We start from the raw sequence: 461,373 nt of genomic DNA on the forward strand, positions 1-461,373 counted from the left end.
TGGGACCGGCGCCATTGGACAGCGCTTCCAGCACGTCGCGGCTGGTGGTCATTTCCAGGCCGCCGGGCACGGCCAGCGTCGCGTTGTAGTGCATGCCCTCTTCGTCCAGCGGCTCGTGCAGCACGAAGCCGCGCTCGGTCTGCACGGGGCCGCCGTAGAACACCGGGCGGATGGCCAGTTCCTCGCGGTCCAGGCTCAGGTCCACCTTGGCGAACAAGTGACCCATGGTCAGCGAAATCGGCTTGTTGATCACCAGGCCCAGGGCGCCCTTTTCGTTGTGCTCGCACATGTAGACAACGCTGCCAGCGAACGCATCGTCCGCCATGCCGGGCATGGCGATCAAAAACTGGTTGGTGAGGTCTATGCGTTCTTGGGCCATGCGCGCCATTTTACGGCCTTCGATTGGTGGACACTGGCGTCCATGAGCAAGCAATTCGACCGCGCCCTCGCCTGGTTCCGCCGCGATCTGCGCCTGGACGACCAGGCCGCCCTGTTCCACGCCCTGAAGTCGGCCGACGCCGTGTTCTGCTGCTTCATCCTCGACACCGACATCCTGGCCGCCCTGCCCCGGGCCGACCGGCGCGTGGTCTTCATCCTCGGCGCGCTGGCCGAGCTGGACCAGCGACTGCGCGAGCGTGGCGGCGCATTGATCGTGCGTCATGGCGCGGCCGCCGATGAAATCCCGCGCCTGGCTGCAGAGTTGCAGGTGCAGGCTGTCTTCTGCAACCATGACGACGAACCAGCCGCCTTGATGCGCGATGCACAGGTCGCCGAGAAGCTCGCCAGCTTCGGCGCGCTGCTGAAAACCTCCAAGGACCATGTCATCTTCGAGCGCCGCGAGGTGATGACGGCCGTCGGCGGTCCCTACGGCGTGTTCACGCCCTACAAGAACGCCTGGCTGAAGAAGGTCGAGCCCTTCTATCTGAGCAGCTATCCGGTGGAGCGCTACACGGAGGCGCTTGCCGGCAGCGTTCTGGCACAGGGTGTGCCGAGCCTGTCAGACATCGGCTTCGAACCCGCCGCCCTGCCCGCTTCCCTGGGCATGGGCGCAAGTGGTGCTGAAGCCCTGCTCGAAGACTTCCTGGAGCGCATAGCCCGCTACGACCGTGCCCGCGACTTCCCGGCCATCAAGGGCCCCAGCTACCTGAGCACGCACCTGCGCTTCGGCACGGTGTCGATCCGCCGCCTGGCGCGCCTCGCGCATGAGCGCATGCAGGCGGGCGACCGGGGTGCCGAGGTCTGGCTGTCCGAACTGATCTGGCGCGATTTCTATCACCAGGTGATGCACCACCATCCGCATGCAATGACGGGCGCCTTCCGCCGCGAGTACGACGGCATCCAGTGGGAGCAAGGCCCAGAGGCCGACAGGCTCTTCAAGGCCTGGTGCGACGGCGAGACCGGCTATCCGCTGGTGGACGCCGCGATGAAGCAGCTCAACGAAACCGGCTACCAGCACAACCGCCTGCGCATGGTCACCGCCAGCTTCCTGACCAAGGATCTGGGCATAGCCTGGCGCCGTGGCGAAGCCTACTTCGCCCAGCAATTGCTGGACTTCGACCTCGCCGCCAACAACGGCGGCTGGCAATGGGCGAGCAGCAGCGGCTGCGATGCCCAGCCCTATTTCCGCATCTTCAACCCGGTCAGCCAGAGCGAGAAGTTCGACGCCGAAGGCAAGTTCATCCGCCGCTATCTGCCGCAGCTGGCCGGGCTTTCAGACAAGGCCATCCACGCGCCCTGGCTGGCGGCGCCGCTGGAGCTGCAGGCGGCGGGCGTCGAGCTGGGCGCCAACTACCCCCGGCCCGTCGTCGACCATGCCTTCGCCCGCGAGCGCACGCTGGCGCGCTACGCCGTGGTGAAGAGCCGGGCCCTGCCCTAGACCTTGTAGACCCCGCAGCCGATCAGCAGATCGCCGGGCAGGCCGCACACATAGGAGACCTTGTCGAGCACGGCGCCGGTCACCGGGTGGACCGTCTGGTAGTCGACCCAGCCGCCGCCCTGGTCCACGCGCTCGAAGCCGTCGCGCAGCAGCATCTCCCACTGCAGGCCGCTGACCTCGCGCAGATGCCGCCCCTTCTTGCTCGGGTCGGGGCCGAAGGCCGTGAAGATGCCCTGGCGGTTGAAGACGAAGATGTACATGTCGCGGTCGAAGAATTCGCCCTCGCGGTGCATGAAGCGTTCGGCCGCCGCAGCCAGGCCCTCGCGTCTGACCGCTTCGCAGGCGCGCTCGACGAGCAGGCGCGCCTCGTCAGCAGCTCCCTGGCGCAGCCGTATCTGGCGCACCGCCACGCCCAGTTGCCCGGTTCGCTGCTCGACCTCGCCCGCCGACGAAGCCGACTGCGCCACCAGCTCGAGATTGCGCTGCGCCAGTTCATCCACCGCGGCCACCTGGTCGGCGATGCCCTGCAGTTCGAGGCTGTGGCGCTGGCTGTCCTCGGCAATGCCGCCGATCTGCTCGGTCAGCAGGCGCACGCCGCCCAGCACCTGGCCGAGCGCGTCGCCGAGCCGCTCGATGCGCTGCACGCCGGTCTCGACCTGCTCGGTCGATTGCGCGATCAGCCGCTTCACCTCGGCCGCACTCGCCGCACTGCGCTGGGCCAGGCTGCGCACCTCCGAGGCCACGACCGCGAAGCCGCGGCCCTGCTCGCCGGCCCGCGCTGCCTCGACGGCGGCATTGAGCGCGAGGATGTTGGTCTGGAAGGCAATGCCGTCGATCACCGAAATGATCTCGCTCATCTGCCGTGAGCTGACCTCGATGGTGCGTATCTGCGTCACGGCCTCGTGCATCAAGGCCTCGCCCGACTCCGCCGCCTCGCGCACCTGACGGGCCCCGCCGCGCGCCGCCTGAGCGGTGCTGGCGTTCTCGCGCAGGCCGTCGTTCAGGCGGGCCAGGCGCTGATTGGCGTCGGTCAGTTGCTCGGATTGCCGGCCGGACCGCTCGGCCAGATCGCGCGAACAGGCGGCGAGCGCATCGGCCGCCATGGCCAGGATGCTGGCGTTGTTGCGGATCTGCGCGACGCGGGTGGACAAGGCCAGGCACAGGGCATTGAAGCGCCGCCTGAGCCCATGGCCCGCTTCCGCGGCTTCGTCGAGGCTGGCCGAGAGATCGCCGCGTGCTGCGGCATCGAGGCCTCGGGCCAGGTCAGGCCCCATGCTGGCCGCCGAACCCGGCCACCAGTGCCGCCACGAGCCCATGCCCGGGGCGGTCTTCGTCTTCTGTTGATTCATGCGCGCTCATGCCGCTCAGCTCGATCGCCGCCCACTTTTGCTGCAGGGCTTTGGCCATCGGTTGTCCCGCCGCGATGCTAAGGGCGCGCTTCCGTGCACCCCATGCGGTCATTCCCGCAAACATGATCTTGATCAAGCATCGGGACCGGTCCAGCGCGCCAGGATTTCACGCCAGCGCAAGGGCCAATCCCGCAGGCCCTCGCGGCGACCCTCGAACACGCTTTGCAGGAAGGCCAGCGTCAGCTCCCGGGTCGCGGCCTTGACCTGCGGATTGAGGGCCACGCCGCCGGTGCCGCTGCGGTCGGTGAAGATGCTGTGCGAACCGCCGGCAAAGACGGCCAGCATCTTGTCCGGCCCGCCACCGGTGGCGTCGAAGACCAGCAGGCGATCACTGGCCGCAGAGCGATAGCCCGGCACCTCGATCACGTCTTCGGTGGCCGTGATGTGCAGGGTCGGAATGCTGATGCCCGCCAGGATGGGCGCAGGCGCGCCTTGCCCGTAGAAGGGCGGCGCCGAGATGATGATGGCGGCCTTGATGCGCCCATCGCGCAAATCGCCCGGTGCGCTTGGTGGCCGCGCGCCGGCCAGCAGCAGCGAGGTCGTGGCGCCGTAGGAATGGCCAGCCACGACGATACGCTGCGCGTCGATCTGCGCGCCTCGCGGGCTGGCCAGCAGCTGGTCCAGCGCGAAGCGCATGTCCTGCACGCGGTTCACGGCTTCGCTTTCCTTGGCCGCATCCTGCAGCCGCCCGATCAGGCCGAAGACGCTGCCGCTCCAGACCTGCCTGTCGCTGCCCACGTGCTGGACATGCAGGCTCGCATAGCCCTGCGAAGCCCAGAAGCGGCCGAGATAGCTGTAGCCCTGGCGGGAGCCGCCCAGGCCATGCGAAAACACCACCAGCGGCACGGCCGTACCTGCGGCCGCGCGCGCCGGCCAGTACAGGCGCACCGGCACGGCGCGCTCGCGCGAGGCGTCACGCCAGTCGAGATCGATGGCCGTGTAGCTTGCGGCCTCGGCCGTGGCGCTGGCCGTGGCGCTGGCCGAGGTGCCGGCCCCGGGCGCCACGTCCTGCTGCGCCTGGGCCTGCAGCGGGCCCGCCAGTGTCAATGCCAACAAGCACCAGGTCCAGGCCCGCATCGCTCAATCTCCGGTTGCTGCCGACGCGGCCGGCGCCGCCTCGGACTTGCGCCAGCGGCTCGGCCGCAGGAACCCGATCACGTCGTCCACATAGGTGAAGACCAGCGGAATCACCAGCAGACTCAGGAAGGTCGAGGTGATCAGGCCGCCGATCACGACGATGGCCATGGGCGATCGGAAGCTCGGGTCGACACCCAGGCCCAGGGCGATGGGCAGCATGCCGGCGCCCATGGCGATGGTCGTCATCACGATGGGGCGAGCACGCTTGCGGCAGGCATCGACGATGGCCTCGAAGCGCGGCAGTCCGTGGTCGCGGCGCGCGATGATCACGTAGTCCACCAGCAGGATCGAGTTCTTGGTCGCGATGCCCATCAGCATGATCAGGCCGATCATTGACGGCATCGACAGCGCCGTCTGCGTCACGAACAAGGCCAGGAAGGCGCCCGGAATCGACAGCACCAGCGCCGCCAGAATCGTCACCGGCTGCACGAAGTCGTGGAACAGCAGCACCAGCACGATGTAGATGCACAGCACGCCGGTCAGCATGGCCAGGCCGAAGCTGGCAAACAGCTCGCCCATGGCCTCGGCATCGCCGACAGTTGTCTGCATCACGCCGGGCGGCAGGTTCTTGATGCTGGGCAGGTGCGTGGCCTTCTGCTCCACCTCGCCCAGCGGCACGCCGTTCAACTCGATCTCGAAGTTGATGTTGCGCAGGCGGTCGTAGCGGTCGATCTGCGCGGGGCCGCTTTCCATCGTCAAGGTGGCGACCTGGCCCAGCGGCACCGGGCCACGGCTGCCCGGCACCGGCAGGCGGGCCAGCAGGTCCAGGTCGGCACGCGCTTCGGCTGGCAGGCGCACGACGATGGGCACCTGGCGCTGCGCCAGGTTCAGCTTGGGCAGCAGCTGGTCGTAGTCGCCGGCGGTGGCCACGCGCAGCGTGTCTGCAATTGCAGCGGCGCTCACGCCCAGGTCGGCAGCACGGGCGAAGTCGGGCCGCACCACCAGCTCGGGCCGGGTCAGGCTCGAGGTGGACGTGACCGCGCCGATGCCAGGAATGCCGCGCAACTCGCGCTCGACGATCTGCGCATGCTCGGCGAGCACGCGGCCATCTTCACCGGCGAGCACAAGCACGTACTTCTCGCTCGAGGCACCGAAGCCGACCTTGATGCGGGCGCCCGGAATCACGTCCAGCGCCTCGCGCAGCTGCGTTTCGATGGCCTGCTTGGACAAGCCCCGGCGCTCACCGCGCGGCGTCAGGTTCAGCGTCAAGGTGGACTTGCGCACCTCGGGGCCACCCGAAACCATGAACGGGTCGCTGCCCGCATTGCCGCCGCCAATGGCCGTGTAGATCAGGGTCACATGCTTGTTGGACTTGACGATCTCATGGGCCTGGCGCGTCAGTGCCTCGGTCTGCTTGAAGGTGGCACCTGGCGGCAAGGTCACCGTGACCTGCGTCTGGGAGAGGTCATCCGGCGGGATGAAGCCGGTGGGCAGGTAGCCGGCCAGCATCATCGAACCGACGGTGAACACCACCGTGGCGATCAGCGTCTTGATGCGGTGCTTCAGGCACCAGCGGGCCCAGCCGGTGTAGATGATCAGCCAGCGCGGTTCGTCGTGGATCTTTTTCGGCGCTTTCAGGATGTAGGCCGCCATCATCGGCGTGAGCATGCGCGCGACCACCAGCGAGAAAAACACGGCAATCGCCGCGGTCCAGCCGAATTGCACGAAGAACTTGCCCGGCACACCGCCCATGAAGGCGGTGGGCAGGAACACGGCGATCAGCGTGAAGGTGGTGGCGATCACGGCCAGGCCGATTTCATCCGCCGCTTCCATCGCCGCCTGGTAGGGCGTCTTGCCCATGGCCAGATGGCGCATGATGTTCTCGATCTCGACGATGGCATCGTCAACCAGCACGCCCACGACCAGCGAGAGCGACAGGAGCGTCACTATGTTCACCGAGAAGCCCATCAGGTACATCAGGGCGAAGGTCGGCAGGATGGACAGCGGCAAGGCGGTGGCAGCCACGATGGTGGCGCGCCAGTCGCGCAGGAACAGCAGCACGACGACCACCGCCAGCGCCGCGCCCTCGTACAGGAGGATCATCGAGCCGTCGTAGTTCTCCTGCACCGGATCGACGAAGTTGAAAGCCTCATCGAACTGGATCTCGGGATGCGCCGTTCGCAGCTCGTCGATGGCCGCCTTCACACCATTGGCCACTTCGATTTCACCGGCGCCCTTGGTGCGCGTGATCTCGAAGCCGACCACCGGCTTCCCGTTCAGCCACGCAGCGGAGCGCTGCTCGGCCACGGTGTCGCTGACCTTGGCGAGCTGGTCCAGGCGGACATGGCGGCCATCGCCGAGCGTGATGTCCATCGCCGCGAGTTCGCTGGCGTTCTGCACCGTGCCGATCGTGCGCACCGATTGCTCGGCACCGCCGATGTCGGCACGACCGCCCGAGGCTTCCTGCTGGATCTGGCGCAGCTGGCGCGACACATCGGCCGCGCTGGCGTTCAATGACAGCAGCTTGCCCGGATCGAGCTCGATGCGCACCTCGCGCGTGACACCGCCGACGCGACTCACCGCACCGACGCCACGCACCGCCAGCATGCGCTTGGCCACCTGGTTGTCCACGAGCCACGAGAGCGCTTCGTCATCAAGCCGGTCAGACGCCACCGTGTAGGTGAGGATCGGAGCGCCGCTCAGGTTCATCTTCGAGATGATCGGATCCTTCAGGTCGCCCGGCAGGTCGGAGCGGATGCGGGCGACGGCGTCGCGCACGTCGTCCAGCGCTTCCTGCGTGCGCTTCTCTAGGCGGAACTCGACCGTCACGATGGCGGCGCCGTCCTGCACCACCGTGTAGATGTGCTTGACGTCCTGCAGCGTGGCAACCTGGTTCTCGATCTTGCGGGCCACCTGCGATTCCAGCTGGGCTGGCGAAGCGCCGGGCAGGCTCGCCGTGACGGTGATGGTCGGCAGGTCGATGTCCGGAAAGTTCTGGATCTTCATCGCCTTGAAGCCGAGCAGGCCGGCCAGGCTGAGCATGATGAAGAGCAGGATCGCCGGTATCGGATTCTTGATCGACCAGGAGGAGACATTGATCATGGGGAGGCTCCTGGCTTTCAGCGCTTGGTGGCGGCGGCCGGCGGGGTTGCGGCTTGCACCACGACCTTCAGCAGGTCGCCGTCGCTCAGGAAGCCAACACCGCTGGCCACGACCTTGGCATCAGCCGCCAGGCCGCTGGCCACCTCGACGCGCTCGCCGCTGCGGCGGCCGAGCTGCACCTTGGTCTGCTGCGCCTTCATGTCGGCGCCCACGCGATAAACGTAGGCAAAGCCATCACGCAACTGCACGGCCGTGGCCGGCAGGCTCAGGGCTCCGCTCTTGCCGAGCTGGAACTCGCCACGCGCAAAGCTGCCGGCACGCAGGCTCTTGTCGGCCGGCAGGTCCACATAGGCCAGGCCCATGCGGGTTTGCGGGTCGATGGACGGCGCCAGCATGCGCAGCTTGCCGTTCAAGGTGCCCGAGGGCGTTTGCAGCTGCACCGTCATGCCGGGTTGCAGACGCACCAGATCGGCGGCAGGCACTTCGGCACGCCATTCCAGGCGCCCCTTGCGGATCAGGCGGAACAGCTCCTGGCCGGGCTGGGCCACGGCGCCCAGCGCGGTATTGCGGGCCGAGATCAGGCCGTCGTCCGGCGCGGTGATGTGGGTCTGGGCCAGGCGCAGCTCATCCGCCTTCACCCGGGCTTCAGCAGCGGCGACGCGGGCTTGCGCGGTCGCTGCGGCACTGAGGTATTGCTCGTGCTGCTGTGCGCTCAGGGCGCCACTGCCACCGTCCTTCAGTTCGCGGGCGCGGGCTGCATCGGCCGTTGCCACGGCAGCCAGGGCCTTGACCTCGGCCAGCGCGGCGCGGCTTTGCGCCAGCTCGACATTGATGGTGTCGCTGTTCAGGCGCGCCAGCAACTGGCCGCGCCTGACCGAGTCGCCCACATTGACCAGCACATCGGCCAGGCGCAGGCCCGCCAGCTCGGCACCGATCTGCGCCTCCTGCCAGGCGGCCACGCTGCCATTGGCGGCGAGCGTCTGCGACCAGTCGCTGCGCTCGGGCGAAATCAGGCTGACGGTCAATGCCGGGCGGGACTTGGCGGCCGAGGCAGCAGGCGCAGCCTTGGCCGGTGCATCGGCTGCATTGGCCACGGAAATCATCAGGCTCGACACGGCGAGCAGGACCGGGGTGAGGGAAAGCTTGTTCATCATGATCTTGATTCGTTGTGTTCTGCTTCAGCGCGCATTGGCTGCGTCAGTGGCGGCATTCCAGCCACCACCGGCGGCCTTGTAGAGGGCGATCCAGGCGCCGATGCGCTCACGCTGCAACTGCACCTCGGCCGACTGAGCGGCCAGGGCCAGGCGGCGCGCCTCCTCCAGCTCGGCCACACTGGCCAGGCCGCTGCGCCAGCGCTGTTCGGTGGCGGCAAAAGCGGCGGCGTAGTTCTGGGCGCTACTGCGCGCATGGCTTTCGCGGGCCAGGTTGGCTTCCAGCCGCACCAGGCCTTCTTCGACCTCACGCACCGCATTCAGCACGGCAGCGCGGTAGCCGGCCTGGGCAAGGTCGAAGCCCGCCTTGGCTGCCTCGGCCTGGGACTTGCGTGCGCCACCGTCAAACAGCGGCAGGCTCAGCGCCGGGCCGATGGACCAGCCGTTGCCCTCGCTGCTGCCGCCGCCAACGCGCAGCTCGCCACGCGAGATCGAACCGCTCAGTGTGAGTTGCGGATAGCGCGCGGCTTGCGCTGCGCCTGCCTCGGCCCAAGCCGCACGCAATTGCGCGGCGGCAGCAGCCAGATCGGGGCGCTGGCTCAGTGTCTGCGCCGGCACGGCGTTCAGCGCAAAGCGGCCCGGTTCCGGCAGCTTCGCCTGCCTTTCGGCCAGGCGGGCTCGCAAGGCCGCCTCATCGCCCAGGCCCAGCGCCACCAGTTGCTTGACCAGGACCTGGCATTCGGCCTGCTGGGCCAGCCGGCGATTCTGTCCATCGGAGGCTGCTGCCTGCAGCAAGGCGTTGTTGCCGGGCGCTTCAAAGCCCACGCGCAAACGCTCGGCAGACAGGCTCGCCAGCTTGGCCGTTGCATCGGCATCCTGACCAGCGATGCGCTCCTGCAACTCGCACGCACGCAAGCCGAGATAGCTCTGCGCCACCTCGGCGGCCAGGCTGATGCGCACGCCCGCGGCGTCATAGCCGCTGGCCTCGGCGCGAGCCTCCTGCGCCGCATCCTGCTGGCGGGCGCGAGCGAACAGATCGACTTCCCAGCGTGCATCGAGCCCCGCGAGGTTCAGGGTCTGCAAGGACTGGCCGGCCGGTGGCACCGGCTTGCTGCGTTGGCTGGAGATCGCTGCGTTGACCTGCGGCGCACCGCCCCAGGCTCCCGCCAGCGCGCGCGCCTGCGCCAGACGTGCCAGCGCCTGCTGCACGCCGGGGTTGGCTGCCTGCGCCTCGCCAATCAGTTCGGCCAGCAGCGGGTCGTCAAAGCGCTTCCACCAGTCGGCGCCGGCCACTGGCTCGCCGCTCTTGGGCAGGCTTGCCTGCCAATTCGCCGGCGCGGCCGCTGGCGGCGCCGGCTGCGGGCCTGCACAGGCGGCCAGCGTGAGCGCCGCAACAGCCGTCGCACTGCTTGTCATCCACTTCATCGTCACTTCCTTCCTCCCTGCTTCGTTCTCAGGCTTCGTTCGCAATCAATCAGGGCCAGGCCATAGCCGACCAGGCGACCCAGCACCCGTTCATACGCGCCCCGCCCCTTCAAAAGCGCGGGCGCCAAGGCTTCCATGTGTTCGGCCGACATCCAGTAGTCATAGACCAGGGCCATGAGGGCGAACACCAGTTGATGGATCTGCTCATCGACCTTGGGCGCGCCGACACGCCGGGCCAGCATCTGGGCCAGCGCCTGGTGCTGGGGCACGATGTATTGCGAGCAGGCTTCATCGAAAGAGGCCGTGGCCTCGCCGCTCATTTCGCGGCCATAGATGCGCATCAGCTCGGCGAGCCCGGCGTCGTCGCTGATCAGCGGCGCCAGAAAGGCCTCGTAGTAGCTGTGCAGCCACTCGTCGAGCGGCGTGTCGTCGTCGGCCTGCGGCAGGCTGGCCATCAGCTCGGCCAGGGGCTGCACGAGGACCTCGCGGTACAGGCCGGCCTTGTCGCCGAAGTAGTAGGAGATCAGGCCGATATTGGCTTGAGCGGCCTGGCAGATCTCGCGGGTGCTGGCCTTGGCGAAACCCTTGGCCGCAAAGGCGCGGCGCGCCTCGATCAGGAGGCGCTGGCGGGTATCGACAGCAAGCTGGGCAGGTGATGGCATCCGGCCATCATAGCCAAATTAATCAATCGATTGATTAAACCCCGATGAAGGGCGGGTGAATCCCGCGCGAAGACCGCGCTTCAGCCCACCCCGCTCAGAAGAGCTCGACGGCGTTCACCGCTGCCACTTCCTTGAACTGGCCATCGGCCACCAGGCGTGCATAGCTGCGCACCTGGTTGCGGCCATTGCCCTTGGCGTTGTAGACCGCGCGGTCGGCCCGCTCGAAAGCGCCGGCCGGGGAGTCCCCGGCGCGCACCTCGGTGAAACCGACACTGACCGTGATCTGCCCCACCTGAGGGAAGGAAAACTGCGCCGCGTTGTGGCGCAGGCGCTCGAAGGCATGCTCGGCATCAAGCTCGCTGTCGCAGCGCATCAGCACCACGAATTCCTCGCCACCGAAGCGGTAGAGCAGGTCATGGAAGCGGAAGCTGTTGCGCATCAGGCGCGAGAGCAGCAGCAGCACTTCATCGCCGATCAGGTGACCGTAGCCATCGTTGACCTTCTTGAAGTGGTCGATGTCTATCACGCCAAGCCAGTAGCTGGGTAAAGCGCCTGCATGGCGCCGGTCGTCTTCTGCGTGCAGCTTCTCGGTACCGCCGGGCAGCTCGCTGACCGCCTTCAGGAAGCTCTCGTCGAAGGTCTTGCGGTTCAGGAGTCCGGTCAGCGTGTCGCGTTCGCTGTAGTCGAGCAGGCCCTGGAAGTTGTGATAGATCCGCAGGATGCTGGCCACGGTGCGCTGCTCGTTGCTCTTGAGCGGCGCCAGTGTTTCGACTTCCATCACACCGAGCACTTCGCGCTCGGTGGAAAGCGGGAACAGGGTCAGCCAATGGTCGCCCCTGCGGGTCTGCAGGATGCCGCGATGCGTCATGCACTCCAGACGCAGGGGTTCGTCGGCCGCCAGCGGCAGGCTTTCAGGCGATGCCCAGAGCGAATCGGCGCTCGCGACGATGTCGTTGGCGCGCAGCCGGGCACGCGTCAGCCAGCGCTCCTGGCCGGGCTCGCCGACGCAGCGGTAGATGGCCGCGGACAGCGGCTCGAGCAGGTCGCGCAATGCCGAGACCAGGGTGACGTCCATCACGTCCCGGTCACGGAACCGAGTCATCTCGGCCAGATGGTCTACAACTTCGGACATGGCTTTGGCTATGGTTCCCGTCAGGGGGACCCTGGGCCTTCCTCCCTGGGCTGAATCTGCTCGTGTTGCAGGTGCTGCTGCTCTTGTCGGCACAGTCCCGCGCCGCAAGGCGCGGCGGCCCGCGAGGGGCCGCCGCTTTGAACAATCAGGCAGTGTACTTGCCGATCAACTCCAGCAGTTGCTCTTCGTCATAGGGCTTGCCCAGGTAATGATCGACGCCCAGCTCATGCGCATAGTCGCGATGCTTCTGGGCAATCCGCGAGGTGATCATGATCACCGGCAGCTGGGCCAGTCGAGCGTCGCCGCGCAGGTTGCGCACCAGGTCGAAGCCGTCCATGCGGGGCATTTCGATGTCGGAGAGCACCACGCTCGGCAACTCGTCGCCGCCCAGCTTCTCCAGTGCTTCCAGGCCATCCTTGGCCAGCTCGACACGGAATCCTTCGCGCTCCAGCAGGCGCTGGGTGACGCGACGCACGGTCAGCGAATCGTCGACCACCAGCACCAGCGGTGCCAGCTTCTCGACCACGGCCGCTGCCGGCGCGGCCAGCTCGGGCAGCGCGCGGGCCTGCGCCATGGCGGCGGCACCGAAGCGGTTGGCCAGGGCGACCGGGTTGTAGATCAGCGCTACCTCGCCCGATGCCAGCAGGCTGATGCCAGCCAGGCCCGGCACGCTGCGCAACTGCGGGCCGAGGTTCTTGATCACCACTTCCTGCTTGCCCAGCACTTCGTCGACATGCAATGCCAGCCGCTGGTGAGCGCTGTGCACCACCACCACCGAGGCATGCTTGCCATGCAGGTGGCCGCGGGCACCCTGGCCCATCAGGCCGCCCAGCCAGTACATCGGCAGGTGCTCGCCGCCAATCTCGATCTGGCCGCTGGCGTAGGCCTGTTCGACCTTGTCCAGCTCGACCCGGCGCAGGCCTTCCATCAGCACGGCCGGCACGGCCACCGTGTCTTCGCCATGGCGCAGGAGCACGATCTGGCTGACCGCCGTGGTCAGCGGCAAGCGCACATCGAAATGCGCGCCCTGCCCCGGCGTGGACTGGATGTCCACATAGCCGCCCAGGGTGTTCACTTCAGAGCGCACCACATCCATGCCGATGCCGCGGCCCGACAGCTCGGTGACGGTGGCAGCGGTGGAGAAGCCCGGCGCGAAGATCAGGTCCATCAACTCCGGCTCGCTGATGGCGTGGCCCGGCTGGATCAGCCCCAGCTGCGTACCGCGTTCGCGGATGCGCTCCAGGTTGAGGCCGGCGCCATCGTCGCCGAAGTCGATCAGGATCTCATTGCCTTCCTGGCGCAGCGCCACGCGCAGCGTGCCGGTCGCGTCCTTGCCCTTGGCAGCACGCACCTCGGGTGCCTCGATGCCGTGGCTGACGCTGTTGCGCAGCAAGTGCTCGAAGGGGCCGATCATGCGTTCCAGCACCGAGCGATCCAGCTCGATGTGGCCGCCGACGATCTCCAGCCGCGCCTGCTTGTTGGCATCGCGCGCGGCCTGGCGCACCACGCGGTGCATCCGTTCGGCCAGGCTGTCGAACTCGACAAGGCGGGTGCGCAGCAAATCGTCCTGCAGCTCACGCGTGAGTCGCGACTGACCGGCCAACTCGTCTTCGCCCAACTGCACGTTCTTCTGCAGGCTGCGCTGGACCGTGGCCACGTCGTTGACGGCCTCGGCCATCATGCGGGTCAGTTCCTGGAAGCGGGTGTAGCGGTCGAACTCGAGCGGGTCGAAATCGCGGCCGGCCATTCGGGCCGCCTCCTGGCGCGAGTCGATCTGCGCCTCGGCCTGCACTTCCAGTTCGCGCAGTCGTCCGCGCAGCCGCTCCAGGTTGTCTTCCAGGTCGAGCAGGCCGCTCTTCATCTGCGACAGCTCGGACTCCAGGCGCGCGCGGCGGATGCCGACCTCGCCTGCCTGAGCAGCCATGCGCTCGAGCAGATTGCCACGCACCCGCACCAGGGCCTGAGCCTGCGAAACGCCTTCCAGCGTCGGCTCGGTTTCCTCGACCGACAGGCTGCCCCAGTCGATCTGGGCGGCGGGCGCTGCTACCGGTTGCACGGACGTCTCGCCGGTCGCTTCGGCGGTCGCTTCGGCCGTTTCCGCTTCCGGCGGCGGTGCGACGGCATCGATCGCCTCGACCGCCTCGACTTCCGGCTCCGGGATCGGAGCAGCCACCGGTGCCGTGACGACGGGTGCGAAGACCGGTGCAGCAACAGGAGCGACGACAGGAACAACAGAGGGCACCGGCGCAGCCAGGCGAGCCAGCAACTGCTCGAAGCCATGCTCCAGCGCGTCGCCGCGATGTTGCAGCTCCTGCACATCGGCGGCCTTCACATCACCGCGTGAAAGCAGGGCCTCGACCGCCGATTCCATCAAGTGGGCCTGCTCGCCCAACTGCATCGCGCCACAAAGGCGGGCGCCGCCCTTGAAGGTGTGCAGCGCGCGCATCGTGGCGCCGGCACGGGCCGTATCACCAGGATGATTCACCCAGTCGCGCATGCCCGCATGCAGCTGGCTCAGGAGGTCGGCCGCCTCTTCCTCGAAGATCGGGAACAGCTCGCCATCGATCTGGTCGGCCTCGCCCAGGGGGAAGGCCTCGACTGCCGGCAGAGGATCGGGGCTGGCCAGCACATTGGCCGGCGGTGCCGGGACGGACACCTGCATGGCGCCCGGCTCGTCCTCATCGTCGAGCATGTCCTCGGTTGCAACGCTTTCACGCGCATCCTCGGGCTGGTAGTCATTCAGGGCCAGCAGGAGCTCGGCATCGGCCGGCTTCAGGAAACCGGCGGCGAACTGGTGCAGCAGGCGTCGGATTTCCTCGGCACTGCGCACGAAGACGCTCGCAACCGGCATCTCGACCTTGCTCGCATGCTGGGCACGGCCCAAGGCATGCTCCAGGGCACGGGCCAGCTGCGACAGATCTTCGTAGCCGACCGTCGCCGCATTGCCGGCCAGCGAATGGGCCAGGGCCTCGTTGGAGGGCGGCGGCACGCCGTCAAGCGCCAGCGCCCACTCGGCCAGGTCGTTGGACAGGCGGCGCGACAGCTCGTCGGCCTCGTTCAGGAAGATATTGAACAGGCTGATGCTGATGCGCAGCGGACCGATGACCTTGACGCTGTCCTCTTCCGGCGCCTCGGCTTGCACCTCTGCCGGCTCGGGCTCCGGCTCGGGCACGGCCGGCGGCGGCACCAGCACCAGCGTGCGCTCATGGGCCGGCTCGGCCTGCACCTCAGGCTCGGCCGCGAGCTCGGGCAGTTCCAGCAGCTCGAGCGGCTCCTGAGCTTCTGCGGCCGGCGGCGGCGCGGCGGGTTCTTCAGACAAGCTGGACAGGTCCAGCAGCTCGGTGGCGCCGGGCTCGGCAAACGCGTCGACCTCGACCACCTCGGGCAGTTCGGCCACGGGCTCCGGGGCCGGCTCGGGCGGCAGCACCACCTCGCCCAGCTGCATGTCCAACGCAAACTCGGGCAGCGCTTCGGCTTCGGGCTTGGGTGCTTGCGCTTCGACCGGGCTGGCTTCGGCCAGCAGGTCCAGATCGAGCAGGTCTTCGATCGGCTCGGGCGCCGGGTCGACAACTTCCGCACTTTCGGCAGCCGGCTCCGGATCCAGGTCCAGCACCACCATGTCCAGCGACAGTTCGGGCGCCGGCTCCAGCAGCAGGTCGGGTTCGAGCTTGCCCTGAGCCAGCTCGGGCAGCGCGTCCATCGGCAGAGTGGCGCCCCACTGACTGTCGGTCACCGGCAGCGCAGAAAGCTCGCGCATCTCGGCCAGGGTCTGCGGCTCGCCCACATCCAGGATGTCCAGCAGCCCGGGCACCTCGACGACCTCGGCTGCGGCGACGACCAGCGTCGGTTCTGCAGGCTCATCGGGCTCGACGGCCGGCACAGATGTCGGCTCAATGACCGGCTCAGGCGTCGGCTCAGCAAGCGCTTCATTGACCGCCTCAACGACTTCAATCGACGGCTCCACAGGCAGCTCGGCCGCGACTTCAGCCGGCACGTCCTGAGCCGCTTCTACCGGCGCTTCGCTGCCCGGCCAGACCAGGGGCAGGACCCGACCCTCGAGTCGCAGGGCATCGGCGCTGGCGCGCAGCGCCGCATGGCCGTGGCCGCGCGACTCGCCGGCCTGGATTGCCTCGGTCCATTCGGCAAAGTAGTCCAGCGCTTCGTCGGTGAAGCCCTGCAAAGCCATGTCGAACGGCTTGCCGTCGGTCAGCCACTGGTTGTAGAGCTGCTCGCAAGCCCAGCCGCCCTCACCGAAGTTGGCCAGCCCCACCATGCGTGAGCTGCCCTTGAGCGTATGGAAGGCACGGCGCACCGTGGTCAGTTGCTCGCGGTCCTGCGGATCCTGCTCAAGCGCGGCCAATGCCTTGCGGGCGGTGGCCACCACCTCGTTGGCCTCTTCCAGGAAGATGCCCAGCATCTCCTCGTCCATGGGCTCGTCCACGAAGACGGCCGGAGCAGGCGCAGGTACGGCGGCCGGCGGCGTGGGTGCAGGCGGCGGTGCCACAACTTGCGGAGCGGGCGCTTGCGCACCTGCGCCGAAGTCCAGCGAGATCTCGGGCTCGTCCAGGTCACCGGCAATTGTCAGCTCCGGCAGCACCAGGGTGCTGGCCACATCGTCCGCACGGCCCATGACCGGTGCCAGGGTGCCGGTTTCTTCGTCGAAGGCGAACATGCGCTTGGCCAGGGCCGGCTGCACGCTCAGCATGTCGATCAGAAAACCCAGGGCGCCCAGGTTGTTGGCCAGGCGCTCGAAACCGGCACGTGCGGCCGGCAGGTTGGCATCGACCTCGGTGTTGGCCAGTTCATCCAGTACATCGCGCATGCGCAGGCAGCACAGCGCGGCCTGGTCCAGGCCCAGCACCTTGAGCACGCCGCGCATCGAACCCAGGAGACCCGGCACGGGAATCAGGAGCTCGCGCTGAGTCGGCGCGCGGAAATAGTCATCGACCCGCTTCTCGACGTCCGAGAGCGTATGACGCAGCTCATGCACCACGCTGCCCAGGGTCTGGCGGTCGGAGACGCGGCGGTACAGCTCTTCCATCCAGGCTTCCAGGGCCTGGGGCGCATCGCCATGGGCCACGGCCTCGATGCGGCCGGCCAGGCGCTTGACGCGCGCTGCCTGGTCGGGATGGTCGAAGGCGGCGTCGTCCAGCGCCGCTTCGACGTAGAGGATGGCGGTGGCGATTTCCATCGCCAGGGCCGGCGCCGGCGGCTTGCCGGAGCGCAGCGTGGCCACGATGGCCCGCTGCATGGTTTCGCCCAGCACCTCACCACTCGGGAACAGGCGGGCAAGCGACTCGGACACGGCCGCGAACTGCTCGTCCAGGCCTGCCAGGCGATGGCTTTCGCCTTCGGCCGTGGTGGACCAGCTTTCCTTGGCCACGGCCACGCGGCGGCGCGCCTGCGCCACCCAGGCCGGGTCGATGCGGCCGAGGCTGTCGTCTTCGTAGTCACCCACCAGCTCTTCAGCAAGCGAGTAGCTCTTGCGGATCTGTTGCAGGCGCGGTGCCTGCGCGGCCGCCGGCACCTTGGCGTGGGCACAGAAGAACAGCAGGTCGCGGGCGAGCTGCAGCAAGCTCTCGTCAACACGCGGCTGGCGAAGCTGCGCCAGCAGGCGCGAACCGAGGCGCTTCAGATAGGCATCCTGGACCAGCAGGCCCTGGGCCTCGGCCTGGAACACGCCGGCGGCCAGCTGCCACAGGCAGCGCATCTCGCGAGCGCTGGCACCTGCGGCCAGGCCGGCGCAGAGATCGCTCAACTGGCTGGCGTTCGCACCGCTGGGCTGGCGCATCTGCTTGAGCAGTGCCGATTCGAAGGCAGCGCGGGCCGACTCGACGGCCTGCGGACGCGCGTCTGTCGGCAGCTCGCGCCACTCCCATTCGTACTGCCAGAGATCGGCCGGATGGATGCGCTCGGCGCTGTTGAAATCCTGCAGCGCGCGATAGCTCGGGAACAGCGCCAGCGTGCTCGGCTTGGCGCCGGCCAGCATCTTGGCGATCAGCGAGAGCAACGCAAAGTTGGCGCGCTCGATGGTCTCGACAGCGGCCAGGTCCACCGCGATCGGTTGGGCCGCCAGGGTGGACACGGCCTTCTCGGCGGCCCGCAGCACCGCCGCGCCGGCCGGCAGGCCCACGAGCGTGAGCACGCCCGCCACCTGGTGCAGCTGCGCTGCCGCATGGGTCAACGACTGGCTGGGCGTGCCCTTGGTGTCGAAGCCGACGGTTGAAATCCGGGTGTCGCCGTCACGCAGCAGCCGGCGCAGGCTCTTGTGAACCGCCTCCAGCGAGCGGCGCAACTCCTCCTGCACCCAGGCCAGCGGACTCAGGTCAGCCGGAAATTCAGAATCGCGCGCGAGGTCCATGCCTTGCCTTTATTCGCTGTTTGTGCGGGTCAGGCTTCAGCCGACCTTGAAGCGGGACACCGATTGACGCAGCGCTTCCGCAGATCGCGAGAGCTCATGCACCATCGAGGCCGTCGAGCGCGTGCCCTCGCCGGTCTGCTCGGTCACCGCAAAAATGTGCTGGATGTTAGACGCCACTTCGTTGGCCGACTGTGCTTCGCTCAGGGCCTGTTGCGAAATCTGCGCAATCAGCTCGTCCAGGCGACGCGACACCTTGTCGATCTCTTCCAGTGCGTTGCCGGCCGCGTCAGACAGCTTGGTACCTTCGACCACACCGACCGTGGAGCGCTCCATGGCCGCCACGGCGTCGTGGGTGTCGGTCTGAATGGTCTTGACCAGCACCGAGATTCGCCGCGTGGCGTCGCCCGAGCGCTCGGCGAGTCGCTGCACTTCTTCCGCCACCACCGAGAAGCCGCGACCGGCTTCACCCGCGGACGCCGCCTGAATGGCAGCGTTCAGGGCCAGCACGTTGGTCTGCTCGGTAATGTCCGAGATCAGCTCGGTAATTTCACCAATTTCCTGCGAGGACTCGCCCAGGCGCTTGATGCGCTTGGAAGTCTCCTGGATGTGGTCGCGGATCTGGTTCATACCGGCGATGTTGTTCTGCATCGCCTGCAGGCCCTGCTCGGCCGCCTGACGCGACTGGCGCGCGACCTCGGCGGTCTGCTGCGCCTGGCCCGACACCTCGTTGATTCGACCCGCCATCTGCAGCACGGCCTCGCCGGTGGCGCGAATCTCGTGCAGCTGTTCGGTGGAGGCAGCGAGCAGCTCGGTGGAGGTCTGGTCGACCTGGCCGGTCGTTTCCGTCACCCGTGCGGCCGTGCCCTGCACCTGGGTCACCAGGTTGCGCAGCTCTTCCACCGTGTAGTTCACGGAGTCGGCAATGGCGCCAGTGATGTCTTCCGTCACCGTGGCCTGCTGCGTCAGGTCGCCTTCAGCAACCGCTTGCAGTTCGTTCATCAAACGCAGAATGGCGGCCTGGTTGGCGTCGTTCACGCGCTTGGCTTCGGCCTGCTCCGCCTCGGCCTGCGCCTTCTGTTCTTCAGCCATCGTGGCGCGCGACTTCTGGTCAGCCACATAGAGGCGCAGGAAGCCGAGCGCACCGACCACCATGGCGCTCAGCGAGCCCAGCAGCAGCAGCAGCTGCCAGAACTTCACGCCGCCGCTGGATTCGATCTGCTGGGCAATGCCGTCCAGGCCTTTGCGCAGCGGTTCGCTGTCGGTCAGGATGGCGGTCTGCGCATCGCGGGCCGTCACCAGGCCCTGCAGATTGGACAGGATGGCGGCAGCCTGAATGCGCGTATCTTCATACTGCTTCAAGAGCGTGTTCAGTCGCTCTTTCAGCTGCGCATCGCGAGCGCCCGGCAGACGCAGCGAGGGGCTGCCCGAAATCAGGCCCTGCGTGATTTCACGGAAGGCATTCAAGTCCTTGCCGAGCAGGAACACCGCCTCAGGGCTCACGCCTTCGGGCGTCAGGAATTCGTTGGCGCTCTTGCCGATACGCTGGGTCAGCATCACCAGTTGGCCGACCGCGGAAATTTCCGCAGGCGAGGCATTGGCCTGCAGCGCTTGCGAGGCTGCGGCTTCGGCGCTTTCCAGCAAGTCCGACGACTGGCGGTTGATCGCGCGCAGTGCCGTGCCCACCTGCGTGAGCACCTTTTCCTGGTCGATCACGAGGCGGCCGCTCTTTTCGGCGCGGGTGACCAGGGGCTGCAGCTTCTCGAGATCGGGCTGCAGCGAGGTCGGTGCAATGGCGATCTCGCCCTGGCCGGTGCGCAGGGCGCTGACCACACTGGTGATGGTCTGCACCGATTCACGCAGCTCGGTGAAGGCGCCGGGGCTGCCGATGATGGCCGAAGACACGGCCTTGGCCATGCGTTGCGACTGCATCATGGCCTGACCGGTGGCGCGCACCTGGGCGGCCGTCTTGTTGGCGCCGGCCACGATGAAGCTCACGCCGGCGGCGGTACCGATCAGGCCGAGGGCGACGGCTGCGGTCAGCGCGCGCTGGTTGCGTGCGCTGCTCTTCTTGACTGCCTCGGCGCGCTCGGCACCGATCACGGTGTCGCTCACGGCCGAGGTGCTGGCAAAGCTGCCGGTCTCGTTGAACTCGGGCGGCAACTGCTGCTCAGAGGGCACGGCCTCCGAAATGATGGAAGACTCCGGGCGGCTGCCGCTGTCCAGCGGCATATGGCCGGAAGGACTGAGCGTGTGATGCTCATCGTCCTGTTGCCCCTGCTGGTCGGTTTTGCCGAGGTTTTTGATCTTGTCCAGGAAGCTCATTACACCCTCTTGTTCAGCTTGGCGACGCAGCGCCGTTCAGACCACGATTCGAACAAAGCGCTCATTGCGAACCAGCGCTTCCAGATCCAGCACCTGCCAGCGCCGCCCATCGGCGTCCCGCATCAGGGCGCCGGCATAACGCGGCCGACTGGCCGGCAGCTCTTCGGTATCCGGCTGCAGTTGCTCATTGCCGCGCAGGCCCAGCAACTTGTCGACCTGCAGCGCGCAGTTCATGTGCAGATCGGCATTCAGGGTCACCAGGCGGGAGCCCGAGGCGGCCTGGCCGGCCTCGCGAAGACCCAGGAAGGCGGCCAGGTCGACCACCGTGAAGAGCCCGCCCCGGAGATTGGCCACGCCGGCCAGCCAGGGCTGGGCATAGGGCACGACCTTCATGGGTACGGGGGTAAAGATCTCGGCTGCCTGACCGAGCGAGAACAACAGCCCAACGCCGGCCGCCTCGACCGCCAGCCAGCTGGCGGTGGACGGCTGCTCGCGCGCCGCCTGCATGCGCTCGGCGAGCCGGTGCTGGAGTTCCTTCAGCGCTTCCTTGTTGGCCACGGTGTCAGCCCAAGGCCTTGATCTTGGCCAGCAACTCTTCCGCCTTGACCGGCTTGACCACGTAGTCGCTGGCACCCTGCCGGGTGGCCCAGACCTTGTCCGTCTCCTGGTTCTTGCTCGTGCACATGATCACCGGCACATCGGTGAAGCGCTCGTCACGGGTAATGGCGCGGGTCAGCTGGAAGCCGTTCTGGCCTGGCATCACCACGTCCATCAGGATCAGGTCGGGCTTTTCTTCGGACAGGCGCGCAAAGGCCTCTTCGCCGTTCTCGGCCGTGCGCACCGCAAAGCCGCGCTTCACCAGCATCTCGCTGAGGTAGTGCAGCTCGGTCTTGGAATCGTCGACAAGCAGGATCTTCTGGATAGGCATCTGGTTCTCCTCGGTGCCTGGGTCGCTTTAGGCAGCAGCCGGGCGATGCAGCTGCACGGCTTGCAGCAGCTGGTCTTTGGTGAAGGGCTTGGTCAGGTAGTCTTGCGACCCGACCATGCGGCCGCGCGCCTTGTCGAACAGGCCGTCCTTGCTGGACAGCATGATCACCGGCACGGCGGCGAAATGCGGATTGCGCTTGATGATGGCGCAGGTCTGGTAGCCATCGAGCCGCGGCATCAGGATGTCGCAGAACACCAGGTCGGGGTGGTAGTCGCTCAGCTTGGACAGCGCATCAAAGCCGTCTTCGGCGAGCACGACTTCGTGGCCACCCTGCTTCAGAAAGATCTCGGCGCTGCGGCGGATCGTGTTGCTGTCGTCAATGACCAGCACCTTGACGCTCGCGGGCGCGCCTTCAGGAGCAGAAACATCCAAGCTGGGTCTCCTCGACATCTAGGGGCTTCAGCCCGGGAACGGAGCGCTGATCAAGCAATCAATCGATAGATCAGATACGCACCATCTCGAAGTCTTCCTTGCGGGCGCCGCATTCGGGACAGGTCCAGTTCATGTCCACATCGGCCCAGGCGGTACCGGCAGCGATGCCATGTTCTGGATCACCGGCGGCCTCGTCATAAATCCAGCCGCAGATCAGGCACATCCAGGTACTAGGTTCGCTCACGATAGCTTTGTCAGGTCACTACAATGCCAAAGATTGTAGCCACGCCTGTCGGGCCGTTTATAGAGAGAGAAAGCCCGCATGTGACGCTTCAGGGGGCCGTGCATTTTTACCGGCAAACTGATCCCAACGTGGCGAAAAAGCCGCCTGCGGCCAGCCGCTCAACAGCCATCCAACCAGCGCCGCACCATGAGCAAAACCGAAATCCCCGCCGGCGCCGAATCTGCGCTGCCAGCGGAGCAGGAGGCCCAATCGCCCGCCTGCGTCATGTCCTTCAATGCCAGCGAGCCCAGCGGCGCCAGCGGTCTGGCCTGCGATATTGCCACCATTGCCGCCATGGGCGCGCATTGCTTGCCCGTGGTTACAGCAGTGTTGCTGCGAGACACCGCCGAGGTCTTTGACCAGCAGGTACTGGACAGCGACACCATCGTGGAGCAAGCCCGCAGCATCCTCGAAGACATCACCATCAGTGCCTGGAAGGTCGGCTTCCTGGGCAGCGCCGAGGGCGTCAGCGCCGTGGCCGAGGTGCTCAGCGACTACCCGGACGTGCCCCTGGTGGCCTATCTGCCGGCCATTTCCTGGCTGGATGAAGAGCAGCAGCAAAGCTATCTGGACGCCTTTCGCGAACTGGTGCTGCCGCAGACCTCGGTGCTGGTGGGCAACCACAAGACCCTGACCGACTTCCTGCTGCCCGACTGGGACAGCGAGCGCCCGGCCTCGGCCCGCGAACTGGCCGTGGCCGCTGGCGAGCATGGCGCGACGCAGGTGCTGGTCACAGGCATCAGCCTGCCCAACCAGTTCGTCGACAACGTGCTGGCCAATCCGCAAGGTCCGATCACCGGTGAGAAGTTCGAGCGCTTCGAAGTCAACTTCGTCGGCGCGGGCGATACGCTGTCCAGCTCGCTGGCCGCGCTGATGGCCGTAGGCGCCGAGCCGCATGAGGCGGTGGGCGAGGCCCTGGCCTTCCTGGACCAGTCGCTGGACGCCGGCTTCCGGCCCGGCATGGGCAATGTGATTCCCGACCGCTTCTTCTGGGCCCTGCCGCCCGAGGGCGAGGAAGGCGAAGAGCTGGGCGAGAACCCACTCGCGATCGCGCTCCAGGCCCCGGAAGAGGATGAAGAAGAAACCCCGGCCGAGCCGACGACCCGCGCGCCGCGCCGCATGCACTGAAGATTTCCCATATGAGCAACCAATCGCTGTTTGAGCGCGCCCAGCGCGTGATCCCTGGCGGCGTGAATTCGCCCGTGCGTGCCTTCCGCGCTGTCGGCGGCACGCCTCGTTTCATCACGCGGGGCGACGGCGCCTATATCTATGACGCCGAAGGCCAGCGCTATATCGACTACATCGGCTCCTGGGGCCCGATGATCCTCGGCCATGGCCACCCGGCCGTGCTGGAGGCCGTGATTTCGGCCGCGCGCGAGGGTTTCAGCTACGGCGCGCCGACCGAGCGCGAGATCGAGCTGGCCGAAGAGATCATCAAGCTGGTGCCCAGCATCGAGCAGGTGCGCCTCGTGTCTTCAGGTACGGAAGCGACGATGAGCGCGATCCGCCTGGCGCGCGGCGCCACTGGCCGCAGCAAGTTCATCAAGTTCGAGGGCTGCTATCACGGCCACACCGACGCGCTGCTGGTCAAGGCCGGCTCGGGCCTGGCCACCTTCGGCCACCCGACCAGCGCCGGTGTGCCGGAGGAGGTGGCCCAGCACACGCTCGTGCTCGAGTACAACAACCTGCAGCAGCTCGAGGAAGCCTTCCAGCTGCATGGCAAGGAACTGGCCTGCGTGATCATCGAGCCGATTGCCGGCAACATGAACTTCGTGCGCGCCGCCCTGCCCTTCGTCAAGCGGCTGCGCGAACTGTGCACCGAGTACGGCGCCCTGCTGGTGTTCGACGAGGTGATGACCGGCTTCCGCGTCGGCCTGCATTCCGCGCAAGGCCACTACGCCACACTCCTGCCGGGCTTCAAGCCCGATGTCTCGGTGTTCGGCAAGGTGATTGGCGGCGGCATGCCGCTGGCCGCCTTCGGCGCGAGCCGCGAAATCATGAAGCACCTGGCGCCGCTGGGTGGCGTGTATCAGGCCGGCACGCTTTCCGGCAACCCCGTGGCCACCGCCTGCGGCCTGGCCACGCTGCGCGAGATCCAGAAGCCCGGTTTCTTTGAAGCGCTGGCGACAAAGACGCAGTTCCTGGTCAATGGCCTGAAGCAGGTCGCCACCGAGAACGGCGTTCCCTTCAGCGTCGACAGCCAGGGCGGCATGTTCGGCTTCTTCCTGATGGATGAGCTGCCGCAAAACTACCAGACGGTGATGACGACCGACAAGGAACGCTTCAACAAGTTCTTCCACGGCATGCTGGATGCGGGCGTCTACCTGGCACCGGCGCTTTACGAAGCCGGCTTCGTCTCAGCCGCCCACAGCCAGGCCGACCTCGAAGCAACGCTGGCGGCTGCGCGCACTGCGCTGCGCTGATCTGCCGAGGCGCAAGAGCATGCATATCCACATCCTGGGCATCTGCGGCACCTTCATGGGCGGTCTGGCGGCACTGGCCCGCGAAGCCGGCCACAAGGTCACCGGCTGCGATGCCAATGTCTACCCGCCGATGTCCACGCAACTTCAAGCGCTGGGCATCGATCTCATCACCGGCTTTGGTGCCGAGCAGCTGGAGCTCAAGCCCGACCTGTTCGTGATCGGCAACGTGGTCACGCGCTCCAGCGAGGGCCGCTTCCCGCTGATGGAAGCCATCCTGGACGCCGGCCTGCCTTACACCAGCGGGCCGCAGTGGCTGGCCGAGCATGTCTTGCAAGGCCGCCACGTGCTGGCTGTGGCCGGCACGCATGGCAAGACCACGACCACCTCGATGCTGGCCTGGATTCTTGAGCATGCCGGCCTGAAGCCGGGCTTCCTGGTGGGCGGCGTGCCGGAGAATTTTGGCGTCTCGGCGCGTTTGGGCAGCGGTGCGCCTTTCGTCATTGAAGCGGACGAGTACGACACCGCCTTCTTCGACAAGCGCAGCAAGTTCGTGCACTACCGGCCACGCACCGCCATCCTGAACAACCTCGAGTTCGACCACGCCGACATCTTTGCCGACCTCGGCGCCATCGAGACGCAGTTCCATCACCTGGTGCGCACCGTGCCGGCCAGTGGTCGCCTGGTCGTCAATGCCCGCGAGGAAGCCCTCCAGCGCGTGCTGACCCGCGGCTGCTGGAGCGATGTGCAGCGCTTTGGTGGGCGCAAGGAAGAATCCGGCTCCCTGCGTGCCCGTGGCGAGCCGCAGGCCTTTGACGTGCTGCGCGGCAGCCTGAAGGTGGCGCGCGTCGAATGGGAATTGAGCGGCGAGCACAACCAGTTGAATGCGCTGGCAGCCATTGCCGCGGCCGAGCATCTGGGCGTGACGCCCGAGCGGTCAGCCGCCGCGCTGCGCGAGTTCAAGAACGTCAAGCGCCGCATGGAATTGCGCGGCGAAGCGGGCGGAGTCAAGGTCTACGACGACTTCGCCCACCACCCGACGGCCATCCGCACGACGGTGAACGGCCTGCGCCGCCGCATCGCGCCGCTCGAGCGCATCCTGGCCGTGTTCGAGCCGCGCTCCAACACCATGAAGCTCGGCACGATGAAGGCGCAGCTGCCCTGGGCACTGGAAGAGGCCGACCTGAGCTTCTGCAACCAGGACGGCTTGAGTTGGGATGCCGCGGAGGCGCTGCAGCCCCTGGGCGCGCAAGGCCTTGTCGGCGCCAACGCCGACGCGCTGGTGGCCATGGTCGTCAAGGCAGCCAAGCCGGGGGACCATGTGCTGTGCATGAGCAATGGCGGCTTTGCCGGCATCCATCAGAAACTGCTGGACGCATTGAGCAAGAAGGATTGAGCTCCAGATGATCCGCAGCGAACGCATCGGCCTGCGCCATGCCACCGAAGCCGACCTGGCCCTGATCGTCAAGATGTCGGCCGATCCGGCGGCGCGCGGCACCTTCCTGCCGGACCGCATGCGCGCGCCGTCCGAAGTCATCAAGCAGTTCGCCGAGACCGGCTTCTCGACCGACGATTACGAGATGCTGCTGATCTGCGACCTGCAGGGCGCTGAAGAACAAGTGATCGGCAACGTGGTGCATTTCCGCGCCCGCACCCGCTACACGACGGCGCGCGAAATCGGCTGGACCATCTTCGACCCGGCGCTGCGCGGCAAGGGCTATGCGAGCGAGGCCGCAAGCCGGTTGGTCGACTATCTCTTCGAGAACTTCCAGCAGGTCTACCGACTGGAGTGCACGGTGTCGGCCAACAACGCCCCTTCGCGCGGCGTGGCCGAGAAGCTGGGCTTCAAGCACGAGGCGCTGTCAAGGGGTCTGCTGTATGTGCAAGGCCAGCCGGTGGATGCGAACACGTTTGGGCTGATCAGGCCAGAGTGGGAACAGAGCAAATCAGCGGCACGCTGAACGGCTGATCCGCCGCACGTTGCGGCCGTTCGCTTCGCGCTTGCAGAGGTCGGGCGGTAGGCACAGGCTGGCCCCGCCACCGGGCTCATGGTGCGCGGGTTGGCCTCTCGGCCAACTCCCCTCGGTGCTCGCATCACGGGCCGGCGGCGCGCAACTCGCTCCACTCACTTCGTTCGTGCCGCTCAGACAGGGCGCGCCAAGTCAGTTGTTGAAGCGTGCTGCGCACGCCCGGCCCGCGCTGCTGCGCTCTCGGCCGCGCACAAATCGCCCGGCAGCGGGGCCAGCCTGTGCCCGTGCAGCGTTCGTGGCCTGCGAGCAAACACCCCCACGCGGCGCTGCGTTGCACGGTGACCCGGGCAGCTGCGCGGTGAATGCAAGGGGCCGAGCAGCACAGCGGCTCGGGGCAGCACGCGCAGCGTGCCTCAACGACTGACTTGGCACGCCCTGTCTGAGCGCATCGAACGAAGTGAGAGAAGCGAGTTGCTTGCCGCCCCGAGTTGCGAGCAGCGCAGGGGAGTCGGCCTGCAAGGCCGGCCCCCTTGCCTGAGCCGTGCGGCTGCCCGGGTTGCCGTGCAACGCTCTCCCGACGTGGCTTCGCGAGTGGCTGCAACGTGCCGAGAACAGTCGCGCACTTCACGACAACAAAAAGGCCCGCCGAAGCGGGCCTTCCTGTACCTACGTACTCAGCGCAATCAGCTGCGGCTCATCGTCGCCCGCAATGCCTCGCTCAGGCTGCTCAAGCTCTCAGCCAGGTGAGCACGACTCTCAACCGACAAGCCGCCCTTGGCCGAAGCTGCACGCAGCTCGCCCTGCAGTTGCGTGGCATGCAGGCGCATCAGGCTCAGCGCGTCCGGCGGCAGCGTGGCCGAGCCGCGCGTCAGCAGCGCTTGCACGCGCTTCAGATGCTCGCGTTGCAGGTTGCGGCGCATGCGGTCGATCTCGGCGCCGCTCTTCAGTTCCGACCAGATCGAGTTCTGCAGCGTCAGGTAGACCTCGCTCAGCGAGATCAGGCCGCGGCGCTTGGCTTCGGGCAGGTAGCTGGGCATGTCCAGCAGGCGCGTGGCCGTGTTGGTGGCCAGCAGGCGGTCCATCGCGCCGGTCTGGATGCGGGCCACGGCAGCCGGAATGTTCAGCGGCACGCCACGATCACCCTCGTTGTAGTCCAGGGTCAGCGAGGACAGGAACTCGGGGCGGAACTTGAACGAATCGACACTGAACAAGCCGGTCGACAGGAACTGCAGGGCCTCGCGCTGCTTGGCCGGATCCACCGGCGTGAAGCTGGCCCGGCCGGTTGAGCCCGGCAGGTCGCGCACGGCATGCATGCCGCCGACGTACTTGCCCACCAGCTCGGCTGCACGGCCCAGCTGCGAGAAGCCGGCCATCAGCGAACGGCGCTGGCGCAGCGGATCATCACCCGCCTGCGGCTTGCGGTCCTGCACGCGGGCCCACAGCTCTTGCGAGAGCTTGAAGCGCTTCTTGTAGTAAGCCAGCGGATCGTCGCCCAGGTCAAAGCGGTTGGCCATCGGGTCCATGCCGTCGTAAGCGCCGAAACCACCGGCGTCCTGGTCGTCGGCATAGGCCAGTTGCGGCTCGGTGCTGCGCGCTGCGATCTTGGCCAGCTCGGCCGCCTCTTGCGCCTTGGCTATGGGCTTGTAGGCGTACTCGATGGCCCAGTAGTCGTAGGGGCCCAGCGTGTGCGGGTTGTAGGCGGCCTGTGCCTCGCCCTTCAAGGCCAGGTTGACGGCGTTGTAGTCCATCACCGAACCCGAGATCGGGTTCGCGTCGGTCCAGGCCTTGTCCTTCAATTGCGCCTGCGTGACCGTGGTCGAGGCCTTGAAGTTGTGCTTCAGGCCCAGGGTGTGACCGACCTCGTGCATGATCGTGTCCTTGATGACCGACTGCACATAGGCTTCGGCCTCAGGGCTGTCCGGCGCGATGTCGCCACGGGCTTCCAGCACGTCCAGCGCGAAGCTCATGTCGGCAGCCGCTTCATGCGCATAGTTGCAGAACGCAGCTTCATCGTGGCTGTGACCGATGCGGGCCAAGGGTGCATCAGCGCTCTTGCCGATGTCTTCGGCAATCAGGCGGCGCGAGCCGCGCGAGAACACATCGCTCATGCCGATGTCGGCATCGAGGATTTCGCCGGTGCGCGGGTCGGTGTTGCTGGGGCCGATGGCAAAGCCGACGTCGGCGCCGACGAACCAGCGAATCGAGGCGTGCCCCGCATCCATATTGTCCCAATCGGCGTCGTCAGGCTGCTGCTTGGCGAGCACGGCATTCTTGAAGCCGATCTTCTCGAAGGCCTTGTTCCATTCCGTGATGCCGGCCTCGACCGAGGCGCGGTACTTGGCCGGAATGTTCTTGTCCATCCAGTAGACGATGGGCTTGACCGGCTCGGACAAGGCCGCCGCCGGGTCCTTCTTCTCCAGGCGCCAGCGGTGGATGTAGTGCACGCGGTTGGCGGCCTTCATGTCGCCGCCGAGGTCGGTGAAGCTCTCCGAGAAATGCCCCAGGCGCGGGTCGGCCGCGCGGGTGCTCATCAGTTGCTCGGGCAGGGCCGCGAAGCTGTAGACGAAGCTGACGAACATGCTGCGCGGATCGGGCGTGGCGCGCGGCGGTGTGGGCGCCGGGACTGGCGACGGCATCAAGGGCGGTGCGGGGATGCGTGCAGTGGCGAAGTGCATGCGCGCCGTCAGCGTGGTCAGCTCCTTCTCGGCACGAGTGGAGTCGAACGAGGAATTGGCGCGGTCCAGCGCGAACGGCAGCCGGTAGGCCATCTCGAGGTTGGTCGAGTAGCCGGCGATGTCGGCAAACAGGAAGCCGGCATCGATCAGCACCGACTTGCGCGTCGGATGCTCGGCGCTGGCCACGGCTGCCGAAGCGATCAGGCTGGGCGAGAAAGCCTGCTCGATGGCGCGGGCCGAGCCCTGGTCGGAGACGGCGCGGAACTTGGTGTTCGGTGCGATCAGCTGGATCTGGTTGCCCACCCGGCGGAACTCGATCATCCAGTCGCCGGCCATCTGGCTGGCGTAGAGGCCACGCTCGCCCACGGCATTGGCAACATTGACGGTGAACAGCACCGGTTTGCCGAGCATGGCCTTGGGCACTTCGAGCCAGACCTTCTCGTCCTTGCGCCAGATCGGGAACAGGCCGTCCTGCTGCTTGGCTTCCTTGATCACGTCAGCGAAGGGCTTCGGTGCCGTCGGATCAGCTGGCGGGCGCGGCATCGCGGCAGCGGGCGCGGCACCCGAAGCGGCCGGTGCGGCGGCAGTGGCCACAGCCGGCGCCACAGCGGGCGTTGCGGCTGCGGTCGGTGCAGTGGTCGGCGCCGTGGTGGCACAGGCGCTCAGCAGGGCCACGGCTGCAGCGACGGCAGACAGGCTCAGGGGCGAGGCAGACGAAAGCTTCATTCGATCAATCCTTCGGTTCAAGACTGGAAATCCGGCGGGCATGCAAGGCCCGGGCGAAAACCCGCAACTCTCGCTGCGCCGCCGCCTGCCGTCAATCGAGGACAACGTGGCCCGCACCCGGAAATCCTTGCTTCGTCGCATAGACTCGACCGCCATGCGCGCCACCCACCTGCTCTACCTGCACGGCTTTCGCTCTTCCCCGGCTTCGGCCAAGGCGCTGCGCATGGCGGCCTGGGTGGCCGAGCACCGTCCTGAGCTCAAGTTCGCCTGCCCGCAGCTGCCACCCTCGCCCCGCGAAGCCATGGCACTGGCAGCGGAGCTGACCGGGCATTGGCCCGCCGAGTCCATGGCCGTGATGGGCAGCTCGCTCGGCGGCTTCTATGCCACGGCGGTGGCCCAGGCGCGTGGCTGCCGTGCGGTGCTCCTGAATCCGGCGGTGGACCCCGCCCGCGACCTGGCTGCCTACATTGGTGAGCAGACCTGCTGGCAGAACCCCGACGAGCGCTTCTTCTTCCGGCCGGAATTCGTCGCTGAACTGCGCGCACTGGCAGTAGGCGAGCTGGCCCATCCCGAGCGCCTGATGGCCGTGATCGCCAAGGGCGACGAGGTGCTGGACTGGCGCGAGATGCACGCCCGCTATTCAGATTGCCGCATCAAGCTGCTGGAAGGCAGCGACCATGGGCTGGCAGACTTCGACGACTACCTCCACGAACTGACGGAGTTTCTTCAGCTATGAGACTCAAGAACAAGGTCTGCATCATCACCGGCGCGGCGCAAGGCATAGGCCTGGCGACCGCCTTGAAATTCGCCCAGGAAGGCGCGACGGTTGTCGTTTGCGACCTGAAGCCCGAGGGCGTGGAAGCGGCCGTGATGGCCTGCCAGAAGCTGGGCGCCACCGCCCGCGGCCACACGGTCGACGTGACCGACCGCGTGTCGGTTGATTTGATGGTGGCCGCCGTGCTGGAGGACTTCGGCCGCATCGACGTGCTGGTCAACAACGCCGGCATCACCAAGGACGCAAGGCTGCAGAAGATGACGCTGGCCCAGTTCGACGCGGTGATCGACGTCAATCTGCGCGGCGTCTTCCATTGCGCCCAGGCCGTGGCCGACACCATGGTGGCACAAGGCGCAGGCGTGATCCTGAACGCCAGCTCGGTCGTCGGCATCTACGGCAATTTCGGCCAGACCAACTATGCCGCCGCCAAGTTCGGCGTGATCGGCTTCACCAAGACCTGGAGCCGCGAACTCGGGCCCAAGGGCGTGCGAGTCAATGCGGTGGCGCCGGGCTTCATCGAGACGCCCATCCTCGGCACGATTCCGCAGAAGGTCATCGATGAGATGCAGGCCCATGTGCCGCTGCGCCGCCTGGGCAAGCCTGAAGAGATCGCCAATGTCTACGCGTTCCTGGCCAGCGACGAGGCCAGCTACGTCAATGGCGCGGTGCTGGAGGTGTCGGGCGGGATGACGGTCTGAGCGCCGTCGGCGCCGGGCAGACCTCCTCATAAGTCGTTGCCTCACCGGGGCGAAACACGGTCAGCGGCCTCGCCTGCTCCTTGAAACCGGTGGAGGCAAGGCTGCGGCCGGCCGTTCGTCCAACCCAGTCAATGCCCGCGATCTCCAGCGTCGTCGCGAACAGGTCGCGATGGCTGACCGGCTTCTCGGCATTGCTCCTCAGTGCTGCCACGATTTCGCCTCGCTGCTCGCGGTAGGCAGGGTTGGCCCAGACGATCAGGGGCACTTCCAGGTCTGGGCAACTCGCCTTCTGCCGTCCGTGCATGAACAGCTTGCCGCCCTCTTCGAAGAGGCTCTCGCCATGGTCGGAGGTGTAGATCAGCACGGCCGGCGCCGGAAGCAAGCCGAGTGTTTCGATCACCCGGCTGAGGAAAAGGTCCAGGGCCACGATGGTGTTGTCGTAGGAGTTGATCGTCGCCTCGCGGTGCTCATACCCGGGCTGCCCTGACACGCCGACATCGGTCAGCGTCGGACGGAAGCGGCGCGCATCAGCGGCATAGCGATCTTCATACGGAAAGTGGCTGCCCATCATATGCAGCACGACGAAGCGCCGCTCGCCACCCTGGCGAACAAAGGATTGGAAGGGCAGCAGCAGGCTCGCGTCCTTGCGGAAATGGAGTTCGGCGGCACTGGTCGAATGGTCCAGCACATCAGCGCCGCGACCGAGTTGGGATACCTCCTGGTTCGACAACCAGGCTGTCGTGAAGCCCGCCTCACGGAAAGTCTGCACCAGCGAGGCCCGGCCAGCCGGGCCATCCCAGCCCACGATCCGCGGGACCGCCCCTGCCGTCCATTGGGCAGTGGACACTGCATCGCTGAACGAGATCAGTTCATGCCGAAGCTGGTCCAGGCGCGGCGTGGTCTCTCTCGCATAGCCGTTGAGGCTCAGGTGATCGCGCCGGACGCTTTCGCCGATCACCAGGACGACGAGCATGGGCCCCGCCCGCTCACTTCGCCCTTGCACCGTGACCGTGGCCCGGTCGCTCTCGTCGCGCTCGATGCTGCGCTGCATAGACAAGGCCAGATTGACCGGGAAGGCAAGGCCCGCCGCCTGGGCGTCGAACAGGGGCGGCAGCTTGACGTGATGGGCCAGGTCCTGACGACCCAGCATACCCACCATGGCATAGAGCAGCACGCCAGCCAGCGTGGCCCGGCGCCAGCGCCAGCGGACGTCGTCACCAAGGCGGATGAGCAGGAGCAGATACAGGGCGAGGCAGACTGGTACCCAGAGCAGCTTCCATCCAAAAGAACTCACCATGATCCAGGAATCGCGCAGGCTGCTATGCAGCGCAGCCGACACCAACACATCGCCCGGCACGCTGCGGTAGTAGGCGCAGAGGTAGACGTAGACGGGGATCATGGGCACGACCGGCAGCCACAGCAGGAAGTAGGCGCGCAGCCGCTGCATCAGGCACAGCGGCGCCATCAGTACGACCAGGCTCAAGAGCAGCGCGGCCAGCGACTCGCCAGCGTCCAGCCCCTGCGCAAGCAAGGGAGTCAGCAGGCCAGGAGACCAAAGTAGAAGGCCCAGCAGCAAGACCTTGAGTCGATCAGTGGACCGCATCGATCGTTTGAGAGAGAGGGAAGTGGTGATGGGCGCCCGCATGATAGCCAGTGGCTAGGCAGCCGGCACAAGCCCTGACCCGGCGCTGCCCGAACCGGGCACGCGCATCGGCGACAATGCCCGCCATATGTTCGCCCTGTTCGATGAAGCCGGAAAATTCCTCGCCGGCCGCGTGATGTCCGAAGCCGACAGCTCCATGCAAGTGGAGCTGGACTCGGGCAAGCGCGTCAAAGTAAAGGCAGCCAATGTGCTGCTCAAGTTCGACAAGCCCGCCCCCGCCGAGCTGATCGCCGAGGGTCAGCGCCTGGCCCAGGAGATCGACCTGGACCTGGCCTGGGAATTCGCGCCCGAGACCGAGTTCGGCTTTGCCGAGCTGGCACGCGACTATTTCGATGCCAAGGCTGGTATCGCGCACCAGGCGGCCGCCCTCTTCCGCCTGTTTGAGGCGCCGCACTACTTCCGCCGCGCCGGCAAGGGCCAGTTCAAGAAGGCCCCGGAAGAGATCGTCAAGGCCGCCTTGCTCGGCATCGAGCGCAAGAAACAGCAGGCCTTGCAGATCGAGGCCTGGGCTACCGAGCTCGCGGCCGGCAACTGCCCGGCGGCCATCAAGGATCAGATCTACAAGATTCTCTTCAAGCCCGACAAGAACGGCCCCGAGTACAAGGCCGTGGTCGAGGCCACCAAGCTGGCGCACAAGGCACCGTTGGACCTGCTGAAAGACGCGGGTGCGATCACCAGCGCCTACCAGTTCCACTGGAAGCGCTTCCTGTTCGACAACTTCCCCAAGGGCACCGGCTTCCCGGCGCTCACTGCGCCCGAGATCAAGGACGAGCTACCGCTGGCCCCGGTCGCCGCCTTCTCGGTCGACGATTCGGCCACAACCGAGATCGACGATGCGCTGTCGGTGCAGGGCCTGGGCACCGGTACCGTGATCTTCGGCGTGCACATCGCCGCGCCTGGCCTGGCAATCCAGCCGGACTCAGCTGTCGACAAGGTGGCGCGAGACCGCTACTCCACCGTCTACATGCCCGGCTGGAAGCTGACCATGCTGCCGGACGAGGTGGTGCAGGTCTACACGCTGACCGAAGGGCGCGACTGCCCGGCCGTGTCGCTCTACGTCACGATGGACGAGGCCACGCTCGCGGTGAAGGCCAGCGAGACCAAGCTCGAGCGCGTGCCGATCAAGAGCAATCTGCGCCACGACAAGCTGGACGACGTGATCACCGAGGCCACGCTCAGCGGCGCCGAGCCGGCCACGTATGAATTCGCGCCGGAGCTGGCCTTTGCCTTCCGGCTTGCCAAGCATCTGAAGGCAGAGCGCGAAGTCGTGCGCGGCAAGCCCGAAACCTTCAACCGGCCGGACTACAACTTCCGCCTGAGCTCGGGCGGTGAGCGTGAGCCTGATGGCACGGAAGAAGTCAGCATCAGCACGCGCGCCCGCGGCACGGCGCTGGACCTGATCGTGGCCGAGGCCATGATCCTCGCGAACTCGACCTGGGGCGGCTGGCTCAACGAACTGGGCCTGCCCGGCATCTACCGCAGCCAGGCCAGCCTCGCGCCCGGCATCAAGGTGCGCATGGGTACCAAGGCCCTGCCGCACGCCGGCATGGGCGTGGCACAGTACACCTGGGCCACGTCGCCGCTGCGCCGCTATGTAGACCTGGTCAACCAGTGGCAGATCATTGCCTGCGCCAGGCATGGCCGCACCGCCGCCTTGGTGGCGCCATTCAAGCCCAAGGATGCGCAGCTCTTCTCCATCATTTCGGGCTTCGATGCAGCGTACAGCGCCTACAACGGCTTCCAGTCGGCCATCGAGCGCTACTGGACGCTGCGCCACCTTGCGCAGGCCGGCATCACCGAATTGTCAGCCGCCGTGATGAAGGACGGCCTGGTGCGCGCCGACGATCTGCCCCTCGTCTTCAAGGCCCTGGGCTGCGAGCCGCTGCCGCGCGGCACGCACGTCAAGGTGCGCATCACCGGCGTCGATGAGATGACGCTGGACGTGCATGCCAACCTGGTCGAGCGTCTGGATGAAGCACCTGCCGCCGCCAGCGCCGAGGAAGCAGAAGCCGAGGACGACGAGGTCGAAGCCAGCGGCCCGCTGACGCTGGCCATCGATGTCAACGCCGACGAGGCACCCGCCGAGGGCAGCACCGCCTGACGATGACGGCCAAGAAGAAGCTCTCGACCCTGCATCTCGCCTTGCTGGTGTCCCTGGGGGCCCACGCGGGTCTGCTGACGCTGCGCATCGTCGATCCCGAGAGCTTCAACCGCATCTTCCAGGACACGCCGCTCGAGGTGGTGCTGGTCAACACCAAGGCCAACGAGGCCTCGGAGAAGCCGCAGGTGCTGGCGCAGGCCAATCTGGCAGGCGGCGGCAATACCGATGTCGGCCGAGCCACATCGCCGCTGCCGCCGTCCAAGGTCCTGGAGATTGGCGAGGCCAGCGAAGTGCAGCATGCACGCATCGATACGCTGCGCCATCAGCAGGAGCAGTTGCTGGCCCAGCTGCGCCGCGACATTGCCCTGCTGCCCGCGCCCGACCCGCAGCGCGACAAGGGCTCCCAGGAAGCGCGCGAGCAGGCCGAGCGCCGCCGCCAGCTGGTGCAGATCCTGGCCACGATAGAGAAGCGGGTGAATGAAGAGAACGCGCGCCCGCGCAAGCGCTACATCAGCCCGGCCACCCGCGAGGTGGTGTACGCCCAGTATTACGACGCGCTGCGCCGCCGGATCGAAGACCGCGGTACGCGCGACTTCCCTGAGTTCCGCGGCCAAAAGCTGTATGGCGAGCTGACCATGAACATCCACGTGGACCAGCGGGGCCGCGTGATCGAGACCGACATCGTGGCCTCCTCAGGCAATGCCAATCTGGACCGTCGGGCCGAGGCCATCGTCAGCGCGGCCGCGCCCTTCGGCAATTTCACCAATGCGATGCGGCGTGGCGCCGAAGTGCTGGTGATCACCTCGCGCTTCAAGTTCACCCGCGACGATGGTCTCGAGACCTCACTCAGCGGGCGCTGACAGGAATTGATTGCAATGGATCGCTATGCCGTCGCCGGCAATCCGGTTGAACACAGCCAGTCGCCGTGGATTCATGCGGCCTTCGCCGAGCAGACCGGCCAGCAGCTGGACTATGGGCGCCTGCTCTGCCCGCTCGACGGCTTCACCGCCACGCTGAAGCAGTTCGCCAATGAAGGCGGCCGTGGCTGCAGCGTGACCGTGCCATTCAAGTTCGAGGCTTTCGAACTGGCAGCGCGGCGCAGCGAACGCGCCCTGCTCGCCGGCGCTGCCAACACCCTGCGCTTCGATGACGAGGGCTGGTTCGCCGACAACACCGATGGCGTCGGCCTTCTGCGCGATATCGAGCGCAATGCCGGCCGGCCGCTGGCCGGTCAGCGAATCCTGCTGATTGGCGCCGGCGGCGCTTCGGCCGGCGTGCTGGGGCCGCTGCTGGCTGCGCGCCCCGCTGAGCTGGTGCTGGCCAATCGCAGCGTGGACAAGGCGCACGCCCTGGTGGCATCGCATGCCGCATGGGCTGCTCAATATGAAGTGAACTTGCGCGCCGCGGCGCTCGATGCTTGCGGCCGAGGCTTCGACGTCGTCGTCAACGCCACCGCTGCCAGCCTGGCTGGTGCTGGCATACCGGTGCCTGCCGAAGTACTGGCGCCTGGCGCGCTGGCGCTGGACATGATGTACGGCCCCAAGGCCCAGCCCTTCCTGGACTGGGCCGCCGCCCATGGCGCCGAGGGTCGCGACGGCCTGGGCATGCTGGTCGAGCAGGCCGGCGAGGCCTTCCAAGTCTGGCGGGGCGTCAGGCCGCAAACCGCCACGGTGCTGGCGGCGCTGCGCGCGCGGCTCGGGGTCTGATCATGCTCAAGCAACTCTGGCGACTGCTGGCGCTCGTGCTGTTGGGCGTGATCGCGCTGCAGCTCTACTTTGCCGGCCGTATCGCCTTGATGAACCTGCTTGCGCCGCAGTCCACGAGCTTCCAGCGTTCGGAGATGCTGCGCATCACGACCGAGAAGCATCAGCTGCTGTGGAGCCAGGACTGGGTCGATAGAGATCAGATCTCGGCCAATCTGCGCCGCGCGGTGATCGCCAGCGAGGACGCCGGCTTTGCCGACCATGGCGGCGTCGATTGGGATGCGCTGGAAAAGGCCTGGGACAAGAACCAGCGCGAGCAGGCCAAGGTCGACAAGCGCCTGGCCCGTAACCCGGCCGCCCCCACCAAACCGGTGGCCAAGGTAGTGGGCGGCTCGACGATCACCCAGCAACTGGCCAAGAACCTGTTCCTGAGCAGCGAGCGCAACCTGGCACGCAAGGGTCAGGAGTTCCTGATCACCTTCATGCTGGAGGGCCTCTTGAGCAAGCGGCGCATCCTCGAGATCTATCTGAACAATGTGGAATGGGGCGAAGGCGTGTTTGGCGCCCAGGCCGCCGCGCGCCACTATTTCCATGTCGATGCCAGGATTCTTGGCGCCAACCAGGCAGCCCGGCTGGCCGTGATGCTGCCGGCGCCCAAGCGCTTCGAGAAACGGCCCGCCTCGCCCTATGTGCTTGCGCGCGCCGGGACGGTGGAAGCAAGAATGAGTGCGGTCGAACTGCCATGAGTGACATCAAGCAAGAGATTGCCGCCACCGCCGCGCGGATGGTTGTTGAAGAAGGCCTGGAGTACGGCCCGGCCAAGCAGCGCGCCGTCAAGCAGCTCGGCCTGAACCGCCGCACCGAGCTGCCAGACAACGACGAGCTGGAAGACCAGGTGCGCGAGTACCTGGCCCTGTTCTGTGCCGACACCCAGCCGACCGAGCTGGCCGCCTTGCGCGCGCTGGCCGCCCAGTGGATGGAGCGGCTGGCCGAGTTCCGGCCCCACCTCGGCGGCGCCGTCTGGCGTGGCACGGCCACCCGGCTTTCCAATATCCACCTGCAGCTGTTCTGCGACGACAGCAAGTCCACCGAGATCGCGCTGATCAACCAGGGTCTGGACTATGAGGTTGGCAGCAGCACGGCGCATGGCCGCGAGGTGGACGTGCTGGCGCTGTCGGTGAACTGTCGGGAGCTGAACGAGCAGGTGCTGGTTCTGCTGACCATCTTGGACTTTGACGATTTGCGCGGCGCCCTGAAGCCCGACACCCGCGGCCGCAGCGAGCGCGGCGACCTGGCCGCCTTGCGCCAGCTGATTGAAAAGGAAACAGCCCAGCCATGACGAACAGCACCCCTGACAAGCAAAAGCGCCGCCTGCTGGTGGGCGGCGTGGCCGTGGCAGCGGCTGCAGCCGGCCTCACGCTGGCCCTGCGCCGGCAAGCCAGGGAGGAATCCAGGCAGGCAGCCGCCACGGAGTCGCTCGGCGGCCTGTGGGCTGCCGCGTTCGACAAGCCTGCCGGCGGCCAACTGCAGATGGCCGGCCTGCGAGGCCAGCCCTTGCTCGTCAATTTCTGGGCGACCTGGTGCCCGCCCTGCGTCAAGGAGTTGCCCGAGCTGAACGAATTCCAGCGCGAGTTTGCGGCCCGGGGCTGGAGGGTCGTCGGCCTGGCCATCGACAAGGCGGACGCGGTTCAGGCCTTTCTGAAGAAGGTGCCGGTCGAATTCGACCTGGGCCTGGCCGGATTGACCGGCACGGATCTGGCGCGCAAACTCGGCAACCCGCAAGGCGGCCTGCCCTTCACCGTGGCTTTCAACGCCCAGGGCCAGGCCTTCTGGAACAAGCTCGGCCCCACCAGCCTGCCCGAGTTGCGCCAGTTGGCGAACTCAATCGCCTGAAGTGGTCAAGCGATATATTTCTGGCTAGTTGGCTGGATTGGGGCCTAAAAAGCGTAAAGTCCAGCCTTTCTCGCTTCTAGTGTCTGCGCTCTAATGGGCCAGGACGCGCCACTGATGCAAATTCTGCTACTTCACGGACCCAATCTCAATCTCCTTGGCAGCAGGGAGCCTCAGATCTATGGTTCGCGAACTTTGGCTGAAATCAATGCTGATCTCGTAGAGATGGCAGAGAAAGCTGGGGCCAAGCTTGAATGCTTCCAGAGCAACCACGAAGGTGAGCTGGTGGATCGCATTCAGGCGGCGAGCCGGGAGGGATGCCAGTTCGTCATCATCAATCCGGCCGCCTATACCCATACCAGCGTGGCGATCCGCGACGCGCTGGCGGGTGTCGGTCTGCCTTTTGTTGAAGTGCATCTGTCCAATATCCACAAGCGCGAGCCCTTCCGGCAGCACAGCTATTTCTCGGACCTGGCCGACGGAGTGATCTGCGGCTTAGGCCCGACGGGCTACCGGCTGGCCTTGCAGTACGCGCTTGAGAAGCTCGCCCGCCCGAGCTAGGCCACAAGCCGAAACGGGTGCGCCCGGCACTGGAAAACCAAGATACAACCTATTCCGTTGGAGAAGACCTCATGGATCTGCGCAAGCTGAAGACCCTGATCGACCTGGTGTCCGAGTCGAATATTTCCGAGCTCGAAATCACCGAAGCCGATGGCAAGGTGCGCATCGTGAAACAGGACGGCTCGGCGATGGTGCCGATGGCTCAGGTCATGCAGGCCCCGATGGCCGCACCTGCCGTGGCGCCCCCGCCCGCCGCACCGGCTGCCCCCGTGGCTGCCGCGCCGGCTGCCGAAACCGGCCACACGGTCAAGTCCCCCATGGTCGGCACCTTCTACCGCTCCAGCAGCCCCAATGCCAAGGCCTTTGTCGAAGTCGGCCAGTCCATCAAGGAAGGCGAACCGATCTGCATCATCGAAGCCATGAAGATCATGAACGAGATCGAGGCCGACAAGACCGGCACGGTCACCAAGATCCTGGTCGAGAACGGCCAGCCGGTGGAGTTCGGCCAAGCGCTGTTCATCATCGAGTAAGCGCAACGGACGCTCGATCATGTTCAAGAAAATTCTCATCGCCAACCGAGGCGAAATCGCGCTGCGGATTCAGCGCGCCTGCCGCGAGCTGGGCGTCAAGTCTGTCGTCGTCTATTCCGAGGCCGACCGCGATGCCAAGTATGTGAAGCTGGCCGACGAGGCCGTCTGCATCGGCCCTGCACCTTCCGCGCAGAGCTATCTCAGCATGCCGGCCATCATCGCCACGGCCGAGGTCACCGACGCTGAAGCCATTCACCCCGGCTACGGATTCCTGAGCGAGAACGCTGACTTTGCCGAGCGCGTCGAGCGCAGCGGCTTCACCTTCATCGGCCCCACATCGGAAAACATCCGCATGATGGGCGACAAGGTCTCGGCCAAGCAGGCCATGATCCGCGCCGGCGTTCCCTGCGTGCCAGGCTCGGAAGGCGCCCTGCCGGAAGACCCGAAGGAGATCATCAAAATCGCCCGCGCTGTCGGCTACCCCGTCATCATCAAGGCGGCAGGCGGCGGCGGCGGCCGCGGCATGCGCGTGGTCCACACCGAAGCAGCCCTGGTCAATGCGGTGCAGATGACCCGCGCCGAAGCGGGTGCGGCTTTCGGCAATCCACAGGTCTATATGGAGAAGTTCCTGGAGAACCCACGCCACGTGGAAATCCAGATCCTCGCCGACAGCCACAAGAACGCCGTCTGGCTCGGCGAGCGCGACTGCTCGATGCAGCGCCGCCACCAGAAGATCATCGAGGAGGCACCAGCACCCGGCATTCCGCGCCGCTCGATCGAGAAGGTGGGCGACCGCTGCGCCGCCGCCTGCAAGAAGATGAGCTACCGCGGCGCCGGCACGTTCGAGTTCCTGTACGAGAACGGCGAGTTCTATTTCATCGAGATGAACACGCGCGTGCAGGTCGAGCATCCGGTCACCGAAATGGTCACAGGCATCGACATCGTGCAGCAGCAAATCAAGATTGCAGCCGGCGAGAAGCTGCCATTTACGCAGCGCAATATCGAGATGCGCGGCCATGCGATCGAGTGCCGCATCAATGCGGAAGACCCGGTCAAGTTCGTGCCCTCGCCCGGCCGCATCACGACCTGGCACGCCCCCGGCGGCCCGGGCGTGCGCGTGGACTCGCATGCCTACACGAACTACTTCGTGCCGCCCAACTACGACTCGATGATCGGCAAGATCATCTGCCACGGCGACACCCGCGAGCAGGCCATGGCCCGCATGCGCATCGCCCTGTCGGAAACGGTGGTCGAGGGCATCCAGACCAACATCCCGCTGCACCGTGAACTGATGGCCGACGCCAAGTTCATGGAAGGCGGCACCAGCATCCACTATCTGGAAAGCTGGATGAGCGAACACAAGCGTTGACCATGAGTGACCCGACCCTGCACGAACTGGTGCTGATCTGCGGCGAAGATGATGTCGAGACCGTCAGCGATGCGCTGATGGAACTCGACGCGCTGGCCGTCTCGGTAGAAGACGCAGACGCGGACACTGATGCCGAGAAGGCCCTCTTTGGCGAACCCGGCATGCCGGCCCCAAAGGGCGGCTGGCAGCGCTCCGCCGTGCGCGCGCTGTTTCCCAGCGAAGCCGACGCCACCGAGTGCGCCACCTTGATACTGGCGCAGGACTGGGCCACGAACGTGCATGTGCAGACGGTCCAGCAAGTCCCCGAGCAGGACTGGGTGCGCCTGACGCAGTCGCAGTTCGCGCCGGTCGAGATCACGCCCGAGTTCTGGATCGTGCCGTCCTGGCATGAAGCCCCGGCCCAGGCAAAAAAGGTGATGCGACTGGACCCGGGCCTGGCCTTCGGCACCGGCACGCATCCGACCACGCGCATGTGCCTGCGCTGGATTGCCAAGCATGCGGACCTGGCCCCGGGCTGGGATCGCGTGCTCGACTATGGCTGCGGCTCCGGCATCCTCGCCATCGGCGCGGCCCTGCATGGAGCGCGCGCCATCGACGCGGTAGACATCGATCCGGCCGCGGTGATCTCTACCGAAGCCAATGCCAGCGCCAACAAGGTGCCATCCATCATCAAGGCAGCCCTGCCCGACGCAGCCCAGGGTGAGTACCCGCTGGTGCTGGCCAATATCCTGGCCACGCCGCTGCGACTGCTTGCGCCGCTGCTTTGCGCCCATGTGGCGGCGGGCGGCCATCTGGTGCTGGCTGGCATCCTGGAGCGTCAGGCCGATGAGCTGAAGGAAGCTTACGCGCCATGGTTGAAGCTTGAAGTCAGCGACAGCGAAGAAGGCTGGATCCTGATGACTGCGCATCGCGCCGCCTGATGCACCGCCTGGCTGTCGAGGGTCGCCCTGGGGTCTGGTCTTGCCAGGCCCATGGCATGATTCGCCCATGAGCCTGGCCACCCGCTGCACCGCCTGCGGCACCATCTTCCGCGTGGTGCAGGACCAGTTGCGCGTGTCTGACGGCTGGGTGCGCTGCGGCCGCTGTGCCGAGGTCTTCGACGCCCGCGAGCAGCTCTTCGACATGGACCGCGAGCCGCCGCCCGCATGGCCAGCCCAGGGTGCGGCAGCCGTGCCTGAAGAAGCGGTGGCGATCGAGCCTGAGCCTTTTGACATGACGGCGCAGGCGCCGGAGCCGGAGCCCGGCATCGAGGAAGGTATCGAGTCCTGGGAAGAAGAGCCCGAAGCACTGCCGCCTGCCGCGCCACCTCCCGAGCCGCCAGCTCATCAGATCGATCCCCACTTCGACGAGCCTGGCGATGCACTGCCGTCGGCAGCGTCGCATGAGCGTGTCGATCCCGGATTCAGCGCTGTCGATGACCAGCCCGATGTCGTGCTGACGCCGCGGCTGGCCGAACTTGCCGCCGACCCAGCCGATGCACCGAGCCCGGCATCAATTGCAGACAAGGGTGCTGAGAAGAAGGCAGCAACGCCCGAGTTCGTCCGCCGCGCACAGGCTCAGCAGCGCTGGCAACGGCCCGGCGTGCGCGTGGCATTGGGCCTGGCTTGCGTGTTGCTCCTGGCGTTGCTGGCCGCCCAGTTTGCCTGGCAGTTCCGCGACGCACTGGCCGCGCAATACCCAGCCGCCGCGCCAAGCCTGCGCACCGCCTGCGAGACCCTGGGCTGCCAGATCCAGCCCTGGCGCCACATCGAGGCGATCTCGGTGGAGCAGACTGCACTGAGCCAGGCTGGCTCGGGCAACAACTACAAGCTGTCGCTGACGCTGCGCAACAAGTCGTCGCATGAGCTCGCCTTGCCCTGGGTCGACCTGAGCCTCACGGATGCGAGTGGTCAGCTGGTGGCGCGTCGCATGCTGTCGCCGGCCGACTTCAACTTGAAGACAGATCGATTGAGCGCCAATGCCGAGCAGCCCTTGCAATTGGTTTTTGGCAGCGGCACCCAGCGCGTGACCGGCTACACGGTCGAGATCTTCCACCCCTGATCTGCCAAGACGCGCAATCCGCGCCTCTTCCAACAAACCCAAGACCTGCGTTCGATCTGCAGGCGAAAAAAAACCCGGCCGGAGCCGGGTTTTGATCGCCTAGTGGCGCTTCACTCAGGGCTTGTTGCCCGTCGGGAAGGGCCATGCAGCTTGCGGGCTCAGTGCCGTCTTGGCAGCGGGCGCGGGTGCAGCAGCGGCAGGCTTGGCAGCCGGGGCGGCCTTCTTTGCAGGAGGCTTGGCGGCAGGCTTGGCAGCAGCAGGCTTCGCAGCGGCAGGCTTGGCAGCGGCCTTGGGGGCAGCAGCCTTCTTGGGAGCAGCGGCCTTCTTGGCAGCAGGCTTCTTGGCAGCAGCGGCCTTCTTGGGAGCAGCAGCCTTCTTGGCCGGTGCAGCCTTCTTGGCAGCGGGCTTCTTGGCAGCAGCAGCCTTCTTGGGAGCTGCGGCCTTCTTTGCCGGAGCAGCCTTCTTAGGAGCAGCAGCCTTCTTTGCCGGAGCAGCCTTCTTGGGAGCTGCGGCCTTCTTTGCCGGAGCAGCCTTCTTAGGAGCAGCAGCCTTCTTTGCCGGTGCAGCCTTCTTAGGAGCAGCAGCCTTCTTTGCCGGTGCAGCCTTCTTGGGAGCAGCAGCCTTCTTGGCCGGAGCGGCCTTCTTGGGAGCAGCGGCCTTCTTTGCCGGTGCAGCCTTCTTGGCCGGAGCGGCCTTCTTCGCGGGAGCGGCCTTCTTGGCCGGCGCCTTCTTTGCAGTTGCCATTACAGTTCTCCTTGATCAAGGTAAGAAGCACTGCCCAACTCACGGCGACGCCGCTCGTTGAACAGTTATTCACCACCCGAAGTCGCCCAGGAGGAGCGCCCCGGTGCGGTGAATTGGTTTGCGCTTTTGCCCGCCTTGGCTTCATCAAGTGGCCAAGGTCGCTGCTCAAGCGCCAATCTTTCAAACTCTCTCGCGTTGAACGGTCAGGCAACAGCACACGCCTTGCCAAACCCGCTCACTCAATCCCAGCTGAGCGCGCCACCCGATTGGTATTCGATGACACGCGTCTCGAAGAAGTTGCGTTCCTTCTTCAGGTCAATCATTTCGCTCATCCAGGGGAACGGGTTTTCCTCGTTCGGGAAGAGCTCCTCGAGGCCGATCTGCACCGCGCGACGATTCGCGATGAAGCGCAGATAACCCTTGAACATCGAAGCATTGAGGCCCAGCACGCCACGCGGCATGGTGTCCTCGGCATAGCGGTACTCGAGCTCGACGGCTTGCAGGAACAGGGCCTTGATCTCGGCCTTGAACTCTGCCGTCCAGAGCATCGGGTTCTCAAGCTTGATCTGGTTGATCAGGTCGATACCGAAATTGCAGTGCATCGACTCGTCACGCAGGATGTACTGGTACTGCTCTGCCGCACCCGTCATCTTGTTCTGGCGACCCATGGCCAGGATCTGCGTGAAGCCGACGTAGAAGAACAAACCTTCCATCAGGCAGGCGAAGACGATCAAGCTCTTCAAGAGCGTCTGGTCGTTCGCCGTAGTGCCGGTGACGAAGTTCGGGTTCATGATCGCTTCGATGAAGGGGATCAGGAACTCGTCCTTGTCGCGGATCGACTTGACTTCGTTGTAGGCGTTGAATATCTCGCTCTCATCGAGGCCGAGGGACTCGACGATGTATTGATATGCGTGCGTGTGAATCGCTTCTTCGAAGGCCTGGCGCAGCAGGAACTGGCGGGCCTCGGGTGCCGTGATGTGGCGGTAGGTGCCCAGCACGATGTTGTTGGCGGCCAGCGAATCGGCGGTCACGAAGAAGCCGAGATTGCGCTTGATGATGCGGCGCTCGTCTTCGGTCAGACCGTTCGGGTCCTTCCACAAGGCGATGTCGCGCGACATGTTCACTTCCTGCGGCATCCAGTGGTTGGCGCAGGTGGCAAGGTACTTTTCCCAGGCCCACTTGTACTTGAACGGCACCAGCTGATTGACGTCGGTCTGGCCGTTGATGATGCGCTTGTCGGCGGCCTTCACGCGGCGCTCGGTGGCGGCGGGAACGGCTGCGGCAGCGGGGGCGGAATGCGAGGGGGAGACTGAAGCGCTCGCGACCTGAGCAAGACTCGGTGCGATGTTCGGAGTGACTCGTTGAGCGGGCTTCAGTTCTTCTTCCCAATCAAGCATGGTGGGCTTCCTATCGAGGCGAATTATCGGAGTGTTGTGTTCAAACACCAAGGACTTCTTGACAGCAAATGCACTTCGCTGTTGCTCGACTGCATCGACTTTTCTCACGCACAGGGCGCTTCGATGTCGAGGCAATCAAGTGTTCATCGATGCAGTCACGCACAGGTCGCAAAAAATGCCGTCGGCGTTTTGCATCGATGAACACTGGGTTCTCTCGCGATGAGCAGAAAACGTGGCCGCGATCGCGGCCACGTTTGCACACATCGAATTACTGGCAGGCCTCGCAGCCTGGGTCGTCGATCGCGCAGAACTTGATGTCGGTGGCGGGTGTGGTGTCTTCAACAACAACGGTGGTCTCGACAACCACCGGCGCTGCGTAGACAGCACCACCTGAGTTCGACACGGCGTTCAGCTGACCCGACTTCGTGACCGTGCTCTTCTCTGCTGACGAGGCGCTGATCGTGCGCAGGTAGTAGGTCGTCTTCAAGCCGCGCAACCAGGCGAGCTTGTAGGTTTCATCGAGCTTCTTGCCCGATGCGCCGGCCATGTAGATGTTCAGGCTCTGCGCCTGGTCGATCCACTTCTGACGGCGGGCCGCAGCCTCGACCAGCCACTCGGTCTCGACTTCGAAGGCCGTTGCATACAGGCTCTTGAGCTCATCCGGCACGCGGTCGATGCGGCGCAGCGAACCGTCGAAGTGCTTCAGGTCCATCACCATCACGTCGTCCCACAGGCCCAGACGCTTCAGGTCACGCACCAGAGATTCATTGATGACGGTGAACTCACCCGACAGGTTGGACTTGACCGAGAGGTTGCCGAAGCAGGGCTCGATCGATGCATCCACGCCGATGATGTTGGAGATGGTCGCGGTCGGGGCGATGGCCACGCAGTTGCTGTTGCGCATGCCGTGCTGGGCGATGCGGGCGCGCAGCGCATCCCAGTCCATCGTCGAGCTGCGGTCCACTTCCACATAGCCACCACGGGCTTCGGCCAGCAGATCGAGCGAGTCGATCGGCAAGATGCCGCGGTCCCACAGCGAGCCGCGATAGCTCGAGTAGCGGCCGCGCTCTTCGGCGAGCTGGGTCGAAGCCAGGTAGGCGTAGTAGCAGACGGCTTCCATCGAGCGGTCGGCAAACTCGACAGCAGCTTGCGAGGCGTACGGGGTACGCAGCGCATACAGCGCGTCCTGGAAGCCCATGATGCCCAGGCCCACCGGGCGGTGACGCAGGTTCGAATCACGTGCCTTCTTGACGGCGTAGTAATTGATGTCGATGACGTTGTCGAGCATGCGCATCGCCGTGGCGACGGTCTTCTGCAGCTTGGCGTGATCAATTTCCTTGCCGTTCTCGCCGTCCTTCAAGTGCTGCTTCAGGTTCACCGAGCCCAGGTTGCAGACCGCGATTTCGCTGTCGTTGGTGTTCAGCGTGATCTCGGTGCACAGGTTGGACGAGTGCACCACGCCAACGTGCTGCTGCGGCGAGCGCACGTTGCAGGCGTCCTTGAACGTGATCCAGGGATGGCCGGTCTCGAACAGCATCGAGAGCATCTTGCGCCACAGGTCCTTGGCGGGCATGCGCTTGAACAGCTTGATCTCGCCGCGGTCGGCCTTCTGCTCGTAGGCGACATAGGCCGTCTCAAAGGCCTTGCCGAACAAGTCGTGCAGGTCCGGGCAGGTGGACGGACTGAACAGTGTCCAGTCGCCACCGTCCATCACGCGGCGCATGAACAGGTCGGGGATCCAGTTCGCCGTGTTCATGTCGTGCGTGCGGCGGCGGTCGTCGCCGGTGTTCTTGCGCAGTTCCAGGAACTCTTCGATGTCCAGGTGCCACGATTCCAGATAGGCGCAGACGGCGCCCTTGCGCTTGCCGCCCTGGTTCACGGCCACGGCCGTGTCGTTGACCACCTTGAGGAAGGGGACGACGCCTTGCGACTTGCCGTTCGTGCCCTTGATGTGCGAACCGAGGGCCCGCACCGGCGTCCAGTCGTTGCCCAGACCACCGGCGAACTTGGACAGCAACGCGTTCTCTTTCAGCGCCTCATAGATGCCATCCAGGTCGTCGGCCACCGTCGTCAGGTAGCAGCTCGAGAGCTGCGAGCGGCGGGTACCCGAGTTGAACAGCGTCGGCGTGCTGGACATGAAGTCGAAGCTCGACAGCACTTCGTAGAACTCGATGGCGCGCGCTTCGCGGTTGATCTCGTTCAGCGCCAGGCCCATGGCCACGCGCATGAAGAAGGCCTGAGGCATCTCGATCCGCTTGCCTTCTGTGTGCAGGAAGTAGCGGTCGAACAGGGTCTGCAGACCCAGGTAGTCGAACTGGAAGTCGCGATCAGCCTTCAGTGCGGCGCCCAGCTTGGCCAGGTCGTACTGCTGCAGCCTCTCGTCCAGCAGCTCGGCCTGCACACCCTTCTTGATGAATTGCGGGAAGTACTCGGCATAGCGCTGGTGCATCTCGGCCTGGGTGACTTCCTCACCGAGGATTTCCTTGCGGATGGTGTGCATCAGCAGGCGCGCCGTGGCCTGGCTGTAGCTCGGGTCCTTCTCGATCAGCGTGCGGGCGGCCAGGATGGAGGCCTTGTAGACCTCGTCGATCGGCACGCCGTCGTACAGATTGCGCTTGGTCTCAGCCAGGATGGGCTCGGCTTTCACGTCGGCGCCCAGGCCTTCGCAGCTGGAGACGATCAGCGCCTGCAGGCTGGCCAGGTCCAATGGCACGCGCTGGCCGCCATCGATCACATGGATGCTGGCTTCCGCAGCCTTGGGGGCAGCGCCCTCGCCCTGGCGCAGGCGCTCTTGCGCACGACGCTCGCGGTACAGCACGTAGGCGCGGGCCACTTCATGGTGACCACCGCGCATCAGACCCAGCTCGACGTGGTCCTGCACGTCTTCAATATGGAACGTACCGCCACTGGGACGCGAGCGCAGCAGGGCGCGCACCACGTTTTCGGTCAGGCCGTCCACCGTCTCGCGCACGCTGGCCGAAGCCGCGCCACTGGTGCCATGCACTGCCAGGAAGGCCTTCATCAAGGCCACAGCAATCTTGCTGGGCTCGAAGGACACGACCGCACCATTGCGGCGAATGATCTGGTAGGCCAGGTATGCCGACGACTGCGGCGCCGCTGCGCTGTCGGTGGCAGGCACGCGGCTCGCGCCTTCGGCGACGACGGGCTGGGCGAGATGGGTTTGCATGGTGGGTCTACTTCCTTGTCTTTTCGTTCGAATCGGAATGGCAAAGCCGCGGCGGCATGTGCGGCTGCAGCCGTGGCTTTACTTGGGTCTTTGTTTGGGCTCGGTTAGCTCGCTGGCACTCGGCTGGCCATTCACCGATGCCTGAGCCCAGACACCACTGACTGCGAATGCAGCGTGGCCTTGAGGGTCTCCGGGAACAGCTTTTGAGACAGGCATTGCGGTGTGAAACCGAGTCAGGAGAATAGCACGAAAGGACACTATATCTGGGGGTCAACACCCCTTCAAGCACTACCAATAGCGTACGAACACTGTTGACCTAGGGGGGCGAATTGGCTAGCGAAGCAGTCTGGCGCGAGGCTTTCGGGCCAGGTCTTGCCCGCTCTATCGCGGGCTCACTGCGTGCCGGCCGATGGGTGCCGACGGCGGGCCGCATCAATGCTGGCTTGCAGCAAGAAATCGCTCGCCAGGCCGCGCCAATTGGTGCTTTGCACTTGCGCCGGCGACGGTCGGCGGCAGCGCTTCAGGACGGTTCGCGGCGGGCCGACGCGAGCACCGCTGTAACAGTTCGCAAGCCACCACTAGGGATAGTCTGGGGCCCTCGCAAACCCTGCTCTTCAGCTGTCGCTACCACCCTCGCCCACCGTGATGCCCAGGCGTGCCATGCGGTAGCGGATCTGGCGCAAGGACAGGCCCAGTGCCGCGCCAGCCGCCGTGCGGTTGTAGCGATGGCGCTCGAGCGCTCGCACCAGGATGTTGCGCTCGACATCGTCCAGGTGCAGGGCCAGGTCGTGAGGCAGCTCGGCCTCGTCGTCCGACACACGCCCTGGCGATGCCGGCACCAGACTGGCCAGCGGGTCGTCCAGAGCAGCGAACTGTGAATCGTCCAAGGCGGCGTCCGGCAAGTCCAGGTCCTCGGCGTCGATTGATTCACTGCCGGACAGCGCCAGCGCCCGGTGCAGCAGGTTCTCGAGCTCGCGCACATTGCCCGGGAAGGCATAGCGCGCCAGCTGTGCCAGCGCAGCACTGGTGAGGCGCGGTGGCGGCGAGACGCCGGCGTCGTGCGCAATGCGCTGCAGCACTCTCTCGCTGATCGCCGCCAGGTCTTCGATGCGCTCACGCAGTGGCGGCACCCGGATCTGGATCACGTTGAGACGGTAGAACAAATCCTGCCGGAAGCGGCCTGCTGCGACTTCGGCGCCGAGGTCCTTGTGTGTGGCACTGAGGATGCGCACATTCACCGGCGACTCCGCCACCGCACCCACCGGCCTCACCGAGCGCTCCTGGATCGCGCGCAAGAGCTTGCTCTGCATGGCCAGTGGCAGGTCGCCGATTTCGTCCAGGAACAGCGTGCCGCCGTGTGCGGCCTTGAAGAAGCCGTCGCGGTCTTCATTCGCGCCGGTGAATGCGCCCTTGCGATAGCCGAAGAACTCAGCCTCCAGCAATTGCTCGGGAATCGCACCGCAGTTAACGGCGACGAAGGGTGCCGAAGCACGCGCACCGGCATCATGCACCGCATGCGCCACAAGCTCCTTGCCGGTGCCGGACTCACCTTGCAGAAGCACCGGCGCCATGCTGCGGGCCACCTTGCCGATCAGGGAACGCACCTGGCGCATCGCCGATGAATCGCCGGCCAGCCGGTGCAAGGCCGCACTGAGCGCAGCGTCGGTGCTCGATTCAAGCGAGGCGGCGGCCGGCGCTGGCGCCGCGGACGGCCCGGGCGCGGACGCAGACTTGCTGCTGGCTTTTGCCACCGTCGCCGGCGCCTGCTCGACCCGCGGGCTACGGCCCAGCGCCGACGCCACGACCATGCGGAACTGGCGCAGGTCGACTGGCTTGGTCAGGTAGTCGTACGCACCCGCCTTCAAGGCCTCGACTGCGTTCTCGGGCGAGCCAAAGGCGGTGATGACCAGCGTCTTCTCGCGGCGGCCGGCGCGCTCCAGCCAAATGAGCACATCGAGCCCGCTGCCATCGGGCAGCTTCATGTCGGTGATGACGGCGCTGAACTCGCGCCTTTGCAGGCGCTCAAGTGCCGCCTCGACCGTGCCGGCAGTCTCCAGCTCATAGCCTTCGCGCAGCAGCGTCAGCTCGTACAGCGTGAGCAGGTCGGGCTCGTCGTCAATGACCAGCAGGCTTTGATTGGCGCTCATCCGATGGCGTGTGAAGTGCCGGCCGCGGCGCTGCGGCAAAGGCTCAGAATGAATTCATTGCCCGCCTGGGCCGCACCCTCGTGGCGGCGATAGTCGATGCGCGCGCCGTAGCGCTCGCACAGTTCGCGGCAAATATACAGGCCAAGGCCGCTGCCTCGGCTGCGGGTCGAGAAGAAGGGCTCGAACAGATGCCGCTCGACTTCGGGCGTGATCGGCGCACCGAGGTTGAAGACCGACAGCAGGATCTCCTCTGCCTGCCCCGGCAGCACGCGCACATGCAGGGCGCCGGGCTGGCGCGGCGAATGGCGCAGGGCGTTGTCGAGCAGGTTGATCACCACACGACGCAGATGCTCGGGCTCGAACTGCGCCAGCCAGCTGCCAGGCGGAAGGCTCAGGCGCAGAGGGCTGGCGGCGCCCAGCGACAGGTCGTTCGTTCGCGCCCAGTCGGAGCAGATTTCAGGCAGCAGGCGCGCCAGATCAATCGGCACCGCCTGCGGCGGCCGGCCCGGCGCCAGTTCCATCACGTCGTCGACGATGCGCTTCAGGCGCTCCACGTTGGCCGCCACCATGCCGGTCAACTGGCGCTGCTGGGCGTCGTCCGCGTCTTCTGCCATCAGGGCGTTGGCTTGCGCAATGGCCGCGAGCGGGTTGCGGATTTCGTGCGCAATGCCGGCCGAGACGCGCCCCATCGCCGCCAGCTTTTCCTGCCGGCTGCGCGCGAGCACATTGCGGTGGTCTTCGATGAACAGCACACAGAGGTCTTCGCTGGCCTGGCTGTCGCGCGAGCGGGTGAAGCGCATGCGCAGGCGCAAGCCGCGTTGTGCGTCCGGGCTGAAGCGCAGAATGACGTCGCGCCCTTCCTCCGGCCAGCGGCCTTCAATGAAGGCCTGCTCCACCGCGCGCACCAGGGCCTCCCAGGCGGCCACGCCGCGCAACTGGAACGGCGCCGTGCGCACCGCCTGGCGCTCACCGAGCAGTGCGCGCGCCGAAGGGTTGGCGGCCCGAACGCGGCCGCGCCGGTCCACCACCAGCACGCCCTCCTGCATCTCGTCGATCACGAGGCGATTCAACTGCGCCTGCTGACGCGCCAGCTCCATGCTGCCGCGCGCCGCCCGCTCTTCGCGCGCCAGCCGACTGGCCAGCTCGTTGGCCAGCAGCCCGATCACGAAGAGGCCGATTCCGGTCATGCCGGCCTGGGTCAGGCGCAGGTCGAGCTCCAGGCCGAACACATAGGCCCAGGTTGCCGTACCCAGCATCAAGAGCGCGGCCATCGCGGCGGTAGCCAAGGTCAGGAGGCGCGAGGTCAGCACGCCCGCCATCAGCACCGGCAGCACGAACAAGGCGCCGTAGTTGACGCTGGCATTGCGGTCGGTGGCATGAAGAAGACCGAACAGCACGAGGTCGAAGCCGATGCTGGCCAGCCATTGCGGGCTGCTCAATCGAGACAGTGCTTGCACCGAGGCGCTGCGCTGCAGGCGTGGCAAGAGCCAGAGGACGGTGGCCTCCAGCGCATAGAGCCCGCAGACCAGCAAGGTCCAGCGTGGCGTGCTGCCACCAAGGCTGGCGGCGAGCAGCAGCGTGGCGATCAGAGCAAGGCCAAGCGCCATGCGCGCGCCAAGAAAGGCGCGGTAGAGACGCTGGAAGGCGCTGCCTCCGGCGTTGATCAGCCGGCGAGGCTGCGGAACGAAGAACTGCGAATCGCCATTGGACGACGGCACTTGGGGCGCCTCGTCGAAAGCGGCTGCTTCGCTGTCTCCCAGGCCGGGGCCGAACCAGGAGGGCGGCGAATCGTCGCCGCTGCTGTGGTGGGTCGAGGCCGCGGCCATTCAGTCAGTCGCCCGCATTCGCGGCCTCGTAGGCCTGGCGATGGGCGACACTGCAGAACACCCCGCCGCGCCCCGGCAAGGCATCGCCGCGCGGCAGATGCAGGCCGCATTGCGCGCAGGAAACCATGGACTGCGGCTGGGGCGGTGCCGCGGGCGCCGGCGGAGTTGCCGGCGGCGGGTCGCGCCGGGCCCGGCTCTTGGCACCCAGAACCCAGAACACCAGGGCCACCAAACCGACGAAGAAAATGATCTTGAACATGGAACCTCAGACACCGGCCGGGCGCTGCAGCAGCACCTCGATCACAAAGCGCGAACCCGCATAGGCCAGCAGCAGCAGCGCGGCCCCGAAATACAACCAGCGTGTGGCCCGGCGCCCACGCCAGCCCAGCACTTGCCGGCCGGTCAGCAGGCCGGTCAGCACCAGCCAGCCGAGCACCGAGAGCAGCGTCTTGTGGTCCCAGCGCCAATGCGGCGTGAACCACCAACCCAGCAGGATGGCCAGCGACAGAACGGTCACACCCGCGCCCACGAATTGAAAAGTCAGGCGCTCCAGGCGCAGCAGCGGCATGCCCGCGGTGCCCACGGCCGCCACCCTCTTCTTGTCGCGCATCTGGTGCTCGGCCCGGTTCAGCATCGCGGCATGAAGGACAGCGACGCCAAACAACCCGTACGACGCCAGGCCCAGCACCCAATGCAATGGCGCCCAGGGCGACGCCGCTTGCGGGCGGCTCTCGCCCGGGAAGGACCAGGCCAGCAGGCAGGCCAGCACGGCCAGCACGGCCAGCACACGGCGCGCGCCCGGCAGCGGCAGGAAGCGGCTCTCTACAAGATAGACGGCCAGCACCAGCCAGCAGGTCATGGAGAGCGCCGGCGCGAAACCGAAACGGGCGCCGGCCGTCGCACTGCCCAGGCCGGCGATATCGAGCAGGAGGGCCAAGGCATGGGCCATCCAGCCCAGCGGCAGGGCCCAGGGCATGCGCTGTTTGCCCGCCTCGTCGGTCCAGGCAGAAAGCGCGTAGGCCAGCATGGCCGCAAGGCTGCTGCCGGCCAAGGCCAGAGTCGCTGGAGAGGCGGACGATAAAATCATCGCCACAGTGTACTTTTGAGCGACCACCTTCCCGGCTGGCGCTAACCCCCGATGGCCTCCACTTTGACCGACCGCCTGAGCCTGCTCGTGAAAACGATGCGCGGCCAGGCCCGCATCACCGAATCGAATGTGCAGGACATGCTGCGCGAAGTGCGCATGGCCCTGCTCGAGGCCGACGTGGCCCTGCCGGTGGTGCGCGACTTCATCGCCCGCGTGAAAGAGAAGGCGATGGGCCAGGAGGTTGTCGGCTCGCTGAATCCTGGCCAGGTGCTGGTCTCGGTGGTGCACAAGGAACTCGCTGCCACGATGGGGGAAGGCGTCTCGGACATCAACCTCGCCGCCCAGCCGCCCGCCGTGATCCTGATGGCCGGCCTGCAAGGCGCCGGCAAGACCACGACCACGGCCAAGCTGGCCAAGCACCTGATCGAGAAGCGCAAGAAGAAGGTGCTGACGGTTTCGGCCGACGTCTACCGACCGGCCGCCATCGAACAATTGAAGACGGTGACGGCTCAGGCCGGCGCCGAATGGTTCCCGTCTGCGCCGGACCAGAAGCCGCACGACATCGCGCTCGCCGCCATCGACTACGCCAAGCGCCATTACTTTGATGTGCTGCTGGTCGACACTGCCGGCCGCCTGGCCATCGATGAAGCCTTGATGGCCGAGATCCGCGACCTGCACGCCACGCTGAAGCCGGTCGAGACGCTGTTCGTCGTCGACGCAATGCAGGGCCAGGACGCGATCAATACCGCCAAGGCCTTCAAGGAAGCACTGCCGTTGACCGGCATCGTGCTGACCAAGCTGGATGGTGATTCACGCGGCGGTGCGGCGCTGTCGGTGCGCAGCATCACCGGCGCGCCGATCAAGTTTGCCGGCGTGTCCGAGAAGATCGACGGCCTGGAGGTGTTTGACGGCGAGCGCCATGCCGGCCGCGTGCTGGGCATGGGCGACATCGTGGCCCTGGTCGAGGAAGTGACCAAGGGCGTCGACATGGCGGCCGCCGAGAAGCTGGCCGGCAAGCTCAAGTCGGGCGACGGCTTCGACCTCAACGACTTCCTCTCGCAGATCTCGTCGATGAAGAAGATGGGCGGCCTCTCCAGCCTGATAGACAAGCTGCCCACGCAGATGGCCGCCAAGGCTGGCGCCGCCGACATGGACAAGGCCGAGCGCGACATGCGCCGCATGGAAGGCATCCTGAACGCGATGACCGCCAAGGAGCGGGCCAAGCCCGCGCTGCTGCTGGACGGCAAGAGCAAGGCCAGCCGCAAGCGTCGCATCGCCCAAGGCGCCGGCGTGCAGATCCAGGACGTCAACCGCCTCTTGAATCAGTTCGACCAGATGCAGTCGATGATGAAGAAGATGAGCGGCGGCGGCATGATGAAGATGATGAAGCGCATGGGTGGCATGAAGAAGCTCATGGGTGGCGGAATGTGAGCTCCCGGCTCGCGGATACGCGAGCCACCCTCCGAGAGGGCAAAGAAATGGCCGGGTTCGACCCGGCCATTTGCTTTGTGGGCGCCCGCCTTGGGGCGGCCCGGCGCCGGGCGCAGAGCAAATACCGGCGCTTACTCCAGCAGCGCCTGCGCGAACTCACGCGCATCAAAGGTCTGCAGGTCTTCAAGCTTCTCGCCCACGCCGATGAAGTAGACCGGGATGGCACGTTCACGCGCGATGGCAGCGAGCACGCCGCCCTTGGCCGTGCCATCGAGCTTGGTGATGATCAGGCCGGTCAGGCCCAGCGCATCGTCGAAGGACTTGACCTGGTTCAGCGCGTTCTGGCCGGTGTTGCCATCGACGACCAGCAGCACCTCGTGAGGCGCAGATGCTTCGGCCTTGCCGATCACGCGCTTGATCTTCTTCAGCTCTTCCATCAGGTGAAGCTGGGTCGGCAGGCGGCCTGCCGTGTCGGCAATCACCACATCGCAATTGCGCGCGCGGCCAGCAACCACGGCATCAAAGGTCACTGCCGAAGGGTCGCCGCCCTCCTGGCTGACGATCTCGACTTGCGCGCGATCGGCCCAGACGGCCAACTGCTCGCGCGCTGCGGCGCGGAAGGTATCTGCCGCAGCCAGCAGCACCTTGGCGTTCGCCTCGGCGAGATGGCGGGTCAGCTTGCCGATGCTGGTCGTCTTGCCAGCGCCGTTGACGCCCACCACCATCATCACAGTTGGTTGCGAAGCGCCAATCGCCAGCGACTTCTGCAGCGGCTTCAACAACTCGGCCAGTGCATCAATCAAGAGACCACGCACTGCAGCCGGCTCGGTAGCCTTGCCTTCCTTGACACGGCGCTTCAGGTCTTCGAGCAGGAACTCGGTGGCCTTGACGCCGGTGTCGGCCATCAGCAGTGCAGCCTCGAGCTCTTCATAAAGTGCGTCGTCGATCTGAGTGCCGGTGAAGACTTGCGCAATGCTGGAACCGGTCTTGCGCAGGCCTTGGCGCAGCTTGTCGAGCCAACTCTTGCGAGGCGCTGGTACTTCTTCCTTGGATGCGGCCAGTGCCGGGCTCGCACTTTCGACAACAGCGGGTGCCGCAGCATCCGACTGCGGAGGCACTGACACCACCGGCTCCGCCGCAGGCGCACCTTCAGCAGATGAACCGCCGCCAAACTTCTTCTTGAAGAAACTGAACATCGAGATGCGCTTTTTTTGCAGAGGCCGCGAAAGAGGCTTGCATTGTCTTCCAAAACTTGGCTAGAATGGCGGGCTTGAGGCGCTTTAGCTCAGCCGGTTAGAGCGACGGAATCATAATCCGCAGGTCCGGGGTTCGAATCCCTGAAGCGCCACCAAATTATGTCCTTGTGCATCAAGCACTTAGACAAAGAAGCCACCCTAGCGGTGGCTTTTTGCTTTCTGGCTACATCAGCTCATGTAGCCCCCATGTAGCCACTTTGCGGAGCATCAACTGAGTACTCACCGCGTCGCTTGATGCCTCATGTCGCACGTGGCCAAGCCGGAATTTTGTGGAAGCCCCCTCCTGTAACGAGCCAGTGCACAGTTGCCGCGACCGTGGCGCATGGTCGGCTCAAGGCTGGTCAGAGTCATTCGCCGCGCACGGTCCGAGCGACCATTGCGTTCAACATCCGACATCCAACTGGCAGCAGACTGTGCGACCCCTATGCAGCTGAGACAGGGCACTCCGACCGCAGATCTGGATGACCGGTCCGTCCGCTGGCGAACTTGGCACTACCAACCCTTGGAGGCCTTCAATTCGTTCAACGGCCAAGTCGGTAGTCCGTTGCTTGCTGAGGAACGGCGTGCCGGGTGACGGCTGCGACCGCGGCCGCATTGCCTAGGGAGTGGTGAGGAGATCCTCGCTATCCTGGCTCATGTGGGTGAACGGAGAGGACGAGATTGTCGGCAGGCGCAAAGCCAATCGCCAAGAAGGCTCGCAATGCGCTTTAGGCAATTGGACAGATCCAATGCGCATGAGCGCTGCACCGTCGCTATTACAGGTGTGTGAGATTGCCGGCGCCAATCGGAAGCAGTCGCGCTTCAAGCGCATCCTGTAGAGCGGCGGCCTGCGCCTTGGCCTCCTGCCGCACCAGAAAGGCGCTTTGCTCCTTGACAGCATGCTCCACCCTTTGGAGGCGCTGAAGTCGCGACTCCAGCTCAGGCTTCGACTGAGGGCTCGGCAATCGATGGTACTCGCCCAAGAGGTGTCGGTTTTCCATGCGTGCCTCCACTATTCCTTCGTACGGTTCAGGTATCGGAGGTTCAATTCAGGCTCGAAAAAGTGTTTTCTTTTCAACCAGACCAGCCCTTCAGCCTTCGTCACGACCGCGACGTCGATCGGACCCCCGACAGACTCTGAGGGGGATGTGACGCGCTCCCTCAGTGCTTCCAGCACGAGTAATGATTCTGCCAGATGCCCCATCTCGGGGACGCTGAGGCTGTTCAAGACCCTTCGCAATGGGTAAAAGTTCTCGTTGTAGTTCCGTCGCGTGAAGTCGTCGAGGAACTCTTTATTTCGGGTGGTCTTGATGGCCTGTGCTTGAGCTGCAGGTACAACGATGCCCGCAGTGTTCAGGTCGTCAAAGACATGGTCTATCAGCTTGCCGCTACACAAGCGATTGATGTCTGACAGTGTCGAATCAAACCCGTCAGTGAACCGTTCGATCATTGAGGACTGCGCGAATGGCTGGATCCACGCTTCGTTGTCATGAGTGATCGCATAACTGTTCGCTGACTTCCAAAACAGTGTTCCCGCGATGTGGCCAAACACTCGAATGTGCGTGAAACTTGGGAAGATTTCGTCCTTGCCGTAGCCGGCTAAGACAACTCCCGTCGACTGCAAAAAATCTGCCGGCACCTTCATTAGAGCTTCACAGGCCAACGGCGCCAGCACTGCAGCGTTCGCGAATATCCACTTCTCTTCGGCGGCCAATTCGGCAGCAAGATCCACTTGCATCGCGGCGGCAGCCTGTTGGGCCGCGTTCTGGTCGGCTGCAGTCAGCGGAGCCGCAACTACCATTGCCGCCAAATCTGCACTAATCACTGCGCTGGCTGCTGCCCAAGCCGCTTGCCGGTCGGCGGCGATCGCATTTATGTCTGCGAAGACCGGTTCCAGCCGTTCTACCTCGCTTAGTACGTGTACGGCGGCGGCATACAGCCGTTTTGTAAGCAGTGCATCCCGAACCGTCTGTGGGAAGACCGCCGTGTTGGTTTCCAGGAATGCGATCAACGCGGGTTGATAGTCGACTAGCTTTGGGCGTTGGGGGGTTGAGGAGTCGTGCGCCCGAAAAAGTTTGGCCACCAACTCCCAAGGCACCCGATCAACGTCAGCCGAACCATAGATCGTTAAGGCTACGTTGCCATGAGTGCTGACGTCGAAAATCTTATTGGCAGCCTTTGAATATCGTGGGTGAGGCGCTCTGCCAGTAGTCACTGCACTGTCTGCAGCCACGACTACTGCGTCCTTATTGAGCATCAAGACTTCACTTGTCACCTTGGTCCTCCCGCCCTTGTTGCGCACTGAGCTTGTTGCAGAGTTTAGCTGGCTGGTAGGTTGCCTATATCACGTGACAGCCGCTGGCGTTGATCGCAATGCGGCTTTCGCAAACAACAACTCGGCCAGTCAAGTCGGGTTTCGAATGTTGAGTAGGCGGCGGGTCCTGCCATGACGCAACTGGTCTTTGGGTTGGCACTTTGACCCGAGGCGTCGAGGTTTCCGTGGTTGTCAGCAGTGCACGCCCTTCCGGCCATTAGCGTGTTGGATGCACGCGTCCGGTGGATGGCCGCTCAGAAGCTGAATCCGCGCGCCGAAGTGAGAGCGCGCGACGGACCGCAGCCGCTGCGGAACGGGCGTTCGCAGCCGAGGGCATGTTGCCGAACTTGACGCGCGCCATCACCGACTTGCACAACTAGCGCGCTATCCTCGCCGCCGAGCCGTTCTGACATTCGAGGACTCACAGCATGACCATCTCGCCCCCAAGCCGCCATAACAGTGCTGGACGTATTGAGAGCCTTGTTCTTCGTGGAGACGCACTTCCCAACCTATCGGCCACCGATGCCTGGGCAGAAGTTTTTGACGTACCCAAGGAGATCGCGGGTCTGGAACGGCACCATGAAGCAGCGAAGCTTCTATTGGCCTTGGCGCAAGAGATCCGCTTGATGGAACGCCAACTCCAGACTGCCGATGTTCCAGAAGATCTCTACAGGCCATTTGTTGAGCAATTGGCTCATGCTGCCTCGGTAAGCAACCTGAACAACCAATGGCACAACATCAGGGGCAATCACTTCGGAGCAGAGGTTCGATTGTCATTGCGCTGGTTCAAGCACATCCTGCCAGAAGATTCGTTGACTGCGACGGCGGAAGACCTCAGCGAGCTCGAGCGATTGCTAGATGAACTAGAGGACAGGATCTCCGCCGAAGGATTCCCTGCAACGCTGTTCATCTTCATCGGCAAGCAAATATCGGCCATTCGAAGTGCGCTGCGCCAATTTCCAATCGGCGGTCCAGTCGCACTGAGGCAAGCCACGCGGGCGTTTATGGCAGACGTTCATCTGGACGAAGATGAGATTCGAGAGTCGGCCCAGAGAGGCGACCGAGCTGTTGTCGCTGAAGCAAGCTCCACTTTGAAGAAGCTCTGGAACAAAGCAGTTACGCTTGCTGGCGATCTTGAAAAAGTTGGAAAGTCAGGCCAGGCCCTCATTGAATTTGGGACCACCATTGCAAAGATGCTTTCGCCGCCGCAATGACAAGCCTGCCCCAGCAACCCATTCAATGTCGGTTGGCTAACCCAGTGGGTGCTCTGCGCGTGTGCCGCGAAAGCTGTGAGCGACCCAGAGTTGTATTCAGGATCTGTGCGAACTCTGTTGCTGCGATCGACAGGCCACTACCCGCAGCGATCATTAGTGAATCAATGCGCTGAACGACGGCAAGGTGGCGGTCGCCGGAAGTTGGAACCTCCTGTGCCAAGGACGGCTATCGCTGCCAAGCTGCCCTCGCTTCTGACTGGCATCGTTCACCCGGGCGTTAGCGACGCTAGGGCACATCGCCACGAATCGCCCCTGTCGCCGCGTCGCCGAGCTCCTGCTCGCGGCTGGCCAGGCGAGCCTGCACCCTTCGATGCTCGCTTACGTCGAAGACGATGCCAGCCATCTGACGTACCTGGCCATTGGCATCCCATTGAGCCTGTCCGCTGGCTAGTAGCCAGTGTTCCGAGCCGTCCCGACCGCGCATCCGGAACTCAAGCTCCAGAGGCGTGCGATCGCTGAGATGCCTCCGCAAAGCCTCAAGCAGCGCACCTCTGTCCTGCGCGTGCACTTCAGGCAGCCAGAGCCCCGGCTGGCTGCCCATTTCCTCATCGGAGAAACCAAGCAGGTCGAGCAAGGCGGTGGGAGCCTTGAGACCGCTGTCTGGCCGCCACGCCCAGACATGCCCAGTGGAAGCTGCCAACTCGAAGCGGGCCAGGCTCTCACGCAGCGCGAGTTCGGTGCGCTTTCTGAGCGTCATGTCTGCGCTGAGCGTCAGCAATGCGGGCTGACCGTCGAACTCGATTTGCTCAGCATTGATCTGCACATCATGAACGCGACCATCTCGCAGCCGGAATGGGGCCTCGAACTGACGCAGCCTGCCATGCTGCTCGCGCAGGCGCTGCTGTAGGCGTTGATTGTCGGCCTGGCTGATGCCCATTCCTAGCTCCGGCAAGGTACGGCCGAGCAACTGCTCACGCTTCATGCCCAAGGCTTCGACGAAGGCCTGATTGGCGTCCAGCAAATGGCCCTCTGGTTGAGCAAGTACCGCGGCCGGAAGGGGCGCAGCCTGAAACAGGCGTTGAAATCGCTCGCGACTGTGGACCAGTTGGGCCTCCGCGTTCGCGCGGGCGGCATCTCGCTCCAGGATGTCGAAGCCAAGCGCAAGATCGTCTGCCAACTCAGCCAGGAGCCGCATCAGCGGGGGGTCGAACCAGTTTTCCTCTGCTACATGCAACACCAGCACGGCCTCCACGTGCCCATGGCGTTTCAGCGGCACGACAGCCACGCCACGTACGCTATGCAGGCGCGCCATTGCATGCCAGCGGCTGGTACGAGGATCGGTCAGGTAGTCGTTGGCCACGACCGCCTGCCCGGTGCGCACCGCTTCGCCCGTTGGCGTCTGGGCAACCTCAAGGTCCTGCAAGTCCACCATGTTGTCGAGGCCCCCGTACATGTCCAAAACCGGGCCTGCCGATGCGAACATCTGCAGTCGATCCGGGTCGGTGCGAAGCCACACGGAAGCCAGCAAGGCATGACCTGCATCGACGCAGGCCGCGCAGACTTCGCGACAGAGATCGAGCTTGTTGTTGCCTCGTATCAGTGCACGATTGGTCCGCGACAGCGCTTCGTAGAGTCCTTGCAGCCGCTCAGCCCGGCGTTCAGCAATGCGCAGACTGTCGAGCATGCGGTTGAACTCGATGGCCACGCTGCGGAATTCACTGGGGCCGGATTCGCTGGCATGCGAGTCACGCCGGCCATCGGCCACGGCACTGGCACTGCGTTGCAGTTGGTGCAGCGGCGCTGACAGGTAGCGGGCCAGCCACACAGCCAGCAACATTGCCATCCCGAGTGCGCCTGCGGCCCAGTAGAGCGTCAGGCGCAGGCGATCCCGCGAGGGTGCGAATACGTGATCGACCGGCAGCCCCGCCAGCGCCGTCCAACCCGTCTGGCTCACGGAAACCGCACTGTAGATGCGACGGACGCCGTCAGGCCCAGTGAACTCTCCTGCGCCGGTGGGCCGCTTTCGGCGGAACGCCGCCAGGTGCCCTGACAGGTCTTGCCCGATCCAGCGCTCGGCCTGCTGACTGCGAGCGACGACGAGGCCATGTTCGTCCAACAAGGTCAGGTCGCCGCCGGGCGCTGGCTCAAACTCCGCCCAGTGCCTGGACAAGGCCAACAGATCGAGTGAGACGACGAGCCAGGCCTTCGGGTGCCTGGCCTCGTCGCGCAGCACCTGAACCAGACCCAATACGGGCTTGTGCAAGAGCGGGCTGAACTGCGGTGCCGGGATGACGGCCTCGTGCCTGGCAAGTGCCTCGTTCCACCAGGGGCTGCTATCGAGCAAGACCCGCTGACCGGGCGGCAGCTTGACCGCGCTGCAGACGATTCGCTTGTCCAGTCCCAGAACGCCAACGTTGGCCAACACGGGATCGAGCGTCAACTGGCCACGCAGCATGGCGTTGCAGCGTTCACTGTCTAGCGCCCGGACCTCGGGTAGCTCCTCCATGAAGGCCAGCAGGCGGCGCGCACGGGCCAACTCACGTTGAGCGCCTGCAGCGACCTCCATGGCCAGACGCTGCACATGCGCTTCGGCATCCTGGCGGTCGCGGTCCAGGTCGCGCCAGAGCTTGTAGGAGCTGAAGCACAACAGCGGCAGCAGTACCAAGGCACCGAAGCCCAGCAGGCGCGCCGTGAAGGGTATCGACGCACCTGTGGTGGCAACGGGAGGCGGCGGGTTCATGGGTGGCGAATGCGGCTGTTGAGCTTCAGTATCTCCGCTCCTCGGCGTTGGGTGCTCAACGCCAGGGCGGGGCCGCCGCGCTGGCACTGACATGGTCACGCATCGGGCCCCAAGGCAGACCGCAGTACGGACAAATCCTGTGCAGGAGACGCCAGCATCACGACGCGGCTGCCTGGCGCCATGCGACGCCAGTTCGACAGCAGAGCGGCGCCACGTTGCGCCAACAAGTGGGGATCCAGTATCAACAACTCCACGCGGTCTGGTGCCATGGTGAAGACCGAGGCGGAGTCGAGAGGGTCGCCGCCATGGGCTTCATGGCCCGCGCTGCGACATGCAACACGCAAGCGCTCGCGCCGGAAGGGGTCCGCAATCAGCAGCAGTATCCGCATGATCTCGCCCAGCAGGGCCGCTCAGAAGTTGCTCCATTCACCACCGCCGGTGGCGGCAACCGGTCTGGCGGCTGTCACCTGTGTTGTGGCAGCGGCCGGTCGCTGGGCCGGTCGCGGCGCTGCGGCAGGCCTGGGCGCGGGTGCGGCAGGAAGCCCACTCTGCCCGTGGCTGAGCTTGAAGAAGGCCACTGCCTGCACCAGCTGCGTGGCCTGCACTTTCAGACTCTCTGCGGCTGCCGCGCTTTCCTCGACGAGGGCAGCGTTCTGCTGGGTGACCTGGTCCATCTGCGTGACCGCCTCACCGATCTGCGCGACGCCGCTCGACTGCTCGGTGCTCGCCGCGCTGATCTCGCCGACGATGTCGCTGACGCGTCGGATCGACGCCACGATGTCCTGCATCTTCGCGCCGGCTTCGTCTACCAGCTGGGTGCCGGCGCTGACGCGCTCGACGCTGGTGGAGATCAGGCTCTTGATCTCCTTGGCCGCGTCGGCGCTGCGCTTGGCCAGGCTGCGAACCTCGCTGGCCACCACCGCAAAGCCGCGGCCTTGCTCGCCGGCACGTGCCGCCTCTACGGCGGCGTTCAGCGCCAGGATGTTGGTCTGGAATGCAATGCCGTCAATCACGCCGATGATGTCCGAGATCCGCTGCGAGCTCTCATTGATGCCCTTCATCGTCTCGACCACGCGGCCCACCACCTGGCCGCCTTCGACCGCAGTGGTCGAGGCGCTCATCGCGAGCTGATTGGCCTGTTGGGCGTTGTCGGCGTTCTGGCGCACGGTGCTGCCCAGTTGCTCCATTGATGCGGCGGTTTCCTCGAGCGCGCTGGCCTGCTCTTCGGTGCGCTGCGAAAGGTCCTGGTTGCCCTGGGCGATCTGGGCGCTCGCGGTGGCCACGCTCTCCGAGCCCATGCGCACCTCGCTGACCACGCTGTTGAGCTTCTGCTGCATCGTGGCCAGTGCGCGCAACAGCTGCGCGGTCTCGTTCTTTCCCTCGACTCGCATGTCGCGGGAGAGGTCGCCATCGGCCACGGCGCGTGCCACCTCGACCGCATGGTTCACCGGCCCGGTGATGGCGCGGATGATCCACAGTGCCAGCGCGACGGCGGCCAGCAGGGCAATCACAGCGGCAACCAGCAGCACGGTCTTGACTGCACTGAGGTTGCTGTTGGCCCGCTCGCCCGACTGCTTCATCAACTCGGTCTGGAAGTCCATGCCTTGCTCGATGCTGGTCATGTAGGCGGTCTGCAGCGGACTGAGTTGGGTGGTCAGCAAGGTCCGTGCCTCGTCGATCTTGCCGGCATCCACGAGCTCAAGAAACTTGCTCTGCCCGCCGATGTAGGCGTTGCGCGCATCCTGGATCGCCTTCAGGCCGGCACGGCCTTTCTCGGAGCTGATTGATTTGTCGAGCTGATCCAGTGAATCGCCGATGATCTTGCGCGCAGCGTCGATGATGGTGCGCTGCTTCTGCAGTGCGGCCTTGTCTTCGAGCAGCAGCATGTCGCGCATGCCACGGGCGATGTCATTGGTGCGGTCGATCATGGCCGAGAGTGTCAGCACCTTGGGCATGCGGTCCTCTAGCACCAGGTCGAAGTCCTCGTCGACTTGGTCCATGCGCACGAACGCGATCGCGCTGATGAGCGCAATGATGGCGGTCAGCAGGCCGAAACCCAGGGTGAGACGGGTCGATATCTTCATGTCGCTCATGTTCATGGGGACTCCTTCGAAACAGGGGGCGCGAGAGGGTGGGGTTAGGCCTCGAACAGGCCGAGATCGGTGCCTGCCAGCAGGCGGTTGATGTCGAGCAGGATCAGCAGGCGCTCGATGTCGCCCTGCGTGACGTGACCCAGGCCGGTGATGTGGCCGGCATCAACGGATTGGTTGAAGCTCGGGGCGGGCTGGATCTCGCTGCTCTTGAGTTCCTGCACGTCGACGACCGAGTCGACGACGACGCCCACCGTGTGTGAGGCAATGCTCAGCACCACGGTGACCGTCAGGCTGTTGAACTCTGCCGGCACGCCAAACTTGAGACGCAAGTCGATGATGGGAACGATGACGCCGCGCAGATTGAGCACGCCGCGCACGAAGTCCGGCGCGCCGGCGATGCGCGTGGCGGCTTCGTAGCTGCGGATTTCCTGCACTTGCAGGATGTCGATGCCGTATTCCTCCTGGCCGAGCCGGAAGCTCAGGTACTCGCCGCCGCCGGCCTGAGCCGAGCTCTGCAGAGGGGCACTTACAACCATGTCCATGACTTGCCTTCCGTGAGTGACCGCATTCCCGAGGCGGACTGTGGTCACGCGCCTCTGGGCCTGGTCCCCACTCTAGGCAGCCCCTGCTCGCGGGTCTGTAGGGAATTCTTGATGCGCGCCGTGGGGCGACATCTCTGGCGCAGCCCTTGGGCGAGCGCGCCTGCGCCTGCGCTCAGTTGCCGTCGGCGTCGATCAGCTCTGCCCGGATCGCGAAGCGCACCAGGGCCGGCAGATCGGCGACACCGAGCTTGCCCATCAGGCGGCTGCGGTAGGTATCGACCGTCTTGGGCGAGAGATGCAGCTGTTCGCCAATCGTGGCACTGGAAAGTCCCTTGACCACGAGGGTGACGATCTGGCGTTCCCGCGGAGACAGCTCGGCGAGCAGGTCGGGTTCGGTGCCTGCCGTCAGGCCTTGCAGGGCGAGCTCGGCCACCTCGGGGCTGAGATGGCGTCGACCGGTCATCACTGCCGCAATCGCCTCCAGCAGTTCATTGCGAGAGGCCCCCTTCAGCACATAGCCGGCTGCGCCGAGCCGCAAGGCCTCGGCCACATGGCGGGGCTGGGCTGACATGCTGAGCACGATGCAGCGGCAGCGCAGACGGCGGCGCTGCAGTTCCTCCAGCATCTCGAAGCCGGACCGGTTGCCCAGGCTGAGGTCCAGCAGCAGGAGATCGGGCTGCTGCGCACTCACCCCTGCCAGGCCAGCTGTCGGATCTGCCGCCTCCCCAGTCACCGCGTGTCCGGCGGCCTCCAGCAGCGCGCGCAGGCCATCGCGCACGATGGCATGGTCATCGACCAGGTAGATACGGTAGTTCATGCCTGCGTCTCCTCCCAATGCAGCGTGATCACGGTGCCGCCGCCCGGCACAGAACCGACTTCGAACTGCCCGCCTATGGCGATCGAACGCTCGCGCATGCCCACCAGCCCAAGATGGCCAGGGCGTGTCGCGCTGGCATCGCCGCGCAGCCCCACGCCGTCATCGGCGACCTCCAGCCGCAGCCAGCGGGCGCCGCCTTCCAGCCGCACGCAGACCTCGCTGCCGCCTGCATGCAGGAGGGCATTGGCGACTGCCTCGCGGGCTACCATGAAGACCGCATACTCGACATCGCTACTCCAGCGTCGTCCAGCCAGAGCTGGCGCCGATTCCAGCCGCAGACGCACGTGCCCGGCCTGCTGGCGCCGGCTGCGCAGCTCGTTGTCGAGCGCGTCTACCAGCCCTTGTTCGGCCAGCAGCGTGGGACGCAGCTCGACCAGCACCTGGCGGATTTCCCGGATGGCCTGGTTGATCAGCTGGTCGACTCGCGCATGGCGATCCGCTTCCACCTGCGTGGCCAGTTGCGCCTCGCTGACGAAATCGATGCGCATCGCGGTGAGCGTCTGGCCCAGCTGGTCGTGCAGTATTTGAGCGAGGCGGGTGTTGCTGGCCTTTTCCTGCGCGATCAGCTGATGGGTCAGTTCGGTCAGCTCGGTCTGATAGCGCAGCAGCGAGCGTTCGGTGCGCACTCGCTCGGTCACATCGCGCAGGATGGCGGTAAGGACCTGAGTCTTGTTCACTGTGACCTGGGAGATCGATGCTTCGAGTTCCAGTTCACTGCCATCGGCGCGCAGGCCTTGGACGCGTCCGGGACCCATGCTGCGGCTGGACACGCCCGCTGCGGCAAAGCGCGTCATGTCCTGCCGATGGTGCGCCTGGGCTCGCGCCGGGAGCAGGCGGTCCAGGCCCTGGCCCAGCATGGCCTCGGCCTTGTGGCCGAAGATACGTTCGGCGGCCGGGTTGAACAGGCGCACGCGGCCTTCGGCATCGCAGCTGACGATGGCGTCACTGGCGGAGTTGATCACTGCCGCGAGCAAGGCTTCTTGCTCGCGCAGTTGCAGCATGGCCATGCGGCTGTCCGTGACATCGGTCTGCACGCCATCCCAGCACATGCGGTCGCCGACCAGCCAGCGCGGCATGGAAGCCAGATGCATCCAGCGCTCCACGCCGTCGGTGCGCCGCATGCGGACGGTGACATCGAAGCGTTGCAGTCTGGCGGCCGACTCCTGCTCGGCCGCGCGGACCATGATCTGGTCGGCGGGATGGATGCGGCCATAGAGTGCTGCCGGATCCGCCAGCGCGGCGGCAGCGGTCACCCCGGTTACCCGTTCGATCGCAGCACTGACATGGGTGAATCGCGTGCTGCCGTCGCGCTCTCGCACCAGTTGGTAGACCACGGTGTCCGGCAGGTTGTCAGCGACGGCGCGCATGCGCTGCTCGTTGTCGTGGCTGCGCTGTTCGGCCTGCTGGAGTGCCTCGAAGGGCGCGCGCAGGCTGCCGATGTAGGTGGCCCAGTAGAGCAGGGCATAGCCGACCAGCTTGTAGCCGTGGCCGACGATATTCTGCAGGTCCGACGGGCGCACATAGTTGCTGAACGACAGCTCGCCAATGCCGATCACCCAGGCCGAGCAGGCCAGCAGCAGAAAGCGCTGCTCTCCGTCGCTGCGCCAGCGTCGCCACAGCATGCCTGCAATCCCGAGATTGAGCAGGCACAGCGCCCATTCGTAGCCGATCTTGAACGGTGTGACGCCCTGCCCGGGCACGAAGGTGGTCGGGAAGCCGGCCATGCCCGAACTGCCCCAGGTCACCAGGGCCAGGGCCAGCAGCAGGCCGGCCAGCAGCGAGCCGTTGCGCGAGAGCCTGGACATCCATCCCAGGGCGATCATGGCCAGCGTCAGCGCCTCGACCGTGCGGCCCATGAGCCAGAAGAAGATGGCGCGCGAGGTGCTCGTCGACCCCAGCAATGCCGGCATGCCGTCGTAAGTCAGGGCGTGCACCACGTCGCAGATGCCGACCACGACAAAGCCCCCGATCAGCAGCGGCAAGTGCCTGTCGGTCTGGCTGCCGAAGGTGTGCCAGGACACCGTGGCAATCAGCGCGGCGATCACGAAGGCGAACATTTCCAGCAGCAGGTGCAGGCTCAGCATGCTGGTGTGGGCCGGCAGGTGCATGGGCGCCGGTGGCAGGCTCAACAGCAGGCCCTGCGTCAGCAGCGCCGAGACAGCGATGAACAGGCAGAGACGGCCGGTGGCGGTGGTGGGCAGGCGCATGCGGGCTGATGTTAAGCGCCGTGCCGAGCTCGCTGCTGCTCGCTGGGTCGGATTTGCAACTGACCTGCAAGCCGCCGGCCTGCTAGTCACGGTGCTCGGGCCGGTCCCTCAGGCGTGCGATCTGCGACCACCAGCGGTCGCTCAGCTGTCGGGTCGCGGGTCCCATCGTTCTGGCGGCCGCCGCATAGAAGTCCTGCCGTGTCAGCGCTACCGGCATGACCACCAGGGCCCCGGCGTGGCCGTCCGCGAGTGCAAGCTCGATCTCCTCCTGCAAACCGAGCACCACGTCGAAGCGGCCGGAGGCCAGCATGCGCAGCACGCGCGGCACGGTCAGGCCGCTCTGATCCACCGAGAAGCCCAGCGCAGAGGCCGCGCTGACGTTGGCCAGTTGATTGGCACGCACGCCGACCAGCAGCTCTCGGCCAGCGGGGAGGTCGCCGACCATGTGCTGGCCATCCCAGTCCAGCCGCGTCGTGGCGCGCCGGACCCAGACCAGGGCAGTCCGGGCCACCCGCCGCTCGACATCCACCTGGCCCGCGCGCATCGGGAAATCGAGCCGGTCCAGCAGTTCAGGGATGGGCGCGGCGAGCAGCAGGTCGGCCTGACCGGCCTGGGTCATCTGGCGGCAGCGCCCCGGCGGAAAGCGCAGCAGGACGACGGCGATGTCGATCTGCCGGCCCGCCTCGATCATCAGGCGCTCGGCCCGCCCAGGCTTGGCCGGGTCGTGGGTGAGGTAAGGCGGAATCGGCTGGTCACCGATGCAGACGCGCAGCGTCGCCTCTTGTTCGGGCCTGGGCTCGGCTGCCGCTGCGGCCGCATGAAGCAGCAGCGCCAGAAGCCAGGGACCATGTGCGTGCCACCGCATGCCGCTCGCCCTAGAACTCCAGCAGGTCGCGCCCAGCGATCACCGCGCCGCCGAAGTGCTTGCGCACGCCGGCCGTGTAGCGGCTGGCGTCGGTCTCGCCGTCGAGGCCAGGTGAGATGTGGGTCAGCACCACGGTGCGCACGCCGGCCCGGGCGGCCAGCTCGCCGATCTGCTCGGGCGTGATGTGCTGGCGCTCCATGTGCAGGCGCACGGCCTGCAGCGCCGGCGGCGGCAGGCGCGAGCCGGCGGCGAACTCCTGCATTGCGGCCTCCAGTTCGTTGACCTCGCACACCAGCACTTCGGCGCCCTTGGCCAGGCGCAGCAGCGCCTCGCTGGGGCCGGTGTCGCCGCAGAACACGATGGAGCGGTCGGCGGTGTCGAAGCGGTACGAGTACGACTTGTCGCCGCCCTTGGGGGCGCCGCCGGCGCCGTGGTAGTGGCTGTTCTCGACCACGGTGACCACCAGGCGGTCGTCGCGGAAGATCACGCCATCGCCGGCCACGTCATGGCCCTCGAAGCGACCGGCCACCGGCAGCATTGGCACGCCGGCGCTGAAGATGCGCTCCGACACGGCCAGGAAGTCCTGCGCCGCGCGCACCAGCTCCGCCGTGGCCGGCGGGCCGTAGAAGCGCACCGGCGGCGCCTGGCGGTCGCGGCGCTTGTTGTCCTCCAGCCAGGCGAAGGACATCAACGCGCCGATGTCGGCGTTGTGGTCGATGTGGTGGTGGGTGATGAAGACGTTGCGCACATCGGCCGGCACGAAGCCGGCCTGCACCAGCTGGCGCGCCACGCCGTTGCCGGCATCGATCAGGTAGGGCCGGCCGCCGACCACCAGTAGGTTGGCAGGCTGAGAGCGCTCCTTGCGCGGGATCGGGCCGGACCCCGTGCCCAGCAGCACCAGGCGCGTGGGCGTGGCCTGGGCGGCGGGCGCAGCCGTGGGCGCGGCCACCGGCTGTGCGGCGGCCGGGCCGGCCAGCGCGAGCAGGGCGATACAGCAGGCCGCGATCAGCGGGAGCGGGCGGTGCAGGGTCATGGGGTTCCTTGGGGGTTGGAGGCGCCGGCAAAGCGCGAATCGGGCAGCAGGAAGTGCGACAGGGCCGGGATCAGCACCAGCGCACCGACCATGTTCCACAGGAACATGAAGGTCAGCAGGATGCCCATGTCGGCCTGGAACTTGATCGGCGAGAAGGCCCAGGTGATGACGCCGGCGGCCAGCGTCACACCCACCAGGGCCACGACGCGGCCGGTGAACAGCACGGCGTCGCCATAGGCCTCGGCCAGCGTCAGGCCGCGACGCTGGCCGGCCAGCTGCACCGAGAGCAGGTACAGCGCATAGTCCACACCGATGCCCACGCCCAGCGCGATCACCGGCAGCGTGGCCACCTTGACGCCGATGCCCAGCCAGACCATGAGCGCCTCGCACAGGATGGAGGTGAGCACCAGCGGCAGCACCGCCACCACGGTGGCGCGCCAGCTGCGGAAGGTGATCAGGCACAGCGCGATCACGGCCGCGTAGACGTAGAGCAGCATGGTCGTGTTGGCCTGCTTCACCACGCTGTTGGTGGCGGCCTCGATGCCGGCGCCACCGGCTGCGGGCAGCAGCTGCAGTCGCGCGGGGTCGGTCTGATTCGCTGCGATGAAGCGCTCGGTCGTGGCCAGCACCTGGCTCAGGGTCTCGGCCTTGTGGTCGGCCAAATAGGCCACCAGAGGCATCACCGAGCAGTCGGTGTTGAACATGTCCGGGTTGTTCACCGAGGCCTGCTGCGCGCCGTAGTTCAAGACATCCTGGTTGCGGCTGATCGTCAGCCACTTGGGGTTGCCTTCGAAGCTTCCGGCCGTGATCTGGCGCACCACGTCATGCAGGCCCGTGGTCATGCGCACCTGGGGCAACTGCTGGAGCTCCCAGGCGAGGCGGTCGACCGTCTCCAGCGTCTCGTACTTCAGGCAGCCTTCGGCCGGCGTCTTGACGATCACCGCGAACACGTCGCTGGAGAGCGCGTAGTGGCCGGTGATGTAGGCGTTGTCGAGGTTGTAGCGCGAGTCCGGCCGCAGCTCGGGTGCGCCGGGGTCGAGGTCGCCGACCTGCAAGCGCAGGCTGACGACGAAGCCGCCCAGGCCCATGGCCAGTGCCACGATCACGGCCGTGGCCGCCCAGCGGCGGCGCGCGGCGAAATGGTCCAGCCAGACCCACAGGCCGCGCTGGCCCGCCAACTGGCGCTGCTCGGTCTCCAGCGCCCGGCGCGCCGCCCGCGGGCTCACACCTACGAAGCTCAAAAGCACCGGCAGCAGCAGCAGGTTGGTGAACACCAGCACGGCCACGCCGATGCTGGCCGTCATCGCCAGTTCGCGGATCACCGGGATCGGAATCAGCACCAGCACTGCGAAGCCCACCGCATCGGCGAGCAGCGCGGTCACGCCGGCAAGGAACAGCCTGCGGAAGGTGTAGCGCGCGGCCACCAGGCGGTGCGTGCCGCGCGCGATGTCCTGCATGATGCCGTTCATCTTCTGCGCGCCGTGGCTCACGCCGATGGCGAACACCAGGAAGGGCACCAGCATCGAGTACGGGTCAAGCTCGAGCCTGAACACGGCCAGCAGCCCGATCTGCCAGACCACGGCCACCAGCGAGCAGGCCAGCACCAGCAGCGTCGAGCGCAGGCAGCGCGTGTAGCCGTACAGCAGCAGGCCGGCGATCACCAGCGCCACCGCGAAATAGGCCGCCACCTGCACCAGGCCGGCGAGCAGGTCGCCAACGATCTTGGCGAAGCCGATGATGCGCACCTTCAGGCCCTCGGCCTCGTATTTGGCGCGCAGGGCCTCGAGTTCTCGCGACAGCTGCCAGTAGTCCAGCCGCGCGCCGTCGCTCTGCTTGTCCAGCAGCGGCAGCACGATGGCGCTGCTCTTCAGGTCGTTGGCGATCAGGCTGCCGACCAGGTTGGCGCGGCCCACGTTGAGTCGCAGCCGCTCGATGCTCGCTGGCGAGCCGTCGAAGGTGTCGGGCATCACCGGGCCGCCGTTGAAGCCTTCCTCGGTCACCTCGGTCCAGCGCACCGACGGCAGCCAGATGGACTTGACCCAGGCACGGTCCACGCCGGGCGTCAGGAACAGCTCGTCATTGAGCCGCTTGAGCTTGTCGAGGTAGGCCGCGTCGAACACGGTGCCGTTTCCGAGACCCGGGTTCTCGACCACGATGCGCAGCGAGTTGCCCATGCCGCGCAGGTCCTGGCGGTGCATGAGAAAGTTCTGGATGTAGGGGTGATCCGTGGGGATCATCTTCTCGAAGCTGGCGTTGAGCGCCACCTTCGAGCACAGGAAGGCCAGCACCAGCGTGGCCAGCGCGCACAGCAGCAGCACGGTGCGGCGGCTGTTGAACACAGCGCGCTCGAGCCAGTTGCCGGAGTCGCGCGGAAAGTCGGCCAGGTCGCGCACGACCGGCATTTCGGTGGAAGTGGTAGCGATGGCCATTTCAGTTGCTCGGCAGAGGGATGCTGCGCAGGCCGCGGGGACCGCCCAGCACCAGGCGAGCGGACGTGGCGGCGATGGCGGCAACGGGCAGGGTCTCCTTCAGAGGCACGCGATGGAAGCTGGCGCCGCCGTCGCGGCTGCGCGCCAGCGCGCCGCTCTGGTCGGCCAGCCACAGCGTGCCGTCGGCGCTCCGGGCCGCGGTGGTGATGCTGGCCGCCAGACCCGTGCTGACGATGTGCCATTGCCGGCCACCATCGCGGCTCAGCCGTGCATTGCCGCGCATGCCATGAGCCAGCAGGGCATCGCCGGTGTCGAGCAGGCCGAAGAAGCTGCCCTTGTAGCCGGTGTCTAGGGCCACGAAGCGCTGCGCCTTCGCGTCCAGCCGCATCAGCAGGCCGGACTCGCCCGCGATGTAGAGCGTGCCGCCCTGCGGGCGGATCGCATAGAGGTTGAGCAGGCGTGGGTTGTCGGTGCGCTCGAACCAGGGGGTCCAGGTCTTGCCACCGTCGCGGGTCTGGAAGATCAGGTTGTAGGCGCCGACGACGAAGCCCTCGTCGGCGCTCGTGAAGTGCAAGTCCAGGAAGGGCTTGTCGGGGCCGGCCGCGAGATTGCGCTCAGCCTCGCCGAGCAGGGCCTCGCGTGTGGCCGAGGCGGGCAGGGCCTTCAGGTGCTCGAGCAGCAACAGGTTGGCGCGGCGCCCGTCCAGCAGCGGCTGCCAGGTAGCACCACCATCGTTGGAGCCCACCACCACGCCGTCATGGCCTACGGCATAGCCGCGCCGGCCGTCGACGAATTGCACGGCCGTCAGGTCCGACGACAGCGGCACGTTCGCCTGCGTCCAGTGCTGGCCGGCGTCGTCGCTCCAGGCGATATGGCCGCGCTGGCCGGCCGCGACCAGGCGCTCTGGGCCCGCTGCGGCGATGCCGGTGATCAGCCGCTGCTTCAGCAGGGCCGTGGCGCGCGCGGGGCGCTCCAGCGGATCGGCGGCACTGCCAAGGCTGATTGAGAGCATGCAGCAGGCGATGAACTGGTGTGGCTTCATGGGCATGGGGTGGGGCGTGACCCGGACGAGAGAGAGGAGAGAGACAGCAAGAGACCGGGCCACGCCCCGAAACGGGACAGGGTGGGGAGGACGCGCCGGCCCTCCCCGCGAGCGTCAGCGGATGCCCTGACCGGCCAACTGCTCGGCCGACCAGAAGGTGTCCGGCGGCAGCTCGCTAAGGTAGCGGATGCCGCCGTACTCGCCGACCAGGCCGGGCACCGAATAGACGCCGGCGTTGAAGTCATAGAAGCCTTGGGTGTCGACCCACTGGGCCGGTACGTCGTAGCTGAACGAGGAGAACGAGAAGCCGGCGCGGTAGAGCTGGCCACGGGCGTCGTACTCGTCCGAGGCCACGGCCACCCAGCTGTCCTCATCGATGTAGAAGACGCGCTTGCTGTACACATGGCGCTTGCCCGGCTTGAGCGTGGCCTCGACCACCCAGACCCGGTGCTGCTCCCAGCGCACCACGTCGGGGTTGATGTGATTGGGCGTGGCCACCTCGGCGGGCTTGGCCCAGTAGGTCATCTTGTAGTTGCCGTAGGGCACGATCATCTCCTTCTTGCCCACGAGCTTGAAGTCGAAGCGGTCCATCGCGCCGTTGAACACCGAGGCGTCGTCGTAGGTGCTGGCGCCGGCCGTGCCGGGGTTGGGCGTGTCGTAGGCGATGTCGGGTGCCAGGCGCACGCGGCGCTGCCCCGGCAGGTACAGCCAGGCGCGGCGCCCCTGCTTCAGCGGGTTGGCCGAGTCCCACACGATCATGGCCTCGCCCTTGCGGCGCGCCGGGGCGGCGTAGTTGAACTTGAGCAGCCAGAAGGGTTCGGTGTCGTTGATGACGCCGCTGCGCTTCGCGTCGGTGGTCGGCCAGGCGTAGGTGGCTTCGCCGGTGGTGGCCAGCGAGGCGCGGCCCGAGGCGTCGACATTCCAAGTGTCGAACTTGGTGTTGAAGCCCAGGCCCCGGTAGTTCAGCAGGTGGTTCCACATCACCTCGTTGCCGTTCTTGGGGATGGGGAAGGGATAGCCGGCCAGCATGTTCTCGGTGCCCAGACCTTCGGCCGTGAGGCGGGTGCCGGTGGCGTTCTTGCGCGTGTTCTCGGCAATGTGCTTGGGCACATACACCGGCCGGTGCGTGGGGTATACGTCGACCCGCATGGTGGCATGGCGCTTGAGCAGCTCCTTGGTGCCCTCGGTCAGCTTGTCGGCATGCGCGCCCATGTCCTTGCCGGTGATCACCAGGCGCGGCTTCTCGTCGGCATAGGGGTCGACACGCTTGTTGCTGCCAGGCTGGAACTTGGCCGGCGGCATGGTCATGCCGCCTGTCCACTCGGGAATGGTGCCGTCCTTGTTGCCGGCCTTCTCGGCGCCGGTCGGGGTCAGCGTGGTGCCGAGCTGGCGGGCCTCTTCGGGCGAGACGGCTGCGAAGGCCGCGCCGGCCTGCAGCAGGGTGATGGCCAGGGCCATCGTGGTTTTCATCTTGAGCATGGCGGGGTTCCTTAGAAGCTGGCCTTGAGCGTGAGCGAGATCCAGCCGCGGTCGCTGATGGACGCGCTGGAGCCGTTGAAGACCGTGGCGGCGCCATTGGCCGGGTTGGTCGAGTAGTCGCCGTAGTAGCGCAGGTAGGACAGGTTGGCCGTGTAGGCCTGCTGCAGCGTGGCCGCCAGGCCCAGGCTCCAGCTGCCCGCACCACGGTTGCCGCCGAAGGTGGTGGCCGCATTGCCGCCAATGCCCTGGTTCCAGGAGATCGGGGCGCTCAGGTCCACGCCTGGCAGCACCTGGTACCAGGTGGGCGAGAAGTTGATCGCCAGGCCCCAGTAGCGCTTGCTCGGCTTGTCGATGGCCGTGTAGGCGTCGCGGCCCTTGTAGACCGCGGCGTTCTGCGTCACCTCGCTGACCTGCATCCAGGTCAGCTCGGCGGCGATCGAGGCGGTGTCGAACAGCGGTGTGCTCGGCACGACATAGGTGCCGTTGACGAGGCCATGCCAGGTCGTGCCGCGCGCGCCCGGCGCGTCGCCGTTGGCCGGGATCGCGGTGGTGGCAATGGCGCCCGCGGTGCTGGCGGTCAGCGCGGCTGGGAGCACGGTCACCGCATCGCTGACCAGGGGCATGTTGCGTCGCTGCGAGAGTTCCGCGCCCACCGAGACGCCCGCGATGTTCTTCGAGAGGCTGACGGCCAGCATCTGGATGTCCTTGCCGTAGGACGTGCGGTAGAGGCCCGCCTTGCCGTACTTCTGCAGGTCGGCCACCGTGGTGGCCGCGGTGTTGACGAGGCAGGTGGTCGGCGCCAGCGCGGTGCCGCCCAGGGCAGTGCAGGTGGCTGCGGGCACCGTGGCCACGCCCGGCATCAGCATCAGCTGCGGCAGCACGTCGGTGCTGTTGCGGAAGTAGAGGCCTGCGGTTCCGTCCAGCCATGCCGGATTCCACCGCGCCGAAACGCCGTAGTCATGGCGGTTGCCATAGCTCGAGGGCTTGATCGCCTGCGCATTCCACATGCGCAGCGCGGCCGGCGCGCCGGGGATCAGGGCGGCGAACGGGTTGGGGCCGGTGATCAGCGAGTCGCCGCCGAACACAAGCATGTCGGTGCCTGACAGATAACTGCCGGACTCGGGCGAGCGCACAGCCTGCCAGTTGTAGAACCACTGCGCGGCCAGTGACAGGTCCTGCGTCGGCTGCATCTGCAGGCTCAGCGCGCCGCGTGGGCGGATGAACTCCTTGGCCTCGGCGCCCGGTGTGGCCTGCAGCTTCCAGGCGTCCACCGAATTCTGGCCATAGGCAATGCCATGCAGCAGGCCGCCCAGCAGCAGGCCTTCGCCCCAGTAGGCCGTGTGCTGGCCCAGGCGGACGTTCAACGGCATGTCGCCGGCCTTGAGGTTCGCGAACAAGAACCAGTCCAGCATCTCGCCCGAGAAGCCCTTGCCGAAGCGCTGCGTGTAGGTGCTCAGCTGGCCGGCCACCGGCAGCCCGCCCTGCAGGGTGTTGGCACTGGCGGTGCTGGTGTTGTCCAGGCTTCGATAGGCCGCGTCGTACCAGCCGGCGGCGCTCAGGCGCAAGCCGGCCCTGCGCTTCCAGGTCACGTCGAATTCGGACAGCACGTCGATCCGGTTGGTGACGATCGAGCCCTTGGCGAAATTGCGGTCACCGTCGTCGGCATTCGCATTGCCGAGGATGGCCGCATCGGCCTTCTGCAGGCGCTGGCCGAGGTTGTAGCGCAGCGTGTGGTCCCAGTTGATCGTGAGATCGGCATTGCCGGTTTCGATGCTGGCGGCCTGCGCAAGCGTGGCGCCGCAGCACAGGGCCGCAGCCGCGAGGCCGGGCAGGGACCGCCGGAGGCGGCGGTGCGAGGGTGTGGTTTGTCTCTGGCCCATATTCTTTTCCTCGTTGACGAGGTCCTTGTCGATGGTGGCGTTTGCATGCACGACCGCACGCCCATGGGCTGTTGGTACGATCCGGGACAGCATCAAGGTCTGCCTGGATTGCGCCAACGGCCGCACCGGCGGCAACGTGGCGCGAGTCTCGGTTCGTGGCTGGTGCAGCGTCTATCGGAAATCCGCAAAGCCCAACGTCGTGACTCCCATCGCTCCCCAGCCCCCCAGCGCCGTGATCGTTCAGGAATTCACGGACCCGACCGATGCGAACTCGGGCGTGGAGCTGCTGGCCGTCGATGCGGTGCAGCTGCAGCTGAGCCCCTTGCGCGCGCGACGCGTCGTCGTGCAGTTGGGCGGCTCCACCGTGGTCTTCCATGCCAGCAATCTGCGCATGCGCACGCGCACGGCGGTGCACCGCGGCCACCTGGCCTACGTCTGTTTCGGCGAGGACACGCAAGGCTCGGTCAACGGCGTGGCGGTGCGGCCCGATCGGCTGCTGGCGGTGGCGCCCGAGACCGAGGTCGGCTTCGTCGCCGATGCCGGCTGGCAGAGCATCGCGGTGCTGCTGGCGCCCGAGAGCATCGAGACGCACCTGCGCGCGCGTCAACGTATGGACGAGTACCGGCTGCCGCGCCAGGTCGAGACGCTGCAGGCCGATGCGCTCGCGCTGCGCCAGCTGTTCGACTGGGGCATGCGGCTGGTCGAGACGGCCCAGGCCGATCCCGAGCTGTTCAACGGCAGCCAGGATGAACGCGATGCGGCCCATGCCGAGCTGATCGAGCTGCTGCTGACCGCGCTGCGCAGCTCGATCGACAGCGAGCCGGCGCGCACCGAGTTGACTCGCCAGGCTCAGAGCCGTGCGGTCAAGCTGGCGGAGGACCACGCCATGGCAAACATCGGCGAGCGGGTCTATGTGTCGGACCTGTGCAAGGTCGCCCATGTCAGCGAGCGTGCGCTGGAATATGCGTTCAAGCAGGTGATGGGGCTGACCCCGGTGGCCTACCTGGCGCGGCTGCGCCTGCACCGGGTGCGTGATGCCCTGTTGAATGCGCCGCCGGGCAGCGCCACGGTCTCCGAGATCGCGTTGCTGTGGGGCTTCTGGCATTTTGGCGAGTTCGCCAAGGCCTACAAAGACGTGTTCGACGAGCTGCCCTCGGACACGCTGCGCCGCCGCGGTGCCTGATTCCTGACCGCGCTGCGGGGTTCTCCGCAGCTTGCGGAAATCCGATAGACCTCGGCCGGTCCGCGCCGGGACACTGCGTCGCCATACCCATGGGACCCCTCGGTTCCTGCAGCGACAAAGGACGCCCGATGACACGCCTGATCGACCTCACCGCGACCTTGGACCCCGACAACCGGACCAAGCTTCCACCCCACCTCGCGGCTGCGGCCGGCGTGGTGGCGCCGGCGATCGAGTACATGCATCCGGCCGAGGCCAAAGGGCGCGACGAGTTCTGCCGCTACCTCGGTTGCCGCCATGAGGACATGCCTTACGGCGAGGGCTGGGGCGCCGAGATGCTCAGCGACATGTCCTCGCATTGCGGCACCCACGTTGATGCGCCCTTGCACAGCGGCTCCGCCAGCGGCGGCGCGCCGGCGCGCACCATCACTGACATCGGCCTGGAAGAGCTGTTCCGGCCCGGCCTGGTGCTGGACGTGCGCCCGTGGGCCCGGCCGGCGCTGGAGATCACCGTCGAGATGCTGGAGTCGGCCATGCAGGCCGCCGGGCGGCGCGTTCAGCCGGGTGACGCGGTGCTGATCCGCACCGGCCAGGAGCGCTATACGCTGAGCGATCCGGAGTTCTTCCTGCAGCCCGGCATGAGCCGCGCCTCCACGCTTCACCTGACCCAGCTGGGCGCGACCATCCTCGGCACCGATGCCGTGGGCTGGGACCTGCCGTTCGGCGTGATGGCCCGCCGCTTCAAGGAGGGCGGCGACCCCACCGTGCTGTGGGATGGCCACAAGGCCATCGTCGAGCGCGAGGCCTTCATCGTCCAGCAATTGACCAACCTCGGCGCCCTGCCAGCCAGCGGCTTCATGGTCGGTTTCTTCCCGATCAAGCTGGCGCGCTGCAGTGCCGCACCGGCCCGCGTGGTCGCCTTCGTCGACTGAGCCGCCGTTCTCCACCCCCAAAGCTTCAGACACCATGGCCATCATCGACTTCTTCGACCGCGGCTGGCGCATCAACCCGCAGGGCGCCGCCTACATTCAGGACGACCGCGTCTACAGCTTCGACGAGGTCGGCACACTGAGCTGCCGCATCGCCCATGCGCTGCTCGCGGCCGGCCTGAAAAAGGAAACCAAGGGCGCCGTCTGGGCGCTCAACGACACCACGGCCTGGGCATGCGCGCTGGGCCTGTGGCGCGCCAACCTGTGCTGGCTGCCCGTGGGCGCTCGCAACAGTGCCGAAGAGAACCAGTACGTGCTGGACCGCTTCGACTGCGAGGTGCTGTTCTTCCAGCACTACTTCTCGCCCACGGTCGCCGCGCTACAGCCCTTGCTGCCCAAGGTACGTCACTGGATCTGCATTGACGGCGAGGCGCCCGAGGTGGCCGGCGCCGTGTCGCTCCACGCATGGACCGCCAAGCAGCCGAGCAGCAAGCCGCATGTGGCCGTGGATCTGGACGACGTGGTGGCGCTGTCGCCCACCGGCGGCACGACCGGCGTGCCCAAGGGCGTGATGAATACGCACCGCAGCCTGCAGACGCTGGTGGCGCAGTACATGATGGCCTGCCCCTACGACGACGCGCAGCGGCCGGTGAACCTGGCGGCTGCGCCGATGACGCACACCTCGGGCGTGTTGTCGCTGCCCACCACGGCGCGTGGCGGCAGCGTGGTGATCCTCTCCAAGCCGGACCCGGCGTTAATGCTGGCGGCTATCCCGAGGCATCGCGTCACCGAGATCTTCCTGCCGCCCACCGTGATCTACCGGCTGCTGGACATCCCCGACCTAGCCAAGAAGATCGACTTCTCCTCCCTTCGCTACTTCTCGTACGGCGCGGCACCGATGTCCGTCGAGAAGCTGAAGCAGGCGATCAAGGTGTTCGGCCCGGTGATGATGGGCGGCTACGGCCAGACCGAAGCACCGGGTTCGATCTCCTACCTGCCACCGTCCGAGCATCTGGTCGATGGCCAGCTGGCGCCGGACCAGCGCCTTGCCTCCGTGGGCCGGCCCAACCCGCTGATCCAGGTCGAGATCCTGGACGATGAGGGGCGAATCCTCGAGCGCGGCGAGACCGGAGAGATCTGCGTGCGCGGCGACCTGGTGATGAAGGGCTACTACAAGGAGCCCGAGAAGACCGCCGAGACCATCGTCGACGGCTGGCTGCACACGGGCGACGTGGGCAGCATCGACGACGAGGGCTACCTGCACATCACCGACCGCAAGAAGGACATGATCATCTCGGGCGGCTTCAACGTCTATCCGAGCCAGGTCGAACAGGTGATCTGGTCTCACCCGGCGGTGCGCGACTGCGCAGTGGTCGGCGTGCCCGATGCGCAATGGGGCGAGGCGGTCAAGGCGGTGGTGGAGCTGAACGAGGGCCACAGCGTCGGTGCCGAGGAGCTGATCGAGCTGTGCAAGCGCAAGCTCGGCAGCGTGATGGCTCCGAAGAGCGTTGACATCGTCGAGGCGCTGCCTCGCAGCCCAGTCGGCAAGGTGCTGAAGAAGGACCTGCGCGCGACGTACTGGAAAGACCAGGACCGCAAGATCTGAAGCGGCCCGCGGCGACCTCCCCACACCCTGACAAGAGAACTCCCATGAGCAACATCTACATCGCCGGCATCGCCATGACCGTGTTCGGCCGCCACCCCGAGCGCAGCCTGGAAGACCTGGCCGCCGAGGCCCTGCGGGGCGCGCTGAAGGACGCCGGCTGCAGCATTGAGCAGCTGGACACCGCTTACTACGCGGGCATCACGAACGGCCCGCTGCAGGGTCAGTTCGCCATCCCCGGCCAGGTCGTGATGAGCAAGATCGGCATCTCCCAGATCCCGATCTTCAACATCGACAACGGCTGCGCCGCCGGCAGCTCGGCCGTGCACCTGGCGATCCAGTCGCTGAAGGCCGGCAGCGCCGACGTGGCCCTGGCCCTGGGCTGCGAGAAGATGAACATCCCCGACAAGCTGCGCGCCCTGACCGTCATGGAAGCCGGCTGGGACGTGGCCCGCGCCGAGCAGAACTACGAGACGCTGATCAAGATGGGCGAGGGCATCGAGGTGCCCGAAGGCTCGGAGTCCGACAAGCCCTACAGCAAGTTCATGGCCATCTACGCCGCCATGTGCCGCCTGCACATGAAGACCTTCGGCACCACGCAGCGCCAGATCGCCGCCGTAGCGGCCAAGAACCATGCGCACTCGGTGCTCAACCCTTTCTCGCAGTTCCGCAAGAGCTTCAGCATTGAGCAGATCCTGGCGGCGCCGCCGATCACCTACCCGCTGACGCTGCCGATGTGTGCGCCGCTGTCGGACGGCTCGGCCGCCGTCATCCTGTGCACCGAGGCCGGCCTCAAGCGCATCGGCGCCGACCGCTCGCGCTGCATCAAGGTCGCGGCCAGCGTGGTGCGCAGCTTCAGCAACCGCAGCCACACACAACCCGAGCTGCACATCGGCCGCCTGGCCGCCCGGCAGGCCTATGAAATCGCCGGCCTCGGCCCGCAGGACATGCAGGTGGCCGAGGTGCACGACGCCGCGGCCATGGGCGAAATCATCCAGGCCGAGAACCTCGGCTTCGTGCCGCTGGGCGAAGGCGGTCCGGCGGCCGAGCGAGGCGACTTCACGCTCGGCGGGCGCATCCCGATCAATGTGTCCGGCGGCCTGGAGTCCAAGGGTCATCCACTGGGCGCCACCGGCATCGGCCAGCTGTTTGAGTTGGTGACCCAGCTGCGCGGCGAGGCCGGCGAGCGCCAGGTGCATGGCGCTCGCCATGCGATCCAGGAGAACGGCGGCGGCATGGTCGGTGTGGAAGAAGCCGCCGTCGCCATCCACATCCTCAGCAAATGAGCGGCGCGGCGATCCGGACCCTGGTCGGGATTGGCCAGGGCCTGCACTTTGCGGAGAGCCCGCGCTGGCATGAAGGCCGCCTCTGGTTCCTCGACATCCATGGCCAGGCCATCAGGCATGTGGACCTGTCGGGGCGCCTGGAAACGGCACTCGAGCTGCCGTTCAAGCCCAACGGCTTCGGCTTTCGCCGTGACGGCAGCATCCTGGTGGGCGCTGCGTTGCAGCGCCAGGTCTACCGCTGGGACGGCCAGTTCCTGCAGCAGCTGGCCGACATCGGCGCGCTGACCTGCTTCTGTCTGAGCGACGGCATCGTTGATGAACACGACCGTCTCTACGTCGGCGATATCGGCTACAACTTCTGGAACCCGGAGCTCCAGCCTGTCGACACCTGCGTGATCGCCTGCGTGGCGGGCGACGGGCAGGTGCGGCTGGCAGCCGGCGGCCTGCATTTCCCCAACGGCATGGCGATCACGCCGGACGGGCGGACCCTGATCGTTGCGGAGTGCATGGGCCACCGCCTGACTGCCTTCGATATCGATGACGAAGGAGCGCTCTCGAATCGCCGCCTCTATGCGCCGCTGCCTGCCGACGTGCATCCGGACGGCATCGCCCTGGATGCCGAAGGCGCGGTCTGGCTGGCCAACCCCGAGGGTCGCGACGCGGTACTGCGGGTGCGGCCGGGCGGCGAGATCGTCGAGCGCATTGCCCTGGACTCGCAGGCCTACGCCGTGGCGCTCGGCGGGCCCGAGGGCCGGCATCTGTTCATCTGCGCCTCGGACTCGCACGATCCGGCGCAGGTCATGCAGGCGCCCAGCGCGACGGTGCGGATGATGGAAGTGCCGGTGGGCGCAGCACGAGCGCGCTGAGCCGGCTCTCGAATGGGCTGGCGTCGCGCAAGCTGGCCCTACCCGGCGCGTCAAGAATCCCCTACAGCCGGCGGCTGTCCTGCTTTCTACAGTGGCTTCATCCGCTGGCTCCGATCCGGCGCGCTGCCCCGCCGAACCATGAACAAGCCTGCTCTCACCGCTCCTGCCTTCGATGCCAACCAGGCGGCCTGGCACCAGGCCCGGTGGATCTGCGGGGCTGCGGCTGCCTTGATGGTCGGCGCGTTGGCGCTGCCACGCATCAGCCTGTTCGCACAGCGGCCGGCTGATCATGCCTCGGTCCACCTGCTGCTTGAGATGTTCGCCGTCGTGGTCTCGGTGATGGTGGCATCAATGGCCTGGCATGCCGCAGGTCGGCAGGGTGCCGGGAAGCCAAAGCTGCTGCTGTATGGATTCACCGTGGTCGCCGGTGTAGACCTCTTCCACGCCATCAGCTTTGATGGCATGCCATCGCTGCTGAGCGATGCCGGTACGGCCAAGGCGATCTTCTTCTGGCTGTGTGGGAGGACCATCGAGGTCGTGACCGTGCTGCTCGTGGCAGCGCGGCTCGAACCTCCGGGCCGGCGCGGCGTCTGGCTGGCACTCGCCGTGCTCACCATTGCAGTGCTGTTCTTGGTCGGGACGTTTCGGCTGGACGCGCTGCCCACGATCTTCGTGGTCGGGACCGGTGTGACGCCCTTCAAGGCACGGCTTGAATACGTCTTGCTTGCGGCAAACCTGGCTGCCGGGGCGTGGCTTTTCTTGCGCAGCCGCAGCGAGGAGCAGCCCCGGCTGATCTGGCTCGCCACGGCCTGCGTGGTGACCGGCATCGGCGAGCTGGCCTTCACCACCTATGTGGCGACCTCGGACTTCCTGAATCTCTTCGGACACTTGTACAAGCTGCTGTCCTACAGCCTCATCTACCGGGCTGTTTTCTACAGCAGCGTGCAGGAACCCTATGCGCTGCTGGAGCGCGCCGAGCAGTTGCTGCAAAAGCGCAATCAGGAGCTCGACGCCATCCTCAAGAACGTGCCGGTGACCATCGTGCAGCTCGACCGAGAACTGCGCCTGAGCTATGCCAACCCGGCCTACGCCAGCCAGGTCGGCCTTGGCGTCGTGGTCTGCGAGGGACGCTCGCTGTTCGAGTCCATGCGTCCGGAGTGGATTCCGCACGTCAAGCCCTTCATCGAACAGGCCATGGCCGGCCGCCGAGCCGAGTTCGATTTCGAGGTGATCTCGGCGGCAGGCCACCCGGAGAACATCTGGGCCACCATCGTGCCCGAGCACAGCCAGGGGCCAGAGGTTGACGGCGTGCTGGCGATCTTCAAGGACAACACCGAACGTGACCGTGCGCGCCGCTTGCTCGCCGAATCGATGCACGAGATCAGCGAGCTCAAGGCCGCGCTGGATGCGCATGCCATCGTGGCTGTGACCGATGCCCGCGGCGTGATCACGCGCGTCAACGACAAGTTCTGCACCATCTCCAAGTATCCGCGTGGCGAGCTTGTCGGCAGCACGCACCGGCTGATCAATTCCGGCCACCATCCCAAGAGCTTCTTCGTCGACCTCTGGAAGACGATCTCGTCGGGCCAGGTTTGGAATGGCGAGATCTGCAACCGGGCCAAGGACGGCTCTCTGTACTGGGTACACACGACGATCGTGCCCTTCATCGGTGGCCAGGGGCTGCCGGTGCAATACATCGCCATCAGGGCCGACATCACCGAGCGCAAGAGGGCCGAGCAGAGTGCGCAGCGCATGGCGCTCTACGATGCCCTGACCGGCTTGCCCAACCGGCGCCTGATGAGTGATCGCCTGCATCAGGCACTGGCTGCCTCGGCGCGCGATGGTCAACATGGGGCGCTGCTGCTGCTCGACCTCGATCATTTCAAGCAGGTCAACGACTCACTGGGCCACGACCAGGGCGACGAGATGCTGCGCCAGGTGGCCAGACGCCTGCAGGCCAGCACGCGCCAGATCGACACGGTGGCCCGGATGGGGGGCGACGAGTTCGTGATCGTGCTTGGGGATCTGAGCGCGGATGCCGCCGTGGCAACGGCGTTGGCGGGAAGCATTGCCGACAAGGTCCGCAAAGCGGTCAACGAGCCCTATCAGCTCAACGGCATGCAGGTTGACAGCTCGCCCAGCATCGGGATGCTGATCTTCCGCGGTGACAGCCTGTCGGAAGAGGAGCTGCTGAAGCGTGCCGACATGGCGCTGTACCAAGCCAAGGAACTGGGGCGCGATCGCAAGTGCTTCTTTGATCCGGCCCACCAGGCACAGAACCTCGAGCGCATCCAGCTTCTGCATGAACTGAAGCAAGCCCTGCCAAATGAGCAGCTGCGCCTGCATTACCAGCCTGTGGTGGAGTCAAACGGCCAGGTCCTGGGCTACGAGGCACTCCTGCGTTGGCAACACCCTGGCCGTGGCATGGTGTCCCCGGCGGAATTCATTCCGCTGGCCGAACAGTCGGGCCTGATCTTCGTCATCGGCAAGTGGGTGCTGGAGCAGGCCTGCAAGCAGCTGGCCGAATGGCGTGGCGAGCCCGGCATGGACGCCCTGACGCTGGCGGTCAACGTCAGCGCGCGCCAATTCAAGGATCCGCAGTTTGTCGACTGCGTTGAGGCGGCCCTGCGGGACAGCGGTGCGAGTCCCACATTGCTCTGGATCGAGCTGACCGAGAGCATGCTGCACAGCGACATCGATGAAACCATCGCCAAGATGGCCAGGCTCAAGCGCCTGGGTGTGCGGTTCTCGCTTGACGACTTCGGCACCGGCTATTCATCGCTGAGCTACCTCAGCCGCATGCCCATCGACCAGCTCAAGATCGACCGCAGCTTTGTGCGAGACATCACCTGCAATCCCAATGCTGCCTCCATCGCAAGCACCATCATCTCCTTGGCAAGCAGCATGAACCTGGACGTCATCGCCGAGGGCGTGGAAAGCGCCGAGCAGTTCAATCTGCTGAAGCAGTTGGGGTGCCAGGCTTTCCAGGGCTACTTTTTCGGCAAGCCCACAGCAGTACTGATGCGCAGTGTCTGCGCCATGAAATGAGCGAAAGCATGCAGCGCGCAGATCTGTTTGCAACTTTCGAGAAGATGCGGGCCTCTGCGGTCTGAAGGGACAACTGATCATGCGCCCCGACCTCCGTCGTTTTCGAATCAAGTCATTGGTGATGCTGGTTTTCAGCGGCCTTGCGCTGGTTCTCTGGCTGCCGATCTATGTCTATATCAACCACGGGTACGTCAAGCAGCTGGTGAATGACCGGGGTGAGGCGATGCACGACCTCGCGTCAGCAGTCGCTGCGGTACTTGGCGACAACCTTCATGAGCGCAAGCGTGAGCTCAGCCTGCTGGCACAGAGCCCATACTTTCGCAACGCGCCGCTGGGCGCGCGCGAGCTCAGGCAGCACCTTGAACGCATCCAGAAGTCCTATCCGCACTATGTCTGGCTTGGCGTCGTTGATACCGAGGGCATCGTGAGGTCCTCGACTGGCGACTTGCTCCGTGGCGTCAGCGTGCGCCACCGGCCCTGGTTCGATCGAGGCAAGGAGCAAACGGTCGCGGGCGACCTGCATGAAGCAATGCTGCTGGCTCCGCTGCTCGGCATTGAGAAGGACAGCGAGGGAGCTCACCTGATCGATTTCGCCGCTCCATTGCTTGACGAGCAGGGGCGCTTGCGCGGTGTACTCGGCGCCCACGCGGATTGGGGATGGGCCACCGATGTCGTCAAGGTTCTCTATCCTGCCGGCATTGCAAGGTCGCAGGTCGAGGTCCTGATCGTGAATCGCGAGAACCGCGTCATCCATCCGCACCGGTACAACAGCCCTCTGCAGATTCCAGTCACGTTTCCCTTGGATCAGAACTTCGCTGTCGCTCGCGGGCAGGATGGCAAGGACTATCTGAACAGTTCGGCGGAGGTTCGGGACGATGAACCCGGGCGCTCGCTGGGTTGGCGCGTCATCGTCCAGCAGCCGTGTGAACGGGCCCTCGCCGACGTCGCGGCACTGCAGCGAGCCATGGTGGCCTCGATCCTGTTAACGACGCTGGTATTCGTGGGGCTGGTTTGGTGGGGATCAGGCCGCATTACGCGGCCATTGAGGCTGCTGGCCTCGCAGGCGCGCAAGATCGAGCAAGGCGAAGTCTCAGTTCCGCCAGTGACGGAGGCGCTCACGGTGGAAGTGCATGACTTGGCCGAAGCGCTGCGCGGCATGGCTGGCACTCTGCTTGATCAGCGGCGTGACTTGGCCGACAACAATCTGCGACTGGAGCGTCTGGTAGCCGAGCGGACCCGGGCCCTGGAGATCGCGAACGAGGAGCTGAGCCAGATCGCCCGACAGGATCCGCTGACAGGCCTGCCCAACCGGCGGGCCGCCGACGAACGCCTGCGCAGCGAGTTCGTGCGCATGAAGCGCTCCCTGATGGGCTATGCGGTCTTGATGGTCGACATCGACAACTTCAAGCGAATCAACGACAGGCATGGTCATGCCGAGGGCGATCGTGTGCTGAGCGGGGTCGCGAATCTGCTGGCGGTCTCGCTGCGCGAGAGCGACTTTGTGGCCCGTTTTGGCGGCGAGGAGTTTCTGGTCGTGCTGCCAGACACCGATCTGTCGACGGCCACCTGCGTCGCAGAGAAACTCCGCGAGGCTGCGGAGGTGGCGGAAGACCCGCATGTGGGGCGGGTCACCATGAGTATCGGCCTGGCCATGGCCTCCCCGGCCCATGTCGACGAGCGCGAGGTGCTGCGCCTGGCTGATGCATGCCTTTACGCCGCAAAAGCGTCCGGACGGAATTCGGTCGTCAGCGACTCCTTGTCTGCTGGCCACGTCGGCAACAGCTGATGTCAGTTCAAGTGGCTCGATCACGAGCCAGTGAGCAATGCAATCAAACCGTGAGAACCAGCACTACGACCCGTTTTCGACTGAACACCTGCGAAAAATCTTTGAACCCAAGAGCTACCTGGCTCACAACCGGGCAGCTGACTACTTTTGGGGGCCGTTGATCGGTCTGCACCTTGGAACACGACTCAAGGAGATCGTGACGCTTCGCCTGGATGCAATCGAACGGCATGTTGAGACAGGCGTCTGGTACATGTCGACCTTTGCACATACGGATCTCCACACGAGCCTGATTTCAATGCAAAACGTAATGACTTCAATGCACCCAGTCATGAACTCAATACAACTGACCGTGCCAAGGTTCGTGCAAGCGCCCCTGACGCCTCAACAGGTACACTTGAGGGTGACACCAGCCAGAGACCATGTGGCACCCCTGCGCATGGTCGTAAGCTGTTGATTTACAGACGCTTTCGTCGTTCAAACGAGGTTTTGGTGTCGCTTCCCTGAAGCGCCACCAAACAAAGTCTTTGTACGCAAGTACTCAGGCGCATAAGCCACCCTAGGCCCCCCTAGCGGTGGCTTTTTGCATTCTGCCTCGCCTCTTCCTCGACACGCTCTCCTCACTTCAGATCGGCGCTCCCGGCGGCACCTGCGGCAGGCGGCGCAGTTTCACGGTCTGCGGATTGGCCAGGTAGGACTGGATCAGCTCGGCTGCTGCCTTGCGGCTGGCATCGCTCGGCTGCTTGCGCAGCCACTCAGCCAACTCTCGCAGCCGCTGCCGCAGCTCAGCATCAACGCCGGCATGCAGCCGCCCGCCATCGAGCAGGCCCAGCATCGCGTCGACCATCACCCAGTTGACCGCCGTCTGCACCGCCTGCGCGGTGGGCTGGTTCTTGGGAGCGGAAGATCGCTTCCAGGTCGCCTGCAAGAGCTGATCGATCACTTCGCCAGCGCCCGGCTGTGCCGCGTCGCGCGCATGCTGCCAGGCGAGACGGTTGAGCCGCTCTGCATTCAGGAGCAGGCTGCCGAAATGCGCCGCCGCCGATTGCGTGGCCGACAGCGGATCGAACTGCGTGCTCATGCGATTGGGAAAATACTCGCGACCGCGTTCGTAGCCTTCGGACGGCGGCGAGAGTTGCTCGAGCAGCGCTGCCGGCAGGCTCAGGTTCTCGGCCTGCAAGGCAGCGGTCAAGCGGGCCAGGGCCTGACGCTGAACCGCCGCCGCCACTGGCTTCGCGCCCGCTCGCACTGCGCCGGCACGTGCATCGCCAGCCAGGCCGTACTCGAACTCGGCACCGCCCAGCAGATGAGCCAATGCCTCGCCCTGGTAGCGATGCAGCAGATAGACCGGCACCAGCCGCGCTTCCAGTTCGCCGAGCTGCCGCTCGGCCGGGAGCACGTCGATGGAGAAGGTCTGCAGTGCGCGTTGGCGGACGGCCATCACCTGGTCCCAGGTCTTGATCGAGTCGGCGCCGAAGTCCCACAGCACGCCGTCGGGATGCTGGCTGCCCGGACTGCGCGAATCGCTGTCGCCCACATAGCGCAGGCCCCGCGCCTTGGCCTGTGCCCGCAGCCGAGCGAGCGCCCCACTTTCTTCTGCAGCCGAACCGAACTGGCCATAGGCATGCTGGACGATGAAGTCGTCCCAGGGGCCCAGGCCATCACCATAGGCGTCGCGCAGATCGACATTGCCGGCCGCATCGAGCTTCACCAGCGGATGCGGATAGTCCATCACCGAGCCGTTGCCGGCGCGGCTGGCCGCAAAGTTGTGGGAGAAGCCCAGCGTGTGGCCCACCTCATGTGCCGAGAGCTGGCGCAGCCGCGCGAGCGCCATGTCCAGCGCCTGCTTCTGCTTCGCTTCGCCGCCCTTGGCATAGGCAGCCAGCAGGCTCTCTGCGATCAGGATGTCCTGACGCACGCGCTGCGAGCCGAGCATCACCACGCCCTTGATGATCTCGCCGGTGCGCGGGTCGGCAATCGGCGCGCCATACGACCAGCCGCGCGTGGCGCGATGCACCCACTGGATCACGTTGTAGCGCGCGTCCATCGGGTCGACGCCCTCGGGCAGCAACTCCACGCGATAGGCGTCCTTGAAGCCTGCCTTCTCGAAGGCGGTGGCCCACCAGCGCGCGCCGTCCAGCAGGGCCGAGCGCACCGGCTCGGGCGTGCCACGATCAAGGTAGTAGACGATGGGCTTCTTGACCGCGCTCACAGCCGCAGACGGCTCGGTCTTCTCCAGCCGATGGCGGATCTGCCAGGCCACGTGCAGGCTCTGGCCCAGCGGCGTGCTGAAGTCGGCATGGCTGATGTCGATGCCTCCCGATGCCGGGTGATAGGCCCGCGGCTGGAAGCCGGGCTCAGGCAGCTTGATCAGGCTGATGTGCTGGCGCAGCGTCAGGCTCGTGCCCTCCATGGCCACATCGCGGATGAAGTTGCCATCGCCTGGGCCATCGAAGGTCAGCAGGGACTCCAGCTCGGTATTGGCCGGAAAGTTCTTGCTCTGTTCCACCAGCACCGCACTGCGCTTTTCGTCTACGCGGTAGGCGCCCTGCCTGCTGTCGCGCAGCCGGCTGGCGATGCCGTGGCGGTCGGCCAGCAGGAAGCTGGAGAAATCCACCAGATGGCTGCCGGCCTCGCTGGCCAGAATCTCGCCGGACCACAGCACCGAAGCGGCAAAGGCTTCGACCACGCTGGCCCGCTCGGCAGGATTGCTGGCGCTGGCGCGGAAGCGTGTGTTCTCCTGCACCAGCAAGAGCTTGGCCCCGCGCTTCTCAAAATGCACCAGACGCGCTTCACCGGGCTGGCCACGGTCGAGGCCGACGTCATTCGAGCCCAGGCCGGAAGGCAGGGAGCTGAGCAGCAGGAAAGGCTGGTCGAGTTTCGATACCGAGAGCAAGACCCGACCCTTCGCCGAATCACGCCAGGCATCGATGAAGCCTGGCTGCGCCTCCAGCTGCTTCGTCAACTCGGCCAATGTCGCCGCCTGCAGCGCTGCGGAAAGCAGACCGAACACGCAGACCAGACCCAGCTTGCGAAGCGACGCCATATTGAATCTCCCGCCCGGCATTGGGCGACCGGAATCCTAAGCGCAGCGCTGCAAATCGGGTGCTGCGGCAGACCCGCGATCAGCGCGGATCGCCCAGCGCTGGATCACTGGTCGACGCCCGCCCGGTTTCCACATGGCCGGCCAATCGACGCGCGAAGCTTGCCAGGCCGACCACCGTGACACTGAAGTCATACCAATGCTGGCTCTCGAGCAGCGGCCAGCGCAAGGCCCGCTGCTCGCCGGGTGCCAGGTCTTGCCAGATCGGGCCCGGGTCGCGGTACTTCTCGGCGCGGATGGCAATGCGGTGCGGCCGCGTGCCGGAGTTGCTCACGCTGATCCGCAGCTCGTCGCCATGTGCCGCCACAGCCACATCCACCTCGACGTCGGCGTCGGCGTCGGCGGCCGAACCCGACAGACGCCGATGGAAACCATTCGGCCCCAGCACCCACAGGTCGTAGGCGGCGTCCGGGCCCTGCCCTGCCCACTCCGCCTGCAAGCGCAGGCCAGGCTCCACCGTGTAGCGCCTCGGTATCTCCTGCAGCGCCAGGCGGTCGTAGACATGAAACACCACCGCTGCCAGGCCCTCATTGCCAAAACCCAGCTCCAGCGTCGCTGTGTCGGCGTTCACGCGCGCTGCCAATACGGGCGCATACGGCAACGGCCGAGCCGGGCGCACGCCCGCTTCCTGTTGCGGCAGTTCGAGCCTGCTCGGCCGCGCTGGCGTCGTCTGCGCTGGCAACTTGCGCGCGCGGTCAGCGAGCGCCTGCGTCAGCGGCAAGTGCTTGAAGAAGGCCAGATCGCTGGGCTTGGCGAAGTCAAAGGCCGAGGTCAGATCACCACAGACGGCGCGGCGCCAGGCGCTGATATTGGGCTCCATCACACCGAAGCGCGCTTCCAGGAATCGGATGACCGAGGTGTGGTCAGACACCTGCGAATTGACCCAGCCGCCGCGGCTCCAGGGCGAGACCACATAGAGCGGCACGCGCGGGCCCAGGCCATAGGGCCGATGCAGCGTCTTCGGCGAAGTACCGTTCAGAACCTCGTGGTACTCGCCCTCGGTGCTCACGGTCGATGCGCCGGCAAAGCTCGCCTGGGCAGGGTCCGCATGCCATTGCAGATAGGACGGCGGCGCTGGCGGCGGCATGTGGTCGAAGAAGCCGTCGTTCTCGTCGAAATTGACCAGGAACACGGTCTTGCTCCAGACCTCCGGATTGCTGGTCAGCGCATCCAGCGCCCGGGCCGTGTAGTCGGCGCCTTGCGCCGGGCTCGAGGGGTCGGGATGCTCCGAACCTTCTTCGGTCGCCACGATCCATGAGACCTGGGGCAGGCGATTGTTCTGGACATCTTCTTTCAGGAGATCCAGATTGCGCGTGCTGATACCGCGCTGCTTCAGCTCCTGCGAGTACCCAGGCCGCCCATACCAGGCGTCGCGGAAGGACCGGAAACCCGCCAGCGGGTTGTCATGGAAGTTGTCTGCCATGTTCTGGTAGACCTGCCAGTGGATGCCTGCCGCCTGCAGCCGCTCCGGGTAGGTCGTCCAGTGATAGTCGTCGGCTGGGTCGGGCTTGAAGAACTCGTGGCTGTTGTCTGTGGCGGGGCCGCCGGCCAGGCCGAGCGGGTCGTTCGTGCCTGTCCAGTGGAACAGGCGATTGGTGCAGGTGCCCGTCTGCACCGAGCAGTGATAGGCATCGCACAGCGTGAAGGCATTGGCCAGCGCATGCTGGAAGGGAATGTCTTCCGCACGGAAATAGCCCATCGAATGGTCATGCTTGGCACGCGGCCAGGCGCTCATGCGGCCCTGGTCCCAGGCGGCTTGTGCGTCGGCCCAGCTGTGCGGCGTGCCCGTCATCCGCATGTGGGCGAACTGCTGAGCCGTGTTCAAGTGGAAAGGCGCGATCAAGCCCTTGCCATCGCGCGTGGGCTGATGCCAGATGGGCCGGCTGCCGCCCGCACCATCGCTGACCGGAATCGCAAAGCGATCGCCAAAGCCGCGCACGCCGCGCATCGTTCCGAAGTAGTGATCGAAGCTGCGGTTCTCCTGCATCAGGATCACCACATGCTCCACATCCTTCAGCGTCCCGGTGCGGCGGCTGGGCTCAATGCTCAAGGCGCGCGCAATGGCGGGCGGCAGCCCGCCGACGCCGGCCACTGCGGCGCCCTGCCCCAGGCGGCGCAGGAATCCACGGCGGCTTGGCGCGCTCACGTCAGTAGCGGTCGTCGAAAGCGAAGATCGGCTTGCGCGTCTTCCACAGCCCGCCGGTGAAGTCCGGGAACTCTAGCGTCTTGAAGCCGCTGGCAATCGACTGCTCAGACAGCGGCGTGATCGCGCTCCAGGCCACGGCATCGAAGATGTCGATCGGCATCGGCGCGCTGGCCTTCAGGGCTTCGATGAAGGAATGGATCACGAAGAAGTCCATGCCGCCATGGCCGGCGCTGGCCGCGGTGGCGGCGTACTTCTTCCACAGCGGATGCTCGAACTTGTCCTGGTAGGGCTGGAAGGGCTCCCACTGGTGCGGCGGGCTGATGCCTTCCACATGCAGCGACTTGTTCACGTCCATCCACAGGCCCTTGGTGCCCTGCACGCGGAAACCCAGCGAGTAGGGGCGCGGCAGCGAGGTGTCGTGCTGCAGGATGATGGTCTCGCCGTTCTCGCAGGCCAGCGTGGTGGTCACAACATCGCCCAGCGCGAACTTGACCGCGGCGTTCGGATGGCTCTTGCCACCTTGCGCCTCCACATACCCGTGCAGGCCGCGCGCCTTGGTGGCGAAGGCGTTGATGTGGGTGAAGCGATTGCCGCGGTGAATGTTGGCGTACATCGCGCAGGGGCCGATGCCATGGCTCGGGTAGAGCTCGCCATTGCGCCTGACCGAATGCTCGGTGCGCCAGCGCGCCTCGCTCCAGCCCTTGGGTCCGAATTCGACGCCGCCGCCATAGGCCTTGCCCGGCACGCCCGCATTGAACTTCACGGCGCGCAGATCGTGCTGGTAGCCACCCTGCATGTGCACGAGCTCGCCGAACAAGCCGGCGCGCACCATCTGCAGCACGGCCATCACGTCACGGCGGTAGCAGACGTTCTCGAGCAGCATGTAGGGCGTGCCGGTCTTGAGCTGGGTGTTCAGCACATCCCAGTGGTCCTGCAGCGTCACGCCGGCCACCACTTCGCAGCCCACAGTCACCTTGGCCTCCATCGCGGCGATGGCCATCTGGGCATGCAACTCCCAGGGCGTGGCAATGATGACGCCGTCGATCTTGGAAGCATCGAGCAGCTTGCGCCAGGCCTGCGCATCGCCGTCCTCGCCAACAGTTCGCGGCTTGGGCTTGCCGGCCTTGGCCACCTGGCCCAGCGCGCGGTTGAGCATGAAGGGATCGATGTCGCAGAGGGCAGCGACCTCGACATCATCACGGCGCACCAGCTCCTGCAGGAGCACCTGGCCGCGCATGCCGGTGCCGATCAAGGCGATGCGAACGCGTTCGCGGCCGGCTGCACGCGCGGGGTTGAGAGCAGCGGCAGCACCCGCGGCGGCCAGGCTGGAGAAGAGGAAATCTCGACGTTGCATTTGAGTGAGAGGTGTTGCGAGAGGTCGGAAGATCACCAGAACTTGTAGCTGGCGGAGAGCGAATACTGGCGACCGAACAGGTTGAGGCTGTGGTCGTAGCCCTCCCAGCCATTGGGGTCATAGTAAGGCTGCTTGTTCAGGACGTTCTTGATGTTGAGGCCCACGTTCAGGTTCTTCATCGCCTTCCAGTTGAAGGCCAGGTTGACCATGTAGTGCGCCGGTGCGCCCTTGCACAGATTGGCCGGCATCGCGACATAGGCGGCCGTGCAATTCTCCGGCGTGTTGTCGGTGTCGTAGTCGCCATAGGCCCACTTGGTCTTGCCGGTGTAATTGACGAACAGGCTCGTGGTGAGGTCCTGGTAGGTCCAGTCGGCATTGAAGGTGGCGCGGATCTTGGGCGAGCCGTAGTAGCCCACATAGTTGCCCGAGAAGCCGTAGTCGTCGTCGCCGTTGTAGGTTTCCCGATTGCGGATCGTCACCGTCGTGCCCAGGCCCAGCTTGCCCATCTCGCCCAGCGACACCTTGCCGCGGACATCCAGGTCGAAGCCGTCCACCAGCGTGCGGCCGCGGTTCGAGTAACCGTTGATCAGGCCAGCCAGATTCCCGACCGAGTACTTCGGCACGCCAGCCGCGCAAGCGCCTGCGTTTGCAGGGTTCGCACACATCGCGGCAACCGCAGCCATGGTGGCGCGATCGCCATCGGTGATCGGGCCGCGGATGGCCTTGTCCGTGCCTGCCAGCGTCGGGCCGTACTTCTCCACCAGCTGCGTGAACAGCTCGTTGAAGTCCTGGCGCACGATCTGGTTGCGGCGATAGGCGAACCAGTAATCCAGCGAAACGCTCAGGTCCTTCGTGGGCTGCAGCACCACGCCGAAGGTCGAGATCTTGGCCTTCTCCGGCTGCAGGTTCTTGTTCGGCGGCGTGAGGCCACCGACCGTGGTGCTGCAGTTGGAGTTCAGGAGCGTCTGGCCCAGGTCGGCTTCCGCCTTGGTGACCGACTTCATCAGCAGCTTGGCGATGGCATTGGTTTCATCGCAGCGCACGGTATCGCGGATGCCGCCGTTCTGTGCATAGACGCCCCCCTCGCCCGCTTCGGCCAGGCTCGGCGCGCGGAATCCTTCCGAATAAGTGCCGCGCAAGAGCAGCTCAGGGTTGGCGCGCCACTTCAGGCCGAGCTTGGGCGCCAGGTTGGCGGCAAAGCCGGGGTACTTGTCCAGGCGCGTCGCGGCATTGAGCTCGAGGCTCTTGGTGACGGGCACGATCACTTCGCTGAACAGCGCGCCGATGGTGCGCCTGCCATCGAACCAGGAGCCGCCCTGCTGCGTGATCAGGCCGTTCGCTGCGTCGGTATTGCCCGGCGTGAAGAAGCTCTCGCGCATCAGGTTGGCGCCGAAGGCGGCGCGCACCTCACCAGAATCCAGCTTGGCCAACGTGCCCTCGATCTTGCCGTCCCAGGTGATCAGCTTGGTCCAGCTCTCGATGTCGAAGGTCGGATAGGCCTCGCGCAAGAGTGCCGCATTGGCCTCACTGACCACGCCGAACTGGTAGGCCGGGTTGTCGGCGATGTAGGTGCGGCCGGTCACCGGGTCCTTGGTGAACGGGCCGAAGGCCTTTTCGAAGCCCTTGGTGTTGACGTTGATCGTCTGAAACAGGGTCGAATGGCTGCCGGCAACGCTCAAGGCCGTCTCGAAATCCCAATCGCCGAAAATGCTGCCGCGCAGGCCGGCCAGCGCGCGGTAGTTGTTGTCCTTGTTGGTCTGGCCGAAGTGGCCGACGGCGTCTTGCAGCAGATAGTTCAGGCCGGCCGCGCCGCCCATCTTGGCCACCATGTCGGCATCGAGCTTGCCCTTCAGGTAGACGTTGTTGGGGCCCAGGTAGGGATAGCTGAAGGTGTTCAACGTGGTGCCGGTATTGCGCGAGAACCAGTTGGCCGTGCCGCCGCCGCTGTTGAAGGTGCGCGGGCCGTTGTCGCCGTGCATCTTGATGTGTGTGAAGGTGCCTTCCGCGAATGCTTCCAGCGTGTCGCTCAGCACCATGCGGCCATTCAGGTAGCCGGTCATGCGGTCCGAGCTCGGGCCGGTGTCCAGTTGGTACGGCAGCAGGTTCCAGATGCAGCGCGTGCCCGAGGCCTCGGTCACCGTGGTCGTGCACCCCTTGACGGCGCGCTGGGTGCGGGCATTGTTGTTGTTCTTGTCGAAGACGAAGAACGTGCCCGGGTTCAGCACGCCCGGCTCGGTGCCGGTGCCGATGCGGAAGTTGCTGATGTAGCTCGGGTTGTTGACGTAGAAATGATCGGGGCGCTTCAGGTAGGTGTCCTCCAGCGCGATGCGGTCGCGCTGATAGACATTCAGAGTGCCGTAAACGCTGAAGCCGTCGCGGGCCAGGTCGCCCTTACCGTACAGCAAGCTGGCCTGGCGCTCGCCGTAGGACTTCACCTGAGAGGAGCTGTCGTTGTTGATGCGCAGCTCCAGGCCCTCGTAGCTCTTCTTCGTGATCACGTTGATCACGCCGGCAATCGCGTCGGAGCCGTAGACGGCCGAGGCACCGTCGGTAAGGACTTCCATGCGCTCGATCGCCGCAGCGGGAATGGCGTCGATATTGACGTACATGGTCTGGAAGCCGGCAGGAGCGCCGTAGTACGACAGGCGACGACCGTTCAGAAGCACCAGCGTTCCCTGCGCACCGAGCCCGCGCAGGTCGGCTTGCGAAGCGCCGTCGGAGCCGGTGAACATCGAGCGGAAGTCCTGCTGCGCCGGGCGCGCGGCGGGCAGGTTGTCGAGCACCTGCAAGAGCGTGCGGGCACCCATGTTCTCGATCTGCCTGGAGTCGATCACCTGAACCGGCGAAGCGGTTTCGGCATTGATGCGCTTGAGGCTTGAGCCCGTGACCTCCACGCGCTCGAGCTTGGACTTGTCTTCTTCAGACGGTTTAGTCGTGGTCTGTGCTTGGGCCAGGCTCACGAGACCTACGGTGATCAGCAGGCCGGTCAGGTGATTGATCTTCATTGAATGTCTCCTCGTTGTGAATGGCGTCGCACCGCGCTGGCGCGACGTCGGCTTGCTCGGGATGCCGGTCAGGGCGTTGCGGCTGTGAAGTTCCACTCCTGCGTGGCACTGCTGGTTGCCGTGGCGATGACGACCGGCGTCAGCGCCGCGACCGCGCCGGCCTTGGTGTCCAGCACCAGGCCCGTCGCCACATGGACGATGTTGAAAACACCGGCGCGTATCTGCACCAGGCGCCATTGCTGGGCCGTGCTGCCATTGGGCGTCTCTATCGTTGTGACCGTGCCTGCCGTCGCGCTGGCGCCGGCTGTCAGCGCGAGCTTGCCGCGCGGGTTGATCAGCGTGTAGATGCCCGAGCCAGCACTGGTCTCGGTCACTTCCCATTGCTGGGCGGCAGCACCGTGGGTCGGGTAGATCTCCATCGCCGTGCCCGGCGTGGTCGAGCCGCCCGGGATGTCGAGCGCCGATCCCAGGGCGCCCAGATTGCCGATCACGTTGATGCCGCTCACCACGACCGGGGTCGTCGTCGCGGCTTCGGCGGGCAGGCTCACCTTGTTGCCGACGCCAGCCAGGTTCAAGGGCTTGCCCACATCCGTGCCGCCGGTGCTGATGCGGAAGCTGCCGCCCTCGATGTACTTGAAGTTGTAGTTGGCGCAGATCTCGTTGTGATCCGGCGTGTAGACCGCGCTGCCCTTGCCCTTGACCACGTCCACCCAGACGCCATCGGTGCCTTGGTACTTCACACGGCCGAAGGTGGCGGCACGCACGGCGTTGTCCAGGCAGGAGGCTGCATGGGTGCCCCAGTCCTCGACAAAGCCATAGGCGCTGGACTGGGCCAGCACCTTTGGCAGGCGCATGGTCGCAATCTTCTTGCGCTGGCCGTCCTTGGGGTCGGTCACATACATGCTGTAGTCCTGCTTGCCGCCGGCGGCGGGCGCCACTTCCAGCTCGAAGCGGTAGGTCTTGCCGACCTCGGGGATGTAGGCCGCCTCGCACTTGATGCCCGTGCCCTCGCCGCCGAAAGTGCCGCAGTTGGCAATGCCCGAATCGATGACCTCGGGGCTGATGCCGCCAACATCCCACAGCGAGAACAGCAGTTGGTGGCTCTGCACGCCGCCATAGCCGCCGTTGAAGCCGATGACTTCGTAGTACGTGGTGGGCGGGAGGCTGTGCGGCGTGACCTCGGCGGTGAAGGCCTTCCAGGCCGGCGTGTCCCAGTTGATGTGGATCGAGTTGGCGCGCGTCGAGTGCCCCTGCGCAGTACCGGTGATCGTGCCGCTGGCGGTGCTGGCGTCAGCGCGCACCAGGCTGACCGTCAGGCTCTGGCTCGCGGCCGATCCGGCCGTCCACCAGGCGCTGGTCAGGCCGTTGGCATCGGTGGTGGGAGCGTCTGGAAACACCCAGCCGTTCAGCGTGCCCGTCCCGGCAGGTTGCCAGGCCACATTGCAACCCTTCACTGCCGCGCCATTGAGCGTGACCTTGGCCTGCAGCTTCTGCGGCTTGTGCGTGGTGTTGCCCGACTCGATGGCCGGCATGTACAGCGTGCTGGAAAAGACCGAACCCTGGCGCGCGACGCCGGCATCCGGCGTGACCACGGTGAGCACGGCACCCCCCGGGCATGTGGGGTCGGGCGTGACCGGCGTCGTGGGCGTGGTCGGGGTGGTCGGCGTCGTCGGTGTTGTGGGGGTCGTGGGCGTGGTCGGTGTCGTTGGGGCCGTGATGCCACCACCACCGCCACAGGCCGTCAGCGACAGCACGGCCAGGCCAAGTACGCAAGCCTGGGCTTGCAGGGCATTGATCTTCATTCGAGCTTCTCCTGGATCTCGGCGCACAGGCCGTTTCGGTGCCGGCGAGCAGGGCTCCGCCAGCGGACCTCGCACGAGGTCCGTGCATCAGTTCGGTAGTTGGCGCGCCCTGAGCCCCGGCTTGCGCAAGGGCTCAGGCGCAAAGAGGCGTCAGAACGACAGGTTGTATTCAGCCGTCAGTCGCACCGAGCGCGGGCCGGTGCGGCCAGCCACCTGCAGATAGGTTTCGCTGATCGCGCCACCGTCCTCGCGGCTCTCGTTGTAGCGAGTGATCGAACGGCGGTTCAGGAGGTTGAACACATCGGCCTTCAGGCTCAGCCCCTTCACGGCCGCCGGCATGTAGGCCACGTTCATGTCGAGCTGCGCGGTCCAGGGCAGGCGGCCCATGCTGCCGCGCGGCGACGGCTTGCCATTGCAGTAGAAGTAGGCACTGCCATAGCTGCCGGCCGTGTCGTCATGCAAGGCATCGGGCAGTTCGCCCAGGCAGTTGCGCGGGCCGCCGGAGATCAGGCTGAGGTTGGCACCGACGGTCACTTCCGGTGTCACCTGCAGGAAGCCATAGGCCTTGATCGCATGGCGATGGTCGCTCGGCAGATAGCCGTAGGCGTTGTACATCAGCTCCTTGTGATCGTCGCTGACGGTGAGCGCCACATCGCCGCCGCCAAGGGTGTCGGTCTGCCCTTCCATATTGCCCTTGAGGTAGGACAGCGTGTAAGTGACCTTGCCATACCAGCCGTCGCGGAACGGATGCTCGGCAAACAGGTTGAAGGCCTTGTAGTTGCGTGCAGGCTTGGGCGTGCCCCATTCAGCGGCCGAGATGTCGACGCGCTGCAGGCCCTTGCCGCCGGCGAAGTCGATCCACAGATTGTTGTCGCGGCCCGGATTCATGATGGCGCACTGGAAGCCGCCCCAATGGCTGGTGTCCACGCCGTTCTTCAGGGCCCAGGCTTCGATCGGGCGCTGGTCGCAGGTGTCGTCGTTGGTGTCGTTCAGGCGGCGGTAGAGGAAGTTCGCGCCGACCACCAGGCTCTTGTTCAGCGCCTTTTCCAGGCCCAGCGAGAACTCGTCCTGCGACAGCGGCTTCAGGCCAATGGCCGTCACTTCACGCGCATCGCGCGACTGGCCGTAGGCATTGTTCGCCGAGTAGGGCTTGCTGATGGCATGCAGGCCGGTCGGCGCGCCGTTCGCGTCGACACCGGTGTAGGTGAACATCTCGCTGGTGCGCGTCAGCGGTGCCGCCATGTTGCTCGACAGGTTCGAGGGCACCGGCAGGTGATAGCGGCCGGCGTTGGCAAACAGCTTCAGGGAACCGTCGCCCGCGAAGTCCCAGGTCGCGCCCAGGCGCGGCGCAATCATGTTTCGCTGGGAAATGAAGGCATCGCCATTGCTCGTGTAGTTGGTGAACTGCTCGCGGCGCAGGCCCAGGTCCAGCAAGACGCGGTCTGTGACCTGCCAGTGGTCCTGGATGTATTGGGCTGATTGCACGCCGCTCGGGCGGGCCAGGTTGGTGTCGATGTCCTTGCTGACGTAGTAGCCCTGGGTGCCGAAGCCGCCGCCCTGGAATGGCGTCTCGAAGGCGCCGTTGATGGCGCGCGTCGGGTCGGCCGCCTTGCGGTAGGTCCAGCGGTAGCCACCGGCCAGCGAATTGCCGACCACCGAATTCACGTCCAGGCGGTCGATACCGCCGCGCAGCGAATGCTCGCCCCACTTGTACTCGACGTCCAGGCGCATGCCCTTCTGGCGGTCGCCCGATTCCGGGTCGACGAGGCTGCCGGTCACCGTCTGCGGATTGGCATAGGTGAGTGTCGGCACGCGGGCGCTGACCGCAGAAGAGGTCTGCGCAAGGCTCGGGTTGTAGCCGGCCGGCGTGCGCGAGTGCTTGGTGCGCGAGTCGCCGTAGACGGCGGTCACGGTCAGCGCGTCGCTCAGGTAGCCGGTGTACTTGACGATGGAGATGTCGGCGCCCGGCGCCGAGCCCGAGCCACAGCAGTTGACGTAGGTCTGCTTGCCGTTGCCGGCAATGTCGTCATGCGTCAGCGTCGAGTAGTTGAAGCCGAAGCCCTGGCTGCTCGAGGTGGTCTTGTCGTAGAGCTTGGTCAGCTCGAAGTGATGGTCGTCGGTCAGGTTGTAGTCGAGCTTGGCGAGATAGCGTTCGGTCTTGCCATTGCTCTTGCTCCAGCCGGTGGGCGAGCTGACGCCGCTGGCAGTGGAGGCGGCAATCGACTCCGAGTCGCTGCGTGTCTGCTCCAGCGCCACGAAGGCGAACAGCTTGTTCTGGATCAGCGGGCCGCCGGCATAGAGGCCCACGACCTTGCTGCTGCTCTCGTTGCCCTGGTTCCAGTACTGCAGCTTGCCGTCGGTGGCGGGGTGCTCGCCGGTATTGGGGTAGAAGGTGTCGTAGGGCTTGCCCTTGAGCGAACCGGGAATCCAGCTCAGCTTGCCGCCCACCTCGAACTTGTTGCTGCCGCTCTTGGTCGTGATGTTGACCACGCCGCCGGTGGAGCGGCCGAACTCGGCACCATAGCCGCCCGAGAGCACCTGCATATTGCCGATGGCGCCGAAGGGCAGTTCGGAGGCGCCGACCTGGGTCAGGATGTTGGTGATCGGGAAGCCGTTCACGTAGAAGGAATTCTCCGACTGGCCCGAGCCCGCGATGCTGGGCGCGTTGCCGTATTGGCCGTTGGTGCCGCGCACCACGCCAGGCGTCAGCTGGATCACCGCGGCCACGTCGGCCGCCACCGGCAATGCCTTCAGTTCCTTGGCCGTGAAGACTACGCCGTTGTTGGTGTTGGAAACGTCGATGCGCTTGGCCGCGCCGGAGACGGTCACCGTGTCCAGCGTGTTGACGATGCCGAAGTTGGCTTCGACGCCGCTGCCCACCAGGGCCTCGACTTCCTGCGTCGCCTCGACCTTGCCATTGCGCACAAGGCGCAACTGGTAGCGGCCCGGCGGCATCGAGTTGGCCTGGAAGCGGCCAGCGGCATCCGGCGTCAGCGTGCGCAGCACGCCGGTGTCCAGGTTCTGCAAGACGATGCTGGCGCCGGCCGCGGCCTTGACCTCACCGTAGATGGTCGTCGTCGTGTTCGACTGCGCGAGGGCCAGTGGCGCTGCGGCCATCAGGCCCAGGGCCAGTGCCACGGCACGGGTGCAGGCGCTGATGCGGCTGGGCGGATTGAACTTGTTCTGCATGGTCACTCTCTCCGTTTACGTCTGTTGGTTGAGTTCGAGGCGGCAAGACTCCGCCCGGTAGGCCCGCAGGCCCGCCTCGTTCAGCTGGCTGTGAATAGGGGTGATTCGTTCAGTGCTGGATAGAAGCGCTGTCGCCCTCCATCCCGATCAGGACCGCGTTGGCCCAGTTGCCGCAGACCGCAGCCGGCTGGTGGCCGCGCGCCCCGAGCGTGCGCAGGCTGAGCTGGCCCAGCCCCCGCACATCGATTTCAGGTTTGACCACGGCCGGTGCCTGCACCAGGCCGCTGTCGTAAAGCAGGCGCTCATCCGCCCAGACCTGGAACTGCAAGCCACCGGCCGCGCGGCAGCTGTCGTCCACGCCGAGGTCGGCGCGCAGCAGATGCCAATCGCCCTTGATGGCAAGGTCCACGCGGCCGCTGGCGCCCATGCCCAGGCCCTTGCGGAACAGCAGGCCGTTCATGCGCATCTCCTTGGCATGGCTGCGCGGCTTGTCGCGGGCTATTGCCGCGGGCAGCGCCAGGTCCGACAGATAGCGCTGCAGCTCAGGGCGCTGGGCCGGGCGATGCTCCAGCACGCGGAACTCCGACAGCACGATGGGACCGACCTCGATGGGCTGCATCGCGTCGAAGGCCTTGGCAGGCGTCGCGGCTTGCGCAGCCGTGACCATCGGGTCGATGGCATTCGCGTTGTCGCCCTCGGGGTTCTGCACGCTCATCACGCGGAAGCGCAGCAGGCGGCCGGCTAGCGGCGTGGCGAACGCTATGCGCTGCGCGCCTTGCTGATGCTTCAGTCGGCCGCGCAAGACCGGCTGGCCCCAGTCGCCCATGTTGTCGGCCAGATAGACCTCGTAGTCACGCACCTGGCCATGCTTCCAGTGCTGATCCGTGCGCGGCGCCAATCGGATGCCGGAGATCAGGCGGCGCTCGGTGAAGCCCAGCACCCATTCATGCGGGCCGGCTTTGACCGTCTGGTTGCGCGAGGTGCGGAACCAGGTGTCGGGCTTGCCATCGAAAGCGTTTTCCAGCGGATGGCCGGCCTCTTCGGCGGGGCGACTCATCACGACGATGGCGTCGGCCGGGATTTCCGGCCCCACCACCGGCGCGCTCAGGAATTCATCGTCCTGTGCCGGCGCAGCCTGCAAGCCGCGCACGACGAAACTCAAAGGCTGGCGGATGTCGCGCTTGCCGGTCTTGACATGCAGCGTGCCCAGGCGCTCGGCGGCATCGTAGAACCAGCCTTGCTCGGCGGCCTCATAGGCAGCGGCGTTGGCGAGCTGAGGCAAGACCTGGCCCCCAGCTTCGACGGCATTCGGCGCACGGCGGCTCAGGATGCGCAAGGCATGGCGGCGCTGAACCTCCTGGCCGGCGTACTCGCCCTTGACCGGGTCGAGCTGCACGCGCAGCGCGTCGCCTTGCTGGTCCATCGCAATGCGTTGCTGGCTGAACGCACCACCCTGGTACTGGCGGGTCACGCCGTCGTCTTCATACAGCGTGAACTCCGAAGCGCCATGCGGATAGAGATCCAGCGTCAATTGGTCCAGCGGCTTCTGGCCGTCGAACAGCATCTCCGGATACATCGGCAGGATGGCGCCGGCGCGCACGAAGACTGGCAGCTTGTCGAGCGTGACCTGGCTGTCGATGTCGCGGCCCGCAGCGCCTGCCTTCAGCTGGCGGCCGTCCCAGTAGTCGATCCACTGACCTTGAGGAAGATGGATGCCCTTGCGCCAGCCCTGGCTCGCGGCCTGGCTGCGATAGACCGGCGCCACCAGCAGCTCGCGGCCCAGCATGAACTGGTGCTTGTGCGCCTCGGTCCAGGCGGTGGGGTCGTTCGGGAAGTCCCACATCAAGCCGCGCAAGAGCGGCGCGCCCGTCTGCTCGGCCTCGCGGGCCAGCGTGTACATGTAGGGCGTCAGGCGCAGCTTCAGCTTGAGGTACTTGCGGTTGATGCTGCGATAGGGCTCGTCGTACCACCACGGATGCTTGCGCGCGGCGGAGGCCCAGCCCGACATGCCCATCAACACCGGCGTGAAGGTCTTCCACTGCAGGTCGCGGGTGAAGGTTTCCGGGCTGCCGCCGAAGATCGCATCCACGTCGCCGGTGGCATAGGCCTGGCCTGAGAGGCCCGAGCCGACGAGGGTTGGCACATGCCAGCGGATGTAGTCCCAGCTGCTGCTCTGGTCGCCGGTCCAGGTCACGGCATAGCGCTGCGTGCCGGCCCAGCCCATGACCGTCCACAGGAAGGGGCGTGCATCGGAATTGTTCAGGATGCCGTCGTAGGCCGACTTGTTGGCGTCGAGCGAGAACTGGTAGCCCTTGCCCGTCCAGGCCACATCGAGCTTCTGCGCGCGCGAGCCGGCGGTGCCGACTTCCCACTTGATCTTGTCGACGCCGTTCTCGGTCCACAGGCCGGTGCGGAAGCCCTGGCTCTTCAGGCCTTCGACCACCTTGGGCAGGTCCGTGTAGCCGCAGCCGTAGCCGTCGTTGGGCAGGATCCAGCCGCCGGGCATGTCGTGCTCACGGTACTTCTTCGCCACGCTCTCGACCACATCGGGCGTCTTGCCGGTCGGGCCATCGCTCCAGCCCTTGGGCACGGTGCCGGGCTTCTTGATGTTGTCGCCGTCGTTATAGCAATCGGCATCACCGTACTCCAGCGCCCAGCGCGGCAGGAGCTGCGCGCGGCCGGTCCATTCGGTGTAGCGGGCCAGCACTTCGCGAATCGTCGGGCCGACGAAGTAGTAGGCGTCGAAGCGCGCTTCCTGGTGTGCCAGCGTGATCTGCTCGTTCTGGCGCAGGTCGTAAGTGCCATCGCTCCAGGTGTTGCGCAGCATGCCCCAGCCGCGCGAGCTCATCAGGAAAGGCGCGGGGCTGGGCCGATCGCCCTCTTCCCAACCGCCGGAGTAGGAGACTTCCAGCTGCCTGCCCTTGAACTCGAAGCGGCCGTTCTGCTGGCCTCCGCCGTAGAAGCGCTCGGTCTTGTCGGTGGCCAGCGTCTGGACGGCGAGCTTCTCGGCCAGGTCCAGCGGCTGCATCTCTTGCCACAGCGGCTTGCTCTCACCAGCGCGGTAGAGCGTGAAGCGCAAGGGCTTCTTGTCGATGCGCAGGCTCAGCGCGGAAGACTTGATCAGCCAGTGATCGGCCTGTTCACTCAGGCTGGCCTGGGTTTTCGGATCGGCCTGGCCGACGACGATGGCTGCCGCCTTGTCGCCCGAACCGGTGAGCTGCCCCTTGGCGCCAGCCCAGATGCGCAAGACATCAGCTCGCGGCAGGCTGATGCGCAGTTTGACGCCGGCATCGGTGCGCAATTCCCAATGGGCGCCCGCGCCTGCTTCGGCCAAGGCTGCCGCCTCAAGCGGCCGCAAGTCCCGCACATTGCCCACCGGCGCTGCGGACGCGCCAGCAACAAGCGCCAGCACCAGCATCAGGCCCTGGCACATGGTCAGGCAAGGCTGCAAATTGCGAAGTGACAAGATGAGATTTCGGTCCATGACGACTGTGCGGGCAACCACCGCTGAGCGGGAGGCTTTTCGAAAATATTGCGCAAACTTTATGCAGCAGCCCGAAAGACGTCAACGAAAAGAAAGTCAAAACAATCGAAATTCATGGCAATCAGGTGAAAACCACTAGGAATTTCTCTTGAAATACTTTCGATTAGACGATATGTGCTGGCTTTTTCTTTCGACTTTGGCTGATTGCGCAACAGCAATACAACACGCGTCCCGCAAGTTTCGTCAGAATCGGCTCGCATTCCCGACAGTCGCAAGTCATTTAACTTTCGTTATCTTTCTTTGTTTGACATTACGAAAGTTCGTGGTTATCGTTGCGCCGCACTTTGAACCTTGAAATGAACACACTTCTCCAGCGCACACAAGAAGACTGGCGCCGCATCGGTGGTCTGGATACTGCAGAGGAAATCGCCCACCAACCGAGGCTCTGGCGCGAGCTGGCCCGCGTGCTGGATGTCGAGCAGGGCCGCATTGCAGGCTTTCTGGGTGACTGGCTGTCCAAGCCCACGCACCGTGTCATCCTGACCGGCGCCGGCAGCTCGGCCTTTGTCGGCGAGATCGTGGCCGATGAGCTGAACGCGGCCTGGCCGGCGCAGGTCCGCGCCGTGGCGACGACCAGCCTCCTGACGCATCCGGAGCTCTATCTGGAAGCCGAGGCGCCGACGCTGCTCGTGTCGTTCGCCCGCAGCGGCAACAGCCCGGAGAGCCTGGCCGTCGTCGAGCTCCTGCGCCAGACGCTGCGCACGCCACGCTTCCTGAACATCACCTGCAATGCCGAAGGCCAGCTGGCCCGCGAGTCGCAAGGTCGGGCCGACAGTCTCAACCTGCTGATGCCCGCAGGCAGCTGCGACCGCGGCTTCGCGATGACAAGCAGCTTGTCCTGCATGCTGCTGGCGGCCTTGTCAGCGCTCGGTTCGGATGGCTTGCAGGAAGCCGCCTTGCGCATCGAACAACTGGCAGGTCAAGCCGAGCTCGCGCTCGAGGGTTGGGCTGCGCCTGTGGCAGCCCTGGCGGCCGGGCCGCACGACCGCATCGTCTACCTTGGCAGCGGCCCGCTGGAAGCGCTCGCCAAGGAAGCCGCATTGAAGGTGCTGGAGCTGAGCAGCGGTCGCGCCCTGGCCTTGGCGAACACGCCGCTGGGCTTTCGCCATGGCCCCAAGTCGGCCCTGAACAAGCAGTCGCTGGTGCTGGTGTTCCGCAGCCGCAAGCTGCTTTCGCAGCGCTATGAGCAGGACCTGCTGGATGAACTGCAGCGCGAGCAGGTGGCCGGCCGTTGTCTCGCCATCGGCCCGGCCGAGACCGGCGCCGAGCTGAGCGCTGCCGCGCCCGAGTGGCCGGACGCCTGGCTGGCGCCGCTCTGGCTGCTGGCCGCGCAGATGTTCTCCTTGCACAAGTCCGCCGCGCTGGGGCTGAAACCCGACAACCCATTCCCGGACGGCACCGTCAACCGCGTGGTCCAGGGCGTCACCATTCATCCCCATGACGGCAGCCTCTGAATCCGCCCAGGCCTTTCACGGCATCGACATTGGCGGCAGCAAGATCGAGCTGGTGGCCTTTGTCGTCGAGGCTGGCGCCCTGGTCGAGCGGCATCGCCGCCGCGTAGCAACGCCCCGTGACGATTACGCCGCCTTCCAGCAAGCAATCAGCGACTTGGTTGCCGAAGCGGATGCTGCGGTCGGCCAGCGGGCTGCGGTGGGCCTGGGCCTGCCCGGCATCATCGATTCGGCCACCGGCCGGCAACTCAGCTCGAACGTGCCTGCGCTGAACGGCCGCGAGGTCGCTCGCACCCTACAGGAACGCCTGGCCCGCCCGACCGTCATCGGCAACGACTGCCAGTGCTTCGCGCTCTCCGAGGCACAAGGCGGCGCGGCGGACGGCTTGCCCAGCATGTTCGGCGCCATTCTTGGCACCGGCGCCGCGGGCGGCTTCTGTGTCGAAGGTCGCTTGATCACCGGCTACAACCGGCTTGCTGGCGAATGGGGCCACTGGAGCCTGCCGGCCTCGCTGCTGCGTCAGCATGACCTGCCTCTGCTCGATTGCCCCTGCGGCCTGCGCGGCTGCCTGGAGCGCTATGTGTCGGGCAGCGGCCTCTCGAACCTGCATCGCCACTTCAGTGGCGATGGCAGCGAAGCGATCGCCATCGTGGCGCGCGCCGCTGCTGGCGACGCACTGGCGCAAAAGGCGCTCGACGTCCACATCGATCTTCTCGCCCAGGGATTCGCGACGCTGGTGATGGGCATGGACCCGCATGCCATCGTGCTGGGCGGCGGTCTCTCCAAGCTGCCCCACCTCTATGAACAGCTGCCCGCAGCCATGGGCCGCCATCTCTTCAACGGCGTGCGTGTGCCGCCTATCCTGCCGCCCCGCTTCGGCGATGCCGGTGGCGCCCGCGGTGCCGCCCTGCTCGCCCGGCAGCGCAGCGAATCTCCTTCTGCTTCCTGACCATGACGACGCAAGAATCATCCCCGGTGCAGGCCATCCTGAAGGCACACCGCCGCGGTGAGGCGGTGGGCCTCTACAGCGTTTGCTCCAGCCATGAACTGGTGCTGCGCGCGGCGCTGCGCGTGGCGCTCGACCTGGACACACCGCTGCTGATCGAAGCCACCTCGAACCAGGTGGACCAGAACGGCGGCTACACCGGCATGAAGCCGGCCGACTTCCGCCGCTATGTCGAAGGTCTGGCGGCCGAGTTCAAGTTCCCGCTGCAGCGCCTGGTGCTCGGCGGCGACCACCTCGGCCCCAACAGCTGGCAGAAGCTGCCGGCGGCTGAGGCCATGGCCAACGCCCGCGTCTTGATCAATGACTACGTGGCCGCCGGCTTCAGCAAGATCCATCTGGACTGCAGCATGTCTTGTGCCGACGACCCGCTGCGGCTCGACGACGAGACCGTGGCCCGGCGTTCGGCCGAACTGGCCGAGGTGGCTGAAGCCGCAGCGGCCCAGGCCGGCCTGCCGCCGCCCGTCTATGTGATCGGCACCGAAGTGCCGGTGCCTGGCGGCGAGGCGTCACTGGAACAGGCGCTGGCCGTCACCACGCCCATGGCCGCAGCGCGCACGCTGGAAGTGCATCGCCAGGCCTTCGCATCTGCGGGCCTGCGCGCCGCCTGGCAACGCGTGATTGCCATGGTCGTGCAGCCGGGTGTCGATTTCGATCACAGCCAGGTCCAGCACTACGCGCCAGCCGCCGCGGCCGAGCTCTCGGCCTTCGTGGCCGGCCAGCCGGGCCTGGTGTTCGAAGCGCATTCCACCGACTACCAGCTCGAGACCTCGTTGCAGGCCCTGGTGCGCGACCACTACGCCATCCTCAAGGTCGGCCCGGGGCTGACCTTCGCCCTGCGCGAGGCGCTGTTCGCGCTCAGCGCCATCGAGGCCGAGCTGCTCCCGCCAGGCCAGCGCGCCAATCTGCCCGCAGTGCTGGAGCAAGCCATGCTGACCGAGCCGCGGCACTGGTTGAAGCACTATGCCGGAACGCCCGATGAGCAGCACCTGCTGCGCCGATTCGCTTTGAGCGACCGCTGCCGCTACTACTGGGGCGAGCCTGCGGTGCGCGAGGCGCAGGCCCGGCTGTTTGCCAATCTCGACGCTGCGACGGTCCCGCTGCCACTCCTGAGCCAGTACCTGCCGACTCAATTTGCCGCGGTGATGCAAGGTCGCCTTTCAATCCAGGCCCAGGCACTGGTCGAACACAAGATCTGCGAAGTGCTGGCCTCCTACGCACGCGCCTGCCACCGGCCAGAGATCGAAAGCCCGCATGCGGGGCTTGTTTCGAACCTTTAAGCTTTCGGCTTCCATCGAAAGCAATTCTTTCCAAGCATCATGAGAAACACCAGCCAACGCCGCGAACAGATCCTGCAAATGCTGGTCAAGCAGGGCAATGTCCAGGTGTCTGACCTGGTACCGCAACTGGGTGTGTCGGCGGTGACCATCCGCACCGACCTGAGTGCGCTTGAAAGCCAGGGCCTGGTGACGCGCAGCTACGGCGGTGCCACGCTGACGCGAACGCCGCCGCCGGAGCAGAACATCCGCCAGAAGGATGCGCTGAACGCCACGGCCAAGGAGTGCATAGGCACAGCTGCCGCGGCGCTGGTGGAACCGGGCGACAACATCATCATCGACAGCGGCACGACGACGATGCCGCTGGCCCGTCACATCCGCGAGCTGAGCCGTGTGACCGTGATGACCAACGGCCTCAACATCGCCTGGGAACTGGCCGATGCGCCTGGCGTGGAGCTGATGCTCACCGGCGGCCTGCTGCGCAAGCAGAGCCTGTCGATCCAGGGCGCGCAGGCCGAGGCCTGTCTGAACGTCTACAACTTCGACAAGCTCTTTCTCGGCGTCGACGGTTTCGACCTGCAGTTCGGCATCACGACCCACCACGAGGCCGAGGCGAGCCTGAACCACAAGATGGTGGAGCGGGCCAAGAAGGTCATCGTGCTGACCGACTCCTCCAAGTTCGGCCGCGTCAGCCTGCACCGCATCGTGCTGCTGGACCGCATCCACACGGTGATCACCGACTCGGGCATCAGCCCCGAGTACCGCGACGGGCTGCAACGCCTGGGCATCGAAGTGATCATCGCGGACTGATCGATGCTGAGCGGCCGCATCCTCACGTCGCAGGGCTGGGTCGACGGCGAGATCGCCTTCGATCAACGCATCCAGCAGATCAGCGCGAAGGCTGTGAGCGGTGAGACGCGCTACATCCTGCCCGGCTTCGTAGACCTGCATGTGCATGGCGCTGCCGGCGTGGACATCATGGCCGGCGGCGACAGCGGCGAGGTCGTGGCCCGCACCCATGCGCGGCACGGCACGACTTCACTGCTCGGCACGACGATGACCGCGCGGCCCAATTCCATCGAGCGCGCCTTGCGAGGCCTGGCTGGTGTGATGAGCGAGCGCAGAGCTGGCTGCGCCCGCATGCTCGGTGTGCATCTGGAAGGCCCTTACGTCAGCGCCCAGCGCCTCGGCGCACAACCGCCCGAGGTGATGGAAGCGACGCTGGCGCAGGTGCAGGCCTTCCATGCCATCGCACCGATCCGCGTCCTGACGATGGCGCCCGAAGTCACCGGCCATCTGGCACTGATTCCGCACCTGAAAGACCTCGGGATCCGCGTGCAGCTGGGCCATAGCGCCGGCAGCTATGAAGATGGCGTGGCCGCCTTGCAGGCTGGCGCCGCCGGCTTCACGCATCTGTTCAACGGCATGACACCGATGGTGCATCGCGAGCCCGGCATGGTGGGCGCGGCGCTCGCACATGCCGAGTACGCCGAGCTGATTCCGGACCTGCAGCATGTGCATCCCGGCGCGATGAAAGCCGCACTGCGCGCCATCCCCAAGCTTTACTGCGTCAGCGACGCGACGGCCGCCACCGGCATGCCGGACGGCGAGTATTCGCTCGGTACGCAGCGCGTCTTCAAGTGCCTGGGCTGCGTGCGCCTGGCCACCGGCTCGCTGGCCGGCAGCGCACTGACTATGGACCAGGCGCTGCGCAACCTCATCAGCCTCGGCCTGGACCTGGCCGACGCCTCGCACCGGCTCTCGCGCAACCCGGCTGACTACCTCGGTGAGGCCGATCGTGGCCGTCTCCAGGCCGGCGCCTGGGCCGATATCGTGGTGCTGGACGAGCAGCACCAGGTGGTCGAGGTCTTCGTCGAGGGCGAAGCGGTCGACCTTTCTTCCTGACAAACAGACAGACAAACGAGAAAAGGGATGACGATGACCGCTGCCAAGACCCCAAGCACGCGTTGGGCCATGCGCTACCTGCTCTTCATTGCCGGCATGGGCGGCCTGCTCTACGGCATCGACGTCGGCATCATTGCCGGTGCCCTGCCCTATCTGGAATCCACCGCCTCGGTGGCCTGGAAGCTGAGTGCCCAGCAACTGAGCTTCATCGTGGCGGCCGTGCTGCTCGGCAGCGTCCTGTCTTCGCTGTTTGCGGGCGCGCTGGCCGACCTGATCGGCCGGCGCTGGGCCATGGTGCTGAGCGGTGCGCTGTTCACGCTCAGCATCCCGGTCATCGCACTGGCCGAAGGCTATACACCGCTGCTGCTGGGCCGACTGCTGCAAGGCGTCAGCGGCGGCCTGATCGGCGTGGTGATTCCGCTCTATTTGGCTGAGTGCCTGGGTGCGGACAACCGCGGGCGAGGCACGGGCATGTTCCAGCTCCTGCTGACCGTCGGCCTGGTGGTTGCAGCCCTGATCGGCCTGTATCAGGCGCAGAGCGTGGAGACGGCCAGCGTGGCCGCCAAGCTGCTGACCGACAGCAACGCCCAGCAGGCCGCGCTCTTCGCCGCCAAGGACCACGCCTGGCGCAGCATCTTCTGGATGTGCCTGACGCCGGGCCTGGTGTTCACCGCCGGCTGCTTCCTGCTGGCCGAATCACCGCGCTGGCTCCTGCAGCGTGGCCGCGTCGACGCAGCCCGCGCAGCCTTGCTGCGCACCCGCAGCGCGCAGGACACCGAGACCGAGCTGCGCGAGATGCAGCGCGCTGCTTCGCCCGAAGGCGCCGGTGCCGCGACCGGGCCGCTGCTCAGCCGCCGCTATGTGCTGCCCTTCCTGCTCGCCTGCCTGGTGCTGGCCTGCACGCAGGCCACCGGCATCAATTCCATCCTGGCCTATGTGGTCAACATCCTGAACCAGGCCGGCCTGCCAGGCTCGGTGGCCAACCAGGCGGACGTGGCGATCAAGCTGCTGAACGCGCTGATGACGGTCGTCGCCGTGCTGTTGGTGGACCGCAAGGGCCGCAAGTTCCTCCTGATGCTGGGCAGCGGCGGCATCCTCGCCTCGCTGCTGGTGGCCGGCGCGCTGTTTCACAGTGCCGAGAGCGGCCGGCAAGACCTGGCACCGGCGGTCCAGGCCCGCGTGCAGGGCGATGCGCTGGAACTGCGCTTCGAGAACACGACTCTGCAATCGCTGGGCCGTGCTGCTGATGGCAGCGCGCAGCAGTTGACGATCTCCTACTCCTACGGCCCCTTCACCAATGTGCAGAGCCGCCGCAGCGATGAGCCGGGCGCCAGCGCCATCCTGATCAACCGCGCCGACACGGTGCAGGCCGACAGCGTGATCGGTGCCTTCTTCCGCCGCATCCACCTGAACCCCTTCGCCGACCCGGCAGCCGGCGCCACGGCGCCGCTGAAGATCGAGCAGGCGATGGTCGGCCCGGTGCCGAGCGAGCAGCACGGCTGGTGGGTGGCGATCAGCATCTTCGCCTTCGTCGCCTTCTTCGCCGTGGGGCCGGGCGTGTGTGTGTGGCTCGCACTGTCGGAGCTGATGCCCACGCGCATCCGCTCCAACGGCATGAGCATTGCACTCTTGATCAACCAGTTCGTCTCGACCGTGATCGCGGCCGTCTTCCTGCCCACGGTGGGCCAGCATGGCTACGCAGCCATGTTCTTCTTCTGGGCCGGCTGCACCTTGATCTATTTCCTCGCGGCCGCCTTCCTGATGCCGGAAACCAAGGGCAAGACCCTTGAAGAAATCGAGGCCTTCTTCAATCGCAAGAACAGGGCCTGAGGAGCAATAGATGTCGAAGTCATTCAATGGCCCGCTGACTCGGGCCGGCGGAGCACTGGCCGCCTTGCTGTTATCGCTGACACTCGCGACGGCGCCTGCGCATGCGGCGGCGAACTTCAAGGTCGAAGGCTCGCAATTCATGCTGGACGGCAAGCCCTTCCAGATCCGCTCGGGGGAGATGCACTATCCGCGCGTGCCTCAGGAGCTCTGGCGCGACCGCTTCCGCAAGGCGCGCGCGATGGGGCTCAACACCATCACGACCTATGCCTTCTGGTCGCAGCATGAGCCCGAGCCCGGCCGCTGGGACTTCAAGGGCCAGAACGGCCTGCGGGCCTACATCAAGACCGCGGCCGAGGAAGGCCTCAAGGTCATCCTGCGGCCAGGCCCCTATGTCTGCGCCGAGGTTGACTTCGGCGGCTTCCCGGCCTGGCTCTTGCGCACACCGGGCCTGCGCGTTCGCAGCATGGACTCGCGCTACATGGCAGCCAGCGCGCGCTTCCTGAGGCGACTGGCACAGGAAGTCGGCGACCTGCAGAGCAGTCGCGGCGGGCCCATCCTGATGCTGCAGGTCGAAAACGAATACGGTTCGTATGGCCAGGACCACGACTACATGCAGGCCATGTTCAAGCAGATGCGCGACGCAGGCTTCGACGCGCAGCTCTTCACCTCGGACGGCGGCGCCGAGCGCCTGTTCGAAGGCGGCACCCTGCCGCATCTGCCAGCGGTCGTGAACTTCGGCGGCGGCAAGGCGGATGCGCACGCCTCGTTCGCCGCGCTGCAGGCCTGGCGCCCGACAGGTCCGCGAATGGCCGGTGAGTACTGGGCCGGCTGGTTCGACCACTGGGGCGAAAAGCATCATGTCCAGAAGCCCGAGGACGCGGCAGACACCGTCGAATGGATGCTGAAGGAGAACATCTCGTTCAACCTCTACATGTTCCACGGCGGCACCAGCTTCGGCTGGCTGCCCGGCGCCAACTACTCGGCCAAGGAACCCTATCAGCCCGACACCACGAGCTACGACTACGACGCAGCGCTGGACGAGGCCGGCCGCATCACACCCAAGTACCGGCTGATCCGCGAGCGCATTGCGGCTCATCTGGCGGCGCGCGGCGAGAGCCTGCCAGCCTTGGTCGGCGAAGGTCCGAGCACACAGGCGATTGCGCCATTCCCGTTGAAGCGGACCGGCAGCCTGCTGGACGCCTTGCCGCACTTGAGCAAGCCGGTCGCCTCGCGCTTTCCGCGCTCGATGGAGTTCTATGGCCAGAGCTACGGCCTGATCCTGTATCGCAAGAAGATCGAGCAGGCCGTGAAGGGGGCGCTCGTGATCGACGAGCCACGCGACCATGCGACCGTGCTGGTCAATGGCCAGGTGATCGGCACGCTCGAGCGCCGCCTTGGCCAGCGCGAACTGGCGGTCGATCTGCCGGCCGGCGCGACTCTGGACATCCTGGTCGAGAACCTTGGCCGCATCGGCTTCGGCGCCAGGCTCGATGCCGAGCACAAGGGCATCACGCGTTCGGTCAAGCTGGCGGGCCAGGAGCTGCTGGATTGGACGGTCTTCACCCTGCCGCTGAGCAAGGTCCAGGCCCTGGAGCAAAAGCCTGATTCAGCCGGCGGCCCCGGCTTCTTCAAGGGCAGCTTCACGCTCGACAAGCCGGCCGACACCTTCCTCGACACCCGCGGCTGGGGTCGGGGCCAGGTCTGGGTCAACGGCCACCTGCTCGGCCGCTATTGGCAGATCGGCCCGCAGCAGTCGCTCTACCTGCCCGGCGTCTGGCTGCGGCCTGGCGCCAATGAGGTGATGGTGCTGAGCGACCGGCCCGGCGTGACTGAAAGCACGATGCAAGGCCTGGCCGATCCGGTCTTCGAGACGCCGTGAATCGAAAGCGGGCCGTACAAGCCTTGACCCGTTAAAATCCCGACACCTCGCCGGCCCGGAGCTTCCAGCCCGGGCCGGTCCCATTTCTCAAGCAGCCACTGGACAAATACCATGTACCGCTGTGCCCGAATCGCCGCCGTCGCCCTCCTGACCACGGTCGCGCTGCATGTCAGCGCCTTCGCCCAGACGCACCGCTACTTCCCGGCCACCGCCTTGCGCGGCGAGCTGGTCGTGCAGCAGACACCCGACGTGATCCTCAATGGCAAGCCCGCGCGCCTGGCGCCAGGTGCTCGCGTCAAGGGTGACAACAACCTGCTCCAGCAACCCGCCAGCCTGATGGGCCAGAAGCTCGTCGTGCACTACACGGTGGACCCGCAAGGCCTGGTGATGGACGTGTGGGTGCTCAACAGTGCCGAACTGGCCAACAAGACCTGGCCGCGCAGCCGCGAAGAAGCGGCCAGGCTGCAGTTCGAGCCCGGCAACCAGACCTGGAGCAAGCCATGAGCGCCGGCACTGACAAGAAAAAGGTCTACATCAAGACCTTCGGCTGCCAGATGAACGAGTACGACTCGGACAAGATGGCCGATGTGATGGGCGCTGCCGAGGGCTTCGAGAAGACCGACGACCCGGAGCAGGCCGACCTGATCCTCTTCAACACATGCTCGGTGCGCGAGAAGGCCCAGGAGAAGGTGTTCTCCGACCTCGGCCGCGTCAAGCACCTGAAGGACAAGGGCGTGATGATCGGCGTCGGCGGCTGCGTGGCCTCGCAGGAAGGCGCGGCCATCATCGAGCGCGCACCGTATGTGGACGTGGTCTTCGGCCCGCAGACCCTGCACCGCCTGCCGGCCATGCTGGCCGCGCGCAAGGAGCAGCGCCGTCCGCAGGTCGACATCAGCTTCCCCGAGATCGAGAAGTTCGACAAGCTGCCGCCCGCCAAGGTCGAAGGCGCTTCGGCCTTCGTGTCCATCATGGAAGGCTGCTCCAAGTACTGCAGCTACTGCGTCGTGCCCTACACCCGTGGCGACGAAATGTCGCGCCCCTTCGAGGACGTGCTGACCGAGATCGCCGGCCTCGCGGACCAGGGCGTCATGGAGATCAATCTGCTGGGGCAGAACGTCAATGCCTACCGGGGCAAGATGGGTGACTCGGGCGAATTCGCCGACCTGGCGCTCTTGCTCGAGTACGCGGCCGAGATTCCCGGCATCCAGCGCCTTCGCTTCACCACCAGCCATCCGAACGAGTTCAGCCCACGCCTAATCGAGGCCTACGGCAAGATCCCGCAGCTGGTGAATCACCTGCACCTGCCGGTACAGCATGGCAGCGACCGCATCCTGATGGCCATGAAGCGCGGCTACACGGCCCTGGAGTTCAAGAGCATCGTGCGCAAGCTGCGCGCGATCCGTCCGGACATCCGCATCGCCAGCGACTTCATCGTCGGCTTCCCCGGCGAGACCGAAGAAGACCACGCCAGGCTGATGAAGCTGGTGGCCGACGTCGGCTTCGACGCCTCGTTCAGCTTCATCTTCAGCCCGCGCCCCGGCACGCCGGCCGCCGCGCTGGAAGACACGACGCCCTACGAAGCCAAGGTCAAGCGCCTGCAGGAACTGCAAGCAGCGATTGAAGCCCATGCGGTGAAGATCAGCGAAACCATGGTCGGCACCACGCAGCGCATCCTCGTGACCGGCAACGCCCGCAAGGACCCGACCGAGCTGATGGGGCGCACCGAGTGCAACCGCATCGTCAACTTCAAGGGTCAGCCGCGTCTGATGAACCAGCTGATCGACGTGACCATCACGCAGGCTTTCGCGCACTCGCTGCGCGGCGAGGTCGTGGTGACGGAAGAAGCGATCAGCGCCCCGGCCTGAAGGCGAGCCACCATTGCGGCAGGGCCACGGCAACAATCATCAGGCCGTATCCCGCCATCTTGCCGTCCCGGCCGAACAGGGCCAGGGCGGCGATCAGGCCCACGCTGCCGCCAATGCCGCCCCACAGGGCAAGGCGGCGCCAGGTCTGACTCTTGATGGCCTGGCGCCAGAGCAGCTTGACAAGCATCGCGACCAGGGCAGCAACGACCCAGGCCGGTGCCAGGAAATTCAATAAATGCCAGAGGGCGTCGAGCGGGCTCAAGGGCTTGTGATCTTTGTCAGGGCGCGTTGGAGCCCGAATTTTATAATCGCCGTCACATGAGCGTTTTTGCCCTCGGCCTGAATCACAACTCCGCCCCGCTGGATTTGCGGGGGCGGTTTGCGTTTTCGCTCGAGCAACTCGCGCCCACCCTGCTCGGCTTGCGCGAGCAGCTCAAGCAACGTCAGCCGCGCTCGAGCACCGAAGCGGCCCTGGTTTCTACCTGCAACCGCACTGAGCTCTATGTGGCCGGCGCTCCCCAGCTGGTGCGCCCGACCATCGACTGGCTGGCGCAGGTCGGCGGCGTCGGCAGCGATGCGCTGATGAGCCATGCCTACGTGATGGAAGGCAGCGCCGCCGCGCGCCATGCCTTCCGGGTGGCCAGCGGGCTTGATTCGATGGTGCTGGGCGAGCCACAGATCCTCGGCCAGCTGAAGCAGGCCGTGCGCGAGGCCGACCAGGCCGGCACGCTGGGCACGACGCTGCACCAGCTCTTCCAGCGCAGCTTCTCGGTCGCCAAGGAAGTGCGCACTTCGACCGAAATCGGCGCCCATTCGATCAGCATGGCAGCAGCCTCGGTGCGCCTGGCCGGCCAGCTGTTCGAAGACCTCAGCAAGATCCGGGTGCTGTTCGTCGGCGCCGGTGAAATGATCGAGCTGGTCGCCACCCACTTTGCGGCCCGCACGCCGCGGCACATGGCGGTGGCCAACCGCACGCTGGAGCGAGGCGAAAAGCTGGCCGGCCACCTGGGCGCGGAGGCCATTCGCCTCGCCGATCTGCCCCAGCGCCTGCATGAATTCGATGCGGTGATTTCCTGCACCGCCAGCAGCCTGCCGCTGATCGGCCTCGGCGCCGTGGAGCGTGCCTTGAAGAGCCGCCGCCACCGCCCGATGTTCATGGTCGACCTCGCCGTGCCGCGCGACATCGAACCCGAGGTTTCGCAGCTGGACGACGTCTATCTCTACACCGTGGACGACCTTTCCGCCGTGGTGCAAAGCGCTGGCGAGAAGCGCCAGGCCGCGGTGCAGCAGGCCGAGGCCATCATCGAGACGGGCGTGCAGAGCTTCGTGCACTGGCTGGGCCAGCGCAACACCGTGCCCTTGATCCAGGCCCTCAACAGCCAGGCTGAGAGCTGGCGCGAGCTGGAAGTCGCCCGCGCCCGCAAACAGCTCGCCCGCGGCGCCGACGTGGACGAGGTGCTGGAAGCCCTGGCCCGCGGCCTGACGCAGAAGATGCTGCACGGCAGCCTGGCCGAATTGCATGCCAGCGATGGCGCACAACGCGAGCAACTGGCGCAGACGATCTCGCGCCTGTTCCTGCGCAGCAGCAGCCAGTCGCCCCGCGCTGCTTCGGATTCCGGCGACGAGCATTAGCGGCCGGCCCCTGCGCCGCCCTCCCGCTGCAGCTCAGCGGGCCTGCTCAAAGCCTTGCCGGAATTGCCTCAAATGAAAGACACCCTGCGCCAGCAGTTCGAACGCCTGGGCCACCGCCTGGTCGAACTCGACGCCACCCTGGCCGACGGCTCGCTCGCCGCCGACATGAAGCGCTACCGCGCGCTGACCAAGGAGCAGAGCGAGGTGGCCGAACTGGTCGGTGCCTACCGTGAGTTTCTGCAGCGCGAGTCCGACCTGGCCGCAGCCCGCGAGATGCTGGCCGACCCGGAAATGGCGGAGATGGCCCGCGAGGAAATCGAATCGGTCGAGGCCGACATCGCTCGCCTGAATGAGCAATTGCAGCTGGCCTTGCTGCCCAAGGATCCCGACGACGAGCGCAATGCATTCCTGGAAATCCGCGCCGGCACCGGTGGCGATGAATCAGCGCTGTTTGCCGGTGACCTGGCCCGCATGTACTTGCGCTTTGCCGAGCGTCAGGGCTGGAAGAGCGAGATCCTCTCGGCCAGTGATTCCGACCTCGGCGGCTACAAGGAAGTCGTGATCCGGCTGGAGGGTGACAAGGTCTATGGCCGCTTGAAGTTCGACTCCGGCGGCCACCGCGTGCAGCGCGTGCCCGCCACCGAAAGCCAGGGCCGCATCCACACCAGCGCCTGCACCGTGGCCGTGATGCCCGAGCCGGACGAGACCGAGGAAATCCAGCTCAACCCGGCCGAGCTGCGCATCGACACCTTCCGCGCCAGCGGTGCCGGTGGCCAGCACGTCAACAAGACCGATTCGGCCATCCGCATCACCCACTTGCCGACCGGCCTGGTGGCCGAATGCCAGGACGACCGCAGCCAGCACCGCAACAAGGCCAAGGCCATGGCCGTGCTGGCCGCCCGCCTGCGCGACAAGGACCGCAACGAGCGTGCGGCCAAGGAGGCCGCCCAGCGCAAGAGCCTGGTCGGTACCGGCGACCGCAGCGACCGCATCCGCACCTACAACTTCCCGCAAGGCCGCTTCACCGACCATCGCATCAACCTGACGCTTTACAAGCTCGGCGCCATCATGGATGGCGATCTGGATGACGTGGTCCAAGGTCTGCAGCATGCGCAGGCGGCCGAGCAACTGGCTCAGCTGGAAGGCCGGTCGTGAGCATGATGACCGTGGGCGCTGCACAGGCCCGCGCGCTGGCAGCCGGGCTGGAACGCATAGACGCACAGCTGTTGCTCGGCGCCCTCCTTGGCGTGGATCGCGGCTGGCTGCTGATCCATGCCGAGGACGCCATGAGCGAAGCGCAGGCGCAACGCTTCGAGCGTTGGCTCAGCCAGCGCCAGGACGGCGTGCCGCTGGCCTACCTCGTCGGCGAGAAGGAATTCCACGGCCTGATGTTGAAGGTGGACCGGCACACGCTGGTGCCGCGCCCCGATACCGAGGTGCTGGTGGACTGGGCGCTGGAGCTCTTGCCCGAAGGCCAGGAGGCCGACGTGGTCGACCTGGGCACCGGCAGCGGCGCCATTGCCCTGGCCCTCGCACATCGCCGTGCTGCGGCCAGGGTCACTGCGGTCGATCTGTCGGCCGGCGCCCTGGCCATGGCCCGTGCCAACGGCGACGCCTTGAAGCTGAAGGTCGAATGGCTGGAAGGCAGCTGGTGGCAGCCGCTGGCGGGCCGCGAGTTCGACCTGGTCGTCAGCAATCCGCCCTATATCGCAGGCGACGACCATCACCTGCCTGCGCTGCGGCACGAGCCCTTGAGCGCCCTGACGCCGGGCGGCGATGGCCTGGATTCGCTGCGCGCCATCATTGCCGGCTCACAGGACCATTTGCGCCCTGGCGGCTGGATGCTGCTGGAACATGGCTTTGACCAGGCGGCGGCCGTTGCCGATCTGCTACGGCAATTCGGCTTCGCAGAGTTGGAATGCCGCAACGATCTGGGCGGTCAGCCAAGGGTGTCGGGCGGTCGCCGCCCGACTTGACGACAAAGCCACGCAGGAACCCTTTTTTCCTCTCATCTAAGGGCCCACAAGGGGGCCATCGCGGCGTAGTATGGACTCCAAAACAGGGGTCACTTCCGGCCCTGACAGGGGACCGTCATGAGCCGACTTTTCCGCCGCCCTGGCAGCATTCGCCGCACTCGCAGTCGCTTTTTCGGCACCGGTTTCGCCCTGGCCCTGCTCTGCGTTTCGGCCCAGGCCGCTGAAGGCTTGCAGATGCGTTCCGGCGACCTCAGCCCCCAGCGCTGGCAGGCCCGCCTGCAACTGAACCAGCTCGATGCCACCAGCCCCATGGGCTCGCGCCTGCTGGGCGCCAATCTGCTCGGCGACTACTACCTGACAAGCTCGCTCCTCGGTAGCAATGTCATCGGTGGCGTGCGCGCCACCGGCGGCCTGCTGCTGGGCCCGCTTTCGCTTTTGCAGGGCAATGGCGGCCTGGCCTTGGGCCACAACGGCTCGTCAAACAGCCGCTTGGCCGTGGGCCAGCGCCTGGTGTCCCTGCCGGGGCTGGGCGGCACCGGCCTGGCCGGTGACTACGGCTCCACCCTGTCCTATGTCGGCATCGGCTACACCGGTCAATCGCTGCGAGGCGGCTGGGGTTTCAGCGCCGACCTGGGCCTGGCCGTCTCGGGCCTGGCCGATGGCCTGCGCCTCAACCGCTCGGCACTCAGCCTGGACGAGGGCATTCGGGCGGGGCGCTATCAAGCCGTCCTGCAACTGGGCTTGAGCTACCGCTTCTGACCTTGCCCCAGCGGGGCCATGTGCCCTGGCCGATAATCACCCCCATCCTGAACCTGGGGCAAATTCCTATGAGCGACGTACAACAACGCATCGATGAGCTGGTCAAGAACAACCGCGTCGTGCTGTTCATGAAGGGCACAGCCCAATTCCCGATGTGCGGCTTTTCCGGCCGCGCGATCCAGATCCTCAAGGCCTGCAACGTCAGCGACCTGAAGACCTTCAATGTGCTGGAGGACGAAGAAGTCCGCCAAGGCATCAAGGACTACGCCAACTGGCCCACCATCCCGCAGCTCTACGTGGCCGGCGAATTCGTCGGTGGCTCGGACATCATGATGGAGATGTACCAGGCGGGTGAATTGCAGCAGGTGCTGGGCGGCCAGTGAGTGCTGCCAGGCCACGGCTGGTCGTGGGCATCACCGGTGCCAGTGGTGCGGCCTATGGCTTGCGTCTGCTGCGCCGAGCCCGTGAGTTGGGTGCTGAGACGCACCTCATCGCCACATCGGCCGGCATCCTCAATGTCCACCATGAGCTGGGTCTGTCGCGCGATGCGCTGGAGGCCGAGGCCGACCACAGCCATGCACCCGGCGACATCGGCGCCTGCGTGGCCAGCGGCAGCTTCGCCACGGCCGCCATGGTCGTCGCACCCTGCTCGATGAAGAGCCTGGCCGCCATTGCCCATGGCTTTGGCGACAACCTCCTGACCCGCGCCGCCGACGTGACCTTGAAAGAACGCCGCCGCCTGATCCTGATGGTGCGTGAAACGCCATTGAACCTGGCGCATCTGCGCAATATGACGGCCGTGACCGAAATGGGCGGCATCGTCTTTCCGCCGCTGCCGGCCTTCTATCATCGTCCGCAGACCATAGCCGAACTGATCAACGAAAGCTGCGAACGGGTGCTGGAGCTGGCCGGCCTGGCCGGCGCGGCGCCACAGGCCTGGAACGGCCTGCGCGGCTGAGCATCAGACCTCGCCCGGCATCAGCCACTGGCGGCGCGAGGCGAACACTGCATTGGGGTATTCGGCTCGGCCACGGCTGCCGTTGTAGCGGCCGAGGGCGAGGAACATGTCGCCCTTCTCGCGGTCCAGGTAGTGGCGCAGGATCACGCAGCCGAAGCGCAGATTAGTCTGCATGTGGAAGAGCCGCGAGGCCTGGCCATCGCCGATCACGCGGGTCCAGAAGGGCATCACCTGCATGTAGCCGCGCGCGTCGGCCGTGCTGATGGCGTACTTGCGAAAACCGCTCTCGACCTGGATCAGGCCCAGCACCAGTGCCGGCTCCAGGCCCGCGCGCTTGGCCTCGTACCAGACGGTTTCCAGGAACTCGATGCGCGTCAGCGCCTCGCTCTTGCGCTTCTTGAGCTTGTCGCTCATTACGCCCAGCCACTTCATGTACTCGAGGCGAGGCTCCAGGCTGTCAAAGCGCGGCTTGGGCGGTGCACTGTTGGCGATGGAAGCTGACAGCGCCGAACGCACAGCGTCGGCCAGGGGCTCTTCTATCTGCGCGCCGGCCAGCGCGGGGCGCCACGCCAGCAAGGGCGTGAGCAGCCCGGCGCTGAGCAGGGCGCGTCTTCTCAAACTCATCCGTCTCAGGCCTTGAGGCGCGCCTTCAGGTGCGCGACCACGTCGGCCACGGCCACCTTGCTGGCCTCGGCATCGCGGCGGCCCTGGTATTCCAGCTGGCCTTCCTTCAAGCCACGGTCGGAGATGACCACGCGGTGCGGCACGCCAACCAGTTCCCAATCGGCAAACATCGCACCCGGGCGCTCGCCACGGTCATCCAGCAGCACATCCACGCCCAGCGCCTGCAGCTCGTCATGGAGCCTGACTGCTGCTTCCTTCACGGCCTCGCTGCGGTCCATGCCGATGGGGCACAGCACCACCGAGAACGGCGCAATCGCGTCCGGCCAGATGATGCCGCGCTCGTCGTGGCTCTGCTCGATGGCAGCGCCCAGGATGCGGGTCACGCCGATGCCATAGCAGCCCATCACCATCAGCTGGGGCTTGCCGGTTTCATCGAGATAGGTGGCGTTCATGTCCTTCGAGTACTTGGTACCCAGAAGGAAGACATGGCCCACTTCGATGCCGCGCTGGATGGCCAGCACGCCCTTGCCGTCCGGCGACGGGTCGCCGGCCACGACATTGCGGATGTCGGCAATCACGTCAGGCTCGGGCAGGTCGCGGCCCCAGTTGGCACCAGTGAAGTGGAAGTCTGCCTCGTTGGCGCCACAGACAAAATCACTCATCTGGGCCACGGTGCGATCCGCCACGACCTTGACCGGCTTCTTCAAGCCGATGGCGCCCAGGTAGCCAGGCTTGCAGCCGAAGTGATCTTCGATCTCGGCCACGGTGGCGAAACGGAAGCCGGCCTTCAGCCCGTCCAGCTTGCCGGCCTTCACCTCGTTCAGCTCATGGTCGCCGCGCACCAGCAAGAGCCAGACGGTGGATTTGATGATGTCGCCCGACTCGCTCTTCTCATCGGTGGCCAGCACCAGTGACTTGACGGTCTGCGTCAGCGGCAGGCCCAGCAGCGCGGCAACGTCTTCGCAAGTGCTCTTGCCCGGCGTCGGGGTCTTGGTCAGCGCCTGCGTGGCGGCGCCACGAGCAGCCAGCAAGGCAACGCCTTCGGCCAGCTCGATGTTGGCGGCGTAGTCGCTGGTCGGGCAGTAAACGATGGCGTCTTCGCCGGTGTCGGCAATCACCTGAAACTCGTGCGAGCGGTCGCCGCCGATGGCGCCGGTGTCGGCGGCGACAGCGCGGTACTGCAGACCGAAGCGGTCGAAGATGCGCTGGTAGGCGGCGAACATCGCGTCGTAGCTGACGGTGGCGGTGGCCACGTCACGGTCGAAGGAATAGGCGTCCTTCATCGTGAATTCGCGGCCGCGCATCAGGCCGAAGCGGGGGCGACGCTCGTCCCGGAACTTGGTCTGGATGTGATAGAAATTCTTCGGCAGCTGCTTGTAGCTGCGCAGCTCCTGGCGGGCGATGTCGGTGATCACCTCTTCGCTCGTGGGCTGGATGATGAAGTCGCGGTCGTGGCGGTCTTTCACGCGCAGGAGCTCGGGGCCCATCTTGTCGAAGCGGCCGGTTTCCTGCCACAGCTCGGCGGGCTGCACGACGGGCATCAGAAGCTCGACGGCGCCAGCTCGGTTCATCTCCTCGCGGATGATGCTTTCCACCTTGCGGATCACCCGCAGGCCCATGGGCATGTAGTTGTAGATGCCGGCACCCAGGCGCTTGATCATGCCCGCGCGCATCATCAGCTTGTGGCTGACCACTTCTGCGTCGGCAGGGGCTTCCTTGAGGGTGGAGACGAAGAACTGGGAGGCTTTCATACGGTGCAGCTGGCAAAACTGGCCCCGCGGGGCCAGATGTTCTTGTGAGGGTTAGCGAGGAGAGCGCCGGGACGGCGACCCAATGCAATAATCGATCCAACTATAGATTTGAGGTTGATTATGCTCGACCGTGAAGGCTTCCGCCCCAACGTCGGCATCATCCTGCTCAACCACAGGAACGAAGTGTTCTGGGGCAAACGCATCCGGACGCATTCCTGGCAGTTCCCGCAAGGGGGCATCAAGTACGGCGAGACGCCCGAGCAGGCGATGTACCGCGAGCTCCACGAAGAGGTGGGGCTCACCGACGAGCACGTGCGCATCATTGCGCGTACCCGCGACTGGCTGCGCTACGAGGTGCCTGAGCACTTCATCCGGCGCGACGCACGCGGCCACTACCGCGGCCAGAAGCAGATCTGGTTCCTGCTGCAGATGACCGGTCGCGACAGCGACATGAATCTGCGCGCCACCGACCACCCCGAGTTCGATGCGTGGCGTTGGAACGAATACTGGGTGCCGCTGGAAGCCGTGATCGAGTTCAAACGCGGCGTCTATGAGATGGCGCTGACCGAACTCGCGCGCTACCTGCCGCGCATCAACCATCACAACCGCTATCTGCGCTCAGGCATGAGGCCGCAGCATCGCGAAGCTGGCCCGCGTGAGTCGGACAGCGCGGCCATGCCGCTGGGCGGCAATGAGCAAGCGGTGGCGCCGGCCACGGATGACTTGAAGCCTTAGGGGCTCGCGCGCCAAAGGCCGGTCCTGGCTAGGCAAGGACCAGGTTGTTCTTGTGAATCAGCTCTGGCTCGGCTGCATAGCCGAGCACCCGCTCGAACTCGCTCGATGGTTTGCGCGCTATCAGGCGGGCCTCGGCGCTGGAGTAGTTCGTCAGGCCGCGAGCCAGCTCATGGCCCGACGCATCGCGCACGGCGATCACGTCGCCGCGATGGAACTCGCCCTGAACATCGACAACCCCGATAGGCAAGAGACTCTTGCCCTCGCCTTGCAGCTTGGCTGCCGCACCCGCGTCCACGGTAACCGCACCACGCATCTGCAGGTGATCGACCATCCACTGCTTGCGAGCCGCCAGCTTCTGCGTGCTGGCAAGCAGCGCCGTGCCGATGGCCTCGCCCGCGGCAAGCCGCAGCAGGACATCGGGCTCACGCCCCCAGGCGATCACGGTAGAAGCGCCGCTGCCGGCCGCTCGCTTGGCAGCCAGGATCTTGGTGATCATGCCGCCGCGGCCCAGCGATGAGCCCGCACCACCGGCCATCTGCTCCAGCTCCGGTGTGCCGGCAATGGCCTCGTCGATGAAGCGGGCGCTTGGATCCTTCCGCGGGTCGGCCGAATACAGGCCCTTCTGGTCGGTCAGGATGACCAGGGCATCGGCTTCAACGAGATTGGCGACCAGGGCGCCTAGCGTGTCGTTGTCACCGAACTTGATTTCGTCGTTGACGACGGTGTCATTCTCATTGATGACCGGCAGCACGCGGTGCTGCAGGAGCGTGAGCAGCGTAGAACGCGCGTTCAGGTAGCGCTCACGGTCGGCCAGGTCGGCATGGGTGAGCAGCACTTGCGCGCTGCCCATGCCCTGCTCGCGCAGCTTGGTCTCATACATCTGGGCCAGGCCCATCTGCCCGACGGCCGCTGCGGCTTGCAGCTCATGAACCTCTTTCGGCCGAGTGGCCCAACCCAGGCGCTTCATGCCTTCGGCGATGGCGCCACTGGATACCATCACCAGCTCGCGCCCCTCGCTGGCCAGCTGGGCCAGTTGTCGGCACCAGTTGGCAATGGCCTCGGCATCGACGCCGCGGCCCTCATTGGTGACCAGGCTGGAGCCGACCTTGACGACGATGCGGCGCGCGTCTTTCAACACCGAGGCTGCCATCAGACCGCCCCTTGATCACCGCCCTCCGGAGCGGCAAAGCGGACGTCTGGCTCGACATGGCGGTATTGCGCGGCGGCCACATGCTCGTAGATCGCGTGGATCAGCGGCTGGCAGCCTTCGCGTGTCAGCGCCGAGATCTCGAAGACCGGGCCCTTCCACTTGTAGCGCTTGACGAAGTCCTTGACGCGCGCCGCACGTTCTTCTGCCGGCACCATGTCCAGCTTGTTCAGCACCAGCCAGCGCGGTTTGTCGTAGAGCTCCTGGTCGTACTTCTTCAGCTCGGCCACGATGGCCTTGGCTTCGGCGACCGGATCCACCTCGGGATCGAACGGCGCCAGGTCGACCACATGCAGCAGCAACCGCGTGCGCTGCAGGTGGCGCAGGAATTGATGGCCAAGGCCTGCGCCTTCGGAGGCACCTTCGATCAGGCCGGGAATGTCGGCGACCACAAAGCTCTTCTCTGGCGCCACGCGCACCACGCCCAGGTTCGGGTGCAGCGTCGTGAACGGATAGTCGGCAATCTTGGGACGGGCGTTCGAGACGGCCGTGATCAGCGTGGACTTGCCGGCATTGGGCTGACCGAGCAGACCGACGTCGGCCAGGACACGCAGCTCCAGCTTGACCTTCTTGGCTTCGCCAGGCCAGCCGGGCGTCTTCTGACGCGGGGCGCGGTTGGTGCTGGTCTTGAAATGCAGATTGCCGAAGCCGCCGTCGCCGCCCTTGAGCAGCAGCACCTTCACATCCGGCTCGAGCAGCTCTGCAATGATCTGTTCGGTTTCGACGTCGCGGATGATGGTACCCACCGGCATGCGCAGCACGATGTCTTCAGCGGCAGCGCCGAACTGGTCGGAACCGCGGCCGGCCTCGCCGTTGCGAGCCTCATGGCGACGCGCATAGCGGTAGTCGATCAGGGTATTGAGGTTCAGGTCGGCCATCGCATAGACACTGCCGCCCCGGCCGCCGTCACCGCCGTCGGGACCACCGAAGGGAATGAACTTTTCGCGCCGGAAACTGGCACAGCCGGCACCACCATTGCCGGCCACGATGTCGATGGTGGCTTCGTCGACGAACTTCATACGCTTGCTTTTCGAGCCCGATGGGCCATGGTAAGCCAGACCTTCAAAAAGGCCAGGCTCGACGCAGCCGTAAAAAACAAAGCCCCGGACGATGCCGGGGCTCTTGCTTCACGATGCGGCCGGCTGCTGCCACCGCATCATGCCCGCTGAATCTTGGAGATTCAGGCCGGCGTGACGAAAACCGTCTGACGGTTCTTTTCACCCTTGATGGCGAACGACACTTGGCCGTCAACCAGCGCGAACAGCGTGTGGTCCTTGCCCATGCCGACATTGGTGCCTGCGTGGAACTTGGTACCGCGCTGACGCACGATGATCGAACCTGCCGAGATCAGCTGGCCACCGAAGGCCTTGACGCCCAGCATCTTGGGTTTGGAGTCGCGGCCGTTCCGTGTGGAACCGCCGCCCTTTTTCTGTGCCATGGATTAGCTCCTTGAAACTGTTGGCGAAGAAGACGGGGCGTTTCGCTTAGGCGTTCACCGCGCTGATTTGCAGCTCGGTGAAGTTCTGGCGATGGCCTTGACTCTTCTTGTAGTGCTTACGACGGCGCAGCTTGAAGATGCGCACTTTGTCGTGCCTACCGTGAGCCACAACCGTGGCGGTAATGCTTGCACCAGCAACCAAGGGAGTGCCAATCTTCAGATCCGCGCCGCTACCGACGGCGAGAACTTGGTCGATCACAATCTCTTGGCCAACATCCGCAGCAATCTGTTCTATCTTGATCTTTTCGCCAGCAGCAACTTTGTATTGCTTGCCGCCGGTTTTTATGACCGCGTACATATCAGCCCTTTCAACATTAATCGCCCGTGCCGCTACCCTGCCAATCGAAGTCGGCGGCCTCGGCACGAGACCCTCTCAACGCCCTTCATCGAGCGCAGAGCCCGCGAGTGTAGCAGTTTCGCAAAACAAGGGCAAACCCTGTGAAAGCGGCACATCGCTGCCTCGGCCTGCTTGACCAAGGGCACAGGGCTGATGGAAAGCTGTTTCTATAATCTCGACTTCATTTCATTGAGAGCAAAGAGTGCAAGCCGCGTCAGCCTCGCCCCTTTCCCCTGTCGCCGAGGTCCTCGCCGCGTTGAGCGCAGAAATGCTCGAGGTTGATGCCGTCATTGCCCGGCGACTCAAGTCGGACGTGGCGCTGATCAACCAGATCGGCAGCTACATCGTCCACGCGGGCGGCAAGCGCATGCGGCCCAAGCTGGTGCTGCTGTTCGCGAATGCACTGGGCTATCAGGAAAACGCCCGCTTCGAGCTGGCCGCGGTCGTTGAATTCATTCACACCGCGACCCTTCTGCACGACGACGTCGTCGACGAGTCCTCCCTGCGGCGCGGCAAGGCCACGGCCAATGCGCTGTTCGGCAATGCGGCAAGCGTGCTGGTCGGTGACTTCCTTTACTCGCGCGCCTTCCAGATGATGGTGTCGGTTGACCGGATGCGCGTGCTGGAGGTGCTGGCCGAAGCGACCAATGTGATCGCCGAAGGCGAGGTCCTGCAGCTGATGAATATGCACGACCCCGACGTGTCGGTGGAAAGCTATCTGCGCGTGATTCGCTACAAGACCGCCAAGCTGTTCGAGGCCAGCGCGCGGCTGGGCGCCGTGCTGGCGGATGCAAACCCCGAGATCGAAGAAGCCTGCGCAGCCTATGGTCGCAGCCTGGGCACCGCCTTCCAACTTATCGACGATCTGCTGGACTACGAAGGCGATTCACATGAGCTCGGCAAGAACGTTGGCGACGACCTGCGCGAAGGCAAGCCCACGTTGCCGCTGCTGATCGCCATGGAACGCGGGAACGCTGAACAGCGCCAGCTGATCCGCCACGCCATCGAGCATGGCGAAGTCGAGCGACTCGGCGAGATCGTGCAGATCGTTCGTGGCACCGGAGCGATTGAAGCCACCCGCCTGGCCGCACGCGCCGAAGCCCAGAAGGCGCGTGACGCAATAAATGCACTGCCTCTCAATAAGTGGCGCGAATCTCTGCTAGAATTCGCAATTCAGTCAGTTGAGCGAACTTCTTGATCTTCCATGAAGACGCTTGATTGAAGAGATTGAAAGCTTGATGCCTTCTCCAGGCGGTCATGCTTTGTAAATCGGGGTGTAGCTTAGCCTGGTAGAGCGCTACGTTCGGGACGTAGAGGCCGGAGGTTCGAATCCTCTCACCCCGACCAACATCTCTTCAAATCACTGACTTTGGCTCCGGCGCCCGCGCGCCGCCTGGCCCACTCGCTCCCACTGTTCTGTCTCAGTCCGACCCAATTCGAACGACCAGGCACGCCCTCCAAGGGCCTGGCCCGCGGTAGTCGCATCTGCACGACAAGGCACAGGCTTGTGCGCACACTGTCACACCCAGGCGTCGCACCCGGGAAAAAGCTCGGTTTACAGTGTGAAATCGATGGGTCATGATGACCCGCTTTCATTGAACATGCGGGTTGTTTCCCGCCTAGCAAGCGCTTGCACGTGGACATCACTTTGGCCGAGTCGACCCATTCCTCCCTTTCAGGGGTCGCGCGCGTGCTCGTCCACGCCGGCAAGCTGCCGGCCAAGACCGCCGAAGACCTGGTTCGCCAGGCCCGTGAGAAGAAGATCAGCTTCGTCAACGCGCTGATGGCCGCCTCTGCGCTTTCGGCGGTCGATCTGGCGCACACGCTGTCGCACGCGCTGGCACTGCCGGTCATGGACCTGAACGCGGTGGACGCCCAGCGGCTGCCGCAGAACATCATCGAAGCCAAGCTGGCGCACCAGTACCAGGTGGTGGTACTGGGCCGCCGCGGCAACCGGCTCTTCATTGGCGGCGCCGACCCGACCGATCAGGAAGTCGTTGAGCGCATCAAGTTCGCCACCCAGCTCTCGCCCGAGTGGGTCATCATCGAGCACGACAAGCTCAGCAAGATGCTGCAAGGCTCAGGGTCGAGCGCCAGCGAGCAGCTGGAGTCGATTGCCGGCGGCGACTTTGAGTTCGATGTCGCTGAGGAAGACCCTGCGGCGCAGCAGGAAGCGGCCGACATCGCCACCGACGTCGAAGACGCACCGGTCGTGCGCTTCCTGCAGAAGATGCTGATCGACGCGATCAATCTGCGCGCATCCGACCTGCACTTCGAACCCTACGAGTACCACTACCGCGTCCGCTTCCGCGTGGACGGCGAGCTGCGCGAAATCACCCAGCCGCCGATCGCCATCAAGGACAAGCTGTCCTCCCGCATCAAGGTCATTTCGCGCCTGGACATTGCCGAGCGCCGCGTGCCGCAAGACGGCCGGATGAAGCTCAAGTTCGGCGCCAAGGCGATCGACTTCCGGGTCAGCACCCTGCCGACGCTGTTCGGCGAGAAGATCGTGATCCGGATTCTCGATCCGTCTTCCGCCAAGCTGGGCATCGAGGCCCTGGGCTACGAGAAGATCGAGAAGGACCGGTTGCTCGCCTGCATCTTCAGGCCCTATGGCATGGTGCTGGTGACCGGCCCGACCGGGTCGGGCAAGACCGTCTCGCTCTATACCTGCCTGAACATCCTCAACCAGCCCGGCGTGAACATCTCCACCGTCGAGGATCCTGCCGAAATCAACTTGCCCGGCATCAACCAGGTCAATGTCAACGACAAGGCAGGCCTGACCTTCTCTGCCGCGCTGAAGTCATTCCTGCGCCAGGATCCGGACATCATCATGGTCGGCGAAATCCGCGACCTCGAAACGGCCGACATCGCCATCAAGGCTGCGCAGACCGGCCACATGGTCATGTCGACGCTGCACACCAATGACGCTCCCACCACGCTGACCCGCCTGATGAACATGGGCGTGGCCCCGTTCAACATCGCCTCCAGCGTGCTGCTGATCACGGCGCAGCGTCTGACGCGCCGCCTGTGCGAGAACTGCAAGACACCGGCTGACTATCCGCGCGACGCGCTGATACGCGCCGGCTACGCCGAAGAAGATCTGGATGGCAGTTGGCGGCCGTACCGCGCCGTCGGTTGCGGAAGTTGCAACAACGGTTACCGTGGGCGGGTAGGCATTTACCAAGTGATGCCGGTGACCGAGCCCATCCAACGCATCATCCTGACCCAGGGCACGGCCATCGACATCGCCGTCCAGGCGGAGAGCGAGGGCGTGCGCGACTTGCGCAAGTCGGGCCTGGTCAAGGTGCGTGCCGGCGTGACCACGCTGGAAGAAGTGCTCGCGGCCACCAATGAATAAATCGCAGGCGCGCATCCGCCGCCTGCCAGGGCCCCCGCCCAGGAGTAACTATGGCAACTAGTGCATCGGCAGCAGCCAAGGTCAAGGACTTCGTCTTCGAGTGGGAGGGCAAGGACCGCAATGGCAAGATCGTCCGCGGCGAACTCCGTGCCGGCGGCGAAGCCATGGTCAGCGCCACGCTGCGTCGGCAGGGCATCCTGGTCAGCAAGGTCAAGAAGCGCCGCGCCAGCGGTGGCAAGGCGATCAAGCAGAAGGACATTGCCGTCTTCACCCGCCAGCTGGCCACGATGATGCGAGCCGGTGTGCCACTTCTGCAGTCCTTCGACATCGTCGCCCGCGGCAGCACCAACCCTCGCCTGACGCGTCTGCTGAACGAGATCCGCCAGGACGTCGAGACCGGCACCAGCCTGTCCTCATCGTTCCGCAAGCATCCGATGTACTTCGACGCGCTCTACTGCAACCTGGTCGAGGCTGGTGAGTCGGGCGGTATCCTGGAAGCGCTGCTGGACCGCCTGGCGATGTACCAGGAAAAGACGGTCGCCCTGAAGAACAAGATCAAGTCGGCACTGACCTACCCGATTGCGGTGGGTGTGGTGGCCTTCATCGTGGTCGCCGTGATCATGATCTTCGTCGTGCCGGCGTTCGAAGACGTGTTCAAGTCCTTCGGCGCCGACCTGCCAGCGCCCACGCTGTTCATCATCGCGCTGTCCAAGTTCTTCGTCGGCTACTGGTGGCTGATCTTTGGCAGCATCGGCGGCGGCGGCTACTTCTTCATGCAGACCTGGAAACGCTCGGAGAAGATGCAGAAGGCCATGGACCGCCTGATGCTCAAGATCCCTGTCTTCGGCGACCTGCTCTACAAGTCGGCCGTGGCGCGCTGGACGCGCACGCTGTCCACGATGTTTGCAGCCGGCGTTCCGCTGGTGGAAGCGCTCGACTCAGTGGGTGGCGCCTCGGGCAATGCGGTGTTCAGCGAAGCCACCGAGAAGATTCAACGCGACGTCTCGACCGGCGCGGCACTGACGACTTCCATGCAGTCGACCGGCATCTTTCCGACCATGGTGCTGCAGATGGCCGCCATCGGTGAAGAGTCGGGTTCGCTGGACCACATGCTGTCCAAGTCGGCCGAGTTCTATGAAGACGAAGTGGATGAAGCGGTCAAGGCACTGTCCAGCCTGATGGAGCCCATCATCATCGTCTTCCTGGGCACCATCATCGGCGGCATCGTGGTCTCCATGTACCTGCCAATCTTCAAGCTCGGTCAGGTGGTTTGATGATTGCAGATTACGCCTGGCTCCTCTCACCGGCCGCCCTTTTCGTCCTGGGCCTTTGCATCGGCAGCTTTCTCAACGTCGTCATCCATCGCCTGCCCCTGATGATGGAGCGGCAGTGGTTCGGCGACGCCGCGGCGCAGCTGGCCGAGTCCGAGCCGGTCCAGAAGATTGCCGCGCTCGGCAAGCCAGAAGCCGACAAGTTGGCCAGCGCGGCTTCTGCCCTCGTCAAGAAGCTTGAAGCGCTGCCGGCGCTGACGCTGTCAAAGCCCCGCTCTCGCTGCCCGCATTGCGGACACCAATTGGCCTGGCACGAGAACGTGCCCTTGCTCGGCTGGCTGCGCCTGGGCGGCCGCTGCGCCAAGTGCAAGGCGCCGATCTCCAAGCGCTATCCACTGATCGAGCTGACGACGGGCCTGATGTTTGCCGCCCTGTCCTGGCGCTTTGGCGCCCAACCCACCACCCTGCTGTGGTGCGCCTTCGCGGCCACCCTGCTGGCACTCGCCGCCATCGACTGGGACACCACCCTGCTTCCCGACTCGCTCAACCAGCCGCTGCTGTGGGCCGGCTTGCTGGCTTCGCACCTGGGCTTGACTCTTGTGCCAATGCATGAGGCCCTGGCGGGCGCGCTCGTGGGCTATCTCTCGCTCTGGTCGGTGTACTGGGTATTCAAGCTGGCCACCGGCAAGGAAGGCATGGGCTATGGCGACTTCAAGCTGCTGGCCGCGCTGGGCGCCTGGCTGGGCTGGAAGATGGTCCTGCCCATCGTGCTGGGGGCTTCGGTGATCGGTGCCATGGTCGGCATCGGCATGAAGATGTCCAGCGCCCTACGTGAAGGGCGCTACGTGCCCTTCGGCCCCTTCCTCGCGGGCGGCGGCTTCGTTGTGCTGTTCGCGGGCTCAGAGCGCGTGCTGGGCTGGCTGGGCTGGGTCTGATGCCCGGCCCGCGTGGTGCCGGGCAAGCCATGCGAATCGGCCTGACCGGCGGCATCGGGAGCGGCAAGAGCACCGTCTCACGTTGCTGGCAGGCACTCGGTGCCACCGTCATCGACAGCGACGCCATCGCCCGTGAATTGACGCTGGCCGGCGGCGCGGCCATGCCACTTATCGTGGCCGAGTTCGGAGCCTCCATGCAGGCTGCCGACGGCGCACTGGACCGCCTGCGCATGCGTGAGCTGGCCTTCGCCGAGCCCGGTGCACGCCAGCGCCTGGAGTCCATCCTCCACCCCTTGATTGGCATTGAAACCGAAGTCCGCGCACAGGCATCGACCAGCGACTTCATCGTCTTCGACGTGCCCTTGCTGGTCGAGTCCGGTCGCTGGCGCCGCAAGGTCGAACGCGTGCTGGTGGTCGACTGCAAGCTGTCGACGCAAGTCGACCGTGTGATGAAACGCTCAGGCTGGGAGCGCGCGGCGGTCGAAGCCGTGATCGCCCAGCAGGCCAGCCGCGCACGCCGCCGGGCGGCGGCCGACGCCGTGATCTACAACGAAGGGCTGTCTCTGGAGCGTTTGCAGCAGCAAATCGAAGGCCTGGCCGCGCATTGGCGGCGGGAAGCCTGAAGATGTTATGAAACAATCGGGCCCATCGCGCGCAGCACCCCGTTTGCCGCAACGCAGCTGTTGAGGAATGGCCCCCTTGGTCCTATACGAATACCCGTTCAACGAGAGCATCCGTACGATGCTGCGTCTGGAACACCTGTTCGACCGCCTGGGGCAGTTGATCCCGCGCGAAACGCCACTGGACCATCACTTCGCGCTGGCCACGATCTTCGAGATCATGGACGTGGCTTCGCGTGCAGACCTCAAGTCCGACCTGCTGAAGGAACTGGAGCGCCACAAGGCCCAGCTCAACAGCTATCGCGGCAACCCGGCCATTGCCGAGGTGGCGCTGGACGAAGTCATTGCACGGATCGACCACGCCTTTGCCGGCATCAACCAGCTCGCCGGCAAGGCCGGCCAGGCCCTGACGGCCAATGAATGGCTGATGAGCATTCGCAGCCGCATCTCCATTCCCGGCGGCACCTGCGAGTTCGACCTGCCGGCCTACTACACCTGGCAGCAGTTCCTGCCGGCGCGTCGTCGCAAGGACTTGATGACCTGGACGCAGTCGCTGATGCCGCTGGCCGAAGGCCTCAACGTGCTGCTGGGCCTGCTGCGCGATTCGGGTTCGCCGCACAAGGTGGCAGCGCAAGGCGGGCAGTTCCAGCAAAGCCTGGGCGCTGGCCGCACCTATCACTTGCTTCGCCTGAAGATCGACCCCAGCCTCGGCCTCGTGCCCGAAATCAGCGGCCATCGGCTGATGGTCTCGGTGCGCTTGATGCGCCAGGACGAAGAGGGTCGCCTGCGGCCTTCGCAACAGGACGCCAGTTTCGAGCTGACGCTTTGTTCATGAGTGAGCCGGTGAACAAGCAGCGCATCGTGCGCTGCCCGACCTGTGCGGGCGACAGCCTCTTCGCGCCCAGCAACATCTGGCGCCCGTTCTGCTCGGAGCGCTGCCGCCAGATCGACCTCGGCGCTTGGGCCAGCGAAGGCTTCCGGGTGGAAGCCAGCCCGCCAACTGACGAGCAGGACCTAGAGCAGTAGGCCCCTGGCCTGCAGCGCTGCTCGCGCGGCGGCCGCGCCGGTGAACAGCTCGGCCTGCCAGCCACAGGCTCTGGCCGCTTCGATGTTCACGGGGTGATCGTCCAGCAGCAGCAGTGACTCGGCCGGCACGCCGAAACGCGTGACCGCCAGCTCGAACACCGCGGCCCGCGGCTTGGAATGTTTGACCCGGCCCGAGAACACACCGCTCTCGAACCAGTCATTCAGCGGATGCAGTTGCTCCAGATGATCGGCCAGCGGTTCGGGCATGTTGGAGAGGAAGAACAGGCGATGACCCGCCCTCTTCAAGTCTTCGATCAACGAGACCGTGCCTGCCTGCAATTGCAGCTCTTGCGGCACTGAATCGACCACCTGCTGCACATCCTCGCGCGGCCAGCCGGTGCGCGCGCTGACACGATCAACCACCGTCGATTCGTCGATCAGACCCTGATCAAACGCGCCCCAGTCGCCGCCATAGTTCTCGAAGAACTGCGCCGCGACCGCAGCGCCGGCTTCCAGATTGGGCACGCGCTCAGGCCAGACGCGCGCCAGAAAACTCGGCGGATGCCAGCGGAACAGCACGCCGCCGAAGTCAAAGACGACGTTGGCCACGCTCAAGCCTTGAGATGCTTCAGGAGGCCGGCTGTCGAGCCGTCCAGGCCCGCTACATCCCCTGACACAAGGCGCGGCAGCAAGGCCGAGCACAGCGCCTTGCCGAGCTCCACGCCCCATTGGTCGAAGCTGTTGATGCCCCAGAGCGCGCCGCTCACGAACACGCGATGTTCATACAGGGCAACCAAGGCGCCGAGCGAGCGCGGGCTCAGTTCATCAAGCACGAAGGTCGTGCTGGGGCGATTGCCAGGGAAGCTGCGGTGGCGGGCCACTGTCTGCGCGTCGAGCGAAGCTGAGGCTGTCGGCGCCTTCTCACCAAGCGCCTCCTCCACCGACTTGCCCTGCATCAGCGCCTGCGACTGCGCCAGGCAATTGGCCAGCAGCTTCTGGTGCTGGTCGTTGAGACGTTCCAGCAGCTCGCCGCTGACACCAAAGCGCGGCGTCTTCACGGCGATGAACTCGACTGGAATCACGTCCGTGCCCTGGTGCAGCATCTGGAAATAGGCATGCTGGCCGTTCGTACCTGCTTCGCCCCAGACGACCGGGCTGGTGGCATATGGCAAGGCCTGCCCCTCGCGGTCCACACCCTTGCCATTGCTCTCCATCTCGAGCTGCTGCAGATAGGCCGGCAGGCGCTTCAGGCCCTGGTGATAAGGCGCGACGCTGCGGCTCGTGAAGCCGTGGAAGTTGCGGTACCAGATGTCGATCAGCGCCAGCAGCACCGGCAGGTTCTGCGCGAGCGGTGCCGAGCGGAAATGCTCGTCCATCGCGTTTGCGCCAGCCAGCAAGGCCCGGAAATTCTCACCGCCGATGGCAATTGCAATCGGCAGGCCGATCACCGACCACAAGGAATAGCGGCCGCCGACCCAGTCCCAGAAACCGAAGGTCGTCGTGATGCCGAATGCGCCGGCCGCCTGCGTGTTGCTGCTGGTGGCGACGAAGTGCTTCGCGATGTCGGTACCGCCCGCCGCCTGGAACCATGCCTTGGCCGCCAGCGCGTTGGCCAGGGTCTCTTGCGTCGTGAAGGTCTTGGAGGCAATGACGAAGAGCGTGCTCGCCGGATTCAGCGCCTGCAGCACCGGGGCCAGGTCATGCCCGTCTACGTTCGACACGAAATGCAGCTTGATGCCGGGCCGGCCATAGGCCTGCAGCGCCTGCACCACCATGGCCGGGCCGAGGTCGCTGCCGCCGATGCCGATGTGGACCACGTCGGTGAAGCCGGCAGCCGGCACGCTGTCGGCGAATGCCAGCATGCGCTCGAGCGACGCCTGCACCTCCGCACCGTGCAAGCCACTGCCTGCCGGCGCGCGCAGCGCCGTGTGCAGGACCGCGCGGCCTTCGGTATGGTTGATGGCCTCGCCGGCAAACATCGCCTCGCGTTGTGACTCAAGCCCGCAGTCCTGTGCCAGTTGCAAGAGCAGCTTCAGCGCGGCGGCGTCGATGCGGTTCTTGGACAGGTCGGCAAAGACCTCGGGCGAGCGCAGTGACCAGTCGGCAAAGCGATCCGGCTCGGTCGCGAAGGCCTGGCGCAAATCAAAGCTGCGGCCGGCGGCTTCGTAATGAGCTTGCAGGGCGCCCCAAGCCGGGCTCTGGTCACAACGCGGGAACTTCATCGTCAGGAACTCGCAATCATCTGGTCGAGCTTGGCCGAATCGACGGCGAAAGCGCGGATGCCTTCGGCCAGCTTTTCTGTGGCCATGGCGTCCTGGTTGAGGGCAAAGCGGAAACCCGCTTCATCGTAGGAAACTGCGGCGATGTCGGCCTTGCGGGCGGCCTCGGCGTCGAGGGCGCGGGTCAGCGGCGCATCGCTTGCTTGCAGCTGGGCCAGCAGGTCGGGGCTGATGGTCAGCAGGTCGCAACCAGCCAGCGCCTGGATCTGGCCGACGTTGCGGAAGCTCGCGCCCATCACCTCGGTCTTGATGCCGTGCTTCTTGTAGTAGGCATAGATCTGCGCCACCGACTTGACACCGGGGTCGTTCGCGCCGGCTTGCTCGGCTTCGTTCCAGGCGGCACCGGCCGACTTCTTGTACCAGTCGTAGATGCGGCCCACGAAAGGCGAGATCAGTTGCACGCCGGCTGCGCCGCAGGCCACGGCCTGGCAGAAAGCGAAGAGCAAGGTCAGGTTGCAGCGGATGCCTTCGCGCTCCAGCTCCGCGGCGGCCTGGATGCCCTCCCAGGTCGAGGCGATCTTGATCAGCACGCGCTCGCGGCCGATGCCGGCGGCTTCGTACAGGGCCATGATGCGCTTGGCGCGGGCCACGGTGGCAGCCTTGTCAAAGCTCAGACGGGCATCGACTTCGGTCGACACGCGGCCCGGCACGACCTTCAGGATTTCAAGGCCGAAGCGCACCAGCACTTCATCGACGATCTGGTCCAGCGCCTTGCCCTTGTGTGCAGCCACGGTGCCCTTCAGGAGCGGGGCATAGTCGGGCGACTGCACGGCCTTCAGGATCAGCGAAGGATTGGTCGTCGCATCGCGAGGCGCGAACTGCGCCAGCTGCAGGAAGTTGCCGGTGTCGGCGACGACGGTGGTGAGGGCCTTGAGTTGGTCGAGCTGGTTCATGGCGGTGCTTTGCGCTAGCTGCAGAGATAAACCCCGATTAGAACCGCCCCAGCGGTCCGGATTGACCCTTGCAAGAAACTCGGGCATCATAATTCCCGTAACTTCGTTACATCAAGAGAACTTTTTAGGCGTACTTTCCAAGGACCACCCTGCAGGTGGCAGCACGCATGTCATTCGATCTCGTTTTCTTCGGCGGTACTGGCGATCTCACCTGGAGAAAGCTGATGCCAGCCCTGTTTCAGGCCTTCCGACACGGCAAGCTTCCGGCCGGTGGCCGCATCCTCGCGGTGGCCCGCGACGAGATGCCCGACGAGCGTTACCGCGAGTGGCTGAAAGAGCGCTTTCGTGAGGTCGAAGGCCCCAAGCGCCCGAATGATGAAGAGTTCGAGAAGTTCGCGGCCCTGGTGCACTACCGCCGCATGGACCTGTCGCAGCCCGAGCATTACCAGCGCCTGAAGGAATGGCTGGGTGAGCGCCAGGCAGACACCGTGGTGCTCTATCTGGCCACCAGCCCGCACCTGTTCACGCAGATCTGCGAGCAGCTCGGCGCCGCCGGCCTGAATGAGCCCCGCGTGCGCGTGGTGCTAGAAAAGCCGCTGGGCCACGACCTGGCCAGCGCGCAGGAAATCAACAAGGTGGTGCGCTCGGTGTTCGCCGAATCGCAGGCCTTTCGCATCGACCACTACCTCGGCAAGCCCTCGGTGCAGAACCTGATGGCGCTGCGCTTCGGCAATGCACTGTTCGAGCCGCTGTGGCACCGCGAGAGCATCGCCAACATCCAGATCACGCTGGCCGAAGGCCTGGGCGTCGGCACCCGCGGCCCGTTCTATGACGGCACCGGCGCGCTGCGCGACATGATCCAGAACCATGCGCTGCAACTGCTGACCATGATCGCCATGGAACCGCCGGCAACGAACGACGCCGATGCAATCCGCGATGAGAAGCTCAAGGTCCTGCGCTCGCTGAAGCCCTTCACCGCCGAGTCGGTGGCGCGCGATGTGGTGCGTGGCCAGTACCGGGCCGGCAATGTCGATGGCAAGGCCGTGGTCGGCTACCTGGACGAAGCCAAGATCCCCGAAGACAGCCCCTGCGAAACCTTTGTCGCGCTGCGCACCGAGGTGCAGAACTGGCGCTGGGCCGGCGTGCCCTTCTACCTGCGCACCGGCAAACGCCTGGCGGCCCGCGACGCCCAGATCGTCGTCAATTTCCGCCCGGTGCCGCATCCGATTTTCCCGGGCACCAACCAGCCCAATCGCCTGGTGATCAAGCTGCAGCCGGAAGACGGCCTGGAGCTGCAATTGCTGGCGGCCAAGGGCGGCGCGCATGGCGAGTCGCTGGCGCCGGTGTCGCTGGACCTGGACTTCGACAAGGCCTTTGGCAGCGCCCGCGTCGGTGCATATGAGCGGCTCTTGCTGGACGCCATTGCCGGCCGCCTGAACCTGTTCGTGCGCAGTGACGAGCAGGAGCAGGCCTGGCGATGGGTCGAGCCGATCCTGGAAGCCTGGAAGCACGACACCAACGGGCCGCGCACCTACAACGCCGGCTCGTGGGGCCCGGCCGCCGCCAGCGCGCTGGTGGCACGCGATGGCAATTCGTGGGCGGAAGAGTCGTGAGCCCGGCGCAGGGCCGCCCCAAGACGGGCTGCACCCCCTCGGGGGGTCAGGTGGCTGACAAGACAACTGGGGGGCAGGCATGAGCATTGTCGAGCGGATCAAGGCGGCGCTGCCGGCGCTTCCGCCCGCCGAACAGCGCGTGGCCAAACTGCTGATCGCAGATGCGCGTGCCTTCGCGAGCCTCCCTGTGAGTGAGCTTGCGGATCGCGCCCATGTGAGCAAGCCCACCGTGGTTCGCTTCTGTCGCTCGGTCGGCTATGACGGCCTGGCCGACTTCAAGCTGAAGCTGGCTGGCAGCGTCAATGAAGGCGTGCCCTTCGTGCACCGCTCGGTGGACGAAGACGACAAGCCCGGCGACCTGATCGTGAAGGTGGTGGACAACGCGGTGGCCGCCTTGCTGCACTACCGCAATGACGCGACCAGCCATGCGTTTGATCGTGCCATCGTGGCGCTGACCGAAGCCGCCCGCAGTGGCAAGCGCATCGAGTTCTACGGCGTAGGCAATTCCGGCATCGTGGCGCAGGACGCGCAGCACAAGTTCTTCCGCCTGGGCGTCAACACCGCCGCCTGCAGCGACGGCCATGTGCAACTGATGAGCGCGACCATGCTCAAGCCCGGCGACTGCGCAGTCATCATCAGCAATTCGGGAAGGAGCCGCGACCTGCTGGACGCTGCCGAGATCGCGCGCAAGAAAGGCGCGACCACCATCATCATCACGGCCAGCGGCTCACCGCTGGCGGCGCTGGCGCAAAGCCCGGGCCAGGTCTTGCTGGCGGTTGATCATCCAGAAGATTTCGACCGCTACAGCCCCATGGTCTCGCGGCTCTTGCACCTGATCGCCATCGACATCCTGACCACTGGCGTGGCTCTGCAACTGGGTCAGAACCTGCGCCCCATGCTGCAGGAGATCAAGCGCAACCTGCGCAGCAAGCGTTACGCTTCCTGAATGGTGGCGCCGTTGTTGGCGCTCCAGAGCACTTCGTCCACGCCATAGACGCGTGCCAGCTCCTTCAGCTTGGCCGGCACCTGGCGCAGCTGCAGCTCCAGGCCCTGCTGACCCAGCAACCGGGCGGCGCTGAGCAGCAAGGTCAGGGCGCCAGAATCGAAGTCATGCAGATCACCGGCATCGAGCTGGACCACCCGGCCCGCTGCGCTGCCGACCTGCGCCGCTTCGGCGCGCAGGCTGGCCTGCAGCTGCTCCCACAGCGCCGGCAACTGGGCCATGCGAACGGATTCAGGCAGTTTCAACATGTCGGCCACCCGCTTCAGCCCTTGGCGGGCGCGGCGGCCTTCTGGTTCTTGTCGGCCAGCGCCTTGATCAGGCCGTCGATGCCATTGACGCCGATCTCCTGGCCAAAGCTGCTCTTGTACTGATCGGCCAGCCAGATGCCCAGCACATTGACGTCATAGATCTTCCAGCCGTTTGCCGTCTTCTCGAGGCGGTAGTCGAGCTGGATCGAGTCGCCCTTGCCACGCACTTCGGTCTTGACCACGACCTCGGTGTCTTCGGCCGCAGCGCGCAGCGGCTTCAAGGCGATGTTCTGGTCTTTCACCTGCGTCAGCGCGCCGGCATAGGTGCGCATCAGAAGGGTCTTGAACTCGTCCTGCAGGCGCTTCTGCTGCTCGGGCGTGGCCTGGCGCCAGTAGCGGCCCACGGCGGTGGCAGTGATGCGCTGGAAATTGACGTGCGGCATGATGCTCTTGTCCACCAGCGCCACGATCTTGCCCACGTCGCCGCCCTGGATGGCCTTGTCACCCTTGATCGTCTCGATTGTTTCCAGCGAGAGCTGGCGGATCAGGCCGTCCGGTGTGCTGTTGTCGGCAGCGTGCACATTCAGCGCCACCACGGCGGCCAGGCCGATCAGGCCGCTCTTCAAAATCGTCGCGATCGTCATTACTTTTTCCTTTGCTCGTTGACGCCGTTCAGGCGTCAGGGTGGCAACGCGCCACCGCTTGCGTTGGTTCACAGCTTCGCAGCAGAAGCAGCCGAGGCCGCCGGTGCAGGTGCAACAGCTGGTGTCTCGGCAGCAGAGGCTGCGGACGCCGCCGATGCCGGCGTGAGCACCTCGAAATCATCGTCATCATGCGAGATGCTGCCCCGGCGGGTCAGGTAGGCATCGCGGATGAAGGTGTACTTGTCCAGTGCGATGCCGTCGAGCATCTCCCCGGCCCGCAGGAAATTGGAGCGGGCATTGACAGTCTGCAACACATAGATCGAGACCTTGCTGCGGCCATCATTGAAGGCCAGGGCGGGCGATGCCGTGCGGTCCCAGGGCATGGCGAGCGAGTCGCGCACCGACGAGGGGCCGAACAGCGGCCAGACGATGTAGGCACCAGTGCCAAAGCCCCAGCGGCCAAAGGTCTTGCCCAGGTCTTCGGTCGTGCGCTCCAGGCCCACTTCGCTGCCGATGTCCAGCAGGCCGCCGAGCCCCAGCGTCGTGTTGACCGCGAAGCGCATGGTCTGCTGGATGCCGGTCTTGAAGCGCCCTTGCAGGAACAGGTTGATGGCCGACCAGCCGTCACCGACGTTGGAGAAGAAGTTGTCGACCGACTTGCGGATCGGCTGGGGCACGATCTCGCTGTAGCCGGTCGCCACAGGCTTCAGGATGTTCTCGTCCAGCGCTTCGTTGAAGCTGAAGACCTTGCGGTTCCAGTTCTCGAAGGGGTCAAGCTTCTTGCCGGCGCTCGGGCCGCGCAGCACGGCGCAGCCGCTCAGCAGCACGGCCATCAGGAGAAATACCAGCGCGCGCCAGCGGGGTTGGAGTGCGAGGGTCACTTCTTGTCCCCTGCAGGCGCCGGTGCGGCGCCCATGTCAGCGGCCTTGCTGTTGAGGAACTGGCCGATCAAGGTTTCCAGAACCACGGCCGATTGGGTCGCCTTGATCTGGTCGTTGGCGGCCAGGTTCTTTTCGCTGGCACCGGGCTCGAGGCCGATGTATTGCTCACCCAGCAGGCCTGCGGTCAGGATCTTGGCCGAGCTGTCGGTCGGGAACTGCACATTCTTTTGCAGGTTCAGCGTGACCTTGGCCTGGAAGGTCTTGTCGTCGAAAGTGATGGCCTCGACACGGCCGACCACCACGCCGGCGCTCTTCACGGCCGCACGCGCCTTCAGGCCGCCGATGTTGTCGAACTTGGCCGAGACCTGGTAGGTCTCGTCGAAATTCAGGCTCAACAGGTTGCCGGCCTTCAGTGCCAGGAAAAGCAGCGCGGCGCCGCCGATCAGCACGAACAGGCCAACCCAGGCGTCATGGCGAGAGGCTTGCATTGTTTTGAACTCCCTCAAATCGAGAACATCATGGCGGTGAGCATGAAATCGAATGCCAGTACCGCCAGAGAAGAAATCACCACCGTGCGCGTCGTCGCCTGCGCCACGCCTTCGGGAGTGGGCGAGCATGCATAACCCTGCTGCAGGGCGACGAAGGTCACGGTGACACCAAAGACCAGGCTCTTGATCACGCCGTTGCCGACATCGGCAAACACGTCGACCCCGCCCTGCATCTGCGACCAGAACGAACCGCCATCGATGCCGATCAGCGGCACGGCCACCAGCCAGCCGCCGATCACGCCAACGGCCGAGAACACGGCCGCCAGCAGCGGCATCGCGATGAAGCCGCCCCAGAAGCGCGGCGACAGCACGCGGGTCAGTGGATCGACCGCCATCATTTCCATTGCAGTCAGCTGCTCGCCGGCTTTCATCAAGCCGATTTCAGCAGTGAGCGAAGTGCCAGCGCGGCCTGCGAAAAGCAAGGCCGTGACCACTGGCCCCAGCTCACGCACCAGGCTCAATGCGACCAGCAGGCCCACCGCCTCGGCCGAGCCGTAACGCTGCAAGGTGTAGTAACCCTGCAGAGCCAGCACGAACCCGACAAAGAGCCCCGACACGCCGATGATGGACAACGAGCGATTGCCCAGGAAGAACACCTGCTCGCGGATCAGCGAGAAGCGCGCCAGCGCCTGCAGCGAACGGGCCAGGATCTGGGCGAACAGCCGGGCGCCCCAGCCAATGCCGGCCAGCTTCTCGCGCAGCGCGAGGCCGATGGATGCAGTGAAGGCCATCATGCGGCGACTCCCAGTCCGAAGTCGACAGCCACCGGTGCGGCCGGCTGATGGAAGCGCACTGGGCCGTCGGCATGAGCACCCACGAACTGCTTGACCAGCGGGTCTTCGCTGTTGCGAAGCTCGTCCGGCGTGCCCTGCGCGACCACGCGGCCGTTGGCCACCATGGCCACGCGGTCAGCGATCTCGAAGGTCTCGTGCAGGTCGTGCGAAACGATGATGCTGGTGAGGCCCAGCGCATCGTTCAAGTCGCGGATCAGCCGGGCGGCCACGCCCAGTGAAATCGGGTCCAGGCCGGCGAAGGGCTCGTCGTAGAGCACCACGTCAGGGTCTAGCGCAATGGCACGCGCCAGCGCCACGCGCCGCGCCATGCCGCCCGAGATCTCTGAGGGCATCAGGTCGCGGGAGCCGCGCAGGCCCACCGCGTTGAGCTTCATCAGCACCAGGTCGCGGATCATGACTTCACTCAAGCTGGTGTGCTCACGCAGCGGAAAGGCCACGTTCTCGAACACCGAGAGGTCGGTGAACAAGGCGCCGAACTGGAACAGCATGCCCATGCGGCGACGCACGGCATAGAGCTGCTCAAGGTTCAGCGGCGCCAGGTCCTGGCCATCGAACAGCACCTGGCCGGACAAGGGGCGGAGCTGACGGCCGAGCAGGCGCAGCACGGTGGTCTTGCCACCGCCGGAGGTACCAATCAGTGCCAGCACCTCACCGCGCCGGACTTCCAGGTTGACGTTCTCGAGAATGACCCGGCCACCATAACCGCAGGTGACATTGCGGAGCTCAATCAGCGGCAGGTCGGACCGGGTGGACTGAATAGTGGTTGGGGCCATGTGCCTCGGGGCTTGGGTCGAAGCCGCCCACCCAGGGGGTGCGCGGCCGGAAAGCGCCCATCATAGGGGAAACACCTGATACCCGCCGGAGGCCACTGTCACAGTCCTGACCCACCCCGTCGGACATGCCCCGGCGAATCAAAGGCCACCTGCACGCGGATGCGTGATTTGCTCGCGCGCCCATTCAGCTCGCCGGGTGAGAAGCGGGATGCGAAGAAGGCCTCCTGCGCCTGGATCTGCAGCAGCTGAGGCAGGGCATTGCCTTCGAAGAACACTCGCTGGACCTGGCCGTATTCATCAATGAACAGCACGGCCACATCTTCATAGTGACCCGCGAGCACCCCTTCGGGCGGCCAGACCAGCGGTACCTCGACCTTCATCGCGGGGCCGACCGTCAACTCGCGCCTGCTCAGATAGGCGCGCTCGTCGAACCGAGGCCCCGGGGCAGCTTCCGGCTGGCTCGCTGCCAGCTGTGCCGAGACGGCGCCGCTGCGTTGTTCGGATTCCTGCGCAGCAGCGTCAATCGACGATGCCAGCTCGGCAGACACTGGCGGGCCTGCGGCCTGCAACATCCTCACGTTCAAGGCCACCGATGGGCCCGAATGCGCCGAAGCCGGCCCCCGCCATCCCAGCAGGGCCAGCATCAGATGCCCCCCCACCGCCAGCCCGGTACAGACCAGCAGCGGGGTGGACCGCCACCCCGTTCCGCTCAATCGATCAACTCGCGCCACGAGCTGCGGCGGGCCTTGGCGTTGGCCATCGAGGACGGCGGCACGGTCAGCGGATCCGGTGCCGAGGCATCGGTCTTGGTCACGACCGTGACGCCCGTGCCATCGGCCAGTTGCACGGTGCTCAGACCTGCAACCATCGAGCTCAGCTTGGTGGCCGTGCCACGGCCGCTGACCACATTCAGCTGATAGATGTAGGAGGTACCGTCCTGTGCCTTGTCGCAGTCCGTTGCCGTGTTGCCCGGGATATTGCCGGCAACTGTCAGCATGCTGAAGGCCAGTTGCATGTCCACGTTGACGCGTTCGCGGGTCGAGGGCAGGTCCAGATACCAGCCGTTGTTGGTGCTCCAGTCCACCGTCGTGCCTTCCTTGACCTTGCGAATGCTCGCTTCCGGGTCCTCGATCACCTGCTTGACCAGCTTCGCATCCTCCGCGCGCAGGTCACCCAGGCCGGTGGCACTCAGACTGTCCTTGACCGCATAGATGCTTTGCACGTCGGCATTGGTCACGTCGGTCTTGCCAAGGTAACGGCCGGTGCCGATGTAGACCACGGCATGCTTGCTGCCGTTGGCCTCGATCTCCGCGACCTGGGGCGCGGTCGTGATCGGCTGCGGCACACCCGACTTGATCGCCTGGCCCAGCTTCATGGCGGCCTTCTTGGGCTCGAGATTGCCGTCGATATCGAAGCGCCAGATATTGCCCAGCAGGTCGCCGGCGTAATAGCGCAGCGCCGTGTTGTCGGTGTCTGCCGCGATCCAGGCATTGAGCTTGCCCAGGCCACTGGGGTCGCTTGCGCTGCCTTCACCGGTGCTGATGACGCCGGCATCGGATTCCAGCGCGCCTGTCAGTGCATTGACGACGAACAGGTAGCCCTTGCCATCAGAGGTATTGTTGTAGCCCGAGGTGAAGGCCACGACCCAGGCGCCACCCTTGCGCTTGGTGATGATCGGGTTGCCGTAGGTGTAGCCCATGCGGGAGTCGGTGAACTCCCACAGCGCCACCGGGTTGGCCGGATCGGTGACGTCCAGGGCGTAGTAGCCCTTGCCGCCGGAGTTGAGGCCGCCCACCAGAATGGTCCGCCACTCGGTGCCATTGAACACGTCGCCAACGACCGGCGTTGCGTCAACGAAGTACAGGTGCTTGGACTCGTAGAAGGAGTCGCCAAGACGGTACAGGTTGTTCATCACCAGGCGCGGGATGTAGGCCCAGCGTTCCGTGCCATCCACGGCATTGAAGGCGTGCAGCATGCCGTCGTTGGCGCCCACATAGAGCGTCTTGGCCCGCGCTGCATTGGTGGACTTGAAGGTTGCATAGCCGTTCTCCGTGTACGAGAAGCCAGGCTGGGCCACATAGATGGGCGAAGAATTGACGATGTCGCCCAGAACCTTGCTGCGCACGCGGTACTGGGTCTGCGGCGTGCCGCGCAGGAAGGTCACCATGTTCTCGCCCGAGTTGAGGCTGGCGAGCAAGGTCGCGCCGGCACTCGCGCATTGGGTCAGGGCCGGGGTCTTCGAGCAGGCACCGTCGACATAGCTGTTCATGCCGTCGGTCGACAGGTTGGTGTAGTTGAATTCGCGCAAGGTTCCTGTATTGCCGGCGCCGCCCTTGAAGTAGTAGATCTTGCGCTTCTTGTCCACGGTGTCGGCCACCAACAGGTCGCCGGCCGACCACTGCTCATCGGCCTTCGCCGTGGACACCGCACCGGTCTTGACGTCCATCTTGTAGGCCTTCAGGTCGCCGGTCCATTCCGAGGACAGGAATTGCGCGATGAAGACGCCGTTGTCGCCCTCCACCGGCTGCAGCGTGCTGGTTGCAGCCGCCGAAGAAGAACCGGTCATGGCGGTGATGGAACTGAGCGCGGCGGAAAGGCTGGCAGACAGGGTGGCAGGGTCCGTGGCGCTGAAGTAGCGGCCACGGCCATTTACCGCAGCATGCCAGAGGTCATCGATATTCGCCACGGCGTCGCTGGAGGGCGCCGGCCAGTTCAGGTCGCCGCCCTTGATCTTCTTGAAGTCGCCCGAGTCTGCGGTGTCGTAGTCGGCCTGGTACTTCAGCAAGCCGCTCAGGCCCAAGCCCAGCGTATAGGTGCTCATGTGCTGCCACAGGGCGGTGTCGGCGCCCGTGGCCTTGACGTTGTTGTCGCACACCGCGTTGCCCAGCGATCCGGTGCAATTGCTCAACGTGCTGTCGCGCAGGTCGGTCTGGTAGTAGTACATGGCCACATCGGCCAGGCTGTCCATCGAGCCGCCGGTGGAGGCCGTGGTCGTGGTCGTGGTGGTCTTCTCGCCAACGACATTGGTGGCAGTGCCATCGGTCGTGACACTGGTGCCGTTCACATAAGTACCTGGCGAGCTGGTGGTGGCCGACGTCTCTGCGGCCAGGGTCGTGGTGACCGTGGTGTTGGACGGCTTGGTCGCAGCACAGCCCATGGCATAGGTACCCAAGGTGGTATTGCCCGTGGTGTATGCATTGCCATGACCGGCGCCATTGACGGTGGGCTGCAGGGCAGACACGGGTTCGCTGGAAGTCGTCGAAACCGCAGTCTTGACGATGGAACCGACGCTGTTCGTCGTGACATCGGAGCTGAGCACCCCGTCCACCGTCGTGACCGTGCGGGTGTAGTCCGTCGGGGTCGCCCAGCTCTCGACGACTGTCGTGCTGTAGCTCCAGTTGGTGTCGGTTCGCTTCACGTCCAGGACACCGGTGGTGTAGGTGCCCTCGGTGCGTGTCACCGCACCCTGGCCTATCGGGCAGCCACTCGGGCTTTCAGCAAGCTTGGCCGAGCCATAGGTCGGCGTGCCTGGCGCCGAGCCCGTGCCTGTGATCACATAGGTGAAGCTCTTGCTGCCAGTCCTCGTGATGGAGAACACGCCGTGGTAGGCAGCATTGCTGGTCCCGCTGACAGCGATCTTGTCGCCCGTCGAGAACCCGTGGCTGCTCGAGGTCTGCACGGTGACCGTGCAGCTGTAGCTGCCGCTGCAACTGCGCGTGAAGCTGGAAATCGTCAGGCCCGAGTTGGACGTGAGCGTGCCGATGGAATAGGTGTTGGTAAGGAAGGTCGTGGTCGGCACGTTCTTCGTCACCGTGACCGAGCTCGTCTTCGTCTTCGGCGTCTCCACGGTGTGCAGGCGGGTCGAGGTCTCTCGCCAGGTCTCGACCGTCTTGCCGATGGCATTGCCGCCGTCGAACATCGGGCGCGCGACCGAACCACCGTCCTGCTGGCCCACGGCCGTGGTGCCGTCGATCTTGTAGCCGGCGTCGCCGTTCCAGTAGCCGTCGGTCGAAAGGATGGTGAAGTTCTTCTGGCAGGAATACTGCACCGGGTCATAGGTCTGGCCGTCGATCTTCTTGGCGAAGTACAGGCCGGCCTTGGAAAGCGCAGCGCGCAAGGGCGTGCTGCTGGACGGCTTGGCGCCATTGACACGCGCATAGAACAAGGCCTTCTGGTCGATCTCCTCCGCACCGGAGCCAGTCGTGCCGAAGTCGCGAATGTTCAGGATGCCTTCCTCGGTGTTGTCGTTGATCGACATGAAGCCAATGCGGTAGCTGTCGTTCAGCGGCGAGAAGGCCTTGGTCAGGCTGGTCTTCATCATCCGCATGCGTGTGCTGTAGTAGTAGTACCAGTTGGCGTACTTCTGGGCATGGGTCGAGCCGGGCAGCACCAGGTTGGCCGTGAAGACGCCCTTGCCAGCGTCGGAGCCAATGGCCGCACTGCAATCGCCGTATGTGCCCTTGGTAGTGTCAACGCCGCTGCTGGTGTAGGAGTAGTCCAGTTTGGCCTGGCTGCCGCTGTAGCTGTAGTAGACGTTGTCGATGGCTGAGCCGACGCCGACGTACAGGCGGTCGATCGATCCTGAGCCCACCGTTTGCAGCACCTGGACCGTCAACACCTTGGTGCCGGAGTTCCAGCCCGTGACCTTGCCGATCATGTAGGCGCTGCTGAGGTAGGAGAAGCGACCACGCCAGTCGGGCACCGTGCTGCCGAACAGTGTGACGATCATGCCGCCGTTGCTCGAGTAATAGAGCACCGTATTGCTGTTCACCGTCACATTGATGGTGCTGCCAACGCTCTTGACGGTGGTAGCGACCACGGCGGCATCGCCCTCGACGGCCGTCACGCGGTTCTTGTTCGAGGTGTTGTTGACATCGCCGGTGGACAGGTAGCTGGCGGAGTCGTTGTAGGTGCCGCTGAGGAAGTCCTGGCTGGCATTGGCCACTTCCACGCCGGCAGCAGTCAAAGGCAATGCGTAGTCCTTGGTCGGGTCAAAGGCCAGGCCATTGCACTGCGATGAGCGCCGCCCATAGACCGAGTTGTAGTCGGAGGTGCCGAAGCGGGCGATGTCGGGCATGTAGTCCCAGGCCATACTGCCCGAGTCGTCCAGCACGAACATCACATTGGGCTTCACGACGGTTGTGCTGGTCGTGAACAGCGGTGCCGTGGCGATGTCGGTGATTCCGGCCTGAACCGGCGTCAGGGCCGTGGTCAGCATGCCAAGGGCGAGGGCCAGGATGTGGCGCGGCGCGGAGGAATGTTTGCTTGCGTTCATGACAGCCTCTCGAATCTGGAAACGCTCTGCCGGTCTCAGAAATGGACCAGGGTCTCGGTATAGCTGACCGTGCCGCGCACACCTTCTACCCGCGTGATGATGCGGAAGTAGGTACCCGGGCTGATGTCGGTGAAACGGACACTTGAGCCGTAGCCCAGTGCGCCGCGCTGACTGGTCGTGCCCGTCGTGGAAAGCACCACTGGCTTGACGCAGTCATTCAGCGAGTCAGGCAGGCCTTCGTTGGCGCACAGCCGGGTGATGTAGTAGCGGATCTTGTTCTGGCCGACATCGGGCAGGAAACCCGGCAGGTTGCAGACCGTGACCTCGCGGCCCTTGAGCCCCGGGACGTTGCAGTCATTGCCCAGCCAGTCCACCAGCACGGCCTTGCTGGTGGGGTCCGCATCCGCACGCGGACCGGCCGCTTCAAGGTTGGCCATGGCCACAGCCGAATAGCCCAGCGCTGCCTGCGTCTTCGTCAGCGTGTCGATGGTCGAGCCCTGGATCCAGTTGATCGCACTCTCGGTGCCCACCGAGGCAGCGGCCAGCGTGTCCTGCTTGAAACCCAGATTTCCCAGCACCATCAGGCCGGTGTCGATCGAGCGAAGCAGGGCCACCGCGCCGAGCGTCAGGACCACCAGACCCATCAGCGCGAACACCAGCGAGATGCCTCGCTGCACGCGCCGGGCGCCGGCCATCACGGGATGCATGAATTTGCTGCGAGCCATGTCGGGCCTCATGGAGTAGCTGGTGCTGACGGCGCCGAGGCGGCCGGTGCGAAGTCCGCGCGCCAGAGCTGGTTGCGCAGTGGCACCAGCAACTCGAACACCTTGTAGCGGTAGTGTTTCCAGTCCGTGGTCACGTCTGCCTTGAGCGTGACGCACTTGCGGCTGCCACAGGTGGCGCTGCCGCTGACGCTGGCGAAGGTGCCCACGTCCCATGCCGGCGAGGCCGTCGTGACCTCCTCCTTCTCGAACTGGCCACTGCGCGCCAGCAGAGCGATGCGTATGGCGCGCACCTGCAACCAGCCCGCGTTGGTAGTGGGCGTGGTCTTGTCGAAGGTGTCGATCACGTCGTCGCCGGTCGTGTCCTTGCCGTAATAGGCCACGAGCCCGACGATGTTGGACTGCAGGTCCTGGTCGGTACTGGTCTGGTCACGCACCGAACGGATGGTCTGGCGCAGGCGGAAATCCGACGTGACCGAGAACGTCACATCGTTGAGCGCACCGAGGTTCACGAGGAAAGCGCCCTCGGCGGCCACGGCATCCGGAAAGCCTGCTGCATTCCAGGACCCGGCGGTGTTGCGAGTGATCTCCTTCAGGCCCGGCGTCGTTGAAATCTGGAACAACTGGCAGGTCCGCTGCGGGCCGGCCGGCACCGTGTCCTGGTACACCAGGGCCATCAAGTCGTTCTGGCTCATGCCGAGCGAGGAGGTCAGCGCGATGCGTCTTGCCTTGTCGCCCACGACATCTGTGGGGTCGTAGAACGGTGCCGTCAGCTTGGCCGGCACTGCAAAGCTCGCCTTGGTACTGGAGAGCATGCGGATCGAATCTGGCGCCCCGCTGGCGCCCGCCGTGATCAGCACGGGTGCGAGCACCGCAGGCAGGGTGGCTGGCGCTGCGCCGCCAAAGGTGCCCGTGAGCGTGCAGCCCAGCGCGGCGCCCTCCACCGTGACACCGTAGCCCGCCATCTTGAGCTGGCGATCCAGGCTGTAAATGGCCAAGCCGCCGTTGACCTGCGAATCTGAACCCGAGGTGGCGCTGCGGCGCTGGCCTTCGGCGAAGCCGAGCACCTTGGCGATCATCAGGGTTGCCAGCAGGCCCACCACGACACCCACCATCAGCTCCACCAGCGTGAAGCCAGCCTGGGCACTGCGGACGCGGAATTCTGAAAGCTGAATCATTGCTGCCACATCATGCTGGAGGAATATTGGCTGCGCGATTCCTGGCCTTGCTGCCAGCTCAGCGTCACCTGGACGGTTCGCGTTGCCTCATTGGCCACCATGACCACTTCCGCGGCCGGCAGCACCGACTGCACCTTGACCTTCCAGTCATTGCAGCGCGAATAGCCCGGGCAATTGGCGGTGCTGTACTGGCTGAGCATGGTGGCGTGATCGGTCTGAACCATGGCAAACAGATCGGCCGCCAGATTGGCCGCGTCGGCGCGGATCTTGCCGGTGGTCTGCGCCTGCGTCATGGCGGCTTGCAGGCCCACCAGGCCGAGCACGCCGAAGGCAAAGATCAGGATGGCGATCATGGCCTCGATCATGGCCACGCCGCGCAGGCGTCGGCGTGTCAGGAGGCGGGGGTGTTGGAGGGCTCGCATATGAAACCTCACAAAGTGGGGCAGACCCGGGCATCGCCCGCACTGACATCGCGATCACAGGTGCGGATTGCGCCGCCGCTTTCCACCACGATGCGCAGGCGCCGCGTGGTGCCGGTGGTCGCGTTCACGTCTATCGTCTGCAGGCTGTTGGTGCCAGCAACTGTCTGCACCTGGCCCAGGCCATTGAACATCACGCGGGTGGCAGCGTCGCCGGTGGATGACAGCGCCTCGACCGTCAGGTTGTCCGCGTTCTCCGAGGCCGTGGATCGTTGCACCAATTGCGGCTCCGTCGTCAGCGAGGGCGCGGTACCGCACTTGCCCTCGGGATCAGAAACGCTGACCACCCAGGCCGGCGAGCTCGACGACAGGGCGCAGGAGTCGGTCGGCACCTTGGAAGTGCTGTCAGCCACCAGCCAGAAGCCCACGACGCTGTTGCGCTTGAGCGCCTCCATGCGCGCCAGGTCCAGGCCGCTCTTGATCGACTCGGCAGCGTTGCGGACCCGGAGGTTGCGCATCCATTCGCTGGCCTGGGGCATGGCCACCGCCAGCAAGACGCCGATGATGACCATCACCACGATCATCTCGACCATGGAAAAGCCGCGCTCACGCTGGAGGCTCAGCATTCGTCGCCTTTCAGCAGCCAGCAGCTCTTGCCGCTGACATCCTCGCCCTTGAACTTGGTCGTGCTCTGGGCGTTGCTCTGGTTGAGCGTGAAGACATGCCCGACCGCCTGGCCAGAGGAGCCGGTCGCCGTGAGCGCATAGCCCTGGCCGCTGTCGGTGAGCTCGCAGCTGATGGTGAACTTGGTGGCGCCCAGCGCCGTACCGCTGAGGGCCACCGCGCCGTTGGTGCAGCTGGTGGTGCCGAAGTTGCGGTTGTCCTGGTAATACTGCTCAAACCTGATGCGCAGCGTGGCCAGGGCTGAGGTGGCCTCCGGCAGCTGGCTGCGGCGCAGATAGTCCTTGTAGCTGGGTATCGCTACCGCAGCAAGAATACCGATGATGGCCACGACGATCAGCAGCTCCACCAGGGTAAAGCCTTGCTGAAGCGTGGAGCGGCTGGAGAACTGGAGCTTGTTCATGATCTTGGCTGTACTTTCTGTGCGTTGGGATCAACGGACGTGGGGCCGTAGTGTTCCCTTTGGCATGGGTCTTTGGCGCAATTGTGGGCACCTGTCACGCCAATGTCCTGCAAAAGTTGGCAAATTAATGAGCCGGGCCGACGAGCGCTAGGGCCCGACCGACAAGTGGTTCGCCCAGGTAAGCAAGCGCAACAGCCTGAAATGAAAAGAGCCACCCGAAGGTGGCTCTGCGCTCCTGGTGCCGGATTTCAGCGCGGCAAGGCGCTCTCGCCCATCAGGAACTCGTCCACGGCACGGGCCGCCTGGCGACCTTCGCGGATCGCCCAGACCACCAGCGACTGGCCCCGGCGCATGTCGCCAGCGGCAAACACCTTGGCCACATTGGTGGCATAGCCGCCCGTGAAGTCGGTGGAGGCCTTGGCGTTGCCGCGGGCATCCTTGCTGACGCCGAAGGCTTCCAGCACGGTCGCCACCGGAGCCACAAAGCCCATGGCCAGGAAGACCAGGTCGGCCTTCAGCACCTGCTCGGACCCTGGCACCTCGACCATCTTGCCGCCCTGCCATTCCACGCGCACCGTCTTGACGCCGGTAAGCCGGCCCTTTTCGCCGAGGAACTCCTTGGTGGCGATGGCGAACTCGCGCTCGCAGCCTTCTTCATGGCTGGACGAGGTGCGCAGCTTGATCGGCCAGTAGGGCCAGGTCAGCGGGCGGTCTTCCTCTTCCGGCGGCTGCGGCATCAGCTCGAACTGGGTGACGCTCTTGGCGCCATGGCGGTTGCTGGTGCCCACGCAGTCGCTGCCGGTGTCGCCGCCGCCGATGACGATGACGTGCTTGCCGTCCGCACGGATCTGGCCTTTGAGCTTGTCACCTGCGTTGACCTTGTTCTGCTGCGGCAGGAATTCCATGGCGAAATGGATGCCCGCCAGGTCGCGGCCCGGCACGGGCAGGTCGCGCGAGGCTTCGGCGCCGCCGGTCAGCAGCACGGCGTCGAACTGGGCCTTCAGCTCCTCTGCTGAAACAGTCTCCTTGGCCCAGTTGGTGACCTTGGAGCCTTCAGGCAGCGAGCCGACCAGCACACCGGTGCGTATGGTCACGCCTTCGGCCTGCATCTGCTCGACGCGGCGGTCGATATGGCTCTTCTCCATCTTGAAGTCGGGGATGCCGTAGCGCAGCAGGCCGCCGACGCGATCATTCTTCTCGAACAGCGTGACGCTGTGGCCGGCGCGCGCCAGCTGCTGAGCCGCCGCCATGCCGGCCGGGCCGGAGCCCACCACGGCCACGGTCTTGCCGGTCTTGAGCTTGGGCAGCTGAGGCTTGACCCAGCCCTCGTCCCAGGCGCGGTCGATGATGGCGTGCTCGATGGACTTGATGCCCACCGCGTCGTCATTCACGTTCAGCGTACAGGCCGCCTCGCAGGGCGCGGGGCAGATGCGGCCGGTGAACTCGGGGAAGTTGTTGGTCGAGTGCAGGACCGCGATGGCGCTCTTCCAGTCTTCTGTCCGGCCCTTGTAGACCAGGTCGTTGAAGTCCGGAATGATGTTGTTGACCGGGCAGCCGTTGTTGCAGAACGGCGTGCCGCAATCCATGCAGCGCGCGCCCTGCACCTTCGCCTGCTCGGTGTTCAGGCCGATGACGAATTCCTTGTAGTTCTTGACCCGGGCGGTGACGGGCTCATAGCCCTCGTCCAGGCGCTCGTATTCCATGAAGCCGGTGACTTTTCCCATGATTCTTCCTTCCTCTGGCGGTTGCGGCTTCAGGCCTTGACGGCGGGCTGGGCGGCGGGCGACTTGGCGACTTCGATGGTCGCCGCGGCCTGCTTGGCCGCATGGATCTCGCCGAGCGCACGGCGGTATTCGTGCGGGAACACCTTGACGAACTTGGCGCGCGACTCGGCCCAGTGGTCGAGGATGTCGCGGGCGCGCTGGCTGCCCGTCCAGCGGTGGTGGTCCTCGATCTGCTTCTTCAGGATCGCTTCGTCGGTCTGCTGCTCCGCGCCATGCAGGTGGTGCCAGATGGCCTTGTCGACGCCAGCCTCCTGCTCGTGCGCCGGCAACACCCTTTCCAGTGCAACCTGGGCGGTGTTGCAGCGGCGGGCGAAGTGGCCGTCCTCGTCATAGACGTAGGCAATGCCGCCGCTCATGCCGGCAGCAAAGTTGCGGCCGGTCTTGCCGAGCACCACGACGGTACCGCCGGTCATGTATTCGCAACCATGGTCGCCGGTGCCTTCGACCACGGCTGAGGCGCCGGACAGGCGCACTGCGAAACGCTCGCCAGCCACGCCACGGAAGAAGGCCTCGCCGCGCGTTGCACCGTAGAGCACGGTGTTGCCGACGATGATGTTCTTGGTCGCGTCGCCGCGGAAGTCGATGCTCGGGCGCACCACCACGCGTCCGCCGGACAGGCCCTTGCCGGTGTAGTCGTTCGCGTCGCCGATCAGGTAGAAGGTGATGCCCTGCGCCAGGAAGGCGCCGAAGCTCTGGCCGCCCGTGCCTTCCATCTGGATGAAGACGGTCTGGTCCGGCAGGCCTTCAGGACGGCGGCGGATCAGCTCGCCCGACAGCATGGCGCCCACGGTGCGGCGCACATTGGTCACCTGCTGCATGAACTGCACCTTCTCGCCCTTCTCGAAGGCGGGCAGGCACTTTTCGATCAGCTTGACGTCAAGAGCACGCTCCAGGCCATGGTCCTGCTTGTCGACATGGATGCGGGCCACATCGGCCGGCACGGCCGGGCGGTGGAACACGCGGCTGAAGTCCAGGCCCTTGGCCTTCCAGTGGCTGATGCCCTTGCGGGTGTCGAGCAGGTCGGAGCGGCCGATCAGTTCGTCGAACTTGCGGATACCGAGCTGCGCCATGATCTGGCGCGCCTCTTCAGCCACGAAGAAGAAGTAGTTGACGACATGCTCGGGCTTGCCCGAGAACTTGGCGCGCAGCAGCGGGTCCTGCGTCGCCACGCCCACCGGGCAGGTGTTCAGGTGGCACTTGCGCATCATGATGCAGCCTTCGGCCACCAGCGGTGCGGTGGCGAAGCCGAATTCATCAGCACCGAGGAGCGCGCCGATCACGACGTCGCGGCCAGTCTTCATCTGGCCATCGGCCTGCACGCGCACACGGCCGCGCAGACGGTTCAGCACCAGCGTCTGTTGCGCTTCGGCCAAGCCCAGCTCCCACGGCGTGCCTGCATGCTTGATGGAGGACCACGGCGAAGCGCCTGTGCCACCGTCATGGCCCGCGATCACCAGATGGTCGGCCTTGGCCTTGGTCACGCCGGCGGCGATGGTGCCCACGCCCACTTCCGACACCAGCTTGACCGACACGTCGGCCTTGGGGTTCACGTTCTTCAGGTCGTGGATCAGCTGGGCCAGGTCTTCGATCGAATAGATGTCGTGGTGCGGCGGCGGGCTGATGAGGCCCACGCCCGGCACCGAGTGGCGCAGCATGCCGATGTACTCGCTCACCTTGCCGCCCGGCAGCTGGCCGCCCTCGCCCGGCTTGGCGCCCTGGGCCATCTTGATCTGGATCTGGTCGGCGCTGACCAGGTACTCGGTGGTCACGCCAAAGCGGCCCGAGGCGACCTGCTTGATCTTGGAACGCAGCGAGTCGCCTTCCTTCAGCTCGTAGTCGACCGCGATGACCTTGCCGCCGATCACGTCGGACACCTTGGTGCCGGCCGTGATCTTGATACCCTTCAGTTCATTGCGATAGCGCGCCGGGTCTTCACCGCCCTCGCCCGTGTTGCTCTTGCCGCCGATGCGGTTCATGGCCACGGCCAGCGTGGCATGGGCCTCGGTAGAAATGGAGCCCAGCGACATCGCGCCGGTGGCGAAGCGCTTGACGATCTCGGCGGCCGATTCGACCTCCTCGATCGGCACGACCTTGGTCGGATCAAACTTGAACTCGAACAGGCCGCGCAGCGTCATGTGGCGCTTGCTCTGGTCGTTGATGATCTGCGCGTATTCCTTGTAGGTGTCGAACTTGCCCGAGCGCGCGCTGTGCTGCAGCTTGGCGATGGCATCCGGCGTCCACATATGCTCTTCGCCACGGCTGCGCCAGGCGTATTCGCCGCCAGCTTCCAGCATGTTCTCGAGCACCGGGTCGTCGCCGAAGGCCGCCGTGTGCAGGCGGATGGCTTCTTCCGCCACCTCGAACACGCCGATGCCGCCAACCTGCGTGGGTGTGCCGCGGAAGTACTTCTCGACGAAGTCGGCCTTCAGGCCGATGGCCTCGAAGATCTGCGCGCCGCAGTAGGACATATAGGTCGAGATGCCCATCTTGGACATGATCTTCGACAGGCCCTTGCCCACGGCCTTGATGTAGTTGTAGATCGCCTTGTCTGCCGAGAGGTTGCCCGGCAGCTCGCTGCTCATGGCCGTCAGCGTTTCCAGCGCAAGGTAGGGGTGGATCGCTTCCGCGCCATAGCCGGCCAACACGGCGAAGTGATGCACTTCGCGGGCCGTGCCGGTTTCGACCACCAGCCCCGCCGTCGTGCGCAGGCCTTCACGCACCAGGTGGTGGTGGATGGCTGAGAGGGCCAGCAGCGCGGGGATCGCAATGCGCGAGCTGCTGAGGTGGCGGTCCGTGATGATCAGGATGTTGTGGCCGGTCTTGATCGCATCCACGGCCGAAGCGCACAGCGAAGCCAGCTGGGCTTCGACGCCTTCACGGCCCCACTCACGCGGGTAGCTGATGTCCAGTTCGAAGGGCTTGAACTTGCCATGCGTGTGGGCCTCGATGCCGCGCAGGCGCGCCATGTCCTCGAAGTCCAGCACCGGCTGCGACACCTCCAGCCGCATCGGCGGGTTGATCGCGTTGATGTCCAGCAGATTCGGCTTGGGGCCGACGAAGCTGTTCAGCGACATCACGATGGCTTCGCGAATCGGGTCGATCGGCGGGTTCGTGACCTGGGCGAACAGCTGCTTGAAGTAGTTGTAGAGCGGCTTGTCCTTGCTCGAGAGCACGGCCAGCGGCGAATCGTTGCCCATGGACCCGATGCCTTCTTCGCCGTTCGCCGCCATTGGCGCGAGCAGGAACTTGATGTCTTCCTGCGTGAAGCCGAAGGCCTGCTGGCGGTCCAGCAGCGAGCTGGCGAATTCGGCCGGCTTGACCGCGCCAACCTCGATGTCGTCCAGCTTGACGCGGACGTTCTCGATCCACTGGCGATACGGCCGCGCATTGGCGAACTGGGTCTTCAGCTCTTCGTCGTCGACGATGCGGCCCTGCTCCAGATCGATCAGGAACATCTTGCCCGGCTGCAGGCGCCACTTCTTGACGATCTTGCTTTCCGGAATCGGCAGGACGCCGGACTCGGAGGCCAGCACGACCAGATCGTCGTCGGTCACCACATAGCGTGCCGGGCGCAGGCCATTGCGGTCGAGTGCTGCGCAAACCTGGCGGCCGTCGGTGAAGACCATGGCGGCCGGGCCGTCCCAGGGTTCCATCATGGCCGCGTGGTATTCATAGAAGGCGCGACGGCGCTCGTCCATCAGCTCATGCTGTTCCCAGGCTTCCGGGATCATCATCATGGCGGCATGCGCGAGCGGGTAGCCGCTCATCGTCAAGAGCTCGATGGCATTGTCGAAGGTGGCCGTGTCGGACTGGTGCTCGAAGCTGATCGGGTAGAGCTTCTTCAGGTCGTCGCCCAGCACCGGCGACTTCATCACGCCTTCGCGGGCGCGCATCCAGTTGAAGTTGCCCTTGACCGTGTTGATCTCGCCGTTGTGGGCGACCATGCGGTAGGGGTGGGCCAGTGGCCACTCAGGGAAGGTGTTGGTCGAGAAGCGCTGGTGCACCAGGGCGATGGCCGAGACCACGCGCGGGTCGCTCAAGTCCTTGTAGTAGGCACCCACCTGGTCGGCGAGCAGCAAGCCCTTGTAGATCACGGTGCGGCAGCTCATGCTGGGCACGTAGTACTCACGGCTGTGGGTCAGCTTCAGGGCCTGGATGGCGCTCGATGCGGTCTTGCGGATCACGTAGAGCTTTCGCTCCAGGGCGTCCGGAACAATGATGTCCGGGCCGCGGCCGATGAAGATCTGCCGAATGATCGGCTCCTTCTCGCGCACGGTCGGCGACATCGGCAGCTCGGCATCCACCGGCACGTCGCGCCAGCCGATCAAGACCTGACCCTCGGCCTTGATGGCGCGGGCGAGTTCCTGTTCGCAGGCCAGGCGGGAGGCGTGTTCCTTGGGCAGGAAGATCATGCCGACACCGTATTCGCCGGGGGGCGGCAGCTCGATACCTTGCTTGGCCATCTCCTCGCGGTAGTACTCGTCCGGGATCTGGATCAGGATGCCGGCGCCGTCGCCCATCAGCTTGTCGGCACCGACGGCGCCCCGGTGGTCCAGGTTCTCGAGGATCTTCAGGCCCTGCTGGACGATGGCATGCGCCTTCTGGCCCTTGATGTGAGCAACGAAGCCAAGGCCGCATGCGTCCTTTTCATTGCTGGGGCGGTAGAGACCGTTGGCGGTCAACTCGGCAATTTCGGCTTGAATCTGTGCGGCCTGGGTGATCGTGCTCACGGCGCTCTCCAACATGGGCAAAAGTGAGCCGCGAGATTACTGCGCTGCAGCATTACATTCAAGAACGAACAAATGGGGTCAGACTCCTTTTGATAGATTCGTCGCCTGCTTGATTCATTTAAATGGGGACATAGTCATGTTCCGCGGCTGGAATCCGTCTTGCGGCCCGCGGGGCGCCCTCTTTTGCGCGGCTGTAAAGGGCGCTCGGTGTCCTGCGCCAGACCCAGCAGAAAGCCGGCCGAGCCGAGCGGCCAGCCTTTCTGGGCGGCTTCGGTCAGCACCCGCCACTCGGCAGCGCTGCAGCCCTGCTCCAGCCAGGCCTTCCAGCCCAGCTCCCGTTCAAACGGCGTGTTGCCGGTAGCCCAGAACAAGGCATGGTCAAAGACGAGCGGGTCGCGGCGCTGGCCCAGGTGGTGGGCGGCGCTGGACCATCGGTACTCGCCCGGCTGCGCAGCCAACTGGCTGCGCAGCGGGTTGAGCTCCACATAGCGCATGCACGCCAGCAGGTAGGCGCCTGCTTCGATGGGCGCGGCGCGGAAGCGGCCATCCCAGAGCGTGCCGCTGCGCGAATGTCGCTTGTTGAAGGCAGCAACATAGCGCCGGCCGAGCGACTGCATCATCCCGCTCAAGCCTTCCGCCGTCTCAGGCGTCGCCAGCAGGTGCAGGTGGTTGTCCATCAGCACATAGGCATGGATGGCCACCTTGTGCGTTGCAGCGCATTCACGCAGCTCGTCCAGCAAGCGCTGGCGGTCGTGGTCGTCGGTGACGATGGCCTGACGATTCAGGCCGCGCTGTATCAGGTGATGGGGCTGGCCGGGAACGGCAAGCCGGGGCAATCGGGCCATGTGGGGAACCGGACAGTTGAGTCTGTCCCCATTATTGCGCGAGCTAGGCCGGGAACAACTGCTGCCCGGTCAGACGCTGATGCTCACGCAGCGCGTAGCGGTCGGTCATGCCGGCGATGTAGTCGGCCACGGCGCGCGGAATGTCGTCTGCACTGGCGAACTCCTCGGGCAATTGGGCCGGATCTTCAAAGTAGATGCGAAACAGATCGCGCAGTACGGCCTCGGCCTTCATGCGCGTCTCAGCCACCTGGCGATGGCGGTAGAGATTGGCAAACAGGAAGCGCTTGAGCTCGGTGCTGGCCGCACGCATGTCGGCGCTGAAGCGCAGCAGCGGCGGGCCGGCGCGGGCGGCATCGGCGTCAGGCGGCGCGGCCTCCTGCAAAAGGGCGCGGCTGGCATCGATGATGTCGTAGACCTGGGCCGAGAGCATGCGGCGGATGGTTTCAGCGAGCAGGCGCTTGGCGCTCAGCTGGGGGTACTCGGCCAAGGCCTCGCGCAGGTAGCGCTGCACCAGCGGCACTGCTTCCAGCTGTTCCAGCGTGACCAGGCCGGAGCGCACGCCGTCGTCAACGTCATGGGCGTTGTAGGCGACCTCATCCGCCAGATTGCACAACTGTGCTTCGAGACTGGGCTGCGTGCCATTCAGGAATCGGGCGGCCACGCCGCCAGGCTCAAGAGCTTCCAGCGCCTGCGCGTTGCGCCGCGAGCAATGCTTCAGGATGCCCTCGCGCGATTCGAACGTGAGGTTGAGCCCATCGAAGGCCGGGTAGCGCTGCTCCAGTTGATCAACCACACGCAGGCTCTGCAGGTTGTGCTCGAAGCCGCCAAAGTCCTTCATGCAATCATCCAGCACGTCCTGGCCGGCGTGGCCGAAAGGCGTGTGGCCGAGGTCGTGCGCCAGAGCCACCGTCTCGACCAGGTCTTCATCCAGCCCCAGGCTGCGAGCGATGGAGCGGCCCAGCTGAGCGACCTCCAGCGAATGCGTCAGGCGCGTGCGGAACAGGTCGCCTTCATGGTTCAGAAAGACTTGCGTCTTGTAGACCAGGCGACGGAAGGCCGTGCTGTGCACGATGCGATCGCGGTCGCGCTGGAACTCGCTGCGCGTGGGCGCGGCCGGCTCGGGGTAGCGGCGGCCCTTGCTCTGGTGGGGGTGGCAAGCGTAGGCAGCGCGCATCGTGGTGTTCTTCGGTTCGGTTCAGGCGGTGCAGTGGTCCAGCACTTCGGCCACCAGCGCATCGGGCGCACTGTGCATGCCGGCCCGGCCCATGGCCTCGATCAGCACGAAGCGGATCTCGCCGCCTTCGGCCTTCTTGTCGACCCGCATCAGCTCAAGATAGCGTTCGGTACCGAGTTTGGGTCCGACGACCGGCAGGCCCGCTCGCTCGATCAGGCGGCGCATGCGCGCTGCAAACTCGGCCGGCATCAGCCCCAGGCGCACCGACAGCTCAGCAGCCATCACCATGCCGCAGCCGACCGCCTCGCCGTGCAGCCATTCGCCATAGCCCATGCCGGTTTCAATCGCATGGCCGAAGGTGTGGCCGAAATTGAGGATGGCGCGGATGCCGCTTTCTCGCTCGTCCTGGCCCACGACCCAGGCCTTGATCTCGCAGCTGCGTTGCACGGCATACGCCAGGGCCGCTTTGTCTCGCGCGAGCAAGGCATTGAGATTGGCTTCGATCCAGTCGAGGAAGGCAGCATCGGCGATGGGGCCGTACTTGATCACCTCGGCCAGGCCGGCCGACAACTCGCGCGGCGGCAGCGTGTCCAGGGTGTCCAGATCAGCGATCACCCGCTGCGGCTGGTAGAACGCGCCCACCATGTTCTTGCCCAGCGGGTGGTTGATCGCGGTCTTGCCGCCCACCGAAGAATCGACCTGCGAGAGCAGCGTGGTGGGCACCTGCACGAAAGGCACGCCGCGCATATAGATGGCTGCGGCAAAGCCGGTCATGTCGCCGATCACACCGCCGCCCAAGGCCACCAGCACCGTCTTGCGGTCGCTGGCGGTGGAAAGCAATTTGTCGATGATCGCGTTCAGCGAGGCCCAGTCCTTGTGCTGCTCGCCGTCGGGCAGCACGACGGTCTCGATGCGTGCGTAATGCCTGCCGAGCTGCGCCCTCACCCGCTCCAGATACAGCGGCGCGACGGTCTCGTTGCTGACGATCAATGCGGATGCCGCCTTGGGCAGGCCTTGCCAGCTGCTGGCTGCGTCAAGCAGGCCGGGGGCGATCAGGATGTCGTAGCTGCGCTCATCCAGCGCGATGGGAACGGTGATGACGGGCAACGGCGAAGCACTCATGCCCGCAAGTGTACGGGCCGCCCCTGCTCGAACTCGCCGCCAGGCCGCAGCGAATCGTCGTGAAACGCTCAGTGAGGCTCTGCGCCGACCGAAGCCTTCACCCGCATCGGGCTGACCAGGCCGGCCAGCTCCAATTGCATCAGGACCATATTGACCAGACCCTGCACCGAGGGACGGCCGGTCTCGAGCACGAAATGGGCGGTGCGGCGGTACAGCGGGTCGCGCACGGCAAAGAGCTCGCGCAGCTTGGCCATCGGGTCCTTGACCTGCAGGAGCGGGCGCTGGGTGTCGTGACGCAGGCGTCGGAACAGTTCCTCCGGCGTCGAGCGCAGGTAGAGCACGGTTGAGCGCTCATGCAGGCAGTCGCGGTTCTCCTCGCGCAGCACCGCGCCACCACCGGTGGCCAGCACCATGTCTGAATCAGCAGCGAGCAGGCCGGCAATCACTTCGCTCTCGATCAAGCGAAAAGCTTCTTCGCCCTCTCGGGCGAAGAAGCTCTTGATGGCGCAGCCGATGCGCTTCTCGATCTCGGTGTCCGAGTCGACAAAAGGCACGTCAAGCTGACGTGCCAGTTGTCGCCCGACCGTGGACTTGCCACCGCCGGGCATGCCGACGAGGGCGACTCTCAGGGGGTGCACGCAGCAAGGCTGTAGCGATAGCGCTGATCTGCAGTCCACTTGGACTGGTCGCTTGGGTCAGTCGCCGTCTTGGGGGTAGCCGTATCGGCGTCCCACAGCTTTTGAAGTGCATCCTTCACAGCCTGCCCGTAATCAAGCTTCGAGATGAAGATCGACACAGAGGTGGTCAAACCACTGGGTGATTTGACATTCATGGTGACCGTGCCTTCACTGGTCTTGTCGTCGAACTTGTAGCTGAAGGTCACGCCGCCGACCGACAGCGAATTCGCAACCGGGGAGCCGCCGAGCAGCGTCGCAGACAAGCCATCCGTCGTGACGAAGGCAACCACCGTCCCGGCAGCCATCGGGTTGCGGGCCACGTCATTCGCATCGGCCAGTGTCAGTGTGATCGTGCTTGCGGTGCCCATGCCGTACAGCTGAGTACCGTGAACAACCCGGTAGTTCAAGCGCTGCTCAACGTCATCCACATAGTGCGTCGTCAGTGTCACGGGCGCTGCGCAAGAGCCTGCCGCACCAACTGCGTTCGGATGCCAAGTCGTTCCCCAAAGCGGACGCGAGGCCGAAGTGGACAGCACGGTTTGCACGGCCCTGCGCACATAGGCGCGGCCCCACTGCTGACTGCAGGTGTTGGGGCGTACTGGCACAGATTCATCCCGCTTGAACAAGGCCGAAGCGCCATCAGAGCAGGCCTTGACATCACCGGTCGCCAGGGAAATGAACTGATCTTCGCTGGCTTGGTAGAAGCCGTCGTACTTGCGATCCAGGAAGAGGTCGCCCAGGTCCTGGAAGTCCTCGCCGGTGTCGTAGACGTTGTTGCCATTGGTGTCCAGGAAGGACTTTTCGCCCAGCGCGTAAGCGACCACGGTGAGGCGACCATCGGCAGGCACGGGCGCCGAAGACACGAAGTTGGCGGTCGCCGTGGCAATGCCATTGCTGTTGAGCGAGGTCTGCCTGATCGCCTGGATCTGGCCGCCTTCCGAGACGAAATTGATCGCAGTGCCATCCGGCACCGGATTGCCCAGTCGATCCGAGGCAATGACGGTGTAGGTGTTGGGCGCGCCCTGGATGTTGAAGCCCTCGATGTTCAGCGTTGCAGGCGACATCGAGAAGTTCAGCTGCGAAGGCAAACCAACGGCAATGGCCAGGGAGCTCGAAACCGTGGAGATGTTGCTGCCTTGCAGCGTCGCCTTGATTCGCACAGGCGTCGGCACCGTACCCGAGTTGATGCGAACGATCACATTGCCGTTGCTGTCGGTCACCTTGGTCACCGCACCCGTCTGGTCATCCAGACGCAGGTCACCGACCAGCACGCTGGGCTCCAGCACCACCGTTCTGCCCGGCAAGCCGTTGCTGTTGGCGTCCTTCACCTGGAAGGTCACGTTGGAGCTCTCGACCAGGCCGGAACCGCGCAAATAGATATTTGTAGGCGAAGCCGAAACGAAGCCGATGCTGGCTGCGGACGGCGAGCTCACCGGCAGGGCCAGGGTCTGGGTCAGGCTGGTGCCGTTGACCGACACCTGGAGGTTTTCAGCAGCCGCCAATGCACCGCAGCCACCGTCACGGAAAGTGAAGGTTGCGCGCCCGGTGCTCGTGGTCTGGGTCGTCGGCGTCAAGGTGCCCTTGCCGGCGGTCGTGCAGGAAGAGGTCACTGACAAGGTCACCGGCGCAGTGGCCGAAGTACCTGCCAAGGTCACTGTGAGGTTGGCCTGGCCATAGGCCGAGAGATTCGCAACATCGGAGGTGAAGGAGGAGATCGTGACGTTGGTCGCCGTCAACTGGAAGCCCGCCGATGCGCTATAGGGCTTGTCCAGATAGGTAACTGCGGCCCTGACCGTGTCTGCACCGGTGGATGTCGCGTTGGCAGGCGACATGACCGTGGTGGCAACACCCGCTGCGTCGGTCAGCGCAGACGCCGCGCTGAAGCTACCAAGGCCGCCATCGGTCGAGAACTTGACGATCAGGCCAGCCAAGGGCGTGCCGGCCTTGTTGGTGACCGTGGCCGTGACCGTCGCAGGCGCGCCGGCTGTGACGGTGGTCGAGGACAGGCTAACGGCAACAGCAGCCGTATCGGTTGATGGCGTGCCAGAGTTGCCACCACCACCCACCACCGGCGTACCCGCCGAGCCACCGCCGCCGCCGCAGGCGACCAGGGCCGCACTGAGGGCCACGCCTGCGAGGCCATTCAGCACACGCTTTCCGAGGCCAACAAGTTTCATCATTTCCTCAATCTCCATCTGGGCCGGCAGCGGTCAAGCGCCAGCAGCTCCCTCATGCATTCACCGTCCGAGCCGCGCTGACGTCACAACCGTCACTTGACGACCGTGCGCTCGCTGACAACCTTGGGCGTCAGGAAGATCAGCAATTCGGTCTTGCTGGAAATCCGGGCCTTGTTCTTGAACAGATTGCCCAGGAACGGAATATCGCCCAGCAGCGGCACCTTGCTCTCATCAACTCGCTCATCTTGCGTAAAGATGCCGCCGATCACGACTGTGCCGCCGTTCTCGACCAGCACCTGCGTCTGCACATGCTTGTTGTTGATGGCATAGCCCTGCGGCGTCAGCGTGCCGCGGCTGTCCTTGTTGACGTCCACCGTCATGATCACATTGCCCTCGGGCGTGATCTGCGGCGTGACTTCAAGCTTGAGCACCGCCTTCTTGAACGCGATCGAGGTCGCACCGCTGGCCGTGGCCACCTGGTAGGGCAGTTCTTCACCCTGCTCGATCAGGGCCTTGACCTGGTCGGCGGTGATGACGCGCGGGCTCGAAACGATCTTGCCCTTGCCATCGGCTTCCAGTGCGGAGAGCTCCAGGTTCAGGAAGCGGTTGGCCGTGGCGCTGAACAGCGACAGCGCGAAGTTCACCGGGCTGGCGCCAGCAAAGGCGTCTGAGGAAACGTTGGCAGGCAGGTTGACGAACTGGCTGTTGGCGTAGTTCTGCGCCGGGCCCTGGCCCGTCTGCGAGCCCACGGCGTTGTAGTTGCCCCCGACGGTCAGGTAGTTGTTGCCAGCAAGGTTGTAGCCTGGAATGCCACCTTGAACGCCACGCAGATCCTGGCTGCCCAGCTTGACGCCCAGCGCGCGGCCGAACTTGTCGTCCGCCTCGACGATGCGTGCCTCGATCAGCACTTGCCGCACCGGAATATCGATCTTGGCGATCATGGCCTGGATCTCTTCCAGCTTGGACGGAATATCGCTGACGAAGAGCTGGTTGGTCCGGCTCTCGGAGATGACACTGCCACGCGGCGAAAGAATCCGGGTGCTGGTGGCGCCGCCACCGCCGCCGCTGCCGCCGCTGGTGGTCGTGCCCGCCAGCCCCTTGGCCACTTCGTCGGCCTTGGTGTAGTTGAGCTGGAAGGCCTGGGTACGGACGGGCTCCAGGTTGGCGATCTGGGCCTTGGCCTCGAGCTCCATCTTCTCCTTGGCCGCCAGCTCGTCCTTGGGCGCGATCAGCAGCACATTGCCGGTCTTGCGCAGGCCCAGGTTCTTGGCCTGCATGATGATGTCCAGCGCCTGGTCCCAAGGCACGTCCTTGAGGCGCAGCGTGACGTTGCCGGTCACGGTGTCGCTGGTCACCACGTTGAAGTTGGTGAAGTCAGCGATGACCTGCAGCAGTGCACGGACTTCGATGTTCTGGAAATTCAGCGAGAGCTTGTCGCCCGCGAAGCCGGGGCCGGCCACCAGCTTGTTCGGATCGACCTTCTGCGGCCGCACCTCGAGCACGAACTGGTTGTCGGTCTGGTAGGCGCTGTGCTCCCAGGCGCCGCGCGGCTCGACCAGCATGCGCACACGGTCGCCGTTCTGGTTGACCGAGATCGACTGCACCGGCGTGCCGAAATCGGTCACGTCCAGGCGACGACGCAGGGCTTCCGGCAACGTCGAGCGCAGGAATTCAACCACCAGGGACTGGCCTTGCTGCTGAATGTCCACGCCGACCTGATTGCTCGGCAAGTTGACGATCACTCGGCCGGTGCCGTCCTGGCCGCGGCGGAAGTCGATGTCCTTGATCGCCTGCGGGCTGCTGTTGAGCGGCTGCGCAAAGTGAACTGGCTCGCTGGTAGTGGCCGCGGCGGTGGCCGGGCTACCGCTGTCCAGCACCAGGACCAGGGCGTTGTCCTGCAGCTGCGCCCGATAGCTGGCTGCCTGACGCAGGTTCAGCACCAGGCGGGTCCGCTCGCCGGCCTGCGCCACATTGATCGAACGCAGATTGCCCTGATTCACCTCGACGAGCGAGCGGCCGAGGTCATTGCTGACGCCAGGCAGGTCGATCGCTATGCGCGGCGGTGTCTGCACCGTGAAGCCGCGTGGCAACTCGGTCAGCGGCTGTGCCAACTCGATGCGCACGACCTCCGAACCGGCTTGCTGCACGCTGTTGATCGATTTGATGCTGTTCTGCGCCCAGGCCTGAAGCGGCAGCAGCATGCACGTGGAAAGAGCCAAGGCCCATGCGCGCCAACGATTCATCCTCGAGATCTCCTGAGTGATTTTTCTCATCGTCCCTTCTCCTGAAGCTGGAGGGTCGTGATGCGCTCAACCTGATCGCCGGTCGCGTCCTGGACGAGTTCCCGCAAGGTAATGGCGGTCTCGCTGATTTGCTTGACGAGACCGAAGTTCTGACCGAGATAGTCGCCGGTCTTGACCTGGTAGAGCAGGTTGTCGACCTTGACCAGTGCGTAGCGGCGTTCCTGACGTGTCAGGCTGCCCACCATGCTCATGCTGTCCAGCGGATAGGCCTCCAGCGGCTCGCGCCGCCGATTCAGCTCGGCCGCCAGCAGCGAGTTGGGCTGGCTGGCTTCCTGCTTCACCGCCACGCTCAGCTTCTGGGCACTGAAGGGCTCAACGCCGGCCATGGCCTCATAGGGCTGTGGCTGGAATTTCTTCGGGGGCACCAGCGGCGGCACATTGGCGCGTGCCCGGTCAGCCTCGGACTTCATCCAGCCCTGCAATTCATCCAGATCTGCGGAGCAGCCAGCCAAAACCAGGCCCAGCGCCAGCACTGCGATTCTTGATGCGTGCATCGTCATCATTGCAGGCCTCATTTCTTTGCCGCCTTGGCCGCGGCCTTCTTTTGCTCGGCCACTTCATTCGAATCCAGGTAGCGATAGGTGCGGGCCGTGGCTTCCATGCTGAGGTTGCCGCTCTGGTCCTTGGCGGGTGCAACCACCGCCAGGTTGTGCAGGGTCACGATGCGGGAGAGATTGGCGACGTCGGCCGCAAAGGAGCCGATGTCGTGATAGCGACCCGACACCCGCAAGCTGATCGGCTTCTCGGCGTAGTAGTCCTTCATCACTTCCTGGCCCGGCCGGAACAGCTCGAAATTCAGGCCGCGGCCCAGGCCCGCCTGATTGATGTCCGACAGCAGCGCGTCCATCTCAGCCTTGTTCGGCAACTGCTTTTCAAGCTGCAGCACGTATTCCTCGACCTGGCTCTTTTGCTTGCGCAATTCGGGCAGGTTGACGGCCTGGGCCAGCTTGCCCTGGTACTGCTCGCGCAGCTTGGGTTCTTCGGCACGCACGTTGTCGAGCGCCGTCTGCGCGTCTGACAGGGCGAGCACCCAGCCTGCGCCGCAAACCACCGCCACCACAGCCACGAAGGCCGAGAGCTTGGGCAGGAAGGGCCATTGACCAGGCTCGTTGGGGTTGAGGCCGCGGAACTGGTCCGCAACGCTTTCACCCCAGGCGTTCAGGTCGAAATTGAGCTTCTTGGAATTGTTTGCCATGTGCTCAAGCCTTGTTCGGCGCTGCCTTCTTGGCGCCGGCCGGTGCTTCGACCTGCGGCGCCTTGATCGACACCTTCATCTGGAATTCAAACAGGCGCCGCTGATCACGCGAGCTGGTGATCAGGTTGGCCTGCTTGATCTCGACCAGATCGGCCTTCTCCAGCCATTCAGAGCCACCCCCTGCGTTGCGCAGGAACTCGGAAACACGCTCCTGTGTCTGAGCGATGCCGGTGACGGCGACCACCTTGTCGGTCTGGCGGATGCTGGTGAGGTAGATGCCCTCGGGCGTGAAGCGGGCCAGCTCATTCAGCAGGTAGACCGGCGTGTTGCGGTCGGTCTGCAGGCCTTCGACGGCCTTCTGGCGCGCTTGCAGGGCCTCGATCTCGGCCTTCAAGTTGGCGATGTCCTTGATCTGCAGGTCCAGCCGGGCGATCTCGGCAGACAGGTAATCATTGCGGCGCTGCTGTTCGCTGGCGAGATGCTGCAAGAGCAGATAAACAAAGCCGACGATCAGCAGGCCCAGCACGGCAGAGGCGCCGATGCCGGCAAAGAAGGCCGTCTTGCGACGCTTGCGCTTCTCTTCCCGGTACGGCAGCAGGTTGATCAGGATCACGAGTAGAACCTCCGCATCGCCAGGCCGCAGGCGGTCAGATAGGACGGTGCCTCGCGGCGCAGCTTGGGTTCACGCACCGCAGAACCCAGGCCCATGTTCTCGAACGGATTCACGATCATGCAGGCAAAGCCGGTCAATTCGGTGACCCGTTCCTTCAGGCCCGGCACGGTTGCCGTACCGCCGGCCAGCATCACATAGTGCACCTTGTGATGCGGCGTGCTGGTGAAGAAATACTGCAGCGCCCGGCCGATTTCCTGCGACAGACTGTCCACGAAGGGGTTCAGCACCGCCACTTCGTAGTCGTCGGGCAGGTCGTTGGCGAGCTTCTTGGATTCAGCTTCCTCGAAGGAGAAGCCGTATTGACGCGAGATCAGCTGGGTGAGCTGCGAGCCCCCGAAGGCCTGGTCTCGGTCGTAAAGCATTTCGTCGTCGCGCAGCACCTTGAGGCTGGTGGTGTCGGCGCCGATCTCGAACAGCGCCACCAGCGCGTCGCGGCCTTCGTTGGGCAGGGTGGCGATCAGGCGACCCATGGCCATGCGCGAGGCATGCGATTCAATGTCAAGGACAACCGGCTTGAGACCGGCCGCTTCGGCCAGACCCTGGCGGTCTTGCACTCTGTCCTTGCGCGATGCAGCGATCAGCACTTCAACGTCGCCGACCGATGTCGGGCTGGGGCCGATCACGCAGAAGTCGAGGCTGACTTCGTCGAGCGAGAAAGGAATGTATTGGTTGGCTTCGGCCTCGACCTGGAGCTCCATCTCCTCGTCGCGCAGTCCGGCCGGCAGCATGATCTTCTTGGTGATCACGGCCGACTGGGGCATGGCCAGCACCGCATCGCGGGTGCGGCTGCCACTGCGGGCAACCACCCGGCGCACAGCGTCGGCCACTTCATCGAATTTCTCGATCTGGCCGTCGGTGATCCAGCCTTTTTCGAACGGCTCGGACGCAAAACGCTCCAGCACCATTTCGCCGCTGGCGCTTTGGCTCAACTCCACCAGCTTGACGCTGGACGAGCTGATATCCAGGCCGATCATGGGCGGGTGCTTGCGCCCCAGCAGTACATCCAATATTCCCATGACGCGTATCCCCAAACGCGCAAACTTGCGCCGGACTTATTAATAAGTTACTTGAATGCTAGCAGCAAAGCCTATGACACATCAAAGAAAACCGGTCACAGCAAGTAACGCCCCGTTGCTAAACATACACGTCTGCTCTGCAGATAAAGAGCTGAAAAACACCAGCCAATGGGTCTTGTCAAGCCTTGCCGTGAAGCATCTCACGGCCGCGAATCGAATGTTGCAGCCCTTCTTATAATTGCGCCAGTCAAATCGGAGCCTCATGAGCGAAGCCAAGTCCAGCGAATCCGCGTCACGCGACGGCGCCCGCCGCAAACATTGGGCTGTACGGGCAGCGTTCTGGCTGCTGGGCCTGGGAGCCGCCGCAGGTCTGGCTGGCCTGCTGATCCTGGGCATGGTGCTGGCCCTGGCCTCCCCCAATCTGCCGGATATCTCGGGCCTGACCGATTACCGGCCCAAGCTGCCGCTGCGCGTGCTGTCGGCCGAAGGCGTATTGCTGGCCGAATTTGGCGAGGAGCGCCGCAATTACCTGCCGATCCGCGAAATTCCCAAGGTGATGCAGGAAGCGGTGCTCGCGATCGAGGATGCGCGCTTCTACCAGCACGGCGGCGTCGACTACCTGGGCGTGATCCGCGCCGGCCTGGCCAATGTGGGCGAGGCCCGCAGCCAGGGCGCATCGACGATCACGATGCAGGTTGCGCGCAATTTCTATCTCTCCACCGAGAAAACCCTGACACGCAAGGTCTACGAAATATTGTTGGCCTTGAAGATCGAGAACGCCCTGAGCAAGGAGCAGATTCTCGAGATTTACATGAATCAGATTTTCCTGGGGCACCGGGCTTACGGCTTTGCTGCTGCCAGCGAGGTTTATTTCGGCAAGCCGCTGAAACAGGTGACGGTAGCCGAAGCCGCCATGCTGGCCGGCCTGCCCAAGGCGCCCTCGGCCTACAACCCGATCAACAACCCGCGCCGGGCCACGGTGCGCCAGCGCTACATCATCGACCGCATGCTGGAGAACGGCTACATCACGGCCGAGCAGCACGCCAGCGCCAAGGCCCAGGTCCTGCGCTACCGGCAGCTCAGTGAAGCCCCTTCCAATGCGCAGTACGTGGCCGAGGCGGCGCGCCAGCTGATCCACGGCCAGTATGGCGACGAGACCTACACCCGCGGCCTCAACGTCTACCTGACGCTGCGCGCGGATGAACAGACCGTCGCCTACAAGGCGCTGCGCCGCGGCATCATGGATTTCGAGCGCCGCCAGGTCTACCGCGGGCCCGAGGCCTACGTGGACCTGCCGGCCGAACAGAAGGACCTCGACGCACGCATCGCGGAGGCGCTGTCCGACCATCCGGACAACGACGACCTGCAGGCCGCCGTGGTGCTCGAGGCCGACCCGAAGAAGGTCACGGCAGCGCTGCTCAATGGCGAGACCATCACCATCGTCGGCGAGGGCCTGAAGCCAGCCACCTCCGGCCTGTCCGAGAAGGGCAACCCGAAGACACGCATCCGCCGCGGTGCGGTGATCCGGGTGATCAAGGCCGTCGTCAAGGGCAAGGATGAATGGACCGTCACCCAGCTGCCCGAGGTGGAAGGCGCTTTTGTCGCCATGGACCCGCGCAACGGCAAGCTGCGCGCCATGGTCGGTGGCTTCGACTTCAACAAGAACAAGTTCAACCACGTGACTCAGGCCTGGCGCCAGCCGGGTTCCAGCTTCAAGCCCTTCATCTACTCAGCCGCACTTGAGAAGGGCTTCACGCCCAGCACCGTGGTGAACGACGCGCCGCTGTTCTTCGATGCCACGACGACCGGCAGCCAACCCTGGGAACCGAAGAACTACGATGGCACCTTCGACGGCCCCCTGCCCTTGCGCCGGGCGCTCGCCAAATCCAAGAACATGGTGTCCATCCGGGTGCTGCAGTCGATCGGCGTCGACTATGCGCAGCAATGGATCACGCGTTTCGGCTTCGATGCCGACAAGCATCCGGCCTACCTGACCATGGCGCTGGGCGCCGGTTCGGTCACGCCGATGCAGATGACGCAGGGCTACGCCGTGTTCGCCAATGGCGGCCACCTGGTGACGCCGCAGCTGATCAGCAAGCTGACCGACAACAAGGGCAAGCTGCTCTACCAGGCGCCCGAGCCAGTAGTCAACGAAGGCAACCGCGTCATCGACGAGCGCAATGCCTTCATGATGACCAGCCTCTTGCAGGAGGTCACACGCAGCGGCACCGCTGCCAAGGCCCATGCCACCCTGAAGCGCCCGGACATCTACGGCAAGACCGGCACCACGAACGATTCGATGGACGCCTGGTTTGCCGGCTACCAGGAAGAAGTGGTGGCTGTGGTCTGGATTGGCTATGACCAGCCACGCAAGCTCGGCGACCGGGAAACTGGCGGCGGCCTCTCGTTGCCGGTCTGGATCGAGTACATGGGCTTCGCCCTGCGCAACACGGCGGTCTCTGAACCCTCGGCACCCGAAGGCATCGTGAACCTCAACGGCGAGTGGTATTTCGACGAGTTCACCGGCCACACCGGCGTGAAGGCGTTGACGCCGGCAGAAGATTCGAAGCTGCCTCAGCCCGCCACCGAGGCCGAGAAAAAGAGCATCCTCGACCTGTTCAAGCGATGAGGTTCAGGCGCTGGTGAACTGCAGCGCCTGACCCGCCTGGGCGCTGACATGCTCAGACAGCAGGGCATGGAACTCGCGGCCTTCGCGCTCGAGCCAGCGCCCATCCACGTAGCGGAAATGGAAGCCGCCTCCCCGCGCAGCCAGCCAGACTTCCTGCAGCGGCGGTTGCGTGTTCAAGACAATCTTGCTGCCGCCCGGCAGGCTCAGCTCCATCAAGCCGCCGGTGCGGTGGGTGTCGATATCGACCACATCGGCATCGAGCCAGCCATCAATCGTCGCCTCGACCCGGTCCAGCAAGGCGCGCGTCTTGGTCTGGTAGTCGATATCGCTGAGGGGCGTGGCGGCGAGGGAGGCGGTCATGACCGATAAACTTCCGGGGATGAATGAAACATTGAAGCACTTGCGCTCGAAGGGAAGTGTAGGCCGTGCCTGCAGCACCGCAGCCTTGACCCTGTTGCTGGCGTTGGCTGGCTGTGGCCAGAAGGGCCCCCTGTACCTGCCCAGCGATCAACCAGCCAAGGCGGCGACGGCTGCCAGCCGGGCTTCGGCACCTGCGACACCAGCACCAGGGCGCTAGATCCGGCCCTCTTGTACAGCGTGGCAGGCCACGCGTACACCCTTGAGCTCCAGCATCTGCGGGCGCTCGGTCTGGCAACGCACATTGGCGTGCGGGCAGCGAGGGTGGAAGCTGCAGCCGCTCGGCGGGTTCAGCGGATTGGGCACCTCGCCCTGCACCGGCGTGCGGCTGCGGCCGCTCATGCCGATGTCCGGAATCGCATCCAGCAGCATGCGCGTGTAGGGGTGGCGCGGGCGCGCGAACAGCTCGGCCTTGTCAGCCAGCTCGACCAGCCGGCCCAGATACATGACGCCCACCTGGTCCGACACATGCCGCACCACCGCCAGGTTGTGCGAGATGAACAGATACGTCAGAGCGCGGCTGCGCTGCAGGTCCTTCATGATGTTCAGCACCTGGGCCTGCACCGACACATCGAGGGCCGAAGTCGGCTCATCGCAGACCAGGAACTCCGGCTCCGTGGCGAGCGCTCGCGCGATCGAGATGCGCTGGCGCTGACCGCCGGAGAACTGGTGCGGGAACTTCAGCCGGTCTGCCGCCGACAGCCCGACCGTGTGCAGGAGCTCGTCGACCCGGTCTTGCAAGGCCTGGCCCCGTTTGAGCAAACCGTGTTCGAGCAGCGGCTCGGCCACGATCTGCTGCACCTGCCAACGCGGATTCAAGGACGCATACGGATCCTGGAAGATCATCTGCATGCGCCGGCGCAAGGCCTGCGCACCGCTGGAGGCGAGCGTCTTGCCAAGGTCGGCGCCGTCGAAGCTGACGCTGCCGCGGCTCGGCCCGTACAGCCCGACCAGCAGACGCGCCACCGTGCTCTTGCCACAGCCCGACTCGCCCACCAACGCCAAGGTGCGACCGCGCTCGATTGAAAAACTGAGCCCGTCCACCGCATGAACGAACTGATGCGGCTTGCGCTCCAGCACCCGGTTCAGCCAGGGCGGCGAGACATCAAAGGTCTTGGCCAGGTCCTGCACCTCGATCAGCGGCTGGCTCATCGGTGGCCCTCCCCTTCGGCATGCAGCCAGCAAGCGGCCTGGCTGGAAGCCACCTGCATCAGTTCGGGGCGCTCTTCGTGGCAGCGCGGCAGCACGCGCTCGCAGCGCGGATTGAAGGCGCAGCCCGTGGGAATCGCATTGAGACGGGGCATCGAGCCATCGATCTGCAAAAGGCGCTCGCGGTCACTGTCCATCGCCGGAATCGCACCCATCAGGCCCGCCGTGTAGGGATGGGCCGGGCGATGGATGACCTCCTGCACCGGCCCGATCTCGGCGACCCGGCCGGCATACATCACCGCCACGCGGTCGCAGGTTTCGGCGATCACGCCCATGTCGTGCGTGACCAGCATCACCGCCGCGCCCTGCTCCTTGCAGAGCGACTTCAAGAGGCCAATGATCTGCGCCTGGATGGACACATCGAGCGCCGTGGTCGGCTCGTCTGCCACGATCAGCTTGGGCTTGGCCGCCAGGGCCAGGGCGATCACTACCCGCTGCCGCATGCCGCCCGAGAACTGGTGCGGATACTGGTCGATGCGGGCGTCGGGCGCGGGAATGCCGGTCTGGCGCAGCAGCTCGATGGCGCGCGCGCGGGCTTCGCGCCGGCCCAGCGGCAGGTGGGCCTCGATGGTCTCGATCAATTGCTGACCCACGGTAAAGAGCGGGTTCAGCGAAGTGAGCGGGTCCTGAAAGATGGCGCCGATTTCGCGGCCACGCACGCGGCGCATCTGCTCGTGCGGCAGATTGTCGATGCGGCGGCCAGCCAGGCGGATCTCGCCACCGGCAATGTGCCCGGGCGGATCGAGCAGGCCGATGATGGCCGCGCCGGTCACCGACTTGCCGGCGCCGGATTCACCCACCACACCGAGAATCTCGCCCGGTGCGATGTCGAAGGACACGTTGTCCAGGGCCAGCAAGCTGCCATGTCGGGTGGGGAACTCGACTCGCAGATTCCGGACTTCAAGAAGCGGTGCGCTCATGCGTTTTCCATCCTCAACGCAGGCGCGGGTTCAAGGCGTCACGCAGCCAGTCTCCCAGCAGGTTCACCGACAGCGCTATCAGCACCAGCATGACGCCGGGCCAGATCATGATCCACCACTCACCTGAGTACATGAAGTCGTTGCCGACGCGGATCAGCGTGCCCAGCGAAGGGCTCGTCGGCGGCACGCCGACGCCAAGGAAGGACAGCGTGGCTTCGGTGATGATGGCCGCTGCCACCTGGATCGTGGCCAGCACCAGCACCGGCCCCAGCACATTGGGCAAGACATGGCGGCGCATGATGCGCCAGGACGAGACGCCGATCACGCGGGCCGCCTGCACGTACTCCTTGTTGCGCTCCACCATGGTCGAGCCACGCACCGTGCGGGCGTACTGCACCCAGCCGGTCAAGGCGATTGCCAGTGTCAGGACACCGAAGGCCAGCCCGCCCTGGGCGTTCGGGAACAGCGCGTGGCCGACACCACTGATCAGCAGGGCCACGAGGATGGAGGGGAAGGACAGCATCACATCGCAGACGCGCATGATCAGCGCATCGACTCGCCCGCCGACAAAACCCGCGAGCAAGCCCATGGACACGCCAAACACCAGCGACAGCATCACCGAAGCCAGCCCGACAAAGAGCGAGATGCGGGCGCCGTACATCAGGGCCGAAAGAATATCGCGCCCCTGGTCGTCGGTGCCGAGCAGGTACTTGATCGCGCCGCCTTCCATCCAGACCGGTGGCAGCCGCGCATCCATCAACTCCAGCGTGGCCAGGTCGAAGGGGTTGTGAGGCGCGACGAACTCGGCGAACACCGCGCAGAAGAAGCAGACCAGCGCAATGGCTGCCGCCACGATGGCCATCGGCGAACGGCGGAACGAATACCAGACGTCGCCGGCAAAGAAGCGCCGCAGGCGGCCTGGGCTTGAAGAGGGCATGCTTGGCATCAAAGTCCGATCAATGGGCCTTGCCTTCGACGCGCAAGCGAGGATCAACGGTGAAATACAGCAGGTCCACCGCCAGATTGATCGTCACGAAGATGAAGGAGATCAGGCAGAGGTAGGCCGCCATCACGGGAATGTCAGCGAACTGCACCGCCTGGATGAAGAGCAGGCCCATGCCCGGCCACTGGAAAACCGTCTCGGTGATGATGGCGAAGGCGATCAGTGAGCCGAGTTGCAGGCCCGTGATCGTGATCACCGGCACCAGGGTGTTCTTCAACGCGTGGCCGAAATAGACCGCCCGGTCGCTCAGGCCGCGGGCGCGGGCAAAGCGGATGTAGTCGGTGCGCAGCACCTCCAACATCTCGGCCCGCACCAGCCGCATGATCAGGGTCAGCTGGAATACCGACAGCGCGAAGGCCGGCAACAGCAGGTGCTTCAGGCCATCGGCCGTCAGCAAGCCCGTGGTCCACGCGCCCAGCGCGACCACCTCGCCACGGCCAAAGCTGGGCAGCCATTGCAGCTGCACCGCGAACACGAGGATCAGGAGATTGCCGATGAAGAAGGTGGGCAGCGACACGCCCAGCAGCGAGAGCATCATCAGGAGCTGCGAGGCGAATCTTCCACGCCGCAGCGCCGCGTAGACACCCAGTGGAATGCCCAGCCCCAAGGCCAGCAGCGCAGCACTGAGCGCCAGCTCCAGGGTAGCCGGCAGACGCTCGGCAATCAGGCTCGACACCGTGCGGCCCTGACGCAGGCTGAGGCCGAACTCGCCTTGCACCGCATTGCCGACGAAGTGAGCAAACTGCACCGGGAAGGGCGCGTCCAGGCCCAGGTCGCGACGCAGTTGCTCGCGCTGCTCGGGCGTCGCGTCCTGGCCTAACAGATTGGTGACGGGGTCACCGACATACTGGAACAGCATGAAGGCCAGAAAGGCCACCGTCAGCATGACGATCAGCGCCTGAGCAAGCCGGCGGAGGATGAAGACAAGCATGTGGTCGCGTTCAGCCCTTGTATCAATGGCGGCGACCCATCAATCTCACCGCTGCGCGAATCATCGCGTAGCAGCACGGTGAGGACAAAAGGGTAAGTCCTGATGATGCCGGGGCGACCGCCCTCGCCAGCTCAGAACACCAGGCTGCCAGGCAAAGTCTGGCGGTCGGGATCCAGGAACAGCAGCCGGCCATAGCAGGCCTCGGCCTGACTCTGGCTGTTGTCCGCGTCGGTCATCAAGGCGAGTTGCACCAGCGTCCCCGGCTCTTCGCCAAAGGCCTGGCGGAAATCTGCCGCGATATTGCGTCTGAACCGCTGCCAGCCCGGCAGGGGCTGCGCTCCGGAGCCCACGACGATCTTGCGGATGCGGTCGGTATGCGTACTGACGATCACGGTTTCGGGTGGCGCCGTGGGATGCCAGATGTACATCAGTGTCGCATAGGGTGGCGCTTCGCCCGTCATGGTGCGAGCCAGCTCGAACACCATGCGATTGCGCAGGGACAGGCGGGCGTCGTCACCGGTGAACGCCAGCACCAGGCGCGCTGGCGCATCGTCCGGCGTCTCTTCCAGATCAGTCTGCGGCAGGCCGGCTATCGCAGCGATCCACCAATCGAATTCGACCTGCCCGAGCTGCGCTGGCGTCACTTGCACTGAACGTCGCAGCAGGCTGGCCGAGCGTCGGGCCTGAGCCAGCACACAGGACTTGCCAGCGCGACGCGCCAGGCTGTATTGCGTGCCCTGTTTGCCCGGCAACATCCGCTCCGACCAGGCCTGCAGCTCCGGTGCCAGCGGAGGCGCGACAACGACAGCAGGCTCGCGGCTCGCACAGGCGCCCAACACCAGCGGCATGAGAAGCGCCCACGGGCGCATTGCGAATCGCTCAGAACTGCCCACGACAACCTCACCGACAAACGGAAACGGGCCGCTTGCGCGGCCCGTTCATTCATCCAACCCGCAAGGGGAGGATGGAATCACGATCAGAAGCGGTGACGCACGCCGACCATGTAGCCGGTACGGGTGTTTGCACCGTTGGAGATCACGACGTTGCCCTTGGTACGCAGGTTGTCGAATTCGACATAAGCGTCCGTGCGCTTGGACAGCGCGTAGTCAGCCACCACAGCGAAAGCATCCAGCACGCCGGTGCCGCGGCCCGGGACCAGACCGACTTGCTTGCCCTTCCAGACTTGCGCGCCCAGGTTGAACTGAGGCGTCAGTTGGTAGGTGATACCTGCCGAGAACAGATCACGCACCTGAGCAGCGGCATCGGTCGCGACCGTGGCAGCCGAGGCCGGGTTGCGCGAAATGATGGCCGTGTTGATCGAGCCCAGCAGCGTGACATTGCCAGCCAAGCTGTAGCCAGTTTCGAACTTGTTCTGCGCCCAGGCCATGTTCACGTACAGCGGACCGTCGGTCCAGCTGGCGCCCATCGTTTGAGCGGTGACCTTCTTGCCGCCTTGGTCTTCGCTTTGCAGCCAGACATAGGCACCAGCGAAGCTGCCAGCAGCGTAGCGAACCAACGCGCCGATCGACTTGCCTTGGCCAATGTCGCCCGAGTTTTCACCGGCGCTGACTTGCGCTTCAAAACGCAGGCCGCCCGATTCAACCAGGTACTTGACCATGTTGTTCTGACGTGCGGTCAGAGCCATGCCGATTTCCGGCTTGAACACTTCGATGTACGGCGAGTACTTGAACGAAGCGAAGGTCGAGGTGGCAGCGTCGAACAGCAGGTTGTACTGACGACCCAGCGTGATGCGGCCGAAGCTGTTGGACTGCAGGCCCACCCATGCTTGACGCCAGAAATCACCGGCAGCAGAGGTACCGGAGTCCAGCAACAGGCGGTGTTCGATATTGGCAATGGCCTTCAGGCCGTCGCCCATGTCTTCCGTCACGGCCACAGACAGACGGCTTTGCGACATGCCGCCGCCAACCATTTGCGACAGCGAGGCACTCTTGTTGGTTGCGGGGCCGGAATTGGTGGTGTAGCGAACGGCGCCATCCAGAATGCCGGAAATGACCACGCTGGATTGAGCCCACGCGGCGCTGGTGCTGGCGGCCAGAATGCTTACGGCCAGGCAAAGTTTCTTCATCAAAGTGTCTCCTGCTGAAAAGAGGTCCGAGGCGCATTCTCCACGCCCCACGCATTCGCCGCCAACTGCCTGTTGCACACCGCCAACAGTCAGCATATGGGCGCATGGCGCCCAAGAAAAAGAGCCGCACAAGGCGGCTCTCGTTTTCCGGCGCCGATTGGCGGCGACTGTAACTCCAAAACTCAGAAGCTGTGGCGCAGACCCACATCCCAAGCGCTGGACTTATTGCCAGCGGTCACTGCCGGCGAGCCGGCAACGGCCACGGCACTCTTGCCGGTGTTCTTGATCTCGGAGATCGTCATGTACAGCGCCGTGCGCTTGGACACTGCGTGCACATAGCCCAGGGTCAGCAACTTGATGTCGCCCACGCCGGCAATCGCTTCAGCAGCCGTGTTGGCATTGGAGTTTGCGTAGTGAGCGCGGAACGAGGAGTCACCCACGACCGGCACGATCAGGCCCACGGTGTAGATCGACTGCTTGGCTGCGTTGAACTTGGTGTTGCCCACCGTGGCTTGCACAGTGGCCGGTCCGAAGTTGTACGAAGCTCCGACAACATTGAGCTTGTAGTTGGAGCCCTTGGCATCGGTGTCGGCCAGGCCGGCAGTGACGTTCAAGCCGCCGTTCTTGTAACCCAGGCGAGCCGCCTTGTACTTCTTGCCGTCGGTGTTCTCGCCAGCGCCCACTTCGGCACCACCGTAAATGCCACCCAGATTGTCCGGCAGGCTGTAGGCGACCTGATTGTCAGCACGATTGATCGTGTCGGCGGCGCTGCCCAGCAGGGAATAGACCTTGGAAATGTCGGCGATGCCGGCAGTTTCGAACGGCGTGAAGCCGTCGATCACCAGGCGGGCTGCCGTCTTGTGACGGCCCAGACGGACCTCACCCCACTGCGTGCTGGAGAGGCTGACCGTGGCGCGACGACCCCAGAAACGGCTCGAGTCGACAGTGCCGGTGTCGGCAGACAGGGCGGCCTCGATCCAGAAGTTGGCCTTCAGGCCATCGCCCAGATCTTCGGTGCCACGGAAGCCGAGGCGGCTGCTGGCATTGCCGTCAGCGGCCAGGAGGTTGATCGTCTTGCCGCTGGACTTGGCCTGACGCATGGCCAGATCGAGCACACCGAAAGCGGTCACCGACGATTGAGCGGCGGCAGCGCCGGCCAGCGAGGCCAGGACGGCGCCCAGCAGAATCGATTTCTTCATTCAAAGCTCCTTGATGTACGAAATTGGCACAAACGGCCAGGACTCCTGCGTCATCACCCCGATACAGCCCGGAGTCGCTGGGAAGTTGACGCTATTGCACCAGAGCAAACCCTAGGTTCGCCATCATGGATTTGTGACAAAGGTCTTTCGTTGCCGACCGACAACGACACACAGCTATCACAAACTTGTCATATGAAAGCTCACGTTTCTATGTGGACGGCGCGCCCGTTGAGCGGCACTGGCGCCGCGCCAACTACACTGAGCAGCAGCCCCAACCGCACACCTTGATGTCTCGCCCTACCCTGCCCGCACCAGACCGCCTGCTGAGCGCCCTGGACCACAGCCTGCGCACCGTTTTTGCCAGACCGAACGCGTCGCGCCCGACCCCGGCGCGCAGCAGCGCCACGCTCGGCGAAACTCAGCGCCGCGAATCGGGCGCCCTGATGCGGGTGAATCATGTAGGCGAGGTGTGCGCCCAGGCGCTCTACCAGTCCCAGGCCCTGGTCTGCCGGGATCCGGCGCTGCGCGACGCCTTCGAGCAGGCCGCCAAGGAAGAGATCGACCATCTGGCCTGGACCCGCCAGCGCCTGGATGAATTGGGCGACCGGCCCAGCCTGCTCAACCCGCTCTGGTACAGCGGCGCGTTCGCGCTGGGCACCATGGCGGGTCTGGCGGGAGACCGGGTCAGCCTTGGCTTCCTGGTCGAAACCGAACGCCAGGTCGAACAGCACCTTGCCTCGCACCTGGACCGCCTGCCGACCGAAGACCTGCCCTCGCGAGAAATCGTCGCACAGATGAAGATCGACGAGGCCGAACATGCCGAGCATGCGCAAGCCGCCGGCGCGATGACCCTGCCTGCGCCGGTGCCGCAACTGATGCGCCTGGCCGCGCGGGTGATGACCCGCGTGGCGCATCGCCTCTGAGCTGCCTGCTCAGGCGGGCGCGACGATCTCGACCGAAGTCGTGATCTCGGCTGTCTTGGCCAGCATGATGCTGGCCGAGCAGTACTTCTCATGCGAGAGTGCCACGGCCCGCTCCACCACCGTCTGGCTCAGATTGCGGCCGGTCACCACGAAGTGCATGTGGATCTTGGTGAAGACCTTGGGCTCGGTCTCGGCACGCTCGGCGCTGAGCTTCACCTGGCAGCCATGGACATCATGGCGACCCTTTTGCAGGATCAGCACCACGTCATAGGCGGTGCAGCCGCCGGTGCCGGCCAGCACGGTTTCCATGGGCCGCGGCGCCAGGTCACGGCCACCACCGGCAGGCGCGCCGTCCATGGTCAGGAGGTGCCCGCTTCCGGTTTCGGCGACAAAGGCCATGCCGCCAGCCCCCATCCAATTGATCACGCATTCCATTGATATGTCCTTTTTAGTGAAGCAATTCCATATTCTTCATAGCCAGGGATATTGCAGTGCAACAAGTCACCGCCTAAAATTCCATCCAAGCGTATGAAATCTCTGACGCAGCGGCACGGCCCGCGTCGGTCAAGGGTTCTCGCACCGATTGTCTCCTCCACCGCCTCAGGTGGATTCAGCCCGAAGCTGCGAAGCTTCGGGTTTTTTTTATCCCCTTGCCCATCTCGCCGCGGCAAGCGTCACTTGTCACATGCCCGAGGGCGAAGCTGAACGCCAGCTTATGATGCTGCGCCGCAACAGACACGCAGGAGACGCCCGATGCCAGGCCCCGTTCGCCGCAAGAAGTCATCCACGCCCGCCTCGGCCATCCAGCCGGCCCTGGCGCCCGCCGAGGATGGCTATCTGCAGCGAATTCTGAACGCGCGGGTCTACGACGTTGCGGTGGAAACCTCGCTGACACCGGCCCGCAATCTCTCCAAGCGCCTGGCCAACAAGGTCTTCCTGAAGCGCGAGGACGAGCAGCCGGTGTTCAGCTTCAAGCTGCGCGGCGCCTACAACAAGATGGCGCATCTCTCGGCCGAGCAACTCGCCAAGGGTGTCATCTGCGCTTCAGCCGGCAATCACGCACAAGGCGTGGCGCTGTCGGCGAAGAAGCTCGGCTGCAGGGCCGTCATCGTGATGCCGGTCACCACGCCCAAGGTCAAGATCGACGCGGTACAGGCACTCGGCGGTGAAGTGGTCCTGCACGGCGACAGCTTTACCGATGCCTACGGCCGCGCGCTGGAACTGGAACGCGAGCAGAGCCTGACCTTCGTCCACCCCTTCGACGATCCGGACGTGATCGCCGGCCAGGGCACGATCGCGATGGAGCTCCTGCGCCAGCACGCCGGCCCCATCGACGCGGTCTTCGTTGCCATCGGTGGCGGCGGCCTGATCTCCGGCATTGCCGCCTACATCAAGGCCCTGCGCCCTGAGATCCAGGTGATCGGCGTGCAGACCACCGATTCCGACGCCATGGTGCGTTCGGTCAAGGCTGGCAAGCGCGTGACGCTCACCGATGTGGGCCTGTTCTCCGATGGCACGGCCGTCAAGCTGGTGGGCGAGGAGACCTTCCGCATCACGCGCGAGCTGGTGGATGATTTTGTCGTCGTCGATACCGATGCCGTCTGCGCCGCCATCAAGGACGTGTTCGAGGACACCCGCAGCATCCTCGAGCCGGCCGGCGCGCTGGGCGTGGCCGCCATCAAGCAGTACGTGGCAGCCACCGGCAGCAAGGGCAAGACCTTTGTGGCCATCACCTGCGGCGCCAACATGAACTTCGACCGCCTGCGCTTCGTCGCCGAGCGCGCCGAAGTGGGCGAGCAGCGCGAGGCCTTGTTCGCGGTCACCATTCCCGAGGAGCGCGGCAGCTTCAAGCGCTTCTGCGAGCTGCTCGGCCCGCGCAGCGTGACCGAGTTCAACTACCGCATCTCGGACAAGAGCGAAGCCCATGTCTTCGTCGGCGTCTCCACGGCAAAGCGCGAGGAATCGTTGAAGCTGGTGAAGCTGTTCGAGAAGAACGGCTTTGGTACGGTGGACCTGACCGACAACGAGTTGGCCAAGCAGCATGTGCGGCACATGGTGGGCGGGCGCAGCGAGCTGGCGGCCAATGAGCGCCTCTACCGTTTCATCTTCCCCGAGCGGCCTGGCGCCTTGATGCGCTTCCTCTCCAGCATGCACCCGGGCTGGAACATCAGCCTGTTCCACTATCGCAACCAGGGCGCCGACTACGGCCGCATCCTGGTCGGCATCCAGGTGCCGCGCGGTGACAATGCAGCGTTCAAGGAGTTCCTGGCCACGCTGGCCTACCCCTGCGTGGACGAGACCCAGAATCCGGTCTACCAGCTCTTCCTGCGCTGAGCGGTGGCCTTTCGGCCGGCCTGAGCAGGCCAGCCAGGTCAATCCAAGCCAAAGGGCAAGTGCCGATGTTCCAGGTCTTGCCCCCTGCACCAAAATCGCTCACGTCACGTCCGCGACGAGCGACACTCTGCACATCATGTCCGACCAGCAATCCCTGATCACACCGACCGCCAATGCCGAGCTCGAACGCTCGCTGCGGGAGCGGATCGACCGGCGCAGTGCCATCGCTGGCGCGCTGGGCGAGCTGGAGCCGCTGGCCGTCCGACTGGGCCTGGTGCAGAACAGCCTGACACCTCGTTTCCGAGATCCGGTGCTGGCGCTGTTCGCCGCCGACCACGGCATCGTCGTCGATGGCATTGGCGAACCGGGCAGCCGCAGCACGCGCGACAGCGTGATGCTGGGCCTGCAGAACCGGCTGCCGGTGTCGGTTTTCGCGCGCCTGCACGGCCTGGCTTTCAGCGTCGTCGATTGCGGCGTCGCCGAAGAACTGCAGCCCCATCCGCGCTTGCTGGCCCGCAAGATTGCGCACGGCACTCGCAACAGCCGCGTGGGCCAGGCAATGTCGCTCGAGCATGCGCAAGCCGGCGTGCGAGTGGGCATGGAGATTTCCGACACCATGAGCGGCAACGTGCTGGCCTGCGCCGGCATGGGCCAGGGTTCGGAAGAGAGTGCTGCGTTGGTGCTGGCCAATCTCTCCGACTCCCCGGTGCGCGACTTCATCATCTCCGGCCCGGACATGCGCCAGGACGTGCTGACCCGCCTGCAGACGATTCTGCAAACGGCGCAGGCCAGGCATCGCGACGTGAACGATCCCATGGAAGTGCTGGCGGCCTATGGCGGCTTCGAGACGGCCGTGATGGTGGGCGCGATGCTGGTTGCGGCCAGCAAGAGGCATCTGATCATCGTGGACGGCCTAGCCGCCTGCGCCGCACTCAAGATCGCCTCGGCGATTGCGCCGCCGGTGACCGACTACGCCGTGTTCTGCCGCAGCAATTCGCACCGCGGCCTGGATGAAGCCCTCGCCCTGTTCCACGCTTCTGCGCTGCTGGAGCTGGGCATGGAAGGCGCCGATGGCACTGGCGCTTCGCTGGCCTGGCCGCTCATACGCAGTGCGGCTGCGCTGCTGACCGACCTCAACGACGTCGAGCCCGGCCAAATGGCCGCTGCTGCCCCGGCCGCGGCGGGCTGAACAGCCAGCCCGCCTGGGCAGGCCTCAGCGCTCCGTGGGCGAGCGCATCACCTGGGTCGGGATCTGCAGCGGCGGCCGCTGCGGCTGCTGTTGCGCCTGCCCTTGCTGGTGCATGGGCGGCTGCTGAAGCGGCGGCGCCTGCGGATCGACAACTTGCTGTTGCTGCAACTGCTGCGGCGTACCGCCGAGTACCGTGTTGGAAGGCGCTGCGGGCATCAACTGGCCCGTGGCCGGCGCGGCACGCGGCACGATCTGCAGTGTCAGGGAGGCCTGGCCTTCACCGCCGAGGACAGCGCCATTGGCGCTGACCGACAGCAGATAGAGCCCGCCCTCCACCGGCGCGCCCACGCGCACCGTGCGCGGCTGGCCGTCCACCGAGATCAGGGCAACGCCTTCGCCGGCAGCGCGCGCGGCCTCGCTTTTCGGTGCCGCGACGCCAATCAATTCGAAACGGCTCTGCGCCGGCGCCGCTTCCGGCGCGGCGTCAACCGGCGTCACGCCGAAAAGACGGGTGAGATCGCTGCGCAGCGGGCCTTGGTCAGTCACCGCCAGGGCCTGCGCCGGCGTGGCGAGCGGGCGTGTGCCCAGCTGCAGCAGCCAGTAGCAGATGCAGCAGGCCAGCAGGCCCCAGACGAAAAAGGCGGATACACGAGCGGTCATGAGGGCCGATTATGATTCAGCGCTTCACAGCCATCCGGCCAATTCCGCCATGCACAGCACCCCGTCCCTACGCAGCAGTACCCGCAGCAACCGCCGTACCCGCAGCCTGGGCTTTACGCTGATCGAGATCATGGTGGTGATGCTGATCATCGGCCTGATGGCGGCCATGGTCACCAAGTCGGTGATCGACCGAGCCGGCGAAGCCAAGGTGCTGGCCGCCCGCTCCGACATCAACAACATCATGCAGGCGCTCAAGCTGTACAAGCTTGACAACAACCGCTACCCCTCTGGCGAGCAGGGCCTGGAAGCGCTGATCCGCAAGCCGACCACCGGCACCATTCCAGGCAACTGGAAGTCCTATCTCGAGAAGCTGCCCACCGACCCCTGGGGCACGCCGTACCAGTACGCCAACCCCGGCATCAAGGGGGACATCGACGTCTACAGCTTGGGCGCTGATCAAAAGGCCGGTGGCGAAGGCAACGATGCCGACATCGGCTCCTGGCAATAAGCCTCGGCGCAGCCGGCTCAGCGGCGGCTTTACGCTGATCGAGTTGATGGTCGTCGTGGCGCTGATCGCCATTGCGTCTGCCGCCATTTCGCTGGCCCTGCCCGACGCCGATGCCGCGCAGCTGGAACGTGAGGCCGAGCGCCTGGCTGCACTGCTGGAAGCCGGGCGTGCCGAGGCGCGAGTGAGCGCCCTGAGCGTGAGCTGGGCACCGGTGCGCAACGACAGTGGCGACAACTTCCGATTCCAGGGCCTGCCGCCCCGCATCGCGCTGCCCACGCGCTGGCTGGGACAGGGTGTGGATGTAGAGATCATCGGCGGCCGCGCCCTGCTGCTCGGGCCCGAACCCTTCATCGGACCGCAACGCCTTCGCTTGCGCCAGGGCCAGCATGAGGTGCTGCTCAGCACCGACGGCATGGCGCCTTTCGCGCTTGTGCGCGAGGAGCAAGCCAAGTGAAGGCTGCACCGCGCGGATTCACCTTGATCGAGGTGCTGGTGGCGCTGGCCATCGTCGCCATTGCGCTGGGCGCCGGCATCAAGGCCGCCAGCGCGCTGAGCAGCAATGCCGAGCGCCTGCTCGAGGTCAGCTCGGCCCAGTGGTGCGCCGAAAACCAGTTGACCGAACTGCGTCTGTCCAAGCAGTTCCCGAGCGTCGGCGACATCGAGTTCGAATGCCAGCAGCTGGGGCGCAACTACCTGGGCCGCCTGGTAGTCCGGCCCACGCCCAACCCGAACTTCCGTCGCGTCGAGGCGCTGCTGCGCACTGCCGAGGGCACGCCCCTGCTCGGCCTCTCGACCATCTTGGGCCGCTACTGATGACGAAGCACACGCGGCCGCTGCGAGGCTTCACGCTGATCGAGGTCCTGGTCGCCCTGGCCATCATGGCCGTGATGGCCGGCATGGCCTGGCGCGGCATCGACGCCGTGCTGCGCAGCCGCGAGATCAGCCAGGCCAAGCTGGACCAGATCTCCCGGGTGCAAACGGTGCTGGCGCAATGGGAGCAGGACCTGCGGATGCTGCAGGACAGCCAGCTCGTGCCGGCGCTCAGCTTCGACGGCGCCACGCTGCGCCTGACCCGCAGCACCGAGCAGGGCCTGCAGGTGGTGGCCTGGAGCCTGTCGGCCACCGGCGAATGGCAACGCTGGGCTTCGGCGCCGGCAAGCACGCAGGCCGCCCTGAGCGACGCCTATATCCGCAGCCAGCTGCAGGCCAGCGCGAACACCGTGAAGGTACTGCCGGGCCTGCAGCAATGGCAGGTGTATTTCTACCGCGGCAATGCCTGGAGCAATGCGCAATCCGATGACGACCTGAAGGATGCCAGCCCTGCCCCGCCCGGTCCGCCGGCATCGGCGCCCAGTGGCAGCGACAGCACGCGGCGAAAGCAGTTGCCCACCGGCATCCGCATCGTGCTCAGTTTCGCGCCCGATGTCGGCTACGGCGGGCCGATCACGCGCCAGGTGCTGCTGGGGCCACAAGCGCAATGAAGCGTCCAGCTCAATCGGGCGCAGCGCTGCTGACCGCCATGATCATCGTCAGCCTGATCGCGACGATGGCCGCCGCCATGGCCTGGCGGCAGTACCGGGCCATGCATATCGAGGCAGCCGAGCGCGCGCGCGCGCAGTCGGCCTGGATACTGCAGGGCGCGCTGGACTGGGCAAGGCTGATCCTGCGTGAAGACGCTCGCGCCAATCAGCAGGGGCAGGCCATCGACCATCTCGGCGAGGTCTGGGCCGTGCCGCTGGCCGAGGCTCGCCTGTCCACCTTCCTGGCAGCCGAGCAGGACCCAACAGTCGACGATGGCCCCGAGGCATTCCTGTCCGGCACGCTCAGCGACGCGCAGGCCCGCTACAACCTGCGCAACCTGGTGGCAGCTGCCGCGACCGCCTTGCCGGCCGAATTGCGCACACTGGCGCGCCTGTGCGAGCTGGCGGGCTGCCCATCGGGCACGGCCACCACGCTGAGCGAGCAACTGCGCGCCGCCTTCGCCGCCAAGGCCGAGGCCGGCGCGGCCGACGCACCGGTGCAGCCGGCAAACTTCGAACAACTCGCCTGGCTGGGCCTGACTGCAGACACGCTCAAGCGCCTGCGCCCCTTCGTCACGCTGCTGCCTGGCCCCAGCAAGGTCAACCTGAACACGGCGCCGCGCGAGGTGATTGCCGCGTTGTTCGAGGGCATGGATCTCGCCAGCGCCGAGCGCATCGTGCAGGTCCGCCAGGCGCAGCCGCTGCGCACGCTGGACGATGCGAAGAAATTGCTGCCCGCCACAGTCGACGTGTCTGCCGAGCGCGCCTCTGTCAACTCTGACTTCTTCATCGTCACCGGCCGGCTGCGGCTGGACGAGCGGGTGCTGGAAGAGCGCTCCCTGGTTCAGCGCCGCGGCCTGGACATGCTGGTGCTGAGCCGCGATCGCGTCAATCTCGTGCTTGAAGCCGCCAGCCAATGAACCGGGGGCATAGCCTGAGTCGCTCCCATGAACTCCCCTCCTAGAATGGGCGCCCCATGTCGACCCTGATCCTGTTCCTGCCCCCCCGCGACCGCCTGCGCGCCCAGGGCCAGGCAATGCCCGCAGCGCCAGCCGATCCGCAGGCCCAGGTGACAGGTCGCGAGTACGCCTATGTGCTCAGTGCCAATGGCCGGCAGGTGAGTGCTGAAGGTCGGCTCGCCCTGGCTGCGCTGCCGCGCGCGGAACAGATCGTGCTCGTGCCCGCCGACAGCGATCTGGCCTGGCACCGGGTTCAACTGCCCAAGGTCAGCCGGGCCCGGCTGCCCGCCGCGCTGGCCGGCCTGATGGAAGAAGAGCTGCTGGACGACCCGGAGCACCTGCATTTCGCGCTTGATGCACAGGCGAGCGGCGGTGAGCAGGCCTGGGTGGCGGTCTGCCCCCGCGCCTGGCTGGCCGAGCATCTGGCGGCGCTGGATGCAGCCCACCTTTTCGTGGACCGCGTCGCGCCGCTCAGCTGGCCCGGTCAGCCGCGCGGGCATTTCCAGCAGCTCGCCGATGAAGGTCGCTTCGAGCTGCTCTGGGCCGACACTGATGGCGTCAGCAGCCTGAGCCTGAGCGGCAGCTGGGGCCGCGCCCGTTTCACAAGCGAACTCGTGCAGAACGCCAGCTGGAGCGCCACGGCCGAAGCCGTCGAGGCGGCCGAGCATTGGCTGGGCAGCCCGGTGCCGATGCAAAGCCGTGCGCAGCGTGCGCTGCAGGCCCTGGAGGGCAGCTGGAACCTGCGCCAGTTCGAACTCGCACCTCGCACGCGCGGCCTGCGTGCCGTGCGCCAGCTCTATCGCGGCCTGATGCACAAGAGCTGGGCGCCGGTGCGCTGGGGCCTGGCCGGCCTGGTCGCCGTGCAGTTGCTGGGGCTGAACCTCTGGGCCTGGCAGCAGAATCGCGAGCTCGATCAATTGCGCAACGCGGTGGATGGCGTCCTCAGGAGCACGCATCCGCAGGTACGCGCGGTGCTCGATGCGCCATTGCAGATGCAGCGTGAAACCGAGACCCTGCGCGCCCAGGCCGGCCGTGCCGGCGTGCAGGACCTGGAAGCGCTGCTGTCAGCCGCCGCCACAGCATGGCCGCCTGATCGCAGCCCGGTCGATGCCCTGTCTTTTGAGACCGGCAAGCTGACGCTGTCTGCCCAGGGATGGGGCGAGGCGCAGATTGCGAATTTCCGCCAGCAGCTGCAAAGCGAAGGCTGGCAGCTGGAGGTGAGCGATGGCCGCATGACCTTGCGCCGTGCCAAACCGAGCGAGCGCAAGCAACCATGAGCGACATGACCCAAGTGAAGCAGACGAGCGGCCTGGCCCGGCGCTGGCGTGAGCTGACCGAGCCGGCGCGTGCGCAATGGCAAGTCATGGCGCCGCGCGAGCGATGGACCGCCCAACTCGGGCTGGCTGCGCTGGCCCTGTTCATCGGCTGGTGGCTCTTGCTGGCGCCGGCCCTGCGCACCCTCAACCAGGCACCGGCCAAGCGCACCCAGCTGGAGGCCCAGCTGCAGGAAATGCGGGCCCTGGCACTGGAGGCGCGCGAATTGCGCGCCCTGCCGCCCGTGCCGGCCGCGCAAGCCCTGGCCGCGCTGCAAGCCGCCAGCGATCACCTGGGCGGCAATGCCCGATTGAGCATCACCGGCGAGCGCGCCACCTTGAGCCTGAATGGCGTCACGCCCGAGGCCTTGCAGGCCTGGATGGCCGAGGTTCGCAGCGCCGCCCGTGCCCGCCCCGTCGAGGCCCAATTGCAGCGCAGCAACAAGGGCTTCACGGGCAGCATCGTGCTGGCACTCGGCGGGGTGAACCCATGAGGATGAACAAGACGGCCAGCAGCGCGCCGGCCCAGGGCCAGCCGCGCCGCTGGGCCATTGCCGGCGCCCTGGTGGGCGCCCTGCTGGCGCTGCTGCTATTTGCACCGGCCAGCTGGATGGCCGGCTGGCTGGCCGATGCCAGCGAAGGGCATCTACTGCTCACCGATACGCGCGGCAGCATCTGGTCCGGGTCCGGCGTGCTGGTGCTGACCGGCGGCCGCGGCAGCCGCGACGCCACGGCCCTGCCCGGCCGCATCGACTGGACCCTGGGCTTCAAGGGCCTCGGACTGGCCCTGCGCGCCCGCCAGGAATGCTGCCTCAATGGCGAGCTGCAGATGCTGGTGCAACCGGGCTGGAACCGGATGAGCATCAGCCTGCCCAACGGCAAGCCCGGCGAGTGGCTGGCGCGATTCCCGGCCGCCTGGCTCGGTGGCCTGGGCACGCCCTGGAACACCCTGCAGTTGGGCGGCACGTTGCGCTTGAGCGCACAAGACTTCAAGCTGGAGCGCCTGCAAGGCCGCTGGTTGCAGAGCGGCCGGCTCGAGCTGGACCTGGTCAACCTGAGCTCGCGCATTTCGACACTGGCGCCGCTGGGCAGCTACAAGCTCAGCCTTTCCAGCGAACAGCCCGGCATCTCAAAGCTGCTGCTCAGCACCATGGATGGCGCTCTGCTGCTGAACGGCCAGGGCACGCTCGGCAGCGGCAAGGCCAGCTTTCATGCCGAAGCCACGGCCGCGCCCGGCCGCGAAGCGGCGCTGAACAACCTCCTGAACATCATCGGTCGCCGCCAAGGCGCGCGTTCCGTCATTTCGATCGGATGAGCATGAAACTCAACAGCAAACTGAAGCTGCTGCCGGCGCTGTTGGCCGTCACCCTGACCGTGCCGTCCCTGGCCCAGCCGCTGGCCCAGAACCTCGCCGCGCAAGCGCCGGCCAAACCGGCGCCGAAGAAAGGCGCGGCGGTCAAGGCCGCCACGCCGGTGACGCTGAACTTCGTCAATGCCGACATCGAGGCGGTGACGCGCGCCATCGGCGTGATGATGGGCCGCCAGTTCGTCATCGACCCGCGCGTCAAGGGCACGATCACGGTCTACAGCGAGCAGCCGCTGCCGGTGGGCGAGGCCTATCTGAACTACCTGGCCGCGCTGCGCGGCCTCGGCTTCACGGTGGTGGAAAGCGGCGGCCTTTACAAGCTGGTGCCCGAAGCGGACGCCAAGGTCCAGACCAGCGCGGTCACCATCAGCGGCGAAGGCCGTCCGCGCGGCGATCAGGTCGAGACCCGGATGTTCATGTTGCAGCACGAGAACGCCAACAACTTGGTGCCCCTGCTGCGGCCGCTGATCAGTCCCAACAACATGATCAACGCCAACCCGGGCAACAACAGCCTCCTGATCACCGACTATGCAGACAACCTGCAGCGCATGGGCAAGATCATTGCGGCCATGGACACCAGCAGCAGCAGTGGCATCGAGGTGGTGCCGCTGAAGCACGCGATTGCGTCCGATGTTGCCGCGCTGGTGCAGAAGCTTGGCGAAGGCGGCAGCGTGGCGGCGCCGGCTGTGGCCGGCGCCAGCGGCGGCAACGCCAACCTGAGCGTGTTGTCCGACCCACGCAGCAATTCGCTGATCCTGCGGGCCAGCAGCGCGGCCCGCCTGGTGGCCGCCAAGGCCATGATCGAAAAGCTCGACCAGCCGGGCGATGCGAACGCCGCCGGCAACATCCACGTGGTCTATCTGAAGAATGCCGACGCCGTGCGCCTGGCCACCGTGTTGCGCGCCTCCTATGCGGCGCTCGGCACCGGCGGCAACAACGCCGCTGGCGGTGCTGGCAGCATCGGTCAGAGCTCGCAGCCCCTGAGCAGCAGCCCGCAGACCAATGTCGGTGGTCTGGGCGGCAACAGCGGCGCATCGGCCGCCTCCACCACACCGGTTTCCGCGCTGGCCCAGCCCTCCACCGGCGGCTTCATCCAGGCCGACCCTTCGAACAATGCGCTGATCATCACCGCGCCCGAGCCGATGTACCGCCAGTTGCGCGCTGTGATCGACCAGCTCGACGTGCGCCGTGCCCAGGTCTATGTCGAATCGATGATCGTCAAGGTCGACGTGACCAAGGCCGGCCAGTTCGGCGTGCAGTGGCAAAGCATTTTCGGCAACAAGGGTGACTCGACGATCTCGGGCCTGGGCACCAACTTCGGCTCCGGCAACGGCAACATCCTCAACCTCTCCGGCGCTGCGGCCCAGGGGCGCACCGGCGCAGCCACGGCGCTAGCCGCGGGCGGTATCCCGGCCGGTTTCAACATCGGCGTGCTCAAGCAGATCGGCAACTTCTACACGCTCGGCGCGCTCGCCAACTTCCTGGAAGGCCAGGCCGGCGCCAACGTGCTGTCGACGCCCAACCTGGTGGCGCTGGACAACGAAGAGGCCAAGATCGTCATCGGCCGCAACGTGCCCTTCGTGACTGGCTCCTTCACCAACACCGGCTCGGGCACCGGCGGCTCGGTCAATCCCTTCCAGACGGTGGACCGCAAGGACGTCGGCCTGACGCTGCGCATCCGCAGCCAGATCGGTGAGAGCGGCACGATCCGCATGACCGTCTACCAGGAGAACTCCTCGGTCGACCCGGCCACGGCCAGCAGCGTCAACGGCCCCTCGACCGACAAGAGCTCGATCGAGACCACCGTGGCGGTGGACGACGGCTCCATCATCGTGCTGGGCGGCCTGATGAAGGACGAGTACAGCGACGGCGACGACCGCGTGCCCGGCCTGGCCAGCATTCCGCTGATCGGCAATCTGTTCAAGAGCGAAAGCCGCAAGCGTGTGAAGACCAACCTGATGGTCTTCCTGCGCCCCATCATCATCCGCGACCAGCGCTCGGCCGACCAGCTGACCCTGGACCGCTACGACACCATCCGCGCCTTGCAGCAGAACGCGCAGCCCGACCCGAGCCGCATGGTGCTGCCCGATACCGGCGCGCCCCTGCTGCCCGCCCTGCCGCCGGCGCCTGCGTCCGGCGCATCGGCACCTGCAAAGAAGAACTGAAGCCATGGCCGGCCGTCATCCCCTGCCCTATGCCTACGCACGGGCCAAGACCGTGCTGCTGGAGGACATAGGCGCCGAGCTGGTGCTGTGGGCGCCACCGGACGTGGCGCTGTCCACCCTGTCAGAGCTGCAGCGCGTCTATGCGGTGGACCGCTTCGAGCAGCAGGAGGCCGGCGAGCTGGCCGAGCGCATCAACAGCGCCTACGCGGGCAGCGAGTCGAGTGCAGCGGCTGTGGTCGGGGAAGTCGAAAGCGCGGTGGACCTCTCCCGCATGATGCAGGACCTGCCCGCGGTGGAAGACCTGCTGGAAGCTGCGAACGACGCGCCCATCATCCGCATGCTCAACGCACTGCTGACGCAGGCCGCGAAGGACGGCGCCAGCGACATCCACATCGAGCCCTATGAGCGCGCCTCAGCGGTGCGCTTCCGCGTTGACGGCAGCCTGCGTGAAGTGGTGCAGCCCAACCGCGGACTGCATGCGGCGCTGATCTCGCGCCTGAAGATCATGGCCGAGCTCGACATCGCCGAGAAGCGCCTGCCGCAGGACGGCCGTATCTCGCTGCGCATCGGCGGCCGCGCGATTGACGTGCGAGTTTCGACGCTGCCCTCGGCCCACGGCGAACGCGCCGTCTTGCGTCTGCTCGACAAGAGCGAATCCAAGTTCTCGCTCGAAGGCCTGGGCATGGACGGCCATGTGCTCAGCGAATTCAAGCGCCTGTGTCAGCAGCCGCACGGCATCGTGCTCGTCACCGGCCCGACCGGCAGCGGCAAGACCACCACGCTCTATGCCGCGCTGCAGACCGTGGACACGGGAACGACCAATGTGCTGACGGTCGAAGATCCGATCGAATACGAGCTGCCCGGCATCGGCCAGACCCAGGTCAACAGCAAGATCGACCTGACGTTTGCGAAAGCGCTGCGCGCCATCCTGCGCCAGGATCCGGACGTGATCATGATTGGCGAAATCCGCGATTTCGAAACCGCGCAGATCGCGATCCAGGCTTCCTTGACCGGCCACCTGGTGCTGGCCACGCTGCACACGAACGATGCGCCCAGTGCCGTCACGCGACTGACCGACATGGGCGTCGAGCCCTTCCTGCTCAGCTCCAGCCTCCTGGGCGTACTGGCCCAGCGCCTGGTGCGCAAGCTCTGCCCGGCCTGCCGTCGCCAGGATGGCGAGGGGCGCTACCACCCCGTGGGCTGCACGGTCTGCAGCATGACCGGCTACAAGGGCCGCACCGGCGTGTACGAGCTGATGGTGGCGAACGAACAGGTGCAGTCGCTGATCCACAACCGCGCCGCCGAGAGCGAGCTGACGGCTGCGGCCCGCAACGCTGGCCTGCGCTCGATGCGCGAGGACGGTGACCGCCTGGTGAGAGACGGCACGACCTCGCTGGAAGAAGTGCTGCGCGTGACGCGCGACTGAGCGGCTTCAGCCCATGCCCGCATTCAAGTACGAAGCACTCAACGAGGCCGGCCGCAATGCCAATGGCCTGATCGAGGCCGACACGCCCCGCGCCGCACGCGCGCAATTGCGAAGCATGGGCCTGGTGCCCTTGCAGGTGCAGGCCGTGCAGCAGAGCAACAGCACAGGCGGCAGCCGCTGGCAGCGCAAGGTGTTCAACAACACGGGCCTCGCTGTCTGGACACGCCAGCTCGCTGGCCTGGTGTCGTCGGGCCTGCCCATCGAGCGTGCCCTGACGGCGCTGGCCGACGAAAGCGAAGACCAGCGTCAGGCCGAGCTGCTCGCGCAGTTGAGGGCCGAGGTCAATGCCGGCTCGGCCTTTGCCCGCGCCCTGGGCACGGCGCCGCGCGAGTTCAATGATGTCTACCGCGCCGTGGTCGCGGCGGGCGAGCAGAGCGGCGCCCTGGGCCCCGTGCTGGAGCGCCTGGCGGACGACCTGGAGCAGCGCCAGGAGCTGCGCTCCAAGCTGCTCGGCGCCATCGCCTATCCGGCCATCGTCAGCTTCTTCGCCCTGGTCATCATCACCTTCCTGGTCACCTATGTAGTGCCACAGGTGGCCGGTGTGTTCGTGCAAAGCAAGCGCGCGCTGCCCATGCTGACCGTGGTGATGCTCAGCATCTCGGCGTTTGTCCGCACTTGGGGCTGGCTGGTCGTGATGCTGCTGGTGCTGGGCGCGGTCACGCTGCTCATGGCCTTGCGCCAGGCGGCTTTCCGCGAGCGATTCGATGCCTTCCTCCTGCGCCTGCCCCTGATCGGGCGCCTGGCTCGTGGCTACAACGCGGCCCGCTTCGCCGGTACCTTGGCCATGCTGGCGGGCGCGGGCGTACCCATCCTGAAGGCGCTGCAGGCGGCGGCCGAAACGCTCTCGAATTCGGCGATGCGCCGCGATGCATTGGAGGCGCTGGTGCAGGTGCGCGAAGGCGCGCCGCTGGGTGCTGCGATGTCGACCAAGAAGCGCTTCCCAGGCTTGCTGGCGATGTTTGCGCGTCTCGGTGAACAGACCGGCGCGCTGCCACAGATGCTAGACCGCGCCGCGCGCCAGCTGGGTATCGAGGTGCAGCGCCGCGCGATGGCGATGGCCACGATGCTGGAACCGCTGCTGATCGTCGGCATGGGTGCGGTCGTCATGTTGATCGTGCTGGCCGTGCTCCTGCCCATCATCGAGATGAACACGATGGCGGGGCGCTGAAGACCATGGCGGCCACGCTCGACGGTCAGCTCGTTGTTGCGCTTTCCTCGCGCGCCCTCTTCGACTTCGAAGAGGAGAACCAGGTCTTCGAGGCCGGCGACGACCACGCCTATATGGCCCTGCAGCAGCAGCGACTCGACGTGCCAGCCAAGCCGGGCGTGGCCTTTTCGCTGGCGCGCAAGCTGCTGGCCTTCAACACACCAGGCTCGCCGCAGCGGGTGGAGGTGGTGGTGCTGTCGCGCAATGACCCGGTCTCGGGCATGCGGGTGTTTCGCTCGGCCAAGGCGCTGGGGCTGGACATCCAGCGCGGCGTGTTCACGCGCGGCAAGAACCCGTGGCGCTATCTGAAGCCGCTGCAAGCGCAGCTCTTCCTTTCGGCCAATGAAGAGGATGTGCGCTCAGCGCTGTCCGCAGGCGTGCCAGCAGCACGCGTCTTCCCGCAATCGGCGCGCGCTTCGGCTGCTCATCCAGACGAATTGCGCATTGCCTTCGACGGCGACGCCGTATTGTTCTCCGACGAAGCGGAACAGGTCTTCCAGCGCGAAGGCCTGGCCGCCTTCCAGCAGCATGAGTTTTCGCGCGCGCAGTTGCCGCTGGGCGCCGGGCCGTTCAAGCCCATGCTTGAAGCATTGCACCGCCTGCAAGGTGCGCCCCGCGGCGAGATGCGCGTTCGCACCGCGCTGGTCACGGCGCGCAGCGCGCCGGCTCATGAGCGCGCGCTGCGCACGCTGATGGACTGGCAGGTTGAGGTCGACGAGGCCATGTTCCTCGGTGGCCTGGCCAAGGGCGAATTCCTGCGCGAGTTCGAGCCCGACTTTTTCTTCGACGACCAGGCCGGCCACATCGAGAGCGCCAGCGCCCATGTCCCCTCCGGCCATGTCACCGCGGGTGTGACCAACCGCTGAAGCGCCGGTCTGGGCCACAATCCGCGGCTGCAAAATCAGCCGAGGAGCCTCATGCCCTACCCGACCCTGAAGCGCGCGCCACTGGCAATCGCCGCGGCCCTGGTTGCCCTCACGGCACAAGTCACGGCACACGCCGGTCAGAACGGTTTCTACCGCCAGCCCGCCTTGCGAGGCGACAACGTCTACCTGGTGGCTGAGAGCGATATCTGGCGTGTCAATGCGCAGGGCGGCGAAGCCCAGCGGCTGACCACGCACCCGGGCAGCGAGAGCCAGCCGGCTGTCTCGCCCGATGGCCAGTGGCTCGCCTTCACGGCGCAGTACGAGAGCGGCACCGAGATCTATCTGATGCCCGTCGCCGGCGGCGTGCCCAAGCGCCTGACCTGGGAAGGCGGCGGCATGCGCGTCTGGGGCTTCACGGCCCAAGGCGAGGTTCTCTACACGGGGCTCGATGGCAAGCCGGGCAGCCAGTTGTTCGCCGTGGACCCGAAGACCCTGGTGCGCCGCCAGCTGCCGGTGGGCCAGGCCAGCGATGCAGCGCTGAGCGCCGACGGCAAGACCCTCTACTTCACCCGCTCGGGCCTGCGCAGCGACAACGCGCGCCAGTACCGCGGCGGTGCGATCTCGCGCCTCTGGTCGCTCGACCTCAGCGGCACGTCGGAGGCCAAGCCGCTGCTGGCCGAGGGCAACAACGACCGCCGCGCCATGCCTTACCGCGCTGGCAACGAAGAGCGCATCGCCTTCCTGTCGGACCGCGATGGCACGGTCAACGTCTGGTCGGTCAATGCACAGGGCCAGGACTTGCGCCAGCACAGCCGGCACAAGGGCTGGGACATCCGCCATGCCTCGGTCGACGGCAGCCGCGTGGTCTATGCGCTGGGGGCCGATCTCTATGTGCTGGACCTCGCCAGCGGCGCTGAAAGCCGCAAGCTCGCCGTGAGCCTGGGCGGAGATTTCGACCAGATGCGTGAGCGCTGGATCAAGAAACCGCAAGACTTCCTCACCGACACCTCGCTGGCGCCCAACGGCGAGCGCGTGCTGCTGGCCAGCCGCGGCCACCTGGCCACGCAAGGCGTGGGCAGCCTGCGCCGCGCCGAACTGCCCACACCGGCCGATGGCCGCTGCCGCAAGGGTGAATTCAGCGCCGACAGCAGGCAGGTCTATGCCATCTGCGATTTCAGCGGCGAGCACGAGATCTGGCGCTTTGCCGCCAATGGCCTGGCCAAGCCCGAGCAGATCACCACGGACGGCAACACGCTGCGCCGTGAACTCAAGGTCTCGCCGGACGGCCGCTACATCGCCCATGTCGACAAGGAAGGCCGCCTCTTCCTCACCGACCTGAAGGCAAGTCCCAAGGTCAGCACCCGCCTCGTCACCCAGGCCAAGCTCGAATCGACCATCGGCGAAATCGCCTGGGCCAGCGACAGCCGCAGCCTCGCGTTCCCGCAGGCGCAGCGCAATGTGGACCGTGCGCAGTTGATGCTCTACAGCATTGCCGACGACAAGCTGCATCAGCTGACCAGCGACCGCTACGACAGCGACTCGCCAAGTTTCAGCCCGGACGGCAAATGGCTGTATTTCGTCTCCAACCGCCAGATCACCATTGCCGGCAACGGCAGCCCCTGGGGTGACCGCAACACCGGGCCGAACTTCGACCGCCGCGCCAAGGTGTATGCCTTGTCGCTGCAGGCCGGTAGCCGCTTCCCGTTTGCAGCCAAGGATGAGCTGGAGCAAGCCGAGGCCAAGGCGGACGCCAAGCCCGAGGCGAAGGCCGAAGCGAAGTCCGATACCAAGCCCGATGCAAAGGCAGACGCAAAGCCCGACAGCAAGGCCAAGCCCGCCATTCAGTTCGACGGCCTGGCCGAGCGCCTGTATGAACTGCCCATGCCGGCTGGCAACTACTACGCGCTGCGCACCGACGGCAAACGCTTGTGGGTGCTCGATACCGAAGGCGAGCGCCGCGGCCTCTTGAAGACCTTCGCCATCGACAACCAGGGCGGCAGCCTGGAGAACATGGCGAGCGACGTGCGCGCCTACGAGCTCAGCGCCGACGGCAAGAAGATGATGCTTGTGCGTGGCGCCAGCCCGGGCAGTGCGCCCGACATCCACATCATCGACGCCGGCCCCAAGCTGCCCGGCGAGGCCAACAAGTTCCAGGTGCGCTGGAGCGACTGGCAGATCGCGACCAGCCCGAAGTCCGAGTGGAAGCAGATGTTTGCCGACGCCTGGCTGATGCACCGCGAGCACTTCTACGACAAGGCCATGCACGGCGTCGACTGGAAGGCCGTGCGCAGCAAGTACGAGCCACTGGTGGGTCGCATCACCGACCGCGCCGAACTGGCCGAGCTGATGGCGCAGATGGTCAGCGAATTGGGCGCCCTGCACAGCCAGGTGGGCGCCGGCGACCTGCGTGCTACGCCGGATGAGCCCGGCCTGGCTGGCCTCGGCGCACGCCTCTCGAAGGTGGCCGACGGCTGGAAGATCGAACAGATCTATCTCAGCGACCCCGAGCTGCCGAATGAAGCTGGGCCGCTGGGCTCGCCCGCTCTGGGCCTGAAAGCTGGCGATGTGATCACTGCCGTCAACGGCCGCAAGGCTGGCGAAGCACCGCATATCTCCGAGCTGCTGCGCGGGCAGGCCGGCAAGCAGGTGTTGATCGACGTGAAGCTAGCTGCGGACGGCAAGACGGTGCAGCGCATCATCACGCCGGTGACGCAACGCCGCGACGCGGCACTGCGCTACAACGACTGGCGTTACGGCAACGCCCGTGCCGTCGCCAAGGCCAGCGAAGGTCGCATCGGCTATCTGCATTTGCGCGCCATGGGGCCGGACGACATCGCCGACTTCGCGCGTGAGTTCTATGCCCACAGCGACCGCGAGGGCCTGATCATCGACGTCCGATACAACAACGGCGGCAACATCGACAGCTGGATCCTGGAGAAGCTGCTGCGCCGTGCCTGGGCTTTCTGGCAGCCCCGCGCTCCGCAAGGTGCCGCGGTGTACCCCAACATGCAGCATGCGTTTCGGGGCCATGTCGTGGTTCTGGTCAACGAAGACACCTACTCGGACGGTGAAACCTTCGCCGAGGGCTTCAAGCGCCTGGGCCTGGGCCCGGTGATCGGCAAGCAGACCTCTGGCGCCGGCGTCTGGCTCTCGGACGGCAACCGCCTGCTGGACAACGGCATCATGCGCGCCGCAGAAACCGGCCAGATGACACCGAAAGGCCGCTTCCTGATCGAGGGCGTCGGTGTGAAGCCGGACATCGAGATCGACAACGCTCCACGCGCCACCTTCCTCGGCCGTGATGCGCAGCTCGAAGTCGCCATCGCGCAATTGAAGAAGACCATGGCCGACAAGCCGCTGGTGACGCCCAAGCCGGGCAACTACCCACGCCCGGTCAAGCCTTGAGCTGAGCGCTGCAGGCAAGCCAGCCCGCCCCGCAACGGGGCGGGCCACGGTGCAACACGCACCGTTTTTTGGCGCCGAGTCGCAAACGTTGGCCACCGTCAATTCGTCAACCCCCTCAGGCGCGGGGCGGTCGATGCAAAACACCAACGCACATCGGGGCTTCCCCGTGCAAAGTTGTCATAAACAGCGTCTACGCTGCAGCTTCCCTCGCTCAATGCTGATCGCACGGCCGGGGTTTGCCCGCGCACGTTTCGACACAGGATTCGCCAAACGTTTGCGGTTGATTGACTTCAGATTTTTGGATTACCCATGCAGTTCAAGCCCGCTCTCCTCCTCGCTGCAGCCGCATTGATCGCGTCCAGCGCACAAGCCACGCCCGTTGCCATCGCGCAGTGGAACTACAACACCAGCAGCACCAAGCAGACGTTCAGCATGAACGGCGCGTCGTTTTCCACCCTGGGCGGCGTGACCACCGCCTTTGTCTCGGGTTCCGGTTCAACGGACTCGGGCAGCCCCAACAATGCCTTGAACACCACCGGCTACGGCACGATCTCGACCGGCAATATGACCCGCGGCGTGCAGTTCATGATCGATACCAGCGGCTACCAGGACGTGTCGTTCACCTTCGACCAGCGCAACAGCGGCACGGGCTCGGCCTGGACCGCCCTGCTATACACGCTGGACGATGGCGACAGCTGGACCAAGGCTTCGCAGTTCCAGATCAGCAGCACCAGCTTCCTCAACAACCGCAGCTTCAGCTTTGCCGACATCGAAGGCGCTGACAACAATCCGCTGTTCGGGGTTCAACTGGTGGCAATGTTTGCGCCGGGCACCTCGGGCTACGTCGGCGCCACTAGCGGCTACGGCTCCAGCGGCACCATCCGCTACGACATGGTGACCCTGTCCGGCACGGAAATCCCGGAAGCGGTCATCCCTGAGCCCGGCAGCCTCGGTCTCCTGATGGCCGGCCTCGGCGGCATCGGTTTTGTAGCCCGCCGCCGCCGCGCGAGCTGAGCGCTTCGCTGCAACAGACCCCTCTTGAGTGAACCGTGCCGCGTCCCGCCGGGATGCGTCGCACCGATGCGCCATCGTGCGCTGAAAGCGAATCAACGTGAACACCACATACATCTTCAAGACAGCCCAAGGGCTGCGCGTCGCCAGCATCACCACGCTGGCTGTCCTGCTGTCCGCCTGCGGTGGCGGTGAGACCGCCAAGTCACAGGCGGCGCAAGGCAACGCCACTGTCGAGCCGACGGTCTCGGCACAAGCCGTCCATCCGAGCGTCAAGTACCCGGACCACCATGAGTTCGAAGCGGCGCTGGACGTGCCCTTCGTCAGCAACGAGGCGAGCGGCGCTCGCACGCTGTCCGTGCTGCTGGACTATCCCGGCGCCCCCGACGGCCAACTGCTCGCCTATCAGGTCGAGCTGCTGAACCCGGCCGGCACTGTCGTCCAGGAATGGAGCGGCCTGCAAAGCTATGCGGGCAAGCCGCAAAGCGTGCGCCTGGCCTGGGCTGGCCGCAGCGGTGATCAGTCCAAGCTGGCCGACGGCATCTATACCGTCCGCATGACGGCCCTGAGCGCCGATGCCGAGCAGGCGCCCAAGGTCGAAAGCAGCAAGGCGAAGGTCGCGGCACTGCTCGCTGGCTACAGCGGCGACCATGCGCCGGTCACGCAAAGCTGGCCGCTCTCGCTGGGCAAGACGCCCCGCGTGGCCATGCCCACCTTCAAGGCGCTGGCCATCGCCAGCAATGTCGAGACCGACAAGCGCCGCGCCCAGGCTGCAACGCCCGCCACCGGCTCCTGGCCCTACACGATCTACTACGGCACCTTCCACGGCCAGACGAATGATTCGGACGGTGGCGGCGCCATTGCGACCTGCAGTTCCTCGCTGCCCGCACAAAGCGGCGAGTTCGGCCCGGATGCCGCGTTCCCGTATGCCAAGAACGCTGGCCTGGACTTCCTGGCCAACACCGATCACAACCACTACTTCGACGGCTCCACGGGCACCAACACCTCGGCCAGTTCGTCGGTGGCCAAGGCCCGCTACCAGAATGGCCTGACGATCGCCGCCAACTACACGGCTGCGACCCCAGGCTTCCTGGCGCTCTACGGCATGGAATGGGGCGTGATCAGCAATGGCGGCCACCTGAACATCTTCAACAGCAATGAGCTGTTCTCTTGGGAATACAACGGCAGCGGCGAACTGTTCGGCGACCGCTACACCTCCAAGACCGACTACGCCGCGCTCTACACGACCATGCGTACGCAGGGCCTGGTCGGCCAGTTCAACCACCCCGACAGCACGGGCCAGTTCGTGGTCAATGGCGTCGATCTCGGCTATACCGCCGACGGCGACGAAGTGATGGTGATGGCCGAGATCATGAACACCTCGGCGTTCTCCAGCAATACGACGGAGACCGAGACCTCACGCAGCCTCTACGAAGGCAGCTACAAGAAGCTGCTGGAGCGCGGGTTCCATGTTGCACCGGCAACCAACCAGGACAACCACTGCGCCAACTGGGGCCTGTCGTACACCAACCGGACGGCCGTGCTGATCCCGAATGGCACCGCGCTGACCAAGGCCAGCATGGTGGAAGCGCTGCGTGCACGCCGCGTCTTCGCCACGATGGACAAGAACTCGCAGGTGGTGCTGAGCGCCAACGGCCACATCATGGGCGAGCGCTTCGACAATATCGGCCCGCTGAACCTCAATGTCGGCTATGCCAACCCGAACGGCCGCACCGTTGCCCTGACAGAAATCTACGAAGGCGTTCCGGGTCGCAATGGCACGGTGAGCCTGCTGAGCAACAGCCCCGCTGTGTCGATCACGCCGAGCATGGGCAAGCACTTCTACTACGCCAAGCTCACACAGGACGACGGCAAGGTGCTGTGGTCGGCCCCGCTGTGGGTCAACCAGACCGTGGACGGCGCCGACCAGACGCCGCCGACGGTCAGCGCGAGCGTGACCGGCAACACCGGCACGATCACGCTGAACGCCACAGCCAGCGACAACGTCGGAGTCACCAAGGTCGAGCTCTGGCTGGACGGCGGCCTCAAGACCACGCTGACCAGCGCACCCTACAAGCTCGACGTTGACTCCTCGCTGCTCGCCAACGGCACGCACAGCCTGGTCGCCAAGGCATTCGACGCGGCCGGCAACAGCACCACGTCAAGCCCGGTGAGCTTTGAGGTCAGCAATGTCAGCGCCGGCATGACCGAGTCCGAGTCCAACAACACCATCGCAAAGGCCAATGCCGTGGGCAAGCGCGCCACCGTCAACGGCTTCATCGGCACGACGTCGGACAAGGACTACTTCAGCGTCAGCCTGGCCGCCAACCAGCGCATCCGTGTCGACATGGTCGGCCCCAGCGGCACCGACTACGACCTGTACCTGGTGACCAGCTCCGGTGCCGGCCTGGCCCGCTCGGAAAGCTCTACTTCAAGCGAGTCGATGACCTACACCAACACGGCAACCGCGCGCACGGTCTACATCAAGGTGCAGTCCTACGCCGGCTCCAGCACGACCATGGGCTATACGTTGACGATCAGCTATCCCTGAGCGATCGCCAAAATGAAAGGCCCGGCCCCCGCAAAGGGGCCGGGCCTTTTTTTCTTGCGCCGGAGAAGTCAGGCGCCCAGTGTGACGCGCGCGAACTTGCGCTTGCCGACCTGGGCGACGAAGGTGCCGGCTTCGAGCTTCAAGGCCTTGTCGCTGATGGTCACGCCGTCGATCTTGACGCCGCCCTGCTCGATCATCCGTGTGGCTTCTCCGCCAGAAGCTACCAGGCCCGCACCCAGCAGCACCTTGCCGATCATCAGCGGCGCGCCGCCGAGGCTCACCTCGGGCACCTCATCCGGAATGCCGCCCTTGGCGCGGTTGTTGAAATCCGCCTCGGCGCTCTCGGCCGCCGCGGCGCTGTGGAAGCGCGCGGTGATTTCCTTGGCCAGCAACACCTTTGCATCCTTCGGGTTGCGTCCGCCCACGACCTCGGCTTTCAACGCCGCGATCTCGGCCAGGCTCCTGAAGCTCAGGAGCGTGAACCACTTCCACATCAGCTCGTCGCTGATCGAGAGTACCTTGGCGAACATGGTGTTGGCCGGTTCGGTGATGCCGATGTAGTTGTTCTTGGACTTGGACATCTTGTCCACACCATCCAGGCCTTCCAGCAGCGGCATGGTCAGGATGCACTGCGGCTCCTGGCCGTATTCCTGCTGCAGATGGCGGCCCATCAGCAAATTGAACTTCTGGTCGGTGCCGCCGAGCTCGAGGTCGCTCTTCAGGGCCACCGAGTCATAGCCCTGCATCAGCGGGTAGAGGAATTCGTGGACCGAGATCGGAGTCTGCGCGGCGAAGCGCTTGGTGAAGTCGTCTCGCTCCATCATCCGGGCGACCGTGTACTTGCTGGCGAGCTGGATCATGCCGGCAGCACCCAGCGGGTCGCTCCATTCGCTGTTGTAGCGAATCTCGGTGCGCGCCGGGTCCAGCACCAGGCTGGCCTGCTTGTAATAGGTCTCGGCGTTGGCCAGGATCTGCTCTTTGGTCAAGGGCGGGCGGGTGCTGTTGCGGCCGGACGGGTCGCCGATCATCGACGTGAAGTCGCCGATCAGGAAGATCACCTGGTGGCCCAGGTCCTGCAGCTGGCGCATCTTGTTCAGCACCACGGTGTGACCGATGTGGATGTCGGGCGCGGTCGGGTCCAGGCCCAGCTTGATGCGCAGCGGCACACCGGTGGCCTCGCTCTTGGCCAGCTTCTTGACCCAGTCGGCCTCGGGCAGCAGCTCATCGGCACCGCGCAAGGATTGCGCGAGTGCTTCGCGGACACGATCTGTCACCGGGTGGGCAGGGGTGGCGGGGCTTGTTCGCGATTCGGACATGGGCTGTGTAAAGTTTCCCTCAGCCAGCGCTAAGGTCTTGATTTCTCGGGTTTCCTAGACATTGACCGGGAAAGCGGGCCGGTATACTCGCGGCTCGCTTTTGGCTCCCAAGGGACTGCCCAAGGCGTGCGAATTCTAGTGGACGCCGCATCGGCGGCCTTCTCAAGCAAGTACACAACAAGTACGCGACAAGAACATTGCCCGTGGGATTCCCTGGCCGATTGAACGATTGGATTGAAGAGTTGCTGAAGGCAGGCCGCCTGGCCGAGGCTTTCGCAGCCAAGCATCCGCGCGCGCTCACCGGCAGCGTGGTCGGCGTCCTCAGCACGTTCGCGATCACCGCCTTCGGCATTGCACCGCTGGCCCCCGATGCGCAAGACCTGCCCCAGCGTCAGGTCCGCGAAGTCGTCACGACCGACAGCCTTGAAGAGCAGCTGGCCGCCCTGGCCGCCAACAAGCTCTCGCTGACCCGCAACGACATCACCCGCTCCAGCGACACCGCCGATTCCCTGCTGCGGCGCATGGGCGCCTTCGATGCCGCTGCCGCTGCCTTCCTGCGCAGCGACCCGCTGGCTCGTCGTGTCCTGCAAGGCCGCGTCGGCAAGATGGTGCAAGTCTCTGCCGATGCCTCGGGCACGGTGGACAAGCTCATCGCCCGCTTCCCGGCCGAAAAGTCCGAGCAGCAAGCCACTCATTTCAGTCGTCTGACGATCGAGCGCCAAGGCAAGGGCTTCGCCTCTCGCCTGGAGACCGTGGCCATGCAGTCGCAAGTTCGCATGGGCAGTGGCACGGTGCAAACCTCACTGTTCGCCGCGACGGACGATGCCCGCATTCCTGACGGCGTGGCATCGCAGCTGGCCGACATGTTCTCCGGCGACATCGATTTCCACCGCGAGCTGCGCAAGGGCGACCGCTTCTCGGTCGTCTACGAAAGCCTCACCGCCGACGGCGAACCGATCAACTGGGACGGCGCCGCCGGCCGTGTTGTTGCTGCCGAGTTCGTCAACAACGGTCGCAGCCATTCCGCAGTCTGGTACCGCGACGAAGCCAGCGGCCGTGGCAGCTACTACGGCTTCGATGGCCAGAACAAGCGCCGTGCCTTCCTGGCCAGCCCGATGGAGTTCTCGCGGGTGACCTCGAACTTCTCGATGCGGTTCCACCCCATCCTGCAGACCTGGCGCAAGCACCTGGGCACAGACTACGGCGCGCCGACCGGCACGGCCGTGCGCAGCGTCGGCGACGCCACGGTTGACTTCGCAGGCTGGCAGAACGGCTTCGGCAATGTGGTGCATCTGCGCCATGCCGGCGACCGCACCACGGTCTACGCCCACTTGAGCAAGATCGACGTCAAGAAGGGCCAACGTGTCGAGCAAGGGCAGCGCATTGGCGCGGTCGGCTCGACCGGCTGGGCTACCGGGCCGCATCTGCATTTCGAATTCCGCATCGGCGGCCGTCATCAAGACCCGCGCCTGGTGGCCCGCGCCTCCGAGTCGGTGCCACTGCCGGCCACGGCCCGCGCCCAATTCAAGCAGCAGGTCGCCAGTGCGCAGACACAGCTGCAGGTTGCCGCCACCATCGCCAACGGCGTGAGCGCCGCCGACTGATCAATGAGCAGCCAAGCCGGGCTCTACCTGGGCCTGATGTCCGGCACTTCGCTGGACGGTGTTGACGCCGTACTCGCTCGCTTTCCCTCCCCCACGCAGGTCGAAGTGCTGGCGCATTGCCACCAGCCCTTCCCGACTGAGCTGCGCGGCGAGTTGCTGGCGCTGAACAGTGTCGGCGACAACGAAGCCCACCGAATGGCCCTGGCCGCCAACGGCGTCGCCCGCAGCTATGCAGCCGTTGCCGCCGAAGCCCTGCAAGGCATCGCCGAACCGGTAACAGCCCTGGGCGCTCACGGCCAGACCATCCGCCATCAGCCGCTCGCCTTTGACGGTTGCGGCTACAGCCTGCAGCTGCTCAATGGCAGCTTGCTGGCGGAGCTCAGCGGCATCGACGTCATCTGCGACTTCCGCAACCGCGACCTGGCGGCGGGCGGCCAAGGCGCCCCGTTGGTACCAGCCTTCCATCGCGCGCTGTTCGGTCGGACGGATGCGGATGTGGCCGTGCTCAATATCGGCGGCTTCAGCAATCTGAGCCTGTTGGTGGCAGCCGGACAAACGACCGGCTTCGACTGCGGCCCCGGCAACTGCCTGATGGATTTGTGGATCGCTGAACAACGCGGGCTGGCCTACGACGCTGATGGCGCCTGGGCGGCCAGCGGCGTCGTCTTGCCAGGCCTTCTGAAGGCCATGCTGGCCGAACCCTGGTTTGCCCTGCCCCCGCCGCGCAGCACCGGCCGCGATCTGTTCAGCCTGGATTGGCTGCTCGGCCATGTGCGAGGCCATGCAGCCAATGCCAGAGCGGAAGACGTGCAGGCCACACTGTTGGAGCTGACAGTCGAAACCATCGCGCCACATGTCGGCTCACCGATTGAATTGCTGGTCTGCGGTGGCGGTGCGTTGAATGGCCAGCTGATGAGGCGCCTGCAAGCGCGCCTGCCGGCGAGCCAGGTGCTCAGCACGGCAGCGCGCGGCCTGCCGCCGATGCAGGTCGAGGCCGCTGCCTTCGCCTGGCTGGCACAGCGCTTCGTCCAGCGTGAGCCGGGCAATCTGGAGGCGGTCACGGGTGCGCGCGGGCCGCGCATGCTCGGCGCGCTCTACCCGCACTAGGGCTCTGCGCGGTCAGAAATGCAAAAAGCCGCCCGAGGGCGGCTTTCTCTATGGCCGAGCGGCGGTGTTCAGACCGTGAAGCTGGAGCCGCAACCGCAGGTGGTCGTGGCATTCGGGTTCTTGATCACGAACTGCGCACCTTGCAGGTCTTCCTTGTAGTCGATCTCGGCGCCCATCAGGTACTGCAGGCTCATCGCGTCGATCAGAAGCGTCACGCCATTCTTGTTCATCTGGGTGTCGTCCTCGTTGGCCACCTCGTCAAAGGTGAAGCCGTACTGGAAGCCCGAGCAGCCGCCGCCTTGCACGAAGACCCGCAGTTTCAGGTCGGGGTTGCCTTCTTCGGCCACCAGGTCGCGCACCTTGTCGGCGGCACTGTCGGTGAAGACCAGCGGTGCCGGCGGCATTTCGCTGGAGGTGGTGGATTCAAGCACTGCGCTCATGATTGCTGTTCCTGGCAAAAACCATCGATGGGCCGGATTGTCCCCTGAAATCCCGGCCCGTTCCTGAGCATGGGTATATAGGGCCTTTCCAGAAACAACAAAGGCCACTGAACAGCGGCCTTTGTTGAAAGACTGACTCCGACGGAGCCAGGCTGGGAAGTTCGATCAGCGCTTGCTGAACTGCTTCCTGCGACGTGCACCGTGCAGACCGACCTTCTTACGCTCGACTTCACGCGCATCGCGAGTGACGAAGCCGGCGCGGCTCAGTTCGGGCTTCAGGGCTGCGTCATAGTCGATCAGAGCGCGGGTGATGCCGTGGCGCACTGCACCGGCTTGACCCGACTCACCGCCACCGTGGACGTTGATCTTGATGTCGAAGGCTTCACCGTTGTTCGTCAGCAGCAGCGGCTGCTTGGCGATCATGATGGAAGTTTGACGGCCGAAATACTCAACAATGGCTTTGCCATTGATGGTGATTTGGCCGGTGCCCTTCTTGATGAAGACGCGAGCAACCGACGACTTGCGGCGGCCGGTTCCGTAGTTCCAGTTTCCGATCATCACCGCTCCTTAGATTTCCAGAGCCTTGGGCTGCTGGGCGGCGTGCGGGTGGGTATCACCGGCGTACACCTTCAGCTTCTTCACCATGGCATAACCCAGCGGGCCCTTGGGCAGCATGCCCTTGACGGCCTTCTCCAGGGCGCGGCCCGGATGCTTGGCTTGCATGTCCTTGAACTTGGTTGCGTAGATACCGCCCGGGAATCCCGAGTGACGGTAGTACACCTTGTCATTGGCCTTGTTGCCCGTGACGCGCAGCTTGTCTGCGTTGATGATGACGATGAAGTCACCGGTGTCGACGTGAGGCGTGTAGATGGCCTTGTGCTTGCCGCGCAAACGGAGTGCCACTTCGCTGGCAACACGTCCGAGCACCTTGTCGGTGGCGTCAATCACAAACCACTCGTGCGTCACTTCGGCCGGCTTGGCGCTGAAGGTCTTCATGAGATTCTTTCAAATTCCGGCCGGCTCAAATGAGCTGGCGGAGGATTAATTGGTTGAAAACAGCTGTGATGTCCTTGAATCGGTGCCGCTTGTTGACCGGATTGCACCTGCCCCTGCGACCTCTCATACCAGGAAACCAAAGCTTCTTCCCCGCAACCAAGTCGAGGAAAGCCCGCGAGTGTAGCAGAGCCTCGGGAAATCCCCAAACACCGTGCCAGCTAAGCCCGGAGGGCCCGGGACCTCATGCGCGGGTTAGCATCAGTGCCAGCCCAAGCCCATCCGCCATGACCCTGCCCGCCCCGCAAGACGGTGAAGAAAGCCAGCCCTGGCATCAGGCGGTACTACGCCGCTGGTCGGCCTGGGTGCCGATACGCTCACTGGCCAGGCGGCACCGGCAACGCATCAAGAACCATCTGCTGGCGCTGGACGAGCGGGATCGCTATCTGCGCTTTGGCTACCCCGCTACCGACGAGCAGGTCAGCAAATATGCCCTGGGCCTCGATTTCGAGCGCGATGAGGTGCTGGGCATCTTCAACCGGAAGCTGGAACTGGTGGCGATGGCCCATCTGGCCTACGAACCGCTGCCCCAGCGCGTCGGCAAGCCGGCCATGGCGGAGTTCGGCGTTTCGGTGATGGGAAAGGCTCGCGGCCGGGGGTTTGGCGCCCGCCTGTTCGAACATGCGGCACTGCATGCCCGCAACCGGGGCATTGAGACGCTTTTCATCCATGCTCTGAGCGAAAACGCGCCCATGCTCAAGATCGCCCGCAAGGCGGGGGCAACCGTGGAGCGCGACGGTTCCGAATCCGAAGCCTGGTTGCGCCTGCCGCCAGACACCGTGGCCTCGCATGTAGGCGAGGCGCTGGAGCGCCACCTGGCCGAGGTCGATTTCACGCTGAAGAGGCATGTGAAGACCTTCCACGCCATCGTCGACGGCGTGACCGAAGCGGCCCAGAGCCTTGGTGATGGTGGCAAAGGCCCCAAGCCTTGAAATCCTGCCCGCGCCCTGAGTTGCGCCTGACGCCCGGCCTTGCCGGCCCCCGCTCAAGGGGTGGTCTACCCCCGCATTGAGCGGGTAGGCCCGTAGTGACTTGTTGCAAATATCCGCTACATTCGCCGGATAAGCACCCCAGTACAGGTGCATTTCTGCGTTTCAGCCAACATCGCGAGAGCGAGGGATATGTCGGCAAACCTTCCGTGGATCATCGCGCTGGTATCAAGCTGCGGCTTGCTGGCCCTTGCTCTGCTGTGGGCGCTGCGCCGGCCCAACCGAGGCGTCAAGCCGCTGCCGACCGAGTGGTCGCTGACCGCCCGACCGGTCTTCAGCACCGATGAGCGCCGCGTCTATCGCCTGCTCAAGGAAGCGCTGCCGCACCACGTCATCCTGTCCAAGCTGCCCCTGGTGCGCTTTTGCCAGCCCACCGAAGCCAAGGAAGTTCGCTACTGGTTCGACCTGCTGGGCGCCATCCACGTCACCTTCGCGATCTGCAGTCCCAATGGTCGGGTGCTGGCCGCCATCGACCTGGACAACGAACGCAGCGTGTCCGGCCGGGCCTTGCAGATCAAGCAGTCGGTGCTGAGCGCCTGCCGCGTGCGCTATCTGCGCTGCCCGATCGACAACCTGCCCAGCGCAGCGGAGCTGCAGTTGCTGGTGCCATTCAGCAGCAGCAACAACGCTCGCGGCCCGCAAGCGGCCCCCACCTTGCGCCCTGCGGCCCGCCCTGGCATGGCTGGCGTGGCCGAAGCCCGGCGCGGCGGCCGCGACCAGAGCCTCTGGCAAGACTCGGCCCTGTTCGGCGACTCCTTCTTTGCACCCGACAGCCGTTTCGACTCGCTGACCGGCAGCCCGCCGCTCAGCCGCGCCGAGCCCCAGCCTGCCACGGGCCTGCGCAACACCACGCCATTCGCCGAACCCCTGGGCGGCAACTCCCAATTCCCGGACGAAGCGCCGAACGACATCGTCGGCGTGGTAGTCGATTCGCCTCGCTACGGCGCCTCCACGCCGCGCTGACGCCGAGGCTGGGCGCAGCGCCCATAATCGCCAGACGGCGCCCACAGTCGGGCGCCGTTTGCATTTGAGCCCTGATGAGCCAAGACCCTGACACCAGCTTCGGCAACCTGACCCCGGAATTCATGCTGGACGCGCTGGAGCAAGCCGGTCTTTATGGCGATGGCCGCCTGCTGCAACTGAACTCCTACGAAAACCGCGTGCTGCAGGTCCATCTGGAAGACGGCCGCATTGCCGTGGCCAAGTTCTACCGCCCGGGACGTTGGACAGACGAGCAGATCCTCGAGGAGCACAGCTTCGCCGCCGAACTGGCGGAGAGCGAAGTGCCGGTCGCGGCGCCCTGGCTGCTGGGCGATTCGACGCTGCGCCACTATCAGGGCCAACGCTTTGCGGTCACGCCTCGCCAGGGTGGCCGGGCACCAGAGCTGGACGACCCCGAGGTACTGACCTGGATCGGCCGCCTCCTGGGTCGATTCCATCTGGTCGGCCAGCGACGACCTTTCAAGCACCGCCTGCACTGGGCCAGCGCCGAGCCGGGCCGCGTGGCCCGCGACTGGCTCTTGAACAGTGGCATGCTGGCACCCGAGATCCGACCTGCATGGGAAAACGTCGTTCAGCAATGCCTGGCGAGCATCGACGAAGCCTTTGGGGCGATTCCGGACCTGAAGACGCTGCGCCTGCATGGCGACTGCCATCCCGGCAATATCCTCTGGACGCCCGACAAGGGCCCGCATTTCGTTGATCTCGACGATGCGGTGATGGGCCCTGCCATCCAGGACCTGTGGATGCTGCTCTCAGGCGACGACTTGAGCATGCGCCAGCAACTGGCCTGCGTGCTCGACGGCTATGAGACCGTGGCCGAGTTTGATCGCCGCGAACTCGCGCTGATCGAGCCGCTGCGCACACTACGCATGATTCACCACAGCGGCTGGCTGGCCAAGCGCTGGGGCGACCCGGCCTTCCCTCACGCCTTCCCCTGGTTTGGTACACCCAACTACTGGAACGACCAGGTCGCCAAGCTGCGCGAGCAAGTGGAAGCCATGCGGCCGCGCGAGCCCTTTGCAGAGCTGGCACGGCCGGAGGACGAGGTGGACTTCGATGGCGACGGATTTTCCTGAACCGTCGCCAGTTCGTCAGCCCAGGAGCATCGCGTTGACCCGCTTCACGTAGGCGGCCGGATCTTCCAGATTGCCACCTTCGGCCAGCACCGCCTGGTCGAACAGCACGTTGGCCAGATCATCGAAATGCGTCGAACCTTCGAGCTTCTTGACAAGCGCGTGTTCGGCGTTGATCTCAAGCGTCGGCAGCGAGGCCGGTGCCTGCTGGCCGGCCTGCTTCAGCAGGCGCGCCAGATGGCCGGACATGTCGCCCTCTTCCACCACGATACAGGCCGGTGAATCGACCAGGCGAGTGGTCACGCGCACGTCCTTGGCCCGGTCCTTCAGCGCCTCTTTCAGCTTGTCCAGCACGGGCTTGAAGCTCTCGGCCACTTCCTCGGCCTTCTTCTTCTCTTCCTCGTCCTGCAGCTTGCCCAGGTCGACGGCACCCTTGGCCACCGACTGCAGGGTCTTGCCCTCGAATTCGTAGAGGTTGGACAGCATCCACTCGTCCACGCGGTCCACCAGCAGCAGGACCTCGATGCCCTTCTTGCGGAAGATCTCGAGTTGAGGGCTGTTCTTGGCCGCAGCCAGCGAGTCGGCCGTGATGTAGTAGATCGTCTCCTGGCCTTCCTTCATGCGCGACACATAGTCGGCAAAGCTCACGCCGGCGTCGGCATGCGTGGAGGCGAAGCGAAACAGCTTGGCCAGGCGCTCCTGGTTCTGGTGATCTTCACCAATGCCTTCCTTCAGCACCGAACCAAAGTCCTTCCAGAAGGCGGCGTACTTGTCTTTCTCGGCCTGGTCTTCGCTGTCCGCCAGCGACTCCAGCATCGAGAGCACGCGCTTGGTCGAGCCTTCGCGGATCGCCTTCACATCGCGGCTCTCCTGAAGCAGTTCGCGCGAGACGTTCAGCGGCAGGTCAGCCGAGTCGATCACGCCCTTGACGAAGCGCAGGTAGACCGGCATCAGTGCTTCGGCGTCGTCCATGATGAAGACGCGCTTCACATAGAGCTTCACGCCGCCGCGTTTGTCGCGGTTCCACAGGTCCATCGGCGCCTTGGCCGGGATGTAGAGCAGCTGCGTGTACTCGCTGCGGCCTTCGACACGGTTGTGCGTGTAGGCCAGTGGCGCATCGCTGTCGTAGCTGATCTGCTTGTAGAACTCTTCGTACTGTTCCTGCGTCACCTCGCTCTTGGAGCGCGACCACAGGGCCGAGGCCTTGTTGACGCTTTCCCATTCGTCGGTGACTTCTTGCTCGCTCTTTTCCGGGTCCCACTTTTCCTTGCGCATCAGGATGGGCAGAGAGATGTGGTCGGAGTACTTGCTGATGATGGACTTCAGGCGCCAGGTCTTCAGGAACTCGTCCTCGCCTTCGCGCAGATGCAGGATCACGTCCGTGCCGCGGCCGGGCTTGCTGATGGTCTCGACTTCGTAGTCGCCCGTGCCCTCGGAAGTCCAGCGCACGCCCTCATCGGCGCCCAGGCCCGCGCGGCGGGTTTCAACCGTGATGCGCTCCGCCACGATGAAGCCTGAATAGAAGCCCACGCCGAATTGGCCGATCAGGTTGGCGTCCTTTTTCTGATCGCCTTCGAGCTTTGCCATGAATTCGCGCGTGCCGCTCTTGGCAATGGTGCCCAGGTGCGCAATCGCCTCATCGGCGCTCATGCCGATGCCGTTGTCGCTGATGGTGACGGTGCGCTTCTCGGTGTCAAAGCTGACGCGCACTTCCAGATTCGGCTGGTCTTCGAACAGGGCGTTGTTGTCCAGCGCTTCGAAGCGCAGCTTGTCGCAGGCATCCGAGGCATTGGAGACCAGCTCGCGCAGGAAGATTTCCTTGTTGGAGTACAGCGAGTGCGTGACGAGGTGCAGGATCTGCTTGACCTCGGCCTGGAAGGAATGGGTTTGCTTGCTCATGGGGATCTTGTCGATTCAGTAAAGGCAGCAGCGCCGCCGGCGCCCAGCCACCTGGGGACGCCGCGGCGCATTTCAAGGGCGGAATTATTCAGTACGACAGCGTCTGCTTCGGCACATCGACCCTCAGCAGGGCCTTGCTCAAGGCGCCACTGGCCGCACGGGCGTAGTCCAGCGCCACGGCGGCGTCCTTGAAGCCCTCAGGGCCCAGCGCCGCAGCCACACCAAGAATCTTGTCCGCCACCAGCACCTTGCCCGAGCCGCGCATCGGCTCGCAGCCCAGGCGGACGAATTGCTCGTCCAGCCATTGGCGCGATGCTTCGAATGACAAGACCTCCTCGGCCTCGACGGCCAGGTCGATTTCCTTGCCTGGGCCGAACACCAGCTTCACTTGCTTGCGCATGCCGTGATCCTGCAGTTGGGACACATTGATTGTGAGTCAGTTGGCGCGGCGTGCACGCACTGCCTCGCTCAGGATGTCCAGCACCTGCAAGGAGTCGTCCCAGCCCAGGCAGGCGTCGGTGATGCTCTTGCCATACTCGAGCTTGCTCGGGTCGTCCTTGCCAGGGCTGAATTTCTGGGCGCCGTCGTTCAGGTGGCTCTCGACCATCACGCCGAAGATCTGCTGGCGGCCTGCAGTCAGCTGCGAGGCGATGTCGCGGGCCACGTCGAGCTGGCGCGTGTGCAGCTTGCTGCTGTTGGCATGCGAGCAGTCGACCATCAAGGCGCAATCGAGCTTGGCCGCGACCAGGTCCTTGCAGGCCGCATCCACGCTCGCGGCGTCATAGTTGGGCGTCTTGCCGCCACGCAGGATGACGTGGCAGTCCTTGTTGCCCTTGGTCTCGACGATGGCGACCTGGCCGTTCTTGTGCACTGACAGGAAGTGGTGCGGACGCGCCGCCGCCTGGATCGCATCGGTGGCGATCTTGATATTGCCGTCGGTGCCGTTCTTGAAGCCGATCGGCGCCGAGAGGCCCGAGGCCAGCTCGCGGTGCACCTGGCTCTCCGTCGTGCGCGCGCCGATGGCGCCCCAGGCGATCAGGTCGCCGATGTACTGCGGCGAGATCACGTCGAGGAACTCGCTGCCCGCCGGCATGCCCAACCGGTTGATCTCCAGCAGCAGCTGGCGCGCGATGCGCAGGCCTTCGTCGATGCGGTAGCTCTCATCGAGATAGGGGTCGTTGATCAGGCCCTTCCAGCCCACCGTGGTGCGTGGCTTCTCGAAATAGACACGCATGACGATCTCGAGCGTGTCCTTGTGCTTTTCGCGCTCGACCATCAGGCGCTTGGCGTATTCCAGGGCGGCGGCCGGGTCGTGGATCGAGCAGGGACCGATGACGACCAGCAGCCGGTCGTCCTTGCGTTCCATGATGTTGCGGATCTTCTGGCGCGTGCCGGTGATCAACTGCTCCATCGGCGTGCCGCTGATCGGGAAGAAGCGGATCAGGTGCTCCGGCGGCGGCAGCGGCGTCACGTCGCGGATGCGCTGGTCGTCGGTCTGGCTGGTCTTGTCCTGCGGGGAGTACCAGCGATCGGCCTGGGTCGAGGTCTTGGCGTTCATGGACTGGATTCTTTCCGTGTGGGCTGACTAAAAAGCTATGGCGGGGCTCAAGCGGCGAAAAAAAACCGCCGGGTCTTGAGCCCGGCGGTTTTTGGAGATTCGGTTTGCTTGTTCGCTTTGCCTGCTTACGCGCTTGCCTCTCCGCCGCCGGTGCGGTGCGAGAACCAAAAAAACGCAAAAAAGTAGGACTTCAGCGAAAGCATGGCTTGAATGTAGCACGCGCTCCGGCCGATGCAGCCTTCACGCTATGGCAAGTCAGCGTTGCCAATCAGGCGGTGCCGCCCACCGTCAAGGCATCGATGCGCAGCGTCGGCTGGCCCACGCCCACCGGCACGCTCTGGCCTTCCTTGCCGCAGACGCCCACGCCGGTATCGAGCGACATGTCGTTGCCGATCATGCTGACTCGCGTCAACGCATCCGGGCCGTTGCCGATGATGGTCGCACCCTTGACCGGGTACTGGATCTTGCCGTTCTCGACCCAGAAGGCCTCGCTCGCGGAGAACACGAACTTGCCGCTGGTGATGTCGACCTGGCCACCGCCGAAGTTCGTGGCATAGAGGCCTCGCTTGATGCTCGCGATGATCTCCTGCGGGTCCTTGTCGCCCCCCAGCATATAGGTGTTGGTCATGCGCGGCATGGGCGTATGGGCATAGCTTTCGCGCCGGCCATTGCCGGTGGGCGCCACACGCATCAGGCGGGCATTCATCGCGTCCTGGATATATCCCTTCAGGATGCCGTCCTCGATGAGGACATTGCGCTGCGAGGCACAGCCTTCGTCGTCGATGTTCAGGGAGCCGCGCCGGTCGGGAATGGTGCCGTCGTCCAGCACCGTCACGCCCTTGGCAGCCACGCGCTGGCCGATGCGGCCGGCAAAGGTGCTCGATCCCTTGCGGTTGAAGTCCCCTTCCAGGCCATGGCCGACGGCCTCGTGCAGGAGCACGCCGGGCCAACCAGGGCCGAGCACCACGGTCATCTCGCCGGCCGGGGCCGGGCGCGACTCCAGATTCGTCAGCGCCGCGGTGACTGCCTGCTCGACATAGCAGGCAATCATCTCGTCGGTGAAATAGGCCAGGCCGAAACGGCCGCCACCACCACCGCTGCCCACCTCGCGGCGCTCGCCCTGCTCGGCAATCACGGTGATGGAAAGGCGCACCAGCGGACGCACGTCGGCGGCCAAGGTGCCATCGGCGCGTGCGATCAAGACGACTTCATGCTCGGCAGCCAGGCCGGCCATCACCTGCGCTACACGCGGGTCCTTGGCGCGGGCCATGCGCTCGGCGCGCTCCAGCAGCTTCACCTTCTCGGTGCTGTCCAGGCTGGCGATGGGGTCAGACTCGCCGTAAAGCGTGCGGCTGCCCGGCACGACTGGCGTGCTGGGCACCTTCACGCGCTTGCTCTGGCCCGCCGCGGCGATGGTGCGCACGGTGCGAGCTGCATCCAGCAGCGCCGCTTCGGAAATGTCGTCGGAATAGGCAAAGGCCGTCTTCTCACCAGCAACGGCGCGCACGCCAACGCCCTGGTCGATCGAGAAGCTGCCGCTCTTGACGATGCCCTCTTCCAGGCTCCAGCCCTCGGAGCGCGTGGTCTGGAAATACAGGTCGGCGTCGTCCACCCGGTGCTCGGTGATCAGGCGCAACGCTTTCGCCAGGCTCTCATCGCTGAGGCCGAAGGGTTCCAGCAGCTTGCTTCGGGCCGTGATGAGACGGGCCAGGGTGGGTTCGCGAGCGATCATCGGGCCATTGTAGGAGCGGCGAAAGCCCCTGCCGGATGATCGAAAACCAGGCGCAATCGGGGGGCGACCGGATGTCAGTGCTGGAACCGGCTGCCCGCGCGACGGTCTGCGCTTTCACGATTCTTTACACCTCGTGCGGTCGGCGAGCTCACGGGTATGGCGTTGTTTGGCCACGCGCAATTCAGCGCTGCCCGCCCCAACCAAGGAGCCTCTGATGAACCGTCACATCCGCCTGATCGCCCTGCTCGGCTTTGCTGGCTTGAGTGCCCTGAGCCAAGCGCAGGCTCCCGCAGCCACTGCGCCCACGACGACGCCGGCCACGCCGCGCGTCGACCAGCGTGAAGCCCATCAGCAGGCGCGCATTGCCCAGGGCGCAGCCTCCGGCAGCCTGACGGCGCGCGAGACCCGGCGGCTCGAGAAAGAGCAGCACGTCATCAACAAGGCCGAGGACAAGGCCAAGGCCGATGGCACGGTGACCCGGCATGAGCGCCGCCGCCTGCACAAGATGCAGGAAGGCGCGAGCAAGGACATCCATCACGCCAAGCACAACGCAAAGTCTGCCAGCGCCCCGGGGCAATGAACCAGGCGCAGAGGCCCGCCGCGACTGAAAGGACAGCCGATTCAGGCCTCGCGGGCCTTCTTCATCGCCAGCCCCAGTTCGTAGAGCTGGTTGCGCGGCGCGCCGCTGATCTCTGCGGCCAGCGCAACCGCCTGCTTCAAGGGCAGCTCGGCCGCCAGCAGTTCCAGCGAGCGTCGCGCCAGCAGGGGCAGCTCTTCTTCGGCCGATTCGGCGGCAGGAGCCGCATGCAAGACCAGCACGAACTCGCCGCGCCCTCGCTGGGCATCGGCTGCCAACCAGGCCGGCAGCTCGGCGGCCAGCGCCGTATGCACCGTCTCGAATTGCTTGGTCAACTCCCGGCCCAGCGTGACGCGCTGCTGCGGCGCCAGCTCGGCCAGCAGATTCAAGAGATCCTCGATACGGTGAGGTGCTTCGAACAGCACCTGGCTGTGGTCTGCGCCCACGAGGGCCTGCAGGCGCCTGCGCCGTTCCTGCCCCTTGGGCGGCAGGAAGCCGACGAAGCGGAAGCCGCTCGCCTGCGCATCACCAGCCACACTCATCAGCGTTGTCGCGCTGCTGGCGCCGGGCAGCGGCAGGGTTCGCAGGCCCGCAGCCTGCACCGCAGCCACCAGCGCAGCGCCGGGGTCGGAAACAGCCGGCGTGCCGGCATCGCTGACATAGGCAATCCGCTCGCCCGCCTGCAAGCGCGCGACCAGGCCTGCAGCAGCTTCATGCTCGTTGTGCTGATGCAGGCTGAGCAGCGGCTTGTGCAGGCCCAGATGTCGCAGGAGCCCCGCTGTGACGCGGGTGTCTTCACAGGCCACCGCATCGACCAGCGACAGGACCTGGATCGCGCGCAAGCTGATATCCGCCAGATTGCCTATGGGCGTGGCCACCAGATACAGGCAGGCGGCGGGATACTGCTGAGCGCCGGCCGCAGCCTCTGCGGCTTGCAGCATCAGGGAGGCAGGGGCAATGCTCAAGTGGGGCTCTCCGAAGGGGCGCGGCGACGCGGCGGAAGACCGCGCCTTGCAGTATTTGCAGCGCCAGGGGCTGCAGCTGGTGGAGCGCAATTATCGGGTCGCACGCGGGCCGTGCGCGCGGGGCGGCGAGATCGACCTGATCATGCGCACGCCAGACGGCTGCCTGGTCTTCGTCGAGGTGCGCGCCCGCGCGAGCAGTTCGCACGGCGGCGCAGCGGCGAGCGTGAGCTACGCCAAGCAGCGCCGCATCATCCTGGCCGCGCGCCATTACCTGCTGCGCCTGATCACGCCGCCACCCTGCCGCTTTGACGTGCTCGCGCTCGATGGCGAGCGACTCGACTGGTTACAGGCCGCATTCGATGCCTCGGTATGATGCAAGCCAATGCTTGAGCAAAGAATCCAACAACAGTTTTTCGAGAGCGCCGACCTGCTGTACCAGGTGGCTGAAAGCCTCTCGCGGCCGGTGGCCGACGCCGCTCAATTGCTGGTTGACGGCATCACGGCCGGCAACCGCGTGCTTTGCTGCGGCCTGGGCCTGTCCTCGCTGGATGCGCGCTACATGGCCGCACTGCTGAGCGGCCACTTCGAGCAGGATAGACCCGGCCTGGCCGCACTTTTCCTCGATGGCCAGCTGCAGATGAGCGCGCCTGCCGATGCCGGCGCTGCGCTGGCCCGCCAGATCCAGGTGCTGGGCCACCCCGGCGACCTGCTCTTGCTGTTCGAGTCGCAAGGTGCCCCGCGCGCTCAGCTGGCACCCCTATTGGAAGCGGCCCATGCGCAGGACATGACCGTGATCGCGCTCAGCGGCAGCCAGGACGACGAGTGGCGCAGTGCGCTGCTCGACACCGATGTCCAGATCCGCCTGCCGCACAGCCGGCCGGCGCGAGTGGCCGAAGGCCAGCGCCTGCTGGCACATTGCCTGTGCGACGCGATCGACCTGCAGCTGCTGGGCAGCGGCGAGTGACAACCCACCCAATTCTTCAAGGGACGAATCCCCACATGAGCATCCAGAACCAAGCACGCCGCAGCGCCCTGCTGGCCACCGTTCTCGCCAGCGCCCTGCTGAGCACGGCCTGTGCGCCTCTGATCGTGGGCGGCGCCATGATGGGCGGCGCCCTGGTCGCCACCGACCGCCGCACCTCGGGCATGCAGCTGGAAGACGAAAGCATCGAGCTCAAGGTCGGCCAGAACATGCGCCACCACCTGCCGGATCGCGCCCATGTCAATGCCAACAGCTACAACCGCATGGTGCTGCTGACCGGCGAAGTGGCCAGCGAGGCCGACAAGAGCAAGGCCGAGGTCGTGGTCGGCAAGATCGAGAACGTGCGTGGGGTCATCAACGAGCTGGAAGTCACCTTCACCAGCTCGATGACCAGCCGCGCCAATGACAGCCTGCTGGCCACCAAGGTCAAGGGTCGCCTGGTCGAATCCAAGGACCTGCTCGCCAATGCCTTCTACGTCGTCGTCGAACGCGGCAACGTCTACCTGCTCGGCCGCGTGACCGAGCGCGAAGCCAGCCGCGCCGCCGAGATCACGAGCTCCGTCAGCGGCGTCAAGAAGGTCGTGAAGATGTTCGAGCTGATCAGCGAGGAAGAGCTGGCGCGGATGACGCCGAAAGCACCTCCGAAGGAAAAAGACTGATCACTTCAGTCGGCGGATCAGGCTGGACGTATCCCAGCGCCTTCCGCCCATGGCCTGCACATCGGCGTAGAACTGGTCCACCAGGGCGGTGAGCGGCAGCTTGGCGCCGTTGTGCCGGGCTTCATCCAGCACCAGGCCAAGGTCCTTGCGCATCCAGTCTACGGCGAAGCCGAACTCGAACTGGTCGTCCACCATGGTCTTGCCGCGGTTGTCCATCTGCCAGCTCTGCGCGGCGCCCTTGCCGATCACGTCCAGCACCTGCTTCATGTCCAGGCCCGCTTTCTGGCCGAAGGCAATCGCTTCGGCCAAGCCCTGGACCACGCCGGCAATGCAGACCTGATTGACCATCTTGGCCAGTTGGCCGGCGCCCGATTCGCCCACGCGGGTGACCGCCTTCGAGAAGGCCATCGCCACAGGCTGGATCGCTTCGAAGGGCTCGGCATCGCCGCCGCACATCACGGTCAGCAGGCCATTCACGGCGCCTGCCTGACCACCGGACACCGGCGCGTCGATGAAGTTCAGGCCCAGGCGCAAGGCCTCGCCATGCAGTTCGCGGGCGACGTCGGCAGAAGCCGTGGTGTGGTCCACAAAGATCGCGCCGCGCTTCATGCCCTTGAAGGCGCCGGTTTCACCGAGCACCACCGAGCGCAGGTCAGCGTCGTTGCCCACGCATGCGAACACGATGTCGGCGCCTGCCGCAGCCGCAGCCGGCGTGGGCGCGGCCGAGCCGCCGTACTCCTCGGCCCAGGCTTCGGCCTTGCTGGCCGTGCGGTTGTAGACCGTCACGTGATGGCCGGCGCGCGCCAGGTGGCCGGCCATCGGGTGGCCCATCACGCCCAGTCCGAGGAAGGCGACACGGCGCGGAGTGATGGCTTCGTAGCTGCGGTTGCTCATGCGGCCGGCCTCAGACAATGGTCATGTGTTCGGTGCCCGAGCTCAGGTCGCCGCTGCGCGCGCGCTCGCTGTTGAGCTTGATCTGCAGTCGCAGGTCGTTCACCGAGTCGGCATTGCGCAGCGCGTCTTCGTAGCTCACCTTGTGGTTCTCGTAGAGGTCGAACAGCGCCTGGTCGAAGGTCTGCATGCCTTGCTCGCGCGAGCGCTTCATCAGCTCCTTGATCTCGCTGACCTCGCCCTTGAAGATCATGTCGGACACCAGCGGCGTGTTGAGCAGGATCTCGACCGCTGCCACCCGGCCCTTGCCTTCCTGACGTGGCAGGAGCCGCTGCGAGATCAGCGAGCGCAGGTTCAGCGACAAGTCCATCAAGAGCTGCGCGCGCCGCTCTTCCGGGAAGAAGTTGATGATGCGGTCCAGCGCCTGGTTGGCGCTGTTGGCGTGCAGCGTGGCCATGCAGAGGTGGCCTGTCTCGGCAAACGCCACTGCGTGTTCCATCGTCTCGCGGTCGCGGATTTCGCCCATCAGGATCACGTCGGGCGCCTGGCGCAGCGTGTTCTTGAGGGCCATTTCCCAGCTGTCGGTGTCGATGCCCAGTTCACGCTGGGTGACGATGCAGTTCTTGTGCGGATGAACGAACTCGACCGGGTCTTCGATCGTGATGATGTGGCCGTAGGTCGTCTCGTTGCGCTCGTCGATCATGGCGGCCAGCGTCGTGCTCTTGCCGGAGCCGGTGGCGCCCACCACGATCACCAGGCCGCGCTTGGTCTGCACCACTTCGCGCAGGATGTCGGGCAGGTCCAATGACTTGATCGTCGGCAGCGTCGCCGGAATCGTCCGCAGCACGAGGCCCACGCTGCCTTGCTGCAGGAAGGCATTGGCACGGAAACGGCCGATGCCTTGCGGCGAGATCGCGAAATTGCACTCCTTGGTGCGCTCAAACTCCGCCGCCTGCTTGTCGTTCATGATGGAACGCGCCAGCTGCAGCGTGTGCTGGCCGGTCAGTGGCTGCGGCGACACCTTGGTGACCTTGCCATCGACCTTGATGGCCGGCGGAAAGTCGGCCGTCAGGAACAGGTCGGAGCCCTTGCGCGAGACCATCAGGCGCAGGAGGTCGTTGATGAATTTCGAGGCCTGGTCGCGTTCCATGAAAGGCTCTTTCGGTTCGTGACTTGCGGGGGCAAATTTTGCCGTCACTCACATGGCTGACGCCATATGAGTGACGTCGAACTTTCCGGGCTTCAGCCCGGAAAGTTCTCCGGAAACTTGGCTTTGGAGCGGGCCTCGGCCGGCGAGATGATGTTGCGGCGGACAAGGTCGGTGAGGTTCTGGTCCAGCGTCTGCATGCCCATGGCATTGCCGGTCTGGATGGCCGAGTACATCTGGGCCACCTTGTTCTCGCGGATCAGGTTGCGGATGGCCGAGGTGCCCAGCATGATCTCGTGAGCAGCCACCCGGCCGCTGCCGTCCTTCAGCTTGCAAAGGCTCTGCGAGATCACCGCCACCAGCGACTCCGACACCATGGCGCGGACCATTTCCTTTTCGGCCGCCGGGAACACGTCGACGATACGGTCCACGGTCTTGGCCGCGGATGAGGTATGCAGCGTACCGAAGACCAGGTGACCAGTTTCAGCCGCGGTCAGTGCCAGCCGGATGGTTTCCAGGTCGCGCATTTCGCCGACCAGCACCGCGTCCGGGTCTTCACGAAGCGCCGAACGCAAGGCGTTGGCAAAGCTCAGCGTGTGCGGGCCGACCTCGCGCTGGTTGATCAGGCTCTTCTTGGATTCATGGACGAATTCGATCGGGTCCTCGATGGTGAGGATGTGGCCGTATTCGTTCTCGTTAAGGTGGTTGACCATGCCTGCCAGCGTGGTCGACTTGCCCGAGCCCGTGGGGCCGGTCACCAGCACCAGGCCACGCGGCTTCAAGGCCAGCTCGGCGAAGACCTTGGGCGCGTTCAGCTGCTCCAGCGTCAGGATCTTGGACGGAATGGTCCGGAACACGGCGCCGGCGCCGCGGTTCTGGTTGAAGGCATTGACCCGGAAACGCGCCAGGCCCTGAATCTCGAATGAGAAGTCGACCTCCAGCGTTTCCTCGTAGGCCTTGCGCTGCGAGTCGTTCATGATGTCGTACACCATGTCGTGCACCGCGCGATGGTCGAGCGCCTCGACGTTGATACGGCGCACATCGCCGTGCACGCGGATCATCGGTGGCAGACCGGCAGAGAGATGCAAGTCCGAGGCCTTGTTCTTGACCGAGAATGCCAGCAGTTGGGTGATGTCCATGGGTCGGGCTACTCCGAAAACGTCGAAGCATTATGGCCACGATCGCTGCCAACTTGTATCAGCTCCACCACCGTATCGACGCGGCCTGCACGGCTGCCTCGCGACCCGTGCAAAGCGTCACGTTGCTGGTGGTCAGCAAGACGTTTCCAGGGGACGCAGTGCGGGAGGCGCACGCCGCGGGCGAACATCGCTTCGGCGAGAACTATGTGCAGGAGGGCCTGGACAAGATTGCCGAGCTGGCCGATCTGCGCTCCAGCCTCGAGTGGCATCTGATCGGCCCGCTGCAAAGCAACAAGAGCCGCGGCGTGGCCGAGGCCTTTGATTGGGTGCACAGCGTCGACCGTCTCAAGCTGGCACAGCGCTTGTCAGAGCAGCGGCCGGCGTCCCTGCCGCCGATGCAGGTCTGCCTGCAGGTCAATATCAGTGGCGAAGCCAGCAAGAGCGGCGTCGTGCCGGCAGATCTCCCCGAGCTGGCCCGTGCCGTCGCCTCCCTGCCGCGGCTGCAGCTGCGCGGCCTGATGGCGATTCCGGCGCCGGCTGAGGGTGAGCAGGCACAGCGCCTGCCGCACCGCGCCCTGGCGGAGTTGATGGCCCGCACCAATCGACAGCTGGGCCTCAGCATGGACACCCTCTCCATGGGCATGAGCGCCGACATGGAAGCCGCCATCCTCGAAGGTGCAACGATGGTGCGCGTCGGTTCGGCCATCTTTGGAAGCCGTCCGCGGCCCTGACTCTGACGCCTGCAAGCCCGCGGTCAGGGGGTTGAGGCCCAAACTAGGGATTACCCATCCCCACGTTTGGCAATCCTTCACAGGACCAGCGATGTGCACTCACGAGTTTTGGTGCATCTGGCTTGAAACTTCTTCTTACGCCAAGTGCCAGCGACCATCCGGTCCGCGCAAGGCACGCCAACCACTGACAGTCTGAGGGATTCCCTAGATGAACCTGCTTTCCAAGCTGCGCATCAGCATGCGCCTGGGCCTGAGCTATCTGCTGCTGATCGTCCTGCTGATTGCCATTGGCGCCTATGGCGCAGCGAACTCCAATCGCCTGGCCAATGACCTGAACAGCACCGCCAATTCCAGCCTGGTGAAGATTGCCGCCGCCAATGCCCTGGAAGGCAATGTGAACGTCATCGCCCGGGCTTCCCGCGACCTGCTGCTGCTCGACGAAGCACGCCAGATCAAGAAGCAGAAGGCCGCCCTCGAGACCGCTCAAGCCGACAGCGAAAAGCAGCTGTCCAGCCTGGCCGAAATGCTCGCCGGCGACAAGGAAAAGCAGATCCTCAATGCCGTGCGCGAGCACCAGGCCGAGTTCTTCTCCTCGCTGCAGAAGTTCCTGAAGGTGCAGGAAGCCGGCAGCCCTGATGAGGCCCGCGAAAGCCTGATCACCGTGGTGCGTCCGGCCCAGCAGGCCTACCAGAACGACCTGAAGGGCCTCGTGGACCTGCAGTTCGAAAGCGCCCGCGACCTGGCCGTGGCCGGTAGCGATGTCGCTCAGAAGTCGATCTACGTGACCGCCTTCCTGGTGCTCGTCGCCGTGTTGATCGGCCTGGGCGGCGGCATCGTGATCGCTCGCTCCATCGTCGTTCCGGCCCGCAAGGCCCAGGCCGCCGCCGAGGCGATTGCCGCCGGCGACCTGACCCAGCACATCGACGCCCAAGGCAGTGACGAGCTGGCGCAGATGCTGCATGCCATGCATGAAATGCAGATGGCCCTGAGCGGCGTGGTCCACAGCGTCAGCACCGCTGCCGGCGAAGTGGCCCAGAGCTCCAACCTCATCGCCGACAGCAATGTCGACCTGTCGGACCGCACCTCGCGTTCGGCTGCCAGCTTGCAGAACACGGCCGCTTCGGTGGAACAGATTGCGGCCAACCTGAGCGGCGCCAGCGAGCTGACCCGCAAGGCCGCCGGCATCGCCACCAAGGCCCGTCAATCGGCCTCGGCCGGTGGCGCCGTGGTATCGCAAGTCGTCTCGACGATGCAGGAGATCAGCACCAGCTCCAAGAAGATCGGCGACATCATCGGCGTAATCGACGGCATCGCCTTCCAGACCAACATCCTGGCGCTGAACGCCGCCGTGGAAGCGGCGCGTGCCGGCGAGCATGGCAAGGGTTTCGCTGTCGTGGCCACCGAAGTGCGCGCCCTGGCTTCGCGCTCGGCGGCTGCCGCCAAGGAAATCAAGGTCCTGATCCAGGAAAGCACCGACAAGGTCGAGAACGGCACGACCCTGGTGAACAACGCCGGCGTGACCATCCGCTCGGTCGTCGACGAAGTCAACAACATGGGTCAGCTGATCGAAGAAATCTCGCACTCGGCCCAGGAGCAGGCCTCGGGCGTCGGCGTGGTCAACCAGGCCATGAACGAGCTGGACAAGACCACGCAGCAAAACACCACGCTCGTCGACGAGCTGAGCCGCTCGACCGACGCGCTGAAGACGAGCTCCAGCCGCCTGCTGGATGCCGTGGGCTTCTTCCGCTCGGCCGCCGCCTGATCCAGGCCCGCTTTCTCTACAGATCTTTCTCTCTACAGATCTCTCTCTTCTCTCTCTACCGTTACCAAGAAGTCATCGTCATGCAAGTCTCCAAGTTCTTCGCCTTCGCCGCCGCCCTGAGCCTGGCCCTCTCTGCCCACGCCGCCGCACCCAAGATTGTCAAGAAGGTGCCGCCGGAGTTCCCGCGCGAAGCCGCCCAGAAGGGCATCTCCAACGGCAGCGTCAAGGCCGAACTGGCCATCGATGCCGATGGCAAGGTCAGCAAGGTCACCGTGCTGGAAGCCGAGCCCAAGCGCGTCTTCGACAAGGCCGTCACCGCCGCCCTGTTGGAGTGGAAGTACGAAGGTTCGGGCGAAAAGCAGACCGCTGAAGTGAAGCTGGTTTTCCGCAATGAAGACTGAGTCGTGACCGAGGACAAGCCCTCCGGTTTGTCCGAACCACGACGAAGGCCAGGCCGTGTGCTGCACGGAGGGGCTGAATCCTGATCCAAGGGCCGCCATCGCGGCCCTTGTTGTATTCACGGGGCATCCCTTGATTGACCTGCGGGCCGGGTCGCACCAGCATGGCGCATGCTCATCGAGGACTGCCCCAAGCCCACCCGCAGCGAACAGACGCGGCAGAAGCTGATCCAGGCCGCGCTGGAAGTGATCGGCGCCCAAGGCTATGAACTGGCGACCACGCGCATGCTCACGGCCCATGCCGGCGTCAACCTGGCCGCCATCCCCTATCACTTCGCCTCGAAGGAAGAGCTCTACCGCGCCGCGGCCGAGTTCCTGGCCGGGCGTCTGAAGACCGACCAGGCCGCGCCTCTGCAAGCGCTGCGGCTGGCAACCGAGCAGCATGGCGGCACCGAAGCTCTGATCGAGGCCGTGATCGCCTTCATGCTGAGCATGGCCCGCAACATCCTGAGCGGCGAGTTGCCGCAGAGCTGGGTGCAGTTTTTCCTGCGCAGTCAGGCCGACCCGGCCGACGCCACGGGCCAGATCTTCCGCCAGGCCTTGCAGCCCGGCCGCCAGCAGGTGCGCGCCGCCGTGGCCCTGATCTGTGGCGGTGAAGCCGATTCACTGCCGGTGCGCGCGCTGGCCTTCTCGCTGTTCCACCAAGCGTTCTACTTCCGCCTGGCCGAGCCAGTGCTGCTGCAGCACCTGGCCCAGCAAACCCTCAGCGCCGAGGTGCAGGAGCAGTTGCTGACGACGCTGACCCAGGGCCTGCGCGCGCAATTGCAGGCCGCTGCGCGCTACTGAAGGCCGCAGGCCCTCAAGCTCTCAGGCCTTGTGCGGCGTGGGTACGGCACTCACGCCGGCCTGTGCCACGGCGGCGATCTGCTGTGCGATCAGGTTCAAAGCGGCGCGAGTATGCGCTGCTCGCGCAGAAACTGCAGGGTGGCGGCCGTCACCTCCTGATGGATCTCCTCGCGCGGTTTTTTGCCGGCCTCCTCGCAGGCAAATGACTCGTTGGTTTCAGCCAGCACTGCCACGCCGGTGGGCGCACACAAGGGAAGGAAGCTGAAGTGCCAGGCTTGCTGGATCTCGACATAGCGGCTGTGAGTTGGCAGCCAGCCAAGAATCGGCTTGACGTGGGTGGCCGGCGGCAGCTGGCCGTCGCGCTCACCGCTGATCAACAGCACCGGCGCTTTCAAGCCTCGCAGCGAGGCTTCGGTCAGCGACTCGGTCAGCCCGGCGGCAATCGCCACGGCGGCGCGAATGCGCGGCTCCCTGAGAACGGCATTGGCCTGCATGAAGAAGCCCGCATCCAGGCTCGCGAAGCGCGAACGGAAAGCGCGGCAGGCGCCGTCGTCGTGGCTCTCACAGAAGCGCGGGAAGCGCTGGAAGTCCAGCCGGCCGCCGGCCAGCGACAGGGCCGCCGTACCACCCAGCGAAAAGCCGACCACTGCAATGCGCTGGGGATCGATGCGCGCGCCCCATGGCGAGGCCAGGATGGCGTCCAGCATCTGGCCGACCTCCTGCGGCTGACGCCAGATCTGCAGAAGCTCAGGCCGCTCCGGGTCGCCGCCACTGCTGCCCGGATGGTCGGCCGCGATCACGATGGCACCGTGCCGGACCAGTTCCACGCCCAGCCAGGCCATGCCCTCGCCCGAGCCGCCCGAGCCATGGTTCATGACGATCAAGGGGGCCGGCGCCGCTGTCAGCGGCTTGGCATCCGGTACAGCCAGATAGCCTTGCCGGACCAGGTTCTTGCCTATTCTTTGCACCTTGCCACCCGCGGCCGGGTACCAGAGCCGGGTGAGGAAACCAGGCTTCCCGGCGATGGCGGGCACCTGGAACTCAATGCGACCGACATCCGGCGCCTCGGCCCGGACGATGCCCGGCAGGGCCGCCAGCAACATGAGGCCGGTCGTCAGGCAACGGAGAAATTGGAGCGGACAATTCTTCTTCATCGGGCAGTCCTGGGGAGCATTCGTTGCAATGCCGGCATGCTGGCGGCAGCCGCCCGGAATTGCTCTGAAGCTTGTCGAAAGGTTTTCTGAATGCGTCTTGAATCCTTGAAAATCAAGAACTTGCGGAACTCCGCAGGCCAGGCATGAACAGCTCGCAGCGCTGGCTTCTGGGCGACTGGACGGTCGATCCAGGCAGCAACCGCCTGCTAGCCGCCGAAGAAGAGCGCCTGCTGGAGCCCCGCTTGATGGCCGTGCTGCAGCTCTTGATCGCAGCCGGCGAAGGCACGGTGAGCCAGCAAGCGCTGCTGGACGGCGTCTGGCCGGGCGTGGTGGTCAGCGAGGCCTCGGTCTACCAGGCGGTGGCGCAACTGCGCAAGGCGCTGGGCGATACCGAGCGGCCCTATCGCTACATCGGCAGCGTGAGCGGCAAGGGCTACCGGCTCTTGCAGCCAGCCAGCGCCGACACCAGGGCCGCCCAGGCCGCCCTGCCCCCGCAAGCGCCAGGAGGCGCCACGCCGCCCCGAGCCTTGCGAGCCCTGCAAGCCTGGCATGGCCTGGCCGCTCTTGCCGCTCTGGCCTTGCTGGCAGCCACGGTACTCATCGCCTGGCAAGCCTGGAGCCCACCTCAAGCCGGCGACGCCGGCCTGCTGGCCGACACGCCCGCCGCCCGTGCCTACCAGGAAGGCCGTTGGCTCTGGTCGCGGCGCGACCCGGCGCAACTCGCCGCGGCCGAACAGAAATTCCGCCAGGCGCTGCAGCTCGACCCGGGGCTCACGCCGGCCTATGTGGGCCTGTGCGACGTCTTCCATTTCCAGCATCTCTATGGCGACTGGCCCTTGCAGCGCACGCTGGCGCACTGCGAGCCTCTGCTGCGCGAGGCCTTGCGTCGCCAGCCCGAGTTACCGGAAGCCGTGGCCAGCTTTGGCCTCCTGAAGCTCAGCCAGCAGGATCTTGATGCGGCCGGTAGCTTTCTCGACCGAGCCCTGGCCGCCGCGCCCAAGAACGCAAATGCGCAGATGTGGCGCGGTGAGGTAGACCGCGAGCGCGGCGACATGGAGGCAGCGCTGCGGCGCTTGAAGCAGGCTGCCGAACTGGACCCGCTGTCGGGCCTGATCAAGCGCAACCTGGCCCATGCGCTGGCTGCCAATGGCGAATCCGCGGCCTCGCGCAGGCAGCTGGAAGAAGCGCTGCTGCTGGAATCGGCGTACGCCAGCCGGCCGCTGGACGAGATCGAGCTGCTGCCGCTGACAGCCACGCGGGCGCGCGCCTTTCTGCAGTGGGCGCAGCGCTTTCCTGATCGCCTGCAAGGGCCACAGGGCATCGAAGCCCGGCTCAGCCTCGCTCATGTGCGGCTAGCCCTGGGACAGCCAAAAGAGGCCAAAGAAGCGCTGCAGGGCCTGGGGCCAGAGGAGCAGCAACACGCCTATGTCCAACTGATGCAAGCCATGCTCTTGCGGGCCGAGGGCGCGCATGAAAAGGCGGCCGAACTGCTGGAGCGGCGCGCGAACAGCCGGCCAGCCAACACGTCCCTGCTCTACCCCCTGCTTCATCAATGGGTCGAGATGGGGCGCAAGGACGATGCCCAGACATTGGTTCGACAGAAGCTGCCCACACTGGCCGACGTCGTGAGCGCAGCACCATCGCCACACCGGGTCCGGGACCTGCTGCTGGCAGTCAGGCTGATGCCTCCAACGGAACGCCTGCGGCATGCAACGCTGGTCCATCGCTGGATCCAGGCCGGCGCTGTCGACGCCGGCGCAGAACTCTCGCTGCTCCAGCTGATTGGCGCGCGACAGGAAGCTGATTCGCGCTTGCGCGCCCTGCTGGCCGAGGACCGGCTGCCCTCGCCGGCGGAGGACTACTTTCTGATCGAGCAAAGCCCTTTGTGGTCGCCCCTGCCCGCCGACCTGCTTGCACAACTGACACGCGTTCGCCGCAGCGCCGAACCTTGAACGCAGGCTAGACGACCCGCGCCTCGAAGCCCATCAGGTCCTCGTCACGCAGGCCCAGGAAGATGGGCGCGCCATCGCGGCGATGGATGTTGACCTTGGCATTGAACACGCGGTGCGGCTGCCCATGCTTGTCCGCGATCTCGTATTCGCTGATCGCGTAAGCGCCATCGGGTGCTTCCGGGCCGGTCAGGTAGCAGGAGATTTCATCGATCTCGGCGCCGGCCAGCGTCAGGCCACCCAGCTGCTGCAGGGGGGCGCGAGTGCGCTCGACGAATTCGATGCTGTCGATCTCGACGTCACGGCCGGTGGCCTCGTCGCGCATCTGCGTGCGGAACTTGCCGACCAGGATCTGGCCCGGCAAGGCGCGCTCCACCATGCGCGCCAGCTCGATGGTGACCTGCCCCACCACATAGCTGAACGAGGTCGGGTTCAGGCCTTCGCTCTGATGGAATTCATAGTGCGAGCCGACATGGAAGCAGGCACGCAGCTGCGGCACCGTCGTCTTGCGCGGCGCCCGCTCGCGCGCAATCGCGTTGTCGGCGAGGATGAACTGCATCAGCTGGTACAGCTCCACATTGGCCGCGATGCCGCGCATGCGGTTCCAGATGTAGAAGCCGTCGCCGGTCGTCGTGCGGGCGAAGTTGATGTTGATCTCGCGGTCCAGCAGCTTGGCATAGGCCGCGTTGACCGAGCATGACAGCGCATTGAGCTGCACCACCTGCTCCAGTGGCGAGAGCAGGGAAAAGCCCACCGCGTCGAGCAGGATCACGGCCCGGTCCTGCACCAGGCGGATGCCGTAGCGCTCGACGATGGCCGCCACCAGTGGCAGGCCCAGGCCGGCATCCAGGTTGAAGGGCAGCTCGATCAGGCGCGGCTTCAGGCCCAGTTGCTGGGCGGCGGTATCGAGCGCAGCGGCCGAGAGGTGCTCGCGCCGCGTCATCAGGTGCTCGAGCAATTGCGCGCGGCGCCATTGGCCGGCTTCGTCGGCCGCCTCGGCCACGTACTCGGTCAGCAGCGTGTGCGGCGCCACCAGCACGCGCAGGCCGCGGCCGCTCGGGCTCCAGGCATAGACGAGGTTCTCACCGAGGCGCCACAGTTCGTAGAGCAACTGGTCCAGCAGCACGATGTTGTGCCGCACCGCAGCTTCGCTCAGCCCCGCGGGCAGCGGGTAGGCCATGAAGCCATCAAGCCACGACTTGCGCTTGCGCATCTCTTCGGCCAATTGCACTACTCCAGATCTTGAATTGGAATGCGATTGTCCGGCATGCAACTTCAGGCGCAAGGCCTGGCCCCGCAATCCGGTGCTGAGACAATACACCCCAAACACCCCACAGCAAAGAAGACGAGCAGCAATGGCGATCCAATGGTTCCCGGGTCATATGAACTCGACCCGCAACGCGATCAAGGAACGCATGAAGGGCGGCATCGATGTGGTGATCGAGCTGCTCGACGCCCGCCTGCCCGGCTCCAGCAGCAACCCGCTGCTGCGCGAATTGACCGAGGCCAAGCCCAGCCTCAAGGTCCTGAACAAGCAGGACCTGGCCGACCCCGCGCGCAATGCGCTGTGGCTGGCGCATTACCAGGCCATGCCGGAAACCCGCGCCATGGTGCTCGACACCTCGATGGTCGCGCCGGCCAAGGCCCTGGCGGCCGAATGCCGCGCGCTGGCGCCCAACCGCGGCGGCATGGCCAAGCCCTTGCGCGTCTTGATCTGCGGCATTCCGAACGTCGGCAAGTCCACGCTGATCAACACCTTGATGGGCAAGAAGTCGACCAAGACCGGCGACGAGCCCGGCATCACCAAGGTCGAGCAGAAGCTGGTGCTGGAGAATGACTTCTACCTGTTCGATACACCCGGCATGCTGTGGCCGCGCATCAGCGTCGAGCAGACCGGCTACAACCTCGCCTCCAGTGGCGCCATCGGCCGCAATGCCTTCGAGGAGGAGGAAGTGGCGCTGGAGTTGCTCACGTACCTGCGACATGAGTACCCGGTGGCCATCGAGCAACGCTACAAGCTTGGCGCGGCCGCGTATGAGCTGGATGACGAGGGCCTCCTGACCGCCATCGGCCGCAAGCGCGGCGCGGTGATGAGTGGCGGCCGCGTCAATATGCAGAAGGCTGCCGAGGTCCTGATCTACGAGTTCCGCCAGGGCATCCTCGGTCGCATCACGCTGGAAACGCCCGAACAGTTCGGGGCCTGGTGCCAGGCGGCCAAGGCCAGCGACGCAGCTCGCGAGAAGAAGCTGGCGGATCGCAAGGCCCGCCGCAAGGGCGTGGACAGCCGCGCGGCCGACCGGGCTGCCGCCGCTGCAGCGGTCGAAGACGACAGCGAACCGAACGACTGAGCCTACTGCTGGCCCAGCAGCTCGCGCACGGCTTTCAGCAAGGCCTGCAGCTCCGGCCCGAGAGCCCTCGCCTCCGCCAGCCATTCGGTCTGCGGCTTCTCCTTCAGCGCAAGCTCGAATCGCTGCACCTGCAAGGGCAGGCGTTGCGCGCCAATGGTTGCGGAGGCACCGCGCAGCGAATGCACCAGGCGACTGAGACCGGCCGTGTCGTGCTGTGACAAGAGCACCTCCATCGCCGCCGCGCTCTCGGCATAGCGCTGGACGAATTGCTCCAGCACGCGCCGATAGGCGTCGGGCCGACCGCCGCAATAGCGCAGGCCCAGCACCTGGTCCAGCGTCTGTGCCTCGGCCTCGGGCGGCGGCGGTGCAGGCACCGGTGCCGGCAAGGCGGAATCGCCCGCCGTGGCCGGCAGCCAGCGCAACAGCGCGGCATAGAGTTCGGCCGGATCCACGGGCTTGGAGACATGGTCGTTCATGCCGGCAGCCAGGCAGGCCGCACGGTCTTCGCCGAAGGCATTGGCCGTCATCGCCAGGATGGGCAGGTCTTGCAGACTGGCTATCGCGCGAATTCGCCGACTCGCCTCCAGGCCGTCCATGCGCGGCATCTGCATGTCCATCAGGATGAGGTCAAAGCGCTGCGGTGGCTGCAGGAGCACCAGGGCCTCGGCGCCATTGCCAGCCACCTCGACCTTGAGGCTGGCCGCCTGCAGCAGCTCCAGGCCGACCTGCTGGTTGACCGGGTTGTCTTCGACCAGCAGCACACGAGCACCAGCGCAGCGCTCGCGCAGCAGGCGCTCGCCGTCGCCGGCGCGTGTGAGTGGCTGCGGCATGGCTTCACCACGTATCAGCCGGGCGCTGAACCAGAACTCGCTGCCCTGCCCCAGCGTGCTGGTCACGCCCACCTCGCCGCCCATCAGCCGGGCCAGGCGTTGCGTGATGGCCAGGCCGAGGCCCGTGCCGCCAAAGCGGCGGGTGGTTGATGCATCGCCCTGCACAAAGGCCTGGAACAGCTGCTGCAAGGTCTCGGGCGCCATGCCAATGCCGGTATCGCGCACGGCAAAGCGCAGCTGCAGTTCATCATCGGCCGGGCCTACGCTCAGCAGGCTCACGCCCAGCGTCACGCCACCGCGCTCGGTGAACTTGACCGCATTGCTGAGCAGGTTCAGCAGGCCCTGGCTGAGCCGGGTCGGGTCACCGCGCAGCAGGTCGGGCAGGCCTTCGCCAATGTTCAGCTCCAGGCTCAGCCCCTGCTCGTGCGCGCGCGGCCCCAGCAGCGAGCGGCAGCGCTCCAGCAGGGCGCGCAGCGAAAAGTCGGTCTGCTCCAGCACCAGCTTGTCGGCCTCGATCTTGGACAGGTCGAGGATGTCATTGAGGATCTGCAGCAGATGTGAGGCTGCCTGGCCCACCTGATCCAGCCGTGCCTTCGATGTGCTGTCTTGTGCATCGCGGCGCAAGAGGTAGTTGAGGCCGATGATGGCATTCATCGGCGTGCGGATCTCGTGGCTCATATTGGCCACGAAGGCACTCTTGGCCTGGTTGGCGGCATCGGCGGCTTCGCGCGCCTGCATCAGCTCGGCGGTGCGCTCTGTCACCCGCTGCTCGAGTTCGGCATTGATTGCGCGGATTGCCTGCTCGGCACGGCGGCGCTCGCTGATGTCCACGCTATGGATCGTGATGCCTTCCGGCGAGCGGCGCACATAGAGCTCGAACCAGCACAGCTCCTGGTTGTCGGGGAACTGGTACTCCACTTCGCCGCGGAACTCCTTGCCCTGCTCCATGCATTCCTGCAGTGGCAAAAAGGCCGCGCTGTGCTCGATGCCCGGGAACACCTCCTGCATGCGCCAGCCCAGCATGGCCTCGACCGGCTGCCGGTTCTGCCGCGCTGCGGCCGCATTCAGGTAGAGATAGCGCCAGTCACGATCCAGGATCTGGCATGCCTCCAGCATGTTGTCGAGCAGATGGCGATAGCGCTCGGCACTGCGGTGCAAGGCCTCGTCGGCTTCGCTGCGCTGCCTGGCCGCACGATCCAGCAAGGCCTTGGCTGCGTTGATCTCGCGAATCTGCGCCACCGGCCGGCCCTCCGGCTCAGCCTCGTGACCCGGCGACAGCGCCGCCACCGCACGCCCCAGGCGCCGGCTGGCCAGCCAACCGCCGAGCACACCGACCAGCGTGGCGCCAAGCACCGCAATGGACAAGGTGAGCGCCGCCGCCAGCAAGGGCGCGCGATAGATCGAGCTCGGTATCTCCAGCAGCGCAAACCAGGGCGTACTGGCCACCGGCACCTTCACCTGCTTGCCACCGTCCGTGCTGGCTGCGCCACGATGGGCGATGCGCACGCCGCCGCTGTCCACCAGGCTGACCGACCAGTCGTCGGGCACGGCCAGCCGGTCCAGGTGCGGCTGGAACTGCGTGGCCTCGAACACACTCAAGAGCACCCCGGCATTCTTTTCATCGCGCCGCACGGGCTGGGCCACAGCGACAAGCAGCTGCTGGGCCACCGGGCCGACAAAGGTGTCGCCCACGGCAGGCTGGCCAGTTTCCAGTGCCGTCTGGACCGCACTGCGGCCTTTGGGTTTGGGCAGGCGCGGCAATGGGCTGCCATAGGGCGAGCGGGTGTTGAAGACCATCTGCATCTGCAGATCAGCCAGCACCACATGACTGCCAAAAGCCTGCCGGAAACCCTGAGCTTCCTCATACAGGGATGGCAGGCCCTCGGGCTTGTCGAGCAGTGGCGAGCGCGCCAGCATCTGCAGCCCATTGAGGCGGCCATGAAGGTCTTGCTCGACGTCGACGGCCAGGGCATGGGCCTGGTTGCCGGCACGGCGGTCCAGATCGGCTTGCACCTGCTGCACCCGGGCGTACGCCAGGTAGGCGGCGAGCAGCACCACCGGACTCAGGCAGGCCCAGATCAGCCGGGTGACAAAGACATGCAATGAAATGCCGACGCTAGCCCGCTCGTCAGAATCCACCATCCAGCACTCCCTGGCGGCGCCATTCAATTGGCACCTTGGCACAAGCGTAAGCGCAAACGCTGTTGCAGGCATGCTTCAGGGGCCTAGCATGGGCCTCTTGCCCCGCAAATGAGCCCCACCCATGACACTCCCGCTGTTCCCTTCGGCCTGGATGACTGACGAGCACCGCATGCTGCAAGACAGCGTGGCGCGCTTCTTTCGTGAACGCTGGGTGCCCCGCGCCGCCGCATGGCGCGAGGCTGGCCTGATGGGCCGTGACACCTGGCTGGAAGCCGGCGCCACCGGTCTGCTCTGTGCCGCCATGCCGGAGGAATATGGCGGTGGTGGCGGCGACTTCGGTCATGAGGCCGTCATCCTGCTGGAGCAGGCAAGGGCCAATCTGAGCGGCTTTGGCGGCGGCCTGCATTCGGCCATCGTCGCGCCCTACATCCTTCATCACGGCACTGATGAGCAGAAGCAGCGCTGGCTGCCGAAGATGGCCAGCGGCGAGCTGGTCGGCGCCATCGCCATGACCGAGCCCGACACCGGCTCCGACCTGCAAGGCGTGCGCACACAAGCGAAGCGTGATGGCGACGACTACCTCATCAGCGGCCAGAAGGTCTTCATCACCAACGGCCAGAACGCCAACCTGGTGATCGTGGTCTGCCGCACCGGCGGCGAGGCCGGCGCGCGTGGCATATCCCTGCTGGTGGCCGAGGTGGAGAACGAGGACGGCACGCTGCGCGACGGATTCCGCCGCGGCCGCAACCTCGACAAGATCGGCATGAAGGCGCAAGACACCTCGGAGCTGTTCTTCGACGGCCTGCGCGTTCCAGCGGCCAACCTGCTCGGCGGAGCAAGCGGCGCCGAGGGCCAGGGCTTCTTCCAGCTGATGCAGGAGCTGCCGCAGGAGCGGCTGATCATTGCGGTCAGCGCGATCGGCGCGATGGAGCGTGCGCTGGCAGACACCGTGGCCTACACCAAGGAGCGCCAGGCCTTCGGCAAGGCGGTGTGGGACTTCCAGAACACCCGCTTCAAGCTGGCCGAGGTGCAGAGCCAGGTGCTGGCCGCACGCGCCACCGTCGATGCGGCAATCCAGGCCCACCTGAGGGGCGAGCTCGATGCCGCACGCGCCGCCCTGGTCAAGGCCTGGAGCACCGACCTGGCCTGCAAGGTGATGGACGAATGCCTGCAGCTCTTCGGCGGCTACGGCTACATGATGGAGTACCCGATCGCCGAGCTCTATGCCGATGCGCGAGTAGCGCGCATCTACGGCGGCACGAATGAGATCATGAAGGAACTGGCCTCGCGCTTCATGTAGGCCTCAGGGAGTAGTCGATGTTTGATGCCTATCTGTTCGACCATGTCCGCACGCCGCGCGGCAAGGGCAAGAAGGACGGCGGCCTGCACCAGGCCAGCCCGGTCTGGCTGCTGCGTACGCTACTCAAGGCCTTGCAGGAGCGCCAGCACCTGGACACTTCGCTGGTGGACGACCTGGTGCTCGGCTGCGTGACACCCGTCGGAGAACAGGGCGCCGACATTGCCCGCACCGCCGTGCTCGATGCCGGTTGGGCCGAGAGCGTGGCCGGCGTCACCCAATCGCGCTTCTGCGCCTCGGGCCTGGAGTCGATCAATCTGGCTGCCGCCAAGGTGGCCAGCGGCTTTGAGCGCCTGGTGGTGGCCGGTGGCGTGGAATCGATGAGTCGCTGGCCGATGGGCAGCGATGGCGGCGCCTGGTTCATGGACCCACGCATCAACCAGTTGATCGGCTTCATTCCGCAAGGCATCAGCGCCGACCTGATCGCGGCGCTGGAAGGATTCAGCCGCAGCGATGTGGACGCCTTCGCCGTGCAATCGCACCAGCGCGCCGCCGCGGCGCGTGAGGCGGGCAATTTCAGCCGCTCCATCGTGCCGGTGCTGGACATCGCCGGCCTGCCGCTGCTGGCGCAGGACGAGACCATCCGCCCCGGCACCACGCTGGAAACGCTCGCCAGGCTCGAACCCTCGTTCGCCATGATGGGCGGCATGGGCTTCGATGCCACAGCGCTGCGCAAGTACACGACGCTGGAGCAGATTCCGCACATCCACCATGCCGGCAATTCCTCCGGCATCGTCGATGGCGCGGCGCTGATGCTGGTCGGCTCCAAGGCCGGCGGCGAGGCGGCGGGCTTGCGGCCCAGAGCGCGGATACGGGCAGCCGCCGTGGTCGGCTCCGAGCCCACCATCATGTTGACGGGTCCGACGCCTGCTTGCCAGAAGGCGCTGGCGCAGGCCGGGCTCAAGGCCTCGGACATCGACCTCTGGGAGATCAACGAAGCCTTCGCCGTGGTGCCGATGAAGACGGCGCGCGACCTCGGCGTCTCGCTCGACAAGGTCAACGTCAACGGTGGCGCCATCGCCATGGGACACCCGCTGGGTGCCACCGGCTGCATCATCCTCGGCACCTTGCTGGAGGAGCTGGAGCGCCGCCATCTGAACCTCGGCTGCGCCACGCTGTGCGTTGGCGGCGGCATGGGCATCGCAACCATCATCGAGAGGGTCTGACCATGAGCACCGCACGGCCGCCCGAAGGGGCTCAACTCCCGCTCGGCGGGACAGCGCGAAGCGCGAAGGGTGCACAAGACTCTGCCCTGCGTTGCGAACTGGAAGAAGGCGGCCTGCTGGTCGCCACCATGGACCTGCCCGGCCATTCGATGAATGTGCTCAATGACGAGCTGGCCCTGCCCTTGGCCGAGCTGGCTGCGCGGCTGGAAACCGATGCGGCGGTCATGGCGCTGATCCTGCGCTCTGCCAAGCCCGACTTTCTGGCTGGCGCCGATGTGGACCGGCTGCGTGCACTCGGCACGGCGCAGCAGGCCTTCGACGAATCGATGCGCTTCAAGGCCTTCATCCGGCGCCTGGAGCGTTGCGGCAAGCCTGTGGTGGCGGTGCTCAACGGCCGCTGCCTCGGCGGTGGTCTGGAGATCGCCATGGGCTGCCATTGGCGCATCGTGATCGACGACGGAAAGGCCAGGCTCGGTCTGCCCGAAGTGAAGCTCGGGCTCTTGCCAGGCGGCGGCGGCACGCAACGCCTGCCGCGGCTGGTGGGCATGCAGCAGGCCCTTCAATGGATGTTGGAAGGCACGGAGGTGCGCGCCGACCAGGCCCTGGCCTCCGGTCTGGTCCACGAGTTGGCCAGCGATGCCGATGAAGCGATGGCCAAGGCCCGCGCCTGGATCGCGCAGCAAGGCAAGAAGAAGCCGCAGCAGCCCTGGGATGCGCCACGGTTCCGCTATCCCGGCGGTGACTCGCGTTCGCCCGCGGTGGCGCAATTGATGTCGGTGGCGCCCTCGATGGCTTCGACCAAGAGCTGGGGCAACTACCCGGCTCTGACGCACATCCTGTCCAGCGTGTTCGAAGGCGGCCTGACCGACATCGACCGGGCCCTTGAAATCGAATCGCGCTTCTTTGCCGCCTGCGCAGTGAGCCCTGCCTCGCGCAACATGATGGGCACGCTCTGGTACCAGCTGAACGCGCTGAAGAAAGGCGCCTCGCGGCCCGCGGGCATCGAGCCGCAGAAGATCCGCCGGCTCGCTGTGCTGGGTGCCGGCATGATGGGCGCGGGCATCGCGCATGCTGCTGCCTCGGTCGGCATCTCCGTCGTGTTGCTGGACCAGACCATGGAAGCCGCCGAGCGCGGCAAGCAGCATTCACGCTGGCTGCTGGACCAGGCGGTCAAGAAGGGACGCCGCACCAGCGAGCAGCGCGAGGCGCAGCTGGCGCTGATCACACCCTGCAGCGACTACGCCCATGTGGACGGCTGCGAGCTGGTGATCGAGGCGGTGTTTGAAGACCGCTCGATCAAGGCGGAAGTGACCAAGGCCGCGGAGGCCGTGCTGGCGGCGGATGCGATCTTTGCCTCCAACACCTCGACCCTGCCCATCACCGGCCTGGCCGAGGCCAGCGTTCGGCCGGCCCAGTTCATCGGCCTGCACTTTTTCTCCCCGGTGGACAAGATGCCCCTGGTCGAGATCATCTGCGGCGCGCAGACCAACGAGGCCACGCTGGCCCGGGCGTTCGACTTCGTGCAGCAGATCGGCAAGACGCCCATCGTCGTCAACGACTCGCGCGGCTTCTACACCAGCCGCGTCTTCGCGACCTACGTGATGGAAGGCATTGCGATGCTGGCCGAGGGCGTGCACCCACGCGCCATCGAGGTGGCGGGCCAGCAGGCCGGCATGCCCATGCCGCCGCTGGCCTTGCAGGACGAGGTGAGCCTGAGCCTGGCGCTGCATGTGATCGACCAGACGCGGCGCGACCTGGCGGCGGCCGGCCAGGTCTATCGCGCGCATCCGGCCGAGGCCGTGCTGCGCCGCATCAGCGAACTGGGTCGCATCGGCAAGAAGGCGGGCCAGGGCTTCTACGACTGGGATGACGACGGCCGGCGACTGTGGTCGGGCCTGACCGGGATGTATCCGCAGTCAGCCGAGCAGCCGACGCAGGCCGAGCTGATGGATCGGCTGATGCTGATCCAGGCCAACGAGGCGGCGCGCTGCCTCGATGAAGGCGTGCTGCGCTCGGTGGCTGACGCCAACATCGGCTCGATCTTCGGCTGGGGCTTCGCGCCCTTCCAGGGCGGCGCCTTGCAGTTCATCAATGCGATGGGCTTGCCGGCCTTCGTCGCCCGTTGCCGAGAATTGGCAGCCCGCCATGGCGAGCGCTTCGAACCGGCACAGCTCGTGGTGCGGATGGCTGATCGGGGCGAACGGTTCGCGGAGGGTGGACCTAGTCCAGCTTGAACAAGGCGCCCAGGACAACCATGCCCAGCAAGAGCACCGCGGCGGTCAGCCACAGCGCGCCGGTGTAGCTGCCACTGGCTTGCACCATGGCGCCGGTCAAGGCCGGCGCCGTGATCTGCGCGACGCCGTAGCTGAGCGTCAGCCGCGCCATTGCCTTGCCAGGGTTCGCTGGCGAACGCCGACCCGCCAATGCCAGCGTCAGGCTGACGATGCCGATAAAGGTGGCGCCATAGAGCAGCGCGCCGGCCAGCGCCGCAATGAGAGAGCTGGACAGCACCAGCAGCAGCACGCCGGCGGTCTGCACGGCAAAGGCGACCAGCAGGGCCTGCACGTCGCCCAGCCGACGGGCCACACGGTCCCAGAGAAACACCGCGGGCGTGGCAGCCACGCCCACCAGCAGCCAGGCCCAGGGGCCCTGCCCGGCCAGCAGCGGCTGGCGCTCGACGATGGCGACGGTGAAGGTCGCATTGATCACAAATCCCCAGCCGGCGCAGAAGTACATGGCGATCATCAACGCCATCCACTTTCGCGCCGGTGCCGCGCCTGCGGCAGCCACTCCGGGCGGCGGCGCAGGCGGGCGCCAGGCCCAGGCTGGCACGAGAAAGAGAAGACCGATCAGCGCATAGCCCTGCCATTGGTGCGCCCAGTTCAGGTGAACCAGTGCCATGGCCATCGCGCCCAGCGCCGAGACCACGATACCCAGCCCCAGTCCGGTGAAATGCAGGCCCAGTTCGGGCCGACGGCCGGCGCGCATCAACCAGCCCAGCACCAGCCCTGAACCCAGCAGCATGCCGGCAGCGCCGCACAGGCCGCCCAGGTAGCGCGCCAGGGCCCAGAGCCAGACATTCGGTGCCAGCGCCATCAAGACGCAGGACAGAAGGGATAGCCACAGCCCATGGCTGTAGAGCCGCTGCCGCCAGCGAGGGTCGTCGATCCAGGCGGCCAGCAAGGCGCCGCTCATGTAGCCGGCATAGTTGATCGCCGCGAGCGCACCGGCCATGGCGTCACTCAAGCCGGCTTGCGACTGCATCAGTGGCAGCATCGGTGTGTAGGAGAAGCGGCCCAGGCCGATGCTGAGCACCAGGCCGGCAATGCCGCCGCTGATCACCTGCCAGGCCTGGAGTGACTTGCCACTTGTCTGCATGGGAGCGAGCGTAAGGCCGGAGCACTACTTCGCGCTGACAGCTGGGCGACAGCCCGGGCACTTGTTCAGGACATTGGCCCGGGACATTCGCTCTTGAATTCGTGCCTGGACCGCCCATCTGACCGTCACAGCCTCTTCCCGGACAAAGCAAGCGCCATGGCCCTGTTCCTGATATTCGCTCTGGGCCTGTTGGGCGTCGCCGCCCTGATCGCCCCGCCGCTGTGGCGCCGCTACCGCCGCCATCAGTTGGCGAAACAGCCCTTTCCGCAGGCCTGGCGCCGCATCCTGCGCCGCCGCGTGCCCCAGATCGCGCAGCTGCCTGCCGATCTTCAAATGCGGCTCAAGGGCCTGATCCAGGTTTTCCTGGCCGAAAAGCCCATCATCGGCTGCGGCGATCTGGAGGTGACAGACGAGATGCGGGTGACCATCGCCGCCCAGGCCTGCCTGCCCTTGCTGGGCGTGACACGCGGCATGTACCCGAACCTGCGCCAGGTGCTGCTGTACCCGGGGGCCTTCGTGGTGGACCGACCGGTCAACGCGCCAGGCGGCGTGATGCAGGACCAGCGCCGCGCCCTGGCCGGGGAGTCATGGGTGCAGGGCCAGGTGCTCCTGTCGTGGCGGGATGTCGTGATGGGTGCGGCCGATCCGGCGGACGGCCAGAACGTCGTGGTGCACGAATTTGCGCATCAGCTGGACCAGCTGAAAGGCTTTGCCAATGGTGCGCCCCTCTTGAAGAGCCGCGCGGCCTATGAGCGCTGGAGCCGGGTGATGGCCGCGGAATACCAGGCCCTGCAATGGCGAAGCGCCCAAGGAGACGCGGGCCTCTTGAGCGCATATGGGGCCACCGACCCAGCCGAGTTCTTCGCCGTGGCCAGTGAGGTGTTTTTTGAGCAGCCGCGCGAGATGGCGGCGCTGCATCCGGCGCTGTACGGTGAGCTGGCCGGCTACTACCGGCTCGACCCTCTCAGCTGGAACTGAGGCTTCGCTGGATCAGCGCAAGCCGAGGCGGCTTGCTCAGCTGAGCCTGAGGCAGCTTGATCAGCCGCCGGGGCCGCGACGCTCGAGGTGGCGGAACGTGATCCGGCCCTTGCTCAGGTCGTAGGGCGAGAGTTCCAGCGAAACCCGGTCACCGGCCAAGATGCGGATGTGGTTCTTCTTCATCTTGCCGGCGCTGTAAGCGACCAGCTGATGACCGTTGTCCAGGGTCACGCGAAAACGCGTGTCCGGCAGGACTTCGTCAACCTTGCCCTGCATCTCGATCAGTTCTTCCTTGGCCATGCGATCTCCGTTGGCGCACCACTTTAGCCGGGTGCGAGGCAAAACAAAACCGCCACAACGGCAAGCGTCGCAGCGGTGAATGCAGCGAAGTTTAACAGAACCGGGTGTTTGCGCACCCGGCACTGGTTCACGGCCGACTCAGGCGCGTGCGGCGCTGGCGGCCTTCTTGGCCGCCGGCTTGCGCTTCTTGATCGCCAGATCACCCGCCTCGGCCTGCCAGGTTTTGCTTTCCTGGCGCTTGACCTTGGTGGCGGCGCGCTGGTAGGCCTCCTCGGCCTTCTGACGCATCTCGATCGCTTTCTGGAGCGCCTGCTGATAGCGCTCTATCGTGTAGGTGCTCTCGGAAGCGATGTAGACGCTCGAACGCCGCGGCGATTCGCCAAAACGCGGCAACAGGACGCTGAAGCTGCAATCGCGCACATTCGGGCGGCGCTCCCGCACGATAGGGCCGGAAATGCCCACCGGCAGGTCGTTGCCCTTGTTGGCATTGCGCTCAGGCTTGAGTCGCGTCGGTGCTGGCAGCTTGGCAATGCGCTTGCCCAACTCCGTATTGGCTGCCGCCAGGGCACCACCGGCTCCGCCTTCGAACTTGCTGTCCGAGTAGAACTTCGTGCCGCCGTAGCGAAGTTGCCAACCGTGGGTGGAGCGAGCGTCGATGCGCTGGATGCCTTGCGGCACCTTGAACTGCTCGCCGTTGTAGATCAGTACTTCTCTGAATTTCATCTATGAGTATCCCAAGACTGCTGGACCACTCCCCTGTGCTGCTAGTGTACGGTCCACAGGGCAAGGTTCGTGCACGGCAGTAACATGGGACAAACACGGCTTTTGTTCAGCCCGATATGACCTTGACCCCATCGACAGGTCTCGAAGCCGCCCTTGCCGAGCAGATCCTGCGGCGCCTGGGCAGTGTGATGCTGGTGCTGTTCGGTCCCGACGGGCGACTCGTTCATTGCAACGACCTGGCCGAGCAGCAGCTGGGGCGGGAGCTGCTGAACCTGCCCGATCTGCGCAGCGTGCTACCCGAAGGCATGAGCAGCCGGCTTGAAGCCATGCTGCAAGCCGAGCGGGACGTGCAGGACTGGCACAGCGAGCTGGTGCACAAGGGCCGGCGCACGCGCTGGTACTTTCAGCGCCTGGACGACTCCCGCGGCGTGGCGCACCTGCTGTGCTCCGGCGTCGATGTCAGCGCCGAGCGGCAGGCACAGAAGCAGGCGCAAGCGCAGAACGACGCCTTGCGCGAGTTGCTCAACCACGATGAGTTGACCGGCCTCCTGAGCCGCCATGCCCTGCGTGAGGAGCTGCTGGGCTGGGTGGCGCATGCCGAGACCTTTGGCCTGCTGTCGCTGAAGCTGGTGGATTTCGGCCTGTTGCGCGACAACTTCGGCCCGGAGGGCGCCGACCAGGTGCTGATCGAGACGGCTGCGGCGTTGCGCGCACTGCTGGCGCCTGGCCAGCTACTGGCCCGTGAAGGTGGCGACGAATTCAGCATCGCTGTGCCGACCGCCCATGGCGACAACAGCGAGCTGCAAAGGCTGGGTCGCAGCATCCTGAACCGCTTCAAGACGCCCCTGCAGCTGGCCAGCACCGAAGTCAATGCCTCCATCGCCATCGGCGCGGTCAGCTATCCCGCGCACGGCGCCTCGCTGGAAGAGCTCTTGCGCAATGCCTCGACCGCGCTGCACAGCGCGCTCGAGTCGCCGGGCAGCCACCTGACGGTCTATGAACCGCGCCTGCTGCTGCGCGCTCGTGAGCGCCTCTGGCTGGACCACCACCTGCGGCGCGCACTGGACCTGCATCAGCTGGAGTTGCACTACCAACCCAAGGTGGCACTCGCCGGCGAGGTGGCCACCAGCGTGGAGGCCCTGCTGCGCTGGCGCCATCCCAAGCGCGGCCTGATACGCCCCGACCTCTTCATTGCCCGGGCCGAGAAGAACGGGCAAATCGTGGCGATGGGCCGCTGGGTCATCGTCAATGCCGCGGCCCAGGCCGCGCAATGGCTGGCGCAAGGGCTGCGTGTGCGCATCGCCATCAACATCAGCGCCCGCCAGCTGTCGGACCCCGAGTTGCCGCGTTGGCTGGCCGAATGCCAGCGCATCGCCCACGGCCTGCTCGACGTGGAGCTGACCGAAAGCTGCGTGATCGAGGACGAAGGCCGCGCCGAAGGCTTCATGCAGGAATGCCGGTTGCTCGGCTGCCAGGTCTTCCTGGATGACTTCGGCACCGGCTTCTCATCGCTGGCCCAGTTGGCCCGCTTGCCGCTGGACTCGATCAAGCTGGACCGCTCCTTCATCAACACCGGCGGCGAGCGCGGCCAGGCCCTGATCCGCTCGCTGGTGACGGCAGCGCGCGAGCTGCAGCTCAAGGTGATTGCGGAGGGCGTGGAAACCGAAGTGCAGGCCAGGTGGCTGCTCGAAATGAAGGTCGATGAGGCACAGGGCTGGTTGTACGCGCCGGCCTTGCCGGCGCCCGAGTACCAGGCCTGGCTGGCGGCACACAACGCGAAGAAGGATTGAGGCCGGAGCCTGGCGGCGGGCTCAGGAGCAGAGGTCCAGCGGCCGAAGGGGCTGGAAGAGCCGCCTCAGGACCATGGGTCCAGCGGCGGAAAGGGCTGGAAGAGCCGCCTCAGGACCATGGGTCCAGCGGCGGAAAGGGCTGGAAGAGCCGCCTCAGGACCAGAGGTCCAGCGGCGGCTCGTGGCCAATCGCCCGCAGCAGGTCGCTTCTCGATATGAAGCCAATGGCGCGGCCGCTGTCATCGTCCACCACAGGCAAGCCAGGCAGGCGCATCTCATGCAGCACCTGCGAGACCTCACGGATCGGCGTTTCAGGGCTGACGCAGGGGATGGGCGCGGTCATGGCGCTGCTCACGGGCTGCTGCAGGCGCTCGCGCCAGTTGCCCCAGGCGGACAGGTCGGCGTGCGCCGGAGAGAGCTGTGGAAGATCGGCTCGAATCAGCAGGCCGACTGGGCGCTCCTGCTCGTCCAGCACTGGCGCCTGGGCCAGGCGAGCCTCGAGCAGCCTCTGCCAGGCTTCGGACAGCGTCAGCCCCAAGGGCAGGCTCAGCACGCGCGCAGTCATCAACTCGCGCACGCGAGTCAGCCGCTGGCGCTCGGGCTGGTTGGCCCGGGCGGCCTGCGCATAGGCTGCGGCCGCTGCGCGCGGCAGGGCCTCCGCGGGCGGCGCCGGATTCTGTTTTGCAGGCTGGCCCTGCGAGCCGACGCGGACGACCGCCGCATCGAGCTGAGCGCCCGCCACGGCCACCGTACCGCGCAAGCGGGCCACGGCGCGCACCGGCTCCAGCTCGCGCAGGCCGTCCAGGGCGCCGCTGTAGAGGCGGCCATTCAGTCCGAAAAGGGTGAACATCGGCCCATTGTGCAGCCGGCTGCGGCCAGGCGGCGCAGCGTCAGCCGCCGAAATGCAAGAGCCTGCTGGCCCAGGTGTAGCCCGCCTCGGAGGACATCAGCCCGATCAGCACCAGCAACACCAGGGGTGGCATCAGGATTGCGCAGACAAGCGCCATGCGTTCCCAGGCCATGTGCATGAAAACGGCAATGATCAGCCCCGCCTTCAGCGCCATGAAGGCCAGCACCAGGGTCCAGCGCAGGAGGCCCTGGAACTGGAAGTAGTCCACCATGTAGGAGAAGGCGCTGAGCACGAACAGCAGGATCCAGACCTTGAAGTAGAGGCCCAGCGGATGCGTTTGACCTGTTTCGGATGACATGGCTGCACTCCCTCACCAGAGATAGAACAGGGCAAAGATGAAAACCCAGACCAGGTCCACGAAGTGCCAGTACAGGCCGGCAATCTCGACGATCTGGTAGCCGCGCTTCTCGTAGTCGCCGCGCCGCACCTTGATGGCAACGATCAGCAGATAGATCACACCCAGCGACACATGCAGGCCGTGGAAGCCCGTGATCATGAAGAACACCGCGCCGAACTGAGCCGCGCCCATCGGGTTGCCCCAGGGGCGGATGCCTTCATCGACGATCAGCTTGGTCCACTCGAAAGCCTGCATGCCGACGAAGGTCGCCCCCAGGAGGCCGGTGGCCAGCATCAGCTTGAAGGTGGTGGCACGGTCGCGGCGATAGGCATGGTTGACCGCCAGTGCCATGGTGCCGCTGCTGGTGATCAGCACGAAGGTCATGATGGCGATGAGCAGCAGCGGCACGTCCGCGCCACCCACATGCAGCGAGAACACATGGCTGGAGTTGGGCCAGGGCACGGTCGTGGAGCTGCGCACCGTCATGTAGCCGGTCAGGAAGCAGCTGAAGACGAAGGTGTCGCTGAGCAGGAAGATCCACATCATGGCCTTGCCCCAGGAGACCTTGAAGGCCGCCCGGTCGCCCGACCAGTCCTGCACCAGGCCGCGCCAACCCGAGGGCACTGCCGAGCTGGAATGCGCATTGCTGCTCATCGCATGACTCCTTTCTTGTCTATCGCAGGCTGCCGCAGATGGCACGCACGACATCGGGCGTCATCCAGCCCAGCAGGCCGAACAGGATCACCCATACCAGCAACAGGAAATGCCAATAGCGCGCCAGCAGGGCGATACGCCAGGCCTGTGCCCCCTTGCGACTGGCCAGCAGCCAGCCGCCCAGGCCACCGATCACGTGCAGGCCATGCAAGGCCGTCAGCACATAGAGGAAGCTACCCGCTGGGTTGCCCACCGGCAGGACCTTGCGGCTGGCCAGCTCCTGCCAGCCCCAGAGCTGGCTGATGACGAAGAGGCCGGCGCAGACAGCGCCCCATCGAAGCAGGCTGCCGGCGAGGCCGCGCCGGCGCGCCAGCTCCAACGCCGCGCTGCCGGCCACCAGCAAGGCCGTCGAGGCCCAGAACTGCCAGGGCATGGCGAGCGGATAGCCCTCGAGGCCGTCGAGCCTCATCACATAGGCCGCAATGAATAGTGTGAACAGCGAGCAGGCCACGGCGATGAAGAACCACAGCGCGATGCTGGCGGCCGAGCCGGGATCCGGGCGACCGCGCACCGGCACCTGCATGGCCACGCTACCGGCGCTCATGCCGCCGCTCCCCGCGGCTGCGTGCCGCCATGCTCATCGGGCTCCTGCCCGCCTTCCGAGGCCGGCGCGGTCTGGGTGACGAAATCTTCCTTGGTGCCCGGCACGTTGTAGGCATAGGCCCAGCGGTGCACCACCGGCAGGCGCGGGCCCCAGTTGCCATGTCTGGGCGGCGTGTCCGGCGTCAGCCATTCCAGCGATGCTGCACGCCAGGGATTGGGCTCGGCCTTGCGGCCGCGGAAGGCGCTCCAGACCAGGTTCCAGACGAACACCAGTTGCACCGCCCCGACGATGAAGACCACGATGCTGATGAAGGCGTTCAACTGATGCGCCGAGACCGGGATGAAGGCGTAGTCGTCGAAGTTGTAATAGCGCCGCGGCATGCCCAGCAGGCCCAGGTAGTGCATCGGGAAATAGATCAGGTAGGTGCCGATGAAGGTCACCCAGAAATGGAACAGGCCCAGCCGGTCGTCCAGCATGCGGCCGCTGATCTTGGGGTACCAGTGATAGATCGCGCCGAACACCACCAGGAGCGGCGCCACGCCCATGACCATGTGGAAGTGGGCGACGACGAAATAGGTGCCCGAGAGCGGAATGTCCACCGACACATTGCCCAGGAAGAGCCCCGTCAGGCCGCCGATGATGAAGGTGGAGATGAAGGCCAGCGCGAACAGCATCGGCACCGTCAGGTGGATGTCGCCCCGCCAGAGCGTCAGCAGCCAGTTGTAGACCTTGATGGCCGTGGGCACCGCGATGATCAGCGTGCTGGTCGCGAAGAAGAAGCCGAAGTACGGATTCATGCCACTGACGAACATGTGGTGGGCCCACACGACAAAGCTCAAGCCCCCGATGGCCACGATGGCCCAGACCATCTGGCGGTAGCCGAAGATGCATTTGCGCGCGTGCACGCTGATCAGGTCGGACACCAGACCGAAGGCCGGCAGCGCGACGATGTAGACCTCGGGATGGCCGAAGAACCAGAACAGATGCTGGAACAGCAGCGGCGTGCCGCCCTTGTAGGCCGTGACCTGGCCCAGGCTTACCAGCGCGGGCATGAAGAAGCTGGTGCCAAGCGTCTTGTCCAGCAGCATCATCACGGCAGACACGAAAAGCGCCGGGAAAGCCAGCAGCGCCAGGATGGTGGCGATGAAGATGCCCCAGACCGACAGCGGCATGCGCAGGAGGGTCATGCCTTCGCAGCGGGCCTGCAGCACCGTGGTGACGTAGTTCAGGCCGCCCATGGTGGCCGCGACGATGAAGATCGCCAGCGACACCAGCATCAGGATGATGCCCCAGTCGTGCCCCGGCGTACCGGGCAGGATGGCCTGCGGCGGATAGAGCGTCCAGCCCGCGCCGGTGGGCCCGCCGGGCACGAAGAAGCTGGCCAGCAGCACGATCACCGACAGCAGGTAGACCCAGAAGCTGAGCATGTTGAGGTAGGGGAACACCATGTCCCGCGCCCCGACCATCAACGGGATCAGGTAGTTGCCGAAGCCGCCCAGGAACAGTGCCGTCAGCAGATACACCACCATGATCATCCCGTGCATGGTGACGAACTGGTAGTAGCGCTCCGCGGTGATGAAGTCGAACGCGCCGGGAAAGCCCAGCTGCAAGCGCATCAGGTTGGACAAGAGCAGTCCGATCAGGCCGACGAAGATGGCCACGCTGCCGTACTGGATGGCGATCACCTTGTGGTCCTGGCTCCAGACGTACTTGGTCCAGAAGCGCTTCGGCTCGTGGTGTTCGTCGTCGTGATCGTGGTCGGGCGCGTCATGGGACATGGCGGGCGTCTCCTGTATGCGTACTCTTGCGGCTGAGCGTCTTGCTTCTACTTGGCCAGCGATTCGATATAGGCGACCAGCGCGGCCAGTTCGGCCTCGCTCAACTCGGACTTGGGCATGACCGGCGGGAAGCCCTTGACCACGCGCGCCTGCGGCTCCTTGATCTCGTGGATCAGGAAGGCCTGATCCACCTTGGCCTGGCTGCCGTCGGCAAAGGCCTCGGTCTTGCCGAACAAGCCCTTCCAGCTCGGGCCCACACTCGCGCTGCCATCCACCGAATGGCAGGCCACGCAGGCCTTGCTCTTGGCCAGCGCCATGCCCAGCGCCACCGGGCTCGCAGCATCGCCGGCGGCGGCCTGGGCAGGTGCTGAGCGGCTGGGCTGCGCCTTGACCCAGGCTTCGAAGGCTGGCGCCGGCTCCACCACGACGGCTCCCCGCATATTGGCGTGCCCGACGCCGCACAGCTGGGCACACATCGCCTCATAGCGGCCGGCCTTGGTCGGCGTGAACCAGAAGCTGCTGATCTGGCCCGGCACCATGTTCATGCGGGCGCGGAACTGCGGCACGTAGAAGTCGTGCAGCACGTCGATCGAGCGCAGCAGCATCTTGATCGGCCGGTCTTGCGGCAGGCGCAGCTCGTTGCTTTCGATCAGCGGGTCGTCGTTGCCGTTGGCATCGTCCGGATCAAGGCCGAAGGCATTGCTGGGCGAGATGAAACGTGCATCGCTGCGGCCCAGCTTGCCGTCAGGCCCTGGGAAGCGGTAGCGCCATTGCCACTGGTTGCCCAGCACTTCCACTTCCATGGCATGGCTGGGTGGCCGCACGTAGTCGGCATAGACCGAGAGGCCCGGCGCCAGCAGCGCGGCGATGAAGACGGCAGTGACGATGGTCAGCCAGCGCTCCAGCTTGTGGTTGGTCGGCTGATAGGCCGCGCCCTGCACCTTGCCGCGCCGGAAGCGCAGCACCGTGTAGGCCAGGATGCCATTGAGCACGACGAAGAAGATGCCGGTGATCACGAAGGTGATCGTCAGCGTCTGGTCCATATCCCGCCAGTTCGAAGCCAGCGGCAGCGCGTGCCAGGGCGCGATGAAGTGGAACAGCAGCGAGCCCACCACCATCACGAGCAGGACAATCACCATCAGCATGGTCAGCCTCCTAGGAAGGCAGCAACGGCGCCGAGGAGGCGCCGCCGCGGGAGATCATGGTCAGCCTGCGACCCTGCCGCGCTGAGCCAGCTTCCAGTAGGTCAGGGCGGCCGTCATGCCGAAGACCATGTGCCCGATCAGCGTGGCCCAGCCGCGCAGTTCGGTGATCCAGGGGAAGACATGGCTCCAGCCATGCATGCTGATGACGTAGACGCCGATGCCGAACATCGCGCCTATGGTCTCGATCATCGGCACGCTGGATTCATAGTGGAAGCCGGCGACGATGAAGGCAAGACAAAGGGCGAACACCACGCCCAGTGCATAGTGGGTGACCAGGGCCACCGCCACGACGCCCATGTTGAAGGCGTTATCTTGCAGGGCGCTCGGGCCCAGCACGATGGCAGAAATCAGGTGCGAACTGCGCCAGGTGTCTCCGCTGGACATGATGGAGGACCAGATCAGATCCATCACCATCAGCACGGCGCCAGCCACCAGGCCCGACACGATGGCTGCCGGCCAATCCGGCGCACGACGTTCCCACTGATGCGGGTGCATTTCGAGTTCCATGAACACCTCCCTCTCTGGAGCGGTAGAACGGACAAGGAAACTGAACTGCGGTGGACCCGATGCGGCTGCACTTGTCTCTTGATGCAACTCAAGGCCCAGGGCGTGCCCGACTTATACGCCCGGGCCTCGGGGCCCGCAAGCGGGCATGCCTGCACAGACAAAACCTGGCCCCTGCAAAGGTGCGCGCCCAAGCACCGGCGATCAGCGCAACACCTGACCCCAGCGGGAAGGCACTTAGCCCGGCACGGGCATCGCCGTCTCGTACTTGACCTCGCGCAGCACCACGTTGCTGCGCACGCTGGCCACGCCGGGCACCTTGAAGATCTTGGCCTGCAGGAACTGGTCGTAGGCCTTCATGTCGGGCGCCACCACCTTGACCACGTAGTCGGCCTCGCCGGTGATGGCCTGGCATTCGATGATCTCCGGGCTGGTGCGGACCATGGCCTCGAAGGCCTCGGTCGCGCCCTCGCTGTGCCGCACCAGGCTGACATTGGCCAGCACGCAGATCGACAGGCCGAGCTTCTCCCGGTCCACCAGCGCGACGTGACGGCGTATCACCCCGTTCTCCTCCAGCTCCTTGATGCGCCGCCAGACCGGTGTGGCCGACAGGCCCACCTGCTCGGCCAGCGCCTGCGTGCTCTGCCGGCTGTCCTGCTGGAGGGCTTCGAGGATCTGTCGGGTCGCTCGGTCGAAAGATTCCATCTCAAAACTCGCTTATGGTGAGTTGATTATTCTCCACCAAGCACTCAAGCCGAGTCAGAGAGCAAATTTTCACCGGCAGAACTGGAGAAAAATCCTCGCTCCCGGCATTGCCGAGCCCAGCACCCCAGACCCATGACCTCCACCGCCCTGCGTGACTACAAGCTCGCCGACAACCTGGCTGCCAGCACCGGCGCCGTTTTCCTCACCGGCACGCAGGCGCTGGTACGCCTGCTGCTGGCACAGAAGGCGGTGGACGAGCGAGCCGGCCTGAAGACGGCCGGCTTTGTGTCGGGCTATCGGGGCTCGCCGCTGGGCATGGTCGACCAGCAGCTCTGGAAGGCGAAGAAGTTCCTCGACGCCGCCCAGGTCAACTTCCTGCCCGCCATCAACGAAGACCTGGCCGCCACCGCCTGCCTGGGCGTGCAGCGCGTGGCGCTGGATCCCAAGCGTACCGTCGATGGCGTGTTCGCCATGTGGTACGGCAAGGGCCCGGGCGTGGATCGTTCGGGCGATGCGCTGAAGCACGGCAACGTCTATGGCACGGCAAAGCAGGGCGGCGTGCTGGTGGTCTGTGGCGACGACCACGGCTGCGTGTCCTCCTCGACCCCGCATCAGAGCGACCTGGCGCTGCAAGCCTGGTCAATGCCCCTGGTGCATCCGGCCAATGTGGCCGAGTACCTCGAGTTCGGCCTGTATGGCTGGGCGCTCTCCCGCTTCTCGGGCACCTGGGTCGGCTTCAAGGCGATCTCGGAAGTGGTCGAGTCCGGCATGACGGTGGACCTTGACAACGTGCCCATGGACTTCGAGCTGCCGGTGGACTACCAGGCGCCGACCGACCTGCACATCCGCAGCGTCGACCTGCCTTCGCTGGAGCTCGAATCTCGCCTGGCGCACAAGATCGACGCGGTGCTCGCCTTTGCCAAGCTCAACAGCATCGACAAGCACATCGTGATGAGCCCGCGCGCCACGCTCGGGATCGTCACCGTCGGCAAGGCGCACTACGACTTCATGGAAGTGCTGCGCCGCCTGGACCTGGACCCCAATGCGCTGGCAGCGGCCGGCGTGCGCGTCTACAAGGTCGGCCTCGTCTTCCCGCTGGAGCCGACCCGCATGCGCGAGTTCGCCCAGGGCCTCACCGACATGCTGGTGATCGAGGAGAAGGCGCCAGTCGTGGAGCGCCAGATCAAGGAATTGCTGTACCACCTGCCGGATGCCCAGCGCCCGCGCGTGATCGGCAAGACCGACGAGACCGGCGCCGCCGTGCTCTCGTCGCTTGGCGAGCTGCGCCCTTCGCGCATCATGAACACGGTGGCCGACTGGCTGGCACGGCTCAACCCGGCGCTGGATCGCCGCCACCTGGTGGTGGACTTCCTCACGCCCTGCCTCTTGAGCAACGAGGCCGACGGCGTGCGCCGCCAGCCCTACTTCTGCTCGGGCTGCCCGCACAACACGTCCACCAAATTGCCAGAAGGCTCGCGCGCACTGGCCGGCATCGGCTGCCATTTCATGGCGAGCTGGATGGAGCGTGGCACCTCGGGCCTGATCCAGATGGGCGCCGAGGGTGTGGACTGGGCAGCGCACAGCCGCTTCACCACCGAGAAGCATGTGTTCCAGAACCTGGGCGACGGCACCTACTACCACTCGGGCTATCTGGCCATCCGTCAGGCCATCGCGGCCAGGGCCAACATCACCTACAAGATCCTCTACAACGACGCGGTGGCCATGACCGGCGGCCAGCCGGTTGACGGCCAGACCAGCGTGCCGCAGATCGCACGCCAGGTCGAGGCCGAGGGCGTGAAGCGCCTGGTCGTGGTGTCTGACGACATCGGCAAGTACGACGATCACAAGAACCTGTTCCCGGCCGGCACCACCTTCCACGACCGCTCAGAGTTGGACGCGGTGCAGCGCGAGCTGCGCGAGATCGAGGGCGTGACCGTCCTGATCTACGACCAGACCTGTGCTGCCGAGAAGCGCCGTCGTCGCAAGAAAAAAGAGTTCTACGACCCGCCCAAGCGCATCTTCATCAACGAGCAGGTCTGCGAAGGCTGCGGCGACTGCGGCCAGGCCTCCAACTGCCTGAGCGTGGTGCCGGTCGAAACCGATTTCGGACGCAAGCGCGCCATCGAACAGAGCTCGTGCAACAAGGACTTCAGCTGCGTGAACGGCTTCTGCCCGAGCTTTGTCTCGGTGCATGGCGCGCAGCTGAAGAAGAAGGTCGGCGGCGGCTACACGGCCGAGGACCTGGCGCGCGAGCTGGCTGCCATCCAGGCACCTCGTGCCTGGGACTGGACCGGGCCGTTCGACTTGCTGGTCACCGGCGTTGGCGGCACCGGCGTGGTGACCGTCGGCGCGCTGGTGTCGATGGCCGCCCACCTGGAAGGCAAGCAGGCCTCGGTGCTGGACTTCATGGGCTTCGCGCAGAAGGGCGGCTCGGTGCTCTCCTTCGTGCGCCTGGCCCCGACGCAGGACTTGCTGAACCAGGTCCGCATCGACACCCAGCAGGCCGATGTGCTGCTGGCCTGCGACATGGTGGTCGGCGCCTCGCCCGATGCCCTGGGCACGGTCAAGCCCGGCCGCACGGTCATCCTCGCCAACACCCACGAGCTGCCGACGGCCGCCTTTGTGCGCAACCCCGACGCCAGCCTGCAGTCCGACTCGCTGCTGGCCAAGATGCTGCATGCCGTGGGTGGTCAGGCCGGCCTCCTGTCCACCATCGATGCGCAAGGCATCGCCCAGCAACTGATGGGTGACACCATGCCCAGCAACATCATCATGCTGGGCGCCTGCTGGCAGGCCGGCCTGATCCCCTTGAGCGAAGCGGCGCTGATGCGCGCCATCGAGCTGAACGGCGTGGCCATCGAAGGCAACAAGACCGCTTTCGCCCTGGGCCGGCTGGCCTTGGCCGCGCCGGAAGCGATCCGCCGCCTGGCTGGCGAGGCCAGCGCGCAGAAGGTGCAATTGCTGCTGGGCCAGGACAAGCTCGACGGCCCGGACGGCCTCATCGCCCGCCGAATGCGCCACCTGAGCGCCTACCAAGACGAAGCCTATGCCCAGCGCTACCTGACGCTCGTCACCAAGATGCGGGCGGCCGAGGCGCAACTCGGCGAAGCCGGCAAAGCCGAACGACTGAGCAAGGCCGTGGCCCGCTACCTGGCCAAGCTGATGGCGATCAAGGACGAATACGAAGTCGCCCGCCTCTACACCGATGGCCAGTTCGAAGCGGCGATGAAATCGCAGTTCGAGAACTGGGCCTCGCTGTCCTTCCACATGGCGCCACCGCTGCTCTCGCGCCCCGGCGCCGACGGCCGGGCCAGGAAGATCGAGCTGGGCAGCTGGACGTTCAGCGCCTTCAAGCTGCTCGCCCGGATGAAGGGCTTGCGCGGCGGCCTGCTGGACGTGTTCGGCAAGACCGAGGAGCGCCGCATGGAACGCCAGCTGCTGGCCGACTATGAAGTCCTGGTCGAGGAGCTGAGCCAGCAGCTCACGGCCGAGAAGCTCGAGCTCGCCCTGCAACTGGCCCGCCTCCCGGAAAAGATCCGTGGCTACGGCCATGTGAAACTGGCCAACCTGGTCACCGCCCGGGCGCAATGGAAGGACCTGCTGGACCGCCTCCACGGCCGCGCCGCTGAGGCGCCGGTGGCCGTGGTGGCAATGCCGCAAAGGGTGAAGGGCGTCGCGGAGTTATGACCCAGCGCTGAATGGTGATCGCACAAATCGTGTGAAGCCATGCAAAGACGCTGGACAGGGCGGCCCGGCGCTTGGCATCCTTCGCGGATGCGCTTGACCCCTGCTTTCACCCGCCGTGCCGCCCTTCTTGCTGTCGCCAGCAGCGCCGCACTGCTGGCCGCCTGTGCCAGCCTGACGCCACAGCTTGATGCGCCCGCCCAACTGCGTGCCGCCAACCGTATCGGTTGGGGCGCCAACCAGGCCCAGCTGGACCAGATCGCCAGGCTCGGCTGGGGCGACTATGTGGAACAACAGCTGCGCGCCGACGCCAATGCGCCCCTGCCCACGTTTGCGCAGGACCAGATCGCCGCGCAGGACATCAGCAGGAAGCCGCTGATGCAGCGCGTGCAGGAGGTGGAGACGCTGCGCAAGAACCAGGACAAGCCGCCCACCGAGCCCGAGCGCGTCGCCGCCCGCCAGGCCTACCAGAACGCCCTGAACAAGGGCACGCGCGAAGCCACTCACCGCCAACTGCTGCGCGCGCTGTATTCCGAGCAGCAATTGCTGGAGCACATCAGCGCCTTCTGGTTCAACCATTTCAGCGTCCACCAGTACAAGCGCGAGATCCGCGTGCTGGTGTCGGACTACGAGGACCGCGCGCTGCGCCCAAATGCCCTGGGCTCCTTCCGCCAGATGCTGGGCGCCGTGGCCCGCCACCCGGCCATGCTGCGCTACCTGGACAACGACCAGAACGGCATTCCCAAGGTCAACGAGAACTACGCCCGCGAGCTCCTGGAGCTGCACACACTGGGCGTGGACGGCGGCTACAGCCAGCGCGACGTCACCGAGGTGGCCCGCGTGCTGACCGGCTTCAGCGTGCGCCTGGAACCCGAGAACCCGAAGCTGCCACCCAAGTTCGACGGCCAGTACCGCCGCGACGGCCTGTTCGAGTTCAACCCGGCCCGCCATGACTTCGGCGACAAGCAGGTGCTCGGCCAGATCATCAAGGGCCGTGGCGCCGACGAGCTGGACCAGGTGCTGGACCTGCTGGTGGCGCATCCCTCCACGGCGCGCTTCGTCAGCCGCAAGCTGGCGCAGTACTTCCTGGCCGACCAGCCGCCGGCCGAAATCGTTGATCGCATGGCCGTCGCGTTCCAGAAGAGCAATGGCGACATCAAGGCCACCTTGCGGCCCCTGCTCTATTCGAGCGAGTTCGCCAACGCGCCGCCAGCCAAGTTCAAGGACCCGCAGCATTACCTGCTGTCCAGCCTGCGCGCCGGCTTCGAGGGCCAGGCGATGCTGAACAGCCAGCCGCTGGCCGGCTGGTTGCGCCGGCTGGGCCAAGGCCTCTACGACCGTCAGACGCCCGACGGCTACCCGCCCATGGCGGCGGCCTGGAACAGTGCCGGCCAGATGAGCGTGCGCTTCGAGATCGCCCGCCAGATCGGCGGCGGCGTGCCCGCCCTGTTCAAGGGTGAAGCCGCCGATGCGCCCAAGCCAGCGCCCGCGCCCTACAAGCTCGATGCGCCGCCCCTGCGGCCGCGCCTCGAAGCGAGCCTCGGCCCGGCCACGCGCAGCGCCCTGGCGCAAGCCGATTCGCCGCAGCTGTGGCTCGCCCTCCTGCTGTCCAGCCCTGAATTCATGGTGCGATGAGTATGCAAAGACGTCACTTGATCCAAGCCGGCCTGGCCAGCATTGCCCTGCCCGGCGCGCAGCTCTTTGCGGCCGGCGCCGACCGCCCGCGCTTCCTGCTGGTCTTTCTGCGCGGCGGCTACGACGCCGCCAATCTGCTGGTGCCCACTGGCAGCTCCTTTTATTACGAGTCTCGGCCCAAGATCGCCATCGCCAAGCCGGGCAGCGAACCCAATGCCGAAGCCGCGCTGGCTGTCAACGCCGACTGGGGCCTGCATCCTGCGCTGCGTGAAAGCCTCTATCCGCTCTTGCAAGCTGGCCAAGCCACCTTCATCCCCTTCGCCGGCACCGACGACCTGACCCGCAGCCACTTCGAGACGCAGGACAGCATCGAGCTCGGCCAGAACCTGAGCGGCCAGCGCGACTTCCAGAGCGGTTTCATGAACCGGCTGGCGACGGAAATCGGCGCCCGCGGCGCGATCTCCTTCACTGACCAGTTGCCGATCGCCTTCCGCGGCAGCGCCAAGATCGGCAACGCAGCGCTGCGCGACAACGCCAAGCTGGCGGTCGATGCCAAGACCCGCAAGCTGCTCTCCGGCATGTACCAGGAGCAGCCGCTCTCGGCCCAGGTCGAGGAAGGCTTTGCCCTGCGCGAAGAGCTGGTGCGCGAGCTCTCGCCCGAGAAGATGAAGATGGAAATGGACGCGGCCGGCCGCAACGCCATCAATGCCAAGGGCTTCGAGCTGGAAGCCCGCCGCATCGGCAAGCTGATGCGCGGCCGCTTCAGCCTCGGCTTCATCGACGTGGGCGGCTGGGACACGCACGTCGGCCAGGGCGGTGCCACCGGCACGCTGGCCACGCGCTTCGAGGAACTGGGCCGTGGCCTCGCAGCCATCAGCAGCGAACTGGGCCCCGAGCTGTGGAAGCAGACCACCGTGATGGTGATCAGCGAATTCGGCCGCACCTTCCGCGAGAACGGCAACCGCGGCACCGATCACGGCCATGGCAGCTGCTACTGGCTGCTAGGCGGCGGCCTGGCCAGCAAGGGCGGCGTGGCAGGCGAGCAAGTCGCGCTCACCGCCAAGACCCTGCATCAGGGACGCGACTATCCGGTGCTGAACGAGTACCGCAGCGTGCTGGGCGGCCTGTGGAGGCGCCAGTTCGGCCTGTCGGATGATGCGCTGGGCCGCGTGTTCCCGGGCGCGCAGATCCAGGACCTGGGCCTGGTCTGAAGGCTCACGCAGCCAGCGCCGAAGCGGCCAACCGTCGCGACAACTCGCTGCCGCGCGCCAGCAGAAAGGCCTGCAAGCGCTCGGCATAGTCCGGCCGCGCGGCCTGCATGACGGACGGCCGCCACCGCAGGGCCTCGCGCCAGTCGCGAAGCCGGGGCAGCCCGGCCCACCAGCCGAAGTCCTCGATGCGGTCAAAGACCTCGAAGTAGCGGAGCACCGGGCCGAACACGGCATCGACCATGCTGAACTGCGAGCCCGAGAAGTACGGGCCATCGCCCAGCGCCGCTTCCAGCTGCTCGAAGCGTTGTCGCAGTTCGGCTGCTCTTGCAGCCAACGAAGCCGCATCGGCCGCGTTGTAGAAGCCGGCGATGTTGTTCAGCATCGCCGAGCCGAACTCCATCCAGCTGCGATGACGAGCGCGCTGCAGCGGATCGGCCGGATGCAGGGCGGGCAACAAGGTCTCGTCCAGGTACTCGCAGATCACGGTCGATTCGAAGATGGCCTGCTCGCCGACCAGCAGCACCGGCGTCTTGCCCAGCGGCGAGACCGCCAGGAACCAGCCCGGCTTGCGGGCCAGATCGATGTCGCGGCGCTCGAAGGCCTGGCCCTTCTCGTGCAGCACGATGGCGGCGCGCTGCACATAGGGGCACAGCTCGTGAGAGACCAGGACAGGCTTGGCACTCATGGCATGCGCCTTCATGCGGCCGAGAAGCGCGGCACCAGGAAGCTGCTGCGCCTGATCGCGGCAGCGCCATCGCCCAGCAGCCACAAGGCCACCGAGCTGATGCTCAGGAACAGCGGATATTCCCAGCCGCCGCCCGGGCTGGTGTGTACCCAGCCATTGGGCAGATGCACCCAGGCCGCGCCCAGCATGATGGGCAGCAAGGCGAGCGCCACCTGGCGCGCATAGATGCCCAGAGCTATGGCCAGGCCGCCCAGCAGCTCGGCGACGAAGACCGGGTAAGCGATCCAGCCCGGAAGCCCGATGCTGGCGAAGAAGCCCGCCGTGCCTGGCAGCGTGAAGACAAAGAGCTTCAGGAGCGCATGGGCCATCCACATCACACCCAGGCTGACGCGCAGGAGGCTGATGCCAAGATCGGTGGAGGTGGTGTTGGTGGTGCTTGTCGGATTCATGGTGGGATCCAGGCGTTGAAAGTGCGGCAAATCTAGGGCTTCCGGACTGCAATGAAAATAAGCGATTGAACAAACTAGGATTGCAGCCATGCAATACAAGCTCAGCGCCGTCGACTTGGAACTGACCCTGGCCCTGGGCCGCGCCGGCACCTTGGCTGCGGCCGGTGAGCGACTGGGCATCGATGCCTCGACCGTGTTCCGCTCGGTGCAGCGCATCGAGCGCGGCCTGGGACAGACGCTGTTCAGTCGCTCACGGGCCGGCTATCAGCTCACCGAGCTGGGCCGCTTGCTGGTGGAGCAGGCCGAGCAGGTCGAGGCCGCGCTGGAGCAGGCGCGTGCCGCTACCGAGGCCTTGCCGACTCAGGTTTCGGGCATGGTGCGCATCACCACGACCGACACCCTCCTGCATGGCCTGGTGGCGCCCGCGTTGCAAGCCTTGAAGGGCGTCCATCCCCTGCTCAACTACGAGCTGCACACCGGCAACGAGCTGGCCAGCCTGAGCCGGCGCGATGCCGACATCGCGGTGCGCGCCACCAAGCGCCCGCCCCAGCATCTGGTGGGGCGACATCTGGGGCCGGTGCGGGTCGCGCTGTTCACCGCGAAGAAGGCCAGGGGCGGCTTGCGCAGCTATGCCGAGGTCGAGGCCGGCGGCGCCGACTGGATCGCACCCGACGAGGCCTTGCCCGAGCATCCGTCGGTACTTTGGCGCAAGCGCTACTTTCCCAAGCAGCACCCGCGCTACAAGGTCAGCAGCATCCTGTCGGTGATGGAGCTGGTCGCGCTGGGGCTCGGGGTTGGCGTGATCCCGCTGTTCCTCGCCCAGGGCCGGACGGACCTGTTGCAACTGACCGAGGCCATCGACGAGTGCCAGACCGAGCTGTGGCTGCTGACGCACAGCGAGTCACGGCACCTGCGCCGTGTCTCGACGGTGTATGGGCATCTGGCGGAGAGCATCGCCCTGCCCTAAGGCAAGGCGATGCTCGCTTCGAACGATCAAGCCAGCAGACTGTCCGCCGCCACGTACTCGTAACCCAGGTCTCGCGCCACCGCCTCGTAGGTCACCTTGCCGGCCGCCACGTTCAGTCCGGCCTTCAGGTGCGGGTTGTCGCGCAGCGCCTGCCTCCAACCCTTGTTGGCCAGCGCCACGGCATGACCGATGGTGGCGTTGTTGAGCGCGAAGGTCGAGGTGCGGGCCACGGCGCCCGGCATGTTGGCCACGCAGTAGTGGATGACGCCATCGACGACGAAGGTCGGGTCGGCATGCGTGGTGGCATGCGAGGTCTCGAAGCAGCCGCCCTGGTCGATCGCCACGTCCACGATGACCGAGCCCTTCTTCATCCGGCTGACCATGTCGCGCGTCACGAGCTTGGGTGCCGCAGCGCCCGGGATCAGCACGCCGCCGATCACCAGCTCTGCCGACAGTACCGCCTCTTCCAGCGCCTGCGCATTCGAATAGGCCGTGGTGATGCGGTTGCCGAAGACCAGGTCCAGCTGGCGCAGGCGGTCCACGCTCTTGTCGAGCACGGTCACGCGGGCGCCCATGCCCACGGCCATCTGCAGGGCATGCGTGCCGACGACGCCCGCGCCGATCACGACCACATGGGCGGGCGCCACACCAGGCACGCCGCCGAGCAGCACACCCATGCCGCCCTTGCTCTTCTCCAGATGGGCCGCACCCGCCTGGATGGACATGCGGCCCGCCACCTCGCTCATCGGCGCCAGCAAGGGCAAGCCACCGCCAGGGCCGGTGATGGTTTCGTAGGCGATGCAGATCGCGCCACTCTTCACCAGGGCTGCCGTCTGCTCGGGATCCGGCGCCAGGTGCAGATAGGTGTAGAGGATCTGGCCTTCGCGCAGCATTGCGCATTCCTGCGGCTGCGGCTCCTTGACCTTGACGATCATCTCGGCCTGCGCGAACACGCTGGCCGCATCGCCGATGATCTGCGCGCCAGCGGCCTTGTATTCATCGTCGGACAGGCCGATGGCTGCGCCAGCGCCGGCTTGCACCAGCAGTTGATGGCCATTGGCCACCAGCTCGCGGACGCTGGCCGGCGTCAGGCCGACACGGTACTCGTGGTTCTTGATTTCCTTGGGAACGCCGATGCGCATGTTTTGTCTCCGTTGTATTGTTTTCGGAGACAGCGTTGTACGACTGCGCCAGCGCGGTGCAAAGCTGCAGCAATCGAACTACAGCGCCATTAGCAGCGCTAATTCTTGGTTCACCCAGTCGACCGCCGCGCCTACTGCGCCGGCTTCTTCTCCACCGGCGGCAGCGGATGGAAGGCCACCGGGCTTTGCGAGGACAACCAGACCGCCGTGGCCCAGACGGCCACGTTCTGGCGCAGCTTGGCCGGGTCGATCTTGTCCAGCGTGTCGTTGGCGGTGTGGTGGTAGTCGAAGTAGTCGGTGCCGTCCTGGCTGAAGGACAGGATGGGCAGGTTGGCGACGCGCTGGATCGTGCCGGTGTCAGCACCGGTGCGAGCCTCGTTGTTGCCGGCCTCGACGCCCAGCGGCTTCAACTGCTCGGCAATCACCATGGCCACGCCCAGCGCCTCGGGGCGCACGCGGGTCTGGAAGCGGTAGATGTTGCCGGCGCCGAAGTCGCTCTCGGCCACCAGTTGGTGCTTCTGGTGCTTGTAGGTCTCGGAATAGGCGCGGCCGCCGTCCAGGCCGTTTTCCTCGTTGGCGAACATCACCACGCGGATGGTGCGGCGCGGCTTCACGCCGGTGTCCAGGATCAGCTTGGCCGCAGCCGCGGTGATGGCCACGCCGGCACCGTCGTCAATGGCGCCCTGGCCCAGGTCCCAGCTGTCCAGGTGGCCGCCGATGGTGATGATCTCGTCGGCCAGGTCGGTGCCAGGAATCTCGGCGATCACGTTGTGCGAGACCGCGTCGATGCCCAGCTCGTTCTGCATGGCCAGATGCATCTTCACCGGCTTGCCGTAGCGCTGCAGGCGGGCGATGGTGTCGGCATCGGGCACCGAGACGGCAAAGGCCGGTATGGCAGGCACGCCTTCGGCATAGCGGGTGGCGCCGGTGTGGGCCAGGCGGTCGTGGTCAGTGCCGACCGAGCGGATGGCGAAGGCCAGCGCGCCGCGCTTGCCGGCCTCGGCCGGCCCCTGCGTGCGGGCGGTGGACGACGGGCCGTAGCCGCGGCCGTCCTTGAAGCGCTCGGTCTTCTGGTCGACGAAGACGATGCGGCCGCGAGCCTTGTCGCTGGTGTCGGCCTTCAGTGCCGCGAAGTCGGGGTAGTAGGCCACTTCGGCATTGATGCCCTCCTTGGGTGCAGCCACACTGCCGCCCAGGGCGGTCATGACGAGCGGCTGGGCAAACGGGGCAGTGATGTGGGCGTGGGCCTCGCCGCGCCTCCAGGCCTTCAAGGGCACCGCTTCGGCGCGCACCACCGGAAAGCCGAGCGACTTCAGCTTGGCCACGGCCCAGTCGACCGCCTTCTTGTCGTTCTCCGAACCGGCCGGGCGGGCGCCGACTTCGGTGACCAGCGAATCGACCAGCTCATAGGCCAGGTTGCTGCTCTGGCCGGCCTCGCGCAGCTTGGCGGCCACGGCCAGGTCGGCATCGCTGAAGGACTGGGCGCTCGAGCCCGTGGCAACGCCTGCAAAACAAAGGGCCACAGCAAGTGCGGCCCGGCGGATCTTGAACATGTGCTGACCTCCCGGTGAATGGAGGCCAGCATAGCGAGCGAATGCGCGAAGCGCCTCGGGGCCATCCCCCGGAGGCGCTACTGCACTTGCGTTATTCGCCCCAGACGATCTTCTTGCGCATGCCCACCCAGCGCTCGTAGCTGCTGGCATACACATCTTCGATGCGGTTGCGCTTGACCTTGAAGGTGGGCGTGATGAAGCCGTTGTCCACGGTCCAGGGCGTGCTCACCAGCACCAGGCAGTCGAGCTGCTCATGCGGGTCGAGCTTTTCGTTGATGGTCGCAAGGTGCGCCGTCAGGTCGGCTTCGATCTTGGCGCGGCCCTCGGCCGTCTTCGCCAGCTCCACCGCGTCCGGCGAGAGCATCACGATGCCCAGCGGCTGGCCGAGGTTGGCACCGGTGACAGTGCAGGCCTCGATGTCCGGGTGCATGCCCAGGCGGTCTTCGATCGGCGCGGGCGCAACGTACTTGCCCTTGCTGGTCTTGAACAGGTCCTTGACCCGGCCGGTGATGCGCAGGCAACCTGCGCCATCGATGGCCGCCTTGTCGCCCGTGCGCAGCCAGCCGTCCTCGGTGAAGGCTTCCTTGGTGATGCCGGCTTCCTTGTAGTAGCCGAGCATCACGGCCGGGCTGCGCATCTGCAGCTCGCCGCTCACGGGGTCGATGCGCGTCTGCACGCCTTCGTAGGCCGTGCCCACGGTGCCGCGCTGGTTCTTGCCCGGCAGCGTGATGTGCGAGACCGCGAGGTTTTCGGTCATGCCGTAGCCCTCGTTGATCGGGATGCCCAGGCCGGCATACCACTCGAGCAGGGCAAGCGGCATCGGCGCCGCACCACCGGCGCAGAAGCGCGCCTGGTCCAGGCCCAGGGCCTTCTGGATCTTGCGGCGGACGATGCCGCCCAGGATCGGAATGCGCAGCAGCTTCTGCAGCTTGGCCGGCGGCATCTTGTGATGAATGCCTTGCTGAAACTTGACCCACAGCCGCGGCACCGAGAAGAACACGGTGGGCCTGGCGCGCTGCAGGTCGGCCGCGAAGGTGTCCAGCGATTCGGCGAAATAGACGCGGAAGCCCACGGCCAGCCAGCCGTGCTCCACCAGCATGCGCTCGACCACATGGGCCAGCGGCAGGTAGGACAGCAGGCGGTCTTGCGCCGTCAGGTCGAAGCGGCGCTGGCCGGTCTGGATCGCCCAGGCAAAGGCAGCGAAGGAATGCATCACGCCCTTGGGCGCGCCGGTGGTGCCCGAGGTGTAGATCAGGGTGCAGAGATCGTCGGCCTTGCGCACCGGCTCACCCTTCAGGGGCTGGGTGCGGGCGCAGATGGCGTCCCAGCTTTCATAGTTGGCCTTGGCATCATCCGGCGACAGCGCGTAGGAGATGCAGGGCAGGCCGGCCGGCACGCCGGGCTTCATGCCTTCCCAGCCATCGAGCTTGCCGACGAAGAGAGCCTTGGCTTCGCTGTGGTCCAGGATCTGGCGGATGGTCTCGGGTGCCAGCGTCGGGTACAGCGGCACCGAGACGTAGCCGGCCATCCAGATCGCCAGGTCGCTCATCAGCCACCAGGCGCAGTTCTTCGAGAGGATGGCCACCTTGGAACCGGGCTCCCAGCCCTGGCTCTGAAGGTAGGCGGCCATGCGGCGCACGCCATCGGCCACCTGGGCCCAGGTGAAGTCGCGAACCGTACCGTCGCCCATGGGCTGGGTCAGGACCACATGGTTGGCAGCTTCCTGCTCCCAGTGGTAGAGGCGTTGCAGCGCGAGCGTGTCGGCGGCTATCGTGGGCATAAGACTTGTCTCCTGTGTACTTCTGACTCTTGTCGAGGCACAGGCTACCCAGGGAACCCGGCATCGCCTACCGGGTTTGTGCTGGGCTTAGAGTCAGGACTCCAATGCCGCCTGCAATTGTGCCAAGGCAGAGGCAGCGTCGCCGAGCACCTCGACGGGCGCTTCCGCCAAGGCTGCCGCGCCTTCTGTCTTCAAACGAGACACCCATTGGCCCGCCTCCCGGCCGCCGGCAAACGCCTGGCTTTGCAGGAGGGTCGTGCCGTCGGCGGCCACCAGCTTGAAGTAGAACTGGCCGTCGCCCTCGCGGTATTGCTTGAACAGGGGCAAGGCGGCCTTGGCGGATTTCTCGACCTTGGTCGATGGGGCGATGGCCGTGAACGGCGTCAGGCCCACGGCCGCGCGGGCTTGTGCGAGCAAGGGAGCGGCAAGGGCACGGGCCTTGGCGGCGCCGCGCTGCAGGATCTCCTCGATGCGCTCCGGGTGGGCCATCAGCTCTTCATACTGCGCACGCATGCCGCCGATCTGGCCATCGATCAGATCGAACAACTGCTTCTTGGCATCGCCCCAGCCGAGGCCTTCGCGCAGCGCCGTGCGGAAAGCGGCGCGCTGCTCCTTGCTGGCGAAGGCGTCATAGAGCTGGACCAGGGCCTGGCCTTCCGGGTCCTTGGGCTCGCCGGGCAGCTTGGAATCGGTCACGACGCGGGCAATCGCATCGCGCAGGCCCTGGGCGCCGCCGTCGAACAAGGGGATGACGTTGTCATAGCTCTTGCTCATCTTGCGGCCGTCCAGGCCCGGGAGCAGTTCCATCTCCGCATCGACCTGAGCGTCCGGCAGCACGAACATGTCGGTGCCGCGGCCGAACAGGTGGTTGAAGCGCTGTGCCACGTCGCGTGCCATCTCGATGTGCTGGACCTGGTCCTTGCCGACCGGCACGCGGTGAGCGTTGAAGATCAGGATGTCGGCGGCCATCAGGATGGGGTAGCTGAACAGGCCCATGGTGATGCCGGCGTCCGGTTCTTCGCCGGCAGCCACATTCGCGTCAATTGCTCCCTTGTAGGCATGGGCGCGGTTCATCTGGCCCTTGGAAGTGACGCAGGTCAAGAGCCAGGTCAGCTCGGGAATCTCGGGAATGTCGCTCTGGCGGTAGAAGGTGACGCGCTCGGGGTCCAGGCCGGCGGCCAGCCAGATGGCGGCGATTTCCAGGCGCGAGCGGGCGATGCGGGCCGGGTCATCGCACTTGATCAGGGCGTGATAGTCGGCCATGAAGAAGAAGCTCTCGACGCCGGGCTCGCGACTGGCCTCGATGGCAGGCCGGATCGCGCCGACATAGTTGCCGAGGTGCAGGGTGCCGGTGGTCGTGATGCCGGTCAGGACGCGCTGGGTCATGGTGGTTCGCTTGGGAATCTGTTGCCTGTGGTGCCGAACCTGCATTGTCGCTCTCCCCGCAATACGGGACGCCAGACCCAAAAAAGACGGGCTAGCATGCAGCCATCTACGGCACCCCGGGGACCACGCCGCAACCATGACCGCCCTGATGCTTGTCAGCGCCTGCCTGAACATCATGCTCGGCGGAGCACTTCTGCTGCTCTGGGCACAGGAGAGGCATCAGGACCATGTGCGCGACTGGGGCTGGAGCTGGATGCTGCTGGGCATCGGCCTGACGCTCGGGCCCATCATGCAGGACTGGCTGGCGCCCGGCCCCCTGCGCGACCTGCAGGCCCTGATGGCCGCCGCCTCGCTGATGGCCTCGCAAGGCTTCCAGACCGTCGGTGCGCTGCGCTATCGCGGGCGACGCTTCTCCAAGTCCTTCACCTTCGGGCTGTTCGTTCTCAGCGTCGCGCTGATTGCCACGCTGGGCATGCATGACATGCGCGCCGCCTTGATTGCCGGTGCGGCCGTATTGAGTCTGATGTGCCTGGTCAGCGGCTGGCTGATCTGGCAGGGCGGCCATCGCTTCGAGCGCTGGGTCGCCATGGGCTTCGGCGCGCTGGCGGCCGTCCATGCGAGCGGTCCGGTGCTGGATGAACACGCCCGCTCCGTCCTCACCTACTCGCTCGGCATCCTGGTGCAGACCACGCTGTGCCTGGGCCTGATCCTGCTCTCGGTGCGTCGGGCGCATGCCCTGGCGCGCCAGCAGGGTGAACGCTTCACACGGCTGGCCGAGTTTTCCTTGCAAGGCCTGGTGGTGATGCGCAACCATCGCCTGCTCTATGCGAACCCGGCCGCGCTGGCCATCTTTGGCGCCACGGAAATGCCCAGCGAAGACGTGGACCTCATCGAACTCGCCGTGCCGCCGGAGCAGCATGACGCCGCCCGCATGCGCCATGCCCGCGTGCTGGCCGACCGCAATGCCCATATCGAGTGGGAGAGCCACCGCCTCGCCCGCGACGGCGGCGCCGTGCACCTGCAGTGCCTGTCCAGCCAGGTGGAATGGGATGGCACAGCGGCCGAGCTGATCGTGATGATCAACGACAGCTCGCGCTACGAAGCCGCCGAGGCGCTGCGCCGCCAGGCCTTGCATGACGAACTGACCGAGCTGCCGAACCGCAACCATGCGGTGGCGCGGCTGCAGGCACTGTGCCGGCCGGGCGCCCCGCCCTTCACCCTGCTATCGGCCGACCTGGACCGCTTCCAGCTGGTCAACGAAACCCTGGGCCACGAGGCCGGCGACGCGCTTCTGCGCGCCATCGCCCGGCGCCTGTCACGCCAGCTGCCGCCGAACGCGGAGCTGGCGCGGCTGGGCGAAGACCAGTTCGTCATCATCGGCGCCGACGTGGGCGACACCATCGCCGCGCAGGCGCTGGCCGAACAGCTGCTGGGCATGCTGGCCACGCCCTTCTCGGTGGCCGGTGCCGAGCTGTTCGTGCATCTGTCGATAGGCGTGGCGCTGTTCCCGCAGGATGGCCGCGATGCCGCCACCCTCTTGCGCGCGGCCGACTCGGCCATGCACCGCGCCAAGGCCACGGCAGGCGCGTCCTGGCTGTTCTTCGACGCGACGATGAAGCAGGCCGCGCAGGCCCGGCTGGAGGTCGAGCAGGCCCTGGGGCGTGCCTTGGCGGCTGGCGAGTTCCTGCTGGAGTACCAGCCCAAGTTCTCGGCCGGTACCCGCCAGCTCTGCGGCTTTGAAGCGCTGGTGCGCTGGGAGAGGCCAGACCGCGGCCGGGTCAGCCCGGTCGAGTTCATACCGGCGGCGGAGCGCACCGGCCAGATCAAGGCGCTGGGCGGGCTGATCATCGCCATGGCCTGCACCCAGCTGCGCGAGTGGGAGCAGACGCTGGGCGGCGCCTTGCCGGTGGCCGTCAATGTCTCGCCCCTGCAGTTCGAAGACCCGCTGTTTGCCGAGCGCCTGCTCGAGCAGCTGCGTGCGCATGAATTGCCGCCAGGCCGCTTCGAGATCGAGATCACCGAGACGGCAGCCATCGGCCATGTCGAGCGAGTGCTGCCGCAGTTGGCGCAGTTGCGGCAGGCCGGCGTGCCGATTGCACTGGACGACTTCGGCACCGGGCAGAGTTCCCTGACCATGCTGCGCCAGTTGCCCATCGCAGCCATGAAGCTGGACCGCAGCCTGATCACGCCGCTGCCAGCCAGCGACGCCGCCGCCATCGTGCAGGCGGCCTGCGTGCTGGGCCGCTCCCTGAAGCTGGAAATCGTGGCCGAGGGCGTCGAGACCCCAGCCCAGGCCACATCCGCGGAAGCTCTTGGGTGCACGCAGCTGCAGGGCTACCTGCTCGGCCGCCCTTTGCCGGCGGCGATCGCCACGCAGTTGCTTGAACAGGCGCTGCGCAAGGCGCCCTGACGGCGCTCAGACTGTCGCCATCACCTCGCCCAGGCGGATGGCGCCACCCGGTTGCCAGACCGGGTTGAACTTCTGCTCGCCCTTGGGGAACAGCATCACGACCGTGGAGCCCAGCAGGAAACGGCCCATCTCGGCGCCTTGCGCCAGACGGATCTCGCGGTCTTCATAGCCCCATTCGCGCACGCGGCCGGGCCGGGGCGGATTCACCAGGCCATGCCAGACCGTGGCCATGGAGCCGACGATGGTGGCACCGACCAGCACCAGCACCCAGGGCCCGATCTCGTCGTTCTCGAACACGCAGACCACACGCTCGTTGCGGGCAAACAGGCCCGGCACGCCACGCGCCGTGGTCGGGTTGACCGAGAACACATCGCCCGGCACGTGGATCATGCGCAGCAAGCGGCCCTCGCAGGGCATGTGGATGCGGTGGTAGTCGCGCGGGCTCAGGTAGAGCGTGGCGAAGCTGCCGTCGCGAAAGGCACTCGCCAGCGTGGCGTCGCCGCCCACCAGGGCCGTGGCCGAATAGCTGTGCCCCTTGGCCTGGAAGATTTGCTCGCCCTCGATCTTGCCGAACTGGCTGATGGCGCCATCCACGGGGCAGATCAGCTGGGCCTCGGCCAGCGGGCGCGCACCGTCCTTCAGCGCGCGGGTGAAGAAATCGTTGAAGCTGGCATAGGCCGCCGGGTCCGGATTCGCGGCTTCGTTCATCGCCACGCCATAGCGCTCGATGAAGCGGCGGATCGTCCAGGTCGTGAGGCCACCGAGCTCGGCACCGGCGAGCCGACCGGCCAGACGGGTCAGCGCCAGCTTGGGCATCAGGTATTGGGGCAGAACGGCAAGGCGGTCGGACACGGAAGTTCCCAGCGTTGAGAGCGGCGGCGATTGTAGGTTGACAGTGCTGGCTGGCACGCCAAACTGCAGCTACCGTCAGATGGAGCAACGCATGGCCGAACCCAAGACCCGCCCGACCCAGCAGCCCGTGTCCGAGTTCATCGCCGCCCAGGCCGAGCCGCGCCGGCGCGAGGAATGCCAGACCCTGGTGGACTGGATGAGCGAGGCCGCCGGCGTGCCCGCCGTGATGTGGGGCAGCGGCATTGTCGGATTCGGCAGCTATCTGTTCACGCCCTCGGGCGGCAAGCCGACCGACTGGCCGGTGCTCGCCTTCGCGCCGCGCAAGAGCGACCTGACGCTCTACGTGCTGACCAACTTTCCCGGCCAGGACGAACTGCTCGCCCGGCTCGGCAAGCACAAGACCGGCAAGGTCTGCCTCTACCTGAAGAAGCTGTCGGACGCCGACCCCGCCGTGCTGCGGCAGATCATCCAGAGCAGCCTGGACAGCATGGCATCGCGCCGGGTGTCCTGAGTTGCCACCGCAGGCTCTGACCTAAACTTGCCCACCTTTGTGCCCTGCCCGCCCCCGTTGCCCGCCATGGAAATCTATCTTGACGCCAATGCCACCACGCCCGTGCTGGACGCTGCCCGCGCGGCCGCCCTGTCTGCCATGGCCGAGGACTTCGGCAACCCGAGCAGCATCCACAGCACCGGGCTGAAGGCCCGCGCCCTGATCGACCGGGTGCGCAGCCGGGCCTCGCGCCTGCTGGGCGCCGGCAGCGGCCGCCTGCTGTTCCTGAGCGGCGCGACCGAAGGCATCCAGACCGCCGTGCTGTCGGCCTTGCGAGCTCTGCGCGAGCGCCGCGCCGCTGGCGATGCGTCGGCCGAGCTGCTGCTTTATGGCGCCACTGAACACAAGGCGGTGCCCGAGGCACTCAAGCACTGGAATGAACTGCTGGGCCTGGGCCTGCGGGTGGAGGCGATTCCGGTCGGCCGCGATGGTCGCCACGACCTGGCCTGGTTGAAGGAACATGCGCCGCGCGCCGGCCTGGTCTGCACCATGGCGGCCAACAACGAAACCGGCGTGATCAGCGATCTCGACGGCATCGAAGCGGCACTCGCCGGCAGCACCTGCTTCTGGCTCGTGGACGGCGTGCAGGCGCTGGGCAAGCTGCCCCTGCGCCTGGCTGAGCGTCGCATTGATTACGCGCCTTTCTCCGGCCACAAGCTCTATGCGCCCAAGGGCATCGGCCTGCTCTATGTGCGCGAAGGCGCCCCCTTCACGCCGCTGATGGCCGGCGGTGGCCAGGAAGGCGCCTTGCGTTCGGGCACCGAGAACATGTCGGGCATCGCCGCCTTGGGCGCGGTGCTGGAGGCGCTCGAGGACGGCAAGAGCTTCCGCGACCACGCCACGCTCGCCACCTTTCGCAATCGCCTGGCCGCAGCGCTGCAGCAGGCCTTCCCCGGCCTGGTCTTCAATGCCCCGCTGGAACAGACGCTGCCCACCACCTTGAACTTCTCGGTGCCAGGCCTTGCCTCGCGCCTTCTGCTGGACCTGTTCGATGCCGCCGAGTTGCGCGTCAGCGGTGGCTCGGCCTGCAGCGCGGCCAAGGCCCAGCCCAGCTATGTCCTGCAGGCCATGGGCCTGCCCGAGTCGCAGACGGCATCAGCGGTGCGCCTGTCTTTCGGCCCGGCCGCGGAGGAGGCCTTCATCAATGAAGCCTGCGAGCGCATCCGCGTCTGCGGCGACACGCTGCGAGAGAACTGCCTGGCGCCCTCGGGCAACCAGGCCCTGATCGGCGATGGCATCACCCGCTTCCTCATGGACGGCGAATGCTGCTGGCTGGTGGCCGACGCCGGCAGCCGACGCTGCGTCGTCATCGACCCGCAGCCCGCCCTGGCTGATCGGCTGGCGCAGCAGTTGCGCTGTCAAGGCTATCCGCTGGTGGCAGTCCTGCAGACCGGCTCGCAAGATGAAGGTGCGCAAGCGCTGCGCGCCGCCATCCCCGAACTGCTGGCTGAAGAAGGCGGCGATGCCTGGGCCCTGGGTCAGCAGACGCTGCGCCGCCTGGCCCTGGGCGACGGCCGCAGCGTCTTTCTGCTGGACCAGCGCGTTGCCTTCATCGGTCGCGCCAGCCCTGCGGAACTCGGCACGGCCGTACTGCCTGCCACGCTCCTGGCCCCGGCCTGCGACCCTGACAACCGCGTGGCCAGCACGCCCACGGCGGCACTCGCTGGCGCAGCAGGCCCCGCGCCCAGCCTGGGCCCGGACGCGCTGCATGCACTCTTGCGTGAGCATCCCGACGCGCTGGTGATCGACGTGCGCGAGCCCTTCGAGCAACGCCTCGGCCAGGCGCCTACGCTGGACCCGGCCGTGGCCATCGAGGCCATGCCGATATCCCGCCTGCTCAATGCCCTGCCCGCCTGGCTGGCCATGCCGGCCGAGCGCCCCATCGTGTTCTTCTGCCGCAGCGGCAACCGAAGCCAGATCGCGGCCCAGTTGCTGGTGAGACTCGGCCATGAGCGCGCCTACTCGCTGGCAGGCGGGTTGGCCCTGTGGCCGCAGCGCGAAGCGGCAGCAGACCCGGCACTCTATGTCTGATTCAGCCGCGCACGAGCACAGCAGCTTCTACAAGTTCGTCGCGCTCACCGACCCCGAGCGGGTTGCCGTCCGGCTGCGCGAGCTCTGCGCCGCCCTGGGCGGCAATGTGCTGGTGGCGCCGGAAGGCATCAGCGGCGCGCTCGGCGGCCTGCCGCAGGCGCTCGATGAATTCGAACACGCGCTGCAGAACGATCCCGTCTTTGAATCCGCCTTCACCGGCATGCAGTTCAAGCGCAGCTTCTGCAAGACCCGGCCCTTCACGCTGTGCAAGGTGCATGTGAAGCCGGAGCTGGTCGCCTTCGGCCTCGAGGGCGTGTCGGGGCTCGTCGACCCCAGCGACACCCATGTCTCGCCGCAGGACTGGCGCGAGCTGATCCAGCGCGACGATGTGGTCGTGATCGACAACCGCAACAGCTTCGAATGGAAGCTCGGCCACTTCAGTGGTGCGGTCGACCCCGGCGTGCGCCATTTCCGCGATTTCCCGGCCTATGTCCAGGCCCACGCCCAGTCGTGGAAGGACGCAGGCAAGACCGTGGCCATGTACTGCACCGGCGGCATCCGCTGCGAAAAGATGGGCGGCTGGATGCAGGACGCGCTGGGCCTGAAGGTGGCGCAGCTGGACGGCGGCATCATCAACTACTTCGAGCAGATGGGCGATGCGGACGCCGACTGGCTGGGCGAATGCTTCGTCTTCGACAAGCGCATCGCCATCGACACCCACCGCGAAGAAACCGCCACCACGGCCGAGCAGGCCTATGGCGATGATCCGGCCGAGGCCTGGCGGCTGGCGCGCGCCAAGCGGCTGGATCCGGCGGGCTGATCAGCCGACGTCGTTTTCTGAAAACATCGCGCGCTGCCGGCCGCTGCTCTTGGCGCGGTACATCGCGTGGTCGGCCGCAGCGATCAGTTCGGTCGCATTGCTGCCGTTCTCCGGGTAGCGGCTGACACCGATGCTGGCGCCGGCCACCAGTTCTGCGCCGCCGTACAGCACCGGCTGCACCAGCGACTCCAGCACCTTTTCGGCGACCGCCGTGATCGCTTCCGGGTCGTCGGCATGGTCCAGGAGGATCACGAACTCGTCGCCGCCCATGCGGGCCACGGTATCGACCTCGCGCACCAAGAGGCGCAGGCGCTGCGACAGCGTTCGCAAGACGGCGTCCCCTGCCGCATGGCCGAGCGTGTCATTGATTTCCTTGAAGTTGTCCAGGTCGATGAACAGCATGGCCAGGCGGCTGCCGTTGCGCTTGGCATGCGCCAACGCATGATCCAGCCGCTCCAGCAGCACGCGGCGATTGGCCAGGCCGGTGAGGCTGTCGTGACTGGCCAGGTGGTCGAGTTCGCGCTGCTTCAGTTCGAGCGAATCGAACTGGGCGCCGATCTGCTGCTGCATGTGGTCGATGCTGCGCGCCAGCACGCCGATCTCGTCGTCGCGCTCCAGCGGCAGCACGCCAGGCTCCTGGCGGCCGCTGGCGAATCGCTGCACCGCCAGGACGATCTGCGCAATCGGACGCGACAACGCGCGCGCAAGCAGGGCGGCCAGCAGCAGCGCCAGCGCGCTGAAAGCCAACACGATGCGCAGGCTCACGGCACCCAGGTGCTCGCTTTCCTTCAGCACCAGCTCCAGTGGCTCGGACAGGCCGAGGATGAACTCCTCCTCGCTGCGCAGGCCCGCAATGGGCTGGCGCACGAAGGCTGCCACCTGGGCCGCGCCATCAACACCCGCCTCCACCGAGGTCACCAGCTGGCCGGGCAAGCCCGGCTGCTGCTTCACCAGGGCCTCCGCCGCCGGGAAGCTGTCCTGCAGGAGCGCGCTCTGGCCACGGTCAAAGGCAAAGGCCTTGCTGCGGTCCGGATGGATCAGGAACTCGCCCGCGCCATTGCTGAGATAGAGCTGCAGGCCAGGAGGCAGGTCGGCAGCCAATTGATCGAACAAGCGATCCAGGTCGACATTGATCACCATCACGCCAAGCACCTGGCCATCGGCCGAGCGCACCGGCGCGGCCACTTGCAGCGAAGGCTTTTCCAGGCCCGCATGTGCGCCGACTTCGTGATTGATCACCGCCCTGGAGACATAGACCGCGCCCGGCGGCAGGGCCAGGGTCTCGAACACATAGGGATAGTGGCCCTTCTCCTGCAGATCGTCTTCCGCCACCCGCAGCACGCCGGCGTTGTCGCGGTCCACCCGCAAGCGCTCGAGGCCGTGATCGGCGGCGGCGATCAGCCGCATCTGGTAGTACTCGGGATGAGTTGCCAGCATGCGCTGGAACAGCAGGGCGCTGTTGACCTCGCTGCGCGCCAGAAGCGCCGGATCGCTGCGCGCCAGCAGGCGGGCTGCCATCGGATGCTCGGCAAACAGGAGAACGTCACGCGCCGTGTTGTCCAGGCCGACGGCCAGCTGCCGCACCAGCACGCGCGTGGCGGTAAGCAAGCGCTCTTCTGCCGCAGCCACCAGCAACTGCCGGCTCGCCGAGTAGCCGTAATAGCCGGTGAGACCAGCGGCGAGCACGCCCACAGCGGCCAGCGCAAGGCCCAGTCGCCACGCGATGCCGAGTTTCATGGCGCCAGCACCTTGGCCGCGCGATCGCCCGAGCGGATGCGGGCCCACAGCGTTTCGCGCGCCGCGGCGTCTTCAACCGGTTCCAGCCAAAGGAGCTTGGCCGAGCTGGCACCGGCCGCCGACTCGGCCGTCGTGCTGGCCAGGCCTTGCCGGCTCACGAGCAGGGCACTGGCCTGCTTGCCGAGCAGATGATCGATCCAGGCATGGGACAGCGCGAGGTCGGCCGCGGCGCTGGTCAGCGCCCAGCAATCCAGCCAGGCGAGCGCGCCTTCCTTCGGGATTGCATAGCCCACATCAACGCCGGCAGCCTTCAGCAGCTGGAACTGCTGCATGCCGTAGTTGGCGTACATCAGCGCGGCGCCATGGCGCTGGAACATGCGCACCGATTCTTCCGGCTGTCCGTAGAAGGACAGCACATTGCGGCGCAAGTCCACCAGTTTGTCCACGGCGCGCGGCTTCATATCGGCCGGCAGCTTGAAAGGCGTGGGCAAGCCCAGCGCCAGGGCAGCGAGCGAGAAGTTGTGGCTGCCGCCGTTGTAGGCGATCACCTTGCCACGCCACTGCGGGTCCCAGAGCGCGTGGATCGAAGTCGGCGGCTCCTTGAACTGGCGGCGGTCGTAGATCAGGCCCATCTCGGCATAGGCGAAGGGAATGCCGAAGACCAGCGCGCGCTCGCCCTGGCCGTGCACCAGGCCAGGTATCGCAGCCAGATCGCGAAAGCGCGGCAGCTGCTGCGCCGTGTTCGGAATCAGCCGACGGTTCACCTCGCGCACGAGGCCCGCGGCGATATAGCGCTGCAGTTCGGCGGTATTGACCGCAAACAAGTCAAAAGCCGGACCCGGCTTGGCGTTGAGCTTCTGCCAGAGCGCCTCGTCGGAATCGATGACGGTCAGCTCGACCTTGGCGCCCGTCTTCTTCTCGAACTCACGCAGCACCTCGGGCTCGACATAACCGGGCCAGGCCAGCACCCGCAGCCTGGGGCCGGCAAGCGCGCCTTGCAGCGACATCAAGGCCAGCAGCAAGCCCAGGACCCAGGCCATGCGGAGCCGGCCCAGGACGGGGTTGAACTGGAAACTGCGGGCATCCATGCGGCCATCGTAGATGATGGAGTCACGCATCCTCAGGGATTCACCCGAGCAAAACCTCATGACCCGCCTTTCTTTTCACTTTCTACGACTTGCCGCAATGCTTCTGCTGGCTTGCAGCCCACCGGCCCGGGCTGCGCCTGCCGCGCCTGCTGCACCAGCGGCCTCTGCGCCGAGCGCCGACTGGCTTGACTCGCAATCCCAGCTGAGCTGGGCCCGGTGCGTCGAGGGCATGCAATGGACGGGCAAGACCTGCACCGGCCAGCCCCTGCTGCTGACCCATGCGCAGGCGCTGGCCCGGGCCGCCTCGCGTGCCAGGGAAGAAGGCCTGCCCTGGCGCGTACCGCGCGTGCCCGAGTTGCGCCGCCTGCAGGAGAAGGCCGGCAGGTCGGGCTTGAACGGCGGCGAATTCCCGGCTGCGCCCGCCGAATGGCATTGGACGGCGACGGCCAATGTTCGCCAGGACAAACCCAACCCGTACAACTACGGCAATGTCGCGAACGCCCGCGGTTCCAACGCCAACGACACGCCCTTCTTGCTCGGCTGGGCGGTGCAATGGCCGGGCGGCGAGGCGCGCGGCGACATTCCCAAGAGCCGGCCCTTGCCCGTGCGCCTGGTGCGCTCCGCGAATGTCGCGAACTAGGCCCGCATGCAACAGAAGGCAAGCGCCGGCGGGGGCGCTTCGCCAACCGCGATAATCGCGCCCTGTCGCTGCATCACCAGCCCTTCGCGCCCCTTTTGCCCATGTCCAACCTGATCGTCCACGGCGGCACCCCTCTGAATGGCCGCATCATTCCATCGGCCAACAAGAATGCGGTCCTGCCCATCCTCTGCGGCACGCTTCTGAGCGCCGAGCCGATCCGGCTGCGCGGCGTGCCCGAGATCACCGATGTGAAGAAGATCGTCGAGGTCTTCCGCAAGCTGGGCAGCGAGGTCGAGATCGACTTCAAGACCGGCATCCTGGACGTTCACCACAAGAACACGCGCTTCGACCCGGCGGCGGACCGCCTGCCGGAAGAGATGCGCTCGTCCATCATGCTGGTACCCGGTCTGATGGCCCGCTTCCGTGCGGCGCGCGTGGAAGACGACGTCAAGGGCTGCACGCTCGGCGCCCGCGAGATCGACCCGCATGTGGAAGTGTTCCAGCGCTTCGGCGCCGATGTTCAGCGCCTGCCCGACGGCCTGCTCTGCACCGTGCCGGGCAAGCTGCAGGCCAACGACCACTGGACCGATTACGCCTCGGTCACCGCGACCGAGAACTTCGTGCTCTGCGCGGCGCTGGCCGAAGGCACGTCCACCTTGATGAACGCGGCCTCGGAGCCGCATGTGCAGGAGTTCTGCCAGTTCATGGTGATGCTGGGAGCCCAGATCGAGGGCCTCGGCACCTCGCGCCTGAAGATCACCGGCATCGACGCCCTGAAGGGCGGCGAGTTCAGCTTCGCCGAAGACTTCCACGAGATCGTCACCTTCCTGGCGCTGGGCGCCATCACCGGCGGCGATGTGCGGGTCAAGAATTCGCAGCCCGAGCAGTTCCCGCTGATCGATCGCACCTTCGCCAAGTTCGGCGTGCAGATCATTCATGAGGACGGCTGGTCGCGCTCCGTCACCGAAGGCGGCAAGCTCAAGGTGAAGGAACCCTTCACCCGCAACATTCTGCAAAAGGTCGAGGCCGCGCCCTGGCCCTACCTGCCGGTGGACCTGCTGCCCATCTTTGTCGCCCTGGGCGTCAAGGCCGAGGGCAGCGTGATGTTCTGGAACAAGGTCTATGACGGCGCGATGGGCTGGACCTCGGAGCTGTCCAAGTTCGGCGCGCACGCCTTCCTGTCGGACCCGCATCGCATGGTGACCTTCGGCGGCAAGCCGCTGGCGCCGGCCGAGGTCGAGAGCCCCTACATCATCCGCGTGGCCATCGCCCTGCTGATGGTGGCGGCCAGCATCCCCGGCCGTTCGGTGATCCGCAATGCCACGCCGATCCGACGCGCACATCCGCATTTCGTTGAAAACATCTCGCGCCTGGGCACACGCATCGAGTGGGTCGAGGGCGACTGAAATGGCTTGGTGGCGTAGCGCTGCGGCGCTCCTGGCCTTGCTGGCCGGCTTTGCATCGGCCCAGCCGGGCGAACCGGCGGCCCTGCCGACCCTGCGCTGGCTGGTGCAGGACATGCCGCCGCATTTCAGCTATGCCAATGGCCATGCTCCCAAAGTCGTCGAGGACCTGGGCGACGGCGAGATCTCGGGCTTTCTGCGCCTGCTGATCCAGCGCATGCCGCAGTACCGGCATGAGTTCATCGAAGCCAGCCTGCCGCGCTTCGAGACCCTGGTGCGCCAGGGCGAAACGCTGTGCTCGGCCTTGCACCTGCGCAAGCCCGAACGGCTGGACTGGCTGCACTTCACCCAGCTCCATCCGCCGCTGTTCTCGCGCCAGATCCACGTGGTCGTGCATCGGGACAACCTGGCCCGTTTCGAGGCACAGGGGCAGCTGCTGCGACTCAGTGAGCTGCTGCAGCGCAAGGACCTCGTCGGCCTGCTGTCGCGCGACCGTGGCTATGGCAACCAGATCGACAAACTGCTGCTGGCCGCAGCCGCAAGTGCGCCAGCGACGGTGGTGACGGGCCGCAGCATGCACCTGCTGACCATGCTGCGCGCCAAGCGCATGGACTGGACGCTGGAATACCCCTCGGTGGTGGATGCTGCCGGCGGCGGTGACCTGGTCAAGCTGCCACTGGCCGAAGGCCGCAGCACGGCCGTGGCCACCGTGGCCTGCAGCCGCAATGCCGAGGGCAAGCAGCGCATCGAGGCGATCGATGCCGCAGTGCGCAAGATGGCGCAAGACCCGCAGCGCGACAGCTGGGTCCGAGCCTGGCGCGGCGATGCACTGGACGATGCCGATCGACGCATGATCCAGCGCTACATGGACGAGCGCGCTCGCGGCGGCTCGCTGGTCGAGTGAACGCCGTGCCGGGCCGAGCCTGAGGGTGCACCGATGACACGGCCGACCAAGCCTGAGCTGCCGTTGCTGCACGGGGTCAATGCCAGCGCCGTGGCCTGTCCGGCCGGGCCCTGGCTCTTGCTGCTGGACTTTCTCGCCGAGCGCCTGCCCATGGTGAGCAGGGATGAATGGGCCACACGATTGGCCAACGGCGAGGTGCTCGCCGAGACCGGCCAGGCGCTGGCGCCCACGGCACGCTATGCCACCGGCACCAGAGTCTTCTATTACCGACAACTGGCGCACGAAGAAGTGATTCCCTTCGAGGCGCAGGTGCTCTACCGCGACGACTGCCTGCTGGTCGCGGACAAGCCGCATTTCCTGCCCGTGACACCCAAGGGGCGCTATGTGCAGCAGACGCTGCTGGTGCGGCTGCAGCGCGAGCTGGGGCTGACGAATCTGAGCCCCGTCCATCGGCTGGACCGGGAGACGGCCGGCCTGACACTGTTCTGCATCCAGCCTGCTCACCGCGATGCCTATCAGCGCCTTTTCCGCGAGCGTGTGGTCGATAAGGTCTACGAGGCGGTCGCGCCGTTTCGGCAAGACCTGAGCCTGCCGCTGGACTATCGCAGCCGCCTGGCCGAGCGCGAAGACCGGTTCATGCAGATGCACGAGGTAGCCGGCGAAGCGAATGCCGAGACGCGGATCTCGCTGATCGAGCGACTGGCGGCTGGCTTGGCCCACTACGAACTGCGGCCGCGCACCGGCATGAAGCATCAGTTGCGGGCACAGATGTCCGCACTCGGGATGCCCATCGTTGGCGACCGGATCTACCCGGTCCTGCAGCCGGAAGAGGCAGTGCCGGACTACCATCGCCCCTTGCAATTGCTGGCGCGCAGCATCGCCTTCACAGACCCGGTCACCGGGCAGCATCGGCAGTTTGAATCGCGATTGCGGCTGGTGGCCGCAGCAGGCGACTGAGCGCTGCTGGTCAGCGGCCGTGCGATTGGGCCTCGAGCACCTGCTCGCTGACCCGGCGCGCGGCGCGCAGCACCAGCGTTTCGTCCATCTGCGCCTGGGCGGCCATGCTGTGGGCCACGGCCTCCAGCTCACCGGGCTGGTTCGTCAGCACCCAGGCGAGTGCCGAGATGGCGCAGATCGAGCGGCGCTGGATCGCTTCGCCCATCAGCATGGTGTCCTGCACCTGCACATGGTGGCGCACGCTGGCCACGGCCGCTGGCGCCAGGCCCCAGCTTTCGCACAGCGCAGCGCCCAGCGCATCGTGGCTCACGCCAAAGGCCGTGTGCTCCAGCTGCACGAGCTCAGCATCGCGGGTGGCGGCCCGCAGCATCGCAGGATAGTGGGCCGGCGCATGGCGATAAAGCACTGCCTTGCCGCATTCCTCGAACAGACCGGCCGAATGGGCGGCCCAGGGATCAACTCCCAGCATCTGGCCCATGCGGCCCATCAGGAGGCCGCGTTGCGCGGCACGGTTCCAGACCGGCTCCAGCTCGGCAGCCGGCGGAAAGGCGGCGCGCAAGCCCATCTCGAACGTGATGGCCGACACCTCGCGCATGCCCAGATAGGTCAACGCCTGGTGTACCGTCTGTACACGGCCCTTGAGGCCGTAGAGCGAGGAGTTGACCGCCTTCAGCACCGCTGCGGCCAGCGCCATGTCAGATTCGACCAGCGCAGACAGCGCCTGCAGATCCACGTCCTCGGCCGCCATCAGCAAGGAGAGCTTCACCAGCACTTCGGGCTGGGTCGGGATCTCGATGTCGAGTGAACGCAATTGGGGATCAACGGGCATGGTGAATTGAATTGTGTTGGGCGTAGCCTGAGCTCGCAATGGTAGCCGCCCTGAGTATCACCTCAAGAAGGCGTCCCAGGCCGTTTTGAGTATCAAGGCTCCCACCACCACGATGAACATGCCACGCACGAAACCGGCGCCGCGCGCCAGTGCCATGCGGGTGCCGATCAGGCTGCCGGCCACATTGGTCACAGCCATCACGGCGGCCACATGCCACCAGACATGGCCCTTCATCGCAAACAGCAGCAGCGCAGCCGCATTGGTCGCGGTGTTGAGCAGCTTGGCGCTGGCCGAGGCATGCAGGAAATCGAAGCCCAGCAAGCGGACGAACAGGAAGACGAAGAAGCTGCCGGTGCCCGGGCCGAAGAAACCGTCATAGAAGCCGATCAGCAGGCCGATTGCGCTGGCGATGAGCGCCTGCAAGCGGCCGGCGAAACGTGGCTCATGCAGCCGGCCCAGGTCCTTGCGCGCCAGTGTGTAGGCGAACACGGCCAGCAGGATCAGGGGCAAGGCCTTGCGCAGGCCGTCCGGGTTGATCAGGGTCACGGCCCAGGCACCGGCAAAGCTGCCGACCAGGGCCGCAGTGGCTGCCGGCAGCAGGGCCGACCAGGGCATGTCGACGCGGCGGGCGTATTGCAGGGTCGCCCAGCCGGTACCCCAGATGGCGCCGCCCTTGTTGGTGCCGAACAGCGTGGCCGGCGCGGCTTGCGGGAACACGCCGAACAGTGCGGGCACCAGGATCAGACCACCGCCTCCGACCACTGCATCGACAAAGCCGGCCAGCAGGGAGGCGGCAGCGGCCACAGCAAGTTCAAACATCGGGGCTCAGCTCGGTTCGCAGGACAAAGGTTGACGAAGAGGGGTCGGCATGCGACGAAAAAGAACGGGCGCCTGGCTTGTGGCCGGCGCCCGCGAATTGTGTATGTCAACGAATCAGTTCGTTCGTGTTGCTCTGCTTGTGTATGTCTCCTCAGCCCCGCCGGCGTCTGCTGCTCGCACAGCCACGCTTCGAGTGGGATGAATGTAGAAGGATGACCCGATGCACGCACTTGGGGTTTCACCCGAACGTCACGCACCAAAATGGAATGTTTGCGTGCGCACACATCCTGAAATTACTAGAAAATTCCGGTGACTTGATCTGCCATCAAGCCGCACCTGAATCACCAACGAAGCCTGCGTTCGCGCAAATCGATGGTCTTCCGGCGTTGGGCAGCTGCATCGAAAGCAACACTTTGTCTGCCGCTCACAACAGCAGTCCGAGGCATTCGCGGCGACGATACGAACCTTGCGTCTGGCGCCCCAGCCGGCCCCCTGAGGGGCCGGTGCAAGTCGCCTGGGAGTTTGTAGCGTCATGCCGACTGTCACAGACCCACAACATGCGCGCGGCACAGTCGCCGCCGAGCACGCCCGCAGTTCAGGCGTCGCTTGGCTGCGCGAAAGTACCGGGGCAACCAGGCGGCAAACAGTCACAAAGGCGTGGATATTTCAAGCCGTACTTTCTCGGGCGTGGCGCAAACGTTGAGCAAAACGTTTGCGCACCCCTCGGGTGCTACATTTTTTTGACGTACGGCGTCCCGGATTCGTTGGCATCTTTTTTGGAGTAAGCACAGATGAGTAACAGAAATTGGACAGGGTTCTCGCTGTCGGCGCTGGGCGCCGCGGTGGCCATCGTGGCGGCAGCGCCGGCCATGGCACAGAACACGACCGCGGCCATCAACGGCCGCATCACCGCCACTGACGGCAAGGCAGTGGCAGGCGCCACGGTGACCATCGTTCACCGCGAATCTGGCTCCACCAATACGCTGACCACCGATGCTGAAGGCCGCTATTCCGCCCGTGGCCTGCGCGTTGGCGGCCCCTACGACATCACGATCACCAAGGGTGCCGACAAGGAAGCCCGCAGCGGCATCTTCCTGGCCCTGGCCGAGAACCTGAGCCTGGACCTGCGCCTGGGCTCGCAGCAGCTGCAGACGGTGACCATCACCGGCAGTTCGGCCGCCAGCAAGTTCAACAGCGGCACCATGGGCGCCGGCACCAGCATCGGCCGCAACGAGCTCGACGCCTACGCCTCGATCAACCGCAATCTGCAGGACTACGCCCGCACCGACCCGCGCCTGTCGCAGACCGACAAGGAACGTGGCGAGATCTCGGCCGCCGGCCAGAACGTGCGTTACAACTCGGTGACCATCGACGGCGTCACGATCAATGACACCTTCGGCCTCGAGGCCAACAACATGCCGACGGCCAAGCAGCCGATCTCGATCGATGCGATCCAGTCGGTGCAGGTCAACATCTCGAACTACGACGTGACCCAGAAGGGTTACACCGGCGCCAACATCAACGCCGTCACGAAGTCGGGCACGAACGAGCTCAAGGGCAGCGTCTACTACGTCTACCGCAACGACAAGTTGGTCGGCCAGCGCTACAACCGAGCCGCGGGCAACTATTTCAACTTCCTGCCCTTCAAGGAAGACACCAAGGGCTTCACCCTGGGTGGCCCGATCGTCAAGGACAAGCTGTTCTTCTTCGCCAGCTATGAAGAGCTGAAGAGCACGCGCGCACAGCCCGAATTCGGCCCCGTGGGCAGCCAGCTGACCACCGTGCCGATCTCGCAGTCCTCGCTGGACTCGCTGAAGAACATCGCCAAGACCAAGTACAACATGGACGTCGGCGACTCCATCGGCCCGAGCCCGCTGACCGTCAAGGACTCGCTGGTGAAGCTGGACTGGAACATCAGCGACCAGCACCGCGCCAACGTCCGCTTCGCTCGCACAGAGCAGGACGAAACCAACTTCGGCTCCTTCAGCGCCTCGGCCATCAACCTGACCTCGTGGTGGTGGAACCAGAAGAAGAAGATCGACACCGTCATCGGCCAGGTCTTCTCCGACTGGACGCCGAACTTCTCGACCGAAGTCAAGATCTCGAACCGCGACTATCACAGCGAACCGCAGAACAACAGCAAGCTGCCGGCCATGGCGCTGCAGTTCAGCGGTGCGGTGCCTGCCGGTTCGCCCGCTGGCGCCAGCACCGGCAACCGCTTCGTGAACTTCGGTACCGAGCTGAGCCGTCACTACAACATCCTGGACACCAAGACCGTGGATGCGTACTTCGGTGCGAACTGGGTCATCGACGACCATGAACTGAAGTTCGGTGCCGACTACCAGAACAACAAGGTCTTCAACGCCTTCTTCCAGAACACCAACGGCAACTACACCTTCAACTGCAACAACGGCTGGGCCTACAGCACGATTCCGGGCATCGCCCCGGGCACCGTGCTGCCGACCTCCGGCGCCAACTCCTGCGCCGGCATGACGTCTGCGCAGGTTGAAGCGGCCGTGCTGGAAAACTTCTCGCTGGGTCGCCCGATCAACTACCAGGTGCAGACGCCTGTGCCGGGCGGCACGCTGGAAGACGGCATTGCCAAGTGGTCGCTGGCCCAGACCGGCCTGTTCCTGCAGGACACCTGGTCCGTCAACGACAAGCTGACGATCACGGCCGGCGTGCGCCTTGACCAGCTCTCGACCGGCGACAAGCCTGCCTACAACGCAGCCGCTGGCGCAGCCTTGGTGGCCGGCAGCGTGGTCGGCACGACAGTGACCCGCAACTCCGGCGGTTTCGGTCTGGACAACTCGGCCACGGTGGATGGCAAGAGCCTGGTGCAGCCGCGCTTCGGCTTCAACTACCTGCTGAGCTCCAAGAAGGACGACAAGGCGCAAGTTCGCGGCGGCTTCGGCCTGTTCCAGGGTGCTGCAGCCAACGTCTGGCTGTCCAACCCCTACTCGAACACCGGCCTGGCCACGCGCATCATCGGTTGCGGCATCTCCGGTTTCAGCAGCTGCCCGAACACCGGCGGCCTGTTCAACCCGGATCCGTCCAAGCAGACGACCTCGTTCACCGGCACCCAGCCGGCGGCCAACGTCGACTTCGTGCAGTCGGGCCTCGGCCAGCCTTCGGTCTGGAAGCTGAACCTGGCCTATGACGGTCAACTGCCCTTCGGCGGCCTGGAATGGTCGGCTGAATGGCTGTACACCAAGACCGAATCGGGCATCTACTACAAGCACCTGAACCTGGGCGCTGCCACCAAGATCGGTCCTGACGGCCGCGAGATGTACTTCCGTCCGGAAGGCTACAACCCGGCCTGCTACACCGCGACCGGCGGCAACAACACGACCGGCGCCTGCGCGACGCCGTCCGGCCAGACCCGCACGCGTGCCTTGAGCAACCCCTTGTTCAACAACGTGCTGCAAGCGGTGGAGAGCAACAAGGGCGGCGGCAACTCGATCACGCTGGCTGTCTCGAAGCCGGCCCGCCAGGGCTTTGGCTGGCAGGTGGCCTACACCCGCTCGGCCGCCACTGAAGTGAGCCCGCTGACCTCCTCGGTCTCGAACTCCAACTTCAATTCCCGCGCCATCTTCAACCCGAACGAAGACAGCACCGGCAATTCGGCAGCCCTGATCAAGGACCGCGTCAGCGCGGCCGTGAACTGGTCCAAGGCCTTCATCGGCAACTACAAGACCACGGTCGGCCTGTTCTACGAAGGTCGCAAGGGCAAGCCTTACAGCTGGACCTATCGCAACGACATGAACGGCGACGGCACCATCAATGACTTGATGTACATCCCGTCGGCCGTCGGTTCGGGCGAAGTCGAGTTCCTGGGCGACACCGCAACCAACAAGGCCAACGAAACCAACTTCTGGAACATCGTCAATTCCTACAAGGAACTGCGCGACTCCAAGGGCGGTGTCGTGAAGCGCTTCGGCAGCCTGTCGCCTTGGGTCAACAGCTTCGACCTGCGCATCAGCCAGCAGATCCCGGGCTTCTCCGACAAGCACAAGGGCACGTTCTCGTTCGACATCCTGAACGTGGGCAACCTGATCAACCCGCGTTGGGGCCGCATCAACGAAGTCGGCTTCGCCTCGGCAGGTGGCAACAAGCGTACGTTCGTGAACTACGTCGGCCTGAACGCCGCCGGCAAGTACATCTACCAGGTGAACACGAACATCGACGACCTGACGCTGAAGCAAGTCAAGGGCGAATCGCAGTGGGCCGTGCAGGCCACCGCTCGCTACGAGTTCTAAGCAAGAAGCCTCGCGGCCCGCTTACGCCGGCCACGAACAAGCCCCGCCTCGCAAGAGCCGGGGCTTTTTTTCGCCTTTTTGAGAATCGGCGGGAACTTTTTGGCCAGCCCGGCGCAATAGAGTCAGCACACGTCGCATGACCCGCCACCCATGATGCCCTTTGTCAGCCCGGCCGCCGCCAGCGAAGCCAGCCTCGAAACCGTCGCCCTGCTGCGCCGGCTCGGCAAGGGCGAGCCTGAAGCGCTGGACCAGATCTACCGGCGCGAGTCGGCCTCGGTCTATCGCTACGCGCTGGCGCTCAGCGGCAACCCGGCCTGGGCGGCGGACGCAATGCAGGACGCCTTTGTCAGCCTGGCAGCCCGGCCGGCCGGCTTCGACCCGCTGCGAGGCACGCTGGGTGCCTACCTGGCCGGCATTGCCCGCCATGCCTTGATGCAGCGCTGGCGCGAGCCTGGCGCACCCGACACAGAGAACGAGGCGGCCAGCGACGAAGCCCAGCCCTCGCCCGAAGACCTGCTGGTACGCGCGCAGGACCAGGCGCAGGTCTGGGCCGCGATCCGCCGCCTGCCCTGGCCGCAGCGCGAAGCCCTGGTGCTGGTGGACCTGCAGCAGCGGCCCTATGCCGAGGCGGCCGCTATCGCCGCCGTGGAGATCAATACCTTGCGCACCCGCCTTCACCGGGCGCGCCTTCGGTTGGCGCAAGACCTGAATGCCGGCCGTGGAGAACAGCGATGAACAGCAGTACCAACCTCCATACTCCGCAAAGCCTGCGCCCCCTGTCGGCCTGGCTCGAAGATTGCGCCGGCGAACTGAACGAGCAAGGGCCAGACGCCCAGCGCGAAGCCGCGGCTCGCCATGCCATGCAGCTGTCGCTGCAATGCCGGCCCAAGGACAAGGCACCCAGCACCGCCGCCTCCTGGTGGAAGCGCCTCGGCGCCGCCGGCCCGCGTGCCAGCTGGGCAGCGCCGCTGGCCTGGTCGGGCGCCGGCGTCTGCGCGCTTGTGCTGGTGGCCGCCAGTGCGCTGCTGCTGCTGGAGCCGCCAGCCGATCCGGCCCAGCAAAGCTATGCCAGCGAATTTGTGCCCCTGGTGCCCGCAGATCGCTGGGCCAGCTACCTGCGTGAGACCGGCCAGGCCAAGGCCTGGCTGGTCACCACCGACATGCCGCGCGACCGCCTCGCGCTGATGGGCCTGCCCTACGACCCCGGCCAGGCCGGCGAACGGGTGAAGGCCGAACTCCTGATGCACCAATCCGGCGATGTACTGGCGGTGCGCTTTGTCCGCTGATCGCTTCTTCTTTTCTTCGCTCAACCAATTCGTCCAACGAGGCAAGTCCATCATGAAACTGCATCAAATCTCGGCCGCCTGCGGCCTGGTCCTGAGCCTGAGCGCCGGCGCCGCCATCGCTCAATCCGATGCCGCCGACGAGGCTCGCGCGGCCAGCGAGTCGGACCGCGCTCGCCAGGCGCAACAGCGCGCCAACGAAGCCGTCGCCCGGGCCCAGGGCGCAGAAGCGCGCGCTCATGCAGCCGCGCAGGCCGGCGAGCATGCCCGCTTCATGGCGCAGGACATGGCATTCGCCGCCCACGAGCTGGGCCAGGAGCGCGTGGTCAAGGGAGCGCCCTACTGCGCGGACGCCATCCACGAAACCATCCAGCCGCTGGCCGATGGCAACCGCATCTATCGCAAGCAGGTGAGCCGCCTGTGCCGCGACAGCGAAGGTCGCACCCGCCAGGAAGTCGAGCGCAACGGCAAGCGCAGCATCTTCCTGAACGACCCCGTCGCCAAGGAGCACTGGGCGCTCGACCCTGACAGCAAGACCGCGCGCAACCTGCGCATCGCCATCAATACCAACTTCAATTTCAGCTTCGGCGACGGTGCCAGCTGGAGCGGCCTGGGCGAGAAGTTCGGCAAGGAAATGCGTGAGTACCGCCGAATCGTCAGCGAGGGCGGCACGCCGCGTGCGCCACAAGCCGCACCACCGGCTCCCCCGGCTCCGCCGGCCCCGGCCCTGATCAAGGAAACCGAGAGCACCGACGAGAAGGGCCGTGTGCGCCGCGATGTGGAGGTCCGAGTCATACGCGTGGGCGACGGCGACAAGGTGGTCACCGCCGTCGCGCCGATGGCACCCCTGCCGCCGATGCCCCCAATGACTGCCATGCCGGCCGTCCCGGCCAACGTGCAATTGCGTGCCCTGACGCTGGCACCTCGCGGCCCCGGTGTGCTGACCTCGCTGGGCGGCAAGGAGATCGAAGGCGTCAAGGTCAACGGCGAACGCACGACCTGGACTGTTGAAGCTGGCAAGCAGGGCAACGAGAAGCCCATGGTCACGACCCGCGAGGTCTGGACCTCGCCCGACCTGATGCTCACCGTCAGCTCGCGGGACTTCGACCCGCGCACCGGCGAAGTGAGCTACAAGCTCAGCAACATCAAGCGCGGCGAACCGGACGCCAGCCTGTTCAAGGTGCCGGCCGACTACGAGAAGCCCCGCGCCACGCCCAAGCCTGCATCGAAGGGCTAATAAGGCCTGATCGGCCGCCATTCGACGGGGGCCTCAGCAGGCAGTTCTCAAGCCCCTCGTCAGGTGGCTTGAGAACCTCGCCAACACCCAGCTTGCCTCAAGTGCAGATGGCGCGAATCTTGGCCGACTCCTTCACCGCATCCACCCAGAGGAACTGGCTGTTGTCATTGAACATGTAGTAGATGGTGTTGTTGGGCATCAGCGCGATGGTGATGCCGCCGAAGCCCGACATGAAGGGCACGTACTTGTCGCTGGCGCAGGCGAGCGAGCTCTTCACGTTGTAGGCCCAGAAGCCGTTGTTGTAGCGGGTGTCGGTGGTGGCCACCAGGCCGGGGTCGGCCGGCGTCTTCTGCAATGCTGCATTCAGCAGCGTGGTGTCGAGCAACTGCACGCCGCCGGCCACACCCATATTGATGCCGGCAAAGGATGCAATCTTGGCCACGTCATCAGGTAGATAGACCAGGCCGTAGCCGGTCAAGGGCTGGGCCGTCGTGTCGTAAGTGCGGCGCGTGTACTTGGCGGTGGGGCTGGCGTTGATCGCGCTCCAGAGATCGCCGGCCACGATGTCGGTGTAGATGTCCTTGGTGCTGCCTTCAACACTCTTCAGGTAGGCGTTCATCGCCGTGCCGGCCAGGTAGGTGTCGGAGGTGTGATAGACCCACTTGCTGCCTGGCGCCACCTTGGCCGGCCACTGCGTGCAGGCGAAGTTGATACGGTTGGCATGGCCGGTCTGCAAGAAGAAGTTGTTGGACATCGCGGTTCCGCCTTCGTCCACCTCATAGCTTGTGGACGTGTAGTTGCCGGAGGCCATGTCCAACGCGTGCTCGATGGTCACGCCGTTCCATTTCGTGATGTTGCAGTTCGACACCAACGTCTTGATCGCCTGGCTCTTAGTGCCCGGATACTTCTTTTCGAGCCGCATCAGGGCCAGCGCGCCAAAGGCCGACTTGGCGGTGGAGTAGCTGGGCAGGATCAACTGATCGCAGTACGGATACTCGCCGTAGCGTGTGGTGCATCCCCCGCGGTAGTGCACGCCATCGCTGATGAATCCCACCGTGCTCACATGCGCGGCCACCGTCGTTGAAGGTGTGCGCAGCTTCTGCACATTGATGCCTGAGGACGGATAGTCGGTGGCAAGCGCGCTGAGCGGCCTCACCGGCATGCGGGCCGCCACCTCAGCCTGGTAGGCGGTGATCAGGCTGGCGGCATTCGTGATCTGCTGCGGCGTGTAGCTGGCGCTGAGCACGCCCCACATGTTCACCTTGAAGTACGAGCAGGTCTCGGAGGAAATCTGGTAGCTGAGCTTGGAGATCGTGCCGTCGGCCTTGAAGAGAAAGCTCATCACACCGTTGTGCACGCAGTTCTGGTTCTTCTGCATCAGCGCGAACGGCAAGGCTACGCGGCTGTAGCCGCTGTCGCTGGTCTCATTCCAGACGCGCCCCGGCGCCAGCACGTACTCCCATTCCGGGTGGGTGCTCGCTATGGCGCCCCGCTGCAGTGGGAAGATGTGGCTGCCGGTCTGGATGTACTGGAAGGCAAAGGGCGGCAGGTGCTTGCGCGTGGCGTCGGCCGCGGACGTGTAGTTGTTGGTATCCACCACCTCCTGGAAGCCGCCGCTGGTGGCGGTGTTGTTCAGGGCCAGCGTGCCTTGCAGGAAATTGGTCGGGTGCGCGGCGGTGGCTGGCAAGGCGTAGGCGGAGACGTCGATCAGGCTGCCTGGATCGGTCGCGCTGGTCGTCAGGTAGCTGTAGCCCAGTTGGCTGCGGCTGACGGTGCCGCTGCCGCTGAGCAGGTCGAAGTTGTCGGCCCAGGCAGGGAGGCTGGCGGCGCCGATTGCGACGCTGATGAGGACATGGGAAAACCGATTCACATCTGACTCCTGTATCGCCCCGCCAGCAAGAAGGCAGCCTGGCCACGGGGCGTGCGCACCCGGCTGCCCGAGAGTGCGAAGTCAGGGCGATGCCATTCCGCCCAGACACAAGGTCTTGAGTTCCAGATAGTCCTCGATGCCATGCCGCGATCCCTCGCGGCCCAGGCCCGATTGCTTGACGCCGCCGAAAGGCACTTCGGCCGTGGAGATCAAGCCGGTGTTCACGCCCACCATGCCGCACTCCAGCGCCTCGCCCACACGGAAGATGCGACCGACGTCTCGGCTGTAGAAGTAGCCAGCCAAGCCGGACTCACTGGCATTGGCCAGGGCGATGGCCTGCGCCTCCGTACTGAAGCGCGCCACCGGCGCGACCGGCCCAAAAGTCTCTTCGCGCACACAAAGCATGTCGGCGCTGACGTCAGCCAGCACGGTGGGCGCGAACAAGCGCGCTGCGAGCACGTGGCCACCGGTCAATGCCCGAGCGCCCTTGCCAAGCGCATCTTCTACATGGCGCTGCACCTTGGCCACGGCTGCCTCGTCGATCAGCACGCCGAGATTCACGCCCGGCTCGAAGCCATTGCCCGGCTGCAGCGCCGCAGCGCGTGCCGCCAGCTTGGTGACGAACTCGTCGTACACACCATCTTGCACATAGAAGCGGTTCGCGCAGACGCACGTCTGCCCGGCATTGCGAAACTTGCTGTGCATTGCGCCCTCCACTGCGGCGTCCACATCGGCGTCGTCGAAGACGATGAAGGGCGCGTTGCCACCCAGCTCCAGCGAGAGCTTCTTGATGGTCGGTGCGCACTGCATCATCAGCACCCGCCCTACCTCAGTGGAGCCGGTGAATGACAGATGGCGCACCTCCTCGCTGATGCAAAGCCGCTGGCCGATGGCAATGGAACCGGCTGCATCAGACGTCAAGACATTGAGCACGCCGGGCGGAAAGCCGGCGCGCTGCGCGAGCTCGGCCAGCGCCAGCGCCGACAACGGCGTCTGTTCTGCAGGTTTGACTACCACCGGGCAGCCCGCCGCCAATGCAGGCGCGACCTTGCGGGTGATCATGGCCAGCGGAAAGTTCCACGGCGTGATGGCGGCGCAAACACCGATGGGCTGCTTCAGCACCAGCAGCCGCTTGTCGCGGTCATGCGTGGGAATGGTCTCGCCGTAGACGCGCCGGCCCTCCTGCGCAAACCACTCGATGAAGCTGGCCGCATAGCCCACTTCACCGCGCGCCTCGGCCAGCGGCTTGCCTTGCTCGGCAGTCATGATCATGGCCAGGTCGTCGGCATGCTCCTGCATCAGGTGGAACCAGCGCATCAGCAGCGACGCGCGTTCCTTGGCGGTCGTGGCACGCCAGGCCGGCCAGACGTGATGGGCCGCCTGGATCGCATCTTCCGCATGGCGCGCATTCAGGGCAGGCACGCACGCCAGCTCGATGCCGGTGGCCGGGTCGGTCACCGCAAAGCGCTCGGGCGCGCCGATCCAGCGTCCGTCGATCAAGGCATCGACCCGAAGCAGGGCCGCGTCTTTCAACAAGTGCAAAGGCGAATGCCTCATGGCTGCACTCCCAGCGCAGCCTGAAGGCTGGCTTCCAGCAGCAGCAAGCCTTCCTGCAGCAACGCGTCGGAAGCGGTGAGCGGCACCAGGATGCGGATCACATTGCCGTAGTTGCCACAGGACAAGAGGATCAGCCCGCGCCGGCAGGCCTCGGCCACCGCGCGGCGGGTCAATTCGGCAGCCGGGCGATGCAGGTCGGCCTGGCCGTTCCTGGTTTCGAACAACTCGATGGCCACCATGGCGCCCAGGCCACGCACATCCCCGATATTGGGCACTCGCGTTGCCATGTCGCGCAGCTTCGCGCCGAGGAACTCGCCCACGGCCTGGCTACGCGCGAGCAATTGCTCTTCTTCAAACACCTTGAGCACCGCCAGCGCAGCAGCGCAGCCAATCGGACTGCCAGCATAAGTGCCGCCCAGGCCGCCAGGGCCGGGTGCATCCATCACCTCGGCACGTCCCACCACGGCCGAGATCGGGAAGCCACCTGCCAGCGACTTGGCCGTGGTGATCAGGTCGGGCGCCACGCCCCATTGCTCGCTGGCAAACCAGGTGCCGGTGCGGCCGGCGCCAGTCTGCACTTCATCGGCGATGAGCAGGATGCCGTGCTGGTCGGCCAGAGCGCGCAGCCGCTCGATGAACTCGCGCGGCGCCACATAGAAGCCACCTTCGCCCTGCACCGGCTCGACGATGAAGGCCGCCACGCGCTCGACCTCAACATCGTTCTTCAGGATGAGCGCCAGCGAATGCATGGCCGCGTCGACCGAGACGCCATGCAACTCATTCGGGAACTCGGCATGGAACACCTCGCCCGGGAACGGCCCGAAGCCGGTCTTGTAGGGCTGGACCTTGCCGGTGAGGCCGAGCGTCATCATCGTGCGGCCGTGGTAGCCGCCGGTGAAGGCAATCACGGCGGAGCGGCGGGTGTAGGCGCGAGCGATCTTCACCGCGTTCTCCACCGCCTCGGCACCACTGCTGAGCAACAGCGTCTTCTTCTCGAAGTGGCCGGGCGCCAGCTGGTTGAGCCGCTCGGCCAGCTCCACATAAGGCTCGTAGGCCAGCACCTGGAAGCAGGTGTGGGTGTAGAGGTCAAGCTGCTCTTTCACTGCAGCTATCACCGCCGGGTGGCAATGGCCAGTATTGAGCACGGCAATGCCGCCAGCGAAGTCAACGTAGCGGCGCGCCTCCACGTCCCAGACTTCGGCATTGCTGCCGCGCGCCACAAAGACTTCATGGGCCTGGCCCACACCGCGTGCGACCGCCGCGCGGCGGCGCGCCATCAGGTTTTCGTTGGTCAGAGTCGCTGAGTTCATGAGTGCCTTCCAAGCTGTGTGATTGGCAGCCAATGTAGGCAGCCGCGCGCTCCGGCAACAGGTACAGTGATTGCCACACAGCCCGCGTCTGTACAGGGCCGAACACCGGTACAGCCATGCCACTTCACCGCCTGCTTCATGCTTCGACTCGACACCGAATCCGCCGTACCGCTGGTCGTCCAGATCGTCGATGGACTCCAGTCCCTTGTGGCCGCCGGCACGCTGGCGCCGGGGGCGCGCCTGCCGTCGATCCGGCAACTGGCGCCGACGCTGGGTGTGAGCGTATTCACCGTCGTTGAGGCCTATGACCGGCTGGTGGCCCTGGGCACCTTGCAGTCGCGCCCGCATGCCGGCTTCTTCGTGCGACAGCGCAGCGCCGTGCCAGCACCGCACGATGCAGCGCAGGCAGTGCAGTTCGACGCGCAGTGGTATCTGCGCCAGATCTTCGAAAGCCGCACACTGGCCATCAAGGCCGGCTGCGGCTGGCTGCCGCAGGATTGGTTGTTCGACGATGGCCTGCGCCGCGCCTTCCGTCAGCTGGCCAGCGAAGACGCTGATCTTGGAGGCTATGGTCATCCCTTCGGACACCCAGGCCTGCGCGGTGTGGTGGCTGATCAATTGCGGGAGCGGCAGGTTTCCGCCAGCGCCGATCAGGTGCTGCTCACCCAGGGCTCCAGCCAGGCCCTGGACCTGCTGGCGCGCCAGCTTGTGCAGCCGGGCGAAGCGGTGCTGGTTGACGAGCCAGGCTATCCGAACGTGCTCTACATCCTGCGCTTTCTCGGTGCCCGCCTTATTCCGGTGCCGCGCACGGCCGAGGGCTACGACATGGCCGCCTTCGAGGCGGCGCTGGCCGAGCACAAGCCCCGGGCCATTTTTACCCAGCCGCGGCTGCAGAGCCCCACCAATTCGGTGGCGCCGCTGCGCCAGCTTCTGCGCATGCTGCAAGTGGCGGAGCAGGCGAATCTCACGATTGTCGAGAACGACATCTATGCCGACCTCGACCCCGGCCTGCATCCCACGCTGGCCAGCCTCGACCAGTTGCAGCGTGTAGCCTATCTGGGCAGCTTCTCCAAGACCATCTCGCCCAATCTTCGCGTCGGCTATGTGGCCGCACGCAGCGACTTGCTGGAGCAACTGGCCCTGCGCAAGATGGTGTCGGGCCTCACGTCCTCAGACCTGAACGAGCGCCTGATCCACCGCGCACTCACCGAGGGTCGCTGGCGAAAGCACCTGAGCGCCGTGCGCGAGCGCCTCGCCGGTGCGCAGCAGCGCGTGGCTGCGCGGCTGCGTGCGCTTGGGTTCGAGTTGTTCAGCGAGCAGTCTGCCGGCTTGTACCTCTGGGCCCGGCATCCCGACCTGGCCGACTCGGCTCACTTGTCCAGCCAGGCGGCCGAGCGCGGCATCATGCTCGGCCCCGGGCACTTGTTCTACATCGAGCCCCGGCAGACCGGCTGGCTGCGCTTCAATGTGGCGTTCAGCGAAGACGAAGCGCTCTGGGCGTTCCTTGAAACCGCGATCCGCGAACAGGCACCGGACTGAGCCCGAGAGCCTCAGCGCTCACCGCGCCTCGTTCTTCGCCTGCAGATAGATCGCAAACAGCTCCGCATGCGACTTCACGCCGAGCTTGGTGTAGATGTGCTTGCGGTGGCCCTTGACCGTTTCGGGCGAGATCTTCAGCTTCTGCGCTATGCCCTTGGACGAGAAACCGCTGAGCAGCAGGTGCACGATTTCCATCTCGCGGTTGGTGAGATTGGATGAGCCGCGCGCCAGGGCCGACGAGGTATCAGCCGTTTCGCTCACGCACTCCATGCTTTGCGGCAGCACTTCGCGCAACTCATGGTTGGTGGTGCGCTGACGCATCAAGGCCAGCACCCAGGGAGCTATGGCGCTGAGCACCGACATCTCGTCTATGCCGAAGCGATGCTGGCTGCCAAGCGACAGGATCAGCACCGTGCCATCGGACTGCGGCAGATTGAACTGCACCTCGTCCATCACGATATTGAGCTTGAAGTAGCGCTGGTAATAGTCTTCGGCTTCGAAGCGGTCGGGCGCCACGTCGTCGAGCCGCTGCAGGCCGGCACGGGCTTCGTCCATGCAGGCGATGTAGAAGGGGTCGAGCAGATAGAAGCCGTTCAGATAGTCCTGGAACAGCTCGTCGTCGCCACCATCAGGGTTGGGGCTTTCGGCCAGCACCACCGGCTTGTGCTCGCGCGAGAACTGCAGCACCACCCAGTTGTCGAAGCGCACCACGTCGCCGAGATAGCGAAGCAGGATGTTCCAGAAATTGGGTTTGTCGAGCGCTTCGATCAGGCCACCGATCAGGCGGTGCCAGGCTGCGCTTTCGATCAGGTGCGCCATGTGCATTTGCGTAGGGCTGAGCAGGTGAGCGGCAGGATAGCAGCGCGCTCACCGGCGGCACGTTGCCGGCTAGTCACAGTCCACACCATTCGCCCTGAGAAAGTCGGCCAGCGGCGCCAGCTCGCGCTCATAGCTGCGCCAGCGCTGTACCGATGAGGCGTACAGCGGCCGCCGCACCTGGCTGGCGCTGGCCGTGGCAGCCGGCGCAACATTGCTGTGGAACTGCAGGCATGCGTCTTCCCAAGGCAGGCCACAGTGCTGCACGAGCGCGCGGCTTTGCGCCTCCTGTTCCTGCACCAGCAGCTCGTAGTCGATCTCGTGAAAGCTGCCGCGAATCAGCTCGCGCCAATGCGCCATCAGCCGGTGATAGGCCAGGTAGTAGTGGCCGAGATCTTCGAGGCTGTACGAGAACGGATAGCCCATTCGGAACAAGGTCTTGTACATCGCATAGCAGCTGTCCAGCGGATGACGGCGCAGATGCACCACGCGAGCACCCGGCAGGGCGAGGTGAATCAGACCGAGGTAGAGATAGTTCGACGGCGTCTTGTTGAGCAACAGGCCGGCGTCCACACCATAGCTGCGCAGCGCCGTGCGGTAGTCATTTCCCAGGCGGGCGAAGTCCAGCTGCGCGCTGCGATCGATCATGGCCAGCTTGTCGCCGGGGGCATTGGCCTGTGCCATCAGCGCAAAGGCAAGGCTGTTGATCTCGCCGAGGCTCCTGACCCGGCTGTGCGAGCAAAGGATGCGGTCGACCAAGGTGGTGCCGCTACGTGGCAGGCCCAGCACGAAAAGCGACGGATCGCCGGGCGTGGCTGGCGGTCGCGGCTGCGAAAGCACCTTCGCATCGAACACCGCGCGGATGCGCGCCATGGCCGCCACGTCGCCTTCCACACGGTAGGCCAGGCGTTGCCTGCGGCTGTTCGCAGCCGCCTGCAGCGCCGCGAACGACAGCGCGTGCTCCTGCAAGTCTTCATATTCCTTGGCCAGTGCATAGCCCAGCGCCACGCGCCCCGCATGGTCAGTCGGCAAGCGGGCCAGCGCAGCCTTCAGCTCGTCCACATGGTTGGACTCGCGGCTCCAGGCGCGCAGGCTGGCGCGGTTCTGGTACGCATCGAAATCATCCGGCCGCAGTGCAATGACCCGGTTGAACAACTGCTCGGCCCGCTCCAGCTCTCCCATGGCCACGCAGGAAGACGCGAGGTTGTAGAGCGTGGGCGCGTCAATGGCCATCAGCGCCGCCGCGCGTTCGTAGCAGCGATGCGCTTCGGCGTGGCTGGCCGCGTGTATGTAAAGCGTGGCCACATGCTGCAGCAAGCCGCCATCGAGCCAGGCTATGCGCTCCATGCGGCCCAAGAGCAGGCGGGCCTGGTCGATGCGGCCGCTGTAGATCTGGCATTCGATCTCGCGCGTCTGCAGCTTCACGTCGCCCGGCGCCAGCGCCGAGGCACGCTCGGCGCAGCTGAGCATCTGCGCAAAGTCGCCCAGCTGCTGGAAAACCTGGCTGGCCGCCGTGAGCCGCTCCACCGAGGCCGGCTGCAGCAAGGCCTCGACGCCGCAGCGCGCTTCGTCCGCGCGGCCTTGCGCCAGCGATTCCTTGATCGCCTGCAAGGCCTGCGGCAATGAGGGTTCAGCGGTGGTCAGCATCGGTCACTTGAGATCGGCCCGAGAGCCTAGCACCGAGACTCAGAAGTTGTAGACCACCGAGACCCCCACCGTGCGCGGCTGCGAGATGAAGACCTTGGAGCCATTGCCGAAGTAGTTCTGCGCCGCGTCGGTGCCCATGTGCTGCTCAAGGAAGCCGCCAGTGATGCCTTCATTGTTCAGCAGGTTCTTGACGAAGACCGTGGCCGACCACTTGTCGCCAGCCAGCGTGGACGCCAGGCCCACTTGCGAGAAGCCGCCCCAGGTCTGCTTGAACTTGGCGCTGGCCGAGATCGCGTTCTCGGTGGCACCCTGGTAGTAGAGCGAAAGCCGGTTGGTCCACTGCCAGCCGTTCTCGAGATTGGCCGCATGCTCCAGCGAGCCGCTGATGGTGTGTCTGGCCGTGCCCGGCAAGCGGGTGCCGGCTGGCGCCACGACCACGGAGGGTTTGTCGACCCGCAGCACATCATCCACCAGCTTGGCATCCACATAGGCGTAGTTGATGCCTGCGCGCCAGGCGGTGCTCAGCGGCGCACTCAGCTCAAACTCGATGCCCTTGCTGCTGGCCTTGCCGCCGTTCTGTGCGGCGAAGAAGCCCCAGTTGGGCGTGGTGGTCTCCACCTGCACATTGCGCCAGTCGATGTAGAAGGCCGAAACGCCGTAGCGCATATTGCCGCTCGCGCCCTTCAGCCCCACCTCATAGTTGGTGTTGGTGTCGGGCGCGTAGGTCAGGTAGGTCGCGCTTTCCTTGAAGTTGCCAACCAGCGGCACGGCGTTGGCGCCACCGCGCCGGTAGCCCTGCGAGACGGTGGCATAGGCCATCTGGTTGGGTGCCAGGTCATAGGCCAGATTCAGCTTGTAGAGCTGGCCGCTGTCCTTCTGGTTGAAGACCGTGCGCTCCGGCGTCATGCCCCATGCCGGTATGCCCATCACGGTATCGTTGTTGAACTTGTTGCTGTAGTGGCGCACGCCCACGGTGCTGCGCATCGCGGGGCTGAAGTGATAGGTCAGCTCGCCATAGACCGAGGTCTCCTTGAAATTCTGGCTGCGGTCGTACAGGAAGTCGTTGTCGTTGACCAGGAAGTTGCCCGGCACTGCCGCGTCGGCCCAGACCTTGAGGCCGCGCAGATAGCTGCGCTGCGAGGAAGTGAGGACCTGGTCCTGGTAGTACAGGCCGGCGATGTAGTCGAAGGAGCCACCCTTCCTGGACACCAGGCGCAGCTCCTGCACCGTCGCCTTGTCGCTGTAGCCGCGCTGGGCCTGCGCCATCGGGCGCGGGTAGTTGTAGTAGAAATCGCGCAGCCAGTTGTTCTTGGCATAGAAGCCGGTGTTCTCCGACAGACTGGTGCCGGTCTGCTCGTACTGCGAACTGGCGCTGGTGAGCGTGGCAAAGCCGAGGTCCAGCTCCATCTCCAGGCTGGTCATGTGCACATCGCGGCTCGAGGGTTCAAGCTGGATCGAGCCGTTCTCGTACTTGCCGTAGGGCACGCCGCTGCCGTTGTTGCCGCGGGTGGGCTGGCGGCGGCCACCGATCTCGTCAGACTGGGTCTGGTGCGTCAGCGTGGCCGAGAAGCTGGCATTGGGCTTGAACAGCAGGGCCACGCGGGCGTAGTCGATGTCCACCGTGTCGGCGTCCTTGATCGACTCATAGCTGGCCGCCTTGTTGATCAGGCCGCTGGGCGCCACCGGCGCGCCCTTGGCGTCGAGCTTGTAGACGTTCACGTAGTCAATCAGGCCGGCGTTCTTGACCTTGCCGGCAAGCACGCGCGCCGCCAGCATCTCGCCCAGCGGCAGGTTGATCATCAGGTCGCCGGTCTTGTTGCTGCCGTCGGAGCCATCGGTCTTGCTGAAGCTGCCTTCCACACGGGCGGCGAAGGCCTTCAGGTCAGGGGCGTTGGTGATGTAGCGCACCGTGCCGCCCAGCGAACCCGATCCGTACAGCGTGCCCTGCGGGCCGCGCAGCACCTCCACGCGGGCCAGGTCCTTGATCAGGAAGTTGGCGTAGATCGGCGTCTGGTTCACATAGGTGGACACCGCCGGCACGGCCGAGGTCTGGTAGTCGCCGAGCGCCGAGCCATTGAGGTTCAGGCCGCGCACCGTCACGCCGCTGAGCACGCCCGAGTTGCGATAGCCGCGGTCCACCACGGAGGCGCCCGCCACTTCGCGCAGCAGGTCCACCTGGTCGGTGATGCGGCGCTCCTGCAGGTCGTCGCCGCTGATGGCTGAGATGTTGTAGGGCACCTTGAGCGGATTCTCCTTGCGGCCCTGGGCGGTCACGACCACGGTCTCGAGCGTGGTCTTCTCCGGTGCCGGCGCCTGCTGTGCCATGGCCGGCAGGCCGAAGGTCACGAAAGCCGCGCCCATGGCGACCACCAGCGGGCTTCTCTTCAGATGCGAGGTCGATGTCAATGTCGATGCCACAGGAATACTCCTTTGAATTGTTGGATTCAATAAACCCGGGCCGGCCGCGCTCAGCGACTCAACCCATAAAACAGCACGGCGTCGTAGGCCGGATTGAGTTGCACGCCCTTGAGCGAGCGGCGATGGATCACACGGCCCTGCAGGTCGGCCACGAAGAGCGCCACCGCGTCGTCGAGCAGCAGTTGCTGGGCTTGCGAGAACTTGGCGGCGGCCAGCGCACGATCGCGCGCCTCTTCAGCAACGCCGGCATTGACCAGTGCGTCGTACGCCGGGTTGGCGTAGCGCGAGAGGTTGAAGACCGTGGGCGACTCGCTGCGGAACAGGCCGATCAGCCAGTCCGATGGCGTGCCATAGGTGGGCCACCAGGTCATCGAGATCAGGTTGGGCGAGCTCTCGACGCGCTTGGCGTCGTCCCAGATCTTTCCCCATGGTCCCGGACGCAATTCCAGCGTCACGCCCAGCTGTTCCAGATTGGCCTTGAACAGCAGGAGCGAGTTCTTGTACTCCTCGCTGGTACCGATATAGCTGGCCGTGATCTTCCAGGCCGAGCGCGGCACGCCCGAGGCTTCAAGCATGCGCCGAGCTTGCGCCAGGTCGAGCCGCGGCGACTTGAGCGCTGAGTCGTGGCCCCACATCGTGGCCGGGATCGGGCCGGTGGCGGGGCTCGCTCCGCCTTCGTAGATCTTGTCCGCCACGCCGCGGTAGTCCCAAGCGTAAGTCAGCGCACGGCGGAAATTGGCGTTGTTCGTCGGCGCCTTCTGCGTGTTGAGCAGGAACTGTGTGTTGCGCCAGGACGGTCCACGAAGCACCGCGATCTTCGGGTCGCGTACCAGCGCCTTCACCAGGTCGGCCGAGGGCAAGGTGATGATGTCGGCCTCGCCGGAGCGGATCAGTTGAGCCTGGGTCGAAGCCTCCTGCACCACGCGCAGCTTGACCTGCTGGAACTGGCCTGGCTGCCAGCCGCCCCAGTAGCCGTCGAACCGATCCAGCACCACCTCCTGGCCGCGCGTCCATTGGCGCACCGTGTAGGGGCCGGTGCCGCCGTCGCGGCCTTCGTTGAACCAGGCCGTGCCGGCCGCCATGGCCTTGGGCGAGACCATATAGGCCGCATACTGCGAAGACGCGATCAGGTCGACCGGCGCCGGCACCTTGGTGCGAATCACCAGGGTCTGGGCGTCGGGCGCGCTGATGCTCTGCACCCGGTCCCAGATGAAGGACGAACCTTTCGCCAGTTGACGGGTGCGTTCAATCGAGGCCTTGGCAGCCGCCGCATTGAAGGGCTCGCCATCATGGAAGCGCACGTTCTGGCGCAAGGTGAAGCGCCATTCGCGGCCATCCTTGCTCACGCTCCAGGCGGTGGCCAGGCCGGGGCGCAATTTGTCTTTGCCGGCTTGCGGGTCGTACCAGACCAGGGGCTCGTAGACATTGCTGAGCAGGATCACCTCGGTGGACGAGGCAATCGCCGGGTCCCAATCCTTGATGTCGGCGTACATCGCATACACAAGGGGCCGCGTGCTCTGTGCTGGCACGGCTGCCGCCAGCACGAGGCCGGCAAACAGGCAGAGCAAGCAACGCAGAAGTTTTTTCATCGAGGTCTCGTTCCCAATCGTTCCTGGAAGCTCATTCACTGTTTTGCGATGAGCGGATTTTTCACAGCCGCCACCCGCTTGCCTATTCCCTGTGCGGGGCGCCCCCGCAGGGGTAGTCGGGCAGCGTGCGGCCGTGAAGCTGCGGCAGCCTACGCTGGGGGCAAGACCCGTCCCTCAGGGTTTCCATCTAACCCCGAAGAGGGGCCGCGCCAAGGGTCTGGCGGCTCAAGTGCCGCAGTGGCGAGAATCGCGTCCAGCAAGGGCCTTGCGGCCGCAACAAGGGAAGCTGGAACGGATGTCGCGACTCTGGGTTTATGTGGCCAAACGCTGCCTCGCTCTGATAACCATCGTGCTGGGCGTGATGGCGCTGGTCTTCGTACTCAGCCGTCTGCTGCCCAGTTCGCCCGTGGAGCTGGCGCTGGGCTCCAAGCCGACGGCGGAGCAGATTGCCACAGCCCGCGCCGAGCTCGGCCTGGACCGCCCGCTCGTCGAACAGTTCGCCCGCTTTGCCGCGAACGCGGTGCAAGGCGACCTCGGCCGCAGCCTGCGCACCGGCCTGCCGGTCGCGCAGGAGGTGCGCCAACGCTTTGCAGCCACCGCCGAGCTGGTGTCGCTGGCTCTACTGCTGGCGGTGCTGGTGGGCGTGCCGCTGGGTGTGTGGAGCGCAGCGCGACAGGGCCGCGCGTTCGACCAGAGCAGCCGTACGGTGGCGGTGTCGCTGCTGGCGGTGCCGGTGTTCTTTCTCGGCATTCTTCTGCAATTGCTGTTCTACGGCCACTTGCAATGGCTGCCGCTGCAGGGACGCATCGACTCCGACCTGATGCTCGACCAGCCCTTCGCGGCGGTGAGTGGCCTCTACCTGATTGACACCCTGCTCGCCGGCGACGGCGCCGCATTCCGCAGTGCGCTTGAGCACCTGGTGCTGCCGGTCACAGCCTTGGCCGCGGCCTCGCTCGCGGTCATCTTGCGCACCACTCGCAATGTGATGGCCGAGATTCTGCAGACCGACCATGTGCGCACAGCGCGCGCCTACGGCATGCATCCCCAACGCCTGCTGTTCGGCCATGCGCTGCGCGCCGCCATGTTGCCCCTGCTCACCGTCATCGGCCTGAGCTACGGCTTCATGCTCGGTGGCAGCGTGATCGTCGAGTACGTGTTCGACTGGCCTGGCATCGGCGGCTACATCGTCGAATCGGTCGTCACCAATGACCAGCCCGCCGTGATCGGCGTGACGCTGCTGGTTTCTACCGTCTACCTCTTGATCAATCTGCTGATCGACCTCCTCTACTTCGCCATGGACCCGCGCCTCTCGCCATGAGTGCCCCGTTCCCCCATACTTTCGCCCTCTCCCCCACCCGGTCGGCCACGCGGTGGCTGCGGCAGAACGCCGTGATCGCCGGTACCGCCGGGCTGCTGCTGGCCCTGCTGCTCCTGAGCCTGGCCGCACCGTGGCTTAGCTTGCCCGACCCGGCCCGCATCGACCTTGCCGTCAAGCTCATGCCGCCCGGTGCCGAACACTGGTTCGGCACCGACGCGCTGGGCCGCGACCTGTTCTCGCAGGTGTTGCATGGTGCGCGCATCTCGCTCCTGATTGGCGCCGGCGTAGTGCTGGTGGCCGCGCTGATCGGCGTACCCCTGGGCCTGGTGGCGGGCTACGCGGGCGGCTGGCTTGACAGCCTGCTGATGCGCACGGCGGATCTCTTCCTCGCCTTCCCGCCCTTGCTATTGCCCATCCTGCTGGTGGCACTGCTCGGCCCGGGCCTCGAGAACGCGATGCTGGCCGTGGCGGTGTCCTGGTTCCCCTGGTATGCGCGCATCGCGCGTGCCGCCGCGCTGAGCGTGAAGGCCGAGAACTACATCGTGTCGGCACGCGCTTTCGGCGCCTCACATGCCCGCATCGTCTGGCGTCATGTGCTGCCCAACTGCAGCACGCCCATCCTCGTGCAAGCCAGCCTGGACTTCGGCTACGCCATCCTCACCACCGCCTCGCTGGGCTTCATCGGACTGGGTGCCACACCGCCCACGCCGGAATGGGGCTTGATGATCTCCAATGCACGCTCCGTCTTCCTCGAATACTGGTGGACTGCCGCCTTCCCCGGCGCCGCGATCTTCATCGCCGTGATGGCCGCCAACCTGCTGGGCGACGGCCTGCGCGACCGGCTCGACCCCAAGTTCGAAGGGCGGTCGGCATGAGCAGCGGCTTGCATATCCAGGGTCTCCAGGTGAGCATCGGCGCCGGCACACCGCTGCGCGCCTGCTCCTTGCAGGTTCGGCCCGGCGAAGTGCTGGGCCTGGTGGGCGAATCGGGCAGCGGAAAGTCGCTCACTGCCCTGGCCTGCCTGGGCCTTTTGCCACCGCGTGCACGCGCCAGCGGCAGCATCCGCATTGGCGACACCGAACTGCTCGGTGCGCCCGAACCCGCGCTGCGAGCCGTGCGTGGCCGCCGCGTGGCGATGATTTTTCAGAATCCGCTCAGCGCTTTGAACCCTTTCTACACCGTGGGCCGGCAACTGCTCACCGTGGTGACCACGCATTTCAAGGAGCCGCGCACTGCGCTGAAGCATCGGGTGTCGCAGGCATTGCAGAAGGTGCAGCTGGGCGATGCCTATCTGCAGCGCTATCCACACCAGCTCTCGGGCGGCCAATTGCAGCGCGTGATGATCGCCATGGCCGTGGCATGCGAGCCCGAGGTGCTGATCGCAGATGAGCCAACAACCGCGCTGGACGTCACTGTGCAGGCCCGCATCATGCGGCTCCTGCGTGAGCTGAGCGACCAGGGCATGGGCCTGCTCCTGATTTCGCATGACCTTGACCTGGTGGCGCAAATGGCCGACCGGGTAAGCGTGATGTATGGCGGCCGCACGGTCGAGCATGGTCCGGTGCGCGAACTGATGGCCTCGGCCTCGCACCCCTACACGGCCAGCCTGCTCAAGGCCCAGCCGCGCCTGGGCGAGCTGCAGCGTCGCCTGCCAGTGATCGACGGCCAGGTCTTGCCATCGACGGCGGTGGTAAGCGGCTGCGTGTTCGTCGAGCGCTGCCGCCGCGCCGTGCCCGCCTGCACTGGCCAATTGCCGCCCACGGTGAGCCTACGCGCGGCCAGTCATGTGGAATGCCACAACCCCATCCTGCCAGCCACGCTGGCTGCGCCGAGCACGGGGGTGGCCCATGGTTGAACCCGTGCTGAGCGTGCGCGGCCTGCGCAAGAGCTATGGACCTGTAAAGGCCTTGCGCGGCCTCGACCTCGAGCTGCAACCCGGCCGCTCGCTGGCCATCGTTGGTGAATCGGGCAGTGGCAAGACCACGGCGGCGATGTGCATCGCCAAGCTGGTGTCGGCAGATGCCGGCGAAGTGCGCATCGGCGGCGCGGAGTTTCTCGGCACCGGTGCAAGCCAGACGGTGCTTCTGCGCCGCGAGTTCGGCGTGGTGCTGCAGAACCCCTTGAGTTCGCTGGACCCGCGCCAGCGGATCTGGGTCAGCGTGATCGAGCCACTGCAGGTGCACATGAAGGGGCTGGACCGCGCCGCCCTGCATGACCGCGCCTTGGAGATGCTGACCCGCGTGGGCTTGGGCGAGGCCATGGCCGACCGGCTGCCGCACCAGCTCTCGGGCGGCCAATTGCAGCGCGCCGTGATCGCGCGGGCGCTGATCCTGCAGCCGCGCCTGGTCATACTCGACGAGCCTACCTCAGCGTTGGACGTGTCGGTGCAGGCCCAGGTCCTGAACCTGCTCTGCGACCTGCGCGACGAGCTGCAGCTCAGCTACCTCTTCATCACTCACAACCTCGCGCTGGTGGAGATCCTCGCGCACGAGGTGCTGGTGATGTATGCCGGCGGCGTGGTCGAGCGTGGGCCAGTGCACCAGGTATTTGCGGCGCCACGCCATCCGTACACCGCCGAGCTGCTGGCCGCTGTCCCAGGGGCCGGCACGCCATTGCTGGACGCAAAACCCGACCCCGGTTTTGCAGCCACTGGATGCGCCTACCAGCTGCGTTGCGCGCATGCACAGGCTGCCTGCAGAGGCGTGGCGCCCACAGAAGCCGCTGGACAACTGTCCGCGTCTTGTCACTTCCCCCTCGGAGGCACAGCCCCATGAGCAAGTTCTCGATTGCCGGCCTGCAGCTGGCCCTGCCCCATGACGACAACCTCGACACCATAGACCGCGAGGTGGCCGGCACCCTGGCCCGCTTCCCCTGGGTGCAGATGGTGGTGCTGGCCGAGCTGGCGGCCTTCGGCCCCGAGCTACGCTTTGCCGAAGCCCTGCCCGGCCCCACCGAGCAGCGCTTCCAGACGCTGGCCAGGCGCCATGGCATCTGGCTGATCCCGGGGTCGATCTACGAAAAGCACGAAGGTCTGATCTACAACACCACGCCGGTGATCAACCCGGCCGGCGAGGTAGTGGCACGCTATCGCAAGATGTACCCCTTCCAGCCCTACGAGCAGGGCGTGGCCAGCGGGACCGAGACAGTGGTGTTCGATGTACCGGACGTGGGCCGCTTCGGCGTGTCGATTTGCTACGACGGCTGGTTCCCCGAGACCACGCGCGCCATGATCTGCCAGGGTGCCGAGGTGATCCTGCACCCGACGATGACGGGCACCATTGACCGCAGCGAGGAGCTGATAATCGCCCGCGCCAATGCCATCATGAACCAGTGCTATTTCTTCGACGTCAACAACGCCGGCCGGTTGGGCAATGGCCGCTCCATCGTGGTGGGGCCGGAGGGCGACGTGCTGCACCAGGCCGGGCCTGAGCAGGAGCTCATTCCGCTGACGCTGGACCTGGAGCGGGTGCGCCATACGCGCCGCCACGGCCTGAAGGGCCTGGGCCAGGTACTCAAGTCATTCCGCGACGCACCCATGCGCTTCCCCTGCTATGCGGCGAGCGCTGACGCCTCGCCCCATCTGCAAGCGCTGGGGCCGCTGGAACTGCATCGGCGCAGCGGCGCCTGAGCTTGTGGCGCGGCAGGCGCCGGCCTATGCTTCGGGCTCGCCGCACAGCAAGGGAGCCTGTCCCCCATGAATCCCACCCCTGCCGACTGGCCGCGCCTCTCCAGCGCGCTGTTCTATGAAGACGCCAACCGTGCGATCGAATGGCTGATGAAGGCCTTCGACTTCGAGCTGCGCATCAAGGTCGATGCCGAGGACGGCTCGGTGGCGCACAGCGAGCTGAGCTACGGCGAGGCCGTGATCATGGTGTCCGAAGGCGGCGCGGCACGCCAAGCACGCTTTGGCGTGCCCTCGCGCAGCCCACGTACTGTTGGCGGCGCCAACACGCAAAGCGTGATGCTTTATGTGGACGATGTGCAGGCGCACTGCGAGCGAGCCCGAGCTGCCGGCGCCGTCATCACCATGGAGCCGGCGCTGCACGACTACGGCGAGGCCTACTGGGCCGACCGAGCCTATGGAGCGCTCGACTGCGATGGCCACCTGTGGTGGTTCTCCGAGCGCGTGCGCGGCTGAGGCAGCCTCAGAGCGGTCGGCTGATCGTCATCATCAGCGAAGGCTGGTTGCGCTCCTGGACCAAGGGGCTGGTGGCAGCCGCTCCGCGCAAGCGGTCGAGGTTCATGCGCGACGTGAAGGTCCAGTCCTTGTCGATCTGCACCTGGGCCTGCAGGCCGAGACCGGCGCTCACGACGCCCGAGCCGATGCGGTAGGGCCGGATCGGCGGCGTCGCCGCAACGCCGATCTCGGCCGGCACGGCATAGAAGTTCTCGGCAAAGCGGCTGTCCATTGCGGCCACACGCAGGCCGCCACGCAACTGAAGCCGTTCGGTGCGCACCATGCCCATGCCGACTTCGAGATCGACCGTCGCGCCGTCGCCGTGATCCTTGTAGGGGCTGACGTAGGTGCCCAATCGCGTCTTGTGCTCGCGGTCACGGGTGCGCAGGCGAGCCACGGCATTGAGCTCCAGGTAGGCCGGACCGAACTGCAGCTCTGCCGCCGCCAGAAAGGCCGGCCGCATCTTGTGCTCGCCCAGCACAAGGGCTCGCGGGTCGTCCTTGCGGCGGCGCTCGCGGGCATCGAAACCACCGGCCAGGCTGACGCGTCCGACTTCGCCCAGGCGGAACTCCCAGCCCACGCCGCGCAAGCTGCTGGCAAAAAAGCCGCTGCGATGGCTCGCCTCGAACAGCGGGATCGCCATCAAGCGCGACTTGTCGGCGCCTGGAAAGCGCTGCCACGAGGCCAGCGCGCCGCCCCAGCGCATCTCCCATGCAGGCGTCGGCGCTGACACTTCCGTCCCTGCTTCGGCGTTCCCGGCTGCCTGCGCAGGCTCGAATGCACACAGGCCCACGCCCGCCAACAGCGCCACCGCGCTCACCAGCCCCCAGGGTCGCAGGGAGCGCCCCGGCGCATCCAGGCCTTGCTTGGTCTTGATCTTCATCTCCATGTCCTCGTCTCCGCTCGTCACAGCAGCCCCTTGCTGCAGTTCGGCGGGCAGTGTCATGGCAGCAACATGAAGCCCGAATTAAGCAGGGCACTGCAGATGAAGGCGCGATGAAGCACAGGCCTTGCGCCGCTGGTGACGCGTCATTGCAAATCTAGAATTCCTGCAATCCGGGCAGAGGGCCCATGTCAAGGACGAGAGATGAGCAAGCTATTGCTGGTTGAGGACGATCTGCCGCTGGGCAGTTCCTTGCAGCGCGTACTGACTGTGGCCGGCCACCATGTGGTCTGGGTTCGCAACGCGGGCGATGCCCAGCGCTTCCTGGCCCAGCCCGATTGGGCGGCCCTGCTGCTGGACATCGGCCTGCCCGACCGCTCCGGGCTCAGCCTGCTGGCCTGGTTGCGCTCACTCGGTCAGGATCTTCCGGTCATCATCCTGACCGCGCGTGATTCGGTGGATGACCGCGTCCAGGGCCTGGACAGCGGCGCCGATGACTACCTTCCCAAGCCCTTCGCGATGGAGGAGCTGCTCTCCCGCCTGCGTGCGCTGCTGCGCCGCAGCGCGCGCCAGCCAAGCAATGTCTGGCAGCTGGGCGAGCTGGCACTCGACACCGCCAGACGCCGCGCGCTCTGGAGTGGTGCCGAGGTGCCGCTTTCCACCCGCGAGTACGACATCCTTCAGGCTATGGCGGCCCAGCCCGACAAGGTGCTGACCCGCCAGCAGATTGAGCGCGCCATCGGCGCCGCGAGCAGCAACGACAGCAATGCCATCGACGTGCACATGTACAAGCTGCGCAAGAAGTTGCCCGAACTGGCCCTGACCACGGTGCGTGGCGTGGGCTATGTGCTCGAGGCCGGTGCGGCCCAGCCGCAATGAAGGGCCAAGCCAAGCAGGCCCCTTCGCTCGGGCGGCGCATGATCGCCTGGCAAGGCATGGCGCTGCTGCTGGCCTGGCCTGTGCTGAGCCTGCTCCTCAGCTACCGCCAGCTCTACGGCGACCCGACACAGGTCGAAGCTCAGCTGCGAGACTGGGGCGGGCTGCTGGTCGAGGCGGCTCGGGGGCCGGCGGACGGCCGCCAGCATCGCCTCGACGCCGCCGAGCGAGCCTTGGTGCGGGCCTACAGCCTGGACCAGCTCGGCGAGCAATTGCGGCCACGCTATCAACTCTGGTCAGCGGATGAGCGGCAGCTGCTGGCTCGCTCCGCCGAGGCGCTGGACCCTGCCGAACCCTCGCTCTCGCTGAGCGCGAGCGACGGTCAGCTGCGCCTGCACATCGGCGCTGCGCCCCGCCCGCCAGACAGCGTGCTGCCAGTGCTTGCCCAGGTATTGCCCATGCAACTGGGCGTATTCATATGGCACGGGCTGTGGATCTGGCTGTCGGTTCGCTGGGGCCTGATGCCGCTGCGCCAGCTGGCCCAGCGCATCGCGCAGCGGCGCGCTGGCGACCTGACACCGTTGATGGTCGATCGCAGCTATGCCGAGACCGCGCCCGTGGTGAGCTCGCTCAATGCCCTGCTGCAGCGCGAGAGCCAGCGCCTGGACGCGGAGCGCAACTTTCTTGCAGACGCCGCCCATGAGCTGCGCACGCCACTGGCCGCGGTCAGCGCCCAGGCCCATCTGCTGCTGCAGGAACCTGAACCCGACGCACGGCGCGACGCAGCCACGGCGCTGCGCCAGGGCATCGAGCGCGTCTCACACTTGCTGGCGCAATTGCTGACCATGGCGCGCGCCGAGGCCCGCGATGACCCCGCCAAGCAGGCTGGCCAGCGTCTGGATCTCGCCGAGCTGCTGCGCGAGCGGGCGGCGCTGCTGGCACCGCTGGCACGCGGCCGCCATATCGAGCTGTCGCTGCAGGCGCCGGACGAGCTCTACTGGCTGGGCGAGCGCAGCGCCCTGCACTCGGTCATCGACAACCTGCTGGACAACGCGATCCGCTACACCCCACCGGGCGGGCGTGTCGAGGCCAGCCTGCGAGCCCGGCCCGGCGGCGAGCTGTGCCTGAGCGTTGCCGACGACGGCCCAGGCATCGCCTTGGCCGAGCAGGAGCGCGTGTTCGAGCGCTTCTACCGCGTGGCAGGCAACAGCGAAACCGGGACTGGCCTGGGCCTGGCCATCGCGCGGCGTATGGCGCAGCGCCTGCGCGGGCGCATCGAGGTGGGCGGCGGCCTGGCCGGCCGTGGCGTCGGCTTCAGCCTGATCCTGCCGCTGCCCGCCGACTGACGGGGGCGATGCAGCTGCCGGCGCGGCCCGCCCCTCAACCTGCCCGCTTGGCCAGCAAGGCGCGGCCCACCCGTGACACCGGCTGGCGGCCCAGCTCGTTCGAGATGAAGGCGCCGGCATCGACCAGCTTGTCGATGTCGATGCCGGTCTCGATACCAAGACCATTGAGCATGAAGACGATGTCTTCGGTCGCGACATTGCCGGTCGCGCCCTTGGCATAGGGGCAGCCGCCCAGGCCCGCCACGCTGGCATCGAAGCGATGGATGCCCAACTCCAGACAGGCATAGATGTTGGACAGCGCCTGGCCGTAGGTGTCGTGGAAATGCCCGCTCACCTCATGCAGCGGATAGTGCTTCAGGGCCCGCTCCATGGCCGCCTGGATGCGGCGGGGCGTGCCCACGCCAATCGTGTCCGCGACGCCCATGTGGTCCACGCCGATCTCCTTCATCAGCTGCACCACGCGCTCCACTTCGTCCGGCGACACATCGCCCTGGTAGGGGCAACCGACCGCGCAGGACAGGGCGCCGCGCACCTTGATGCCAGCGGCATGGGCCGCAGCCACCACCGGTGCGAAACGCTCGATGCTCTCGGCGATGGAGCAGTTGATGTTCTTCTGGCTGAAGGCTTCGCTCGCCGCCGCGAACACGACGATCTCATCCGGCTGGGTGGGCAACGCTGCCTCCAGGCCCTTCATGTTCGGCGTCAGCACCGCATAGCGAATACCGGCGCGGCGCTCGATGGCGGCCATCACGGCCTCGTTGTCGGCCATCTGCGGCACCCACTTGGGACTGACGAAGCTGGTGACCTCGATCTCCTTCAGGCCGGCGTCCTGAAGCATCGAGACCAGCCGCGCCTTGTGCTCGGTGGCGACCGGCTGCTTCTCGTTCTGAAGGCCGTCGCGCGGGCCGACGTCAACGAGCGTCACATGGCTGGGCAGTGTCGTCATGTCAGCTCTCCAAACGCAGGAGTTCCGCGCCATCGCTCACCTGATCACCGACAGCGTAGAGAATCTCCGCCACCACGCCGTCGCGCGGGGCATTGATGGTGTGCTCCATCTTCATCGCCTCCATCACCGCCAGTGCCTGGCCCTTCGTGACCTTGTCGCCGACGCCGGCCAGGAAGGACACCATCTTGCCCGGCATCGGCGCGGTCAGGCGGCCGCCTTCGGCACCGCCCTCGCCCGCATGGGCAATCACGTCGAACTCGGTGACCACAACCGAGCCCTGCGGCGCAAACACGGCGACCTTTTCGCCCTGTGCATAGGTCTTGACCGTGATGCGGCGTTGCGGCGACGCCGGGCCGCCCCAAGTCGCCCCGGCCCCCTCGGGGGGTGTCAATGCGACAGCATTGGCCAGGGGGCTCGCTTCCTGCAGGCCTTCGCCGAGCAGCAGCTCATGCGATTCCAATCCCGCTGAATTCACGGCGAAGGGCAAGACCTGGCCCTCGACCTTCAACTGCATGCCACCCTGGTGATGACGCGACAGCAAGACCTGGTGGTGAACGCCGTTCACGTCCAGCTCGAAGCGGCGGGCCGAGGCGCCATACATGCGCCAGCCGTCACGACGGCTCCACGGGTCGTTGTTCTGCAGCGTGGCTTCCACGGCCAGCGTGTGTGCAACCACCGCGGCCGCCGCGACCTCCAGCGGCAGGCCCGGTTGATCGAACAGCGCTGCGCGCTCACGCTCGATCAGCGCCGTGTCCAGATCGGCATTGGCAAACGAAGCCGTCGCGGCGCAGCGGCGCAGGAAGGCGACATTGGTCTGCAGGCCGACGATGTGCGTGTCGCGCAGCGCAGCATCCAGGCGAGCCAGCGCCTGCGCGCGGTCTTCACCCCAGACGATCAGCTTGGCGACCATGGAGTCGTAGAAGGGGCTGATCTCGTCACCCTCGCCCACGCCGGCGTCGAGCCGCACATGGCCGCGCTCAAAGCTCACATGGGCGGGCCAGCGCGCCACGTCCAGACGTCCCGTGGCAGGAAGGAAGCCGGCCTCGGGGTTCTCGGCGCAGATGCGCGCCTCGATGGCATGGCCCTGCATGCGCAGCTCACTCTGCTTGAGCGGCAAAGGCAGGCCCGAAGCCACGCGCAATTGCCACTCGACCAGGTCCTGGCCGGTGATCGCTTCCGTCACCGGATGCTCGACCTGCAGGCGGGTGTTCATTTCCATGAAGTAGAAGCGGCCATCCTGCTCGCAGATGAACTCGACCGTGCCGGCGCCGACATAGCCCACGGCCTTGGCTGCCGCGACAGCCGCTTCGCCCATCTGGGCACGGCGCTCCGGCGTCATGCCCGGGGCCGGCGCTTCTTCCAGCACCTTCTGGTGGCGGCGCTGCACCGAGCAATCGCGCTCGAACAGGTAGACGCAGTCGCCCTGTGTGTCGCCGAAGACCTGGATCTCGATATGGCGGGGCTTCTGCACATAGCGCTCGATCAGCACCGCATCGTCGCCGAAGCTGTTGATCGCCTCGCGCTTGCAGGAGGCCAGCGCAGCATCGAATTCTTCTGCCGCGAGCACGGCACGCATGCCCCTGCCGCCACCGCCAGCGCTGGCCTTGATCAGCACCGGGTAGCCGATGCGATCAGCCTCGCGCTTGAGCAAGGCCGGGTCTTGATCGGCACCGTGATAGCCCGGCACCAGCGGCACCCCAGCCTGCTCCATCAGGCGCTTGGATTCGGCCTTCAGGCCCATGGCACGGATCGCTGATGACGGCGGGCCGATGAACACCAGGCCGGCCGCGGCACAGGCCTCGGCAAACTCCTCGTTCTCGCTCAGGAAGCCGTAGCCCGGATGCACGGCCTCGGCACCGGTGGCGCGGGCAGCCTCCAGGATGCGCTGCCACTGCAGGTAGGACTCGCGCGGCGCCGGGCCACCAATCAGCACGGCCTCGTCGCAAGCCTGCACATGCTTGGAGCGCGCATCCGCTTCGGAGTAGACGGCCACGGTCTTGACGCCCAGACGGCGTGCGGTGGCGGCAACGCGGCAGGCGATTTCGCCGCGGTTCGCAATCAGGATTTTCTTGAACATGGCCGTGTCTCTCCGTCTTGTTGTCGTCTGCAGGCTGCGGTATCAGTGCGTCTGGCAGGCGCTCGCCGGCGCGTCTTCGCTGACGGCGGCACTCATCAGCGTGATCTTGGCTTCCGGCTGGCGGCCGTGCGAGAGCTCGGCTTCGGTGGCGCAGTGCATGCCCAGGCGATCCAGCAAGGCGCGGTCCTTCTCGGCCTGCGGGTTGCTGGTGGTCAGCAGCTTGTCGCCGTAGAACATCGAGTTGGCGCCGGCCAGGAAGCACATGGCTTGCAGGCTCTCAGGCATTTCTTCACGGCCTGCCGACAGGCGCACCATGGCTCGCGGCATCGTGATGCGAGCGACGGCAATCGTGCGCACGAACTCGAACGGGTCGAGCGCCGCGGTGCCGGCCAGCGGCGTGCCCTCGACCTGCACCAGGTTGTTGATTGGCACCGACTCCGGGTACGGATCGAGGTTGGCCAGCTGCACGATCAGGCCGGCGCGCTGGCGGCGGGTCTCGCCCATGCCGACGATGCCGCCGGAGCAGACCTTGAGGCCGACGCCGCGAACGCGGTCCAGCGTGTCCAGGCGGTCTTGATAGGTGCGGGTCGTGATGATCTGACCGTAGAACTCGGGCGATGTGTCGAGGTTGTGGTTGTAGTAGTCCAGGCCCGCCTTCTGCAGTTGCTCGGCCTGGCCGTCAGCCAGCATGCCGGCGGTCAGGCAGGTCTCCAGGCCCAGGGCCTTCACTTCGGAAATCATCTCGCCGATGGCTTCCAGGTGGCGCTCCTTCGGCGAGCGCCAGGCGGCGCCCATGCAGAAGCGCGTGGCGCCATTGGCCTTGGCTGCGCGGGCGGCTTCCATCACCTCCTGCAAGGGAATCAGCTTCTCGGCCTTGAGGCCGGTGTCGAAGTGAGCCGATTGCGGGCAGTACTTGCAGTCCTCCTCGCAGCCGCCGGTCTTGATGGACAACAGCGTCGACAACTGCACCGCGTTCGCGTCGAAGTTCTCGCGATGCACCTGCTGGGCGCGGAAGATCAGGTCATTGAAGGGCAGCTCGAACAGGGCTGCCACGTCGTTGACGGTCCAGGGCTGGGCATTGCGGCGCTGCTCATCGGTGGTTGGCGTCAAGGACTGGATCTGGTTTTGCGTCTGCTTCATGGTCATGCTCAGGCTTGCGGAAGTTCGGACAGCAGCACGGAAAGCTGCGTGAGATGGGCGGCCACGGCCGCAGGTTCGGGTGAGGCCAGGCGCGGCACCTGACCCAGGCAGGGCACGGCCAGGCCGGCCTGCAAGGCGATCAGATTGTCGGCCACATGGGGCATGTCCGGGTCGGCCGTGTTGGCCACCCAGGCTGCGAGCTTGAGGCCGCGCGAACGGATGGCTTCAGCCGTCAGCAGCGCATGGTTGATGCAACCCAGTCGCAAGCCGACGACCAGCACGACCGGCAGCTGCAGATCGACCGCCAGGTCGGCGGTATCCCAGTTGTCGGTCAAGGGCACGCGGAAGCCGCCCACGCCCTCGACCAGGGCCACATCGGCCTGGGCCGCGGTGCTGCGGATCTTCTGCAAGAGCGCTTCGCGATCAATCGTGCCGCCATCGATGCGGGCCGCGATGTGCGGTGCGCAGGGCGTGCGGAACTGCAGCGGGCCGACTTCGTCAAGCGTCAGGCCCAGGGTCTGCGCGGCATGCAACTGCTGCACGTCCTCGTTGACCCAGCGGCCGGATGCATCCTGTTCCTGCCCGGCGGCCAGCGACTTGATCGGTGCGACGCGCAGCCCGGCGTTCTGCAGGGCTGCCGTCAGGCCGGCCGTGATGCAGGTCTTGCCGATCTCGGTGTCGGTGCCGGTGATGAAAAAACCCTTCATGCTGAGATCCGCTCCATGTCGGAGGCGGCTGCGTCCAGCGCGGCAAGCAACTGATCGACATCAGCCGCCGTATGCGTGGCGCACAGCGTGATGCGCAGGCGCGCCTCGCCCTTGGGCACGGTCGGCGGGCGAATGCCCGGCACGCGCAGGCCCTGGCGCTCCAGCCGCGCGGCCAGTTCCATCACCTGGGCATTGCCGCCGACGATCAGCGGGCGCACCGGCGTCTCGGACGGCGCGAGCTTCCAGGGCAGCGCGGGATGGCGCTTCAGCAGCGCAGCAATGCCAGACGAGAGCTGCGCCTGCAAGGCACGCAGGTTCGCGCGGCGCTGCTGGCCGGTCTCGCCCTCGATCAGTTCGAAGCTGGTGAGCAGCGCGTGTTCCACCGCCGGCGGCGAAGCCGTCGAGAAGATGTAGTTGCGAGCCGACTGCAGCAGGTACTCGGTGATGGTCTCGTGGGCCACGACGAAGGCGCCAGCCAGGCCCGCCGCCTTGCCCAGCGTGCCGACGACGACCAGCCTTTTGCTGCGCAGGTCGAAGTGTTCGATCGAGCCCCGGCCTTTCTTGCCCAGCACGCCAAAGCCGTGCGCATCGTCAACGATGAGCCAGGCATCGAATTCTTCAGCCAAGGCCAGCAGCTCGGGCAGAGGCGCGATGTCGCCATCCATGCTGAAGACGGCGTCCGTCACGATCAGCTTCACGCGTGCCGAGCTGCCCGCGAGCAGGCCGCGCAACTGAGCCACGTCGGCATGGCCATAGCGCGTGACCCGGGCCTTGGACAGCCGCGTGCCGTCAATCAGCGAGGCATGGTTGAGCGCCTCCGAGAAGATCTCGGCGTCCGCGTCGCCCAGCGCCGTGACCACGGCCAGATTGGCCATATAGCCGGTGCAGAAACCAATGGCCCGCGCTTGCGGGATGTGCGGCGCGAACCAGTCGGCCAGCGTGTCGGCCACGCGGGTATGCGCCACCGAATGACCGCTCACCAAGGGCGATGCGCCGGAGCCGCCGCCATAGATGCGCGCGCCTTCGGCCAGTGCCTCGGCGATGCGCGGATGCGCGGCCAGGCCCAGGTAGTCATTGCTGCAGAACATCAACAATTCACGCGCAATGCCGTCGGCACCACGCACGACCTGGTGCGGCGCCGTCGGGCTTTCGGCCTCACGCAGGAAGCGCGTCAGGCTCTGCGCCTCGATCGCGTCCAGCTTGGACTTCAGGTGCTCAAGCAGCATCGGCCAGCACCTCGTTCAGCGTGTTGGTCACGGCGTTCGCCAGGAAGGAGGCCGTGGCCGGGCCGATCAGGTACGGCGGCATCAGATACACCGTGTGGCCGATCGGACGGATCAGGAGCTCATGCTTGCGGGCCGCCAGATGGAACTTCTCGGCGAAGCGCTCCGGCGCCTCTTTCACGTCGAAGGCCAGAATCAGGCCGCGCTGGCGCAGGTGCTCGACGCGTGTGTCTTCGGCCAGTGGCGCGAAGGCGGCAGCCAGCATCTTGCTTTGCGCTGCGTTGCGCTCCAGTTGGCCGGCATCGAAGCGGTCAAGCACGGCGTTGGCGGCCGCGCAGGCCAGCGCATTGCCGGTGTAGGAATGCGAATGCAGGAAGCCGCGCGTGACGTCTTCGCTCCAGAAGGCGCGGTAGATGGTCTCGGTGGTCAGCACCAGCGACAACGGCAGCGTGCCGCCGGTGATGCCCTTGGACAGCAGGACGAAATCGGGCCACTCGGCGTCTGCTTGTTCCCAAGCGAAGAAGGTACCCGTGCGGCCACAACCAACGGCGATCTCATCGGCGATCAGATGCACGTTGAATTCACGCGTCATCGCGCGCAGCGCACGCAGATAAGCCGGCGAATGCATCACCATGCCCGCGGCGCCCTGCACCAGCGGCTCGATGATGACGGCGGCGATCTGGCCGCTGCGCTCTTCCAGCAGCGCCCGCATCGCGGCCAGCGCCTTGACCTGGCCCTCGATGCCCTTGCGCGAGTCGGGCGACAGGGCGATGTGGGCACGCATCAGCAACGGGTCGTAGGCATCGCGGAAGATGGCCACGTCGGTGACGGCCAGCGCGCCAATCGTCTCGCCGTGATAGCCATTCTTCAGGCAGACGAACTCGCGCTTCTCAGCGTGCCCCAGGTTGCGCCAGCTGTGAAAGCTCTGCTTCAGGGCGATTTCGACGGCGCTGGCACCATCGCTGGCGAAGAACACATGGCCCAGCGCGCCGCCGGTGCGGGCAGACAGGCGCTCGGCCAGGCGCACCGCCGGCTCATGCGTGCAGCCGGCCAGCATCACGTGGGGCAAGGTATCAAGTTGCTGCTTGATGGCGGCATTCAGTTGCGCATCGGCATGGCCAAAGAGGTTGACCCACCAGGAACTGTTGGCATCGAAATAGCGATGGCCATCAAAGTCGTAAAGCCAGGCGCCTTCGCCTCGCTGGATCGGCAGCGGCGGCACCCGCTCGGCACGCGCCATCTGCGTGCAGGGGTGCCAGACGGCGGCCAGGCTGCGCTGCTGCAGCTCGGGGGTGGTCAGGGACATGGAATCTCGGTCAGGCCAGCCAGCTCGGCTTGCTCTTGTTCAGGAAACTCTGCACGCCCTCCCGGCCTTCGCTGCTCGCACGGATGTCGGCGATGCGGCGGGCGGTGTCGTCGCGCAGGGGCGGTGTGATCGGCTGGTGGGCCAGGTCCTGCACCAACTGCTTGCAGGCCTTGACCGCGGCCGGGCCGTTGGCCGAAACAGCGGCCAGCAGCGCCGCGATTTTCTCATCCAGCGCGGCTGCGTCCGCCGCCAGCTCATGAACCAGGCCCAGGCGGTGGCCTTCGGCCGCCGAGAAGCGCTCGGCGGTGACGAAATAGCGGCGCGAGGCCTGCTCGCCCAAGGCACGGATCACGTACGGGCCGATGGTGGCCGGCAAGAGGCCCAGCTTGGCTTCAGACAGGCAGAAGCCGGCCGACTCGACGGCCACCACGATGTCGCAGACCGAGACCAGGCCCACGCCGCCGGCATACACATCGCCCTGCACGCGCGCGATCACGGGAATCGGGCAGCTGTAGATGGTCCAGAGCATTTGCGCGAGCTTGCTGGCGTCGGCATGGTTTTCGTCCCAGCTGTAGCCCGCCATGGCCTTCATCCAATTCAGGTCGGCACCCGCGCAGAAGGCCTTGCCTTCGGCGGCCAGCACGATGGCGCGCAGGCTGGCATCGCGACCCAGCTCGGCGAAGGTCGCGGTCAGCTCGGCGATCACCGCCTCGTTGAAGGCGTTGCGCACATCGGCGCGGTTCAGGGTGACTTGGGCGACCGCGCCTTCGCGTTCGACCTTCAGCGTTTGATTTGTCATGGCGGGCTCCAGACCACGGCCTCATTGACCGCGTACAGCTTGCAGGGCTTGTCGTAGTCGCGCTGGCAGAAGGCCAGTGCGCGCGAAATCGAGTCATCACCGATGGCATAGCCCCATCGGCCCTCGCTGCTCATGGCAAAGGCGCGCGGCAGCTTGGCGGCGAGGAACTTCTGATAGGCCTCGCGCAGCTTGACGCCGCCTTGCGGCAGCGCAGCTTCATCGGCCGACGCGGCGCTGGTGGGCGGCGGCACGGCCAGCACACCGGGCTTGTCAAAACCCAAGGGGGCGAGGAATTCATCAACCAGGCTCTGCCAGACGTCGTTGCCGGTGCCAAAGAGCTTGTGGCCGTCTTCGCCAAACGGCGGCAGCACGCGCAGGTCGACCTTGGCACCGGCCTGGCCATAGGACTCGGCCCAGCGCCGCGCATTGCGGGGTGAGAAGTAGCGGTCGTTCTCGGCATAGACCCACAGCGTCGGCGTCGGCTTGGCCTGCTGCGCATCGAGCTCGCCGTAACGGCCGTAAAGCTGGCGCAGCTGATCGGCCTGGCAGGGCTCGCCCGGCTGAACATCGGGCCGACCGCCATGTCCACCGGCAAAGTTGATGGCCGCCGTGGGTTGCGGCTGGTGCAGCGAGGTGGCTGCAATGGTCGAGATGCCGCCAACCGAAACACCCAGCAGCAAAAGGCGCTGAGGGTCGATGTCCGCCTGCTGCTGCATGAAGCGCGCAACCTCGAGGATTTGCGCAGCCGCGGCAGCAAGCGCCGACGCGAAGCGCGGGCTGCTGCAGTTGACGCTGCTCTCCGGGTCGCCCAACGAGGCCAGCTCGCCATAGCCCAGACGCAAGGGCACGGCCACAGCGAAGCCCTTGCGCAGGAAGAAGCGCGTGGCCGACTCGTAGCGCTGGCGCTTGTACTCGGCGCGGGTCTTGCTGTCACGGCCGTGGCTGATCACGACCAGCGGGAACGGCCCCTTGCCTTGCGGCCGGAAGGTCGTCACAAGCAGCTCGCCCTGCACCAGCCTGCCTTCGGCATCCTGGACGCTGGCGGGCACGCGCACGATCTGTTCGCGCAGCTCAGCCGCCAGCTTGTCTTGCGCCTGCGCCGCCGTCCCGGCCAGCAACAAGGCCAGGCCCAGAGCAATGCATGGCAACAATCGTTGAGCAGGCATCAGCGAGCCGCGATCACATCCGGAACACGCCGAACTTCGTTTCCGGGATGGGCTGGTTCAATGCAGCCGAGAGACCCAGCGCCAGCACGCGGCGCGTGTCGGCAGGGTCGATCACGCCGTCGTCCCAGAGGCGCGCCGAGGCGAAATACGGATGCCCCTGGTCTTCGTACTGCTGGCGGATCGGCGCCTTGAAGGCCTCTTCTTCGTCAGCGCTCCAGGCGCCGCCCTTGGCCTCGATGCCATCGCGCTTGACCGTGGCCAGCACCGACGCAGCCTGCTCGCCGCCCATCACCGAGATGCGCGCATTCGGCCACATCCACAGGAAGCGTGGCGAGTAGGCGCGGCCACACATGCCGTAGTTGCCGGCGCCAAACGATCCGCCAATGATGATGGTGAACTTGGGCACCTGGGCGCAGGCCACGGCCGTGACCATCTTGGCGCCGGCGCGGGCAATGCCTTCGTTCTCGTACTTGCGGCCGACCATGAAGCCGGTGATGTTCTGCAGGAACACCAACGGAATCTTGCGCTGGCAGCACAGCTCGATGAAATGCGCGCCCTTGTTGGCGCTCTCGGCGAACAGGATGCCGTTGTTGGCAACGATGCCCACCGGCATGCCTTCGATATGGGCAAAGCCGCAGACCAGGGTGGCTCCGTAGCGGGCCTTGAATTCATCGAACTCGGAGCCATCGACCACGCGGGCGATCACCTCGCGGATGTCGAAGGGCTTGCGTGTGTCGGTCGGGATCACGCCGTGCAGCTCGGCCGCGTCGAACAGCGGCGCCCGCGGTGCCTGCTTCGCCAACTGGTCGGGCTTGACCCAGTTCAGGCGGGCCACCGCCTGACGGGCCAGGGCCAGCGCATGGGTGTCGTCATTGGCCAGGTGGTCGGCCACGCCGGAGAGGCGCGTGTGCACGTCGCCGCCGCCCAGGTCTTCGGCCGTCACGACCTCGCCCGTCGCGGCCTTCACCAGCGGCGGGCCGCCCAGGAAGATGGTGCCCTGGTTCTTGACAATGATGGTCTCGTCGCTCATCGCCGGCACATAGGCGCCGCCTGCGGTGCAGGAGCCCATCACCACGGCAAGCTGCGGAATGCCTTGCGCCGACAGGTTGGCCTGGTTGAAGAAGATGCGGCCGAAGTGGTCGCGGTCCGGGAAGACTTCGTCCTGGTTGGGCAGGTTGGCACCGCCCGAGTCGACGAGGTAGATGCAGGGCAGGCGGTTCTGGTCGGCGATCTCCTGGGCGCGCAGATGCTTCTTGACGGTGATCGGGTAATAGGTGCCGCCCTTCACCGTGGCGTCGTTGCAGACGATCATGCAATCCACGCCCGACACGCGGCCAATGCCGGCAATGATGCCGCCGCCGGGCGCTGCGTTGTCATACATGTTCAGGCCCGCCAGCGGCGCCAGTTCGAGGAAGGGCGTGCCGGGGTCCAGCAGCATTTCGACGCGGTCGCGCGGCAGCAGCTTGCCGCGGCCGGTGTGCTTGGCCCGGGCCGCCTCGCCGCCACCTTCGGCAATCTTGGCCAGGCGGGCATTCAGGTCGTCGAGCAGGGCGCGCATCGCCTCGGCATTGGCCTTGAAATCGGCCGAACGGGCATTGAGCTTGGTGGACAAGGCCGGCATGTTTGCTGTCTCCTGCAGGCTTGAGTGACGCTCAATGAGCCGCACTCAAGAAATAGTTGAATCCCAGCCACAACCGCGCCGAGGTGCGAGAGGATAGCCCAGCAAATACCCTCATGCAATAGTCCTTGAGTAAGGCTCAAGTTTTAAGCCAGAATGCGCTCATGCCACCATCCGCCACCCTGCCTCAGCCGCAACGGCGTGCGCCAACGAGCGCCCGGGCCGAGCAGCGCGTGCGCGACATCCTGCGCGTCGGCCGCGAGGTGTTCGCCACCCGTGGCTACGAGCGCAGCACCACCACCGAGATCGCTCAGCGCCTCGGCGTTTCCGAGGCCACGGTCTTCACCTATTTCCGCAGCAAGCGCGAACTCTGCATGCGGGTGATCGCCGACTGGTACGACGAAATCATCGCGGCGATTGAAGACGGCCTGCCCCGCGAAGCCGGGGTGCGCGAGCAGCTGGAGTTCATCGTCCGCACCCATCTGCGCCTGTTCCTGATCCAGGGCACGGGCCTGTGCGAGCTGGTGCTGTCCGAAGGCCGCAAGCGCGATGCCGACTGGAGCGCCGAGTTCGGCGAGGCCTTCATCGAGCTGCAGCGCCGCTACACCGCCCCGCTGATGGATCTGCTCTCGCGCGGCCAGGCGCAAGGCCAGGTGCGCCTGGACATCCCGCTGCGCATGTTGCGTTCGCTGGTCTTCGGGCCGATGGAGCACATGCTGTGGGAAGTGATCACCGCCGGCCGCCAGATCGACGTGGACCAGAGCGCCCGCGACCTGGTCGCCCTGCTCTGGCCGGCCCTGCAGGCACCCGACCGGGAACTGATCGCGCTGCGCCGTCTGCGCGAGCAGGTGCAGAGCGCGCTGGATCAAGAGTAATGGCGCGAACGGGCCGAGCCCTTCCAGGCCCTACCATGAGCACATGATCCAAACCCTGGGCACGGCGCGCGACCTCGGGCGCCTGAGCGAGATCCTCGGCGTCTTGGCGCGCCACGGCTTTGGCGACAGCGTGCGCCGCCTCGGCCTCACCGAGGCCCTGGCCCGAGCAGGGCACGCCCTGCACCTGGAGCATGCGGCCGACCTGGCCCGCCTGCCGCCGCCGGTGCAGGTGCGCCTGGCGATGGAAGAGCTGGGGCCCACCTTCGTCAAGCTGGGCCAGATCCTGGCCGGCCGCGCCGACCTGTTCGGGCCCGACTGGATCACCGAATTCGAGAAGCTGCACAGCCACGTGCCCGCCGTGCCGCTGGAGCACCTGGCCGAGCAGCTGCGCGAGGACCTTGGCGGCGAGCCGGGCTCGGTGTTTGCTCATTTCGAGGCCGAGCCCCTGGCCGCCGCGTCGATCGCCCAGGTCCACCGGGCCCGGCTGCAGGACGGCACGGAGGTCGTGGTCAAGATCCGCCGGCCCGGCATCGTCGAACGCATCGAAGCCGACCTGCGCCTCCTGGAGCGCCTGGCCGGCATCGCCGAGCGCCAGCTGCCGGCCCTCAAGCCCTACCGGCCGCAGCGCCTGGTGCGCGAGTTCGGGCGCTCGCTGCGCCGTGAGCTGGACCTGGCGGCCGAATGCCGCCACGCCGAGCGCATTGCCACCAATCTCGCCGCGCTGCCCGACATCGTCGTGCCCAAGGTGCATTGGCAGCACACCGGCTTGCGCCTGAACGTCCAGGACTTTGTCAAGGGCATTCCCGGCGGACAGCTGGAGCGACTGACCGCCGAGGCTGGCTTCGACCGCCAATTGCTGGCCCGGCGAGGCGCCCATGCGGTGCTGAAAATGATCGTCGAGGACGGCTTCTTCCATGCCGACCCGCACCCGGGCAATGTGTTTTACCTGCCAGGCAACCGCATCGCCTTCATCGACTTCGGTATGGTGGGCCGGCTCTCCAGCCAGCGCCGTGAAGACCTGCTGCAGCTGCTGCTGGGCCTGGTCGAGCGCCGGCCGCAGGCGGTGGCTGAAGTGCTGCTGGACTGGACCGGCGACGAGGGCGGCCTGCACCTGGACGGCCTGGAGGCCGAGATCGAGGGCTTCGTCGACCAGTACCACGGCGTGCCACTGGCCCAGCTCCAGCTCGGCCAGATGCTGACTGACGTGACCGCCATCCTGCGCGAGCACCGCCTGGCCCTGCCGGCCGACCTGGCGCTGCTGATCAAGGCCTTCATCTCGCTGGAAGGCATGGGCCGGGGCCTCGACCCCGGCTTCCACATGGCGGCCGAGGCCATGCCGCTGCTGCGCAAGATCGTCAGGGCCCGCTACCAACCCAAGGCCCTGGCTGCGCGCGGCTGGGGCGCCCTGCGCCGCACGCTGGCCACGCTGGAGCAGTTGCCGCACGACCTGAGCCGGCTGCTGCGCAATGCACGCCGCGGCCGGGTCCATGTGGGCCTGGAGCTGCAGCACCTGAAGCGCGTGGGCGACCAGATTGATCGCGCCGCCAACCGCCTGGCCCTGGCCCTGGTGTTGGCCGCGCTGATCATCGGCTCGTCCATCGTGATGACGGTCAGCGGCGGGCCCACGCTGCTGGGCCTGCCACTGTTCGGCCTGCTCGGATTCACAGGCGCGGTGCTGGCTGGCATCCTGCTCCTGCGCTCGATCTCGCGCAGCAGCCACATCGACGACGACGAAGGCGGCTAGAGAGCCTCAGGCTCGCACCTGGCCGGCTCATCGGCGCTCAGCCGACGGTGCCGTCGGGTCGGTTCCATCAGCGACAAAGCCGGGCAGGAAAATTTCCGCAGAACCAGCTACGCTTCGCGCTCTACCGCAAAAGCAGAAGGAGCCGCGCCATGGCGATCAAGTTGACGGTCAACGGTAAGCCGGTGTCGATAGACGCCGATCCCGAGATGCCACTGCTGTGGGCCTTGCGCGAGGACCTGCAGCTGACCGGCACGAAGTTTGGATGCGGAATGGCGCTGTGCGGCGCCTGCACCGTGCACGTGGATGGCCAAGCCACCCGGTCCTGCTCCACGCCGCTGTCGGCCGCTGCCGGCAAGCGCGTCACCACGATCGAGGGCGTGGGCGCTTCGGCCACGGGCAAGGCGGTGCAACTGGCCTGGGTCAAGCTCGATGTGCCGCAATGCGGCTACTGCCAGAGCGGCCAGATCATGAGCGCCTGCGCGCTGCTGGCGAGCAAGAAGAAGCCCAGCGACGCCGACATCGACGGCGCCATGAGCGGCAACCTCTGCCGCTGCGGCACCTACAACCAGATCCGTGCGGCCATCAAGGACGCCTCGGCTTCGCTGTCCAAAGGAGCCTGATCATGGGCAAGATCGACAGACGCGAATTCCTGCAGGTCGCAGCCAGCGCTTCGGCCCTGACCGTCGGCTTCTCGCTGCCACTCAGCAGCCGCGCCGCCGCCACGCAGAGCAACACTTTTGCGCCCAACGCCTGGTTGCGCATCACGCCGGACAACAAGATCACGGTGATCTGCGGCTCGGCCGAGATGGGCCAGGGGGTGCTCACCGCGATTCCGATGCTGGTCGCTGAAGAGCTGGAGGCCGACTGGTCGCTGGTCAGCGTCGAGCAGGCACCGGTGGACGCGGCCTACAACAACCCCATGTTCGGCATGCAAGCCACCGGCGGCTCCACCACGGTGCGGGCGCACTGGACGCCGGTGCGCCAGGCCGGCGCCGCGGCGCGCGAGATGCTGGTGGCAGCGGCCGCCAAGAAGTGGGGCCTGCCGGCCGACAAGCTGCGCTGCGAGCGCAGCCAGGTCATCGCGCCCGGCGGCCAGAAGATCACTTATGGCGCCCTGGTGGCGCTGGCTGCAGAGCAGCCCGTGCCGGAAAAACCGCTGCTCAAGTCCAGCGCTGACTTCAAGATCCTGGGCAAGCCCACGCGCCGCCTCGACACACCGGCCAAGACCAATGGCACGGCCAAGTTCGGCATCGATGCCCGGGTCGACGGCATGCTGGTTGCCGTGATGGCGCGCGCGCCGCACGCGGGCATCAAGCCAAAGAGCTTCAATGAGGCCGCAGCCAAGGCGATCAAGGGCGTGAGGCAGGTGATCGCCATCGACTCCGGCGTGGCCGTGCTGGCCGACGGCTACTGGGCGGCCAAGAAGGGCCGCGATGCGCTGGCCGTGGTCTGGGAGATGGGCGACAAGGCCTCGCTCGACAGCGCCAAGGTCTCCACGATGCTGGCCGAAGGTGCCAGCAAGGCCAGCGCGATGGCGCTCGAGAAGGGCTCGATCAAGGACGTCGCGGCCACGCTCAAGGCCGAGTACGAAGTGCCCTATCTGGCGCATGCCTGCATGGAGCCGCTCAACTGCCTGGCTTGGGTCAAGGGCGACGAGGTCGAGATCTGGGCCGGCACACAAAGCCAGGGCCCGGCGCAGGGCATCCTGGCCCAGGTCGCTTCGGCCACGCCGGCCAAGGTCAAGATCAACACCATGCTCCTGGGCGGCGGTTTCGGCCGTCGTTTCGCACCCGACTTCACCATCGACGCGGTGCTGCTGTCCAAGCTCAGCGGCCGGCCGGTCAAGCTGATCTATGCGCGTGAAGACGACATGGCCGCGGGCTTCTACCGTCCGGCGTCGCTGGTGCGCTTCGAGGCCGCGCTCGACGGTGCCGGCACGCCGACGATGCTGCGCGCCGATGTGGGCTCGCCTTCCATCATGGCGGCCTCGGGCTTCATGCAGATTCCGCCGAACGGCGTCGATTCGATGGCGGTGGAAGGCCTGGCCGATCATCCATACCAGATCGCCAACCAGCGCATCGCCTATGGCCGCGCCGAGCCGGGACCGCAGGTCTGGTTCTGGCGCTCGGTCGGGCATTCACAGAACTGCTTCTTCATCGAGAGCTTCATCGACGAGATGGCCGCGGCGGCCAAGCAGGATCCGCTCGCCTTCCGGCTCAAGATGCTGGACCCGAAGCACACGCGCCATCGCGGCGTGCTGGAGCTGGCCGCCGCCAAGGCAGGCTGGGGCAAGCCTGCGGGGCCGGGTGTGCATCGCGGCATTGCGGTGGCCGAAGCCTTTGGCAGCTATGTGGCCGAAGTGGTCGAGGTGTCCATGGCGGATGACGGCACGCCCAAGCTGCATCGCGTGGTCGCCGCCGTGGACTGCGGCCTGACCGCCAATCCGCAAACCATCACGCGCCAGATCGAGAGCGCCATCTGCTATGCACTCTCGGCCGCGCTTTACGGCAAGATCACGTTCGCGGGCGGCAAGGTCGAGCAGGGCAACTTCCACGACTATCCGGTCGTGCGCATGAGCGAGATGCCCAAGATCGATGTGCACATCGTGCCCAGCAAGGCCGACCCCGGCGGCATCGGCGAGCCGGGCACGCCGCCGTTGGCACCGGCACTGGCCAATGCCATCTTCGCGGCCACCGGCAAGCGCATCCGCAAGCTGCCCATCGACACCGGCCTGCTGAAGAAGGCCTGAGTTGCGGTCCGCGAGGCCAGTGCAAGCTGGCTTCGCCGGCCTCGCGCCGCGAGCTTCTGAAGCGCTCGGCGAGAATCGTGGCCGTGCCAACGACTTCGACGCTGCCCCTGCTCTACAGCTACCGCCGCTGCCCCTATGCCATGAGGGCTCGCATGGCCCTGCTGCAGGCGGGCAGGAACTTCCAGGCCTTTGAGATCATCCTGCGCGACAAGCCGGCGGCCATGCTGGCCTTGTCTCCGAAGGCGACGGTGCCGGTGCTGCAACTGCCGGATGGCGGCGTGCTGGACGAGAGCTGGGACATCATGCGCTGGGCGCTGGAAGCGGGCGACGCCGATGGCTGGTGGCGGCGCGCGCAGTCTGCCGACAACCTTGAGCTGCTGCAGCGCAATGACGGCCCGTTCAAGCATCGGCTGGACCGTTACAAGTACCCGGATCGCTACCCCGACGAAGACGGCCCGCGCGAGCGTCATCGCGCGCGGGCCGTGGCCGAGCTGCTGACTCCTCTGGAAGAGAGATTGCAGGCCCAGCCCTGGCTGGGCGGCGCCACGCCCTGCGCTACCGACCTGGCCGTCTTTCCCTTCGTGCGCCAATTCGCCGCGGTGGAGGCCGGCTGGCTTGCCAGCCAACCGCTGCCCGCCGTGCAGGCCTGGCTGGATGCCTGGCTGGGCAGCCCGCTGTTCGAGGCCTGCATGATCAAGCTGCCGCCGCAGGCCATCAGCGACTATCCCGCCCTCGCCCGCTGACGCCGCGCCTACACTTCGCGCTTTCAATCGCGGAGGACGCGGATGTCCAGCTATGTCGAAGGCGCCCTGATCAAGGATGAACGGATCGTCCACATGGGCCGCATCAGCCTGTGGTCGCTGTGGCATCTGATCGCGCTGGGCATCGTCCTGCTGCCGGCCTTTGGCATCGGCCTGATTCCGCTGGTGATCGCCTATGTGCGCTACAAGTCCACCGAACTCGCGGTCACGACGCGGCGCATCATCGTCAAGCATGGCTTCATCAGTCGCCAGACCATCGAGATCAACCTGAACAAGGCCGAGAGCATCCAGGTCGACCAGGGTGTCTGGGGGCGGCTGTTCAATTTCGGCACCCTGGTCATTTCCGGCACCGGCACTTCGCATGCGCCGCTGACCGGCATTGCCGACCCCATGGCCTTCCGCCGCGCCTTCATCGAGGCGCAGGACGGCGGCAAGCCGGCCGACTGAGCGCACGTTTCAGCTCGCAGGTGTACGCTCGCGTGCATCAACCCTTCGGGAGTTCCTGATGCCCTCCACCAGCTCCGTCTCCAGCGCCCCGCCTCCCGCACCGGCGCCAGCGCCACAGCGCGCCCAGAAGGTGGAGCGCCCGCCCGAGCCGCCCAAGCAGCTTGAAAAGGCACCGGCACCGCCGCCGCCTCAGCGCCTGGCGGAATCAGGCTCGGTGGGCCGCAACCTCAACGAAGTGGCCTAAGGTCGAGCCCGACCAGCAGCCGAGCTAAACCGATGAGTTGATCTGCTCGATCAGCGCCTTGTGGCTGGGCAGGTCGTTCAGCGCGCGGTCGCCGAAGCGGCGGATCTTGGCGAACAGCTTGTCGGCCTCGGCCACCTGATGGAAGTCCTCACGGCCCGCGCTCAGGTCGGTCCTGAAGCCCATGCCGTAGAGGATGTACTGGTAGTTGAAGAAGGCGAAGCTCTCGGTATCCAGCACGAAGTCGAAGCGGCCGGGCGGGCGCAATTTCCATTGCTCCAGCAGCTCGGCAAGGCGCTCAGGGATGGTGGCCGCTTCCGCGTTGTCGCGCCAGAAGGGCTCGCCACGCTGGCTAAGGCAGTAGTGCAGCTTCAGGAAGCTGACGATGTTCTCGAAACGCGTGCGCATCAGCTCGTTGAAGCGGCGCGCCGGCGCTTCCATCGGGCCGCTGTGCGGCAGCATCTCGGCGATCATGCCGATGGCGGCCTCGATCAGCACCAGGCCGGTCGATTCGAGCGGTTCCAGGAAGCCGGCCGACAAGCCCACCGCGACGCAGTTCTTCACCCACTGCTGCTCGCGATAACCGGGCGCGAATGGGATGCTCCGCGTCACCATGTCTTCATGGCCGGGGCCGACATAGGCGCGCAGGATCTCGGCCGCGCGCTCGTCGCTGATGTGATCGCTCGAATAGACGCAGCCGATGCCGCGCGAGCCGTTCAGGCCAATCTCCCAGGTCCAGCCGGCCTCATGCGCAGTGGCGATGGTGCAGCTCTCCATCGGCGCCTCAGGCCGGTCCAGCGGCAGCTTGCAGGTCAGCGCCCGGTCGGTGAAGAGCTGCTGGCGCACCGATTTGAAAGTCGCACCTGGCGCCTCGCCGATCAGCTCGGCGCGGAAGCCCGTGCAGTCGACGTAGAGGTCGGCCTTGAAAGAGCCATGTTGCAAGGTGTCGATGTGCTCGATGGCGCCCGCGGCATCGCGAATGACGCCGCTCAGCGTGGCCTCGACATACTGCACACCCAGCTCCCGCGCCCGCTCAGCCAGGACCGTGGCAAGGCGCATCGCATCGAAGTGATAGGCGTAATTCAGCGGCGCTGCATAGGCCGCCTCATGCGCTCGCTTGGGCGCGCGGCAGGCCTCGGCCACCCGCTCCTGGATCGTCATCGCCTTCGCAAAGGGCTGGCGCGTGGCTTCGTCCTGCAGCAGCCAGTAGGGCACGAGGCTCGTGCCCTCGGTATAGAAGGGCGCCTCGAAGGGATGGAAGAACTGATGCCGCTCTTCGCCGCGCGGCGCATGGGCCCAGTCGACGAAGCGGATGCCCTGCTTGAAGGTGGCCGAGGTTTCGCGGATGAAGCGGCGCTCGTCAATGCCCAGGAACTGCAGGGTGCTGCGTATCGTCGGGAAGGTGCCTTCGCCGACGCCGATGATGCCGATATCGGGCGACTCCAGCACCGTGATCTCGAGATGGCTGCGCTCTGAAAGGCCCAGGAATTTCGCCAAGTAGGCAGCGGTGAGCCAACCGGCGGTGCCGCCACCGACAACCAGGATGCGTTGTTTGTTCGTCGTCATTCGCTGCATCGATTCATTTCAGGTTCTGACGTAGAGGTTCTTGAGCCAGAGATGGCCAGTCTGTGCACCCTGGCCCCAGTCTTCTTCGTCCTCGCTGGGCTGCGCACTGTAGCCGGACGGGTTCAGGAGCTTGACGCGACCGGCGCGGAAGGACGAGACCCGCCGCGTCACCAGCGTGAGCCCATGCTCCAGCGCCGTGGCAGCGAGCAAGCCGTCACGCGTGTTTGCATAGGGCAACTGCGCGCGCCGCCGCACGACCGCTGCATCCACCGGCAAGACCCGACCCTCGAAGGCTGGCAGCAGATGCTCGTCTATCCATTCGCGCACCAGCAGGCCGGCGGCCTTGTCCTTGCGGCCGAGCCGGGCGGCGGCGTTCTCGATCTCCAGCAGGTTCAAGGCAGAAATGAAGAGCTTCTGGCGCGCAATGCTGCCCGCCCAGGCCGCCAGTCCGGGGTCGGCCTGGCCGGCCTTGGCCTTGCGAAGCTCCAGCACCAGGGCGGTGTCCAGGAGGTACATCTCAGTGCCGCCCGGCCGCCCGTAGGCACTGAAGCGCCCCCTCGGGGGGCAGCGAGCGAAGGGAGCGTGGGGGCTGTTTCATTCGATGGGCTCGCGGTGATCCCAGGCGCCGTCGGGGCTGTCGCCGCCGTCCAGTTCCACCAGATTGGGCATGGCCAGGATGTCGAGGATGCTGTCGCTCTCGCCGCTGAGGCGGCGGTACTCGGCAATGCTCATCAGCACATGGGTGGGCTGGCCCCGGTCGGTGATCAGCACCGGCTCGCTGCGCGCGGCACGCTTGGCATGGCTCACGTCCTGGTTGAATTCGCGGCTGGTCAGCAGCTTCATGCCGGACACCCCGGGGTCGAAGAAAGCCGCATGATATCGGCATCGATGTAGGTACGTAGGCACAAATCTGCTGATCCGGATGGACAAGCGGAAGCCCACTGGCACAGTGCGCTCCGAACGCGGGCCACGGACTGGCCGCCGCGAAAGCACCGGATATTTCATGGCACTCGATTCCCTCAGCGGCCTGCTGGCCATCGTCAGCGACGTCTTCGCCAAGCATGGCCCGGCGGCTCCCGCCGTAGCGCAGACCTTTGCGCCCGGCGACTTCAGCATCCGCTTTTTCCTGCAATTGGCCATCATCATGCTGGCCTGTCGCGTGGTCGGCTGGGCCGGCCGCCGCTTTCTCGCCCAGCCCCAGGTCGTCGGCGAAATGATTGCCGGCGTCATCCTCGGCCCCTCGCTGCTGGGCCTGTTCTTCCCTGACATCCAGGCCGCCATCTTCCCCAAGGAGATGAAGAACGTCCTGTATTCGGGCGCCCAGCTGGGCGTGGGCCTCTACATGTTCCTGGTCGGCACGACGCTGCGGCTGGACCACTTCGCCACCAAGGCGCGGAGTGCCATGGGCGTGTCGCTCGCGGGCATCACAGCTCCATTTGTCATCGCCTTCCTGATCACGCCCCTGCTGCTCACCGTGCCGGGGCTGTTCGCCGCAGGCATCTCCCAGACCAATGCCACGCTCTTCATGGGCGCCTGCATTGCGCTGACGGCCTTTCCCATGCTCGCCCGCATCATCAATGAGCGGGGCCTCGCCAACACTTCGCTGGGTACCCTGTCGCTGACGGCGGGCGCCTTCGACGACATGGCTTCCTGGTGCGTGCTGGCCGTCGTGCTGGCTGCCTTCGGCGCAGGCCCGGGAGTGGCGGTGCTGGCCATCGGCGGCGGTGTGTTGTGGGCCGGCTTCGTGCTGATCTTCGGCCGCAGGCTGCTGGCGCCGCTGGGCCGCATGGTCGAGCGGGAAGGCGAGATGAGCCACACGGTGCTGGCCATCACCCTGATCCTGTTCTGCACCTCGGCCTTCGTCATGGACGCGGTGGGCATCCATTCGATCTTCGGCGGCTTCATCCTCGGTGTGGCCATGCCGCGCGGCCTGTTCGCGACCGAGCTGAAGAAGAAGGTGGAGCCGCTGGCCGTGATCCTCCTGCTGCCGATGTTCTTCACCTACTCCGGCCTGAACACGCGGCTGGACATGATCAACTCGGGCCAGCTGCTGCTGATCGCACTGGGCGTGCTGGCTGCCTCGGTGCTGGCCAAGTTCGGCGCCTGCTACCTGGCGGCACGCCTGTCGGGCGAAGACAACCGCACGGCGCTGGGCATCGGCGCGCTGATGAACTCGCGCGGCCTGATGGAGCTGATCATCATCAATATCGGCCTGCAGAAGGGCATCATCGGGCCGGCCCTGTTCTCGATGCTGGTGCTGATGGCCGTGATCACGACCATGATGGCCAGCCCGCTGTTCGAGCTCTTCTACGGCAAGAAGGCCCGCGAGAGCGGCGAGCTCGAGGCCATCCCCGGCTCGCCGTCCAGCCACCTGGCCTGAGGCTCGGTTAGGCGCGGGCCAGCACGGGCTTCAGCGCCTGGCCCGAATGCGTGCCGGCCTTCACAACTTGCTCCGGCGTGCCCTGCACGACGATCTGGCCGCCGGCGTTGCCGCCTTCGGGGCCCAGGTCGATCACCCAGTCGGCCTCGGCGATCACGTCGAGGTCATGCTCGATCACCACGACCGAATGGCCGCCGGCCACCAGGCGGTGCAGCACACGGATGAGTTTCTCGACGTCGGCCATGTGCAGGCCCACCGTGGGCTCGTCCAGCACGTAGAGCGTGTGAGGCGATTTCTGGCCGCGGCGCGTGACGTCGTCGCGCACCTTGACCAGCTCGCTGACCAGCTTGATCCGCTGCGCCTCGCCGCCCGACAAAGTCGGTGAAGGCTGGCCGAGCGTGAGATAACCCAGCCCCACGTCCTTCAGCAACTGCAAGGGGTGCGCAATCGAGGGCATGGCGGCGAAGAACTCGACCGCCTCGTCCACTTCCATCGCCAGCACGTCGCCGATGCTTTTTCCCCGCCAGCTGACGCCCAGGGTCTCCGGGTTGAAGCGCTGGCCATGGCATTGGTCGCAGAGCAGCTTCACGTCCGGCAGAAAGCTCATCTCGATGGTCTTCATGCCCTGGCCTTCACAGCCGGGGCAGCGGCCCTCGCCGGTGTTGAAGCTGAACCGGCCGGCCGCATAGCCGCGCGCCTTGGCTTCCAGCGTCTCGGCGAAGAGCTTGCGGATCGCATCCCAGAAGCCGATGTAGGTGGCCGGGCAGGAACGCGGCGTCTTGCCGATGGGCGTCTGGTCGACTTCGAGCACGCGATCCACCTGCTTGTGGCCCTCGATGCCGGCACAGCCCACCCACTTCGCTGGGTCCTTGCGCAGCGGCACGGCCATCGCCATGTTGGCCAGCAGCACATCGCGCGCCAGCGTGGACTTGCCCGAACCCGACACGCCGGTGACGGCCACCAGGCGATGCAAGGGCACATCGACCGTGACCGACTTCAGGTTGTGCAGGCTGGCCTCCAGCACGCGCAGCTTGGACGCCTCAGGGTCAACCTCGCGGCGCGGCTGCAGCGGATGCAGCAAGGGCTTGGCAAGGAAGCGGCCGGTCAGCGAATCGGGATGCAAGGCCAGCTCGGCCGCCGTGCCTTGCGCCACCACCTGGCCGCCGCGCTTGCCGGCGCTGGGGCCGATGTCGATGATGTGGTCGGCCCGGCGTATCGTGTCTTCGTCATGCTCGACGACCACCAGGGTATTGCCCTTGTCGCTGAGCGTGGCCAAGGCCTTCAGGAGGATCTGGTTGTCGCGCGGATGCAGGCCGATGGTCGGCTCGTCCAGCACATAGCAGACGCCCTGCAGATTGCTGCCCAGCTGTGCCGCCAGGCGAATGCGCTGCGCTTCGCCACCGGACAAGGTGGGCGCGGCGCGGTCCAGCGTCAGGTAGCCCAGGCCCACTTCTTCCAGGAACTCCAGGCGGCCGAGGATCTCGACCACCACATCGCGGGCGATGTCCGCATCGCGCCCCGTCAGGTTCAGGCCCTGCGCCCATTCGCGCGCTTGCGAAACGCTCCATGAAGCCACGGTGCCGATGGACTCCTCCTCGAAGGTGACCGAACGGGCCGAGGCGTTCAGGCGCGCGCCATGGCATTCCGGACAAGGCTCATCGGCCAGGCCTTCGACCTCCGCTTCCTGATCAGCAAACTTCTGCTCGCGGCGGTCCTTGTCCTGCATGGTCTCATCCAAGGCCTTGCGCTGTTCACGCGTCAAGGCAAGACCTGTCCCCACGCAGTGCGGGCACCAGCCGTGCTTGCTGTTGTACGAGAACATGCGAGGGTCCAGCTCGGCATAGCTGTCGCCGCAGGTCGGGCAGGCGCGCTTGGTCGAGAAGACCTTGAGCTCGCCGATGCCGGCCGTGGACTGGCCATCGGCAATCGCCGCATTGAGCTGGTCCAGCGGCGCCAGCAGATGCAAGACACCCTTGCCCAGGTCCAGGGCCTTGGCCAGCAGCTCGCGCAGCTCGGATTCCTTGTCCAGCGAGATCACCAGGTCGCCGACCGGCAGCTCCAGCGTGTGCTCCTTGAAACGGTCCAGGCGCGGCCAGGGCGAGGTCGGGATGAATTCGCCATCGACGCGCAGATGTGTGTGGCCACGCGCCTTGGCCCATTTGGCCAGATCGGTGTACAGGCCCTTGCGGTTCAGGACCAGCGGCGCGAGCAGGCCCACATGCTGGCCGCGGTAGTCGCGCAGCAACTGCGCGGCGATGGATTCGACGCTCTGCGGCTTGACGGCCGTGCCGTCCTTGACGCAATGCTGGACGCCCAGCTTCACGTACAGGAGACGCAGGAAATGCCAGACCTCGGTGGTGGTCGCCACCGTGCTCTTGCGGCCGCCGCGCGAGAGGCGCTGCTCGATGGCCACCGTCGGTGGAATGCCCCAGACCGCGTCGACCTCGGGCCGGCCCGCCGGCTGCACGATGGAGCGCGCATAGGCATTCAGCGATTCCAGGTAGCGGCGCTGGCCTTCGTTGAACAGGATGTCGAAGGCCAGCGTCGACTTGCCCGAGCCCGACACGCCGGTGATCACATTGAACTTGCCGCGCGGGATCGAAACATCGACCGACTTCAGGTTGTGCTCGCGCGCATTGACGATGCGAATCGCCTCCTCGCCAGCCGCCCGCTTGGCGCGGATCGCATATTGCAAGGGCCGGCCCTCCTCCACCCTGGTGGCGGGCTGGTCCATGTGCAGCGCGTATTCACGCAGGGCCAGGGCCGTGTGCGAGGTCGGATGGTCTTTCAGGTCCTCCGGCGTACCGACGGCAATCACTTCGCCGCCATCCTCACCACCTTCGGGGCCGAGGTCGATCAGCCAGTCGGCCGCGCGGATCACGTCGAGGTTGTGCTCGATCAGGATCAGCGAGTGCCCGATGGACAGCAGCTTGCGCATCGCGCGCATCAGCTTGGCAATGTCGTCGAAATGCAGGCCGGTGGTCGGCTCGTCGAACATGAAGAGCGTGCCCTTCTTGGCCACCGCCTGGCGTGGCTTGCTGGCAGCATCGGCCAGGAAGCCGGCGAGCTTCAGCCGCTGCGCCTCACCGCCCGAGAGCGTGGGCACGGGCTGGCCGAGCTTCACGTATTCCAGGCCCACATCGACGATGGGCTGCAGCTTGGCAACAACCTCGCGGTCGTCCTTGAACAGTTGAACGGCCTCGCTGACCGTCAACTCGAGAACGTCGGACACCGACAGTTCCCGATCACCGCGCAAGAGCTTCACGTCCAGCATCTCGGCGCGGAAGCGGCGTCCATCGCAATCGGGACAGCGCAGGTAGACGTCCGAGAGGAACTGCATCTCCACATGCTCGAAGCCCGAACCGCCACAGGTGGGGCAGCGGCCGTCGCCGGCATTGAATGAAAAATAGCCGGCCGTGTAGCTGCGCTCGCGCGCCAGCGGCGCATCGGCAAAGCGCTTGCGGATTTCGTCGAAGGCACCGACATAGGACGCCGGGTTGGAGCGCGCCGTCTTGCCGATTGGCGACTGGTCGACGAACACCGCATCGGCCAGCCAGTCGGCGCCAAGGAGCTGATCATGCTGGCCCGGCGTTTCCGTCGCCTGGCCGAAGTGCCGCGCGAGTGCCGGGTAGAGCACATCCTGCATCAGCGTGCTCTTCCCCGAGCCCGAGACGCCGGTGACCACCACCATCTTCTGCAGCGGGAACTCGACCGACAGGTTGCGCAGGTTGTGCTCGCGCGCCCCGGTCAGTATCAGCTTGGGCGTGCCCTCATCGACGATGCGCTTGAGGCCCATGCCCACATGCTTGCGCGCGCCGAGGTAGGCGCCGGTCAGCGTGTCCGCCCCGCGGATCTGCTCGGGCGTGCCGTCGAAGACGATCTGGCCGCCCTTCTCGCCGGGGCCTGGGCCCATGTCGATCAAACGGTCTGCAGCAAGCATCACGGCCGGGTCATGCTCGACCACCACCAGCGTATTGCCGGCATCGCGCAGCCGCTTCATCGCCTCGACGATGCGGTTCATGTCGCGCGGATGCAGGCCGATGCTGGGCTCGTCCAGCACGAACAGCGTGTTCACCAGCGAGGTGCCCAGGGCCGTGGTCAGGTTGATGCGCTGCACCTCGCCGCCGCTGAGTGTGCGACTCTGGCGGTCCAGTGTCAGGTAGCCGATGCCCACATCGCAGAGGTATTTGAGGCGGTTGCGGATTTCGTCCAGCAAGAGCTTCAAAGCCTCGTCCAGCAGCGTGGTCGGCAGCTCCAACTCGTCCATGAAACGGCGCAGGCGATGCAGCGGCAACTGCATCAGGTCATGCAGCGACAGGCCGTCCAGCGCTTCGAGCTGCGCACGCGACCAGGCGACGCCCGTCGGCATCACGCGCTGGCCTGCGGGCAGGGCCGCATCGGCCAGCGATTTCGATCCCACGCGCCACAGCAGCGCTTCGGTTTTCAGCCGCGCGCCGGCGCAGGCCGGGCATTCGGTGTAGCTGCGGTACTTGGACAAGAGCACGCGGATGTGCATCTTGTAGGCCTTGCTCTCCAGGTACTCGAAGAAGCGCTTGACCCCGTACCACTGCTTGTTCCAGTTGCCGTTCCAGTTCGGGCTGCCGTTGACCACCCAGTCACGCTGGGTCTGCGAGAGCTGGTTCCAGGCCGTGTCGCGCGGGATGCCGGCCTCGCCGGCGTACTTCAGCAGGTCGGCCTGGCAGTCGGCCCAGGCCGGCGTCTGCATCGGCTTGATCACGCCGTTGCGCAGCGTCTTTTTCTCGTCTGGGATGACCAGGCCCATGTCCACGCCGATCACGCGGCCGAAGCCGCGGCAGCTCTCGCAAGCGCCCATGGCCGAGTTGAAGCTGAACAGCGGCGGCTGCGGGTCTTGATAGCGCAGATCGCTTTCGGGGCAGTGCAGGCCGGTCGAATACTTCCAGACAACGGGTTCGCCTTCTTCGGCGAGCACGTAGACGGTGAGGCGACCGCTGCCGCGCTTGATCGAGAGCTCAATCGCCTCCATCGCACGCTGCTTGTCGGCACCCTGGAGGCGGAAGCGGTCCGCCACCACATCGAGCATCTTGCGATCACCGACCATGCGCTCTGCCTGCACCCGCGTGAAGCCGCTGGCCGACAGCCATTGCTCCACCTGCTCGGCCGTGGTGTTGGCCGGCAGCTCGACCGGGAAGGTCAGCACCAGGCGCGGATCCGTGTCCTTGGTGCGCTCCAGCAGCTCGGCATAGATCGTCTGCGCCGTGTCGTGCCGCACGGGCAGTGCCGTTTCCTTGTCGTACAAGGACGCGGCGCGGGCAAACAGGAGCTTCAAGTGGTCGTTCAGCTCGGTCATCGTGCCGACCGTGGAGCGGCTGGTGCGCACCGGGTTGGTCTGGTCGATGGCGATGGCCGGCGGCACGCCGTCGACCTTGTCGACGGCCGGGCGGTCCATGCGGTCCAGGAACTGGCGGGCATAGGCCGAGAAGGTCTCGACGTAGCGGCGCTGGCCCTCGGCATAGAGGGTGTCGAACACCAGGCTGGACTTGCCCGAGCCGCTGGGCCCGGTCACGACGGTCAGTTCGCCGGTGGCGATGTCCAGGTCGAGATTCTTGAGGTTGTGCTGCCGGGCACCTCGGATGCGGATTCGACCGTCTGACATGCTGTAGAGACCTGCGCGGGATGAGGGTCAGGCATTCTAGGGAGCCCTGTACGTCTGCACAGCTCTTGGGGGCATGCCTACTGACAGAGGTTGGCAGCAGCCTGCGCTCCGAGAAAACATAGGGTAAACCCCTTTATTCTTTTTTGGGCCTTGCCCATGATTTGCAGCATCAGCATGGCCAGAATCAAAGCGTCGCCAAGAAACCCGTGAGCGGCTGTCCAGGGAGAGCGGTACCAGCAGGTGCCCGACAGGAAGTGGCAGCCGTCAAGACAAGGTCAACGATGAAGTTCGCAAGCCATTCGCCGCTTCCGACGGTCCCGCTGTTTGCCAGCACCGGGCCGTCGCACAGTGCTGCCTCACCGGACGAAGGCGAGGCGGATCAGCAGGCCGGAACGGCAGTGCCGGCCGATGTGCTGCTCGTCGAAGACAACCCGATCAACCAGGTGGTGGCGCTGGAATTCCTGTCGCTGATGGGCGTGCAGAGCCGCTTGGCCTGCGACGGCCATGAGGCTCTGCAGCAATGCGCCCAGCGCGCACCAGACCTGGTGCTGATGGACATCCAGATGCCCGGCATGGACGGCCTCGAATGCGCCCGCCGGCTGCGAGAACTGCAGAAGCGTGGCGAATTGGCCCATTTTCCCATCCTGGCCCTCACCGCCCACGCCCTGGAAGCCGATGTGCTGGCCAGCATGAACGCAGGCATGGATGAGCATCTGACCAAACCCCTGGACTTCACTGCCTTGCGCACGCGCCTCTCACGCTGGCTCAAGCTGCCCGGCATGAACAGCTGAGCCGCGCGCCGTGCTGGCGCCTTGAGGGACCGGGGGGTCAGCGGCACTCGGCCGCATAGCGCTCTGCCACCCAGCCGCTCGGATCGGGCTGGCCGTAGAACGACAGCTTCTTGTTCAGCGCCCGCGCCCAGCGCGCCAGCCAGGAGGAGCCGAATTGCTTGCTCGCGGCCGTCGGCGAGGCATAGGCCGGGTCGGCCAGCGCCTCGTCCAGCGTGATGAAGCGGTAGCCGCGCTCGCGCAGCCGCTGCAGCGTGGCATCCAGCGAGTCAGCGTTGATCTCGTTGGCATGGATCAACAGGATCTGCGGAATCTGCCGCGCGAACAGCTCCTGGCTCATGCGCTCGTAGGCATCGAGGGCCAGGTCCAGGTGTGGCAGGTAGGCCTCCAGCGTGCGCCGTTTGCCGGCCGCATCGGCGCGCTCATAGACGCAGGCGAACACGTAGTCGTCATGCTCGACGGTGACCGGCGCCACGCGGTAGCCGCGCCGCGCGAGGAAGGCCTCGAACTGCGCCGTTTCCTCGTCGCTCTTGCCGGTCTGCAAATACGGATGACGCCATTAGCGCGGTGCCTGGCCACGCGGCACGAGCAGGCTGCGCAAGACCACGTCGCCACGCAGCACCGCATCCTGGTACTGATCCAACGGCGTCTTCTGCATGCTCAGGTGGCCGTAGCCATGGTTGCCCAGCTCCATGCCGGCATCGAGCCAGCGCTGCAGCAGGGAGATATGCCCATCCACCTCGCCACGCACCTGCAGGCGGTCTTCGTTGACGAAGCCTATCGCAGGCACATGGTGCTTGCGCAGCGCGGCCAGCATCCGCTCGGTCTGTGCCTGCTTGTCGGCAAGGCTCAAGGGCCGCTGATTGGCCAGCGGCAGATCGTCGACGCTGATGGCGATGCGCTTGTCGGCAGGCGCGGCCATGACAGCGCCGCACAGCAGCAATCCGACGATGAAGCATGTCCGCAGGAGGTTCATGGCCACACATTGTGCCCAGGCCACGACCGTCCATGACTCGGCTTGCGGTGGAGCCGGCCCGATCCTATGCTCGGCGCCATGCACGCACTCCGCAGCTTGGCAGTCCTGGCGGCCTTTCTGATGTTGACGACCCCGTTGCGGTCCCAGGCCGCAGAGGACGCCCTCCGAATCTGGCGCGTCTGCGTTGGCGACCAGCCCGTGCTTCCCTACATCAGCAACGACCCCCGCCACCTTGGGCGCGGGGAGCGGCTGCTGGTCGCGGCGGGGCGCGCAGCGGGCGTCAGTGTCATGTTGCAGCGCTATCCCCTCAGGCGCTGCCGTGCGATGCTGGCGGCAGGCGCCGCCGACATGAGCCTGGCCGGGCCCACCCCGCAGAACCTCGCCGAGTTCCAATTCCCCATGACTGGCGCGGCGCCCGATCCGGATCGACGTGTCGCCCGCCTGAACCTGGTCTGGGTCAAACGCGCCGACAGCCCCTTGGACTGGGACGGCAATCGCCTCACCGGCCAGGCGGCGGGCCAGATGGTCAAGATCGGCATCCGCGCCAGCCAGAGCGTCGCCGTCAACGCGGTCCGTAGCCTGCCGGTGAATATTGACGAGACTGCGCTGACCGCCAAGCTGCAATTGCGCATGCTGGCGGCGGGCCGCTTCGACCTGGCGCTGGGCTTGCAGGACGAGTTCGAGTTCGCACTGGCGGACCCGGAGCTCAAGCCCCTGGTCGTGCTGCCGCGCGCGCTGCGGCGCGAGGACTTCTACGCCGTGATTTCGCGGAGCCACGCGGCCACTCAACTGCCCTTGGCTGAGCGGATGTGGGGCGCCATCAGCAAGCTGCGGGACCTGCCGGAATTCCAACGGGACTGAGCGGCCGCTTGTGCCAGCTCAACGCCGACCGACCCAAGCCGGTGCAAGTTGGCCGAGGTACACCACCGATGCCATGGTCAAGAAGTTCCCCCTCCATCCGCAGCACCCTGAGCGCATTTGCTGGGGCTGCGACACATACTGCCCTGTTGACGCCATGCGATGCGGCAGTGGCAGCATCGCCAGCCCGCATCCCGCGGAGCTGTTCGGCGAGGACTGGGGACTGGGGCCTGGCCGGGCAGACGAGATCGAATGCGCTGACACTAAGGGGTCGAGCACTGGACTCCCTCCATGACAACACGCCCCAACTTCATCGTCTCTGCCTCCGACATCCCCGAGCGCGCCCATGTTTATCCGCAAAGCACCGAGGCCCTGGGCCCGGTGCGTGGCATCGGCAGCGCGGCCGGCCTGCAGCGCATCGGCATCAACCTGCAGCGCCTGCCGCCGGGCACGCGCTCCTCGTGGCCGCATGCCGAGTCCGACGAAGAGGAGTTCGTCTACGTGATCGAAGGCGAGGTGCAGGCCTGGATCGACGGCGAGCTGCATGCCATGCGGGCCGGCGACTTGGCCGCATTTCCGGCCGGCACCGGCATCAGCCATTGCTTCATCAATAACACCGAGCGCGAGGCCTTGCTGCTGGTCGGGGGCGAACCGGCCAAGGCCAGCAACCGCATCTACTATCCGCGCAACCCCACACGGCGCGTGGACCTGACGCCCAGCGAGTGGTGGGACGATGTGCCGCAGCATGCGATGGGCAGCCACGATGGCCTGCCCGACGCACAGTGCAAGTCCGATTGAGGGCACCATGGAACCTCTGCTCAGGTTCGCGCCTTCGGTGGAGCATGACCCGGCCATCGACGCCTGGTTCGAGCGCCGCCCTGCGGACCTGGCTGCCATCGCCAGCGACTGGTTTCAGCTGATGCGCCAGGTCGGCACTCGGGTCGGGGAGCTGATGCACGACGGCTGCCCCAACCTCTGTGTGCAGGACGCGCCCTTCGCATACATCAATGCTTTCACAGCCCATGTGAACATCGGCTTCTTCCATGGCGCTGCGCTGCCCGATCCGGAGGGCCTGCTGCAAGGCGCGGGGAAAGAGATGCGGCACGTAAAGCTCAAGCCTGGCGAGCCCGTTAATCGTGCTGCCGTGCAGGCGCTGGTGCAGGCCGCCTATCGGGACATCTTGCTGCGCCTCGGTCTGAGCGACTGAGAGTGCAATGGCCCCTCAACCGCCCGCAAGGAAGCGCTCCACCAGACCGTACTGCGCCGGCGTGTTCAGCGCTGGGGCATGGCCGCAATCGGCAATGGTGACCACCACCGCGCGGGGCCCGCGCGTGCGCATGGCTTCGGCCGTTTCCACGCTCAGCAGATCGGAGCTCTCGCCGCGCAGGCACAACACAGGCAATTCCAGGCTGTCCCATTCAGGCCAGCGGCTGTAGTCATCGGGACGGGTGATGAACTGGCGGACCATGGCTGGGTCGTAATGCGGCGTCACGCGGCCGTCGGGCAGGCGGCGCATCGATGTCTCGGTGAGCCGCCGCCATTGCGCATCGCTGAGGCAGCCGTAGGGCGCATAGATCAGGCGGAAGTACTGCTCCAGCTCGCTGAGCGTGGCGAAGGTCGCCGGGTTGCCGGCATAGCTGCGGATGCGCTCGACGGCCACCGGTGCGAGCTCAGGGCCGATGTCGTTCAGGAGCAGGCGGCTGATGCGTCCGCGCAGGCTGGTGGCCGCCGCCAGCAGGCCGATGGCACCGCCCATCGAGGTGCCCACCCACAAGCAGCGATCAATGCCGAGCTGATCAAGCAATGAGCTCGCCTGGCGGACGTAGAAGTCCAGGCAGTACTCGTCGTCTGGTGCCCGGCTCCATTGCGAGAGGCCGCGGCCGAGCGTGTCCGGGCAGATCACCCGGTAGCGGCTGCTCAGATGCTCGGCCAGGTCGTCCATGTCGCGGCCGGTGCGCGCCAGCCCATGCCAGGCGACAACCACCTCCTGATGCTCGGAACCCCATTCCATGAAATGCAACTCGCGGCCCTGGCAGACCAGGTAGCGGGAGCGGGGCGGCTGGCTCATCACTCGGCCTTCTTGACCGCGCTGGCGGCCGCGCCCAGGCGCAGACGGCCGACGACGCCAAAGGGGAAGTGATAGACCGCCAGCACGAAGAGCACGCCCATCCAGAGCAGCCAGCGGTCCGGCGCGATCAGCTGAGACAGCACCGGAATGCCCTCCACCGCAATGGCACCCAGCTTCATCAGGTCCTGCAGATAGTTCTGCGCCAGCACGAAGAGCGCACTGCCCAGCACCGCACCATAGAGCGTGCCCATGCCGCCAATCACGACGATCAGCAGGATGTCCAGCATGATCTCCAGCGACAGCGAAGTGTCCGGCCCGTTGTAGCGCAGCCAGAGCGCCAGCAGCGCACCTGACAGGCAGGCGAACAGCGCTGCGATCACGTTGGACAGCGTGCGATAGACCACCGTGCGGTAGCCGATGGCCTCGGCACGGAAGTCGTTCTCGCGGATCGCCTGCAGGACGCGGCCGAAGGGCGAGTTCACGATGCGCAGCATCAGGAGCAGGAGCGCGATGGTGGCGAAGAACAGCAGGTAGTAGGCGGCGAACTTGCCGTCGATCATTGCGCCAAGCCAAGGCTGTTCCAGGTACTCGGTCGAGGGCCGCAGCGCTTCGGGCACCTTGAACGAGAGGCCGTCCTCGCCGCCCGTGAATTCAGACAGCTGCGAGGCGAGCGTCAGGAAGGCAGCGGCCACGGCCATGGTGATCATGGCGAAGAAGATCGCCTTCACGCGCAGGCTGAACAGGCCGATCAGCAGCGAGAGCAGCAGCGATGCCAGCAGCGCGCAACCAAGGCCCAGCGCGACCGTTCCCCATCCCGGATCCTCGGCACGAGCGCAGGCGATGGCAACGCCATAGGCACCGATGCCGAAGAACATGGTGTGCGCAAAGCTCACGATGCCGGTGTAGCCCAGCAGCAGGTCGTAGCTCGCTACCAGCGTGATGAAGATGAGGATCTTGGCCGCCACGTTGAGCGCCTTGGTGCCAGGGAAGATGAAGGGCGTCAGCGCGAGGCCCAGCACCGTGACGATCAGGAGCGCCGCCAGCAGCCTGCTGCGCGGCAGGTCATGGGAGAGAAGCGACTTCAACATCAGGACTTTCCTCCCACCGGATACAGGCCCTGGGGTCGCCAGAGCAGAACCGCCACCATCAGGGCGATGTTCGAGAACAGCGCGGCCTTGGGCGCGATGAAGCCGGTGTAGTTGGCCAGCAGGCCCACGGCGAGCGCACCGACGAAGCAGCCCAGCGTCGAACCGAGGCCGCCAATGATGATGACGATGAAGATCAGGGTGTTGACCTGAGCGCCGATCTGCGGCGTCACGCCCTGCTGGTACAGCCCCCACATCACGCCGCCCAGGCCGGCCAGCGCCGATCCGCCGACGAACACGCCGACGAAGAGCCGGCGGATGCGGTAGCCCAGGCTCTCCACCATCTCGCGGTCCTGCACGCCGGCGCGTATCAGGAGGCCGAGCTTGGTGCGGTTCAGTATCAGCAGCAGCCCCGCCAGCACGGCCAGGCCCAGCACCACCGCCACAAGGCGGAACTTCTCGATGCCGACATCGCCAAACCACAGCGCGCCGCGCAGGCCCTCGGGCAGCGGCAGCGCAATCATCTGCGGGCCCCAGACCAGCTTGATCATCTCTTCGCCGATGATCATGCCGCCCATGGTGATCAGGATCTGCTTCAGGTGCATGCCGTAGACCGGCCGCACCAGCACCCGCTCGAAGGCCAGGCCGACCGCGGCCGCCACGGCCATGCCGGCCGCACAGGCGGCAGCCACCGCAACAAGGTTCAAGAGCAAGGAAGGGCTGGCCACGAAACCACCCATCGCGCCCAGCACCGTGGTTGCCATGAAGGCGCCCATGGCAATGAAGACGCCATGGCCGAAGTTCAGGACATCCATCAGGCCGAAGACCAGGGTCAGCCCCGAAGCGATGATGAAGATGATCAGGCCCATGGCCAGGCCGGCCACGGTCAGCGTGGCCCAGGTGCTGGGGTTGCCCACCAACGGCAAGGCGCCCAGCGTGAGCAGCGCGAGCAGGATCAAGGGCTTCCAGTCGAAACTTGCCTTGGGCACCGGCTCGCTATTGGCGGCGGGCATTGGTGTTGTGTTCATTGATGCGCTCCCAGCGACAGGCCCAGGAGCTTTTGCTGCAGGCCTTCGTCCTCGGCCAACTCGGCCATGGCGCCGGCATGGACGACGCGGCCGTCGTCCATCACCGCGACCCGATCGCCCAGGGCCTTGGCCACCGCAAAGTTCTGCTCGACCAGCAAGACCGTCGTCTCGCTTCTCTTCAATTCGTTCAAGGCTTCGATCAGGTTGCGCACGATGGCCGGCGCCAGGCCCTTCGAAGGCTCGTCGATCAGCAGCAGGCGGCGCGGCTCGATCATGGCGCGCGAGATCGCCAGCATCTGCTTCTGGCCGCCGCTGAGCTTGCCGGCCGGGTAGAGCCAGAACTTCTTCAGGGCGGGGAAGAGGCCGAACAGCCACTCGAGCCGCTGCGTGTCCAGTTCGTCCACCGAGCGGGCCTTGCGTGCAGCCAGCAGGAGGTTCTCGCGCACCGTCAGGTCGGCAAAGATGCCCATGTTCTCGGGCACGTAGGCGATGCCAAGCTGTGCAATGTCGGGCGTGCCGAGCCTGGCCATCGACTGACCATCGAACAGCACCTGCCCCTGACTCGCCTGCCACAGTCGCATGATGGTGCGCAGCGTCGTGGTCTTGCCGGCGCCATTGCGCCCCAGCAGCATGGTCAATTGGCCTTGCGGCACTTCGAGGTCCACGCCGTGGAGGATGTGATAAGCGCCGATGTGCGTGTGCACGCCCTTCAGGCTCAGGAGGGAATCGCTCATGCCGCCACCTCTTCCGCCACCGTGCCGAGATAGGCGTTTTGCACCACCGGCGAGGCGATCACCGCCTCAGGCTCGCCATCGGCCACCAGTTGCCCCTGATGCAGCACGATGATGCGGTCCGCCAGTTCGCGCACCACGTCCATCTTGTGTTCCACCAGGAGGATGGTGTGCTGGCCCGCGGCCTTGAGCTCACGGATCAGGTCGAGGATCACGGGCACCTCGTCCACGCTCATGCCGGCCGTGGGTTCGTCGAACATGTAGACCTTGGGGTCCAGCGCAATCAGCATCGCCACCTCCAGCTTGCGCTGGTCGCCATGCGGCAGGCTCGCTGCCAGCGCCTGCGCCCGCGAACCCAGCCGCACCCGCTCGACGATGGCCATGGCCTCGTCGATCAAGGCGCGATGCGAGAGCCAGACCGAGAACATCTTCAGCCCCATGCCGCGCCGCGCCTGCACGGCCAGGCGCACGTTCTCCAGCACCGTGAGGTGCGGAAACAGCTGCGTCAGCTGGAAGGCGCGACCCAGGCCCGCCTTGGTGCGCTGCGGCGCCGAGCGGCTGCTCAGGTCCTGCCCGTCGAGCAAGACCTGCCCCTCGCTCGCGCGCAGCTGGCCCGAGATCAGGTTGAAGTAGGTGGTCTTGCCGGCGCCGTTGGGGCCGACGATGGCTGTCAGCGTGCCGGGCTGGAAGGCGCAGGACACGCGATCCACCGCCACATGGCCGCCAAAGCGGATGGTGAGGTTCTTGGTTTCAAGCACGGAGCATCCCGTTTTCAAACTCGCGATCGACGATCCCGAGGCGTAGCGAGCGGACGAGGGGCTAGGCGCGGAGGGACCCATGGACCGGAACGTACTTCCTGTACATGAGGATCCATGGGAGGACCCGCAACGGCGGCCCGTGTTCGCGCAGTAGCCGAGCGCGCCTCAGCGTTTGTTGCGGATGGGGACGTTCATTTCCTCCGGCTTGATCTCGCGCACCAGCTCCGGCACACCCCACGCGAACGCCGGGTCCACCTTGATGCGGAAGTGATACATCGACTGCATGGCCTGGTGGTCCTCGGCGCGGAAGGTCATCCGTCCCTTCGGGGTCTCGAAGCTCATGCCTTCCATGGTCTTGATCAGCTTGTTGGTGCCGGTGTCGCCATTGGTCTTCTTCAAGGCCTCGACGATGGCGATGGCCGCGCTCATGCCACCGGCGGTGAAGAAGTCCGGCGGCTGCTTGAACTGCTTGTAGTGGTTGGCCACCAGCCATTCGTTGGCCGGGTTCTTCGGAATGCCGAAGTAGTAGTAGGTCGCGCCTTCCATGCCCGGGAACTGCTTGTAGGCCGTCATGGCCGGCAGGATGTTGCCGCCGCTGCCGACGCGGATGCCGAAGCGCTTGTCCAGGTCCATCGCGGCCAGCGCATTGAACGGGTTGGCGGCGCCGGCCCACACCACGGCGATGAACTTGTTGTTCTTGCCCGGCTTGTCCTTCAGGGCATCAACCGCGCGCAGGATGCCGGCGGTGAAGTCGGTCGTGGCCGGCGGCAGGTATTCCTCGTGGACGATCTTGGTCTTCTTCAGCTGGTCCTTGAAGGCCTTCACGCCGTCGCGGCCGAAAGCGTAATCCTGCGCGATGGTGGCGATCACCACGCCTTCATGGTCCGAAGCGACGGCATTGCTGATCGCATCCTGGCTGGAGCTGCGGCCGGTGCGGAAGATGTACTTGTTCCACTTCTCGCCGGTGATGGCGTCGGCCACGGCCGGCTCCACCAGCAGGATCTTCTTGAATTCCTCGGCCACCGGCAGCATGGCCAGCGCCACGCCCGAGCCGCTCGGGCCAACGGCCAGGTCAACCTTGTCGTCGCCATAGGCGGCGGCCAGGAGGCTCTTGCCCACATCGGGCTTGCCCTGGTCGTCCTTCTCGATGACGACGATCTTCTTGCCGGCGACCATCATGGTGCCGCCGGTCGCGTAGTCCAGGCCCATCATCAGGCCGACCTGGGTCTGCTTGCCATAGGCCTCCAGCGGGCCGGTCTTGCTGTAGACATGGGCAATGCGGATCTCGTTCTTGGCCTGAGCGCCGGCAGTGCCAGCAAGGGTCAAGAGAGCGGCGGACAGCAGCAACGCACAGCGGCGCGGCGCATGGAAGGTCATGGCGATGTCTCCTTTGTTGTCGCGACCTGGTGCGTCCGGTCGACTTGGCTATTCTGTTGCAAGCGCTGTGCCAGGGAGGAAACCGCTGTTTCCCCGGGGCACAGCGTGCATTTGCCATACAACTGTCCGGGATTCAGGCAAGCTCGCCGCCTGAACTGTCCGGGTTCCAGGCATTGCACAATCCCGCCCAACAGAAGGAGACCCAAGCCATGCTCCGCAAACTCATGCTGATGTCGCTGCTGGCAGCCGGTACGGCGCTCGCTCAGGACACCGACTCGCTGTCCAGCTTCCAGTACCAGGCTGCCAAGGCACCGGTGAACAAGGTCGTGCACTACGTCAAATCGAACCTGGATGGCACGAAACGCCTGGTGCTCTCCCTGCACTTCGGCGCGCCGCTGCAGGTGGAAGCGCTCAAGGTAGAGGCGGATGGGCGCTACCTCGCCCTCGTCCAGGCCCAGCTCGATCCCAAGACGCTGACTGAAAGCTCGCTACGCTCGTTCAACCGCCTGGAGCGGGGCAAGCCAGTGCTGCAGATGTCGCTGGCGAGCGACCCGGGCCAGCGCCGCCTGGTGGCCTCGGTGGGCAAGGCGCAAATGCCGGTCAAGGTGAGTCACCTGCCCGCCCATATCTACAACTTCGATCTGAGCGGGTTGAACGCCACCCTGCCCTATCTGAAGAACCCCCGGGCCGATTTCGACGTGGGCATCGTCGACCCAGACTTCGAGTTCCTGCGGACCCAGTTCAAACCCGATGGCGGCGTGCAGGAAGGCGGCTTTGTGGACAAGGGCAAGGCCACGTTTCGCTACCTCAAGGACGAGGTGCTGGATGACATTCCCACGCACCGCTTCGAGGTTGGCGGCCCAGCCTTCGGCAACGTGAAGGGCACGCTCTGGATCAATGCCAAGGATCTCCTGATCGAGCGCTTTGAGCATGCCCAGCCCGACAACCCGGACTGGAAGAGCTTCAAGCTCGAGCGCATCTCCGAGCAGAAGATGGGCAAGGCCGCCTGGGAAGGCTTCAAGGCCGCGAGCATCAAGCGCGCGGCGGGTCTGCTTGAAGCCGACTGATCAGAGCCCGTAGATCGCCAGCTTGTCGTACAGCGCCGCGCGCGAGATCTGCAGGAGCTTGGCGGCGGCCAGCTTGTTGCCTTGCGTGTGCGCCAGTGCGGCCGAGATGGCCTGGCGCTCCAGCGCGGCGATCTGCTCGGGCAGCGGGCGCAAGGCTTGCGATTCCATGGCGGTCGATGGCGCTGGCGCAGCAACGGGCGACACCGCCGGCACATCCGGCAGCAGGCCCGAGAAATGCTCGGCCCGCAGATGCAGCTCGTCGCTCATCATGCTGGCCTGCTCCAGCGCATTGCGCAGCTCGCGGATATTGCCGGGCCAGGGCTGGCGGGCCAGCAGTTCCAGCGCATCGTGCTCCAGCGTGCGCACCGGCATGCCGCTGCGGCGCGCGATGTCTTCGCCCAGCGCGTCGGCCAGGGCCTCGATGTCGCCGGGCCGCTCGCGCAACGAGGGCAGCTTGATCGGCAAGACGTTGAGCCGGTAGAACAGGTCGGCGCGGAACTCGCCGCGCGCCATCATCGCGGCCAGGTCGCGGCTGGTGGCAGCGATCACGCGCACATCAACCCGGCGGACCTTGTTGGAGCCCAGCGGCTCGAACTCCTGCTCCTGCAACACGCGCAGCAGCTTGCTCTGCAAGGCCAGCGGCATGTCGCCGATCTCGTCAAGAAAGAGCGTGCCGCCATCGGCCACCGCGAACTTGCCATCGCGACCCTTGCGGTCGGCGCCGGTGTAGGCCCCGGGCGCCACGCCGAAGAGCTCGGCCTCCAGCAGGGTGTCCGGGATGGCGGCGATATTGATGCCCACCAGCGGCTTGGCCATGCGCGGCGAGGCCGCATGGATGGCGTGTGCCAGGAGCTCCTTGCCGGTGCCGGTTTCGCCGAGCAGCAGCACGGTGGAGTCGGTCATGGCCACGCGGCGCGCATGGCGCTTCACCTCCAGCGCAGCCGGGCTGGAGCCGATGAAGCTGGCGATCTGGTGCTTGGGCCGGCGCTGCGCAGCCAGCTGGCGGCGCGCTTCGTCGAGCTCTTCCTGCAGGCGCGAGAACTTCTGCAGGAGCGGCTGCAGCGCGGTCTGCTGGGTGTCCAGCAGGATGATCCCGAGCGCGCCGATCACGGCACCGGCTTCGTCGCGCAGCGGCAGGCGGCTAACGACGAAGGTGCCCGAGAGATTGGTGATCACGTCCACCAGGATGGGTCGGCCGGTTTCGATGACCTGGGCCATCAGCGTGTTGGGCACCACGTCCTCGATGCGGCGGCCAACGAAGTCATGCTCATCATCGAAGCCCAGGCGCGGCAATGCCTTCTTGTAGCCCTCGCTGATCCAGACGATGCGGTGCTCGCGGTTCACCAGAATCATGCCCTGCGAGGCATCGGCCATCAGCTCGAACATCGATTGCGCGGCCAGGCGCATCACGCCTTCGGCGTCGGCTGGCAAGGCATGCGGCGACAGATTCATGCGGGCGGACCTTTTCCAAATACTGCTGGAGGCGCGATTATGGGCGAGCCACAATCCGGGGCATGCCCGACCGAACCGACGCCAATCTCTTCACCGCCCTGCGCGCTGCCTTTCCCGCTGCGCTGGACGAGATCGCCATCGAATGCGCCGATGGCGACCGCCTGAACTACAGCTGGCGCGACCTGGAACGCGGCACGGCGATGCTCGCCAACCTGCTGGCCTCCCTGGAACTGCCGCCCGGCAGCCGCATCGCCGTTCAGACCGAGAAGAGCGTCGAAGCCCTGCTGCTGTACCTCGCGGTGCTGCGCGCGGGCTTCGTCTACCTGCCACTGAACAATGCCTACCAGTCAGCCGAACTGGAGTACTTCATCAAGGACGCGCAGCCAGCCGTCTTCGTCTGCGCCGGCCAGCACTTCGGCTGGGTCAGCAAGCTCGCCTTCCAGGCCGGCACGCAGTTTGTCTTCACCCTGAATGAAGACCGCACGGGCAGCTTGCTGGACCGCGCCGCGCATCACGACGACCGGCATGAAGTCGTGCCCAAGGCGGCAAGCGATCTGGCCGCCATCCTCTATACCAGCGGTACAACCGGCCGCAGCAAGGGCGCGATGCTTTCGCACGGCAACCTGCTGTCGAACGCGAGAACGCTGAAGGACTACTGGGATTGGCAGGCGGGCGATGTGCTGATCCACGCCTTGCCGATCTTCCATGTGCATGGCCTTTTCGTCGCCTCGCACGGCGCGCTGCTCAACGGCAGCAAGATGATCTGGTTCAGCAAATTCGACCCGCGCGCGGTGATTCGCCGCTTTGCCGACGCCACGGTCTTCATGGGCGTGCCGACCCTTTACACTCGCATGCTCGGCGAAGCCGCACTCACGCCGGCAGCCTGCGCCCGGATGCGGCTTTTCATCAGCGGCTCGGCGCCGCTCCTGATCGAGACCTGGCGCGACTGGCAGCAGCGCAGCGGCCACCTGATCCTGGAGCGCTACGGCATGAGCGAGACGCTGATGCTCACCTCCAACCCCTGCAAGCCGCAAGACGGAGCGCGCAAGGGTGGCACCGTGGGCCCGGCCCTGCCCGGCGTGGGCCTGCGCATCCACGACGACGAAGGCCGGCCTTGCTCGGCGGACCAGATCGGCCACATCCAGGTGCGCGGCCCGAATGTCTTTGCCGGCTACTGGCAGATGCCTGAGAAGACCAAGGAGGAGTTCAGCGCCGACGGCTGGTTCAAGACGGGCGACGTGGGTCGCATCGACGCGCATGGCTATGTGAGCATCGTCGGCCGCAGCAAGGACCTGATCATCAGCGGCGGCTTCAATGTCTATCCGGCCGAGGTCGAAGGCTTCCTGAACGAACTGCCCGGCGTGTCCGAATCTGCCGTGATCGGTGTGCCCCATCCGGACTTCGGCGAGGCCGTGGTGGCCGTGCTGACGCCCAAGCCCGGCGCCACGCTGCAGCCGGCCGAAATGATTGCCTCCATGAAAGGCCGCATCGCCGGCTTCAAGGTGCCCAAAGTCATGCTCCTGGCAGCCGAGCTGCCGCGCAATGCCATGGGCAAGGTGCAGAAGAAGCTGCTGCGCGAGCAACATGCGGAGTTGTTCAAGTGAATGAAAACACCGGCATCAGTGCCGAGAGCAACGCCGCCTGCCCGCGCTGCAGCCAGCCCTTCCATTGCGGCGCCAGCGATGCGCACTGCGACTGCTTCGACTTGAAGCTGGACGCGCCCATGCGCGAACAGCTGGCCTCGCAGTACGCGGGCTGCCTGTGCATCGCCTGCCTGCGTGAATTGAAACAGCAGGCCACCGCAGGCAAGACCTGACACCGCGGGCCGGCAGTCGCTGAACAGTCCGCACAGGTCCGTTGTAAAGCTCGCTGACATTTCAGCGCCAAAGCCGCTTGTCGCCCCCGGGCCGCGCTTGCACAATGAGCCGGTCAGCCCACCAGCGCCCACCATGCCCAACCTGCTTGCCCCGCACGGCAAAGCCACGCTGCGCGAACGCCTGCTCGACCTGGGTCCCATTGCCGCCCTGGGCCTGGTGCTGGCCATGCTGTGGGCCTTTGTGTCATGGTTCGCCTGGACCTATCGGGACGAGCTGCGCCGCGAGCATGAGCGCGACCTGAGCTCGTTGGCCAATGCGGCCGCCTCGCAAACCGAGGAGGTGCTGCGTGACGCCGAGATCAGCCTGCGCACCGTGGACCTCTGGCTGCGCACGCGCGACACGGCCCATCCGCTCAACGATGCGTCGCTGGTGCAGATGGTCGAGACCCTGCACACCTCGACCCGCACGATGATCGAGATCGTGCTGGCCGATCCAGCAGGTTGGCTCTACCGCATTCCCAGCCCCAGTGGCCAGGCTTTCCATCAGCTCAAGGGCCAGCCTTTCGTCGCGAACCTGGCCCAGCCAGACACCAATGGCTTCCAGCTCGGCCGCGCCTTCCGCTTCAGCCCTGACAGCCCCCTGCGCCTGCCGATGGCCATGCGGCTGGGCACGCCCAGGGGCGGTATCAGCACAGTGATCGTGCTGGTCAACCTGGACCGGCTGCAGCAATTGCAAAGCCTCTACCTGCGGGGCACCGAAGGCAGCGTCGCGATGTTCAGCCGCGAGGGCGAGGTGCTCAGCCGCGCACCCGAGCTGCCAGGCTTTGTCGGCCAGCAGGTCTACGAAACGCGGCCCGACCTGCGCCGGGCGCTGATGCCGCAATCCGGCGTGTTCCATGTCCAGGACAGCCCTGCCGACGGCCAGCCACGCACCGCGGCCTTCGAAACCATTACCGACTTCGGTGTCAAGATGATCCTCGCCGAGGGCGAGAGCAAGGCTCTCGGCCAGCACCGCACGCAGCGCCTGGTCGTGCTGGCGCTGGCGGCGATCCTGAGCATGGCGGCGATGCTCACGACCATGGTGCTGGTGCGCCAGCACCGTACCTTGCGCGAGCGCGATGCCGAGCTGCTTGCCACCAGCGATGCCTCGCCGCTGGGCCTGTTCCGCGCCGACGCCAGCGGCAAGCTGCTGTGGGCCAATGAAACCTATCTGCGCCTGCATGGCCTGGCAGCTGACGAAGTGGCCTGGGGTTGGTTGCTCCTGATGCCCGAAGGCGGCCGTGCCAATGCCAAGGCGCGCTGGCAGGCCGCCTGCGCCGAGGGCAAACCTATCGACATGGTGCGCAATATCAGCCGGCGCGACGGCACCGAGCTGCTGGTGGCGCTGCGCACGGCACCGCTGCGCATCAACGGCAAGATTGCAGGCCAGGCCGGCACGGTGTCTGACATCACGGCCCAAGCCGCGCATGAACGCGCCCAGCGCATGCTGCACGCCATCTTCGACATGACGCCGGACTACATCGGCCAGATGAAGTTGAACGGCGACCTTTTCTACCTGAATCCCGCTGCACGCCGGCGCATCGGCCTGGCCCCGGATGCCAGCCTGGCGGGCATGAACTACACGCGCTTCACGGCGCCCGAGCGGCAGGAAGTCTTCCGTCAGGAGATCCTGCCGGCGGCGATTGCGCAAGGCCATTGGACCGGCCGCACTTCGCTGTACGCACCCGACGGCACCGAGGTGCCGGTTGACAGCACGGCGCTCGTCCATCGCAATGACCGCGGTGACGTGGAAGCGATCTCCATGGTGCTGCGCGACCTGACCTCCGAAACCCTGGCCCAGCGCGAGCGCCTGCGCAGCGAGGCCATCCTGCGCGCCGTTGCCCAAACGGCGCCCGTGCTGATCGCGGTGCTGGATACCGAGCAGCGCTACATCTATTTCAACCAGAGCTACGGCCAGCATTTCGGCACCACCATCGAAGCCTGGCGCGGCCGCCACATCCGCGAGCTGATTGGCGAGGAGCAGTACGAACTGAGCCGGCCAGCCATCGAGGCCGCGCTGCGGGGCCAGCACAAGGACCTCGAGAAAGCCTACAGCGACCGGCCCGAGCTGATGATCCTGGACGTGCGCTATTCACCGCTGCGCCTGGACGACGGGGAGATTGCCGGCGCCATCTGCATCGCCCGCGACGTGACCGCCGCCCGCGCCGAGGAAGCGCGGCTGCGTCACGCCTCGCAAACCGATGCGCTGACCCAGTTGCTCAATCGCGCCGGCTTTGCGCTTGCGGCCGATGAGAAGCTGGCCATCGCACGCCAGCACAACCATCTGATGGCGTTGCTCTACCTGGACCTGGACCGTTTCAAGCCGATCAACGACCAGTACGGCCATCCGATGGGCGACGCGCTGCTGCGCGCGGTGGCGGGCCGCATCCGCCATGCGTTGCGCCCCAACGACTTGGCGGCCCGCCTGGGTGGCGATGAATTCGCGGTGCTGCTGACGATGCTGCATGGCCCGGAAGACGCGGAGATGGTAGCCACCAAGCTGGTGCAGGCCATTGCATCGCCCTTCATGATCGAGCAGCACGACCTGCATATCGGCTGCAGCGTCGGCTTCTGCGTGGCCTGGGGCGGTCAGGCCGACCTCGAGCGCATGGTGGCCGAGGCCGATGCCAAGCTCTATGAAGCCAAGCGCGGCGGCCGTGGCACCTGGCGAGGCAGCCAGCTCGATGGAACCTCGGGCAAGGATGCGCCGCTCAATGAGACGCCTGCAGCGCCCGCTTGACCCGCATCAGCGTCAGTTGCAAGACCTTGGCATCGGTACTGGCCCGATGCCGCTGCAGGCGCATTTCCTCGCGCACCTCGGCCAGGGTTTCATGCCAACGGGCGGCCTCTTCTTCGCTGAGCAGGCTGCGCAGGTCTGACAGCTTGAAGCGCGGCACCATATTGGCCACATCGAAGAGGCGCGAGAGCCAGGGGTAGTCATGCGCCCAGGCATCGCAATAAACCGTCTGGCCGGCCAGGCGCTGGTTGATCTCGGCGGCCACCCATTCAGCCGCGCGGCCATGCTGAAACAGCACATCGCGGGTGATGCCATGCAGCGCCGCCGCACTCTCGTCCCAGTGCTGCCATTCCGGCAGCGGCTTGATCAGCGAGCAGAACAGCCCGCCATCCGGCGCCACGAAACCAATCTCGATGGGATAGCTGCCGCGACCGAAGCCCGAGGCTTCGACGTCGAGGATGGCGGGTGGCGTCATGCGGTGGTGGCGTGAATGTGTGAGCGAGTGTACGCAGCGGGCCTCACGCGGCAAGCCACACAACCATGGGGATGCCCCGGATCAGTGGCGCAACTTGCGAAGCATCATGTCGAGATACTGTATTTATACTCAGTACTCCGATGAGCTCCATTGCCCTCACCCGCCAGCACCGCACGCGCCTGATGAACCTCTGGCGATCGGCCGGCTGGCCCTGCAAGGACGGCCTCGAGATCGACCTGCTGGCCGCGGGCCTCGTGAAGCAGCAGGCCGATGAGAGAGGCCGCGAGCAGTTGCGGCTGACCGAGGCCGGCATCACCTGGCTGGCCGAGGCGCGACAGCAGGGCCTGCGTTCATTGAGCAGACATGACCGACTGGCCTTGCGCTTTGCCGAGCAGCTGATGACCGGCGGGCGCATCGTCTGGCGCGAGCTGGCCTTGCGGGCGATGGTGGATCCCAGCGCCACCACAGACGCCACAGTTCTGCAGGCTCAGGAACGAGCGCCGCTGTGGCCCGAGGAGCCGGCACCAGAAGCGCCAGCGCCGCATGGCTGGCGCATGTCCAGGCCCGATCTGTTCTCCATCCGCAATACCAGCGTCCAGGCCTATCTGCAGCCACAGGTGGTTGAGGTGAAAGCCAGCCGCGCCGACCTGCTTTCAGACCTGCGCCATGCCGCCAAGCGCCAGGCCTACGAATGGCTGTGCTGCGAGAGCTTCTACCTGTTCCCGGCTGGCATTGCCGAGCCCGAAGAAATCCCCGAACCCTTTGGCGTCTGGGTGCTGCATGGCGATATCGAGACCGGCCGCTTCGAGCAGTTGCGGCCGGCACATCATCAGCCGCGCACCCTGCCTTTCGCCGTCTGGATGGCGCTTGCCAAGGCCACGCCGCTGCCGCGCTTCGATGATGAAAGCCCGCAGGCGCCATTGAATGAGGCGGGCGTGTGATTTACGGGGTCGCGGTGCGCGAGCTTTGCGAGTTCAGCGCGAAAACGGGCGACCTGGACCTGCGCTTCACGCCAGCCCCTTCCGCACTGGAAGGCATCGAGGGCCATGCCCGCGTGGCCTCGCGTCGCGGCAGCGACTACGAACGCGAAGTCAGCCTCAGCGGCAGCTTCGAAGAGCTGCTGGTACGCGGCCGTGCCGATGGCTTCGATGCCGCGCGCAGCCGCCTCGAAGAGGTCAAGACCCACAAGGGCCGGCTCGACCGACAGCCCGCCACGCACCGCGCCTTGCACTGGGCGCAATTGCGCATCTACGGTGCCCTGCTCTGCGCCGAGCGCGAGCTTGATGAAGTCGAGCTCGCCCTGGTCTATTTCAATATCGGCACCGAGCAGGAAACAGTCTTCACCGAACGCTGCAAGGCCGCGGAGCTGCAGGCCTTCTTCGCCGAGCATTGCGGCCGCTTTCTCGCCTGGGCCAGGCAGGAGCTGGCGCACCGCACATTGCGCGACGGCGAGCTGCAGGGCTTGAGTTTCCCGCACGGCGAGTTCCGCGCCGGCCAGCGCATGCTGGCCACCGCCGTCTACAACGCCGCGCGCAGTGGCCGTTGCTTGCTGGCGCAGGCGCCCACTGGCATCGGCAAGACGCTGGGCACCTTGTTCCCGCTGCTCAAGGCCGCGCCGGCGAACGAGCTCGACAAGGTCTTCTTCCTCGCCGCCAAGACCTCGGGCCGCCAGCTCGCGCTGGACGCCATGCGCCAGCTGCCCGCGCCGGGCCTGCGCGTGCTGGAGCTGGTGGCGCGAGACAAGGCCTGCGAGCACCCCGACAAGGCCTGCCATGGCGAGAGCTGCCCGCTGGCCCAGGGCTTCTATGACCGCCTGCCGGCAGCGCGCGCGGCGGCCGTAGCGCAAGCCCTGCCGCTGGACCAGGCCCGCGTGCGCGAGCTGGCGCGCGAGCATGCGGTCTGCCCCTACTACCTGAGCCAGGAGCTGGTGCGCTGGGCCGATGTGGTGGTCGGCGACTACAACTACTTCTTCGACGGCAGCGCGCTGCTGTACTCGCTCACACAGACGAACGACTGGCGCGTGGGCCTGCTGGTGGACGAGGCGCACAACCTGGTGGACCGTGGCCGCTCGATGTACAGCGCCGAGCTGCATCCAGAAAGCCTGGCCGATGCCCGCCGCTCAGTCACCGCGCGCAAGAACGGCGCCATCAAGCGCGCGCTCGACAAGCTGCGCAAGACCTGGCACCAACTGAAGAGCGAAGAGGAGTACCGCGTCTGCAGCGAGCCGCCAGCCGACTGGGTGGAAGCGCTGATCAACGCCAACGGCAGCATCAGCGAGCACCTGGCCGAGCACCCGGCCGAGCCGCCTGATGCGGCGCTGCAGGGCTTCTATCTCGAGGCCTTGCAGTTCCTGCGTCTGATGGAATCGCTGGACCCGGCGCATTCCATCGTCGACCTCAGCAAGAACACGCAGACGGCTTTTGGCTCGCGTGGCAAGGATGCTGCGTGGCAGCTCGAGTCACCGGTCGTCTGCCTGCGCAACATCGTGCCCGCGCCGCATCTGCAGCCGCGCCTTCAGGCGGCGCACACCAGCACACTGTTCTCTGCCACCGTGCAGCCGCCGCATTGCTATGCAGACCTCTTGGGCCTGCCCGAGACCCATGGCTATGTGGACGTGGAATCGCCCTTCCGCGCCGAGCAGCTCAAGGTGCACATCGCCCGCGAAGTCTCGACCCGCTGGCGCGACCGCGCCGCCTCGCTGGACCGCATCGTGGACCGCATCGCTGCCCAGTACCAGGAGCGCCCAGGCAACTACCTCGCCTTCTTCAGCAGCTATGACTACCTGCAGCAAGTTGCTGACCGGCTGGCCGAGCGCCACCCCGAACTGCCGCAATGGCGCCAGCAACGCCGCATGGGCGAGCAAGAGCAAAAGGCCTTCCTCGCCCGCTTCACGGCAGAGAGCCAGGGCGTAGCGTTCGCCGTGCTGGGCGGCGCCTTCGCCGAAGGCATCGACCTGCCCGGCCAGCGCCTCATCGGCGCCTTCATCGCCACGCTGGGGTTGCCGCAGGTGAACCCGGTGACGGAGCAGTTTCGCGAGCGGCTGGAGGCGCGCTTCGGCAAGGGCCGTGGCTACGACTACGCCTATCTGGTGCCGGGCCTGCAGAAAGTGGTGCAAGCCGCGGGCCGCGTCATCCGCACCACCGAAGACTCAGGCGTGGTGCACCTGATGGATGACCGCTTTGGCAAGCCGGAGGTGAAGGGCCTGCTGCCAGGGTGGTGGGAGCTCGAGTGACTGAGAGGCAGCCAAAGCTTGAACGCAGGGCCACCCGGGGCCGCAGGGGTTTGGAGGGGATCCCCCAAAGGAATGACGGGGAAAGCCCAGGAGCTGGCCGACGGAAGCGGCAATAGGATGCGCTCATACGCTTGAACAGCCCGCTCGCAGGCTGCCCTTGATCAGCATTCACTCACCTATGAACAAGTTCACCCTCATCGCCGCACTTCTTTTTTCCCTGAACGCCTACGCCGACCAATATGCCGTGACCGACAACGGCAAGGTTGTTCTGCTGAGTGATGACGGGACCTGGAAATACGCGAGCGGTGAAGCCGACAAGTCCAAGTCCATCGAATTCAACAAGATCACCTTCGCCAAGGCGAACAACCAGTCATTTCTCCTCAAGAGCACCAAGAACAAGGCTGCAGCCTGGATAGACCCCAAGAAGTGGACGTTCAGAAAGACCGAGGGGAATACCGAGGCATCCGAATACAAGTTCAAGCACAAGGAGGCCGACGTCTATGGAATGCTCATCACCGAGCAAATTGAAATCGGCCTGGAAAACCTGGCTCAGCTGGCGCTCGAGAACGCCAAGAAGTTCGCACCGAACGCGCGAATCGTTTCGCAGGAATACAGGATGGTGAATGGCATCAAGGTCATAAGAATGCGCATTGACGCATCGGCTCAAGGAGCCAATTTCACGTATGTCGGCCACTACATGTCGGACAAGAGCGGCTCGACCCAGTTCATGGTCTACACCTCCACCAACCTGATCGATCGCAACCTGGCAGAGATTGATGAATTCCTGAACGGGTTCTCAGTGCAGCAATGAAGTTCTAGCCCCACGGGTGTGCACCGGCGAGACGGCATGGAGCCTGCACCCGCCGGGTATCACCGGCCCCGTGGCCGGCGCTGCGGCATGAGCTGCGCCGGCCAGGCAGGGGAATGCCCGAGACGCGGAGGCAGGCGGCGCCCCTAGGATGCATGCTTCGTTTCCCGTTACTGTCGAGTCCAGATCCTGATGAAAAAACTCCTTTCCACGGCCGCTGCGGCCGTCCTGATGAGCCTGGCGCCGCTGGCGGCGCAAGCGCAAGTGCTCAAGATCGGCGTTCTTGAAGCCGACCGCGTGCTGCGCGAGGCCAAGGCCGCACAGGCAGCCCAGGCCCGCCTGGAAGCCGAATTCGGCAAGCAGGCAAAGGAGCTGCAGGAGCTGGATACCAAGCTGCGCCTGGCAACGGACAAGCTGGAGAAGGACGCGCCCGCGCTGAGCGAAACCGAACGCCAGCGCCGCGGCCGCGAACTTGCCGATCAAAAGCGGGAGCTTGAGCGCCGCAGCCGCCGCTTCGATGAGGACCTGCAGCTGCGCCGCAACCAGGAAGGATCGGCCTTGAACCAGCGCGTCGACCGCGCCGTCAGGCAGATCTTCGAGAGCGAGAAGTACGACCTGATCCTGCGCGATGGCATCCTCATGCGCAGCCCGGCGGTCGACATCACCAACAAGGTGATCGAGGCCGTGGACGCACAGAAGTGAGGCACTGCAGTGAAGATCATCCCGACACCGGTCACCGCCGCACTTGCCGGCGTTTTTTCTGCCCTCGCCTGGCCCTGGCTGTGGTCCACCTATGGCAGTTCAGCCAGTGGCGGCAGCATGGAGCTAGTGCTTGGAACGCTGCTGCTGATCGGCCTGCCCGCGCATGCGTTCGTCGTCGGCTTCAAGCCGGCCGACCAGGCACCGGGCACGCGGGGCGTGGACAAGCCCCTGCTGACGCGCATCGGCGCCTGGCTGCTGGCGGCCCTCGTGGCCGTGCTGGTGAGCGGCGCACTGCGCAGCTAATGGCCGCGCGAAAGGGTCTGTCGAAACCGACGCGCCGCTAGCATGGCAAGCCCTGAACAAGCCAGCTCCATGAGCATCCGAATCCGTCCTTCATCCTTCGCCGCAGCGCTGCTCGCCCTGGCTTGCAGCAGTGCAACGCGGGCCGAGCCGGTGGCGCCGGCAGTGCGCGCGGAGATCGATGCCTTGCTGGGCCGCCTGCAAAGCTCGGGCTGCCAGTTCAATCGCAACGGCAGCTGGTACGACGCCGCCGAGGCCCGCAGCCATCTGCTGCGCAAGCTCGCCTACCTGGAAGGCAAGAACCTGGTGCGCAACAGCGAGCAGTTCATCGAACAGGCCGCCAGCAAGAGCAGCTCCAGCGGCAAGCCCTATCTGGTGCGCTGCGCTCAGGTGGCAGCGGTGGAGAGCGGGCCGTGGCTCAGCAACGAACTGAAGTCGATCCGATCTGCTGCGGCCCGTCCGGCCGCAGCGCCGGCTTCACGCTGAGGCGCGACAGGGCAGCGCATCGAGCAATACTCAGCCATGCTTGCCGTCACTGCCGCCACCCTCTTGCTGCTGGCCCTGACCACGCTGATCCATTACGAGGTGCTGGGCCTGCTCAATGGCTGGCTGCCCCGGCTCCGGATTCCGGCGCGCTCCAAGGTGCTCGTGGTGCTGATGGCGGCCTTCGCTGCCCATGTGCTGGAGATGCTGCTGTACGGCTTCGCGCTCTACGGCCTGGTGGCCTACGCCGATGCCGGCAACCTGGTAGGGTCGGCCGGCTTCTCGATGTCCAGCTGCATGTATTTCTCGGCCGAGACCTATACCTCTCTGGGCTTCGGCGACCTGGCCCCGGTCGGGCCGGTGCGCCTGATCGCCGGCGCCGAGGCGCTCAACGGCCTGCTGCTGATCGGCTGGTCGGCGTCCTACCTCTACCTGACGATGGAGAGGTTCTGGGGCAAGGAGAAGGCATGAGCGCCACCTCGGTACTGCCTCCTCCCTGCGCCGTGCTGTTCGTGGCCAATGTGGAGCGGCTGGCACGCTTCTATCGCGAGCTGGCCGCCATGGCTGTGGTGCATGACGAGGGCGATCATGTAGTGCTGGAACTCGCCGGCCTGCAGCTGGTGATCCATGCAATGCGGGGCGAGCCGGAGCCGGCCAGCGGTCCGGCCTTGCAGGTCCGCGAAGACAGCTACTGGAAGCTCTGCCTGCCGGTCGCCAGCATTGGCGCGGCCCGCCTGGCTGCACCAGCGCTGGGCGGCTGGATTGCGCCGAGCGAGCGAGAGTGGGAAGCGCGGGGCTTTCGCGCCTGCGACGGCCATGACCCGGAAGGCAATGTGATCCAGCTGCGCGAGCCGGCCAGCGCCGCCACGCCCTGAAGCACTCCCGAAAGCAAAAACCGCCATGCTGCAACTGCGACCGTCCTGTGAATGCTGCGACATCGACCTGCCACCGAGCAGCACCGAGGCCCGCATCTGTTCTTTCGAGTGCACCTTCTGCGCCAGTTGCGCCGAAGGAAAGCTGGGCAATGTCTGCCCCAATTGCGGCGGAGAACTGCTGCCGCGGCCGCGCCGGCCGGGAGGCAAGTTGGCGGTCAACCCGGCTTCAACCACTCGCGTTCACAAACCTCAGGGCTGCGCCCCAGGCAAGCCCTGAGAGGCTTACCCGGGCAGACCGCCAAGTTGGCTAGAAGCCATCCACAAGAACCATTCAAGGAGGAGAACCCCATGAACCCATCCAGGCGATACGCCACTCCCTTGCTTGCCGGCCTGCTGATGGCCTGCTGTGCCCTGCCGCTGGCCCAGGCCAAGGACGCACCGGCCACCAGCGAAGCCAGCAGCCCGGCGACACGAGAGGGCAACCTGCAGATCGAAGCCGATATTGCCGATGCCGGCCAGAAGAGCAGCCTGAAGGCGCGCATCGCCGCGCCTGGGACGATCGGCTTCACCGAGGGCTCGCGCCGCTACGTGCTCAGCGTGAACCCCATTGATGGCAACAGCTTTCGCATCACCTACAGCGCCAGCCCGCTGCCCGGCGCCGGTGGCGAGAAGCAGGCGCTCGGCTATACCGACGGCGCGCTGATTGCCGAGCTTGGCAAGAAGGTCCAGGTCGAGATCAGCAATGGCTTCAAGCTCAACCTGCTCTTGAGCCGCTGAGCCGCCAAGGCAGAGAACCGGCATCTGTTTCAAGCCGGACATCAGACGCCCACCCTGCAGACATGAAACGCCGCTAGCATCGCGGCGCATCATGCACACGGCCGTATTCGCCCTTCCCTGCTTTCGCGTCTCTACAGTCCATTGAGCCTTTCTCCGACAGACGGCCTTTGGCCGCAGGGCCGCGCCCATCGGCGCTGGCCGCTGCTGGCCTTGTTGGCTGCGGCCCATCTGGCAGCGCTGTGGCTGCTGGGTTTGCAGATGCAGCAGCGCGACCGTGCCGGGCCTGCCAAGCCGTCATGGGCCAGCGTGACGCTCTGGCTGCGTCCAGTCGCACCGGCAAGAGTGCCAGAAAAGCCTCCAGAAAGGCCGCGCGAGACAGCGCAAGCGCAGCCGCCGCCAGCGCCGGCGACACCGATTTCAATCCCGCCGGTCCACTCGCAGCAAGACCTGACCCCGAGCGAAGCGGGCACCCCTGCACCTGCCACCACCGGCAGTTCGGAGGCAACCGCTGGCAGCGCAGCCGGCGCCGCAGCGGTTGCCCCGGACCGCACGCCGCTGCGCATCGAGCTGCCCAAGCCAGGCAAGGCGGGCGAGTTCACGAAGTTCCACAACCCGGCCTTGAGCGACCCGCGCAGCAACACCAGGATCCGCCTGACGCTGGAGGAGAAGATGGCCATCGCCCTCGGCAGCGTGGAATGCATTCTGGAGGAGCGGCAGCCGGACGGCTCGGTCTGGCGCGGAGCTGGGCGCAAGTTGACCGTGGCTCCGGCCATCGCCGCCACCGGCGCAGCAGCCGCCGGTTCCGACCCAAAAGCCAACGTGAGCTTGTGCGTGCGCTGAACGGCTAGCATCGGCGACTCTTCAACCCGTCTGCCCTCGCCGTCCCATGAGCCCCCGCCGCCGCCGTATCGTCCAGGCCCTGCTCTACGAATTCATCGCCATCGCCGTCGTCGGCCCGGTGCTGGCCTGGGTGTACGGCCACAGCATGAGCTCCAGCCTGACGCTGGCCGCGCTGATGTCCAGCGTCGCCCTGGCCTGGAACTACGCCTTCAATGCGCTGTTCGAACGCTGGGAGGCCCGCCAGGCCCAGCGCGGCCGCTCGCTGGCGCGCCGCATCGCGCATGGCATCGGCTTCGAGGGCGGGCTGGTGTTCTGGCTCGTGCCGGTGATGGCCTGGTGGCTGTCCATCGGCTGGTGGGAGGCGCTGCTGGCCGACCTCGCCCTGTTGCTCTTCTTCATGGTCTACACGGTGGCTTTCACCTGGGCCTTCGACCGTCTCTTCGGCCTGCCCGCTTCGGCGCGCGCGGCCTGATCCTCGACCTGCGCGAGAACGGCGGCGACTCTCTGCGCTTGCCTGCTGATGGTGCGGGACGGCGGCCAGCACCCGCTGAGTGATCGGGATGGTGGTGCGGGCCCGGCAATGGCAGACTGAGCACTCCTCGACTACCTGGACGGAGCCCCGCGGCTGCGGCGCTGCGAATACATCGCGATGAGTGAAAGCAAGGCAAGCAAGGGTTACTGGATCGCCCGCGTGGACGTGAGCGACCCCGAGCAATACAAGGCCTATGTGGCCGCCAACGCCGAACCGCTGGCGGCCCACGGCGCGCGCTTCCTGGTGCGCGGCGGCAGGTTCGACAACCCGGAGGGCAGCAGCCGCGCACGCAATGTCGTGATCGAGTTCCCGAGCTACCAGGCGGCCGTTGACTGCTGGGCCTCGCCCGGCTACCAGGCGGCGATCAAGCTGCGCACGGCGGTGAGCGTGGTGGACATGGTGATCGTCGAGGGCTACGGTGGCCCTCAGCCTGGCGGCTGAGCGGGCGGCTGACCGGGAGCCTGCGTCTCGAACAGTTCGATGGCGGCCCGCGCGACCTGGCGCGTGTCATGCCAGGCGTAGGCGCCCACGCCGGCCGCGCCAACCAGGGGCAGCCAGCGCGCCATGCTGCTGCCGAGCGCGCGCTGGCTCAGCTTCAAGCCAATGGCGCCGGCCAGCTTCTTCAGCGCCCCGGCCGCCAGCGGCTGCACGATCAGACGCTCACCCACCCGCACAGCCAGGTCGCGCAGGCCCTGCGCCGCCGTGTGGCGAAACAGGCAATAGAGCATCTGGGTCCGATCGAGCTCGTGGCTGCGTCCGTACACGGCGGCGATGTCGGCGACGAGCTGCGCCTGGATGCGCCAGACGCTCATCATTTCAGGTAGCAGTGTCAACCACCCCAGCGGCCCTGGCGGAAGCGAGAGGCTGCCAGCCGCGAAAGCGGCACGCCGCGCGGCCTGCTCGGTCAGGCGCCGAGCGGCCGCCAGCGGTTGCACCGCACGCTGCTGATTCGACGCCGGCGGGTCAGCCACCACCCGCTGCAGCGCCTCGCCCAGCACCAGGTTCAGCGATCGATCATCCTTTGCATTCGCCATGCCACGCCCTCCCGGCTCAACGCGTCGACGGGCTGGCGCTAACCCTGCGGTCCCGGGCCGCCGCCGGCGTCGACAATAGTGCCCATGAGTGCAGAGTACCCCAGCAAGCAGGAACAGCGCCGGCTGCAGATGTCCGACATCGCACGCCTGGCCGGCGTCTCGGTGTCCACCGTGTCCCGGGCCCTGAGCGGCAGCCGCCTGGTCAATGACGAGACCCGCCAGCGCATCACCGAGCTGGCCCGGTCGCTCAACTACTCGATCAATCTCGGCGCCCAGAACCTGCGCCTGCAGAAGAACAACACGGTGGCCGTGGTCGTGCCCTTCGATGCGCAGTCCAGGCAGCACATCTCCGACCCCTTCTTCCTGTCCATCGTCGGCGCCATCGCCGACGAGCTGACCGACCGTGGCATCGACATGCTGCTGTCCCGCGTCGACGCCGAGCGGCTGGACCTGGCGGCGCAGATCATCGACTCCGGCAAGGCCACCGGCCTGCTGGTGATCGGCCAATGGCGCCACCACGACCAGCTCAACGACATGGCCGCCCGCAAGCTGCCGGTGGTGGTCTGGGGGGCACAGATGCCACAGCAGCTGTACTGCAACGTGGGGGGCGACAACCGCCTGGGCGGCGACCTCGCCACACGCCACCTGCTGGACGCCGGCCGTCGCCACATCGCCTTCCTGGGTGATGCCGAATTGCCCGAGGTCATGATGCGGCGCGCCGGGTACTGGGATGCGCTGGAGCGCGCCGGCCAGCCTCGCACGCCGGGCCTGGAACTGAAGGCGCCTTTCGACGTGAGCAGCGGCCGCGCAGCAATGGAGCGCTTCTTCGCCGAGCACCGAGCCATCGACGGCGTGGTGGCCTGCAGCGACCTGCTCGCGCTCCAGGCCATCCAGGTGCTGCGGAGCCTGGGCCGCGAGGTGCCGGCCGATGTGGCGGTCTGCGGCTATGACGACATGCCGCTGGCCGCCTACTGCGACCCACCCCTGACCAGCGTCCACCAGCCCGTGGCCCAAGCCGGCGCCCAGTTGGTGGAGCAGCTCATGGCCCTGCTGAACGGCCAGACCGCCCTGCCCGTGACGCTGCCGGTGCACCTGGTGGTGCGCCAGAGCGCTCCCTGAGCGCAGTCAATTCGCCGATGCAAAGGATTGCAATTAAAACCAATCCTTTCCCGCTCGATTTCGCGTCTGCGCGCGAGTAGCACCCAATCTATCGCGATCTCATAGCGCTATCCCTGAATTGCAATCGATTGCAAAACAAATCGACCGAGCCCAGAATGGCGACAGGCCGAGGATGGTGTGCACCGGTACAAACGGGGCACACCATCCAGGAGACCCCACCCAGAGCGCCCCATGCGCCAAGCCCGGAGACAACACAATGCAAGCCCCCCATTCGCCCCTGCCCCGCGGACGCTTCCAGGCCGCGCCTCTCGCCCTGGCCCTGAGCCTGGCCTTCAGCCCGGTGTTCGCGCAGGAAGCCACACCGCCCGCCACCAAGGCGGAGGAAGGTGACGGCCTCAAGCTGGACCGCGTGGTGCTGACCGGCACCTCGATCAAGGTCAGCAAGATGAAGCAGAGCCTGTCCATCAGCTCGCTGGACGGCGAGCAGCTGAGCCGCTCCGGCGCCACCAGCGCCACCGAGCTGCTGCGCTCGGTGCCCGGCGTGCGCTCGGAATCTTCCGGCGGCGAGGGCAATGCCAACATCACCGTGCGTGGCGTGCCGCTGTCGGCCGGCGGCTCGCGCTATGTGCAGATCCAGGAAGACGGCCTGCCGGTGCTGCTGTTCGGCGACATCGCCTTCGGCACGGCCGACCAGTTCCTGCGCGCCGACTACAACGTCGAGCGCCTGGAAGTGCTGCGCGGCGGCTCGGCCTCCACGCTGGTGAGCAACTCGCCCGGCGGCGTCATCAACTTCATCAGCAAGACCGGCACCGAGAAGGGCGGCAGCGTGGGCCTCAGCCTGGGCCTGGGCCGCGACCTGCGTCGCATCGACGTGGACTACGGCGGCAGCAATGCCTCGGGCACGAGCTTCCACATCGGCGGTTTCAACCGCACCGGCGAGGGCGGCCGGCCCACCGGCCAGACGCTGGAAAGCGGCGGCCAGATCAAGGCCAACATCACGCAGAAATTCGACCAGGGCTGGCTGCGCCTGAACCTGAAGGCGCTGGATGACAAGACTCCGTCCCTGATGCCGGTGCCGGTCACCGTGAGCAACGGCCGCATCAACACGATCAACGGCATCGACCCGCGCACCGCCTTCTTCATCACGCCGGGTCTGTCGCGCGACGTGGGTGTGGACAAGGACGGCAATGCCGTCAGCAGCGCCACCCGCGACGGCCTGCGTGTCAAGAGCACGGCCATCGGCTTCGAGGGGGGCTACGACCTCGGCAACGGCCTGAGCGTTGAAGACAAGTTCCGCAAGGCGTCCAACTCCGGCCGCTTCATGGCGCTGTTCCCGGCCGACAACGGCAACAACGGCAAGGCGGCCTTCTTCACCGGCACCCTGTTCAACACCTCGCTCGACAGCCTGGACAACAGCTTCAACGACCTGAAGCTCACCAAGGTGATCCAGCAGCCGGGCGGCAAGCTGACCCTGGTGGGCGGCCTGTTCACCGGCACGCAGGATGTGGCCCAGACCTGGTTCTGGAACCAGTACAACCTGACGATGAGCGGCACGGCCGCCCAGGTAGTCGACGCCACCGGCAAGCCCAGCACCCAGCCCGTCGCCCTCGGCTGGACGACCTGGGGCGGCTGCTGCACCCGCAGCTTCAACGTGCAGTACACCCAGAACGCACCCTACGCGGCCCTGGCCTGGGAGAGCGGCGCGCTGAACATCGACGCCAGCATCCGGCGTGACGAGCAGAAGGCGGCCGGCTACACCGTGGCCGGCAACAACACGGCCAGGACCTGGGACGGCGCAAGCCAGAAGACGGTCAACTACAAGGTCACGCACGACTCCTACTCGCTGGGCGCCAACCTGTCGCTGGACAAGAACACGGCCCTGTTCGGACGCATCAGCAACGGCGTGGCCTTCAGCGCCGACCGCCTGCTCTACGGCAACCCGCTCGACGGCTCGGTGCCGATCGCGGTGAACGAGATCGACCAGGCGGAAGCCGGCGTCAAGTGGCGCTCGCAGGGCCTGAGCCTGTTCGCCACGCTGTTCAATGCCCGCACGAAGGAAAGCAACTACGAGGTCACGACCCGCAACTTCACCGCCAACCGCTACAGCGCGAACGGCCTGGAGCTGGAGGCCGCCTACACGCTGGGCGACCTGCGCGTGAACGCGGGTGCCACGCTGACCGACGCCAAGATCAAGGGCTCGAACGACGCCAGCGTGGTGGGCAAGCAGCCGCGCCGTCAGGCCAAGCTGGTCTACCAGCTGGCGCCGACCTGGAGCCTCGGGGACCTCGAACTCGGCGTGTCGGTCGTCGGCTCGGGCAAGTCTTACGGCGATGACCAGAACACCATCACCATGCCGGCCTACCGTGTGGTGAATGCCTTCGCGAGCTACCAGCTGAACGCCCGCACGCAGCTCTCGGTCTCGGCCAACAACCTGTTCAATGCACTGGCCTACACCGAGATCGAAGGCGACGGCCACGCCGCCCGCGCGCTCAACGGCCGCACCGTGCGCGCCGCGCTGAAGTTCGACTTCTGAGCCCGCGGCCATGGCGGAGTTGCTGCCCCTCGGGCCGGTCCTGCTGATCGGCGAGGCCCTGGTCGACGAGTTCGCCGACGGGCCGGTCGCGGGCGGCGCACCGCTCAATGTCGCGCGCTCGCTGGCCAGCCTCGGCCAGGCCGCGCGGCTGGCCAGCCGCGTGGGGCAGGACGATGCCGGCGCGCTGCGCATCCGTCAGGCGATGCGGCGCTCCGGCCTGTCCGAGCGGGGCCTGCAGCTCGACGCCCGGCATCCGACCGGGCGTGTCCACATCGTCGAAGGTCCGCAAGGCCATCGCTTCGAAATCGCCCGCGTCGCCGCCTGGGACCACCTGGACCCGCACCCGGTGCTGGCGCTGGCCGAGGCAGAGCAGCCCGGCGTGGTCTATTTCGGCAGCCTGCAGTTGCGGCGCTTTGCCACACGGCTGCGGCTCGGCAACATGCTGAAGGCCCTGGACCAGGGCGGCCGGCTGTTCTTCCTCGACCTGAACCTGCGTGACGACAGCCGCGACCCCGAGATCGCAGAGGCCTGCCTGCATCAGGCCGACTGGCTCAAGGTCAACGACGAGGAGCTGGCCCAGCTGATGCAGTGGTTCCTGCCCGATGCCGACCCGACCGTGACCGAACCGCTGGCACTGCGGGACGCCGTGGGCGGCCTGATGCGCCGCTTCGATCTGCGCTTGCTCGTGCTGACCCGCGGTCCCTTGGGTCATGCGGCCTTTGCGGCCGATGGCAGCCTGGTCGCTGAAGGCCCCGCCAGTCCCGTGGCCCACCTGGTCGACACCGTCGGCGCCGGCGATGCCTTCAGTGCAATGCTGCTCGCGGCCACACTCGCAGGCCGGGCACTGCCCGAGGCCCTGCGGCTGGCGAGCGGCTTTGCCGCCGCCATGTGCGGCGAGCGCGGGCCGGCACCGGCCGACCCTGCCTTCTTCCACCCCTGGCGTGAAGCGCTGGGCCTCGCCCCGCTGCAACCCAGCCTCGCGGAGATCCGATGAGCGCCTCCACCGCCAAGCCCCGGCTCAGCCTGTGGCAGATCCTGAACATGAACGTCGGCTTCTTCGGCATCCAGTTCAGCTTCGGCCTGCAGCAGAGCAACATGAGCCCGATCTACCAGTACCTCGGCGCCGACGAGGCCAGCCTGCCGCTGCTATGGCTGGCCGGCCCGATGACCGGCCTGCTGGTGCAACCGCTGATCGGCGCGATGAGCGACCGCACGGTCTCGCGCTGGGGCCGGCGCACGCCCTACTTCCTGATCGGCGCCCTGCTGTGCAGCCTCGGCCTGCTGCTGATGCCGACCAGCCCGACGCTGTGGTTCGCGGCCGCCCTGCTGTGGATCCTGGACGCCGCCAACAACGTGACCATGGAACCCTACCGGGCCTATGTGTCAGACCGGCTCGACGAGAGCCAGCATGCCCAGGGCTTCCTGACCCAGAGCGCCTTCACCGGCCTGGCACAGACCCTGGCCTACCTGGCGCCCTCGCTGATGGTCTGGGCTGGCCTGAGCCGCGACGCCGTGGGCAGCAACCACATCCCGCAGACCACGCTGCTGGCCTTCCAGCTCGGCGCCCTGCTGTCCTTCGTCACCGTGTGGTGGTCGGTGCGCCGCGTGCCTGAGCTGCCGCTGAGCCCGTCCGAGCTCTCGGCACTGCGGGCCCGGCCGCGCGGCGCGCGTGCGACGCTGGCCGAGATCGTCGCCGCTTTCCGCGAGATGCCCGACGCGATGCGGCGCCTGTGGTGGATGAAGCTGTTCCAGTGGTACGCCATGATGTGCTACTGGATCTACATCGTGCCCTGCCTGGCCCGCACCATGTTCGGCACCGACGACCCGACCTCCGCCGGCTTCCGCGAGGCCGGCCTCCTGAACGGGCAGATCGGCGGCTTCTACAACTTCGTGGCCTTCCTGGCAGCGCTCAGCATGCTGCCCTTCACCCGGCGTTTCGGCGCGCAGCGGGTGCATGCGCTGTGCCTGCTGCTGGCCGGCGGCGCGCTGTGGTGGATTCCATCCATCCACGACCGCGCGCTGCTGTTCGTGCCGATGCTGGGCGTGGGCCTGGCCTGGGCCAGCATCATGGGCAACCCCTATGTGCTGCTGGCGGGTTGCATCCCTCCCGAGCGAGCCGGGGTCTACATGGGCATCTTCAACATGTTCATCGTGATTCCCATGCTGATCCAGATGCTGACCCTGCCACTGATCTACCAATCCTGGCTGGGCGGCGACCCGGCCCAGGTGATCCGCCTCGCCGGCACCCTGCTTCTGCTGGCTGCCGTGGCCGTCCTGAGGGTGCGCCTGCCGCACCAAGAGAAATGAAGAACCAAGTCCAACTGATCACCTACGTCGACCGACTGGCGGGCACGCTCGAGGGCCTGCGCGGCCTGCTCGCTCCGCAGGGCACGAGCCCGCTGGCCGGCGCTTTCGGCGGCGTGCACCTGCTGCCCTTCTTCTACCCGATCGATGGCGCGGACGCCGGCTTCGACCCGATCGACCACACCCAGGTCGACCCGCGCCTGGGCGGCTGGCCCGAGCTGCGCGCACTGACCGGCGAGCTGGACGTGATGGCCGACGTGATCGTCAACCACGTGTCGGCCGACTCCCCGCAGTTCCAGGACTTTGCCGAGAAGGGCGAGGCCTCGCGCTATGCCGGCCTGTTCCTCACGATGGAGGCGGTGTTCCCGAACGGCGCCACCGAGCAGCAGCTGCTAAAGATCTACCGCCCACGCCCGGGCCTGCCCTTCACCTGCGCCACGCTGAAGAACGGCGAGCGCAAGATCCTCTGGACCACCTTCACGTCCAAGCAGCTGGACATCGACGTGCAGCATCCCGAGGGCCGCGCCTACCTGGACGGCATCCTCGAGCGCTTCGCCGAAAACGGCATCCGTATGATCCGTCTCGACGCGGCCGGCTACGCGATCAAGAAGGCGGGCGAGTCCTGCTTCATGATGCCGGAGAGCTTCGACTTCGTCGCCGATTTCACCCGCCGCGCACAGGCGCTGGGCATTGAGGTGCTGGTCGAGATCCATGCCTACTACCGGCGCCAGATCGAGATTGCCGCCCAGGTGGACTGGGTCTACGACTTCGCGCTGCCGCCGCTGGTGCTGCATGCCTTCGAGTTCGGCACGGCCGATCCGCTGCGGCACTGGATCAGGGTCCGCCCGAACAATGCGCTCACGGTGCTCGACACGCACGACGGCATCGGCATCATCGACATCGGCGCCGATGCGGCCGACCGCGAGGGCTCGCCCGGTCTCGTGCCGCCGGCCGAGCTGGATGCCCTGGTCGAACGCATCCATGCCAACAGCGGCGGCCAGAGCCGCCAGGCCACGGGCGCCGCCGCCTCCAACCTCGATCTCTACCAGGTCAACTGCACCTTCTTTGACGCGCTCGGCGGCGACGAACGGCGCTACCTGCTGGCGCGGGCGCTTCAGTTCTTCCTGCCCGGCGTGCCGCAGGTCTACTACGTGGGCCTGCTGGCCGGCCGCAACGACATGGCGCTGCTGCAGCGCACCGGCGTGGGCCGCGACATCAACCGCCAATACTTCGATGCAGGCCAGCTGGACGACGCCGTGCAAACACCGGTGGTGCAGCGACTGCTGGAATTGATTCGCTGGCGCAACGGGCATCCGGCCTTTGGCGGCCGCTTCGAGCTGCTGCCCGGCCAGGGCGCCACGCTGGCCTTGCGCTGGACCCACGCAGACCAGTGGGCCGAGCTGACGGTGGACATGGCCACGCTGGCCAATCAACGCCGCTGGACCGACACAAGCGGCCAGGTGCAGACCGACAGCTTCTGAGGGAGGCATGCGCCCTTTGGCGCAAATTTCCTGCGTTCACGGGTGAGCCCATTGACTCACTTCACAAGGAGCCACCCGTGAACCTGCCTCACACGCGCCGCCTGACCGCGGCCTTCGCCCTCCTGTTTGTCACCCTGAGCGCCAACGGCCAGGCTGATGAAGCCGGCAGCCTCGCCTACTCGCCGCCGGTGATCGGTGACCGCGATCTGGGAGCGGCCCGAGGAGTGGGCAGGGTGGCCATCGCGTCCTTCGTCGTGCAGTACGTGCTGGGCCAGACCTCCAATGGCGGCGGCGTGACGCTGAGCTTCGAGACGGCGTTGCAATCCGACCCTGGCCGGCTGCAGGCCATGACAGAAACCATGTATGCCAACTTCCAGGCCGCCTTGAGGGCCGCAGGCTTCGAGCTGGTGCCGCACGACACGCTGATGGCCACGCCCGAATACCGCACCATGCAGGAGAAATCCAGCGCCACGCCGCTGCTGATGGAAACCGCCTCGCCGGGTTCCAAGTCGGGCGCCTACAAAAGCCTCTTTCACACGCCCAAGGGCCTGATCCTCAATCTCAAGGGCGACGAGTACGACAACCTGAAGAGCAACTACACCGGCTTCAGCAGCGTCAGCGACGACACGCTGACCTTCACCGGCCGGCTCGGCCAGTACAGCACCAACTGGCCCTACTACGACAAGGCGCTGCAGAAGGCGCTGGGCGCGGCCAGCCTGCATGTGCGCGTGTTCGTGCCCATCGCCCATGTCTGGAACAGTTCCAGCCGCGCCGGCCCCTGGATGCACTACAGCTCGGGCGCCATGGCCGCCGTGCGCCTGGGCGAGCGCTTCACCCGCCTGGCCGTGGGCCACGACGGCGACATCGCCAAGCTCTACCTGACCGAAGACATGATGAGCCGGGGCATCACCGAGGCCAAGTTCCTGCGCGAAACCACCAACCTGTTCGGCAAGGTGACCGGCCGCGAGGTGGACTATCAGATCAACACCCAGGTCTACGAGCAGCTGATACCGGTGATGGCCGACCAGGCCTTGAAGGCCATGCTGGCGCGCCTGAAGGCTGGCGGCTGAGCCGGCCCGGGCCGTGCGTCAGGCTCTGCTGGCCGGCTCCCATGCCTGCCGACGGCGCCAGGCCGCCGGCGGCATGCCGTACTCGCGCCGGAAGGCCCGGCTGAAGGCGGTGTCGGTCTGGTAGCCGACCTCCTCGGCGATCTGCGCCAGCGGCGCATTGCTGCGCGCCAGCAGATTGGAGGCCAGCAGCATGCGCCACTGGGCCAGGTACTGCATCGGCGCCTGACCCACCAGCTGTGCGAAACGCTCCGCAAGCACGGAGCGTGAGGTGCCAGCGGTGCGCGCCAGCTCCTCCAGCGTCCAGCAACGGGCCGGTTCGGCATGCAGGGCGCGCAGCGCGGCGCCGACGATGCGGTCATTCACGCCGGCCAGCCAGCCGGTGTGCTGGCTGCTCTGTTCGAGCATGTAGATGCGCAGCACCTCGATGAACAGCACCTCGGCCAGTTTGGCCAGCAGCCCCTGGCCACCGGGCCGCGGCGAGCGTGCCTCCACCAGGGCATAGCGCACCGAACTCTCCAGCCAGAGGCCGGCATCCGAGCCGCGCACGCTGACCTTCAGCAATGGTGGCAGGCCGGCCAGCAGCATGCGGGCCAGCCGCGCGTCGCAGGCCAGGTAGCCGCACACCAGCTTGGTGGTCGCCCCGCCGCCGCCATAGGCCAGCAAGCGCGGCCGGCGCGCCAGCACCTCGTCCAGCCGCGCGCCCGCTGCCGGCGGCAGGCCCGGCGCCGAGCCCATGCGGTGCGCATCACCCTGCGGGAACACCACCACGTCGCCCGCCACCAGGCGCTGTGGCGCGGCATCGCCGATCTCGACCCAGCATTCGCCTTCGGTGATCATGTGGAAGATCACCACCCGCTCTGCCGTCGGTTCCAGGTGAGGCGCAGCCGAGTCGGCATGCGGCGCCTGATAGCACCACGGTGCGGTGAAGCGGCCGTGCAGGAAGATCGCCCCCACCAGGCGGACCACGCGCAGCGTCTGCGAAAGAGCGTCCATGCCCGCTCAGCTCGCCACGTCCACGTGCAGCGCCAGCGGCATGGGCTGCTCGACGGTGCAGCCCACCGGCGAGCAGCGGGCCGTCCATTCAACCAGGGTGCGCAGCCGTTCGGCAGGCACGCCGGGCGCACCGATGCGCACATGCAGGGCGATCTCCAGCGGCTGCGCCGGCACCGCGCTGCCGTCGGCCTCGGGAATGAGCAGCATGCCGCGCGTATCGGAGCGGCTGCTTGCGCGCGCCTCCAGCGTCTCCAGCCGGATGCCCTCGGCGGCGGCGGCCATCGCGATGCGGGTCACGGCGCAGGAGGCCAGACCCGCACGCATGAACCAGCCGGGCGTCGGTGCGCCGTCTTCGCCGCCGATCTCGGCGGGCATGTCGGTCAGCAGCTCATGGCCGGCGTCGTGCAGCACGCGGGTGCGCAGGCCGCCGTCCCAGCGCGCGGTGGCGGCCGCATCGTCATGAATGCCGGCCTGAGGCTTGCGACGCAAGGCGGCGCTGACTCTGTCGAGAGCTGTGGCTATCCGTTCCATGCTCATGGCGTGCTCCCTTCAGATGCGTGCGGCGATTCTGCAGCCGAGCCCGTCGGTGCGCCAGAGCCGCCGCCGACTGATCGCAATACGGACGCTCGGTCAGGAGCCGCCGACGATCAGGCAGGACGGCGGGTCGGCCGCGCAGCGACAGTGGCGCACCCATCCTCACCTCGGGAGAACCGCATGAACACCGCAGTCATCGACCTTGCCGCCGTCAAGACCCGCCAGCAAGCTGCCTGGGGCAGCGGCGACTACGCAATCATCGGCACCACGCTGCAGATCGTCGGCGAGATGCTGGCCGAGGCCGTGGACCTGCGCACCGACGAGCGCGTGCTCGACGTGGCGGCCGGCAACGGCAATGCGACGCTCGCGGCTGCACGGCGCGGCTGCCTCGTCACATCGACCGACTATGTCGGCACCCTGCTGGAGCGCGGCGCCGAGCGTGCGCGCGCCGAGCGCCTCGCCGTGACCTTCCAGACCGCCGATGCCGAGGCCCTGCCCTTTGCCGACGCCAGCTTCGATGCGGTGCTCTCGACCTTCGGCGTGATGTTCACCCCCGACCATGCCAAGTCCGCCAGCGAGATGACCCGCGTGGTCCGCCCGGGGGGGCGCATCGGCCTGGCCAACTGGACACCTGACAGCATGGTCGGCCGCCTGTTCAAGCTGCTGGGCCGCTACGTGCCGCCACCGGCCGGCGTGCAGCCGCCTGGGCTGTGGGGCACCGAGGCCCATCTGCGCGAGCTGTTCGGCGACAAGGCCGCAAAGCTGCAGATCACGCCCCGCGACTTCGTCTTCCGCTACCGCTCGGCGGCACACTTTGTCGAGGTGTTCCGCAACTGGTACGGACCGGTGCACAAGGCCTTCGCCGCCCAGACGCCCGAGAAGGCCGAGGCCCTGGCTGCCGAGATGGCCGAGCTGCTCGAAAACCTCAACCGCGGCGGCCCGGGGTCCCTGGTCGTGCCTTCGGAATACCTGGAAGTGGTCGTCACTCGGGCGTGAACGAGGCCATGGACGAGCGCCTGCAAGGCCGCATCCAGCGCTATGGCTGGGACCGGGCGGCGCCAGCCTATGCGCGCCATTGGCACGGCCCGCTGGCCGGCTTGCAGCAGCAGTTGATGGCGCTGGCCGCACCCATGCTCGGCGAGGCGGTGCTCGACGTGGCCTGCGGCCCGGGCCTCATGGCAACAACGGCCGCGCTGACCGTCGGGCTGGCCGGTCGGGTGCTCGGTGTCGATCTGTCCGAAACGATGGTGCAGTCCGCCCGGCGGCACGCCGAGGAGTCAGGTTGCAGCCAGGCTCGCTTTGCGCGCATGGATGCCCAGCAACTCGCCCTGCCCGATTCCAGTTTCGACCTGGCGTTGTGCTCACTGGGGCTGATGTATGTGCCCAACCCGCAGGCCGCCTTGCGCGAGCTGTATCGCGTGCTGCGCCCTGGCGGCCGGGCGGTGCTCGCCGTCTGGGGGGAACGCGCCAGCTGTGGCTGGGCGCCGCTGTTCGGCATCGTCGACGCCGAGGTGCAGAGCGAGGTCTGCCCGCTGTTCTTCGGCCTCGGCCAGGGCGATGCGCTGGCCCGCGAATGCGCGTCGGCCGGTCTGCTCGTCAGCCTGCAAAGGCGGCGCCGCGACTCACTGGACTATCGTGACGGCGATGCGGCTTGCGCTGCGGCATTTGCCGGTGGGCCCGTGGCACTGGCCTGGTCGCGCTTCGACACCACGGTGCGAGAGCGCGTCCAGGCCCGCTATCTGCAGGCCCTGGCGCCATGGCAAGACGCCCAAGGCGGCTACCAGGTGCCGGCGCAATACATGATCGTCGCAGCGCAAAAACCGCTGCCTCATCCGCACTGCCCCACGTAGCCACATGCGGTGCAGAAGTCACAGCCGTCCTTGTGGATCATGGTCGAGTTGCCGCACTCCGGGCAGGGCTTGCCGGCTTGTGGCCGCACGGTGGCGGCGGCCGCCTTGTCGCTGATGATCGGTGCCTGCAAGAGGCCCATCTCCACGAGGGGCAGGCCCTGCTCATCCAGCACGCCGAGCATGGCATAGCGGTGAATGATGAGCCGTGCCACATAGGCCACGGTGGAAGGCCAGACCTGCTGGCGGCGCTCCCCTGAAAGGTTGGGCACCGGCGCCATGAAGTGGCCCAGCGGCTCGCCCACGTTCAGGAGCTTGCGCAGCTTCATGCCAATCCAGGCCGGGTCCATCACGCGCATGTCCAGGCTCAGCAAACGCGCCATGCCGTCCAGCGCCTTCGGATAGTTGCCCGAGAAACCCATGGCGCAGGGCCGCGTGACCTGGCCGCCTTCGGGCGTGGGCAGGCTCACCTCTTTCAAGGTGAGCGTGAACTGCTCGCCGGTGGCGGGGTTGTCGACGTCGACCGCCCAGGCCAGGGTGCCGGAGGTGCCGGTGCGCGGCTCCTCGCGGCTGAACATGGCATCGATCACCGGCGTCGGGCCGCCCTCCTGCAGGGCGCCGAGTTGCTCGCAACGCCAGCGGATGACGGCCGCGGTGGCGGCAACCACGCCGGGGAACAAGCGCGGTTCGCCGCCCGGCGGCATCGGCATCTCGAACGCACGCTCCTCGGCCACGGTGGTCAAGGCATCGAGCTTGAGCTTGAGCCAGGCGGCGTCGTTGGTGCGCAGGTCCATCGACAAGGTCTTGGCCACGGCCGACAAGCCACGCGGCTGCTCGGCGCCGTTCACCCACACCTCGAACGGCAGGTTCTTGCCGAACAGGCCGGCGTCCGGCCCCTCGGCCGGCAGCTCTCCAACGAAGAGCGCGAAGTCGCCGTGCGGATGGCGAATCATGTAGCTCCAGGCCGGATTGCCACCGGGCAGCTCGGGCCGGCTGGGCCAGCGCAAAGAGGCCATCACCGCCTTGGGCAGGCGCTCGACGCGCAGGCGCTGGTTGCTGCCGTCCACATCGGTGACCGGGCGCAGCGGTTCAGGCACGGCCGTAGGCTCGACGCTCAGGATGGAACCCAGCACCGAGTTCGGCCGATAGGTGGCCAGGCCCTTCAGCCCGCTCTTCCAGGCTTGCGTGTAGAGGTCCTGGAAATCGGCATAGGGATAGTCGGCCGGCACATTGACCGTCTTCGATATCGACGTGTCGATGTAGGGCGCCACGGCAGCCACCATCGATGCGTGGTCGGCCGCGCTGAGCTCCAGCGCGGTGACGAAGGCCGGCGTCAGCGGCGTGTCGGCGCCATACAGATGGCGGAACAGGCGCCAGGCGTGGTCTTCCACCGCATATTCCTTGAAGCCGCCGTCGGGCATGCGCTTCTTGCGGGTGTAGAACCAGCTGAAGGCCGGCTCGATGCCATTGCTCGCGTTGTCGGCAAACGCCAGGCTGATGGTGCCGGTGGGCGCGATGGACAAGAGGTGAGAGTTGCGCAGACCTTGCGCGCGGATCTTGTCTTTCAGGCCCTGCGGCAGGCGCGAGGCAAAGCTGCCGCCGGACAGGTAGAGGTCGGCGTTGAAGAGCGGGAACGCGCCGCGCTCGGCGGCCAAGTCGGCGCTGGCCTCATAGGCCGCGTTGCGCATCACCTCGCTGATACGGCGCGCCATGTTGCGGGCAGCCTCGGTGTCGTAGCGCAGGTTCAGCATGACGAGCGCATCGCCCAGGCCGGTGAACCCGAGGCCCACGCGGCGCTTGTTGCGCGCCTCGTTCGCCTGCGCAGGCAGGGGCCAGGGCGTCACGTCGAGCACGTTGTCGAGCATCCGCGCTGCGAGCTTGCAGACCTCGGCGAAACCGGCCTCGTCGAACACTGCCTGGTCTTCGAACGCATGCTCGACAAAGCGGGTCAGGTCGATGGAGCCGAGGCAGCAGCAGCCATAGGGGGGCAGGGGTTGTTCAGCGCACGGATTCGTCGCCGAGATCGACTCGCAGTAATGCAGGTTGTTGTCGGCATTGATGCGGTCCAGGAAGAGCACGCCGGGTTCGGCGTGGTCGTAGGTCGAGCGCATGACCTGGTCCCACAGGGCTCGCGCGGGCACGCGGCGGTAGACCCACAAACCGTCCTTGCGCTGGTAGGCACCGCCTTCACGCTGCGCGGGGCCCGGCTCGGCCTTGTGCACCAGCTCGACCTCGCCGCCGGCCTCGACGGCCTGCATGAACACATCGGTCACGCCGACCGAGATGTTGAAGTTCTTCAGGTCGCCCTGGTCCTTGGCGTGGATGAATTCCTCGATGTCAGGATGGTCGCAGCGCAGGACGCCCATCTGCGCGCCGCGGCGCGCGCCGGCGCTCTCCACCGTTTCGCAGCTGCGGTCGAACACCCGCATATAGCTGACCGGGCCGGAGGCACTGGAGCGCGTGGCGCCGACCCAGGCGCCCTTGGGACGGATGCGCGAGAAGTCGTAGCCGACACCGCCGCCGCGGCGCATCGTCTCGGCGGCTTCGGTCAGCGCGGTGTAGATGCCGGGATGGCCTTCTTCCAGCGAGGCGATGGAGTCGCCCACCGGCTGGACGAAGCAGTTGATCAGCGTGGCCGCGAGCTCGGTGCCGGCGGCCGACATGATGCGGCCCGCAGGCACGAAACCGCGCCGCTGCGCCTCGACAAACTTCGCCTCCCACTGCGCGCGCTGCTCGGGCGCTTCCGCCTGCGCCAGGGCTCGCGCCACGCGCAGGCGCAGCGTCTCGATGTCGAGCTCCTCGCCCTTGGCGTATTTCTCGATCAGCACCTCGGCGCTGATGTCCTGCGCAGGCAGGCTGGCGGCATCGGCGCGGGGCTTGGGAAGGGTGGCGATTTCAGAGGACGGGGTGGCGGAAGCGGGGAACTGCGGACTGCTCATGGGACGGAACTCCGGCTGCGATTGGCGGGATGGATTCAGGGCGGGTGCACAGCATCATGCACCCGCCGGAACGCTCCGCCACCGAAGAAACTCTGATCCTCCTCAAGGGCTGTGAGAAGACCCGCAGTGCAAGAGAAGGACTGCAAATGGAAGTGGCGGAAAGCTTTCCGGGGAAAGTTTTCCGCCACTGTACATCCATACAGTTGCCGATGGGCAATTCCGTGCTTGCTTCAGGGATTGTTTCGATCCAGGAAGTCCTGGATCGCCTGGCGGGCCAGCGCCTCGTCCAGCGTTGGCGCGTGGCCGCGGTCGGCAATCTCCAGGGCCTGCAGCGTGGGCAGGCGCTCACTCATGGCCTGCAGCGTGGCGGGTGCCAGGATGTCGGACAGCGCACCGCGGATCGCCAGCACCGGGTGCGCGCCCAGCAGCTGGAACAGCGGCCACAGATTGGGCGCGGCACTGCCGTTGGCCACGCCCTGCGAAATGGTGGGGTCGTAGTCCAGCAGGACCTGCTCGCCCTCCATGATGCAGGTGTTCATCACCATGGCCAGCCAGTCCGCCCGCTCGTAGTCGGGGAAGGCCTCGCGGTTGATCGCGGCAATGCGGTCGATGGCCTCGTTCAGGCTGCAAGGCTCATGCTGCTTGCCCACATAGCCGGCGATGCGCGCAATGCCGCGCGGGTCCAGCTCGGGGCCCACGTCGTTCAGCACGATGGCATGGACGCGCGCCGGCTGCATGGCCGCCAGCATCACTGCCATCAACCCGCCCAGCGAGGTGCCGACGATGCTGACACGCGGCAGTTGCAAGAGGTCCAGCAGGCCCAGCATGTCGACGCAGTAGCGGTCGGGCCGGTAGCGCGTCGGGTCGGCATCGCGCTGCGAGTGGCCCCGGCCGCGCAGGTCCGGGCAGACCACGCGGTAGCGCGTGCTCAGCACTTCGGCCAGCGCGGCGAAGTCCTTGCTGTTGCGCGTGAGCCCGGGCAGGCACAGCACGACCGGTGCGTCCGGTGCCGGCCCTGGGTAGTCACGCGCATACAGCCGCAGCCCGTCGTCGCTCGAGTAATAGCGATCGAGATAGGGCATGCGGCGCCCTTAGAACTTGTAGGTCGCCGACAGCGACAGCGCGCGCGGCGGGCCGTAGTAGCCGCTCAACACGCCCAGCGAGGGGATGTTGTAGCCGTCGGTGCGGTAGGCCTGGTTCGTCAGGTTGTTGCCTTGCAGCGAGAACGTCCAGTTGCGGTCACGCTCCCACACCAGGCCGGCATTGACCAGGGTGTAGGCGCGCTGGGCGATGGCTTCGCTCAGGTCCGTCGTCGGATAGACCTTGGTGCGGTAGCTCAGCCCCACGCGCGAGCGCAGCAGGCCGCCCCAGGGCGCGGCAGCCTTCGCTTCGATGTTGAAGGCGGCGCTGAACTTGGGCGTGTTGGTGAACCACTTCGTCGAGGCCACGTTGACGCCACGGTCCAGGTACTCCTTGTACGTGGCATCGGTGGTCGCGACATTGCCGCTGAAGGTCCAGACCTGGTCGGGCCGCCATGCGAACTCGAGCTCGAGGCCCTTCACGTCGGCCTTGCCGGCGTTGGTGAAGTCGCCGAAGAAGCCCTGCGTGCCGTTGGCCATCGTGTAGGACGTGAACACCGACAGCTGCACGTTCTTGTACTTGTTCATGAACGCGGCTGCATTCAGCTCGAAGCGGCCGCCGTCCAGGCTCATCTTGGAACCGAATTCCAGCGAATCGAGCGTTTCGTCTTCGAAGGGCTTGCTGGAAGCGGGCACTGCGGCCGTGTTGGCACGCACGTTGTAGCCGCCCGACTTGAAGCCGCGCGAGAGGCTGGCGTACAGGTTGGTCGAGTCGCTGAGCTTGTAGTCGACGCCGATCTTGGGCGCGGTGTTCGTGACCTTGCGGGTCTTGTCGAAGTCGGCGCTGGTGGCCGTCACGGTCGTGAAGCTGTCGTTGCTGTAGCTGCGGTTCAGCACGATGGCATGCTTCTCTTCCTGCGTGTAGCGCACACCGGCGCTGGCGCCCAGGCGCGGCGAGAGCTTCCAGCTCCAGTCGGCATAGACCGCTTCGCTCTTGGTGTAGACGCGGCCGTTGGTGTCGCCGAACAGCAGGTTGAAGAAGTTGTTGCGCACCTGGCCGCCGGCGTTGCCGTCGAAGGTGTAGAAGCCGATCACGCCGTTGCTGCCGTTGCCGTCGTAGCTGAACTGCAGTTCGTTGCTGCGCGACTTGTCGGAGTAGTTGGCCAGCACGTCGGCGGTCTTGGCCGTCGTGCCGTCGAAGTCGATGCCGGTGGCCGTGTCAGACTGGCGCTGCGCGGTGATGAACTTGGCCGCCCAGGCGTCGCTCAGGTTCCAGGTGGCGGTCACCGAATTGCCCTTGGAGGTGGTGCGGTTCTTGTTCGCCATCGCCGTGCTGATGTCGAAGTCGCTGACCTGCGGCGGGTTCGCATTGAGGCGACGGAAGCCGCGCATATTGGACTTGTCGCGGGTTTCGTCGGCGCTGACCTGCAGCGTGAACGGCAGGCTCTTCGGGAAGTAGCCGACCGAGACACGACCGGCCTGCGTGTCCTGGTTGGAGACGTCGCTGCCGTCCGCCAGGTTCTTGCCGTAGCCATTGCGCTTCAGGCTGGCCACGGCCACGCGGCCGCGCAGCTCGCCGCTGTCGCTGCTCAGGTTGGCCGAGCCCTTCACGTTCATCTGGCCATAGCTGCCGACGGTCATGCCGATGGAGCCGCCGTTCTTGTCCTCCAGCGGCTTGGAGACGTACTTGACGGCGCCGCCGATGGTGTTCTTGCCGTACAGCGTGCCTTGCGGGCCGCGCAGCACTTCGATGCGCTGCACGTCAAACACTTCCAGCAGCGCGCCCTGCGGACGCGCGATGAACACGTCGTCGAAATAGATGCCGACGCCCGGGTCCACGCCCCACAGCGGGTCGGCCTGGCCGACGCCGCGGATGAAGGTGGTCAAGGTGGTGTTGCTGCCGCGCGCGGCATAGACGCTCAGGTTGGGCACCTGGCCTTGCAGGTCGCCGAGGTTCTTGATGTCCTTGCTTTCCAGCGCGGTGGCCGACAGCGCGGTCACGGCCACGGGCACGTCCTTCAGCGTCTCCTCGCGGCGGCGGGCGGTCACGGTCACGGTGTCCAGCGTGGTGACCTCGGCCTTGGCCTTGTCGTCGGACGGCTTCTTGTCGGCAGCCGCCTGCTGCGCATGCGCTGCGCCGCTCAGGGCCAGGGCCGCGGCCAGGCCGAGTGGCGAAAGACGCCAGAGGGAGGAAGGGGAAATCGAGGACGGACGAATGCTCATGTTGTCTCCGTTGTTGATCTGAAAGCGACTGGCGTCTGAAGCGCCATGACAGTTCTCCCTGCGCAAAAGCTGTGCCCGGATGCGCCACCCTGGTGCAAACCACTAGAGGCCTTGCCGTCTGCCCAGGCAAGCAGCCACGCCGGGGGCTGGACCCGGCACTTTCGGTGTCTGCCAGGTCGGATTTCGGTGGATCTGCACTGCCTGGAATTCAGGCAATGCCTGGGATTCAGACAGCCTCTTTCACTGGGCTGTCCAGCCTCCATCCACGGGCAAGGCCACGCCGGTGATGCCGGCGGCCGCCTCGCTGCAGAGGAATACCGCCACGTCGCCGATGCGCGACGGGGGCAGCAGGGTCAGGTTGGGTTGCTTCTCGCGCAGCAGCTCGCGGATGCCGGCCTGGCGGTCGCCGCCGAGCTGCGCCGCGCGGGCATCGATCTGCGGCTGGATGATGGCGGTGTCGGTCCAGCCAGGGCAGATGCAATTGACCGTGACGCCCTCGGCCGCCGTCTCCAGGGCCACGCCCTTGGACAAGCCCACGAGTCCATGCTTGGCGGCCAGGTAGGCACTCTTGTTGACCGAGGCCACGAGGCCATGCACCGAGGCGATGTTGACGATGCGGCCCCAGCCCCGGGCGCGCATGCCGGGCACCGCAGCCTTCATCGCATGGAAGGCCGCGGAGAGGTTGATCGCAAGGATTGCGTCCCAGCGCTCGGCCGGGAATTCGGCAATGCCGCAGGTGTGCTGGATGCCAGCGTTGTTGACGAGGATGTCGGGCGGCGCCAAGGCCTCGGTGGCCGCGGCCACGAGGCCGGCAGCGGCTTGCGCATCGGCCAGATTGGCCGGCACATAGGCGGCGCGCACGCCGTGGGCTTGGGCCAGCGCTGCGGCGATCTGCTGGCCGGCGGCCAGCGGCTCGATGCCGTGCAGCACCACGTCGGCGCCAGCGGCGGCCAGTTGCTCCGCGATGGCGCGGCCAATGCCCTGCGTCGCCCCGGTTACCACGGCGGTCTTGCCTTTCAGGCTCATCTCATGTCTCCAGTGTTTGTGTGAGTCGTTCGCGCAAGGTGGTCTTCAGCACCTTGCCGTAATGGTTCTTGGGCAGCGCCGCGACGAACTCGTAGCGCTTGGGCCGCTTGAAGCGGGCGATGCGGGCCAGGCACAGCGCGTCGAGCGCGGCCGCATCCACGCCGCCCTCAGCCACGACGAAGGCGACCACGATCTCGCCCCATTCGCGGTCAGGCTGGCCGACCACGGCCACCTCGTGCACGCCGGGCACGGCCAGCAGCACTTCCTCGACCTCGCGGGGGTAGATGTTGGAGCCGCCGCTGATGATCAGGTCCTTGCTGCGGTCCTTCAAGGTCAGGTAGCCGGCCTCATCCAAGGTGCCCATGTCGCCGGTCCAGAGCCAGCCGTCGCGCAGCGCCGCGGCGCTGGCCTCCGGCCGCTGCCAGTACCGCTGCATCACGGTCTCGCCGCGCACCAGCACCTCGCCCACCTGCCCGGCCTGCAGGGGCCGGCCTTCTGCGTCGGCCACACGCACCTCGACCAGCAGCTGTGCCCGCCCCACCGAGGCGACGCGGGCCAGCCACTGCGGATGCGCGGCGTCGGCCAGGTCCTCGCTGGGCAGCGCAGTGATCGTCATCGGCAATTCGCCCTGGCCATAGATTTGCACGAAACAGGGCCCCATCACACGCAGCGCCCGCTGGATGTCTTCCAGGTACATCGGGCCGCCACCATAGACGATGGTCTTGAAGCCAGTACCGCCACTGCCGCAGCGCTCGGCCTCGTCCACCAGGCGCCGCACCATCGTGGGCGCGGCGAACAGGCACAGCCGGCCCACGTCGCGCGCCAGCGCCAGCAGCTCGGCCGGCTCGAAACCCTCCGACACCGGCACCACATGGCGGGCCGCCCGGGCCACGAAGGCGAAGTTGTAGAGGCCGGCGCCATGCGACATCGGTGCGGCATAGACGATGGCATCGTCACTGCAGACGCTGGGGTCCACGTCCGAGAAGTAGCAGGCGGTCATGGCCAGCAGCATGCGGTGGCTCTGCACCACCCCCTTGGGCTTGCCGGTCGTGCCCGAGGTGTAGAAGAGCCAGGCAAGGTCGTCGGGCTCGACCGGCTGCAGCGCCAGCGGCGCTTGCCGTAGCGCCTCCGCGTAGGCGGTGCTGGCGGGCACCAGCAGGTTCAGCGACGGCAACGCCGCCCGCACCTCTTCGCGGAACGTGCTGCTGATACAGGCCAGCCGCGCACCGCTGTCCTCGACGATGTAGGCCAGTTCCTGCGCATGCAGCTTGGCATTGACCGGCACAGCCGCCAGCCCGGCCCACCAGCAGGCATAGAGCAGCTCCAGATAGGCCGGTTCATTGCTCATGAACAGCACGACCCGGTCGCCCGGCGCCAGCCCGTGCAACTCGCGCAGCGCGCACGCCAGCCGAGCCACCCGGTCGGCCAGCTCGGCGTAGTTGTGCAGCACCTCGGCGCCGAGCAGCAGCGCGGGCCGCGCCGGTTGCAGCGCGGCCGCGCGTTCGAGCAGGGTGGCGAGATTCACTTCAGACGCTCCAGCACGCTGACATAGCTGGCCACGGCCGAGCCGCCCATATTGAACACGCCAGCCAGTTGCGGATCGGGCAGCTGCATCTCGCCGGCCTCGCCGCACAGCTGCATCGCCGACAGCACGTGCATGGACACGCCGGTTGCTCCGATCGGATGCCCCTTGGCCTTGAGGCCGCCACTCACATTCACCGGCAACCGGCCGTCGCGCATGACCACGCCCTCTTCGAGCAGCCGGGCGCCCTGCCCTGCCGGCGCCAGGCCCATGGCCTCGTAGCTGAGCAGCTCGGCAATCGTGAAGCAGTCATGCACCTCGGCGAAGCTCAAGTCGTCGACCGCGCAGCGTGCGGCCGAGAGCGCCTGAGTCCAGGCGCGGCGCGGGCCCTCGAAGCTCACGGCGTCGCGGCGCGACATCGGCAGGAAATCGTTCACCTGCGCACGGCTGCGCAGGCGCACTGCGCGGCGGAAGTCGGCGGCCAGCGCCTCGTGGCAAAGCACGATGGCGGCCGCGCCATCGGACACCAGCGAGCAGTCGGTCTTGCGCAGCGGCGCAGCGATCAGCGGGTTCTTGTCGGAAACCGTGTTGCAGAACTCGAAGCCCAGGTCCTTGCGCATCTGCGCGAACGGGTTGCGCACGCCATTGGCATGGTTCTTGGCCGCGATGCGTGCCAGCGTCGCGCCGTGGTCGCCATGGCGCTCGAAGTAGGCCTGCGCCATCGTCGCGAAGATGCCCGGGAACGTGAGCCCGGCCGCCGCCTCCTCGCGCACATAGGAGGCATTGCCAAGGATGCGCGTGGTCTCCGCGCCGCTGACCGCCGTCATCTTCTCGGCACCCACCACGAGCGCGATGCGGGCGCGGCCGGCCTCGATGGCATCCGCTGCGGCGTAGAGCGCCGCGGCACCGGAGGCGCAGGCGTTCTCGACCCGCGTGGCCGGCGCCCAGCGCAGGCCTGGGTCGGCCTGCATCACCAGAGAGGAGGCGAAGATCTCGGGCACGAAGCCGCCGTTGAGCTGCCCGAGCCAGACGCCGTCGACCTTCTCGCCAGCCAGGCCGGCGTCGGCCAGCGCGCCCTGCGCCACCGTGCCGATCAGTGATTCCAGGTCCAGGGCGTCCAGACGCCCGAAGGGGCTGTGCGACCAGCCGACGATGCAAACTGCCATGGTGTCAAATCCGCGCTTCGCGCCCGATCGGCGCCGACGGATTTTGAGAAATCGCAGCGCCGCGCGAAACACGTACAACTACGTCAGGACCCTTACCGATGCCACGCCACCCGACCGAGCCGCCCGACGGCATGGACCTCGACACGCTGGCCCTGGCATTCGAGTTCGCGCCGGTAGGCCTGTGCGTCTCGCAGGACCGTCGCATCCGCCGTTGCAACCAGGCCTTCGGCGAGATGTTCGGCTACGCGAGCGACGAGCTGGCCGGCCAGTCGCTGGCCCTGCTCTATCCCTCGCCCGACGAATTCGAGCAAATCGGCGCCCAGGGCCTGGCCGTGATGCAGGACACCGGCCGCTACAGCGACGAGCGCATCATGAAGCACCGCAGCGGGCGGCTGTTCTGGGTCCATGCCTCCGGCCAATCGCTGCAGCGCGACACGCCGTTCGCCTGCGCCGTGTGGATGTTCGAGGACATCTCGGCCCGCCGCGCCGTGACCAACGACCTCACGGTGCGTGAGCGCGAGATCGTGCGGCAGCTGGCGGCCGGCGCCAGCAGCAAGCAGATCGCCCGCGTGCTGGGCATCAGCCCGCGGACTGTCGAGGGGCATCGGGCCCGCATCATCCGCAAGGTCGGCGCCAGCAGCGCGAGCGAGATGCTGGCGCGCCTGATGGGCCTGGTCTAGGAACGCCCGACCTTGTGCGGCCGGCCAGCGCGCGACGGATGCGGATCGATCAGGCCAGCACGATTTCGGCTCGCAGGCCCCCAGCTTCGCGGTTGCTGAGCGTGAGCGTGCCGCCCATGCGCTGCGTCAGGTCGCGCGCAATGTAGAGGCCCAGGCCCATGCCGCCGGTGTGGCGGTTGCGCGAAGCGTCGACACGATAGAAGGGCTCGAACACCGTCTCCAGCTGGGCCGGTGCAATGCCGGGGCCGCTGTCTTCGATGCTGATGCGCATGCCGCCGCGCTCGTCGCGCACCAGCCTCACATCGGCGCGGCCGCCATAGCGCAAGGCATTGCCGATCAGGTTGCCCAGCACGCGGCGCAAGGCTTGCGGCTGGATCTCGCGGACCAGGCTTTCGCCCTGAAAGGTGACGGCCTGGCCCTGCTCGGCCAGGTCGTCGCACATCGACTGCAGAAACGCGGCCACGTCGCTGGCCTGCGGCGCCTCGGCCGCGCCGCTGTCGCCGCGGAACACCTCGAGCACCGTGTCCACCAGGGCATTGATCTCGCGGATGTCGGTCACCGAGCGCTGTAGGGGTTCGGCGGCCAAGTCCATGGTTTCGAGCCGCATGCGAAGCCGGGTCAAGGGCGTGCGCAGGTCATGCGAAATGGCCGACACCATCAGCGCGCGCTGGCTGAACTGGCGGCGCAGTTGCAGGGCCATGCTGTTGAAGACTCGCGCAGCCTCCCGCACCTCGCGGGTGCCGCGCTGCTCGTCCAGTTGCGGTGGCGCCCCACCGGCATCAGGGCCGCTGCGGATGCTGGCGGCCAGGGCGTCGGAGGCCTTCACCAGCTTCTTCACCGGCACGGCGAGCCAGCGCGAGCCCCACCAGGCGGCCAGCGCAATCACCAGGAGGCGCACGCCGTAGTCCAGCAAGAGCACCTCGGTGGGCAGGCCGGGGCTGCGGCGCGGCAGCGGGCCGGTGCCGCCCATGTCGGGCCGCAGATCGGCGCCCTCGTCAGGCGGGCCGGGTTCGTCCCGCATCGGCGCAGGCGCTGGTCGGTCACCGCCAGGAGAGCGCGCGTCGGGAACGCCCGGCGTGGGCGGCAGCGAGGGGAAGGTCGGCAAGGAGCCCGGGGCCATGCGGCGCTCGTCACGCTGGTCGCGCTGGTCGAGATGCACCAGGCGCACGGCCGCATAGGCCAGCAGATGGCTGCCCACCAGCGCCGCCCACATCAGGAGGAAGAGGCGCTTGGCCAGGGTGTCGGTGAACCAGCTCAGGCGCATGGGGAAACCCGCACGTCAAATAGATAGCCCTCGCCCCGCAGCGTGCGTATCAGGCGCGGCTCCTTCGGTGAATCGCCCAGCTTCTGGCGCAGGCGCGAAACCGCCAGGTCGATGCTGCGGTCATTGACCTCGACGCCCGGCGCCCGGCTCATCTCGATCAATTGCTCGCGGCTCAGCACCCGGCCGGGCCGCTCGACAAAGGCATTCAGCAAGCGGTACTCGGCGCTCGAGAGCGCCACCACCACGCCGGCCGGCGAGACCAGCTGGCGCAAGAGCCGGTCGAAGCGCCAGCCCTGGAACTGCAGGCTGCGCTCGGACTCGGCCAGGCGCTCGCCCTTGTTCAGGCGGCGCCGCACCGCGTTGATCCGCGCCACCAGTTCGCGCGGCTCGAAGGGCTTGGCCAGGTAGTCGTCCGCACCCATCTCCAGGCCCAGCACGCGGCTGATCGGGTCGCCCTGGGCGGTCAGCATGATCACCGAACTCTCCGGATGCTGCTGTTGCAGCCATTGGCACAGCGAAAGGCCGTTCTCGTCAGGCAGCATCAGGTCGAGCACGATCACGTCGAAGCTGGCACTGTTCATCTGGCGCCGCATCTCGCGGCCGTCGGCAGCCATGCTCACCTGCATGGCAAAGCCCTGCAGGTACTGCTGCAAGGAGCCGCGGATCTCGGCATCGTCATCCACCACCAGCACGCGGGTCATGCCGTTCTCCGAAGTGCCCGGCGGGCAATCCGGAAACGATAACCCAGGCGCCATGCTGCGGCTCACACCGAGATGCCCACCGTCAGCGTGGCCGCATAGCCGGCGGCGACCGAGCCGGTCAGCGTGGCGAGCTGGGTGCTGTAGCCGTCGCTGAACACGTTGTCGCTGGCAAAGCTGATGCGGGCAAGATTGCTGACGCTGGCGCTGTAGCCACTGGCACTGCTGTAGACGGTGGAGCAGACATCGGTCGGGAAGGCCACTTGCGAGGTCTTCAGCTTGTTCGAGAACGAGGTGGCCGCCGCACTGCTGCGGTAGACCTCGAAATGCATGTGCGGCATGCGGCCGTCGTAGCAACCGGGGAAAACGGTGGTGAAGGTGACCGTGCCGTCGCTGCCGGTGACCTGCACGCCACGCAGATAGTTCTCCGCCGTCACGCCGCTGGAGTACATGGAATAGCGGCCTTCGCGGTCGCAATGCCAGAGGTAGATCGCATAGCCAGCGAGGTCGGCGCAGGCGCTGTTCGTGTTCACCAGGCGCAGGGTGATCGTCAGAGGCACGCCGCCCGCCGTGCCGCTGGCGCCAGCGATGCTGGTGCGGATGTCGGAACGCAGGATGCCGCTGAGCATCAAGGCATTGGCCACGCCCCCGACCGAGCTGTTGGAGCCGTCGCCGGGGTAAGGGCCGGCGGTTTCTTCGGGAATGAGGCTGCAGCTGCCGGTCGGTGTGGTGGTCGTACCGCCAGTCGTTCCCGTGCCCGAGCCGCTGCTGGTCGTGGTGGTGCTGCCGCCGGCGGAGTCACCGCCGCCGCCACAGCCCAGCAGGCCCAGCACACCGGCGCCGGCCAGCCAACCCAGGGCACGGCGGCGCTGGTGCATGAGCTGGTCGAGGTCGTGGGCCAGGCCCAGGTCGTGATCTTGGTGAGGTGGCTGCTGCATCGCTTGCTCCTGTTCGAATGCCTGGCCGCCATTGCAACGCCCGCCCTTGTCCACCGTTTGCCCGATTTGTGTCGGCATTGACATCCGGCACACCCGCGATGCGTGACACTAGGGCCTGATCCGCTGTCAGCCCTCCTGAAACCCGTGCTCCTGTCGCTGCGACAAGTACCGCCCATCGTTGCCTGGCCCCAGGTCGCGCGCCCGCCGACCCGGCTGGAGCAATGCCTGCTGCTGGCCTTGCTGATGCATGGCCTGCTGGTGGCATGGCTGGGCTCGGCGCCCGGCTCGGCGCGGCCGGGTGAAGGCATGTGGGGTCGCATCAATGTGACGCTGCGAGGCGAGCCCGGCCCGCAGCGCGACGGCAGCGACAGCCCGGCTGCGCCGAGCAAGCAGCTTGCCGAGGCCGCAACGGACAAGACACCGCGCATCGGCGGCAAGGTGCGCACCGAAGCGCCTGCCACCGATGCCGCGCCCGGGGCGGCCCGCATCGGCCAGACCAATCCAAACCGCGAAGAAGAGACGCTGAGCCGCATTGCAGATACCGCGCCCGGCGGCCAGCTGCAGCCCCTGCCCAGCGAGAAGCTCGGCGCCGCCAGTCTCAGCGTCAACAGCGCAGCGCCGCCCACCCTGCCGCCCACGCCGCAGCCGCAGCTGCGGGGCCAGGTCAGCGCGGTGTCGCAAAGCAGCTTGCAGAAACTGCCGGCCCTGCCCTCCAGCGCCGAGGTCGCGGTGACCGCACCCAGCCTGAGCCCCAGCACCCGCGCAGTGGCGCCGCCGGAAGCCTCGACCCTGAAGGCCCTGCCCAGCAGCCTGCCTTCGGCCACCAGCGTCACCAGCGCGATTCCCGAACTGGCGACCGCGCCCAAGCCAGTCTCCAGGCACAGCGAGGCCGCCGCCAATCCGCTGATCGCCAAGCCACTGCCGGCCTTGCCCAACCGCGTGCAAACCGCAGACACCGTGCTGCCGGCCCTGCCCCAGGCGCCGACGCCAGTGGGCACGATCAGTGCGACTGCGGCCCCGCAAACGCCGAGCAAGCCGCTGCCCAGCCTGCCCACGGCAGTGCAAGCGAGCACTGCGCCGACGCTGCCCTCCTTGCCCGACACGCCCAAGCCCGGGCCCGAGCCGACTCAGACAACAGCCGCAAGCCAAGCGCCGGCAGCCCCGCCCGCCAGCAGCATCTCACCAGGCAGCACCTCGCCAAGCGCCAGCGAAGCACCGCAGCGCACCGTCACCAGCCCCGGCGCCAGCAACGCGCCGGCGGTGGGCGCGCCGGACGCCGGCAGCCGCGTCGGTGCCGACCTGGCCCTGCCCCCGGCGCCCGGTGCCAGCGCGCCCAGGCTGGACCTGAGCCTGCCACGCACCGGCGGCCCCCTGGCCCGCCAGGGCGTGAAGGGCATGCTGGACGTGCTGCCGGTGCCGCCCGACAAGAAGACCAAGCTGGAGCAGGAGGTCGAGGCCGCCAAGCGCGCCGACTGCCGCCGTGCCTATGAACAGGCCGGCATCCTCGCCGTGGTGCCGCTGGTGCTGGACACCGCCCGTGGCAAGGGCTGCACCTGGAAATAGGCAGGCCCTTGTCCAGCATCAAGTGCCGCGAGCCGGCACGATCTGACACTGGTCGGCAGGAGACAACACCCATGAAGCTGAACCACCTCGAAGCCGCCGTTGACGCGGTGCTGGCCCACATTCCCGGCGACATCGTCATGGCGATTCCGCTGGGCCTGGGCAAGCCCAACACCTTCGTCAATGCGCTGTACCGGCGCATCGCCGCCGAACCGAGCCGCCGGCTGACGATCTTCACCGCCCTGTCCCTGCAAAGGCCGGTGGGCCAGAGCGAGCTGGAACAGCACTTCCTCGCGCCGCTGGCCGAGCGCGTGTTCGCCGACTACCCCGACCTGGACTATGTGAAAGCGCTGCGAGGCAGCGGCCTGCCGCCCAATATCCGGGTGCATGAGTTCTTCATGAAGACCGGCGACTACCTCGGCAACGACGCAGCGCAGCAGGGCTTCGTCTGCACCAACTACAGCTTCGTGGTGCGCGACATGATGGCGCAAGGCGTCAACCTGATTGCACAGGCGGTGGCCGAGCGCGACGGTACGCTCTCGCTGTCCTGCAACCCCGACCTGACGCTGGACCTGATCGAGCAGCTGCGCGCCGCCAACCGGCCCTTGCTGTGCATCGCGGCCATCAATCGCGAGCTGCCTTTCATGCCGGGCGAAGCCGTCGCCGGGCCTGCCACTTTCGATCTCGTGATCGACTGCCCGGCCAGCAGCCATGCCTTGTTTGCACCGCCCAACGCAGCCATCGGCTGGGCCGACCATGCGATCGGCCTGCATGCCTCCAGCCTGGTGGTGGATGGTGGCACCCTGCAGATCGGCATCGGCTCGCTGGGCGACGCCATCGCCAATGCCCTGATCGTGCGCGACCGCAGCGGCGAGGCCTACCAGCGCATGCTGGCCGCCCTCTGCCCCGACGGCCTGCAGGGCCGCGAACTCGGCAGCTTCACGCAGGGTCTTTACGGCTGCTCGGAGATGTTCGTCAACGGCTTCATGCGATTGATCGACGCCGGGCTCGTGCGCCGCCGCGTCTTCATGGACCCGCTCCTGCAGGCGCTCTCCAACGAGGGACGTCTGGGCGAAAAGCCCGGCCCCGGCTTGCTGGCCCTGCTGCTCGAGCGCGGCCGCATCGCCTGGCCGCTGCGCCCGATGGACCTGCACTGGCTGCGCCGCTTCGGCATCGTCAAGCCCGATGCCCTGCCGCTCGACCTGGACGACAGCCAGGCGCTGGGTGATCACTGGCTGAACGCGCCCATCATGCATGGCGGCTTCTTCCTCGGCCCGCGCGACTTCTACCAGCGCCTGCGCGAGCTGCCGGAAGGGCTGCGCGAACAGATCTCGATGACGCGCATCTCCTTCATCAACGAGCTCTACGGCGACGGCATTGCCGACGAAGCCCTGAAGCGTGCCCAGCGCCGCCAGGCCCGGCTGATGAACACGACGATGAAGGTGACGCTGCTCGGCGCGGCCTCGTCCGACGGACTGGCCTCGGGCCAGATGGTCTCCGGCGTGGGCGGCCAGTACAACTTCGTGGCCATGGGCCATGCGCTCAAGGATGCACGCTCCTGCCTGATGCTGCGCGCCACGCATGACAACGCCCACGGCCTGACCAGCAGCATCGTCTGGGACTATGCCAACTGCACGATACCGCGGCACCTGCGCGACATCGTCATCACCGAATACGGCGTCGCCGACCTGCGCGGCCAGAACGATGAAGAAGTGGTGCGACGCCTCCTGAACGTGGCCGACTCGCGCTTCCAGGACCAGCTCATGGCCGAGGCCAAGGCCCATGGCAAGCTGTCGGCCGACTACCGCATTCCGGCGCCGTACCAGAACAACCGGCCCGAGATGCTGCGCGACACATTGAGGCCCTGGCGCAACGAGGGCCTGCTCGGCGACTTCCCGTTCGGCACCGACCTGGACGAGGACGAGCTCAAGATCGTGCGGGCACTCAAGAAGCTCAAGCACGCCAGCCATCATCCGGCCGAGTTGCTGCCAATGATCTTCCAGGGCCTCACCGGCGAGCGGCCGGTGCCGCCAGCCTATCTGGAGCGCCTCGGGCTGGACCAGGCCCACAGCTTCAAGGACCTGTTCCTGCGCCGGCTGTTCGCCGTCAATCTCTAGCGGCGTCCAGCGGCTCGACCGTCACCGAGGCCTGCGGCTGCGCCTGGCCGCCGCCGCGTATCACGCCGCGCAGCGGCGCCACGTCGGCATAGTCACGGCCCCACGCCAAGGTCACGTGATCGAGCGCTGCAGCGACATTGTTGGTCGGGTCCAGCGCCAGCCAGCCCTGCTGCGGACACCAGACGTGCACCCAGGCATGCGAGGCATCCGCTCCGATCAGGCGCGGCTGCCCTGGCGGCGGCAGCGTCAGCAGATAGCCACTGACATAGCGCGCCGCCAGGCCGAGTGAGCGGCAGGCCGCGATCATCAGGTGCGCGAAATCCTGGCAGACGCCCTGCCCCAGCGCCAGCACCTGGTCGGCTCGGGTGCCGACATCGGTGCTCATCGGCAGATAACGGAATTCGCGGTGGATCTGGCTCATCAAGGCCTGCGCAGAAGCCGCCAGGGGCTGCCCCGGCAGGAAGGCGCGGCGGGCAAATGCAGCCAGCGCGGCATCGGGCTTGGCCAGCGGCGAGGCCAGTGCGAACTCGGCCGCCTCCAGCGGTGCGCCACCACTGCGGTAGCGCAAGGTCTCGGCCACCTGCTCCCACGGCGGGCTGCTCTCGGCCCACAGCTGCGGCAGCGGCGGCGCCAGCAGCCCGGCTTCGAAAAAGCTCGTGACCTGCAGCCGCTCATGCGGGCCATCATGGCCAAACAGCAGCCGGCCATTGCCCCAGGGGTCGCGGCTCATCGCCAGCGGCGGCGGTTCGTCCGTGGCCCACAGGGCGGGTCGCGGGCTGACCTGCAAATGCCAGCCGCGCACCGCCTGCCACGGCGTTTCGCGCGGCAGCAAGCAGGCCAGGTGATGCGCCAGCTCGACCGGCGCACCGTAGTGGTAAACCGTGTCGTGTCGCACCCGCAGCCAGCGGCGCTGATCGTTGCCGCCCATCATTGCCACACCCGGTGGTCCAGCGTGCCGACGTGCGCGAAGAAGCGCCGCGAGATGGCCAGCGACAGCGCACGTGCCTCGTTGCCGCAATCTCGCAGCAAGGCAGCCAGCATGGCGGGCTGACCCAGTTGCTCGAGCAGGAACTGGTCGGGCCGCGGCAAGGCGGCCACCGCGCCCTCGGCCCAGGCCTGCTCATGGCGGGCCAGCTTCAAGAGCCGCTCGCGCAAGGTGCGCGCCACCCAGGCCAGGGAGCGCGGGTTGTCGCCGTCGAGCACCAGCAACTGCAAGAGCGGCAGGAGCTCGCGCCGCGCCTGGAAGCGCGCCCGGTAGGTGATGGTTGAATCGAACAGGCCCAGCAGCAAGGCGAAGCCTTCGTCATGCTGGGTCAAGTCATGCTCGAGGCCCAAGGCCAAAGCGCCGGCGAGGAAGTCGAGCCGCTCGATCTGGCGGCCCACGCTGAGCAGGCGCCAGCCGTCGTCGCGCGTCATGCGGTCGGTCTGCGCGCCGGTGATCGCGGCCAGGTGGGTGGCTGCCCGGCCGAGCAGGCCCAGCACATCGGCCAGCGGCTCGGCACTGCCGCTGGCGAGCACAGCGGCCAGGTGCTCGCGGAAATGCTCGCCCACTTCATGGATCAATTGCCAATGCTCGCCCGAGAGCCTTTCGCGCAGGGCCTGGCCGCTGCTCGCCAGCGACTGCAGGTTCCAGGCCACGCTGTGCGCACCGCCCAGCTCGCCCAGCGCCTGAATCAGGCGCTGCTCGAAAGCGAGCGCATCGCCGTCCTGAACAAAATCCAGGGGCAGCAGACCTTGCTGGCGGCACAGCCGCGCCAGCATTCGCAAGAGGTCTGGCGATGCCGCGTTGCGCTGCACCGCGGCCAATGTCTCCAGGCTCAGGCGGGCCAGGCGCACGCTATTCTCGGCCCGCTCGGCGTAGCGGCCCAGCCAGAACAGGTTCTCGGCCGCACGGCTGCTAACGCGGCGCTGCATCTGCGTCAGCTCCTCGGCCGTGAGCGGCCGCGGCAGCAGGCTGCTGCGGTCCACCGGGCCCTCGGTCTGCACCCAGACATCGGCGCTGGCGCTGCCTTCGCGGATCGACAGCCAGGCATCCGCGCCACCTTCGCCACGGCTCGCCACACGCGCCAACCCGCCAGGCAGCATCTTCCAGCCTCCCAGGCCATCGGCCATCGCATAGACGCGCAGCACCGCCGGTCGAGGCTCCAGCGCGCCATCGCGCCAGACCGGCGTCTCCGAAGGCCGCAGCCGCGTCAGCAGGGTGTGGGCGGCCGGGTCGGCTTCGACACGGCGCTGCACCTCGGCAAGAGCGGCCGCATCCAGGCCCGCCAGCACCTGTGGCTTGAAGCTTTGCGTGCAGTCGCTGGCCGGAAAGCTCGGCGCCAGCACGAACTCTCTCAACTGTTCGCGGCAACGCTGCCAGACCGATTGCTCGCCACACCACCAGGCGGTCGCCGCCGGCAGCTTCAATTCCTCGCCCAGCAGGGCCTGGCAGACGCCGGGCCAGAAGGCCGCAAGGCCTGGGCTTTCCAGCCAGCCGGCGCCGGGCGCATTGGCCATGACCAGGCCGCCAACGCGCAGCGCCTGCAAGAGACCGGGCACGCCGAGGATGGAGTCCCCACGCAGCTCCAGCGGATCGACATACTCGTCATCGACCCGGCGCAGCAGCACATGGATGCGTTCCAGGCCATGCAGGGTCTTCAGGAAGAGCTGGTCGGAGCGCACCGTCAGGTCGCTCGCTTCCACCAGGCTCAGGCCCAGGTGGCGGGCCAGGAAGGCCTGCTCGAAATAGGTTTCGCTCAAGGGTCCGGGCGTCAGGAGCGCCACATGCGAGCGCTCGCCGGCTGGCGACAAGCGCATCAGCCCCTGGACGAACGATTGAAAGGCCGTGCCCAGGCGCTGGACCGACAGTTCGCGAAAGGCTTCCGGGAACTGCTGCGACACGATCAGCCGGTTCTCCAGCAGGTATCCCAGGCCCGAGGGCGCCTGGCAGCGCTGGCCGACGACCCACCAGCCGCCGTCCGGCCCGCGCGCCAGGTCCACCGCCAGCAGGTGCAGGAACACGCCACCCGGCGGCCGGCAGCCATGCATGGGCCGGAGGTAGTGCGGATGGGCCAGCACCAGCGAGGCGGGCAGCTGACCATGGCTCAGGAGACGCTGCTCGCCATAGACATCGCTCAGCACCCCGTTGAGCAGGCGCGCGCGCTGCAGCACGCCGGCTTCGATATGCCGCCAGTCTTCGCTGCCTATCAGAAGCGGCAAAAGCTCCAGCGGCCAGTCGCGCGCGGCATCCCCTTCCGGGCTGTGGATGTTGTGGCTGGCACCGTCCTCGTGGATGCGCCGCTGCACGCGCTCCGCGCGGTGCGGCAGGTCCGCCCATTGCGAGGCACCGCCGGCGGCGAAGAAGCGCTGCCAGGCCGGGGCAAGCGGCGCATCGGCACTGCCCGGACCGGTCAAATGCTGGCGCAGCTCGTCGTAATGCCCGAGGTCGCCGCTGTGGGCGGCGGCTTTCAGGAGGATGCGGAGCTGGGCGTCTGGCGTTGTCACCCCCGCATGATGCCTGGGGCGCGGGGCGGTGACGTTGCAAGAATGCCCAAACAGGCATCCGGCGCTGGTCGCATTTGGATACAGCAATTGCCGGGCAAGGCTATAGGCTAGACGCCATCTCATCACGTCGTTCCAGCAGGAATCAGGGAAATGAAGGCGCTGACAAGAATCTGGGGGCCTCTTGCATTGGCTCTGGCACTGGCGGGCTGCGCTTCGTTGCGCGCGCCAGAGCCGGCCTTGCAGAAGGTAACCCCGATGACCGAGCAACAGAGGATCGACGCCGCGCGCCAGGCCGAGTTCGATCAGAGCCTGGCCGCCTGGCGCGGCGCGCCGGTACAGGAATTGCGCGCCAAGCTGGGCACGCCTTCGGCCGTGCATCCGCAGCGCGATGGCTCCAGTGTCTACGTCTATGCCAAGAGTGCCCGCCTGAGCAGCGCCAAGGGCCCGGTGGACTTCCGGTGCGTGGTCCGCTACCTGGTGGACGGCCGCACCCAGCGCATCAACGGCGTGGAAGTCGAAGGCTGCTGAGGCCGGCTCAGAACAGGCGCAGAAGCAGCCCCGCCAGCCCCGCGCCCAGCACAACCTGGATCACGCCGCGCTGGTAGCGGAACAAGGCCACGGCGGCCGCCACGCCAATGAGCGCCGCGGGCCATTCAAATGGGCCGCTCAAGCCCTGCTGCCAGAGCACATGGCCGGCGAAGAACAGGGCCAGGTTCAGAATCACGCCGACCACGGCCGCCGTGATGGCGGTCAGCGGCGCCGTGAAGCGCAGTTGGCCATGAGTGCTTTCGATGAAGGGCCCGCCCAGCAGGATGAAGAAGAACGAGGGCAGGAAAGTGAAAAACGTGACCACCGTGGCCGCGACCGCACCGGCCAGCAGCCGCGCTTCAGGCCCGAAGAGCGCCTGGCTCCAGCCACCGACGAAACCGACGTAGGACACCACCATGATCAGCGGGCCAGGCGTGGTCTCGCCCAGCGCCAGGCCGTCAATCATCTGCGTTGCCGACAGCCACTGGAAGTGCTCGACCGCCCCCTGGTAGACATAGGGCAGCACCGCGTAGGCGCCGCCGAAGGTCAGCAGTGCGGCCTTGGTGAAGAACCAGGCCATCTGGGTCAGGAGTGCATGCGGTCCGAATACCAGCGCCAGTCCGGCCATCGCTGCAGCCCACAGGCCGAGAAAGACCAGCACGAGCTTGCTGAACCGCGCCCAGGAAAAGCGCGCATGGGCCGGCGTCGGCGTGTCGTCGTCGATGAACGCCGGTCCCGGGCCGGTGCGGCTGGCCGCATGCGCCGAGCTGACGCCAAAAGCGGCCGGCACGCAGCGGCCACCGAGCCAGCCGAGCAGGCCCGCCCCAAGCACGATCAGCGGGAACGGCAGCTGCAAGGCAAAGATGGCCACGAAGGCCGCCGCCGCGATGGCCCACAGCCAGGCGTTCTTCAGGGCTCTCGACCCGATGCGCCAGGCGGCATGCAGGACCAGGGCGGTGACGGCAGGCTTGATGCCATAGAAGATGCCGGCGATCAGCGGCAACTGGCCCCAGGCCATGTAGACCGCTGAGAGCGCGATCAGGATCAGCAGCGAAGGCAGGACGAACAGCGCGCCGGCGACGATGCCGCCCCAGCTCCGGTGCAAGAGCCAGCCGATATAGGTCGCCAGCTGCTGGGCCTCCGGCCCGGGCAGCACCATGCAGTAGTTCAGCGCATGCAGAAAACGGTTCTCGGAGATCCAGCGCCGCCGCTCGACCAGCTCCTCATGCATCAGGGCGATCTGGCCCGCCGGGCCGCCGAAGCTGATGAAACCGAGCTTCAGCCAGAAGGCCAGGGCTTCGCGGCGGCTCGGGCCGCTGGGGCGTTCGTACATCGGTATGCCGCCAAGCGGCGCGTGGTGAGGAAGACCGTCAATATCGCATGCCGCCCACGCACTAGCCCGGGCCCAGCATCTGGCGGACGTCGACCCAGCGGTCGAAAATCTTCCGCGCTCGAGCCGCCCGTCGTCAGTGCGCTTTCACGCAGATCAGGCGGATGTCGTTGCCGATCTTGATCGTCTCGGCCAAGGTGGTCAGGGCAATCCCGGGGGGCAACGCTTGGCCGCCGCGCGCGGCCATCGGCTATGCTTGCCGCGCACAGCAAAGCGCCCCGTTTGGCCTACAGGCGAAACGGACGCGAGGGCAGCGCCGGGACAGGAACGACCAGAACCGCCAGCGCCGATCCGGGGTCCTGAAATTCGACGACAGACCCCGGTCGACTGCCCCGAGCAGACTCGAGACAAGCGACACAAGTCACCCAGACAGGCCAGCCAGTGTAACCGGATTCAGGCTGATTTAACGATAAATATGCGCCTTGCAGAGCTGCGAGGCGTTTTGCAGAGGTTTGCGACATGAAGTTCACAGACGGCCAATGGATGCTGCAGCCCGGCGTTGCGGCGCACTACGCGACCGAGACCTATGCGGTGCAGGTCTATGAAGACAGGCTGGTGGTCCTGGCCACCACGCGGGCCATCAAGCACCGGGGCGACACCTTGCAAGGCCCGACCTTGACGCTGACTCTCAGCTCGCCCAGCGAGGGTGTGATTCGCGTGCAGGTCGAGCACTTCTCGGCCTCGCAGCCGCCGCGGCTGAACGTGCCGATGCCAGGCATGACCCGGCCCAACGTGCAGCTCGATGAGACCGAAACCCAGGTGACGCTGACCTCCGGTGCGCTCTCGGTCGAGCTGCGCAAGGGTGAGGGCTGGAGCCTCACCTTCCGCGAGGGCGGCCGTGTGCTGACCAAGAGCGACTGGCGCAGCCTCGGCTATGTGCAATGGGCCGGCAAGGGCAACTTCATGCACGAGCAGTTGACGCTGTCGGTCGGCGAATATGTCTACGGACTCGGCGAGCGCTTCACCCCTTGGATCAAGAACGGCCAGGTGGTCGAGAACAGCAACAAGGACGGCGGCACCGCCTGCGAGCAGGCCTACAAGAGCGTGCCCTTCTATCTGAGCAGCCGCGGCTATGGCGTGCTGGTGAACGAGGCCGGGCCGGTGTCTTTCGAGGTCGCTTCGGAGAAGACCGCGCGCGTGCAGTTCAGCCGCGAGGGCGAAAGCCTGGACTACTGCGTTGTCGCCGGCCCAACGCCCAAGGAAGTGTTGAGCCGACTCACGGCGCTCACTGGCCGCGCACCGCTGCCTCCGGCCTGGAGCTTCGGCCTGTGGATGACCACCTCGTTCACCACGCAATACGACGAGGCCACGGCCACGCATTTCATCGACGAGATGAAGCGCCGCGAGCTGCCACTGGCAGTGTTCCATTTCGACTGCTTCTGGATGCGCGAGTTCCAGTGGTGCGATTTCGAATGGGACCGCCGCGGATTCCCCGAGCCCGAGGCGATGCTGGCCCGGCTGCATGCCAAGGGACTGAAGATCAGCCTCTGGATCAATCCCTACATCGCCCAGCAGTCGCCGCTCTTTGCCGAGGGCGCGCGCTCGGGTTTCTTCATCAAGAGAAGCAACGGCCTCACCTGGCAGACCGACCTCTGGCAGCCCGGCATGGCCATCGTCGACTTCACCAACCCGGCAGCCGTGGCTTGGTATCAGGGCCATCTGCGCCGCTTGCTGGCCATGGGGGTGGATTGCTTCAAGACCGATTTCGGCGAGCGCATACCGAGCGAGGGCGTGGTCTACCACGACGGCTCCGACCCGGTGGAGATGCACAACCTCTATGCGCTGCAATACAACGAGGTGGTCTTCAATCTGCTGCGCGAAGTGCGCGGTGAGGAAGAGGCCGTGGTGTTCGCCCGCTCGACCTATGCCTCGGGCCAGCGCTTCCCGGTGCACTGGGGCGGCGATTGCTGGTCCAATTTCGAATCGATGGCAGAGAGCCTGCGTGGCGGCCTCTCGCTCACCAGCTGCGGCTTCGCGTTCTGGAGCCACGACATCGGCGGCTTCGAAGGCAACCCGCCACCGGCCGTCTACAAGCGCTGGATTCAGTTCGGCCTGATGTCCTCGCACAGCCGCTTGCACGGCAGCAGTTCCTACCGGGTGCCATGGCTGGTGGACGAAGAGAGCTGCGATGTGCTGCGCGCGTTCACGCACTTGAAGCACCGGCTGATGCCCTACCTCTATGCCAAGGCCATCGAGGCGACCGAGACCGGCATGCCGATGATGCGAGCCATGGTGCTGGAGCATCCGCAAGACCCGGCCTGCGCCACGCTGGACCGCCAGTACCAGCTCGGCGAGTCGCTGCTGGTGGCGCCGGTGTTTACCGAAAGCGGGGAGGTGGACTTCTATCTGCCGGCCCATGGTGCAGGCAAGTGGACGCATCTGCTCTCGGGCGAGCAGCGCGAAGGCGGCCGTTGGCATCGAGAGCAGCACGACTTCATGAGCCTGCCGCTCTATGTGCCGCCCAACACCGTGCTGCCCTGGGGCGCTGAAACCGGGCAGCCTGACTATGACTACGCACGCGGTCTGACGCTGCGAGTCTTCGGGCTGGCAGACGGCGCCAGCGCAAGCTTCACGGTGGCCTCGGCCACGGGTGGCATTGCCGCGCGCGGCACGGTCACTCGCGACGGAGCGCTTTACAAGGCGCAGGTCAGTGACGGAGCGCTGCAGGACTGGTGCCTCGAGGTCGACGGCCAGCGCAGCCCGGTGCAGGCCAGCGGTGTCAGCCTGTCCTGGAACCGGGCCTGAGGCGGTGCAGGGCTTCGTTCGCGCCAGCTTCTGCGCCACCTACTGCGCCGCCGCGCTGCTTTCGGGCGGCGCGGCGGCCGACGAGATCCAGGTGAACCAGGTCGGCTTCCTGCCCGGCGCTGCCAAGTGGGCGACTGTGCCCACCGGCAAGGCCGTCGGCTTCAGCGTTGTCGATGCGAAGAGCGGCAAGCGGGTGGTGACTGGACCGCTGGGGAAGCCCGCCACCTGGGGGCCCTCAGAACAGTCGATGCAGCTGGTTGACTTCTCGTCGCTTCGCAAGCCCGGCAGCTATCGTCTCCAGGTGACGGGCTTGGCCGACTCACTGCCATTCGTCGTGGCCAGAGATGCCTATGCGGCCCTGAATGCGGCAAGCATCAAGGCCTTCTATTTCAACCGTGCCAGCACTGCCCTGCTCCCCAAGCATGCCGGCCCCTTCGCGCGGCCCGCCGGCCATCCCGACACCGAGGTCCGCATCCATGCCTCGGCCGCCAGCGCAGGCCGGCCCGAAGGCACGGTGCTGTCCTTCCCCAAGGGTTGGTACGACGCAGGCGACTACAACAAGTACATCGTCAACTCCGGCATCACTTGCTACACGCTGCTGGCTGCCTACGAGCACTTCCCCGCCTACTTCCAGCATCAGGACTTGAACATTCCGGAGAGCGACGACAAGGTCCCCGACCTCCTGAACGAGCTGCTGTGGAATCTCGAGTGGATGCTCGCCATGCAGGACCCTTCCGATGGCGGCGTCTATCACAAGCTCACCAACAAGGGCTTCGATGGCAAGGTGATGCCGCACCAGGCACAAGGCGAGCGCTATGTGGTGCAGAAGAGCACGGCCGCCACGCTGGATTTCGCCGCCGTGATGGCCACGGCCAGCCGCGTGTTCGCCGGCTTCGAGCGTGAGCAGCCTGGCCTATCGGCCCGCATGCTCACGGCCGCGCGCTCGGCCTGGCAATGGGCGCTGGCCCATCCTGTCGAGGTCTATCGCCAGCCGGCTGACATCCATACCGGCGGCTATGACGACGCCACGCTCGATGACGAGTTCGCCTGGGCCGCGACCGAGCTCTACATCACGACGCGCGAACCAGCGTTCTACGCGGCGATCAAGGCCGCCACGCTTGAGGCGCGGGTTCCGAACTGGGGCGATGTGGGCGGCCTGGCCTGGGTTTCGCTGGCGCATCATCGCGAGCGACTCACGCCCGCGGCCGACCAGGCGCTGATACGCCAGCGCATTGCCGGCCTCGCGGCTGATCTGACCGGGGTCTGGCACGGCTCGCCCTATCGCCTCAGCCTCCAGTCCAAGGACATGCAATGGGGCAGCAACTCGACCGCCCTGAACCAGGCGCTGATGCTGATCCAGGGCTACCGCCTCGGCGGAGATCGCCGCCAGCTCGATGCCGCGCAAGCCGCGCTCGACTACGTCTTGGGCCGCAATCCGCTGGGCCGCTCCATGGTCACCGGCTTCGGCCAGCGCCCACCCCTGCATCCGCACCACCGGCCCTCGATGGCCGACGGCATCGAAGCACCGGTACCCGGCTTCCTCGCCGGCGGTGCCAACGCGGGTCAACAGGATGCCAATGGCTGCCCGCCGTATGCCTCGAAGCTGCCAGCGCTCTCCTATCTCGACCACGATTGCAGCTATGCCAGCAACGAGGTCGCCATCAACTGGAACGCGCCGCTGGTGTATGTGTCGGCCGCACTGCAAGTACTGACCAGGGCTCCACGATGAGCAGCACAGCCTCGCCTCGCCATCCGCTTACCTGGGTGCCCTCGCTCTATCTCGCCATGGGCCTGCCCAATGTGATGGTCGGCGTGGTGGCCGCCATCATCTACAAGAACCTCGGCGTGCCCAACGAGGACATTGCGCTCTACACCTCGCAGATGTACCTGCCCTGGGTTCTGAAGCCCTTGTGGGCGCCGCTCCTGGAACCGCTGCGCAGCCAGCGCTGGTGGATCGTCCGCATGCAGTTCCTGATGATGGCCTCGCTGGGCGCGGTGGCGTTCTGCCTGCCGCTGGAGGGCTTCTTCCGCGCCTCGCTGGCCTTCTTCTGGATCACCGGTTTCGCCTCGGCCACGCAGGACACCGTGGCCGACGGCATCTTCATGGCGACCATGCCGGCGCGCGAACAGGCGCGCTATGCCGGCCTGCAGGGCATGTGCTGGAACCTGGGCGCCGTGCTGGGCTCGGGCCTGCTGGTCTCGGCCACCGGCCTCATGCACACGCGCTTCGAACTGCCCTGGGTGCAATGCTGGATGGTGGTGATGATCGCCACGGCGCTCTTGATGGGCGTCTTCGGCATCTGGCATCTGCGCATGCTGCCGCCGGGGCCGCCCGCCAGCGCTCCGGCCGCCGGCGGTGGATTTGCGGCCTTGCGCGATGCCTGGGCCGACTTCTTCCGCAAACCGCAGATCTGGATGATGCTGGCCGTCATCTTCTTCTACCGTTTCGGCGAGGGCTTCATCGAGAAGTTCGGCCCGCTGTTCCTGCTCGACCCGCGCAGCGCTGGCGGCCTTGGCCTGGACAACGCCGCCCTGGGCACCATCAACGGCACGGTGGGCACGCTGGCGTTCATCGCGGGCGCCTTTCTTGGCGGCTTCGTCGCGGCGCGGCTCACCTTGCCGCGCGCCTTCGTGTTGCTGGCGCTGACCCTGAACCTGCCGCATGTCACCTACTTCTATCTGAGCCAGACCCTGCCCGAAAGCAGCTGGATGATTGCCGGCCTGGTGACGATAGAGAAGCTCGGCTTCGGCATGGGCTCGGTCGGCCACATGCTCTACATGATGCAGCAGGTGGCGCCAGGCCGCTTTCGCATGGCGCACTACGCCATGGCTACTGGCGTGATGGCGCTGACCAAGTGGTCCACCGGCACCGTCAGCGGCTGGGTCTGGAATGCGGTCGGCCATGACTACCGCAACTTCTTCCTGCTGGTGCTGCTGTTCTCGGTGCCACCGGTGCTGCTCGCCTGGGCGGCACCGTTCCCGCAGCGGGAAAGTTCGGACTAGCCCAGCAGGCTCGAAAACTTCTTCCGGTACGCAGCCGGCGTCAGCCCGACCTCGCGCTTGAACAGGCGGCGAAAGAAGGACGGGTCTTCATAGCCGACCTCGCTGGCAACAGCGTCGAGGCCGCCGGCCTGCCGTGCTTCGATGATGCGCTTGGCCCGCTCGATCCGCAGCGCATGCACATAGTCCATCGGCAGGTAGCCGGTGGCGGCGCGGAACCGCCGCGTGAAGGTCCGCCGCGTGAGGCCGGCATGCCGGGTCATGGCCTCGACCGGGTTGACCTGGGCCACATGCTCGGCAATCCACTGCTGGCAGCGCTTGATCGCATGATCCTCGTCCTGGATCTGCAAGCCCCGGTCGGCAAACGGCAACTGGCCGTCCTCGTGCCCGGACAGCAGGTAGACCTTGGCCGTCTGCAAGGCATGCTCCGGGCCGCAGTAGCGGCTGATCAGGTGCAGGGCCAGGTCTTGCCAGGCGGTCACGCCGCCAGCCGTCACCACGCCTTGCGCCTCGCTGTCGAGCCGCAGGATCGAGTCGGCGCAGTAGTCCACCTTCGGGTAGCGCCGCCGAAAGAGTTCGCGGTAGGCCCAATGCCCGGCGCACGAGCGGCCATCGAGCAGGCCAGCCTCGGCCAGCACCAGGGAGCCTGAGCAGACGGAGGCGACAAGCGCTCCTTGCGCGTGCATGCGCTGCAGCCAGGCGATCTCGGGACCGTAGCGTCCGTGCGGCGCTCTATCTGTCGGCGTGTACATGTCGCAGACAATCACCGCATCCACCTCCGAGTGGCTGCCGATGGCCGCATGGGGTTCGATCAGGATGTTGCCGAAGCAGCGGAAGGGCTGGGCCACGGCAGCCACGATCTGCACGTCGAGCAAGGCCTCACCCACCTGGCCGCCCACCATGTCGGGGTAGACCGCGCCGACGGAAATCAGCACGTCATACAGGCCGAAGAGCACGGAGGGCGTGGTCTCGGGCGCAGCGAGCAGGGCGATTCTTGGCCGTTGGGTCGTCATCGGTGCGGACTCCAGTCGCGACTGGCACATTTGACCCGATCTTGTGGCAATCAGCTCTTCGCATCGGCCTTGCTCCGCACTATCGTTCGGCGCATTGCAGCCCAGCCGACCATGGAGAGTGAACGATGACCGCTGTTGAACTCGCCTTTCTGTTGTTCACCCCCGCGCTTTACCTGCTGATGCTCGGTGTCGAGCTGGCTCGGCCGGCGCGAAGCTTCCCGTCGCGCTCGGGCTGGCAATGTACAGGTGCTGGCTTTCTGCTCTTGTCCATGGCCATCGGCAATGTGCTGCCGCTCTACCTGCCGCTGGACTGGATGGCCGAGCATCGCTGGATCGATGGCAGCGGCCTTGGCGTGGTGGGTGGCACCACCGTCGGCTTCGTCGTGCTGGAGCTCTTCGTGTACGTCTGGCATCGCTCGGCCCACAGCTTCAGCCCGATGTGGCGGGCTTTCCATCAGATCCATCACAGCCCACGCCGCGTCGACATCCCGGGCGCCCTGCTCTTTCATCCCTTCGAGACCGTGGCCTATACGCTGATACCGCTGTTCGTGACCGTCATCGTGCTCGGTCTAGACCCCATGGCCGCAGCCTTCACCGGCTGCCTCTTCGGCTTCTATGCCTTCTTCCAGCACTGGAATATCCGCACGCCACAGTGGCTGGGCTATCTGATCCAGCGGCCGGAATCACATTGCGTGCATCACCGCCTCGGCCTGCACAGCTACAACTTTGCCGACCTGCCGCTGTGGGACATCGTCTTCGGCAGCTTCCGCAACCCGAAGCAGTTCATGGGTCAATGCGGCTTCGAGGGCGGCCGTGATCAGCGGCTTGGCGCCATGCTTGCGTTCGCAGATGTCAACACCGACCTGTACGGCCCGGGCAGCAGGGGCGTGAGCCCGATGGGTCAAGGCCCCAAGGAGCCGCCTGCCGAGTTCAAGCCGGGCCCATAGCCCACCCGCTACCTGGCGGCGCCGACAATCGCGCCGATCAGGCCCGGATATGCTTGTTCGCCAGTGCCGCGCTTGAACAGCCCGGACCCATGGTTGTCCAGCCCGCCCGCGTCCCAGTACACCGGCACGATGCCGCGGCTGGTGGCCGCGCGGGTGATGTATTCGTCCCAGGCTTGGCGGTACTTCTCAGCGCCGGGAATGTCGGTGCGCGCAATGGCGCAGTATTCGCCCAGGATCACGGGCACGCCCTTGTCGACATAGCGCTGCTTCATCTTCTCGAACTGTGCGTCGACATAGGCCTCGTTGGCCCAGGTCTCGGTCGCCTTCGGGTCGGTGGCGCCAGCGCCCCATTGCCAGATCGTGCTCTTCTCGTTGAGCGTGAAGTTGTAGGGATCGTAGTAGTGGACCTCCATCATCAGGCGGTCCTTGGCCGTGTCGGTCGGCAGCACCGCATGCTTGAGGGTGTGGTCGATATTGGTGTTGAAGCCTTGCACCACCAGGTGCCGTAGCGCGTTGTTGCCGCCGGTAGCGCGCACGGTGCTGACAAAGAGCTGGTTGAAGCCGTTCTGCACCGCCACGTTTTCGGCCGAGGGCGCGCCATAGTCGCCCTCGACCATCACTTCGTTCGTGCCGGCGAACAGCAGCGTGTCGTCGAAATCCTTGAAATGCGTGGCGATCTGGGTCCAGAACTTGGCGAGCCTGGCGTTGGCCATGGGCTGGGCCGCATAGGTCGGTTGCAGCCAGCCGCCATCCCAGTGCGTATTGATGATGACGTAGAGCCCGGCCTTCTTCGCATAGCCCACGACCTCGGCCACACGGGCAAGCCAGGTCGGGCTGATGTTGTCATTTGCATCAGCGTTTTGCTTCCAGGCGACCGGCACGCGGATGGTCTTGAAGCCTGCCGCCCTGACTGCGTCGATCAGAGCCTGCGAAGTCCTGGCATTGCCCCAGGCCGTTTCCCCACCCATCGCTTCGAGCGAGTTGCCGAGGTTCCAGCCGGGGCTCATCTGCCTGGACAGTTGCAGGCTGGTGAGCCCGCGCATGGCCGGCGCGGGGTTGCTGACCGGCGCCGCTGCCGTGGTGCCGACCGAGCCACTCCCAGCTCCACCACTGCTGCCACCGCAACTCGGGGTGCAAAGGGTCAGACCAAGGAGAAGGGAAAACAGCAAACGGCTCATCATCAAGATCCTCGCGTTGGTGTCAGGCGCCGATGCGCTCCAGGCTCAGGAGCACGACATCATGGCTGCGCATGGCCAGGCTGAAACTGGCCCGTCCGTCGGCGCCGATGCGCAGCTCACTCTGCTTCTGCGGCACATCCGTGGTCAGCTTGTGCAGGGCGGCGACCTGCTTTTCGTCGAGCTGCTTCGGTGAGCCTTGCTCCAGATAGGCGGTGTGCGCATCGTTGGCGTGATAGCCGGTGCGGCGCTCTTGAACGCGATAGCGGCCTGGCGGCAAACGATTCAGCTGAAGCCGGACCCGGCCGACATCGCGCGCCGGCTGCGGCTTGCCGAAGAAGGAACGGTTGCTGACCTTCTGCTGCGGATCACGCCAATCCCAAACCAGGGCCTGCGTGCATTTGCCATCGGTCGCGGCCCAGCAGTCAGCATCGCTGCTCGGTATCTCATTGCCCTGCAAGGCAGCGAGGTACTTGTAGGCGAACCAGACCGGTTTGCGAATGCCTTCTCGCGTCATCATGCCGAAGCCGCCATGGAAGGGCGCGTCCGGCGGACCAGGCTCTTCGAACAGATCGCTGTAGACCCAGTAGCTCATCGACTGCGCCAGGCCCTGCGTGCGGCGCAGCTTGGCGAGCACATAGGCCGCGCTCATGTAGCTGTCATGAACCTTGTCGCGCGGGTTGTAGCTCGTGCTCCACTCGGTGAAGAACAGCGGCAGCCCCGGCAGGTGCGATGCCTCGATCTGCTCGCGCACGCGGCGCACGTCACCCACGATGGCGTCAGGCGAACTGGAGAGCTGCCGGTCCTCGACGCCGAACTCGTCGAGAAAGCCGTGGTCCACGCCATAGGTGTGCGTGCTGATGAAATCCACCGCCGCGTGCGTCGCCTTGGCATGCGCCAGGAACTCTGGCACCCAGGCCGCACCAGCGGTGGAAGGGCCACCCACACGCAAATTCGGGTCGATGGCCTTGATGGCCTGGGCCGTGCGGGTGTAGAGCTCGAAATAGGCCTGCTGGTCGGCCCGTTCCCAGAAGCCATCGAGATTGGGCTCGTTCCAGACCTCGAAGTACCACTGCCGCACTTCCGCTGCCCCGTAGCGCTGCAGGAGGTGGCGCGTGAAGGCCTCGATCAGGGCCACCCAGCCCACGGGATCCGGGTGCGAGGTGTTGCCTTCCCAATAGAAGATCTTCAGCTTGGAGGTGGCCAGCGCCAGCGGCGTGAAGCCCAGCTCGATCAAGGGCCGGATGCGCCGGGCCAGCATGGCGTCATAGAGCTTGTCGATGCCCGTGAAGTCGAAGATCAACGCTCCGTTCTCGCGCCGCACCGTCTTCAGGACGTCGTGGAAGATCGCATGAAAGCGCAGGTAGCGGAAGCCCAGTTCGTCGACTGCCGTCTTCAACTGGCTCAATGAGTCTTCGCGAAACAGGGTGCCGGGATAGTCGGCGCCCACGCAGTGATCGAAGAAGCGGTCCAGCGGCCTCCTGGCCTGGCTCAGGTCCAGGGTGATGCGGCGCTCAGGCACCGGAGCTGACCAGCCCGCGGTGCTCAAGGGCAAGGCTGCCGCAGTGGCCAGGATCTGGCGGCGACGAAAGATGCTCACGATGTCAGGCCCCTGTATTCGAAGTTGCGGAAGACGACCTCGCCCGCGCCGGCACTGAAGAGCGCGACGCGCAGGCTCAGGAAGCCGCCGAAGACGTTGTGATGCAGGCCCGAGACCTCCATCTGCCAGGCATGCTGCTTCCACTCACCGCCATCGAGCGCGTAGTGGATCGTCAGGACGTTCTCGCGATTCACGAGCTTGATGCGCATGCGGTTTGCAGTGATGCTCTCGCGCATCCAGCCATGCTCCTGGCCGTAGCCATAGGTCAGCATCTGGCTGCGGTTGAAGGCGATGCCGGCGTGGCCGCGCTCGTCGTAGAACAGTGCCAGGCCGCCGTGGCCTGCGCCCCGGACCTCCAGTTCGACCGAGGCTTCATAGCTGCGGTCGCCGATGATGCAGGTCAGCGGAGAACAGTCCGCCAGCGACGCCCCCTTGCCGCGCAGCGCCAGGCTGCCGCCTTCGATCCGCAGCCGCGAAGACTCGTCGACGGCCGGTGCGTGGAAGCTCCATTGCAGGCCCAGTTGCTGACCCGAGAAGTCGTCCGACAGCGCGAATCCCGCCGGCCCGGCCTTGCCACCATGCGGCTTCTTCAAGGGCTGATCCAGCTTGCCGCCCTTGGCTCGGAACCAGCCGTCAGGCGTCCATTCAATCGGCTCCAGCAAGGCCTGGCGACCAAGGGTGCGGAAGTCCTTCTCGTAGCCGTGATAGACCATCCACCAGTCCCCCGCCGGCCCTTCCACCACGCTGGCATGGCCACGCGACCACCAGGGCTCTTCTGCGCTTCTTGTGCGCACGATGGGGTTGTGCGGGCAATGCTGCCAAGGCCCATGAACCGATGGGGCGCGGGCCACCGTCACCATATGGCTGGTGGCCGGGCCCGCTGTGCCGCCCACAGCAGAGACCAGATAGAACCACGGGCCGCGCCGGAACAGCTTCGGCCCCTCGGGCGCAAACATCTCGACCACCCATTCCTTCGGGTACTGCCAGGGTTGCCATGCCGACTCCAGCGTGCCGTCGGTCGCCAGGCCATCGTCACGCAGCCGGATGCGCCGGCCGCCATTGACGAAGAGATAGCGTCGGCCGTCCTCGCCCACCACATGGCCAGGGTCGATGCAGCCGTCGATGCCGAGATCGACCGGCGTGCTCCAGGGGCCGCGGATGTTCTCCGCATGCGTCACATAGATCGCCGTGCGCTGGGGCTGTAGCACCGGGATGTAGAGGAAGAATCGGCCCGCGTGCTTGACCAGGTCCATCGCCCAGACGGTGCCGATGGGCTGGGTCAAGGCGGCACTGATGGTCGTCCAGTTCACCAGGTCCTGCGAATGCCAGATCAAGGCACCTGGGCAGGACTGGAAGGACGAAAACGTCATGTAGTAGTCCGCACCGTCCTTCAGGATGGTGGGGTCGGCATGGTCGCCCGCAACGATGGGGTTGCGGAACATGCCGTTGCCCAGGTCGGCCTTGCGTTGCCCTTCGATGCCGATACCGAAGCGGGGCTGAGGCGCAGCGACTGCTGGCACCGCGCCAGCCGCAGCGCCTGCCAGTGCGGTCTTGAAGGCCTGGCGCCTGGACAACGGGGCCATGGGGGTCAGACCTTGCCGCGCCGCGCTTCGAGCTGGGCGCGGATGCTCTTCATCCGCTCCTCGGTCAGCTCGAAATTCAACAGCGCGATCAAGGCCAGCACCAGCCCGATGACCGGAATGCCGGAGAGCAGAAGCCGCATCATCGTCAGCGCATGCTCGCTCTGCACCGGCAGTTTGGCGTCGAAGCCGGTGAACTCGAGGATCCAGCCCGAGGCGCCCACGCCCAGGGCGATGCCGAGCTTGGAGATCCAGCTCTGGCAGGCGGCGAACGAACCCTCGCGGCGGCGACCGGTTTCGAGTTCGTCGTAGTCCACCACGTCGGCCACGGTCGAGCCGTACAGAATCCAGAAGCCGGCGCCCGTAAAGGCCACGAAGCCGCATGCGAACAGTTGGAGGTACGGGCGCGCCGGGTCGTACAGCCACCAGTCGCCGATGAAGGCGCAGATCGCCAGCGACAGCACCGTGATCAAGGCCGTGCGCTTGCCTTTTCGCTTGGCCAGCATCGTGAAGAACGGAATGCCGAGGAAGCCGAATCCCATGCCGGCCAGCCCCATGGCAGTATTCCATTTCGTGGCCAGCACCACGTCACCCTGGCAGACGTAGTAGACGGTGGCGTAATAGCCCAGCGCCGCCACCATGGCCGTGCCCATGCCATAAGCCAGCATCATGCCGAGGATGTGGCGGAAGGGCTTGCAGCGCAGCGTGCGGCCCAGCGTGTCGGCAAAGGGGATTCGTTCGGTCGAGCGGGCGACCACGGTCTCGTAATAGCGCTCGCGCACGGAGAAGAAGATCACGATGGCCACCGTCACCATGATGGCGCCGAGGATGGCGCAATAGGTCTGCGCGCCGCGCAGGATGTCGGGCTTGCCATCGGCATCGTGAAAGATCGCCAGCGTCGTGAACTGGGCGGCAAAGAACATCGCCAGCTCCGGCCCTTTCTGGATCGCGTTCTTGATCGACATGACGCTGGTGCGCTCGTGATAGTCGGGCGTCATCTCCGAGCCGAGGCTGGACCAGGGCATGTTGAAGCAGCTCATCACCGGCACGTAGATGGCCGTCGAAATGATCATGAAGATGAAGTACTCGGTGTCGGTCCAGCCGCGCCCGACTGCAAACATCAATGGCAGGCCGACGCCTGCCAGCACACCGCCCACGAGGATGAAAGGCCGGCGGCGGCCAAAGCGCGTGCGCGTGTTGTCGGACACCCAGCCAAACAGCGCATCCGACGCGGCGTCGATGAAGATCTTGATCATCTGCGCCGTCGAGATCAGGCCCGGCGCCATGCCCAGGAAGATGTTGTAGACCTGGAATGCCAGCGTCGGGTAGAGCCAGTGGCCCCACATGTCGATGATGGAGCCCAGGCCATAGCCCAGCTTCTGCTTCAGCGGCACGCGGTCGGAGATCGGCGCAGCCAGTACAGGTGCGCTCGTCGCGGAACTGGCGTTCATTGGAAGGCTGGACATGAGTGGCTGAGCTCTCAGGTGATGATCAAGGGCTGCTGGCGTGGCACCGACAGCGTGGCGCCCGGCACGATCTGGGTCGGCAGGATGATGGTGTTGGGCAGGCGGTAGGCCGCATCGCGGTGCTTGGCATCGATGCGCGCCATCAATTGCTCCACCGCGCGATTGCCCAGCTCGCGCAAGGGTTGGCGCACCGTGGCCAGATGGGCCGAGCGGGCGAGCAGGGTGTCGTCGAAGCCGACCAGCGATATTTCAGCCGGCACGCGCCAGCCGCGTGCAGTGAGCGTCTCCAGGCCGCCGAGCGCAATCGCGTCGCTCGCAGCGAAGATGACATCGGGCAGCGCCTTGCCTTGCTGCGACTGCAGCCATTCCTCAAGCGAACGCCGACCCGACTCGGCACTGAAGTCGCCATGCTTCACATGCTGGGCCGGCGGCTTCAGGCCCGCCTCCGCGTAGGCACGGCGATAGCCGGCAATGCGCCGCTGCGCACCGACCGACTCCGCCGGGCCGGCCAGATGCAGAATGCGCCGGTGGCCCAGGCTCAGCAGGTGGCTGACCATGGCAAAGGCGCCTGCCTCTTCGTCGGACTCCAGATTCAGCACGCCCGCCAGTTCGCTGTTGGCATGGATGGCCACCAGCGGCGTGTGCTCGGGCAGCTCGGCCGCCGCCTCAGGCTTCAGCCAGGGGGCGAGCAGGATCAGGCCATCGATGCGGCCATCGCAGATCGAGGGGATGCGTTGCGCGCCTTCTTGCCAGTCGCTCAGCGCGAACACGGTGGTGTTCTGGCCCGCAGCCGCGGCGGCCTCGAGCACGCCGTTGAAGACTTCCAGAAAATACTGGTTCAGCTCGCTGCCCGAGAGCGTGGTGGCCACGCCAATCGTGTTCATGCGCCGGTCCGCCAGCGCGCGCGCGGTGGCATTGGGCCGGTAGCGCAGCTTCTCCGCCGCGGCCACGATGCGCGAGCGCGTTTCCTCGGCAATGCGCGAAGAGGTCCTGGCTCCATTCAGCACGGCCGAGGCCGCCATGGCCGAGACACCGGCCTCGCGGCCGACGTCGGCCAGCGTGGCCGCATGGCGCACCTTGGCGGCTCTCGGTGGTTTGGCGGCAGTGCTCACGGGTGGACCTTCAAAGAATCTGGCGCTGCCGGATCACGTCGGCGTAGTAGCGGGCCGAGAGTTTCGGTGTGCGCACCTGGGTTTCGTAATTGCAGTGCACGATACCGAAACGGCGCTGGTAGCCGTCTTCCCATTCATAGTTGTCGATGAAGGACCACAGAAAGTAGCCGTCGATAGGCACGCCATCGGCAATCGCGCGATGAATCTCGCGCAGATGGTTGCGCAGGAAATCGCGCCGGTGCAGGTCGATGATTTCACCGCCGACCAGGGGCTCGTCGTTGTAGCCGCAGCCGTTCTCGGTGATGTAGATCGACCGATGGCCATAGAGCTCCTGGCACATGCGCGGCGCCCAGTAGATTGCCTGCGGCACCAGGTTCAGCCAGGGGCTGTCGGCGCGGGGATAGTTGGGCGGCAGGCCCAAGGCCTCATAAGGCTTGCCGTCCCTGCCGGCGCGCACATAGGTGGCGGTGTAGATGTTGAGGCCGTGGAAATCTGTCGGCAGGCTGATCAGGTCGAAGTCGCCGGGCAGCACCTGCGGTGCATCACTGCCCACGCGATCCAGGTAGGCCTGCACATAGCCCTTGGCGTGAATCGCACCGAGGATGTGCTGGTTCTTCTCGACGAACCAGGCCTTGGCGGCGGCAATGTCTTGCGACGTCTCGGTCACGGGCACCGACACATCGCAGTTGTCGGTCAGCCCCACGCGCGCACCCGCGCCGCCGTACTGGCGCACGGCACGCACGCCGTGGCCGTGGCAGATCAGCGCGTGATGGATGGTCTGGTTGACCACCGCTTCGCTTTCGCGCCGGCCCGGTGCCTTGCTGCCGGCGCCATAGGCCAGCCAGGTGAAGCAGCGGATCTCGTTGAGCGTGATCCAGTGCTTGACCACGCCGCCAAAGGCCTGCACCACGGTGTCGGCATAGCGGGCAAAGGCGGCCACCGTTTCGCGCGAGGTCCAGCCGCCGCGGTCTTCCAGCGCCTGCGGCAGGTCCCAATGGAACATCGTGACCCAGGGCGTGATGCCATGGCGCACCATGCTGGCAAACAGGCGGTGATAGAAGTCCAGGCCGGCCTGGTTCAGCGCGCCATCGCCTTGCGGATAGATGCGCGGCCAGGAGATCGAGAGCCGGTAGCTCTTGATGCCGAGCGAGGCCATCAGGGCAAAGTCTTCATCGAAGCGGTGGTAGTGGTCGCAGGCAACATCCAGCGTGTCGTCGTCGTGCACCTTGCCGGGCACTCGGGCAAAGCGGTCCCAGATGGACTCGCCCTTGCCGTCTTCAAAGGCCGCGCCCTCGATCTGTGCTGCTGCGGCGGCCGCGCCGAACAGGAAGGAATCGGGGAAAGGGCTGGAGTAGGTGATCGTGCTCATGGAAGGGTTCAGGGTTTCAGAGGCGGCAGCGCCAGCAGCTTGTCCAGGGTCGGCTGCATGCTGATGGCCCAAAGGCGGTAGCCCTTCTCGCTCAGGTGCAGCCAGTCGGGCATGACGTCGGCCGACAGCGTGCCGTCCGCATTCATCAGCGCTTTCTCGATGTTCAGGAAATGCACCTTGTCGCCATCGGCAAAGCCGGCGATCAGCGCGTTAATGCCGTTGTTGATTGCCCGCAGCGCACCGTCAGCCTTCTCGTCACGCGGGAAGACGGCGAGCAAGAGCACGCGGGTGTTCGGCAGCCGTTGACGCAGCTCGCCGATGATCTTTCGGATGCCGGCGGCCGTGGTGCGAGGGTCTTCCTGGCGGTCGCCGGTGTTGTTGGTGCCTATCATCAAGACCGCCACTTTGGGATCCAGGCCGTCGAGCTCGCCATGCTGCAAGCGCCACAGGACGTTCTCGGTCTTGTCGCCGCCAAAGCCCAGGTCCACCGCGTTGTAGCGCTTGAAATACTCGTTCCAGACTGGCAGGCCCACGTCTTCCCACCCTTGCGTGATCGAGTCACCGACGAAGACCAGTTCGCTGCGTTCGCCAGCGGCCTTGCGCCTGGCGTTCTCCGCCAGCTTCTGCTCGTGACGGGGCAGCCACCAGTCGACCGACCACACCTGGTTCAAGGTCTCCGGCGTGACCGACTGCGTACGGTAGTCCGGGCAATCCATGGTCGGTTTTCCTTCCTTCTTGAAACGTACATTGCGCACGGCGGCTTCCCCGGTGCCGCTGGACTCCAGCGAGAAGGGCTGGGTCACTGCGCCGAAGTTGTCGCCCTCGCGCGCAAAGCAGCTCAGGGCAAGTGAAACTCGCTGCCAGCCCTTGCCGGCCCAGGTGCGCGAGGGCAAGACCTTGTTGAGCTTGCGCGTGCAGTTCTCGCCGCAGCTCATCGAGAAGTTCAGGCCGCCCTTGGCCATGTCGACCACGTTCAGCTCCAGCTCCAGCGTGCCGCGCGGCAGGTAGTCGCGCAGGTCCAGCGGCTTGCCGCCTTCGATGCGCACGGCGGCGAACCAGGACTGCTTCCAGTGCATCGTCAAGGCGTCGCCGCTCAGGCGGGCGCCAACCTCGCTGGCCGGCACGCGGGCCAGCGCAGGCTTGGGTACCAGGGCGGCGTTGCCCGTCAATTCACTGCTGCCTTCAAAGTCGGCCACGGTGATATGCCATCCGGCACGCGGCTTCCCGGCAAAGATTGGCAACTCGCTGACTTGAAGTTCGGTGGTGAGCTGCAGACGCTGGCCGGGCTTGAGCTTCAGGTCGATCACCTTGTCTTGGTAGCGCAGCCTGCCACCGCCCGCTCCCGCCACCGAGCGCACCGTCGCGGACTGCAGCAGGCCGGCGCGCCAGCTCATGTCCACCTCGAAACCGCCTCGCGCCCGCAAGCCCTTGACCGAACCATCGGGCCAGGCCGTTGGCAGGGCCGGCAGCAGATGAATCTCGCCCTCGTGCGACTGCACCAGCATCTCGGCCAGCGCCGCCGTGGCGCCGAAGTTGCCATCGATCTGGAACGGCGGATGGGCGTCGAACAGGTTCGGATACGTGCCGCCGGCGTTGTTCGATTCGGTGCCGGTGCTTGATTGCTGCGCAGCGACGGGCCGCCCCGAGCAAGCAGCGGTCCCCTCGGGGGACAGCAGGTCGCAAGGCGACCGGCCAGGGGTCAACATTTCGGCTGCCCGAGCGCCGGGCTGGGCGAGCAGACCGCGCAGCATGCGGTAGGCGTGATCGCCATCTTGCAGGCGCGCCCAGAAAGCCATCTTCCAGGCCATGGACCAGCCGGTGCCGGCGTCACCCCGCGCCTCCAGTGTCTTGCGTGCGGCAGCGGCCAGCGACGGTGTTCGCAGGAGCGAAATCTGCCGGCCCGGGAACAGCGCGAACAGATGCGAGACATGGCGGTGCGTGTCCTTCGGCGTGTCGAGCACCGGGTCATCGGTCTTCTCGTTCAGCCATTCCAGCAGTTGGCCCCAGCGGCCGACACGCGGCGCGGCCAGGCGGTCACGCAGGCTGGCGATCTGCTGTCGGAATTCCTTGTCGGCGCCCAGCACACCGGCCGCTTCCACCGTGTTGTGGAACAGGTCCCAGAGGATCTGCTGGTCGTAGCTGATGCCGTCTTCCACCGGCCCATGCTCGGGCGACCAACCTTGCGGCGCGACCAGCCTTCCATCAGGCAAGGCCTTCAGGCTGTCTTGCCAGAACAGGCAGACTTCCTTCATCAGCGGATAGGCCACGCGGCGCAGGAACTCGCGGTCCTGCGTGAATGCGTACTGTTCCCAGAAATGCTGGGCATACCAGGCGTTGCCGGTCTTGTTCCAGAGGTAGCCCAGGGCGCCGAAGGGGTTGCTCTCGGTGCGCACCGCCCAGCCGCGCACCGGCTTGCCGTCGGCGCGCAGGAAGGTCTCGGCCGGTGGCTGGAACGTCTCGCCCCAGGGCACGATCTCTGGCGGCAGCCTGCCCGGATCCCTTGCCGCCAAGGCGGCCCGATCCGCAACAACCTGGCGATACACCGGCACCTGGCTCTGCACGAACTTCAGGAGCGGCTGCGCCAGCTCCGAAAGGTTCGCCGGGCCTGCCGGCCAGTAGTTCATCTGGAGGTTGATGTTGGTGTGATAGTCCGAGTTCCAGGGCGGCGTCTTGCTGTTGTTCCACAGGCCCTGCAGATTGGCCGGCAAGGAGTCGCGCGAGCTGGAAATCAGCAGGTAGCGGCCGAACTGGAAGTGCAAGGCTTCGAGTTCCGGGTCCTCGCCCTTGACGGTATAGGCGGCGATGCGCGCATCGGTGCTCAGCGCGCGGCGAGAGGCGGCGCTGCTGCCGAGGTCGATGGCAACGCGGCCGAACAGCTGGCCGAAGTCCCGTTCATGCTCGGCCTTCAGCTGCTTCCAGTTCCTCTTTGCGGCAGCAGCTAGCTGAGCCGCCACACGTGCTGTCGGATCAGCGCCGCGGAAGCTTCGTGCCGCCTCCGCCAGGTAGCTGGTGCCCGCGGCCAGGATCACGGTCAGCGAATCGCAGTTCCTGAAGGCCAGCTTGTCGCCGTCGGCACTCACCGTGCCGCCTTCGCATTGCGCTTGCAGCTGGCTGGCGTACTGCATCAAGGGCAGCGAACCCCTGGCTTGAAGACCGTTCGCGGTCGCCTTGATCCGGGCGTCATGCATGTCCGTCAACCGGATCACGCCGCTGTGCTGGCCCCTGACATCGGCCGTGAAGCGCAGAACGATGACCTGGGCCGGATGGCTGGCGATGGCCTCACGCTGGAAGTGCACACCGCCGAGCGTGTAGCCAACGAGGTGCCGAGCGCGATCGATCTCCAGTTCACGGCGGTAGTCCGTGACCGCGCCCTCGTGACCCTGCAGCTCGACGAGCACATCACCAAAGGGCTGATAGGCACCCATGGTCTGCGCATCGCCCGTCCACAGCGTGATGTCGTTGAACTGCAGATGCTCGCGCGCCGGCTGGCCGAACAGCATGCCGCCGATGCGGCCGTTGCCGATGGGCAAGGCCTCCTGCTCCCAGCCCCTGGCGGTTTCGGCCGCCGGCTTGTCGTAGCGCAGGCTCAGCGCCGCGGCTGAGATCGGCCCGGCAAGCAACAGCAGGAGGACGGCCAGGCATCTCATCGCGGCCGGCCCATGATCACGCCCCGCCCATGCGGCGCCAGGTACAGCGTGCCATGCTCGATCGGGTCGGCCGTCATCGACAACAGGCGGCCGTAGCGGTGCGCATCGTCATTGATGCGCAGGAAGCTCGCACCACCGTCGTCCGAGCGGAACAGGCCTTCGCTGACGGTCGAAGCCACCACCACCCGGCCCCAGACATAGAGGCTGTGATAGCCACCCTCGGTCGCCGACTTGCCCAGGGCAATCATCCATGGTTCGACCACCGCCTTGAGCGTTCTCGCCGGCTTGTCGACGCCGGCGAAATGCACCAGTTGATCGGGCAAGGCCAGCCACAGATCACGCAGCGCGCCAGGCGCGCAGATCAGCTGCGAAGACTGCCAATGCTCCACCTTGGGCAGACCGGTGATGGCCGGCGCGAAGTTCTGCCCGCCGTCCACGCTGACCAGGATCTGGCCCGCGCCACGGTCGTGCACATAGAACACGCCTTCGACCGTGCGGTCGGCCACCGGCAGCAGCGGCACATCGCGCGCGGCCGGCCAGCCATTCGCCAGCTGCCAGCTCTTGCCGCGATCGCGCGAGCATAGGGCTGCCTGCTTCTCGGGCACCCAGAGGAAGAAGCCGCCCTTGGCCGAGACGGCGACATGGCCGGTCGATGCGCTGTGGCCCTGCGCGTTCTTCGCCATGCGGGGCGACGCGCCAAAAGGCCGCCAGCTCGCGCCGCCATCGAGTGAGCAATAGCCGCCGCTGGGCGCGCCGTCGGACGTGCGAGCGAGGATGCGCGGCTCCAGTTGCGCGAAGTCCACCGAGCGGTTGGTTTCCGAACTCGGTGCAAACAGACCGGCGCCGGGTGTCTTGCCCACATCGTCCCAGGCCGCACCGGACACATCGCCCATCGCGCCCAGCAAGGTCACGCCGCCCGAGGGGCTCCTGATCTCCAGCGTCGCTGTTTCTTCCAGATTGGCGACGGTGAAGTCCCACTTGATCGTGCTTTCGCCCAGTCCCTGCGTCATCCACAAGCCGAAGCCCGTGCCGTAGAGCGCGCGCTGGCCGTTGAAAGGGTCGAGCTTCAGGTCCGAGATCCAATGGCCCATGCGGTCTTCACCGCGCGTGTAGTTGGCGAGCCAGGGGTAGGGCTTGCTGTCGTGCCTGGAGCGCTTGCTCAGCGGCGTCCAGCTCGCGCCATCGTTGGTCGAGAGAAAGACTTCGTCGCCCTCGCTCCAGCGCTCCATGGTCGAGGCGATCAGGCGGCCGGCTTGCCTGGCGTCCACATCCAGCCCCGAGTAGCCGAAGCCGCCTGCCCGAACGGGCGTGATGTCGCTCCAGCGGCCGCTGCGGTCCCGCTTCCAGACGCCACCGGACTTGGCATTGCCCGGGTTGCTGGCGAGGGCCTCCGGTCCCATGGCAAAGGTGACATAGAGCGTGCCATCCGGCCCGAACACGGCGCGCTGCGGCACCTGCTCGGGCGCACCGGCCTCGCGCTTGAAGCTCGCGCCGCCGTCGTTGGAAGCATAGAGGCCAGGCTTGTCGTGGCTGCCAGCGTAGACGGTCTGGCAGCCCTTGACGGGCGTGCCGCTGGCTGCGTCGAACAGCAGCAGCGAGAACATGCTTGACGGCCAGGTCCAGCTTGCTGAAGGTGCGGCCGCGGTCCTCGCTTTTCAGCAAGCCATCCTGCGACGTGCCCAGCAGCAGCACATCGCCGCGCTGCGGATCGACCTGCAGCCGCTCGCCGGTGCCTCGGCCGGGTTCATTGCCGCCGAGCTTGATGCCCAGCTCATGCACGCGCCAGCTGGCGCCCCGGTCGTCCGAGACCAGCAGCGCGCCATCGCGCGCCCAGCTGCCGAGGTAGAGACCGCAAGCCAGGTAGAGCCGCTCGGGCGCATTCGGATCAAGCGCCAGGCTCAAGACGCCCATCAGGTCAGCATCGGCCTTGGAGAGATGGTCCAGGAGCGGCAGCCAGGACTGGCTGGCAGCATCGAAACGGTAGGCGCCACCGATGTCGGTGCGCGCATAGAGCAGGCCCGGCTCGCGCGGATGGAACACGAAGCCGTCGACGAAGCCGCCGCCGCCGAAAGGAACGCTCTTCCAGGCATATGAACTCGCGATGGGCTGTGCTTGCGCGCTCACCCCCGAGCCCAGCAAGAGCCCCATTCCCGCGCCCTGCACGAACTGACGACGCTGCAGGCCCATGCTCAGTACCGCCCCATCTTGACCTTGAGGATCACCGGGCGCGCCGTCAGGTTCAAGCCCCAATCGACCTGGTCGCCATTCCAGCGGCGCTCCATCACCCAGCGGCCGGTAGCGTCGAAGCGGCCTTCTTCGGCGCTGGCAATCATGGAGCCCAGCTTGCCTTGCAGCGCCGTCGGCTCGATGCGCACGCGCGCATGCTGGCCAATGATGACGAACTCGTCGTCAGCGATCTGCGCAATCGCCACGCCTCCGAGCAGTTGCCCGGCCTGCGGCGGCGCTTCCTTGGCGTTGGAAGGCCATTCCTTTTCACCGAACTGCCATTGGCCGAAGCTGATGTTGGCCTTCCAGCCCTTCATTGCAATGCTCTGATCACCGTGGTCTTCGCCTTCCACCGCGCCGTGCGTGCGGCCTTCAAGAGCCCAGCGGGCCCATTGGCGCTGCACATTGCCGAAAGCCGCATAGATGGGCGCGAAGGGCGCGAGCATGCGCGCGTCGGTCAGCTTGGCGCCGAGCGGATAGTTGCTGTAGTCCGAGTCCTCGACACCAAAGGGCGCCACGCCAATCGCGCCGCGGCCAAGAATGCCGTACAAGTAGCGCGCATAGGGTGCCGCATTGCTGATCTCGGGCACGAAGAGTGCGTTGTCGCGGCGCTGGAAGTTGTTCAGCGTGGCGGCGAACTGCCTGGCGTCCGGGTTGTAGATGTCGGGCGCGACGATATCGATGTCCGGTGCCGCTGCCTTGTAGATGTCGATCACGTCGTAGTTCGGGCCGCCGGCGGCGAAGTCGCTGTTCCACGGCTTGATCGGCGCCACCTGGTCGCGCAGGGCGTTGTTGACAAACAGCGGCAGGTCGTAGGCGGCGCGGCCGGCCTTGGCGATCTCGCCGATATAGCGTGCCATGGCCCAGGCGTGGAAATACTCGTCGGCATAGTCGCCATAGACCGCGCGCCAGTTACCCGAGGCTGCGCCCGGCACCGGCGCCTTCTTGCGCGCCAGCACGGCAGTAGGCACATCCTGCTCGAAGGCGGCCTGCGCCTTGGCGCCGAAATCACGCACCAGGCCCCAGGTGCCGACTTCATTCTCGACCTGAACCATGATGACAGTGTGCCGGTCCTGGTCGATCTTCTTCAGGTGCGTCATCAAGGCGACGAAGGCGCGCTTATCCGCCTTCAGCGTTTCATCGCCCAGCGGAGAGAGGCAGTAGCTGGTCTTGCCGTCCGGACCCACCATGCGCGGGAAGCGCTGGTTGTTGAACTTGACCCAGGCCGGCACGTACTGCGGGCTGGTGTTCTTCCAGGTCGCAAACCACAGCAGCACCAGGCGCACCTGGTTCTGCCGCGCCTCGGCCACCAAGATATCGACGAAGCTGAAGTCGAACTTGCCTTCGACCGGCTCCACCTGCTCCCAGGCCACCGGAACTTCCACCGTGTTGGCCTGCATGGCCTTCACGGCCGGCCAAACCTTCTTCAAGGCCGCCGGATAGTTGCTCGAGTTGTGGACCTGCGCGCCAAGCATCAGGAAGGGCGCGCCGTCCACCATCAAAGCATGGCGGCCGTCTCGCTCGACCAGGCGCGGTGCTTCTGCCGCACGCGCGGGCTGCAGTGCAAGCAACGCGGCCAGGGCGGCGACGAGGAAGGAATGTTTCTTCATCAGGAGTGTTGAATGGGCCCGGCAGCGTGGCACGCCGCCGGGCCGTTGCCACCGATCAGAACGTGTAGCTGGCCTGCATCACATAACGCCGGCCCGTGTAGTTGACACCGCGCGTCATCATGCCGATCTGCTGCTGCATCAACTGCCTGGCCAGCGCATTGTTCAGGTTCTGCCCTTCCAGGCTGACGCTGAACTTGTCGGTGACGCGGTAGGTCACGCCACCATCCACCTGGCCGTAGGAGTCGCTCCAGGTCGGCAAGGCCCAGGCCACGCTGTTGCCATTGGCCAGCTTGCCATCGCCACCGCGCGTGCCGTTGATGTTGATGCCTTGCAGATACTTGGAGCGCCAGCTGTAGGCCAGGCGTGCCGAGAACTGACCCCAGTCGTACAGCAGCGCCAGGTTGTAGGCCTGCTTGGACAGGTTCTGCAGCGGCATGTTGCCGAAGGCCCGGCCGTCGGTATCGCAACCGTTGATGTTGAGGTTCAGGTTGGCTGCACCTCCGTCGGTGCCGGCGCAGAAGGTGCCGGTGACCGGGTTGTAGAGCTTGGTCTTGCTGTCAACAAAGGTGTAGTTGACCTGCACCCCGAGGCCCGACATCCAGCCCGGCAGCATGTCGAGGTAGCGCTGGAACGCAATCTCCACGCCTCGCGCATAGCCCTTGGCACCATTGACCGGCGAGGTGACCGCGAAGTTCTGCAGCTTGCCTGCGGTATCGGGCACCTGGAAGATCGACGACTGGTTGACGATGACGTCGCTCAGTTCCTTGTCGAACAGCGCCACCGTGAAGGAGCCGGTCTTCGAGAAGTACCACTCGCCGGTAAAGTCGATCTGGTTGGACTTGACCGGCTTCAGGAGCGGATTGCCACTGGCCGAGCCGGTCAGGCTGACAGAGTCGATCACCAGTGTGCTGCCTGTCGTGTGCTGGGTCGTGTCCATCGACAGCGTCGTGTAGGCCTGCATCTGCGAGAAGTCAGGCCGCGCCACGGCCTTGGCCGCCGCCACGCGGAACTGCAGCTCCGGGCTGACCTTGTAGCGCAGGTTCAGGCTGGGCAGCACATCGGTATAGACCTGGGCTGCCTCCATGGGCTTCCTGAAGCTGGCGATCAAAGGCAAGCCGGTTCCGCCAAAGACCTGGCCCGGCTGCAACACCGGCGCATTGCTGGTGAACACCGTGTAGCCATTGGCCTTCATGTCGGTGCGGACGACGCGCACGCCGACGTTGCCATCGACCGGCATGTGCATCGACTCGAGATCGAAGCGCAATTGCGAATAGGCAGCCTGGGTGCGCTCATGCTGCTCGTTGCTGCCCGAGGGGTCGGTGCCAAAGGTGGACGGCTGCCAGGTGGCGCAACCGCTGCTCCAGCCTTGCGCAGCAGCCTGCTCGGCGCAGAGCACGTCGTGGTACTTCTGCAGCTTGGCGTAGGTTTCCGGGAATCCTTGCGCCAGCGAGACGTCAGGCACATAGATGCCGGGCACGCTTTGGCCGCCGAAGAAGTTCTTGAACTCATGCAGACGGGTCGGCGCATTGAAGCGCGGGTCGTTAAGGCGGGCCAGGCCGCTGATGTCCCAGCCCTGCTGCCAGGTCTGCGTGATGCCGGCCCAGTGGTAGCCGCCCGGTGTCTGCACGGTGGTCGCGTCGCGGTCGCTCAGGCGCAGGCCGAACTGCAGGTCCTGCATCACCGGATGGTCGATGTTGTACTTCGCGTCCAGGCGCCAGGACTTGGACTCGGCCGTGCTCTTGTCCAGGTGTTCCATGGTGAACGCCCAGTAGTAGTTGGCCTTGTTCTGCAGCGCGGCCAGGTCGGAGGCGTCGAAGACCACGCGCGGCAGCGAGCCGGAGAGGTCCAGCGTTTCCTTGGGCATCTGTAGGCCGGTGGCCACCGTGGAGTCGAAACCGGCGGTCTTGGACTTCACCACTTGCAGGTCGGTGCTGAAGCTCCAGGCATCGCTGGCCTTCCACTTCAGGTTCCAGCCGAGGTCGCGGGTGCGCGAGTCGCGGGTCATGAAGCGGGTGTCGGCACCGAAGTTCACGCCACCATCGGCCGGCGCGGTCAGCGTGCCCTTCAGCAACTGGCCATTGGGGCCGTAGCTGGCACCGCTGCCGATCTGCAGGTTCCAGGGGTTGGACTGCGCGAACAGCGCGTTCTCATCCCACTGCATGCGGTACTTGGATTCGAAGAAGGTCAAGGAGCTGCTGACATCGTTCTTGCGCCACTGCAGGGCGGCGTAGGTGCCGTCGCGCGTGCGGTCGAAGTTCGAGTCGCGCCACTGCGCGCCCTTGGGCACCCAATGCGTGCCGTCCACCTTGTAGTAGGGCTCGACCTGCCAAAGGTCGGTTCGGGTGCTGCTCTTGCTGCGAGCCAGGCTCAGCAGGGCACCGAATTCGCCGGCATCCGTCATCCAGCGGTTGGACACCAGGCCCGAGCCGCTCGGGCTCCACTTCTTCTGCAGCGCGTTGTAGCCGCCGCTGACCGTGATGCCGGCCTTGAAGCCGGGGTGATCGAACGGCAGCGCGGTGCGCAGGTTCACCAGGCCGCCGATGGCGCCCTCGATCTGCACGGCAGAAGGATTCTTGTAGACATCCACCGCAGCCATCAGCTCCGGCGGCACGTCTTCGAAGTTGAGCGCACGGCCACCGTTGGCCGAGAAGGTGTCGCGGCCATTGATCTCGGAGCGCACATAGGACAGGCCGCGGATGTTGACGCCTGAACCTTCCACCGAATAGTGCTCGGGGTCGTTCTTGGCCATCGTGCGGTCAATGGTCACGCCGACCACCCGCTGCAGCACCTCGGTGATCGAGCGGTCAGGCAGCTTGCCGATGTCGTCGGCCACGATGGAGTCGACGATCTCGTCGGCATCCTGTTTGGTCTTCTGCGCCGATTGCAGGGCAGCACGGCGGCCGGTCACGACGACCGACTCGACCTTCTGCACCTTGGGATCGGCCGGCGGCGCGGCGGGCGCGGTTTGCGCTTGCGCCAGGCCGCTGAGCAGCAGGGCTGATTGGGCCGCCGCCAACGAGATGGCAGTTCTATGGAATCTTTTCATGTTTGTCTCCTGTGTTTTATTGGCTCAGGACTTGTCCCTCTTCGGCCAGCTCGCGACGCCTGCAGGGCGGCGCGGCCGGGACTGTGTTTGATTGGCCGATGAACTCAGCGGCTCAACATCGCATCGGGTGCAGCCAGAGGGGCCGGCACCGCATAGAACGGAAATCGGTGAAAGTCATGGGGTCGCGCATCAGGCACCGCAGAAGCGGTTGACCAGGTTCTCGAGGTACTCCTGGCGGCCGGACTGCGGCTGCACATCGGTGTTGGCGGCCAGCACGCGCTCGGCGAGTTGCTCGAGCGAGACGCGGCCGATCAGGATGTCCTGGCCCACCGCCGTGTCCCAGCCGGCATAGCGGGTGTCGACGGCGGCCTTGAGGCGGCCGTCGCTGATCATCTGTTCGGCGATCAGCAGGCCGCGGGCGCAGACGTCCATGCCGCCGATATGGCCGTAGAACAGGTCGACCGCATCGATCGACTGGCGGCGCACCTTGGCGTCGAAGTTCAGGCCGCCGGAGCCGAGGCCGCCCTGCTGGAGGATGTAGTACAGCGCCAGCGCGATCTCGGGCACGTTGTTGGGGAACTGGTCGGTGTCCCAGCCCAGCTGCGGGTCGCCGCGGTTCATGTCGATGCTGCCGAGGATGCCCAGCGCCGAAGCGGTGGCGATCTCATGCTCGAAGCTGTGGCCCGACAGCGTGGCGTGGTTGGCTTCGAGGTTGACCTTGACCTCGTTCTCCAGGCCGTAGCGCTTCAGGAAGCCGTAGACGCTGGCGGTGTCGAAGTCGTACTGGTGCTTGGAGGGCTCGCGCGGCTTGGGTTCCAGCAGGATCGCGCCCTTGAAACCACGCTTGTGCTTGTGCTCCACCACCATGGCGAGGAAGCGGCCGAGCTGGTCCAGCTCCTGGCTCATGCGGGTGTTGAGCAGGGTTTCATAGCCTTCACGGCCACCCCACAGCACGTAGTTCTCGCCGCCGAGCTTGATGGTCGCGTCCAGCGCATCGCGCACCTGCAACGCCGCCATCGCGAACAGCGCCGGATCGGGGTTGGACGCTGCGCCGGACATGAAGCGGCGGTGGCTGAACAGATTGGCCGTGCCCCACAGCAGCTTCACGCCGGTGCGCTGCTGATGCTCACCGAGCACGTCAACCATGCGCGCAAAGTTCTCCTGGCTTTCGCGCGGCGTGGCGCCTTCGGGGGCCACATCGCGGTCGTGGAAGCAGTAGTAGGGAGCCCCGAGCTTTTGGAAGAACTCGAATGCCGCATCGGCCTTCTGCCTGGCCAGTTCAATCGGCGTGGCGCCTTCGAACCAGGGGCGCTGGAAGGTGCCGCTGCCGAAGGGGTCGAGCCCGGTCCAGCAGAAGGTGTGCCAGTAGCAGACGGCGAAGCGCAGGTGGTCTTCCATGCGCTTGCCGAGCACCATGCGGTCCTTGTCGTAATGGCGGAAGGCCAGCGGGCTGGCGCTGTCGAGGCCGCGGTACTGGATGGCCGGTATGTCGTGGAAATAGCTTTTCATTTCGATAGGTCTTGGGTGCTTCGCCGCTCAGGCCACACTGCGCAGAGGTGTCAGCGTCTGGAGCCGGCGATAGATCTCGCGGAAGCGCTGCAGGCGCTCCTGCAAAGGGTTTTCATTGGATGGATTAGGTTGGTAGCGGGCCGCGACCTCGGGCTTGCGGCAAACCGCGGCCGCATCACCGCCGGCGGCCATCCAGCCCAGGCGTGCAGCGCCGAGCGCGCCACCCGCGTCGCTGCCGGCATGAACGACGATCTCGACCTGCAAGACGTCGGCAATCAACTGAGCCCACAGCGCGCTGCGTGCGCCGCCACCCACCAGGGAGAGGCACTGCACTTCGGTGCCCGCCGCTTGCAGTGCGGCCAGGCCGTCGGCAAGAGCGAAGGCCACACCCTCGAGCACCGAGTAGCCGCACAGCGCGCGGTTCGATTCATGGCCCAGGCCATGGAACACCCCTGTCGCGAATGGGTTGTTGTGAGGCGTGCGTTCGCCGGCCAGGTAGGGCAGGAAGATCGGCGCCTGCATCAGCGATGCTTGCGGCAAGGCAGCCACCTCGTCCAGCAGCGCGGCTTCATCGCTGGCGCCGCTGAAGTTCACAAACCATTTCAGGCAGCTCGCCGCCGAGAGCATCACGCTCATCTGATGCCAACGTGCCGGAAGCGCATGGCAGAAGGCGTGCACCGCCGATTGCGGGTTCGGGCGGTAGCGGTCATTGACAACGAAGAGCACGCCCGACGTGCCCAAGGAGATGAAGCCGTCGCCTGGCGCTGTGGCACCGATGCCGATGGCACTCGCTGCGTTGTCTCCCGCACCGCCGGCCACCACAACATCCGGGCCCAGGCCCCAAGCCATGGCGAGCGCCGGCTTCAGAACGCCCGAGGCTTGATTGCTTTCAACGAGGCGCGGCATCTGCGCGCGGCTCAGGCCACAGGCGCCCAGGAGCTCATCGGACCAATCGCGCGCGGCCACATCAAGCCACAGCGTGCCGGCCGCATCCGAAGGTTCCGAGACCTTCTCGCCCGTCAACTGCCAACGCAGCCAATCCTTGGGCAGCAACACGCAATCCACTTGAGCGAACAGCGCCGGCTCATGCTTCTTCACCCACAGGAGCTTGGGCGCCGTGAAGCCGGGCATGGCCAGGTTGCCGGCGATCTCGTGCAGGCGCGGCGTGCTGGCGGTCAGCTCCTCGCATTCGAGATGGCTGCGACCATCGTTCCAGAGGATGGCAGGGCGCAAGACCCGACCCCGTGCGTCCATCAGGACCGCACCATGCATCTGGCCGGAGAGACCGATGGCACGAACCTGCGCCAGCAGCCCGGGAAAGTCTTGGCGCAGCTTCGCCACGGCCTGCTCGGTGGCCCGCCACCAGGCTTGCGGATCCTGCTCGGACCACAGCGGCTGAGGCCGCGACACCGAAAGCGGCGCACCCGCCTGGCCGACGAGGCCTCCGGCCTCGTCGAGCAGCAGCAGCTTGACTTCCGAGGTGCCGAGGTCGATGCCGAGAAACATCAGTTGCTTTCGGACTCGGTCACGCTGCTGTCGGCTTGCGCCTTGCTGCTGGAGCTCGAAGGAATCACCGGCCGGGTCAGGCGGAAGCGCGCCAGGGCGGCCGCGCCCACAGCGACGGCGTCAGCACCGAAGCGCGAGGTCTGCACGACAGGCGGCTCCAGATTGGCGGCCGCCGCGTACTCGTTGAGCGTGCTCAGCGCGGGCGCAAGGAAGGCGTCGCCCAGCTCGACCACCGATCCACCCAGCACGATGCAGGCGGGGTCATAGGCCGTTGCCAGGTTCTGCAGGAGCACGCCGAGATAGGCGCCCGCCTTGTTGACCGCGGCCACCGTGCCCGCCTCCTGATCGCCCAGGCGCTGCTGAATCTCGCCCAGCGATGAAAGCGCAGGCACCGGTGTAGCGGCTTCACCCTGCTGACCCAGCATGGCGCGCAAGCCGATCAAGGCTTCGGCGCAACCACGGCGACCGCAGGAGCACAAGGGGCCGTTGACCTGCAGGACCATGTGGCCCACTTCCCCGGCAAAGCCGCGGCGGCCAGTGAGCAGTCGGTCGCCAACGATCACGCCCGCGCCCACACCCTGGTTGATTGAGACGTAGAGCAGCGGGTCCGTGGTCGGCGAGGGGTTGAACTCCATCTCGCCCAGCGCCGCGACATCTGCTTCGTTCTGCAGCAGCAGCGGCACGCCTTCTAGCGGCGATCCCTGCAGCTTGTCTTTCAGCAGCAGGCCGAATGGCACGTCGCGCCAGCCAAGGTTGGGCGCGAAATGCAGATGGCCGCTTGATTCATCCACGCCGCCCGGCAGGCCGACGCCGATGCCGATGACCTGCTGGTGCGCATCTTCCAACTGCTTGCCAATGCGGATCAATGCATTGCCCAGGCTGTTGATGCAGACCTTGGCCGTGCGACTGGAGCCGTAGCTCGCCACCGTGCGCGCCCTCACCTCGCCTGTCAGCGATGTGGCCACCACGCGAACGGACTCGACGCCAACCTCGGCACCCAGGAGCAGCAGGCGACTCGGGTCAATGAAGAGCGGTGTCGGACGACGGCCCAGATCGCCAGTGGCCACCACCTCGCGCTCAACCAGCCAGCCTTCCGCGATCAGCTCGCGAGTCAGGAGGCTCACGGTCGACTTGGTCAGGCCCACGGCCACGGCCAGGTCGGCACGCGACAGGCCCGGGTTGGCACAGAGATGGCGCACCAGCGCCATGCGGTTGATGACCTTCAGCAGTTGCTGATTGCCTGCGGATTCGGCTTGCATTCTTGTCTCCAGCGTCCGGCTTGTATCCGCCGGAATTTGCTGGCATATTAGTTTGATCGTCGAACGAAATAAAGCAAGTGGAAATACCTAGGCGCCGAAATTGGCAGTGGCGGGATGCTTCTGCCCAGCCAGAACAAAACCGGAGGCAAGGTCATGCAAGACAAGATCAAGGACAGCAAGGCGATCAGGAAGATCGTCATCGTCGGCGGCGGCACCGCCGGCTGGATGAGCGCCGCGCCGCTGGCGCAGTTGCTGCGCCGCGACCCCAGGACCGCCTGCGAGATCACGCTGATCGAGTCACCCGACATCGGCACCATCGGCGTCGGTGAGGCCACGCTGCCGACGATTCGCTTCTACAACCGCGCACTCGGCCTGGATGGCACTGACTTCATCAAGAGGACGCAGGGCACGTTCAAGCTGGGCATCGAGTTCCGCGACTGGGGCCAGGTCGGCCAGCGCTTCTTCCACGGCTTCGGCGACTTCGGGCCGGCCATCGAGAACCGCTCGGCCTATCTTTACTGGCTGCGCTTGCAGCGCGACGGCGGCATGCCGTCGTATGAAGATTGGTCCACGTCCAGCGTGATGGCGCGCCACAACCGCTTCGCACCGCCGCAGGGCGAGCAGCCCTCGCCCGCCAGCTCCTATTCCTACGCCTTCCATTTCGATGCCGGGCTCTACGCCGCCTACCTGCGCGAGTACGCGATGCGGCGCGGCGTCACGCGGATCGAGAACACCATCGTCGACGTGGAGCTGCGGCCCGACAACGGCTTCGTCGCGGCGGTGAAGTTGAAAGACGGCCGCCGCATCGAAGGCGACCTGTTCATCGACTGCTCAGGCTTTCGCGGCCTCTTGATCGAGGGCGCCATGAAGGCCGGCTACGAGGACTGGAGCGAGCACTTGCCCTGCAACTCAGCACTTGCCGTGCCGAGCGCGCGAGCGCCCAAGCTCACGCCCTTCACCACCTCGACCGCCAGGACCAGCGGCTGGCAATGGCGCATTCCCTTGCAGCACCGCACCGGCAATGGCCACGTCTACTGCAATCACTTCATCAGCGACAGCGAGGCCGAGGCGCAATTGCTCGTCGGCCTGGATACGCCAGCGCTTGATCAGCCGCGGCGCCTGCAGTTCACCACCGGGCGGCGGCGGCAATGCTGGGTCAAGAACGTCGTGGCCGTGGGCCTGGCCTCGGGCTTTCTGGAGCCGCTGGAATCGACCAGCATCCAATTGATCATGGACGGCGTGGGACGGCTGATCCAGCTCTTCCCGGACCGCGATTGCTCACCCGCCCTGGCGGCCGAGTTCAACCGCAAGATGGCCTTCCAGTACGAATCGGTACGCGACTTCATCATCCTGCACTACAAGCTGACGAAGCGAACCGATTCCGAGTTCTGGCGCTACTGCTCGGCCATGCCGATACCGGATTCGCTGCGGCACCAGATCGAGCTGTTCCGCTCCTCCGGCCGCGTAGCCATCCTCGACCCGGAAGGTTTCGCTGAGCCCTCCTGGGTTTCCATCTTTCTGGGCCTGGGACTGACGCCCGAGGCGGGCGATCCGCTGGTGGAGCGCATCGACGAAACACAGTTGCGCCAGCATTTCCAGCGCCAGCGCAGCGCAGTGGCGCAGACCGTGGCAGCCATGCCCGATCACGGCGACTACATCGACCGCCATGTGCGCGCCGAGCCAACGGCCGGCCCCCTGTCAATCACGGCACCCCTGTCCGCAACAGCATGAAGGAAGCACCCATGGCCATTCGCAGCTTCGGCATCTACGTCGCCACCGCCCAGCGCGCAGCGCCGGCGCAACCCGCCCTGTACGATGCGCCGCTGCTGGCTGGCCTCTTGCTGACCTGGAGTTCGGTCCGGCGCAGCGACGCACAGCAGACGACCAAAGCCCGGACAACGGCGCTCGGCACGCCTGCCGGTGGCGGGGCTCGCACGAAGGACTGAACGGCGGCCTTGTTCATCCGACACAATCCGCCTCTTCAAATCGAGCGCGGAAGGTGACGCGATGAGCAGCCCCATGAATCGGAGAAGCTTTGCAACTGCCGCAGGCGCGGTGATCGGCGCCAGCCTCGGCTCCTCGAACGCTGCGGCGGCAAGCGCACCGGGCTACAAGGCCCTGGACAAGCTGGATGTGGCCGGCCTGCAGGCCGCGATGACGGCCGGCAAGCTGAGCGCCATGGAGCTGACCCGGCATTGCCTCAAGCGCATCGATGGCCTGAACCAGCGTGGCCCCAAATTGCGCGCGGTGATCGAACTGAACCCGGATGCGCTCGCGCAGGCCCGCGCCATGGATGCCGAGCGGCGTGACAAGAAGGCACCTCGCGTGCGTGGCCCCTTGCACGGCATCCCGGTGCTATTGAAAGACAACATCGCCACCGCCGACAGGATGAGCACCACCGCAGGCTCGCTGGCCTTGGCCGGCCTGCATGCGCAGCGCGATGCGCACATCGTCGAGCGGCTGCGCGCGGCGGGCGCCGTCATTCTCGGCAAGACCAATCTCAGCGAATGGGCAAACATCCGCAGCAACCGCTCCAGCAGCGGCTGGAGCAGCCGCGGAGGCCAGACCCGCAACCCGCATGTGCTGAACCGCAGCCCCAGCGGCTCTAGCTCCGGCTCGGCAGTCGCGGCGGCAGCTCATCTCGCGCCTTTGACCGTGGGCACCGAGACCGATGGCTCGATCTGCTCGCCGGCCCAGGCCTGCGGCGTGGTCGGCTTCAAGCCGACGGTGGGCCTGGTGAGCCGCTCCGGCATCATCCCGATCTCGGCCAGCCAGGACACGGCCGGCCCCATCGTCCGCCATGTGCGCGACGCCGCCCTGCTCCTGCAAGCGATGGCGGGCACTGACCCGACCGACCCGGTCACGCTCACGCAGGCAGCCACGCTGCCCGACTTCACGGCCGGCCTGCAGCGCGAATCCTTGCAAGGCAAGCGCATCGGCGTCATCCGCGCCGCCGTGCCGAACCAGCCGGCCGTGGCGGCGCTGTTCGAGAAGGCGCTGGCCACGCTGCGCGAGCAAGGGGCCGTGCTGATCGACCCGATGGTGATTCCGAACTACGCCGAGGTCCGCCGCGGCGAGTTCACCGTGCTGATCCACGAGCTCAAGGATGGCGTGGCCAAGTACCTGGCCGCCTACCAGAGCGACGCGCCGGTGAAGACGCTGGCCGACGTGATCGCCTGGAACAAGGCCCATGCCGAGCAGGCCATGCCCTTCTTCGCGCAGGAAACCCTGGAGGCCGCAGAAGCAACGCAAGGCATCGAGGCGCCAGCCTATCTGGAAGCGCTGGCCAACTGCCGCCGACTGTCTCGCGCGGAGGGCATCGATGCGATGTTTGCCGAGCACAAGCTCGATGCCATCGTCGGCCCGACCGGCAACATTGCCTGGCCGATCGACCACCTGCTCGGCGACCGTTTCACCGGCGGCGGCTTCGGTTCGATGTTCGCAATTGCCGGCTATCCGCACCTCACCGTGCCCATGGGCATGGTGGGCGGCCTGCCCGTCGGTATCTCGTTTGCTGCGCAAGCCTGGCAGGACGCCCGCGTACTCGCCCTGGGCCATGCCTTCGAGCAAGCCAGCCCGCATCTGCAGGCGCCGCGGTATCTGCAGGAAACCGGCCTAAACTGAAATGTCGAACGAGGCCGCTGCGAGCGCCTCGAACCCGCGCTGCCTCCTGCGATTCGAGGCGCAGACCTAGGCTTGCGATGGCGGCAGCTGCACGGCAACGCCGTACAGCGCCAGCAGGCCCATCACATGGCCGATGGCCACGCCCGGCTCGCCCGATTCGATGCGGCCTATGGTCTGCACATGAACGCCCAGGCGCGCGGCAGCGGCAGCCTGACCCTCGCCTGCCTTCAGGCGCGCCTGCCTGGCGGCCGCCCCGAGCTCGGTGATCAAGCGGAGGGCGTCGTCGCTGATCTCCACGGAAATTCTCTTGCCTTGTGCCATGGCGCGATTCTCGCCTCAGGTGCTGGGGGTCAGGTCTTGCGGCCGGCCGGCTTCAGGGCCCGGCCCTGGCGCTGGCGGTCCAGCGCGCCCGAGGCAGCGGCCTTCAAGAGGCCCTGGAAGGTCGGGCACTGCGCATGGCTGGGCGCCGGGCAGGCGGCTGCGTGGCGCAGGCCGCGGCTCATCGCCCGCAAGTGCCTGATCGTCAGGTCGATCTCATCGGCCTTGGCGGCGAGCAGTTGCCTGTCGATAGTGGGCTGCCCCTTGGGCGAGAGCATGGCGTGCACCTCGTCCAGCGAGAGCCCGGCCGCCTGGCCCAGGGCGATCAGCGCCAACTGGTCGAGCACGGAGGGTGCGAACTGGCGGCGCACGCCCTCCGGCCCCAGCGAGGAAATCAGCCCCCGCTTCTCGTAGTAGCGCAGCGTCGATGCGGGCACGCCCGCGCGCCGGGCGACTTCGGCGATGTCCATGCAGAAACCTCTTGACTTGAAGTTGACTTCAACTTGCATAGTGGCTTCACGACCTCTCCAAGTCAAGCAGCAAAGGCCCGCCATGACATCGCTCCACGACCTCGTTCGCATCGCCCTGATCGGCATCGGCGCCACCGCCGTGCTGGACCTCTGGCTCGTCTTCCTCAAGCGATTCGGCGTGCCGACGCAGAGCTTTGCCTACATCGGCCGCTGGGCCGGGCATCTCTTGCGCGGCCGCTTCGCCCATGCAGCGATAGCGCGCGCCGAGCCGGTTGCGGGCGAGCTGGTCTGGGGCTGGTTGCTGCACTACGCGGTGGGCATCGCCTTCGCTGTGCTGCTGATGCTGGTTCAGGGCGTGGCATGGATCGAAGCGCCGAGCCTGTTGCCAGCCGTGCTGGTCGGCGCCGGCACGGTCGTGATGCCGCTGCTGGTGATGCAGCCCGCCATGGGCGCCGGCTTTGCTTCGTCGAAGACCGCAACGCCGATCAAGAACTGCCTGCGCAGCCTGGCCAACCACACGGTGTTCGGCTTCGGCCTCTATCTCGCCGCCCTCGTCCTCACGCGCATCGCGCAGTGAGCATTCATTCCAACTGGAGTTCACTCATGAAGACCCAAAAACTCGCCGTCATCTATCACAGTGCTCACGGTCACACCGAGCACATCGCCAGCCAAGTCGCCGAAGGTGCGCGCAGCGCATCGGGTGCCGAGGTGCACCTGATCAAGGCTGAAGAGCTCGCCGCCAGGCCTGACGATCTGCTCGCCTTCGACGGTTTCATCCTCGGATCGCCAACCTATCTCGGCGGCGTCTCCGCTCCGTTCAAGAGCTTCATGGACGCCACCGGAAAACTCTGGCGCATGCAGGCCCTGAAAGACAAGCTGGCCGCCGGCTTCACCGTGTCTTCGCTGCCCTCGGGTGACAAGCAATCGACTCTGACGTCGATGTTCGTGTTCGCCATGCAGCACGGCATGCTGTGGGTGGGCAACCCCATCCTGCCGGAGCAGCACCGCGGCGTGCCCTACGAGGAGGCAGCCAATCGGCTCGGCTCCTGGTCCGGGCTGATGGCACAGGCCGGCCATGCATCACCCGCCGATTCCTTTGTGCCAGGGGATGTGAAGACGGCACGCATGTTCGGCCGGCATTTCGTCGAGACGCTGGCGCGTGTGGGCAGCCCGGCCCTGGAAGGAGCATCGCAATGATCGACAAGAAATACAGCCCGCTCCTGTTCGGCCTCATCCTCTCGGGCCTGATGTCGATGCTGGTCTCCGGCCTCTCGACCTGGCGTGCTCTGGGGCTCTCGCACCAATTCGCCGGCCAATGGGCGTCGGCCTGGCTGATTGCCTGGCTCGTGGCTTTTCCGGCCGTGCTCGTGATGGCGCCGCTGGTACGCAAGCTGGTCGAGCGGCTGACGGCAGCACGCTAGCCGCACGGGCGGATGCCCGCATCGCCTATGCTGAACGGTGCCCGAAAACTACTCATGCGGATGTATTGCAATGACCCGTCAAGCGCTTCGCCCCTTGGTCCTAGTTTCCCTGGCCTTCAGCGCAGCGGCTGCTTCGGCTCAAGCGCCGACGGCTGAGGCGCCCGATCCGATCAGCGGCCTGGTCAAGCAGCTGGAGCTGGAGAAGTACAAGGCCACGATCAAGGGCCTGACTCAGTTCGGCGATCGCCGCCAGGGCACCGAACGCAACCGCAAGGCGCTGGACTGGATCGAGGCGCAATTGAAGTCCTACGGTTGCACGAACACCGAGCGACTGCAATTCCAGTTCACCGAACCGGCCAGGCGCACCCCGGCCGCACCGCGGCAGCCGCTGGCCGGTGGCCCCGCGGGCCCGGGCGGCAGCACCCTGTTTGGCAAGCGCGCGCCCACTGGCGTGAACAACGACCCGCTGGCCCAAACCGACGAACGGCTGCGCGCACTGAACGCGGAGCCAACGCCCGAGGGCACCTCGTTGCGCGAGAACGTCTATTGCACCAAGGTCGGTACGAGCCGGCCCGATGAGATGTATATCGTCGGCGCACACATGGATGGAATCGGCTGGGGCGAGGCAGCGAACGACAACGGCTCCGGCACCGCCCTGGTGATGGAGCTCGCCCGCATCTTCAGCCAGCCTGGCGTGGAGACCGAACGCTCGATCCGGTTCGTGCTCTGGAACAACGAAGAGACCGGACTGAACGGCGCCTATGCCTATGTCGCCCAGCGCAAGGAGCTGCAAGGCATCGAGTCGCCCAAGGGCTCGGGCAAGTACCCCGAACCCAAATGGCTGGGCATGATCCAGCACGACATGATGATGTTCGACCATGGCATGCCAGTGCCCAAGCTAGATGCGGCAGGCAAGCCGGTGCTCGATGCCAAGGGTCAGCCGGTCTACGTCGCGCCCAAGGAGCAGCGCGCCGAGGCCGACGTCAACATCGAGTACCAGTCCACGGCCAAGTTCGCCGAGGGTGCGGCCAGGCTGGCCTGGCACTTCCGCGCCGCCAACGACAGGTACGCGACGAACTATCCGGCAGCCGTGGGCTTTCACATGACCAACACCGACTCCACGCCCTTCATGGACCATGTGCCGGCAATCTCGCTGCGCGAGAACGAGCGCGGCCAGCAGATCGGTGCCGGCTGGAATCCGCACTGGCACCAGCCGACCGACCTGTACTCGTCCTATTCAGACAAGGACTTCCTGCTCGGGCTCAATGCCGCGCAGACGACGCTGGCCGCGATTGCCCAGTTGACCGGCGTGAAGGTGAGAAACTGAGGCATGAGCTTCGATCCGATTTCCTCGCTGGACATGTCCACCCCTGCCGCAAAGCAGGAGGCCTACAAGCTGCTGCTTGCGCAGACCGAATCCCTCTTGCACGGCGAGCGCGACTGGCTGGCCAACCTGGCGCAGTTTGCTGCCCTGGTCTACGGCGCCGTGCCCGACCTGAACTGGGCGGGCTTCTACATGGCCCGCGCAGACGCTGAAGAGCTGGTGCTGGGCCCCTTCCAGGGCAAGGTGGCCTGTGTGCGCATTGCCTTCAGTCGCGGAGTCTGCGGTGCCTGCGCGCGTAGCCAACAGATGCAACTGGTCGAAGACGTGCATGCCTTCCCGGGCCATATCGCCTGCGATGCAGCATCACGCTCGGAGCTGGTGCTGCCCGTCGTCGTGGGCGGCAAGCTGCGCGCCGTGTTCGACCTCGACAGCCCGCTGCCGGCCCGCTTCACCAGCGATGACGCCCGTGGCTTCGAAGCTGCGCTGGCGGTGCTGGTCGAGGGGACGGACTGGCCTTGAGGAGCCGGCGCTGTGCCGTTCAGGCGGCGTCCAGCGGCCACAGCGGCCGTTGCAGGCGCCGGTACGGCAGCTCGCCGAGATTCACGCGCAGGCTGCCCGGCGTATCGGCATAGAAGGTGGCGCTGCTCAGTGCATCGAAGCCGGCGCGGAAATGCTGGGTGGACTTGACCACCACCAGGCGCTTCGCCTTCAGATCGACACCCATCTCGGTGAAGCAGTCCGGCGAAAACACCTGCTGGCGAAGGCTGTTCAGCACCACGTCCACCCCGCCGATGCGCAGCGCCACTGCGGCGCCCAGCGGGTCGCGCGAGCCGGGCACCAGGCCGGCCTGCGTCGCGTCATGGCGGCAGGCCAGCACTTGTACTTCGACGTCCAGCGGGTCGCCGGACATCGGACCAACCTTGCCCCCAACTCGCATCGACAGCCGCGCGCCCACACCCGCGGACATCGCGATGGCCACGGCCTGCGGGTCCCAGATCATGCCCAGCGCGGCGTCTTGCACATCGCGCTCCAGCAGGGCGCGCAAGATGAAGGTCGAATCACAGGCGGCGCCTCCGCCTGGGTTGTCTGCGCTGTCGGCGAGCACCACGAGACCCGGCCCTGAACTCAAGGCCGCATCGAGGGCTGCGTCCATGGGCATGCGCGGGCTGCTGGCGCGTTCGCGCAAGGCGTAGAACTGCCGCGCCAGCTGGTCGACCAGCCCCTCGGCATGCACTTCGGCTTGCGAATAGGCCAGCAGGGCAGCGCCAGTGAACTCGGTGTCCGACCATGGGAAGCCGTGCAGCGCCGACACGGTGCAGATACCCTCCTGCTTCTCTGCCGCATGCAGCTCCTGCACGAACTCGCGCATCGGCGACACCGTGGTGCCGAAGATGCCCACCATGGGCACGCGCTGCCATTGCGCCCGCAAACGCAGCTCGCCGCGCGCCATGCGCCTCAAGAGCCCGTGCAACTCGACGCCGCGTTCCGCGTAGTCGATGTGCGGATATTCCTTGCAGGCGATCAGCACCGCGCCCGAGTCCACCATCGCCGGGCTCAGGTTGCAGTGCAGATCGAGCAGCGCGCCGACTGGCACATCAGGGCCGACCAGCGCGCGCACGGCCTGCAAGAGGTCGCCTTCGCAATCAGGGTAGCCCTCGGCGAGCATTGCGCCATGAAGCGCCAGCAGCACCGCATCTACGGGCATCGCCGCCTTCAGGTCGGACAGAAGATCAGCTCGCAGCGCTTCGTAGTCGTGGCGCGGCAAGGGGCCCGAAGGCTCGGCCTGCGCGAACAGGCCGGGCAGCAACAGGTCCCCCTGCTCCCGCGCGGCCTGCAAGGCGCCGCCGAACACCGGCTGCTCCACGAGTCGCTCCAGCGCCCGCTCTTCGCCGCACCGTACCAGCACGCCTTCGCGGAAGGACTGCAGGCTGGTGGGCAACGGCGAAAAGCTGTTGGTTTCGTGGACGAGGCCGGCGAGGAAGAGGCGCACTGTCGGTCTGGCTCAATACCATTGGTTGAAGCTGATCATGTGATGGCTCCAGCCCATGATCACGAGGATCGCGAACGATAGCAGCCACAGCACTGAAAGCGCTCGCGCCCATTTGCTTGCCGATGAACCCGCCTGGAACACCGTGCGCACTTGCCAGGCCGACGCCAGCAAGCCACCCACAAAGGCCAGGAGCGTCACGAGCTGAGACAGCGGCAGCAGCACGCTGGTGTCGTCCAGGTTTTCCAGGCAGACGACGGTCGCCGTCCACAGACCCAGCGCAAAGAGCACCAGCACGCTGGCGACACGAACCGCGCTCACGCTGCGAGCCGGCTTGGCCACCCCGTGCTGACGACGCAAGGTCGCGACCAGCGGCCAGAGCAGCGCGGTTGCGGCGGTCACAAACATTGCGCCGCACAGCAGCAGCAAGGCGAGCGGACTGGCCAGTGCCGGCACCGGCTCGAAGACGAAGGCGAAGGCATAGGGCTCCATCGCCCAGCGCGTGATCTTGCCGTTCTCCATCAGCGCCTGGATGCGGCGCTTGCCCTTCTCTTCTTCCCACAGCAAGGGCTTCACCTCGCGGAACACGCTGCGTGCGCCAGCGAGGTCGACCGCGATGCGGCCGTCAGCCAGGGCCTCGACCTTCAAGGGGCTCAGGAGTTGCAGGAGCGAGAGAAAGGTTGAATCCTCGCGGCGCGATGTGCGGTGCGCGCCTGCAATCAGCTGCGAATGCGCCTTGGCCGTGGCTTCATCCACCTGCGGCTTGGACACTGGGCGGGTGTCTGGCAGATAACGATCCGCAAAGCCCTCGAACACACGATCACGCAGCCACTTGCCCATGCCACGCTCGCCGCTGGCATTGAACGAGACATAGAGACCGATGCCCTTGTCGACGAACAGGGCCAGGTCGGTGTGGAACAGCACCGTGTCGCCACCGTGGCCGAACGCGCGGTGGCCGTTGATGTCCTGCTGATAGAACCCCAGGCCGATGCCGGCCACGTCGGGCAGCGGGCGCGTCACTTGCATGAACATCTGCTTGAGCGTCTCGGGCTTGAGCACCTGCGCGTCACCCAGCTTGCCCTGGTTGAGCATGGCCATCATGAAGCGGCCCATGTCTTCGCCAGGCGAAGAAAGGCTGCCGGCCGGCGGCATGCTGATCACTTCGAAGCCGGCACCCGCCTTGTCCTGGCTGAAGTAGCCGACCGACATCTGGCTCTTCAGCGCCGCCGGCAAGGGCTGGCGGAAGGTCGAGCTCTTCATGCCCAGCGGATGCAGGACCTTCTGCTCGATGTAGTCGTCAAAGCTCAGGCCACTGAGACGCTCGACGATGTAGCCGGCCAGCGCGGTGGCGTAGTTCGAATAGCCGGGCGTGCTGCCGGGCTCATAGACATAGGGCGGCACATAGCCCTTGAGCACGGCGCCAAGATCGGGCGCCTTGTCCGAGTAGGTCAGCAGGTCGCGCGCCGTCTCTTCCAGGCCGGTCGTGTGCGTCATCACATGGCGCAGGGTCAGCGCCTTGCCACTCTTGTGGGCCGGGATCTTGAAATCGAGGTACTTGTTCAGGTCGGCATCGAGGTCGAGCTTGCCCTGCTCCACCTGCTGCATCACCGCCACCCAGGTGAACAGCTTGGAAACCGAGCCGGGACGGAACAGCGTGCGCTGCGCATCAACCGGCACGCTCTTCTCCCAGTCGGCCCAGCCATAGCCTTTTTGCACCAGCACCTGGCCGTCCTTGACCAGGACGACCACGGCGCCGGGCACGCGAGCGGTGCGCAGCGCGGCGGGCATCAGGCCATCGAGCCAGGCTTCGGCATCACCCGCGCTGAGCGGCGTCCCGGCCGCTGCGCCGGGCGCAGCAGGCGCGGCGGGCGCGGTCTGCGCCAGCACGGGCTGCAGCAGGCCGGTGCACAGCGCCAGCACGCCAAGGGTTCTCTTGAAAATCGTAGTCATGAAGATCTTCGCGTTGCTTTAGAAACTGAAGCTCAGGTTCGCACCTACGGTGCGCGGCGTTGCCACGGTGGCATTCAGCGGCAGGCCGAAAGCGGTCAGCGCGGAATTGGCGCTCAGGATGGCACGCTTGTTCGTCAGGTTGCGCACAAAGGTCGAGAGCTGCCAGCCGCCGAGGTCCAGGCCCCATTGCGCATCCACCAGCGTGTAGGCCGGCTGGCTGAACTGCGGCAGCGAGGTGCCGGGCATGTCGTAACCGGCGTTGCGCTGGCCGACGTGGCGAACATTCAGGCCGGCATAGGACTCATGCCCCGCCAGTGGGAACGCATAGCGCAGGCCCAGCGTGTAGGCGAGCTTGGCAGTATTGGCCAGGCGCGTGCCCGGCGGGCCCAGGTCGGGCGCTTCCTTGCTGAGGGTCGGGTCGGTGTAGGCCAGACCGCCGTTCAGGTTCCAATGCTCGTCCACCTTGTAGCGAACCGAGAGCTCGGCGCCTCGCACATGCGCCTCGCCGGCGTTGACGACGATGGTGCTGATGCCCAGCGCCTTGGGCTGCTGCAGGCCGCTCCAGCGGATGTCGTAAAGCGCTGCTTCGACGTTCAGACGCTTGTCCAGCAGGTCGCCCTTGTAGCCAAGTTCGTAGCTCCACAGCGTGTCAGGCCCGAAGGAGCGCGGCGTGTTGGGAATCGGTTGCAAGCTGCCATCGAGCGCCGGCGGGTTCGGGCCGCCGGGGCGATAGCCACTGGCCGCGCGGAAGTAGACATTGCTCTGCTTGTCCAGCGCATAGCGCAGGGTGCCGAGATAGGTGGTCGAGCTGTCTTCGCTGGTACCGACAAAGTCCAGCGGTGGCGAACCTTCGATGCCGTAGACCTGCTGGTTGCGCGCCACGCGGGCGCCGAGAGTCAGCGACCAGGCCGAGTTGAAGTTCCAGGTCAGGTCGCCATAGAAGGCCTGCTCGCGGTACTGCGAAGGCTGGCCATTGCTCTGCAGGTCCATATTGCCGGCGCCGGCCAGCTTGGCCCAGAGCAGCTGGCCGACGCGGCCGACTTCCTTGTCGCGGTAGTAGCCCAGCAACCATTCCACCGTGCCCCGCGGCGAGGTCAGGCGCAGCTCCTGGGTCTGCTTGCGCAGGCTGATCGCGTTGTCGAGCACCACGTAGTCGAAGGCCGGGTTGTTGCCGAGCAAGGGGGTCGCGTCCTGCCCGGTACCGCTGTTGAAGCGCTGCGTCGAAGCGATCGCATTGAAGCGGGCCCAGCCGAAGTCGTACTCGAAATCGGCCGAGGTCAGGCGCGTCTTGGTGGTGTAGGGCTCAAGCGTGGCCAGTGTGCGCGTCAGGTCGCCGTACACCGGCTGGCCGCTCGTGATGTCGTAGTCGATGCCATTGAGGCTGTTGCGCTGAATCTCTTGCGAGGCGGCCGACAGGCGCAATTTCATCTTCGTCGTCGGCTCGATCAGCACCGACACCCGTGCGCCGCGCGTGTCGCCATCGTTCACATGCTCGCCCGCGGCCTTGCCCACCGCCTTGATATAGCCGCCTTCGTGGTCGTTGAAGGCAGCCACGCGGATGGCTGCCACATCCTGGCTCAAAGGGACATTGAGCACCATATTCTCGGTATGGCCGACGCCGCCGCCCTGCGTGCTGCGAACACCCAGGCCGACCTTGCCGGAGAAACGGCTGCTGTCTGGCTCATTGGTCACGTACTTGAGCAGACCACCCATCGCGCCAGCGCCGTAGAGCGTGCCTTGCGGTCCGCGCAGCAGCTCGATGTGATGCAGGTCCAGCAGCGACATTTCCAGCGCGGTGGAACCGCCAAACACGAAGGCGCTGCTGGAACCGAAGGCGACTTCGTCGACATAGACACCCACCGTGGCGATGTGCTGCTCGCCCACGCTGACACCGCGCATCGTGACCGTGCCGCGGCCCGGGCCCGCATCTGCCTTCACATCCACGCCGGGCAGGCTGCCGATGCTGTCGGTCAGCGAGACGGCGCCCATGCGCTCCAGGTTCTCGACCGACAGTGTTTCGACGCGCAACGGCACATCGCGCACCGGCTCACGGCGGCGGGTGGCGAAGACGCTCACGGTGTCAAGCTGCTCGCGCTTCTCGGCAGCAGCCTCCTTGGTCTTGTCCTGGCCTTCGGCCGCCTTGGCGGCCTGGGCCGGTTGCGCCTGGGCATGGGACACAGGTGCACTCAGCGTTGCCAGGCCGGCTGCCACCAGGATGGCCAGGCGGCTGAGGGCCGGTGCCGCAGGAGCGGTGCTCTTGCCGGCGCGATGAGTTGACGGGCGCATAGACTCTCCAATTCCGAAGTGGAGGAATGATCGCTGTATTTTTCTATTTTGGAAAGTTTTTTCCAAACAGGGCAATCCCTAAGCAAAATTGCCGCAATTGCTTTTCCTAGGGAATAGTCGGGAGCCAGGTCTTGCCACCGCCCCCTAAGATCGGCAGCCGAACCACAGGAACATCATGGCCAGCGCGAACACCCTCCCCGGCGATCACATCCGCAGCACACGCAAGCGCCTGGGCCTGACCCTGGCCGACGTGAGCGCGCGCACCGGGCTGGCTGTTTCCACCTTGTCCAAGCTGGAGAAAGGCAATGTTTCGCTGTCGTACGACAAGCTGATGCTCCTGAGCAAGGGCCTGGGCGTGGACATGGCCGAGCTGCTGATCGATGCGCCGAGCGCGCGGGCCACGCCACCGGGCGGCGGCGGGCGGCGAGTGGTGCAGCGGGCCGGTGAGGGCCAGGTCGTGCAGACTCGCAGCTACGGCCAGATCTACCTGGCCGCCGAGCTCCTGAACAAGCGCTTCACACCGATGATTGCCGAGCCGCGGGCCCGCACGATGGAGGAGTTCAAGGCCGAGTTCGGCGACTTCATCCGCCACCCCGGCGAAGAGTTCGCCTATGTGCTCGAGGGAGAAGTCGAGTTCCATTCCGAGCTCTATGCGCCGGTGCTGCTGAAAGCCGGCGACTCGCTCTATTTCGACAGCGAGATGGGCCACGCCTACCTGAAGGCCAGCGATGGCCCTTGCCGCCTGGTGGCCTCCTGCGCGCCGCGCCATGGTGCGGGTGAGACGGAGATCACCCAACCCTTCCGCGATGCCTCGCAGCGCCTGGTCGAGCTCCCGCCGGCTGCGAGCGCGCGCCGCGCGGCGCCGGCCGCCAAGACCACCAAGACGGCAAGGAAGCGCTGATCAAGCCGCCGGGCGCAGGAGCGGCCGCACCAGCCACAGGCCCAGCGCCGCCAGGCCCGCGATACCCGCCAGCAAGGCGAAGAAGCCCGGCGGGCCGAGCGGCTCCCACAGCCGCCCCACCACGCCCGACAGCAGGTTGCCGGCAAAGGCCGCGAGGAACCATGCCGCGATGACGGTCGCGCCCATGCCGCGCGGCGCCATGCGGGCAAACAGGCCCAGGCCCACCGGCAGGATGTAGAGCTCGGCCAGCGTGTAGAGCACGAAGAACAGGACCAGCCAGGCGCCCGGCACCTTCGCGCCTCCGAGCGCCACGCCAGCCAGCAGCAGGTAGGCAAGGCCAACGCCGGCCGCACCCAAGGCCATCTTGGTCAAGGGCGCAGGCTCGCGCCCGCGTTGCGCCGAGCGACGCCAGTAGCCGATCAGGAAGGGTGTGAACATGAAGACGCACAGCGGGTTCAGCGACTGCACCCAGGTCGCCGGCAGCTGGAATCCAAGCACTTGCAGATCAACGGACTGATCCGCCCAGATCGCCACCGTGTTGCCACTCTGCGCATAGGCGCTGCGAAACAGCATCACCGCCACGCCCACCAGCAGCAAGGGCACGAAGGCCGAGGCCGTCAGCGGCTGCGAACTCTTCACCGGATTGGCCGCCTGCTTCGTTGGCCGACCCGACGGCAGATGCTTCTGCCCCAGCACATAGACGGCCAGGCCCAGGCACATGCCGATGCCCGCAGCGCCGAAGCCATAGTGCCAGCCGTAGACCTCGCCCAGCGTGCCGCAGACCAGCGGCGCCAGCAGCCCACCCAGGTTCACGCCGACGTAGTAGACGTTGTAGGCACCGCCGCGACGCGGGTCGTCTTCGCCGTAGAGGTCGCCGATCTGGCTGGGCAGGTTGGGCAGGAAGAGTCCGGTGCCCAGGCAGATCAGGCCGAGGCCGGTATAGAACTGCGACTCCCAGGCCAGGGCGAAATGGCCCAGCGCCATCAGCGTGCCGCCGATCAGGATGGCGCGGCGCTTGCCCAGCCAGCGGTCGGCAATGAAGCCGCCCAGAATGGGCGTCAGGAACACGCCACCCGAATACAGCCCATAGATCAAGGAAGCATCGGCCTGCGTGAACTGCAGCTGCTTGGTCATGTAATAGATCAGCAGCGCGCTCATGCCGTAGAAGGAGAAGCGCTCCCAGGTCTCGGTCAGGAAGAGCACGGTCAGGCCGGGCGGCTGGCCGAACCAGTTGCGAGCGTTCGTCGCCGCCGAGGAGGCCGAAGGAGCTGGCGACACGACAGACGGTGGGGCTGAATGGCTCACGGGCGCTCCGAGCTTGTGGCAAGCATGGTTGTCGAATATTTTTCCTAATGGTACATTGTTTTCCAAATTGGAAAATATGAGAAAAGACACCAACCCCACCCTGCATGCGGACTGCATCGTCATCGGCGCAGGCATCGCCGGCGCTTCGCTCGCTGCATCACTGGCTGGCCAGCGCAAGGTCGTGCTGCTGGAAGCCGAATCGATGGCCGGCTATCACTCGACCGGCCGCTCGGCCGCTCTCTTTGCGCCGATCTACGGCAATGCGGTGATACGGGCGCTGACGCGCGCCAGCCGGCCTTTCTTTGACGTGCCGCCCGACGGCTTCGCCGCCGCGCCGCTCTTGCGGCCGCGCGAGACGCTGTTCCTGGTCGGCGCCGGGCAGGAGACGCTGGCGACCGCCTTCCTTGAGGAAGCCGATGTCCGGGCCGGCACGCGCGAGCTGGGCATCGAAGAGACGCTGGCTCGCGTGCCCGTGCTCAGCCGCGAGCGCATCGCCGGCGCCCTGATGGACCCGGGGTCGGCCGATATCGAGGTCGATTTGCTGCACCAGGGTTTTCTGCGCCAGGCGCGCGCGCAGGGTGCCGAACTCCGGCTGGATGAGCAATTGGTCGGGCTCGAGCGCCAAGGCAATGGCGACTGGCTCGCTCACACCGCGGTGGGCAGCTACAGCGCGCCTATCGTCGTCAACGCGGCGGGTGCCTGGGCGGATTCGGTGGCGCAGATCGCCGGCATCGCGCCGCTTTCTTTGCAGCCCTTGCGGCGCACGGCCGCCTTGATCGATGCGCCGGGCGGCGCGGATTGCCGCAACTGGCCGGCTGTCGTGACCATTGATGAGAGCCACTATTTCAAGCCCGACGCCGGCCTGCTCTTGATCTCGCCGGCGGATGAAACACCGAGCCCGCCCTGCGACGCGCAGCCCGAGGAATGGGACGTGGCGATGGCGGTGGACCGTTTCGAGACGCTGACCGGCCGCCCGGTGCGCCGCGTGCATCACCGCTGGGCGGGGCTGCGCGTCTTCAGCCCCGACCGCTCGCCCGTGGTTGGCTACGACGCTTGCTCGTCCGGCTTCTTCTGGTGCGCCGGCCATGGTGGCTATGGCATCCAGACCGCACCCGCTCTCGCCCGCCTGGCCGCTGCCGTGCTGCTCGGCCAGGCATTGCCTGCCGAGCTGCAAGCGCTGGGCATCAGCGCCGCTGCGCTCTCGCCGCAGCGCTTCATCCGATCCATTGCCCCTTTTCATGCCGAACACATCCATTGACCTGAGCTACCAGCTCCAGGCGCTGCCGCTGCGCGAGCCCTTTCAAATCTCCGGCTACACGTTCACGGAGATGCAAGCGCTGCATCTGCAGTTGAAGAACGGCCCACACAGCGGGCGCGGCGAAGCCTCCGGCGTCTACTACCTGCAAGACCGGCCGGCTGACATGCCGGTGCAGCTCGACGCGCTGCGCGAAGCCTTGCGTGAGGGCCTGAGTCGCGAGCAACTGCGGCTCGGCATGCCGGCCAGCGGCGCGCGCAACGCGCTCGACTGCGCGCTCTGGGACCTGGAAGCGAAACGTGCCCGCCGCCCGGTCTGGCAACTGGCCGGGCTGAGCAGCATCCGCCCCTTGCGCACCACGTTCACGCTCGGCGCGGCCGCGCCTGAAGCAATGGCAGCCGCGGCCCATCGCGACCTGTGCCGACAAGCCCTGGCGCTGAAGCTGAAGCTGACCGGCGAGACCGACCTCGACATCGAGCGCGTGCGCGCGGTTCACCGTGCGCGGCCCGACGTCTGGCTGGCCGTCGATGCCAACCAGGGCTACACGCCGGCCAGCATCGAGGCCTTGCTGCCGGTGCTGGTCGACTGCGAGGTGGAGCTGCTGGAACAGCCCTTTGCACGCGGCCACGAGCAGGACATGCGACTCGTCGACTTCCCTGTGCCCACCGCGGCAGATGAAAGTTGTCTGCACCTGGCCGAACTCGAAACCATGGCCGGCCTGTTCGACGTCATCAACATCAAGCTCGACAAATGCGGCGGCCTGACCGAAGGCCTTCTGATGGCACGCCGCGCCCACCAGCTCGGCCTCAAGGTGATGGTCGGCAATATGGGCGGCACCAGCCTGGCGATGGCGCCGGCCTTTGTGCTGGGCCAGCTCTGCGACGTCGTGGACCTCGACGGCCCGACCATCCTCGCCGAGGACTGCAAGCCGGCCGTGCACTATGAAGCCGGCTGCATCTTCAGCCCGGCGGAGTTGTGGGGCTGAGCCTACGCAGCACGAAGCCGGCTTTGGCTCACAGTTCCCGCAAGGCCGCCGTCACCGGCAAGCTCGCCGCGCGCACCGCCGGGAACAGGCCGCCGATGAAGCCGATGGCCAAGGCCCACTTGATGCCTTCCCACAAGAGGCCGGGCGAGACGCTCAGGTTGAAGCTCAGCTTGCCGACCGAGCCGGCCGCCATCGTGGACGCTTCGAAGCCGTTGAACATCGCCCAGGCGATCACGCCGCCGATGACGCCACCGATCAGCGCCAGCAGCATGGTCTCCAGCATCACCGCCACCACAACCGGCAGGCCGCGGAAGCCGATGGCGCGCAAGGTGGCGATCTCGCGGGCACGTGCAGCCACGGCCGCAAACATCGTGTTCAGCGCACCGAACACGGCGCCAACGGCCATGATGGCGCCGACGGTGATCCCGATGATGCGCAGCATCTTGGTCATCTGCTCCGACTGCTTGGCGAAGAAGTCCAGCGTCGTGTTGGCATCGACCCTCAATTGCGGGTTGGCGGCCAGCGCATCCTTGAAGCCCTTGAAGGCATCCGCGCTCGTCAGCTTCACGGTGGCCGAGTTGCGGCCACTACCGCGCTGGTAGGCATCGTTCACCACATTGGCATCGGCCCAGAGTTCCGACTCCATTGCATCGCCGGAGGCGAACACGCCGACCACGGTCCAGGGCTGGTTGCCGAGCTTGATCGTGCTGCCCACCGTCAGTCCGGTGAACTGGCGCACGGCGCCCTTGCCGACCACCAGCTCGCGCAGGCCGGGCTGGAAGCGCTTTCCTTCGACGATCTTCAGGTGCGGCCGAACGATGAAGGCCTCGTCGCTGACACCGCGCACCTGGGCGCTGCCTTCGTCGCCGGTCTTGCTGCCCTTGACCGGCAGGTTGGCCGCCACCACCGTCTCGGCCGACATCAGCGGCTCGCCCTTCTCGCCACGCGCGATGCCGGCGGCCTGGCCGATCTGCACCAGGTCTTCGCGGCTCAGGTTCGAGGCCACCTCGGCCGCCGATGCGCCGCGCAGCACGATGGCGGTGTCCAGGCTGCCCGAGTTGCGCAAGGTCTGCGCATAGCCTTCGGCCATTGCCAGCAAGGCCACCACCACGCCCACCACGCCGGCAATGCCGACGACGATGACGGCCGAGGATCCCATGCGCTGGCTCAGGGTGCTGATGCCCACCGAGGCCACCGAACGCGCCTGCGTGCCACTGCGCAAAAGGAACAGCCACATCAGCAGCAGCACCAGCAGGGCGAGAACACCTTGCCAAGGCAGCATCACCCAGCCGGCAAGCACGAGGCCCGTGAGCAGGACGAGGCCGAAGTTTTTGAGGAATTTCATGCTCATGCCCTCCCGGCCAATGCGTCGGTGATGTTGAGGCGCATCGCTCGCAAGGCCGGCAGCGCACCGACGATGAGACCGAAGACCAGCATCAAGCCCACACCGATGGCCCAGCTCGCTGCACCCGCAGCCGGCAGATTGAGCGTGCCGCCGCTGGCCGCGCCCACGGCGGGTCCGATCACACTGGCCAAGCCCAGGCCGACGATGCCGCCCAGCAGCAGCAGGAGCATCGACTCGGCCAGCACCATCGCGAGCACGCTTTCGCCCGAGAAGCCCAGCGTCTTCAGCACCGCGATCTCGTTCGTGCGTTCGCGCACCGCCTGCATCATCGTGTTGCCCGACAAGAGCAGGAGCGTGAAGAACACGGCCCCCATGATGGAGGTGACGATCAGGTTGATGTCGGCCAGCTGCTTCATCCAGGCGGCCGTGGCGGCCTGCTCGGTCAGCGTACGGGTTTCATGGTCGGAGTTGGCCGAGATTGCATCGATGGCCTTGGCCACGCGGTCGGCCTGGTTCACGTCCTTCACCCGCGTCACATACCAGCCGGCCTGGCCGCGGTTGTAGGGCGTCGTTTCATCGAAATAGTCCCAGCGCAGGAGGAACATCTGGTCGTACCAGCCGCCGCTCTTCTTGTCCGACACATGGATCAGGCCGACGATCTTGAAGCTCCAGTTCAGGCTGCCCGACTTGTCCGGAAAGATCGTCGACTGCATCGGTATCGTGTCGCCCACCTTCCAGCCGAAGCGCTTGGCCAGGCCCTCGCCGACGATGGCGCCGGTCCTGGTTTCTGCGAAGGCCTTGCGATGCTCGGCCGACACTTCCATCTCTGGATAGATGTCTAGGTAATTGGGCGCCACCGCGAAGCTGAAGACCTGGTTGTGCGGGTCTTGGTAGGCGCCGCCAAACCAGTTGGCGTAGGTGGTGTCCTTGACGCCGTCCACCTGCGTGATGCGGTTGCTGAGCGACATCGGCAGCAGCTGGATGAAGCTGAGCTTGGAGCCGGTCTGCAGCCGCGTGGCGCCATTGGCACTCTGGCCCGCCTGGTCGAAGCCGACGCGCACCGCGTCCAGGAGGCCGAACAGGAGGAAAGCCGTGATGATGGAGACGAGCGTCAGGAAGGTCCGCAGCTTGCGCCGGAACAGGGCCGCCCAGATGAGGTGGAGGTATTTCATCGCGATCCCCTTCAGGCGGTGGCCGCGTCAGCCTCGGTCACGAGCGTGCCCTTGTCGAGGTGCAGCGTGTGGCTCGCCCGCGTGGCGGCCTTGGGGTCGTGCGTGACCATCACAATGGTCTTGCCGTGCTCGCGGTTGAGCACCTGCAGCAGGGTCAGCACGTCTTCGGCGGATTGGCGGTCCAGGTCACCGGTCGGCTCGTCGCAGACCAGCAGCGTCGGGTCGGAGACGATGGCCCGCGCAATCGACACGCGCTGCTGCTGGCCGCCCGAGAGCTCGGTCGGCTTGTGGCTGGCACGGTCGGCCAGGCCCACGAGCTGCAAGGCGATGGAAGCACGCTTCTTGCGCTCTGAGGCCGAGAGCTTGGTGAGCAGGAGCGGCAGCTCCACGTTCTTCTGCGCCGACAGCGTGGGCATCAGGTTGTAGAACTGGAACACGAAGCCGACCTTGGCGGCCCGCCACTTGGCGAGCTGGGCGCCGCTGAACTTGTCGATGCGCTCGCCGGCCACGGTGATCGAGCCGCCGCTGGGCGCATCGAGCCCACCCATCAAATTCAGCAAGGTGGTCTTGCCCGAGCCCGAGGGGCCCATCAGCGCGAGGAAGTCGCCCTGAGCCACGTCGAGGTTGACGCCGTGCAGCACCTCCACCTTCTGCTTGCCGCGGGTGTAGGTCTTGGAGAGGTCGCGGATCTCGATCAGAGTGCTCATCGTCAGTCCTTGTTCATCACGACGTTGGAACCATTCTTCAGCTCAGGCTGCGGCGTGGTGACCACCACCTCGCCCGCCTTCAAGCCTTCGGTGACCAGGCGGAACTTGCCGACATCGGCACCCAGCTTGACCGTGCGCTGCTGCGCCTTGCCATCGGCCACCACGAACACCGTGTTGGCGCCTTCGCGCTGCACCAGCGCCTCGGGCGGCAGCAGTACGCCGGGCACCGGCGCGGCTTGCGCCTTTGCCTTGTCCTTGGCAGCCAGGAAGCTGACGCGCACGCCCATGTCGGGCACCACGCGCTCGTCCTTCTGGTCGAGCGCCACGCGCACCTTGACGGTCGCCTTGCCGCGGTCTGCACTCGGGATCACGGTCACCACATGGGCCGGGATCTTCCAGTCCGGATAGGCGTCGAGCACGGCTTCGCAAGGCATGTTGGCCTTGACCTGCGCGATGTAGGCCTCGTTCACGTCCACGCCCACTTCGAGCGAATCCATGTCCACGATGGTGCCCACGCCGGTGCGGGTGAAACCGCCGCCGGCCGACAGCGGCGAGATGATCTCGCCGACCTGGGCGGCGCGCGCGGTGACGATGCCGTCAAACGGTGCGCGCACGGTGGCGTAATCAAAAGCCACCTTCGCCTGCACCACCTGGGCTTGCGCGGCTTCGGCCTGGCGCTGCGCGGCATCAAGCTGGGCGGCATGGGCCTTCACGGCCGTGGCCGTCTGCTCCTGGCTCTGGCGGGTCGTCATGCCTTGGGCCAGCAGTTCAGCCTGGCGGCGCGCGTCGGCTTCTGCCTGCGCCAGCTGCGCTCGCTGTTGAGCAACACCCGCCAGCGCGCTGCGTGCTTGCGCCTCGGCGGCCGCCAGCGACGCCTTCAGGCCGCTGTCGTCCAGGCGGGCCAGGACTTGCCCCTTCCTGACGCGAAAGCCTTCGTCGATCAGCACCTCGGTGAGCGTGCCGGTGATCTGGGCCGAGACGGTGGCGGAGCGCCGTGCCGTCACATAGCCCGTGGCCTGGAGCACGACGTCGGCCGAGGGGCCCTGGCCATTGGCGCGGACACTGAGGGTCTGCACCGCCACGGGCTTGTTGCCCGCCAGATACCACCAGGCTGCGGCGCCGAGCGACGCCAGCAGCACCAGCCCGACGACCAGGCCCCAGACCCATTTGGGCGGGCCGCCGTCGTGATCTTCCCGTTGCGCACCGTCGATGCGCAGTTCCTTGAGCAGTCCGGTGTCGATGTTCGGCTCCTTGCTGGTGAGGTTCACATGGCTTGATCGACCCGGCCTGGCGCTCCAACACGGGCATTGCCCATCGGCCAGCGGGGACCAAAAGCTGGCGGATCGTAGCAGGGCCTCCAGGCCCAGCAAGGCTCCGCCAGCGCTGTCTTCAAGGCCAGAAAACCAGGCCCGTCATCCCCTCGACGAACGGGAGGGGTCCATTTCGACAAGGCGGTACTTTCAGTCGAACAGCCCGGCCGTGTCGGGGCGCTCGCCCGCCGCCCCCGCGAGGTCATGGGCCTGGCGGTTGCGCGCGCGCAGCGCCTCGGCCTGGGCTTGCACGGCCGCCACGTCGGCCGGCGACATGCGGTCCAGGTGGCGGACCTGGGCGCCCAGCCGCGGATGGCGCCGAAAGCGCTCGCGGTGGTGCTGCAGGAAGTCCCAGTAGAGCGTGGTGAATGGGCAAGCCGCCGGCCCCGTGCGCTGACCTGGCGCATGGCGGCATTGCGCGCAAAAGCGACTGCTGCTCATGCGCTCGATGTATCGGCCGCTGGCCACATAGGGCTTGCTCGTGATGCCGCCGCCGTCGGCGAACTGACTCATGCACAGCGTATTGGGCAGCTCGACCCATTCGACTGCATCCACGTAGACGGCCAGGTACCAGGCATGCATCTGAGCCGGCTCCACGCCCAGCAGCAAGCCGAACAGCCCGGTCACCATCAGGCGCTGGATGTGGTGGGCATAGCCGGTTCGCAGTGTTTGCCCGAGCGCATCGGCGAGACAGGGCAGATCGGTCTTTCCGGTCCAGTAGAAGGCTGGCAGCGGCTCGTGCGCGGCCAGGGCGTTGGCCGCTGCCAGGCCCGGCATGCGCGTCCAGTAGACCCCGCGCACGAACTCCCGCCAGCCCAGCACCTGGCGGATGAAGCCCTCGGCGCTTGCCAGCGGCACGCCACCTGCGCGCCAACGGGCTTCGGCAGCGGCCACAACCTCCCTGGGTTGCAGCAGTCTCAAGTTCATCGCCGCCGAGAGCTGCGAATGCCACAGCACCGGCTCGTCCGGCCACAGGGCATCCTGCCAGCGACCAAAGTCGGGCAGCCGATGCTGCATGAAGCGGTCGAGCAAGATCAGCGCCTGTGCCCGCGTCACCGGCCAGGTGAAGCTGCCCAGTTCTCCGGGATGATCCGGGAACTCGCGCGCCACCAGGGCGAGCACCTCCCGAGTCACTGCATCAGGCTCGAAATGCACAGGTGCCGGTACCGGGCCAGGACCGTGGGGACCAAAGGCCTCGCGGTTCTCGGCGTCCAGGTTCCAGCGACCACCGACCGGCACGGCTCCGTCCATCAGCACGCCGTGGCTCTGGCGCTGCTCGCGGTAGAAATGCTCCATGCGCAGTGTCTTGCGCCCCCGCGCATGCTGGGCAAACTCGCGCACCGTGCAGAAGAAGTGGCGGTCTTCCCGCACCTCCAGCGGCAGGCCGAGCCGAGCCGCCTCGGCGCGCAGCGCGTCCAGCACGCGCCAGTCGCCGGGTGCGGACATGACCAGGCACTCCGGCCGCAGCCGCTGCACGGCCCGGCGCAGTTCGGCGGCCAGGCTGCCGGCGTTGCCGGGCTCGTCCAGCTTCACGTAGTGCAGCGGCCGCCCGAGTTCGCGCAGTGTCGTGGCGAAATGGCGCATGGCGGCCAGGAACAGCGCGATCCGAATGCGGCTGGACCACACATTGGTGGACTCCTCGCGCACCTCGGCCATCCACACGGCGTCCCGGCACGGATCAAAGTCGTCGAAGGCAGACGCTGTCGCGTCGAGCTGGTCCCCCAGCACGAGCACCAGACGGCGCAGCCGCTCAGCCATCGGCGGCAGGCGCTTGAGCGCTACGCCGGCCGCGGCGACAGGCGTCCGAGCAATAGCGCACCTGCTCCCAGTTGCGCGCCCAGGCCTTGCGCCAGCTCATGGGCAGGCCGCAATGCTGGCAGGGTTTGCTGGGCAACGACTGCTTGTTGCCACGGTGTTGAGCGGTCTTCATCCCAACAGCTCACTGCGAGCCGGCCGCCTCCAGCGGCTGCGGATGCGCCACACGCTTGAACTGCTGCGCCGGAAATCCCAGGGCCGCCGCCCGTTCGAGCAAGGCCTGCACGCGTGCCTCGGGCAGGTCGGGCTGGCGCGCGAGGATCCACGCGTACTTGCGCCCCGGCTCTCCGACCAGCACCTCGCTGTAGGCCTCGTCCAGCGCGAGCACCCAGTAGTCGCCATAGAAGGGCCAGAAGAAGCTCACGCGCAGCTTGGCGTTGCCGCTGCCCGGGACGATCTTGGCGCGCCCACGGGCCTCGTCGATGCGGCCGTCGGCCTTGCGGCAGCGGTTGAGCACCTGGATGGCATCGCCGTCCACGGTGTAGCGGGCCTGGGTGTCCGAGACGCACTGGCGCTCGAATCGGTTGGGCAGCAGGGCAATCTCGTACCAGGTACCGGTGTAGCGGCCCAGGTCGACGGCGGGCACCGTCTCCAGCGGCGCGCCGCTCCCGGCCTGGAGCAGTGGTGCGGCGAATGCCAGGGCGAAGGCGGCCAGCGCCTGCCGGCCGAAGTCGCGAAGGCGGCGCGGGGCCCGGGCCTGGGTCGGGGAGGAATGGCCGGAAGAGCTGGGCTTGTGCATGGTCTTCCTACGGCATTCACAATGCGCCGGATCACTCCATCGACAAACCATGCCCCTGCGCCTTCGCCCGGCCTTGCGCCTTGCCCTCGTGTTCATCGCCTTCCAGGCAGCCTGGTTCGCCTGCATCCTGGGCGTTGCCAACGGCCAGCCCTGGCTGGGCGTGGCGGCCGTCGTGGGGGTGGTGGGTGTGCAACTGGGCACCGGCGGCGCGGTGCGGCAGGACGCCCTACTGGTCGCGCTGGCCATCCTGATGGGCCTGCTGTGGGACACGGCGATGCTGCGCCTGGGCGTCGTGGAGTACGCCGCCGCCGGGCCGATCGATGGCCTGGCGCCGGCCTGGATCCTGGCGCTCTGGGCCCTGCTGGGCGTGAACTTGCGCGAGGCCCTGCAATGGCTGCACGGCCGCTGGTGGCTGGCCGCCGCGGTGGGGGCGGTGTCGGGCGCCCTGTCCTACCTGGGCGCGATACGGCTGGGTGCAGGCCGGCTGCCCGACGTGGGCCTGGCGCTGGGTGTGCTCGCCCTGGGCTGGGCGGTCATGACGCCGCTCTTGACCGAGTCGGCCCGCTGGGCCGCCGGGCGCCTCAAGGCAGCGCCGGGCGCCTAGCGATCCGCGTACAGATTCGCGTACTTGAATCCGAAATAGAGGATGAACGCGTAGCAGGCGGCCGGCAGCAGGAAGGACAGCTGCACGCCCAGTGAGTCGGCCAGCGCCCCCTGCGCGAAAGGCACCAGCGCGCCACCGACGATGGCCATGCACAGGATGCCCGAGCCCTGGCCGGTGTGCCGGCCCAGACCGTGGAGCGCCATGCTGAAAATGGTCGGGAACATGATGGAGTTGCACAGGCCCACGGCCAGGATGGCCCACATCGCCACCGTGCCCGTGCCGAAACAGGCTGCCAGCACCAGCGCGATCGCCACGAGCGAATTGAAGGCCAGCGTCTTGCCGGGGCTCACCGCCCGCATCACGACAAAGCCGATGAAGCGGCCCACCATGGCACCACCCCAATAGACGCTGACGTAGCCGGCTGCATCGGCGTGCGACAGACCGGCGATGTGCGACTCGCCGAGGAAGTTGACCAGGAAGCTGCCGATGCTGACCTCGGCGCCCACGTACAGAAAGATGCCGATGGCGCCCAGCAGCAGGTGGCGATGTGCAAGGGCCGAGCCTTCAGCCTTGGCAGCCATAGCCGCCGACTCGCTGCCAGCGATTTGCGGCAGCTTGGCGGCCAGGAACAAGACCGCCAGCAGTGCCAGTGCGCCGGCCAGCGCCAGGTAGGGGCCACGCACGGTGGCCGCATCAGCTGCGGTCATGGTCGAGAGGATCAGCATGCCGCCCACGGCCGGGCCTATGGTGGTGCCCAGCGAGTTGAAAGCCTGGGTCAGCGTCAGCCGGCTCGAGGCCGTGCGCGCCGGGCCCAGCACCGTCACGTAGGGGTTGGCGGCGACCTGCAACACGGTGATGCCCGAGGCCAGCACGAAGAAGGCCAGCAGGAACAGTCCATAGCCGCCCATCGACGCCGGATAGAACAGCGCGCAGCCCAGGGCCGCGATGAGCAGCCCCGCCACGGCGCCCTTCTGGTAGCCGATGCGGCGTATCAAGGCACCCGCCGGCAGCGAGACGATGAAGTAGGCGCCGAAGAAGCAGAACTGCACCAGCATCGCCTGCACATAGGTCAGCGTGTAGATCGCCTTCAGATGCGGTATCAGGACGTCGTTCAGCGAGGTGATCAGGCCCCACATGAAGAACAGGATCGTGACGATGACGAGGGCGCTGCTGCTGTTGCCGGCGTGCGCTCCGCCTGCCGCGTCCTGCTCTGCGGCAGGCGCGGTCTTGATTGCCATATGGGCCATGCTGTCTCCGGGGATCTCTTGGTTTGTTGGTTTGTTCTTCAGCGCGCGATGCCTGCGGGTGGCTGTGGCAGCTCACGGGCGCGTGTGCCCCAGCCTTGCGTGTCCGGCTGGGCGCCGAGCTTGAACGTCAGCGCGCCGGCCGACTGCAGCTGCTCCCAGTCCAGCCACACCCGCTCCAGCGCACGGCCACCAAAGCTGGCCGACTGCACGAAGCGGCGCTCGCCCGGCTTGGCCTCAGGCGCCTCGATGCGCAGCGTGCGGCCCTTGCCGAGGTCTATCTCGGCGCGGGCAAAGCGCGGCGCGTGCAGGAGGAATCGGCCACTGCCCGGCATGTCCGGGTACAGGCCCAGCGCGCTGAACAGGTACCAGGCCGACATCGTGCCCAGGTCGTCGTTGCCGGTCACGCCGTTGGGCGCATTGCCGAACAGGGTTTCGGCCGCGCGCAGCACGGTGGTGGTCTTCCAGGGCTGGCCGATCAGCGTGTAGACCCAGGGCGCATGCAGGTCGGGCTCGTTGTTCGGGTTGTAGCGGAACTGGCTGTAGTAGCTGTAGGGCCCGACGACCCAGGACTTGCGCACGGCGGACGCCGGGTCGGCCAGCAGCGCGTCATGGTCGAAGAACTGGTCCAGGCGCCGCGCCGCCTGGGCCTGGCCGCCCATGGCCGCGACGAGGCCCGGCACATCCTGGCGCACCAGCCACTGGTACTGCCAGGCCGTGCCCTCGTGGAAGCCACGCTCGGAGCGCGGGTCGTAGCTGCCGTCCACGTCCTTGAACCAGCTGCCATCCCCCAAGCGCGGGCGCGGGAAGCCGCGCTGATCGGCGGCCTTGTCCACCACGGTCTCGTCCCACAGGCGGCGCCAGTTCAAGGCGCGCTCGCCCAGCACCTGCGCGTCCCGGGTCTTGCCCAGCGCCTGGGCCATCAATGCCAGCGCGCCATCGGACAGCGAATACTCCAGCGTGGCCGAGGCCCCATGGTGCGGATCGACGTCCATGCCCTTGGCCGGGAACGACCGGTCGTACTGAACGAATCCCTGGCTCAGATAGCTCGCGTTGCCCGACCGGCCACCGGCGCGCAGGCGATGCGCGGGCACAGCGAATGCGTTCTCGCGCAGGGCCGCGTAGGCCTCGTGCTCGCGGCCCTTGAGCGCACCGAAGCGCCATAGGTCGACGAGAAAGGGCGTGACCGGGTCGCCCGTCATGATGTTGGTCTCGAAGTTGGCATAGCCCCAGCGCGGCAGCCAGCCGCTCTGCTCGCGGATCTTCAAGACCGAGTTGGCGATGTCGCGCGAGCGCTCAGGGCGCAGCAGGGCCAGCAACTGGTTCTGCGTGCGGTAGGTGTCCCACAGCGAGAAGAACTCGTAATAGGTCCAGCCCTTGGCCTGGTGGACCCGGTCGTCATAGCCGCGATAGCGGCCGTCCGCGTCGTTGCCGGTCAGCGGCTGCAGCAGTGCGTGATAGAGCGCCGTGTAGAAGACCGTGCGGTCGTCGGTACTGCCGCCTTCGATGCGCACGCTGCCCAGCTCGCGCTGCCAGACGGCCTGCGCTTGCGCACGCATCGCATCGAAGCTCAGCGCCTGCTTGCCCACCATGCCCTCGGCCTGCAGGTTGATGCGGGCACCTTCGGCGTCCACATGCGAAATCGCGCTGACGGCCGTCACCGCCGCACCGTTCTTCAGATCGAACGTCAGCCACACACCATGCGGCCGCGCCTCGCCCTGCTGGCTGGGGCCTTTCGCGCCGGGCCAGCCGCCACGGTCGTCCCAGATGCCGTGGGCCGTGAAGGGCTGGTCAAAGACCATGCGGAACCAGGTCGTGTACTGCGCGCCGCCACAGAAGCTCTTGGTGGTGATGCGGCCTTCGACGCTGCGCTCATCCAGTACGCGCACTTCACTGCCGACCACCGAATGGCGCTCATTCGCCTGGCCAAGATTCAGCAGCAGATGGCCGCTGGCCGTGCCGGCGGCGAAGGTGTAGCGCTCGGCCGCGGCGCGCGTCAGCGCCGTGGCCTCGGCGGTGATGCCGCCGTAGCTCGTCAAGTGCACCTTGTAGTAGCCGGCCTGGCCGACCTCGCCTTCATGCTTGTATTCGGCGGCGTAGCGCTTGTGGTCGAAGCTGGCAGCCTTGCCCGTGTCGAACTCACCACCGGGCCCGATGCGGCCGGTGACCGGCAGCACCGAGAGCTGCCCGCCCTGCTCCCAGCAGCCGGCGCCGGACAGATAGGAATGGCCGAAGCCGCGGATGCGCGTGTCGTTGTAGCGCCAGCCGGCATAGTGCTCGCCGGTGGGGCTGACCTGGATCATGCCGAACGGCGCCGAGGCACCGGGAAAAGTGTTGCCGTCGTCCTGCGTGCCGATGAAGGTGTTGACCGGCATGGTGTCGGCAGCGAAGCCCGTCTGGGCCTGCAGCGCGATGGCCACGAGCAGGCTGACCCAGCGCAGGCGGCGGGTGATTTCTTTCATCTAGGAGTTCTCCGTCGTTCAGCGCTTGGGCGCCGGCAGGCGCATCGGATGGGCTTCGGTGTTGAAGGTCACCGCGTCGAAGTCCAGCGTGCTCTTGGGCGCAAACAGCAGGTAGAAATACTTGAATGTCTCGGCGAAGACGAAGCTCTCCATCGAGTCTTCCTTCGCCTTCGTGCGCACGTCCTTCAGCGCCGCAAAACCCGCTTCGGTGCGTGTGTGGCGAACGAAGTCCTCGAAGAACTCGCGGCCCATGGCGCGGTAGCGAGCGTCGCCGGTGTAGTGGTGCAGGTAGTAGGCCGACTCGATGATCTCGGGCCGCAGCGCGTATTCGGGCGACAGCAGCTTCATGGTCTTGTAGTCCATGGCTTCCGGCTCGATGCCATGCAGGCGCCACATGGCGAGGCCCGACTCCTGCAGCTTGCGCGCCCGCGGCAGGTCGCCGCCCAGCGCCAGCAGGGCCGGCATGAAGGCATCGAGTGCGCCGTACTGCGACTTCAGGCGCTTGCCGGTGTTCATGTCGGCGTGTCCATACCAGAAGCCGCTCTTCACCTCCTCGCCCAACACCTTGTTGACGCCGGCAATGCTGTGGTC

General features: G+C 66.2%; 378 protein-coding genes and 2 tRNA genes (2 of these 380 running past the window's edge). 178 read left to right on the top strand and 202 right to left on the bottom strand.

The genetic code is table 11. The annotated features are described in order from the left end of the window. A protein-coding gene (locus tag ABT392_RS13995) for a YqgE/AlgH family protein (RefSeq protein ID WP_395385486.1) crosses the window boundary here: on the bottom strand, positions 1-379 show its 5' portion. 200 nt of this gene lie to the left of the window's left edge; the window shows 379 of its 579 coding nt (coding positions 1-379); the start codon lies at positions 377-379; its stop codon lies beyond the left edge, outside the window. A 42-nt stretch (positions 380-421) separates the two neighbouring features. Between ABT392_RS13995 and ABT392_RS14000 the strand changes: the two genes are divergently transcribed. Then, entirely contained in the window at positions 422-1,876 is a 1,455-nt protein-coding gene (locus ABT392_RS14000) for a cryptochrome/photolyase family protein (RefSeq protein WP_395385485.1), read from the top strand. On the opposite strand, the gene ABT392_RS14005 is transcribed toward ABT392_RS14000, so the two are convergent. The 13 genes from ABT392_RS14005 to ABT392_RS14065 form a co-directional block, all read right to left on the bottom strand. Further along, the gene (locus ABT392_RS14005) at positions 1,873-3,225 is read right to left on the bottom strand and encodes a methyl-accepting chemotaxis protein (RefSeq protein WP_395385484.1); all 1,353 of its coding nucleotides are present in this window, start codon (positions 3,223-3,225) and stop codon (positions 1,873-1,875) included. The two genes, ABT392_RS14000 and ABT392_RS14005, sit on opposite strands and share 4 nt — an antisense overlap. Positions 3,226-3,357: 132 nt before the next feature. Continuing rightward, entirely contained in the window at positions 3,358-4,362 is a 1,005-nt protein-coding gene (locus ABT392_RS14010) for an alpha/beta hydrolase family protein (RefSeq protein WP_395385483.1), read from the bottom strand. A 3-nt stretch (positions 4,363-4,365) separates the two neighbouring features. Beyond that, positions 4,366-7,464, bottom strand: coding sequence for an efflux RND transporter permease subunit (locus ABT392_RS14015; protein WP_395385482.1), 3,099 nt, complete (start codon positions 7,462-7,464; stop codon positions 4,366-4,368). A gap of 17 nt (positions 7,465-7,481) precedes the next feature. Then, entirely contained in the window at positions 7,482-8,618 is a 1,137-nt protein-coding gene (locus ABT392_RS14020; RefSeq protein ID WP_464970801.1) for an efflux RND transporter periplasmic adaptor subunit, read from the bottom strand. A gap of 24 nt (positions 8,619-8,642) precedes the next feature. Next, positions 8,643-10,040 (bottom strand): efflux transporter outer membrane subunit, encoded by a 1,398-nt coding sequence (locus tag ABT392_RS14025; protein ID WP_395385480.1) that lies wholly within the window; start codon positions 10,038-10,040, stop codon positions 8,643-8,645. A gap of 2 nt (positions 10,041-10,042) precedes the next feature. Further along, positions 10,043-10,702: a TetR/AcrR family transcriptional regulator gene (locus ABT392_RS14030; RefSeq protein WP_334276457.1), complete on the bottom strand. Its 660-nt coding sequence runs from the start codon at positions 10,700-10,702 to the stop codon at positions 10,043-10,045. Positions 10,703-10,796: 94 nt separating this feature from the next. After that, positions 10,797-11,834, bottom strand: coding sequence for a GGDEF domain-containing protein (locus ABT392_RS14035; RefSeq protein WP_334276458.1), 1,038 nt, complete (start codon positions 11,832-11,834; stop codon positions 10,797-10,799). 145 nt (positions 11,835-11,979) lie between these two features. Then, a complete protein-coding gene (locus tag ABT392_RS14040; protein ID WP_395385479.1) occupies positions 11,980-18,195 on the bottom strand; it encodes a hybrid sensor histidine kinase/response regulator in 6,216 nt (2,071 codons plus the stop codon). Between the two features lie 36 nt (positions 18,196-18,231). Continuing rightward, on the bottom strand, positions 18,232-20,517 hold the full coding sequence (locus tag ABT392_RS14045; protein ID WP_334276460.1) for a methyl-accepting chemotaxis protein: 2,286 nt from the start codon (positions 20,515-20,517) through the stop codon (positions 18,232-18,234). A gap of 36 nt (positions 20,518-20,553) precedes the next feature. Beyond that, entirely contained in the window at positions 20,554-21,075 is a 522-nt protein-coding gene (locus ABT392_RS14050) for a chemotaxis protein CheW (protein WP_334276461.1), read from the bottom strand. Between the two features lie 4 nt (positions 21,076-21,079). Next, the gene (locus ABT392_RS14055) at positions 21,080-21,445 is read right to left on the bottom strand and encodes a response regulator (RefSeq protein WP_334276462.1); all 366 of its coding nucleotides are present in this window, start codon (positions 21,443-21,445) and stop codon (positions 21,080-21,082) included. A gap of 27 nt (positions 21,446-21,472) precedes the next feature. Beyond that, positions 21,473-21,877, bottom strand: a complete 405-nt coding sequence (locus tag ABT392_RS14060) for a response regulator (RefSeq protein ID WP_334276463.1) — start codon at positions 21,875-21,877, stop codon at positions 21,473-21,475. 70 nt (positions 21,878-21,947) lie between these two features. Further along, positions 21,948-22,100, bottom strand: a complete 153-nt coding sequence (locus ABT392_RS14065; protein WP_334276494.1) for a rubredoxin — start codon at positions 22,098-22,100, stop codon at positions 21,948-21,950. 207 nt (positions 22,101-22,307) lie between these two features. On the opposite strand from ABT392_RS14065, the gene thiD reads away from it, so the two are divergent. Genes thiD through ABT392_RS14085 form a run of 4 tightly spaced genes read left to right on the top strand, consistent with a single transcriptional unit; the run spans position 22,308 to position 26,541 of the window. After that, positions 22,308-23,288, top strand: a complete 981-nt coding sequence (gene thiD / locus ABT392_RS14070) for a bifunctional hydroxymethylpyrimidine kinase/phosphomethylpyrimidine kinase (protein ID WP_395385478.1) — start codon at positions 22,308-22,310, stop codon at positions 23,286-23,288. Positions 23,289-23,299: 11 nt separating this feature from the next. Then, positions 23,300-24,583: a glutamate-1-semialdehyde 2,1-aminomutase gene (gene hemL, locus ABT392_RS14075; protein WP_334276464.1), complete on the top strand. Its 1,284-nt coding sequence runs from the start codon at positions 23,300-23,302 to the stop codon at positions 24,581-24,583. 19 nt (positions 24,584-24,602) lie between these two features. Next, positions 24,603-25,976 carry a UDP-N-acetylmuramate:L-alanyl-gamma-D-glutamyl-meso-diaminopimelate ligase gene (gene mpl / locus ABT392_RS14080; protein ID WP_334276465.1) on the top strand — a complete coding sequence of 458 codons (1,374 nt, stop codon included), beginning with the start codon at positions 24,603-24,605 and terminating at the stop codon, positions 25,974-25,976. Positions 25,977-25,983: 7 nt separating this feature from the next. Further along, positions 25,984-26,541, top strand: coding sequence for a GNAT family N-acetyltransferase (locus tag ABT392_RS14085; RefSeq protein ID WP_334276466.1), 558 nt, complete (start codon positions 25,984-25,986; stop codon positions 26,539-26,541). Positions 26,542-27,233: 692 nt separating this feature from the next. Here ABT392_RS14085 and ABT392_RS14090 read toward each other — a convergent pair. After that, positions 27,234-29,951 (bottom strand): zinc-dependent metalloprotease, encoded by a 2,718-nt coding sequence (locus tag ABT392_RS14090; protein ID WP_334277985.1) that lies wholly within the window; start codon positions 29,949-29,951, stop codon positions 27,234-27,236. 154 nt (positions 29,952-30,105) lie between these two features. Here ABT392_RS14090 and ABT392_RS14095 point away from each other — a divergent pair, with 154 nt between their 5' ends. Both ABT392_RS14095 and fabG read left to right on the top strand, forming a co-directional pair. After that, complete coding sequence (locus ABT392_RS14095) at positions 30,106-30,687, top strand: YqiA/YcfP family alpha/beta fold hydrolase (protein WP_334277986.1); 582 nt, start codon at positions 30,106-30,108, stop codon at positions 30,685-30,687. Beyond that, on the top strand, positions 30,684-31,424 hold the full coding sequence (gene fabG / locus ABT392_RS14100; RefSeq protein WP_334277987.1) for a 3-oxoacyl-ACP reductase FabG: 741 nt from the start codon (positions 30,684-30,686) through the stop codon (positions 31,422-31,424). The genes ABT392_RS14095 and fabG overlap by 4 nt, the downstream gene beginning before the upstream one ends. Here the strand turns inward: fabG and ABT392_RS14105 are convergent. Continuing rightward, positions 31,381-33,027 carry a phosphoethanolamine transferase gene (locus ABT392_RS14105; RefSeq protein WP_334277988.1) on the bottom strand — a complete coding sequence of 549 codons (1,647 nt, stop codon included), beginning with the start codon at positions 33,025-33,027 and terminating at the stop codon, positions 31,381-31,383. The genes fabG and ABT392_RS14105 overlap by 44 nt on opposite strands. Before the next feature lie 127 nt (positions 33,028-33,154). Between ABT392_RS14105 and ABT392_RS14110 the strand changes: the two genes are divergently transcribed. From ABT392_RS14110 to ABT392_RS14160, 11 genes are all read left to right on the top strand, one after another. Then, on the top strand, positions 33,155-35,188 hold the full coding sequence (locus ABT392_RS14110; protein ID WP_334277989.1) for a ribonuclease catalytic domain-containing protein: 2,034 nt from the start codon (positions 33,155-33,157) through the stop codon (positions 35,186-35,188). Between the two features lie 2 nt (positions 35,189-35,190). After that, the gene (locus ABT392_RS14115; protein WP_334277990.1) at positions 35,191-36,048 is read left to right on the top strand and encodes an energy transducer TonB; all 858 of its coding nucleotides are present in this window, start codon (positions 35,191-35,193) and stop codon (positions 36,046-36,048) included. A gap of 15 nt (positions 36,049-36,063) precedes the next feature. Continuing rightward, positions 36,064-36,894 carry a shikimate dehydrogenase gene (gene aroE, locus ABT392_RS14120; RefSeq protein WP_334277991.1) on the top strand — a complete coding sequence of 277 codons (831 nt, stop codon included), beginning with the start codon at positions 36,064-36,066 and terminating at the stop codon, positions 36,892-36,894. Between the two features lie 2 nt (positions 36,895-36,896). Beyond that, complete coding sequence (locus tag ABT392_RS14125) at positions 36,897-37,637, top strand: transglycosylase domain-containing protein (protein ID WP_334277992.1); 741 nt, start codon at positions 36,897-36,899, stop codon at positions 37,635-37,637. Beyond that, positions 37,634-38,230: a hypothetical protein gene (locus ABT392_RS14130; protein ID WP_334277993.1), complete on the top strand. Its 597-nt coding sequence runs from the start codon at positions 37,634-37,636 to the stop codon at positions 38,228-38,230. Before ABT392_RS14125 ends, ABT392_RS14130 begins: the two co-directional genes overlap by 4 nt. Next, entirely contained in the window at positions 38,227-38,784 is a 558-nt protein-coding gene (locus ABT392_RS14135; protein ID WP_334277994.1) for a TlpA disulfide reductase family protein, read from the top strand. The genes ABT392_RS14130 and ABT392_RS14135 overlap by 4 nt, the downstream gene beginning before the upstream one ends. 114 nt (positions 38,785-38,898) lie before the next feature. After that, complete coding sequence (aroQ, locus tag ABT392_RS14140; protein ID WP_395385476.1) at positions 38,899-39,342, top strand: type II 3-dehydroquinate dehydratase; 444 nt, start codon at positions 38,899-38,901, stop codon at positions 39,340-39,342. 71 nt (positions 39,343-39,413) lie between these two features. Continuing rightward, complete coding sequence (gene accB / locus ABT392_RS14145) at positions 39,414-39,872, top strand: acetyl-CoA carboxylase biotin carboxyl carrier protein (protein WP_334277995.1); 459 nt, start codon at positions 39,414-39,416, stop codon at positions 39,870-39,872. Positions 39,873-39,891: 19 nt separating this feature from the next. Beyond that, the gene (gene accC, locus ABT392_RS14150) at positions 39,892-41,241 is read left to right on the top strand and encodes an acetyl-CoA carboxylase biotin carboxylase subunit (protein WP_334277996.1); all 1,350 of its coding nucleotides are present in this window, start codon (positions 39,892-39,894) and stop codon (positions 41,239-41,241) included. Between the two features lie 17 nt (positions 41,242-41,258). Next, positions 41,259-42,161, top strand: coding sequence for a 50S ribosomal protein L11 methyltransferase (gene prmA, locus ABT392_RS14155; RefSeq protein WP_334278451.1), 903 nt, complete (start codon positions 41,259-41,261; stop codon positions 42,159-42,161). Between the two features lie 67 nt (positions 42,162-42,228). Continuing rightward, complete coding sequence (locus tag ABT392_RS14160; protein WP_334277997.1) at positions 42,229-43,281, top strand: zinc-ribbon and DUF3426 domain-containing protein; 1,053 nt, start codon at positions 42,229-42,231, stop codon at positions 43,279-43,281. Positions 43,282-43,395: 114 nt separating this feature from the next. Here ABT392_RS14160 and ABT392_RS14165 read toward each other — a convergent pair whose 3' ends face one another. The 7 genes from ABT392_RS14165 to ABT392_RS14195 form a co-directional block, all read right to left on the bottom strand. Next, positions 43,396-44,025, bottom strand: coding sequence for a histone (locus ABT392_RS14165; RefSeq protein ID WP_334277998.1), 630 nt, complete (start codon positions 44,023-44,025; stop codon positions 43,396-43,398). 239 nt (positions 44,026-44,264) lie between these two features. Next, positions 44,265-45,422 carry a ribonucleotide-diphosphate reductase subunit beta gene (locus ABT392_RS14170; protein WP_334277999.1) on the bottom strand — a complete coding sequence of 386 codons (1,158 nt, stop codon included), beginning with the start codon at positions 45,420-45,422 and terminating at the stop codon, positions 44,265-44,267. 268 nt (positions 45,423-45,690) lie between these two features. Beyond that, a complete protein-coding gene (locus ABT392_RS14175) occupies positions 45,691-48,609 on the bottom strand; it encodes a ribonucleoside-diphosphate reductase subunit alpha (RefSeq protein ID WP_334278000.1) in 2,919 nt (972 codons plus the stop codon). Positions 48,610-49,223: 614 nt separating this feature from the next. Then, on the bottom strand, positions 49,224-50,756 hold the full coding sequence (locus ABT392_RS14180; RefSeq protein WP_334278001.1) for a sigma-54-dependent transcriptional regulator: 1,533 nt from the start codon (positions 50,754-50,756) through the stop codon (positions 49,224-49,226). Next, positions 50,753-52,582, bottom strand: a complete 1,830-nt coding sequence (locus ABT392_RS14185; protein ID WP_334278002.1) for a sensor histidine kinase — start codon at positions 52,580-52,582, stop codon at positions 50,753-50,755. Before ABT392_RS14185 ends, ABT392_RS14180 begins: the two co-directional genes overlap by 4 nt. A 4-nt stretch (positions 52,583-52,586) precedes the next feature. Beyond that, entirely contained in the window at positions 52,587-52,841 is a 255-nt protein-coding gene (locus ABT392_RS14190; protein ID WP_334278003.1) for a PP0621 family protein, read from the bottom strand. Positions 52,842-52,847: 6 nt separating this feature from the next. Next, positions 52,848-53,669: a cytochrome C assembly family protein gene (locus ABT392_RS14195; RefSeq protein WP_334278004.1), complete on the bottom strand. Its 822-nt coding sequence runs from the start codon at positions 53,667-53,669 to the stop codon at positions 52,848-52,850. 51 nt (positions 53,670-53,720) lie between these two features. Between ABT392_RS14195 and ffh the strand changes: the two genes are divergently transcribed. Next, the gene (gene ffh / locus ABT392_RS14200; RefSeq protein ID WP_334278005.1) at positions 53,721-55,100 is read left to right on the top strand and encodes a signal recognition particle protein; all 1,380 of its coding nucleotides are present in this window, start codon (positions 53,721-53,723) and stop codon (positions 55,098-55,100) included. A 131-nt stretch (positions 55,101-55,231) separates the two neighbouring features. Here the strand turns inward: ffh and ftsY are convergent, their stop codons facing one another. After that, on the bottom strand, positions 55,232-56,296 hold the full coding sequence (gene ftsY / locus ABT392_RS14205; RefSeq protein WP_334278006.1) for a signal recognition particle-docking protein FtsY: 1,065 nt from the start codon (positions 56,294-56,296) through the stop codon (positions 55,232-55,234). A 78-nt stretch (positions 56,297-56,374) separates the two neighbouring features. On the opposite strand from ftsY, the gene ABT392_RS14210 reads away from it, so the two are divergent. Further along, positions 56,375-56,451 (top strand) — tRNA-Met (locus ABT392_RS14210). Positions 56,452-57,347: 896 nt separating this feature from the next. On the opposite strand, the gene ABT392_RS14215 is transcribed toward ABT392_RS14210, so the two are convergent. Next, positions 57,348-58,346: a hypothetical protein gene (locus tag ABT392_RS14215; protein WP_334278007.1), complete on the bottom strand. Its 999-nt coding sequence runs from the start codon at positions 58,344-58,346 to the stop codon at positions 57,348-57,350. A gap of 731 nt (positions 58,347-59,077) precedes the next feature. On the opposite strand from ABT392_RS14215, the gene ABT392_RS14220 reads away from it, so the two are divergent. Next, positions 59,078-59,863: a hypothetical protein gene (locus tag ABT392_RS14220; protein WP_334278008.1), complete on the top strand. Its 786-nt coding sequence runs from the start codon at positions 59,078-59,080 to the stop codon at positions 59,861-59,863. 286 nt (positions 59,864-60,149) lie between these two features. Here the strand turns inward: ABT392_RS14220 and ABT392_RS14225 are convergent, their stop codons facing one another. The 12 genes from ABT392_RS14225 to ABT392_RS14280 all read right to left on the bottom strand — a co-directional run bounded on the left by ABT392_RS14225 (position 60,150) and on the right by ABT392_RS14280 (position 77,143). Then, positions 60,150-62,528 carry a PAS domain S-box protein gene (locus ABT392_RS14225; protein ID WP_464970802.1) on the bottom strand — a complete coding sequence of 793 codons (2,379 nt, stop codon included), beginning with the start codon at positions 62,526-62,528 and terminating at the stop codon, positions 60,150-60,152. Between the two features lie 170 nt (positions 62,529-62,698). After that, entirely contained in the window at positions 62,699-62,992 is a 294-nt protein-coding gene (locus tag ABT392_RS14230) for a hypothetical protein (RefSeq protein ID WP_464970803.1), read from the bottom strand. Between the two features lie 21 nt (positions 62,993-63,013). Next, positions 63,014-64,702: a methyl-accepting chemotaxis protein gene (locus ABT392_RS14235; protein WP_334278010.1), complete on the bottom strand. Its 1,689-nt coding sequence runs from the start codon at positions 64,700-64,702 to the stop codon at positions 63,014-63,016. Positions 64,703-64,740: 38 nt separating this feature from the next. Then, complete coding sequence (locus tag ABT392_RS14240; RefSeq protein ID WP_334278011.1) at positions 64,741-65,238, bottom strand: chemotaxis protein CheW; 498 nt, start codon at positions 65,236-65,238, stop codon at positions 64,741-64,743. 172 nt (positions 65,239-65,410) lie between these two features. Continuing rightward, the gene (locus ABT392_RS14245; RefSeq protein WP_334278012.1) at positions 65,411-66,055 is read right to left on the bottom strand and encodes a response regulator transcription factor; all 645 of its coding nucleotides are present in this window, start codon (positions 66,053-66,055) and stop codon (positions 65,411-65,413) included. Next, entirely contained in the window at positions 66,052-68,322 is a 2,271-nt protein-coding gene (locus tag ABT392_RS14250; protein WP_334278013.1) for an MASE3 domain-containing protein, read from the bottom strand. The genes ABT392_RS14245 and ABT392_RS14250 overlap by 4 nt, the downstream gene beginning before the upstream one ends. 82 nt (positions 68,323-68,404) lie before the next feature. Beyond that, a complete protein-coding gene (locus tag ABT392_RS14255; protein ID WP_334278014.1) occupies positions 68,405-69,187 on the bottom strand; it encodes a hypothetical protein in 783 nt (260 codons plus the stop codon). A 10-nt stretch (positions 69,188-69,197) separates the two neighbouring features. Beyond that, on the bottom strand, positions 69,198-70,220 hold the full coding sequence (locus ABT392_RS14260; RefSeq protein ID WP_334278015.1) for an MBL fold metallo-hydrolase: 1,023 nt from the start codon (positions 70,218-70,220) through the stop codon (positions 69,198-69,200). Continuing rightward, positions 70,217-72,649, bottom strand: a complete 2,433-nt coding sequence (locus ABT392_RS14265; protein WP_334278016.1) for an efflux RND transporter permease subunit — start codon at positions 72,647-72,649, stop codon at positions 70,217-70,219. Before ABT392_RS14265 ends, ABT392_RS14260 begins: the two co-directional genes overlap by 4 nt. A 1-nt stretch (position 72,650) precedes the next feature. Then, positions 72,651-73,697, bottom strand: a complete 1,047-nt coding sequence (locus ABT392_RS14270) for a YCF48-related protein (RefSeq protein WP_334278017.1) — start codon at positions 73,695-73,697, stop codon at positions 72,651-72,653. Positions 73,698-73,805: 108 nt separating this feature from the next. Continuing rightward, positions 73,806-75,170: a DUF1329 domain-containing protein gene (locus ABT392_RS14275; RefSeq protein WP_334278018.1), complete on the bottom strand. Its 1,365-nt coding sequence runs from the start codon at positions 75,168-75,170 to the stop codon at positions 73,806-73,808. A gap of 11 nt (positions 75,171-75,181) precedes the next feature. Beyond that, on the bottom strand, positions 75,182-77,143 hold the full coding sequence (locus ABT392_RS14280; protein WP_334278019.1) for a DUF1302 domain-containing protein: 1,962 nt from the start codon (positions 77,141-77,143) through the stop codon (positions 75,182-75,184). A gap of 106 nt (positions 77,144-77,249) precedes the next feature. On the opposite strand from ABT392_RS14280, the gene ABT392_RS14285 reads away from it, so the two are divergent. From ABT392_RS14285 to ABT392_RS14315, 7 genes are all read left to right on the top strand, one after another. Next, positions 77,250-78,233, top strand: coding sequence for a helix-turn-helix domain-containing protein (locus ABT392_RS14285; protein WP_334278020.1), 984 nt, complete (start codon positions 77,250-77,252; stop codon positions 78,231-78,233). Positions 78,234-78,361: 128 nt separating this feature from the next. Next, a complete protein-coding gene (locus ABT392_RS14290; RefSeq protein WP_334278021.1) occupies positions 78,362-79,162 on the top strand; it encodes a cyclase family protein in 801 nt (266 codons plus the stop codon). Positions 79,163-79,196: 34 nt separating this feature from the next. Beyond that, positions 79,197-80,765, top strand: a complete 1,569-nt coding sequence (locus ABT392_RS14295; RefSeq protein WP_334278022.1) for an AMP-binding protein — start codon at positions 79,197-79,199, stop codon at positions 80,763-80,765. A gap of 44 nt (positions 80,766-80,809) precedes the next feature. Further along, on the top strand, positions 80,810-82,048 hold the full coding sequence (locus tag ABT392_RS14300) for a thiolase family protein (RefSeq protein ID WP_334278023.1): 1,239 nt from the start codon (positions 80,810-80,812) through the stop codon (positions 82,046-82,048). After that, positions 82,045-82,914 carry an SMP-30/gluconolactonase/LRE family protein gene (locus ABT392_RS14305; RefSeq protein WP_334278024.1) on the top strand — a complete coding sequence of 290 codons (870 nt, stop codon included), beginning with the start codon at positions 82,045-82,047 and terminating at the stop codon, positions 82,912-82,914. The genes ABT392_RS14300 and ABT392_RS14305 overlap by 4 nt, the downstream gene beginning before the upstream one ends. Before the next feature lie 138 nt (positions 82,915-83,052). Beyond that, positions 83,053-85,962 carry a bifunctional diguanylate cyclase/phosphodiesterase gene (locus ABT392_RS14310; protein ID WP_334278025.1) on the top strand — a complete coding sequence of 970 codons (2,910 nt, stop codon included), beginning with the start codon at positions 83,053-83,055 and terminating at the stop codon, positions 85,960-85,962. 79 nt (positions 85,963-86,041) lie between these two features. Continuing rightward, complete coding sequence (locus ABT392_RS14315) at positions 86,042-87,748, top strand: sensor domain-containing diguanylate cyclase (protein WP_334278026.1); 1,707 nt, start codon at positions 86,042-86,044, stop codon at positions 87,746-87,748. 622 nt (positions 87,749-88,370) lie between these two features. Here ABT392_RS14315 and ABT392_RS14320 read toward each other — a convergent pair. The 7 genes from ABT392_RS14320 to ABT392_RS14350 all read right to left on the bottom strand — a co-directional run bounded on the left by ABT392_RS14320 (position 88,371) and on the right by ABT392_RS14350 (position 105,777). Then, positions 88,371-90,791, bottom strand: coding sequence for a zinc-dependent metalloprotease (locus tag ABT392_RS14320; RefSeq protein ID WP_334278027.1), 2,421 nt, complete (start codon positions 90,789-90,791; stop codon positions 88,371-88,373). Between the two features lie 79 nt (positions 90,792-90,870). Further along, entirely contained in the window at positions 90,871-92,994 is a 2,124-nt protein-coding gene (locus tag ABT392_RS14325) for a phosphocholine-specific phospholipase C (protein ID WP_334278028.1), read from the bottom strand. Position 92,995: 1 nt separating this feature from the next. Next, a complete protein-coding gene (locus tag ABT392_RS14330; protein WP_334278029.1) occupies positions 92,996-94,348 on the bottom strand; it encodes a Gfo/Idh/MocA family protein in 1,353 nt (450 codons plus the stop codon). A 32-nt stretch (positions 94,349-94,380) separates the two neighbouring features. After that, complete coding sequence (locus ABT392_RS14335; RefSeq protein ID WP_334278030.1) at positions 94,381-97,353, bottom strand: TonB-dependent receptor plug domain-containing protein; 2,973 nt, start codon at positions 97,351-97,353, stop codon at positions 94,381-94,383. Between the two features lie 68 nt (positions 97,354-97,421). Further along, on the bottom strand, positions 97,422-99,155 hold the full coding sequence (locus ABT392_RS14340; protein ID WP_334278031.1) for a DUF3472 domain-containing protein: 1,734 nt from the start codon (positions 99,153-99,155) through the stop codon (positions 97,422-97,424). 150 nt (positions 99,156-99,305) lie between these two features. Then, the gene (locus ABT392_RS14345) at positions 99,306-102,344 is read right to left on the bottom strand and encodes a TonB-dependent receptor (protein ID WP_334278032.1); all 3,039 of its coding nucleotides are present in this window, start codon (positions 102,342-102,344) and stop codon (positions 99,306-99,308) included. 109 nt (positions 102,345-102,453) lie between these two features. After that, a complete protein-coding gene (locus tag ABT392_RS14350) occupies positions 102,454-105,777 on the bottom strand; it encodes a TIM-barrel domain-containing protein (RefSeq protein ID WP_464970804.1) in 3,324 nt (1,107 codons plus the stop codon). A 407-nt stretch (positions 105,778-106,184) separates the two neighbouring features. Between ABT392_RS14350 and ABT392_RS14355 the strand changes: the two genes are divergently transcribed. The 9 genes from ABT392_RS14355 (at position 106,185) to miaB (ending at position 117,098) form a co-directional block, all read left to right on the top strand. Continuing rightward, entirely contained in the window at positions 106,185-107,342 is a 1,158-nt protein-coding gene (locus ABT392_RS14355; RefSeq protein ID WP_334278034.1) for an SIS domain-containing protein, read from the top strand. Then, positions 107,326-108,288 (top strand): ROK family protein, encoded by a 963-nt coding sequence (locus ABT392_RS14360; RefSeq protein ID WP_334278035.1) that lies wholly within the window; start codon positions 107,326-107,328, stop codon positions 108,286-108,288. Before ABT392_RS14355 ends, ABT392_RS14360 begins: the two co-directional genes overlap by 17 nt. Before the next feature lie 2 nt (positions 108,289-108,290). Beyond that, entirely contained in the window at positions 108,291-109,622 is a 1,332-nt protein-coding gene (locus ABT392_RS14365) for a D-tagatose-bisphosphate aldolase, class II, non-catalytic subunit (protein WP_334278036.1), read from the top strand. Between the two features lie 39 nt (positions 109,623-109,661). Next, positions 109,662-110,429, top strand: a complete 768-nt coding sequence (locus ABT392_RS14370; protein WP_334278037.1) for a DeoR family transcriptional regulator — start codon at positions 109,662-109,664, stop codon at positions 110,427-110,429. Between the two features lie 3 nt (positions 110,430-110,432). Continuing rightward, positions 110,433-111,524: an N-acetylglucosamine-6-phosphate deacetylase gene (gene nagA, locus ABT392_RS14375; RefSeq protein ID WP_334278038.1), complete on the top strand. Its 1,092-nt coding sequence runs from the start codon at positions 110,433-110,435 to the stop codon at positions 111,522-111,524. A gap of 27 nt (positions 111,525-111,551) precedes the next feature. After that, entirely contained in the window at positions 111,552-113,354 is a 1,803-nt protein-coding gene (locus ABT392_RS14380) for an MFS transporter (RefSeq protein WP_334278039.1), read from the top strand. Between the two features lie 10 nt (positions 113,355-113,364). Beyond that, a complete protein-coding gene (locus ABT392_RS14385) occupies positions 113,365-115,233 on the top strand; it encodes a glycoside hydrolase family 35 protein (protein WP_334278040.1) in 1,869 nt (622 codons plus the stop codon). A gap of 111 nt (positions 115,234-115,344) precedes the next feature. Further along, complete coding sequence (locus ABT392_RS14390) at positions 115,345-115,737, top strand: hypothetical protein (protein ID WP_334278041.1); 393 nt, start codon at positions 115,345-115,347, stop codon at positions 115,735-115,737. After that, positions 115,734-117,098 carry a tRNA (N6-isopentenyl adenosine(37)-C2)-methylthiotransferase MiaB gene (gene miaB, locus ABT392_RS14395; RefSeq protein ID WP_334278042.1) on the top strand — a complete coding sequence of 455 codons (1,365 nt, stop codon included), beginning with the start codon at positions 115,734-115,736 and terminating at the stop codon, positions 117,096-117,098. Before ABT392_RS14390 ends, miaB begins: the two co-directional genes overlap by 4 nt. Here miaB and ABT392_RS14400 read toward each other — a convergent pair. Continuing rightward, complete coding sequence (locus tag ABT392_RS14400; protein WP_334278044.1) at positions 117,082-117,360, bottom strand: hypothetical protein; 279 nt, start codon at positions 117,358-117,360, stop codon at positions 117,082-117,084. The genes miaB and ABT392_RS14400 overlap by 17 nt on opposite strands. A 56-nt stretch (positions 117,361-117,416) precedes the next feature. On the opposite strand from ABT392_RS14400, the gene hemA reads away from it, so the two are divergent. The 6 genes from hemA (at position 117,417) to ABT392_RS14430 (ending at position 122,423) form a co-directional block, all read left to right on the top strand. Further along, positions 117,417-118,730 (top strand): glutamyl-tRNA reductase, encoded by a 1,314-nt coding sequence (gene hemA, locus ABT392_RS14405; protein ID WP_334278046.1) that lies wholly within the window; start codon positions 117,417-117,419, stop codon positions 118,728-118,730. A 72-nt stretch (positions 118,731-118,802) separates the two neighbouring features. Beyond that, positions 118,803-119,885, top strand: a complete 1,083-nt coding sequence (prfA, locus tag ABT392_RS14410) for a peptide chain release factor 1 (RefSeq protein ID WP_334278047.1) — start codon at positions 118,803-118,805, stop codon at positions 119,883-119,885. 5 nt (positions 119,886-119,890) lie between these two features. Beyond that, on the top strand, positions 119,891-120,706 hold the full coding sequence (gene prmC / locus ABT392_RS14415) for a peptide chain release factor N(5)-glutamine methyltransferase (protein ID WP_395386817.1): 816 nt from the start codon (positions 119,891-119,893) through the stop codon (positions 120,704-120,706). A 117-nt stretch (positions 120,707-120,823) separates the two neighbouring features. After that, the gene (locus tag ABT392_RS14420) at positions 120,824-121,465 is read left to right on the top strand and encodes a hypothetical protein (RefSeq protein WP_334278048.1); all 642 of its coding nucleotides are present in this window, start codon (positions 120,824-120,826) and stop codon (positions 121,463-121,465) included. 68 nt (positions 121,466-121,533) lie between these two features. Beyond that, positions 121,534-121,848: a Grx4 family monothiol glutaredoxin gene (grxD, locus tag ABT392_RS14425; protein WP_334278049.1), complete on the top strand. Its 315-nt coding sequence runs from the start codon at positions 121,534-121,536 to the stop codon at positions 121,846-121,848. Further along, positions 121,845-122,423, top strand: coding sequence for a UbiX family flavin prenyltransferase (locus ABT392_RS14430; protein WP_334278050.1), 579 nt, complete (start codon positions 121,845-121,847; stop codon positions 122,421-122,423). The genes grxD and ABT392_RS14430 overlap by 4 nt, the downstream gene beginning before the upstream one ends. Positions 122,424-122,426: 3 nt before the next feature. On the opposite strand, the gene ABT392_RS14435 is transcribed toward ABT392_RS14430, so the two are convergent. Then, a complete protein-coding gene (locus ABT392_RS14435; protein ID WP_334278051.1) occupies positions 122,427-123,047 on the bottom strand; it encodes a lytic transglycosylase domain-containing protein in 621 nt (206 codons plus the stop codon). Positions 123,048-123,052: 5 nt separating this feature from the next. Further along, the gene (locus tag ABT392_RS14440) at positions 123,053-124,798 is read right to left on the bottom strand and encodes a proline--tRNA ligase (RefSeq protein ID WP_334278052.1); all 1,746 of its coding nucleotides are present in this window, start codon (positions 124,796-124,798) and stop codon (positions 123,053-123,055) included. A 120-nt stretch (positions 124,799-124,918) separates the two neighbouring features. On the opposite strand from ABT392_RS14440, the gene ABT392_RS14445 reads away from it, so the two are divergent. Further along, positions 124,919-125,533 (top strand): RNA pyrophosphohydrolase, encoded by a 615-nt coding sequence (locus ABT392_RS14445; RefSeq protein WP_334278053.1) that lies wholly within the window; start codon positions 124,919-124,921, stop codon positions 125,531-125,533. Between the two features lie 28 nt (positions 125,534-125,561). Here the strand turns inward: ABT392_RS14445 and proB are convergent, their stop codons facing one another. The 4 genes from proB to rplU form a co-directional block, all read right to left on the bottom strand. Further along, complete coding sequence (gene proB, locus ABT392_RS14450; protein ID WP_334278054.1) at positions 125,562-126,683, bottom strand: glutamate 5-kinase; 1,122 nt, start codon at positions 126,681-126,683, stop codon at positions 125,562-125,564. Then, the gene (gene cgtA / locus ABT392_RS14455; protein ID WP_334278055.1) at positions 126,683-127,759 is read right to left on the bottom strand and encodes an Obg family GTPase CgtA; all 1,077 of its coding nucleotides are present in this window, start codon (positions 127,757-127,759) and stop codon (positions 126,683-126,685) included. The genes proB and cgtA overlap by 1 nt, the downstream gene beginning before the upstream one ends. 161 nt (positions 127,760-127,920) lie before the next feature. Further along, complete coding sequence (gene rpmA, locus ABT392_RS14460) at positions 127,921-128,178, bottom strand: 50S ribosomal protein L27 (protein WP_282823984.1); 258 nt, start codon at positions 128,176-128,178, stop codon at positions 127,921-127,923. Between the two features lie 46 nt (positions 128,179-128,224). Continuing rightward, the gene (gene rplU / locus ABT392_RS14465) at positions 128,225-128,536 is read right to left on the bottom strand and encodes a 50S ribosomal protein L21 (RefSeq protein WP_282823985.1); all 312 of its coding nucleotides are present in this window, start codon (positions 128,534-128,536) and stop codon (positions 128,225-128,227) included. A gap of 307 nt (positions 128,537-128,843) precedes the next feature. Here rplU and ispB point away from each other — a divergent pair, with 307 nt between their 5' ends. From ispB to ABT392_RS14505, 8 genes are all read left to right on the top strand, one after another. Continuing rightward, positions 128,844-129,773 carry an octaprenyl diphosphate synthase gene (ispB, locus tag ABT392_RS14470; RefSeq protein ID WP_334278057.1) on the top strand — a complete coding sequence of 310 codons (930 nt, stop codon included), beginning with the start codon at positions 128,844-128,846 and terminating at the stop codon, positions 129,771-129,773. A gap of 72 nt (positions 129,774-129,845) precedes the next feature. Continuing rightward, positions 129,846-129,922, top strand: a tRNA-Pro gene (locus ABT392_RS14475). Positions 129,923-130,211: 289 nt separating this feature from the next. Next, a complete protein-coding gene (gene pilB, locus ABT392_RS14480; protein ID WP_334278058.1) occupies positions 130,212-131,936 on the top strand; it encodes a type IV-A pilus assembly ATPase PilB in 1,725 nt (574 codons plus the stop codon). A 50-nt stretch (positions 131,937-131,986) separates the two neighbouring features. After that, entirely contained in the window at positions 131,987-133,210 is a 1,224-nt protein-coding gene (locus tag ABT392_RS14485) for a type II secretion system F family protein (protein WP_334278059.1), read from the top strand. After that, entirely contained in the window at positions 133,210-134,142 is a 933-nt protein-coding gene (locus ABT392_RS14490; RefSeq protein WP_334278060.1) for a prepilin peptidase, read from the top strand. Before ABT392_RS14485 ends, ABT392_RS14490 begins: the two co-directional genes overlap by 1 nt. A 29-nt stretch (positions 134,143-134,171) precedes the next feature. After that, positions 134,172-134,765, top strand: a complete 594-nt coding sequence (coaE, locus tag ABT392_RS14495) for a dephospho-CoA kinase (RefSeq protein ID WP_334278061.1) — start codon at positions 134,172-134,174, stop codon at positions 134,763-134,765. Between the two features lie 76 nt (positions 134,766-134,841). Then, positions 134,842-135,597, top strand: coding sequence for a cell division protein ZapD (zapD, locus tag ABT392_RS14500; RefSeq protein ID WP_334278062.1), 756 nt, complete (start codon positions 134,842-134,844; stop codon positions 135,595-135,597). Then, a complete protein-coding gene (locus tag ABT392_RS14505) occupies positions 135,594-135,788 on the top strand; it encodes a DNA gyrase inhibitor YacG (protein ID WP_334278063.1) in 195 nt (64 codons plus the stop codon). The genes zapD and ABT392_RS14505 overlap by 4 nt, the downstream gene beginning before the upstream one ends. Here ABT392_RS14505 and ABT392_RS14510 read toward each other — a convergent pair. Genes ABT392_RS14510 through tal form a run of 3 tightly spaced genes read right to left on the bottom strand, consistent with a single transcriptional unit; the run spans position 135,777 to position 138,960 of the window. Next, positions 135,777-136,397 (bottom strand): HAD family hydrolase, encoded by a 621-nt coding sequence (locus ABT392_RS14510; protein ID WP_334278453.1) that lies wholly within the window; start codon positions 136,395-136,397, stop codon positions 135,777-135,779. The two genes, ABT392_RS14505 and ABT392_RS14510, sit on opposite strands and share 12 nt — an antisense overlap. Before the next feature lie 2 nt (positions 136,398-136,399). Further along, a complete protein-coding gene (gene pgi, locus ABT392_RS14515; RefSeq protein ID WP_334278064.1) occupies positions 136,400-138,010 on the bottom strand; it encodes a glucose-6-phosphate isomerase in 1,611 nt (536 codons plus the stop codon). A gap of 2 nt (positions 138,011-138,012) precedes the next feature. Next, positions 138,013-138,960, bottom strand: a complete 948-nt coding sequence (tal, locus tag ABT392_RS14520; RefSeq protein ID WP_334278065.1) for a transaldolase — start codon at positions 138,958-138,960, stop codon at positions 138,013-138,015. Positions 138,961-139,127: 167 nt separating this feature from the next. Here tal and zwf point away from each other — a divergent pair, with 167 nt between their 5' ends. Both zwf and ABT392_RS14530 read left to right on the top strand, forming a co-directional pair. Next, on the top strand, positions 139,128-140,573 hold the full coding sequence (gene zwf / locus ABT392_RS14525; RefSeq protein WP_334278066.1) for a glucose-6-phosphate dehydrogenase: 1,446 nt from the start codon (positions 139,128-139,130) through the stop codon (positions 140,571-140,573). 85 nt (positions 140,574-140,658) lie between these two features. Further along, complete coding sequence (locus ABT392_RS14530; protein WP_334278454.1) at positions 140,659-141,519, top strand: MurR/RpiR family transcriptional regulator; 861 nt, start codon at positions 140,659-140,661, stop codon at positions 141,517-141,519. On the opposite strand, the gene ABT392_RS14535 is transcribed toward ABT392_RS14530, so the two are convergent. From ABT392_RS14535 to ABT392_RS14655, 25 genes are all read right to left on the bottom strand, one after another. Beyond that, positions 141,507-141,824: an STAS domain-containing protein gene (locus tag ABT392_RS14535; RefSeq protein ID WP_334278067.1), complete on the bottom strand. Its 318-nt coding sequence runs from the start codon at positions 141,822-141,824 to the stop codon at positions 141,507-141,509. The two genes, ABT392_RS14530 and ABT392_RS14535, sit on opposite strands and share 13 nt — an antisense overlap. 14 nt (positions 141,825-141,838) lie before the next feature. Beyond that, positions 141,839-142,468: an MlaC/ttg2D family ABC transporter substrate-binding protein gene (locus ABT392_RS14540; protein WP_334278068.1), complete on the bottom strand. Its 630-nt coding sequence runs from the start codon at positions 142,466-142,468 to the stop codon at positions 141,839-141,841. A gap of 68 nt (positions 142,469-142,536) precedes the next feature. Further along, positions 142,537-143,349, bottom strand: a complete 813-nt coding sequence (locus ABT392_RS14545; protein ID WP_334278069.1) for an MlaA family lipoprotein — start codon at positions 143,347-143,349, stop codon at positions 142,537-142,539. Beyond that, positions 143,346-143,837, bottom strand: a complete 492-nt coding sequence (mlaD, locus tag ABT392_RS14550; protein WP_334278070.1) for an outer membrane lipid asymmetry maintenance protein MlaD — start codon at positions 143,835-143,837, stop codon at positions 143,346-143,348. Before mlaD ends, ABT392_RS14545 begins: the two co-directional genes overlap by 4 nt. A 14-nt stretch (positions 143,838-143,851) precedes the next feature. Next, positions 143,852-144,631 carry a lipid asymmetry maintenance ABC transporter permease subunit MlaE gene (gene mlaE, locus ABT392_RS14555; protein WP_395385471.1) on the bottom strand — a complete coding sequence of 260 codons (780 nt, stop codon included), beginning with the start codon at positions 144,629-144,631 and terminating at the stop codon, positions 143,852-143,854. Next, a complete protein-coding gene (locus tag ABT392_RS14560; protein ID WP_395385470.1) occupies positions 144,628-145,464 on the bottom strand; it encodes an ABC transporter ATP-binding protein in 837 nt (278 codons plus the stop codon). The genes mlaE and ABT392_RS14560 overlap by 4 nt, the downstream gene beginning before the upstream one ends. A 98-nt stretch (positions 145,465-145,562) precedes the next feature. Then, positions 145,563-146,012, bottom strand: a complete 450-nt coding sequence (locus ABT392_RS14565; protein WP_395385469.1) for a hypothetical protein — start codon at positions 146,010-146,012, stop codon at positions 145,563-145,565. Between the two features lie 161 nt (positions 146,013-146,173). Continuing rightward, positions 146,174-150,739 carry a PilC/PilY family type IV pilus protein gene (locus tag ABT392_RS14570; RefSeq protein ID WP_334278073.1) on the bottom strand — a complete coding sequence of 1,522 codons (4,566 nt, stop codon included), beginning with the start codon at positions 150,737-150,739 and terminating at the stop codon, positions 146,174-146,176. Between the two features lie 35 nt (positions 150,740-150,774). Then, entirely contained in the window at positions 150,775-151,464 is a 690-nt protein-coding gene (locus tag ABT392_RS14575) for a pilus assembly PilX family protein (RefSeq protein WP_334278074.1), read from the bottom strand. Between the two features lie 8 nt (positions 151,465-151,472). Next, on the bottom strand, positions 151,473-152,639 hold the full coding sequence (locus tag ABT392_RS14580; protein WP_395385468.1) for a PilW family protein: 1,167 nt from the start codon (positions 152,637-152,639) through the stop codon (positions 151,473-151,475). Continuing rightward, positions 152,636-153,061: a type IV pilus modification PilV family protein gene (locus tag ABT392_RS14585; RefSeq protein ID WP_334278076.1), complete on the bottom strand. Its 426-nt coding sequence runs from the start codon at positions 153,059-153,061 to the stop codon at positions 152,636-152,638. Before ABT392_RS14585 ends, ABT392_RS14580 begins: the two co-directional genes overlap by 4 nt. 8 nt (positions 153,062-153,069) lie before the next feature. Beyond that, positions 153,070-153,684, bottom strand: a complete 615-nt coding sequence (locus ABT392_RS14590; RefSeq protein WP_334278077.1) for a GspH/FimT family pseudopilin — start codon at positions 153,682-153,684, stop codon at positions 153,070-153,072. Next, positions 153,678-154,142, bottom strand: coding sequence for a type IV pilin protein (locus ABT392_RS14595; RefSeq protein WP_334278078.1), 465 nt, complete (start codon positions 154,140-154,142; stop codon positions 153,678-153,680). Before ABT392_RS14595 ends, ABT392_RS14590 begins: the two co-directional genes overlap by 7 nt. 248 nt (positions 154,143-154,390) lie before the next feature. Next, positions 154,391-155,866: a glutamate synthase subunit beta gene (locus tag ABT392_RS14600; protein WP_334278079.1), complete on the bottom strand. Its 1,476-nt coding sequence runs from the start codon at positions 155,864-155,866 to the stop codon at positions 154,391-154,393. 29 nt (positions 155,867-155,895) lie between these two features. Further along, the gene (locus tag ABT392_RS14605; RefSeq protein ID WP_334278456.1) at positions 155,896-160,647 is read right to left on the bottom strand and encodes a glutamate synthase-related protein; all 4,752 of its coding nucleotides are present in this window, start codon (positions 160,645-160,647) and stop codon (positions 155,896-155,898) included. A gap of 143 nt (positions 160,648-160,790) precedes the next feature. Next, positions 160,791-161,501, bottom strand: coding sequence for a transposase (locus ABT392_RS14610; RefSeq protein ID WP_395385467.1), 711 nt, complete (start codon positions 161,499-161,501; stop codon positions 160,791-160,793). Between the two features lie 43 nt (positions 161,502-161,544). Next, positions 161,545-162,675: a deoxyguanosinetriphosphate triphosphohydrolase gene (locus ABT392_RS14615; RefSeq protein WP_334278081.1), complete on the bottom strand. Its 1,131-nt coding sequence runs from the start codon at positions 162,673-162,675 to the stop codon at positions 161,545-161,547. Positions 162,676-162,696: 21 nt separating this feature from the next. After that, entirely contained in the window at positions 162,697-163,797 is a 1,101-nt protein-coding gene (aroB, locus tag ABT392_RS14620) for a 3-dehydroquinate synthase (protein ID WP_395385466.1), read from the bottom strand. A 68-nt stretch (positions 163,798-163,865) separates the two neighbouring features. After that, positions 163,866-164,426 carry a shikimate kinase gene (locus ABT392_RS14625; protein ID WP_334278457.1) on the bottom strand — a complete coding sequence of 187 codons (561 nt, stop codon included), beginning with the start codon at positions 164,424-164,426 and terminating at the stop codon, positions 163,866-163,868. Beyond that, positions 164,423-166,654: a hypothetical protein gene (locus ABT392_RS14630; protein ID WP_395385465.1), complete on the bottom strand. Its 2,232-nt coding sequence runs from the start codon at positions 166,652-166,654 to the stop codon at positions 164,423-164,425. Before ABT392_RS14630 ends, ABT392_RS14625 begins: the two co-directional genes overlap by 4 nt. 89 nt (positions 166,655-166,743) lie before the next feature. After that, a complete protein-coding gene (gene pilQ / locus ABT392_RS14635) occupies positions 166,744-168,894 on the bottom strand; it encodes a type IV pilus secretin PilQ (RefSeq protein ID WP_334278084.1) in 2,151 nt (716 codons plus the stop codon). Between the two features lie 26 nt (positions 168,895-168,920). Continuing rightward, complete coding sequence (locus ABT392_RS14640) at positions 168,921-169,457, bottom strand: pilus assembly protein PilP (protein WP_395385464.1); 537 nt, start codon at positions 169,455-169,457, stop codon at positions 168,921-168,923. 8 nt (positions 169,458-169,465) lie between these two features. Next, complete coding sequence (locus ABT392_RS14645; RefSeq protein ID WP_334278086.1) at positions 169,466-170,149, bottom strand: type IV pilus inner membrane component PilO; 684 nt, start codon at positions 170,147-170,149, stop codon at positions 169,466-169,468. A gap of 4 nt (positions 170,150-170,153) precedes the next feature. Further along, positions 170,154-170,762 carry a PilN domain-containing protein gene (locus tag ABT392_RS14650; protein ID WP_334278087.1) on the bottom strand — a complete coding sequence of 203 codons (609 nt, stop codon included), beginning with the start codon at positions 170,760-170,762 and terminating at the stop codon, positions 170,154-170,156. Continuing rightward, positions 170,759-171,838: a pilus assembly protein PilM gene (locus ABT392_RS14655; RefSeq protein WP_334278088.1), complete on the bottom strand. Its 1,080-nt coding sequence runs from the start codon at positions 171,836-171,838 to the stop codon at positions 170,759-170,761. Before ABT392_RS14655 ends, ABT392_RS14650 begins: the two co-directional genes overlap by 4 nt. A gap of 262 nt (positions 171,839-172,100) precedes the next feature. On the opposite strand from ABT392_RS14655, the gene ABT392_RS14660 reads away from it, so the two are divergent. Further along, a complete protein-coding gene (locus ABT392_RS14660) occupies positions 172,101-174,467 on the top strand; it encodes a penicillin-binding protein 1A (RefSeq protein WP_395385463.1) in 2,367 nt (788 codons plus the stop codon). Positions 174,468-174,470: 3 nt separating this feature from the next. Here the strand turns inward: ABT392_RS14660 and cyaY are convergent, their stop codons facing one another. Then, positions 174,471-174,827 carry an iron donor protein CyaY gene (cyaY, locus tag ABT392_RS14665; protein WP_334278090.1) on the bottom strand — a complete coding sequence of 119 codons (357 nt, stop codon included), beginning with the start codon at positions 174,825-174,827 and terminating at the stop codon, positions 174,471-174,473. Positions 174,828-174,846: 19 nt separating this feature from the next. On the opposite strand from cyaY, the gene lptM reads away from it, so the two are divergent. Beyond that, a complete protein-coding gene (lptM, locus tag ABT392_RS14670; protein WP_334278458.1) occupies positions 174,847-175,044 on the top strand; it encodes an LPS translocon maturation chaperone LptM in 198 nt (65 codons plus the stop codon). Here the strand turns inward: lptM and ABT392_RS14675 are convergent. The 7 genes from ABT392_RS14675 to ABT392_RS14705 all read right to left on the bottom strand — a co-directional run bounded on the left by ABT392_RS14675 (position 175,041) and on the right by ABT392_RS14705 (position 182,232). Next, complete coding sequence (locus ABT392_RS14675) at positions 175,041-176,036, bottom strand: ABC transporter ATP-binding protein (protein WP_334278091.1); 996 nt, start codon at positions 176,034-176,036, stop codon at positions 175,041-175,043. The genes lptM and ABT392_RS14675 overlap by 4 nt on opposite strands. Then, complete coding sequence (locus tag ABT392_RS14680; RefSeq protein WP_395385461.1) at positions 176,033-177,013, bottom strand: ABC transporter ATP-binding protein; 981 nt, start codon at positions 177,011-177,013, stop codon at positions 176,033-176,035. Before ABT392_RS14680 ends, ABT392_RS14675 begins: the two co-directional genes overlap by 4 nt. Before the next feature lie 13 nt (positions 177,014-177,026). Further along, a complete protein-coding gene (locus ABT392_RS14685) occupies positions 177,027-177,950 on the bottom strand; it encodes an ABC transporter permease (RefSeq protein ID WP_395385460.1) in 924 nt (307 codons plus the stop codon). Between the two features lie 19 nt (positions 177,951-177,969). After that, positions 177,970-178,947, bottom strand: coding sequence for an ABC transporter permease (locus tag ABT392_RS14690; RefSeq protein WP_395385459.1), 978 nt, complete (start codon positions 178,945-178,947; stop codon positions 177,970-177,972). A gap of 131 nt (positions 178,948-179,078) precedes the next feature. After that, positions 179,079-179,795 carry a DUF3047 domain-containing protein gene (locus tag ABT392_RS14695; RefSeq protein ID WP_395385458.1) on the bottom strand — a complete coding sequence of 239 codons (717 nt, stop codon included), beginning with the start codon at positions 179,793-179,795 and terminating at the stop codon, positions 179,079-179,081. A gap of 128 nt (positions 179,796-179,923) precedes the next feature. After that, on the bottom strand, positions 179,924-181,033 hold the full coding sequence (locus ABT392_RS14700; RefSeq protein WP_334278096.1) for a porin: 1,110 nt from the start codon (positions 181,031-181,033) through the stop codon (positions 179,924-179,926). A gap of 182 nt (positions 181,034-181,215) precedes the next feature. Next, on the bottom strand, positions 181,216-182,232 hold the full coding sequence (locus tag ABT392_RS14705) for a porin (protein WP_395385457.1): 1,017 nt from the start codon (positions 182,230-182,232) through the stop codon (positions 181,216-181,218). 287 nt (positions 182,233-182,519) lie between these two features. Here ABT392_RS14705 and coq7 point away from each other — a divergent pair, with 287 nt between their 5' ends. Beyond that, a complete protein-coding gene (gene coq7, locus ABT392_RS14710; RefSeq protein WP_395385456.1) occupies positions 182,520-183,155 on the top strand; it encodes a 2-polyprenyl-3-methyl-6-methoxy-1,4-benzoquinone monooxygenase in 636 nt (211 codons plus the stop codon). 9 nt (positions 183,156-183,164) lie between these two features. On the opposite strand, the gene ABT392_RS14715 is transcribed toward coq7, so the two are convergent. Beyond that, the gene (locus ABT392_RS14715; RefSeq protein WP_334278100.1) at positions 183,165-183,590 is read right to left on the bottom strand and encodes an OsmC family protein; all 426 of its coding nucleotides are present in this window, start codon (positions 183,588-183,590) and stop codon (positions 183,165-183,167) included. A 318-nt stretch (positions 183,591-183,908) separates the two neighbouring features. On the opposite strand from ABT392_RS14715, the gene ilvA reads away from it, so the two are divergent. After that, the gene (ilvA, locus tag ABT392_RS14720) at positions 183,909-185,489 is read left to right on the top strand and encodes a threonine ammonia-lyase, biosynthetic (protein ID WP_334278101.1); all 1,581 of its coding nucleotides are present in this window, start codon (positions 183,909-183,911) and stop codon (positions 185,487-185,489) included. Positions 185,490-185,625: 136 nt separating this feature from the next. Next, entirely contained in the window at positions 185,626-186,678 is a 1,053-nt protein-coding gene (locus ABT392_RS14725) for a nicotinate-nucleotide--dimethylbenzimidazole phosphoribosyltransferase (RefSeq protein ID WP_334278102.1), read from the top strand. A gap of 24 nt (positions 186,679-186,702) precedes the next feature. Here ABT392_RS14725 and ABT392_RS14730 read toward each other — a convergent pair whose 3' ends face one another. Then, the gene (locus ABT392_RS14730) at positions 186,703-187,338 is read right to left on the bottom strand and encodes a hypothetical protein (RefSeq protein ID WP_395385455.1); all 636 of its coding nucleotides are present in this window, start codon (positions 187,336-187,338) and stop codon (positions 186,703-186,705) included. A gap of 49 nt (positions 187,339-187,387) precedes the next feature. Here ABT392_RS14730 and gspG point away from each other — a divergent pair, with 49 nt between their 5' ends. The 15 genes from gspG (at position 187,388) to ABT392_RS14805 (ending at position 205,695) form a co-directional block, all read left to right on the top strand. Continuing rightward, complete coding sequence (gspG, locus tag ABT392_RS14735; protein WP_334278104.1) at positions 187,388-187,846, top strand: type II secretion system major pseudopilin GspG; 459 nt, start codon at positions 187,388-187,390, stop codon at positions 187,844-187,846. Continuing rightward, entirely contained in the window at positions 187,821-188,300 is a 480-nt protein-coding gene (locus ABT392_RS14740; RefSeq protein WP_395385454.1) for a prepilin-type N-terminal cleavage/methylation domain-containing protein, read from the top strand. The genes gspG and ABT392_RS14740 overlap by 26 nt, the downstream gene beginning before the upstream one ends. Further along, complete coding sequence (gene gspI, locus ABT392_RS14745) at positions 188,297-188,659, top strand: type II secretion system minor pseudopilin GspI (protein WP_334278107.1); 363 nt, start codon at positions 188,297-188,299, stop codon at positions 188,657-188,659. Before ABT392_RS14740 ends, gspI begins: the two co-directional genes overlap by 4 nt. Next, complete coding sequence (locus ABT392_RS14750) at positions 188,659-189,327, top strand: PulJ/GspJ family protein (RefSeq protein WP_395385453.1); 669 nt, start codon at positions 188,659-188,661, stop codon at positions 189,325-189,327. Before gspI ends, ABT392_RS14750 begins: the two co-directional genes overlap by 1 nt. Continuing rightward, positions 189,324-190,286, top strand: a complete 963-nt coding sequence (gene gspK / locus ABT392_RS14755) for a type II secretion system minor pseudopilin GspK (RefSeq protein ID WP_334278109.1) — start codon at positions 189,324-189,326, stop codon at positions 190,284-190,286. The genes ABT392_RS14750 and gspK overlap by 4 nt, the downstream gene beginning before the upstream one ends. Positions 190,287-190,342: 56 nt before the next feature. Then, positions 190,343-191,602: a type II secretion system protein GspL gene (gene gspL / locus ABT392_RS14760; protein WP_464970805.1), complete on the top strand. Its 1,260-nt coding sequence runs from the start codon at positions 190,343-190,345 to the stop codon at positions 191,600-191,602. Further along, positions 191,599-192,132 carry a type II secretion system protein GspM gene (gene gspM, locus ABT392_RS14765; RefSeq protein WP_334278111.1) on the top strand — a complete coding sequence of 178 codons (534 nt, stop codon included), beginning with the start codon at positions 191,599-191,601 and terminating at the stop codon, positions 192,130-192,132. The genes gspL and gspM overlap by 4 nt, the downstream gene beginning before the upstream one ends. After that, positions 192,129-192,953 carry a type II secretion system protein N gene (gene gspN, locus ABT392_RS14770; RefSeq protein WP_395385451.1) on the top strand — a complete coding sequence of 275 codons (825 nt, stop codon included), beginning with the start codon at positions 192,129-192,131 and terminating at the stop codon, positions 192,951-192,953. The genes gspM and gspN overlap by 4 nt, the downstream gene beginning before the upstream one ends. Before the next feature lie 2 nt (positions 192,954-192,955). After that, entirely contained in the window at positions 192,956-195,169 is a 2,214-nt protein-coding gene (gene gspD, locus ABT392_RS14775) for a type II secretion system secretin GspD (RefSeq protein ID WP_334278113.1), read from the top strand. A 4-nt stretch (positions 195,170-195,173) separates the two neighbouring features. Then, positions 195,174-196,595 (top strand): type II secretion system ATPase GspE, encoded by a 1,422-nt coding sequence (gene gspE / locus ABT392_RS14780; protein WP_395385450.1) that lies wholly within the window; start codon positions 195,174-195,176, stop codon positions 196,593-196,595. Positions 196,596-196,608: 13 nt separating this feature from the next. Beyond that, positions 196,609-197,823, top strand: coding sequence for a type II secretion system inner membrane protein GspF (gene gspF, locus ABT392_RS14785; RefSeq protein ID WP_395385449.1), 1,215 nt, complete (start codon positions 196,609-196,611; stop codon positions 197,821-197,823). Positions 197,824-197,828: 5 nt separating this feature from the next. Then, a complete protein-coding gene (locus ABT392_RS14790; RefSeq protein ID WP_334278116.1) occupies positions 197,829-198,728 on the top strand; it encodes a 5'-nucleotidase in 900 nt (299 codons plus the stop codon). 51 nt (positions 198,729-198,779) lie between these two features. Continuing rightward, on the top strand, positions 198,780-202,133 hold the full coding sequence (locus ABT392_RS14795) for a S41 family peptidase (protein WP_395385448.1): 3,354 nt from the start codon (positions 198,780-198,782) through the stop codon (positions 202,131-202,133). 309 nt (positions 202,134-202,442) lie between these two features. Next, a complete protein-coding gene (locus ABT392_RS14800) occupies positions 202,443-203,147 on the top strand; it encodes a PEP-CTERM sorting domain-containing protein (RefSeq protein WP_334278118.1) in 705 nt (234 codons plus the stop codon). Positions 203,148-203,244: 97 nt separating this feature from the next. Beyond that, entirely contained in the window at positions 203,245-205,695 is a 2,451-nt protein-coding gene (locus ABT392_RS14805; RefSeq protein ID WP_395385447.1) for a CehA/McbA family metallohydrolase, read from the top strand. A gap of 68 nt (positions 205,696-205,763) precedes the next feature. Here ABT392_RS14805 and tyrS read toward each other — a convergent pair whose 3' ends face one another. Beyond that, positions 205,764-207,011: a tyrosine--tRNA ligase gene (gene tyrS / locus ABT392_RS14810; protein ID WP_334278120.1), complete on the bottom strand. Its 1,248-nt coding sequence runs from the start codon at positions 207,009-207,011 to the stop codon at positions 205,764-205,766. Between the two features lie 221 nt (positions 207,012-207,232). On the opposite strand from tyrS, the gene ABT392_RS14815 reads away from it, so the two are divergent. After that, on the top strand, positions 207,233-208,615 hold the full coding sequence (locus ABT392_RS14815) for a M23 family metallopeptidase (protein WP_395385446.1): 1,383 nt from the start codon (positions 207,233-207,235) through the stop codon (positions 208,613-208,615). Positions 208,616-208,618: 3 nt separating this feature from the next. Continuing rightward, positions 208,619-209,722, top strand: a complete 1,104-nt coding sequence (locus ABT392_RS14820) for an anhydro-N-acetylmuramic acid kinase (protein ID WP_464970806.1) — start codon at positions 208,619-208,621, stop codon at positions 209,720-209,722. Between the two features lie 68 nt (positions 209,723-209,790). On the opposite strand, the gene erpA is transcribed toward ABT392_RS14820, so the two are convergent. The 3 genes from erpA to rplM all read right to left on the bottom strand — a co-directional run bounded on the left by erpA (position 209,791) and on the right by rplM (position 211,158). Beyond that, positions 209,791-210,162, bottom strand: a complete 372-nt coding sequence (gene erpA, locus ABT392_RS14825; RefSeq protein ID WP_334278124.1) for an iron-sulfur cluster insertion protein ErpA — start codon at positions 210,160-210,162, stop codon at positions 209,791-209,793. Between the two features lie 165 nt (positions 210,163-210,327). Continuing rightward, on the bottom strand, positions 210,328-210,720 hold the full coding sequence (rpsI, locus tag ABT392_RS14830; protein WP_334278125.1) for a 30S ribosomal protein S9: 393 nt from the start codon (positions 210,718-210,720) through the stop codon (positions 210,328-210,330). A 9-nt stretch (positions 210,721-210,729) separates the two neighbouring features. Beyond that, on the bottom strand, positions 210,730-211,158 hold the full coding sequence (rplM, locus tag ABT392_RS14835; protein WP_102766131.1) for a 50S ribosomal protein L13: 429 nt from the start codon (positions 211,156-211,158) through the stop codon (positions 210,730-210,732). Between the two features lie 284 nt (positions 211,159-211,442). On the opposite strand from rplM, the gene ABT392_RS14840 reads away from it, so the two are divergent. The 3 genes from ABT392_RS14840 to ABT392_RS14850 all read left to right on the top strand — a co-directional run bounded on the left by ABT392_RS14840 (position 211,443) and on the right by ABT392_RS14850 (position 214,282). Further along, positions 211,443-212,147 carry a GNAT family N-acetyltransferase gene (locus ABT392_RS14840; protein ID WP_334278126.1) on the top strand — a complete coding sequence of 235 codons (705 nt, stop codon included), beginning with the start codon at positions 211,443-211,445 and terminating at the stop codon, positions 212,145-212,147. A 189-nt stretch (positions 212,148-212,336) separates the two neighbouring features. Continuing rightward, complete coding sequence (locus tag ABT392_RS14845; RefSeq protein ID WP_395385444.1) at positions 212,337-213,167, top strand: DUF2726 domain-containing protein; 831 nt, start codon at positions 212,337-212,339, stop codon at positions 213,165-213,167. Between the two features lie 74 nt (positions 213,168-213,241). Beyond that, entirely contained in the window at positions 213,242-214,282 is a 1,041-nt protein-coding gene (locus tag ABT392_RS14850; RefSeq protein ID WP_395385443.1) for a serine/threonine protein kinase, read from the top strand. A gap of 15 nt (positions 214,283-214,297) precedes the next feature. Here the strand turns inward: ABT392_RS14850 and htpG are convergent, their stop codons facing one another. The 4 genes from htpG to tldD form a co-directional block, all read right to left on the bottom strand. Beyond that, the gene (htpG, locus tag ABT392_RS14855) at positions 214,298-216,178 is read right to left on the bottom strand and encodes a molecular chaperone HtpG (protein WP_334278129.1); all 1,881 of its coding nucleotides are present in this window, start codon (positions 216,176-216,178) and stop codon (positions 214,298-214,300) included. An 88-nt stretch (positions 216,179-216,266) separates the two neighbouring features. Continuing rightward, on the bottom strand, positions 216,267-216,578 hold the full coding sequence (locus ABT392_RS14860; RefSeq protein ID WP_334278130.1) for a hypothetical protein: 312 nt from the start codon (positions 216,576-216,578) through the stop codon (positions 216,267-216,269). A 36-nt stretch (positions 216,579-216,614) separates the two neighbouring features. Continuing rightward, positions 216,615-217,736 (bottom strand): 3-deoxy-7-phosphoheptulonate synthase, encoded by a 1,122-nt coding sequence (locus ABT392_RS14865; protein WP_334278131.1) that lies wholly within the window; start codon positions 217,734-217,736, stop codon positions 216,615-216,617. Positions 217,737-218,004: 268 nt separating this feature from the next. Further along, on the bottom strand, positions 218,005-219,468 hold the full coding sequence (gene tldD, locus ABT392_RS14870) for a metalloprotease TldD (RefSeq protein ID WP_334278132.1): 1,464 nt from the start codon (positions 219,466-219,468) through the stop codon (positions 218,005-218,007). A 214-nt stretch (positions 219,469-219,682) separates the two neighbouring features. On the opposite strand from tldD, the gene ABT392_RS14875 reads away from it, so the two are divergent. Next, positions 219,683-220,048 (top strand): hypothetical protein, encoded by a 366-nt coding sequence (locus ABT392_RS14875; RefSeq protein WP_334278133.1) that lies wholly within the window; start codon positions 219,683-219,685, stop codon positions 220,046-220,048. A 41-nt stretch (positions 220,049-220,089) separates the two neighbouring features. Here ABT392_RS14875 and rsmI read toward each other — a convergent pair whose 3' ends face one another. After that, positions 220,090-220,986 carry a 16S rRNA (cytidine(1402)-2'-O)-methyltransferase gene (rsmI, locus tag ABT392_RS14880; RefSeq protein WP_334278459.1) on the bottom strand — a complete coding sequence of 299 codons (897 nt, stop codon included), beginning with the start codon at positions 220,984-220,986 and terminating at the stop codon, positions 220,090-220,092. A 16-nt stretch (positions 220,987-221,002) separates the two neighbouring features. Here rsmI and ABT392_RS14885 point away from each other — a divergent pair, with 16 nt between their 5' ends. The 3 genes from ABT392_RS14885 to ABT392_RS14895 are packed head-to-tail and all read left to right on the top strand — an operon-like array spanning position 221,003 to position 222,651. Continuing rightward, positions 221,003-221,383, top strand: coding sequence for a YraN family protein (locus ABT392_RS14885; RefSeq protein ID WP_334278134.1), 381 nt, complete (start codon positions 221,003-221,005; stop codon positions 221,381-221,383). 9 nt (positions 221,384-221,392) lie between these two features. Further along, a complete protein-coding gene (locus tag ABT392_RS14890; protein ID WP_334278135.1) occupies positions 221,393-221,974 on the top strand; it encodes an SIS domain-containing protein in 582 nt (193 codons plus the stop codon). 35 nt (positions 221,975-222,009) lie between these two features. Beyond that, positions 222,010-222,651: a BON domain-containing protein gene (locus ABT392_RS14895; RefSeq protein WP_395385442.1), complete on the top strand. Its 642-nt coding sequence runs from the start codon at positions 222,010-222,012 to the stop codon at positions 222,649-222,651. On the opposite strand, the gene ABT392_RS14900 is transcribed toward ABT392_RS14895, so the two are convergent. The 3 genes from ABT392_RS14900 to ABT392_RS14910 all read right to left on the bottom strand — a co-directional run bounded on the left by ABT392_RS14900 (position 222,652) and on the right by ABT392_RS14910 (position 225,828). After that, positions 222,652-223,545, bottom strand: coding sequence for an NAD(P)-dependent oxidoreductase (locus ABT392_RS14900; protein ID WP_395385441.1), 894 nt, complete (start codon positions 223,543-223,545; stop codon positions 222,652-222,654). A 10-nt stretch (positions 223,546-223,555) separates the two neighbouring features. Continuing rightward, positions 223,556-224,692, bottom strand: a complete 1,137-nt coding sequence (locus ABT392_RS14905) for a PilT/PilU family type 4a pilus ATPase (protein WP_334278138.1) — start codon at positions 224,690-224,692, stop codon at positions 223,556-223,558. A gap of 92 nt (positions 224,693-224,784) precedes the next feature. Next, positions 224,785-225,828 carry a type IV pilus twitching motility protein PilT gene (locus ABT392_RS14910; RefSeq protein WP_334278139.1) on the bottom strand — a complete coding sequence of 348 codons (1,044 nt, stop codon included), beginning with the start codon at positions 225,826-225,828 and terminating at the stop codon, positions 224,785-224,787. A 32-nt stretch (positions 225,829-225,860) separates the two neighbouring features. Between ABT392_RS14910 and ABT392_RS14915 the strand changes: the two genes are divergently transcribed. The 4 genes from ABT392_RS14915 to ABT392_RS14930 all read left to right on the top strand — a co-directional run bounded on the left by ABT392_RS14915 (position 225,861) and on the right by ABT392_RS14930 (position 229,565). Then, positions 225,861-226,559 (top strand): YggS family pyridoxal phosphate-dependent enzyme, encoded by a 699-nt coding sequence (locus tag ABT392_RS14915; RefSeq protein WP_395385440.1) that lies wholly within the window; start codon positions 225,861-225,863, stop codon positions 226,557-226,559. Positions 226,560-226,767: 208 nt separating this feature from the next. Next, positions 226,768-228,321, top strand: coding sequence for a methyl-accepting chemotaxis protein (locus tag ABT392_RS14920; RefSeq protein ID WP_334278141.1), 1,554 nt, complete (start codon positions 226,768-226,770; stop codon positions 228,319-228,321). An 80-nt stretch (positions 228,322-228,401) separates the two neighbouring features. Next, positions 228,402-228,722 carry an energy transducer TonB gene (locus tag ABT392_RS14925; RefSeq protein ID WP_334278142.1) on the top strand — a complete coding sequence of 107 codons (321 nt, stop codon included), beginning with the start codon at positions 228,402-228,404 and terminating at the stop codon, positions 228,720-228,722. Between the two features lie 168 nt (positions 228,723-228,890). Continuing rightward, positions 228,891-229,565, top strand: a complete 675-nt coding sequence (locus ABT392_RS14930) for a CerR family C-terminal domain-containing protein (protein WP_395385439.1) — start codon at positions 228,891-228,893, stop codon at positions 229,563-229,565. Between the two features lie 95 nt (positions 229,566-229,660). Here the strand turns inward: ABT392_RS14930 and ABT392_RS14935 are convergent, their stop codons facing one another. After that, positions 229,661-230,668 carry an alpha/beta hydrolase family protein gene (locus tag ABT392_RS14935; RefSeq protein ID WP_395385438.1) on the bottom strand — a complete coding sequence of 336 codons (1,008 nt, stop codon included), beginning with the start codon at positions 230,666-230,668 and terminating at the stop codon, positions 229,661-229,663. A 194-nt stretch (positions 230,669-230,862) separates the two neighbouring features. Between ABT392_RS14935 and ABT392_RS14940 the strand changes: the two genes are divergently transcribed. Then, positions 230,863-232,671, top strand: coding sequence for a tetratricopeptide repeat protein (locus tag ABT392_RS14940; protein ID WP_395385437.1), 1,809 nt, complete (start codon positions 230,863-230,865; stop codon positions 232,669-232,671). A gap of 7 nt (positions 232,672-232,678) precedes the next feature. On the opposite strand, the gene ABT392_RS14945 is transcribed toward ABT392_RS14940, so the two are convergent. Beyond that, entirely contained in the window at positions 232,679-233,893 is a 1,215-nt protein-coding gene (locus ABT392_RS14945; protein WP_464970807.1) for a hypothetical protein, read from the bottom strand. Positions 233,894-234,023: 130 nt separating this feature from the next. Between ABT392_RS14945 and ylqF the strand changes: the two genes are divergently transcribed. Then, on the top strand, positions 234,024-235,016 hold the full coding sequence (gene ylqF / locus ABT392_RS14950; protein ID WP_334278147.1) for a ribosome biogenesis GTPase YlqF: 993 nt from the start codon (positions 234,024-234,026) through the stop codon (positions 235,014-235,016). A gap of 2 nt (positions 235,017-235,018) precedes the next feature. Here the strand turns inward: ylqF and ABT392_RS14955 are convergent, their stop codons facing one another. Then, on the bottom strand, positions 235,019-237,988 hold the full coding sequence (locus ABT392_RS14955) for a response regulator (protein ID WP_395385435.1): 2,970 nt from the start codon (positions 237,986-237,988) through the stop codon (positions 235,019-235,021). A 121-nt stretch (positions 237,989-238,109) separates the two neighbouring features. Here ABT392_RS14955 and ABT392_RS14960 point away from each other — a divergent pair, with 121 nt between their 5' ends. Genes ABT392_RS14960 through ABT392_RS14970 form a run of 3 tightly spaced genes read left to right on the top strand, consistent with a single transcriptional unit; the run spans position 238,110 to position 242,745 of the window. Then, positions 238,110-239,288, top strand: coding sequence for an acyl-CoA dehydrogenase family protein (locus ABT392_RS14960; protein ID WP_395385434.1), 1,179 nt, complete (start codon positions 238,110-238,112; stop codon positions 239,286-239,288). A 17-nt stretch (positions 239,289-239,305) separates the two neighbouring features. After that, positions 239,306-240,511 carry an acetyl-CoA C-acetyltransferase gene (locus ABT392_RS14965; protein WP_395385433.1) on the top strand — a complete coding sequence of 402 codons (1,206 nt, stop codon included), beginning with the start codon at positions 239,306-239,308 and terminating at the stop codon, positions 240,509-240,511. 2 nt (positions 240,512-240,513) lie between these two features. Beyond that, positions 240,514-242,745 carry a 3-hydroxyacyl-CoA dehydrogenase NAD-binding domain-containing protein gene (locus tag ABT392_RS14970; RefSeq protein WP_395385432.1) on the top strand — a complete coding sequence of 744 codons (2,232 nt, stop codon included), beginning with the start codon at positions 240,514-240,516 and terminating at the stop codon, positions 242,743-242,745. On the opposite strand, the gene ABT392_RS14975 is transcribed toward ABT392_RS14970, so the two are convergent. After that, positions 242,732-243,889 (bottom strand): YbfB/YjiJ family MFS transporter, encoded by a 1,158-nt coding sequence (locus ABT392_RS14975; RefSeq protein WP_334278152.1) that lies wholly within the window; start codon positions 243,887-243,889, stop codon positions 242,732-242,734. The genes ABT392_RS14970 and ABT392_RS14975 overlap by 14 nt on opposite strands. Before the next feature lie 156 nt (positions 243,890-244,045). Between ABT392_RS14975 and ABT392_RS14980 the strand changes: the two genes are divergently transcribed. After that, entirely contained in the window at positions 244,046-244,867 is an 822-nt protein-coding gene (locus ABT392_RS14980) for a M90 family metallopeptidase (RefSeq protein WP_395385431.1), read from the top strand. Between the two features lie 60 nt (positions 244,868-244,927). Here the strand turns inward: ABT392_RS14980 and infA are convergent, their stop codons facing one another. Continuing rightward, positions 244,928-245,167, bottom strand: a complete 240-nt coding sequence (gene infA / locus ABT392_RS14985; protein ID WP_282824125.1) for a translation initiation factor IF-1 — start codon at positions 245,165-245,167, stop codon at positions 244,928-244,930. Between the two features lie 138 nt (positions 245,168-245,305). Further along, the gene (locus tag ABT392_RS14990) at positions 245,306-245,890 is read right to left on the bottom strand and encodes a hypothetical protein (RefSeq protein WP_334278154.1); all 585 of its coding nucleotides are present in this window, start codon (positions 245,888-245,890) and stop codon (positions 245,306-245,308) included. A gap of 116 nt (positions 245,891-246,006) precedes the next feature. Here ABT392_RS14990 and ABT392_RS14995 point away from each other — a divergent pair, with 116 nt between their 5' ends. Further along, positions 246,007-247,680: an EAL domain-containing protein gene (locus tag ABT392_RS14995; RefSeq protein ID WP_464970808.1), complete on the top strand. Its 1,674-nt coding sequence runs from the start codon at positions 246,007-246,009 to the stop codon at positions 247,678-247,680. Between the two features lie 153 nt (positions 247,681-247,833). Here the strand turns inward: ABT392_RS14995 and ABT392_RS15000 are convergent, their stop codons facing one another. The 8 genes from ABT392_RS15000 to ABT392_RS15035 form a co-directional block, all read right to left on the bottom strand. Next, positions 247,834-248,529, bottom strand: a complete 696-nt coding sequence (locus tag ABT392_RS15000; protein ID WP_395385430.1) for a CBS domain-containing protein — start codon at positions 248,527-248,529, stop codon at positions 247,834-247,836. A 40-nt stretch (positions 248,530-248,569) separates the two neighbouring features. Continuing rightward, entirely contained in the window at positions 248,570-248,887 is a 318-nt protein-coding gene (locus tag ABT392_RS15005) for a cytochrome C oxidase subunit IV family protein (protein WP_334278157.1), read from the bottom strand. Between the two features lie 12 nt (positions 248,888-248,899). Continuing rightward, positions 248,900-249,580 carry a heme-copper oxidase subunit III family protein gene (locus tag ABT392_RS15010; protein ID WP_395385429.1) on the bottom strand — a complete coding sequence of 227 codons (681 nt, stop codon included), beginning with the start codon at positions 249,578-249,580 and terminating at the stop codon, positions 248,900-248,902. Positions 249,581-249,599: 19 nt separating this feature from the next. Beyond that, a complete protein-coding gene (locus ABT392_RS15015) occupies positions 249,600-250,184 on the bottom strand; it encodes a cytochrome c oxidase subunit 3 (protein ID WP_334278159.1) in 585 nt (194 codons plus the stop codon). Further along, positions 250,181-251,962 carry a cytochrome c oxidase subunit I gene (locus ABT392_RS15020; RefSeq protein WP_395385428.1) on the bottom strand — a complete coding sequence of 594 codons (1,782 nt, stop codon included), beginning with the start codon at positions 251,960-251,962 and terminating at the stop codon, positions 250,181-250,183. Before ABT392_RS15020 ends, ABT392_RS15015 begins: the two co-directional genes overlap by 4 nt. Positions 251,963-252,009: 47 nt before the next feature. After that, positions 252,010-253,107, bottom strand: a complete 1,098-nt coding sequence (locus ABT392_RS15025) for a c-type cytochrome (protein WP_395385427.1) — start codon at positions 253,105-253,107, stop codon at positions 252,010-252,012. Positions 253,108-253,167: 60 nt separating this feature from the next. Next, entirely contained in the window at positions 253,168-253,674 is a 507-nt protein-coding gene (locus tag ABT392_RS15030; protein ID WP_334278162.1) for a hypothetical protein, read from the bottom strand. Between the two features lie 234 nt (positions 253,675-253,908). Then, positions 253,909-254,376, bottom strand: coding sequence for an Lrp/AsnC family transcriptional regulator (locus ABT392_RS15035; RefSeq protein ID WP_334278163.1), 468 nt, complete (start codon positions 254,374-254,376; stop codon positions 253,909-253,911). A 132-nt stretch (positions 254,377-254,508) separates the two neighbouring features. Here ABT392_RS15035 and ABT392_RS15040 point away from each other — a divergent pair, with 132 nt between their 5' ends. The 3 genes from ABT392_RS15040 (at position 254,509) to ABT392_RS15050 (ending at position 260,906) form a co-directional block, all read left to right on the top strand. After that, positions 254,509-258,063 (top strand): indolepyruvate ferredoxin oxidoreductase family protein, encoded by a 3,555-nt coding sequence (locus tag ABT392_RS15040; protein ID WP_395385426.1) that lies wholly within the window; start codon positions 254,509-254,511, stop codon positions 258,061-258,063. A gap of 87 nt (positions 258,064-258,150) precedes the next feature. Beyond that, a complete protein-coding gene (locus ABT392_RS15045) occupies positions 258,151-259,695 on the top strand; it encodes a DUF1800 domain-containing protein (RefSeq protein ID WP_464970809.1) in 1,545 nt (514 codons plus the stop codon). 2 nt (positions 259,696-259,697) lie between these two features. Then, on the top strand, positions 259,698-260,906 hold the full coding sequence (locus ABT392_RS15050; protein WP_334278166.1) for a DUF1501 domain-containing protein: 1,209 nt from the start codon (positions 259,698-259,700) through the stop codon (positions 260,904-260,906). 4 nt (positions 260,907-260,910) lie between these two features. Here the strand turns inward: ABT392_RS15050 and ABT392_RS15055 are convergent, their stop codons facing one another. Both ABT392_RS15055 and ABT392_RS15060 read right to left on the bottom strand, forming a co-directional pair. Beyond that, positions 260,911-261,591 (bottom strand): glutathione S-transferase family protein, encoded by a 681-nt coding sequence (locus tag ABT392_RS15055; protein ID WP_395385424.1) that lies wholly within the window; start codon positions 261,589-261,591, stop codon positions 260,911-260,913. 11 nt (positions 261,592-261,602) lie between these two features. Next, positions 261,603-262,040, bottom strand: a complete 438-nt coding sequence (locus ABT392_RS15060) for a DoxX family protein (RefSeq protein WP_395385423.1) — start codon at positions 262,038-262,040, stop codon at positions 261,603-261,605. 88 nt (positions 262,041-262,128) lie between these two features. Here ABT392_RS15060 and ABT392_RS15065 point away from each other — a divergent pair, with 88 nt between their 5' ends. Continuing rightward, positions 262,129-263,007, top strand: coding sequence for a LysR family transcriptional regulator (locus tag ABT392_RS15065; protein WP_395385422.1), 879 nt, complete (start codon positions 262,129-262,131; stop codon positions 263,005-263,007). Positions 263,008-263,033: 26 nt separating this feature from the next. On the opposite strand, the gene ald is transcribed toward ABT392_RS15065, so the two are convergent. The 4 genes from ald to ABT392_RS15085 form a co-directional block, all read right to left on the bottom strand. Beyond that, on the bottom strand, positions 263,034-264,149 hold the full coding sequence (gene ald / locus ABT392_RS15070) for an alanine dehydrogenase (protein ID WP_395385421.1): 1,116 nt from the start codon (positions 264,147-264,149) through the stop codon (positions 263,034-263,036). A 131-nt stretch (positions 264,150-264,280) separates the two neighbouring features. Further along, positions 264,281-265,702, bottom strand: coding sequence for a M20/M25/M40 family metallo-hydrolase (locus tag ABT392_RS15075; protein ID WP_334278171.1), 1,422 nt, complete (start codon positions 265,700-265,702; stop codon positions 264,281-264,283). A 91-nt stretch (positions 265,703-265,793) separates the two neighbouring features. Continuing rightward, the gene (locus tag ABT392_RS15080; protein WP_395385420.1) at positions 265,794-267,482 is read right to left on the bottom strand and encodes an AMP-binding protein; all 1,689 of its coding nucleotides are present in this window, start codon (positions 267,480-267,482) and stop codon (positions 265,794-265,796) included. A 93-nt stretch (positions 267,483-267,575) separates the two neighbouring features. Then, on the bottom strand, positions 267,576-268,868 hold the full coding sequence (locus ABT392_RS15085; protein ID WP_395385419.1) for a tryptophan--tRNA ligase: 1,293 nt from the start codon (positions 268,866-268,868) through the stop codon (positions 267,576-267,578). Between the two features lie 136 nt (positions 268,869-269,004). Between ABT392_RS15085 and ABT392_RS15090 the strand changes: the two genes are divergently transcribed. Then, entirely contained in the window at positions 269,005-271,278 is a 2,274-nt protein-coding gene (locus ABT392_RS15090) for a putative bifunctional diguanylate cyclase/phosphodiesterase (RefSeq protein ID WP_395385418.1), read from the top strand. Between the two features lie 6 nt (positions 271,279-271,284). Here ABT392_RS15090 and asd read toward each other — a convergent pair whose 3' ends face one another. Further along, entirely contained in the window at positions 271,285-272,130 is an 846-nt protein-coding gene (asd, locus tag ABT392_RS15095; protein ID WP_395385417.1) for an archaetidylserine decarboxylase, read from the bottom strand. A 91-nt stretch (positions 272,131-272,221) separates the two neighbouring features. Here asd and ABT392_RS15100 point away from each other — a divergent pair, with 91 nt between their 5' ends. The 3 genes from ABT392_RS15100 to trhO all read left to right on the top strand — a co-directional run bounded on the left by ABT392_RS15100 (position 272,222) and on the right by trhO (position 275,531). Then, entirely contained in the window at positions 272,222-272,641 is a 420-nt protein-coding gene (locus ABT392_RS15100) for a DUF1801 domain-containing protein (RefSeq protein ID WP_395385416.1), read from the top strand. Positions 272,642-272,707: 66 nt separating this feature from the next. Continuing rightward, positions 272,708-274,711 (top strand): aminotransferase class V-fold PLP-dependent enzyme, encoded by a 2,004-nt coding sequence (locus ABT392_RS15105; protein ID WP_395385415.1) that lies wholly within the window; start codon positions 272,708-272,710, stop codon positions 274,709-274,711. Next, positions 274,704-275,531 (top strand): oxygen-dependent tRNA uridine(34) hydroxylase TrhO, encoded by an 828-nt coding sequence (trhO, locus tag ABT392_RS15110; RefSeq protein WP_395385414.1) that lies wholly within the window; start codon positions 274,704-274,706, stop codon positions 275,529-275,531. The genes ABT392_RS15105 and trhO overlap by 8 nt, the downstream gene beginning before the upstream one ends. Here the strand turns inward: trhO and ABT392_RS15115 are convergent, their stop codons facing one another. Both ABT392_RS15115 and ABT392_RS15120 read right to left on the bottom strand, forming a co-directional pair. After that, positions 275,532-277,268: a diguanylate cyclase domain-containing protein gene (locus ABT392_RS15115; RefSeq protein WP_395385413.1), complete on the bottom strand. Its 1,737-nt coding sequence runs from the start codon at positions 277,266-277,268 to the stop codon at positions 275,532-275,534. Then, on the bottom strand, positions 277,265-278,386 hold the full coding sequence (locus ABT392_RS15120; protein ID WP_395385412.1) for an extracellular solute-binding protein: 1,122 nt from the start codon (positions 278,384-278,386) through the stop codon (positions 277,265-277,267). The genes ABT392_RS15115 and ABT392_RS15120 overlap by 4 nt, the downstream gene beginning before the upstream one ends. A gap of 67 nt (positions 278,387-278,453) precedes the next feature. On the opposite strand from ABT392_RS15120, the gene ABT392_RS15125 reads away from it, so the two are divergent. From ABT392_RS15125 to ABT392_RS15140, 4 genes are all read left to right on the top strand, one after another. Beyond that, on the top strand, positions 278,454-278,996 hold the full coding sequence (locus ABT392_RS15125; protein WP_334278181.1) for an Lcl domain-containing protein: 543 nt from the start codon (positions 278,454-278,456) through the stop codon (positions 278,994-278,996). Positions 278,997-279,097: 101 nt separating this feature from the next. Further along, entirely contained in the window at positions 279,098-280,402 is a 1,305-nt protein-coding gene (locus ABT392_RS15130; protein WP_395385410.1) for a UDP-N-acetylglucosamine 1-carboxyvinyltransferase, read from the top strand. A gap of 1 nt (position 280,403) precedes the next feature. Next, a complete protein-coding gene (locus tag ABT392_RS15135; protein ID WP_395385409.1) occupies positions 280,404-281,303 on the top strand; it encodes a hypothetical protein in 900 nt (299 codons plus the stop codon). Between the two features lie 33 nt (positions 281,304-281,336). Then, on the top strand, positions 281,337-282,260 hold the full coding sequence (locus ABT392_RS15140) for a pseudouridine synthase (protein WP_395385408.1): 924 nt from the start codon (positions 281,337-281,339) through the stop codon (positions 282,258-282,260). A 10-nt stretch (positions 282,261-282,270) separates the two neighbouring features. Here the strand turns inward: ABT392_RS15140 and ABT392_RS15145 are convergent, their stop codons facing one another. Further along, positions 282,271-283,089, bottom strand: a complete 819-nt coding sequence (locus ABT392_RS15145) for an HDOD domain-containing protein (RefSeq protein WP_334278185.1) — start codon at positions 283,087-283,089, stop codon at positions 282,271-282,273. A 57-nt stretch (positions 283,090-283,146) separates the two neighbouring features. Beyond that, positions 283,147-283,908 (bottom strand): TSUP family transporter, encoded by a 762-nt coding sequence (locus tag ABT392_RS15150; RefSeq protein ID WP_395385407.1) that lies wholly within the window; start codon positions 283,906-283,908, stop codon positions 283,147-283,149. Between the two features lie 791 nt (positions 283,909-284,699). Between ABT392_RS15150 and ABT392_RS15155 the strand changes: the two genes are divergently transcribed. The 4 genes from ABT392_RS15155 (at position 284,700) to ABT392_RS15170 (ending at position 290,687) form a co-directional block, all read left to right on the top strand. Beyond that, positions 284,700-288,167, top strand: a complete 3,468-nt coding sequence (locus ABT392_RS15155) for a TonB-dependent receptor (protein ID WP_464970810.1) — start codon at positions 284,700-284,702, stop codon at positions 288,165-288,167. Positions 288,168-288,317: 150 nt separating this feature from the next. Next, complete coding sequence (locus ABT392_RS15160; RefSeq protein WP_334278187.1) at positions 288,318-288,902, top strand: RNA polymerase sigma factor; 585 nt, start codon at positions 288,318-288,320, stop codon at positions 288,900-288,902. Further along, complete coding sequence (locus tag ABT392_RS15165) at positions 288,899-289,453, top strand: hypothetical protein (protein ID WP_334278188.1); 555 nt, start codon at positions 288,899-288,901, stop codon at positions 289,451-289,453. Before ABT392_RS15160 ends, ABT392_RS15165 begins: the two co-directional genes overlap by 4 nt. 52 nt (positions 289,454-289,505) lie before the next feature. Further along, on the top strand, positions 289,506-290,687 hold the full coding sequence (locus ABT392_RS15170) for a hypothetical protein (protein WP_334278189.1): 1,182 nt from the start codon (positions 289,506-289,508) through the stop codon (positions 290,685-290,687). 97 nt (positions 290,688-290,784) lie between these two features. Here ABT392_RS15170 and ABT392_RS15175 read toward each other — a convergent pair whose 3' ends face one another. From ABT392_RS15175 to gabT, 3 genes are all read right to left on the bottom strand, one after another. After that, a complete protein-coding gene (locus ABT392_RS15175; protein WP_395385402.1) occupies positions 290,785-292,557 on the bottom strand; it encodes a serine hydrolase family protein in 1,773 nt (590 codons plus the stop codon). Positions 292,558-292,638: 81 nt separating this feature from the next. Further along, positions 292,639-294,114: an NAD-dependent succinate-semialdehyde dehydrogenase gene (locus ABT392_RS15180; RefSeq protein WP_334278191.1), complete on the bottom strand. Its 1,476-nt coding sequence runs from the start codon at positions 294,112-294,114 to the stop codon at positions 292,639-292,641. Next, on the bottom strand, positions 294,111-295,424 hold the full coding sequence (gene gabT / locus ABT392_RS15185; protein WP_334278192.1) for a 4-aminobutyrate--2-oxoglutarate transaminase: 1,314 nt from the start codon (positions 295,422-295,424) through the stop codon (positions 294,111-294,113). Before gabT ends, ABT392_RS15180 begins: the two co-directional genes overlap by 4 nt. Before the next feature lie 138 nt (positions 295,425-295,562). Here gabT and ABT392_RS15190 point away from each other — a divergent pair, with 138 nt between their 5' ends. Continuing rightward, entirely contained in the window at positions 295,563-296,963 is a 1,401-nt protein-coding gene (locus ABT392_RS15190; RefSeq protein ID WP_395385401.1) for an aminotransferase-like domain-containing protein, read from the top strand. A gap of 18 nt (positions 296,964-296,981) precedes the next feature. Here the strand turns inward: ABT392_RS15190 and ABT392_RS15195 are convergent, their stop codons facing one another. From ABT392_RS15195 to ABT392_RS15210, 4 genes are all read right to left on the bottom strand, one after another. Next, positions 296,982-297,782, bottom strand: coding sequence for a helix-turn-helix transcriptional regulator (locus ABT392_RS15195; RefSeq protein WP_334278194.1), 801 nt, complete (start codon positions 297,780-297,782; stop codon positions 296,982-296,984). A 69-nt stretch (positions 297,783-297,851) separates the two neighbouring features. Then, positions 297,852-299,426 carry a tetratricopeptide repeat-containing sulfotransferase family protein gene (locus ABT392_RS15200; protein ID WP_395385400.1) on the bottom strand — a complete coding sequence of 525 codons (1,575 nt, stop codon included), beginning with the start codon at positions 299,424-299,426 and terminating at the stop codon, positions 297,852-297,854. A 39-nt stretch (positions 299,427-299,465) separates the two neighbouring features. Continuing rightward, complete coding sequence (locus ABT392_RS15205) at positions 299,466-301,844, bottom strand: TonB-dependent receptor (protein WP_334278196.1); 2,379 nt, start codon at positions 301,842-301,844, stop codon at positions 299,466-299,468. Positions 301,845-301,894: 50 nt separating this feature from the next. Beyond that, positions 301,895-303,433 (bottom strand): ABC transporter substrate-binding protein, encoded by a 1,539-nt coding sequence (locus ABT392_RS15210; protein ID WP_395385399.1) that lies wholly within the window; start codon positions 303,431-303,433, stop codon positions 301,895-301,897. A 295-nt stretch (positions 303,434-303,728) separates the two neighbouring features. Here ABT392_RS15210 and ABT392_RS15215 point away from each other — a divergent pair, with 295 nt between their 5' ends. The 6 genes from ABT392_RS15215 (at position 303,729) to ABT392_RS15240 (ending at position 308,889) form a co-directional block, all read left to right on the top strand. Then, positions 303,729-304,751: an ABC transporter permease gene (locus tag ABT392_RS15215; protein WP_334278199.1), complete on the top strand. Its 1,023-nt coding sequence runs from the start codon at positions 303,729-303,731 to the stop codon at positions 304,749-304,751. A 71-nt stretch (positions 304,752-304,822) separates the two neighbouring features. Beyond that, a complete protein-coding gene (locus ABT392_RS15220) occupies positions 304,823-305,626 on the top strand; it encodes an ABC transporter permease (RefSeq protein WP_395385398.1) in 804 nt (267 codons plus the stop codon). Further along, positions 305,623-306,606, top strand: coding sequence for an ABC transporter ATP-binding protein (locus ABT392_RS15225; RefSeq protein ID WP_334278201.1), 984 nt, complete (start codon positions 305,623-305,625; stop codon positions 306,604-306,606). Before ABT392_RS15220 ends, ABT392_RS15225 begins: the two co-directional genes overlap by 4 nt. Continuing rightward, a complete protein-coding gene (locus ABT392_RS15230) occupies positions 306,599-307,525 on the top strand; it encodes an ABC transporter ATP-binding protein (protein ID WP_395385397.1) in 927 nt (308 codons plus the stop codon). Before ABT392_RS15225 ends, ABT392_RS15230 begins: the two co-directional genes overlap by 8 nt. Beyond that, positions 307,522-308,379, top strand: coding sequence for a carbon-nitrogen hydrolase family protein (locus tag ABT392_RS15235; protein WP_334278203.1), 858 nt, complete (start codon positions 307,522-307,524; stop codon positions 308,377-308,379). The genes ABT392_RS15230 and ABT392_RS15235 overlap by 4 nt, the downstream gene beginning before the upstream one ends. Before the next feature lie 66 nt (positions 308,380-308,445). Further along, the gene (locus ABT392_RS15240; RefSeq protein ID WP_334278204.1) at positions 308,446-308,889 is read left to right on the top strand and encodes a VOC family protein; all 444 of its coding nucleotides are present in this window, start codon (positions 308,446-308,448) and stop codon (positions 308,887-308,889) included. A 7-nt stretch (positions 308,890-308,896) separates the two neighbouring features. On the opposite strand, the gene ABT392_RS15245 is transcribed toward ABT392_RS15240, so the two are convergent. After that, positions 308,897-309,874: a MipA/OmpV family protein gene (locus ABT392_RS15245; protein WP_464970811.1), complete on the bottom strand. Its 978-nt coding sequence runs from the start codon at positions 309,872-309,874 to the stop codon at positions 308,897-308,899. Between the two features lie 141 nt (positions 309,875-310,015). Between ABT392_RS15245 and ABT392_RS15250 the strand changes: the two genes are divergently transcribed. Both ABT392_RS15250 and ABT392_RS15255 read left to right on the top strand, forming a co-directional pair. Further along, entirely contained in the window at positions 310,016-310,690 is a 675-nt protein-coding gene (locus ABT392_RS15250; RefSeq protein ID WP_395385395.1) for a response regulator transcription factor, read from the top strand. Then, complete coding sequence (locus tag ABT392_RS15255; RefSeq protein ID WP_395385394.1) at positions 310,687-312,033, top strand: sensor histidine kinase; 1,347 nt, start codon at positions 310,687-310,689, stop codon at positions 312,031-312,033. The genes ABT392_RS15250 and ABT392_RS15255 overlap by 4 nt, the downstream gene beginning before the upstream one ends. 34 nt (positions 312,034-312,067) lie before the next feature. Here the strand turns inward: ABT392_RS15255 and ABT392_RS15260 are convergent, their stop codons facing one another. From ABT392_RS15260 to ABT392_RS15300, 9 genes are read right to left on the bottom strand one after another with little or no spacing between them, the layout of a single operon-like run. Continuing rightward, entirely contained in the window at positions 312,068-312,979 is a 912-nt protein-coding gene (locus ABT392_RS15260; RefSeq protein ID WP_334278208.1) for a hydroxymethylglutaryl-CoA lyase, read from the bottom strand. Between the two features lies 1 nt (position 312,980). Then, positions 312,981-315,056, bottom strand: a complete 2,076-nt coding sequence (locus ABT392_RS15265) for an acetyl/propionyl/methylcrotonyl-CoA carboxylase subunit alpha (RefSeq protein ID WP_395385393.1) — start codon at positions 315,054-315,056, stop codon at positions 312,981-312,983. A gap of 42 nt (positions 315,057-315,098) precedes the next feature. Further along, positions 315,099-316,196 carry a biotin synthase BioB gene (gene bioB, locus ABT392_RS15270; RefSeq protein WP_334278210.1) on the bottom strand — a complete coding sequence of 366 codons (1,098 nt, stop codon included), beginning with the start codon at positions 316,194-316,196 and terminating at the stop codon, positions 315,099-315,101. An 8-nt stretch (positions 316,197-316,204) separates the two neighbouring features. Next, a complete protein-coding gene (gene bioD, locus ABT392_RS15275) occupies positions 316,205-316,903 on the bottom strand; it encodes a dethiobiotin synthase (RefSeq protein ID WP_395385392.1) in 699 nt (232 codons plus the stop codon). After that, a complete protein-coding gene (bioF, locus tag ABT392_RS15280) occupies positions 316,900-318,129 on the bottom strand; it encodes an 8-amino-7-oxononanoate synthase (RefSeq protein ID WP_334278212.1) in 1,230 nt (409 codons plus the stop codon). The genes bioD and bioF overlap by 4 nt, the downstream gene beginning before the upstream one ends. After that, complete coding sequence (gene bioA / locus ABT392_RS15285; protein WP_395385391.1) at positions 318,119-319,432, bottom strand: adenosylmethionine--8-amino-7-oxononanoate transaminase; 1,314 nt, start codon at positions 319,430-319,432, stop codon at positions 318,119-318,121. Before bioA ends, bioF begins: the two co-directional genes overlap by 11 nt. A 10-nt stretch (positions 319,433-319,442) precedes the next feature. After that, positions 319,443-320,231: an enoyl-CoA hydratase/isomerase family protein gene (locus ABT392_RS15290; RefSeq protein WP_395385390.1), complete on the bottom strand. Its 789-nt coding sequence runs from the start codon at positions 320,229-320,231 to the stop codon at positions 319,443-319,445. Then, positions 320,228-321,379: an alpha/beta hydrolase family protein gene (locus tag ABT392_RS15295; protein WP_395385389.1), complete on the bottom strand. Its 1,152-nt coding sequence runs from the start codon at positions 321,377-321,379 to the stop codon at positions 320,228-320,230. The genes ABT392_RS15290 and ABT392_RS15295 overlap by 4 nt, the downstream gene beginning before the upstream one ends. 31 nt (positions 321,380-321,410) lie before the next feature. Then, positions 321,411-323,018: a carboxyl transferase domain-containing protein gene (locus ABT392_RS15300; RefSeq protein WP_334278217.1), complete on the bottom strand. Its 1,608-nt coding sequence runs from the start codon at positions 323,016-323,018 to the stop codon at positions 321,411-321,413. 161 nt (positions 323,019-323,179) lie between these two features. Here ABT392_RS15300 and ABT392_RS15305 point away from each other — a divergent pair, with 161 nt between their 5' ends. From ABT392_RS15305 to ABT392_RS15335, 7 genes are all read left to right on the top strand, one after another. Continuing rightward, on the top strand, positions 323,180-323,890 hold the full coding sequence (locus ABT392_RS15305) for a TetR/AcrR family transcriptional regulator (RefSeq protein WP_334278218.1): 711 nt from the start codon (positions 323,180-323,182) through the stop codon (positions 323,888-323,890). 43 nt (positions 323,891-323,933) lie between these two features. Beyond that, the gene (locus ABT392_RS15310) at positions 323,934-325,634 is read left to right on the top strand and encodes an ABC1 kinase family protein (protein WP_395385388.1); all 1,701 of its coding nucleotides are present in this window, start codon (positions 323,934-323,936) and stop codon (positions 325,632-325,634) included. 149 nt (positions 325,635-325,783) lie between these two features. Continuing rightward, the gene (locus tag ABT392_RS15315; protein ID WP_334278220.1) at positions 325,784-326,254 is read left to right on the top strand and encodes a (2Fe-2S)-binding protein; all 471 of its coding nucleotides are present in this window, start codon (positions 325,784-325,786) and stop codon (positions 326,252-326,254) included. A 2-nt stretch (positions 326,255-326,256) separates the two neighbouring features. Next, on the top strand, positions 326,257-328,383 hold the full coding sequence (locus ABT392_RS15320; RefSeq protein ID WP_395385387.1) for a xanthine dehydrogenase family protein molybdopterin-binding subunit: 2,127 nt from the start codon (positions 326,257-326,259) through the stop codon (positions 328,381-328,383). Between the two features lie 83 nt (positions 328,384-328,466). Continuing rightward, on the top strand, positions 328,467-329,126 hold the full coding sequence (locus ABT392_RS15325) for a glutathione S-transferase (RefSeq protein WP_395385386.1): 660 nt from the start codon (positions 328,467-328,469) through the stop codon (positions 329,124-329,126). 42 nt (positions 329,127-329,168) lie between these two features. Then, positions 329,169-329,591, top strand: coding sequence for a PH domain-containing protein (locus tag ABT392_RS15330; protein WP_334278225.1), 423 nt, complete (start codon positions 329,169-329,171; stop codon positions 329,589-329,591). Positions 329,592-329,649: 58 nt separating this feature from the next. Next, entirely contained in the window at positions 329,650-329,835 is a 186-nt protein-coding gene (locus ABT392_RS15335; RefSeq protein WP_334278226.1) for a hypothetical protein, read from the top strand. A gap of 24 nt (positions 329,836-329,859) precedes the next feature. Here the strand turns inward: ABT392_RS15335 and ABT392_RS15340 are convergent, their stop codons facing one another. From ABT392_RS15340 to ABT392_RS15350, 3 genes are all read right to left on the bottom strand, one after another. Continuing rightward, positions 329,860-331,398, bottom strand: a complete 1,539-nt coding sequence (locus ABT392_RS15340) for a tryptophan halogenase family protein (protein ID WP_464970812.1) — start codon at positions 331,396-331,398, stop codon at positions 329,860-329,862. 18 nt (positions 331,399-331,416) lie between these two features. Continuing rightward, the gene (locus tag ABT392_RS15345; RefSeq protein ID WP_334278228.1) at positions 331,417-331,914 is read right to left on the bottom strand and encodes a PIN domain-containing protein; all 498 of its coding nucleotides are present in this window, start codon (positions 331,912-331,914) and stop codon (positions 331,417-331,419) included. Positions 331,915-331,992: 78 nt separating this feature from the next. After that, a complete protein-coding gene (locus tag ABT392_RS15350; protein WP_334278229.1) occupies positions 331,993-332,241 on the bottom strand; it encodes a type II toxin-antitoxin system Phd/YefM family antitoxin in 249 nt (82 codons plus the stop codon). 160 nt (positions 332,242-332,401) lie between these two features. Between ABT392_RS15350 and ABT392_RS15355 the strand changes: the two genes are divergently transcribed. Beyond that, positions 332,402-333,778, top strand: a complete 1,377-nt coding sequence (locus tag ABT392_RS15355) for a cation:proton antiporter (protein ID WP_334278230.1) — start codon at positions 332,402-332,404, stop codon at positions 333,776-333,778. A 7-nt stretch (positions 333,779-333,785) separates the two neighbouring features. On the opposite strand, the gene uvrA is transcribed toward ABT392_RS15355, so the two are convergent. Continuing rightward, positions 333,786-339,413, bottom strand: coding sequence for an excinuclease ABC subunit UvrA (uvrA, locus tag ABT392_RS15360; protein ID WP_395385384.1), 5,628 nt, complete (start codon positions 339,411-339,413; stop codon positions 333,786-333,788). Between the two features lie 281 nt (positions 339,414-339,694). Here uvrA and ABT392_RS15365 point away from each other — a divergent pair, with 281 nt between their 5' ends. Continuing rightward, positions 339,695-340,204, top strand: coding sequence for a response regulator (locus ABT392_RS15365; protein ID WP_334278232.1), 510 nt, complete (start codon positions 339,695-339,697; stop codon positions 340,202-340,204). 37 nt (positions 340,205-340,241) lie between these two features. Here the strand turns inward: ABT392_RS15365 and ABT392_RS15370 are convergent, their stop codons facing one another. Further along, positions 340,242-340,745, bottom strand: a complete 504-nt coding sequence (locus ABT392_RS15370) for a polysaccharide deacetylase family protein (RefSeq protein WP_395385383.1) — start codon at positions 340,743-340,745, stop codon at positions 340,242-340,244. 15 nt (positions 340,746-340,760) lie between these two features. Then, complete coding sequence (locus ABT392_RS15375; RefSeq protein WP_395385382.1) at positions 340,761-341,177, bottom strand: polysaccharide deacetylase family protein; 417 nt, start codon at positions 341,175-341,177, stop codon at positions 340,761-340,763. A 198-nt stretch (positions 341,178-341,375) separates the two neighbouring features. Here ABT392_RS15375 and ABT392_RS15380 point away from each other — a divergent pair, with 198 nt between their 5' ends. The 4 genes from ABT392_RS15380 (at position 341,376) to ABT392_RS15395 (ending at position 343,242) form a co-directional block, all read left to right on the top strand. Next, positions 341,376-342,038, top strand: coding sequence for a hypothetical protein (locus ABT392_RS15380; protein ID WP_464970813.1), 663 nt, complete (start codon positions 341,376-341,378; stop codon positions 342,036-342,038). Positions 342,039-342,111: 73 nt separating this feature from the next. Next, positions 342,112-342,330, top strand: a complete 219-nt coding sequence (locus tag ABT392_RS15385; protein WP_334278235.1) for a DUF3079 domain-containing protein — start codon at positions 342,112-342,114, stop codon at positions 342,328-342,330. Next, on the top strand, positions 342,327-342,833 hold the full coding sequence (locus ABT392_RS15390; RefSeq protein WP_334278236.1) for a cupin domain-containing protein: 507 nt from the start codon (positions 342,327-342,329) through the stop codon (positions 342,831-342,833). Before ABT392_RS15385 ends, ABT392_RS15390 begins: the two co-directional genes overlap by 4 nt. A 7-nt stretch (positions 342,834-342,840) precedes the next feature. Beyond that, a complete protein-coding gene (locus ABT392_RS15395) occupies positions 342,841-343,242 on the top strand; it encodes a DUF1801 domain-containing protein (RefSeq protein WP_334278238.1) in 402 nt (133 codons plus the stop codon). A 15-nt stretch (positions 343,243-343,257) separates the two neighbouring features. Here the strand turns inward: ABT392_RS15395 and ABT392_RS15400 are convergent, their stop codons facing one another. The 6 genes from ABT392_RS15400 to ABT392_RS15425 all read right to left on the bottom strand — a co-directional run bounded on the left by ABT392_RS15400 (position 343,258) and on the right by ABT392_RS15425 (position 349,082). Further along, positions 343,258-344,103: an alpha/beta fold hydrolase gene (locus ABT392_RS15400; protein ID WP_395385380.1), complete on the bottom strand. Its 846-nt coding sequence runs from the start codon at positions 344,101-344,103 to the stop codon at positions 343,258-343,260. Next, on the bottom strand, positions 344,103-345,191 hold the full coding sequence (locus ABT392_RS15405) for a branched-chain amino acid ABC transporter permease (protein ID WP_395385379.1): 1,089 nt from the start codon (positions 345,189-345,191) through the stop codon (positions 344,103-344,105). The genes ABT392_RS15400 and ABT392_RS15405 overlap by 1 nt, the downstream gene beginning before the upstream one ends. Continuing rightward, a complete protein-coding gene (locus ABT392_RS15410; protein WP_334278241.1) occupies positions 345,191-346,216 on the bottom strand; it encodes a branched-chain amino acid ABC transporter permease in 1,026 nt (341 codons plus the stop codon). Before ABT392_RS15410 ends, ABT392_RS15405 begins: the two co-directional genes overlap by 1 nt. Beyond that, positions 346,213-346,950 (bottom strand): ABC transporter ATP-binding protein, encoded by a 738-nt coding sequence (locus ABT392_RS15415; protein WP_395385378.1) that lies wholly within the window; start codon positions 346,948-346,950, stop codon positions 346,213-346,215. Before ABT392_RS15415 ends, ABT392_RS15410 begins: the two co-directional genes overlap by 4 nt. After that, positions 346,947-347,705 carry an ABC transporter ATP-binding protein gene (locus ABT392_RS15420; RefSeq protein ID WP_334278243.1) on the bottom strand — a complete coding sequence of 253 codons (759 nt, stop codon included), beginning with the start codon at positions 347,703-347,705 and terminating at the stop codon, positions 346,947-346,949. The genes ABT392_RS15415 and ABT392_RS15420 overlap by 4 nt, the downstream gene beginning before the upstream one ends. Before the next feature lie 165 nt (positions 347,706-347,870). Further along, a complete protein-coding gene (locus ABT392_RS15425) occupies positions 347,871-349,082 on the bottom strand; it encodes a substrate-binding domain-containing protein (protein WP_395385377.1) in 1,212 nt (403 codons plus the stop codon). Positions 349,083-349,291: 209 nt separating this feature from the next. Here ABT392_RS15425 and ABT392_RS15430 point away from each other — a divergent pair, with 209 nt between their 5' ends. Next, on the top strand, positions 349,292-350,149 hold the full coding sequence (locus ABT392_RS15430; RefSeq protein WP_395385376.1) for a hypothetical protein: 858 nt from the start codon (positions 349,292-349,294) through the stop codon (positions 350,147-350,149). On the opposite strand, the gene ABT392_RS15435 is transcribed toward ABT392_RS15430, so the two are convergent. Further along, positions 350,150-351,601, bottom strand: a complete 1,452-nt coding sequence (locus ABT392_RS15435; protein WP_334278247.1) for a sigma-54 interaction domain-containing protein — start codon at positions 351,599-351,601, stop codon at positions 350,150-350,152. A gap of 62 nt (positions 351,602-351,663) precedes the next feature. Here ABT392_RS15435 and ABT392_RS15440 point away from each other — a divergent pair, with 62 nt between their 5' ends. From ABT392_RS15440 to ABT392_RS15450, 3 genes are all read left to right on the top strand, one after another. Beyond that, positions 351,664-353,205, top strand: a complete 1,542-nt coding sequence (locus ABT392_RS15440; protein WP_395385375.1) for a malonate--CoA ligase — start codon at positions 351,664-351,666, stop codon at positions 353,203-353,205. Further along, positions 353,202-353,417, top strand: a complete 216-nt coding sequence (locus ABT392_RS15445) for a cysteine-rich CWC family protein (protein ID WP_395385374.1) — start codon at positions 353,202-353,204, stop codon at positions 353,415-353,417. The genes ABT392_RS15440 and ABT392_RS15445 overlap by 4 nt, the downstream gene beginning before the upstream one ends. A 133-nt stretch (positions 353,418-353,550) precedes the next feature. Next, positions 353,551-356,196 (top strand): diguanylate cyclase domain-containing protein, encoded by a 2,646-nt coding sequence (locus ABT392_RS15450; RefSeq protein WP_395385373.1) that lies wholly within the window; start codon positions 353,551-353,553, stop codon positions 356,194-356,196. Here the strand turns inward: ABT392_RS15450 and ABT392_RS15455 are convergent. Beyond that, entirely contained in the window at positions 356,168-356,668 is a 501-nt protein-coding gene (locus ABT392_RS15455; protein WP_334278251.1) for a 3'-5' exonuclease, read from the bottom strand. The genes ABT392_RS15450 and ABT392_RS15455 overlap by 29 nt on opposite strands. A 140-nt stretch (positions 356,669-356,808) precedes the next feature. Between ABT392_RS15455 and ABT392_RS15460 the strand changes: the two genes are divergently transcribed. The 13 genes from ABT392_RS15460 to ABT392_RS15520 all read left to right on the top strand — a co-directional run bounded on the left by ABT392_RS15460 (position 356,809) and on the right by ABT392_RS15520 (position 365,658). Beyond that, entirely contained in the window at positions 356,809-357,609 is an 801-nt protein-coding gene (locus ABT392_RS15460; protein WP_395385372.1) for a hypothetical protein, read from the top strand. Further along, the gene (locus ABT392_RS15465; RefSeq protein WP_395385371.1) at positions 357,606-359,900 is read left to right on the top strand and encodes a helicase C-terminal domain-containing protein; all 2,295 of its coding nucleotides are present in this window, start codon (positions 357,606-357,608) and stop codon (positions 359,898-359,900) included. Before ABT392_RS15460 ends, ABT392_RS15465 begins: the two co-directional genes overlap by 4 nt. A gap of 178 nt (positions 359,901-360,078) precedes the next feature. Then, positions 360,079-360,711, top strand: coding sequence for a hypothetical protein (locus tag ABT392_RS15470; RefSeq protein ID WP_334278254.1), 633 nt, complete (start codon positions 360,079-360,081; stop codon positions 360,709-360,711). 189 nt (positions 360,712-360,900) lie between these two features. After that, positions 360,901-361,410: an OmpH/Skp family outer membrane protein gene (locus ABT392_RS15475; RefSeq protein WP_334278255.1), complete on the top strand. Its 510-nt coding sequence runs from the start codon at positions 360,901-360,903 to the stop codon at positions 361,408-361,410. 9 nt (positions 361,411-361,419) lie between these two features. Then, positions 361,420-361,713, top strand: a complete 294-nt coding sequence (locus ABT392_RS15480) for a hypothetical protein (protein WP_334278256.1) — start codon at positions 361,420-361,422, stop codon at positions 361,711-361,713. A 69-nt stretch (positions 361,714-361,782) separates the two neighbouring features. Beyond that, positions 361,783-362,196 (top strand): YfeK family protein, encoded by a 414-nt coding sequence (locus tag ABT392_RS15485; protein WP_334278257.1) that lies wholly within the window; start codon positions 361,783-361,785, stop codon positions 362,194-362,196. 36 nt (positions 362,197-362,232) lie between these two features. Then, positions 362,233-362,664 (top strand): potassium channel family protein, encoded by a 432-nt coding sequence (locus tag ABT392_RS15490; protein WP_334278258.1) that lies wholly within the window; start codon positions 362,233-362,235, stop codon positions 362,662-362,664. Then, positions 362,661-363,068 (top strand): VOC family protein, encoded by a 408-nt coding sequence (locus tag ABT392_RS15495; protein ID WP_334278259.1) that lies wholly within the window; start codon positions 362,661-362,663, stop codon positions 363,066-363,068. The genes ABT392_RS15490 and ABT392_RS15495 overlap by 4 nt, the downstream gene beginning before the upstream one ends. A 25-nt stretch (positions 363,069-363,093) precedes the next feature. Beyond that, a complete protein-coding gene (locus ABT392_RS15500; protein WP_334278260.1) occupies positions 363,094-363,345 on the top strand; it encodes a DUF1272 domain-containing protein in 252 nt (83 codons plus the stop codon). A 71-nt stretch (positions 363,346-363,416) separates the two neighbouring features. Next, complete coding sequence (locus tag ABT392_RS15505; protein WP_334278261.1) at positions 363,417-363,845, top strand: hypothetical protein; 429 nt, start codon at positions 363,417-363,419, stop codon at positions 363,843-363,845. Positions 363,846-363,986: 141 nt separating this feature from the next. Then, complete coding sequence (locus ABT392_RS15510; RefSeq protein ID WP_334278262.1) at positions 363,987-364,685, top strand: hypothetical protein; 699 nt, start codon at positions 363,987-363,989, stop codon at positions 364,683-364,685. Positions 364,686-364,731: 46 nt separating this feature from the next. Then, positions 364,732-365,157 (top strand): PACE efflux transporter, encoded by a 426-nt coding sequence (locus ABT392_RS15515; protein WP_334278263.1) that lies wholly within the window; start codon positions 364,732-364,734, stop codon positions 365,155-365,157. Positions 365,158-365,334: 177 nt separating this feature from the next. Further along, positions 365,335-365,658, top strand: coding sequence for a DUF1330 domain-containing protein (locus ABT392_RS15520; RefSeq protein ID WP_334278264.1), 324 nt, complete (start codon positions 365,335-365,337; stop codon positions 365,656-365,658). Here ABT392_RS15520 and ABT392_RS15525 read toward each other — a convergent pair. Next, positions 365,643-366,251, bottom strand: coding sequence for a hypothetical protein (locus ABT392_RS15525; RefSeq protein WP_334278265.1), 609 nt, complete (start codon positions 366,249-366,251; stop codon positions 365,643-365,645). The two genes, ABT392_RS15520 and ABT392_RS15525, sit on opposite strands and share 16 nt — an antisense overlap. 84 nt (positions 366,252-366,335) lie before the next feature. Between ABT392_RS15525 and ABT392_RS15530 the strand changes: the two genes are divergently transcribed. The 6 genes from ABT392_RS15530 (at position 366,336) to ABT392_RS15555 (ending at position 374,758) form a co-directional block, all read left to right on the top strand. Continuing rightward, entirely contained in the window at positions 366,336-367,370 is a 1,035-nt protein-coding gene (locus ABT392_RS15530; RefSeq protein ID WP_395385370.1) for a LacI family DNA-binding transcriptional regulator, read from the top strand. Positions 367,371-367,626: 256 nt separating this feature from the next. Beyond that, positions 367,627-369,903, top strand: coding sequence for a TonB-dependent receptor (locus ABT392_RS15535; protein WP_395385369.1), 2,277 nt, complete (start codon positions 367,627-367,629; stop codon positions 369,901-369,903). Positions 369,904-369,913: 10 nt separating this feature from the next. Further along, a complete protein-coding gene (locus ABT392_RS15540; protein ID WP_334278268.1) occupies positions 369,914-370,897 on the top strand; it encodes a PfkB family carbohydrate kinase in 984 nt (327 codons plus the stop codon). After that, on the top strand, positions 370,894-372,210 hold the full coding sequence (locus ABT392_RS15545) for an MFS transporter (protein WP_334278269.1): 1,317 nt from the start codon (positions 370,894-370,896) through the stop codon (positions 372,208-372,210). The genes ABT392_RS15540 and ABT392_RS15545 overlap by 4 nt, the downstream gene beginning before the upstream one ends. Continuing rightward, positions 372,207-373,688 (top strand): sucrose phosphorylase, encoded by a 1,482-nt coding sequence (gene gtfA, locus ABT392_RS15550; RefSeq protein WP_334278270.1) that lies wholly within the window; start codon positions 372,207-372,209, stop codon positions 373,686-373,688. The genes ABT392_RS15545 and gtfA overlap by 4 nt, the downstream gene beginning before the upstream one ends. 77 nt (positions 373,689-373,765) lie before the next feature. Further along, positions 373,766-374,758 (top strand): SAM domain-containing protein, encoded by a 993-nt coding sequence (locus tag ABT392_RS15555; RefSeq protein WP_334278271.1) that lies wholly within the window; start codon positions 373,766-373,768, stop codon positions 374,756-374,758. A gap of 18 nt (positions 374,759-374,776) precedes the next feature. Here the strand turns inward: ABT392_RS15555 and ABT392_RS15560 are convergent, their stop codons facing one another. After that, a complete protein-coding gene (locus ABT392_RS15560) occupies positions 374,777-375,751 on the bottom strand; it encodes an AraC family transcriptional regulator (protein WP_395385368.1) in 975 nt (324 codons plus the stop codon). Between the two features lie 6 nt (positions 375,752-375,757). Then, positions 375,758-376,288, bottom strand: coding sequence for an OsmC family protein (locus ABT392_RS15565; RefSeq protein ID WP_334278273.1), 531 nt, complete (start codon positions 376,286-376,288; stop codon positions 375,758-375,760). Positions 376,289-376,465: 177 nt separating this feature from the next. Here ABT392_RS15565 and ABT392_RS15570 point away from each other — a divergent pair, with 177 nt between their 5' ends. Together ABT392_RS15570 and ABT392_RS15575 are read left to right on the top strand one after the other, a co-directional pair. Then, positions 376,466-377,281, top strand: coding sequence for a class I SAM-dependent methyltransferase (locus tag ABT392_RS15570; RefSeq protein ID WP_334278274.1), 816 nt, complete (start codon positions 376,466-376,468; stop codon positions 377,279-377,281). Positions 377,282-377,289: 8 nt separating this feature from the next. Further along, the gene (locus ABT392_RS15575) at positions 377,290-378,135 is read left to right on the top strand and encodes a class I SAM-dependent methyltransferase (RefSeq protein WP_334278275.1); all 846 of its coding nucleotides are present in this window, start codon (positions 377,290-377,292) and stop codon (positions 378,133-378,135) included. On the opposite strand, the gene ABT392_RS15580 is transcribed toward ABT392_RS15575, so the two are convergent. The 6 genes from ABT392_RS15580 to ABT392_RS15605 form a co-directional block, all read right to left on the bottom strand. Continuing rightward, positions 378,114-381,071, bottom strand: coding sequence for an adenosylcobalamin-dependent ribonucleoside-diphosphate reductase (locus ABT392_RS15580; protein ID WP_334278276.1), 2,958 nt, complete (start codon positions 381,069-381,071; stop codon positions 378,114-378,116). The genes ABT392_RS15575 and ABT392_RS15580 overlap by 22 nt on opposite strands. Positions 381,072-381,301: 230 nt before the next feature. Next, a complete protein-coding gene (locus ABT392_RS15585) occupies positions 381,302-382,153 on the bottom strand; it encodes an alpha/beta fold hydrolase (RefSeq protein WP_334278277.1) in 852 nt (283 codons plus the stop codon). A 9-nt stretch (positions 382,154-382,162) separates the two neighbouring features. Then, positions 382,163-384,373, bottom strand: coding sequence for a TonB-dependent receptor (locus ABT392_RS15590; protein WP_334278278.1), 2,211 nt, complete (start codon positions 384,371-384,373; stop codon positions 382,163-382,165). A 240-nt stretch (positions 384,374-384,613) separates the two neighbouring features. Beyond that, positions 384,614-385,399: a 3-hydroxybutyrate dehydrogenase gene (locus tag ABT392_RS15595; protein WP_395385367.1), complete on the bottom strand. Its 786-nt coding sequence runs from the start codon at positions 385,397-385,399 to the stop codon at positions 384,614-384,616. Position 385,400: 1 nt separating this feature from the next. Next, a complete protein-coding gene (locus ABT392_RS15600) occupies positions 385,401-386,924 on the bottom strand; it encodes an AMP-binding protein (RefSeq protein ID WP_464970814.1) in 1,524 nt (507 codons plus the stop codon). Then, positions 386,921-388,087, bottom strand: a complete 1,167-nt coding sequence (locus ABT392_RS15605) for an acetyl-CoA acetyltransferase (protein WP_395385365.1) — start codon at positions 388,085-388,087, stop codon at positions 386,921-386,923. Before ABT392_RS15605 ends, ABT392_RS15600 begins: the two co-directional genes overlap by 4 nt. Before the next feature lie 98 nt (positions 388,088-388,185). Here ABT392_RS15605 and ABT392_RS15610 point away from each other — a divergent pair, with 98 nt between their 5' ends. Further along, on the top strand, positions 388,186-388,767 hold the full coding sequence (locus ABT392_RS15610; RefSeq protein WP_334278282.1) for a LuxR C-terminal-related transcriptional regulator: 582 nt from the start codon (positions 388,186-388,188) through the stop codon (positions 388,765-388,767). A gap of 49 nt (positions 388,768-388,816) precedes the next feature. Here the strand turns inward: ABT392_RS15610 and ABT392_RS15615 are convergent, their stop codons facing one another. The 3 genes from ABT392_RS15615 to ABT392_RS15625 all read right to left on the bottom strand — a co-directional run bounded on the left by ABT392_RS15615 (position 388,817) and on the right by ABT392_RS15625 (position 391,667). Beyond that, a complete protein-coding gene (locus ABT392_RS15615) occupies positions 388,817-390,031 on the bottom strand; it encodes a sensor histidine kinase (RefSeq protein WP_334278283.1) in 1,215 nt (404 codons plus the stop codon). Next, positions 390,022-390,732 carry a response regulator transcription factor gene (locus tag ABT392_RS15620; RefSeq protein ID WP_334278284.1) on the bottom strand — a complete coding sequence of 237 codons (711 nt, stop codon included), beginning with the start codon at positions 390,730-390,732 and terminating at the stop codon, positions 390,022-390,024. The genes ABT392_RS15615 and ABT392_RS15620 overlap by 10 nt, the downstream gene beginning before the upstream one ends. Positions 390,733-390,794: 62 nt before the next feature. Then, on the bottom strand, positions 390,795-391,667 hold the full coding sequence (locus ABT392_RS15625; protein WP_395385364.1) for a dioxygenase family protein: 873 nt from the start codon (positions 391,665-391,667) through the stop codon (positions 390,795-390,797). Positions 391,668-391,811: 144 nt separating this feature from the next. Between ABT392_RS15625 and ABT392_RS15630 the strand changes: the two genes are divergently transcribed. Beyond that, on the top strand, positions 391,812-393,230 hold the full coding sequence (locus tag ABT392_RS15630) for a hypothetical protein (protein WP_395385363.1): 1,419 nt from the start codon (positions 391,812-391,814) through the stop codon (positions 393,228-393,230). Positions 393,231-393,301: 71 nt separating this feature from the next. Then, on the top strand, positions 393,302-395,344 hold the full coding sequence (locus ABT392_RS15635; RefSeq protein ID WP_395385362.1) for an acetyl-CoA hydrolase/transferase C-terminal domain-containing protein: 2,043 nt from the start codon (positions 393,302-393,304) through the stop codon (positions 395,342-395,344). Here ABT392_RS15635 and ABT392_RS15640 read toward each other — a convergent pair. Both ABT392_RS15640 and ABT392_RS15645 read right to left on the bottom strand, forming a co-directional pair. Then, positions 395,334-396,275 (bottom strand): transglutaminase family protein, encoded by a 942-nt coding sequence (locus ABT392_RS15640; RefSeq protein WP_464970983.1) that lies wholly within the window; start codon positions 396,273-396,275, stop codon positions 395,334-395,336. The genes ABT392_RS15635 and ABT392_RS15640 overlap by 11 nt on opposite strands. Then, positions 396,272-398,830: a circularly permuted type 2 ATP-grasp protein gene (locus ABT392_RS15645; protein ID WP_395385360.1), complete on the bottom strand. Its 2,559-nt coding sequence runs from the start codon at positions 398,828-398,830 to the stop codon at positions 396,272-396,274. Before ABT392_RS15645 ends, ABT392_RS15640 begins: the two co-directional genes overlap by 4 nt. 255 nt (positions 398,831-399,085) lie before the next feature. Here ABT392_RS15645 and ABT392_RS15650 point away from each other — a divergent pair, with 255 nt between their 5' ends. After that, positions 399,086-399,358: a hypothetical protein gene (locus ABT392_RS15650; RefSeq protein ID WP_395385359.1), complete on the top strand. Its 273-nt coding sequence runs from the start codon at positions 399,086-399,088 to the stop codon at positions 399,356-399,358. A gap of 7 nt (positions 399,359-399,365) precedes the next feature. Here ABT392_RS15650 and chrA read toward each other — a convergent pair whose 3' ends face one another. Next, a complete protein-coding gene (chrA, locus tag ABT392_RS15655) occupies positions 399,366-400,691 on the bottom strand; it encodes a chromate efflux transporter (protein ID WP_395385358.1) in 1,326 nt (441 codons plus the stop codon). A 516-nt stretch (positions 400,692-401,207) separates the two neighbouring features. Between chrA and yicI the strand changes: the two genes are divergently transcribed. Genes yicI through ABT392_RS15670 form a run of 3 tightly spaced genes read left to right on the top strand, consistent with a single transcriptional unit; the run spans position 401,208 to position 406,496 of the window. Further along, complete coding sequence (yicI, locus tag ABT392_RS15660) at positions 401,208-403,493, top strand: alpha-xylosidase (RefSeq protein WP_395385357.1); 2,286 nt, start codon at positions 401,208-401,210, stop codon at positions 403,491-403,493. Between the two features lie 4 nt (positions 403,494-403,497). After that, the gene (locus ABT392_RS15665) at positions 403,498-405,222 is read left to right on the top strand and encodes a glycoside hydrolase family 9 protein (protein ID WP_464970815.1); all 1,725 of its coding nucleotides are present in this window, start codon (positions 403,498-403,500) and stop codon (positions 405,220-405,222) included. Further along, positions 405,219-406,496 (top strand): MFS transporter, encoded by a 1,278-nt coding sequence (locus ABT392_RS15670; protein ID WP_395385355.1) that lies wholly within the window; start codon positions 405,219-405,221, stop codon positions 406,494-406,496. Before ABT392_RS15665 ends, ABT392_RS15670 begins: the two co-directional genes overlap by 4 nt. On the opposite strand, the gene ABT392_RS15675 is transcribed toward ABT392_RS15670, so the two are convergent. After that, positions 406,493-407,506 carry a GlxA family transcriptional regulator gene (locus tag ABT392_RS15675; protein ID WP_395385354.1) on the bottom strand — a complete coding sequence of 338 codons (1,014 nt, stop codon included), beginning with the start codon at positions 407,504-407,506 and terminating at the stop codon, positions 406,493-406,495. The genes ABT392_RS15670 and ABT392_RS15675 overlap by 4 nt on opposite strands. 125 nt (positions 407,507-407,631) lie before the next feature. Between ABT392_RS15675 and ABT392_RS15680 the strand changes: the two genes are divergently transcribed. Next, a complete protein-coding gene (locus tag ABT392_RS15680) occupies positions 407,632-408,453 on the top strand; it encodes a sterol desaturase family protein (RefSeq protein ID WP_395385353.1) in 822 nt (273 codons plus the stop codon). An 8-nt stretch (positions 408,454-408,461) separates the two neighbouring features. Here ABT392_RS15680 and ABT392_RS15685 read toward each other — a convergent pair whose 3' ends face one another. The 8 genes from ABT392_RS15685 to ABT392_RS15720 are packed head-to-tail and all read right to left on the bottom strand — an operon-like array spanning position 408,462 to position 422,006. Further along, entirely contained in the window at positions 408,462-409,634 is a 1,173-nt protein-coding gene (locus tag ABT392_RS15685) for a glycoside hydrolase family 5 protein (RefSeq protein WP_464970816.1), read from the bottom strand. A 19-nt stretch (positions 409,635-409,653) separates the two neighbouring features. Beyond that, positions 409,654-411,228 carry a GH39 family glycosyl hydrolase gene (locus tag ABT392_RS15690; RefSeq protein WP_395385351.1) on the bottom strand — a complete coding sequence of 525 codons (1,575 nt, stop codon included), beginning with the start codon at positions 411,226-411,228 and terminating at the stop codon, positions 409,654-409,656. After that, positions 411,225-412,811, bottom strand: coding sequence for a family 43 glycosylhydrolase (locus tag ABT392_RS15695; protein ID WP_395385350.1), 1,587 nt, complete (start codon positions 412,809-412,811; stop codon positions 411,225-411,227). Before ABT392_RS15695 ends, ABT392_RS15690 begins: the two co-directional genes overlap by 4 nt. A gap of 5 nt (positions 412,812-412,816) precedes the next feature. Continuing rightward, entirely contained in the window at positions 412,817-414,274 is a 1,458-nt protein-coding gene (locus ABT392_RS15700; protein ID WP_395385349.1) for an MFS transporter, read from the bottom strand. Positions 414,275-414,288: 14 nt separating this feature from the next. Further along, positions 414,289-415,386: a LacI family DNA-binding transcriptional regulator gene (locus tag ABT392_RS15705; protein ID WP_395385348.1), complete on the bottom strand. Its 1,098-nt coding sequence runs from the start codon at positions 415,384-415,386 to the stop codon at positions 414,289-414,291. A gap of 10 nt (positions 415,387-415,396) precedes the next feature. Then, the gene (locus tag ABT392_RS15710; protein ID WP_395385347.1) at positions 415,397-416,755 is read right to left on the bottom strand and encodes a GH1 family beta-glucosidase; all 1,359 of its coding nucleotides are present in this window, start codon (positions 416,753-416,755) and stop codon (positions 415,397-415,399) included. A gap of 8 nt (positions 416,756-416,763) precedes the next feature. Beyond that, a complete protein-coding gene (locus ABT392_RS15715; protein ID WP_395385346.1) occupies positions 416,764-420,402 on the bottom strand; it encodes a glycosyl hydrolase family 95 catalytic domain-containing protein in 3,639 nt (1,212 codons plus the stop codon). Continuing rightward, positions 420,399-422,006, bottom strand: a complete 1,608-nt coding sequence (locus ABT392_RS15720; RefSeq protein WP_464970817.1) for a beta propeller repeat protein — start codon at positions 422,004-422,006, stop codon at positions 420,399-420,401. The genes ABT392_RS15715 and ABT392_RS15720 overlap by 4 nt, the downstream gene beginning before the upstream one ends. On the opposite strand from ABT392_RS15720, the gene ABT392_RS15725 reads away from it, so the two are divergent. Further along, complete coding sequence (locus ABT392_RS15725; RefSeq protein WP_464970818.1) at positions 422,005-422,496, top strand: hypothetical protein; 492 nt, start codon at positions 422,005-422,007, stop codon at positions 422,494-422,496. The two genes, ABT392_RS15720 and ABT392_RS15725, sit on opposite strands and share 2 nt — an antisense overlap. A 95-nt stretch (positions 422,497-422,591) precedes the next feature. Here ABT392_RS15725 and ABT392_RS15730 read toward each other — a convergent pair whose 3' ends face one another. The 5 genes from ABT392_RS15730 to ABT392_RS15750 all read right to left on the bottom strand — a co-directional run bounded on the left by ABT392_RS15730 (position 422,592) and on the right by ABT392_RS15750 (position 431,558). Continuing rightward, positions 422,592-424,238 carry a DUF5597 domain-containing protein gene (locus ABT392_RS15730; RefSeq protein WP_395385344.1) on the bottom strand — a complete coding sequence of 549 codons (1,647 nt, stop codon included), beginning with the start codon at positions 424,236-424,238 and terminating at the stop codon, positions 422,592-422,594. Positions 424,239-424,293: 55 nt separating this feature from the next. Then, a complete protein-coding gene (locus tag ABT392_RS15735; RefSeq protein WP_395385343.1) occupies positions 424,294-427,284 on the bottom strand; it encodes a TonB-dependent receptor in 2,991 nt (996 codons plus the stop codon). Between the two features lie 189 nt (positions 427,285-427,473). Then, complete coding sequence (xylA, locus tag ABT392_RS15740; protein ID WP_395385341.1) at positions 427,474-428,793, bottom strand: xylose isomerase; 1,320 nt, start codon at positions 428,791-428,793, stop codon at positions 427,474-427,476. Between the two features lie 27 nt (positions 428,794-428,820). Beyond that, on the bottom strand, positions 428,821-430,299 hold the full coding sequence (gene xylB / locus ABT392_RS15745) for a xylulokinase (protein ID WP_395385340.1): 1,479 nt from the start codon (positions 430,297-430,299) through the stop codon (positions 428,821-428,823). Beyond that, positions 430,299-431,558, bottom strand: coding sequence for an ROK family transcriptional regulator (locus ABT392_RS15750; RefSeq protein WP_395385339.1), 1,260 nt, complete (start codon positions 431,556-431,558; stop codon positions 430,299-430,301). Before ABT392_RS15750 ends, xylB begins: the two co-directional genes overlap by 1 nt. Before the next feature lie 153 nt (positions 431,559-431,711). On the opposite strand from ABT392_RS15750, the gene ABT392_RS15755 reads away from it, so the two are divergent. The 3 genes from ABT392_RS15755 to ABT392_RS15765 all read left to right on the top strand — a co-directional run bounded on the left by ABT392_RS15755 (position 431,712) and on the right by ABT392_RS15765 (position 435,182). Then, complete coding sequence (locus ABT392_RS15755) at positions 431,712-433,289, top strand: tryptophan halogenase family protein (protein ID WP_395385338.1); 1,578 nt, start codon at positions 431,712-431,714, stop codon at positions 433,287-433,289. Beyond that, a complete protein-coding gene (locus ABT392_RS15760) occupies positions 433,286-433,504 on the top strand; it encodes a hypothetical protein (RefSeq protein WP_395385337.1) in 219 nt (72 codons plus the stop codon). The genes ABT392_RS15755 and ABT392_RS15760 overlap by 4 nt, the downstream gene beginning before the upstream one ends. A gap of 73 nt (positions 433,505-433,577) precedes the next feature. After that, the gene (locus ABT392_RS15765; protein WP_395385336.1) at positions 433,578-435,182 is read left to right on the top strand and encodes an amidase; all 1,605 of its coding nucleotides are present in this window, start codon (positions 433,578-433,580) and stop codon (positions 435,180-435,182) included. 66 nt (positions 435,183-435,248) lie between these two features. Here ABT392_RS15765 and ABT392_RS15770 read toward each other — a convergent pair whose 3' ends face one another. Then, positions 435,249-435,503 (bottom strand): helix-turn-helix transcriptional regulator, encoded by a 255-nt coding sequence (locus tag ABT392_RS15770; RefSeq protein ID WP_334278302.1) that lies wholly within the window; start codon positions 435,501-435,503, stop codon positions 435,249-435,251. A gap of 29 nt (positions 435,504-435,532) precedes the next feature. Continuing rightward, positions 435,533-435,970, bottom strand: a complete 438-nt coding sequence (locus ABT392_RS15775) for a helix-turn-helix domain-containing protein (protein WP_334278303.1) — start codon at positions 435,968-435,970, stop codon at positions 435,533-435,535. An 82-nt stretch (positions 435,971-436,052) separates the two neighbouring features. Here ABT392_RS15775 and ABT392_RS15780 point away from each other — a divergent pair, with 82 nt between their 5' ends. From ABT392_RS15780 to ABT392_RS15800, 5 genes are all read left to right on the top strand, one after another. Then, the gene (locus tag ABT392_RS15780) at positions 436,053-436,547 is read left to right on the top strand and encodes a DUF2938 domain-containing protein (protein ID WP_395385335.1); all 495 of its coding nucleotides are present in this window, start codon (positions 436,053-436,055) and stop codon (positions 436,545-436,547) included. Positions 436,548-436,573: 26 nt separating this feature from the next. Next, positions 436,574-437,167 carry a flavodoxin family protein gene (locus ABT392_RS15785; protein ID WP_395385334.1) on the top strand — a complete coding sequence of 198 codons (594 nt, stop codon included), beginning with the start codon at positions 436,574-436,576 and terminating at the stop codon, positions 437,165-437,167. Then, positions 437,164-437,391 carry a DUF2798 domain-containing protein gene (locus tag ABT392_RS15790; protein ID WP_395385333.1) on the top strand — a complete coding sequence of 76 codons (228 nt, stop codon included), beginning with the start codon at positions 437,164-437,166 and terminating at the stop codon, positions 437,389-437,391. Before ABT392_RS15785 ends, ABT392_RS15790 begins: the two co-directional genes overlap by 4 nt. 94 nt (positions 437,392-437,485) lie before the next feature. Beyond that, complete coding sequence (locus tag ABT392_RS15795) at positions 437,486-438,718, top strand: M28 family peptidase (RefSeq protein WP_334278307.1); 1,233 nt, start codon at positions 437,486-437,488, stop codon at positions 438,716-438,718. 3 nt (positions 438,719-438,721) lie between these two features. Further along, the gene (locus tag ABT392_RS15800) at positions 438,722-439,234 is read left to right on the top strand and encodes a GAF domain-containing protein (protein WP_395385332.1); all 513 of its coding nucleotides are present in this window, start codon (positions 438,722-438,724) and stop codon (positions 439,232-439,234) included. Between the two features lie 19 nt (positions 439,235-439,253). Here ABT392_RS15800 and ABT392_RS15805 read toward each other — a convergent pair whose 3' ends face one another. The 3 genes from ABT392_RS15805 to ABT392_RS15815 are packed head-to-tail and all read right to left on the bottom strand — an operon-like array spanning position 439,254 to position 444,938. Then, entirely contained in the window at positions 439,254-440,705 is a 1,452-nt protein-coding gene (locus ABT392_RS15805; RefSeq protein WP_395385331.1) for a M81 family metallopeptidase, read from the bottom strand. 12 nt (positions 440,706-440,717) lie between these two features. Beyond that, positions 440,718-442,652: a serine hydrolase domain-containing protein gene (locus tag ABT392_RS15810; protein WP_395385330.1), complete on the bottom strand. Its 1,935-nt coding sequence runs from the start codon at positions 442,650-442,652 to the stop codon at positions 440,718-440,720. An 18-nt stretch (positions 442,653-442,670) separates the two neighbouring features. Further along, a complete protein-coding gene (locus tag ABT392_RS15815; protein WP_395385329.1) occupies positions 442,671-444,938 on the bottom strand; it encodes a TonB-dependent receptor in 2,268 nt (755 codons plus the stop codon). Positions 444,939-445,113: 175 nt separating this feature from the next. Between ABT392_RS15815 and ABT392_RS15820 the strand changes: the two genes are divergently transcribed. Then, positions 445,114-445,839 (top strand): helix-turn-helix domain-containing protein, encoded by a 726-nt coding sequence (locus ABT392_RS15820; RefSeq protein WP_334278311.1) that lies wholly within the window; start codon positions 445,114-445,116, stop codon positions 445,837-445,839. Here ABT392_RS15820 and ABT392_RS15825 read toward each other — a convergent pair whose 3' ends face one another. Next, complete coding sequence (locus ABT392_RS15825; protein WP_395385328.1) at positions 445,840-447,144, bottom strand: peptide MFS transporter; 1,305 nt, start codon at positions 447,142-447,144, stop codon at positions 445,840-445,842. A 76-nt stretch (positions 447,145-447,220) separates the two neighbouring features. Here ABT392_RS15825 and ABT392_RS15830 point away from each other — a divergent pair, with 76 nt between their 5' ends. Then, positions 447,221-448,402, top strand: coding sequence for an NAD(P)/FAD-dependent oxidoreductase (locus ABT392_RS15830; protein WP_395385327.1), 1,182 nt, complete (start codon positions 447,221-447,223; stop codon positions 448,400-448,402). Continuing rightward, positions 448,383-449,384 (top strand): dipeptide epimerase, encoded by a 1,002-nt coding sequence (locus tag ABT392_RS15835; protein ID WP_395385326.1) that lies wholly within the window; start codon positions 448,383-448,385, stop codon positions 449,382-449,384. Before ABT392_RS15830 ends, ABT392_RS15835 begins: the two co-directional genes overlap by 20 nt. A gap of 28 nt (positions 449,385-449,412) precedes the next feature. Here ABT392_RS15835 and ABT392_RS15840 read toward each other — a convergent pair whose 3' ends face one another. From ABT392_RS15840 to ABT392_RS15870, 7 genes are all read right to left on the bottom strand, one after another. Then, on the bottom strand, positions 449,413-450,729 hold the full coding sequence (locus tag ABT392_RS15840) for an ABC transporter permease (protein ID WP_395385325.1): 1,317 nt from the start codon (positions 450,727-450,729) through the stop codon (positions 449,413-449,415). Between the two features lie 2 nt (positions 450,730-450,731). Further along, complete coding sequence (locus ABT392_RS15845) at positions 450,732-451,901, bottom strand: ABC transporter permease (protein WP_334278316.1); 1,170 nt, start codon at positions 451,899-451,901, stop codon at positions 450,732-450,734. A gap of 11 nt (positions 451,902-451,912) precedes the next feature. Continuing rightward, entirely contained in the window at positions 451,913-452,608 is a 696-nt protein-coding gene (locus tag ABT392_RS15850; RefSeq protein WP_334278317.1) for an ABC transporter ATP-binding protein, read from the bottom strand. Between the two features lie 2 nt (positions 452,609-452,610). After that, positions 452,611-453,876 carry an efflux RND transporter periplasmic adaptor subunit gene (locus ABT392_RS15855; RefSeq protein WP_395385324.1) on the bottom strand — a complete coding sequence of 422 codons (1,266 nt, stop codon included), beginning with the start codon at positions 453,874-453,876 and terminating at the stop codon, positions 452,611-452,613. A 192-nt stretch (positions 453,877-454,068) separates the two neighbouring features. Further along, entirely contained in the window at positions 454,069-455,676 is a 1,608-nt protein-coding gene (locus ABT392_RS15860; RefSeq protein ID WP_395385323.1) for a cryptochrome/photolyase family protein, read from the bottom strand. Beyond that, positions 455,669-455,848 (bottom strand): DUF2256 domain-containing protein, encoded by a 180-nt coding sequence (locus ABT392_RS15865; protein ID WP_334278320.1) that lies wholly within the window; start codon positions 455,846-455,848, stop codon positions 455,669-455,671. Before ABT392_RS15865 ends, ABT392_RS15860 begins: the two co-directional genes overlap by 8 nt. A gap of 9 nt (positions 455,849-455,857) precedes the next feature. After that, positions 455,858-456,472: a lipocalin family protein gene (locus tag ABT392_RS15870; protein ID WP_395385322.1), complete on the bottom strand. Its 615-nt coding sequence runs from the start codon at positions 456,470-456,472 to the stop codon at positions 455,858-455,860. A 49-nt stretch (positions 456,473-456,521) separates the two neighbouring features. Between ABT392_RS15870 and ABT392_RS15875 the strand changes: the two genes are divergently transcribed. Beyond that, entirely contained in the window at positions 456,522-457,076 is a 555-nt protein-coding gene (locus ABT392_RS15875) for a DUF2878 domain-containing protein (protein WP_395385321.1), read from the top strand. Here the strand turns inward: ABT392_RS15875 and ABT392_RS15880 are convergent. The 3 genes in view from ABT392_RS15880 to ABT392_RS15890 are tightly spaced (at most 38 nt apart) and all read right to left on the bottom strand, a layout consistent with a single transcriptional unit that may run on beyond the window. Further along, positions 457,073-458,323, bottom strand: coding sequence for a sugar MFS transporter (locus ABT392_RS15880; protein ID WP_395385320.1), 1,251 nt, complete (start codon positions 458,321-458,323; stop codon positions 457,073-457,075). The genes ABT392_RS15875 and ABT392_RS15880 overlap by 4 nt on opposite strands. Before the next feature lie 38 nt (positions 458,324-458,361). After that, positions 458,362-460,782 (bottom strand): GH92 family glycosyl hydrolase, encoded by a 2,421-nt coding sequence (locus ABT392_RS15885; protein ID WP_395385319.1) that lies wholly within the window; start codon positions 460,780-460,782, stop codon positions 458,362-458,364. An 18-nt stretch (positions 460,783-460,800) separates the two neighbouring features. Further along, positions 460,801-461,373, bottom strand: the end of a protein-coding gene (locus tag ABT392_RS15890) for a glycoside hydrolase family 47 protein (RefSeq protein WP_464970819.1). The gene runs 804 nt beyond the window's last position; the window shows 573 of its 1,377 coding nt (coding positions 805-1,377); the start codon falls outside the window, past its right edge — the gene reads right to left on this strand; the stop codon is at positions 460,801-460,803.

This window comes from Paucibacter sp. JuS9 (assembly GCF_044043925.2).
GTDB lineage: Bacteria > Pseudomonadota > Gammaproteobacteria > Burkholderiales > Burkholderiaceae_C > JAUASW01.

Excerpts from the sequence above, each read along its gene's own strand:
- ABT392_RS14000 (WP_395385485.1), top strand. The coding sequence starts at position 422 with ATGAGCAAGCAATTCGACCGCGCCCTCGCCTGGTTCCGCCGCGATCTG.
- ABT392_RS14005 (WP_395385484.1), bottom strand. The coding sequence starts at position 3,225 with ATGAATCAACAGAAGACGAAGACCGCCCCGGGCATGGGCTCGTGGCGG.
- ABT392_RS14010 (WP_395385483.1), bottom strand. The coding sequence starts at position 4,362 with ATGCGGGCCTGGACCTGGTGCTTGTTGGCATTGACACTGGCGGGCCCG.
- ABT392_RS14015 (WP_395385482.1), bottom strand. The coding sequence starts at position 7,464 with ATGATCAATGTCTCCTCCTGGTCGATCAAGAATCCGATACCGGCGATC.
- ABT392_RS14020 (WP_464970801.1), bottom strand. The coding sequence starts at position 8,618 with ATGATGAACAAGCTTTCCCTCACCCCGGTCCTGCTCGCCGTGTCGAGC.
- ABT392_RS14025 (WP_395385480.1), bottom strand. The coding sequence starts at position 10,040 with ATGAAGTGGATGACAAGCAGTGCGACGGCTGTTGCGGCGCTCACGCTG.
- ABT392_RS14030 (WP_334276457.1), bottom strand. The coding sequence starts at position 10,702 with ATGCCATCACCTGCCCAGCTTGCTGTCGATACCCGCCAGCGCCTCCTG.
- ABT392_RS14035 (WP_334276458.1), bottom strand. The coding sequence starts at position 11,834 with ATGTCCGAAGTTGTAGACCATCTGGCCGAGATGACTCGGTTCCGTGAC.
- ABT392_RS14040 (WP_395385479.1), bottom strand. The coding sequence starts at position 18,195 with ATGGACCTCGCGCGCGATTCTGAATTTCCGGCTGACCTGAGTCCGCTG.
- ABT392_RS14045 (WP_334276460.1), bottom strand. The coding sequence starts at position 20,517 with ATGAGCTTCCTGGACAAGATCAAAAACCTCGGCAAAACCGACCAGCAG.
- ABT392_RS14055 (WP_334276462.1), bottom strand. The coding sequence starts at position 21,445 with ATGCCTATCCAGAAGATCCTGCTTGTCGACGATTCCAAGACCGAGCTG.
- ABT392_RS14065 (WP_334276494.1), bottom strand. The coding sequence starts at position 22,100 with ATGTGCCTGATCTGCGGCTGGATTTATGACGAGGCCGCCGGTGATCCA.
- thiD (WP_395385478.1), top strand. The coding sequence starts at position 22,308 with ATGAGCAAAACCGAAATCCCCGCCGGCGCCGAATCTGCGCTGCCAGCG.
- hemL (WP_334276464.1), top strand. The coding sequence starts at position 23,300 with ATGAGCAACCAATCGCTGTTTGAGCGCGCCCAGCGCGTGATCCCTGGC.
- mpl (WP_334276465.1), top strand. The coding sequence starts at position 24,603 with ATGCATATCCACATCCTGGGCATCTGCGGCACCTTCATGGGCGGTCTG.
- ABT392_RS14085 (WP_334276466.1), top strand. The coding sequence starts at position 25,984 with ATGATCCGCAGCGAACGCATCGGCCTGCGCCATGCCACCGAAGCCGAC.
- ABT392_RS14090 (WP_334277985.1), bottom strand. The coding sequence starts at position 29,951 with ATGAAGCTTTCGTCTGCCTCGCCCCTGAGCCTGTCTGCCGTCGCTGCA.
- ABT392_RS14095 (WP_334277986.1), top strand. The coding sequence starts at position 30,106 with ATGCGCGCCACCCACCTGCTCTACCTGCACGGCTTTCGCTCTTCCCCG.
- fabG (WP_334277987.1), top strand. The coding sequence starts at position 30,684 with ATGAGACTCAAGAACAAGGTCTGCATCATCACCGGCGCGGCGCAAGGC.
- ABT392_RS14105 (WP_334277988.1), bottom strand. The coding sequence starts at position 33,027 with ATGCGGTCCACTGATCGACTCAAGGTCTTGCTGCTGGGCCTTCTACTT.
- ABT392_RS14110 (WP_334277989.1), top strand. The coding sequence starts at position 33,155 with ATGTTCGCCCTGTTCGATGAAGCCGGAAAATTCCTCGCCGGCCGCGTG.
- ABT392_RS14115 (WP_334277990.1), top strand. The coding sequence starts at position 35,191 with ATGACGGCCAAGAAGAAGCTCTCGACCCTGCATCTCGCCTTGCTGGTG.
- aroE (WP_334277991.1), top strand. The coding sequence starts at position 36,064 with ATGGATCGCTATGCCGTCGCCGGCAATCCGGTTGAACACAGCCAGTCG.
- ABT392_RS14125 (WP_334277992.1), top strand. The coding sequence starts at position 36,897 with ATGCTCAAGCAACTCTGGCGACTGCTGGCGCTCGTGCTGTTGGGCGTG.
- ABT392_RS14130 (WP_334277993.1), top strand. The coding sequence starts at position 37,634 with ATGAGTGACATCAAGCAAGAGATTGCCGCCACCGCCGCGCGGATGGTT.
- ABT392_RS14135 (WP_334277994.1), top strand. The coding sequence starts at position 38,227 with ATGACGAACAGCACCCCTGACAAGCAAAAGCGCCGCCTGCTGGTGGGC.
- aroQ (WP_395385476.1), top strand. The coding sequence starts at position 38,899 with ATGCAAATTCTGCTACTTCACGGACCCAATCTCAATCTCCTTGGCAGC.
- accB (WP_334277995.1), top strand. The coding sequence starts at position 39,414 with ATGGATCTGCGCAAGCTGAAGACCCTGATCGACCTGGTGTCCGAGTCG.
- accC (WP_334277996.1), top strand. The coding sequence starts at position 39,892 with ATGTTCAAGAAAATTCTCATCGCCAACCGAGGCGAAATCGCGCTGCGG.
- ABT392_RS14160 (WP_334277997.1), top strand. The coding sequence starts at position 42,229 with ATGAGCCTGGCCACCCGCTGCACCGCCTGCGGCACCATCTTCCGCGTG.
- ABT392_RS14165 (WP_334277998.1), bottom strand. The coding sequence starts at position 44,025 with ATGGCAACTGCAAAGAAGGCGCCGGCCAAGAAGGCCGCTCCCGCGAAG.
- ABT392_RS14170 (WP_334277999.1), bottom strand. The coding sequence starts at position 45,422 with ATGCTTGATTGGGAAGAAGAACTGAAGCCCGCTCAACGAGTCACTCCG.
- ABT392_RS14175 (WP_334278000.1), bottom strand. The coding sequence starts at position 48,609 with ATGCAAACCCATCTCGCCCAGCCCGTCGTCGCCGAAGGCGCGAGCCGC.
- ABT392_RS14180 (WP_334278001.1), bottom strand. The coding sequence starts at position 50,756 with ATGAGCGCCAATCAAAGCCTGCTGGTCATTGACGACGAGCCCGACCTG.
- ABT392_RS14185 (WP_334278002.1), bottom strand. The coding sequence starts at position 52,582 with ATGGCCGCGGCCTCGACCCACCACAGCAGCGGCGACGATTCGCCGCCC.
- ABT392_RS14190 (WP_334278003.1), bottom strand. The coding sequence starts at position 52,841 with ATGTTCAAGATCATTTTCTTCGTCGGTTTGGTGGCCCTGGTGTTCTGG.
- ABT392_RS14195 (WP_334278004.1), bottom strand. The coding sequence starts at position 53,669 with ATGATTTTATCGTCCGCCTCTCCAGCGACTCTGGCCTTGGCCGGCAGC.
- ffh (WP_334278005.1), top strand. The coding sequence starts at position 53,721 with ATGGCCTCCACTTTGACCGACCGCCTGAGCCTGCTCGTGAAAACGATG.
- ftsY (WP_334278006.1), bottom strand. The coding sequence starts at position 56,296 with ATGTTCAGTTTCTTCAAGAAGAAGTTTGGCGGCGGTTCATCTGCTGAA.
- ABT392_RS14220 (WP_334278008.1), top strand. The coding sequence starts at position 59,078 with ATGACCATCTCGCCCCCAAGCCGCCATAACAGTGCTGGACGTATTGAG.
- ABT392_RS14230 (WP_464970803.1), bottom strand. The coding sequence starts at position 62,992 with ATGCGGATACTGCTGCTGATTGCGGACCCCTTCCGGCGCGAGCGCTTG.
- ABT392_RS14235 (WP_334278010.1), bottom strand. The coding sequence starts at position 64,702 with ATGAACATGAGCGACATGAAGATATCGACCCGTCTCACCCTGGGTTTC.
- ABT392_RS14240 (WP_334278011.1), bottom strand. The coding sequence starts at position 65,238 with ATGGACATGGTTGTAAGTGCCCCTCTGCAGAGCTCGGCTCAGGCCGGC.
- ABT392_RS14245 (WP_334278012.1), bottom strand. The coding sequence starts at position 66,055 with ATGAACTACCGTATCTACCTGGTCGATGACCATGCCATCGTGCGCGAT.
- ABT392_RS14250 (WP_334278013.1), bottom strand. The coding sequence starts at position 68,322 with ATGCGCCTGCCCACCACCGCCACCGGCCGTCTCTGCCTGTTCATCGCT.
- ABT392_RS14255 (WP_334278014.1), bottom strand. The coding sequence starts at position 69,187 with ATGCGGTGGCACGCACATGGTCCCTGGCTTCTGGCGCTGCTGCTTCAT.
- ABT392_RS14260 (WP_334278015.1), bottom strand. The coding sequence starts at position 70,220 with ATGACCCTGCACCGCCCGCTCCCGCTGATCGCGGCCTGCTGTATCGCC.
- ABT392_RS14265 (WP_334278016.1), bottom strand. The coding sequence starts at position 72,649 with ATGGCCATCGCTACCACTTCCACCGAAATGCCGGTCGTGCGCGACCTG.
- ABT392_RS14270 (WP_334278017.1), bottom strand. The coding sequence starts at position 73,697 with ATGCCCATGAAGCCACACCAGTTCATCGCCTGCTGCATGCTCTCAATC.
- ABT392_RS14275 (WP_334278018.1), bottom strand. The coding sequence starts at position 75,170 with ATGCTCAAGATGAAAACCACGATGGCCCTGGCCATCACCCTGCTGCAG.
- ABT392_RS14280 (WP_334278019.1), bottom strand. The coding sequence starts at position 77,143 with ATGCTGTCCCGGATCGTACCAACAGCCCATGGGCGTGCGGTCGTGCAT.
- ABT392_RS14290 (WP_334278021.1), top strand. The coding sequence starts at position 78,362 with ATGACACGCCTGATCGACCTCACCGCGACCTTGGACCCCGACAACCGG.
- ABT392_RS14295 (WP_334278022.1), top strand. The coding sequence starts at position 79,197 with ATGGCCATCATCGACTTCTTCGACCGCGGCTGGCGCATCAACCCGCAG.
- ABT392_RS14300 (WP_334278023.1), top strand. The coding sequence starts at position 80,810 with ATGAGCAACATCTACATCGCCGGCATCGCCATGACCGTGTTCGGCCGC.
- ABT392_RS14305 (WP_334278024.1), top strand. The coding sequence starts at position 82,045 with ATGAGCGGCGCGGCGATCCGGACCCTGGTCGGGATTGGCCAGGGCCTG.
- ABT392_RS14310 (WP_334278025.1), top strand. The coding sequence starts at position 83,053 with ATGAACAAGCCTGCTCTCACCGCTCCTGCCTTCGATGCCAACCAGGCG.
- ABT392_RS14315 (WP_334278026.1), top strand. The coding sequence starts at position 86,042 with ATGCGCCCCGACCTCCGTCGTTTTCGAATCAAGTCATTGGTGATGCTG.
- ABT392_RS14320 (WP_334278027.1), bottom strand. The coding sequence starts at position 90,791 with ATGGCGTCGCTTCGCAAGCTGGGTCTGGTCTGCGTGTTCGGTCTGCTT.
- ABT392_RS14330 (WP_334278029.1), bottom strand. The coding sequence starts at position 94,348 with ATGCAACGTCGAGATTTCCTCTTCTCCAGCCTGGCCGCCGCGGGTGCT.
- ABT392_RS14335 (WP_334278030.1), bottom strand. The coding sequence starts at position 97,353 with ATGAAGATCAATCACCTGACCGGCCTGCTGATCACCGTAGGTCTCGTG.
- ABT392_RS14340 (WP_334278031.1), bottom strand. The coding sequence starts at position 99,155 with ATGAAGATCAATGCCCTGCAAGCCCAGGCTTGCGTACTTGGCCTGGCC.
- ABT392_RS14345 (WP_334278032.1), bottom strand. The coding sequence starts at position 102,344 with ATGCAGAACAAGTTCAATCCGCCCAGCCGCATCAGCGCCTGCACCCGT.
- ABT392_RS14350 (WP_464970804.1), bottom strand. The coding sequence starts at position 105,777 with ATGTGCCAGGGCCTGATGCTGGTGCTGGCGCTTGTTGCTGGCGCGTCC.
- ABT392_RS14355 (WP_334278034.1), top strand. The coding sequence starts at position 106,185 with ATGAACACACTTCTCCAGCGCACACAAGAAGACTGGCGCCGCATCGGT.
- ABT392_RS14360 (WP_334278035.1), top strand. The coding sequence starts at position 107,326 with ATGACGGCAGCCTCTGAATCCGCCCAGGCCTTTCACGGCATCGACATT.
- ABT392_RS14365 (WP_334278036.1), top strand. The coding sequence starts at position 108,291 with ATGACGACGCAAGAATCATCCCCGGTGCAGGCCATCCTGAAGGCACAC.
- ABT392_RS14370 (WP_334278037.1), top strand. The coding sequence starts at position 109,662 with ATGAGAAACACCAGCCAACGCCGCGAACAGATCCTGCAAATGCTGGTC.
- nagA (WP_334278038.1), top strand. The coding sequence starts at position 110,433 with ATGCTGAGCGGCCGCATCCTCACGTCGCAGGGCTGGGTCGACGGCGAG.
- ABT392_RS14380 (WP_334278039.1), top strand. The coding sequence starts at position 111,552 with ATGACGATGACCGCTGCCAAGACCCCAAGCACGCGTTGGGCCATGCGC.
- ABT392_RS14385 (WP_334278040.1), top strand. The coding sequence starts at position 113,365 with ATGTCGAAGTCATTCAATGGCCCGCTGACTCGGGCCGGCGGAGCACTG.
- ABT392_RS14390 (WP_334278041.1), top strand. The coding sequence starts at position 115,345 with ATGTACCGCTGTGCCCGAATCGCCGCCGTCGCCCTCCTGACCACGGTC.
- miaB (WP_334278042.1), top strand. The coding sequence starts at position 115,734 with ATGAGCGCCGGCACTGACAAGAAAAAGGTCTACATCAAGACCTTCGGC.
- hemA (WP_334278046.1), top strand. The coding sequence starts at position 117,417 with ATGAGCGTTTTTGCCCTCGGCCTGAATCACAACTCCGCCCCGCTGGAT.
- prfA (WP_334278047.1), top strand. The coding sequence starts at position 118,803 with ATGAAAGACACCCTGCGCCAGCAGTTCGAACGCCTGGGCCACCGCCTG.
- prmC (WP_395386817.1), top strand. The coding sequence starts at position 119,891 with ATGACCGTGGGCGCTGCACAGGCCCGCGCGCTGGCAGCCGGGCTGGAA.
- ABT392_RS14420 (WP_334278048.1), top strand. The coding sequence starts at position 120,824 with ATGAGCCGACTTTTCCGCCGCCCTGGCAGCATTCGCCGCACTCGCAGT.
- grxD (WP_334278049.1), top strand. The coding sequence starts at position 121,534 with ATGAGCGACGTACAACAACGCATCGATGAGCTGGTCAAGAACAACCGC.
- ABT392_RS14435 (WP_334278051.1), bottom strand. The coding sequence starts at position 123,047 with ATGAGTTTGAGAAGACGCGCCCTGCTCAGCGCCGGGCTGCTCACGCCC.
- ABT392_RS14440 (WP_334278052.1), bottom strand. The coding sequence starts at position 124,798 with ATGAAAGCCTCCCAGTTCTTCGTCTCCACCCTCAAGGAAGCCCCTGCC.
- ABT392_RS14445 (WP_334278053.1), top strand. The coding sequence starts at position 124,919 with ATGCTCGACCGTGAAGGCTTCCGCCCCAACGTCGGCATCATCCTGCTC.
- proB (WP_334278054.1), bottom strand. The coding sequence starts at position 126,683 with ATGGCAGCCTCGGTGTTGAAAGACGCGCGCCGCATCGTCGTCAAGGTC.
- cgtA (WP_334278055.1), bottom strand. The coding sequence starts at position 127,759 with ATGAAGTTCGTCGACGAAGCCACCATCGACATCGTGGCCGGCAATGGT.
- rpmA (WP_282823984.1), bottom strand. The coding sequence starts at position 128,178 with ATGGCACAGAAAAAGGGCGGCGGTTCCACACGGAACGGCCGCGACTCC.
- rplU (WP_282823985.1), bottom strand. The coding sequence starts at position 128,536 with ATGTACGCGGTCATAAAAACCGGCGGCAAGCAATACAAAGTTGCTGCT.
- ispB (WP_334278057.1), top strand. The coding sequence starts at position 128,844 with ATGCTCGAGGTTGATGCCGTCATTGCCCGGCGACTCAAGTCGGACGTG.
- ABT392_RS14485 (WP_334278059.1), top strand. The coding sequence starts at position 131,987 with ATGGCAACTAGTGCATCGGCAGCAGCCAAGGTCAAGGACTTCGTCTTC.
- ABT392_RS14490 (WP_334278060.1), top strand. The coding sequence starts at position 133,210 with ATGATTGCAGATTACGCCTGGCTCCTCTCACCGGCCGCCCTTTTCGTC.
- coaE (WP_334278061.1), top strand. The coding sequence starts at position 134,172 with ATGCGAATCGGCCTGACCGGCGGCATCGGGAGCGGCAAGAGCACCGTC.
- ABT392_RS14505 (WP_334278063.1), top strand. The coding sequence starts at position 135,594 with ATGAGTGAGCCGGTGAACAAGCAGCGCATCGTGCGCTGCCCGACCTGT.
- pgi (WP_334278064.1), bottom strand. The coding sequence starts at position 138,010 with ATGAAGTTCCCGCGTTGTGACCAGAGCCCGGCTTGGGGCGCCCTGCAA.
- tal (WP_334278065.1), bottom strand. The coding sequence starts at position 138,960 with ATGAACCAGCTCGACCAACTCAAGGCCCTCACCACCGTCGTCGCCGAC.
- zwf (WP_334278066.1), top strand. The coding sequence starts at position 139,128 with ATGTCATTCGATCTCGTTTTCTTCGGCGGTACTGGCGATCTCACCTGG.
- ABT392_RS14535 (WP_334278067.1), bottom strand. The coding sequence starts at position 141,824 with ATGTTGAAACTGCCTGAATCCGTTCGCATGGCCCAGTTGCCGGCGCTG.
- ABT392_RS14540 (WP_334278068.1), bottom strand. The coding sequence starts at position 142,468 with ATGACGATCGCGACGATTTTGAAGAGCGGCCTGATCGGCCTGGCCGCC.
- mlaD (WP_334278070.1), bottom strand. The coding sequence starts at position 143,837 with ATGCAAGCCTCTCGCCATGACGCCTGGGTTGGCCTGTTCGTGCTGATC.
- mlaE (WP_395385471.1), bottom strand. The coding sequence starts at position 144,631 with ATGATGGCCTTCACTGCATCCATCGGCCTCGCGCTGCGCGAGAAGCTG.
- ABT392_RS14560 (WP_395385470.1), bottom strand. The coding sequence starts at position 145,464 with ATGGCCCCAACCACTATTCAGTCCACCCGGTCCGACCTGCCGCTGATT.
- ABT392_RS14570 (WP_334278073.1), bottom strand. The coding sequence starts at position 150,739 with ATGAACGCAAGCAAACATTCCTCCGCGCCGCGCCACATCCTGGCCCTC.
- ABT392_RS14575 (WP_334278074.1), bottom strand. The coding sequence starts at position 151,464 with ATGGCTCGCAGCAAATTCATGCATCCCGTGATGGCCGGCGCCCGGCGC.
- ABT392_RS14580 (WP_395385468.1), bottom strand. The coding sequence starts at position 152,639 with ATGATTCAGCTTTCAGAATTCCGCGTCCGCAGTGCCCAGGCTGGCTTC.
- ABT392_RS14585 (WP_334278076.1), bottom strand. The coding sequence starts at position 153,061 with ATGCGAGCCCTCCAACACCCCCGCCTCCTGACACGCCGACGCCTGCGC.
- ABT392_RS14590 (WP_334278077.1), bottom strand. The coding sequence starts at position 153,684 with ATGCTGAGCCTCCAGCGTGAGCGCGGCTTTTCCATGGTCGAGATGATC.
- ABT392_RS14595 (WP_334278078.1), bottom strand. The coding sequence starts at position 154,142 with ATGAACAAGCTCCAGTTCTCCAGCCGCTCCACGCTTCAGCAAGGCTTT.
- ABT392_RS14600 (WP_334278079.1), bottom strand. The coding sequence starts at position 155,866 with ATGGGAAAAGTCACCGGCTTCATGGAATACGAGCGCCTGGACGAGGGC.
- ABT392_RS14610 (WP_395385467.1), bottom strand. The coding sequence starts at position 161,501 with ATGGCCCGATTGCCCCGGCTTGCCGTTCCCGGCCAGCCCCATCACCTG.
- ABT392_RS14615 (WP_334278081.1), bottom strand. The coding sequence starts at position 162,675 with ATGCGCGCTGCCTACGCTTGCCACCCCCACCAGAGCAAGGGCCGCCGC.
- aroB (WP_395385466.1), bottom strand. The coding sequence starts at position 163,797 with ATGAGTGCTTCGCCGTTGCCCGTCATCACCGTTCCCATCGCGCTGGAT.
- ABT392_RS14630 (WP_395385465.1), bottom strand. The coding sequence starts at position 166,654 with ATGATGAAACTTGTTGGCCTCGGAAAGCGTGTGCTGAATGGCCTCGCA.
- pilQ (WP_334278084.1), bottom strand. The coding sequence starts at position 168,894 with ATGAATCGTTGGCGCGCATGGGCCTTGGCTCTTTCCACGTGCATGCTG.
- ABT392_RS14640 (WP_395385464.1), bottom strand. The coding sequence starts at position 169,457 with ATGATGACGATGCACGCATCAAGAATCGCAGTGCTGGCGCTGGGCCTG.
- ABT392_RS14645 (WP_334278086.1), bottom strand. The coding sequence starts at position 170,149 with ATGGCAAACAATTCCAAGAAGCTCAATTTCGACCTGAACGCCTGGGGT.
- ABT392_RS14655 (WP_334278088.1), bottom strand. The coding sequence starts at position 171,838 with ATGGGAATATTGGATGTACTGCTGGGGCGCAAGCACCCGCCCATGATC.
- ABT392_RS14660 (WP_395385463.1), top strand. The coding sequence starts at position 172,101 with ATGAGCGAAGCCAAGTCCAGCGAATCCGCGTCACGCGACGGCGCCCGC.
- cyaY (WP_334278090.1), bottom strand. The coding sequence starts at position 174,827 with ATGACCGCCTCCCTCGCCGCCACGCCCCTCAGCGATATCGACTACCAG.
- lptM (WP_334278458.1), top strand. The coding sequence starts at position 174,847 with ATGAATGAAACATTGAAGCACTTGCGCTCGAAGGGAAGTGTAGGCCGT.
- ABT392_RS14675 (WP_334278091.1), bottom strand. The coding sequence starts at position 176,036 with ATGAGCCAGCCGCTGATCGAGGTGCAGGACCTGGCCAAGACCTTTGAT.
- ABT392_RS14680 (WP_395385461.1), bottom strand. The coding sequence starts at position 177,013 with ATGAGCGCACCGCTTCTTGAAGTCCGGAATCTGCGAGTCGAGTTCCCC.
- ABT392_RS14685 (WP_395385460.1), bottom strand. The coding sequence starts at position 177,950 with ATGCCCTCTTCAAGCCCAGGCCGCCTGCGGCGCTTCTTTGCCGGCGAC.
- ABT392_RS14690 (WP_395385459.1), bottom strand. The coding sequence starts at position 178,947 with ATGCTTGTCTTCATCCTCCGCCGGCTTGCTCAGGCGCTGATCGTCATG.
- ABT392_RS14695 (WP_395385458.1), bottom strand. The coding sequence starts at position 179,795 with ATGCCGCTGGTGTTGGGCGCCTGTGCGAGCCGCGAGCCTGCTGTCGTT.
- ABT392_RS14700 (WP_334278096.1), bottom strand. The coding sequence starts at position 181,033 with ATGAAGAAACTTTGCCTGGCCGTAAGCATTCTGGCCGCCAGCACCAGC.
- ABT392_RS14705 (WP_395385457.1), bottom strand. The coding sequence starts at position 182,232 with ATGAAGAAATCGATTCTGCTGGGCGCCGTCCTGGCCTCGCTGGCCGGC.
- coq7 (WP_395385456.1), top strand. The coding sequence starts at position 182,520 with ATGTCTCGCCCTACCCTGCCCGCACCAGACCGCCTGCTGAGCGCCCTG.
- ABT392_RS14715 (WP_334278100.1), bottom strand. The coding sequence starts at position 183,590 with ATGGAATGCGTGATCAATTGGATGGGGGCTGGCGGCATGGCCTTTGTC.
- ilvA (WP_334278101.1), top strand. The coding sequence starts at position 183,909 with ATGCCAGGCCCCGTTCGCCGCAAGAAGTCATCCACGCCCGCCTCGGCC.
- ABT392_RS14725 (WP_334278102.1), top strand. The coding sequence starts at position 185,626 with ATGTCCGACCAGCAATCCCTGATCACACCGACCGCCAATGCCGAGCTC.
- ABT392_RS14730 (WP_395385455.1), bottom strand. The coding sequence starts at position 187,338 with ATGACCGCTCGTGTATCCGCCTTTTTCGTCTGGGGCCTGCTGGCCTGC.
- gspG (WP_334278104.1), top strand. The coding sequence starts at position 187,388 with ATGCACAGCACCCCGTCCCTACGCAGCAGTACCCGCAGCAACCGCCGT.
- ABT392_RS14740 (WP_395385454.1), top strand. The coding sequence starts at position 187,821 with ATGCCGACATCGGCTCCTGGCAATAAGCCTCGGCGCAGCCGGCTCAGC.
- ABT392_RS14750 (WP_395385453.1), top strand. The coding sequence starts at position 188,659 with ATGACGAAGCACACGCGGCCGCTGCGAGGCTTCACGCTGATCGAGGTC.
- gspK (WP_334278109.1), top strand. The coding sequence starts at position 189,324 with ATGAAGCGTCCAGCTCAATCGGGCGCAGCGCTGCTGACCGCCATGATC.
- gspL (WP_464970805.1), top strand. The coding sequence starts at position 190,343 with ATGTCGACCCTGATCCTGTTCCTGCCCCCCCGCGACCGCCTGCGCGCC.
- gspM (WP_334278111.1), top strand. The coding sequence starts at position 191,599 with ATGAGCGACATGACCCAAGTGAAGCAGACGAGCGGCCTGGCCCGGCGC.
- gspN (WP_395385451.1), top strand. The coding sequence starts at position 192,129 with ATGAGGATGAACAAGACGGCCAGCAGCGCGCCGGCCCAGGGCCAGCCG.
- gspD (WP_334278113.1), top strand. The coding sequence starts at position 192,956 with ATGAAACTCAACAGCAAACTGAAGCTGCTGCCGGCGCTGTTGGCCGTC.
- gspE (WP_395385450.1), top strand. The coding sequence starts at position 195,174 with ATGGCCGGCCGTCATCCCCTGCCCTATGCCTACGCACGGGCCAAGACC.
- gspF (WP_395385449.1), top strand. The coding sequence starts at position 196,609 with ATGCCCGCATTCAAGTACGAAGCACTCAACGAGGCCGGCCGCAATGCC.
- ABT392_RS14790 (WP_334278116.1), top strand. The coding sequence starts at position 197,829 with ATGGCGGCCACGCTCGACGGTCAGCTCGTTGTTGCGCTTTCCTCGCGC.
- ABT392_RS14795 (WP_395385448.1), top strand. The coding sequence starts at position 198,780 with ATGCCCTACCCGACCCTGAAGCGCGCGCCACTGGCAATCGCCGCGGCC.
- ABT392_RS14800 (WP_334278118.1), top strand. The coding sequence starts at position 202,443 with ATGCAGTTCAAGCCCGCTCTCCTCCTCGCTGCAGCCGCATTGATCGCG.
- tyrS (WP_334278120.1), bottom strand. The coding sequence starts at position 207,011 with ATGTCCGAATCGCGAACAAGCCCCGCCACCCCTGCCCACCCGGTGACA.
- ABT392_RS14820 (WP_464970806.1), top strand. The coding sequence starts at position 208,619 with ATGAGCAGCCAAGCCGGGCTCTACCTGGGCCTGATGTCCGGCACTTCG.
- erpA (WP_334278124.1), bottom strand. The coding sequence starts at position 210,162 with ATGAGCGCAGTGCTTGAATCCACCACCTCCAGCGAAATGCCGCCGGCA.
- rpsI (WP_334278125.1), bottom strand. The coding sequence starts at position 210,720 with ATGATCGGAAACTGGAACTACGGAACCGGCCGCCGCAAGTCGTCGGTT.
- rplM (WP_102766131.1), bottom strand. The coding sequence starts at position 211,158 with ATGAAGACCTTCAGCGCCAAGCCGGCCGAAGTGACGCACGAGTGGTTT.
- ABT392_RS14840 (WP_334278126.1), top strand. The coding sequence starts at position 211,443 with ATGACCCTGCCCGCCCCGCAAGACGGTGAAGAAAGCCAGCCCTGGCAT.
- ABT392_RS14845 (WP_395385444.1), top strand. The coding sequence starts at position 212,337 with ATGTCGGCAAACCTTCCGTGGATCATCGCGCTGGTATCAAGCTGCGGC.
- ABT392_RS14850 (WP_395385443.1), top strand. The coding sequence starts at position 213,242 with ATGAGCCAAGACCCTGACACCAGCTTCGGCAACCTGACCCCGGAATTC.
- htpG (WP_334278129.1), bottom strand. The coding sequence starts at position 216,178 with ATGAGCAAGCAAACCCATTCCTTCCAGGCCGAGGTCAAGCAGATCCTG.
- ABT392_RS14860 (WP_334278130.1), bottom strand. The coding sequence starts at position 216,578 with ATGCGCAAGCAAGTGAAGCTGGTGTTCGGCCCAGGCAAGGAAATCGAC.
- ABT392_RS14865 (WP_334278131.1), bottom strand. The coding sequence starts at position 217,736 with ATGAACGCCAAGACCTCGACCCAGGCCGATCGCTGGTACTCCCCGCAG.
- tldD (WP_334278132.1), bottom strand. The coding sequence starts at position 219,468 with ATGATCGCTCGCGAACCCACCCTGGCCCGTCTCATCACGGCCCGAAGC.
- ABT392_RS14875 (WP_334278133.1), top strand. The coding sequence starts at position 219,683 with ATGAACCGTCACATCCGCCTGATCGCCCTGCTCGGCTTTGCTGGCTTG.
- rsmI (WP_334278459.1), bottom strand. The coding sequence starts at position 220,986 with ATGCTGCAAGCCGCAGAGGCTGCGGCCGGCGCTCAGCAGTATCCCGCC.
- ABT392_RS14885 (WP_334278134.1), top strand. The coding sequence starts at position 221,003 with ATGCTCAAGTGGGGCTCTCCGAAGGGGCGCGGCGACGCGGCGGAAGAC.
- ABT392_RS14890 (WP_334278135.1), top strand. The coding sequence starts at position 221,393 with ATGCTTGAGCAAAGAATCCAACAACAGTTTTTCGAGAGCGCCGACCTG.
- ABT392_RS14895 (WP_395385442.1), top strand. The coding sequence starts at position 222,010 with ATGAGCATCCAGAACCAAGCACGCCGCAGCGCCCTGCTGGCCACCGTT.
- ABT392_RS14900 (WP_395385441.1), bottom strand. The coding sequence starts at position 223,545 with ATGAGCAACCGCAGCTACGAAGCCATCACTCCGCGCCGTGTCGCCTTC.
- ABT392_RS14905 (WP_334278138.1), bottom strand. The coding sequence starts at position 224,692 with ATGGAACGCGACCAGGCCTCGAAATTCATCAACGACCTCCTGCGCCTG.
- ABT392_RS14910 (WP_334278139.1), bottom strand. The coding sequence starts at position 225,828 with ATGGACATCACCCAACTGCTGGCATTCTCGGTCAAGAACAAGGCCTCG.
- ABT392_RS14915 (WP_395385440.1), top strand. The coding sequence starts at position 225,861 with ATGGCCACGATCGCTGCCAACTTGTATCAGCTCCACCACCGTATCGAC.
- ABT392_RS14920 (WP_334278141.1), top strand. The coding sequence starts at position 226,768 with ATGAACCTGCTTTCCAAGCTGCGCATCAGCATGCGCCTGGGCCTGAGC.
- ABT392_RS14925 (WP_334278142.1), top strand. The coding sequence starts at position 228,402 with ATGCAAGTCTCCAAGTTCTTCGCCTTCGCCGCCGCCCTGAGCCTGGCC.
- ABT392_RS14930 (WP_395385439.1), top strand. The coding sequence starts at position 228,891 with ATGCTCATCGAGGACTGCCCCAAGCCCACCCGCAGCGAACAGACGCGG.
- ABT392_RS14935 (WP_395385438.1), bottom strand. The coding sequence starts at position 230,668 with ATGTTGCTGGCGGCCCTGCCGGGCATCGTCCGGGCCGAGGCGCCGGAT.
- ABT392_RS14940 (WP_395385437.1), top strand. The coding sequence starts at position 230,863 with ATGAACAGCTCGCAGCGCTGGCTTCTGGGCGACTGGACGGTCGATCCA.
- ylqF (WP_334278147.1), top strand. The coding sequence starts at position 234,024 with ATGGCGATCCAATGGTTCCCGGGTCATATGAACTCGACCCGCAACGCG.
- ABT392_RS14955 (WP_395385435.1), bottom strand. The coding sequence starts at position 237,988 with ATGGTGGATTCTGACGAGCGGGCTAGCGTCGGCATTTCATTGCATGTC.
- ABT392_RS14960 (WP_395385434.1), top strand. The coding sequence starts at position 238,110 with ATGACACTCCCGCTGTTCCCTTCGGCCTGGATGACTGACGAGCACCGC.
- ABT392_RS14965 (WP_395385433.1), top strand. The coding sequence starts at position 239,306 with ATGTTTGATGCCTATCTGTTCGACCATGTCCGCACGCCGCGCGGCAAG.
- ABT392_RS14970 (WP_395385432.1), top strand. The coding sequence starts at position 240,514 with ATGAGCACCGCACGGCCGCCCGAAGGGGCTCAACTCCCGCTCGGCGGG.
- ABT392_RS14975 (WP_334278152.1), bottom strand. The coding sequence starts at position 243,889 with ATGCAGACAAGTGGCAAGTCACTCCAGGCCTGGCAGGTGATCAGCGGC.
- ABT392_RS14980 (WP_395385431.1), top strand. The coding sequence starts at position 244,046 with ATGGCCCTGTTCCTGATATTCGCTCTGGGCCTGTTGGGCGTCGCCGCC.
- infA (WP_282824125.1), bottom strand. The coding sequence starts at position 245,167 with ATGGCCAAGGAAGAACTGATCGAGATGCAGGGCAAGGTTGACGAAGTC.
- ABT392_RS14990 (WP_334278154.1), bottom strand. The coding sequence starts at position 245,890 with ATGAAATTCAGAGAAGTACTGATCTACAACGGCGAGCAGTTCAAGGTG.
- ABT392_RS14995 (WP_464970808.1), top strand. The coding sequence starts at position 246,007 with ATGACCTTGACCCCATCGACAGGTCTCGAAGCCGCCCTTGCCGAGCAG.
- ABT392_RS15000 (WP_395385430.1), bottom strand. The coding sequence starts at position 248,529 with ATGTTCACCCTTTTCGGACTGAATGGCCGCCTCTACAGCGGCGCCCTG.
- ABT392_RS15005 (WP_334278157.1), bottom strand. The coding sequence starts at position 248,887 with ATGTCATCCGAAACAGGTCAAACGCATCCGCTGGGCCTCTACTTCAAG.
- ABT392_RS15010 (WP_395385429.1), bottom strand. The coding sequence starts at position 249,580 with ATGAGCAGCAATGCGCATTCCAGCTCGGCAGTGCCCTCGGGTTGGCGC.
- ABT392_RS15015 (WP_334278159.1), bottom strand. The coding sequence starts at position 250,184 with ATGAGCGCCGGTAGCGTGGCCATGCAGGTGCCGGTGCGCGGTCGCCCG.
- ABT392_RS15020 (WP_395385428.1), bottom strand. The coding sequence starts at position 251,962 with ATGTCCCATGACGCGCCCGACCACGATCACGACGACGAACACCACGAG.
- ABT392_RS15025 (WP_395385427.1), bottom strand. The coding sequence starts at position 253,107 with ATGCTGATGGTGATTGTCCTGCTCGTGATGGTGGTGGGCTCGCTGCTG.
- ABT392_RS15030 (WP_334278162.1), bottom strand. The coding sequence starts at position 253,674 with ATGGAACTCGAAATGCACCCGCATCAGTGGGAACGTCGTGCGCCGGAT.
- ABT392_RS15035 (WP_334278163.1), bottom strand. The coding sequence starts at position 254,376 with ATGGAATCTTTCGACCGAGCGACCCGACAGATCCTCGAAGCCCTCCAG.
- ABT392_RS15040 (WP_395385426.1), top strand. The coding sequence starts at position 254,509 with ATGACCTCCACCGCCCTGCGTGACTACAAGCTCGCCGACAACCTGGCT.
- ABT392_RS15045 (WP_464970809.1), top strand. The coding sequence starts at position 258,151 with ATGCGCTTGACCCCTGCTTTCACCCGCCGTGCCGCCCTTCTTGCTGTC.
- ABT392_RS15050 (WP_334278166.1), top strand. The coding sequence starts at position 259,698 with ATGCAAAGACGTCACTTGATCCAAGCCGGCCTGGCCAGCATTGCCCTG.
- ABT392_RS15055 (WP_395385424.1), bottom strand. The coding sequence starts at position 261,591 with ATGAGTGCCAAGCCTGTCCTGGTCTCTCACGAGCTGTGCCCCTATGTG.
- ABT392_RS15060 (WP_395385423.1), bottom strand. The coding sequence starts at position 262,040 with ATGAATCCGACAAGCACCACCAACACCACCTCCACCGATCTTGGCATC.
- ABT392_RS15065 (WP_395385422.1), top strand. The coding sequence starts at position 262,129 with ATGCAATACAAGCTCAGCGCCGTCGACTTGGAACTGACCCTGGCCCTG.
- ald (WP_395385421.1), bottom strand. The coding sequence starts at position 264,149 with ATGCGCATCGGCGTTCCCAAGGAAATCAAGAACCACGAGTACCGTGTC.
- ABT392_RS15075 (WP_334278171.1), bottom strand. The coding sequence starts at position 265,702 with ATGTTCAAGATCCGCCGGGCCGCACTTGCTGTGGCCCTTTGTTTTGCA.
- ABT392_RS15080 (WP_395385420.1), bottom strand. The coding sequence starts at position 267,482 with ATGCCCACGATAGCCGCCGACACGCTCGCGCTGCAACGCCTCTACCAC.
- ABT392_RS15085 (WP_395385419.1), bottom strand. The coding sequence starts at position 268,868 with ATGACCCAGCGCGTCCTGACCGGCATCACGACCACCGGCACCCTGCAC.
- ABT392_RS15090 (WP_395385418.1), top strand. The coding sequence starts at position 269,005 with ATGACCGCCCTGATGCTTGTCAGCGCCTGCCTGAACATCATGCTCGGC.
- ABT392_RS15100 (WP_395385416.1), top strand. The coding sequence starts at position 272,222 with ATGGCCGAACCCAAGACCCGCCCGACCCAGCAGCCCGTGTCCGAGTTC.
- ABT392_RS15105 (WP_395385415.1), top strand. The coding sequence starts at position 272,708 with ATGGAAATCTATCTTGACGCCAATGCCACCACGCCCGTGCTGGACGCT.
- trhO (WP_395385414.1), top strand. The coding sequence starts at position 274,704 with ATGTCTGATTCAGCCGCGCACGAGCACAGCAGCTTCTACAAGTTCGTC.
- ABT392_RS15115 (WP_395385413.1), bottom strand. The coding sequence starts at position 277,268 with ATGAAACTCGGCATCGCGTGGCGACTGGGCCTTGCGCTGGCCGCTGTG.
- ABT392_RS15120 (WP_395385412.1), bottom strand. The coding sequence starts at position 278,386 with ATGCGTGACTCCATCATCTACGATGGCCGCATGGATGCCCGCAGTTTC.
- ABT392_RS15125 (WP_334278181.1), top strand. The coding sequence starts at position 278,454 with ATGCTTCTGCTGGCTTGCAGCCCACCGGCCCGGGCTGCGCCTGCCGCG.
- ABT392_RS15130 (WP_395385410.1), top strand. The coding sequence starts at position 279,098 with ATGTCCAACCTGATCGTCCACGGCGGCACCCCTCTGAATGGCCGCATC.
- ABT392_RS15135 (WP_395385409.1), top strand. The coding sequence starts at position 280,404 with ATGGCTTGGTGGCGTAGCGCTGCGGCGCTCCTGGCCTTGCTGGCCGGC.
- ABT392_RS15140 (WP_395385408.1), top strand. The coding sequence starts at position 281,337 with ATGACACGGCCGACCAAGCCTGAGCTGCCGTTGCTGCACGGGGTCAAT.
- ABT392_RS15145 (WP_334278185.1), bottom strand. The coding sequence starts at position 283,089 with ATGCCCGTTGATCCCCAATTGCGTTCACTCGACATCGAGATCCCGACC.
- ABT392_RS15150 (WP_395385407.1), bottom strand. The coding sequence starts at position 283,908 with ATGTTTGAACTTGCTGTGGCCGCTGCCGCCTCCCTGCTGGCCGGCTTT.
- ABT392_RS15155 (WP_464970810.1), top strand. The coding sequence starts at position 284,700 with ATGAGTAACAGAAATTGGACAGGGTTCTCGCTGTCGGCGCTGGGCGCC.
- ABT392_RS15160 (WP_334278187.1), top strand. The coding sequence starts at position 288,318 with ATGATGCCCTTTGTCAGCCCGGCCGCCGCCAGCGAAGCCAGCCTCGAA.
- ABT392_RS15165 (WP_334278188.1), top strand. The coding sequence starts at position 288,899 with ATGAACAGCAGTACCAACCTCCATACTCCGCAAAGCCTGCGCCCCCTG.
- ABT392_RS15170 (WP_334278189.1), top strand. The coding sequence starts at position 289,506 with ATGAAACTGCATCAAATCTCGGCCGCCTGCGGCCTGGTCCTGAGCCTG.
- ABT392_RS15180 (WP_334278191.1), bottom strand. The coding sequence starts at position 294,114 with ATGAGGCATTCGCCTTTGCACTTGTTGAAAGACGCGGCCCTGCTTCGG.
- gabT (WP_334278192.1), bottom strand. The coding sequence starts at position 295,424 with ATGAACTCAGCGACTCTGACCAACGAAAACCTGATGGCGCGCCGCCGC.
- ABT392_RS15190 (WP_395385401.1), top strand. The coding sequence starts at position 295,563 with ATGCTTCGACTCGACACCGAATCCGCCGTACCGCTGGTCGTCCAGATC.
- ABT392_RS15195 (WP_334278194.1), bottom strand. The coding sequence starts at position 297,782 with ATGGCGCACCTGATCGAAAGCGCAGCCTGGCACCGCCTGATCGGTGGC.
- ABT392_RS15200 (WP_395385400.1), bottom strand. The coding sequence starts at position 299,426 with ATGCTGACCACCGCTGAACCCTCATTGCCGCAGGCCTTGCAGGCGATC.
- ABT392_RS15210 (WP_395385399.1), bottom strand. The coding sequence starts at position 303,433 with ATGAAAAAACTTCTGCGTTGCTTGCTCTGCCTGTTTGCCGGCCTCGTG.
- ABT392_RS15215 (WP_334278199.1), top strand. The coding sequence starts at position 303,729 with ATGTCGCGACTCTGGGTTTATGTGGCCAAACGCTGCCTCGCTCTGATA.
- ABT392_RS15225 (WP_334278201.1), top strand. The coding sequence starts at position 305,623 with ATGAGCAGCGGCTTGCATATCCAGGGTCTCCAGGTGAGCATCGGCGCC.
- ABT392_RS15230 (WP_395385397.1), top strand. The coding sequence starts at position 306,599 with ATGGTTGAACCCGTGCTGAGCGTGCGCGGCCTGCGCAAGAGCTATGGA.
- ABT392_RS15235 (WP_334278203.1), top strand. The coding sequence starts at position 307,522 with ATGAGCAAGTTCTCGATTGCCGGCCTGCAGCTGGCCCTGCCCCATGAC.
- ABT392_RS15240 (WP_334278204.1), top strand. The coding sequence starts at position 308,446 with ATGAATCCCACCCCTGCCGACTGGCCGCGCCTCTCCAGCGCGCTGTTC.
- ABT392_RS15245 (WP_464970811.1), bottom strand. The coding sequence starts at position 309,874 with ATGACACTGCCCGCCGAACTGCAGCAAGGGGCTGCTGTGACGAGCGGA.
- ABT392_RS15250 (WP_395385395.1), top strand. The coding sequence starts at position 310,016 with ATGAGCAAGCTATTGCTGGTTGAGGACGATCTGCCGCTGGGCAGTTCC.
- ABT392_RS15255 (WP_395385394.1), top strand. The coding sequence starts at position 310,687 with ATGAAGGGCCAAGCCAAGCAGGCCCCTTCGCTCGGGCGGCGCATGATC.
- ABT392_RS15260 (WP_334278208.1), bottom strand. The coding sequence starts at position 312,979 with ATGACGACACTGCCCAGCCATGTGACGCTCGTTGACGTCGGCCCGCGC.
- ABT392_RS15265 (WP_395385393.1), bottom strand. The coding sequence starts at position 315,056 with ATGTTCAAGAAAATCCTGATTGCGAACCGCGGCGAAATCGCCTGCCGC.
- bioB (WP_334278210.1), bottom strand. The coding sequence starts at position 316,196 with ATGAAGCAGACGCAAAACCAGATCCAGTCCTTGACGCCAACCACCGAT.
- bioD (WP_395385392.1), bottom strand. The coding sequence starts at position 316,903 with ATGAAGGGTTTTTTCATCACCGGCACCGACACCGAGATCGGCAAGACC.
- bioF (WP_334278212.1), bottom strand. The coding sequence starts at position 318,129 with ATGCTGCTTGAGCACCTGAAGTCCAAGCTGGACGCGATCGAGGCGCAG.
- bioA (WP_395385391.1), bottom strand. The coding sequence starts at position 319,432 with ATGTCCCTGACCACCCCCGAGCTGCAGCAGCGCAGCCTGGCCGCCGTC.
- ABT392_RS15290 (WP_395385390.1), bottom strand. The coding sequence starts at position 320,231 with ATGACAAATCAAACGCTGAAGGTCGAACGCGAAGGCGCGGTCGCCCAA.
- ABT392_RS15300 (WP_334278217.1), bottom strand. The coding sequence starts at position 323,018 with ATGCCGGCCTTGTCCACCAAGCTCAATGCCCGTTCGGCCGATTTCAAG.
- ABT392_RS15305 (WP_334278218.1), top strand. The coding sequence starts at position 323,180 with ATGCCACCATCCGCCACCCTGCCTCAGCCGCAACGGCGTGCGCCAACG.
- ABT392_RS15310 (WP_395385388.1), top strand. The coding sequence starts at position 323,934 with ATGATCCAAACCCTGGGCACGGCGCGCGACCTCGGGCGCCTGAGCGAG.
- ABT392_RS15315 (WP_334278220.1), top strand. The coding sequence starts at position 325,784 with ATGGCGATCAAGTTGACGGTCAACGGTAAGCCGGTGTCGATAGACGCC.
- ABT392_RS15320 (WP_395385387.1), top strand. The coding sequence starts at position 326,257 with ATGGGCAAGATCGACAGACGCGAATTCCTGCAGGTCGCAGCCAGCGCT.
- ABT392_RS15330 (WP_334278225.1), top strand. The coding sequence starts at position 329,169 with ATGTCCAGCTATGTCGAAGGCGCCCTGATCAAGGATGAACGGATCGTC.
- ABT392_RS15335 (WP_334278226.1), top strand. The coding sequence starts at position 329,650 with ATGCCCTCCACCAGCTCCGTCTCCAGCGCCCCGCCTCCCGCACCGGCG.
- ABT392_RS15340 (WP_464970812.1), bottom strand. The coding sequence starts at position 331,398 with ATGACGACGAACAAACAACGCATCCTGGTTGTCGGTGGCGGCACCGCC.
- ABT392_RS15345 (WP_334278228.1), bottom strand. The coding sequence starts at position 331,914 with ATGTACCTCCTGGACACCGCCCTGGTGCTGGAGCTTCGCAAGGCCAAG.
- ABT392_RS15350 (WP_334278229.1), bottom strand. The coding sequence starts at position 332,241 with ATGAAGCTGCTGACCAGCCGCGAATTCAACCAGGACGTGAGCCATGCC.
- ABT392_RS15355 (WP_334278230.1), top strand. The coding sequence starts at position 332,402 with ATGGCACTCGATTCCCTCAGCGGCCTGCTGGCCATCGTCAGCGACGTC.
- uvrA (WP_395385384.1), bottom strand. The coding sequence starts at position 339,413 with ATGTCAGACGGTCGAATCCGCATCCGAGGTGCCCGGCAGCACAACCTC.
- ABT392_RS15365 (WP_334278232.1), top strand. The coding sequence starts at position 339,695 with ATGAAGTTCGCAAGCCATTCGCCGCTTCCGACGGTCCCGCTGTTTGCC.
- ABT392_RS15375 (WP_395385382.1), bottom strand. The coding sequence starts at position 341,177 with ATGAACCTCCTGCGGACATGCTTCATCGTCGGATTGCTGCTGTGCGGC.
- ABT392_RS15385 (WP_334278235.1), top strand. The coding sequence starts at position 342,112 with ATGGTCAAGAAGTTCCCCCTCCATCCGCAGCACCCTGAGCGCATTTGC.
- ABT392_RS15390 (WP_334278236.1), top strand. The coding sequence starts at position 342,327 with ATGACAACACGCCCCAACTTCATCGTCTCTGCCTCCGACATCCCCGAG.
- ABT392_RS15395 (WP_334278238.1), top strand. The coding sequence starts at position 342,841 with ATGGAACCTCTGCTCAGGTTCGCGCCTTCGGTGGAGCATGACCCGGCC.
- ABT392_RS15400 (WP_395385380.1), bottom strand. The coding sequence starts at position 344,103 with ATGAGCCAGCCGCCCCGCTCCCGCTACCTGGTCTGCCAGGGCCGCGAG.
- ABT392_RS15405 (WP_395385379.1), bottom strand. The coding sequence starts at position 345,191 with ATGTTGAAGTCGCTTCTCTCCCATGACCTGCCGCGCAGCAGGCTGCTG.
- ABT392_RS15410 (WP_334278241.1), bottom strand. The coding sequence starts at position 346,216 with ATGAACACAACACCAATGCCCGCCGCCAATAGCGAGCCGGTGCCCAAG.
- ABT392_RS15415 (WP_395385378.1), bottom strand. The coding sequence starts at position 346,950 with ATGAGCGATTCCCTCCTGAGCCTGAAGGGCGTGCACACGCACATCGGC.
- ABT392_RS15425 (WP_395385377.1), bottom strand. The coding sequence starts at position 349,082 with ATGACCTTCCATGCGCCGCGCCGCTGTGCGTTGCTGCTGTCCGCCGCT.
- ABT392_RS15430 (WP_395385376.1), top strand. The coding sequence starts at position 349,292 with ATGCTCCGCAAACTCATGCTGATGTCGCTGCTGGCAGCCGGTACGGCG.
- ABT392_RS15435 (WP_334278247.1), bottom strand. The coding sequence starts at position 351,601 with ATGAATCTGTCGCCGCATGCCTTGCCAGCCGACGCCGAAGGCGTGATG.
- ABT392_RS15440 (WP_395385375.1), top strand. The coding sequence starts at position 351,664 with ATGCCCGACCGAACCGACGCCAATCTCTTCACCGCCCTGCGCGCTGCC.
- ABT392_RS15450 (WP_395385373.1), top strand. The coding sequence starts at position 353,551 with ATGCCCAACCTGCTTGCCCCGCACGGCAAAGCCACGCTGCGCGAACGC.
- ABT392_RS15455 (WP_334278251.1), bottom strand. The coding sequence starts at position 356,668 with ATGACGCCACCCGCCATCCTCGACGTCGAAGCCTCGGGCTTCGGTCGC.
- ABT392_RS15460 (WP_395385372.1), top strand. The coding sequence starts at position 356,809 with ATGAGCTCCATTGCCCTCACCCGCCAGCACCGCACGCGCCTGATGAAC.
- ABT392_RS15470 (WP_334278254.1), top strand. The coding sequence starts at position 360,079 with ATGAACAAGTTCACCCTCATCGCCGCACTTCTTTTTTCCCTGAACGCC.
- ABT392_RS15475 (WP_334278255.1), top strand. The coding sequence starts at position 360,901 with ATGAAAAAACTCCTTTCCACGGCCGCTGCGGCCGTCCTGATGAGCCTG.
- ABT392_RS15485 (WP_334278257.1), top strand. The coding sequence starts at position 361,783 with ATGAGCATCCGAATCCGTCCTTCATCCTTCGCCGCAGCGCTGCTCGCC.
- ABT392_RS15490 (WP_334278258.1), top strand. The coding sequence starts at position 362,233 with ATGCTTGCCGTCACTGCCGCCACCCTCTTGCTGCTGGCCCTGACCACG.
- ABT392_RS15495 (WP_334278259.1), top strand. The coding sequence starts at position 362,661 with ATGAGCGCCACCTCGGTACTGCCTCCTCCCTGCGCCGTGCTGTTCGTG.
- ABT392_RS15500 (WP_334278260.1), top strand. The coding sequence starts at position 363,094 with ATGCTGCAACTGCGACCGTCCTGTGAATGCTGCGACATCGACCTGCCA.
- ABT392_RS15505 (WP_334278261.1), top strand. The coding sequence starts at position 363,417 with ATGAACCCATCCAGGCGATACGCCACTCCCTTGCTTGCCGGCCTGCTG.
- ABT392_RS15515 (WP_334278263.1), top strand. The coding sequence starts at position 364,732 with ATGAGCCCCCGCCGCCGCCGTATCGTCCAGGCCCTGCTCTACGAATTC.
- ABT392_RS15520 (WP_334278264.1), top strand. The coding sequence starts at position 365,335 with ATGAGTGAAAGCAAGGCAAGCAAGGGTTACTGGATCGCCCGCGTGGAC.
- ABT392_RS15525 (WP_334278265.1), bottom strand. The coding sequence starts at position 366,251 with ATGGCGAATGCAAAGGATGATCGATCGCTGAACCTGGTGCTGGGCGAG.
- ABT392_RS15530 (WP_395385370.1), top strand. The coding sequence starts at position 366,336 with ATGAGTGCAGAGTACCCCAGCAAGCAGGAACAGCGCCGGCTGCAGATG.
- ABT392_RS15535 (WP_395385369.1), top strand. The coding sequence starts at position 367,627 with ATGCAAGCCCCCCATTCGCCCCTGCCCCGCGGACGCTTCCAGGCCGCG.
- ABT392_RS15540 (WP_334278268.1), top strand. The coding sequence starts at position 369,914 with ATGGCGGAGTTGCTGCCCCTCGGGCCGGTCCTGCTGATCGGCGAGGCC.
- ABT392_RS15545 (WP_334278269.1), top strand. The coding sequence starts at position 370,894 with ATGAGCGCCTCCACCGCCAAGCCCCGGCTCAGCCTGTGGCAGATCCTG.
- gtfA (WP_334278270.1), top strand. The coding sequence starts at position 372,207 with ATGAAGAACCAAGTCCAACTGATCACCTACGTCGACCGACTGGCGGGC.
- ABT392_RS15560 (WP_395385368.1), bottom strand. The coding sequence starts at position 375,751 with ATGGACGCTCTTTCGCAGACGCTGCGCGTGGTCCGCCTGGTGGGGGCG.
- ABT392_RS15565 (WP_334278273.1), bottom strand. The coding sequence starts at position 376,288 with ATGAGCATGGAACGGATAGCCACAGCTCTCGACAGAGTCAGCGCCGCC.
- ABT392_RS15570 (WP_334278274.1), top strand. The coding sequence starts at position 376,466 with ATGAACACCGCAGTCATCGACCTTGCCGCCGTCAAGACCCGCCAGCAA.
- ABT392_RS15575 (WP_334278275.1), top strand. The coding sequence starts at position 377,290 with ATGGACGAGCGCCTGCAAGGCCGCATCCAGCGCTATGGCTGGGACCGG.
- ABT392_RS15580 (WP_334278276.1), bottom strand. The coding sequence starts at position 381,071 with ATGAGCAGTCCGCAGTTCCCCGCTTCCGCCACCCCGTCCTCTGAAATC.
- ABT392_RS15585 (WP_334278277.1), bottom strand. The coding sequence starts at position 382,153 with ATGCCCTATCTCGATCGCTATTACTCGAGCGACGACGGGCTGCGGCTG.
- ABT392_RS15590 (WP_334278278.1), bottom strand. The coding sequence starts at position 384,373 with ATGAGCATTCGTCCGTCCTCGATTTCCCCTTCCTCCCTCTGGCGTCTT.
- ABT392_RS15595 (WP_395385367.1), bottom strand. The coding sequence starts at position 385,399 with ATGAGCCTGAAAGGCAAGACCGCCGTGGTAACCGGGGCGACGCAGGGC.
- ABT392_RS15605 (WP_395385365.1), bottom strand. The coding sequence starts at position 388,087 with ATGGCAGTTTGCATCGTCGGCTGGTCGCACAGCCCCTTCGGGCGTCTG.
- ABT392_RS15610 (WP_334278282.1), top strand. The coding sequence starts at position 388,186 with ATGCCACGCCACCCGACCGAGCCGCCCGACGGCATGGACCTCGACACG.
- ABT392_RS15615 (WP_334278283.1), bottom strand. The coding sequence starts at position 390,031 with ATGCGCCTGAGCTGGTTCACCGACACCCTGGCCAAGCGCCTCTTCCTC.
- ABT392_RS15620 (WP_334278284.1), bottom strand. The coding sequence starts at position 390,732 with ATGACCCGCGTGCTGGTGGTGGATGACGATGCCGAGATCCGCGGCTCC.
- ABT392_RS15625 (WP_395385364.1), bottom strand. The coding sequence starts at position 391,667 with ATGCAGCAGCCACCTCACCAAGATCACGACCTGGGCCTGGCCCACGAC.
- ABT392_RS15635 (WP_395385362.1), top strand. The coding sequence starts at position 393,302 with ATGAAGCTGAACCACCTCGAAGCCGCCGTTGACGCGGTGCTGGCCCAC.
- ABT392_RS15640 (WP_464970983.1), bottom strand. The coding sequence starts at position 396,275 with ATGATGGGCGGCAACGATCAGCGCCGCTGGCTGCGGGTGCGACACGAC.
- ABT392_RS15650 (WP_395385359.1), top strand. The coding sequence starts at position 399,086 with ATGACCGAGCAACAGAGGATCGACGCCGCGCGCCAGGCCGAGTTCGAT.
- chrA (WP_395385358.1), bottom strand. The coding sequence starts at position 400,691 with ATGTACGAACGCCCCAGCGGCCCGAGCCGCCGCGAAGCCCTGGCCTTC.
- yicI (WP_395385357.1), top strand. The coding sequence starts at position 401,208 with ATGAAGTTCACAGACGGCCAATGGATGCTGCAGCCCGGCGTTGCGGCG.
- ABT392_RS15670 (WP_395385355.1), top strand. The coding sequence starts at position 405,219 with ATGAGCAGCACAGCCTCGCCTCGCCATCCGCTTACCTGGGTGCCCTCG.
- ABT392_RS15675 (WP_395385354.1), bottom strand. The coding sequence starts at position 407,506 with ATGACGACCCAACGGCCAAGAATCGCCCTGCTCGCTGCGCCCGAGACC.
- ABT392_RS15680 (WP_395385353.1), top strand. The coding sequence starts at position 407,632 with ATGACCGCTGTTGAACTCGCCTTTCTGTTGTTCACCCCCGCGCTTTAC.
- ABT392_RS15685 (WP_464970816.1), bottom strand. The coding sequence starts at position 409,634 with ATGATGAGCCGTTTGCTGTTTTCCCTTCTCCTTGGTCTGACCCTTTGC.
- ABT392_RS15695 (WP_395385350.1), bottom strand. The coding sequence starts at position 412,811 with ATGGCCCCGTTGTCCAGGCGCCAGGCCTTCAAGACCGCACTGGCAGGC.
- ABT392_RS15700 (WP_395385349.1), bottom strand. The coding sequence starts at position 414,274 with ATGTCCAGCCTTCCAATGAACGCCAGTTCCGCGACGAGCGCACCTGTA.
- ABT392_RS15710 (WP_395385347.1), bottom strand. The coding sequence starts at position 416,755 with ATGAGCACGATCACCTACTCCAGCCCTTTCCCCGATTCCTTCCTGTTC.
- ABT392_RS15715 (WP_395385346.1), bottom strand. The coding sequence starts at position 420,402 with ATGAGATGCCTGGCCGTCCTCCTGCTGTTGCTTGCCGGGCCGATCTCA.
- ABT392_RS15725 (WP_464970818.1), top strand. The coding sequence starts at position 422,005 with ATGCTTGACGGCCAGGTCCAGCTTGCTGAAGGTGCGGCCGCGGTCCTC.
- ABT392_RS15720 (WP_464970817.1), bottom strand. The coding sequence starts at position 422,006 with ATGTTCTCGCTGCTGCTGTTCGACGCAGCCAGCGGCACGCCCGTCAAG.
- ABT392_RS15730 (WP_395385344.1), bottom strand. The coding sequence starts at position 424,238 with ATGAAGAAACATTCCTTCCTCGTCGCCGCCCTGGCCGCGTTGCTTGCA.
- ABT392_RS15735 (WP_395385343.1), bottom strand. The coding sequence starts at position 427,284 with ATGAAAAGATTCCATAGAACTGCCATCTCGTTGGCGGCGGCCCAATCA.
- xylA (WP_395385341.1), bottom strand. The coding sequence starts at position 428,793 with ATGAAAAGCTATTTCCACGACATACCGGCCATCCAGTACCGCGGCCTC.
- xylB (WP_395385340.1), bottom strand. The coding sequence starts at position 430,299 with ATGTTTCTCGGCATCGACCTCGGCACCTCGGAAGTCAAGCTGCTGCTG.
- ABT392_RS15750 (WP_395385339.1), bottom strand. The coding sequence starts at position 431,558 with ATGCAAGCCGAATCCGCAGGCAATCAGCAACTGCTGAAGGTCATCAAC.
- ABT392_RS15755 (WP_395385338.1), top strand. The coding sequence starts at position 431,712 with ATGCAAGACAAGATCAAGGACAGCAAGGCGATCAGGAAGATCGTCATC.
- ABT392_RS15760 (WP_395385337.1), top strand. The coding sequence starts at position 433,286 with ATGAAGGAAGCACCCATGGCCATTCGCAGCTTCGGCATCTACGTCGCC.
- ABT392_RS15765 (WP_395385336.1), top strand. The coding sequence starts at position 433,578 with ATGAATCGGAGAAGCTTTGCAACTGCCGCAGGCGCGGTGATCGGCGCC.
- ABT392_RS15770 (WP_334278302.1), bottom strand. The coding sequence starts at position 435,503 with ATGGCACAAGGCAAGAGAATTTCCGTGGAGATCAGCGACGACGCCCTC.
- ABT392_RS15775 (WP_334278303.1), bottom strand. The coding sequence starts at position 435,970 with ATGGACATCGCCGAAGTCGCCCGGCGCGCGGGCGTGCCCGCATCGACG.
- ABT392_RS15780 (WP_395385335.1), top strand. The coding sequence starts at position 436,053 with ATGACATCGCTCCACGACCTCGTTCGCATCGCCCTGATCGGCATCGGC.
- ABT392_RS15785 (WP_395385334.1), top strand. The coding sequence starts at position 436,574 with ATGAAGACCCAAAAACTCGCCGTCATCTATCACAGTGCTCACGGTCAC.
- ABT392_RS15790 (WP_395385333.1), top strand. The coding sequence starts at position 437,164 with ATGATCGACAAGAAATACAGCCCGCTCCTGTTCGGCCTCATCCTCTCG.
- ABT392_RS15800 (WP_395385332.1), top strand. The coding sequence starts at position 438,722 with ATGAGCTTCGATCCGATTTCCTCGCTGGACATGTCCACCCCTGCCGCA.
- ABT392_RS15810 (WP_395385330.1), bottom strand. The coding sequence starts at position 442,652 with ATGACTACGATTTTCAAGAGAACCCTTGGCGTGCTGGCGCTGTGCACC.
- ABT392_RS15815 (WP_395385329.1), bottom strand. The coding sequence starts at position 444,938 with ATGCGCCCGTCAACTCATCGCGCCGGCAAGAGCACCGCTCCTGCGGCA.
- ABT392_RS15820 (WP_334278311.1), top strand. The coding sequence starts at position 445,114 with ATGGCCAGCGCGAACACCCTCCCCGGCGATCACATCCGCAGCACACGC.
- ABT392_RS15830 (WP_395385327.1), top strand. The coding sequence starts at position 447,221 with ATGAGAAAAGACACCAACCCCACCCTGCATGCGGACTGCATCGTCATC.
- ABT392_RS15835 (WP_395385326.1), top strand. The coding sequence starts at position 448,383 with ATGCCGAACACATCCATTGACCTGAGCTACCAGCTCCAGGCGCTGCCG.
- ABT392_RS15840 (WP_395385325.1), bottom strand. The coding sequence starts at position 450,729 with ATGAAATTCCTCAAAAACTTCGGCCTCGTCCTGCTCACGGGCCTCGTG.
- ABT392_RS15845 (WP_334278316.1), bottom strand. The coding sequence starts at position 451,901 with ATGAAATACCTCCACCTCATCTGGGCGGCCCTGTTCCGGCGCAAGCTG.
- ABT392_RS15850 (WP_334278317.1), bottom strand. The coding sequence starts at position 452,608 with ATGAGCACTCTGATCGAGATCCGCGACCTCTCCAAGACCTACACCCGC.
- ABT392_RS15860 (WP_395385323.1), bottom strand. The coding sequence starts at position 455,676 with ATGGCTGAGCGGCTGCGCCGTCTGGTGCTCGTGCTGGGGGACCAGCTC.
- ABT392_RS15865 (WP_334278320.1), bottom strand. The coding sequence starts at position 455,848 with ATGAAGACCGCTCAACACCGTGGCAACAAGCAGTCGTTGCCCAGCAAA.
- ABT392_RS15870 (WP_395385322.1), bottom strand. The coding sequence starts at position 456,472 with ATGCACAAGCCCAGCTCTTCCGGCCATTCCTCCCCGACCCAGGCCCGG.
- ABT392_RS15875 (WP_395385321.1), top strand. The coding sequence starts at position 456,522 with ATGCCCCTGCGCCTTCGCCCGGCCTTGCGCCTTGCCCTCGTGTTCATC.
- ABT392_RS15880 (WP_395385320.1), bottom strand. The coding sequence starts at position 458,323 with ATGGCCCATATGGCAATCAAGACCGCGCCTGCCGCAGAGCAGGACGCG.
- ABT392_RS15885 (WP_395385319.1), bottom strand. The coding sequence starts at position 460,782 with ATGAAAGAAATCACCCGCCGCCTGCGCTGGGTCAGCCTGCTCGTGGCC.